Origin of the sequence: Aquamicrobium sp., assembly GCF_023954335.1 — a bacterium.
In the GTDB taxonomy this organism is placed as follows: Bacteria; Pseudomonadota; Alphaproteobacteria; order Rhizobiales; family Rhizobiaceae; genus Aerobium.
In genome coordinates, this window is record NZ_JAMLIE010000001.1 from 1,838,571 (window position 1) to 2,289,271 (window position 450,701).

At 67.5% G+C, this 450,701-nt stretch carries 413 protein-coding genes, 9 tRNA genes, 14 pseudogenes, 3 riboswitches and 1 other annotated feature (2 of these 440 cut by a window edge); of the genes and pseudogenes, 231 read left to right on the top strand and 205 right to left on the bottom strand.

Features of this window, described 5'->3' with window-relative positions; genetic code table 11:
• On the bottom strand, window positions 1-63 hold the 5' end (the start) of the coding sequence (locus tag M9945_RS09145; RefSeq protein WP_367944249.1) for a DUF5330 domain-containing protein. It extends 300 nt beyond the left edge of the window; 63 of the gene's 363 nt are visible here — the first part of the coding sequence; it begins with the start codon at window positions 61-63; its stop codon lies beyond the left edge, outside the window.
• 42 nt (window positions 64-105) lie between these two features.
• Here M9945_RS09145 and M9945_RS09150 point away from each other — a divergent pair, with 42 nt between their 5' ends.
• The 4 genes from M9945_RS09150 to M9945_RS09165 all read left to right on the top strand — a co-directional run bounded on the left by M9945_RS09150 (window position 106) and on the right by M9945_RS09165 (window position 3,433).
• Window positions 106-450, top strand: coding sequence for a hypothetical protein (locus tag M9945_RS09150; protein WP_367944250.1), 345 nt, complete (start codon window positions 106-108; stop codon window positions 448-450).
• 89 nt (window positions 451-539) lie between these two features.
• Entirely contained in the window at window positions 540-2,276 is a 1,737-nt protein-coding gene (locus M9945_RS09155) for a sensor histidine kinase (protein WP_367944251.1), read from the top strand.
• The gene (locus M9945_RS09160; RefSeq protein ID WP_367944252.1) at window positions 2,248-3,078 is read left to right on the top strand and encodes a peptidoglycan-binding protein; all 831 of its coding nucleotides are present in this window, start codon (window positions 2,248-2,250) and stop codon (window positions 3,076-3,078) included. The genes M9945_RS09155 and M9945_RS09160 overlap by 29 nt, the downstream gene beginning before the upstream one ends.
• A gap of 7 nt (window positions 3,079-3,085) precedes the next feature.
• Entirely contained in the window at window positions 3,086-3,433 is a 348-nt protein-coding gene (locus tag M9945_RS09165; protein WP_367944253.1) for a DUF1491 family protein, read from the top strand.
• Here the strand turns inward: M9945_RS09165 and M9945_RS09170 are convergent.
• A complete protein-coding gene (locus M9945_RS09170; protein ID WP_367944254.1) occupies window positions 3,420-4,310 on the bottom strand; it encodes a hypothetical protein in 891 nt (296 codons plus the stop codon). The two genes, M9945_RS09165 and M9945_RS09170, sit on opposite strands and share 14 nt — an antisense overlap.
• Before the next feature lie 216 nt (window positions 4,311-4,526).
• Between M9945_RS09170 and M9945_RS09175 the strand changes: the two genes are divergently transcribed.
• Window positions 4,527-4,985 (top strand): hypothetical protein, encoded by a 459-nt coding sequence (locus M9945_RS09175; protein WP_367944255.1) that lies wholly within the window; start codon window positions 4,527-4,529, stop codon window positions 4,983-4,985.
• Between the two features lie 114 nt (window positions 4,986-5,099).
• The gene (locus M9945_RS09180; protein ID WP_367944256.1) at window positions 5,100-5,288 is read left to right on the top strand and encodes a hypothetical protein; all 189 of its coding nucleotides are present in this window, start codon (window positions 5,100-5,102) and stop codon (window positions 5,286-5,288) included.
• A 13-nt stretch (window positions 5,289-5,301) separates the two neighbouring features.
• On the opposite strand, the gene M9945_RS09185 is transcribed toward M9945_RS09180, so the two are convergent.
• From M9945_RS09185 to M9945_RS09195, 3 genes are all read right to left on the bottom strand, one after another.
• The gene (locus tag M9945_RS09185; RefSeq protein WP_367930525.1) at window positions 5,302-5,841 is read right to left on the bottom strand and encodes a DUF1254 domain-containing protein; all 540 of its coding nucleotides are present in this window, start codon (window positions 5,839-5,841) and stop codon (window positions 5,302-5,304) included.
• Entirely contained in the window at window positions 5,834-6,418 is a 585-nt protein-coding gene (locus M9945_RS09190; RefSeq protein ID WP_367944257.1) for a DUF1214 domain-containing protein, read from the bottom strand. The genes M9945_RS09185 and M9945_RS09190 overlap by 8 nt, the downstream gene beginning before the upstream one ends.
• Window positions 6,419-6,519: 101 nt before the next feature.
• Window positions 6,520-8,658 carry a transglycosylase domain-containing protein gene (locus M9945_RS09195; RefSeq protein ID WP_367944258.1) on the bottom strand — a complete coding sequence of 713 codons (2,139 nt, stop codon included), beginning with the start codon at window positions 8,656-8,658 and terminating at the stop codon, window positions 6,520-6,522.
• A gap of 296 nt (window positions 8,659-8,954) precedes the next feature.
• On the opposite strand from M9945_RS09195, the gene M9945_RS09200 reads away from it, so the two are divergent.
• The 29 genes and pseudogenes from M9945_RS09200 (at window position 8,955) to M9945_RS09340 (ending at window position 35,497) form a co-directional block, all read left to right on the top strand.
• Window positions 8,955-9,443, top strand: coding sequence for a hypothetical protein (locus tag M9945_RS09200; RefSeq protein ID WP_367944259.1), 489 nt, complete (start codon window positions 8,955-8,957; stop codon window positions 9,441-9,443).
• A gap of 10 nt (window positions 9,444-9,453) precedes the next feature.
• Complete coding sequence (locus M9945_RS09205) at window positions 9,454-10,674, top strand: DNA-packaging protein (protein WP_367944805.1); 1,221 nt, start codon at window positions 9,454-9,456, stop codon at window positions 10,672-10,674.
• Window positions 10,675-10,687: 13 nt separating this feature from the next.
• Window positions 10,688-11,830: a phage portal protein gene (locus tag M9945_RS09210; RefSeq protein ID WP_367944806.1), complete on the top strand. Its 1,143-nt coding sequence runs from the start codon at window positions 10,688-10,690 to the stop codon at window positions 11,828-11,830.
• A pseudogene (locus M9945_RS09215) lies at window positions 11,806-12,168 on the top strand (phage major capsid protein); the annotation flags it as partial. The gene M9945_RS09210 and the pseudogene M9945_RS09215, both read left to right, overlap by 25 nt.
• A 99-nt stretch (window positions 12,169-12,267) precedes the next feature.
• Window positions 12,268-12,837, top strand: a complete 570-nt coding sequence (locus M9945_RS09220) for a head-tail connector protein (protein ID WP_367944260.1) — start codon at window positions 12,268-12,270, stop codon at window positions 12,835-12,837.
• Between the two features lie 2 nt (window positions 12,838-12,839).
• The gene (locus M9945_RS09225) at window positions 12,840-13,175 is read left to right on the top strand and encodes a phage head closure protein (protein ID WP_367944261.1); all 336 of its coding nucleotides are present in this window, start codon (window positions 12,840-12,842) and stop codon (window positions 13,173-13,175) included.
• Window positions 13,172-13,357 (top strand): hypothetical protein, encoded by a 186-nt coding sequence (locus M9945_RS09230; RefSeq protein ID WP_367944262.1) that lies wholly within the window; start codon window positions 13,172-13,174, stop codon window positions 13,355-13,357. The genes M9945_RS09225 and M9945_RS09230 overlap by 4 nt, the downstream gene beginning before the upstream one ends.
• Window positions 13,338-13,748 (top strand): DUF3168 domain-containing protein, encoded by a 411-nt coding sequence (locus tag M9945_RS09235; protein WP_367944263.1) that lies wholly within the window; start codon window positions 13,338-13,340, stop codon window positions 13,746-13,748. The genes M9945_RS09230 and M9945_RS09235 overlap by 20 nt, the downstream gene beginning before the upstream one ends.
• A gap of 41 nt (window positions 13,749-13,789) precedes the next feature.
• Complete coding sequence (locus tag M9945_RS09240; protein ID WP_367944264.1) at window positions 13,790-14,197, top strand: phage major tail protein, TP901-1 family; 408 nt, start codon at window positions 13,790-13,792, stop codon at window positions 14,195-14,197.
• Complete coding sequence (locus tag M9945_RS09245) at window positions 14,197-14,538, top strand: gene transfer agent family protein (protein ID WP_367944265.1); 342 nt, start codon at window positions 14,197-14,199, stop codon at window positions 14,536-14,538. The genes M9945_RS09240 and M9945_RS09245 overlap by 1 nt, the downstream gene beginning before the upstream one ends.
• On the top strand, window positions 14,535-14,753 hold the full coding sequence (locus M9945_RS09250; protein WP_367944266.1) for a rcc01693 family protein: 219 nt from the start codon (window positions 14,535-14,537) through the stop codon (window positions 14,751-14,753). Before M9945_RS09245 ends, M9945_RS09250 begins: the two co-directional genes overlap by 4 nt.
• Before the next feature lie 6 nt (window positions 14,754-14,759).
• Window positions 14,760-15,338, top strand: a complete 579-nt coding sequence (locus M9945_RS09255; RefSeq protein ID WP_367944267.1) for a phage tail tape measure protein — start codon at window positions 14,760-14,762, stop codon at window positions 15,336-15,338.
• A gap of 12 nt (window positions 15,339-15,350) precedes the next feature.
• On the top strand, window positions 15,351-15,992 hold the full coding sequence (locus M9945_RS09260) for a TIGR02217 family protein (RefSeq protein WP_367944268.1): 642 nt from the start codon (window positions 15,351-15,353) through the stop codon (window positions 15,990-15,992).
• Complete coding sequence (locus M9945_RS09265) at window positions 15,989-16,870, top strand: DUF2163 domain-containing protein (protein WP_367944269.1); 882 nt, start codon at window positions 15,989-15,991, stop codon at window positions 16,868-16,870. Before M9945_RS09260 ends, M9945_RS09265 begins: the two co-directional genes overlap by 4 nt.
• Window positions 16,867-17,319, top strand: a complete 453-nt coding sequence (locus tag M9945_RS09270; RefSeq protein WP_367944270.1) for an NlpC/P60 family protein — start codon at window positions 16,867-16,869, stop codon at window positions 17,317-17,319. The genes M9945_RS09265 and M9945_RS09270 overlap by 4 nt, the downstream gene beginning before the upstream one ends.
• Window positions 17,320-21,228, top strand: coding sequence for a glycoside hydrolase/phage tail family protein (locus M9945_RS09275; RefSeq protein WP_367944271.1), 3,909 nt, complete (start codon window positions 17,320-17,322; stop codon window positions 21,226-21,228).
• A gap of 21 nt (window positions 21,229-21,249) precedes the next feature.
• Window positions 21,250-21,456 carry a hypothetical protein gene (locus M9945_RS09280; RefSeq protein ID WP_367930508.1) on the top strand — a complete coding sequence of 69 codons (207 nt, stop codon included), beginning with the start codon at window positions 21,250-21,252 and terminating at the stop codon, window positions 21,454-21,456.
• Between the two features lie 56 nt (window positions 21,457-21,512).
• Complete coding sequence (locus M9945_RS09285; RefSeq protein ID WP_367930507.1) at window positions 21,513-21,767, top strand: hypothetical protein; 255 nt, start codon at window positions 21,513-21,515, stop codon at window positions 21,765-21,767.
• A 54-nt stretch (window positions 21,768-21,821) separates the two neighbouring features.
• Complete coding sequence (locus M9945_RS09290) at window positions 21,822-22,487, top strand: response regulator transcription factor (protein ID WP_367944272.1); 666 nt, start codon at window positions 21,822-21,824, stop codon at window positions 22,485-22,487.
• Between the two features lie 10 nt (window positions 22,488-22,497).
• Entirely contained in the window at window positions 22,498-23,916 is a 1,419-nt protein-coding gene (locus M9945_RS09295; RefSeq protein ID WP_367944273.1) for an ATP-binding protein, read from the top strand.
• Window positions 23,917-24,023: 107 nt separating this feature from the next.
• A complete protein-coding gene (locus M9945_RS09300) occupies window positions 24,024-24,467 on the top strand; it encodes a hypothetical protein (protein ID WP_367944274.1) in 444 nt (147 codons plus the stop codon).
• 99 nt (window positions 24,468-24,566) lie between these two features.
• Window positions 24,567-25,706, top strand: a complete 1,140-nt coding sequence (gene ccmI / locus M9945_RS09305; RefSeq protein ID WP_367944275.1) for a c-type cytochrome biogenesis protein CcmI — start codon at window positions 24,567-24,569, stop codon at window positions 25,704-25,706.
• Complete coding sequence (gene ccmE, locus M9945_RS09310; RefSeq protein WP_367944276.1) at window positions 25,703-26,140, top strand: cytochrome c maturation protein CcmE; 438 nt, start codon at window positions 25,703-25,705, stop codon at window positions 26,138-26,140. The genes ccmI and ccmE overlap by 4 nt, the downstream gene beginning before the upstream one ends.
• Window positions 26,141-26,177: 37 nt before the next feature.
• The gene (locus tag M9945_RS09315) at window positions 26,178-28,163 is read left to right on the top strand and encodes a heme lyase CcmF/NrfE family subunit (RefSeq protein WP_367944807.1); all 1,986 of its coding nucleotides are present in this window, start codon (window positions 26,178-26,180) and stop codon (window positions 28,161-28,163) included.
• Complete coding sequence (locus tag M9945_RS09320) at window positions 28,160-28,630, top strand: cytochrome c-type biogenesis protein (protein WP_367944277.1); 471 nt, start codon at window positions 28,160-28,162, stop codon at window positions 28,628-28,630. Before M9945_RS09315 ends, M9945_RS09320 begins: the two co-directional genes overlap by 4 nt.
• Window positions 28,631-28,773: 143 nt before the next feature.
• On the top strand, window positions 28,774-30,348 hold the full coding sequence (locus M9945_RS09325) for a Do family serine endopeptidase (RefSeq protein ID WP_367944278.1): 1,575 nt from the start codon (window positions 28,774-28,776) through the stop codon (window positions 30,346-30,348).
• Window positions 30,349-30,418: 70 nt separating this feature from the next.
• Complete coding sequence (locus M9945_RS09330; RefSeq protein ID WP_367944279.1) at window positions 30,419-31,093, top strand: response regulator transcription factor; 675 nt, start codon at window positions 30,419-30,421, stop codon at window positions 31,091-31,093.
• Window positions 31,093-32,553, top strand: coding sequence for an ATP-binding protein (locus M9945_RS09335; protein WP_367944280.1), 1,461 nt, complete (start codon window positions 31,093-31,095; stop codon window positions 32,551-32,553). Before M9945_RS09330 ends, M9945_RS09335 begins: the two co-directional genes overlap by 1 nt.
• A complete protein-coding gene (locus M9945_RS09340; RefSeq protein WP_367944281.1) occupies window positions 32,540-35,497 on the top strand; it encodes a bifunctional [glutamine synthetase] adenylyltransferase/[glutamine synthetase]-adenylyl-L-tyrosine phosphorylase in 2,958 nt (985 codons plus the stop codon). Before M9945_RS09335 ends, M9945_RS09340 begins: the two co-directional genes overlap by 14 nt.
• 13 nt (window positions 35,498-35,510) lie before the next feature.
• On the opposite strand, the gene M9945_RS09345 is transcribed toward M9945_RS09340, so the two are convergent.
• Together M9945_RS09345 and pepN are read right to left on the bottom strand one after the other, a co-directional pair.
• Window positions 35,511-37,856 (bottom strand): PAS domain-containing sensor histidine kinase, encoded by a 2,346-nt coding sequence (locus M9945_RS09345; protein WP_367944282.1) that lies wholly within the window; start codon window positions 37,854-37,856, stop codon window positions 35,511-35,513.
• Between the two features lie 201 nt (window positions 37,857-38,057).
• Window positions 38,058-40,703, bottom strand: coding sequence for an aminopeptidase N (pepN, locus tag M9945_RS09350; RefSeq protein WP_367944283.1), 2,646 nt, complete (start codon window positions 40,701-40,703; stop codon window positions 38,058-38,060).
• Between the two features lie 273 nt (window positions 40,704-40,976).
• Here pepN and M9945_RS09355 point away from each other — a divergent pair, with 273 nt between their 5' ends.
• Window positions 40,977-41,906 carry a DMT family transporter gene (locus M9945_RS09355; protein WP_367929944.1) on the top strand — a complete coding sequence of 310 codons (930 nt, stop codon included), beginning with the start codon at window positions 40,977-40,979 and terminating at the stop codon, window positions 41,904-41,906.
• Between the two features lie 6 nt (window positions 41,907-41,912).
• Here M9945_RS09355 and M9945_RS09360 read toward each other — a convergent pair whose 3' ends face one another.
• Entirely contained in the window at window positions 41,913-42,716 is an 804-nt protein-coding gene (locus tag M9945_RS09360) for a helix-turn-helix domain-containing protein (RefSeq protein WP_367944284.1), read from the bottom strand.
• Between the two features lie 134 nt (window positions 42,717-42,850).
• Here M9945_RS09360 and M9945_RS09365 point away from each other — a divergent pair, with 134 nt between their 5' ends.
• The gene (locus M9945_RS09365; protein ID WP_367944285.1) at window positions 42,851-43,249 is read left to right on the top strand and encodes a hypothetical protein; all 399 of its coding nucleotides are present in this window, start codon (window positions 42,851-42,853) and stop codon (window positions 43,247-43,249) included.
• A 1-nt stretch (window position 43,250) separates the two neighbouring features.
• Here M9945_RS09365 and M9945_RS09370 read toward each other — a convergent pair whose 3' ends face one another.
• A complete protein-coding gene (locus M9945_RS09370; protein ID WP_367944286.1) occupies window positions 43,251-44,084 on the bottom strand; it encodes a uracil-DNA glycosylase family protein in 834 nt (277 codons plus the stop codon).
• 356 nt (window positions 44,085-44,440) lie between these two features.
• Here M9945_RS09370 and M9945_RS09375 point away from each other — a divergent pair, with 356 nt between their 5' ends.
• Window positions 44,441-46,120 carry an electron transfer flavoprotein-ubiquinone oxidoreductase gene (locus M9945_RS09375; RefSeq protein WP_367944287.1) on the top strand — a complete coding sequence of 560 codons (1,680 nt, stop codon included), beginning with the start codon at window positions 44,441-44,443 and terminating at the stop codon, window positions 46,118-46,120.
• A gap of 152 nt (window positions 46,121-46,272) precedes the next feature.
• Here M9945_RS09375 and M9945_RS09380 read toward each other — a convergent pair whose 3' ends face one another.
• From M9945_RS09380 to M9945_RS09395, 4 genes are all read right to left on the bottom strand, one after another.
• Window positions 46,273-47,280, bottom strand: coding sequence for an endonuclease/exonuclease/phosphatase family protein (locus M9945_RS09380; RefSeq protein WP_367944288.1), 1,008 nt, complete (start codon window positions 47,278-47,280; stop codon window positions 46,273-46,275).
• 10 nt (window positions 47,281-47,290) lie between these two features.
• Entirely contained in the window at window positions 47,291-48,793 is a 1,503-nt protein-coding gene (locus tag M9945_RS09385) for an AMP nucleosidase (RefSeq protein WP_367944289.1), read from the bottom strand.
• A gap of 73 nt (window positions 48,794-48,866) precedes the next feature.
• Entirely contained in the window at window positions 48,867-49,061 is a 195-nt protein-coding gene (locus tag M9945_RS09390; RefSeq protein WP_367929951.1) for a hypothetical protein, read from the bottom strand.
• A 12-nt stretch (window positions 49,062-49,073) separates the two neighbouring features.
• Entirely contained in the window at window positions 49,074-49,238 is a 165-nt protein-coding gene (locus M9945_RS09395) for a hypothetical protein (RefSeq protein WP_367944290.1), read from the bottom strand.
• A gap of 167 nt (window positions 49,239-49,405) precedes the next feature.
• On the opposite strand from M9945_RS09395, the gene M9945_RS09400 reads away from it, so the two are divergent.
• Complete coding sequence (locus tag M9945_RS09400) at window positions 49,406-50,125, top strand: glutathione S-transferase family protein (RefSeq protein WP_367944291.1); 720 nt, start codon at window positions 49,406-49,408, stop codon at window positions 50,123-50,125.
• A gap of 114 nt (window positions 50,126-50,239) precedes the next feature.
• Here M9945_RS09400 and M9945_RS09405 read toward each other — a convergent pair whose 3' ends face one another.
• The gene (locus tag M9945_RS09405) at window positions 50,240-50,581 is read right to left on the bottom strand and encodes a DUF2147 domain-containing protein (RefSeq protein WP_367929953.1); all 342 of its coding nucleotides are present in this window, start codon (window positions 50,579-50,581) and stop codon (window positions 50,240-50,242) included.
• Window positions 50,582-51,030: 449 nt separating this feature from the next.
• On the opposite strand from M9945_RS09405, the gene M9945_RS09410 reads away from it, so the two are divergent.
• Window positions 51,031-51,288, top strand: a complete 258-nt coding sequence (locus M9945_RS09410; protein ID WP_367944292.1) for a sel1 repeat family protein — start codon at window positions 51,031-51,033, stop codon at window positions 51,286-51,288.
• 132 nt (window positions 51,289-51,420) lie between these two features.
• On the opposite strand, the gene M9945_RS09415 is transcribed toward M9945_RS09410, so the two are convergent.
• The 6 genes from M9945_RS09415 to M9945_RS09440 form a co-directional block, all read right to left on the bottom strand.
• Entirely contained in the window at window positions 51,421-52,041 is a 621-nt protein-coding gene (locus M9945_RS09415; protein ID WP_367944293.1) for a YitT family protein, read from the bottom strand.
• Window positions 52,042-52,129: 88 nt separating this feature from the next.
• Window positions 52,130-52,855: a phosphate signaling complex protein PhoU gene (gene phoU, locus M9945_RS09420; protein WP_367944294.1), complete on the bottom strand. Its 726-nt coding sequence runs from the start codon at window positions 52,853-52,855 to the stop codon at window positions 52,130-52,132.
• Window positions 52,856-52,965: 110 nt separating this feature from the next.
• On the bottom strand, window positions 52,966-54,027 hold the full coding sequence (locus M9945_RS09425) for an ATP-binding protein (RefSeq protein WP_367944295.1): 1,062 nt from the start codon (window positions 54,025-54,027) through the stop codon (window positions 52,966-52,968).
• Window positions 54,028-54,158: 131 nt separating this feature from the next.
• Window positions 54,159-55,277: a pyridoxal phosphate-dependent aminotransferase gene (locus tag M9945_RS09430; protein WP_367944296.1), complete on the bottom strand. Its 1,119-nt coding sequence runs from the start codon at window positions 55,275-55,277 to the stop codon at window positions 54,159-54,161.
• Between the two features lie 106 nt (window positions 55,278-55,383).
• Entirely contained in the window at window positions 55,384-56,577 is a 1,194-nt protein-coding gene (locus M9945_RS09435; RefSeq protein WP_367944297.1) for a serine hydrolase domain-containing protein, read from the bottom strand.
• 121 nt (window positions 56,578-56,698) lie between these two features.
• Entirely contained in the window at window positions 56,699-57,397 is a 699-nt protein-coding gene (locus tag M9945_RS09440) for a TorF family putative porin (RefSeq protein WP_367944298.1), read from the bottom strand.
• A gap of 415 nt (window positions 57,398-57,812) precedes the next feature.
• Between M9945_RS09440 and M9945_RS09445 the strand changes: the two genes are divergently transcribed.
• The 4 genes from M9945_RS09445 (at window position 57,813) to M9945_RS09460 (ending at window position 61,419) form a co-directional block, all read left to right on the top strand.
• The gene (locus M9945_RS09445) at window positions 57,813-58,469 is read left to right on the top strand and encodes a TetR/AcrR family transcriptional regulator (protein ID WP_367944299.1); all 657 of its coding nucleotides are present in this window, start codon (window positions 57,813-57,815) and stop codon (window positions 58,467-58,469) included.
• Window positions 58,435-59,598 (top strand): isovaleryl-CoA dehydrogenase, encoded by a 1,164-nt coding sequence (locus M9945_RS09450; protein ID WP_367944300.1) that lies wholly within the window; start codon window positions 58,435-58,437, stop codon window positions 59,596-59,598. The genes M9945_RS09445 and M9945_RS09450 overlap by 35 nt, the downstream gene beginning before the upstream one ends.
• 64 nt (window positions 59,599-59,662) lie before the next feature.
• Entirely contained in the window at window positions 59,663-61,270 is a 1,608-nt protein-coding gene (locus M9945_RS09455) for a carboxyl transferase domain-containing protein (protein ID WP_367944301.1), read from the top strand.
• A gap of 72 nt (window positions 61,271-61,342) precedes the next feature.
• Window positions 61,343-61,419, top strand: a tRNA-Arg gene (locus tag M9945_RS09460).
• A 127-nt stretch (window positions 61,420-61,546) separates the two neighbouring features.
• On the opposite strand, the gene M9945_RS09465 is transcribed toward M9945_RS09460, so the two are convergent.
• Complete coding sequence (locus tag M9945_RS09465; RefSeq protein WP_367944302.1) at window positions 61,547-62,146, bottom strand: DUF922 domain-containing Zn-dependent protease; 600 nt, start codon at window positions 62,144-62,146, stop codon at window positions 61,547-61,549.
• Between the two features lie 95 nt (window positions 62,147-62,241).
• Here M9945_RS09465 and M9945_RS09470 point away from each other — a divergent pair, with 95 nt between their 5' ends.
• Entirely contained in the window at window positions 62,242-63,063 is an 822-nt protein-coding gene (locus M9945_RS09470) for an alpha/beta fold hydrolase (protein WP_367944303.1), read from the top strand.
• A 32-nt stretch (window positions 63,064-63,095) separates the two neighbouring features.
• Window positions 63,096-65,048 (top strand): biotin carboxylase N-terminal domain-containing protein, encoded by a 1,953-nt coding sequence (locus M9945_RS09475; protein ID WP_367944304.1) that lies wholly within the window; start codon window positions 63,096-63,098, stop codon window positions 65,046-65,048.
• Window positions 65,049-65,434: 386 nt separating this feature from the next.
• Here M9945_RS09475 and M9945_RS09480 read toward each other — a convergent pair whose 3' ends face one another.
• Both M9945_RS09480 and M9945_RS09485 read right to left on the bottom strand, forming a co-directional pair.
• On the bottom strand, window positions 65,435-66,391 hold the full coding sequence (locus tag M9945_RS09480; RefSeq protein ID WP_367942948.1) for an IS481 family transposase: 957 nt from the start codon (window positions 66,389-66,391) through the stop codon (window positions 65,435-65,437).
• Between the two features lie 84 nt (window positions 66,392-66,475).
• Window positions 66,476-66,985, bottom strand: a complete 510-nt coding sequence (locus M9945_RS09485; RefSeq protein ID WP_367929967.1) for a GcrA family cell cycle regulator — start codon at window positions 66,983-66,985, stop codon at window positions 66,476-66,478.
• A gap of 371 nt (window positions 66,986-67,356) precedes the next feature.
• On the opposite strand from M9945_RS09485, the gene M9945_RS09490 reads away from it, so the two are divergent.
• The 6 genes from M9945_RS09490 (at window position 67,357) to M9945_RS09515 (ending at window position 71,726) form a co-directional block, all read left to right on the top strand.
• Window positions 67,357-68,553 (top strand): aspartate aminotransferase family protein, encoded by a 1,197-nt coding sequence (locus M9945_RS09490; RefSeq protein ID WP_367944305.1) that lies wholly within the window; start codon window positions 67,357-67,359, stop codon window positions 68,551-68,553.
• The gene (gene argF, locus M9945_RS09495; RefSeq protein WP_367944306.1) at window positions 68,553-69,476 is read left to right on the top strand and encodes an ornithine carbamoyltransferase; all 924 of its coding nucleotides are present in this window, start codon (window positions 68,553-68,555) and stop codon (window positions 69,474-69,476) included. Before M9945_RS09490 ends, argF begins: the two co-directional genes overlap by 1 nt.
• Window positions 69,477-69,593: 117 nt before the next feature.
• Window positions 69,594-70,589, top strand: coding sequence for an Hsp33 family molecular chaperone (locus tag M9945_RS09500; RefSeq protein ID WP_367944307.1), 996 nt, complete (start codon window positions 69,594-69,596; stop codon window positions 70,587-70,589).
• Window positions 70,590-70,651: 62 nt separating this feature from the next.
• A complete protein-coding gene (locus M9945_RS09505) occupies window positions 70,652-71,017 on the top strand; it encodes an MliC family protein (protein WP_367944308.1) in 366 nt (121 codons plus the stop codon).
• A 189-nt stretch (window positions 71,018-71,206) separates the two neighbouring features.
• Entirely contained in the window at window positions 71,207-71,365 is a 159-nt protein-coding gene (locus M9945_RS09510; protein WP_367944309.1) for a hypothetical protein, read from the top strand.
• An 82-nt stretch (window positions 71,366-71,447) separates the two neighbouring features.
• A complete protein-coding gene (locus M9945_RS09515) occupies window positions 71,448-71,726 on the top strand; it encodes a hypothetical protein (RefSeq protein WP_367929972.1) in 279 nt (92 codons plus the stop codon).
• Between the two features lie 6 nt (window positions 71,727-71,732).
• On the opposite strand, the gene apaG is transcribed toward M9945_RS09515, so the two are convergent.
• Both apaG and M9945_RS09525 read right to left on the bottom strand, forming a co-directional pair.
• Window positions 71,733-72,125 (bottom strand): Co2+/Mg2+ efflux protein ApaG, encoded by a 393-nt coding sequence (apaG, locus tag M9945_RS09520; RefSeq protein ID WP_367929973.1) that lies wholly within the window; start codon window positions 72,123-72,125, stop codon window positions 71,733-71,735.
• A 124-nt stretch (window positions 72,126-72,249) separates the two neighbouring features.
• Window positions 72,250-73,443: an O-succinylhomoserine sulfhydrylase gene (locus M9945_RS09525; RefSeq protein ID WP_367944310.1), complete on the bottom strand. Its 1,194-nt coding sequence runs from the start codon at window positions 73,441-73,443 to the stop codon at window positions 72,250-72,252.
• A 40-nt stretch (window positions 73,444-73,483) separates the two neighbouring features.
• Window positions 73,484-73,561: riboswitch (SAM riboswitch) on the bottom strand.
• Window positions 73,562-73,652: 91 nt separating this feature from the next.
• Between M9945_RS09525 and M9945_RS09530 the strand changes: the two genes are divergently transcribed.
• Window positions 73,653-74,741, top strand: coding sequence for a 2'-deoxycytidine 5'-triphosphate deaminase (locus tag M9945_RS09530; protein ID WP_367944311.1), 1,089 nt, complete (start codon window positions 73,653-73,655; stop codon window positions 74,739-74,741).
• Here M9945_RS09530 and M9945_RS09535 read toward each other — a convergent pair.
• A complete protein-coding gene (locus M9945_RS09535; RefSeq protein WP_367944312.1) occupies window positions 74,738-75,526 on the bottom strand; it encodes an ion transporter in 789 nt (262 codons plus the stop codon). The genes M9945_RS09530 and M9945_RS09535 overlap by 4 nt on opposite strands.
• Window positions 75,527-75,749: 223 nt before the next feature.
• Here M9945_RS09535 and M9945_RS09540 point away from each other — a divergent pair.
• Window positions 75,750-75,823 (top strand) — tRNA-Gly (locus tag M9945_RS09540).
• A 129-nt stretch (window positions 75,824-75,952) separates the two neighbouring features.
• Here the strand turns inward: M9945_RS09540 and M9945_RS09545 are convergent.
• From M9945_RS09545 to M9945_RS09565, 5 genes and pseudogenes are all read right to left on the bottom strand, one after another.
• Window positions 75,953-76,045, bottom strand: a pseudogene (locus tag M9945_RS09545) (GntR family transcriptional regulator); the annotation flags it as partial.
• A 70-nt stretch (window positions 76,046-76,115) separates the two neighbouring features.
• Complete coding sequence (locus M9945_RS09550) at window positions 76,116-76,436, bottom strand: hypothetical protein (protein WP_367944313.1); 321 nt, start codon at window positions 76,434-76,436, stop codon at window positions 76,116-76,118.
• A gap of 2 nt (window positions 76,437-76,438) precedes the next feature.
• Window positions 76,439-76,747, bottom strand: coding sequence for a YggT family protein (locus M9945_RS09555; RefSeq protein WP_367944314.1), 309 nt, complete (start codon window positions 76,745-76,747; stop codon window positions 76,439-76,441).
• 100 nt (window positions 76,748-76,847) lie between these two features.
• Entirely contained in the window at window positions 76,848-78,824 is a 1,977-nt protein-coding gene (locus tag M9945_RS09560; protein WP_367944315.1) for a sodium:solute symporter family protein, read from the bottom strand.
• Window positions 78,825-78,839: 15 nt separating this feature from the next.
• The gene (locus tag M9945_RS09565; RefSeq protein ID WP_367944316.1) at window positions 78,840-79,094 is read right to left on the bottom strand and encodes a DUF4212 domain-containing protein; all 255 of its coding nucleotides are present in this window, start codon (window positions 79,092-79,094) and stop codon (window positions 78,840-78,842) included.
• A 315-nt stretch (window positions 79,095-79,409) separates the two neighbouring features.
• On the opposite strand from M9945_RS09565, the gene M9945_RS09570 reads away from it, so the two are divergent.
• Window positions 79,410-80,042: a hypothetical protein gene (locus tag M9945_RS09570; RefSeq protein WP_367944317.1), complete on the top strand. Its 633-nt coding sequence runs from the start codon at window positions 79,410-79,412 to the stop codon at window positions 80,040-80,042.
• A gap of 28 nt (window positions 80,043-80,070) precedes the next feature.
• Here M9945_RS09570 and M9945_RS09575 read toward each other — a convergent pair whose 3' ends face one another.
• A complete protein-coding gene (locus tag M9945_RS09575; RefSeq protein ID WP_367944318.1) occupies window positions 80,071-82,182 on the bottom strand; it encodes a DUF294 nucleotidyltransferase-like domain-containing protein in 2,112 nt (703 codons plus the stop codon).
• A 205-nt stretch (window positions 82,183-82,387) separates the two neighbouring features.
• On the opposite strand from M9945_RS09575, the gene M9945_RS09580 reads away from it, so the two are divergent.
• Window positions 82,388-82,723: a hypothetical protein gene (locus M9945_RS09580; protein ID WP_367929981.1), complete on the top strand. Its 336-nt coding sequence runs from the start codon at window positions 82,388-82,390 to the stop codon at window positions 82,721-82,723.
• Window positions 82,724-82,745: 22 nt separating this feature from the next.
• On the opposite strand, the gene M9945_RS09585 is transcribed toward M9945_RS09580, so the two are convergent.
• Window positions 82,746-86,006 carry an NACHT domain-containing NTPase gene (locus M9945_RS09585; RefSeq protein ID WP_367944319.1) on the bottom strand — a complete coding sequence of 1,087 codons (3,261 nt, stop codon included), beginning with the start codon at window positions 86,004-86,006 and terminating at the stop codon, window positions 82,746-82,748.
• A 140-nt stretch (window positions 86,007-86,146) separates the two neighbouring features.
• Here M9945_RS09585 and M9945_RS09590 point away from each other — a divergent pair, with 140 nt between their 5' ends.
• Window positions 86,147-86,830 carry a type 1 glutamine amidotransferase domain-containing protein gene (locus M9945_RS09590; protein WP_367944320.1) on the top strand — a complete coding sequence of 228 codons (684 nt, stop codon included), beginning with the start codon at window positions 86,147-86,149 and terminating at the stop codon, window positions 86,828-86,830.
• Here the strand turns inward: M9945_RS09590 and M9945_RS09595 are convergent.
• On the bottom strand, window positions 86,827-87,294 hold the full coding sequence (locus M9945_RS09595; RefSeq protein WP_367944321.1) for a MerR family transcriptional regulator: 468 nt from the start codon (window positions 87,292-87,294) through the stop codon (window positions 86,827-86,829). The two genes, M9945_RS09590 and M9945_RS09595, sit on opposite strands and share 4 nt — an antisense overlap.
• A gap of 88 nt (window positions 87,295-87,382) precedes the next feature.
• On the opposite strand from M9945_RS09595, the gene M9945_RS09600 reads away from it, so the two are divergent.
• Window positions 87,383-88,621, top strand: a complete 1,239-nt coding sequence (locus M9945_RS09600; RefSeq protein WP_367944322.1) for an NADH:flavin oxidoreductase/NADH oxidase family protein — start codon at window positions 87,383-87,385, stop codon at window positions 88,619-88,621.
• 19 nt (window positions 88,622-88,640) lie between these two features.
• Here M9945_RS09600 and M9945_RS09605 read toward each other — a convergent pair whose 3' ends face one another.
• The 3 genes from M9945_RS09605 to M9945_RS09615 form a co-directional block, all read right to left on the bottom strand.
• On the bottom strand, window positions 88,641-88,814 hold the full coding sequence (locus M9945_RS09605) for a hypothetical protein (protein WP_367931334.1): 174 nt from the start codon (window positions 88,812-88,814) through the stop codon (window positions 88,641-88,643).
• A gap of 477 nt (window positions 88,815-89,291) precedes the next feature.
• On the bottom strand, window positions 89,292-89,777 hold the full coding sequence (locus M9945_RS09610; protein WP_367944323.1) for a hypothetical protein: 486 nt from the start codon (window positions 89,775-89,777) through the stop codon (window positions 89,292-89,294).
• A 79-nt stretch (window positions 89,778-89,856) separates the two neighbouring features.
• Window positions 89,857-92,001: a transglycosylase SLT domain-containing protein gene (locus tag M9945_RS09615; protein ID WP_367944324.1), complete on the bottom strand. Its 2,145-nt coding sequence runs from the start codon at window positions 91,999-92,001 to the stop codon at window positions 89,857-89,859.
• 245 nt (window positions 92,002-92,246) lie between these two features.
• Here M9945_RS09615 and dapA point away from each other — a divergent pair, with 245 nt between their 5' ends.
• Both dapA and smpB read left to right on the top strand, forming a co-directional pair.
• The gene (dapA, locus tag M9945_RS09620) at window positions 92,247-93,128 is read left to right on the top strand and encodes a 4-hydroxy-tetrahydrodipicolinate synthase (RefSeq protein WP_367944325.1); all 882 of its coding nucleotides are present in this window, start codon (window positions 92,247-92,249) and stop codon (window positions 93,126-93,128) included.
• Between the two features lie 26 nt (window positions 93,129-93,154).
• On the top strand, window positions 93,155-93,634 hold the full coding sequence (smpB, locus tag M9945_RS09625; RefSeq protein ID WP_367931331.1) for an SsrA-binding protein SmpB: 480 nt from the start codon (window positions 93,155-93,157) through the stop codon (window positions 93,632-93,634).
• A gap of 68 nt (window positions 93,635-93,702) precedes the next feature.
• Here smpB and M9945_RS09630 read toward each other — a convergent pair whose 3' ends face one another.
• Complete coding sequence (locus tag M9945_RS09630) at window positions 93,703-94,377, bottom strand: uracil-DNA glycosylase (RefSeq protein WP_367944326.1); 675 nt, start codon at window positions 94,375-94,377, stop codon at window positions 93,703-93,705.
• A complete protein-coding gene (locus M9945_RS09635) occupies window positions 94,374-94,964 on the bottom strand; it encodes an NYN domain-containing protein (RefSeq protein WP_367944327.1) in 591 nt (196 codons plus the stop codon). Before M9945_RS09635 ends, M9945_RS09630 begins: the two co-directional genes overlap by 4 nt.
• Before the next feature lie 212 nt (window positions 94,965-95,176).
• On the opposite strand from M9945_RS09635, the gene M9945_RS09640 reads away from it, so the two are divergent.
• The 8 genes from M9945_RS09640 (at window position 95,177) to era (ending at window position 101,868) form a co-directional block, all read left to right on the top strand.
• Window positions 95,177-95,542: a DUF305 domain-containing protein gene (locus tag M9945_RS09640; protein ID WP_367944328.1), complete on the top strand. Its 366-nt coding sequence runs from the start codon at window positions 95,177-95,179 to the stop codon at window positions 95,540-95,542.
• A 110-nt stretch (window positions 95,543-95,652) separates the two neighbouring features.
• The gene (gene rpoZ / locus M9945_RS09645; protein WP_367944329.1) at window positions 95,653-96,051 is read left to right on the top strand and encodes a DNA-directed RNA polymerase subunit omega; all 399 of its coding nucleotides are present in this window, start codon (window positions 95,653-95,655) and stop codon (window positions 96,049-96,051) included.
• A gap of 111 nt (window positions 96,052-96,162) precedes the next feature.
• Complete coding sequence (locus M9945_RS09650; protein ID WP_367944330.1) at window positions 96,163-98,391, top strand: bifunctional (p)ppGpp synthetase/guanosine-3',5'-bis(diphosphate) 3'-pyrophosphohydrolase; 2,229 nt, start codon at window positions 96,163-96,165, stop codon at window positions 98,389-98,391.
• A gap of 20 nt (window positions 98,392-98,411) precedes the next feature.
• Complete coding sequence (gene pyrE / locus M9945_RS09655) at window positions 98,412-98,990, top strand: orotate phosphoribosyltransferase (protein ID WP_367944331.1); 579 nt, start codon at window positions 98,412-98,414, stop codon at window positions 98,988-98,990.
• Window positions 98,987-99,391: a holo-ACP synthase gene (gene acpS / locus M9945_RS09660; RefSeq protein ID WP_367944332.1), complete on the top strand. Its 405-nt coding sequence runs from the start codon at window positions 98,987-98,989 to the stop codon at window positions 99,389-99,391. Before pyrE ends, acpS begins: the two co-directional genes overlap by 4 nt.
• Window positions 99,392-99,473: 82 nt before the next feature.
• Window positions 99,474-100,223 (top strand): signal peptidase I, encoded by a 750-nt coding sequence (gene lepB / locus M9945_RS09665; protein ID WP_367944333.1) that lies wholly within the window; start codon window positions 99,474-99,476, stop codon window positions 100,221-100,223.
• Window positions 100,224-100,237: 14 nt separating this feature from the next.
• Window positions 100,238-100,948 carry a ribonuclease III gene (rnc, locus tag M9945_RS09670; protein ID WP_367944334.1) on the top strand — a complete coding sequence of 237 codons (711 nt, stop codon included), beginning with the start codon at window positions 100,238-100,240 and terminating at the stop codon, window positions 100,946-100,948.
• Window positions 100,945-101,868, top strand: coding sequence for a GTPase Era (era, locus tag M9945_RS09675; protein ID WP_367944335.1), 924 nt, complete (start codon window positions 100,945-100,947; stop codon window positions 101,866-101,868). The genes rnc and era overlap by 4 nt, the downstream gene beginning before the upstream one ends.
• Window positions 101,869-102,128: 260 nt before the next feature.
• Here era and M9945_RS09680 read toward each other — a convergent pair whose 3' ends face one another.
• Both M9945_RS09680 and M9945_RS09685 read right to left on the bottom strand, forming a co-directional pair.
• Window positions 102,129-102,260 (bottom strand): hypothetical protein, encoded by a 132-nt coding sequence (locus M9945_RS09680; RefSeq protein WP_367944336.1) that lies wholly within the window; start codon window positions 102,258-102,260, stop codon window positions 102,129-102,131.
• Window positions 102,261-103,016 (bottom strand): GNAT family N-acetyltransferase, encoded by a 756-nt coding sequence (locus M9945_RS09685; protein WP_367944337.1) that lies wholly within the window; start codon window positions 103,014-103,016, stop codon window positions 102,261-102,263.
• Window positions 103,017-103,124: 108 nt separating this feature from the next.
• Here M9945_RS09685 and recO point away from each other — a divergent pair, with 108 nt between their 5' ends.
• From recO to M9945_RS09700, 3 genes are all read left to right on the top strand, one after another.
• Window positions 103,125-103,877: a DNA repair protein RecO gene (gene recO / locus M9945_RS09690; protein WP_367944338.1), complete on the top strand. Its 753-nt coding sequence runs from the start codon at window positions 103,125-103,127 to the stop codon at window positions 103,875-103,877.
• Window positions 103,874-104,392, top strand: a complete 519-nt coding sequence (locus M9945_RS09695; RefSeq protein WP_367944339.1) for a PaaI family thioesterase — start codon at window positions 103,874-103,876, stop codon at window positions 104,390-104,392. The genes recO and M9945_RS09695 overlap by 4 nt, the downstream gene beginning before the upstream one ends.
• Before the next feature lie 63 nt (window positions 104,393-104,455).
• Window positions 104,456-107,194 (top strand): DUF2339 domain-containing protein, encoded by a 2,739-nt coding sequence (locus tag M9945_RS09700; RefSeq protein ID WP_367944340.1) that lies wholly within the window; start codon window positions 104,456-104,458, stop codon window positions 107,192-107,194.
• 13 nt (window positions 107,195-107,207) lie between these two features.
• On the opposite strand, the gene M9945_RS09705 is transcribed toward M9945_RS09700, so the two are convergent.
• The 4 genes from M9945_RS09705 to M9945_RS09720 all read right to left on the bottom strand — a co-directional run bounded on the left by M9945_RS09705 (window position 107,208) and on the right by M9945_RS09720 (window position 110,555).
• On the bottom strand, window positions 107,208-108,446 hold the full coding sequence (locus M9945_RS09705; RefSeq protein WP_367944341.1) for an MFS transporter: 1,239 nt from the start codon (window positions 108,444-108,446) through the stop codon (window positions 107,208-107,210).
• A gap of 95 nt (window positions 108,447-108,541) precedes the next feature.
• Window positions 108,542-109,006: a LysM domain-containing protein gene (locus tag M9945_RS09710; protein ID WP_367944342.1), complete on the bottom strand. Its 465-nt coding sequence runs from the start codon at window positions 109,004-109,006 to the stop codon at window positions 108,542-108,544.
• Complete coding sequence (locus tag M9945_RS09715) at window positions 109,003-109,650, bottom strand: hydrolase (RefSeq protein ID WP_367944343.1); 648 nt, start codon at window positions 109,648-109,650, stop codon at window positions 109,003-109,005. The genes M9945_RS09710 and M9945_RS09715 overlap by 4 nt, the downstream gene beginning before the upstream one ends.
• Window positions 109,650-110,555, bottom strand: a complete 906-nt coding sequence (locus M9945_RS09720; protein ID WP_367944344.1) for a folate-binding protein YgfZ — start codon at window positions 110,553-110,555, stop codon at window positions 109,650-109,652. Before M9945_RS09720 ends, M9945_RS09715 begins: the two co-directional genes overlap by 1 nt.
• 136 nt (window positions 110,556-110,691) lie before the next feature.
• Here M9945_RS09720 and M9945_RS09725 point away from each other — a divergent pair, with 136 nt between their 5' ends.
• The gene (locus M9945_RS09725) at window positions 110,692-112,023 is read left to right on the top strand and encodes a dihydroorotase (RefSeq protein WP_367944345.1); all 1,332 of its coding nucleotides are present in this window, start codon (window positions 110,692-110,694) and stop codon (window positions 112,021-112,023) included.
• A 93-nt stretch (window positions 112,024-112,116) separates the two neighbouring features.
• Here the strand turns inward: M9945_RS09725 and M9945_RS09730 are convergent, their stop codons facing one another.
• From M9945_RS09730 to M9945_RS09745, 4 genes are all read right to left on the bottom strand, one after another.
• On the bottom strand, window positions 112,117-112,986 hold the full coding sequence (locus tag M9945_RS09730; RefSeq protein ID WP_367944346.1) for a hypothetical protein: 870 nt from the start codon (window positions 112,984-112,986) through the stop codon (window positions 112,117-112,119).
• 146 nt (window positions 112,987-113,132) lie between these two features.
• Entirely contained in the window at window positions 113,133-113,390 is a 258-nt protein-coding gene (locus tag M9945_RS09735; protein WP_367944347.1) for a hypothetical protein, read from the bottom strand.
• Window positions 113,391-113,651: 261 nt separating this feature from the next.
• Window positions 113,652-114,029, bottom strand: a complete 378-nt coding sequence (locus M9945_RS09740; RefSeq protein WP_367944348.1) for a TIGR02301 family protein — start codon at window positions 114,027-114,029, stop codon at window positions 113,652-113,654.
• A 44-nt stretch (window positions 114,030-114,073) separates the two neighbouring features.
• Window positions 114,074-114,502 carry an NUDIX hydrolase gene (locus M9945_RS09745; RefSeq protein ID WP_367944349.1) on the bottom strand — a complete coding sequence of 143 codons (429 nt, stop codon included), beginning with the start codon at window positions 114,500-114,502 and terminating at the stop codon, window positions 114,074-114,076.
• 80 nt (window positions 114,503-114,582) lie between these two features.
• On the opposite strand from M9945_RS09745, the gene M9945_RS09750 reads away from it, so the two are divergent.
• Together M9945_RS09750 and M9945_RS09755 are read left to right on the top strand one after the other, a co-directional pair.
• Window positions 114,583-115,332 carry an SOS response-associated peptidase gene (locus M9945_RS09750; protein ID WP_367944350.1) on the top strand — a complete coding sequence of 250 codons (750 nt, stop codon included), beginning with the start codon at window positions 114,583-114,585 and terminating at the stop codon, window positions 115,330-115,332.
• A gap of 57 nt (window positions 115,333-115,389) precedes the next feature.
• The gene (locus tag M9945_RS09755; RefSeq protein WP_367944351.1) at window positions 115,390-116,007 is read left to right on the top strand and encodes a LysE/ArgO family amino acid transporter; all 618 of its coding nucleotides are present in this window, start codon (window positions 115,390-115,392) and stop codon (window positions 116,005-116,007) included.
• On the opposite strand, the gene M9945_RS09760 is transcribed toward M9945_RS09755, so the two are convergent.
• Complete coding sequence (locus M9945_RS09760; RefSeq protein WP_367929373.1) at window positions 115,987-116,166, bottom strand: hypothetical protein; 180 nt, start codon at window positions 116,164-116,166, stop codon at window positions 115,987-115,989. The genes M9945_RS09755 and M9945_RS09760 overlap by 21 nt on opposite strands.
• A 318-nt stretch (window positions 116,167-116,484) precedes the next feature.
• Between M9945_RS09760 and cysS the strand changes: the two genes are divergently transcribed.
• The 8 genes and pseudogenes from cysS to rarD all read left to right on the top strand — a co-directional run bounded on the left by cysS (window position 116,485) and on the right by rarD (window position 123,806).
• Entirely contained in the window at window positions 116,485-117,918 is a 1,434-nt protein-coding gene (gene cysS, locus M9945_RS09765; protein WP_367944352.1) for a cysteine--tRNA ligase, read from the top strand.
• The gene (locus M9945_RS09770) at window positions 117,915-118,298 is read left to right on the top strand and encodes a VOC family protein (RefSeq protein ID WP_367944353.1); all 384 of its coding nucleotides are present in this window, start codon (window positions 117,915-117,917) and stop codon (window positions 118,296-118,298) included. Before cysS ends, M9945_RS09770 begins: the two co-directional genes overlap by 4 nt.
• Before the next feature lie 82 nt (window positions 118,299-118,380).
• On the top strand, window positions 118,381-118,866 hold the full coding sequence (locus tag M9945_RS09775) for a GFA family protein (protein WP_367944354.1): 486 nt from the start codon (window positions 118,381-118,383) through the stop codon (window positions 118,864-118,866).
• On the top strand, window positions 118,863-119,819 hold the full coding sequence (gene pip, locus M9945_RS09780) for a prolyl aminopeptidase (RefSeq protein WP_367944355.1): 957 nt from the start codon (window positions 118,863-118,865) through the stop codon (window positions 119,817-119,819). The genes M9945_RS09775 and pip overlap by 4 nt, the downstream gene beginning before the upstream one ends.
• On the top strand, window positions 119,816-119,941 hold the full coding sequence (locus tag M9945_RS09785; protein ID WP_367944356.1) for a hypothetical protein: 126 nt from the start codon (window positions 119,816-119,818) through the stop codon (window positions 119,939-119,941). Before pip ends, M9945_RS09785 begins: the two co-directional genes overlap by 4 nt.
• Complete coding sequence (cimA, locus tag M9945_RS09790) at window positions 119,938-121,554, top strand: citramalate synthase (RefSeq protein ID WP_367944357.1); 1,617 nt, start codon at window positions 119,938-119,940, stop codon at window positions 121,552-121,554. The genes M9945_RS09785 and cimA overlap by 4 nt, the downstream gene beginning before the upstream one ends.
• A gap of 165 nt (window positions 121,555-121,719) precedes the next feature.
• Window positions 121,720-122,675: pseudogene (locus M9945_RS09795) on the top strand (IS481 family transposase).
• A gap of 165 nt (window positions 122,676-122,840) precedes the next feature.
• Complete coding sequence (rarD, locus tag M9945_RS09800; RefSeq protein ID WP_367944358.1) at window positions 122,841-123,806, top strand: EamA family transporter RarD; 966 nt, start codon at window positions 122,841-122,843, stop codon at window positions 123,804-123,806.
• Between the two features lie 3 nt (window positions 123,807-123,809).
• Here rarD and M9945_RS09805 read toward each other — a convergent pair whose 3' ends face one another.
• Window positions 123,810-124,424, bottom strand: a complete 615-nt coding sequence (locus M9945_RS09805) for a TIGR00730 family Rossman fold protein (RefSeq protein ID WP_367944359.1) — start codon at window positions 124,422-124,424, stop codon at window positions 123,810-123,812.
• Between the two features lie 114 nt (window positions 124,425-124,538).
• Here M9945_RS09805 and M9945_RS09810 point away from each other — a divergent pair, with 114 nt between their 5' ends.
• From M9945_RS09810 to M9945_RS09820, 3 genes are all read left to right on the top strand, one after another.
• Window positions 124,539-126,092: a LysM peptidoglycan-binding domain-containing protein gene (locus tag M9945_RS09810; RefSeq protein ID WP_367944360.1), complete on the top strand. Its 1,554-nt coding sequence runs from the start codon at window positions 124,539-124,541 to the stop codon at window positions 126,090-126,092.
• 161 nt (window positions 126,093-126,253) lie between these two features.
• Window positions 126,254-126,604, top strand: coding sequence for an ArsR/SmtB family transcription factor (locus M9945_RS09815; RefSeq protein ID WP_367944361.1), 351 nt, complete (start codon window positions 126,254-126,256; stop codon window positions 126,602-126,604).
• 64 nt (window positions 126,605-126,668) lie between these two features.
• Window positions 126,669-128,528: an ABC transporter ATP-binding protein/permease gene (locus M9945_RS09820; protein WP_367944808.1), complete on the top strand. Its 1,860-nt coding sequence runs from the start codon at window positions 126,669-126,671 to the stop codon at window positions 128,526-128,528.
• Between the two features lie 18 nt (window positions 128,529-128,546).
• On the opposite strand, the gene M9945_RS09825 is transcribed toward M9945_RS09820, so the two are convergent.
• A complete protein-coding gene (locus tag M9945_RS09825) occupies window positions 128,547-129,746 on the bottom strand; it encodes a GGDEF domain-containing protein (RefSeq protein ID WP_367944362.1) in 1,200 nt (399 codons plus the stop codon).
• A gap of 218 nt (window positions 129,747-129,964) precedes the next feature.
• Between M9945_RS09825 and M9945_RS09830 the strand changes: the two genes are divergently transcribed.
• Window positions 129,965-130,663, top strand: a complete 699-nt coding sequence (locus M9945_RS09830) for a phosphatidylserine decarboxylase (protein WP_367929385.1) — start codon at window positions 129,965-129,967, stop codon at window positions 130,661-130,663.
• A 6-nt stretch (window positions 130,664-130,669) separates the two neighbouring features.
• Entirely contained in the window at window positions 130,670-131,491 is an 822-nt protein-coding gene (gene pssA, locus M9945_RS09835; RefSeq protein WP_367929386.1) for a CDP-diacylglycerol--serine O-phosphatidyltransferase, read from the top strand.
• A 94-nt stretch (window positions 131,492-131,585) separates the two neighbouring features.
• Here the strand turns inward: pssA and M9945_RS09840 are convergent, their stop codons facing one another.
• Window positions 131,586-131,945: a hypothetical protein gene (locus M9945_RS09840; RefSeq protein WP_367944363.1), complete on the bottom strand. Its 360-nt coding sequence runs from the start codon at window positions 131,943-131,945 to the stop codon at window positions 131,586-131,588.
• 103 nt (window positions 131,946-132,048) lie between these two features.
• Complete coding sequence (locus tag M9945_RS09845) at window positions 132,049-132,807, bottom strand: SDR family NAD(P)-dependent oxidoreductase (protein WP_367944364.1); 759 nt, start codon at window positions 132,805-132,807, stop codon at window positions 132,049-132,051.
• Between the two features lie 224 nt (window positions 132,808-133,031).
• Between M9945_RS09845 and sugE the strand changes: the two genes are divergently transcribed.
• Window positions 133,032-133,349 (top strand): quaternary ammonium compound efflux SMR transporter SugE, encoded by a 318-nt coding sequence (gene sugE / locus M9945_RS09850; protein ID WP_367944365.1) that lies wholly within the window; start codon window positions 133,032-133,034, stop codon window positions 133,347-133,349.
• A gap of 12 nt (window positions 133,350-133,361) precedes the next feature.
• Here the strand turns inward: sugE and purF are convergent, their stop codons facing one another.
• From purF to rpsF, 10 genes are all read right to left on the bottom strand, one after another.
• On the bottom strand, window positions 133,362-134,849 hold the full coding sequence (gene purF, locus M9945_RS09855) for an amidophosphoribosyltransferase (RefSeq protein WP_367944366.1): 1,488 nt from the start codon (window positions 134,847-134,849) through the stop codon (window positions 133,362-133,364).
• A gap of 56 nt (window positions 134,850-134,905) precedes the next feature.
• On the bottom strand, window positions 134,906-135,445 hold the full coding sequence (locus tag M9945_RS09860; RefSeq protein WP_367929390.1) for a CvpA family protein: 540 nt from the start codon (window positions 135,443-135,445) through the stop codon (window positions 134,906-134,908).
• Window positions 135,446-135,495: 50 nt separating this feature from the next.
• Window positions 135,496-136,896, bottom strand: coding sequence for a DNA repair protein RadA (radA, locus tag M9945_RS09865; protein ID WP_367944367.1), 1,401 nt, complete (start codon window positions 136,894-136,896; stop codon window positions 135,496-135,498).
• Entirely contained in the window at window positions 136,889-138,088 is a 1,200-nt protein-coding gene (gene alr / locus M9945_RS09870; protein ID WP_367944368.1) for an alanine racemase, read from the bottom strand. Before alr ends, radA begins: the two co-directional genes overlap by 8 nt.
• A 3-nt stretch (window positions 138,089-138,091) precedes the next feature.
• Window positions 138,092-139,582 carry a replicative DNA helicase gene (locus M9945_RS09875; RefSeq protein WP_367929393.1) on the bottom strand — a complete coding sequence of 497 codons (1,491 nt, stop codon included), beginning with the start codon at window positions 139,580-139,582 and terminating at the stop codon, window positions 138,092-138,094.
• Between the two features lie 204 nt (window positions 139,583-139,786).
• The gene (locus tag M9945_RS09880) at window positions 139,787-140,110 is read right to left on the bottom strand and encodes a YnfA family protein (RefSeq protein ID WP_367929394.1); all 324 of its coding nucleotides are present in this window, start codon (window positions 140,108-140,110) and stop codon (window positions 139,787-139,789) included.
• 168 nt (window positions 140,111-140,278) lie between these two features.
• Entirely contained in the window at window positions 140,279-141,559 is a 1,281-nt protein-coding gene (locus M9945_RS09885) for a class I SAM-dependent methyltransferase (RefSeq protein WP_367944369.1), read from the bottom strand.
• Between the two features lie 139 nt (window positions 141,560-141,698).
• Window positions 141,699-142,277, bottom strand: a complete 579-nt coding sequence (gene rplI, locus M9945_RS09890) for a 50S ribosomal protein L9 (protein ID WP_367929396.1) — start codon at window positions 142,275-142,277, stop codon at window positions 141,699-141,701.
• A gap of 202 nt (window positions 142,278-142,479) precedes the next feature.
• On the bottom strand, window positions 142,480-142,728 hold the full coding sequence (gene rpsR / locus M9945_RS09895; RefSeq protein WP_367929397.1) for a 30S ribosomal protein S18: 249 nt from the start codon (window positions 142,726-142,728) through the stop codon (window positions 142,480-142,482).
• A complete protein-coding gene (gene rpsF / locus M9945_RS09900; protein WP_367929398.1) occupies window positions 142,728-143,204 on the bottom strand; it encodes a 30S ribosomal protein S6 in 477 nt (158 codons plus the stop codon). The genes rpsR and rpsF overlap by 1 nt, the downstream gene beginning before the upstream one ends.
• Window positions 143,205-143,557: 353 nt before the next feature.
• On the opposite strand from rpsF, the gene M9945_RS09905 reads away from it, so the two are divergent.
• From M9945_RS09905 to M9945_RS09945, 9 genes are all read left to right on the top strand, one after another.
• The gene (locus tag M9945_RS09905) at window positions 143,558-145,132 is read left to right on the top strand and encodes a pilus assembly protein TadG-related protein (protein ID WP_367944370.1); all 1,575 of its coding nucleotides are present in this window, start codon (window positions 143,558-143,560) and stop codon (window positions 145,130-145,132) included.
• A gap of 80 nt (window positions 145,133-145,212) precedes the next feature.
• The gene (gene fabD, locus M9945_RS09910) at window positions 145,213-146,142 is read left to right on the top strand and encodes an ACP S-malonyltransferase (RefSeq protein ID WP_367944371.1); all 930 of its coding nucleotides are present in this window, start codon (window positions 145,213-145,215) and stop codon (window positions 146,140-146,142) included.
• 94 nt (window positions 146,143-146,236) lie between these two features.
• Window positions 146,237-146,974 carry a 3-oxoacyl-[acyl-carrier-protein] reductase gene (gene fabG / locus M9945_RS09915; protein ID WP_367944372.1) on the top strand — a complete coding sequence of 246 codons (738 nt, stop codon included), beginning with the start codon at window positions 146,237-146,239 and terminating at the stop codon, window positions 146,972-146,974.
• A gap of 145 nt (window positions 146,975-147,119) precedes the next feature.
• Window positions 147,120-147,356: an acyl carrier protein gene (locus M9945_RS09920; RefSeq protein WP_047143752.1), complete on the top strand. Its 237-nt coding sequence runs from the start codon at window positions 147,120-147,122 to the stop codon at window positions 147,354-147,356.
• Window positions 147,357-147,390: 34 nt separating this feature from the next.
• Window positions 147,391-148,650 (top strand): beta-ketoacyl-ACP synthase II, encoded by a 1,260-nt coding sequence (gene fabF, locus M9945_RS09925; protein WP_367944373.1) that lies wholly within the window; start codon window positions 147,391-147,393, stop codon window positions 148,648-148,650.
• Window positions 148,651-148,745: 95 nt separating this feature from the next.
• On the top strand, window positions 148,746-149,915 hold the full coding sequence (gene mltG / locus M9945_RS09930) for an endolytic transglycosylase MltG (RefSeq protein ID WP_367929403.1): 1,170 nt from the start codon (window positions 148,746-148,748) through the stop codon (window positions 149,913-149,915).
• A gap of 28 nt (window positions 149,916-149,943) precedes the next feature.
• Complete coding sequence (locus M9945_RS09935) at window positions 149,944-150,831, top strand: YicC/YloC family endoribonuclease (RefSeq protein ID WP_367944374.1); 888 nt, start codon at window positions 149,944-149,946, stop codon at window positions 150,829-150,831.
• A gap of 2 nt (window positions 150,832-150,833) precedes the next feature.
• Window positions 150,834-151,490 (top strand): guanylate kinase, encoded by a 657-nt coding sequence (gmk, locus tag M9945_RS09940; protein ID WP_367944375.1) that lies wholly within the window; start codon window positions 150,834-150,836, stop codon window positions 151,488-151,490.
• Window positions 151,491-151,580: 90 nt separating this feature from the next.
• Entirely contained in the window at window positions 151,581-151,820 is a 240-nt protein-coding gene (locus tag M9945_RS09945) for a YdcH family protein (protein WP_367929406.1), read from the top strand.
• Between the two features lie 51 nt (window positions 151,821-151,871).
• On the opposite strand, the gene blaOXA is transcribed toward M9945_RS09945, so the two are convergent.
• The 7 genes from blaOXA to lptF form a co-directional block, all read right to left on the bottom strand.
• Window positions 151,872-152,633 (bottom strand): class D beta-lactamase, encoded by a 762-nt coding sequence (gene blaOXA, locus M9945_RS09950; RefSeq protein WP_367944376.1) that lies wholly within the window; start codon window positions 152,631-152,633, stop codon window positions 151,872-151,874.
• A 73-nt stretch (window positions 152,634-152,706) separates the two neighbouring features.
• Window positions 152,707-153,534, bottom strand: coding sequence for a 16S rRNA (adenine(1518)-N(6)/adenine(1519)-N(6))-dimethyltransferase RsmA (gene rsmA / locus M9945_RS09955; RefSeq protein WP_367944377.1), 828 nt, complete (start codon window positions 153,532-153,534; stop codon window positions 152,707-152,709).
• Window positions 153,531-154,535: a 4-hydroxythreonine-4-phosphate dehydrogenase PdxA gene (gene pdxA, locus M9945_RS09960; RefSeq protein WP_367944378.1), complete on the bottom strand. Its 1,005-nt coding sequence runs from the start codon at window positions 154,533-154,535 to the stop codon at window positions 153,531-153,533. The genes rsmA and pdxA overlap by 4 nt, the downstream gene beginning before the upstream one ends.
• 10 nt (window positions 154,536-154,545) lie before the next feature.
• Window positions 154,546-155,442 carry a SurA N-terminal domain-containing protein gene (locus M9945_RS09965; protein WP_367944809.1) on the bottom strand — a complete coding sequence of 299 codons (897 nt, stop codon included), beginning with the start codon at window positions 155,440-155,442 and terminating at the stop codon, window positions 154,546-154,548.
• 159 nt (window positions 155,443-155,601) lie between these two features.
• Complete coding sequence (locus M9945_RS09970; protein ID WP_367944810.1) at window positions 155,602-157,956, bottom strand: LPS-assembly protein LptD; 2,355 nt, start codon at window positions 157,954-157,956, stop codon at window positions 155,602-155,604.
• Between the two features lie 26 nt (window positions 157,957-157,982).
• A complete protein-coding gene (gene lptG, locus M9945_RS09975; RefSeq protein WP_367929410.1) occupies window positions 157,983-159,074 on the bottom strand; it encodes an LPS export ABC transporter permease LptG in 1,092 nt (363 codons plus the stop codon).
• Window positions 159,071-160,273: an LPS export ABC transporter permease LptF gene (gene lptF, locus M9945_RS09980; protein ID WP_367944379.1), complete on the bottom strand. Its 1,203-nt coding sequence runs from the start codon at window positions 160,271-160,273 to the stop codon at window positions 159,071-159,073. Before lptF ends, lptG begins: the two co-directional genes overlap by 4 nt.
• Window positions 160,274-160,765: 492 nt before the next feature.
• Between lptF and M9945_RS09985 the strand changes: the two genes are divergently transcribed.
• Genes M9945_RS09985 through M9945_RS09995 form a run of 3 tightly spaced genes read left to right on the top strand, consistent with a single transcriptional unit; the run spans window position 160,766 to window position 163,323 of the window.
• Window positions 160,766-162,253 (top strand): leucyl aminopeptidase, encoded by a 1,488-nt coding sequence (locus tag M9945_RS09985; protein WP_367944380.1) that lies wholly within the window; start codon window positions 160,766-160,768, stop codon window positions 162,251-162,253.
• 9 nt (window positions 162,254-162,262) lie between these two features.
• Window positions 162,263-162,712: a DNA polymerase III subunit chi gene (locus M9945_RS09990; RefSeq protein ID WP_367944381.1), complete on the top strand. Its 450-nt coding sequence runs from the start codon at window positions 162,263-162,265 to the stop codon at window positions 162,710-162,712.
• Window positions 162,709-163,323 carry a hypothetical protein gene (locus M9945_RS09995; protein WP_367944382.1) on the top strand — a complete coding sequence of 205 codons (615 nt, stop codon included), beginning with the start codon at window positions 162,709-162,711 and terminating at the stop codon, window positions 163,321-163,323. Before M9945_RS09990 ends, M9945_RS09995 begins: the two co-directional genes overlap by 4 nt.
• A gap of 191 nt (window positions 163,324-163,514) precedes the next feature.
• On the opposite strand, the gene M9945_RS10000 is transcribed toward M9945_RS09995, so the two are convergent.
• The 6 genes from M9945_RS10000 to M9945_RS10025 all read right to left on the bottom strand — a co-directional run bounded on the left by M9945_RS10000 (window position 163,515) and on the right by M9945_RS10025 (window position 169,066).
• A tRNA-Asp gene (locus tag M9945_RS10000) sits at window positions 163,515-163,591 on the bottom strand.
• Between the two features lie 137 nt (window positions 163,592-163,728).
• Window positions 163,729-164,490 carry a hypothetical protein gene (locus tag M9945_RS10005; protein ID WP_367944383.1) on the bottom strand — a complete coding sequence of 254 codons (762 nt, stop codon included), beginning with the start codon at window positions 164,488-164,490 and terminating at the stop codon, window positions 163,729-163,731.
• Window positions 164,491-164,984: 494 nt separating this feature from the next.
• Window positions 164,985-165,791: a crotonase/enoyl-CoA hydratase family protein gene (locus tag M9945_RS10010; protein WP_367944384.1), complete on the bottom strand. Its 807-nt coding sequence runs from the start codon at window positions 165,789-165,791 to the stop codon at window positions 164,985-164,987.
• Window positions 165,788-167,665 carry an ABC-F family ATP-binding cassette domain-containing protein gene (locus M9945_RS10015; protein WP_367944385.1) on the bottom strand — a complete coding sequence of 626 codons (1,878 nt, stop codon included), beginning with the start codon at window positions 167,663-167,665 and terminating at the stop codon, window positions 165,788-165,790. The genes M9945_RS10010 and M9945_RS10015 overlap by 4 nt, the downstream gene beginning before the upstream one ends.
• A 164-nt stretch (window positions 167,666-167,829) precedes the next feature.
• Window positions 167,830-168,378 (bottom strand): hypothetical protein, encoded by a 549-nt coding sequence (locus tag M9945_RS10020; RefSeq protein WP_367929418.1) that lies wholly within the window; start codon window positions 168,376-168,378, stop codon window positions 167,830-167,832.
• Window positions 168,379-168,553: 175 nt separating this feature from the next.
• Window positions 168,554-169,066 (bottom strand): DinB family protein, encoded by a 513-nt coding sequence (locus M9945_RS10025; RefSeq protein WP_367944386.1) that lies wholly within the window; start codon window positions 169,064-169,066, stop codon window positions 168,554-168,556.
• A gap of 146 nt (window positions 169,067-169,212) precedes the next feature.
• Between M9945_RS10025 and ndk the strand changes: the two genes are divergently transcribed.
• Entirely contained in the window at window positions 169,213-169,635 is a 423-nt protein-coding gene (ndk, locus tag M9945_RS10030; protein ID WP_367944387.1) for a nucleoside-diphosphate kinase, read from the top strand.
• A 71-nt stretch (window positions 169,636-169,706) separates the two neighbouring features.
• On the opposite strand, the gene M9945_RS10035 is transcribed toward ndk, so the two are convergent.
• The 6 genes from M9945_RS10035 to M9945_RS10060 all read right to left on the bottom strand — a co-directional run bounded on the left by M9945_RS10035 (window position 169,707) and on the right by M9945_RS10060 (window position 176,299).
• Complete coding sequence (locus tag M9945_RS10035) at window positions 169,707-171,887, bottom strand: putative bifunctional diguanylate cyclase/phosphodiesterase (protein ID WP_367944388.1); 2,181 nt, start codon at window positions 171,885-171,887, stop codon at window positions 169,707-169,709.
• A 146-nt stretch (window positions 171,888-172,033) separates the two neighbouring features.
• Window positions 172,034-172,510 carry a molybdenum cofactor biosynthesis protein MoaE gene (locus M9945_RS10040; RefSeq protein ID WP_367944389.1) on the bottom strand — a complete coding sequence of 159 codons (477 nt, stop codon included), beginning with the start codon at window positions 172,508-172,510 and terminating at the stop codon, window positions 172,034-172,036.
• A 4-nt stretch (window positions 172,511-172,514) separates the two neighbouring features.
• A complete protein-coding gene (moaD, locus tag M9945_RS10045) occupies window positions 172,515-172,766 on the bottom strand; it encodes a molybdopterin converting factor subunit 1 (RefSeq protein ID WP_367944390.1) in 252 nt (83 codons plus the stop codon).
• A 3-nt stretch (window positions 172,767-172,769) separates the two neighbouring features.
• Complete coding sequence (pgsA, locus tag M9945_RS10050; protein ID WP_367944391.1) at window positions 172,770-173,354, bottom strand: CDP-diacylglycerol--glycerol-3-phosphate 3-phosphatidyltransferase; 585 nt, start codon at window positions 173,352-173,354, stop codon at window positions 172,770-172,772.
• 93 nt (window positions 173,355-173,447) lie between these two features.
• On the bottom strand, window positions 173,448-175,538 hold the full coding sequence (gene uvrC, locus M9945_RS10055) for an excinuclease ABC subunit UvrC (RefSeq protein WP_367944392.1): 2,091 nt from the start codon (window positions 175,536-175,538) through the stop codon (window positions 173,448-173,450).
• Window positions 175,535-176,299, bottom strand: coding sequence for an SDR family oxidoreductase (locus M9945_RS10060; RefSeq protein ID WP_367944393.1), 765 nt, complete (start codon window positions 176,297-176,299; stop codon window positions 175,535-175,537). Before M9945_RS10060 ends, uvrC begins: the two co-directional genes overlap by 4 nt.
• A 340-nt stretch (window positions 176,300-176,639) precedes the next feature.
• Here M9945_RS10060 and M9945_RS10065 point away from each other — a divergent pair, with 340 nt between their 5' ends.
• Window positions 176,640-177,293, top strand: coding sequence for an outer membrane protein (locus tag M9945_RS10065; protein WP_367929427.1), 654 nt, complete (start codon window positions 176,640-176,642; stop codon window positions 177,291-177,293).
• Between the two features lie 62 nt (window positions 177,294-177,355).
• On the opposite strand, the gene M9945_RS10070 is transcribed toward M9945_RS10065, so the two are convergent.
• From M9945_RS10070 to purM, 7 genes are all read right to left on the bottom strand, one after another.
• A complete protein-coding gene (locus M9945_RS10070) occupies window positions 177,356-177,955 on the bottom strand; it encodes a glutathione S-transferase (protein ID WP_367944394.1) in 600 nt (199 codons plus the stop codon).
• A gap of 39 nt (window positions 177,956-177,994) precedes the next feature.
• The gene (locus M9945_RS10075) at window positions 177,995-178,654 is read right to left on the bottom strand and encodes a ribonuclease (RefSeq protein ID WP_367944395.1); all 660 of its coding nucleotides are present in this window, start codon (window positions 178,652-178,654) and stop codon (window positions 177,995-177,997) included.
• A complete protein-coding gene (locus M9945_RS10080) occupies window positions 178,654-179,100 on the bottom strand; it encodes a hypothetical protein (protein ID WP_367944396.1) in 447 nt (148 codons plus the stop codon). The genes M9945_RS10075 and M9945_RS10080 overlap by 1 nt, the downstream gene beginning before the upstream one ends.
• A 91-nt stretch (window positions 179,101-179,191) precedes the next feature.
• Window positions 179,192-180,037 (bottom strand): 23S rRNA (adenine(2030)-N(6))-methyltransferase RlmJ, encoded by an 846-nt coding sequence (locus M9945_RS10085; RefSeq protein WP_367944397.1) that lies wholly within the window; start codon window positions 180,035-180,037, stop codon window positions 179,192-179,194.
• Entirely contained in the window at window positions 180,034-180,558 is a 525-nt protein-coding gene (locus M9945_RS10090; RefSeq protein WP_367931066.1) for a histidine phosphatase family protein, read from the bottom strand. The genes M9945_RS10085 and M9945_RS10090 overlap by 4 nt, the downstream gene beginning before the upstream one ends.
• 11 nt (window positions 180,559-180,569) lie before the next feature.
• Window positions 180,570-181,262, bottom strand: a complete 693-nt coding sequence (gene purN / locus M9945_RS10095) for a phosphoribosylglycinamide formyltransferase (protein ID WP_367931067.1) — start codon at window positions 181,260-181,262, stop codon at window positions 180,570-180,572.
• Window positions 181,263-181,265: 3 nt separating this feature from the next.
• Window positions 181,266-182,330: a phosphoribosylformylglycinamidine cyclo-ligase gene (gene purM / locus M9945_RS10100; RefSeq protein WP_367944398.1), complete on the bottom strand. Its 1,065-nt coding sequence runs from the start codon at window positions 182,328-182,330 to the stop codon at window positions 181,266-181,268.
• A gap of 220 nt (window positions 182,331-182,550) precedes the next feature.
• On the opposite strand from purM, the gene M9945_RS10105 reads away from it, so the two are divergent.
• Window positions 182,551-183,681 carry an AI-2E family transporter gene (locus M9945_RS10105; protein WP_367931069.1) on the top strand — a complete coding sequence of 377 codons (1,131 nt, stop codon included), beginning with the start codon at window positions 182,551-182,553 and terminating at the stop codon, window positions 183,679-183,681.
• A 5-nt stretch (window positions 183,682-183,686) separates the two neighbouring features.
• The gene (gene hdaA / locus M9945_RS10110) at window positions 183,687-184,382 is read left to right on the top strand and encodes a DnaA regulatory inactivator HdaA (protein ID WP_367931070.1); all 696 of its coding nucleotides are present in this window, start codon (window positions 183,687-183,689) and stop codon (window positions 184,380-184,382) included.
• A 6-nt stretch (window positions 184,383-184,388) separates the two neighbouring features.
• Here hdaA and M9945_RS10115 read toward each other — a convergent pair whose 3' ends face one another.
• The gene (locus M9945_RS10115) at window positions 184,389-185,588 is read right to left on the bottom strand and encodes an FAD-dependent monooxygenase (protein WP_367944399.1); all 1,200 of its coding nucleotides are present in this window, start codon (window positions 185,586-185,588) and stop codon (window positions 184,389-184,391) included.
• 24 nt (window positions 185,589-185,612) lie between these two features.
• Window positions 185,613-185,861 carry a zinc-finger domain-containing protein gene (locus tag M9945_RS10120; protein ID WP_367931072.1) on the bottom strand — a complete coding sequence of 83 codons (249 nt, stop codon included), beginning with the start codon at window positions 185,859-185,861 and terminating at the stop codon, window positions 185,613-185,615.
• A gap of 166 nt (window positions 185,862-186,027) precedes the next feature.
• Here M9945_RS10120 and M9945_RS10125 point away from each other — a divergent pair, with 166 nt between their 5' ends.
• From M9945_RS10125 to M9945_RS10140, 4 genes are all read left to right on the top strand, one after another.
• Window positions 186,028-188,238, top strand: coding sequence for an RNA degradosome polyphosphate kinase (locus tag M9945_RS10125; RefSeq protein ID WP_367944400.1), 2,211 nt, complete (start codon window positions 186,028-186,030; stop codon window positions 188,236-188,238).
• Window positions 188,235-189,749, top strand: a complete 1,515-nt coding sequence (gene ppx, locus M9945_RS10130) for an exopolyphosphatase (protein ID WP_367944401.1) — start codon at window positions 188,235-188,237, stop codon at window positions 189,747-189,749. Before M9945_RS10125 ends, ppx begins: the two co-directional genes overlap by 4 nt.
• A 46-nt stretch (window positions 189,750-189,795) precedes the next feature.
• The gene (locus M9945_RS10135; RefSeq protein ID WP_367944402.1) at window positions 189,796-190,872 is read left to right on the top strand and encodes a D-alanine--D-alanine ligase family protein; all 1,077 of its coding nucleotides are present in this window, start codon (window positions 189,796-189,798) and stop codon (window positions 190,870-190,872) included.
• Window positions 190,873-191,084: 212 nt separating this feature from the next.
• Window positions 191,085-191,993, top strand: a complete 909-nt coding sequence (locus M9945_RS10140) for a hypothetical protein (RefSeq protein ID WP_367944403.1) — start codon at window positions 191,085-191,087, stop codon at window positions 191,991-191,993.
• Window positions 191,994-192,004: 11 nt separating this feature from the next.
• Here M9945_RS10140 and rnd read toward each other — a convergent pair whose 3' ends face one another.
• Both rnd and M9945_RS10150 read right to left on the bottom strand, forming a co-directional pair.
• Window positions 192,005-193,159 (bottom strand): ribonuclease D, encoded by a 1,155-nt coding sequence (gene rnd, locus M9945_RS10145; RefSeq protein ID WP_367931077.1) that lies wholly within the window; start codon window positions 193,157-193,159, stop codon window positions 192,005-192,007.
• A gap of 80 nt (window positions 193,160-193,239) precedes the next feature.
• Window positions 193,240-194,475 carry an MFS transporter gene (locus tag M9945_RS10150; RefSeq protein ID WP_367944404.1) on the bottom strand — a complete coding sequence of 412 codons (1,236 nt, stop codon included), beginning with the start codon at window positions 194,473-194,475 and terminating at the stop codon, window positions 193,240-193,242.
• 218 nt (window positions 194,476-194,693) lie between these two features.
• Between M9945_RS10150 and aspS the strand changes: the two genes are divergently transcribed.
• Complete coding sequence (gene aspS / locus M9945_RS10155) at window positions 194,694-196,484, top strand: aspartate--tRNA ligase (RefSeq protein WP_367944405.1); 1,791 nt, start codon at window positions 194,694-194,696, stop codon at window positions 196,482-196,484.
• A 236-nt stretch (window positions 196,485-196,720) separates the two neighbouring features.
• Here aspS and M9945_RS10160 read toward each other — a convergent pair whose 3' ends face one another.
• The 4 genes from M9945_RS10160 to M9945_RS10175 all read right to left on the bottom strand — a co-directional run bounded on the left by M9945_RS10160 (window position 196,721) and on the right by M9945_RS10175 (window position 201,095).
• A complete protein-coding gene (locus tag M9945_RS10160; RefSeq protein WP_367944406.1) occupies window positions 196,721-197,524 on the bottom strand; it encodes an amino acid ABC transporter ATP-binding protein in 804 nt (267 codons plus the stop codon).
• An 80-nt stretch (window positions 197,525-197,604) separates the two neighbouring features.
• Window positions 197,605-198,765, bottom strand: coding sequence for an amino acid ABC transporter permease (locus M9945_RS10165; protein ID WP_367944407.1), 1,161 nt, complete (start codon window positions 198,763-198,765; stop codon window positions 197,605-197,607).
• A 3-nt stretch (window positions 198,766-198,768) separates the two neighbouring features.
• Window positions 198,769-199,953 (bottom strand): amino acid ABC transporter permease, encoded by a 1,185-nt coding sequence (locus M9945_RS10170; RefSeq protein WP_367944408.1) that lies wholly within the window; start codon window positions 199,951-199,953, stop codon window positions 198,769-198,771.
• 113 nt (window positions 199,954-200,066) lie between these two features.
• A complete protein-coding gene (locus tag M9945_RS10175; RefSeq protein ID WP_367944409.1) occupies window positions 200,067-201,095 on the bottom strand; it encodes an amino acid ABC transporter substrate-binding protein in 1,029 nt (342 codons plus the stop codon).
• Window positions 201,096-201,449: 354 nt separating this feature from the next.
• Between M9945_RS10175 and M9945_RS10180 the strand changes: the two genes are divergently transcribed.
• Together M9945_RS10180 and M9945_RS10185 are read left to right on the top strand one after the other, a co-directional pair.
• Window positions 201,450-202,634 (top strand): cystathionine beta-lyase, encoded by a 1,185-nt coding sequence (locus tag M9945_RS10180; RefSeq protein WP_367944410.1) that lies wholly within the window; start codon window positions 201,450-201,452, stop codon window positions 202,632-202,634.
• A gap of 67 nt (window positions 202,635-202,701) precedes the next feature.
• Window positions 202,702-202,791 (top strand) — tRNA-Ser (locus tag M9945_RS10185).
• A gap of 278 nt (window positions 202,792-203,069) precedes the next feature.
• Here the strand turns inward: M9945_RS10185 and M9945_RS10190 are convergent.
• The 12 genes and pseudogenes from M9945_RS10190 to M9945_RS10245 all read right to left on the bottom strand — a co-directional run bounded on the left by M9945_RS10190 (window position 203,070) and on the right by M9945_RS10245 (window position 216,296).
• Entirely contained in the window at window positions 203,070-206,594 is a 3,525-nt protein-coding gene (locus M9945_RS10190) for a type I restriction endonuclease (protein ID WP_367944411.1), read from the bottom strand.
• 206 nt (window positions 206,595-206,800) lie between these two features.
• A pseudogene (locus M9945_RS10195) lies at window positions 206,801-206,989 on the bottom strand (FAD-dependent oxidoreductase); the annotation flags it as partial.
• On the bottom strand, window positions 206,986-207,741 hold the full coding sequence (arsH, locus tag M9945_RS10200; RefSeq protein WP_209336176.1) for an arsenical resistance protein ArsH: 756 nt from the start codon (window positions 207,739-207,741) through the stop codon (window positions 206,986-206,988). The pseudogene M9945_RS10195 and the gene arsH (M9945_RS10200), both read right to left, overlap by 4 nt.
• A gap of 10 nt (window positions 207,742-207,751) precedes the next feature.
• A complete protein-coding gene (arsB, locus tag M9945_RS10205) occupies window positions 207,752-208,846 on the bottom strand; it encodes an ACR3 family arsenite efflux transporter (RefSeq protein ID WP_209336175.1) in 1,095 nt (364 codons plus the stop codon).
• Between the two features lie 13 nt (window positions 208,847-208,859).
• Window positions 208,860-209,294 (bottom strand): arsenate reductase (glutaredoxin), encoded by a 435-nt coding sequence (gene arsC, locus M9945_RS10210; protein ID WP_209336174.1) that lies wholly within the window; start codon window positions 209,292-209,294, stop codon window positions 208,860-208,862.
• Window positions 209,291-209,653 (bottom strand): helix-turn-helix transcriptional regulator, encoded by a 363-nt coding sequence (locus M9945_RS10215; RefSeq protein ID WP_209336173.1) that lies wholly within the window; start codon window positions 209,651-209,653, stop codon window positions 209,291-209,293. Before M9945_RS10215 ends, arsC (M9945_RS10210) begins: the two co-directional genes overlap by 4 nt.
• A gap of 114 nt (window positions 209,654-209,767) precedes the next feature.
• On the bottom strand, window positions 209,768-211,192 hold the full coding sequence (locus tag M9945_RS10220) for a DUF305 domain-containing protein (protein WP_245247952.1): 1,425 nt from the start codon (window positions 211,190-211,192) through the stop codon (window positions 209,768-209,770).
• A gap of 116 nt (window positions 211,193-211,308) precedes the next feature.
• Window positions 211,309-211,719, bottom strand: a complete 411-nt coding sequence (locus M9945_RS10225) for a hypothetical protein (RefSeq protein ID WP_209336172.1) — start codon at window positions 211,717-211,719, stop codon at window positions 211,309-211,311.
• A 178-nt stretch (window positions 211,720-211,897) separates the two neighbouring features.
• Window positions 211,898-212,278, bottom strand: a complete 381-nt coding sequence (locus M9945_RS10230; protein WP_342453440.1) for a DUF411 domain-containing protein — start codon at window positions 212,276-212,278, stop codon at window positions 211,898-211,900.
• Between the two features lie 414 nt (window positions 212,279-212,692).
• Window positions 212,693-215,173, bottom strand: a complete 2,481-nt coding sequence (locus M9945_RS10235; RefSeq protein ID WP_367944412.1) for a heavy metal translocating P-type ATPase — start codon at window positions 215,171-215,173, stop codon at window positions 212,693-212,695.
• 259 nt (window positions 215,174-215,432) lie between these two features.
• Window positions 215,433-215,927, bottom strand: coding sequence for a DUF305 domain-containing protein (locus M9945_RS10240; RefSeq protein ID WP_367944413.1), 495 nt, complete (start codon window positions 215,925-215,927; stop codon window positions 215,433-215,435).
• Between the two features lie 36 nt (window positions 215,928-215,963).
• The gene (locus M9945_RS10245; protein WP_209336170.1) at window positions 215,964-216,296 is read right to left on the bottom strand and encodes a four-helix bundle copper-binding protein; all 333 of its coding nucleotides are present in this window, start codon (window positions 216,294-216,296) and stop codon (window positions 215,964-215,966) included.
• Between the two features lie 762 nt (window positions 216,297-217,058).
• On the opposite strand from M9945_RS10245, the gene M9945_RS10250 reads away from it, so the two are divergent.
• Window positions 217,059-217,544 (top strand): DUF305 domain-containing protein, encoded by a 486-nt coding sequence (locus tag M9945_RS10250; protein ID WP_367944811.1) that lies wholly within the window; start codon window positions 217,059-217,061, stop codon window positions 217,542-217,544.
• 408 nt (window positions 217,545-217,952) lie between these two features.
• Here M9945_RS10250 and M9945_RS10255 read toward each other — a convergent pair whose 3' ends face one another.
• A complete protein-coding gene (locus M9945_RS10255; RefSeq protein WP_367944414.1) occupies window positions 217,953-219,572 on the bottom strand; it encodes a hypothetical protein in 1,620 nt (539 codons plus the stop codon).
• A 147-nt stretch (window positions 219,573-219,719) separates the two neighbouring features.
• On the opposite strand from M9945_RS10255, the gene M9945_RS10260 reads away from it, so the two are divergent.
• Together M9945_RS10260 and M9945_RS10265 are read left to right on the top strand one after the other, a co-directional pair.
• Window positions 219,720-220,412 (top strand): DUF72 domain-containing protein, encoded by a 693-nt coding sequence (locus M9945_RS10260; protein ID WP_367944415.1) that lies wholly within the window; start codon window positions 219,720-219,722, stop codon window positions 220,410-220,412.
• 144 nt (window positions 220,413-220,556) lie between these two features.
• Window positions 220,557-221,936, top strand: coding sequence for a class II 3-deoxy-7-phosphoheptulonate synthase (locus tag M9945_RS10265; RefSeq protein WP_367944416.1), 1,380 nt, complete (start codon window positions 220,557-220,559; stop codon window positions 221,934-221,936).
• Here the strand turns inward: M9945_RS10265 and M9945_RS10270 are convergent.
• Window positions 221,933-222,889: an IS481 family transposase gene (locus M9945_RS10270; RefSeq protein WP_367942948.1), complete on the bottom strand. Its 957-nt coding sequence runs from the start codon at window positions 222,887-222,889 to the stop codon at window positions 221,933-221,935. The two genes, M9945_RS10265 and M9945_RS10270, sit on opposite strands and share 4 nt — an antisense overlap.
• 336 nt (window positions 222,890-223,225) lie before the next feature.
• On the opposite strand from M9945_RS10270, the pseudogene M9945_RS10275 reads away from it, so the two are divergent.
• Window positions 223,226-223,645: pseudogene (locus tag M9945_RS10275) on the top strand (GFA family protein).
• Between the two features lie 126 nt (window positions 223,646-223,771).
• Window positions 223,772-224,473 (top strand): DNA-3-methyladenine glycosylase I, encoded by a 702-nt coding sequence (locus tag M9945_RS10280; RefSeq protein ID WP_367944417.1) that lies wholly within the window; start codon window positions 223,772-223,774, stop codon window positions 224,471-224,473.
• On the opposite strand, the gene M9945_RS10285 is transcribed toward M9945_RS10280, so the two are convergent.
• The gene (locus M9945_RS10285) at window positions 224,470-225,033 is read right to left on the bottom strand and encodes a DUF1003 domain-containing protein (RefSeq protein WP_367944418.1); all 564 of its coding nucleotides are present in this window, start codon (window positions 225,031-225,033) and stop codon (window positions 224,470-224,472) included. The genes M9945_RS10280 and M9945_RS10285 overlap by 4 nt on opposite strands.
• Before the next feature lie 141 nt (window positions 225,034-225,174).
• Here M9945_RS10285 and M9945_RS10290 point away from each other — a divergent pair, with 141 nt between their 5' ends.
• Together M9945_RS10290 and gltX are read left to right on the top strand one after the other, a co-directional pair.
• Window positions 225,175-226,857 (top strand): NAD+ synthase, encoded by a 1,683-nt coding sequence (locus M9945_RS10290; protein ID WP_367944419.1) that lies wholly within the window; start codon window positions 225,175-225,177, stop codon window positions 226,855-226,857.
• 16 nt (window positions 226,858-226,873) lie between these two features.
• The gene (gene gltX / locus M9945_RS10295; RefSeq protein ID WP_367944420.1) at window positions 226,874-228,247 is read left to right on the top strand and encodes a glutamate--tRNA ligase; all 1,374 of its coding nucleotides are present in this window, start codon (window positions 226,874-226,876) and stop codon (window positions 228,245-228,247) included.
• Here the strand turns inward: gltX and M9945_RS10300 are convergent.
• A complete protein-coding gene (locus M9945_RS10300) occupies window positions 228,165-229,325 on the bottom strand; it encodes a DUF2865 domain-containing protein (protein ID WP_367944421.1) in 1,161 nt (386 codons plus the stop codon). The two genes, gltX and M9945_RS10300, sit on opposite strands and share 83 nt — an antisense overlap.
• A 35-nt stretch (window positions 229,326-229,360) precedes the next feature.
• A complete protein-coding gene (locus M9945_RS10305) occupies window positions 229,361-231,679 on the bottom strand; it encodes an NADP-dependent malic enzyme (RefSeq protein WP_367944422.1) in 2,319 nt (772 codons plus the stop codon).
• Window positions 231,680-231,890: 211 nt separating this feature from the next.
• On the opposite strand from M9945_RS10305, the gene M9945_RS10310 reads away from it, so the two are divergent.
• On the top strand, window positions 231,891-233,207 hold the full coding sequence (locus tag M9945_RS10310; RefSeq protein WP_367944423.1) for an O-antigen ligase family protein: 1,317 nt from the start codon (window positions 231,891-231,893) through the stop codon (window positions 233,205-233,207).
• Between the two features lie 17 nt (window positions 233,208-233,224).
• Here M9945_RS10310 and M9945_RS10315 read toward each other — a convergent pair whose 3' ends face one another.
• A complete protein-coding gene (locus M9945_RS10315; protein ID WP_367944424.1) occupies window positions 233,225-234,067 on the bottom strand; it encodes a fumarylacetoacetate hydrolase family protein in 843 nt (280 codons plus the stop codon).
• A 57-nt stretch (window positions 234,068-234,124) separates the two neighbouring features.
• The gene (gene dgcA / locus M9945_RS10320) at window positions 234,125-235,108 is read right to left on the bottom strand and encodes an N-acetyl-D-Glu racemase DgcA (protein ID WP_367944425.1); all 984 of its coding nucleotides are present in this window, start codon (window positions 235,106-235,108) and stop codon (window positions 234,125-234,127) included.
• 87 nt (window positions 235,109-235,195) lie between these two features.
• Between dgcA and M9945_RS10325 the strand changes: the two genes are divergently transcribed.
• The 5 genes from M9945_RS10325 (at window position 235,196) to M9945_RS10345 (ending at window position 240,245) form a co-directional block, all read left to right on the top strand.
• Window positions 235,196-236,380 carry an MlaE family lipid ABC transporter permease subunit gene (locus tag M9945_RS10325; RefSeq protein WP_367944426.1) on the top strand — a complete coding sequence of 395 codons (1,185 nt, stop codon included), beginning with the start codon at window positions 235,196-235,198 and terminating at the stop codon, window positions 236,378-236,380.
• 28 nt (window positions 236,381-236,408) lie between these two features.
• On the top strand, window positions 236,409-237,233 hold the full coding sequence (locus M9945_RS10330; protein WP_367931537.1) for an ABC transporter ATP-binding protein: 825 nt from the start codon (window positions 236,409-236,411) through the stop codon (window positions 237,231-237,233).
• 11 nt (window positions 237,234-237,244) lie between these two features.
• A complete protein-coding gene (locus tag M9945_RS10335) occupies window positions 237,245-238,618 on the top strand; it encodes an MlaD family protein (protein WP_367944427.1) in 1,374 nt (457 codons plus the stop codon).
• 98 nt (window positions 238,619-238,716) lie between these two features.
• The gene (locus M9945_RS10340; RefSeq protein ID WP_367944428.1) at window positions 238,717-239,319 is read left to right on the top strand and encodes an ABC-type transport auxiliary lipoprotein family protein; all 603 of its coding nucleotides are present in this window, start codon (window positions 238,717-238,719) and stop codon (window positions 239,317-239,319) included.
• 83 nt (window positions 239,320-239,402) lie between these two features.
• Window positions 239,403-240,245: an oxaloacetate decarboxylase gene (locus tag M9945_RS10345; protein WP_367944429.1), complete on the top strand. Its 843-nt coding sequence runs from the start codon at window positions 239,403-239,405 to the stop codon at window positions 240,243-240,245.
• Between the two features lie 559 nt (window positions 240,246-240,804).
• Here M9945_RS10345 and M9945_RS10350 read toward each other — a convergent pair.
• On the bottom strand, window positions 240,805-246,840 hold the full coding sequence (locus tag M9945_RS10350; protein WP_367944430.1) for a kinesin: 6,036 nt from the start codon (window positions 246,838-246,840) through the stop codon (window positions 240,805-240,807).
• A 265-nt stretch (window positions 246,841-247,105) separates the two neighbouring features.
• Between M9945_RS10350 and M9945_RS10355 the strand changes: the two genes are divergently transcribed.
• Both M9945_RS10355 and M9945_RS10360 read left to right on the top strand, forming a co-directional pair.
• The gene (locus M9945_RS10355) at window positions 247,106-247,516 is read left to right on the top strand and encodes an Hpt domain-containing protein (protein WP_367944431.1); all 411 of its coding nucleotides are present in this window, start codon (window positions 247,106-247,108) and stop codon (window positions 247,514-247,516) included.
• 129 nt (window positions 247,517-247,645) lie between these two features.
• Entirely contained in the window at window positions 247,646-247,966 is a 321-nt protein-coding gene (locus tag M9945_RS10360) for a 2Fe-2S iron-sulfur cluster-binding protein (protein ID WP_367944432.1), read from the top strand.
• Window positions 247,967-247,972: 6 nt separating this feature from the next.
• Here the strand turns inward: M9945_RS10360 and M9945_RS10365 are convergent, their stop codons facing one another.
• On the bottom strand, window positions 247,973-248,590 hold the full coding sequence (locus M9945_RS10365) for a DUF922 domain-containing Zn-dependent protease (RefSeq protein WP_367929826.1): 618 nt from the start codon (window positions 248,588-248,590) through the stop codon (window positions 247,973-247,975).
• Between the two features lie 177 nt (window positions 248,591-248,767).
• On the opposite strand from M9945_RS10365, the gene folP reads away from it, so the two are divergent.
• The 3 genes from folP to folK are packed head-to-tail and all read left to right on the top strand — an operon-like array spanning window position 248,768 to window position 250,529.
• On the top strand, window positions 248,768-249,631 hold the full coding sequence (folP, locus tag M9945_RS10370; protein WP_367944812.1) for a dihydropteroate synthase: 864 nt from the start codon (window positions 248,768-248,770) through the stop codon (window positions 249,629-249,631).
• Window positions 249,628-249,990 (top strand): dihydroneopterin aldolase, encoded by a 363-nt coding sequence (gene folB, locus M9945_RS10375; RefSeq protein WP_367929827.1) that lies wholly within the window; start codon window positions 249,628-249,630, stop codon window positions 249,988-249,990. Before folP ends, folB begins: the two co-directional genes overlap by 4 nt.
• Before the next feature lie 14 nt (window positions 249,991-250,004).
• Window positions 250,005-250,529, top strand: coding sequence for a 2-amino-4-hydroxy-6-hydroxymethyldihydropteridine diphosphokinase (gene folK / locus M9945_RS10380; protein ID WP_367944433.1), 525 nt, complete (start codon window positions 250,005-250,007; stop codon window positions 250,527-250,529).
• 106 nt (window positions 250,530-250,635) lie between these two features.
• Here the strand turns inward: folK and M9945_RS10385 are convergent, their stop codons facing one another.
• The 4 genes from M9945_RS10385 to M9945_RS10400 form a co-directional block, all read right to left on the bottom strand.
• Window positions 250,636-251,190, bottom strand: a complete 555-nt coding sequence (locus tag M9945_RS10385; protein WP_367944434.1) for a hypothetical protein — start codon at window positions 251,188-251,190, stop codon at window positions 250,636-250,638.
• Window positions 251,191-251,315: 125 nt separating this feature from the next.
• A complete protein-coding gene (locus tag M9945_RS10390) occupies window positions 251,316-252,383 on the bottom strand; it encodes a YcjF family protein (RefSeq protein WP_367944435.1) in 1,068 nt (355 codons plus the stop codon).
• Window positions 252,380-253,831 (bottom strand): YcjX family protein, encoded by a 1,452-nt coding sequence (locus M9945_RS10395; protein ID WP_367944436.1) that lies wholly within the window; start codon window positions 253,829-253,831, stop codon window positions 252,380-252,382. Before M9945_RS10395 ends, M9945_RS10390 begins: the two co-directional genes overlap by 4 nt.
• Window positions 253,832-253,959: 128 nt before the next feature.
• Window positions 253,960-254,454: a histidine phosphatase family protein gene (locus M9945_RS10400; protein ID WP_367929832.1), complete on the bottom strand. Its 495-nt coding sequence runs from the start codon at window positions 254,452-254,454 to the stop codon at window positions 253,960-253,962.
• 251 nt (window positions 254,455-254,705) lie between these two features.
• Here M9945_RS10400 and dksA point away from each other — a divergent pair, with 251 nt between their 5' ends.
• Window positions 254,706-255,122, top strand: coding sequence for an RNA polymerase-binding protein DksA (gene dksA / locus M9945_RS10405; protein WP_367929833.1), 417 nt, complete (start codon window positions 254,706-254,708; stop codon window positions 255,120-255,122).
• An 85-nt stretch (window positions 255,123-255,207) separates the two neighbouring features.
• On the opposite strand, the gene M9945_RS10410 is transcribed toward dksA, so the two are convergent.
• Window positions 255,208-256,776: a DEAD/DEAH box helicase gene (locus M9945_RS10410; protein ID WP_367944813.1), complete on the bottom strand. Its 1,569-nt coding sequence runs from the start codon at window positions 256,774-256,776 to the stop codon at window positions 255,208-255,210.
• A 266-nt stretch (window positions 256,777-257,042) separates the two neighbouring features.
• On the bottom strand, window positions 257,043-257,816 hold the full coding sequence (locus tag M9945_RS10415) for an NAD kinase (RefSeq protein ID WP_367929834.1): 774 nt from the start codon (window positions 257,814-257,816) through the stop codon (window positions 257,043-257,045).
• A gap of 142 nt (window positions 257,817-257,958) precedes the next feature.
• Between M9945_RS10415 and M9945_RS10420 the strand changes: the two genes are divergently transcribed.
• The 4 genes and pseudogenes from M9945_RS10420 to M9945_RS10435 all read left to right on the top strand — a co-directional run bounded on the left by M9945_RS10420 (window position 257,959) and on the right by M9945_RS10435 (window position 260,728).
• Window positions 257,959-258,034 (top strand) — tRNA-Thr (locus tag M9945_RS10420).
• Between the two features lie 225 nt (window positions 258,035-258,259).
• Window positions 258,260-258,640, top strand: coding sequence for an Ig-like domain-containing protein (locus tag M9945_RS10425; protein ID WP_367944437.1), 381 nt, complete (start codon window positions 258,260-258,262; stop codon window positions 258,638-258,640).
• A gap of 358 nt (window positions 258,641-258,998) precedes the next feature.
• A pseudogene (locus M9945_RS10430) lies at window positions 258,999-260,428 on the top strand (DUF4403 family protein).
• A 123-nt stretch (window positions 260,429-260,551) separates the two neighbouring features.
• Window positions 260,552-260,728 (top strand): hypothetical protein, encoded by a 177-nt coding sequence (locus M9945_RS10435; protein ID WP_367944438.1) that lies wholly within the window; start codon window positions 260,552-260,554, stop codon window positions 260,726-260,728.
• Between the two features lie 5 nt (window positions 260,729-260,733).
• On the opposite strand, the gene M9945_RS10440 is transcribed toward M9945_RS10435, so the two are convergent.
• On the bottom strand, window positions 260,734-261,612 hold the full coding sequence (locus M9945_RS10440; protein WP_367944439.1) for a TrmH family RNA methyltransferase: 879 nt from the start codon (window positions 261,610-261,612) through the stop codon (window positions 260,734-260,736).
• Between the two features lie 186 nt (window positions 261,613-261,798).
• On the opposite strand from M9945_RS10440, the gene M9945_RS10445 reads away from it, so the two are divergent.
• The 16 genes and pseudogenes from M9945_RS10445 to M9945_RS10520 all read left to right on the top strand — a co-directional run.
• Window positions 261,799-261,883 (top strand) — tRNA-Tyr (locus M9945_RS10445).
• A gap of 278 nt (window positions 261,884-262,161) precedes the next feature.
• Window positions 262,162-263,373, top strand: coding sequence for a septal ring lytic transglycosylase RlpA family protein (locus M9945_RS10450; protein WP_367944440.1), 1,212 nt, complete (start codon window positions 262,162-262,164; stop codon window positions 263,371-263,373).
• A gap of 136 nt (window positions 263,374-263,509) precedes the next feature.
• Window positions 263,510-264,640, top strand: a complete 1,131-nt coding sequence (locus M9945_RS10455; protein ID WP_367944814.1) for a D-alanyl-D-alanine carboxypeptidase family protein — start codon at window positions 263,510-263,512, stop codon at window positions 264,638-264,640.
• A 100-nt stretch (window positions 264,641-264,740) separates the two neighbouring features.
• A complete protein-coding gene (gene tmk, locus M9945_RS10460) occupies window positions 264,741-265,460 on the top strand; it encodes a dTMP kinase (protein WP_367944441.1) in 720 nt (239 codons plus the stop codon).
• Window positions 265,457-266,512 carry a DNA polymerase III subunit delta' gene (locus M9945_RS10465; protein ID WP_367944442.1) on the top strand — a complete coding sequence of 352 codons (1,056 nt, stop codon included), beginning with the start codon at window positions 265,457-265,459 and terminating at the stop codon, window positions 266,510-266,512. Before tmk ends, M9945_RS10465 begins: the two co-directional genes overlap by 4 nt.
• Before the next feature lie 106 nt (window positions 266,513-266,618).
• Window positions 266,619-268,169, top strand: coding sequence for a methionine--tRNA ligase (gene metG, locus M9945_RS10470; RefSeq protein ID WP_367944443.1), 1,551 nt, complete (start codon window positions 266,619-266,621; stop codon window positions 268,167-268,169).
• Window positions 268,170-268,180: 11 nt separating this feature from the next.
• The gene (locus M9945_RS10475; protein WP_367944444.1) at window positions 268,181-268,963 is read left to right on the top strand and encodes a TatD family hydrolase; all 783 of its coding nucleotides are present in this window, start codon (window positions 268,181-268,183) and stop codon (window positions 268,961-268,963) included.
• The gene (locus M9945_RS10480) at window positions 268,956-269,777 is read left to right on the top strand and encodes an MBL fold metallo-hydrolase (protein ID WP_367944445.1); all 822 of its coding nucleotides are present in this window, start codon (window positions 268,956-268,958) and stop codon (window positions 269,775-269,777) included. The genes M9945_RS10475 and M9945_RS10480 overlap by 8 nt, the downstream gene beginning before the upstream one ends.
• Before the next feature lie 196 nt (window positions 269,778-269,973).
• Window positions 269,974-270,063: transfer RNA gene (locus M9945_RS10485), tRNA-Ser, on the top strand.
• A gap of 235 nt (window positions 270,064-270,298) precedes the next feature.
• A pseudogene (locus M9945_RS10490) lies at window positions 270,299-270,864 on the top strand (IS3 family transposase); the annotation flags it as partial.
• Window positions 270,865-270,966: 102 nt separating this feature from the next.
• Complete coding sequence (locus M9945_RS10495; RefSeq protein ID WP_367944833.1) at window positions 270,967-271,146, top strand: hypothetical protein; 180 nt, start codon at window positions 270,967-270,969, stop codon at window positions 271,144-271,146.
• Window positions 271,098-271,244, top strand: a pseudogene (locus M9945_RS10500) (DUF1403 family protein); the annotation flags it as partial. The gene M9945_RS10495 and the pseudogene M9945_RS10500, both read left to right, overlap by 49 nt.
• 5 nt (window positions 271,245-271,249) lie before the next feature.
• Window positions 271,250-271,887 (top strand): annotated as a pseudogene (locus M9945_RS10505) (IS5 family transposase).
• Between the two features lie 98 nt (window positions 271,888-271,985).
• Window positions 271,986-272,624, top strand: coding sequence for a transposase (locus tag M9945_RS10510; RefSeq protein ID WP_367944446.1), 639 nt, complete (start codon window positions 271,986-271,988; stop codon window positions 272,622-272,624).
• 369 nt (window positions 272,625-272,993) lie between these two features.
• Entirely contained in the window at window positions 272,994-273,152 is a 159-nt protein-coding gene (locus M9945_RS10515) for a hypothetical protein (RefSeq protein WP_367944815.1), read from the top strand.
• Window positions 273,153-273,221: 69 nt separating this feature from the next.
• A pseudogene (locus M9945_RS10520) lies at window positions 273,222-273,356 on the top strand (transposase); the annotation flags it as partial.
• Window positions 273,357-273,566: 210 nt separating this feature from the next.
• On the opposite strand, the gene M9945_RS10525 reads toward M9945_RS10520, so the two are convergent.
• Complete coding sequence (locus M9945_RS10525; RefSeq protein WP_367944447.1) at window positions 273,567-274,058, bottom strand: MarR family winged helix-turn-helix transcriptional regulator; 492 nt, start codon at window positions 274,056-274,058, stop codon at window positions 273,567-273,569.
• A gap of 144 nt (window positions 274,059-274,202) precedes the next feature.
• Here M9945_RS10525 and M9945_RS10530 point away from each other — a divergent pair, with 144 nt between their 5' ends.
• From M9945_RS10530 to M9945_RS10560, 7 genes are all read left to right on the top strand, one after another.
• The gene (locus M9945_RS10530) at window positions 274,203-276,275 is read left to right on the top strand and encodes a hydantoinase/oxoprolinase family protein (RefSeq protein ID WP_367944448.1); all 2,073 of its coding nucleotides are present in this window, start codon (window positions 274,203-274,205) and stop codon (window positions 276,273-276,275) included.
• An 11-nt stretch (window positions 276,276-276,286) separates the two neighbouring features.
• Window positions 276,287-278,041: a hydantoinase B/oxoprolinase family protein gene (locus tag M9945_RS10535; RefSeq protein ID WP_367944449.1), complete on the top strand. Its 1,755-nt coding sequence runs from the start codon at window positions 276,287-276,289 to the stop codon at window positions 278,039-278,041.
• A 42-nt stretch (window positions 278,042-278,083) separates the two neighbouring features.
• Complete coding sequence (locus M9945_RS10540; protein ID WP_367944450.1) at window positions 278,084-279,190, top strand: sugar ABC transporter substrate-binding protein; 1,107 nt, start codon at window positions 278,084-278,086, stop codon at window positions 279,188-279,190.
• The gene (locus tag M9945_RS10545; RefSeq protein WP_367944451.1) at window positions 279,187-280,740 is read left to right on the top strand and encodes a sugar ABC transporter ATP-binding protein; all 1,554 of its coding nucleotides are present in this window, start codon (window positions 279,187-279,189) and stop codon (window positions 280,738-280,740) included. The genes M9945_RS10540 and M9945_RS10545 overlap by 4 nt, the downstream gene beginning before the upstream one ends.
• Before the next feature lie 8 nt (window positions 280,741-280,748).
• Window positions 280,749-281,705, top strand: a complete 957-nt coding sequence (locus M9945_RS10550; RefSeq protein WP_367944452.1) for an ABC transporter permease — start codon at window positions 280,749-280,751, stop codon at window positions 281,703-281,705.
• Window positions 281,705-282,955 carry a Zn-dependent hydrolase gene (locus tag M9945_RS10555; RefSeq protein WP_367944453.1) on the top strand — a complete coding sequence of 417 codons (1,251 nt, stop codon included), beginning with the start codon at window positions 281,705-281,707 and terminating at the stop codon, window positions 282,953-282,955. Before M9945_RS10550 ends, M9945_RS10555 begins: the two co-directional genes overlap by 1 nt.
• 113 nt (window positions 282,956-283,068) lie before the next feature.
• Window positions 283,069-284,007 carry a zinc-binding dehydrogenase gene (locus tag M9945_RS10560; RefSeq protein ID WP_367944454.1) on the top strand — a complete coding sequence of 313 codons (939 nt, stop codon included), beginning with the start codon at window positions 283,069-283,071 and terminating at the stop codon, window positions 284,005-284,007.
• Window positions 284,008-284,544: 537 nt separating this feature from the next.
• Here the strand turns inward: M9945_RS10560 and M9945_RS10565 are convergent.
• A complete protein-coding gene (locus M9945_RS10565) occupies window positions 284,545-284,808 on the bottom strand; it encodes a hypothetical protein (protein ID WP_367944455.1) in 264 nt (87 codons plus the stop codon).
• A 78-nt stretch (window positions 284,809-284,886) separates the two neighbouring features.
• Here M9945_RS10565 and M9945_RS10570 point away from each other — a divergent pair.
• A pseudogene (locus M9945_RS10570) lies at window positions 284,887-285,887 on the top strand (IS3 family transposase); the annotation flags it as partial.
• Window positions 285,168-285,284, top strand: a sequence feature (AL1L pseudoknot). (Overlaps the previous pseudogene by 117 nt.)
• A 74-nt stretch (window positions 285,888-285,961) precedes the next feature.
• Here M9945_RS10570 and M9945_RS10575 read toward each other — a convergent pair.
• Together M9945_RS10575 and M9945_RS10580 are read right to left on the bottom strand one after the other, a co-directional pair.
• Window positions 285,962-287,313, bottom strand: a protein-coding gene (locus M9945_RS10575) for an IS3 family transposase (protein WP_367930840.1) whose coding sequence is annotated in 2 segments (ribosomal slippage) — window positions 285,962-286,977 and window positions 286,977-287,313 — 1,353 coding nt in all. Because the reading frame shifts where the segments join, the coding sequence is not laid out codon by codon here.
• A 45-nt stretch (window positions 287,314-287,358) separates the two neighbouring features.
• On the bottom strand, window positions 287,359-287,844 hold the full coding sequence (locus tag M9945_RS10580; protein ID WP_367944456.1) for a hypothetical protein: 486 nt from the start codon (window positions 287,842-287,844) through the stop codon (window positions 287,359-287,361).
• 85 nt (window positions 287,845-287,929) lie between these two features.
• Between M9945_RS10580 and M9945_RS10585 the strand changes: the two genes are divergently transcribed.
• The 8 genes from M9945_RS10585 to M9945_RS10620 all read left to right on the top strand — a co-directional run bounded on the left by M9945_RS10585 (window position 287,930) and on the right by M9945_RS10620 (window position 294,940).
• A complete protein-coding gene (locus tag M9945_RS10585; protein WP_367944457.1) occupies window positions 287,930-288,280 on the top strand; it encodes a hypothetical protein in 351 nt (116 codons plus the stop codon).
• Between the two features lie 38 nt (window positions 288,281-288,318).
• On the top strand, window positions 288,319-288,693 hold the full coding sequence (locus M9945_RS10590) for a hypothetical protein (protein WP_367944458.1): 375 nt from the start codon (window positions 288,319-288,321) through the stop codon (window positions 288,691-288,693).
• A 233-nt stretch (window positions 288,694-288,926) separates the two neighbouring features.
• On the top strand, window positions 288,927-289,523 hold the full coding sequence (locus M9945_RS10595) for a TetR/AcrR family transcriptional regulator (RefSeq protein WP_367944459.1): 597 nt from the start codon (window positions 288,927-288,929) through the stop codon (window positions 289,521-289,523).
• 3 nt (window positions 289,524-289,526) lie between these two features.
• Window positions 289,527-290,672, top strand: coding sequence for an efflux RND transporter periplasmic adaptor subunit (locus M9945_RS10600; RefSeq protein ID WP_367944460.1), 1,146 nt, complete (start codon window positions 289,527-289,529; stop codon window positions 290,670-290,672).
• Window positions 290,669-291,802 carry an ABC transporter permease gene (locus M9945_RS10605; RefSeq protein ID WP_367944461.1) on the top strand — a complete coding sequence of 378 codons (1,134 nt, stop codon included), beginning with the start codon at window positions 290,669-290,671 and terminating at the stop codon, window positions 291,800-291,802. Before M9945_RS10600 ends, M9945_RS10605 begins: the two co-directional genes overlap by 4 nt.
• A gap of 1 nt (window position 291,803) precedes the next feature.
• Entirely contained in the window at window positions 291,804-292,496 is a 693-nt protein-coding gene (locus M9945_RS10610) for an ABC transporter ATP-binding protein (RefSeq protein ID WP_276187882.1), read from the top strand.
• Window positions 292,497-292,512: 16 nt separating this feature from the next.
• On the top strand, window positions 292,513-292,890 hold the full coding sequence (locus M9945_RS10615; RefSeq protein WP_367944462.1) for a hypothetical protein: 378 nt from the start codon (window positions 292,513-292,515) through the stop codon (window positions 292,888-292,890).
• A gap of 46 nt (window positions 292,891-292,936) precedes the next feature.
• Window positions 292,937-294,940, top strand: coding sequence for a heavy metal translocating P-type ATPase (locus M9945_RS10620; RefSeq protein ID WP_367944463.1), 2,004 nt, complete (start codon window positions 292,937-292,939; stop codon window positions 294,938-294,940).
• Window positions 294,941-294,958: 18 nt separating this feature from the next.
• Here M9945_RS10620 and M9945_RS10625 read toward each other — a convergent pair whose 3' ends face one another.
• The 6 genes from M9945_RS10625 to M9945_RS10650 form a co-directional block, all read right to left on the bottom strand.
• Window positions 294,959-295,918, bottom strand: a complete 960-nt coding sequence (locus M9945_RS10625) for an FAD:protein FMN transferase (RefSeq protein ID WP_367944464.1) — start codon at window positions 295,916-295,918, stop codon at window positions 294,959-294,961.
• Window positions 295,899-298,106, bottom strand: coding sequence for a PepSY domain-containing protein (locus M9945_RS10630; RefSeq protein ID WP_367944465.1), 2,208 nt, complete (start codon window positions 298,104-298,106; stop codon window positions 295,899-295,901). The genes M9945_RS10625 and M9945_RS10630 overlap by 20 nt, the downstream gene beginning before the upstream one ends.
• Before the next feature lie 12 nt (window positions 298,107-298,118).
• Window positions 298,119-298,589 (bottom strand): DUF2271 domain-containing protein, encoded by a 471-nt coding sequence (locus tag M9945_RS10635; protein WP_367944466.1) that lies wholly within the window; start codon window positions 298,587-298,589, stop codon window positions 298,119-298,121.
• 26 nt (window positions 298,590-298,615) lie between these two features.
• The gene (locus M9945_RS10640) at window positions 298,616-298,996 is read right to left on the bottom strand and encodes a PepSY domain-containing protein (RefSeq protein ID WP_367944467.1); all 381 of its coding nucleotides are present in this window, start codon (window positions 298,994-298,996) and stop codon (window positions 298,616-298,618) included.
• Between the two features lie 114 nt (window positions 298,997-299,110).
• Window positions 299,111-299,413 carry a PepSY domain-containing protein gene (locus M9945_RS10645; RefSeq protein WP_074970975.1) on the bottom strand — a complete coding sequence of 101 codons (303 nt, stop codon included), beginning with the start codon at window positions 299,411-299,413 and terminating at the stop codon, window positions 299,111-299,113.
• A 210-nt stretch (window positions 299,414-299,623) separates the two neighbouring features.
• A complete protein-coding gene (locus tag M9945_RS10650) occupies window positions 299,624-299,941 on the bottom strand; it encodes a PepSY domain-containing protein (RefSeq protein ID WP_074970973.1) in 318 nt (105 codons plus the stop codon).
• Between the two features lie 142 nt (window positions 299,942-300,083).
• On the opposite strand from M9945_RS10650, the gene M9945_RS10655 reads away from it, so the two are divergent.
• From M9945_RS10655 to arsH (M9945_RS10690), 8 genes are all read left to right on the top strand, one after another.
• Window positions 300,084-300,743 (top strand): response regulator transcription factor, encoded by a 660-nt coding sequence (locus tag M9945_RS10655; RefSeq protein WP_074970971.1) that lies wholly within the window; start codon window positions 300,084-300,086, stop codon window positions 300,741-300,743.
• Window positions 300,740-302,149 (top strand): sensor histidine kinase, encoded by a 1,410-nt coding sequence (locus M9945_RS10660; RefSeq protein WP_367944468.1) that lies wholly within the window; start codon window positions 300,740-300,742, stop codon window positions 302,147-302,149. The genes M9945_RS10655 and M9945_RS10660 overlap by 4 nt, the downstream gene beginning before the upstream one ends.
• A gap of 753 nt (window positions 302,150-302,902) precedes the next feature.
• Window positions 302,903-303,217, top strand: a complete 315-nt coding sequence (locus M9945_RS10665) for a PadR family transcriptional regulator (protein WP_121987334.1) — start codon at window positions 302,903-302,905, stop codon at window positions 303,215-303,217.
• A gap of 31 nt (window positions 303,218-303,248) precedes the next feature.
• Window positions 303,249-304,412 (top strand): chromate efflux transporter, encoded by a 1,164-nt coding sequence (chrA, locus tag M9945_RS10670; RefSeq protein ID WP_367944469.1) that lies wholly within the window; start codon window positions 303,249-303,251, stop codon window positions 304,410-304,412.
• A gap of 115 nt (window positions 304,413-304,527) precedes the next feature.
• Window positions 304,528-304,869, top strand: coding sequence for a helix-turn-helix transcriptional regulator (locus tag M9945_RS10675; protein ID WP_121987332.1), 342 nt, complete (start codon window positions 304,528-304,530; stop codon window positions 304,867-304,869).
• Complete coding sequence (gene arsC, locus M9945_RS10680) at window positions 304,866-305,303, top strand: arsenate reductase (glutaredoxin) (protein WP_182793615.1); 438 nt, start codon at window positions 304,866-304,868, stop codon at window positions 305,301-305,303. Before M9945_RS10675 ends, arsC (M9945_RS10680) begins: the two co-directional genes overlap by 4 nt.
• On the top strand, window positions 305,300-306,412 hold the full coding sequence (arsB, locus tag M9945_RS10685) for an ACR3 family arsenite efflux transporter (protein WP_367944470.1): 1,113 nt from the start codon (window positions 305,300-305,302) through the stop codon (window positions 306,410-306,412). Before arsC (M9945_RS10680) ends, arsB (M9945_RS10685) begins: the two co-directional genes overlap by 4 nt.
• Window positions 306,405-307,136 carry an arsenical resistance protein ArsH gene (gene arsH, locus M9945_RS10690; protein WP_367944471.1) on the top strand — a complete coding sequence of 244 codons (732 nt, stop codon included), beginning with the start codon at window positions 306,405-306,407 and terminating at the stop codon, window positions 307,134-307,136. Before arsB (M9945_RS10685) ends, arsH (M9945_RS10690) begins: the two co-directional genes overlap by 8 nt.
• A 349-nt stretch (window positions 307,137-307,485) precedes the next feature.
• On the opposite strand, the gene M9945_RS10695 is transcribed toward arsH (M9945_RS10690), so the two are convergent.
• A complete protein-coding gene (locus tag M9945_RS10695) occupies window positions 307,486-308,136 on the bottom strand; it encodes a DUF924 family protein (RefSeq protein WP_367944472.1) in 651 nt (216 codons plus the stop codon).
• A gap of 215 nt (window positions 308,137-308,351) precedes the next feature.
• On the opposite strand from M9945_RS10695, the gene M9945_RS10700 reads away from it, so the two are divergent.
• Entirely contained in the window at window positions 308,352-308,750 is a 399-nt protein-coding gene (locus tag M9945_RS10700; RefSeq protein ID WP_035029077.1) for a cupin domain-containing protein, read from the top strand.
• 227 nt (window positions 308,751-308,977) lie between these two features.
• The gene (locus M9945_RS10705; RefSeq protein ID WP_367944816.1) at window positions 308,978-310,912 is read left to right on the top strand and encodes a heavy metal translocating P-type ATPase; all 1,935 of its coding nucleotides are present in this window, start codon (window positions 308,978-308,980) and stop codon (window positions 310,910-310,912) included.
• Between the two features lie 402 nt (window positions 310,913-311,314).
• Here the strand turns inward: M9945_RS10705 and M9945_RS10710 are convergent, their stop codons facing one another.
• The 3 genes from M9945_RS10710 to M9945_RS10720 form a co-directional block, all read right to left on the bottom strand.
• The gene (locus tag M9945_RS10710; protein ID WP_367944473.1) at window positions 311,315-314,905 is read right to left on the bottom strand and encodes a TonB-dependent receptor; all 3,591 of its coding nucleotides are present in this window, start codon (window positions 314,903-314,905) and stop codon (window positions 311,315-311,317) included.
• A 111-nt stretch (window positions 314,906-315,016) separates the two neighbouring features.
• Entirely contained in the window at window positions 315,017-315,973 is a 957-nt protein-coding gene (locus tag M9945_RS10715; protein WP_367944474.1) for a FecR domain-containing protein, read from the bottom strand.
• Window positions 315,974-316,100: 127 nt separating this feature from the next.
• Entirely contained in the window at window positions 316,101-316,610 is a 510-nt protein-coding gene (locus M9945_RS10720; protein WP_367944475.1) for an RNA polymerase sigma factor, read from the bottom strand.
• Between the two features lie 383 nt (window positions 316,611-316,993).
• Between M9945_RS10720 and M9945_RS10725 the strand changes: the two genes are divergently transcribed.
• Both M9945_RS10725 and M9945_RS10730 read left to right on the top strand, forming a co-directional pair.
• Window positions 316,994-319,126, top strand: coding sequence for a TonB-dependent receptor (locus tag M9945_RS10725; protein ID WP_367944476.1), 2,133 nt, complete (start codon window positions 316,994-316,996; stop codon window positions 319,124-319,126).
• A gap of 222 nt (window positions 319,127-319,348) precedes the next feature.
• Complete coding sequence (locus tag M9945_RS10730; protein WP_367944477.1) at window positions 319,349-320,116, top strand: hypothetical protein; 768 nt, start codon at window positions 319,349-319,351, stop codon at window positions 320,114-320,116.
• Here the strand turns inward: M9945_RS10730 and M9945_RS10735 are convergent.
• Entirely contained in the window at window positions 320,046-320,675 is a 630-nt protein-coding gene (locus tag M9945_RS10735) for a TetR/AcrR family transcriptional regulator (protein ID WP_367930591.1), read from the bottom strand. The two genes, M9945_RS10730 and M9945_RS10735, sit on opposite strands and share 71 nt — an antisense overlap.
• Before the next feature lie 141 nt (window positions 320,676-320,816).
• On the opposite strand from M9945_RS10735, the gene M9945_RS10740 reads away from it, so the two are divergent.
• Complete coding sequence (locus M9945_RS10740; RefSeq protein WP_367944478.1) at window positions 320,817-322,853, top strand: FAD-dependent oxidoreductase; 2,037 nt, start codon at window positions 320,817-320,819, stop codon at window positions 322,851-322,853.
• A gap of 55 nt (window positions 322,854-322,908) precedes the next feature.
• Window positions 322,909-323,172 (top strand): hypothetical protein, encoded by a 264-nt coding sequence (locus tag M9945_RS10745; protein WP_367944479.1) that lies wholly within the window; start codon window positions 322,909-322,911, stop codon window positions 323,170-323,172.
• An 18-nt stretch (window positions 323,173-323,190) separates the two neighbouring features.
• On the opposite strand, the gene M9945_RS10750 is transcribed toward M9945_RS10745, so the two are convergent.
• Both M9945_RS10750 and rirA read right to left on the bottom strand, forming a co-directional pair.
• Window positions 323,191-323,264: transfer RNA gene (locus tag M9945_RS10750), tRNA-Gly, on the bottom strand.
• Window positions 323,265-323,329: 65 nt separating this feature from the next.
• Window positions 323,330-323,794: an iron-responsive transcriptional regulator RirA gene (gene rirA, locus M9945_RS10755; protein WP_367944480.1), complete on the bottom strand. Its 465-nt coding sequence runs from the start codon at window positions 323,792-323,794 to the stop codon at window positions 323,330-323,332.
• Between the two features lie 245 nt (window positions 323,795-324,039).
• On the opposite strand from rirA, the gene M9945_RS10760 reads away from it, so the two are divergent.
• From M9945_RS10760 to M9945_RS10800, 9 genes are all read left to right on the top strand, one after another.
• Window positions 324,040-324,597, top strand: a complete 558-nt coding sequence (locus tag M9945_RS10760) for an N-acetyltransferase family protein (protein WP_367944481.1) — start codon at window positions 324,040-324,042, stop codon at window positions 324,595-324,597.
• An 82-nt stretch (window positions 324,598-324,679) separates the two neighbouring features.
• The gene (locus M9945_RS10765) at window positions 324,680-325,975 is read left to right on the top strand and encodes a DUF445 domain-containing protein (RefSeq protein WP_367944482.1); all 1,296 of its coding nucleotides are present in this window, start codon (window positions 324,680-324,682) and stop codon (window positions 325,973-325,975) included.
• A gap of 120 nt (window positions 325,976-326,095) precedes the next feature.
• On the top strand, window positions 326,096-326,362 hold the full coding sequence (locus M9945_RS10770; protein ID WP_367944483.1) for a helix-turn-helix domain-containing protein: 267 nt from the start codon (window positions 326,096-326,098) through the stop codon (window positions 326,360-326,362).
• Window positions 326,362-328,371, top strand: a complete 2,010-nt coding sequence (gene hyfB, locus M9945_RS10775; RefSeq protein ID WP_367944484.1) for a hydrogenase 4 subunit B — start codon at window positions 326,362-326,364, stop codon at window positions 328,369-328,371. The genes M9945_RS10770 and hyfB overlap by 1 nt, the downstream gene beginning before the upstream one ends.
• Window positions 328,362-329,318, top strand: coding sequence for a respiratory chain complex I subunit 1 family protein (locus M9945_RS10780; protein WP_367944485.1), 957 nt, complete (start codon window positions 328,362-328,364; stop codon window positions 329,316-329,318). The genes hyfB and M9945_RS10780 overlap by 10 nt, the downstream gene beginning before the upstream one ends.
• Window positions 329,319-329,320: 2 nt before the next feature.
• The gene (locus M9945_RS10785) at window positions 329,321-329,986 is read left to right on the top strand and encodes a hydrogenase-4 component E (RefSeq protein ID WP_367944486.1); all 666 of its coding nucleotides are present in this window, start codon (window positions 329,321-329,323) and stop codon (window positions 329,984-329,986) included.
• A complete protein-coding gene (locus M9945_RS10790; RefSeq protein ID WP_367944487.1) occupies window positions 329,983-331,446 on the top strand; it encodes a hydrogenase 4 subunit F in 1,464 nt (487 codons plus the stop codon). The genes M9945_RS10785 and M9945_RS10790 overlap by 4 nt, the downstream gene beginning before the upstream one ends.
• 13 nt (window positions 331,447-331,459) lie before the next feature.
• On the top strand, window positions 331,460-332,974 hold the full coding sequence (locus M9945_RS10795; protein WP_367944488.1) for an NADH-quinone oxidoreductase subunit C: 1,515 nt from the start codon (window positions 331,460-331,462) through the stop codon (window positions 332,972-332,974).
• A complete protein-coding gene (locus M9945_RS10800) occupies window positions 332,975-333,496 on the top strand; it encodes an NADH-quinone oxidoreductase subunit B family protein (protein ID WP_367944489.1) in 522 nt (173 codons plus the stop codon).
• A 410-nt stretch (window positions 333,497-333,906) separates the two neighbouring features.
• On the opposite strand, the gene M9945_RS10805 is transcribed toward M9945_RS10800, so the two are convergent.
• Window positions 333,907-335,751: a PHA/PHB synthase family protein gene (locus M9945_RS10805; protein WP_367944490.1), complete on the bottom strand. Its 1,845-nt coding sequence runs from the start codon at window positions 335,749-335,751 to the stop codon at window positions 333,907-333,909.
• A 119-nt stretch (window positions 335,752-335,870) separates the two neighbouring features.
• Between M9945_RS10805 and M9945_RS10810 the strand changes: the two genes are divergently transcribed.
• The 7 genes from M9945_RS10810 (at window position 335,871) to glmS (ending at window position 345,420) form a co-directional block, all read left to right on the top strand.
• Window positions 335,871-336,233, top strand: coding sequence for a hypothetical protein (locus tag M9945_RS10810; protein ID WP_367931728.1), 363 nt, complete (start codon window positions 335,871-335,873; stop codon window positions 336,231-336,233).
• A gap of 90 nt (window positions 336,234-336,323) precedes the next feature.
• Window positions 336,324-337,544, top strand: a complete 1,221-nt coding sequence (locus tag M9945_RS10815; RefSeq protein ID WP_367944491.1) for an LL-diaminopimelate aminotransferase — start codon at window positions 336,324-336,326, stop codon at window positions 337,542-337,544.
• Between the two features lie 52 nt (window positions 337,545-337,596).
• Window positions 337,597-338,910, top strand: coding sequence for a homoserine dehydrogenase (locus M9945_RS10820; RefSeq protein ID WP_367944492.1), 1,314 nt, complete (start codon window positions 337,597-337,599; stop codon window positions 338,908-338,910).
• A 150-nt stretch (window positions 338,911-339,060) separates the two neighbouring features.
• A complete protein-coding gene (gene glpX, locus M9945_RS10825; RefSeq protein WP_367944493.1) occupies window positions 339,061-340,053 on the top strand; it encodes a class II fructose-bisphosphatase in 993 nt (330 codons plus the stop codon).
• A 203-nt stretch (window positions 340,054-340,256) separates the two neighbouring features.
• Entirely contained in the window at window positions 340,257-342,038 is a 1,782-nt protein-coding gene (recJ, locus tag M9945_RS10830; protein WP_367944494.1) for a single-stranded-DNA-specific exonuclease RecJ, read from the top strand.
• Window positions 342,039-342,121: 83 nt separating this feature from the next.
• Window positions 342,122-343,468, top strand: coding sequence for a bifunctional UDP-N-acetylglucosamine diphosphorylase/glucosamine-1-phosphate N-acetyltransferase GlmU (glmU, locus tag M9945_RS10835; protein ID WP_367944495.1), 1,347 nt, complete (start codon window positions 342,122-342,124; stop codon window positions 343,466-343,468).
• Between the two features lie 128 nt (window positions 343,469-343,596).
• Window positions 343,597-345,420 carry a glutamine--fructose-6-phosphate transaminase (isomerizing) gene (gene glmS / locus M9945_RS10840; RefSeq protein WP_367944496.1) on the top strand — a complete coding sequence of 608 codons (1,824 nt, stop codon included), beginning with the start codon at window positions 343,597-343,599 and terminating at the stop codon, window positions 345,418-345,420.
• 171 nt (window positions 345,421-345,591) lie between these two features.
• Here the strand turns inward: glmS and recG are convergent, their stop codons facing one another.
• Window positions 345,592-347,700, bottom strand: a complete 2,109-nt coding sequence (gene recG, locus M9945_RS10845; protein ID WP_367944497.1) for an ATP-dependent DNA helicase RecG — start codon at window positions 347,698-347,700, stop codon at window positions 345,592-345,594.
• Between the two features lie 96 nt (window positions 347,701-347,796).
• Here recG and M9945_RS10850 point away from each other — a divergent pair, with 96 nt between their 5' ends.
• Complete coding sequence (locus M9945_RS10850; RefSeq protein ID WP_367944498.1) at window positions 347,797-348,084, top strand: succinate dehydrogenase assembly factor 2; 288 nt, start codon at window positions 347,797-347,799, stop codon at window positions 348,082-348,084.
• Window positions 348,085-348,091: 7 nt separating this feature from the next.
• Window positions 348,092-351,583 (top strand): transcription-repair coupling factor, encoded by a 3,492-nt coding sequence (gene mfd / locus M9945_RS10855; protein ID WP_367944499.1) that lies wholly within the window; start codon window positions 348,092-348,094, stop codon window positions 351,581-351,583.
• 7 nt (window positions 351,584-351,590) lie between these two features.
• Here mfd and M9945_RS10860 read toward each other — a convergent pair whose 3' ends face one another.
• Window positions 351,591-353,135, bottom strand: a complete 1,545-nt coding sequence (locus M9945_RS10860; RefSeq protein ID WP_367944500.1) for a sensor histidine kinase — start codon at window positions 353,133-353,135, stop codon at window positions 351,591-351,593.
• A gap of 89 nt (window positions 353,136-353,224) precedes the next feature.
• Between M9945_RS10860 and M9945_RS10865 the strand changes: the two genes are divergently transcribed.
• Complete coding sequence (locus tag M9945_RS10865; protein WP_367944501.1) at window positions 353,225-353,833, top strand: thermonuclease family protein; 609 nt, start codon at window positions 353,225-353,227, stop codon at window positions 353,831-353,833.
• A 7-nt stretch (window positions 353,834-353,840) separates the two neighbouring features.
• Here M9945_RS10865 and M9945_RS10870 read toward each other — a convergent pair whose 3' ends face one another.
• The gene (locus tag M9945_RS10870) at window positions 353,841-354,323 is read right to left on the bottom strand and encodes an NUDIX hydrolase (RefSeq protein ID WP_367944502.1); all 483 of its coding nucleotides are present in this window, start codon (window positions 354,321-354,323) and stop codon (window positions 353,841-353,843) included.
• 634 nt (window positions 354,324-354,957) lie between these two features.
• Here M9945_RS10870 and M9945_RS10875 point away from each other — a divergent pair.
• Complete coding sequence (locus tag M9945_RS10875) at window positions 354,958-355,569, top strand: glutathione S-transferase (RefSeq protein ID WP_367944503.1); 612 nt, start codon at window positions 354,958-354,960, stop codon at window positions 355,567-355,569.
• A 160-nt stretch (window positions 355,570-355,729) separates the two neighbouring features.
• Window positions 355,730-356,221: an Lrp/AsnC family transcriptional regulator gene (locus M9945_RS10880; RefSeq protein ID WP_367944504.1), complete on the top strand. Its 492-nt coding sequence runs from the start codon at window positions 355,730-355,732 to the stop codon at window positions 356,219-356,221.
• 9 nt (window positions 356,222-356,230) lie between these two features.
• Here the strand turns inward: M9945_RS10880 and M9945_RS10885 are convergent, their stop codons facing one another.
• The 10 genes and pseudogenes from M9945_RS10885 to moaA form a co-directional block, all read right to left on the bottom strand.
• Window positions 356,231-356,941, bottom strand: coding sequence for a DNA alkylation repair protein (locus M9945_RS10885; RefSeq protein WP_367944505.1), 711 nt, complete (start codon window positions 356,939-356,941; stop codon window positions 356,231-356,233).
• Between the two features lie 7 nt (window positions 356,942-356,948).
• Window positions 356,949-357,818 (bottom strand): NAD(P)-dependent oxidoreductase, encoded by an 870-nt coding sequence (locus M9945_RS10890; RefSeq protein WP_367944506.1) that lies wholly within the window; start codon window positions 357,816-357,818, stop codon window positions 356,949-356,951.
• A gap of 45 nt (window positions 357,819-357,863) precedes the next feature.
• Complete coding sequence (locus M9945_RS10895) at window positions 357,864-358,700, bottom strand: ABC transporter permease (protein ID WP_367944507.1); 837 nt, start codon at window positions 358,698-358,700, stop codon at window positions 357,864-357,866.
• Entirely contained in the window at window positions 358,697-359,410 is a 714-nt protein-coding gene (locus M9945_RS10900) for an ABC transporter permease (RefSeq protein WP_367944508.1), read from the bottom strand. Before M9945_RS10900 ends, M9945_RS10895 begins: the two co-directional genes overlap by 4 nt.
• A gap of 206 nt (window positions 359,411-359,616) precedes the next feature.
• Entirely contained in the window at window positions 359,617-360,375 is a 759-nt protein-coding gene (locus M9945_RS10905; RefSeq protein ID WP_367930971.1) for an ABC transporter substrate-binding protein, read from the bottom strand.
• Between the two features lie 157 nt (window positions 360,376-360,532).
• Window positions 360,533-361,036 carry a molybdopterin-guanine dinucleotide biosynthesis protein B gene (gene mobB, locus M9945_RS10910; RefSeq protein ID WP_367944817.1) on the bottom strand — a complete coding sequence of 168 codons (504 nt, stop codon included), beginning with the start codon at window positions 361,034-361,036 and terminating at the stop codon, window positions 360,533-360,535.
• A 39-nt stretch (window positions 361,037-361,075) separates the two neighbouring features.
• Window positions 361,076-361,639 (bottom strand): annotated as a pseudogene (mobA, locus tag M9945_RS10915) (molybdenum cofactor guanylyltransferase MobA); the annotation flags it as partial.
• 25 nt (window positions 361,640-361,664) lie between these two features.
• A complete protein-coding gene (locus M9945_RS10920) occupies window positions 361,665-362,855 on the bottom strand; it encodes a multidrug effflux MFS transporter (RefSeq protein ID WP_367944509.1) in 1,191 nt (396 codons plus the stop codon).
• Window positions 362,856-362,977: 122 nt separating this feature from the next.
• Window positions 362,978-363,898, bottom strand: coding sequence for a DMT family transporter (locus M9945_RS10925; RefSeq protein ID WP_367944510.1), 921 nt, complete (start codon window positions 363,896-363,898; stop codon window positions 362,978-362,980).
• A gap of 118 nt (window positions 363,899-364,016) precedes the next feature.
• Window positions 364,017-365,021 carry a GTP 3',8-cyclase MoaA gene (gene moaA / locus M9945_RS10930; RefSeq protein ID WP_367944511.1) on the bottom strand — a complete coding sequence of 335 codons (1,005 nt, stop codon included), beginning with the start codon at window positions 365,019-365,021 and terminating at the stop codon, window positions 364,017-364,019.
• 249 nt (window positions 365,022-365,270) lie between these two features.
• On the opposite strand from moaA, the gene M9945_RS10935 reads away from it, so the two are divergent.
• Window positions 365,271-366,110, top strand: a complete 840-nt coding sequence (locus M9945_RS10935) for a universal stress protein (protein WP_367930977.1) — start codon at window positions 365,271-365,273, stop codon at window positions 366,108-366,110.
• 109 nt (window positions 366,111-366,219) lie between these two features.
• On the opposite strand, the gene M9945_RS10940 is transcribed toward M9945_RS10935, so the two are convergent.
• Window positions 366,220-366,945, bottom strand: a complete 726-nt coding sequence (locus M9945_RS10940) for a DNA helicase (RefSeq protein ID WP_367944512.1) — start codon at window positions 366,943-366,945, stop codon at window positions 366,220-366,222.
• Window positions 366,946-367,203: 258 nt separating this feature from the next.
• Between M9945_RS10940 and gpt the strand changes: the two genes are divergently transcribed.
• The 4 genes from gpt to M9945_RS10960 all read left to right on the top strand — a co-directional run bounded on the left by gpt (window position 367,204) and on the right by M9945_RS10960 (window position 374,407).
• Window positions 367,204-367,701: a xanthine phosphoribosyltransferase gene (gene gpt / locus M9945_RS10945; RefSeq protein ID WP_367930979.1), complete on the top strand. Its 498-nt coding sequence runs from the start codon at window positions 367,204-367,206 to the stop codon at window positions 367,699-367,701.
• A 215-nt stretch (window positions 367,702-367,916) separates the two neighbouring features.
• Window positions 367,917-368,348 carry an NUDIX hydrolase gene (locus M9945_RS10950; RefSeq protein WP_367930980.1) on the top strand — a complete coding sequence of 144 codons (432 nt, stop codon included), beginning with the start codon at window positions 367,917-367,919 and terminating at the stop codon, window positions 368,346-368,348.
• A 107-nt stretch (window positions 368,349-368,455) separates the two neighbouring features.
• Window positions 368,456-370,021: an inorganic phosphate transporter gene (locus M9945_RS10955; protein ID WP_367944513.1), complete on the top strand. Its 1,566-nt coding sequence runs from the start codon at window positions 368,456-368,458 to the stop codon at window positions 370,019-370,021.
• Window positions 370,022-370,621: 600 nt separating this feature from the next.
• Window positions 370,622-374,407, top strand: coding sequence for a vitamin B12-dependent ribonucleotide reductase (locus M9945_RS10960; RefSeq protein WP_367944514.1), 3,786 nt, complete (start codon window positions 370,622-370,624; stop codon window positions 374,405-374,407).
• Between the two features lie 148 nt (window positions 374,408-374,555).
• Here M9945_RS10960 and M9945_RS10965 read toward each other — a convergent pair whose 3' ends face one another.
• The 6 genes from M9945_RS10965 to M9945_RS10990 all read right to left on the bottom strand — a co-directional run bounded on the left by M9945_RS10965 (window position 374,556) and on the right by M9945_RS10990 (window position 381,743).
• On the bottom strand, window positions 374,556-376,781 hold the full coding sequence (locus M9945_RS10965) for a TonB-dependent receptor (protein WP_367944515.1): 2,226 nt from the start codon (window positions 376,779-376,781) through the stop codon (window positions 374,556-374,558).
• A gap of 116 nt (window positions 376,782-376,897) precedes the next feature.
• Window positions 376,898-377,710: an ABC transporter ATP-binding protein gene (locus tag M9945_RS10970; protein ID WP_367944516.1), complete on the bottom strand. Its 813-nt coding sequence runs from the start codon at window positions 377,708-377,710 to the stop codon at window positions 376,898-376,900.
• 1 nt (window position 377,711) lies between these two features.
• The gene (locus M9945_RS10975; RefSeq protein ID WP_367944517.1) at window positions 377,712-378,686 is read right to left on the bottom strand and encodes a FecCD family ABC transporter permease; all 975 of its coding nucleotides are present in this window, start codon (window positions 378,684-378,686) and stop codon (window positions 377,712-377,714) included.
• On the bottom strand, window positions 378,683-379,672 hold the full coding sequence (locus M9945_RS10980; protein WP_367944518.1) for a FecCD family ABC transporter permease: 990 nt from the start codon (window positions 379,670-379,672) through the stop codon (window positions 378,683-378,685). Before M9945_RS10980 ends, M9945_RS10975 begins: the two co-directional genes overlap by 4 nt.
• Window positions 379,673-379,720: 48 nt before the next feature.
• Entirely contained in the window at window positions 379,721-380,650 is a 930-nt protein-coding gene (locus M9945_RS10985; protein ID WP_367944519.1) for an iron-siderophore ABC transporter substrate-binding protein, read from the bottom strand.
• 88 nt (window positions 380,651-380,738) lie between these two features.
• Window positions 380,739-381,743 (bottom strand): SIP domain-containing protein, encoded by a 1,005-nt coding sequence (locus tag M9945_RS10990; protein ID WP_367944520.1) that lies wholly within the window; start codon window positions 381,741-381,743, stop codon window positions 380,739-380,741.
• A gap of 247 nt (window positions 381,744-381,990) precedes the next feature.
• On the opposite strand from M9945_RS10990, the gene M9945_RS10995 reads away from it, so the two are divergent.
• On the top strand, window positions 381,991-383,622 hold the full coding sequence (locus M9945_RS10995; RefSeq protein WP_367944521.1) for an MFS transporter: 1,632 nt from the start codon (window positions 381,991-381,993) through the stop codon (window positions 383,620-383,622).
• Window positions 383,623-383,668: 46 nt separating this feature from the next.
• Here M9945_RS10995 and M9945_RS11000 read toward each other — a convergent pair whose 3' ends face one another.
• The 9 genes from M9945_RS11000 to M9945_RS11040 all read right to left on the bottom strand — a co-directional run bounded on the left by M9945_RS11000 (window position 383,669) and on the right by M9945_RS11040 (window position 392,928).
• Window positions 383,669-384,727, bottom strand: a complete 1,059-nt coding sequence (locus tag M9945_RS11000; protein ID WP_367944522.1) for an ABC transporter ATP-binding protein — start codon at window positions 384,725-384,727, stop codon at window positions 383,669-383,671.
• Entirely contained in the window at window positions 384,727-385,560 is an 834-nt protein-coding gene (locus M9945_RS11005; RefSeq protein ID WP_367930432.1) for an ABC transporter permease, read from the bottom strand. Before M9945_RS11005 ends, M9945_RS11000 begins: the two co-directional genes overlap by 1 nt.
• Window positions 385,557-386,255, bottom strand: coding sequence for a GntR family transcriptional regulator (locus M9945_RS11010; protein WP_367944523.1), 699 nt, complete (start codon window positions 386,253-386,255; stop codon window positions 385,557-385,559). The genes M9945_RS11005 and M9945_RS11010 overlap by 4 nt, the downstream gene beginning before the upstream one ends.
• A gap of 67 nt (window positions 386,256-386,322) precedes the next feature.
• On the bottom strand, window positions 386,323-387,330 hold the full coding sequence (locus tag M9945_RS11015) for an ornithine cyclodeaminase family protein (protein WP_367930434.1): 1,008 nt from the start codon (window positions 387,328-387,330) through the stop codon (window positions 386,323-386,325).
• 84 nt (window positions 387,331-387,414) lie between these two features.
• Entirely contained in the window at window positions 387,415-388,863 is a 1,449-nt protein-coding gene (locus M9945_RS11020; protein WP_367944524.1) for an NAD-dependent succinate-semialdehyde dehydrogenase, read from the bottom strand.
• 29 nt (window positions 388,864-388,892) lie between these two features.
• Entirely contained in the window at window positions 388,893-389,789 is an 897-nt protein-coding gene (locus M9945_RS11025; protein WP_367944525.1) for an ABC transporter permease, read from the bottom strand.
• Window positions 389,786-390,874 (bottom strand): extracellular solute-binding protein, encoded by a 1,089-nt coding sequence (locus M9945_RS11030; protein WP_367944526.1) that lies wholly within the window; start codon window positions 390,872-390,874, stop codon window positions 389,786-389,788. The genes M9945_RS11025 and M9945_RS11030 overlap by 4 nt, the downstream gene beginning before the upstream one ends.
• On the bottom strand, window positions 390,819-391,793 hold the full coding sequence (locus M9945_RS11035; RefSeq protein ID WP_367944527.1) for an acetamidase/formamidase family protein: 975 nt from the start codon (window positions 391,791-391,793) through the stop codon (window positions 390,819-390,821). Before M9945_RS11035 ends, M9945_RS11030 begins: the two co-directional genes overlap by 56 nt.
• A 97-nt stretch (window positions 391,794-391,890) precedes the next feature.
• On the bottom strand, window positions 391,891-392,928 hold the full coding sequence (locus tag M9945_RS11040) for a PotD/PotF family extracellular solute-binding protein (RefSeq protein WP_367944528.1): 1,038 nt from the start codon (window positions 392,926-392,928) through the stop codon (window positions 391,891-391,893).
• Between the two features lie 496 nt (window positions 392,929-393,424).
• On the opposite strand from M9945_RS11040, the gene M9945_RS11045 reads away from it, so the two are divergent.
• The 10 genes from M9945_RS11045 (at window position 393,425) to M9945_RS11090 (ending at window position 402,288) form a co-directional block, all read left to right on the top strand.
• The gene (locus M9945_RS11045) at window positions 393,425-394,099 is read left to right on the top strand and encodes an aspartate/glutamate racemase family protein (RefSeq protein ID WP_367944529.1); all 675 of its coding nucleotides are present in this window, start codon (window positions 393,425-393,427) and stop codon (window positions 394,097-394,099) included.
• On the top strand, window positions 394,099-394,890 hold the full coding sequence (locus tag M9945_RS11050) for an IclR family transcriptional regulator (protein ID WP_367944530.1): 792 nt from the start codon (window positions 394,099-394,101) through the stop codon (window positions 394,888-394,890). The genes M9945_RS11045 and M9945_RS11050 overlap by 1 nt, the downstream gene beginning before the upstream one ends.
• The gene (locus tag M9945_RS11055) at window positions 394,877-395,830 is read left to right on the top strand and encodes an acetamidase/formamidase family protein (RefSeq protein ID WP_367944531.1); all 954 of its coding nucleotides are present in this window, start codon (window positions 394,877-394,879) and stop codon (window positions 395,828-395,830) included. Before M9945_RS11050 ends, M9945_RS11055 begins: the two co-directional genes overlap by 14 nt.
• Before the next feature lie 25 nt (window positions 395,831-395,855).
• Window positions 395,856-397,568 (top strand): M28 family peptidase, encoded by a 1,713-nt coding sequence (locus M9945_RS11060; protein WP_367944532.1) that lies wholly within the window; start codon window positions 395,856-395,858, stop codon window positions 397,566-397,568.
• 34 nt (window positions 397,569-397,602) lie between these two features.
• Window positions 397,603-398,454 (top strand): transporter substrate-binding domain-containing protein, encoded by an 852-nt coding sequence (locus M9945_RS11065; protein WP_367930444.1) that lies wholly within the window; start codon window positions 397,603-397,605, stop codon window positions 398,452-398,454.
• Between the two features lie 37 nt (window positions 398,455-398,491).
• Window positions 398,492-399,235, top strand: a complete 744-nt coding sequence (locus M9945_RS11070; RefSeq protein ID WP_367930445.1) for an amino acid ABC transporter ATP-binding protein — start codon at window positions 398,492-398,494, stop codon at window positions 399,233-399,235.
• A 17-nt stretch (window positions 399,236-399,252) separates the two neighbouring features.
• Window positions 399,253-399,924, top strand: coding sequence for an amino acid ABC transporter permease (locus M9945_RS11075; protein WP_367930446.1), 672 nt, complete (start codon window positions 399,253-399,255; stop codon window positions 399,922-399,924).
• A 14-nt stretch (window positions 399,925-399,938) separates the two neighbouring features.
• Window positions 399,939-400,610 (top strand): amino acid ABC transporter permease, encoded by a 672-nt coding sequence (locus M9945_RS11080; RefSeq protein WP_367944533.1) that lies wholly within the window; start codon window positions 399,939-399,941, stop codon window positions 400,608-400,610.
• Window positions 400,611-400,675: 65 nt separating this feature from the next.
• A complete protein-coding gene (locus M9945_RS11085) occupies window positions 400,676-401,638 on the top strand; it encodes a 2-hydroxyacid dehydrogenase (protein ID WP_367944534.1) in 963 nt (320 codons plus the stop codon).
• Window positions 401,635-402,288, top strand: coding sequence for a flavin reductase family protein (locus M9945_RS11090; protein ID WP_367944535.1), 654 nt, complete (start codon window positions 401,635-401,637; stop codon window positions 402,286-402,288). Before M9945_RS11085 ends, M9945_RS11090 begins: the two co-directional genes overlap by 4 nt.
• 12 nt (window positions 402,289-402,300) lie before the next feature.
• On the opposite strand, the gene M9945_RS11095 is transcribed toward M9945_RS11090, so the two are convergent.
• The 9 genes and pseudogenes from M9945_RS11095 to M9945_RS11135 all read right to left on the bottom strand — a co-directional run bounded on the left by M9945_RS11095 (window position 402,301) and on the right by M9945_RS11135 (window position 411,708).
• The gene (locus M9945_RS11095; protein WP_367944536.1) at window positions 402,301-403,026 is read right to left on the bottom strand and encodes a GntR family transcriptional regulator; all 726 of its coding nucleotides are present in this window, start codon (window positions 403,024-403,026) and stop codon (window positions 402,301-402,303) included.
• A 144-nt stretch (window positions 403,027-403,170) separates the two neighbouring features.
• Complete coding sequence (locus tag M9945_RS11100; RefSeq protein WP_367944537.1) at window positions 403,171-404,148, bottom strand: ornithine cyclodeaminase family protein; 978 nt, start codon at window positions 404,146-404,148, stop codon at window positions 403,171-403,173.
• A gap of 1 nt (window position 404,149) precedes the next feature.
• The gene (locus M9945_RS11105) at window positions 404,150-406,264 is read right to left on the bottom strand and encodes a dipeptide ABC transporter ATP-binding protein (protein ID WP_367944538.1); all 2,115 of its coding nucleotides are present in this window, start codon (window positions 406,262-406,264) and stop codon (window positions 404,150-404,152) included.
• Window positions 406,254-407,087, bottom strand: a complete 834-nt coding sequence (locus M9945_RS11110; RefSeq protein ID WP_367944539.1) for an ABC transporter permease — start codon at window positions 407,085-407,087, stop codon at window positions 406,254-406,256. Before M9945_RS11110 ends, M9945_RS11105 begins: the two co-directional genes overlap by 11 nt.
• Window positions 407,087-408,034: an ABC transporter permease gene (locus M9945_RS11115; protein ID WP_367944540.1), complete on the bottom strand. Its 948-nt coding sequence runs from the start codon at window positions 408,032-408,034 to the stop codon at window positions 407,087-407,089. Before M9945_RS11115 ends, M9945_RS11110 begins: the two co-directional genes overlap by 1 nt.
• Before the next feature lie 15 nt (window positions 408,035-408,049).
• On the bottom strand, window positions 408,050-408,838 hold the full coding sequence (locus M9945_RS11120) for an acetoacetate decarboxylase family protein (protein WP_367930455.1): 789 nt from the start codon (window positions 408,836-408,838) through the stop codon (window positions 408,050-408,052).
• Window positions 408,839-408,911: 73 nt separating this feature from the next.
• Window positions 408,912-409,595: an acetoacetate decarboxylase family protein gene (locus tag M9945_RS11125; protein ID WP_367944541.1), complete on the bottom strand. Its 684-nt coding sequence runs from the start codon at window positions 409,593-409,595 to the stop codon at window positions 408,912-408,914.
• A gap of 71 nt (window positions 409,596-409,666) precedes the next feature.
• Window positions 409,667-410,452 (bottom strand): annotated as a pseudogene (locus M9945_RS11130) (FAD-binding oxidoreductase); the annotation flags it as partial.
• Window positions 410,453-410,460: 8 nt separating this feature from the next.
• Window positions 410,461-411,708: an SRPBCC family protein gene (locus tag M9945_RS11135; protein WP_367929664.1), complete on the bottom strand. Its 1,248-nt coding sequence runs from the start codon at window positions 411,706-411,708 to the stop codon at window positions 410,461-410,463.
• A gap of 112 nt (window positions 411,709-411,820) precedes the next feature.
• Window positions 411,821-412,031, bottom strand: a riboswitch (cobalamin riboswitch).
• Between the two features lie 155 nt (window positions 412,032-412,186).
• On the opposite strand from M9945_RS11135, the gene metH reads away from it, so the two are divergent.
• The gene (gene metH / locus M9945_RS11140; RefSeq protein ID WP_367944542.1) at window positions 412,187-415,969 is read left to right on the top strand and encodes a methionine synthase; all 3,783 of its coding nucleotides are present in this window, start codon (window positions 412,187-412,189) and stop codon (window positions 415,967-415,969) included.
• Window positions 415,970-416,042: 73 nt separating this feature from the next.
• Here metH and M9945_RS11145 read toward each other — a convergent pair.
• The 5 genes and pseudogenes from M9945_RS11145 to folE form a co-directional block, all read right to left on the bottom strand.
• Window positions 416,043-416,118, bottom strand: a tRNA-Glu gene (locus M9945_RS11145).
• Window positions 416,119-416,255: 137 nt separating this feature from the next.
• Complete coding sequence (locus tag M9945_RS11150; protein WP_367944543.1) at window positions 416,256-417,386, bottom strand: YcbK family protein; 1,131 nt, start codon at window positions 417,384-417,386, stop codon at window positions 416,256-416,258.
• A gap of 252 nt (window positions 417,387-417,638) precedes the next feature.
• A pseudogene (locus tag M9945_RS11155) lies at window positions 417,639-418,603 on the bottom strand (patatin-like phospholipase family protein).
• Window positions 418,604-418,697: 94 nt separating this feature from the next.
• Window positions 418,698-419,150: a phosphoribosyl-AMP cyclohydrolase gene (gene hisI / locus M9945_RS11160; RefSeq protein ID WP_367929669.1), complete on the bottom strand. Its 453-nt coding sequence runs from the start codon at window positions 419,148-419,150 to the stop codon at window positions 418,698-418,700.
• Between the two features lie 43 nt (window positions 419,151-419,193).
• Window positions 419,194-419,877: a GTP cyclohydrolase I FolE gene (folE, locus tag M9945_RS11165; protein WP_367944544.1), complete on the bottom strand. Its 684-nt coding sequence runs from the start codon at window positions 419,875-419,877 to the stop codon at window positions 419,194-419,196.
• 231 nt (window positions 419,878-420,108) lie between these two features.
• Between folE and M9945_RS11170 the strand changes: the two genes are divergently transcribed.
• The 4 genes from M9945_RS11170 to thrS all read left to right on the top strand — a co-directional run bounded on the left by M9945_RS11170 (window position 420,109) and on the right by thrS (window position 423,452).
• Complete coding sequence (locus tag M9945_RS11170; protein WP_367944545.1) at window positions 420,109-420,552, top strand: iron-sulfur cluster assembly scaffold protein; 444 nt, start codon at window positions 420,109-420,111, stop codon at window positions 420,550-420,552.
• Window positions 420,553-420,568: 16 nt separating this feature from the next.
• Entirely contained in the window at window positions 420,569-420,919 is a 351-nt protein-coding gene (gene yidD, locus M9945_RS11175; RefSeq protein WP_367944546.1) for a membrane protein insertion efficiency factor YidD, read from the top strand.
• Window positions 420,920-421,009: 90 nt separating this feature from the next.
• The gene (locus M9945_RS11180) at window positions 421,010-421,183 is read left to right on the top strand and encodes a YegP family protein (protein WP_367929673.1); all 174 of its coding nucleotides are present in this window, start codon (window positions 421,010-421,012) and stop codon (window positions 421,181-421,183) included.
• Between the two features lie 271 nt (window positions 421,184-421,454).
• Entirely contained in the window at window positions 421,455-423,452 is a 1,998-nt protein-coding gene (thrS, locus tag M9945_RS11185) for a threonine--tRNA ligase (RefSeq protein WP_367944547.1), read from the top strand.
• 200 nt (window positions 423,453-423,652) lie between these two features.
• Here thrS and M9945_RS11190 read toward each other — a convergent pair whose 3' ends face one another.
• A complete protein-coding gene (locus M9945_RS11190) occupies window positions 423,653-424,564 on the bottom strand; it encodes a hypothetical protein (protein ID WP_367944818.1) in 912 nt (303 codons plus the stop codon).
• A gap of 205 nt (window positions 424,565-424,769) precedes the next feature.
• Here M9945_RS11190 and M9945_RS11195 point away from each other — a divergent pair, with 205 nt between their 5' ends.
• On the top strand, window positions 424,770-425,354 hold the full coding sequence (locus tag M9945_RS11195; RefSeq protein ID WP_367944548.1) for a nitroreductase: 585 nt from the start codon (window positions 424,770-424,772) through the stop codon (window positions 425,352-425,354).
• 11 nt (window positions 425,355-425,365) lie between these two features.
• Window positions 425,366-425,968 carry a flavin reductase family protein gene (locus M9945_RS11200; protein WP_367944549.1) on the top strand — a complete coding sequence of 201 codons (603 nt, stop codon included), beginning with the start codon at window positions 425,366-425,368 and terminating at the stop codon, window positions 425,966-425,968.
• 44 nt (window positions 425,969-426,012) lie between these two features.
• Here M9945_RS11200 and M9945_RS11205 read toward each other — a convergent pair whose 3' ends face one another.
• The 3 genes from M9945_RS11205 to M9945_RS11215 are packed head-to-tail and all read right to left on the bottom strand — an operon-like array spanning window position 426,013 to window position 428,360.
• The gene (locus M9945_RS11205; protein WP_367944550.1) at window positions 426,013-426,423 is read right to left on the bottom strand and encodes a cyclophilin-like fold protein; all 411 of its coding nucleotides are present in this window, start codon (window positions 426,421-426,423) and stop codon (window positions 426,013-426,015) included.
• Window positions 426,424-426,482: 59 nt separating this feature from the next.
• The gene (locus M9945_RS11210) at window positions 426,483-427,565 is read right to left on the bottom strand and encodes an alpha/beta hydrolase (RefSeq protein ID WP_367944551.1); all 1,083 of its coding nucleotides are present in this window, start codon (window positions 427,563-427,565) and stop codon (window positions 426,483-426,485) included.
• 30 nt (window positions 427,566-427,595) lie between these two features.
• Window positions 427,596-428,360 (bottom strand): glucose 1-dehydrogenase, encoded by a 765-nt coding sequence (locus M9945_RS11215; protein WP_367944552.1) that lies wholly within the window; start codon window positions 428,358-428,360, stop codon window positions 427,596-427,598.
• Window positions 428,361-428,489: 129 nt separating this feature from the next.
• Between M9945_RS11215 and M9945_RS11220 the strand changes: the two genes are divergently transcribed.
• On the top strand, window positions 428,490-429,386 hold the full coding sequence (locus tag M9945_RS11220) for a LysR family transcriptional regulator (protein ID WP_367944553.1): 897 nt from the start codon (window positions 428,490-428,492) through the stop codon (window positions 429,384-429,386).
• Between the two features lie 58 nt (window positions 429,387-429,444).
• On the opposite strand, the gene M9945_RS11225 is transcribed toward M9945_RS11220, so the two are convergent.
• Window positions 429,445-430,329, bottom strand: coding sequence for a CoA ester lyase (locus M9945_RS11225; protein ID WP_367944554.1), 885 nt, complete (start codon window positions 430,327-430,329; stop codon window positions 429,445-429,447).
• The gene (locus tag M9945_RS11230; RefSeq protein ID WP_367944555.1) at window positions 430,329-430,781 is read right to left on the bottom strand and encodes a MaoC family dehydratase; all 453 of its coding nucleotides are present in this window, start codon (window positions 430,779-430,781) and stop codon (window positions 430,329-430,331) included. Before M9945_RS11230 ends, M9945_RS11225 begins: the two co-directional genes overlap by 1 nt.
• A 120-nt stretch (window positions 430,782-430,901) precedes the next feature.
• On the opposite strand from M9945_RS11230, the gene M9945_RS11235 reads away from it, so the two are divergent.
• Window positions 430,902-432,044, top strand: coding sequence for a DUF2336 domain-containing protein (locus tag M9945_RS11235; RefSeq protein ID WP_367944556.1), 1,143 nt, complete (start codon window positions 430,902-430,904; stop codon window positions 432,042-432,044).
• 18 nt (window positions 432,045-432,062) lie between these two features.
• On the opposite strand, the gene M9945_RS11240 is transcribed toward M9945_RS11235, so the two are convergent.
• The 11 genes from M9945_RS11240 to M9945_RS11290 form a co-directional block, all read right to left on the bottom strand.
• Window positions 432,063-432,389, bottom strand: a complete 327-nt coding sequence (locus M9945_RS11240; RefSeq protein WP_367944557.1) for a BLUF domain-containing protein — start codon at window positions 432,387-432,389, stop codon at window positions 432,063-432,065.
• 31 nt (window positions 432,390-432,420) lie between these two features.
• A complete protein-coding gene (parE, locus tag M9945_RS11245; RefSeq protein ID WP_367944558.1) occupies window positions 432,421-434,484 on the bottom strand; it encodes a DNA topoisomerase IV subunit B in 2,064 nt (687 codons plus the stop codon).
• A gap of 166 nt (window positions 434,485-434,650) precedes the next feature.
• Entirely contained in the window at window positions 434,651-437,452 is a 2,802-nt protein-coding gene (gcvP, locus tag M9945_RS11250; protein ID WP_367944559.1) for an aminomethyl-transferring glycine dehydrogenase, read from the bottom strand.
• An 11-nt stretch (window positions 437,453-437,463) separates the two neighbouring features.
• Complete coding sequence (gene gcvH, locus M9945_RS11255) at window positions 437,464-437,832, bottom strand: glycine cleavage system protein GcvH (RefSeq protein WP_367944560.1); 369 nt, start codon at window positions 437,830-437,832, stop codon at window positions 437,464-437,466.
• Window positions 437,833-437,837: 5 nt separating this feature from the next.
• Entirely contained in the window at window positions 437,838-438,950 is a 1,113-nt protein-coding gene (gene gcvT / locus M9945_RS11260) for a glycine cleavage system aminomethyltransferase GcvT (RefSeq protein WP_367944561.1), read from the bottom strand.
• A gap of 152 nt (window positions 438,951-439,102) precedes the next feature.
• Window positions 439,103-439,189, bottom strand: a riboswitch (glycine riboswitch).
• Window positions 439,190-439,274: 85 nt separating this feature from the next.
• Window positions 439,275-439,652 carry a helix-turn-helix domain-containing protein gene (locus M9945_RS11265; protein ID WP_367944562.1) on the bottom strand — a complete coding sequence of 126 codons (378 nt, stop codon included), beginning with the start codon at window positions 439,650-439,652 and terminating at the stop codon, window positions 439,275-439,277.
• Between the two features lie 166 nt (window positions 439,653-439,818).
• Window positions 439,819-440,658: an S-formylglutathione hydrolase gene (gene fghA / locus M9945_RS11270; RefSeq protein ID WP_367944563.1), complete on the bottom strand. Its 840-nt coding sequence runs from the start codon at window positions 440,656-440,658 to the stop codon at window positions 439,819-439,821.
• Complete coding sequence (locus tag M9945_RS11275; protein WP_367944564.1) at window positions 440,655-441,059, bottom strand: type II toxin-antitoxin system VapC family toxin; 405 nt, start codon at window positions 441,057-441,059, stop codon at window positions 440,655-440,657. The genes fghA and M9945_RS11275 overlap by 4 nt, the downstream gene beginning before the upstream one ends.
• Window positions 441,056-441,373: a hypothetical protein gene (locus M9945_RS11280; protein WP_367944565.1), complete on the bottom strand. Its 318-nt coding sequence runs from the start codon at window positions 441,371-441,373 to the stop codon at window positions 441,056-441,058. Before M9945_RS11280 ends, M9945_RS11275 begins: the two co-directional genes overlap by 4 nt.
• Complete coding sequence (locus M9945_RS11285; RefSeq protein ID WP_367944819.1) at window positions 441,354-441,821, bottom strand: YaiI/YqxD family protein; 468 nt, start codon at window positions 441,819-441,821, stop codon at window positions 441,354-441,356. The genes M9945_RS11280 and M9945_RS11285 overlap by 20 nt, the downstream gene beginning before the upstream one ends.
• Window positions 441,821-442,948, bottom strand: coding sequence for an S-(hydroxymethyl)glutathione dehydrogenase/class III alcohol dehydrogenase (locus M9945_RS11290; RefSeq protein ID WP_367944566.1), 1,128 nt, complete (start codon window positions 442,946-442,948; stop codon window positions 441,821-441,823). Before M9945_RS11290 ends, M9945_RS11285 begins: the two co-directional genes overlap by 1 nt.
• Before the next feature lie 176 nt (window positions 442,949-443,124).
• Between M9945_RS11290 and M9945_RS11295 the strand changes: the two genes are divergently transcribed.
• Window positions 443,125-443,904, top strand: coding sequence for a YbaY family lipoprotein (locus tag M9945_RS11295; protein ID WP_367944567.1), 780 nt, complete (start codon window positions 443,125-443,127; stop codon window positions 443,902-443,904).
• Window positions 443,905-444,002: 98 nt separating this feature from the next.
• Complete coding sequence (dnaE, locus tag M9945_RS11300; protein WP_367944568.1) at window positions 444,003-447,503, top strand: DNA polymerase III subunit alpha; 3,501 nt, start codon at window positions 444,003-444,005, stop codon at window positions 447,501-447,503.
• A gap of 75 nt (window positions 447,504-447,578) precedes the next feature.
• Here dnaE and M9945_RS11305 read toward each other — a convergent pair whose 3' ends face one another.
• Entirely contained in the window at window positions 447,579-448,040 is a 462-nt protein-coding gene (locus M9945_RS11305; RefSeq protein WP_367944569.1) for a DUF4168 domain-containing protein, read from the bottom strand.
• 273 nt (window positions 448,041-448,313) lie between these two features.
• Between M9945_RS11305 and M9945_RS11310 the strand changes: the two genes are divergently transcribed.
• The 3 genes from M9945_RS11310 to mbfA all read left to right on the top strand — a co-directional run.
• Window positions 448,314-448,883, top strand: a complete 570-nt coding sequence (locus M9945_RS11310; protein ID WP_367944570.1) for a hypothetical protein — start codon at window positions 448,314-448,316, stop codon at window positions 448,881-448,883.
• Window positions 448,884-448,994: 111 nt separating this feature from the next.
• Window positions 448,995-449,639 (top strand): OmpA family protein, encoded by a 645-nt coding sequence (locus M9945_RS11315; protein WP_367944571.1) that lies wholly within the window; start codon window positions 448,995-448,997, stop codon window positions 449,637-449,639.
• Window positions 449,640-449,845: 206 nt separating this feature from the next.
• Window positions 449,846-450,701: the 5' portion of an iron exporter MbfA gene (gene mbfA, locus M9945_RS11320; protein ID WP_367944572.1), read on the top strand. It continues 137 nt past the right edge of the window; only the first 856 of its 993 coding nucleotides appear in the window; the start codon lies at window positions 449,846-449,848; its stop codon lies off the right edge, out of view.

Genomic DNA, 450,701 nt, shown 5'->3' on the forward strand with positions numbered 1-450,701 from the left:
GCCGAACGGAATGATGAGCAGCACCAGCGACAGCCAGAACGCGGACTTGATAAGGAATCCCATTTCCACACCCTCTGTTGCCCCACGGAGACCTTGCCCCTTTCCGTGAGCGAACCGACCATACAACGGACAGGCAAAGGACGGCTTGCCGCGCCGATTCGCATTGTCGTCGAATTCGATTCAAATTTTAGCGTTTCCAACCTGGCTAAAGTTCGCGGCAAATGCAGCAGGATGATGCCGGCGGGCCTCGTATTTCGCAAGATATTGAAAATACGGGGAGATTGGCGCTGCCGCGTTTCCGCGGTCCGTCGCGGCACGCGGCGCGGCGGGCAGGAATCGCCGTTACCGTCCGTTTACCATGAGTGGAATTATCCGGTGCCGGAGCGGGGAAAAACCCCCGGCGGAGGGCTGCGGCCGCCCTTCGGCGCGCCGCGTTTATTCATTCCTTAAATCCCCGGTGCGAGGGTCCGGACAAAGAGTTCGGCCCGCAAAGGCGGGCGGCGTGAAGGTGCGTTGAGTTGGGTGCACGGACAGGGACATTGAACGGCTGGGCCGCCGGCGTGGCGGCGGGGTTCGAACGCCTCGTCCACCCCGGCGTGACGGGCGAGGACAGGGCGCGCCAGCGCCGGCTGCTCGGCGTCCTGCTTGCCGGTCCCTTCGTCGTTTCGGCCGCCGTCGCGCAGGCGGCGTGGCCCTTCTGGGGTGTTTCCGGGGTTCTCGCCATGCTGTGCGCCCTGTTCGGGGCGAGCTGGCTGATCGCCCTTTCCGTTGTCGCCCGCGGCCGCGCGCGTGTCGCGCAATGGGTGGCGCTGGGCGGGGCGACCGTGCTGGCCGGCTCGGTGGCGGCGATGTCCGGCGGCATGGCGTCGCCTGTTGCCATGCTGATCGCGGCAATTCCCCTCGAAACATGGTGGGTCTCCCGCTCGCGGCGCGAGACCGTCGTGGCTTCTCTGATGGCGGTTGCCGCCGTGGTGGCGGTCGCGTCGGTGTCCGCCCCGGCCGGTGCCGCGGTCTCGGCCTGGCTGTGGATCGCGCCGGCGCTTTACGGCGCGACTCTGGCGCTGCGCGGCGGTTTGAGTGACGCGGCCGTCGCCGCGCCGGAGGCTGCCGAGAGGACGATTCCGGAAAGCGGACTCGACGCGGTCGTGGTGCGGCTGTCGCGCAACGGCGAGGTCGAGAACGCCTCGGCGCAGGCGGCACGCATCTTCGGCGTCGAGCCGGAGCTCTTGCTCGGCAACGGCCTGTTCGAGCGCATCCATGTCGCCGACCGGGTGGCTTTCCTGTGCGCGGCCTCGCAGGCGCGCGACGAGGGCCGGCCCGCGCGCTGCGAGGCGCGGATCAGGCTGCCGGCCGGCGAGGGCGGCAGCGTCCATCATCCTTTCGAGATCGAGATGGCGCCGGTAGGCGTCGGCGCTGTGGCGGCTATTCTCCGCGACGGTCGCGAGAAGGCCGAGCTGCGCGAGCGCGTGGCGCGTGCCGGCGAGAAGATCGATTCGGCGGAAATCTCCAAGGGCCGTTTCCTGGCGACGGTGAGCCACGAGCTGCGCACGCCGCTCAACGCGATCATCGGCTTCTCCGACATGCTCCTGCATCGCGAGATTTCCGGCGAGCTGACGACCAAGCAGTCGGAGCATGTCGGCCTGATCCGCGATGCCGGCAACCATCTGCTTTCGGTGGTGAACGCCATCCTCGACGTGTCGAAGATCGAGGCGGGGTCGTATCCGATCACCGTCGAGCCGTTCGACCTGAAAAACGCGGTCGAGCTGTGTCGCGCCATGCTGGAGCCGCAGGCGCAGGAGCGCGGCGTCACGCTCGCCGCAAATCTGCCGCATGGATTGGGACAGGTGCTGGGCGACCGGCGGGCGGTGCAGCAGATCCTGCTCAACCTCCTGTCGAACGCGGTGAAGTTCACGCCCAAGGGCGGGCAGGTCAACGTCAACGCCTCGTGCAGGGCGGGCATGGTGCGCATCTTCGTCAACGACACGGGAATCGGCATCGCCGGCGACGACCTCGCCCGGCTGGGCACGCCGTTCACGCAGGTCCAGAACGACTATACGCGCCAGTTCCAGGGAACGGGGCTCGGCCTCTCCCTCGTCAAGGGGCTGGTGAAGCTGCATGGCGGCACGATGAGCATCGAAAGCGCGCCGGGCCTCGGCACCACGGTCACGGTCGGCCTGCCGGCCGCCGACCCGCAGGGCGACGGGACCGCGCAGGACGACGAAGCAGACGAGACAGGGGAAGAACGATATGGCACCGCGCTCCGCAAGATTGCGTGACAGCCGGCGGCCGGCAGGCGACTTCGACGACGAGACCGGCGGGCTGGCAGGGTTCCTCATCGAGAATCGACGGGCGGTGGGAAGCCTGACGGCCTTCGCCGTCGTCTTCTCCTATGTCGCGGCCAACGCGATGTGGTATCAGCCGCACGCCCATTCGGGGCCGTTCTTCGCCACCCGCTCGGTCACGGCGCCGATGCCGCAGCAGGACAGGATGGCGCAGCCTGACGCCGAGGTCGATGCGGCCGCCGTCGAGACCATCATCCGCATCGAGCGCGAGAAGCTCAACGCCCGCGAGACGCCGGATGCCGTGCCGGTCGAGACCGCCGCGCTGCCCGCGCCGAAGGGCGACCCGGTGGTCGAGGACGTGCAGCGCATCCTATCCGGCCTCAACCTCTATTCCGGCAAGGTGGACGGGCTGACCGGGCCGCAGACCCGCTCGGCCATCGAGGCCTACCGCAAGATGGTCGGCCTGTCGGCCTCGGCCGAGATCGACGATAACCTGATCGCCCAGCTCGGCGCGAAGCCGCGCAGCGCGGCCGGCGCGCCGCCGCTGCCGCAGGGCTCGCCGGGGACGGACATGATCGAGACCTCGTCGGCGCCGCCGCGCGGCGACACGATGGTGCTGCGCATCCAGGCGGGCCTGAGGGCCTTCGGCAACGACGGCATCGAGATCGACGGGGTCGTCGGTTCGCGCACCCGCACCGCCATCCTCGAATTCCAGTCGTTGTTCGGACTGCCTGAGACCGGCCAGCCGGACGAAGCGCTTTACGCCAAGATGCGCGACATCGGCCTGACCGACTGACCCGCCCATGCGCGTCACCACCGAACTGTGGGTTTCCTCGCTGCTGCGCCGCGCCTTCTCCGGCGGCGGCTTCGCGGCTGTCGAGCGGCGAGGCGCGGCCGAGGCCGGGGCGGTGATGATCGTGCGGCGCGGGCGGATGGGCGACGTGCGGCTCTACGCGCCGGCGGCGCAGGCGAGCTATGACGAGGCGCGGCCCGAGGAGCGGATGTTCACCGAGCTTCTCCATGCAGACGGGGACGAAGAAGCGCAGAAACGCATAGAGCGAGAGACGCGCTTCGATCCCGATCTGTGGATCGTCGAGCTCGAGGTCGATGACGCGGCCTTCGCGGAGCTGGTTTCCGTCACGACGCCCTGAGGTTTCGCGGGCCCCACGTCTCGTTCGCCGGTTCCGCGTGCGGGGAGGGCTCGCGCCAGCCGGCGGCGACGCGCGCGGCATCTTCCCGCGACACGGCTTCCCACGCGTTGAGGAAATTCGCGACGTCGCGGCGCGCGCGCACCGGGCGCAGGCACTGGATGACGAGGAATGCCTCCTCCGCGCCCAGCCCGAGCGCGCGCAGGGCGACGATGAGGCGCGCGGGATCGACGTCCTCGACCATGGCGGCGGCCTCGGCGGTGTCGATGCCGAGCGCGCCGGCCAGCGCGGTGTGGAACACGATCGGCGCGCCGACCAGCGCGGCCGAGCGCAGCTTGCGATAGACGCCCGGCTCGCCCTCCCAGCGGATGCGGATGGGGGCCGGCTCCGCAGCTTCCTTGGGCGTGGTGTCTTCGGCGGGGCGCATCATGGTGCGCAGGGTGGTGCGCGCCTCGTCGGCGGACGCCGGCTTCACGCCTTCCCCGGCAATGTCGAGCGTGCGGATCAGCAGCAGGATGCGCCTGTCGAGGCCGGGGCGGCCGGCGATCGCCCGCGCGTGCGGCGCGCCGTGGCGCGCGATGAGGGCGAGAAGGTCGATGGGGGTAAGAACCGGCGAGCGCATAAGCAGCGGCGCCGAGATCTCGACCGGCAGGTCGGCGAGGCGGCGGATCAGCGCCGGCGGGGCGTAAGGCGTCTCGGAAAGGGCGGCGGCGGCGAAACGTAGCGTCTCGTCGGAAACCGAGCCGATGAGCGGCACGGAGAGGTCGTCGAGCTGGGCGGCGTCGCGCCGTGTCGGGCGCGCGGTGGCGCAGAAGGAGGTGACGGCGGCGCGCAGCAGCCGGTCGGCTTTTCCGGCGGCACGATAGGAGGATGCGTTCAAAAAACCGGATCGAAACACGAAAACGCCTGACTCACGAACACGCTCCCGCCCGGAACGGCCGGGCCGGCCTTGATCGGTTCAATCTAGAATGAATTCGCTAACGTGCTGTTAAGGATGTTGGCCCGTGTTCCCGATCGGTCAGGGCCGGGCTTTGCTGTTGCCGCCGCCGCGGGGAGCACTTAACCTGTGCCGGGAATGTCGGAAGGCGGGTGGCGCATGATCCTGGGGCTTCTCTTTCTGCAACTTGTCTTCACCGTGCCCGACTCGACGGGGCGCATGTTCACCATCGACTTCGAAGACATGAGCGGGCTGCACATCCTCGACGAGGACACGCAGTTCATGGCGAGTTGCCCGTTCGGCGAACCGCCTCTCGTCATGCTGGCCTATTCCGAAGACGGCAAGCCCATGGACCTCGAACCCATGGTCGAGGTCACGATGCTGCTGCGCATCGATAACGGCCGGATACGGGAAATAGACGCGGCGACGGTCCCGGATGGCGGCAACGTCGCCGTGATCGCGCGGGAAAGCGCGGCGATCTGGGATGAGCTGAAGGGCAGCAAGAACGTCGTCGTGGAGATCGAGCGCGACGGCGAGACCTACGCCAGCCAGGGATTCAGCGTCCTCGGCAATTTCGAGGGCGACTCGGTTGCGGTGCAGATGATGCCGTGCGGCTAGCCGCCGGATAAGATTGGTCTGCGGAAATAAACGTCCTGTTAACTCTATGCTGCGCCATATGGTGGGTGGAGGCGTAGTGTCCTGCTCCGATCGCAACCTGAAACGAGCGCAGTTATGGCTACCATACTTCCTTTCGTGATCCGCACGCGGCCCAACGCGCGCAACAACTCCGCGCCGGGCGGTGTGGCGGCGATCATCATCTTTCCCGGCGTGCGCTACGAGCATCGCGACGAGACCGACAGGCACGATCCCCCGCGCGCGGCGAGCGGCGAACGGCGCGGCCGCAAGAACAAGGCGCGATAGGGTTCCTCGCCTCTCAGTGAAGGGTGCAGTCGACGCCGCGCAGCCAGGACGAGATCGCCGGCTCCCACGTCTCGTCGGGCGCAAAGGTGCGCACCACCACGATGCCCTCGGCGACGTCGGCCTCGATGAAGATGGAATCCTCCAGCTCCGGCGGCATGGCGTTGCGCAGCGCGATCATCTGGGCGGGCGTGGCGATGACGAAGTCGAACCGGCCTTGCGCCGAGGACGTGTCGTTCAGCGAATAGATGTTGAGGCCGGTCCGGTCGTGGATCGAGACGGACCAGTAGGGGACGGTCTCGTCGCTGTGGACCTGCGTGACGCCGTCGTTGAGGTCGAAGCGGCAGGCGACGGCGTCGACCAGCGGATCGAGCGAGCCGATGAGCGGCGGCGCACCGGGCGGATCGAGACGCACCGGCCGATAGAAATTCGCGTGCTGGGACAGGACCGACCACGCGTCTCGCTCCGAATAGGTAGGCACCAGCAGAAGCACGATGATGTGGACGATGCCCGCGCCGACGAGGCCGAGGGCGAGGGCGTAGACGAGCCTAGCCATCGCAGCCCTCGCGGACGATGTGGGGCAGCTCGACCTCGGCGATGCGCGCGCTCGAGGCGATGGCGGTGTCGTAGAGCGTCAGCACCAGCGAGAACGGGCCGGCACCGTCGAGGGCGAGCCAGTTGCCGGGCGCCGGGCGGCCGGACACCGCCACCGCGACCGTGTCGTCGGGGCGGCGCAGCAGGGCAAGGGAGTGGAGAGCGGGCGAGCGGCCGCCCTCGATGCCGATGACGGCGTTGTCGCCGTCGCGCGCCGAGAGCGTCCAGAACCGCGCCGGCGGCAGGTTGCCCTCGATCACATAGCTGCACTCGCGCAGGAGGGGCTCGCCGCCGGCGTCGCGGCGGGCGGTGAAGACCAGCCCCTCGGCGCGGCCGAGGGCGAGATCCGCCTCGCGCGAGAAGCGTGCGCGCGAATAGGGATCGGCCTGCGGCGTGCCATGGTCGGGGAAGGCGACCCAGTTGCCGATGGTGACGGTTCCGAAGCCGAAATCCCGCTCCAGCGCCAGCCAGACGCTGCCCGCCCCGCCGACAAGGGCGATGCCCAGCGCGATGGCCGTGAGGATGACGGATTTGAGCATCGGTGCGTCGGTGTCTCTGGCGGCCGGCGGGCGGGAATATCGGATGAAACGTCGGTCAAGCGGTCGCCGCAACCGCATCGAATGTCAAGCGGCAAGGCCCGTCAAAGCGAGGAGAGCGCTTCCGGCGCGGGCGGAAGCTCGACAGCCGGCGCCTCGCGGAAGGCGCGGGCAAGCTCGTGCAGGAAGCCGGTGGTGCGCGGCGACAGGACAGAGGGACGCGCCGGCTCTTCCGGCCCTTCGCCGGCCTCGGCGACGACCGTGCCGGGGGCGGTGTCGAGGAACGGCTTGTCGATGCCCGGGATCGGCTTCAGCTCGACCTTCTGGTGGGCATAAGCCATCACGCGCTGCCAGATCATGGCCGGGACCGAGCCGCCGGTCATGTTGCGGGTGGGGGAGAAGTCGTCATTGCCGAGCCAGACGGCGGCGAGGTAGTTGCCGGTGTAGCCGACATACCAGGCGTCGCGGTAGGCTTGCGCGGTGCCGGTCTTGCCGGCCGAGCGGATGCCCTGGAGCGCGGCGCGGCGCGCGGTGCCGGTCTCGGGAATCTGCACCATGATCGAGTTCATCGCCGCCATGGCCTCCTGGGTGACGGTGCGGTGGGGCTGGGGCGCGTCGCGGCTGAAATCGTAGACCACCTCGCCGGAATGGGTGACGAGCTGGGTGACGCCGTGGCGCGAGCCGGTGAAGCCGCCATTGGCCAGGGTCAGGTAGCCGGTGGCCTGGTCCATCACCGTCATGCCCGAGGTGCCGAGCACCATGGTCTTGTGGCCGTTGAGCTCGGATTCGACGCCCATCGCCTTCGTCTTCTCGACGATGACGGGAATCGACAGGTGCTCCTTGGCGAGGCGCACCGGCACGGTGTTGTAGGAGCGGATGAGGGCGGCGGCGAGCGAGACGCGCCCGGCATAGCCGCGCCCGTAATTGCGCGGCATCCAGCCGCCCCAGTTGATCGGCGCGTCGGAAATGATCGAGTCGGGCGTGAAGCCGGCCTCCATCGCCGCGGTGTAGACATAGGGTTTGAACGACGAGCCGGTCTGGCGCAGCGCGCGGGTCGCGCGGTTGAACTGGCTGCGGGCATAGTCGCGGCCGCCGACGATGGCGCGGACCGCGCCGTTGGTTTCGAGCAGGACCATCGCCCCTTCCGTGACGCGATAGGCCTGTCCGTGCTGGCGCAGGTGGAACTCGAGCGATTCCTCGGCCGCCTTCTGCAGATCCATGTCGAGAGTGGTGCGGGCGACGAGCGAGCGGGGCGCGTTCCTCGGCGCGATCTTCTTGACCTCCTCGAACGCCCAGTCGAGGTAGTAGTCCGGGGTTTCCGCGCCGGCGCGGTCGACGGAGGTGGCCGGGTGGAGGCGGGCGGAAAGAACCTGCCCCTCGGTCATGAACCCGGCGTCGACCATGTTGGACAGGACGACGTTGGCGCGGCCGCGCGCCGCCGGCAGGTTGATGTGGGGCGCGTAGTTGCCCGGCGCCTTGAACAGGCCGGCGATCATCGCCGCCTCGGCCAGCGTCAGCTCCTTGACGCCTTTGTTGAAGTAGAAATCGGACGCCGCCGCGATGCCGAACGTGCCGCCGCCCAAATAGGCGCGGTCGAGATAGAGCTGGAGGATTTCCTTCTTGGTCAGATTCCATTCCAGCCACAGCGCCAGATACGCTTCCTTGATCTTGCGCTCCATCGAGCGCTCGTTGGTGAGGAAGAGGTTCTTGGCGAGCTGCTGGGTGAGGGTCGAGCCGCCCTGCACGACAGAATTGGCGCGCACGTTCTCGCTGAGCGCCCGGGCGAGGCCGATGAAGTCGATGCCGAAATGCTCGAAGAAGCGGCGATCCTCGGTCGCCAGCACGGCCTTGACGACGTGGTCGGGAATCTCGTCGACCGGGACCGAATCGCGCTGGATGATGCCGCGCTGGCCGATCTCGTTGCCGTAGCGGTCGAGGAAGGTGACGGCGTAGTCGCCCTGGCTGCGCCAGTCCTTGGCGGTCTCCTCGAAGGCGGGGAGAGCGAGCGCGAGGAGGACGATGGAGCCGGCGGTGCCCATCGTGAAGCCTTCGCTCAGCAGCTCGACGAGACCGCGCCGCCAGCCCTTCACGCGGAAGCGGCGGAAGAAGATGGTGATGTTCTCCCACCTTTCGCGCGCGCGGAAACCGGCTTCGTAGAGGGTGGAATCGATCCAGGCATCGACGGCGAGGAAGAATGTCGCCCGCGGTACTCTCGATTTGCGTTTCCTGAACGGATTCAACATCGCATCTGCGCCCAAACCGACGGCCCGGCCTATCCTTCCAACCGCATCGGGGCGGTTTGAGGGCAACCGGCGCCGGGACGATCGCCCGGCTGTTCTTGCCGATTTCCCCGCGGGCGGCAAGGACCGTGCCGGTAAATCGACGGTGATCGCGGGGTAAAGAGAAAAATAGGAATATTTTCTTGACACCGTGACGGAGCTTTGCTAGTGTAGCCCTATCGTCGGAAAACTGCGCTTGCGGGCCGGGCGGGACCGGTCAGGCCAACGACGAAAAACTCTTCTTCATACAGGATCGGACGATGGCGGCAGGCAAGGCGGAAGCGGCCTGGGCGGCGCGGCGCGCGCTTGTCGAAGGCGCGGCGGCGACGCTCGATCTCGTGGCGGCGGCATGCGGCCTGAACGCCCGCGCGCTGGGCGAGCGGGCGGCCCGGGAGGGCTGGCGGGTCGCCGACGGAGCCGGGCCGACGCGGGCCGAGCGGATCGCGCGCGTGCATGACCGCCTGCTCGACAGGATCGAGCGCGAGCAGCTTCGCGGCGAGAATGACGATGCGCCACTCGACAAGGCCGGCGTCGCGGAACTGGCGGCGACGGCCCGCATCCTCGCGAAGATAAGCGAGATCACGCGCGACGAGGACGGCGCGAAGGAAAAGCAACTGGAGCGGGATGCCGACATTGCAGCGATTCTCGACAGGCTCGACCGGCAGATCGTCGACCTTGCCCGGCATCTCGCAGCGGAAATGGCTGGAGGCGACGTTCACGGCGCGGGAGCTGCTGCTGGCGAGCCTTGAATGGGTGGCGCTGGCGCGCGGGCGTCAGTATCGGCCCGCATGGCGACCGGATAGCGAGCCGCGCAACTGGCTGGTCGTCGGCGGGCGCGGGTCGGGCAAGACGCGGCTCGGCGCCGAGTGGGTCAACGCGCTGGTGCGCGGGTTCCCGCCGTTCTCGCGCGGCAGGCGGCATATGCGCATCGCCCTCGTCGGCGAGACGCTGGGCGACGTGCGCGAGGTGATGGTGGACGGGCCGTCCGGCATCGCCGCCATCTCGCGCTGGAGCCGCCCGCGCTATGAGGCGACGCGGCGCAGGCTGTTGTGGGACAGCGGCGCGGTGGCGCAGGCCTTCTCGTCGGAAGACCCGGAGAGCCTGCGCGGGCCGCAATTCGAGGCGGCGTGGTGCGACGAGCTGGCCAAGTGGAAGAACGCGGACGCCTGCTTCGACATGCTCCAGTTCGGCCTGCGGCTGGGCGAGGAGCCGCGCCAGCTCGTGACCACGACGCCGCGGCCGATGCCGCTGTTCAGGCGGCTGCTCGGCGATCCGGATTTCATGGTGACGCGGATGCGCACCGAGGAGAACGCCGACAACCTCGCCGAAGGCTTCCTCGCGGCAGTGCGCGCCCGCTATGCCGGGACGCGGCGGGCGCGGCAGGAACTCGACGGCGAACTGATCGAGGACAGGCCGGACGCATTGTGGAACCGGGCGATGCTGGAAGCCGCCACCGGGGCGCATGGCGCGCTCGGACGCATCGTCGTTGCCGTCGATCCGCCGGCGACGGCGCGGCGTACATCGGACGCCTGCGGCATCGTCGTCGCCGGGCTCGACGACACGGACCGCGCCGTGGTGCTGGAGGATGCGACGCTGGCCGCCGCCCGGCCGCAGGACTGGGCGGCGCGGGCGGTCGCGCTCTATCGCCGCTACGAGGCCGATTGCATCGTCGCCGAGGTCAACCAGGGCGGCGACATGGTGGCGGCGGTGCTGAAGACCGTCGATCCCGCCGTGCCGGTGAAGGAGGTGCGCGCCAGCCGCGGCAAATGGCTGCGCGCCGAGCCGGTGGCCGCGCTCTATGCGCAGGGGCGCGTGGTGCATGCCGCGCGGCTGCCGGAGCTCGAGGACGAGATGTGCGATTTCGGGCCGGACGGGCTTTCGGGCGGCCGTTCGCCCGACCGCATGGACGCGCTTGTCTGGGCGATCCACGACTTGCTGCTCGGCCGCGCCATGCGGCCGCGGATCAGAAACCTGAGCTGAACGGGAACCGATGATGGGTTGGAACTGGCCATGGGCGAAGCGCCCGGCCGGCGCGCCGGCGCGCGCCGACACGAAAAGCGCGGGGTTCGGATTCGTCGCCCTGCACGGGCAGGGCGAGGCGCTGTGGACGCGCGGCGACTACGGCGCGCTGTCGCGCGAGGGCTATATGCGCAACCCGGTCGTGCACCGGGCGGTGCGGATGATCGCCGAGGCGGCGGCGGCCGTGCCGTGGCTGCTCTATGAAGGCGCGGCGGAGCTGACCGAGCATCCGCTCTCGGCGCTGCTGGCGCGGCCGAACCGGCGCACGGGCGGCGCCGGCTTCATGGAAACGCTTTACGGGCACCTGCTGATGTCCGGCAACGCCTATGTCGAGCTGGTCGAGGCCGGCGAGGCGCGCGAGCTTCACCTGCTGCGCCCCGACAGGGTGGCAGTGGTGGCCGACGCCGCCGGCTGGCCGGTGGCGCTGGAACATAGGGAAGGCGCGGGCAAGCGCAGGGTCGCGCTGGAGGGGCGGGGGGAGAATGCGGCCGGGCAGGGCGGGGGGCTGCACCTTCGGCTGTTCCACCCGCTCGACGACCATTACGGCTTCCCGCCGCTCCAGGCGGCGCTGATGGCGCTCGACATCCACAACGCCGCCGGGCGCTGGAACAAGGCGCTGCTCGACAATTCGGCCCGGCCGTCCGGTGCGCTCGTCTATGCGCCGAAGGAGGGCGGCAACCTGACGGAGGAGCAGTATGAGCGGCTGAAGAGCGAGCTGGAGGACGGCTATTCCGGCGCGCGGGCCGCGGGGCGGCCGCTGCTGCTCGAAGGCGGGCTCGACTGGAAGGCGATGGGCCTGACGCCGAAGGACATGGACTTCATCGAGGCCAAGAACGCGGCCAGCCGCGACATCGCGCTCGCCTTCGGCGTGCCGCCGATGATCCTCGGCATACCGGGCGACAACACCTATTCCAACTATCAGGAAGCCAACCGTGCCTTCTACCGCATGACCGTGCTGCCGCTGGCGGCACGGGCCGCGAGCGAGATCGCGGCGTGGCTCGGGCCGCGCTTCGGCGCGGAGCTGAGGCTGGAGCCCGACGCGGACCGGATCGACGGGCTCTCGGTCGAGCGCGAGGCGTTGTGGGCGCGCGTCGCCAGAACGCGCATTTCGTCATGAACCGGAAGACGCAAGGCGCGATACGCAAGTTCAAGGACATCGACGGCAACTATCTGTGGCAGCCGCCGGCCGCGCCGGGCGGGCGCGCCATGCTGATGGGCTTCCCGCTGGTCGAGGCCGAGGACATGCCCGACATCGCCGCGGGGGCGACGCCGATCGCCTTCGGCGATTTCCAGCGCGGCTATCTCGTCGTCGATCGGGCGGGCGTGCGCGTGCTGCGCGACCCGTATTCGGCCAAGCCCTACGTGCTGTTCTACATCACCAAGCGCGTCGGCGGCGGGGTGCAGGACTTCGACGCGATCAAGCTGCTGAAGTTCGGTTCGGCCGGCGAGCCGTAAGCGGGCACCCCTCCGCTTCTTGCCGCGCCGCGACGGTCCCGGTCCCTTCCTGCCGGGGCCGTCACCTTTTCTGAAGCCACACATCGTTCGAGGGTTCGCATGACGCTTTTCCGTACCGTGGTGCCGGCGGCCGAGCCGGTCACGCTTTCCGAGGCGAAGCGCACGCTGCGCCTCGACCACGACAGCGAGGACGAGCTGATCGGCGGCCTGATCCGCGCCGCGCGCGAGGAGGTGGAAGCCTCGTGCGGGCTGGCGCTGATCGACCAGGGCTGGCGGCTCGCGCTCGACCGGCTGCCACGCTCGGGCCGCGTGCTGCTGGGCCGCCATCCGGTGCGCGAGGTGCTGTCGGTCACCGTCTATGGGAGCGAGGGCGAGGCCTCGCTCGTCGATCCGGCGAGCTACCGGCTCGACGGGACGAGCCGCCCGGCGCGGCTGCATTTCCGCGCCGTTCCGGCGCCGGGCGTCGCCATGAACGGGATCGAGATCGATTTCGCCGCCGGATTCGGCGAGGCGGGGACGGACGTTCCCGATCTTCTGAAGCGGGCGATGCTGGTTCTCGTCGCCCACTGGTACGAGTTCCGCGCGAGCTTTTCTGGGGCCGATCAGCCGGTCTCGTTCCCGCCGGGCTACGAGCGCCTGATCGCGCCGTGGCGGTCGCGGAGGCTCTAGCGATGCGCGGCGAGTTCATCGACCCCGGCGCGTTCCGTCATGAAGTGGCGCTGGAAACCGCGACGCTGACGCCGGACGGCGCGGGCGGCCATGTCGAGGCATGGAGCGAGGCGGCGACGCTGTTCGCCCGGATCGAGCCCGTTTCGGCGGCGAGCCGCTTCGGCGCCGACCGGAGGCTGGAGACGGTGACGCATCGGGTCACGTTGCGCCATCGCGGCGGCATCGCCAGCGGCATGCGCTTTCGCAGGCTGGGGCGCGTGTTCCGCATCCTCACCATTCACGACCCCGACGAGACCGGGCGCTATCTGGTCTGCCGGGTCGAGGAGGAAGACGCATGAAACTGACGCTCAAGCTGACGCTCGACGGCCTGATGCGCGTCCTGCGCGCGCAAGCCCATCGCAGGGCCGAGGAGATCGAGGCCGGCCGCCTTCTGCCGCGGGCAGAGGTGGCCGACACGTCGCCGCGCCGGGCAGAGCGGCGCGAGAAGAGGATGACGGATCGTGACCGCAGCGGCGATTGAAGTGCAGAAGGCGGTGTTTTCCGCCCTTCAGGGCGACGCGGCGCTGGTCGCGGCGCTTGGCGGCGCACGGGTTTACGATCATGCCCCGGCGCACGCGCCGTTTCCCTACGTCACCTTCGGCCGCTCCTCGTCCAGCGACTGGAGCACGGCGAGCGAGGATGGGGCGGAGCATATCTTCACCGTCCATGTCTGGTCGAAGGCGCGGGGGAAGGCGCAGGTCGCGGCGATCATGGAGATCGTGCGCGAGCAGCTGCACGATGCCGACCTTGTGCTGGCGGGCCATGTGCTCGTCAATCTGCGCCATGCGTTCGACGAGATCCGCTTCGACGACGACCATGACGTCTACCACGGCGCGATGCAGTTCCGCGCCGTGACCGAACCGGCCGGCTGAGCCGGCCACCCGTTTCACAAAGGGATAGAAGGAGGCTCGCTGTGGCGGCACAGAAGGGCAAGGATCTTCTGTTGAAGATCGACAATGGCGGCAGCTTCGCCACCGTCGCCGGGCTGCGCACCAAGCGCCTCGCCTTCAACAGCGAGGCGGTGGACGTGACCGACGCGGATTCGGCCGGGCGCTGGCGCGAGCTGCTCGGCGGCGCGGGCGTGCAGCGCGCGGCGCTGAGCGGGGCGGGCATCTTCAAGGACGCGCAATCCGACGCGCTGATCCGCGACCGCTTCTTCGCCGGGGAGATCGCCGCCTGGCAGCTCGCCATTCCCGGCTTCGGCACCGTCGAGGGACCGTTCCAGATCACCGCGCTCGAATATACCGGCAACCACGACGGCGAGGTGACGTTCGACATCGCGCTGGAATCGGCCGGCGCGCTTTCCTTCGCGGGGCTGTGATGGCGGCGAACAGGAGACGCGGCGAGATATCCGCCCGCATCGACGGCGAGGAGCGCATCCTGTGCCTGACGCTCGGCGCGCTGGCCGAGCTGGAAAGCGCTTTCGCCGTGGACGATCTCGCCGCGCCCGCCGAACGGTTCGCCAGCGGCCGGCTCGGCGCGCGCGACCTGATCCGCGTCGTCGGCGCGGGCCTGCGCGGCGGCGGCATGGCGGCGAGCGACGACGAGGTCGCCGCCATGAAGACGGAGGGCGGGGCGGCGGGCTTCGCTGCCATCGCTGCCGAGCTGCTTTCGGTGACGTTCGGCGGCGGCGCCGGGGAAAGGGCGGGCGCGGACCCTTGACGGCCGCGGCAGGCGAAGCGCGCCGGTTTCCCTGGGACGAGGTCATCGCCCTCGGGCTGGGCCTGCTGCGGCTTGCGCCGCGCGATTTCTGGAACGCGACGCCGCGCGAGATGGCGCATGCGCTGCGGTTCCATGTCGGCGGCGCGGCGGCGACGCCGCCGGGCCGGACGAGCATCGAGGCGCTGATGGCGCTGTTTCCCGACGACAAGGAGTGACGAGACATGGCAGAGACGGTCGCGCCGGTGACGGTCCGGCTCGAGGCGGACACGCAGCCTTTCACTGACGCGCTGAGCAATCTGGAAAAGCTGGCCGGCTCATTCGGCCGCCAGCTCACCGGCGCGCTGGCCAGCGCGACGGCGAGCGGCAAGTCGCTCGACGACATGCTGCGGCAGATCGGCATGAACCTCGCGGGCATGGCGCTGTCGCAGGGGCTGAAGCCGCTGGGGGACCTGACCTCGACCCTGTTCTCCGGCCTGTTCAGGGGCATCATGCCGTTCGCCAAGGGCGGGGTGGTGCCGGGCGCGGCGGCGTTCGCTTCCGGTGGGGTGGTGGCCGCGCCGACCTATTTCCCGCTCGGGCGCTCGCTCGGCGTGATGGGCGAAGCGGGCGCGGAGGCGATCCTGCCGCTCCAGCGCGGCGCGGACGGGCGGCTGGGCGTCGCGGCGGGCGGCGGGGGCGGCGGAGCCGTCAATGTCGTCTTCAACGTCACCGCCCCGGACGCGGCCTCGTTCCGCAAATCCGAGGCGCAGATCACCGGCATGCTGGCGCGTGCGGTCGCGCGCGGCTCGCGCGGCCTGTGACGGAGGCGGGACATGGACAGCTTTCATGACGTGCGCTTTCCCACGAGCATCTCGTTCGGGGCGACGGGCGGGCCGGAGCGGCGCGTCGAGATCGTCGCGCTGACCTCGGGCCGCGAGAAGCGCAACCTGCGCTTCGCCCATTCGCGTCGGCATTTCGACGCCGGGACCGGCGTGCGCTCGCTGGCCGACCTTCACGAGATCGTCGCCTTCTTCGAGGCGCGGCGCGGCTCCTATCACGGCTTCCGCTTCCGCGATCCGTTCGACATGAAATCCTGCGCGCCGGACGCCGCGCCTGCGCCGGACGACCAGGCGCTCGGCACCGGGGACGGGGCGAGGGCGGATTTCCAGCTCGTCAAACGCTATGGCGAGGGGGGCGACGCCTATGAGCGCCCCATCCGCAAGCCGGTGGCGGGGACGGTGCGCGTTGCGGTCGACGGGGTGGAGAGGGCAGCGCCGGCGCAATTCTCCGTAGACCACGCGACGGGGATCGTCACCTTCGCGCCGGGCGCGGTTCCCGCTCCGGGCGCGCTGGTCTCGGCCGGCTTCGCGTTCGACATCGCGGCGCGCTTCGACACCGAGCGCATCGCCATCAGTCTGTCGGCCTTCAAGGCCGGGCAGATCCCGTCCATTCCCGTCATCGAGATCGAGCCATGAGCGAAATGTCCCTGCGCGAGCATCTGGAGCGCGACTGCACCACGCTGTGCCATTGCTGGCGGCTGGAGCGGCGCGACGGCCGGGTCTTCGGATTCACCGACCATGACCGCAGCCTTGCCGTCGGCGGGCTGGACTACGAGCCGCAGAGCGGCTTCACCCAGACCGAGGCGCGGGCCTCGCTCGGCATGGCGGTGGACGCGGTCGACGTCGAGGGGGCGCTGTCGTCCGATACGCTCGACGAGGCGGACATCGCGGCCGGTCTGTTCGACGGGGCGATGGTGGAGACGCTGCTGGTCAACTGGGCCGACCCGCGGCAGTTCGCCTCGATCCGCAAGGCCGCGATCGGGCGCATCCTGCGCGCTGACGGCCGCTTCGTCGCCGAGCTGGAAAGCGTGGCGGCGAGCCTCGACCGGCCGAACGGGCGCTATCTGCGGCGCAGCTGCGACGCGCGGCTCGGCGATGCGCGCTGCCGGGCCGATATCTCGGGCAGCGCGTTCAACGGCGCGGGGGCGGTGATGGCCGTCACTGCCCCTTCGACCTTCGTTGCGAGCGGCCTTGCCGGGTTCGAGCCGGGCTGGTTCGCCTTCGGCGAGATCACCTTCTCGGACGGCGCGCTGGCCGGGCGCGCGCTGCCGGTCGTCGATCACCTCGCGGCGGCGGAGGGGGCCATCCTCGTCCTGCCGGCGACGGGGCCGTCGCCGGAGCCCGGAGATGGCTTCACCATCGTTGCCGGCTGCGACAAGCGCTTCGCCACCTGCAAGGCGAAATTCGCCAATCCGCTGAATTTCAGGGGTTTTCCCCATCTGCCGGGCAACGACGCGGCCTATGCTTACGTCACCGAGGGCATGGAGTTCGACGGCGCGGTGCTGGTCGAATGAGCGCGCCGGAGACGCCGACCGCGGCGGGACGCGCGATCATCGCAGAGGCCATGGGCTGGCTCGGCACGCCCTATCGCCATCAGGGATCGCGCAAGGGGGTGGGGTGCGACTGCCTCGGCCTGGTGCGCGGGGTCTGGCGCGCCGTCTATGGCGGCGAGCCGGAGCGGCCGGGTCCGTACTCGCCCGACTGGGCGGAAGCGGGGGGTGGCGATCCGCTGATCGAGGCGGCCCGCCGCCATTGCACCGAGAAACCGCCCGACGAGGCGCGGCCGGGCGACCTGCTGGTCTTCCGCTGGCGACCGCATCACGCAGCCAAGCATCTCGGAATCCTCCTGCCGCACGCGCGTTTCCTGCATGCCTATGAGGGGCATGCGGTGACGATCTCGCCGCTGATCCCCCAATGGCGGCGCAAGATCGCCGGGGTCTTCGCCTTTCCGGAAGTTCGATAGATGTCGACAGTCATCCTGCAATCGGCCGGCGCCTTCATCGGCAGCCTTTTCGGTCCCGTCGGCAGCGCCATCGGCTCCGCGCTCGGCGCGATGGCCGGCTATGCGATCGACCGCAGCCTGCTGATGAGCACCCAGCGGATCGAGGGGCCGCGGCTCGCGACCATGCGGCCCTTCTCGGCCGAAGAGGGGGCGCCGCTCGCGCGCGTCTACGGCACGGTGCGGATCGGCGGCGACATCATCTGGGCGACCCGCTTCCAGGAGCGGCGCAAGACCGAGCGGCAGGGCGGCAAGGGCGGCGGCCCCAAGGTCACGACCTACTCCTATTTCGCCAACGTGGCGCTGGCGCTGTGTGAGGGCGAGATCGGCTGCGTGCGCCGGGTGTGGGCCGACGGGCGCGAGCTCGACCTCGACGAGGTGACGCTGCGCGTCTATCGCGGCGACGAGGACCAGCCGGTCGACCCGCTGATCGCCGCGCGGCAGGGCGACGGCAACGCGCCCGCCTATCGCGGCGTCGCCTATGTCGTCTTCCAGCGGTTTCCCATCGGCGACTACGGCAACCGCATCCCGCAGTTCCAGTTCGAGGTGATCCGCCCGGTCGGGCGGCTGAACCGGCAGATCAGGTCGGTGGCGCTGCTGCCCGGCTCGACCGAGTTCGGGCTGCTGCCGCGCCCCGTCACGCGCAAGAGCCGGCCCGGCGTCACCGAAACCTCCAACCACAACGTCCTTCATGCGAGCTGCGACCTCGTCGCCTCGCTCGACGAGCTGCAGGCGCTGTGCCCGGCGCTGGAGGAGGTGGCCATCGTCACCGCATGGTTCGGCGACGACCTGCGGGCGGGGATCTGCACCTTGCGGCCGAAGGTGACGGATAGTGGCCAGACCGGGTGGAACGAGAACTGGCGTGTCTCGGGCCTTTCGCGCGGGACCGCCACCGTGGTGTCGAAGGTCGATGGGACGTCGAGCTACGGCGGCACGCCCTCCGACCGGTCGCTGGTCGAGTGCATCGCCGAGATCAGGCGGCGCGGGTTGAAGGTCGCGCTCTATCCCTTCATCATGATGGACGTTGCGCCGGGCAACGCCTTGCCCGACCCGTATGGCGGCGGGCCGGGCCAGCCGGCATTTCCCTGGCGGGGGCGCATCACCTGCGCTCCGGCGCCAGACCAGCCGGGCAGCGCCGACAAGACGGCGGCGGCCCGCGCGCAGGTCGCGGCGTTCTGCGGCGCGGCCGAGCCGGGGCACTTTCCCGTATCGGGAGGCAATGTCGGCTTTTCCGGGCCGTCCTCGGACTGGGGCTATCGCCGGTTCGTGCTGCATCATGCGCGGCTCGCGGCGCTGGCCGGCGGGGTCGACGCCTTCATCCTCGGCTCGGAGCTGCGCGGGCTGACGACGCTGCGCGACGGCGACGGCGCGTTCCCGTTCGTCGAGGCGCTGTGCCGGCTCGCTGCCGACGCCCGGGCGATGCTGGGGCCGGGAACCGACATCACCTATGGCGCGGACTGGAGCGAGTATTTCGGCCACCAGCCGGCGGACGGCTCCGGCGACGTGCTGTTCCATCTCGATCCCCTGTGGGCGCATCCGGCCGTCAGCTCGGTCGGCATCGATAACTACATGCCGCTTTCCGACTGGCGCGACGGCGACTATGCCGGCGGCAACCCGGACGGGTTTCGCGGGCCCTACGACCGGGACGGGCTGCGTAGTCAGATCGCCGCCGGGGAGGGGTTCGACTGGTACTACGCCGATGCCGCCGCGCGGCAGAACCGCCAGCGCACCCCCATCACCGACGGGGCCTACGGGAAGCCGTGGGTCTATCGCCCCAAGGATATCCGGGCCTGGTGGGAAAACCTGCATTTCGACCGCATCGGCGGGGTGGAGGCAGAGGAGCCGACGCTCTGGCAGCCGCGCACGAAGCCTATCCGCTTCACCGAGCTCGGTTGCCCCGCGGTCGACAAGGGGCCGAACCAGCCCAACGTGTTTCCCGACGCCAAGTCGTCGGAGAACGCGTTGCCGCATTTTTCCTCGGGCGGGCGTTCCGACATGGCGCAGGCTCGTTTTCTCGTGGCGCATTTCGATCGCTGGGATCCTGAAAGCCACGGTTTCGAGCCCGGGGCGAACCCGGTTTCGCCGGTCTACGGCGGCCGGATGGTCGACCCGGCCCATATCTGCGTCTGGGCATGGGATGCCCGGCCGTTTCCCGCCTTTCCGAGCTACAGCGACATCTGGCGCGACGGCGACAACTGGCATCGCGGCCACTGGCTGAACGGGCGTCTTTCGACCGCGCTGGCGGGCGAGCTGTTCATGGCCGTCCTTGCCGATCACGGCCTTTCCGGCACCGATGAGACCCAAGGCAGCCACAGCATCGCCGGCTATGTCGTCGACAGGCCGCTGACCGCCCGCGCAGCGCTTGAGCCGCTCGTCGATCTCGCCGGCATCGCGGTTCTCGACCATGACGGCATTATCGAGCTGCGCGACGAGCTCGCGCCCGGCCGGCCTTCCGTTCTGGTGGACGAGCTGGTGGTTCCCGAGAGCGGCGAGGTGATCGAGCGGACGCGGACGCCCGGACGCGACATGCCGCGCGAGGTCGAGCTTACCTTCGTCGATCCGTTCCGCGACTACCAGCTCGCCACCGCCCGGCTCCGCCAGCCGGACGGGGAGGGCGGAAGCGAGGCGTTCCCGTTCGCCGGCTGCCTCGAAGCGGGCGCTGCGCTTGCGCTGCTCGCCGACTGGATGCAGCGCAAGCGCAGCGCGCGGGAAACCGCCGGCTTTTCCGTGCCGGCCTCGCGGACCGACATCGTGCCGGGCGTGCTGGTCTCGCTGCCCGACGCAGCCGGCGGCGGTGAGTTCCTCGTCACCGAGGTCGAGACCGGCCTTGCCCGCGCGGCGCGGGCGCGGCGCATCGCACGGGCCGTGCCGACGCCATGGCGCTCGGGCAGGATGGCGGCCGCCAAGCCGCGCTCCGGAGTTCTCGGGCAGCCGCACGTCCTTTTCCTCGACCTGCCGATGCTGCCGGGGGCGCAGGCCGCGCACGAGCAGTTCCGGATCGCCGCCTTCGCCAGCCCGTGGCGCAGCCAGATCGTCTATTCCTCGCCGGAAGAAGAGGGCTATGCCCATGTCGCCACCGTGCCGCTGCCGGCGGTTCTCGGCGAGGCGGTTTCGGCCAGCGCCGGTTTCTTCGAGGGGCGGTACGACCGCGTCGGCGCGATGACGGTCGCGCTCTATGATGGGGCTCTGTCGAGCGTCTCGACGGCGGCGCTGCTCAACGGGGCAAACACCGCGGCCGTCCGCGCCGACAACGGCGAGTGGGAGGTCTTCCAGTTCGGGCAGGCGGAGGAAATCCTCCCCTCGGTCTGGGAGCTGACCCTGCTGCTGCGCGCCCAGTGCGGCACCGGCGACGCAGCGGCGGCCGGCATTTCGCCTGGCGCGCCCTTCGTCCTCCTCGACGAGGCCGTGGTCAGGGCGGGCCTTGCGCCGGAGCAGGCCGGCCTGCCGCTGAACTGGCGGATCGGCCCGTCGGGCAAGGATTTCGCCGGCCCGTATTTCGTCGACCTTCAGATGGCGGGCGGGGTGCGGGCGCAACTGCCGTTGTCGCCGGTCCATCTGCGATGTGCGACCATGACCGGCGGCGACCTCTCGCTCGCCTGGGTGCGGCGCGGCCGCATCGACGCCGATTCTTGGCTCGGCGAGGACATCCCTCTCGGCGAGGAGACCGAGCGCTACAGGATCGAGATCGCGCCGGCTGGCGGCGGCACCGTGCTGCGGACGGTCGAGACGCCGGCTCCGCAATGGACCTATCCGGCCGCCTTGCAGGCGCTCGATTTCCCGTCCCGGCCGGCGGCGGTCGCCTTCACGGTCCGGCAGATCAGCCCTTCGGCGGGCGCAGGACTGCCGGCGCGCAGGACCTTCACCCTCATTTGACATTGGTTAAGGAGAAACGACATGGAAGTCTTCAAGCCGTGGTATCTGTCGCGCACGATCTGGGCATCGGCGATCGCCGTGGCGGCGACGCTCGCCAGCGCACTCGGTTTTCCGCTCGAGTCCTCCGACGTCGCGGCGCTGCCCGACGCCATCCTCCAGGCGGTGGCCGCGGTGGCCGGCGTGATCGCCATTCTCGGCCGGCTCTCCGCCAGCATGCGCATCCGGTAGATTTTGCTTGCGCTTGTTCATTTCGTATTCAGCCGCATTGCGCTAGAAATGCCGGCATGAAAACGCTTCGACCCTTTCTGCATGCGCTGGTTGCCGGCCTCCTGCTGGCGGGACCGCTGACGTCGCCCGCGCCTGCCGCGCCCGACTGCCACGCCATCGGCCAGCGCCAGGCGGCGCAGATGGGCGGCCAGCTCGCCCGGGCGACCCCCGAGGTGCGCGGCGGCCAGCAGGTCTGCGTCATCGTCGTGCTGATGCCGGCCAAGGACGGCCAGCGCCCGCGCCGCAACGAGATTGTCGTTCCGGCCGGCTGACGGTGCGGAAGAATCCGGCCATAGTGGACACGGCCAGCCAGGAGACGGAGAGGGATGCGCATACTCGTTGTCGAGGACGACAAGGATCTGAACCGTCAGATTTCGGACGCGCTCGCAGATGCCGGCTATGTCGTCGACCGCGCCCATGACGGCGAGGAAGGCCATTTCCTCGGCGACACCGAGCCCTACGACGCCGTCATCCTCGATATCGGCCTGCCGCAGATGGACGGCATATCCGTGGTCGAGCGCTGGCGGCGCGACGGGCGCAAGATGCCGGTGCTGATGCTGACGGCGCGCGACCGCTGGAGCGACAAGGTGGCGGGCATCGACGCCGGCGCCGACGACTATGTCGCCAAGCCGTTCCATATCGAGGAGGTGCTGGCGCGCCTGCGGGCGCTGATCCGCCGCGCGGCGGGGCATGCCTCGTCGGAGCTGATCTGCGGGGCGCTGCGCCTCGACACCAAGGCGTCGAAGGCGGACCTGAACGGCATCCCGCTGAAGCTGACCTCGCACGAGTTCCGCCTGCTCGCCTATCTGATGCACCATATGGGCGAGGTTGTGTCACGCACCGAGCTGGTCGAGCATCTCTACGACCAGGATTTCGACCGCGATTCCAACACCATCGAGGTGTTCGTCGGCAGGTTGCGCAAGAAGATGGGCGTCGATCTGATCGAGACCGTGCGCGGCATGGGCTACCGCATCCGCGAGACGCAGGATTGACGGGGCGGCGATGGCCGCGGCCGTAAGCGGAAAGGGCCTCATTGCCACGCTCGGGGCCGCGCTCGGGCGGCAGACGCACTCGCTCGCCTTCCGCGTCGTCGCCTTCTCCACCGTCTGGGCGCTGGTGGCGCTCGTCGTCATCGCCACCATCATCTCCACCCTGTTCCGGCAGGCCAGCGAGCGCGGCTTCGAGAGCCTGCTCACCGCGCACCTGTTCAACCTTATCAGCTCGGTCGGCGTCAGCGACGACGGTGCCCTGCAGGGCGAGCCCAATCTCGGCGACCTGCGCTTCACCGTGCCGCGTTCGGGCTGGTACTGGTCGGTGGAGCCGGTGTCCGGCGTCTCGGGGCGGTTGGCCTCGCTATCCCTCGTCGAGCCGTTGCCTTCGCCGACCCCGCGGGAAGTGCCGTTCAACGCCGAGTTCCAGCGCAGCTATCTCGCCGACGGGCTGGCCGACGAGACGATCGAGGTGTTCGAAAGCGAGTTCGTGCTCGACCAGGACAACCGCGTCGCGCGCTTCCGCGTCATGGGCAACCGCAGCGAGCTCGAGGACGACATCGCCGCCTTCGAGAACAAGCTCTATCTCTACCTTTCCCTGTTCGGCATCGGCATGATCGCCATCAACGCGCTGGCGATCCTGATCGGGCTCAGGCCGCTCGCGCGCGTGCGCCAGTCGCTCGCCGAGATCAGGGCCGGCGCGGCGCAGCGGCTCGACGGCGATTTCCCGCGCGAGATCGCGCCGCTCGCCAACGAGACCAACGAGCTGATCGAGAGCAACCGGCGCATCGTCGAGCGCTCGCGCACCCAGGTCGGCAATCTCGCCCACTCGCTGAAGACGCCGCTTGCCGTGCTGACCAACGAGGCGCGCTCGATCGGCGGCGCGAAGGGCAACCTCATCGCCGACCAGGCGGCCGCGATGCGCCAGCAGGTAGAGCACTACCTTCAGCGCGCGCGCATGGCCGCGCAGCGCGACACCATCGTCTTCCGCACGCCGGTCGGCGCGACGCTGGAGCGCATGGTGCGGGTGATGGCCAAGCTCAATCCCGGCGTGAAGCTGACTTTCTCCCTGCCCGACGAGGACATCATCTTCACGGGCGAGAAGGAGGATCTGGAGGAGATCGCCGGCAACCTCCTGGAGAACGCCATGAAATGGGCGCGGGGCGCCGTCGCCGTCACGGTCGCGCCGGAGGATGAGCAGCCGCGCCTGTTCACCCTCGTCATCGAGGATGACGGCCCCGGCATTCCCGAAGAGCAGACGCGCGAGGCGCTGACCCGCGGGCGCAGGCTCGACGAGACCAAGCCCGGAACCGGCCTCGGCCTCGCCATCGTCGCCGATCTCGTCAAGGAATATGGCGGCAGGCTGCATCTGTCGCGCTCGTCGCTGGGTGGCCTGAAAGCCACGGTGGCGCTACGGTGCGTGCAGGAATGAAGACGCGCGTGTCATGTCATCGCATTGCCAAAGTCGGGGGCAAGAGCATGGAACCAATAACCCGCGCTGCGATTCTTGAGGGAGACGAACGGAGAGACATGTCGGGAATGAACTGGAAGGTTGCGGCGGTCATGGCCGCCATCGTGCTTTCGGCATGTTCGACGACCGGGGTCGGCGGCTCCGGCTCGGCCGCGCGCGCCTTCGCCAAGCCCGACGAGACGGCGCAGCCCCCGGTCGGCGCGGCCATCGTCCAGGCGATGGCGGGCGGGCTGATCGGCGGGCAGGTCGGCGCCAATCTCGACTCGCGCGAGCGCCGCCGTGCGCTGGAAGCCGAATATCGCGCTCTCGAATACACCCCCGCGGGGCAGAGCGTGACCTGGGGGCAGGCGGGCAGCCGCAGGCATGGCGAGGTCGTCGCCGGCTCGCCCTACCGCGTCGGCGCGCAGAACTGCCGGCAATATACCCACACCGTCACGCTCGACGGCCGGGCGCAGACCGCGCGCGGAACCGCCTGCCGCAATCCGGACGGGAGCTGGACGCCGCTCGCCTAGAGCCGAACCGGACAGTCGGGCGATAGCATTTGCGTTATCGCCAAAAAGCCGCACTCCTTCGTCATTGGCATGGGGTGACGTAACGATTATCTGGTAGTCATGCCCTTCTGGATCGCTGCCGCATTTCTGACCCTCCTTGCCTGCCTGCCGCTGCTTCTGCCGCTGGCACGGCGCAACGCGGCCCTCGCCGACGATTCCGGCTTCGACGTCGCCGTCTATCGCGACCAGCTGGCCGAGCTCGACCGCGACGCCGCGCGCGGCGCGATCAGCGAGACCGAAGCCGCCGAGGCGCGCGCCGAGATCGGCCGGCGCATCCTCAAGGCGTCCGCCCCGGTTGAGACGCAGGCTGCGGAAAAGCCGCGCGGGCAGGGCTTCAGCCGGGTCGGCCGCCTCGTCGCCTCCGCCGCCGTGCTGGCGGTGCCGCTGGCGAGCTGGGGCATCTACGCCGCGATCGGCTCGCCGGGCCTGCCGGCCCAGCCGCTGAGCGCCCGGCTCGACAAGAACCCCGCCGAGAACACCATCTTCGAACTCGTCGCGCGGGCCGAACGCCACCTCGAGGCCAACCCCGAGGACGGGCGGGGCTGGGAGGTGATCGCGCCGATCTATCAGCGCATCGGCCGCTATCAGGACGCCGCGACCGCTTATGGCAATGCGATCCGGCTGACCGGCTCGACCGCCGCGCGCGAGATCGGGCTCGGCGAGGCGCTGACCGCCGCGAGCGGCGGCGCGATCACTGCCGAGGCCAGGGGAGCGTTCGAGCGTGCGCTGGCGCTCGAGCCGCGGAACCCCAAGGCGCGTTTCCTCACTGCCGCCGCGCTGGCCCATGAGGGCCGCAGCGCCGAGGCCGCCGCCGCCTTCCGCGCGCTGCTCGACGACCTGCCGGAAGGCTCACCATGGCGGCCGACCGTCGCCGAAGCGGTGTCCGACCTCGAAGGCCGGCAGGCGCCCGGCCCGACAGCCGCGGATGTCGAGGCGGCGGGATTGATCTCGGACAAGGAACGCGCCGAGATGATCGGCGAGATGGTGGCGGGACTCGACGAGCGCCTGCGCCGGAACCCGGACGACCCGGAAGGCTGGCAGCGGCTGGTGCGCTCCTACGCGGTCCTGAACCGCGCCGACGACGCGGCGGACGCGCTCAAGCGCGGGGTCGCGGCGCTCGGCGCGCAAAGCGAGGCGGCGGCCGAGCTTCGGCAGCTGGCCGCGTCGCTCGGGGTGAACGGGAAGGAACAGGCGCAATGACGCGCAAGCAGAAGCGGCTTTCGGTGATCGGCGGGGCGATGGGCTTTCTGGCCATCGCCGCGACGCTGGTGTTCTACGCGCTCGGGCAGAAGACCTCCTATTTCTACATGCCGGCGGAGTTGCAGACCGCTTCGGTCGAGCCCGGGCAGCGCATCCGTCTCGGCGGGCTGGTCGAGAAGGGAACGGTCGTGCGCGGCGAGGGGACTCAGATCGCGTTCGCCGTCACCGACGAGGTGCATTCGGTCCAGGTCGCCTATAGCGGCATCCTGCCGGACCTGTTCCGCGAGGAGCAGGGCATCGTCACCGAAGGATCGTTCCGCGCCGACGGCGTCTTCGTCGCCGACAGCGTCCTCGCCAAGCATGACGAGAACTACATGCCCAAGGAAGTGGCCGACGGGCTGAAGGAGAGCGGCCTGTGGCAGCACGCGCAGTAGCAAGGCCGGCGGGCCGCGCAGACGGGGCAGGGCGATGATCGTCGAGATCGGACATTTCGCGCTGGTGCTGGCCTTCGCGCTGTCGCTCGTCCAGTTCGCCGTGCCGCTGGCCGGAACCCGGATGGAGGACCAGCGGCTCATCGCCGTCGCCGGCCCTTCGGCGCTGGCTGGGTTCGCGCTGACGGCGCTCGCCTTCGCCGTCCTGACGCTCGCCTATGTCGAGTCCGACTTCTCCCTCGCCAATGTCTGGGAGAATTCGCATTCGGCCAAGCCGATGCTCTACAAGATCACCGGCGTCTGGGGCAATCACGAGGGCTCGATGCTCCTGTGGGTGCTCATCCTGTCCTTCTTCGGCGCGCTGGTCGCCTGGTTCGGCAAGAACCTCCCCGCTTCGCTCAAGGCCAACGTGCTGTCGGTCCAGGGGCTCGTCGGCGCGGCGTTCCTGCTGTTTATCCTCGCCACCTCCAATCCCTTCGCCCGGCTCGATCCCGCGCCGATGGAAGGGCGCGACCTGAACCCCATCCTTCAGGACGTCGGCCTCGCCATCCATCCGCCGCTGCTCTATCTCGGCTATGTCGGCTTCTCCATCTGCTTCTCCTTCGCCGTCGCGGCGCTGATCGAGGGGCGCATCGACGCGGCATGGGCGCGCTGGGTGCGCCCGTGGACGCTCGCCGCCTGGATCTTCCTCACCGGCGGCATCGCCATGGGTTCCTACTGGGCCTATTACGAGCTCGGCTGGGGCGGCTGGTGGTTCTGGGACCCGGTCGAGAACGCCTCGTTCCTGCCGTGGCTGTCGGGCACCGCGCTGCTGCACTCGGCCATCGTGATGGAGAAGCGCTCGGCACTGAAGATCTGGACGCTGCTCCTTGCAATCCTGACCTTCTCGCTGTCGCTGCTCGGCACCTTCCTCGTCCGCTCGGGCGTCCTGACCTCGGTCCACGCCTTCGCCACCGACCCGGCGCGCGGCCTATTCATCCTCGTCATCCTGATCTTCTTCATCGGCGGGTCGCTGGCGCTGTTCGCGCTGCGCGCCGGCACGCTGGCGCAAGGGGGCCTGTTCCACCCCGTCTCGCGTGAGGGCGCACTGGTGCTGAACAACCTGTTCCTGACTACGGCCGCCGCGACCGTCCTGACCGGGACGCTCTACCCGCTTCTGGTCGAGGCGGTGACGGGCGACAAGATCTCCGTCGGCGCGCCGTTCTTCAACCTGACCTTCGTGCCGCTCGCCGTGCCGCTGCTCGCGGCGGTGCCGTTCGGCCCGCTGCTCGCCTGGAAGCGCGGCGACCTGTGGGCCGTGAGCCAGCGCCTCTACGCCGCCCTCGGCGGCGCGCTCTCCGTTGTCGCCATCGTCTTCTTCCTCGTCGACGGCGCGGGTGTCGCCTCCGCGCTCGGCATCGGCCTTGCCGTGTGGCTGATGCTCGGCGCACTGACCGATCTCGCGACCAAGGCCGGCGCGGGCAAGGAGCGTGCGCCCGTCGTGCTGCGCCGGCTGAAGGGGCTGTCGCGCTCGATCTACGGCACCGCGTTCGCCCATTTCGGGCTCGGGGTGACGGTCCTCGGCATCGTCGCCGTCACCTCGCTGGAGAGCGAGCACATCGCGGTGATGCGCCCGGGCGACACGATGCCCGTCGCCGGCTACACCCTGCAATTCGAGGGGCTCCAGCCGCATCGCGGCCCGAACTTCACCGAGGACCAGGGCCGCTTCGTCTATTCGCGCGGCGGCGTGCGGGTCGGCGAGATCGTCTCCTCGAAGCGCCTCTACACCGCGCGCCAGATGCCGACGACGGAAGCAGGCATCGCCACCCGCGGTTTCAGCCAGCTCTATGTCGCGCTGGGCGACGCCACCGCCGACGGCGGCATCGTCGTGCGGGCGTGGTGGAAGCCGCAGGTGCTGCTGATCTGGATTGGCGGGCTGGTGATGATGGCCGGCGGCACGGTCTCGCTGCTCGACCGGCGGCTGCGCGTCGGCGCGCCGGCGCGTCGCCGGACGCGCCCGACGGCCGCGGAGGCGCCTGCCGAATGAGACGCATCCTTGCCGCCGCGCTGCTGCTCTTCTCCCTGTGCGCGCCCGCCCTTGCGGTGCAGCCCTCGGAGATGCTTGACGATCCGGCGCTGGAGGAGCGCGCGCGCAACCTTTCGGCCGGCCTGCGCTGCATGGTCTGCCAGAACCAGTCGATCGACGATTCGGATGCCGAGCTGGCGCGCGACCTGCGCGTCCTCGTGCGCGAGCGCATCGCGGCCGGCGAGACGGACGCGCAGGTGATCGACTACGTCGTCTCCCGCTACGGCGAGTTCGTGCTGCTCCAGCCGCGCTTCAGCGTTCGCAACGCGCTGTTGTGGGCGACGCCGGCGCTGCTTCTGGCCTTCGGCGGCGGCTTCCTCCTGCTGCATGCCGCCCGCCGTCGCCGCCGCGCCGCCTCCGTGCCCCCGGCCGCGCTCAGCGCCGAGGAGGAGGAGCGGCTGAAGGATATTCTCGACAAGGCTGAGTAGGCTCGCGCCATACCGCCGAAATCGGGCAAAGATTACGAAAGTTTCATGCGGCGGCAACGGCGCCGTAAGGTTGAAGTCCCTATCTCTGTTTCCGAACGATGCGCTCCTGCCCGCATCATCCCTTTGAGGAAGGAAACCGAGACATGCAAAACCCCACCAGTTCCCCGTCGAAGACCCGCAGCCGCCTGCTGGCGGCGACTGCCTCGCTCGCCATCGCCGGCGCGATCGGGCTTGGCGCGGTGACGACCGGAACCGTCCCCGTGCTGGCCGAGGCCGTGCGCGTGGAAGGCGTCCAGGCCACCGGCTTCGCCGACGTCGTCGAGAAGGTGACGCCGGCCGTCGTCAGCGTGCGCGTCCAGGCGAGGGTCGATGCCGCGTCCGACCGGGGCGGCTCGCCCGCCTTCGGCTTCGACATGCCCGGCTTCGACGACCTGCCGGACGACCATCCCCTGAAGCGCTTCTTCCGTGAGTTCCGAGGCGATCGCGAGTTCCGTGGCGACCGCGGCCCGCGTTCCGAGCGCCGGGCCGAGCGCGACCATCGCCGCCACGGCAACCGCGAGCGCAACCGCCCGGTTTCGCAGGGCTCCGGCTTCTTCATCTCGGGCGACGGCTACATCGTCACCAACAACCACGTCGTGCAGGGCGGCCAGAGCTTCACCGTCGTCCTCGACGACGGCTCCGAACTCGAGGCCAAGCTCGTCGGCGCGGATCGCCGCACCGATCTCGCCGTGCTCAAGGTCGACGCCAGCCGCGACTTCACCTACGTCACCTTCGCCGATGACGGCAAGGTGCGCGTCGGCGACTGGGTCGTGGCCGTCGGCAACCCGTTCGGCCTCGGCGGCACGGTCACGGCCGGCATCGTCTCGGCCCGCGGCCGCGACATCGGCGCCGGCCCCTATGACGACTTCATCCAGATCGACGCGGCGGTGAACCGCGGCAATTCCGGCGGCCCGGCCTTCAACCTGTCGGGCGAGGTCGTCGGCATCAACACCGCGATCTTCTCGCCCTCGGGCGGCAATGTCGGCATCGCCTTCGCCATTCCCGCCTCGACCGCCAAGGAGGTCGTCGGCAACCTGATCGAGAACGGCTCGGTGCTGCGCGGCTGGCTCGGCGTGCAGATCCAGCCCGTCACCGACGAGATCGCCGAGTCGGTCGGCCTGAAGCAGGCCACCGGCGCGCTCGTCACCGACGCCCAGGCCGACGGCCCGGCGCGCGACGCCGGCGTCAGGGCAGGCGACGTCATCACCGCCGTCAACGGCAACACGGTCGCCTCGCCGCGCGAGCTTGCGCGGGTCATCGGCCGCCTCGCGCCCTCGACCGATGTCGAGGTCACGCTGTGGCGCGGCGGCTCGGAGCAGAAGGTCTCGGTCACGCTCGGCAAGCTGCCGGCAGAGGAAGGCCGCGCCGACGCCGCCCCGCAGACCCCTGACGCGCCGGCGAGCGCCGCCACGCTCGACGATTTCGGCCTGACCGTCGCCCCCGCCGATGACGGCGAGGGGCTGGTCGTCACCGAGGTCGAACCAGGCAGCCCGGCAGCCGAGCGCGGCATCCAGGCTGGCGACGTCATCGTCAGCGTCAACTCCTCGCCCGTCGCCAGCGCCGAGGATGTCGACCGGGCGGTCGAGGAGGCGGCCGATGCCGGCCGCAAGGCGGTCCTCGTCCAGGTCAACCGCGACGACGCCAACCGCTTCGTCGCGCTGCCGCTGGCCGACGGCTGAGGCGTAGCTCCCCTTGTCTTTCATGAAGGCGGCGGCTCCGGCCGCCGCCTTTTTCGCGTATAGTCGAGCCATGAAGATTCTTGTCATCGAAGACGACCGCGAGGCGGCCGATTACCTGAAGAAGGCGCTGGCCGAGGCCGGCCACACCGCCCATGTCGCCTTCGACGGCGAGGAGGGCTTCGCGCTCGCCTCGCAGGGCGATTACGACGTCCTCGTCGTCGACCGGATGCTGCCGCGCCGCGACGGCCTGTCGGTCATCGCGGAGCTGCGCGCGCGCGACATCAGCACGCCGGTGCTGATCCTCTCGGCGCTGGGCGAGGTCGACGACCGCGTCACCGGCCTGCGCGCCGGCGGCGACGATTACCTCACCAAGCCCTACGCCTTCAGCGAGCTTCTGGCGCGCATCGAGGTGCTCGACAGGCGCACCGGCGGCAAGGAGGTCGAGACGCATTACCGCGTCGGCGACCTCGAGCTCGACCGGCTGTCGCACACGGTCAAGCGCGCCGGGCAGGAGATCCCGCTCCAGCCGCGCGAGTTCCGGCTGCTCGAATATCTGATGCGCCATGCGGGCCAAGTCGTCACCCGCACCATGCTGCTGGAGAATGTCTGGGACTATCATTTCGACCCGCAGACCAACGTCATCGACGTCCATGTCTCGCGCCTGCGCGGCAAGATCGAGAAGGGCTTCGGCGCGCCCGTCCTGCACACCATTCGCGGCGCCGGCTACATGCTGAAGGCCGGCTGATGCGGCTGCCCGCCGTCATGAAGACCACGGCGGCGCGGCTTTCGGCGCTGTTCCTGATCCTGTTCGCGCTCTGCGCGGCAGTGCTGGTCGCCTACATGTCCTCGCTTTCCGTGCGCATGCTGACCAGCCAGACGCAGGAAACGATCATGGCCGAGATGCAGGGGCTGGACGACGCCTACCGGCGCGGCGGCCTGCCGACGCTGGTGCGCGTGGTCGAGGTGCGCTCGCGCCAGCCGGGCGCGAACCTCTATCTGATCGCCGACCCGAACGGGCGCATCCTGACCGGCAATGTCGAGAGCCTCGAGCCGGGCGTGCTCGAGGTCGAGGGCTGGACGCAGAAGCCCTTCGCCTATCGCCGCTACGGCGACAGCGACGCGGCGCGCCGCGCCCAGCGCGGCGAGGGCGACGAGCCGGCCGCGGCCCCGGCGGCGGAGACGCGTCACCAAGCGCTGGCGCTGGTGCTGCGCCTGCCCAACGGCATGATCCTGCTCGTCGGCCGCGACCTCGGCGAGCCGGAGCAGCTGCGCGGCATCGTCAACCACGCCCTGCTTCTCGCCTTCGCCATGATGGGCGTCGGCGCGCTGCTGATCTGGTTCTTCGTCGGCCGGCACGCGCTGAAGCGCATCGACGCCGTATCCGAGGCCAGCCGCCGCATCATGGGCGGCGATCTCTCCGGCCGCCTTCCCGTCACCGGCTCCGGCGACGAGTTCGACCGGCTGTCGGAGAATTTGAACGTCATGCTGGCGCGCATCGCGCGGTTGAACGACGGGCTGAAGCAGGTTTCCGACAACATCGCCCATGATCTGAAGACGCCGCTGACGCGCCTGCGCAACCGCGCCGAGGCTGCCCTTGCCGGCAAGCCGCGCACCGCCGATTACCGCGCCGCGCTCGAGGCCGCGATCGCCGAATCCGACCAGTTAATCCGCACCTTCAACGCCATCCTGATGATCTCGCGGCTCGAGGCCGGCTATTCGGCCGAGCAGACCGCGCCGGTCGATCTGGCAGCCATCGTCGCCGATGTGGTCGAGCTCTACGAGCCGCTGGCCGAGGAGGTCGGCGTCGCGCTGTCCGTCGGCAAGGTCGCGACTGTCACGCTCGACGCCAATCGCGAGCTCGTCGGTCAGGCGCTGTCCAATGTCGTCGACAACGCCATCAAATACGCGGCCGGCTCGGGCGACGCGCCCTCCGTCAGGGTCTCGCTCGTCCGCGGCGGCGGCGATGTGGTGCTGGAGGTGGCCGACAACGGCCCTGGCGTTCCCCCCGAGGATCTGGAGCGCGTCACCGAGCGGTTCGTGCGGCTGGAGCAGAGCCGCTCGCAGCCCGGCTCCGGCCTCGGCCTCAGCCTGACGCGGGCGGTGATGGAATTTCACGGCGGCAGGCTTGAATTGTCGGCGCAAAACCCCGGACTATCGGTCAGGATGATCTTTCCGGGCGATTCGAAGCGGCATGGCGACACCTGAGACGGGCGAGAACTGGTTCGGCAAGCCGGTGGCGGTGCTGGCGCCGCTCGACGCGGACAACGCGGCCGCGATCCTGCGCGATCTGGCGCAAAGCGCGCGCGAGCGGGACCTGCCGCGCCTCGCCGCGCTCGCCGCCGGCGGCTCGCCGCTCGCCGCCTTCCTCGGCGCGATGCTCGACCTTTCCCCCTTCATGCGCGATGCGGCGCGGCGGCGGCCGCAGATGCTCGACGCCCTTTTCGACACGCCGGCCGAGCGGCGCATCGATGAGCTGAACGCGGCCATCGCCCTTGCCGGCGATGCGGAGGGCCAGACCGAGGCCGGCCTGATGCAGGCGCTGCGCGAATTGAAGGGCGAAGCCCATTTCCTGATCGCGCTCGCCGACCTCGCCGGCGCTGCCGACGCGCAGGCGACGGTGCGGCGGCTGAGCACGCTCGCCGATGCCTGCGTCGCCGCCACGGTGCGTTTCCTGCTGCGCGAGGCGCACCGTGCCGGCAAGATCGCGCTGCCGGACCTTACCGACCCCGGCAAGGGCTCGGGCCTCATCCTGCTCGGCATGGGCAAGCTCGGTGCGCACGAGCTCAATTTCTCGTCCGACATCGACCTGATCGTCTTCTTCGATCCGGCCGCGCCCGCGATCGTCGATCCCTACGAGGCGACGGACATCTTCGCCCGCATGACCAAGCGGCTGGTGCGCATCCTGCAGGACCGCACCGGGCACGGCTACGTCTTCCGCACCGACCTGCGCCTGCGCCCCGATCCCGGCTCGACGCCCCTCGCCATTCCCGTCGGCGCCGCGCTCGTCTATTACGAGAGCCGCGGCCAGAACTGGGAGCGCGCGGCGATGATCAAGGCCCGGCCAGTTGCCGGCGACATCGCCGCCGGCGCGGCGTTCCTCGAGGAGCTCACGCCTTACGTCTGGCGCAAATACATGGATTTCGCGGCCATCGCCGACGTCCACTCGATCAAGCGCCAGATCCACGCCCACAAGGGCCACGGCGAGGTCGCCGTCAAGGGCCACAACGTCAAGCTCGGCCGCGGCGGCATCCGCGAGATCGAGTTCTTCGTCCAGACCCAGCAGCTGATCGCCGGCGGCCGCTTTCCCGAGCTGCGCGGCCGCGAGACCGTGGCGATGCTGGACGCGCTGGCCAAGGGCGGCTGGATCACGCCGGAGGCGGCGCAGGCTCTTCGCAGCCAGTACTGGTTCCTGCGCGATGTCGAGCACGCCATCCAGATGGTCGCCGACGAGCAGACCCACACTTTGCCGGAGGACGACGAGGGGCTGGAGCGCATCGCCCACATGCTCGGCTTCGCCGATGCCGAGGCGTTCTCGTCGTCCTTCCGCGCCTCGCTGCACATGGTCGAGCGCCACTACGCCGCGCTGTTCGAGGCCGCGCCGCAGCTTTCGCGCGGGGTCGGCAATCTCGTCTTCACCGGCGACGTCGACGACCCCTCGACCTTGCAGACGCTGTCGGAGCTGGGTTTCGAGCGGCCGAGCGACATCTGCCGCGTCATCCGCACCTGGCATTTCGGCCGCTATCGCGCCACGCAGTCGGCCGAGGCGCGCGAGCGGCTGACCGAGCTGACGCCGGCGCTGCTCGAGACCTTCGGCAAGACGCGCCGGGCCGACGAGGCGCTGATGCGCTTCGACGCGTTCCTTTCCGGCCTGCCGGCCGGCATCCAGCTCTTCTCGCTGCTCCAGTCGAACCCGGCGCTGCTTGGCTTGATCGCCACCATCATGGGCGCGGCGCCGCGGCTCGCCGCCATCGTCACCCGCCGGCCGCACGTCTTCGACGGGCTGCTCGATCCCGGCCTGATGAGCGAGCTGCCGAACAAGGCGTACCTGAAGACCCGCCTCGACACCTTCCTGCAAGGCGTCGAGCTGCACGAGGAAAAGCTCGACCGCCTGCGCATCTTCGCCGCCGAGCAGAAATTCCTGATCGGCGTCAGGCTGCTCACCGGCGCCATCGACGCCGAACGCGCCGGCAAGGCGTTCTCCGACCTCGCGGACCTGACCATCGCCGCGGCGCTCGACGCGGTGAAGGCCGAGTTCGCCCTGCGCCACGGCAAGGTCGCGGGCGGCGAGGTCGCCATCCTCGGCATGGGCAAGCTCGGCAGCCGCGAGCTGACGGCCGGCTCCGACGTCGACCTCATCCTGCTCTACGACCATGGCGAGGCGGCCGAGGAATCGGACGGCGACAAGCCGCTTGCCCCGTCGCACTATTATGCGCGGCTGACGCAGCGGCTGATCGCCGCCGTCTCCGCCCCGACGGCCGAGGGCGTGCTCTACGAGCTCGATTTGCGCCTGCGTCCGTCCGGCAACAAGGGGCCGGTCGCCACCCATATCGACGCCTTCCGCAAGTACCAGCGCGAGGAAGCCTGGACATGGGAGCACATGGCGCTGACGCGCGCGCGGCCCATCGCCGGCGGCAAGGCGCTGTGCGAGCGGGTGGAGGCCGAGGTCGCCGACATCCTCGCCCGCGCGCGCGACGCGCGAAAGGTGTTCGCGGACGCGGCCGAGATGCGCGCGGTGCTCGCCGAGGAGAAGCCGCCGCGCGACATCTGGGACCTGAAGCTGATCCCCGGCGGCCAGATCGACCTCGAATTCATCGCCCAGTGCGCGCGGCTGACCGACGCCATCCTGCCCGACGTGTGGCCGCCGACCTCGACCGGCGACGCGCTGGCGCGGCTCAGCCCCGACTTCTGCGACGCGCAGGCGCGCGACGAGCTCGTCGCGGCCTACGAGCTTTACCTCACGCTGACGCAGATCGTGCGCCTGTGCCTGACCGGGCCGCTCGACCCGAAGGACGTGCCGCCGGGGCTGGCCGACCTTCTCCTGCGCTCGACCGACCTGCCGGACCTGTCGGTTCTCGAAGCCCATATCGGCGAGACGGCGGCACGGATCGAGGCGCATTTCTCGGCGTTGGTGAAGGGCCGCGCGGGGTAGGGAAGGGTGCGGCTCAGGCCGCCTTCCTCGCCGGGTTGCGCACCGGGATGCGCACCGAGACGATGGTGCCGACGCCTTCGGTCGAGCGGATCTTCAGCGCGCCGCCATGCAGCTCGGCGAGGCTGCGCGAGATCGCGAGCCCCAGCCCCGAGCCGGTATGGTTCTTGGAGAACTGGTTCTGCACCTGCTCGAAGGGCCGGCCGAGCTTCTTCAGGGCGTCCTTGGGGATGCCGCAGCCCGTGTCCTCGATGCTCAGCATGATCGCGCCCGCCACCTTGCGCGCGCGCATGGTGATGCGCCCGCCCTCGCCGGTGAACTTCACCGCGTTGGACAGAAGGTTGATGACGATCTGCTTGATCGCCCGCCGGTCGGCGTAAAGCACCATGTCGGCGGCGATCTGCGTGTCGAGCGTGATCGACTTCTCCGCCGCCTGAAGCGCCACCACCCGCACCGTCTCGTCGATGAGCGGGCTCAAATCGATGCCCTCGCGGTCGATGGAGAACTGGCCCGCCTCGATCTTCGACATGTCGAGGATGTCGTTGATGACGCCGAGGAGATACGAGCCGGCCGAGTGGATGTCCTTGATGTACTCCTCGTATTTCTCGCTGCCCAGCGGCCCGAAATAGGCCTGCTGGATCATTTCCGAGAAGCCGATGATGGCGTTGAGCGGCGTGCGCAGCTCATGGCTCATATTGGCCAGGAATTCGGACTTGGCGCGGCTCGCCGCCTCGGCGCGCTCGGTCTCGCGCATGTATTTGCGGTTGATCTCGACCAGCTCGGCCGTGCGCTCGCCCTCGGCCTTGCGGGCCAGCGACAGGTCGTGGATCGTCGCCATCAGCCGCTGCTCGCTGTCCTGCAGCTTGGTCTGGTGCTGCTTCAGCTGGGTGATGTCGGCGCCGACCGAGACCATGCCGCCGTCGCGCGTCTTCAATTCGTTGACCTGGAGCCAGCGCCCGTCCGCGAGCTGGCGCTCCCAGCTTGCGCCGCCGGAGGGGCCGTTGGGGTTGGCCAGCCGGCGCTCGGCGGCCAGCGCCGTCATCCGCTTCTCGACCGTGTCGCGCGGCGTTCCCGGCACCACGTCGTCGTCGCAAAGGCCCATGTCCTGCTGGTATTTCGAGTTGCACATCACGAGGTTGCGGCCCGAATCCCACAGGACGAAGGATTCCGAGATGCTCTCGATGGCGGTGCGCAGGCGCAGGTCCGCCGTTTCCGACTGCTGCGCCAGCGTGCGCTGCTCGGTGACGTCGACGGCGATGCCGATCAGGTGGATGTCGGTGGCATTGGGGTCGTTGACCTGCGCCTTGGCCCTGATCCACACCCATTGCCCGTCGGCGCGGCGCATGCGGAAGACGTGGTCGATCTGGTCGACCTCGCGCGAGACGATCCGGTTCGCCATCTCGAACAGGTCGCCGTCGCCCTCGTGGATGATCTCGGCCACCGCGCCGAAGGACAGCATCGCGTCGGACGGCTCGTAGCCGAGCATGTCGTACATCGAGCGCGACCAGTACATGCGCCCGCGCATCATGTCCCAGTCCCACAGGCCGCAGCGCCCGCGCACCAGCGCCATGTCGACGCGCTGGTGCGCCTCCATGTAGAGCCGGTCCGCCGCTTGCGCCCGGGCCGCCTGGCTGAAATAGGCGTAGAGGACGACGAGAAGGACCGCCGCCGTCGCCACGAACAGGGTGATGTTGAAGGTCGCTGTCTCGCGCCAGTCGGCGAAGACGGCGTCCTGGGCGATCATGGCGACCGCCGCGCCCTGCCGCTCGCCGGGAAGGCTCACCGCCGCCAGCCAGGGCTGCCCGGCGATCGTCACCTCCATGACGCCGGCGCGCGCGCCGAACAGGAAAAGCGGCTGGCCGCCGGCGATGAATGTCTCGAGCGCAAGCCCCTGCCATTTCGCGCCCGAAGGCGTCGCCGCCCGCACCGTCAGGTCGCCGTCCGTGACCAGCAGCACGTGGTCGCGGTTGAGCGCGCCCGTCGCCGCGGTCTCCGAGACGATGGTGTTCCATGCTTCCGCGTCCGGCTCGTCTGCGTCCGCCTCGCCGGGCGCGTGCGTCAGCGCGACGGCGTGGGAAAGCTGGCCGGCGGCGAGCGAGAGGATGCCCCGCGCCTGGCGCTCGACGTCGTCGCGGTCGTTCATCAGCGCAAGCCCGCGCGAGACGGCGATGACCGCGAGGAAGACGACGATGAGAATCGGGATGGCGCGCCGCAGCACAGGCTCGGCCGCGAGAAGCCGCTGGTAGGCCGGCTCGGCGATGAGGCGCGCATTGCCCATCAGCCCGGCCTTCGCCCGGCTTGCCGCCGTGCGGCGGGCATGAAAGCTCCCTCCGGTCGCGCCCCACGCGTCCGTCTTGGCCATGAATGGCTCTCCGATCCTGTCCCCTTGTGACCCGGCAACCCCGTACGCCCGAATCACCCATAAGGAATCAGAGGTGATTCGCCGTGTCCAGAGCGGGGGCGGGCAAAAGTTGAGAAATTGTTGAGAGTGAGTAGTGAGTAGGGAATAGTGAGTAGTGAGGGCGAGTCCACTACTCACTATTCCCTACTCACTACTCGCTCCTCATGCCAACGTCCGCTCCACGATATCCCGCAGGTCGCTCGACAGGTCCGGCGGCGCGGCGAGGGCGGTGAGGGCTTCGCGGGCGGCCTGCTGGCGCTCGGGTTCGAGCGAGCGCCACGAGCGCAGGGCAGTGGCCAGCCGGGCGGCGAGCTGGGGGTTGCGCTTCTCGATATCGAGGACCGTCTTGACGAACAGGCGGTAGCCCGCGCCGTCGGGTCGGTGGAAGCCGGTCTGGTTCATCGTCGAGAAGGTGCCGATCAGCGCCCGCACGCGGTTGGGGTTGGAGAGCGAGAAGCCGCGATGGCGCGTCAGCGCCTCGACCATCGCCACGGCGCTGGCGCCGGGAACGGTCGCCTGCGTCTGATACCACTTGTCCATCACCAGCGGGTCGTCGCCGTGCCGCGCCTCGAAGGCGCGCAGCGCCTCCACCGTTTCCCCATGGCCGGGGAAGCGGTGGGCGAGGACCGTCATCGCCGCCGCCTTGTCGGTCATGTTGGTGGCGTCGGCGAACTGGGCGGCGGCGCGCTCCGGCGCGGCCGCTCCGGCCGAGAGATGGTCGAGAAGGACGTTGCGCAGCGCCCGGCGTCCGGCGCTTCGCGCGTCGGGGCTGAACGGGCCGCTGTCGGCGAGCCGGCCGTAAAGGTCGGCGAAGATGCCGGCATTGCCGGCGGCGAGCGCGGCGACGAGGCCCTCGCGCGCGGCGAGGATCGCGTCCGGGTTGATGTCGGCGCCGATCTCGCGGGCGATGTCGGTTTCCGCCGGCACGGTCAGCGCCAGCGCGCGATAGGCCGGCTCCAGCGTCTCGTCCGTCACGATCGCGCCCGCCGTCGCGATCAGCCCGTCGTCGAAGCTCGCCGCCTTCTGCGCCCGGATCGCGTGGTAGCCGCGGATCAGGGCCTCGGTGAACAGCGTGTTGAGCGCCTGCCAGCGCGCGACGAGGTCGCCGTCGTTGCGGGCGAGGAAGGCGAGGTCCGGCCCGCTCTGCTCCATCGCCAGCGTGACCGGGGCCGAGAAGCCGCGATTGAGCGACAGGACCGGCCGTTCCTCGATCCCGCCGAAGCGGATCGTGTGCCGCCGCTTCCTGACATGGATAACGCCGTTCTCGATCGTCGCGCCGTCGACCGAGGCCGGTTCGATGTCGCGCCCGTCCGGCCCGACGAGGCCGAAGGCGACGGGGATGTGCATCAGCCGCTTGCGGCTTTCGGACGGCGTCGGCGGCACCGACTGCTCTATCTCGACCGTGAACGCGCCCGCCGCCGCGTCATAGGTCGAGGTCGCCGCGACGTTCGGCGTCCCGGCCTGATGATACCAGAGCGCGAACTGCTCGAGGTCGCGGCCCGACGCGTCCTCGAAGGCGCGGATGAAGTCCTCGATGGTCGCGGCCTCGCCGTCATGGCGCTCGAGATAGAGCTTCAGCCCGCGCCGGAAATCCTCGGGGCCGAGGATCGTGCGGATCATCCGCACCACTTCCGAGCCTTTTTCGTACACCGTCGCCGTGTAGAAGTTGTTGATCTCGCGATAGCGACGCGGCCGCACCGGATGCGCCAGCGGCCCCTGGTCCTCGGGGAACTGGTGCGCGCGCAGCGTGCGCACCTCGGCGATGCGCTTGACCGGCCGCGAGCGCATGTCGGCGGAGAACTCGTGGTCGCGGAAGACGGTCAGCCCTTCCTTGAGGCAGAGCTGGAACCAGTCGCGGCAAGTGATTCTGTTTCCTGTCCAATTGTGGAAGTATTCATGCGCGATGATCGCCTCGATATTGGCGAAGTCGGCGTCGGTCGCGGTTCGCTCGTCGGCGAGCACGTATTTGTCGTTGAAGATGTTGAGGCCCTTGTTCTCCATCGCGCCCATGTTGAAGTCGCTGACGGCGACGATGTTGAACACGTCGAGGTCGTATTCGAGGCCGAACACTTCCTCGTCCCAGCGCATCGAGCGCTTGAGCGCGTCCATCGCATAGGCGGCGCGCGCCTCCTTGCCGTGCTCGACATGGATGGCGAGCGCGACCTCGCGCCCCGAGGCGGTGACGAAGCTGTCGGTGACGACGGCGAGGTCGCCGGCGACCAGCGCGAAGAGATAGGACGGCTTGGGGAACGGGTCGTGCCAGACGGCGTAGTGCCTGCCGCCGTCCATCTCACCGCGCTCCACCGGGTTGCCGTTGGAAAGCAGCAGCGGCGCGGCGTCGCGATCCGCCTCGATCCGCACCGTATAGACGGAGAGGATGTCCGGCCGGTCGGGGAAATAGGTGATGCGGCGGAAGCCTTCCGGCTCGCATTGGGTGCACCAGACGCCGCTGGAGCGGAACAGCCCCATCAGCGTGCCGTTGCGCGCCGGGTCGAGCCGCGTGCGGATGGTGAGCCGGAACCGCCGCGCCGATGGCGGGCGGGCGATGGTCAGCCCCTGCGGCCCGGCCTCGTAGGCGCCGGGCGCGGCCGTCTTGCCGTCGATGGCGAGGTCGACGAGCGCGAGCTCGTCGCCGTCGAGAACGAGCGGCGCGCCTTCCGGCACGTCCTCGCGGCGCTCCAGCGTCAGCTGCGCCGTGACCAGCGTTTCATCGGCGCCGAGGGCGAAGGCGAGCTCGATGGCGGGAACCGTATAGTCGCACGGCCGGTAATCCTCGATGCGGAAGATCCGGCCTGTGTCCTTGCGCATGCGATGTCGCCCTTTTGCTCGAATTCAAGCCTTCGTCTTACATGATCGCGCCGCGGCGCAAAACAGCGGATCGGTCTCGGGAGAGGAGGCCGTGCCTCCCTTCACAGAACGGGCTGGATCGTCCATACAGGGGAAAGTTCCGCTACGGAGGGTCCGTCTGGCGGAATTTGATTCTGGCCTGCCCGAAGTGAGCCGCAACATGCCTGTCCCTTGTGCCGCCGGCCCCGCCCGGCGGCAGATGCAATCCTGACCATGGCGAGGAAAATCGCTCCCGTGCCCGGGCCGTCGGGCAACACGCTGCGCGGCATCGGGCTCAAGGTGCTCTCGGTCTCGGTGTTCGTCGCCATGTCCGCCTGCATCAAGGCGGCGGGACAGTTGCCGGCCGGGCAGATCGTTTTCTTCCGGGCGTTCTTCGCCATCTTCCCGATCCTCGTCATGCTGGCCTGGCGCGGCGAGCTGGCGACGGCGCTGCGCACGTCCAACCCTCTGGGGCACATCGCGCGCGGCACGATCGGCGTCCTGTCGATGGGCTTCACCTTCATCGCCCTGACCCGGCTGCCGCTGCCGGAGGCGATCATGCTGAACTACGCGCAGCCGCTGCTGGTCGTCCTGTTCAGCGCCGTGTTCCTGCACGAGGCGGTGCGCGCCTATCGCTGGACGGCGGTGATCGTCGGCCTCGTCGGCGTCGTCATCATCTCCTGGCCCAACCTGTCGCTGTCCGGCGGCGAGGGCGGTTCGGAACGGAGCTTCGGCGTGATCGCCGCATTCCTTGCGGCGACGTTCTCCGCCGTCGCCATGCTGCTCGTGCGTCGCCTCGTCCACACCGAGCGCACGCCGACCATCGTCATGTGGTTTTCGCTCACGGCAACGGTCGCATCGCTGCTGACGATCCCGTTCGGCTGGTCGCCGCTCGCGCCGTCGCAAGCCGCGTTCCTCATTTGCGCCGGAATCTGCGGCGGTGTAGCACAAATCCTGATGACCGAGGCCTATCGCCACGCCGAGGCCTCGACCGTCGCGCCGTTCGAATACACCTCGATGATCCTCGGCATCGTCGTCGGCTTCCTCGCCTTCGGCGACGTGCCGACCGTCTACACCATCGTCGGCGGGCTGATCGTGGTCGGAGCCGGCATCTTCATCATCATGCGCGAGCGCCGGCTCGGACTCGAGCGCGGCAAGGCGCGCAAGGTCGCCCCGCCGCAGTAGCCCGATTCAGCGCCGCGCCTCGGCCTTCCGGCGCAGGTGCCCGGCGGTTTCCTCGTCGGCCGGGAAGAACGATTCGATCGCCAGCTCCGACAGCGTGACGTCGAGCGGCGTGCCGAACACGGTGATCGTGGTGATGAACGACAGCACCGCGCCGTCCATGTCGACGCGCATCGGCACCGCGATCGCCTCGGCCGCGTCGCGGGCGCTTCCCGGCGCGACCGGCCGGCCGGGATAGGCGGTCAGCTCCTTTTCGAGGGCGACGAGCCGCGCGTCGGCCGTCGCGTCGATCTGCTGCCGCAGGCGGCCGATCAGGTGCGCGCGCCACTCGTCGAGATTGAGGATGCGCGGCGCGAGCCCCTGCGGGTGGAGGGCGAGCCGCAGCACGTTGACCGGCGGCCGGAGCAGGCCGGCATCGGCGACGCCTTCGAGGAAGGGCGCGGTCGCCGCATTGGCCAGCACCATGTTCCAGCCCCTGTCGACGGCGATCGCCGGATAGGGCTCGTGGCCCTTGAGGACGAGCTCGACCGCGGCCAGCGCCGGCTTCAGGCGCGGGTCGTCAAGGTCGCGCTCGCCATAGGAAGGGGCGAAGCCCGCCGCCATCAGCAGGTGGTTCCTCTGCCGCAGCGGCACGGCCAGATGCTCGGCGAGCCGCAGCACCATCTCGCGCGAAGGGCTGGCGCGGCCGCTTTCCATGAAGCTCAGATGGCGCTGGGAGATTTCCGCCTCCAGCGCGAGGTCGAGCTGGCTCATGCGCCGCCGCGTCCGCCATTCGCGGATCAGCGTCCCGGGGGCTGTCCTCGTCGCGTCCATGACCTTTCTCCTCCGCATTCGCCCGCAAGGGTAGCGTCGCACGCGGCGCATTCCTATTACCTGCCGCGTAATCGCCAGATGCCTGCCTTGCGTCCATGCTCCGGCCATCACCCTCAAGCCAAAGGATGGATATCATGACGATCGACAACACGCCTTTCCTGCGCAACACCCTCCTTGCCGACGCCGCAATGGGCGCTGGCGCGGCCGCGCTCACCATTTTCGGTTCCGGCTTCCTTGCCCGGCTGCTCGACCTGCCGGCCGACCTCCTCTTCTGGGCCGGCGTCGCGCTGGTTCCCGTCGCCATTTTCCTCACGATGATGGCGAGTCGCCGCGCGATCCCGCGGGCATGGCTGCGCGAGATCGTGTTCATCAACTGGGCCTGGGTGGCGGCGAGCCTCGGGATTCTCGCTTTCGCGCCCATCGCGCCGAACGCGCTCGGCGTCGCCTTCATCCTCTCCCAGGCGGTGGCCGTCGCAGCCTTCGCGGTTCTCGAAGGGGCGGCGCTGCGCCGGCCGGCGGAAGCCGCGGCCTGATTCAGCCCGAGACTGCGTCGAGTTTCGCCGCGACCTCGAGGAAATCGCGCCAGGCGAGCTTCTTGTGGGCGGGATTGCGCAGCAGATAGGCGGGATGCAGCGTCGGCATCGTCGGTATCTCGACGCCGGAGGCCGTCACATGCGTCCTCCACTTGCCGCGCAGCTTCAGCACCCCGTCCGTGGCGTGAAGCAGCACCTTGGCCGACGGCCCGCCCAGCGTCACCAGCACCTTCGGATTGGCCAGCTCGATCTGCCGCTCGATGAACGGGCGGCAGATCTCCGTTTCCAGCGGCGTCGGCGTGCGGTTGCCCGGCGGGCGCCACGGGATGACGTTGGCGATGTAGGCGCCGTCCGCCCGCGCGATGCCGATGGCCGACAGCATCCGGTCGAGCAGCTGCCCCGAGCGGCCGACGAAGGGCCTGCCAGCGATGTCCTCGTCGCGGCCGGGCGCTTCGCCCACCAGCATCAGCGGCGCCTGCGGGTTTCCGTCGCTGAACGCGGTCTGCTTGGCGGTCAACTTCAGGTTGCAGCCGTCGAACCGCTCCAGCATCTCGCGCAGCTCATCGAGGGTGCGCGCCTCGCGCGCCATCTCGCGCGCCTTCGCCGCCTGCGCCTCGTCCGGCACGGCGAGTGCCGGGAGGGTGGGAGGCGGCGGTGCCGCCGCCTCCTGCCGCGCCGCTGTCTCCGGCCGGCGGGCCGGCGCGGGCGCGGGCTGCGCCGCCGTCTCGGCGAAGCGGTCGACCGGCTCCTCGCCGATGGCGTCGTCCACCCCCGCCTCGGCATAGAAGCGAAGGAGATCGGCAAGGTCCGGCAGGGGATCGGTCTGGTGCGTCATCGACATCCCCGCATTGTCGCGCGCGGCGGAGGCGGGAGCAAGGCCGCGCGGCGGGAACGGAAAAGGTTTTCCGCTTCGCATGAGGACCGGCCTGCCCATCGGAGCGAGGGGCATCCGCCAATGAAACCGCCTCTCCGCGAGCCCGGAGAGGCGAGGGCAGGGGCGGGCAACGCGAGAAGGATCGGCTCCATTCGTAGATTTTGACGTTTACGTCAACGTAATTTAATCCTATATTTCCCCCGGGTGCGACAAATGCAATGCGCCTTCGGGCGCTTAGGCGGTTTCGTACCGCCAAGCGATGCGCTATGAGCGCAGGGAGCTTGAGTGCCGACGGGCTGACGCGGAGGATCTTTTCGATGAGCGACACTGAACGCGAAAGCATGGAGTTCGACGTTGTGATCGTGGGAGCGGGGCCGGCCGGCCTTGCAGCGGCGATCCGGCTGAAGCAGTTGAACCCGGAGCTGTCCGTCGTCGTCCTCGAGAAGGGCGCGGAAGTCGGCGCGCACATCCTGTCCGGCGCGGTGGTCGATCCCGTCGGCATCGACCGGCTGCTGCCCGGCTGGCGCGACGAGGCGGACCATCCGTTCAAGACGCCGGTCGAGGCCGACCATTTCCTGATCCTCGGCCCGGCCGGCTCGATCCGCCTGCCGAATTTCCTGATGCCGCCGCTGATGAACAATCACGGCAACTACATCGTCTCGCTCGGCAATGTCTGCCGCTGGCTCGCCGGCCATGCCGAGGCGCTCGGCGTCGAGATCTATCCCGGCTTCGCCGCCGTGGAGGTCCTCTACAACGACGAGGGCGCGGCGATCGGCGTCGCCACCGGCGACATGGGCATCGAGCGCGACGGTTCGCGCGGGCCGAACTACGCGCCCGGCATGGAGCTGCTCGGCAAATACGTGCTGATCGGCGAGGGCGTGCGTGGCTCGCTCGCCAAGCAGCTGATCGCGAAGTTCAAGCTCTCGGACGGCCGCGAGCCCCAGAAATTCGGCATCGGCCTCAAGGAGCTGTGGCAGGTCAAGCCGGAAAACCACAAGCCCGGCCTCGTCCAGCACTCGTTCGGCTGGCCACTGGGCTCGGCGACCGGCGGCGGCTCGTTCCTCTATCATCTGGAGGACAACCAGGTCGCGGTCGGCTTCGTCGTCCACCTGAACTACAAGAACCCGTATCTGGCGCCCTTCGAGGAGTTCCAGCGCTTCAAGACCCATCCGGCCATCGCCGGCACGTTCGAGGGGGCCAAGCGCATCTCCTACGGCGCGCGCGCCATCACCGAGGGCGGGTTCCAGTCCGTTCCGAAGCTCACCTTCCCGGGCGGGGCGCTGATCGGCTGCTCGGCCGGCCTCGTCAACGTGCCGCGCATCAAGGGCTCGCACAACGCGGTGCTGTCGGGCATGCAGGCGGCCGAGCATGTCGCCGAGGCGATTGCCACTGGCCGCGCCCATGACGAGATCGCCGGCTACGAGGCGGGCTGGCGCGACAGCGACATCGGCAAGGACCTGAAGAAGGTCCGCAACGTCAAGCCGCTGTGGACGAAGTTCGGCCTGTGGCTCGGCGTCGGCCTCGGCGCGTTCGACATGTGGGCGAACACCCTGTTCGGCTTCTCGCCCTTCGGCACCATGAAGCACGGCAAGACCGACGCCGCCGCGCTGGAGCCGGCTGCGAAGCACAAGAAGATCGACTATCCCAAGCCCGACGGCGTCCTCACCTTCGACCGGCTGTCCTCGGTGTTCCTGTCCAACACCAACCACGAGGAGGATCAGCCGATCCACCTTCAGGTCAAGGACATGGAGCTGCAGAAGCGGTCCGAGCACGACGTCTTCGCCGGCCCGTCCTCGCGCTACTGCCCGGCCGGCGTCTACGAATGGGTCGACGCCGACGGCAACGCCGCCGCCGACCGGATGGGCATCGACGTGCGCTTCGTCATCAACGCGCAGAACTGCGTCCACTGCAAGACCTGCGACATCAAGGACCCGAACCAGAACATCAACTGGGTGCCGCCGCAGGGCGGCGAGGGGCCGGTCTATCCGAATATGTAGTGAGTAGAGAGTAGTGAGTAGTGAGTAGTGAGTAGGGAATAGTGAGTAGTGAAAAAGCGAATAGCGAATAGGGAGTAGCGAATAGAGCTTGCCTTCGCGAAAGGCCGCGATCCCTTTCTACTCACTACTCACTACTCACTACTCACTACTCACTACTCACTATTCGCCACCACCGTCTCCACCGGCTCCCGCGCCGGCGCCAGCGAAAATTCCAGCATCATCGGCAGGTGGTCCGAGCCGACGTCCTCGAGCGTCGTGGGCTCGCCCGCCACGATCCCGCCCTTCACCATGATGTTGTCGATCGGCAGGCCGATCCAGCCGATCAGCGCCGCCGGCAGCCGCCGGTCGAGCCATGTCGGACCGGCGCCGCGCAGGATGCGCGCATCGGCGGCCGCGGCGAGGCGGCGTGCTGCGTGGCTCCACGGCACCGCGTTGAGGTCGCCGGCGATGATGGCGCTCTCGCCGACCTCGCCCAGCAGCGGCTCCAGCCGCGGGATCTGCCACGGCTGCTCGAACGGCCACGGCCAGCCCATGTGCAGCGCGACGATCTCGATCCCCCGCCCGCCGAAATCGACGCTGGCATGGGCGAACGCGCCGCGATTGCCGCAGGAGGGGGGCGAGCCCTCGACGAACGGCCGCCGCGACAGGATCGCCGCCCCGCCGATGAAGGTCGGGCGCTCGCAGACGATCCGGTAGGGATAGGCCGCCTCGATCAGCGCAAGCCTTGCCGCCCACGGCTCCGATACCTCGGTCAGGGTGATCGCGTCCGGCCGCGTGCGGCCGACCAGCGAAAGGAACGCCTCGGGCGTGGCGTTGTCGTAGCGCAAATTGAGGTGCATCAGCCGGTAGGTGGCGCGGCCGGCCTCGGCCTCGGCAATCTCGACGCCGGGAGGAAAGAGAACCGTCTGGATCGGCGCGGCGAGGCCGAGCGCCAGCGCGAACAGCGCCTCGGCGCGAAAGCGCAGGGCAGCGAGCGCCGGCACGAGCAGGAGGAGCAGCGCGGCGAAATGCAGCCGCAGATGCGAGAACGAATCGAAGGCGAAATGCAGCCGGCCGAGATAGCCGAAGGTCAGCGCCGCCCCGAGGCCGGCAACGGCGGCGAGCGCGAGGAGCCGGAGAGCCAGCGCGCCGCGCCGGGGATGCTGCGGATCCGGGTTCACGCCCTCTGCCCTACTGGAACGCGGTTTCGGAGAAGCTGCGCAGCTTGCGCGAATGCAGCCGCTCGGTCGGCATCGCGGCCAACTTCTCCAGCGCCCTTATGCCGATGGTGAGGTGCTGCGCCACCTGCCGCTTGTAGAAGTCGCTGGCCATGCCCGGCAGCTTGAGCTCGCCGTGCAGCGGCTTGTCGGAGACGCATAGCAGCGTGCCGTAGGGCACACGGAAGCGGAAGCCGTTGGCGGCGATGGTCGCCGATTCCATGTCGAGCGCGATGGCGCGGCTCTGCGACAGCCGCTGCACCGGCCCGCGCTGGTCGCGCAGCTCCCAGTTGCGGTTGTCGATGGTGGCGACGGTGCCGGTGCGCATGATGCGCTTCAGGTCGTAGCCGTCGAGCCCGGTCACCTCGGCCACCGCCTCCTGCAAGGCCACCTGGATCTCGGCCAGCGCCGGGATCGGCACCCACACCGGCAGGTCGTCGTCGAGAACGTGGTCCTCGCGCACATAGGCGTGCGCCAGCACGTAGTCGCCCAGCGCCTGCGTGTTGCGCAGGCCGGCGCAATGGCCAAGCATCAGCCAGGCATGGGGCCGGAGCACCGCGATGTGGTCGGTGATGGTCTTGGCGTTGGAGGGGCCGACGCCGATATTGACCATGGTGATGCCGGCATGGCCGGCCTTCGTCAGGTGATAGGCCGGCATCTGCGGCATGCGCGGCGGCACCGCGCCATCCGAGGGCTCGTTGTCGCCGGCGCGGGTGACGAGGTTGCCGGGCTCGACGAAGGCGTCGTATCCGCCGCCGCCCCCGGCCATCAGGCCGCGCGCATGGGCGCAGAACTCGTCGATGTAGAACTGGTAGTTGGTGAACAGCACGTAATTCTGGAAATGGTGCGGGCTGGTCGCGGTGTAGTGCGACAGCCGATGAAGCGAATAGTCGATGCGCTGGGCGGTGAAGGGGCCGAGCGGCATGGCCTCGCCCGGCACCGGCTCGTAGGTGCCGTTGGCGATCTGGTCGTCGGTGCCGTTCAAGTCCGGCACGTCGAACAGGTCGCGCAGCGGCCGCGTGATGCTGTCCGCCATCGCGGCGTCGACATAGGTGCCCTCGAGGAAGGCGAAGTGCAGCGGGATCGGCGTTTCCGATTCACCCACCGTCACCGGCACGCCGTGGTTGCGGATGAGGAGCCGCAACTGGTCCTGAAGGTAGCTCTCGAACAGGTCCGGCCGGGTGATGGTGGTGGCGTAGCGGCCGGGCTCCGGCAGGTGGCCGTAGGCGAGGCGGGAATCGATGCGGCTGAACGAGGCGGTGGCGATGCCGATCTCGGGATAGAAGGCGCGGTAGCGTTCCTGCCGGTCCACCCCGTCGGCCAGCGCGGCGAACGCATCGCGCAGGAACCCGGTGTTGCGCGCGTAAAGGCCCTTCAGCGCCGCCACCGCCTCGCCGGCGTTGGTGAAGCTCTGGCGGGGAAACGGCTCGGGCGTCGAGATCGTCTCGATGGCGTCGTGGCGGATTCGCTTTTCCATGGCCCATCATAATGGGTTGCCGCCGATGTTTCGAGGGGCGGCCGGCGTCCCGACCGCGCCCCTGACGAAGCGCTTACCCGCGCTGCAGGCCGACGACGAGCACGATCCCTGCGCCGCTGGCGAGCTTGCGGTTGTCCTCGATGAGGCTGTCGGCGCCGGCCTGGACCGACTGCATCGCCATGAGCGGGGCGAACAGCGCCGCCATCAGGAAGGCGAAGCGGGGCAGGGCGGCGGCGATGTCGGAGCGGGTGTGGGTGCGGCGTGTCATGATATGGCCTCCTCAGCGCCGCAGGCCGGTCGCGCAGCCGGCGAAGGTCGTGTCGCAGAACTGGTAGACGACGCCATGGTCGCGGCCGGTGCGGCTCTTCTCGGCGACGAGGACCGACAGTCCCATGCCGAAGATGCTGATGAGCAGGCACACGATGGTGAAGCGGCGGGCGAGCATCGGGTCGGTCTCCTTCGTTTATGGCGAAAGGATGCCCGAGCGTGGCTGAACCATGGCTGAGAGGACCGTTCATGTGCGGTTCAATGACCTTAACAGGAGCTTAAGCCGGTTTCATTGGCGCTTGCCGTGCGGCTGTGCTTTGCTCGCCGGAGCAATGGAGACACCGCATGACCGCCCAGACCGCCCCCATCGAGCTCTACTACTGGCCGACCCCGAACGGCTGGAAGATCAGCATCATGCTGGAGGAACTCGCCGTCCCGTATGAGGTGAAATACGTCAATATCGGCGCGGGCGAGCAATTCGAGCCGTCCTTCCTGAAGATCGCGCCCAACAACCGCATGCCGGCGATCATCGATCCCGAAGGGCCCTCCTCCGACGGAAAATGGGGCCGCTCACCCATCTCGGTCTTCGAGTCGGGCGCGATCCTGCAATATCTCGGCCGCAAGTTCGGCCGTTTCTATCCGGCGGACGAGCGGTCCCGCGTCGAGGTCGACCAGTGGCTGTTCTGGCAGATGGGCGGGCTGGGGCCGATGGCCGGGCAGGCGCATCATTTCCGGCAATATGCGCCAGAGAAGGTTCCCTACGCCATCGAGCGCTACACCAACGAGGTCAACCGGCTCTACGGGGTGATGAACCGGCGCCTCGCCGAGCGCGACTATCTCGCCGGCGACTATTCCATCGCCGACATAGCCTGCATCGGCTGGGTCAAGCCCTACAGGAACCAGGGCCAGGACCTCGACGACTTCCCCAACCTGAAGCGCTGGTTCGAGACGGTCCTCGCGCGCCCCGCGGTGGAACGCGGCTGCGCCGTCGGCAACGAGCACCGGAAGAACCTCGCCGACGACAAGGAAGCGCAAAAGGTGCTGTTCGGCCAGAAGGCGAGGTGAAGAGGAAAGCGAATAGGGAGTAGCGAATAGCGAATAGGGGGCCGACCGAAACGCCGGCACTGTCCCGTTGGCTATCTGCTATTCGCTATTCGCTACTCCCTATTCGCTCTTTTCCTACTGCCGCTTCCAGTTCTGCGTCTTGCAGAAGACCACCGCGACGCAGCCTTGCATGGCGAGGCTGTTGCCCTTGAGCGTGGCGTTGCCCGAATAGGTCTTGTCGTCGGCGGGGTCGGTGATCGTGCCCTTGTACTTGCCGTTGCCGGCGCTGCTCATCTGGCCGATGCGCTTGCCCTTGTGCTTGCCGGTGCGCAGCGTGATCGAGAAACCGCTGCCGGCGGCGGCGATCTGCGCGGTCTCGCCGCTGTCGGTTTTCCAGTTGCCGACGATATTGTCGGCGTAGGCCGATCCGGCCATCATCGCCATCGCTGCGGTGGCCAGCATGATCGAACGAAGCATAGTCTCCTCCAGTCGGCCCGGTTGACGCTTCGCAGGGGCCGAAGCTGCGTTTACGAAAACGTAAGCGTAATCCGGAATGCGGCGGCGCGAAAGCCCCCTCATGCAGGGCCTGCACAGCCGGGGCGATGGCTGCCCGCTGATGGCGTATCGATCCCCGACGGGTCATTCCCGGCTTGTTTCGTGCCGATGCCAGTCTTTTGCGTGGTTAGCGGAGTCTTGCCGCGGTCAGTGCGGATTTTATCTGCATTTTCTTCGAATCCCTTGGAATCCGCGCGCTTGCATCGTTAATGAATTTCGGGATTTACCTCTTGTTTTAATTTTGTTTTCTTCAAATTAAGCACGCCATTTAACGACGGATTCAAGGCTCCCCGCCATTCTTAGACCCATAGACGGCAACGACCGGACAGGCCGAAACAACGGCTCTCGGGACTGAAACAGGGGATGTGAAAATGGCTCGTTTCGAAATGCACGACGCCGGCATCGGCGCCAACGCCCAGGCGGAAATCCTGTTCGAGCTGGGCATGATGTACGCAACCGGCCGCGACTGCGACGTCGACCTGATCGCCGCGCACAAGTGGTTCAACATTGCCGCGATCAAGGGCTCTGCACGGGCCGCGGAACTCAGGGCCGAGCTCTCGGCGACGATGAGCAAGCCGGAGATCGCCAAGGCCCTGCGCGAGGCGCGCGAGTGGATGACGGTTCACTGAGCCGGGCTGCCGGACGACGGATTACGACGACGGAATTACACAGGGAAGGCGACAAGGCGGAACAACCGCCGCGACTTCACAGGGGCGAAAAGGCCGCGACCGGAGGAAACAGCCGGCGCGGCCTTTCCATATTCAGCTTACGCCGACATAGCGCCCGGGCCGGTGGTTGAGCGCGAGGACGAGGTTGATGGCGAGCGCGCCGAGGAGCGACAGCGCCACCTTCTCTGCCGGCACCACGAACAGGCCGCCGAGCAGGATCGCCGCGTCGATGCCGAGCTGGACATAGCCGGCGCGCAGGCCGAACCGCTCCTGAAGGAAGAGGACGAGGATGTTGACCCCGCCGAGGCTGGCGCGATGGCGGAACAGGATCAAGAGGCCGACGCCGATGATCGTGCCGCCGATCAGTGCCGCATAGAGCGGGTCGAGCCGCGAGAAGCCGATCCAGTGTCCCGTCTGGCTGGCGAGCAGCGACACCAGCAGCACGGCACAGAAGGTCCGCAGCGTGAACTTCCAGCCCATTTGCATCAGCGCCAGCACGTAGAACGGCAGGTTGAGGACGAAGAACACCGGCGCGAAGGGCAGGCCGCTGGCATACTGGACGAGAAGCGCCAGCCCGGCCGTGCTGCCGGTCAGCAGCGTCGCCTGCGCATAGATCGTGAGGCCGAGGGCAACGAGCGCCGTGCCGACGAGCAGCGCCAGCGCGTCCTCGTAGGGCCGGTGGGGAGAGGAGGGCGGAAATTGCGCCTGCGTCACGACGGGCTGCCTCGCTGTTGCCGCGATGCAGCATGTGCGCGCTTTTCCCGCGCCGTGCAAGCCGTATGGGAGGCCGGCTATCCGGCAGTCAGGCGGTTTCGCCGATGGCGGGCATCGTCACCCGGTGGCTCTTGTCTTCCTTCGGCCGTTCGAGCGGCAGCTGCTCGCCCGTGACCATGTGGTAGACCGTCTCGGCGATGTTGGTGGCGTGGTCGCCGATACGCTCGATGTTCTTGGCGCAGAACAGCAGGTGCGTGCAGGGCGAGATGTTGCGCGGGTCTTCCATCATGTAGGTCAGGAGCTCGCGGAACAGCGAGGTGTACATGGCGTCGATCTCGCCGTCGCGGTCGCGCATGAAGGCGATGGAATCGATGGAGCGCGAGGCGTAGATGTCGAGCACCTGCTTCAGTTGCGTCAGCGCCAGCGTCGCCAGCGCCTCGATGCCGCGGAACAGCTGCACCGGCTGGCCCGCCTCGGCGATGGCCACCACGCGCTTGGCGATGTTCTTGCCGAGATCGCCGACCCGTTCGAGATCGGCCGAGATGCGGACCGCGCCGATGATCTCGCGCAGGTCGTCGGCCATCGGCTGACGGCGGGCGATGAGCACGATCGCGTAGTCGTCGATCCAGCGCTCGCCCTCATCGAGCACCACGTCGTCGGCGATGACCTTGCGCGCCAGTGCCGTGTCGTCGTTGATCAGCGCCGCCACCGCCTCGTCGACCATGCGCTCGGCATGGCCGCCCATGGCGGCGATGCGGTTGCCGAGAACGGCCAGTTCCTCGTCATAGGCGGTAACGATGTGGCGGGTGTTCATGATTCGCATTGGCCCGAAGCGGTTTTGACGCTGGAATCATAGGCCGCCCGCATGACAGGAACAAGAACGCCCCTCAGGAATGCCCTTGGGAATGCCCCATGGAACGGGCATCACGGCTCCGGCAGGTAGACGGTGAAGGCCGCGCCTTCGCCGGGGCGCGAGCGCACGGTCAGCCGGCCCTCGTGGCGGGTCAGGATGTGCTTGACGATGGCGAGGCCGAGGCCGGTGCCGTTCTTCACCCGGCTCTTCTCGGCGTCGATGCGGTAGAAGCGCTCGGTGATGCGCGGAATGTGCTCCTCGGCGATGCCCGGCCCGTAGTCGCGGAAGGTGGTGGCGATTTCCGGGTTGGGGCCTTCCTCGACGCGCTCGATCGTGATGTCGACGCGTCCGCCCGCCTGCCCGTATTTGCAGGCGTTCTCGAGAAGGTTGACGAAGACCTGGATCAACTCGTCGCGGCTGCCCGAGACGAGCATCGGTCCGGGCGGGCGGGCGAACACGACCTCGACGCCGTATTCGGCGGCGAGATAGCCGAGCGAGTCGACGACGCTGGCGATGGTGTCGACGAGGTCGAGCTTCTCGCGCGAGGGCAGATGCGGCTTCATCTCGATGCGCGACAGCGTGAGCAGGTCGTCGATCAGCCGCGCCATGCGCGAGGTCTGCGTCTGCATGATCGCAAGGAAGCTCTCGCGCGCCTTCTCGTCGTTGCGCGCCGGCCCACGCAGCGTCTCGATGAAGCCCGAGATCGAGGCGAGCGGCGTGCGCAGCTCGTGGCTGGCATTGGCGATGAAGTCGGCGCGCATGCGGTCGATGCGGCGCGTCTCGCTCTGGTCCTTGAAGTGGATCATGTAAAGGCCGCTGCCCGCGCCGAGCGGCGTGGCGAAGATGCGGAACGCCCGCTCCATCGGCACGCGCTCGCCATAGTCGATGGCCCCGGCGCGTCCTTCCCGCAGGGCGGCGTCCATCAGCCGCTGCATGTCCGGCGTGCGGAACCTGTGCGTCAGGATCGTGCCCTGCGGGATCGGCCCGAAGAACGAGATCGCCGCCTCGTTGACGTAGCGGACCGCGCCCCTCGCATCGACCATCACGATCGGGTCGGGCACCGCCGCGGCGAGGTCGCGCGCCGACAGCCGGTCGAGCGCCTCGTCGTCATACTGGAACTGCACGTGCGGCATGCTTCACCTCGGGACGGACCGGACCATCCGGCATTGATGCTTAGCCAGCGTTACAGAAATATCTCAGCCGCCGCCCGTCAACGACTTTAACCGGCGCGTCACCGGCCGCTCCCGCGCGGCCGTCCGTTTCGTCAGGCTGCGGCTTTCGCGGCGGCGAGGGCGAGCGGGAACGCCTCGGCGAGCGCGTCCATCTCGGCGGCCGGGCCGGCGCTGATGCGGATGCAGCGGTCGAGCCGTGGGGCCGCCGGCTTGCGCACGAAGATGTCGCGCTCGATCAGCGCCTGAAGCACGCGAAGCGCGAGCGCGCCGTCGCCGCCGCAATCGACGGCGACGAAATTGGTCGCCGATGGCAGCGCGGAAAGCCCACTTTCGCCGACGATTTCCGCGATCCGCGCCCGGCTTGCGGCCACCTCGTCGAGGACCTTTCTGAGATGGTCGCCGTCGGCGAGCGCGGCCAGCGCGGCGGCCTGCGTCATGCGGCACATGCCGAAATGGTCGCGCACCTTGTCGAAGGCGCGGATCGCCGCGCTCTCGCCGACCGCGTAGCCGCAGCGCATGCCTGCAAGGCCGTAGGCCTTGGAGAAGGTGCGCATGCGCAGGACGTTCGGCCGCGCGACGTCGAGCGGCGGAATGGCCGACGCGGGCGCGGTCTCGCCATAGGCCTCGTCGAGCACCAGCATCGTCGTTTCCGGCAGCGCCTCGATCAGCCGGGAAATCTCGTCCGCCTCCCACCAGGTCCCCATCGGGTTGTCGGGATTGGCGAGATAGAGCAGCGGCGGGTTCTCGCGCCGCGCCGCGGCGACGAGCCCGTCGAGATCCTCGCGGTCATCGACGTAAGGGACGGTGACGAGCCGGCCGCCATAGCCCGCGACGTGATAGTTGAAGGTCGGATAGCCGCCGAGCGAGGTGACGACGGGCTGACCCTTCTCGACATAGAGCCGGACGATCAGCCCGAGCAGCCCGTCGATGCCGCCGCCGACGGCGATGTTGCCGGCGCCGACGCCCAGATGCGCGGCGAGCGCGGCCTTGAGATCGTGGTTCTCCGGGTCGCCATATTTCCACACGTCGGTCGCGGCCGCCTGCATCGCCGCCACCGCCTTGGGCGACGGGCCGAAGCCGCTTTCGTTGGCGCCGATGCGGGCGCGGAACGGCCGGCCGCGCGACCGCTCCTGCGCCTCGGGGCCGACGAAGGGAACCGTTGCCGGCAGTTCGGCCGCGAGCGGGGTCAGCGCGGGACGTGCGGAAGTCATGGCGGTCGGGAACCTTTCTCGGACGGGGCCGGCAAGCGGGAACGGGGTTTTCGCAAACGACGGACGATGCAATAGAGCCAATCGGCCGCCTGCGGAAGGCCCGTCGCTACGGCGCGCCGCCGAACGCGCGCGCGATCTGGCCGAGCATGCGGATCTCGAGCGCCGTGGCGTCGTCGTTGCTGGGGTCGGGGCGCGAGGCGGTCTTGGCGATGACGACGCGGCTTACGGGGTCCGTCCACAGCCACTGGCCATGGATGCCGACTGCGGCAATACTGCCGCGCCCGTCGCCGACATCGTACCAGCACGAGCGATAGCGGCCTTCAGCGAACATGTCGGCGAAATTGCCCTCCACCCATGCGCGGCGGTCGCCATTGGCGCGCATGTCGGCGATCCACGCGCCCGGCACCACCTCAGCGCCGCTTGCCGAGCGGCCGTCGTCGAGCACGAGCTGGCCGAGCCGGGCGAGGTCGCGCGTCGTCAGGCAAACGCCGCCGGCCGCGCGCGCCGTGCCGGCGCGGTCGACCGTGACCCAGGCCGCGCCGCGCGCGCCCATCGGCTTCCACAGCCTCTCGGCGAGATAAAGCGGATAGCGCATGCCCGCCGCGCGCTCGACCACGAGGCCGAGCAGGTCGCTGTTGGGCGAGGCGTAGTAGAAGCGCTTCCCATGTCCCGCCCCATCCCCCGCCCCATGGTCGCCGAGCGTGGCGAGGAAGGCTTCCAGCGTCTCCGGCGTCGTTCCGGGCCGCTCGGGGTTCCACAGCATGGCGCGGCGGTAGCGGTCGAACGCGCCGCCGTCGTCGAGATATTCCTCGTCGAAATCGAGGTCGACCGTCATGTCGAGAAGGTCGCGCACCCGTGCGCTTGCATAGGTAGAGCCGGCCATCGACGGCACGTAGTCCGTCACCGGCGCGTCGGGGTCGAGCAGCCCCTCGCCGGCGGCGATGCCGGCGAGGAGGCCGGTGATGGATTTGGAGATCGAGAAGACGAGATGCGGCCGGCCGGGATCGACGGTCTCGGCGAGCCATTCGGCGATCACCTCGCCGCCGCGCATGACGACGACATGGTCGGTATGGGAGCGCCGCATGTGGTCGAGCGCGTCAACGGGGCTGCCGTCGGGGTCGCCCAGCGTCATCCGCGCGAGCAGGCCCGGGCCCGGGGAGGGGGCCTCCGCCCCGGCCGGCGTTGCCACCATCGCCACGGGCACGAATTCGCTGACATGCTGGAAGCTGTAGCGGCTGTTCGGATGCACCCGCCAGTCGGCAAGGGTGATCGCCGCGCGCGGCGGGATCGGTTCGGCCATCGGACTCGTCTCCTTCAACGACCGGCACCATCCGGATTCGCGCCGCCGGATGCAAGAAGGAAGAAAGCCCGGCAGTCTCCTGCCGGGCTTTCGCGAACGGGTGCCGATGGGCAGCGGCGGGCTACTTGCCGCGCAGCGCCGACCAGGATGTGTCGACCGACAGCGTCACGACGAAGCGGCCGTGATTGGCCGGGTCTTCGGAGTCGTGATAGCGACCGTCGATGGTGAAGGTCTCGGCGACGGTGTAGGACAGGCCGATGTTCCAGTCGAGGTAGTCGTGGCTGCTGCTGTCGAGCCACTTGCCGACCGCGGCGGAGAGCGTCACGTCGTAGGGCAGGACGACCGCCGCGTTGGCGACGCCGTAGACGGTGTCGGCATCGGGATCGAAATAAAGCTCGCCGCCGGCCGAGAACTGCTCGGTGAAGGTGTAGGTGCCCTTGGCGTAGAACTCGCCGGAATCATCGGTGACGCCGTCGTAGAGATAGCGGGCGTAGCCGAGATCGAGGGCGAGATTGCCGAACTCGGGCCGTATGCCGAGGTAGAGATCGAGCTCCCAATCGTCATTGGTGCCGAAATCAACGGTCGAGGCCCATGCCCCGGCATAGAAGATGCCATAGGACGGCTCGATATAGGCCTGGAAGGCCGGGCCGTTGGACTGGTCGACGCCGCGCGAGATGTAGCGGCTGGTGACGGCCGCGCCGAAGGCGATGTCGAACTGCGATGCGATTTCTTCCTGCGTATATGTCTCGTCGGCCGCCATGGCGGATGAGGACAGGATTGTGGCCGCAGCCAGGAAAGCGGCGTGACGGATGAACTTCATGGACCCCTCGCACGAAAAGTAGGTTTCGTATTCCCCGGAACGGCGGGCGGTTTTCGCAACCGTCACGCCTTCGTGATTCGAAAAGTGATTCAGTGGCGCGATTCTGGCAAACGAATTCGGTTGCCGGCTTCGATGGCGACAGTCATTGTGACGCCACCGTTGCAGAAATGTGCCAGATTAGAGCGCAAAAGATAGGCATCGGCAAAGAGACGCCCAAGTCGACGGCATGTCTTGCCGAAAGGATGGGCAATAAGCCCTGCTCGGCACTGCTTCCTCAACGGAAGGCGAAGGGGCGGCGACAAGGGGAGGTGTTCGTCGCAAAAAACCTGCTCTCCCGCGCCTCAATGGGCCTAAGAAAAAAACCTTCTTGAATTAATTGAACGTTCGTTTTATTAAATCTGCCGGGAGGAATGTCATGGCGCGCACCGCAGGGTCGGATGGGGAAAGGACGCAGGCCGCGATCCGCGAGGCGGCGGTCGACCTTATCGCCCGCTATGGCTACGAGGCCGTTTCCATGCGCCGGCTGGCAGGCGAGGTCGGCGTCCAGGCCGCCGCGCTCTACCGCTATTTCTCGACCAAGGAGGACCTGCTGTTCTCGCTGATGCGCGCGCATATGGAGGCGCTGGCTGAGAGCTGGCAGGCCGCGCGCCCGGTGGGCGCCGGCCCGGCGCGCGAGCTCGCCGCCTTCGTGCGCAACCATATCGGCTTTCACATCGCCCGCCGGCACTCCACCCATGTCAGCAACATGGAGCTGCGCGCCCTTTCGCATGAAAGGCTGAGCGCGATCCTGCGCCTGCGCGGCGCGTACGAGAAGGAGCTGCGGCGCATCCTGCGCGCGGGCGCCGAAAGCGGCGACTTCGCCGTCGGCGACGTCGCATTGACCGCCATGGCGATCATCCAGATGATGACGGGCGTGATCGTCTGGTTCCGGCCGGACGAGCGGCTTTCCGTCGACGAGGTCGCCGATACCTATCACGACATGACGATGCGCCTCGTCGGCGCGCGCCCGGGTGGGGACGATAAAAGGGAGGACGTTCATGTACGATCGCGCGATGAACTTCGGGCTTGGTGAGGATATTGACGCGCTGCGCGACACGGTGCGCCGCTTCGCCGGCGAGCGCATAGCGCCCATCGCCGCCGACATCGACCGCGACAACGAGTTTCCCGCCCATCTGTGGGAGGAGATGGGCGCGCTCGGCCTGCTCGGCATGACCGCCGACCCCGACCATGGCGGCACCGGCATGGGCTATGTCGCGCATGTCGTGGCCATGGAGGAGATTTCCCGCGCCTCCGGCTCGGTCGGCCTGTCCTACGGCGCCCATTCCAATTTGTGCGTCAACCAGATCAACCGCTGGGGAACGCCGGAGCAGAAGGCGAAATACCTGCCCTCGCTGTGCGCAGGCACGACCGTCGGCGCGCTCGCCATGTCCGAGCCGGGGGCCGGCTCCGACGTCGTCTCGATGCGCCTGCGCGCCGAGAAGAAGAACGACCGGTACGTCCTCAACGGCTCGAAGATGTGGATCACCAACGGCCCCGACGCCGGCACGCTGGTCGTCTATGCCAAGACCGACCCCGAGCGGAAATCGCGCGGCATCACCGCCTTCCTGATCGAGCGCGGCATGGCCGGCTTTTCCGTGGCGCAGAAGCTCGACAAGCTGGGCATGCGCGGCTCCAACACCGGCGAGCTGGTGTTCGAGGATGTCGAGGTGCCGTTCGGGAACGTGCTTCACGAGGAGGGACGCGGCGTCGAGGTGCTGATGTCCGGCCTCGACTACGAGCGCGTCGTGCTGTCGGGCGGGCCGCTCGGCCTGATGGCCGCGGCGCTCGACGCCGCCGTGCCCTACGCGCAGGAGCGCAAGCAGTTCGGCCAGCCCATCGGCGCGTTCCAGCTCGTCCAGGGCAAGCTCGCCGACATGTACACCACGCTGAACGCTTGCCGCGCCTATGTCTATGCAGTGGCGGCCGCCTGCGACCGCAGGGAGACGACGCGCAAGGACGCCGCCGGCTGCATCCTCTATGCGGCGGAGAAAGCGACGCTGGTCGCGCTCGACGCCATCCAGCTTCTCGGCGGCAACGGCTACATCAACGACTATCCGACGGGCCGCCTGCTGCGCGACGCCAAGCTCTACGAGATCGGCGCAGGCACCTCTGAAATCCGCCGCTGGCTGATCGGCCGCGAGATGATGGACGAAAGCGCCTGATCGCCGCCGTCCCGGCTTCCCTTCCACCGCCCGTTCCAGACTGGCCGAAAGACCCGAGGAAACGATGCCCGTCCTGAGCTCGCAGATTTCGCCCGCCTCCGACGCCTTCAAGGCCAATGCCGGGCGCATGAAGGCACTGGTCGCCGACATCGCCGACAAGGCCGAGCTCGTCGAGCGCGGCGGCTCCGACGAGGCGCGCGAGCGCCATGTCGGCCGCGGCAAGCTGCTGCCCCGCGATAGGCTCGCCCAGCTTCTCGACGCCGGCTCGCCCTTCCTCGAGATCGGCCAGTTCGCGGCGTGGGACATGTATGACGACACCATCGCCTCGGCCGGCATCATCACCGGCATCGGCAGGGTCGAGGGCACCGAATGCGTCATCGTCGTCAACGACGCGACGGTGAAGGGCGGCACCTACTACCCGCTGACCGTGAAGAAGCACCTGCGCGCGCAGGAGATCGCGGCGCAGAACAACCTGCCCTGCATCTATCTCGTCGATTCCGGCGGCGCGAACCTGCCCAACCAGGACGAGGTGTTCCCCGACCGCGAGCATTTCGGCCGCATCTTCTTCAACCAGGCCAACATGTCGGCCGCCCGAATCCCGCAGATCGCCTGTGTCATGGGCTCGTGCACGGCGGGCGGGGCTTATGTCCCGGCCATGTCCGACGAGACGATCATGGTGCGCAAGCAGGCCACCATCTTCCTCGGCGGCCCGCCGCTGGTGAAGGCCGCGACCGGCGAGGAGGTGACCGCCGAGGAGCTGGGCGGCGCCGACCTCCACACGCGCGAATCCGGCGTCGCCGACCACTACGCCACCGACGATGTCCACGCGCTCGCCATCGTGCGCCGCATCGTCGCGAACCTCAACCGCAGCAAGCAGCCGGAACTTTCCCTGCGGCCGCCGGCCGCGCCGCTCTATCCGGCCGACGAGATATACGGCGTCGTGCCGACCGACCTGCGCCAGCCCTACGACGTGCGCGAGGTCATCGCCCGGCTGGTCGACGGTTCCGAGTTCGACGAGTTCAAGCAGAACTACGGCACCACGCTCGTCACCGGTTTCGCGCATCTCCACGGCATGCCGGTCGGCATCCTCGGCAACAACGGCGTGCTGTTCTCGGAAAGCGCGGTCAAGGGCGCGCATTTCATCGAGCTGTGCTGCCAGCGCAAGATTCCTCTGATCTTCCTCCAGAACATCACCGGCTTCATGGTCGGCCGCAAATACGAGGCCGGCGGCATCGCCAAGGACGGGGCAAAGCTCGTCACGGCCGTCGCCACCGCGCAGGTGCCGAAGCTCACCGTCATCATCGGCGGCTCGTTCGGCGCGGGCAATTACGGCATGTGCGGCCGGGCCTATTCGCCGCGTTTCCTGTGGATGTGGCCGAACGCGCGCATCTCGGTGATGGGCGGCGAGCAGGCCGCGACCGTGCTGGCGCTGGTCAAGCGCGAGGGCATCGAGCGCAAGGGCGGTTCGTGGACCGCTGAGGAGGAGGCCGAGTTCCGCCGCCCGACGCTGGAGAAGTACGAGCGCGAGGGCCATCCGCTCTATTCCTCGGCGCGGCTGTGGGACGACGGCATCATCGACCCGGCCCGCACGCGCGAGGTGCTGGCGCTGTCGCTGTCGGCCGCGCTCAACGCGCCGATCCCCGACACGAAGTTCGGCGTCTTCAGGATGTGACGGATAAGGACCTCAGGCTGCTCACCGCCCCGTTGACCGCATAGGGCCGAATGCGATAGGCACATGTTCGAAGCACCCGTAGCTCAGCTGGATAGAGTGCTGCCCTCCGAAGGCAGAGGTCACAGGTTCGAATCCTGTCGGGTGCGCCATTTTCTTGTCTCGCGGCAGTTCGCTTCGCTCACGCCTCCGACGGGGCGCCGGACGGCCGGCGACGGGCGGTCGCCCTTGCGAGCCCTTCGGGCTCGAAAGTTCTTCACGCTATCCTGTTCTTCCCGTTCAGCCGCCGTTGACGAGTGCCAGGATCAGGCGGTGGACGTTGCCGCCGTCGCGCATTTCCTCGCGGTCGAAGTCGCGGCTTTTCTGGCGTTGCGCCTGCGACAGCGGGCCGAGCTTGGCCTGCAGCGCCGCGCGCACCTTCTGGCAAGCGGGGTCGGCGGGTGCGCTGAGGCCAACCGAGACGGCCTCGATCTGCCGCACCATGTCGACGATGATGTCGCCATGCACCTTCTCATGCGCGGTGATGCCGGCAAGGAAGGCCTGCCACGCGCGCCGTGTCGCCTCCGGCAGGTTGTCGGGCGCCTTGGGCAAGCGGTAGGTGATGGTGAGGTTCGGCCGCGCCGTGACCAGCTTGCACGAGCCGTCCGCCTGCGGGCGATAGTCGCGCGACCACAGCAGCTTGAAATCGGTGTAGGCGACGGCGCGGCCGACGCCGACCACCGGCCCGTTCTCGCCGATCGAGCGGTAGAGCTCGATGCCGGAGCGGCCGGAGACGCGATAGGTCTCGACGCGCTCGGCCGGCTTCCAGTCGGCATGGGCGGCAGCCGTGGCCCAGATAAGGGCCGCCGTGACAGCCAGCGCGCTAAAGCCGTATCCCATCGTCCAAACCCGTTTCGTTCGTTCAATCCCATGGCCGATGCAGGCGGCGCGCCGCATCGTCGATTCTCGACCATTACCACAAGGGGAGCAAAATCATGACCGACACCGGCGCCGTCGAAACCAGCCACGGCAGGATCGCCTATGCGCAGTCGCGGGCCGACGGCCCGGCGATCCTGCTGATCCATGGCAATTCGAGCAGCAAGGAGGTCTTTGCCGGCCAGTTGGCCGCGCCGGAGCTCGCCGGCTGGCGCGTCGTCGCCCTCGACCTGCCGGGACATGGCGCGTCGGATGACGCGGCCGATCCGGCGCGCAGCTACACCTTCGGCGGCTATGCCGGGATGGTCGAGGAGGCTGCGGCGGCACTAGGGCTGGAGCGGCCGGTCGTGTTCGGCTGGTCGCTTGGCGGCCACATCGCGCTCGAGCTGATCGGCCGCGGCTTTCCGGCGCGCGGCGTCATGATCAGCGGCACGCCGCCGGTGAAGGCGGAGATGGAATCCCTGCTGGCCGGCTTCAACATCGATCCGGCGGCGGAAAACCTCACCGGCAAGCGCGATTTCACCGAGGACGACGTCCTCGCCTATACCACCCACACCTCGGCCGTGAACGGCGTGGTCGATCCGCATCTCCTCGCCATGTGCCGGCGCACGGACGGGCGCGCCCGCGAGACCATGTTCGGCTCGGTCGCGCAAGGCCAGGCGCTGGACGAGCGCGAGATCGTCGCCACGACGACCGTGCCGCTCGCCGTGGTCAACGGCGTCGACGACGTGTTCATCCAGGCCGGTTATTTCGACGGCCTTTCATGGTCGTCGCTGTGGCCGGAGGGCGTGGTGCGGCTGGAAGGCGCGGCGCACGCGCCCTTCCTGCAGCAGCCGCGGAAGTTCAACGCGCTGCTGGCGATGTTCGCAGCCGGCGTCTAGCGCCACGCAAGGCCAGCTCTGAGGAGGAGCCGATGTTCGACAAGATCCTGATCGCCAACCGCGGCGAGATCGCGTGCCGCGTCATTCGCACTGCACGCAGGATGGGCGTCGCCACCGTCGCGGTCTATTCCGACGCCGACGCGCAGGCGCTGCATGTCACTATCGCCGACGAGGCGGTGCATATCGGCGCCTCGCCCGTCGGGGAAAGCTATCTGGTCGCCGAGCGCATCATCGACGCCGCGAAACGGACGGGCGCGCAGGCTATCCATCCCGGCTACGGCTTCCTGTCCGAGAACCCCGGCTTCGTCGATGAGGTGGAGGCGGCCGGCCTCGTCTTCATCGGTCCGTCGGCCCGGGCGATCCGGGCGATGGGCCTGAAGGACGCGGCCAAGCGTCTGATGGAGAAGGCCGGCGTTCCGGTCGTGCCCGGCTATCACGGCGAGGGGCAGGAGATCGTCATCCTCGCCACCAAGGCGCGTGAGATCGGCTATCCCGTGCTGATCAAGGCCCGCGCCGGCGGCGGCGGCAAGGGCATGCGCAAGGTCGACCATCCCGACGATTTCGCCGAGGCGCTGGCCGCCGCGCGGCGCGAGGCCAAGGCGGCCTTCGGCGACGACCGGGTGCTGGTCGAGAAATATGTCGAGAAGCCGCGCCATATCGAGGTGCAGGTCTTCGGCGACAATCACGGCAACGTCGTCCACCTCTACGAGCGCGACTGCTCGGCCCAGCGCCGCCACCAGAAGGTGATCGAGGAAGCGCCGGCCCCCGGCATGACGGCGGCGATGCGCGAGGCGATGACCGAGGCCGCCGTCAAGGCCGCCAGGGCCATCGACTATTCCGGCGCCGGCACCATCGAGTTCATCGTCGACGCTTCCGACGGCCTGCGCCCCGACCGATTCTGGTTCATGGAGATGAACACGCGCCTTCAGGTCGAGCATCCGGTGACGGAGATGATCACCGGCGTCGATCTGGTCGAGTGGCAGCTGCGCGTCGCCTCCGGCGAGAGGCTGCCGAGGATGCAGGACGAGATTTCGCTCTCCGGCCACGCCTTCGAGGCGCGGCTCTACGCCGAGGATGCCGCGAAGGGGTTCCTGCCGGCCATCGGCACGCTGCACCGCCTGCGCTTTCCTGATGCGACGGCCGGCGAGGCGTCGCTGCGCATCGAGACCGGCGTGCGCGAGGGCGATGCGATCTCGCCCTTCTACGACCCGATGATCGCCAAGCTGGTGACGCATGCGCCGACGCGAGACGGCGCGCTCGCCGCGCTGTCCGAGGCGCTTTCGCGCACCGAAATCGCCGGTTCGGTCGTCAACACCGCCTTCCTCGCCGCGCTCGCCGCCGACCCGGACTTCGCGGCCGGCAATGTCGACACCGGCATGATCGGCCGGCGGCAGGACGAGCTGACCGCGGCGTCGCCGGTGACGGCGCAGCACGTCGCCGCGGCAGCCGTCGCCGCTGCCGGGCTTGACGTTCGGCTTGACGCAGCCGATCCATGGGCGGCGCTGGCCGGCTACGCCCATTTCCAGCCGCTGGCGAAGACGGTGTCGCTCGCCCATGACGGCGAGGAGATCAGGGCGCGGCTGACCGTGGCCGCCAACGGCAATGCCCAAGTGGCGGTGGATGGCGCGAGCGTCGCGGTGCCCGCCTCCGGTGGCCGCTTCGCCACCGCGCGCTGGCCCGGCCACGTCACCGTGTTTTCCGGGGCGGCGAGCCACACTTTCGCGGTCCACGACCCGTTCGCCAACGCGGAAGCCGCGGCCGCCGGCGGCGATGCGCTGCGCGCGCCGATGCCGGGGCTGGTCAAGCTGGCGCGGGCGGCGGCCGGCGACAGCGTGGTCAAGGGCCAGCCGCTGCTCGTCCTCGAGGCGATGAAGATGGAGCACACCATCGCCGCCCCGCATGACGGCGTGATCGAGGAGATCGTGCCCGAGGGCGCGCAGGTGACGGACGGGGCCGTTCTGGTCCGTTTTCGCGAGGAAGGGTGAGGGTAGGGGACGTCGCCGCTGCCTTGGGGCGTGTTGTGCATCATCGGCAGCGCCTGCGCTGCCCCTCATCCCCCTGCCGGGACCTTCTCCCCGTGAACGGGGAGAAGAGAGCTGTCGTCCTTGCCTTCGCCAATCGCAAGCGTGGCAGGAAAAACTGAGGGGACCAGCGGCCGGCATTCCTTCTCCCCGTTCACGGGGAGAAGGTGGCCCGAAGGGCCGGATGAGGGGCAGCGCAAACGCTCGAAGACCACGCACCTGCGCGGCGCGTAAAACGTGGTGGAGCTAGAGCATTTTGCAGTCAGACGGAATCGTCTGACGTCGCATAAATGCGGCCAAGGAAAGAAGCTGGAGCAGCGGAAGCAGCGTTCGTCAGAACGCCCGCTGCTCTAGCTGTGGAGCCTCAAGAGGTTGTCGCCGGTTAGATGGAGGCGACTGATTGGTGGTTTGGACTTTAGGCTGCCATGCGGGCGATGCCAATTGTAGCGGTGGAGCCAGATCGGCAGTTCAGCGGCACGGTGGCGTGATGTCGGATAGGCCACGGCATAGGCCCACTCGCGCAAGGCGGTCTGGATGAAGCGCTCGGCCTTGCCGTTTGTGCGCGGCGTGTAGGGCCTGGTTCGGATGTGCTTGAGGCCGAATTCGCGGCAAGCGCGCGCGAAAGCCTTCGAGCGATAGCACGAGCCGTTGTCGGTCATGACGCGAGTGACGGTGATTCCGAGGCTGGCGTAGTAGGCGACTGCCGCCGTGAGGAAGGCGACGGCGCTTTGCTTCTTCTCGTCGGGCAGGATCTGGCTGAAGGCGATGCGCGAGGCATCGTCGATGGCGACATGGACGAACTCCCAGCCGATGCCGCGACTGTTGGACTGGCCGCGCCGATCGCCGGTGATGCGATGGCCGACGCGGTCGAACCGGCCGAGTTTCTTGATGTCGATATGGATCATCTCGCCGGGATGGGCACGTTCGTAGCGCCTGACCGGCGCGGCCGGCTCGATGTCCTTGAGCCGCGACAGCTCGGCGCGCCTGAGCACCCGGCTGACGGTGGCCGGCGAGACGCCAACCTCATGGGCAATGTGCTTGCCGGTCCAGCGCAGCCGACGCAGCACCACAATACGCTCGGCGATCGACGCCGCGGTGGCCTGCGGCATATGGGCGGGCCGCGAGGATCGGTCGCCCATGCCGGACCGCCCTTCCGCCTTGTAGCGCTCCACCCAGCGCGCCACGATCTTCGCCGACACGCCATAGGTCCGTGCCGCATGGGCTTGGGAAAGACGCCCCTCAATCACCGACAGCGCCATCTCCTCTCGACGCAACGGCGTCAGGCGGGCATTCTTGTGGATGTTCATTCGGACCCTCCGGTGGATGCTGAAGCTTGGTAACTCCAGTCTCCCCGGTCCGGTCCGAATGGACAACCTCCCGAAAGCTCACATCTAGCGCGTCCGGCGGCGCTCCGAGGCGGGCTGGTAGGCGACGCGGGAGTGGTAGCCGCAATAGGGGCCGCTCTCGCCGGCTTCGTTGCCGCAGAAGCTGAAATCTTCCGACAGCGGGTCGCCGTTCGGCCATTTGCAGGTCCGCTCGGTCAGCTGGATCAGGCTCAGATTGCGCGACATCGGCACCACCACGTCCGCGGCCGGGCGCAGCACCTGCCGTGCCACCGGCTCGGCGTCGAACTGTACGGCGAGCGCGGTCGCGCCGACGCTGGCCGTCACCGTGCGCATCGGCCGGCTGCCTCCGCTCTTGGCCGGGCTGGCGGCCGGGGCCTTCTTGGCGCGCGGCTGGGCGGCCGAGGCGCGCCCGCGCCCCGACAGCTTCAGGCGGTGCACCTTGCCGATCACCGCGTTGCGGCTGACGCCGCCGAGCTGGTTGGCGATCTGGCTGGCGCTCAGCCCTTCGGCCCACAGCTTCTTGAGCAGTTCAACGCGTTCGTCGGTCCAGTTCATGAGCACATGCTCCTGCTATCGCATGCGCCGAATCCGAATCCTTCCCCGGCCGGAAAGCACCGGCACGGCACCACATATACAGGGGTGATTGGTTTCGCCGCACGAAATCTAGATATTTCTTGACCTCAAGGTACAGTATCCGCTGACTCCGTGACAAGAGTCGGCCGGGCGTGGGGAATCGGATTTTTCGGTTTTCCCCAACTTGGGTGCCCGAATGCCGCAGGCGCGGACGGCGGAGCCGGAAAACCCGGCGGCGCAAGCTTGCGCGGGTGACGTTTCATTTGACTCGACTGCCTTGAAAGCCGATATAGATTGGCCTTCCGCCGCCCTTTGGGCGGCTTTTTTGATTGTCCGTTCTGGAGAGGCATATAATGAGCGGTTCGGCGCTTTACGAGACCTTTGCCCGCGCGCCCCTGGCGTTCGAGCGCGGCGAAGGCAGCTGGCTGATAACCGAGAGCGGCGAGCGCTATCTCGATTTCGCCGCCGGCATCGCCGTCAATTCGCTCGGCCATTGCCACCCGCATCTCGTCGCGGCGCTTACGGAACAGGCGGGGAAGCTCTGGCACGTCTCCAACCTCTACCAGATTCCGGGCCAGAGCCGGCTGGGCGAGCGGCTGGTCGAGGCGAGTTTCGCCGATCGCGTCTTCTTCACCAATTCCGGGGCCGAGGCGCTCGAATGCGCCATCAAGACCGCGCGCCGCTATCACTACATCAACGGCCGGCCCGAGCGCTTCCGCACCATCACCTTCGAGGGCGCGTTCCACGGCCGGACGCTCGCCACCATCGCCGCCGGCGGCCAGCAGAAATATCTCGACGGCTTCGGCCCCAAGGCGGACGGCTTCGACCAGGTGCCTTTCGGCGACATCGAGGCGGTCGAGAAGGCCATCGGGCCCGAGACCGCCGCGATCCTGCTTGAGCCGGTTCAGGGCGAGGGCGGCATCCGCGCCTTCCCCGCGCCGTTCCTCGACAAGCTGCGCGCGCTGGCCGACAAGCACGACCTCCTGCTCATCCTCGACGAGGTGCAGACGGGCATCGGCCGCACCGGCAAGCTGTTCGCCTATCAGTGGTCGTCGATCGAGCCGGACATCATGGCCATCGCCAAGGGCATCGGCGGCGGCTTCCCGGTCGGCGCCTGCCTCGCCACCGAGAAGGCGGCGGCCGGCATGACCCCCGGCGTCCACGGCACCACCTTCGGCGGCAACCCGCTCGCCATGGCGGTCGGCAACGCCGTGCTCGACGTCGTGCTGGAGGAGGGCTTCCTCGACTCCGTGCAGGCGCGCGCGCTCAACGCGCGCCAGATGCTGGCCTCGCTCGTCGACGAGTTTCCGCAGGTGTTCGAGGACGTGCGCGGCAACGGCCTGCTGATGGGCCTCAAGTGCCGCATGGCCAACACCGCGGTCCTCGCCGCCGTGATCGACGCGAAGATGCTGGCCGTGACGGCGGGCGACAACGTCCTGCGCCTGCTGCCGCCGCTCACCGTCAGCGACGAGGAGATCCGCGAGGCGGGCGAGCGCATCCGCGCCGCCGCTGCCGGCCTTGCCGCGCGGGCAACGGAAAAGGTCGCGTGATGAGCGCGACGTTCAGGCATTTCCTCGATCTGTCAGCCGTCTCCGCCGCCGACATCCGCACCATCCTCGACGACGCGCGGGCGCGCAAGCATCGCCTGAAGTCGGGCGCGGCGGCGGGCGAGAAACCGCTGGCCGGCAAGGTGCTGGCGATGATCTTCGAGAAGCCGTCGACGCGCACGCGCGTCTCCTTCGACGTCGGCATGCGCCAGCTCGGCGGCGAGACGGTGATGCTCACCGGCGCGGAAATGCAGCTCGGCCGCTCCGAGACCATCGCCGACACCGCGAAGGTCCTGTCGCGCTACGTCGACGCGATCATGATCCGCACGACCGAGCATGCACGGCTCATCGAGCTGGCCGAGCACGCCACCGTTCCCGTCATCAACGGCCTGACGGACGACACCCATCCCTGCCAGATCATGGCCGACGTGATGACCTACGAGGAGCATCGCGGCCCGGTCAAGGACAGGCTCTTCGCCTGGACCGGCGACGGCAACAACGTGCTTCATTCGCTGATGGAGGCCTCCGCCCGGCTCGATTTCCGGCTGAACATCGCGGTGCCGGAAGGCAGCGAGCCGTCGCAGCCCATGCTCGACTGGGCGCTTGCCAATGGCGGCCGCGTCAAGGTGATGCGCTCGCCCGAGGAGGCGGTCAGGGACGCCGACTGCGTCGTCACCGACACCTGGGTCTCGATGGGCCAGGAGCACCGCGCGCGGGGCAACAACGTCTTCATGCCCTATCAGGTCAACGAGCGGCTGATGGCGCATGCGCAGCCCGACGCGCTGTTCATGCACTGCCTGCCGGCCCATCGCGGCGAGGAGGTCACCGACGCGGTGATCGACGGCCCGCATTCGGTGGTGTTCGACGAGGCCGAGAACCGGCTGCACGCGCAGAAGGCGGTCATCGCCTGGTGCCTCGGCGCTTGAATGCGGCGGGGCGGTCTCCTATCTGCGTGGCTCAGCCTCTAATTCCATGGCGCATGACGGCCGGGCCATCGCCCCGCGACGGCGGCCGCCCGCCCATGCCGGTACAGGAAAATTCAGGTGAGTGACAGCGAGATCAGGCTCGGCGAGTTCGGCTTCGCCGGCGACGACCATGTGGTTCCGTTCGAGGTGGACGCGCTCGACCTGCGCGGCCGCGCCGTGCAGCTCGGCCCGGTGCTCGACGCGATCCTGCCGCGCCACGGCTATCCCGAGCCGGTCGCCAACCTGCTCGCCGAGGCGATGGTGTTGACGGTGCTTCTCGGCACGACGCTGAAGTTCGAGGGCAAGTTCATCGTCCAGACCCGCACCGACGGACCGGTCGATCTGCTCGTCGCCGATTTCTCGACGCCGCATTCGCTGCGTGCCTATGCCCGCTTCGACGCGGAACGGCTGGAGGCGGCGGTTGCCGCCGGCCGCACCGCGCCTGAGGAGCTGCTCGGCAAGGGCGTGCTGGCGCTGACCATCGACCAGGGCGCCTTCATGCAGCGCTATCAGGGCATCGTCGAGCTCGACGGCGCCTCACTGGAGGAGGTCGCGCGTACTTACTTCCGCCAGTCGGAGCAGATCCCGACCGACGTGCGCCTCTCCGTCGCCCGCCAGATCGTGCCGGGCGCGGACGGCCCCGTCGCCCACTGGCGCGCCGGCGGCCTGCTCGCCCAGTTCCTGCCCGAGGCGCCCGAGCGCATGCGCGCGGCCGACCTGCCCGGCGGCGACGATCCGAACGGCGATGACGGCGATGCAGCGGACGGGGACGACGCCTGGGCCGAGGTGCGCTCGCTTCTCGGCACCATCTCGCCCGACGAGCTGTTCGACCCGACCGTCGGCTCCGAGCGGCTGCTCTATCGCCTGTTCCACGAGCACGGCGTGCGCGTCTTCGACAGCGTCGCGATCGAGGACGACTGCTCGTGCTCGCGCGAGAAGATCCGCGCCATCCTCGACGGCTTCACCGCGGAGGAGATCACCGAGAGCACCGAGAACGGCACGATCCGGGTGTCGTGCGAGTTCTGCTCCCAGCACTATGAGTTCGATCCGGCCGAGTTTTCCGCCGCGCGATAGAACCGGTCCTTGCGCCGCCCCGCCCGACCATGCACCATAGCGGGGCAGGCAAGGAGGTTCGCATGCGATTTTCCGTCCTCGCGGCACTGGCCGTCTCGGTCGCGTTGCCGGCCACGGCCGCCGAGGTTTCCCTGACCCTGTCCATTCCCGTGACCGGCGCGGCCGGCGTCGAGTCGAAAAGCGTCGCCTATGAGTGCGACGGCCGCGCCATTGCCGTCACCTGTCTCAACGCCGGCACCGTCTCGCTCGCCGTTCTCGACATCGACGGCGAGACCGTGGTCGCCGCCAATGTCGTCTCGGGCTCGGGCGCGCGCTATGCGGGCGGACGCCATGTCTGGTGGAGCAAGGGCGAGGCGGCCGACCTCTACGATCTGATGGGCGAGGGCGGCGAGGACACGCCTGCGGAAAGCTGCCGGGCCGCCGGATAGGACCGGCCGGCTTCCCTCGCCACTATGGTTAACCGGCGCGGAAAGCATTCGTGAACGCCTGAGGCGGCATGCTGTCGCCTTGTCAATCGGTGGCGCGGGGGCGCATGGAGCAATTCGGGGAAAGGCGTGAAGCGCCTTTCCGTCCGGGATTGCGGGAGAACAGAAGCCGGAGCGATCCGGCGGTGCGCCATGACATACAGGATGATCTCGATCGTTGCCGCGGCCGCGGCTTTCGCCTTGCTGTTCTCGGCGCTGGTGAAGCAGTCGGACAGGATGATCAGGCCCGAAGGGGCGAAGGTGGCCTGTCAGGAGACCGCCGGCGGCTGCGCGCGCGCCTTCACCCGCTGACAGCCTTAATCAATGGTCAACGCCTGATGTGCATCATCGGCCCGAGGGAGCCGGCAGGGAAGCCGGATTTGCGGGCCGAGCGATGGCGGAAACATATGCAACGCGCGCCGAGATGCGCGAGGAGACGGCGGAAGCCGTCTGCGAGATCGCGATCTGCCTCGCACAGGCGATTCACGAGATCGATCCGCAGGCGCATCGCCGCATGAACTTCAATGCCGGCAAGGCCTACAACCGGCTGCTCGCCGAGCGCCGGCCGCTGGCCGCCGACATCCTCTACCGCTTCGGCCGCGCGCTGATGAATACGGAGCTGTTTCCCGAAGGGGAGGAGGGGCCGGCCTTCGCCGAGGACGAGGACGGCTGATCGCGCTCAGTTCACCAGCCGGCCGCTGTCCGGCAGGTCGAGCGAGAAGGCCGGAATCTCGATCTCGAAGAAATCGCCCGCGCCGTTCCGCACCGTATAGCTGCCGGCCATGAAGCCCGACGGCGTGCGCAGCGGGCATCCCGACGTGTACTGGAAGCTGTCGCCGGGATCGAGCTCGGGCTGCTCGCCGACGACGCCGGGCCCACGCACCTCCTCGGTGCGGCCGAGCCCGTCGGTGATGCGCCAGTGGCGCGCCAGCACCTGGATCGGGTCGTCCGAATGGTTGGCGATGGTGACGCGATAGCCCCACACATAGCGCTGCTCCTCCGGATCGGACTTCGCCTCCAGATAGAACGGCTCGACGGCCACCTCGATATTGCGCGTCACGCTGCGGTACATTTTCCCGATCCACGGCCGGCGGCTGGCATGCCGCCCTTCTTGGACAGACGGCCGGTGTGCCGCCCTTCCTGGAATTGGACAAGCCGGCATGGCGAAACTGTGACTGCCACGCCGGCTTCGCGTCTTATCCGGCTTTGGCCAGCGCCCGGTCGAGGTCCTCGATCAGGTCGTCGACGTCCTCCAGCCCGATCGACAGGCGCAACGTGCCGCCGAGGATGCCGACCGTCTCGCGCGCCTCGTCGGTCAGGTTCTTGTGCGTCGTCGTCGCCGGGTGGGTGATCAGGCTCTTGGCGTCGCCGAGATTGTTGGAGAGCTTGATGATGTCCAGCCCGTTCAGCAGCGCGAAGGCGTTGTCCTTGCCGCCCTTGACGTCGAAGCAGATCAGCGTCGAGCCGCCGGTCATCTGCCTGGCCACGATGTCGGCCTGCGGGTGGTCGTCGCGGCCGGGATAGATGATGCGCGACACCGCCTTGTGCCGGGCGAGATGGTCGGCGATGCGCGCGGCGGCCTGCGTCTGGTGGGCGACGCGCAGCGGCAGCGTTTCCAGCCCCTTCAGCAGCGTCCACGCGTTGAACGGCGACAGCGACGGCCCGGTGTGGCGGAAATAGTCGTGCAGCTCCTCCTCGATCCACGCCTTGTCGGACAGGATGATGCCGCCGAGGCAGCGGCCCTGGCCGTCGATGTGCTTGGTCGCCGAATAGACGACGACATGCGCGCCGAGCTCCAGCGGCTTCTGCTGCAAGGGCGTGGCGAAGACGTTGTCGACCACCAGCCGCGCGCCCGCCTCGTTGGCGATTTCCGCCACCGCCGCGATGTCCACCACCTCGAGCGTCGGGTTGGTCGGGCTTTCGAGGAAGAACAGCTTCGTATTCGGCCGCACGGCGGCCTTCCATTCGTCGAGGCTGCGGCCGTCGACCAGCGTCGCCTCGATGCCGTAGCGCGGCATCAGCGTCTCGACCACCCAGCGACAGGAGCCGAACAGCGCGCGCGCCGCGATCACGTGGTCGCCCGCCTTGGCGCTGCACAGGAGCGCCGCCGCAACCGCGGCCATGCCCGACGCCGTGGCGCGCGCGTCCTCGGCGCCCTCCAGCGCGCACATGCGCTTCTCGAACATGTCGACGGTCGGGTTGGCGTAGCGCGAATAGATGAAGCCCGGCTCCTCGCCCTTGAAGCGGGCCTCGGCCCCTTCCGCCGTGTCGTAGACATAGCCCTGCGTCAGGTAGAGCGCCTCCGAGGTCTCCCCGTAGGGCGAGCGCATCGTGCCGGCATGGACCATCGCGGTTGCGGGTTTCCAGTTGCGCTTCGTCTCGTTCGTCATCGCCCTCTCCAGACACAAAAAAACCGGCCGCAAGTCGCGCGCCGGTTTCCTCTCGGTCCCTTTAGCGACTTGTTTAACGTGGCTGCAAGCCGACCGGCAAATCACCACGGGATAAAGCCCCTTTACGCCTGCCTTCGGCTTGCGTCAATCGCCATCCGCGCTAAACCTCATTGCCCGTTATCCAGCGGGACATGGAGGGAGAAACGCGCGTGCGCACCACAGGCATCCTGCCGGATCGCGACATTGCCGGCCTGTTTTCGGCCGGCGCGCTGATGGCCGCCCGCCCGCTCGACGCCGACCAGATCCAGCCGGCCAGCCTCGACCTGCGGCTGGGCGCCAAGGCCTATCGCGTGCGCGCCAGCTTCCTGCCGGGGCCGTCGAGCGACGTCGCCGGCAAGTTAGAGCGGCTGAAGCTGCACGAGATCGACCTGACGAACGGCGCGGTGCTGGAGACGGGCTGCGTCTATGTCGTGCCGCTTCAGGAGCGGCTGGCGCTGCCCGCCGACATTTCCGCCTCGGCCAACCCCAAGAGCTCGACCGGCCGGCTCGACATCTTCACCCGCGTCATGGCCGACCATGCGCAGGAATTCGACAAGATCCCGGCCGGTTACGCCGGCCCGCTGTTCATGGAGGTGAGCCCGCGCACCTTCCCCATCGTCGTGCGCGAAGGCTCGCGCCTGTCGCAGGTGCGGTTCCGCAAGGGCCATGCCCTCCTGTCCGAGGACGAGCTGCACGGCCTCCACGCCGCCGAGACGCTGGTCGCCTCGGAAGCGCCGAACATCTCCGGCGGCGGCATCGCGCTGTCCATCGACCTGACCGGCAACGCCGACGGGCTGATCGGCTACCGCGCCAAGCATCACACCGCGGTCGTCGACGTCGACAAGCGCGCGGCGCAGGACGTCGACGATTTCTGGGAGCCGCTCCATGCGCGCGGCCGCCCCGAGCTGATCCTCGACCCGGACGAGTTCTACATCCTCGTCAGCCGCGAGGCCGTGCACGTGCCGCCGCTTCACGCCGCCGAGATGACGCCGTTCGACCCGCTGGTCGGCGAGTTCCGCGTCCATTATGCCGGCTTCTTCGATCCCGGCTTCGGCCATTCGGCCGCCGGCGGCACCGGCGCGCGCGCCGTGCTGGAGGTGCGCAGCCACGAGGTGCCGTTCATCCTCGAAGACGGGCAGATCGTCGGCCGCCTCGTCTACGAGCACATGCTCGCCCGGCCGGACCGGCTCTACGGCGCGGACATGAAGTCCAACTATCAGGCGCAGGGGTTGAAGCTGTCCAAGCATTTCCGCGCCTAGCGTCCGCCTTCCACCCGCAGTGCCCGCATCTCCTCGCGCAGCGCCCTGATCTCGGCGAGGATCGCCTCCTGCTCCTGCTGAAGCGCCGAGCGGTCCTGCGCGGCGGCGTTCTCATGCTCCTCCTCCATCGCCGAGACGATGATGCCGATAAACAGGTTGAGCACGGCGAAGCTGGTGACGATGATAAAGGGCAGGAAGAACAGCCATGCATAGGGGTGGGTCTCCATCATCGGCCGCACCGTGCCGGTCGACCACGAATCCATGGTCATGATCTCGAACAGCGTGTAGGCCGACGCGCCGATCGAGCCGAAGGTCTCCGGGAACGTGGCGGAATAGAGCGTCGTCGCCATCACTGCGAACACGTAGTAGACGAGGCCGAGCAGCAGGACGATCGACCCCATCCCCGGCAGCGCCCGCACCAGCCCGCTGACCACCCGGCGCAGCGACGGCACGACGCTGACGAGGCGCAGCACACGCAGGATGCGCAGCGCCCGCAGGACGGACAGGTTCCCCGTCGCCGGCACCAGCGCGATGGCGACGACGAGGAGGTCGAATACCCTCCACGGATCGCGGAAGAAGGCGACGCGATAGACGAGGAAGCGGGCGGCGAGCTCGGCGACGAAGACGGTCAGGATCGCGGTGTCGAGGAAGGAGAGCAGCGGGCCGAACCGGGCGACCGCCGCCGGCGAGGTCTCCAGCCCGAGCGTGATCGCGTTGACGATGATGAGGGCGACGATCGTCGCCTCGAAGCGGCGCGATTCGATGAGCGTTTTTAGCGCATCCACGGGACGGTTTCTCCGGCGGGACAGGGGTGGATCGGGTGTCGCGGATTCCTAGAGCATTTTGCCGCCGGACGGAATCGTCCGGCGCCGCACGAATGCGGTTGATACCGACGAATGGGGCACCGAAGCGGCATTCGCCGCGATGCCCGTCGCTCCCGATGCCGCGCGGGACGGATCAAGTTGCCGCTTGACAGAAAGCCCCGCGCCCGCGATCTATGTGCGGCGCGCGGGCGTAGCTCAATGGTAGAGCGAGAGCTTCCCAAGCTCCAGACGAGGGTTCGATTCCCTTCGCCCGCTCCAGGTGCTTCCGCGGACGCCCATTGAAATCCGCCTGAAGCCGCGATTTCCCGGCCGCGCTTGCCCGAAGCCGCCGTCGTGCGGGCGGATGCTGCGCCCTGCAACCCGAAACCCTTCAGCCGCCGCGCTGTCACGGTGTCGCCGGATCACCTCGGCTACCTTGCCGGGATCGGGCAGGCTCAGCCGCCGCAGGCGGTCTATATGGCCCGAGCGGTCGGCGATCAGATGGCAGAGGCGGCGCGGTCGTTCGCGGCGAGAGCCGTCGCGCCGTCTTGCCAGCTTGAGGGAGGGCTCCCTAGCGCAGGCCCAGCGCCAGCATCACGTTGGGCAGGGCCGGCACGGTGAGCACGAGCGCGCCCGCCAGCCACAGCGACGTCGTCAGGGCCGGGTTGGCCCCGCCGCTGATCCGCTCGTGGATGGCGGCCGGAACGCCGGAAACCATGATCGTCAGCGTCGACAGGATCAGCGCGCTCGCCATGTAGACGAGCTGGGCGTATTGCGGCAGCCATGCCGGATACCAGATCGGATAAAGCACGAAGACGGCCAGCAACCATGGCGAGAAGATGCCGTTGACGATGGCGACCGCCATGATCGGGACGAGGGCGTTCCTGTTCATCGTCAGCTCCCCTGTCCGCCGGCGACGGGCGCGAGGCCGAACCGAAGCAGGATGAGGAACCAGCCCAGCCGCGCCAGCATCAGCCACAGCACGCCGAACGTCATCACCACGCCGTGGCTGAGCACGGAGGGCGTGATGAAACGGACCAGCCTGAGGTATGGATCGGTCACGCGCCGGAAGAAGCGCCAGATGTAGTTGTCCCAGTCCGCCGGCACGAACAGGCCGAGCACCATGCGCCCGAGCAGCGTGTACATCAGCGCCGCGAGCACGAAATTGGGGATGTGGAAATACCAGTAGGACCAGAAAGTCATTCGCACGCCAGAAACCGGAGGGGAAATCCATTGACCGTGTCCGGGGACAAGGAAAGCGGGGTCCGTCGCCGGACCCCGCCTTGTTTCGCGACCGACGGCGCTATGCCGTCTTTTCCTCCATCAGCGTCTTGCCGCGCGGGACGCGCAGCTCGTCGATGAAGTCCTGCATCTCCTTCGACGGGGCCCTGGTCATCAGCGAGACGGCGATCATGACCGCGAAGCCCACCGGCAGGCCGAAGGCGGCCGCCGACAGGTTCTTCACGCCCCACCAGCTCGCGATGGTCTGGGCATAGCTGTCGAGCGCGGTCCACGCCGCTGCCTGCGCATCGCCGGTGGCTGCCGCGTAGGCCGCCTTGAGCTCGGCGAAGCGTGCCATCTGCTCGGGCGTCGCACTCGACAGCCAGCTCCACGTCTCCACGAAGCCGACCGCGCCGTAGCGGGTGCCGAGCAGATAGTAGAGGCAGATGCCGAAGCCGGCGATGATGCCCGCCACCGCGCCCGTGCCGTTGGTGCGCTTCCACCACACGCCGAGAACGAGGGCGGGGAACAGGCCCGCCGCCGCCAGCGAGAACGCCCACGACACCATGGCGAGGATGTCGGCCGGCCGCGTCGAGGCGACATAGGCCGCCGCGAGTGCCACCAGCACCAGCAGCACGCGCGACACGATCAGCCGGCGCGATGTCGGCGCGTTCGGGTCGATCATCTTGTAGTAGATGTCGTGGCTGAGCGCGTTGGCGATGGCCAGAAGCAGGCCGTCCGCGGTCGACAGAGCCGCCGCCAGACCGCCTGCCGCCACCAGGCCGGAGATGACATAGGGCATGCCCGCCATTTCCGGTGTCGCCAGCACGATCATGTCGGCGTTGAGCGCGATGTTGGAGAAGGCGATCTGCTCCACCCCCTGCGCCGAGCATGCCGCCGCGATCGCCTCGACGCTGACCGCGGCCTGGCCGCAGATGCGTACCAGCGCGCCGTCGGCCTGGGCCCAGTTCAGCATCCAGCCCGCCTTGTCGGCGATGTTGTCAGGCGTGAGCCCGCTCTGCACCAGCTCCAGCATCGTCCACTTCGCGAAGGCGGCGTAGGCCGGCGCCGTGAAGTAGAGGATGAAGATGAACAGCAGCGACCATGCCACCGAAGCGCGCGCCTCGCGCACCGACGGCGTGGTGAAGTAGCGCATCAGGATGTGCGGCAGCGAAGCCGTGCCGACCATCAGGCACAGGATGAGCAGGAAGTAGTTGAGCGCATCGTAGCCGCCCGAAACGAACGGCGTGATGTGGCTCACCGCGATGCCCTGCGCCTGCTCGAGCGCGACGATGTTCTGCAACGCCTGGCCCTGCATGAGCTGCGGGATCGGCACGCCGGTCATGACCGTCGACATCCAGATCGCCGGGATCAGGTAGGCGATGATCAGCACGATGTACTGGGCGACCTGCGTCCATGTCACGGCGCGCATGCCGCCGAGCATCGAGCAGACCAGGATGCCGGCCAGACCCACATAGACCGCGAAGGTGAAGTCGAGGCCGAGGAAGCGGGAGGCGATGATGCCGGTCGCGAAGATCTGCGCCACCACATAGGTGAACGAGCACGAGAACAGCACGACGATGCCGACGAAGCGGGCGAGGTTGCCGCCGTAGCGCGCCGACAGGAAGTCGGGCACGGTGTAGGCGCCGAACTTGCGCAGGAACGGCGCGACGAGGATCGCCACCAGCACGTAGCCGCCGGTCCAGCCAAGCACGAAGGCGAGGCCGTTGTAGCCGAGAAGGTAGAGCGTGCCGGCCATGCCGACGAAGGACGCGCCGGACATCCAGTCCGCGCCCGTCGCCATGCCGTTGTAGATGGCCGGGACGCGCCGGCCTGCCACGTAGTATTCGCCGACCTGCATGGTGCGGCTCATGATGCCGATCACCGCGTAGATCAGGATGGTGAAGGCCACGAACAGGTAGCCGATGATGACGTTCGGCACGCCCATGGCGTTCAGGATCGCCATCAGGATGATGAAGACGATGAAGCCTCCGGTGTACATCGTGTACACCTTGTTGAGATTGGCGGTGAAGCTGTCGCCGCCCGAAGTTGTTGCCATTGTCGTCTCCCCCGATCAGTCTTCAGCGACGCCGTGTTCCTCGTCGATGGCGTTCTGCTTCCTGGCGAAGACGAACAGCATGACGACGAACGCGATCAGCGAGCCCTGCGCGGCCATGTAGAAGCCGAGCGGGAAACCGAGGATGACGATCTTGTTCAGCGCATTGACGAACATGTGGATGATGAATCCGAAGAAGACCCACAGACCCAGCATGATGTACATAAGGCTTCTTGTTTTTTCCCAATGCCGTGCGCGATCCGAAGTGCTCATTCGCGGTACCTATCCTCCCTTTGATCCCCGGTCCTCTCCTCGACCGGCACAGATGCTGTTGATAAACCCGAAAGACATGCCCTCCTAGCAAGAGTCTCGCGGATACCGTTGAAGACTCACACGTCAATCTTCAGACCCGTGGCCCCATCGACAAATCGATTGCTACCATCTGTTGGTTATCTTGTCATTTGGCTTCGATTCCGGTTTTCCACACGGCCAGCCTTGCAGATGCCTGCGGGAATCCGGGGAACCGGCTGGCGCGATTGCGGGTGCGGAGCTAGGATCAGGCGCCCGACCGGGAGGAGACCGACACGCATGGGATTGCTCGACAGGCTGGGCTCCAGCCTCTTCGGACGCGCTGCGCCGATTGATCGCGCCGACAGGCTGGCCGATTTCATCGACAGCCGGGCCGCCTTCATGTGCCAGAAATGCGTGGTGGAGTTCTGCCGCGTGCGCGCCGGCGTCTACTGGCAGAAGCTGTTCAGCGAGGAGGAATTCATCGAGCAGCTCGGCAAGGCGAACTGGAAGGCGTTTCCTCCCGCCGTCGGCATGCTCGCAGAAATGGTGGAAGGCGTCTTGCGCGAGCCCGCCGGCTTGCGCCAGCGCGCGCTGCCGCAAGCGCTGGGCGCGACGTGCCGGGCGGTCTTCTCGCGCCATCCCGTACCGGACGGTCTTCCTGCGAGTTTCCGGGACGAGGCGGCGGCCCTCGTCGACGAGCGGCTTCAGGCGACGCAATTCGCAGCGCCGCGCCCGGTGCGCGCCATTCCCGACCCGCTGGCAAGGCTGGTGTTTCAGGCGCTGCCGATCCACGAGAGCATCGTGACCAACGACTACGACTACATCTTCAACAATCTGCGCATGAACCTGCTGCGCTTTCATTCCGATTTCCTGGACGCGGTCGATGCTCCGGCGCTGCTGGACGATCTCCTCGGTTCCAGCCGGGATTGAAGGATCGGCGTCGGAACGGCGATCCCGCTCAACGGAACATCAGGTCGCGCACCAGTTGCGGCATCGACTGGAGACGCCGGATCAGCGCCTTCAGCTCGGCTTGTTCCTCGCGCCGGATCGCTGCGGGCTCGACGCGGTTGGAGACGGGAACACCCGCATAAATGTCGCGGATCTGCTGGTCGAGCAGCAGGCCGATCAGGAAAACGTGACCGGCGAGCATCGCCTTCATGTCTTCCTTGCCGCCGATGTCGAGAGACAGCAGCCCCTCGAGCCGGGCACGCGTGCTCACAGCCCGTATGTCATGGTGGATCGCCAGGGCGCGCGCCGCCGCGACGATCGGGAACAGGCCGTGCATCTTGACGTCGAGCCGGCCGTCCTCGAGATGCAGCCCGCCCATGAACGTGAAGGGATTGCCGGCCGCGATCTGCTCGCCCAGAAGCTTCGCGAAGGTCGGCTCCGCATGGCCGCGCGCATAGGCGTGTCCGAAAAGCGCCTCGCCCAGCGCCGCGTCGCCATGCACGGGTTTCAGGTCGTAGAAGATGTCGACGTTGAGCAGGTCTTCCGGCCGCAGCCGCCGAATCCATCCGTCTATGCGCTCCGTCCATGTCCGGAGGCTGCCGCGAAAGGCGGCGTTCCTGGCCATGACCCCGCCCTTGCAGTAGGGCACGCCGGCCGCGTCGAGGATGTCGGCTAGCCTGGCGCCGAGCGCCGCGAACCATCGGTCCTCGGCGCCGTCCGGCTCGCCCTGCGCGAAAACGATCGCGTTGTCCTGATCGGGCGCCAGAAGGCTTTCCCCGCGTCCGCCGGACCCGAGCACCAGCACGGCGTAAGGGCAGGGCGCCGCGCCGTGTCCCTCCGCCCGCATCGCCTGCTCGGCGAGGACGGCGGCCCGGCGCGTCAGCGCGCGCAATTCCTCGCTGACGATCTCGGCGATGATGCGCGGGTCGATCTCCTCGGCGAGCAACGCGCGCGCGACGCCCGGCAGCATCGCCCAGGCGTCGGCGAGTCCGGCGGCATCCGCGGCGTGCTCGATCCTGTCTTCAAGATCGATCGCGGCGGCGGCGCGCAGCCTCAGGAGATCGCGCGCCGACAGGACGCCGGCCAGCATGCCGGCATCGTCGCGCACGGCGAGATGGCGGATCTTCAGCCGGTCCATCCGGCCGATGGCGCGGTAGGCGAAGGCGTCGGCACGGACGCTGGCGAGCGGCCGCGAGGCGATGGCGCCGGCCGGCACGTCCAGCGCGTCGCTGCCGCCGCCGGCGATCTGCCTCATCACGTCGCGCTCCGTGACGATGCCGTAATCCGCAACGGGCTGGTCCGGCCGGCCGGGCCCGGACACCAGCACCGAGCTGATCTTGCGGCCTGTCATCAGTTCGACGACCCGGCGCAGGGGTTCTTCTTCCTTCACCACGACCGGCGGATGGCTCATGAGGCTGCCGACGCGATGGCGGTATGCGTAAGGGTCGACAGACTGGAAGGCGGGCGGCCGGGGACGCGACACCGGCTCGACCCAGCCCGCGCGATGGCCGGCCTCGAGATCGCGCGACAGGGCGAGGCAGGCGAGTTCCGCTTCGCCCAGCGTGCGCACGTTGCGCTTGCGCAGTTCTGGCAGCAGCGCGACGAACACCTCTCCCGCCGCCGCCGCATCGCCAAGGGCGGTGTGCCGGTCGGCGATCTCCACGCCGAGCCAGCCGGCGACCATCTCCAGCGAATGGTCCGCGAGGTTGGGATTCGCGACGCTCGCGAGAAGTCGGGTGCACAGCGCGCGCGGCTTGATCCACGGCAATCCTGCGGCACGGCATTCGCGCTCCATCACCGCCAGGTCGAAGCCGATGGAGTGGCCGACCAGCACGCGCGTGCCGGCGAAGTCCTGGAACCGTGTCCATGCCGCGGCGAAATCCGGCTGGCCGACAAGCCGGTCGTCCGTGATGCCGTGGATGCGGGAGGAGGCCGGCGGGACGGCTTCGCCGGGATCGACCAGAACATCGAAGCTGCGCTCCGGTTCGATCTTGCCGCCCGAGATGCCGACAGCGCCGATCTGCAGGATGCGGGCCCTGGTTGCATCCAGTCCGGTCGTTTCCGTGTCGACGGCAATCCCGGCGATTGCGATCAGCGGTGTCGCGCCGGTAGCAGGCTTCATTTTCCGTCTCCCAGAGATCGCCGAAAGCCCGGCCATCGGCAGCATAGAGCAGGCCCGAACGCAGCGACAAGGCCGGAGTCACGCGGCATCGTCTCCCTATTGTGACTTGAAGCCGGCCCTGGCCTCGGTCATTCTAGGTTTGCGGCTGAGGCGACAGATGGGCCAGATCAGGCGGATCGCATTGCAGTGCGTCGGGCGGGCGGTCATGTTCGGTTCGCTCGCGATCGGCTGCGTCATGGTTGGCTTTTCCTTCAACCCCGTATCCGCCTTCCGGTCGGGCGCGTTCATGGCGCTGATGATGGCGGCGGTGCTGATGTGGAAGGCGCTGACTGCCGGCACCACGAACCCCAGACGCACGGAGGTCTGGCTCTACCTCGACGAAAAGACCCGCCCGATCGATGCCGCGGCGCAGAAGGTGTTCCGCACGGTGATGCGCGAGGTCTACGTATTCTATGCGTGGATCGTGCTGGGCGCGGCGGTCGGCCTCTTCGCGCTTTCGTTTGTCATGATGCTGTTCGGCCTGAGCGGCCATTTGCCGTAGCGTCGCCACGCGGCAGTCCTGGCTAGGCCTTGAGTTCCTTGAGGATTCGCTCCGCCGCCGCCGCGATCCAGAAAGAAGGATGCCGCGCCGCCTTTTCGACGAGGGCGGGCGACAGGCCGAGCGCGCGGGCGCGGCCGTAGTCGGCTTCGGCGATGTCGATGTAGCCCGCCACCCTCAATGCGCGCGGCAGGGCGGCCTCGGGCTGCGCCGCGATCTCGGCCCGCAGCCTTTGCACGTCCGTGCCGAGCCCGGCGCGATCGATGCCGGTGAGCGTGACGAGCGCCTCGATGACCGCGCGCGCTGCCTCGCGGCGGCGGGGCTTCTGCCAGTCCTCCAGATCGTTGCTCGGCGTATTCCAGTAGCCGCTCGCCTTGAGGAACGCGCCGAGATGCAGGAAGGGGGCATGGGCGTCCGCCAGCTCCTCTGCGGGGGCGGCGTCCTCCGCCCCGCCGGGGAGGAGATCGAGAACCATCTCAAGCACCCGCTCCTGCTGCCTCGCCCGGCGCGCCAGCCGCTCCGGGGCGAAGACGTCCCAGCGGGCGATCACCCGGTCGGCATCCTCGTCGCGGCCGGCGGAACGGTACAGCGCGATGACATTGCGGTTGAACCTGACCGGCGGGGGAGTTGTCCCCTCGCTGATCTTCGCGGTGAGGGCGGCGAGAAGCGCGTTGCTCCTTTCGGCGGGGAGTTCCCTGAGGAATTCCCCGAACATCGCCGACGCGCAGGCGATGGCGAGGTCCTGCACGTCGTCGCGCGCCGTCGAGTCCGGCGGCGGGCCGAAATCCTCGGGATGCATGCCGAGCGCCGGCAGGTCGAGAAACAGGGCGGCGAGGGCGTCGAGGTCGTAGTGCCGCGGCCCGGCCGTCGCGAGGCAGGCCCAGGCGGCAAGCTGAACCCAGTTCCGCGGGTCGTCGCGCAAGGCGCTTGCCCGCTGCGCAACCTCGTCCGGAAAGGCTTTCGCGGCGCGCAGCAGCGGCGGGCAGGCGAGACCGGCTGCCGTTGATGCCGAGAGGACGAGCGCGAAGGCCGCGTCCAGGATTTCCGCCACGAGCGCTGCCGGCAGCTCGCCGCCGCCGTCCGCGATCAGGGAAAGGCACTGGCCGATCCGCACGGACTGCGGCCCGCCTTCGTCGCCCTGCGCCAGCAGGGCGCGGGCGACGGGCGCGGCGAGGCCGAGGCTGCCAGCGAAGTTGAGCAGCTCGATGGAGGCGGCATGACGCGCCTGGGCGAGGATCGCGGCATCGCGTGCCCCGGCCGGAAGGCTCGCCAGATAGCGCGCGCCTGCATATTCGCCCAGCGTCTTGTGGACGAACAGCAGCATCTCCTCGCCGGCATGGCGCACCCGCTCGACCAGCCCGGTCTGCTGCCAGAAGGCGAGGCATTCCTCGAACGCCGTCTCGGCCTTGAGCCGTGATACGCCGAGCTCGTCGGCGAGAATGTCTGCGCATTGGGCGCGGACCCGGCCCAGCCGTGCGCCCGGATTGGTGGTCAGCACCCAGCCCAGCACCTCGGCGCAGCGGATCGCGAGGCTTCCCAGAGGCCGGGCGTCGACGCGCGCATTCGGCGCCTGCTCGATCCGCTCGAACACGCGCGTGTAAAGGTCGGTCCGGCCGTCGCCGAACTCCACCCGATGCATGCCGAGCAGCACGGCGAAGCCGAGGAGCAGCGGGCTGTGGGTCAGCAGCTCGCTGTCGCGGTTGCGCCGGAGCTGCCGCTCGACGAAGGCACGAACGGCGCGCCGCTCGGCGGGCGCGTCGGGATGGATGCCGGCGAGAAGGCGCTCGACATGGTCCCCCGCGCGGGAGGGATCGAGCGCCAGCATCTCGTAATGGCGCCAGCCGGCGAGGTGCGGCGTCTCGTAGCCGATCGGCCGCGTGGTGACGACCGCGCGGCAGCCCGGATGGCTCTCGCAGAACGCGGCGAGGTGGCGGGCGATGAGGTCCTGCGCGTCGCCGGCCTCGTCGAGCCCGTCGCACAGCAGCACGCCGGATGCGAGGAAGGCCGGCGCGATCGCCTCGGGGGAGACGCCGGAATCGTGGAGGCCGAGCGTCAGCACGCTTTCGAGGAACGTCGCGCCGCGGCTGAGGGGCAGCGCCAGCGCCTTCACGTCCACCCGGACGACCGGGAAACCGTCCCGCGCATAGGCCAGCGCCAGCTTGCGGGTCAGCATGCTCTTGCCGAGGCCGGGGCCGCCGACGACGACGCAATGCCTGTAGAACCGGCCGATGGAGATGTTGGCGATGCTCGGGATCAGGATGTTGGCCGCCTCATAGCCGCCGTCCCTGTGGAACGCCCGTATCTCCTCGATCGTCGCCGGCTTACCCGTCTCCGCGATCATCGGGACGATGATCGGCAGGTCGACCCATGCCGTGTCCATCGAAAGCAGCCGGGTCACGCCGAAGATCGAGAAGGAGCGGTTGGCGGCGACGACATGCCGCCGCAGCCGTGCCTCGGCCTCGCGGCGAAGCGCCTCGTCCATGCGCCCGGCCGCCCTCTGCTCCCGGAACGGCACCCGGCTGGACGTCGCGTCCTGGAAAACGCGCAGCAGCTCCGCCCTGGTCAGGGGCGGGGCGTTGTCGGTGCGGGCCGCCTCGACCGCGGCGCAGTAGAGCGCGTCATATGCCTTCTGCGCGTCCTGCGGGTATACGCCGAACGTCTCGCCGTGCCTGACCAGCTGATAGTCGATCTGCGCGCGCAGGTCTTCGCGGCTTTCCCTCGTGCTCCATTCGATCGGCAGGATCAGCCGCTCGATCATTTTGGCCGGCGCCGCCGTGTCGAGGTACGATCTGATCTCGGGCCGGATGTCCGGCTGCGCGCGCAGGAACGCCGCGATCAGCCCGGCATCGGCGAGTGAGGTGTCCGCCTGCGGCGCGGCGCGGATCGCCGACCAGAGCCGCAGCCCGGCGCGTACCTTGCCGAAAGGCCGGCCGCGCTCGATTCCGATGCCGGAGGTCGTCCAGTAATGGTAGCGGATGCGGTATTGGCGGTTCCGCTCGCGGTGCGTCCAGAAATCGTTGATCGCCGCGATCACGCCTTTCGTGCGAAGCGTGATGTTGCCCGAGCCGGCCGTCTCGCGGGCTTGGTTGAGCGCCGCGTCCTCGCCGGCGAGCCGGTCGAAATCCTCGGCTCCCTCCAGCACCAACCTCTCGACGTCGCCGAGGTCGAGCCAGGCACGGATGCTGCGCGCGATCTGGTAGTCGTAGCCGCGGAAGACATGCCTCGCCTGACGTCGCGGATCGGCATAAAGGCCAGCCATCGGCTCTGAATCGGACCGTGTCTCCATGGCTCCCAGCCTATAGCCGTGCTCGCGGCGGCGGAAGCGCCCTCCGCGCAAATCGCGGGTTTACCCGCCTTGACCCTGAACTTCGCTTCAAGGTTATGATCCGTTCCAAGAGGGAAGCCGGGGCCGGGAAGGATCGAAGGATGAGCAAGCGGATTCTGCATGTCGTCAGCAATGTCGCCCATTATGCCGACCCGTCCGAGCCGACCGGCTTGTGGCTATCGGAGCTGACGCATGCCTGGGACATCTTCGCCGAGAGGGGCTACGAGCAGCGCATCGTCAGCCCGAAGGGCGGCTCGTCGCCGCTGGAGCCGCGCGCCCTCAAATGGCCGCTTCTCGATGCCTCGGCGAAGGCGTGGCTCGCCGATAAGGCATGCATGGCGCTGCTGAAATCGACCGCCCGGTCCGACGAGATCGACCCGGCGGATTACGACGCGATCTATTTCACCGGCGGCCATGCGGTGATGTGGGATTTTCCCGACGACGAGGGGCTCCAGCGGATCACGCGCGCCATCTGGGAGCGCGGCGGCATCGTCTCCTCCGTCTGCCACGGCTATTGCGGCCTGCTGAACGTGAAGCTGTCGGACGGCAAGCTGCTGGTCGCCGGCAGGCGCGTCACCGGCTTTTCGTGGACCGAGGAAGTGCTGGCCGGGGTCGCGAAGAAGATGCCCTACAACGCCGAGGACGAGATGAAGCGGCGCGGCGCGCGCTACGAGAAGGCATTCCTGCCCTTCCTCTCGCATGCCGTCGTCGACGGGCGGCTCGTCACCGGCCAGAACCCGTTCTCGGCCAGGGCGACGGCGAAGAAGGTCGCGGGCCTCCTCTAACAGCGGCCGCCCTTGCCGAGGAGCCTGACGTCGCCGGCCGCCATGGTCGGTTTGTCGATCCCGTCGCCCAGCACGCGCGTCAGCACCCGCCGGGCGTTGGCGGCGCAGTCGATGTCGTCGGGCCGCGCCTCGATCTCGGCGATGAGCGCGACGAGCTGCGCCTTGCTCTGGCCGAGCCGCGCTTCCAGCGCCTCGATGTCGGCCACCTTGCGTTCCAGCGCCTCGATCAGCGCGCCGTGCTGCCATTGCTCCAGATCGGACGGCATCAGCGTGCGGATCTCGTCGAGGCTGAAGCCGGCCTTCTGCGCCGTCGCGATCAGGTCGAGCACGACAGCCGCCTCGGGCGGATAGGTCCGGTATCCGTTCGGACGGCGCTCGACCGTCTTCAGAAGGCCGATGCTCTCGTAGAAGCGGATGCGCGACTGGGTGAGGCCGCTCCGCTTCGCCAGTTCCCCGATCTTCATGCTCGACGCGCCTCTGAGAAAAAACCTCTTGACCCTCAACTTAACTTAAACGTTAGGAAGCGTCCAGATCACGAACTGGAGGCCGCTCATGTCGCTGTTTTCCCCGCTGACGCTGCCCAACGGCGCCGTCGTCCCCAACCGCATCGCCAAGGCCGCGATGGAGGAGAACATGGCCGACGACGACCACGCGCCGTCCGCCGCGCTGCTACGCCTCTACGAGGCGTGGGCCGCGGGCGAGGCCGGGCTGATCGTCACCGGCAACGTCATGGTCGACGCCCGCGCCATGACCGGCCCCGGCGGCGTGGTGCTGGAGGACGAGCGCCATCTCGAGCGCTTCGCGGCATGGGCTAAGGCCGGCCGCGCGCGCGGCGCGCAGTTCTGGATGCAGATCAACCACCCGGGGCGGCAGATGCCCGCCTCGCTCGGGCAGGAGACGCTGGCGCCGTCGGCGATCGCCGTGAACATCGGCGCGCTGTCGCGGCAGTTCCCGATGCCCCGAGCGATGACGGCGGCCGACATCGCCGAGGTCGAGCGCGGCTTCGTCGCGACCGCGCTGCTCGCCGAGCGCGCCGGCTTCACCGGCATCGAGGTCCATGCCGCGCACGGCTATCTCCTCAGCCAGTTCCTGTCGCCGCTGTCGAATCGCCGGCAGGACAAGTGGGGCGGCAGCCTGGAGAACCGCGCGCGCCTGCTGCTCGACATCGTGCGCGGCATCCGCGCCGCGGTCGCGCCCGGCTTCGCGGTGGCGGTCAAGCTCAACTCGGCCGATTTCCAGCGCGGCGGCTTCTCGCCGGAGGATGCGCGGGACGTGGTGGCGATGCTGGCCCCGCTCGGCGTCGATCTTGTCGAGCTTTCCGGCGGCAGCTACGAGGCGCCGGCGATGATGGGCTCGACCCGCGACGAGCGCACGCTGGCGCGCGAGGCCTATTTCCTCGACTTCGCCCGCGAGATCGCGACGATCGCGACCATGCCGCTGATGGTCACGGGCGGCATCCGCCGGCGCGAGGTGGCGGACCGGGTGATCGACGGCGGCGTCGCCATGGCCGGCATCGCCACCGCGCTCGCCATCGCGCCGGACCTGCCGCGCAACTGGCGCCTCGGTCGGCCGGACGTCCCGGCGCTCAGGCCGATCGCCTGGAGAAACAAGCAGCTCGCCTCGTCGGCGCATATGGCGGCGGTCAAGTACCAGCTGACCCGCCTGAGCCGGCGCCGGCGCACCGCCCCCGGTGTCTCGCCGGCCTGGGCGCTGCTCGTCTCGCAGGCCGATGCCCGCTGCCGCGCCGGCCGCTACCGCCGCTGGATGAAGGAGCGGAGGGCGGCGGCCTGACGACCGCGTGCCTCATGCCTCATGCCTCTCCCGCCGTCTCCATGTCGCCGGGCAGGTCGAGATAGCCTTGCGCGAGCAGGAATTCGCGAATGGCGAACGCCGCCGCTTCCTCTATCGACAACGGACTCAGCTCGGTGCCGAGACGGTGCAGCGCGCCCGCTTCGTCGGGCATCAGCTCGATGGTCAGTATCATGATTTTCTTCCCCCGCTATGCGCGCCGGCCAGCCGGCGCGGCGCGCCCCTTGCGCCTCAACACCTCGTAAGAAGCAGCGACGACGGCCTGCCGCCGGCCCTGACGAGCGTGTCGCGAGGCCGGTCGTCCGGGGAACGGGAGATATGAGGATCGTTCATCTGAAAACTCGCCGGTTTAGAGTCGGGGAGTTCAGAACTCTCTGACAGGAGAGCGCCCGCGCCTTTAGGATCGCTCCCTGGACATACGCGCGGGCCTCCCCGACGCTAATCGGAGCGTGCACTCACGGCTGCACTGAGCCGCTGTCAGAGGGGTTCTGACGCCCCAGCCCTCCTTCGGAGAGCCAAGGAAGCATTATCGGATCGGACAGACGCCTTCAATGGCGCGGCGGGTCCTTCGATCCATCACGATCGGTTACACAGCCGTCTTATTGACGGAGGCCCAGAGAGCAAGCTTGGCAGCGCCCCCGAAAGGGGAGGGCTAAAGCCGGAACGTCCAGTAGAGGCAGGCGAGCGTCGCCGCGACGAAGACGACGAAGAAGAGCGTGCGCAACAGCACGTTGCGCCGCAATTCGTTCATGGCGAGATGGGCGGCGACGATTCCCGCCGCGAACACGAACTGCCAGTCGACGAGAACCCACAGCGCCGCGCGGTTGCCGAAGCCGAAGCGCGCCGCCTGCACGCCGACGATGGTGGCGAAGAGGACGAGCGCAGCCGAGTAGACCGGCGTCGCGCCGTTGGCGTGGACGAAGCCCGCGGCCCTGAGCGGCAGGATCATCATCAGCACGCCGGTGAACGCGTAGAGCGCGGCGAGCGGCACGAAGGTCGCTGCGTTGGCGATGCCGTCGAGCCGGGAAAGGCCGAGATTGCCGAAGGCGTAGCCCTTGAGCGTCAGCGCGATGCTCAGCGCCGCCAGGAGCCCGCTGAGAACGGCGACGAGCAGGAAGGCGGCGAGGGTTCGGTTCATGGTCTGCTCCGACGGGAATCGTCATCCAGCCAATAGAGCATTTCGCGGCCGGACGGAATCGCCGGCCGCAAAGCCAGGGCTAGCGGCCGTTGACGAGGTCGGCGGCGATGCCCATGCGGCCGGTCAGGCGCATCTTGTAGACCTGATAGTTCTCCATCACCCGCTGCACGTAGCTGCGCGTCTCGGTGAAGGGGATGCGCTCGATCCAGTCGACGACGTGCTCGACCGGCTTGCCGCGCGGATCGCCGTAGCGCTCGGCCCATTGCTGGGCGCGGCGCGGGCCGGCATTGTAGCCGGCGAAGGTCAGCACGTAGGAGCCGTTGAAGCGGCCGAGCTGCTCGCTCAGATAATGCGCGCCGAGCGTGGCGTTGTAGCCGGGGTCGCTGGTGAGCCGCCCTTGCGAATAGGAAAGACCGGCCTTCTTCGCCACTTCCTTTGCCGTGCCGGGCATGAGCTGGAGAAGGCCGAGCGCGCCCGCGCCCGAGCGGGCCGTGGTATTGAACTCGCTTTCCTGCCGCGCGATGGCGTAGGCGAGCGCCTTGCCCGAGCCGGAGATGTTGGCGTTGGCGGGGATCGCCCCGGTCGGGTGCGACAGCGCGCCAACGGGCAGGCCGCGCGCCGCCGCCCACTTGCCGACGCGCAGCGCGAGGAAATGGTTGCCCTGCCGCTCGGCCGAGACGGCGAGCAGCGCGAGCTCGCCGACGCTCGTCAGCTCCTGCGCCAGCCCGCGATAAAGCCCTTCGGCGCGGCGGCCGTGGCCGGCCTGCTCCAGCCGGCGGATCGCCTGCACCGCCTGCCGGTTCTCGAAATTGCGCCGGTCGGCGTCAGACGGCGACGGGTAGGCGGCCGAGATCGCGCTGCGGCCGAGCTTGGCCGCGGCGAGCTGGCCGTAGAAGGCGGTGCCGTACTGCGCCGCTCGCTCGTAATACTGGCGCGCATTGCCCGGCCCGCAGGCTTCCGCCGCGCGGCCGAGCCAGTAATAGGCCCGCGACAGCGAGATCGGCCCGTCGGCGATCTCGGCGATGCGGGCGAAGTGGCGCGCGCCGGTCCTGGCGTCGCCCGCGCCGCGGAACGCATACCAGCCGGCGTGGAACTCGGCGTCGACCGCGAGCGCGGGGCTTTCGGCCGCATGCGCCGCGGCCAACTGATAGGCGGTCCTGGCGTCGCCGAGGTCGAGCAGCTCGCGCGACAGCACCCGCCGCTCGACCCACCATGCGTCGGGATCGACCAGCGAGGCGGCCTCCTTCGGCGCCTTCAGCATCACGGCGGCGGCCTCGCGGTGCTTCTCGGCGCGGCGCAGCCGGCGCGATTCGGCGAAGATCCATGTTGCCCCGCGCTGCGCCTTCGGCACCGCGTCCATCAGGCCCTTGGCGTTCTTCTCGTTGCGGGTGACGGCGGCGAAGGCCTTGACCAGCGCGCCGCCCCCGGCAAGCCCCGCGACGCGCTCCGCCGAGGAGATGCGGTCGGCATAGAGCATGCGCTCCATGCGGAAGCGGTGGTCGGCGGCGGGGATGACCTTGCCGAACTCGCGGATGATCGCCTGCTCTTCCTTGGCATCGAGCTTCTCGGTGCGCCAGAAGCGGGCGAGCGCGGCGCGCGCCTGCGCCGTGTTGCCGGTGGCGAGATGCGCCCGCGCCAGCAGGATCGCGCCCTCTATCGTCTGCGGCTGCGAGGTGCCGAAGGCCGAAAGCACAGTGCGCGGGCCAGGGTTCTCGCGGTACATCGCCTTTTCCGAGCTGGCGCGCAGCCGCGCCATGCCCGGCCAGCCCGACAGCGCGTAGGCCGCCTCGGCGATCTCGCCGCTGGCGACGGCATCGGCCCCCGAGGTGGCGATCGCCCACATCAGGATGGCGCGGTCGAGAGAATTGGCGGGCAGGTTGTCGCGCACGACGCGGGCGCGGGCGATATTGCCAGAGGCCAGCGCGTCGAGGCCGTTCTTCAACTGGGTGACGGCGCCGCCGGTGGCGAGCTGCCCGGCCTTGACCGCCGCCTGGCCGGCTATCGCGCCGGTGGCGATGGTGGCGTCGATGGCGGCGGCGCTGGCGCTCGCATAGGGGCGCTCGAAGGGCAGCGGCCCGACGGACGGCAGGACGGTGTCGGCGCGCGCGAGGCCCGGTGCCACGAACGACGCCGCCATCAGCAGCGTCAGGCTCGCGATCGCCGCCCGGGCGAGGGGGGTGGCGGCAGGGGCGGCGAGGGGTCTGGCCAAGGGGCTGGCTTGCATGGAGTGTCGATCCCTGTTCCGGACAAGATACACGATGGACGGGTTTGCCACGACCCTATCCGTGGGCGGTGAACATGGCGTAAACGAAAGGTTAGCGCAGCGGGTCGGATTTTACCGAGCCACGATTTCCGCTTCTCTTGCCCGGCGGAAGCGGCAAGACTATGGTGCGCCGCCTTCGTCTGGGCTAGAAGCCGGCGAAGGGCAACGCCATCATGCCGGCCAGGCATCATCCGGGAGCAAGCATCATGTTCAGAGGGTCAATGACCGCGCTCGTCACGCCGTTCACGCGCGATGGTGCCCTCGACAAAGACGCTTTCCGCGCGCTGGTCGACTGGCAGATCGCGGAGGGCACCACCGGCCTCGTTCCGGTCGGCACCACCGGCGAGTCGCCGACGCTGTCGCATGGCGAGCATCGCGAGGTGGTCGAGCTCGCCGTCAAGACCGCGGCCGGTCGCGTGCCGGTGATCGCCGGGGCCGGCTCCAACAACACCGCCGAGGCGATCTCGCTCGCCCAGCATGCCGAGAAGGTCGGGGCGGACGCGGTGCTCGTCGTCACGCCCTATTACAATAAGCCGACGCAGAAGGGCCTCTACCTCCATTTCGCCGAGGTGGCGAAGGCGATCGCGCTGCCGATCATCATCTACAACATCCCGCCGCGCTCGGTGATCGACATGACGCCGGAGACGATGGGCAGGCTCGCGAACGACTTCGCGAACATCGTTGGCGTCAAGGACGCCACCGGCAAGATCGAGCGCGTCTCCGAGCAGCGGCTGACCTGCGGCAAGGACTTCATCCAGCTTTCGGGCGAGGATGCGAGCGCGCTCGGCTTCAACGCCCATGGCGGCGTCGGCTGCATCTCGGTCACGGCCAATGTCGCGCCGCGCCTGTGCGCCGAGTTCCAGGCGGCGACGCTCGCCAACGACAAGGAGCGCGCGCTGGAGCTTCAGGACCGGCTGATGCCGCTGCACAAGGCGATCTTCATCGAGCCGGGCGTTGCCGGCGCGAAGTACGCGCTGTCGCGCCTCGGCCGGGTCGAGAACGCCGTGCGCTCGCCGCTCGTCACCGTCGAGCCGGAGACGGCGGCGAAGATCGACGCGGCGATGCAGCATGTCGGACTGGTGAACTGACGCGCGCGTCGCGCGTTGCGGAAATCATGGCCAAGGACAAGAAACCCGACACCAACGGCAAGACCGTCGCGGAAAACCGTAAGGCCCGCTACTCCTACGAGGTGATGGACACCTACGAGGCGGGCCTTGCGCTGACCGGAACCGAGGTCAAGTCGCTGCGCGAGGGCCACGCCAACATCCAGGAAAGCTATGCCTCGGCCGAGGGCGGCGAGATCTGGCTCATCAACTCCTATCTGCCGGAATATCTCCAGGGCAACCGCTTCAACCACGAGCCGCGCCGCCGGCGCAAGCTGCTCCTGAAGAAGAAGGAGATGGCGAAGCTCGCGCAGGCGGTGGAGCGCGAGGGCATGACCATGGTGCCCCTGAAAATCTACTTCAACGAGCGCGGCCGCGCCAAGCTCCTGCTCGCCATCGCCCGCGGCAAGAAGCTGCACGACAAGCGCGAGACCGAAAAGCAGCGCGACTGGGCGAGGGAAAAGGGCCGGCTTTTGAAGGAGCGTGGCTGAGAGAAGCGAATAGGGGGTAGCGAATAGCGAATAGGGTTGGCTGCATAAACGCCCCATTCCCCTATTCGCTACTCGCTCTCTAAAAACTCCCTCACCTCCCTGAACACCCCGACGAACATCTCCTCCGTCAGCCGCCCGGTATTCGTGTTGTAGCGCGAGCAGTGGTAGCTGGAGAACAGGGCGATGCCGCCGGCGTCGCGCCGCGCGCCATGGGCGAAGGGGAACTGCGCGACCCTGAGCCCCAGCGCGCGCACGGTCGACTGGTGGGCGATGGTGCCGAGCGTGACGATGGCGCGCAGGTTCGGATAGCGGGCGATGGTGGCGGTGAGGAAGCGGCGGCAGGTGGCGATCTCCGCGCCCACCGGCTTGTTCTCCGGCGGCACGCAGCGCACCGCATTGGTCAGCGCCGCGCCGGTCAGCTCGACGCCGTCGTCCGGCCGCGCCCGGAACGTGCCGCGCGAGAAGCCGAAGCGGTGGAGCGTCGAATAGAGGAGGTCCCCCGCATAGTCGCCTGTGAAGGGGCGGCCGGTGCGGTTCGCGCCGCGCAGCCCGGGCGCGAGGCCGACGATCAGCAACTCGACCGTCTTGTCGCCGGCCGCGGCCGAGAAGGTCGGCACCGGCGCGTTGAACCAGGTCGGCTCGCGCAGCCGCCACTCGGCGATGAAATCGTGTAGGCGCGGGCAGAGCGGGCAGCCGCGGTGCGGCTCCGCCCCGGCGGAAGAGAGCGCGAGCGCGGCGCTCACAGGTCGTCTTCGTCGTAGTCGGCTTCGGGCTCCGGCTCGGCGCGGCGGGCGGGGCGCTCGCCCGGCTCGCGGCCGACCTCGCCCTTCAGCGAGGCGAGGTCGATGAAATGGTCGGCCTGCCGGCGCAGGTCGTCGGAGATCATCGGCGGCTGCGAGGCCATGGTGGAGACGACCGAGACCTTGCGGCCCTTGCGCTGGAGCGCCTCGACCAGCGTGCGGAAATCGCCGTCGCCGGAGAAGATGACGTAATGGTCGACCGTGTCGGCCAGTTGCAGCGCATCGACCGTCAGCTCGATGTCCATATTGCCCTTGACCTTGCGCCGGCCGGCCGAGTCGGTGAACTCCTTGGCCGGCTTCGTCACCACCTTGTAGCCGTTGTAGTCGAGCCAGTCGATCAGCGGCCGGATCGAGGAGTATTCCTGATCCTCGACCAGCGCGGTGTAGTAATAGGCCCTGAGCAGATAGCCGCGCTTCTGGAAGCTCGCGAGCAGCTTGCGGTAATCGATGTCGAAGCCGAGCGCCCGCGACGTGGCGTAGAGATTGGCTCCGTCGATGAAGAGAGCGATCTTCTCGCGTGGATCGAACATGATGAAAATTCCTATTGCCAATCCTGTTGAGATAGCTGTCCCTTCGCCCCATTTCCAGAGGTCGCGCGGCCGATGCACATCTGCATTTCGCGTTCGCGGAAAAAGACGCGATCACGATATTGCGAACGACATCCGGCATTTCGCCTGTTGACCTTCCCGCAACTGGAAGGTGCAGCGTCGAAGCGTCAATTCCATCGTTTCAGGAGGTTCCCATGCCCGCTCGTATTCTTCGCTTTTCCGCCATCGCGCTCGCCGCGTGCCTTGCCGCCGCCCCGGCCGCGCTGGCGCAGGACGGGCACGGCGCGCATTCCCACGGCGCCGGAGCGTCGCAGGCCTATATGGACGCGATGACATCGATGAACGAGGAGATGGAGAAGATGGAGATGACCGGCGAGGCCGGCATCGACTTCGCCCTGATGATGATCCCCCATCACCAGAGCGCCATCGACATGGCCAGGGCCTATCTCGACAGCGGCGAAAACGATCCCGAGCTGACCAAGCTGTCGCAGGACATCGTCGCCGCTCAGGAAAGCGAGATCGCCTTCCTGCGCGCATGGCTGGCGAAGAACGGGCATTGAGCCCGTTCTTCGCCAGCCACTGGCCGCGGATCGTGACGCTTGTATTTGTGGCCCGTTCGCGATAAGGAGCGCACAATCTCCGACAATTCCACGAATGAAAGGGGCGCCGTATGGCCCGCGTTACCGTTGAGGATTGCATCGACAAGGTCGAGAACCGCTTCGAGCTGGTGCTCCTTGCCGGCCATCGCGCGCGGCTCATCAGCCAGGGCGCGCCGATCACCATCGACCGCGACAACGACAAGAACCCGGTCGTCGCGCTGCGCGAGATCGCCGACGAGACGCTGTCGCCCGACGATCTCAAGGAAGACCTGATCCATTCGCTGCAGAAGCATGTCGAGGTCGACGAGCCCGAGGCCGACCTGCCGGAGATCGCCGACGCCAGCGCCGGCGTTGCAGCAGTCGAGGCCGAGGCGGAGGACGACACCGTCGCCTTCGACCGCATGTCCGAGGAAGACCTGCTCGCCGGCATCGAGGGACTGGTCCCGCCGGAGAAGAGCGACGACTTCTGACGCTGGCACAGCGACTGCCACTTTATCGGCGGGAAAATCGCGTCTATTGAGAACATGCGCCCGGCGGTCGCGCCGGGCGCATGTCTTGTCTTGAGCGGGGGAAAAGCGTCCATGATGCGGCAATACGAGCTTGTCGAGCGCGTCCAGCGCTACAAGCCCGATGTCAACGAGGCGCTGCTCAACAAGGCTTATGTCTATGCCATGCAGAAGCATGGCCACCAGAAGCGGGCATCGGGCGATCCCTACTTCTCGCACCCGCTCGAGGTCGCCGCGATCCTCACCGAGATGCGCATGGACGAGGCGACCATCGCGGTCGCGCTGCTCCACGACACCATCGAGGACACGTCCGCGACACGTGCCGAGATCGACGCGCTGTTCGGCGCCGACATGGGCAAGCTGGTCGAGGGGCTGACAAAGCTCAAGAAGCTCGATCTCGTCTCCAAGAAGGCCGAGCAGGCCGAGAACCTGCGCAAGCTGCTGCTTGCCATCTCCGACGACGTGCGCGTCCTCCTCGTCAAGCTCGCCGACCGGCTGCACAACATGCGCACGCTGGAGCATATGCGCCCCGACAAGCGCCTGCGCATCGCCGAGGAGACGATGGAGATCTATGCCCCGCTCGCCGGGCGCATGGGCATGCAGGACATGCGCGAGGAGCTGGAGGAGCTGTCCTTCAAATACATCAACCCGGAGGCCTACAAGGCCGTCACCGAGCGGCTGGCCGATTTCGCGGCGCGAAACAGGGGCGTGGTCGAGGAGGTCGAGCACGCGCTGTCCGACCTCTTCGTCGAGCACGCGCTCTATGCCGAGGTGAAGAGCCGGCTGAAGAAGCCGTGGTCGGTGTTCCGCAAGATGGAGACGCGGGCAATCTCCTTCGAGCAGCTCTCCGACCTTATCGGCTTTCGCGTCATCGTCGCCAATATCGAGGATTGCTACCGCGCGCTCGGCGCGATCCATACCCGCTGGTCGATGGTGCCGGGCCGCTTCAAGGACTACATCTCGACGCCGAAGCAGAACGACTACCGCTCGATCCACACCACGGTCGTCGGCCCCTCGCGCCAGCGCGTCGAGTTGCAGATCCGCACCCAGGCGATGGACACCGTCGCCGAATACGGCGTCGCCGCGCATTCGATCTACAAGGACCGCGGCGACAAGGCCGGCGCCAGCCACGCCGTCTCCAAGGACACGAAGGCCTATGCGTGGCTGCGCCAGACCATCGAGGCGCTGTCCGAGGGCGACAACCCGGAAGACTTCCTCGAGAACACCAAGCTCGAGCTGTTCCAGGACCAGGTCTTCGCCTTCACCCCGAAGGGCCGGCTGATCGCGCTGCCGCGCGGCGCGACTCCCATCGACTTCGCCTATGCCGTCCACACCGATGTCGGCGACACCTGCGTCGGCGCCAAGGTCAACGGCCGCGTCATGCCGCTGATGACCGAGCTGAAGAACGGCGACGAGGTCGAGATCATCCGCTCGAAGGCGCAGGTGCCGCCGGCGGCGTGGGAGTCGATCGTCGTCACCGGCAAGGCGCGCTCGGCCATCCGCCGCGCCACGCGCATGGCCATGCGCAAGCAGTATTCCGGCCTCGGCGCGCGCATCCTCGAACGCGCCTTTTCCCGCGCCGGCAAGACGTTCTCGCGCGAGGCGATCAAGCCGGTGCTGCATCGCCTCGCCCGCAAGGACGTCGAGGACGTGCTGGCCGATGTTGGAAGGGGCGAGTTGTCCTCGCCGGACGTCCTGAAGGCCGTCTTCCCGGACCACAAGGAGGACCGCGTCGCGACCTCGCCCAAGGTGCGCGAGGAAGGCTGGTTCAACCTGCGCAACGCCGCCGGCATGCTGTTCCAGATTCCCGGCCTGCGCGGCAGCCGGAAGGCCGGAGCCGAGGGGCAGGGCGGCGGCTCCGTCCCGATCCGCGGCGCGCATGGCGACCTGCCCGTCTTCTTCGCCCCGGAAGGCGCGGTGCCGGGCGACCGCATCGTCGGCATCGTCGAGATCGGCAAGGGCATCACCATCTATCCGATCCAGTCGCCGTCGCTCACCGCCTTCGACGACCAGCCCGAGCGCTGGGTCGACGTGCGCTGGGACATCGACGAGGAGCACAGGGAGCGCTTCCCGGCCCGCATCTCCGTCACCGCGATCAACGAGCCGGGCTCGCTCGCCTCCATCGCCCAGACCATCGCCGCCAACGACGCCAACATCCACACGCTGACCATGGCGCGCACCGCGCCCGATTTCACCGAGATGATCTTCGATCTCGAGGTCTGGAACCTGAAGCATCTGAACCGGCTGCTTTCGCAGCTCAAGGACAATTCCAGCGTCAGCGCCGCGCGGCGCGTCAACGGCTGAATCCAGTACGGGGAAACGACATGAACACGGACGAGGTGCTGGCGGTCTTCCGCGAGGCGGGCGCGATTCTCGAAGGCCATTTCATCCTGACCTCCGGGCTGCGCAGCCCGGTCTTCCTCCAGAAGGCGCGCGTCTTCATGCATGCCGACAAGACGGAGCGGCTGTGCCGGGCGCTCGCCGCCCGGGTGCGCGAAAAAGTGCCGGGCCGCATCGACTATGTCGTCGGCCCCGCCGTCGGCGGGCTGATCCCGGCCTACGAGACCTCGCGGCATCTGGGCGTGCCCGCCATCTGGGTCGAGCGCGAGGCGGGCGAGTTCCGTCTGCGCCGCTTCGAGATCGAGCCGGGCGCGCGCGTCGTCATCGTCGAGGACATCGTCACCACCGGCCTTTCGATCCGCGAGACGGTGGAATGTATGCGAAAGCTCGGCGCCGAGGTCGCGGCCGCCTGCTGCATCATCGACCGCTCCGCCGGCAAAGCCGATGTCGGCGTGCCGCTGGTGGCGCTGGCCGAATATGCGGTGCCGGCATACCCCGCCGACGCCCTGCCGCCGGAGCTTGCCGCAATTCCAGCCATAAAGCCCGGTAGCCGCAATCTATGATTATCGGAATCGGCAGCGACCTGATCGACATCAGGCGGGTGGAGAAGACGCTGGAGCGCCATGGCCCGCGCTTCATCGCCCGCGTCTTCACCGAGATCGAGAAGGAGAAGTCGGAGCGCCGCCGCGAGCGCGCCGCCTCCTACGCCAAGCGCTTCGCCGCCAAGGAGGCCTGCGCCAAGGCGCTCGGCACCGGCATCTCGCGCGGCGTCTTCTGGCGCGACATGGGCGTGGTCAACCTGCCGGGCGGCAAGCCGACCATGCGCCTGACCGGCGGGGCGGCCGCGCGGCTCGCCGCGATCGTGCCGCAGGGGCACGAGGCGTTCGTCCATCTGACCATCACCGACGACTTCCCGCTGGCGCAGGCTTTCGTCATCATCGAGGCGCATCCGGCCGCCGGTTGACAGCCGCTTCGCGGCGAACCTATTGCGTTGCCCCGCGCGGCCCGAGCCGCTAAGACGGAGCGCACTTTCAGCAAGGGACGAGATGAGCGTGGCCGACAAATCGCAGAAGAAATCCGGCGGGCTGGGCGAGACCGTCAGCGTCATCGTGCAGGCGCTGCTGCTCGCGCTCGTCATCCGCACCTTCCTGTTCCAGCCTTTCTCGATTCCCTCCGGCTCGATGCGCCCGACGCTGCTCGAAGGCGACTACCTCTTCGTCACCAAATGGGCCTACGGCTATTCCAAGCACTCGCTGCCCTTCTCGCCCAACCTGTTCGAGGGCCGCATCTGGGGCAGCCAGCCCGAGCGCGGCGACGTCACCGTCTTCAAGTTCCCGCCCAACCCCTCGCTCGACTACATCAAGCGCGTCATCGGCCTGCCGGGCGACCGGGTGCAGATGCGCGGCGGCCAGCTCTTCATCAACGGCGAGCCGGTCGCGCGCGAGAAGGTCGGCGAGATCGACAATCCCGACATCACCGAGGTCAACCGCCCGGTCGAGGTCTGGCGCGAGACCCTGCCCAACGGCGTCTCCTACGACACGCTCGACCTGACGCCGAACGGCATCGGCGACGACACGCGCGAGTTCGTCGTGCCGGACGGCCATTATTTCATGATGGGCGACAACCGCGACAACTCCACCGACAGCCGCTTCTCCGTCGGCTACGTGCCGGAGGACCACCTGGTCGGGCGCGCCAACATCATCTTCTTCTCCATCGCCGGCGGCGCGAGCCCGCTCGAGGTCTGGCGCTGGCCGTCCGAGCTGCGTCCCTCTCGCATCTTCGACTGGGTGAGGTAGGCGGGCTTGGCGCGATGGCCGTGAAATCCTCCGCCGACGCCGATCTCGCCGCTTCGGTCGAGGCGATCTCCGGCCTTGCCTTCACCGACGCCGCGCTCCTGCGCCGGGCGCTGACCCATGCGAGCGCCGGCGAGGGCAAGGACTACCAGCGGCTGGAATTCCTCGGCGACAGGGTGCTCGGCCTCGTGGTCGCGCAGATGGTGTTCGAGGCCAATCCCGGCGCGCCGGAAGGCGAATTGTCGCTGCGCCTCAACGCGCTCGTCAACGCCGAGACGCTTGCGGAAATCGCCGACGAGATCGGCCTGTCGCGGCTGATCGTGGCCGGCAGCGAGCTGCGCACGCTCACGGGGCGCAAGCGCGTCAATCTGCGCGCCGACGTGATGGAGGCGCTGATCGCCGCCGTCTATCTCGAAGGCGGGCTGGAGGCGGCGCGGCGCTTCATCGGCCGCTACTGGGAGGGCCGTTCGAAAGCGCCGACCGCCGCCCGCCGCGACGCCAAGACGGAATTGCAGGAATGGGCGCATCAGGTGGCGAAGGCCTCGCCGCTCTATGTCGTCGAAAGCCGGGAAGGGCCGGACCACGATCCCGTCTTCGAGGTCTCGGTCCGCATCGCCGGCGTCAGGCCGGCAAGCGCCAGGGGCCGCTCCAAACGCGAGGCCGAGCAGGCTGCGGCGACCGCCATATTGCTGCGCGAGGGCGTCTGGGCCGGAGAGGTCGAGGGATGAACGAGCCGATGCAGGGCGCCACGCCCCATAACACCCGCTCCGGCTTCGTCGCGCTGATCGGCGCGCCCAATGCCGGCAAGTCGACGCTGGTCAACCGGCTGGTCGGCACCAAGGTTTCCATCGTCACCCACAAGGTGCAGACGACGCGCGCCATCGTGCGCGGCATCGCCACGCACGGGCCGGCGCAGATCGTCTTCGTCGACACGCCGGGCATATTCCGGCCGCGCCGCCGGCTCGACCGCGCCATGGTCACCACCGCCTGGGGCGGGGCGCGGGACGCGGACCTCGTGCTGGTTCTGATCGACGCCGAGCGCGGCATCAAGGGCGATGCCGAGGCGATCCTCGACAGCCTCGCGGGCGTTCGCCAGCCCAAGGCGCTGGTGCTGAACAAGGTCGACCGGGTGCGGCCCGAGAGCCTGCTGAAGCTGACGGCCGCCGCCAACGAGAAGGCGGAGTTCGAGCGCACCTTCATGGTCTCGGCGCTGACCGGCTCCGGCTGCGGAGACCTCCTCGACTGGCTGGCCGAGCGCCTGCCCGAGGGGCCGTGGTACTACCCCGAAGACCAGATCTCCGACCTGCCGATGCGCCAGCTCGCCGCCGAGATCACCCGCGAGAAGCTGTATCTGCGCCTGCATCAGGAGCTTCCCTATTCCTCCCACATCGAGACCGAGAAATGGGAGGAGAAGAAGGACGGCTCGGTGCGTATCGAGCAGGTGATCTATGTCGAGCGCGACAGCCAGAAGAGCATCGTGCTCGGTCACAAGGGCGAGACGATCCGCGCCATCGGCCAGGCGGCGCGCAGGGAAATCGGCGAGATCCTCGAACAGAAGGTCCACCTCTTCCTGTTCGTCAAGGTGCGCGAGAACTGGGGCGACGACCCCGAGCGCTACCGCGAGATGGGCCTCGACTTCCCGAGTTAGAGCGTGTCGCGCCTTATGCATCATCTGCGCCGCCTGCGCCGCCCCTCATCCGGCTGCCGCCACCTTCTCCCCGTGAACGGGGAGAAGAGAGCTGTCGTCCTTGATTTCGCCAATCGCAGGCGTGGCAAGAGAAACTGCGGGGATTGCGCCCGGCATTCCTTCTCCCAGTTCACGGGGAGAAGGTGCCCGAAGGGCGGATGAGGGGCGGCGCAGGCGCTCGAAGATTGCGCTCCTCCGGAGCGGACAGGACGCGACACGCTCTAGCGGTCGAGTTCCTTCTCGAAGAAGAAGTCGGCATAGGAATTGTCGTTGTAGCGGCCGATCTCGCGATAGCCGGCATTGCGGTAGAGCGCCTGCGCTTCCTTGAGCGTCCGGTTGGTGCCGAGCCGCACCTAGCGCATGTCGAAGCCGCGCGCCTGTTCTTCGAGCGCGTCGAGAAGCCGCCGCGCCAGCCCGGTCCCGCGCGCCTCCGGCGCGACCCACATGCGCTTGATCTCGCCCGTTTCAGCGTCGAGCGCCCGCACGGCGCCGCAGCCAACCGGCCGGCCGTCGAGCCGGGCGACGAGGAAGCAGCCCTTGCCGGCGTCCTTCGCCGCGCCGCTCGCATAGCCGCCGCTGCCCGGATCGAAGCCTTGCTCGAAGCGCCGGTCGAGCTCCCGGTAATAGGCCTCGACGCAATGCCGCGCGTCGGCGCTGTCCTCCGGCTCGACGGCGATGGTCACGGCCGCCGCCGCCATCAGCCGTTCGACCTCGCCCATCGCGGCGACGAGGCGGGCCCGCTGCGCCGCGCTCAGCGGGCCGAGGACCGAGCGCGCGAAATCGTCGGACAGCGCGTCGTAGGCCGCGTGCTCGGCGCGCCCCTCGGGCGTGAGGGCGAGGCGCCGCCGCCGCTTGTCGTCCGGGTCGTCCTCGACCGTCACGAGCCCCTCGGCCGCCAGCGACTTCAGGAGCCGGCTCGCATAGCCGGAATCGAGGCCCAGCCTTTCGCGCAGCAGCCGCAGGTCGCCGCCCTCCGGCCCGATCTCGAACAGCAGGCGCGCCTGTCCGAGCGGCCGGCCGCGCCCGAGATAGCTGCCGTCGAGGACGCCGATGCGCAAGGTCAGCGCCCGGTTGAAGCGGCGGAGCTGTTCGATGTCCGTGTCGTTCATTCTCTGACTTAAGTCAGATATTTTCCGCGCCGGCAAGAGCGAAGCGTTCCCCGCCCTTGAATTCCCCCACCCTTGAATTCGCGGCCCTGTTGGTGAAAGGCTTGGGCCATGGAATGGCGCGACGAGGGAATCATTCTCGGCACGAGGAAGCACGGCGAGACCAGCGCCATCCTCGAAGTGATGACGCGCGCCCATGGCAGGCATCTCGGCCTGGTGCGCGGCGGGCGCTCGCGCCGCATGCAGCCGATCCTGCAGCCGGGCAACCGGGTCGATCTCGTCTGGCGCGCGCGGCTCGACGAGCATCTGGGCCTTTGGCAGGTCGAGCCGGTCGAGCTCAACGCCGCGCGCCTTTTCGACAGCGCCTGCGCCGTCTACGGCCTGCAAACCATCGCCGCGCATCTTCGCCTCCTGCCCGAGCGCGACCCGCATGCCGGGCTCTACGAGACGCTGGCGCTGCTCACCGCCCATCTCGACGATCCGGCCGCCGCCGGCGAGCTGATCGTGCGCTTCGAGCTGCTGGTGCTGGACGAGCTCGGCTTCGGCCTCGATCTCGCCCGATGCGCCGCCACCGGTCGGCGCGACGATCTCGTCTTCGTCTCGCCGAAATCCGGCCGCGCGGTGAGCGGCGAGGCCGGCCGGCCATGGGCCGACAGGATGCTGCCGCTGCCCGCCTTCCTTCAGCGCGGGGCGGGCATCAGGCCCGACTTTGCTGCGATGGAGGACGCCTTTCGTTTGAGCGCCTTCTTCTTCGCCCGGCACGTATACGAACCGCGCGGCCTCGAGGCGCCCGAAGCGCGCGCCGGACTGATCGCGGCCCTGCGCAAGCACCTTTTGCCCCGCCAAGGAGAGAATGCGGCATGACCAGCGAAACCGAGATATTCCCGGGCCATGTCTCGCGGCTTGGCCTGGGCAGCATCCCCCTTGCCGAGCTCGCGCACTACACCGGGCTTCAGCTCCTCCAGCGCGTCGTCGCCGGCGAGTATCCCGCGCCGTCGATCGCCGCGCGCATGAACTTCGCCCTCGTCGAGATCGAGGAGGGCAGGGCGGTGTTTCGCGGGCTGCCGGGCGAGCGGCACCTGAACCCGCTCGGCGGCGTCCATGGCGGCTGGGCGGCGACGGTGATGGATTCGGCGCTCGGCTGCTGCATCCATGCCATGCTCGGCATCGGCGAGGCGTTCTCCACCGCCGAGATGAAGATCAACTACACCCGCCCGATCACGCCGCAGACCGGCATCGTCACCTGCGAGGGCAAGGTCGTCCACAAGGGCCGCACGCTCGCCGTCTCCGAGGCGCGGCTCACCGACGGGCAAGGCCGTTTGCTCGCCTTCGGCACCGAGACCTGCTCGATCTTTCCGATGTCGCGCTTGCAGGGCTGACCTGCTATCTCGGTAGATTGACGCCGGGGGGCGTTACTTGCACGCTGGAGAAATCGAGCCCTCATGGAACTGATCGTCCTCCTCGCCCTTGTCGCCGGCGGTATCGCCATCCGCAAGCAGGGCCAGCGCCTGAGGGCGCTGGAACAGGAGCTGGCGTCGTTCCGCATGCGGCTGGCGGGCGGCGCGCCCGTCGCCGCCGCGGCGGATGGCCCGCTCGATCAGCCTGTCGAGCTGCCGGCCCGCGAAATCGCGGATGAGCCCGCCGGTCCCGTCGAGGCGGAGGAGCCGGCCGGAATGCCCGGACCGTGGGCGCAGGCCGCCATGTCCGCCGCGGACGAGTCCGACCGGATCGGGGAAGCGCCTGCGCCGGAACAGGCCCCGCAGCAAGCCAGGCCGCCGCGGCGCGACCTCGAGACCGCGCTCGGCACCCGCTGGGCGGTGTGGGTCGGCGGTCTGGCGCTGGCGCTCGGCGGCGTCTTCCTCGTGCGCTATTCCATCGAGGCCGGCATCTTCGGCCCGCGCGTGCGGCTCGCCGCCGCCGCGCTGTTCGGCATCATTCTCGCCGCGGCCGGCGAGCTGGCGCGCCGGCGCGGCTTCCGCGCGCCCATCGGCGGCGTCAACGGCGCCTATGTGCCGGCGATCCTCACCGCCGCCGCCACCTTCACCCTGTTCTCCACCGTCTTCGCCGCCCATGCCCTTTACGGCTTCATCGGCACGGCGACCGCCTTCGGCCTCTTGGCCGTCATCACGCTCGGCACGATGGGGCTGGCGCTGCTGCACGGGCAGGCGCTGGCCGGCCTCGGCCTTCTCGGCTCCTATCTGACGCCGGTGCTCGTCTCGTCCGACTCGCCGGCGGTGTGGACGCTGTTCGGCTATCTCGCGATCGTCCTCGTCGCCGCCGTCGCCATCGCCTCGCTGCGCCGCTGGCGCTTCCTCGCCGGCGCCGCCTATGTCGGCGCGGGGCTGTGGAGCACGGCCTATATCAGCGAATCCTTCGCGGTCGATGCCGCCCCGCTCGCTTTCCTCTGGCTCGTCGGGCTCGTTGCGCTGGCCGGCCTCTGGCTCGCCCGCCCCGGGAGCAAAGAGGAGGAAGCCGCGCCCCGCCTCGATCCGGCCTCGCTGGTAGCCGCCTTCTTCCTCTTCGTCACCGCCACGTTCCTTGCGCGCGGCGCGGACGGCGCGCCGATCGGCGCGGGATACTGGGCCGCGGGCCTGCTCCTCGCCGCGCTGGCCGTCGCCGCATGGCGCGCCCGCGCCGTGCCGCTTCTCCACGCCTTCGGCATCGCAATGCTGTTCATCGCCGGCTGGGCGATCCTCGGCGGCAGCGTCGACATTGACATCCTCTACGGCCGCCTGCTGTTCGACGGCGTATGGCTCCAGCCGGGGGCGGATGCCTTCCAGTCCTGGTCCTTCCTCCTCGCCGTCGCGATGCTCGCCGTTGGCATCGCGCTCGCCCGGCTCAGGGTCACTGCCCAACCCGGCAATGCCGCCGCATGGGCGTTCTGGGCGGCGCTGGTGCCGCTCTGGACCGTCCTCACCGCATGGCTGACCCTCGGCAATTTGAATGTCGACTGGCGCTTCGCCTTCGCCGCGCTGGCGCTCAGCGCGATCCTCGCCGCTGCGGCCGAACTCACCGCCCGCGCCGAGGACCCTGCGCAGGCCGGCGGGCGCGCCGTCTCGTGCTTCGCCGCCGGATCGGCCGTGGCGCTCACACTCGCGCTTCTCGCCGGGTTCGGCCCGCTCCTGACCACGGTGCTGACCGGCCTTGCCGCCATCGTTCCCGCCGCCGTGACCCGCCTGCGTCGCTGGCCGGTGCTGGGCTGGCTGTCCGCCGGCTTCGCCGCCGTGACGCTTGGGCGCGTCGGTGCGGACCCGACCATCGTCGGCACTGACGCGCTGTCGACGACGCCGTTCCTCAACGCGCTGACGCCGGGCTATTTCCTGCCGGCTGCCGCCTTCGCCTGGGCGGCGTGGCAGCTCGCCCGCACCACCGGCAGGCGGGCGCGGCTGATGATGGAGGCGTTCGCGGCGCTGTTCGTGCTGCTGGGCGCGGCCATGCTCACGCGCCACGCCATGAATGGCGGCGTCATCGGCCCCGGCGAGCCCTCGCTCGCCGAGCAGGCGATCTACAGCCTGATCATGATCGGCGGCGGCGCGATCCTGCTCGCGCTCGACCGGCGTTCGCCGAGCCCGGTGTTCCGCTGGGGCTCGATCGGCCTCGGCGTCCTCTCGGTGCTGACCATCGCCTCGTCGCATCTTCTTGCGCTCAACCCGCTGTTCACCAACGACACCACCGGCACGATTCCGGTCTTCAACCTCCTCATGCTCGCCTACCTCCTGCCGGCGCTGGCGCTGGCGGGGCTCGCATGGCGCGCGCGCGGGCTGCGGCCGGACTGGTACGTGGCGATGCTGGCCGCGGGCGCGGTGGCGCTCGCCTTCGCCTGGGTCAGCCTGTCGATCCGCCGCCTGTTCCACGGCGAGTTCATCGGCGCGTGGAAGGGCATGGGCGCGGTCGAGACCTACACCTATTCGGCGGTATGGCTGGCGCTCGGCGTGGCCGTCCTCGTCGCCGGCCTGCGGTTCAGGTCGCGCGGCCTGCGTCTCGGCTCGGCGGCGCTGGTCGTGCTCGCCGTCGCCAAGGTGTTCCTCTACGACATGCGCGAGCTGGAAGGCGTCTTGCGGGCGCTGTCCTTCATGGGCCTCGGCGCGGTGCTGATCGGCATCGGCATGTTCTATCAGCGCATGCTGCCGGCCGCCCACGCGCGCGGTGAGGAAGGCGAAGGGGAAGAGGAGGCGGCCTGACGCCGCCTTGTTCTCATTCGGCCGGCTGGGGGGCCGGCCGCTCGACCGGGCGTTCCTCGATCGGCCAGTGGACGACGGCCGCGAACACGCCGAGCGCGACGCCCAGCCACCACACCGGATCGTAGGTGCCGAACCGGTCGTAGAGATAGCCGCCGAGCCAGACGCCGAGGAACGAGCCGATCTGGTGCGAGAAGAACACGACGCCGCCGAGCATGCCGAGATGCGCCGTGCCGAACATGACGGCGACGAGCGCGTTGGTCGGCGGCACGGTGGATAGCCACAAGAGGCCCATGACGATGGCGAAGACGATCACCGTCGCCGGCGTCTGCGGCAGAAGAAGGAAGGCCGTCACGAGAACCGAGCGCGCCAGATAGATGAAGGCGAGGAAGTAAGGCTTGGAATAGCGCTGGCCGATTGCGCCCGCCGCCAGCGCGCCGATGATGTTGAAGAAGCCGATCAGCGCCAGCGCGATCACCGCATAGCGCGCCTCGATGCCGATGTCCGAGATGTAGGCCGGAAAATGCGCGGTGATGAAGGCGATCTGGAAGCCGCAGACGAAGAAGCCGGAGACCAGCAGGAGATAGGAGCGGTGGCCGAGCGCCTCGCGCAGCGCCTCCGCCGCCGTCTGCCGGTAGGCCGCCTGCGGCTGGCTGCCGGATGAGGAATTGCCGCGCAGCGGAATGGCGAGCACGGGGATGACGAGCATCATCGCGCTCATGACGACGAGCGCGTCGTACCAGCCATAGGCCGAGATCAGCCCCTGGCCGAGCGGCGCGAACAGGAACATGCCGGCCGAGCCCGCCGCCGTGCCGAGCCCGAAGGCGAAGCTGCGCCGCTCGGGCGCGACGTTGCGGGCGAAGGCGGCCAGCACGATGCCGAACGAGCCCGCGCCGACGCCGAGGCCGACGAGCAGGCCGCCGCCGATGTGGAGCATGGTGGCGCTGTCGGCATTGGCCATCAGCACGAGGCCGGCCGCGTACATCAGGCCCGACAGCGCCAGCACCCGCCATGTGCCGTATTTGTCGGCCAGCGCGCCGAAGACCGGCGTGCCGAACCCCCAGGCAAGGTTCTGGATCGCCATCGCCAGCCCGAAGGTGGTGCGGTCCCAGCCCTTCTCGGCCAGCATCGGCAGCTGGAAGAAGCCCATGGCCGAGCGCGGCCCGAAGGTCAGCAGCGCGATGGCGCAGCCGCAGGCGATGATCAGCCAGGGAAGCCGCGCGGCAGAAGGCTGGGCGGAAGGCGAAGCGGCCATGTGCGGGGGGTCCATGAAACGGAGTGGCAACGCTGGAGCGAAATGCTCTAGTCGAGTTTTACTTTGATGGGAAATGAATTGAACGGGGCGATCGTTCAATTCCTTTGATGTGGGAAAGGCTCGAATGGCGGATAGGGCGTCCTCGGCTGCATGTGCTTCGGCCGGACGTCGAAGCCGCGCGGCTCCTGCGGGTGCCGGAGGGCAGGAGGCGGTGCCGTGAGCGTCGGCGGCGAGACCGCGGTTGCCGGCGGCACCAGCGGCGGGGCGATGCGCACCGAGGGGCGGCCGATCGGCTGTTGCGGCGAGGGCAGCGCCGGGCGCGGGACGGTGATCACCATGCCGGCACGAAGCGTGTTCGCGTTGAGACCCGGATTGGCGGCGCGCAGCGTCTCGATGCTGATCCCGCAGGTGCGGGCGATCGAGATGAGGGTGTCGCCGAAGTCGACGCCGAGCCGCGCGGGGCAGGCCGCCTCTGCCCGCGTGGTCGTCAGGCCAATGATGGTCAGGCCCGCCGCGAGCACGGCGAGAAGGAAGCAGGCGGGGACAAGCGCGCGTCTCATGCCCGTGCCCTCCTGCCGGCCGCCTTGGCGCGCTGCGCCTCGATCTCGGCGAAGCGGGCGAGGAAGGCGTCCTGCGCGGCCCGCGTCGGCAGCGGCTCTAGCGCGAGGCCGTCGCTGGTGATGTTGCGCGGGCGGCCGAAGAATTTCTGCGCCTCGGCGTCGGCAAAGCCGGCGAGCCGCGTCGCCTCGAACCACGCCGCGACCTGATCGGCGCGCTTGATATCGCGGATGAGCGCCGCCGGCAGGTCGGCCGGCAGCGAGAAGCGCAGGTGGATGGCGCGCTGCAGCCGCTTCTCTACCAGCTTGTAGCCGCCGCCGACCACGGCCTTGAACGGCGAGATCATGTCGCCGATGACGTATTCAGGCGCGTCGTGCAGCAGCGTGGCGAGCTGCTCGTCGGCGCTGGCTTGCGGCCTTGCCGCGCGGAACGCCGCCTCCACCACCAGCGAATGCTGCGCCACCGAGAAGGCGTGGTCGCCGCGCGTCTGGCCGTTCCAGCGCGCGACCCGGGCGAGGCCGTGAGCGATGTCGCCGATCTCGACGTCGAGCGGCGAGGGGTCGAGCAGGTCGAGCCGCCGGCCCGACAGCATGCGCTGCCAGGCGCGGGGCGGGGGGGCTGGCTTGGGGATAGGCTTGTCCGCCATCAGCGTTCGTCCGCGGTTTCGCCCTGCGGCAGGGTGTAGGTCGCCGAGGGCGGGACGGAAAGAGAAAGCGCGACTCCGCCGGCGGTGATCGATACGCCGCCGTCCTGCGCCGCCTTCACCCGGTCGATGCGGACGATGGCGAGCCCGTCGGGGCCGCAGACGCTGCCCAGCGTGCCGATGGCGCGCCCGCCGGCCTCCACCTCCGTGCCGCTCGCCGGGAGATCGCCCACGCCCTTGACGATCATGACCCGCCGGCGCGCCGTGCCGCGGTGCTGCATGCGCGACACCACCTCCTGCCCGACATAGCAGCCCTTGCGGAAGCCGACGCCGCCGTTGCTGTCCATCAGCACGTCGTGCGGGAAGGCGTCGCCGGCAGCGAAGTCTTTACCGCTTTCGGCTACGCCATGGGCGATCCGCAGCCGGTCGTAATCATCCGGCGAGGCGTCGGTCGCGACGGCGTCGCCATAGCGGCGCGACACGCCGGACCCTTGCGGAAACCGCAGGTCGGCCAGCCATCCTGAATCGGTTTGTAAAGCCGTTGAATCGAATTGCGAGGCGGTTGAATGATCGCGCGAGGCAGCGGAATCATCCTGCCAGCGTGCAGTCACAACCAACTGATCGGCAAGGGAAATCACCGCCTTCGCCCTTAGGCGGTAGAGCGTCAGCCGGCGCATGAAATCGCCGGCCGATTCGGCACGGCAGTCGAGGAGGAAGCCGTCCGCCCCGCGACGCGAGATCAGGAAGTCGAACAGGATCTTGCCCTGCGGCGACAAGAGCGCGCCCGGCCGCGCCTCGCCGGCCGCCAGCCCGTCGAGATCGGCGGTGAGCACGTTCTGGAGGAAATGTTCGGCGTCCGGCCCCTCGATCAGGATCGCGGCGCGGTCGCCAGGCTGTGCTGTCGGCATGGGGCTGATCCGAACTTGCTTTTGACGTGGCCATTACGTAAGCCGCGCTGACGGCGCGGGCAAGTGGAAGAGCCATGCGCGCCGGCATGGCTCCCCCGCGCATGGGCTTTTGAAGACGGCGAACGAGGATAGCCCCATGACCAAGAGCTTCGACCTGATCCTCAAGGGCGGCACCGTCGCCAACCATGACGGCATCGGCCGGCGCGACGTCGGCGTCGTCGCCGGGCGCATCGCCGCGCTCGGCGATCTGTCGCAGGCCGATGCCGGCGAAGTGATCGACTGCACCGGCCTTCACGTCCTGCCCGGCGTCGTCGACAGCCAGGTCCATTTCCGCGAGCCGGGGCTCACGCACAAGGAAGACCTCGAGACCGGCTCGCGCGCGGCCGTGCTCGGCGGCGTCACCGCCGTGTTCGAGATGCCCAACACCAACCCGCTGACCACCAGCGAGGCCGCGCTGGCCGACAAGGTGGCGCGCGCCACGGGCCGCATGCATTGCGACTTCGCCTTCTGGGTCGGCGGCACGCGCGAGAACGCGCGCGACGCCGGCGAGCTCGAGCGCCTGCCGGGCGCGGCCGGCATCAAGGTGTTCATGGGCGCCTCGACCGGCTCGCTGCTGATCGAGGACGACGAGGGCGTCTACGAGGTCCTGCGCCACACGCGCCGCCGCGCCGCCTTCCATTCGGAGGACGAGTTCCGCCTGCGCGAGCGCCTCGGCGAGCGCGTCGAGAACGACCCGTCCTCGCATCCTGTCTGGCGCGATGAGGTGGCGGCGCTGCGCTGCACAGACAGGCTGGTGCGCATCGCCCGCATGGCGCGCGCGCGCATCCATGTGCTGCACATCTCGACGGCCGAGGAGATCGAGTTCCTCGAGCACCACAAGGATGTCGCCACCTGCGAGGCGACGCCGCATCATCTCACCCTGACCGCCGACGACTACGCCACCCTCGGCACGCTGATCCAGATGAACCCGCCGGTACGCGCGCCCCACCATCGCGACGGCGTCTGGCGCGGCGTCGGCAACGGCGTCATCGACGTGCTCGGCTCCGACCACGCGCCGCACACGCTGGAGGAGAAGGCCAAGCCCTATCCGGCCTCGCCCTCGGGCATGACCGGGGTGCAGACGCTGGTGCCGATCATGCTCGACCACGTCAATGCCGGGCGGCTGTCGCTGGAGCGCTTCGTCGACCTGTCGAGCCACGGCCCCAACCGCATCTTCGGCATGGCGCGCAAGGGCCGCATCGCCGCCGGCTACGACGCCGACTTCACGATCGTCGACATGAAGCGCAGCGAGACGATCACCAACGAGCAGGCCGGCTCCCGCGCCGGCTGGACGCCCTATCACGGCAGGACCGTCACCGGCTGGCCCGTCGGCACCATCGTCCGCGGAACGCGCGTGATGTGGGAAGGCGAGATCGTGACGCCGGGGCAGGGGAAGCCGGTGGAGTTTTCGGAGGCGTTGGCTGTGTGAGTGAGTAGAGAATAGGGAATAGTGAGTAGTGAGTAGTGAAAAGAGCGGATATATTTCACTACTCACTACTCACTACTCACTACTCACTCTCTTTCAATCTCCCGCGACGAAGAACAGCCACCGCCCTTCCGGCGAGATGCCGGTGCGGTAGAAGATGTAGGCGCCGTAGTTCTTCATGTCCTCGTAGTCGCCGGCGGTGACGATCTTGAACAGCTCCACCCTCTGGCGCGGGTTGAGATCGGCGAGCGGCACGGCGAAGAAATAGGGCCAGACATACATCTCGTCCTCGGCGCTCTGGCCGAGCTTCACATAGCCGGCGCTCAGCACCTCGTAGAGGATGGCGAGGATCTCGTGGCCTTCCTCGTCGCCCGAAAGCTCGCGTAGGAAGGCGATCGGATCGCCCGAGATGGCGCCGAACGAAAGCTGGGTGGCGCCCTCGCCGGTGCTGAGAAGCGGTCGCAACCGCTCGATGTCGCCGGAAAGGCAGGCTTCGACGATGAGGTCGCGCATGCGCCGGACGGGCTCCGGCAGCAGCGAAAGATCGTATTGCACCTCGGGAACCGGCTCGTCGTCGGCCTCCGCGCCTTCGGTCTCCTGCGTGGCGTCGCGGTCGGGATCGCGCGGGATGACGACGGGGTCGGGCAGGGGCACGGTCACTGCCGGCGGTCGGGGGGCTTCGCCGGCCGGCTGGGTCTCGTCCTCCGGCGCGTCCTCGTCCGTTTCCTCGCCTTCCTCGGTGGCCGGCGGCTGCGCGTCGGGCCTCTGCGTCTGGCCGGGAGGCGGCAGGTCGTGGCGCTCGATCGTGTCCGCGCCGTCCTGTCCTTCCGGCACCGGCACGTCCTCGCGCGGCAGCTCGCTCAGCGCCAGCGCCGCGCCCGGCAAAGCGAGCGTGCCGGCAAGCGCCAGCGCCGCGCAGGCGAACGCGGCCCTCAGCCATGCTTCGAAACCGGACCTGGCGGCCATATTCCTCGCCATCGGCGCTCGCTGCTCCGCATCCTTCAGTCGTGCCGGGGCACTATAGCGGAAAAACCGCCCTTCGCGAGGCCGCGCGCCGCTGGCGTGACAAAATGGTTTCCGTGGATTGGTGCCGGCGGGTGTCCGGCCGGACTTCAGTGGACGACCGTCGCCGGATTGAACTCGCCGGCGACGAGCCTGTCGCGCATCCGCTCGACCAGCGACAGCGCCGCCGCCTCGCCATTGGCGCGCACGAGCTCCTCGAGGGCGGTGGCGATGGCCGCGTCCGCCATGATGTCCGGCTCGATGCCGGCGGCACGGCCTTCGGCCCACGCGTCCTCGTAGCTTTCGATCGCGGTCAGGCGCTTTTCCTCGCGAATCAGCACGTCGATGTCGCTGATGCCGTGATCCATCCGTTCCACCCAATCCCCGCGGGCCGATGCTTCGACTTTAGCGGTTCCCTTAATGTCCCGTTAAGGCTTGTAGCACAGGAAATGCGGCGCGGGCTGCCACAATCGTGTAAAAGTTAACCGATTGCTAAAGCCCCGCCGGCGGGGCTTTTCGCAGGCGCGCTGCTGCAGCGGGCGTTCTGACGAACGCTGCTCCAGCTTCTTTCCTTTAGCCGCATTTATGCGACGTCAGACGATTCCGTCTGACTGCAAAATGCTCTAGCCTCAGTTGCCGTAGCGCGTCGCGGTGTCGCGCGACAGCGCCTCGCCTTCCTTCATGTAGCGGGCGATGGCCGCCAGCGCCGAGCTGGTGCAGGTGGTGTAGGTGGTCTCGAAGCTGCGATAGCCGCGGTTGAAGCTGGCGGTCAGCTTCGCCCGGCGCTCGTCGTCCGGGTTTTCCGCCGCGATCAGCGCCTCCATGCGGCCGCGCCAGTCCTGGCCGCTCTCGCCGCACAGGTTGCGCAGGTAATGCAGCGAGCCGAGGATCTCGGACAGCCGCATCAGGTCGCCCTCGAACGGCGAATCGACCGCCTGCGCCCCTTGGCCGTGGCCGAGGAGGAGGAAAGCCGCAACAAGCGCGCGAGAGACGAGACGCTGGATCATCGACCGGCTTGTCGCCGGGAATCGTGGCCGGCGCAAGGCGGTTGTCACGCCGAGGCGACGCGCTGCGCGATTTCGTAGACGGAACGCGCCAGCGGCAGCGCCGCCATCTCGTCGAGCGTCACCCACAGCGCCATGTCCGCGTCGTCGCCCGCGACGATGGTCCCGCCGGCGAAGGCGGCCGAATGCACCGAGAGGATGAACTCGACGCGGCGCTCGTCCCGCTCCGCCGACAGCTCCAGATCGACGATATGGGCGATGGCGGCGATGTGCGCCCCGGTTTCCTCCATCACCTCGCGCCGCACCGCCTCGACCAGCGTCTCGCCCGCCTCGACCCTGCCGCCGGGAAAGGCGTAGAGCCCTCGCGCCGGCGCGCGCCCGCGCCGCACGAGCAGGAAGCGGCCTTCGTGGAAGATCGCCGCCGAGACGGCGCGGATCGGGGCGGGCGGAGTCGGGGGCGCTTCTTCTGTGTGCATGGCGCGAGTGTGGGTTGCGGCTGCGTGGTTCTGCGGCCAGATTGCTGGCAGGCGAAGCCAAGGGCAAGGTGAATTATCGGATGTGCGGACGTTTCGCGCTGGTTCAGGGGCCGAAGGAGCTGGAGGACGTGTTCGGCGTTCCCGAGGTCGAGCCGTTTCCACCGCGCTACAACATCGCCCCGACCCAGCCGATCATGATCGTCACGGCGGGGGTGCGGCGCGAGCCCGGCTCCAACCGGCCCGAGCGGCAGGCAGCGCTGGCGCGCTGGGGTTTTATCCCATCATGGGTCAAGGATACGGCGCAGTTCCCGCTCCTCATCAACGCACGCGCCGAGACGGCGGCGGTGAAGGCCTCGTTCAAGGCGGCGATGCGCCATCGCCGGGTGCTGGTGCCGGCCTCCGGCTTCTACGAGTGGAAGGGAACCGGCCGCAAGGATGCGCAACCCTACTGGGTGCGGCCCCGCCACGGCGGCATCGTCGCCTTCGGCGGGCTGATGGAGACGTATGCCGAGCCGGGCGGCTCGGAGATCGACACCGCCGCGATCCTGACCTGCGAGGCCAACGCGACCATTTCCCATATCCACCATCGCATGCCGGTGGTGGTGCGGCCGGAGCATTTCTCCCGCTGGCTCGACTGCGTCGGCAACGAGCCGCGCGACGTCGCCGACATCGTCCGGCCGGTCGAGGAGGATTTTTTCGAGGCGATCCCCGTTTCCGACCGGGTGAACAAGGTGGCGAATGCCGGCCCCGAGCTTCAGGAGCGCGCGGAGCCGGCGGCGGAGCGGCCGGAACCCGAGAAGCCGAAGGGCGACCAGCTCAGCCTGTTCTGAGCCGCTGGCCGCGCTGGCCCATTGCGTGCTTGGCACGCTTCGGGCAGGGGAGGAGCGATGCAGAACGCGGCTCCCTTCCTCTCCGGCTTCTTCCTCGGCCTGTCGCTGATCGTCGCCATCGGCGCGCAGAACGCCTTCATCCTGCGGCAGGGGCTGCTGCGCCGGCACGTCTTCGTGCTGTGCCTGATCTGCGCCCTGTCCGACGCGCTGCTGATCGCCGCCGGCGTCGCCGGCCTCGGCACGCTGGTCTCGTCCTCGCCCACCCTCATCACCGTGGTGACGATCGGCGGGGCGGCGTTCCTGTTTTCCTATGCGTTCATCGCCTTTCGCCGGGCGTGGCGGCCGCAGGCACTGCATGCCGCGAGCGCCGGGGCGGGCGACCTCAAGGCGGCGGTCGCCGCCTGCCTCGCCTTCACCTTCCTCAACCCGCATGTCTATCTCGACACGGTGGTGCTCGTCGGGTCGCTGTCGGCGCAATATGTCGGGAACGAGCGGCTGGTCTACGGCGTCGGCGCGATGCTCGCGTCCTTCGTCTGGTTCTTCGCTCTTGGGTATGGGGCGCGGCTGCTTCAGCCGGTCTTCGCCAGGCCCTCGGCCTGGCGGGTGCTCGATATCCTGATCGGGCTGGTGATGACCGCGATCGGCCTCAGCCTGCTAGGCGGGCTTGGCGGCTAGCTTCTTTTTCGCCGGCGCCTTCTTCTGGACATGGATCAGCGCGGCGTTGAGCGCGCCCGAACCGATCTTGCCATAGTGCGCGGTCAGCTTGGCGTATTTCGCGCGCTGGGCGCGTTCGCGTTCGGCTTCGATTGCTGGATGGGCGGCTGTGCGTTGCATTGTGGGTCCCCTGAGCGCCCCTTTCCGGCGCGTGATTGAACATGCCCTTTTCTCCCGCAGGATTGGGACGGAATGGTGTCGGGACAGGGGTATTTCAGTGCCTTGCCGGCAACTCTTTCCCGACATGTTTAATAAAATCCTACCTATTGGCCGAAGCCTTGACGGCGAAGGGCCGGAAAGCGATAAAGCAGGCGATGAGAACGCCTTTCGCCATTACCGGCATTTGCATTATCGGCTAGCGCCTCCGCTGGCCCGGCCGTTTTCGCTTCTCCTTCCCCGATAGGCAAAACGCCCTGGCCAGCCGGCCAGGGAGAGACCATGCCTGCACCCGATGTCGAGCTTCGACTCTACAACACGCTGACGCGCGCGAACGAGCCGTTCGTTCCCATCGACGCCGAAAATGTGCGCATGTATGTCTGCGGGCCGACGGTCTACGATTTCGCCCATATCGGCAATGCGCGGCCGGTCATCGTCTTCGACGTGCTTTATCGCCTGCTGCGCCATGTCTATGGCGCGGACAACGTCACCTATGTCCGCAACATCACCGACGTCGACGACAAGATCAACGCCCGCGCCGCGCGCGACTATCCGGACCTGTCGCTGAACGAGGCCATCGCCAGGGTGACGGAGGCGACCAACGCCCAGTTCCAGGCCGACGTGAAGGCGCTGGGCTGCCTGGAGCCCGACGACCAGCCGCGCGCCACCGCCCATATCGACGGCATGAAGGCGATGATCGAGCGGCTGGTCTCGCTGGGCGTCGCGTATGTCGCGGAAGGCCACGTGCTGTTCTCGCCCTCGGCGATGAACGCGCGTTCCGGCCCGCGCTATGGCGCGCTGTCGCGCCGCCCGCTCGACGAGATGCTGGCCGGCGCCCGCGTCGACGTCGCCTCCTACAAGCGCGACGAGATGGATTTCGTGCTGTGGAAGCCGTCGAAGGAAGGCGAGCCGGGCTGGCCCTCGCCGGCCGGCATCGCCGGGCTCGGCCGCCCCGGCTGGCACATCGAATGCTCGGCCATGTCGATGGCGAAGCTCTTGGAGCCGTTCGGCGGCGGCCTCGCCTGCGACGACCCGGAAAAGAACGTCTTCGACATCCATGGCGGCGGCATCGACCTCGTCTTCCCGCACCACGAGAACGAGATCGCCCAGTCCTGCTGCGCCTTCGGCACCGAGCGCATGGCGCGGGTGTGGATGCACAACGGCTTCCTTCAGGTCGAGGGAAGGAAGATGTCGAAATCGGAAGGCAATTTCGTCACCATCAACGAGCTCTTGAACACGGAAAAGTTCGGCGGCCGCGCCTGGCCGGGCGAGGTGCTGCGCCTCGCCATGCTGATGACGCACTATCGCGAGCCGATCGACTTTTCCGTGCGCAAGCTGGAGGAGGCGGCCTCGATCCTCGCCAAGTGGCGGCGCAGGGCGGCGGGCGCGAGCGGCGGGCCGATCGATGCCGCCTTCGTCGCGGCCCTTGGCGCAGACCTCGATATGGCGGAATATCTGCGGCTGATGAATGCGGGCGACCTCGACCCGGCAGGGCTCGTCGCCGCGGCGGAGCTGATCGGCATCGACCTCTCTGAACTGGAGACGGACATCGACGTCGCCGCGTTCGTGGCGAAGCGGCTCGCCTTGATCGCCGAGAAGAACTGGGCCGAGGCCGACCGCATCCGCGACGAGCTACTGGCGCAGGGCGTCCAGTTGAAGGACGGCAAGGACCCGGCGACCGGCGAGCGGGTGACGACCTGGGAGGTGAAGCGATGATCGACCATGCGGGAATCGCGGTGAAGGACTGGCAAAAGGCGAAGGCCTTTTACGACGCGGCGCTGGCGCCGCTCGGCGCCAGCCTCCTCTACATGGTGCCGGAAGAGTACACCGGCGGCGCGAAGGTCGGCGGCTACGGCCGCGACAAGCCGGATTTCTGGCTGCACGAGGGGGCAGAGCCGGGTCCTGGCCGCCACTATGCCTTCACGGCGGCAAGCCGTGCCGAGGTCGACGCCTTCCACGCCGCTGCCCTTGCCGCCGGCGGCCGCGACAACGGCGCGCCCGGCCCGCGCCCGCACTATCACGAGCACTACTACGGCGCGTTCGCGATCGATCCCGACGGCAACAATATCGAGGCGGTCTGCCACAGACCACATTAGCCGCGAGAAAGGCAGCCAGATCAATGAGCTACCCGATGAGCCGGAATCATCCCGTCAGGCGTCTCAGGAAGAGGTCGAAGCCATGAGCCTCGACAACAAGCCCGTCTATACCGGCGGTTGCCAGTGCGGCGCGGTGCGCTTCCGCATCGAGGGCGCGCTGTTGAACGCCTCGATCTGCCATTGCCGCATGTGCCAGAAGGCGTTCGGCAATTTCTACGCGCCGCTCGCCACCGCGCCCGAAGGCGGGCTGTCGTGGACGCGCGGCGAGCCGAAACTCTTCCGCTCGTCGAACCATGTCAGCCGTGGCTTCTGCGCCGAATGCGGCACGCCGCTGACCTACGAGGCCCCGGACGGGGTGGCGCTCGCCATCGGCGCCTTCGACCACCCGGAGGAGATCGCGCCGACGATCCAGTTCGGCGTCGAGCGCAGGCTTCCTTACGTCGACGCGATCCCCGCTTTGCCGGCGCGCGTCACCGAGGACGACATGGAAGCGGCCGCCTTCCTCGCCTCGGTCGAGAGCTGCCAGCATCCCGACCACGACACCGAAAACTGGGAGAAGCGGCCATGACCGGTCTGCGCACGCTCTATCCGCCGATCGAACCGTTCGAGGCCGGGCATCTCGACGTCGGCGACGGCCACGCGATCTACTGGGAGCGGGTAGGGACGAAGGGCGCGAAGCCCGCAATCTTCCTGCATGGCGGGCCGGGCGGCGGCATCTCGCCGGCGCATCGGCGCCTGTTCGATCCCGCGCTCTACGACGTGATGCTGTTCGACCAGCGCGGCTGCGGCCGCTCCACGCCTCATGCCGAACTCGAGGCCAACACGACGTGGCATCTTGTCGCCGACATCGAGCGCCTGCGGCAGATGATGGGCGTCGACAAATGGCTGGTCTTCGGCGGCTCGTGGGGCTCGACGCTGGCGCTCGCCTATGGCGAGACGCATCCGGGCCATGTCAGCGAGATGGTGCTGCGCGGCATCTACACGCTGACGAGGGCCGAGCTCGACTGGTATTACCAGTTCGGCGTCTCCGAGATGTTCCCCGACAAGTGGGAGCGCTTCCTCGCGCCGATCCCCGAGGCCGAGCGCGGCGACATGATGGCGGCCTACCGCCGGCGGCTGACCAGCCCGGACCGCGCCGCGCGCATCGCGGCCGCCAAGGCGTGGAGCCTGTGGGAGGGCGAGACGATCACGCTGCTGCCGGAGCCGGAAACCAGCGACCGCTTCGGCGAGGACGAGTTTGCCTTGGCCTTCGCCCGCATCGAGAACCATTTCTTCGTCCACGGCGGCTGGCTGGAGGAGGGGCAGCTCCTGCGCGACGCGCACAGGCTCAAGGGCATCCCTGGCGTCATCATCCATGGCCGCTACGACATGCCATGCCCGGCGCGCTACGCCTGGCAGCTCGCGAGGGCGTGGACGGACGCCGATTTCTTCCTGGTCGAGGGCGCGGGCCACGCCTATTCCGAGCCCGGCATCCTCGACCGGCTGATCTACGCCACCGACAGGTTCGCGGGGAAGGCATGAGCGCGAAGGAACGCATCTATCTCTTTGATACGACTCTCGACGGCCCGTCCGCCCGCAGCCGCGAAGCGGGCGAGGACGGACAAATCAGGGAATCCGTCGCGCGGCACGGGGGCGCAGGATGAGCGGAAAAGAGCGAATCTATCTGTTCGACACGACCTTGCGCGACGGCCAGCAGACGCCGGGCGTCGATTTCTCGGTCGAGGACAAGATCGTCATCGCCCGCATGCTCGACGAGTTCGGCTTCGACTATGTCGAGGGCGGTTATCCGGGCGCCAACCCGACCGACACCGCGTTCTTCCGCGAGAAACGGACGGCGCGGGCGAAGTTCGCCGCCTTCGGCATGACTAAGCGGGCGGGCGTCTCCGCCTCCAACGATCCCGGCCTTGCCGCGCTGGTCTCCACCCCGGCCGACGCCATCTGCTTCGTCGCCAAGAGCTGGGACTATCACGTGCGCGTCGCGCTCGGTTGCACCAACGAGGAGAACCTCGATTGCATCGCTGCCTCCGTCGAGGCGGCGCGCGCCGCCGGCAAGGAGGCGATGATCGATTGCGAGCATTTCTTCGACGGGTTCAAGGCCAATCCCGACTACGCGCTGGCCTGCGCCAGAACCGCCTGCGGGGCCGGCGCGCGCTGGGTGGTGCTGTGCGACACCAATGGCGGCACCCTGCCGTCGGAGGTGCGCGAGATCGTCGCCAAGGTCATCGCCGCCGGCATCCCGGGCGAGCGCCTCGGCATCCATGCCCATGACGACACCGGCCAGGCGGTCGCCAACTCGCTGGCGGCGGTCGAGGCCGGCGTGCGGCAGATGCAGGGCACGCTGAACGGCATCGGCGAGCGCTGCGGCAACGCCAACCTGATCTCCATCGTGCCGACGCTGATGCTGAAGCCGACCTTCGCCGCGCGCTTCTCCACCGGCATCTCCCGCGACAGGCTGGCGGACATCTCCCGGCTCTCCCACGCCTTCGACGAGCTGCTCAACCGCGCGCCCGAGCCGCAGGCGCCTTATGTCGGTGCCTCGGCCTTCGCCACCAAGGCCGGCATCCACGCCTCGGCGCTGCTCAAGGAGCCGCAGACCTACGAGCACGTCCCCCCTGAGGCGGTCGGCAACAGCCGCCGGGTCATGGTCTCCGATCAGGGCGGCAAGTCGAACTTCATCACTGAGCTGAAGCGGCGCGGCATCGCGGTCGCCAAGGACGATCCGCGCCTCGACACGCTGATCGCGCTGGTCAAGGAGCGCGAGGCGGAAGGGTATGCCTATGAGGGGGCGGACGCGAGCTTCGAGCTTCTGGCGCGGCGCACGCTCGGCACCGTGCCGGGCTTCATCCACGTCGATTCCTTCCGCTGCATGGTCGAGCGCCGCCACGACGCCAACGGCCATCTGCGCACGGTGTCGGAGGCCATCGTCAAGCTTACCATCGACGGCGAGCAGCGCATGTCGGTGGCCGAGGGCGACGGCCCGGTCAACGCGCTCGACATCGCGCTGCGCAAGGACCTCGGCCGCTACCAGGGCGAGATCGCCGACATGGCGCTGGTCGATTTCAAGGTGCGCATCCTGAACGGCGGCACCGAGGCCATCACCCGCGTCCTGATCGAATCGCGCGATTCGACCGGCGCGCGCTGGTGGACGGTCGGCGTGTCGGAAAACATCATCGACGCCTCGTTCCAGGCGCTGATGGACGCCATCGTGTACAAGCTGGTGAGGAACCGCGAGGCCGGCGCGGCCGCGGCCGAATAGGGGCATGCCGCGGCCATCCATCAGCGCGGCTGCTGCCTCCATCAGTATTTTGCGCTGGTCGGGCATGCCGCGCCGGGCTAGATGTGAGCTTTCGGGAGGTTGTCCATTCGGACCGGACCGGGGAGACTGGAGTTACCAAGCTTCAGCATCCACCGGAGGGTCCGAATGAACATCCACAAGAATGCCCGCCTGACGCCGTTGCGTCGAGAGGAGATGGCGCTGTCGGTGATTGAGGGGCGTCTTTCCCAAGCCCATGCGGCACGGACCTATGGCGTGTCGGCGAAGATCGTGGCGCGCTGGGTGGAGCGCTACAAGGCGGAAGGGCGGTCCGGCATGGGCGACCGATCCTCGCGGCCCGCCCATATGCCGCAGGCCACCGCGGCGTCGATCGCCGAGCGTATTGTGGTGCTGCGTCGGCTGCGCTGGACCGGCAAGCACATTGCCCATGAGGTTGGCGTCTCGCCGGCCACCGTCAGCCGGGTGCTCAGGCGCGCCGAGCTGTCGCGGCTCAAGGACATCGAGCCGGCCGCGCCGGTCAGGGCGCTACGAACGTGCCCATCCCGGCGAGATGATCCATATCGACATCAAGAAACTCGGCCGGTTCGACCGCGTCGGCCATCGCATCACCGGCGATCGGCGCGGCCAGTCCAACAGTCGCGGCATCGGCTGGGAGTTCGTCCATGTCGCCATCGACGATGCCTCGCGCATCGCCTTCAGCCAGATCCTGCCCGACGAGAAGAAGCAAAGCGCCGTCGCCTTCCTCACGGCGGCAGTCGCCTACTACGCCAGCCTCAGAATCACCGTCACTCGCGTCATGACCGACAACGGCTCGTGCTATCGCTCGAAGGCTTTCGCGCGCTTGCCGCGAATTCGGCCTCAAGCACATCCGAACCAGGCCCTACACGCCGCGCACAAACGGCAAGGCCGAGCGCTTCATCCAGACCGCCTTGCGCGAGTGGGCCTATGCCGTGGCCTATCCGACATCACGCCACCGTGCCGCTGAACTGCCGATCTGGCTCCACCGCTACAATTGGCATCGCCCGCATGGCAGCCTAAAGTCCAAACCACCAATCAGTCGCCTCCATCTAACCGGCGACAACCTCTTGAGGCTCCACAGCTAGAGCGTTCTCCATGGGCCCCGCGCCGGACATGCAGGAAAACAACGACATAGGGCATCGGAGGCGGTCCGCACCGCCAAAGGCGCTCCCGGGCCTCCGGCCGGCGTTCCGGGCTCGCAAGCCCCGACCCCGCGAGCGGGCGGCGCGAAGAGGAAAACGGTCAGGCCCATGCATGAACACGTGACGCCGGCAGGCAAGGACGGGCACACCGCCGGGCCCGACACCCCCGACCTCGCCGTCGCCGGATCCTCCGAAGACGACGCGGCGGCACGGCGTGGCTTCCTGCTCGCCTTCTCTGCGTATTTTGTGTGGGGGTTCATGCCTTTCTACATGAAGGCCATCGCTCACATTCCCGCCATCGAGGTCGTCGCGCATCGGGTCATCTGGTCGGTGCCGGTCGCCGGAGCGGTGCTTCTGGCGCTCGGGCGCACCGCCGATCTCAAGATCGCGCTGCGCTCGCCGCGCACCCTCGCCATGGCAGCGCTAACGGCGGCGCTCATCTCCGTCAACTGGGGCATCTATATCTGGGCCATCGCGGTAGAGCGCACCGTCGAATCGGCGCTCGGCTACTACATCAACCCGCTGATGACGGTGCTGCTGGGGGCGACGCTTCTCGGCGAGCGGCTCGACAGGATGCAGATCATCGCCATCGCGCTCGCCGTCGTCGCCGTAGCGGTGCTGACGGTCGAGAGCGGCGGCGTGCCGTGGGTGTCGCTTTCGCTGGCGCTCACCTTCGCGGCCTACGGCTATTTCCGCAAGACGCTGCCCATCGGCCCGAGCCAGGGCTTCTTCCTCGAGGTGCTGCTGCTGGCGGCGCCGTGCCTTGCCTATATCGTCTGGCTGGAGGCATCGGGGGAGGGACATTTCCTCGGCGGCAGCTGGGCCGATGTCGGCCTCCTCGTTCTGGCCGGGCCGTTCACGGCGATCCCGCTCATCCTCTACGGCTTCGGCGCGAAGATGCTGCGCATCTCCACCATCGGCATCATGCAGTACATCACGCCGACGCTGATCGCGCTGATCGCCGTCTTCGCCTTCGGCGAGCCGTTCGGGCTCGACCGCATGATCGCGTTCGCGCTGATCTGGGTGGCGCTGGCGCTCTATTCCTGGTCGGTGCTGTTTCGCAGGCGGACCTGAATCTCAGAGCCTGCCGATGACGCGCGTGTCGCCTTCGGCGGCGGCCTCTGCGAAGGCGGCGGCCTGCGTCATCACCGCCGGCACCACCGCCTCGGCCGCGTCCACCACCAGCGGCTTCACCAGATGGCCGGTATGGACGAAGCCTTCGGCCCGCATGTGATCGAGCAGCGCCAGCATCGGGTTCCAGAACCCGTCTATGTTGACGAAGGCGATGGGCTTGCGGTGGCGGCCGAGCTGCGCCCAGGTCATGATCTCGACCACCTCCTCCAGCGTCCCAATGCCGCCCGGCAGCGCCACAAAGGCGTCCGATTTCTCGAACATCGTGTGCTTGCGGGTGTGCATGTCCTCGGTGACGATGACGTCGTCGAGGGTGCCGAGGGCTGTTTGAGACGCTTCCTTGTTGATCAGGAAGCGCGGGATGATGCCTGTAACCCTGCCGCCGGCCTCCAGCGTGCCACGGGCGACCGCGCCCATGATGCCCTTGGTGCCGCCGCCATAGACGAGCTGGACGCCGGCTTCCGCCATGGACCGGCCCAGCGCATAGCCGGCCGTGACATAGGTTCCGTTGCGGCCGGAAGAGGAGCCGCAATAGACGCAGATGGATCGAATCGGGTTCATGCGACGGATTGGACGCTTCAGCCGCCCAAAGGGTCAAGCGGCAGGGCCGGCCTTTTTGTTGTAGCTGCGGGAAAAACAGGCTAGACGCGGGATAACTGGCAAAGGAAAAAGTCGATGGCGGGTTGGGTCAAGGCGCTTCTGTTCCTGTTCGGCGGGGTCGGCGCAGCCGCGGGAACCGCGTATGTCACCGGGGCGCTCGATCCGTGGCTCGCCCCGAAGCCGCCCGAGGTTTCCGGCCTTCTCCAGACGCCCGACGCGGCCGTCCCGCGGGAAGAGCCCGCCGCGGTCGAGAACGAGGGCGAAGACGAGGCGGAAGCAGAGCCCGAAGCCGCCGCCGAAGGTCCCGCGACCACGCCCAAGACCGACCGGCTTGCCGCTCCTGTGTTCGACGTGCTTCGCGTCGAGCCGGACGGCTCGGTGCTGGTCGCCGGCAAGGCGAGCGCGAGGGCCGAGGTCGAGGTTCTGTCGGGCGAGGCCGTCCTCGGCAAGGCCGCGGCCGGGCCGGAGGGCGACTTCGTCGTCCTGCTCGACGAGATGCTGAAGCCGGGCGATTATCGGCTGGCGCTGCGCGCCACCTCGCCCGAGGGCGAGACCGTGCTTTCGGACGGAACGGCTATCGTCTCCATTCCCGAGGCTAAGGACGGCCAGGTTCTCGCCATGGTCGAGGAGCCCGGCCAGCCGGCGGAGCTGATCTCTGTGCCGCAGGCCCCCGCGACCGCCGACGGGGAGCCCGCCGAGGGCGCCGCCGCCGAACCGGCACCGGAGTCCGGGCAGGCCGAAGCAGCAGTGGAGGAAGAGACCCCGGCCGAGGCCGCCGATGTCGCCGCGACGCAGACTGAGGAAGGAGAAACCGCGCCCGCGCCCGCGCCCGAAGCGGCAGATGCGCCGGAAGCAGCGGCCGAGCCCGCCGACGAGACGGCCGCTCCGGCCGCGCCGCAGCCGGCGGCGGTCCATACCGTCTCGGTCGAGGCGGTCGAGATCGAGGGCGACACCATCTTCGTCGCCGGCCGCGCCGATGCCGGCCGCACCGTGCGCGTCTATGCCGGCACCGTGCTGCTCGGCGACGCCGTGGCGTCGGAGGGCGGACGCTTCCTCGTGGAGGCGAAGCGCCATCTTGACGTCGGCAACTATCTCATCCGCGCCGATCTTCTCGGCGACGACGGCTCCGTGGTCGCGCGCGCCGGCGTTCCGTTCGAGCGCGAGCCGGGCGAGGCGATTGCCGCCGTCGCGCCCGCCGCCCCGGCAACCGGGGAGCCGGCGCAGGCCGCGCCGGGCGAGGTCGCCGCCGGGGACGAGCCGCAGCCCGCCGCTCCGGCCGACGCCGCTGCCGAGCCCGAAGCGGAGGCGGAGGTCGCCGTTGCTCCCGCCGCGCCCGCGGGCGAGGAGGACGAGGCCACGGCCCCGCCGCTCCAGCGTGTCGACGGCGCGGTCATCATCCGCAGGGGCGACTCGCTGTGGCGCATCTCGCGCCGCGTCTACGGCCACGGCATCCGCTATTCGACGATCTATCTCGCCAATCAGGACCAGATCCACAACCCGAACCGCATCTGGCCGGGTCAGGTCTTCACCCTGCCGGGCGAGACGCCCGAAGGCGAGCAGGCCGACCTCGAGGCCATCGGCGAACAGGCCGTGAAGCCGGAAGAGCGCGAGACGACGACGGCGCAGTAGCCGGCCTGCCCGAGCGCGGGGGCGTTCCCGCGCGCCGTCCTCTCCGTTTCTCGGGCTTCCGGGCGACGGCTCGCGCGGCTTTTCCACATCCCCGCCATGCGGCCGGAATTGTCCGGCACGGGGTTGCGCGAAAACCGTTCATCGTATATCGCCGATATACGATGAATACCCGGCTGGACCCGATTCCCGCGAGGCATGATTGCAGCGAGCGCGCGGCGCTCGCCGGGCGGCTTGCCGCGCTCGCCCATCCCGCCCGCATCGAGATCCTCCAGCATCTCGCCGGCGTCGAGGCCTGCTGCTGCAAGGACGTCGTCTCCCGGCTCGATCTCGCCCAGTCCACGGTCTCGCAGCACCTCAAGGTGCTGGTCGATGCCGGGCTGGTGCGCCTGACGCCGGGCCGCCCCCGCTCGCGCTACGAGGTCGACCGCGAGGCGCTGGCCGCGCTGGCCGGCGCCGTCGATCACCTTCTCGATTTCTGCTGCGCGCCGCCGTCCGCCGGGCGTTGCGGCTGACCCGCCCATTTCAGGATTTCTTGCCTTGTCCGATAAGACCGTTTCCGCCGATTCCGGCTCGACCATGCGAACGCTGGCCAATCTGTGGCCCTTCATGTGGCCGGCCGACCGCACCGATCTGAAATGGCGCGTCGTCTGGGCGACGGTGTTCCTCGTCCTCGCCAAGCTGGTGCTGGTGCTGGTGCCCTATTTCTTCAAATGGGCGACCGACGCGCTGACCGGCGAGCTTGCCGCGCCCGACTATATCCCCGCCATCCTCGCCGCGCCGGTGATGCTCGTCCTCGCCTATAACGGCGTGCGCATCGTCCAGGTGGGCCTGAACCAGCTGCGCGACGCGCTGTTCGCGCGCGTCGGCCAGCATGCGGTGCGCCAGCTCGGCTACCGGACCTTCGTCCACCTCCACCAATTGTCGCTGCGCTTCCATCTCGAGCGGCGCACGGGTGGGCTGTCGCGCGTCATCGAGCGCGGGGTGAAGGGCATCGAGACCATCGTGCGCTTCACCATCCTGAACACGCTGCCGACCATCCTCGAATTCGCGCTGATGGCGGTGATCTTTTGGGTCGTCTACGGCTGGGTCTACGTCGCCATCATCGCCGCGACCGTGTGGCTCTACACCTGGTTCACGGTCTGGGCGAGCGACTGGCGCATCGCCATCCGCCGCGACATGAACGACAGCGACACCGACGCCAACACCAAGGCCGTCGACTCGCTGCTCAACTACGAGACGGTCAAGTATTTCGGCAACGAGAAGATGGAGGCCGCGCGCTACGACCGCTCGATGGCCCGCTACGAGGACGCCGCGACCCGCACCTGGACCTCGCTCGGCTGGCTGAACTTCGGGCAAGGCGTCATCTTCGGCGTCGGCATGGCCGCCGTCATGGCGCTGTCGGCGTGGGAGGTGACGCGCGGCACGCATACGATCGGAGATTTCGTCTTCGTCAACGCCATGCTGATGCAGCTTTCGGTGCCGCTGAACTTCATCGGCTTCATCTATCGCGAGATCCGGCAGGCGCTGACCGACATCGAGCAGATGTTCGACCTGCTCGACGTCAGGGCAGAGGTCGTCGACAGGCCGGATGCCGCGCCGCTCGTCGTCGGCGACGGCACCGTCACGTTCGAGGACGTGCATTTCGCCTACGATCCGGCGCGGCCGATCCTCAAGGGCGTGTCCTTCGAGGTGCCCGCCGGCAAGACGGTCGCCATCGTCGGTCCCTCGGGCGCCGGCAAGTCGACCATCTCGCGGCTGCTGTTCCGCTTCTACGACATCCAGTCCGGCGCGATCCGCATCGATGGGCAGGACATCCGCGACGTGACGCAGGAATGCCTGCGTCACGCGATCGGCATGGTGCCGCAGGACACGGTGCTGTTCAACGACACGATCCGCTACAACATCCGCTACGGCCGGCCTGACGCCGCGGCCGAGGATGTCGAGCGCGCCGCCGACCTCGCCCAGATCGGCGATTTCATCGTCCGCCTGCCGGACGGCTACGACACGATGGTCGGCGAGCGCGGGCTGAAGCTGTCGGGCGGCGAGAAGCAGCGCGTCGCCATCGCCCGCACCATCCTGAAGGCCCCGCCGATCCTGATGCTCGACGAGGCGACCTCGGCGCTCGACACCCGCACCGAGCAGGAGATCCAGGCCGCGCTCGACCTCGTCAGCCGCGGCCGCACCACGCTGGTCATCGCCCACCGGCTGTCGACCGTGATCTCGGCCGACGAGATCATCGTGCTGCAGGACGGGCGCATCGCCGAGCGCGGCAAGCATTCCGCGCTGTTGGCGAAGCGCGGCCTCTATGCCGAGATGTGGGCGCGCCAGCGCGAGGCGACGGAGGCCGAGGAGCGTCTGCGCAAGGTGCGCGAGGAAGACGCGCTCGGCATCGTCGAGCGCCGCTCGCCGGCCGGAATGGAGCCGGTGGACGAATAGGCGGGAGCGTCCCTGCCGTCAGGCGCCGGCGAGGGTGTGCCTCGTCGCCGGCGTGTCGGACTGGCGCGGCGTGAACACCTGCACCTGGTTCCGGCCGAGCCGCTTGGCGTGGTAGAGCGCCTCGTCGGCCTTGTGCATCAGGTCGTAGAGCTCGACGCCCGGCCCGGCGAGGCAAAGGCCGATGCTGACGGAGGGCGAGAGGGAAAGCGGCAGCCTGCCGGCGCATTTTTGCGGGAAATCCGCCCGCAGCGCCTCGGCGAAGCGCCTTGCCGCGCCGAACTCGGCCTCGGGGACCAGCACCGCGAACTCCTCGCCGCCGATCCGCCCGGCGATCATGCCGGGTTGCAGCGACGCGGCCAGATGCTGACCGAACAGGCTGATCGCCCGGTCGCCGACCGCATGGCCGTGCGCGTCGTTGATCGCCTTGAAGTGGTCGAGGTCGGCGATCATCAGGCAGGCCGACTGGCGCCGCTCCCCGCATGCGCCGAGCGCGGCGACGGCGTCCCGCTCGAAGCCGCGCCGATTGAGTACGCCGGAGAGCTTGTCGGTGTTGGCCTCCCGCCGCAGCTCCGCGATCAGGTCGAGCGCGATGGCGACCATCAGAGTCAGCGCGAACAGCACCGAGATCATCACCTGCGTGAACTGCACCGTCGTCCAGTAGAACGATTGCTGGAAGCTGCCGAAATCGGTGAAGCCGCCGGCCAGCAGCATGATCGACGCCGGCCGCAGGAAGAAATTCAGCGTGCACAGAACCATCACCCAGAACAGGAGCCGGTCGACGGAGTGCCGTTTCTCGACCGGATGGAGCTTTACCGCGCCGATGAGCGAGATGCAGCCGAGCAGGAAGTTGACCATGAAGACGCGCGCCGTCAGGTCGGGCTGGACGAGGACGAACCAGACCTGCCACGCCGCGCCGGCGGCGACGATGCCCGCCATCAGGACATGGGGAATGCGCAGGCCGTATCGCTTCAGCGCGCCGCCGATCAGCAGGTAGCCGGTGACGAGGAAGCAGACGTTCGCCGGGATGCGCTCGAACTTGTTGGCGAAGCTCGGGCCGACGTCCTGGATCAGGAAGCCGACGGACGAGGCGACGTAGCTCAGCGCGATCATCAGGATGTAGTTCTGGCCGCGCTGGTTCGTCCACAGCAGGAAGAAGGCCGAGGCGAACAGCATTCCGATGGTCGGATTGAGCATCGCTATGACGAACTGGGAAGTCATCCATTTCCTCCGGCAGCCCGGCTATAGCACGCGATCGATAACAAGGGGTTTAACGCAGGGTCAGCGCGCGTTCGTACCGGGTTGCGGGCCGCGCCGGAGCCCCCTCCCGCGGCGGTTTCGTGTCCGCGCGGCGGGAACGTCGCGGCCAATCGCGCGTTGCGGCTCAACCGGCGATGGGGTATCAGGCTGACTTCAAAAAAGCGGGAGCGCAGAGCCGCATGAGCCTTGCCGATACGATCAGGAACACATTCGTGCCGGTCCACCGCGAGGGCTGGCCGTTCATCGCCGCCTTCGCCGGCGCCACCATCCTGCTCGGGCTGTTCTCGACCAGCCTGTTCTGGATCGGCCTGATCCTCACCGCCTGGTGCGCCTATTTCTTTCGCGATCCCGAGCGCGTGACGCCGATCGACGATCGGCTCGTCATCAGCCCCGCCGACGGGGTCGTCTCCTCGGTCGGGCCGGCGGTGCCGCCACGCGAGCTCGGGCTCGGCGTCGAGGAGATGGTGCGCGTGTGCGTGTTCATGAACGTGTTTTCCTGCCACGTGAATCGCGCCCCGGCGCGCGGCCGCGTCTCGGTGGTCGAGCACCGCCCCGGCAAGTTCCTCAACGCCGAGCTGGACAAGGCGAGCACCGAGAACGAGCGCAACGGCCTCGTCATCGAAAGCCCGAACGGGCGCATGGGCGTGGTGCAGGTGGCGGGCCTCGTCGCCCGGCGCATCGTCTGCTGGAGCGACCCGGGGTCGGATCTCGCCGCCGGCGAGCGCTTCGGCCTGATCCGCTTCGGCTCGCGCGTCGACGTCTACCTGCCGCGGGGGGCGGCGGTGAAGGTGGCCGCCGGCCAGACCGCGGTCGCCGGCGAGACCGTTCTCGCCGAATACGGCGTCGAGGCGGCGTCGCCCCTCGTGCGGGTCTCCTGAGGACCGATGGCGAGCGAACCGCGCCACAAGGCCGACAGGACGCGCCGCGCCGCGCGCCTGCGCGAGATTCCGCTGCGCATGATCGTGCCCAACCTCATCACGGTGCTGGCCGTCTGCGCCGGGCTGACCGGCATCCGGCTCGCCTTCGAGCACCGTTTCGAGCTCGCCGTCGCCATGGTGCTGATCGCGGCGCTGCTCGACGCCGTCGACGGGCGCATCGCCCGCATGCTGCAGGGCGCGTCGAAATTCGGCGCGCAGATGGATTCTCTCGCCGACATCGTCAATTTCGGCGTCGCTCCCGCCCTCGTCCTCTACGCCTACGTGCTCGACCGGGCAGGGGCGTTCGGCTGGATCGCCGGGCTGCTGTTCGCCATCGCCTGCTGCCTGCGGCTCGCCCGCTTCAACGTCATGCTGGAGGACGAGAACGCCCCGGCATGGAAGGCCGACTATTTCGTCGGCGTGCCGGCCCCGGCCGGGGCGATGCTGGTGCTGCTGCCGGTCTATCTCGGCTTTCTCGGCGTGCCGCTCGGAACCGCCTTCGCCTTCTGGGCGAGCGCGTTCACGGTGCTGATCGCCTTCCTGATGGTCAGCCAGGTGCCGGTCTATTCCGGCAAGAGCGGGCTGCGGGTGCGCCGCGACATGGTGATGCCGATGATCCTCGGCATCGTCCTCTATGTCGCGCTGCTGGCCAGCTACACGTGGCACGCCATGGCCGCGACCGCGATTGCCTGCCTCGTCTTCCTGCCGTTCAGCGCCGCCGCCTATCGCCGCCGCGAGGCGCGCGAGGAAGCCGCCGCCGCGGCCGCGCAGGACACGCCGGACCCGTAACCGGCATCCGCCTTACGCAGAAACGAAGTGCCCGGCCTTTCGGGCCGGGCACTGAAAACACTTTTCCGTACGGAACTGCGTCAAAGCAGCGAGATCAGGGCTTCCAGCTCGGCACCCAGGGCGGGGGATTGCCGCCATAGGTGGTGTCGTAGAGCTGCGACGACGAAGAGGGGCTTGTCGACGTGATCGAGAAATTGCCGACGCGGCAGGTCGTCGATTTCTGCGGCGTCAGGCTGCGTCCGGTGAAGGACGGCCTGTCGTCCTCGGCGCAATTGCTGAAGCCGCCGCCGTAACCCGGCGCGACGTCGAGGTTGACGCCGGGAAGCTGGTCGAGCGTCGCGGTGTCGCCGGAGAAGTCCTGCGAGCTGAACACGTCGGCCATGGCCGGCGCCGCGCCGAGGACGGCACCCGCGAGGAAAAGGCCGGCAATCGCCGGGCGAAGAGAAAGAACCATGATCCATATCCCGCGTGAGAGGGCGCAAGATTTATATGGGCCTGTCTAGCATACCCCGCAAGCCCGGTCGATAGCCGGGCGGGCACACGGAGAAGGGACGGGCCTATTCCGGCATGCGGTAGTGGACGAAGCGGCCTTCGCGCGCCTCGAAGATCGCGCCGGTCTGCGTCAGCGCAGGGCTCGCCAGCGGCAGGATCTTTCGGGCGATCTCGGACGGGTGCGGCAGCGTCTCGGGGTTCTCGCCCGGCATCGCCTGCGCGCGCATCGCGGTGCGCGTCGCGCCGGGATTGACGCAGTTGACCTTCAGCGCCGTGTTCTTCGTCTCGTCGGCCCACGAGCGCGACAGCGCCTCGACCGCCGCCTTCGAGGCCGCATACGGCCCCCAATAGGCGCGCGCCGAATGCGCCGCGCCCGACGACATGAGAATCGCGCGGCCGGCGTCGGAGAGCCTGAGCAGCGGGTCGACCGAGCGGATCGTCCGCCACGTCGCGGTGACGTTGACGGCCATCACCTTCTCGAACACCTTGGCTTCGACATGGCCGACCGGTGCGATGACGCCGAGGATGGCGGCGTTGGCGACCAGCACGTCGAGCTTGCCCCAGCGCTCGTGGATCACCCCGCCCAGCCGGTCGATGCCGGCCATGTCGACAAGATCGAGCGGCACCAGCGTCGCCTGTCCGCCGGCTTCGCGAATCTCGTCGTCGAGCTCCTCCAGCCCGCCGACCGTGCGGGCGACGGCGATGACGTGGGCGCCGGCCGCGGCCAGCTCCTTCGCGACGAAATAGCCGATGCCGCGCGAGGCGCCGGTGACGAGGGCAACGCGGCCGGAAAGGTCGGGCGTCTCGGGCAATGCGTCTGACATGGCTGCTCCTCGCTGGCGATGCTGGCGCGGCCCGCTGAAGGGGCCGCTTCCTGCCGTGGGATTAGCCGAATGCACGCCGAAGGGAAACCCTTGACCGGGCGCGGCAAGCGTCCCATATCGACGCAGCCGGGACGGCCCGGCCGGCGCGCGCCTTGCCTTGAGAACGGTGCACCGACGCGAACGATGGGGACGGCCCCATCTCCTTGAGTGAAGGAGAAAGGGCTATGTCCTGGATTTATCTGTTCTTTGCCGGCCTGTTCGAGATCGGCTGGGCCGTCGGCCTCAAATACACCCATGGCTTCACCCGGCTGTGGCCGAGCCTCTACACCGTGGGCGCGATGACGATCAGCCTGTTCCTGCTCGGCCTTGCCCTGCGCACGCTGCCGCTCGGCACCGCCTACGCGATCTGGACCGGCATCGGCACCATCGGCACCGCCATCCTCGGCATCGTGCTGTTTGCCGAGCCGGCCGCGGCGCTGAGACTCGCCTGCATCGGCATGATCGCCGCCGGCATCATCGGCCTGAAGCTGGTTTCGCCATAAACTGGCAAACGCTCACCCGTTGCTGGCCAGCAGCGACAGCGTATGCACGTTGCTCTCGCCGTCCTGGTCGACGAGGCGGGTCGGATAGTCGCCGGTGAAATAATGATCGGTGAAGGCGGGGGCCCTGGGATCGCGGGGCTCGCCGCCGACCGCCTTGTAGAGCCCGTCGATGGTGAGGAAGGCCAGCGAATCCGCGCCGATGTAGCGGCACATGGAATCGAGGCTGTCGTGCTGGTTGGCGAGCAGCTTGTCGGCATGCGGCGTGTCGATGCCGTAGAAATCCGGGTGGTAGATCATCGGGCTCGCCACGCGCAGGTGCACCTCCGTCGCGCCCGCGTCGCGGATCATCTGCACGATTTTGACCGAGGTCGTGCCGCGCACGATGGAATCGTCCACCAGCACCACGCGCTTGCCCTCGATCATGGCGCGGTTGGCGGAGTGCTTCAGCTTGACGCCGAGCGCCCTGATCTGCTGCGTCGGCTCGATGAAGGTGCGGCCGACATAATGGTTGCGGATGATGCCGTACTCGAACGGAATGCCGCTCGCCTGCGCGAAGCCGAGCGCCGCCGGCGTGCCGCCGTCCGGCACCGGCACCACAACGTCGGCCTCGACCGGCGCTTCCCCGGCGAGGTTGATGCCCATGTTTTTGCGCGCCACATAGACGCTGCGTCCGCCGACCACCGAATCGGGGCGGGCGAAATAGACATATTCGAACAGGCACAGCCGCTCGGGCTGCGGGTTTTCCGGCTTGATCGCCTCGGTGGTGATGGAGCCGTCCTTCTGGATCTCGCAGATCACCACTTCGCCGTTCTCGATGTCGCGCACATATTTCGCGCCGATGATGTCGAGCGCGCAGGTCTCCGAGCAGAAGATCGGCTTGCCGTCGAGCTCGCCCATCACCAGCGGGCGGATGCCGATCGGATCGCGCGCGGCGATGAGCTTGGTGCGCGTCAGCGCGAGCATGGCGTAGCCGCCCTCGACCTGCCGGATCGCATCGACGAAACGGTCGGAGGATGAGGGGTGGCGCGAGCGCGCGATCATGTGCAGGACGACCTCGGTGTCCGAGGTCGCCTGAAAGATCGCGCCGGACGCGATCAACTGCCTGCGCAGCGTGATGCCGTTGGTGAAGTTGCCGTTATGCGCGATGGCGATGCCGCCGACCTCCAGCTCCGCGAACAGCGGCTGCACGTTGCGCAGGATCGTCTCGCCGGTGGTGGAATAGCGCACATGGCCGATGGCGCGGTTGCCGGGCAGCCGGCGCAGCGTGGCGGCGTCGGTGAAATGGTCGCCGACGAGGCCCATGTGCCGCTCGGAATGGAAGCGCCTGTCGTGGTAGGACACGATGCCCGCCGCTTCCTGCCCGCGATGCTGAAGAGCGTGCAGGCCGAGCGCGGTCAGCGCGGCGGCGTCCTCATGGCCGAGAATGCCGAACACACCGCATTCTTCGTGGAGATTGTCGTCGATATCGGCGGAAAACGGGGTGTCGTCTGCGTCTGCCATCTGGCTCACGCCTCTCGCCTGGTTTTCGGTTTCCGTTCCGCCTCTGCCGGCGGCGTTCAATTCTCGGTCTGCGTGCCCGTCTCGTCGCCCGGCCGCAGCCGGTCGATGATCGTGTTCTCCGGGTCGTCCGGAAGCAGGCCTTCCAGCCAGTCGCCGACGCCTTCGAGCAGCGGCAGCGACTTCGCCTCCGAAATCCAGGCCGGCGGGTTCGGCCCGACCAGCCAGGAGAAGAACAGCAGGCCGACCGCCACGACAAGGATACCGCGCGCCGCGCCGTAGAGGAAGCCGAGCGTGCGGTCGAGCGCGCCGATGCGGCTGTCGATGATGAAATCGGCGATCTTCATGGTGATGACCGTGACCACGATCAGCGCGATGAAGAAGACGATGGCCGCCGCAGCCGCGAGCTGCACCTTGTCGTTGTCTATATAGGGCGCGACATAGGGCAAAACAGCGGGATAGAAGAAATAGGCCGCCGCGGCCGCCGCCACCCACGAGGCGATCGATAGCACCTCGCGCGAGAAGCCGCGCACCATGGCCAGAACCGCCGAAACGAGGGTGAAGCCGACGAGAACGCCGTCAAGCAGGGTGATGGGCATCGAGCTCCACTCCGTGAGGGCAGCGGGGGGCCGCGTGCCGCATGGTCCCGTCAGTCTTCCGCGTCGCGCGCGCCGGAGCCGGCGATGCGGGCCACGAGGTCGGAAAGCGTAGCCGGCTGGAACGCCCGCCCTCCCTTGCCTCGGCCCTTCTCATCGCCGGATGCCGGCATGACCGCCTGCGAAAAACCCAGCTTTTCCGCCTCCTTGAGGCGTTGCTGGGCATGCGCGACAGGCCTGATCGCACCCGAGAGACTGATTTCGCCGAAATAGACGCAATCGACCGGAAGGGCAAGGCCGGTCAGCGAGGAAACCAGCGCGGCGGCGACGGCAAGGTCGGCGGCGGGCTCGGCGATGCGGTAGCCGCCGGCGACGTTGAGGTAGACGTCGTGCTGCGAGAACCGCACGCCGCAATGGGCCTCGAGCACGGCCAGCACCATCGAAAGGCGGGCATTGTCCCAGCCGACCACGGCGCGGCGCGGCGAGCCGGGCGGGGAGGGCGCGACGAGCGCCTGGATCTCGACGAGCACCGGCCGCGTCCCCTCGATGCCGGCGAACACGGCCGCGCCCGGCGCGGCGGCGCTGCGCTCGCCGAGGAACAGCTCCGACGGGTTCGGCACCTCGCGCAGGCCGCGATCCGACATCTCGAACACGCCGATCTCGTCGGTCGGGCCGAAGCGGTTCTTGACCGTGCGCAGGATGCGGTAGTGGTGGCCGCCTTCGCCCTCGAAATAGAGCACGCCGTCGACCATGTGCTCGACCACGCGCGGACCGGCGATCTGCCCTTCCTTGGTGACGTGGCCGACGAGCACCACCGCCGTGCCGGTCGACTTGGCGTAGCGGATCATCGCCTGCGCGCAGGCGCGCACCTGCGTCACCGTGCCGGGCGCGGAATCGGCCATGTCGGTCCACAGCGTCTGGATCGAATCGAGGATCAGAAGGTCGGGCCGCTTGCCCTCGGCGATCGTGGCGAGGATGTCCTCGACATTGGTCTCGGCCGCCAGCTCCACCGGCGCCCTGTCGGCGCCGAGCCGCTGGGCGCGCAGGCGTATCTGCGCCACCGCCTCCTCGCCCGAGACGTAGACGACGCGGTGGCCCTTGGCGGCGAGCGCCGCCGCCGCCTGCGTCAGCAGCGTCGACTTGCCGATGCCGGGGTCGCCGCCGACCAGCAGCGCCGAGCCGCGCACGAAGCCGCCGCCCGTGGCACGGTCGAGCTCGCCGATGCCGGAGACGATGCGCGGCGCTTCCTCGATCTCGCCGGACAGCGTGGTCAGCGCCACCGCCCGGCCCTTGCGCGCGGAGCGCAGGCCGGCCGGCCCGCCGCCGACGCCCCCGGAATTCGTGCCTTCCTCGACCAGCGTGTTCCACTCGCCGCAGCCGTCGCACTTGCCGGCCCAGCGCGTGTGGACGGTGCCGCAATTCTGGCAGACGAAAGCGGTGCGCGCCTTAGCCATCGCCGCCCACGTAGCGGCGGTGGTAGCGCCGGCCGAGCGAAGTCAGCATCTCGTAGGAAATGGTGCCGGCGGCGGTGGCCGCCTCGTCGACCGGGATGTTCCTGCCGAACAGCTCGATCCAGTCGCCGATGGCGACGCCGTCGGGGCCGAGATCGGTGACGTCGAACAGCGTGAGATCCATGGTCACGCGGCCGAGCACCGGCACGCGCCAGCCGTGGACGAAGCCGTATCCGCCGGCGGGGCTCGCCCGGCGCAGCGGCACGCCGGCGAAGGACGAGGCGCGGTGGTAGCCGTCGGCATAGCCGGTCGAGACGACGGCGATCACCGAATCGCGGTCGAGCCTGCCATGGGCGCCGTAGCTCGCCGTGTCGCCGGAGCGGCCGCGGCGCACCTGCACCACGCGCGCCTCGAGCGTCGCCACCGCCTGCATCGGGTTGTCGGCGCCGTTGCAGGGCTGGCCGCCATAGAGCGCGATGCCCGGCCTGACGACGTTGAAGTGGAACTCCGGCCCGAGGAAGATGCCGGCGGAGTTGGAAAGGCTTGATTCGATGCCTTGGAAAGCCGCCCTAACCGCCTGAAACGATTCCAGTTGCCGCCGGTTCAGCGGGTGCTCGGCCTCGTCGCCGCAGGCGAGGTGGCTCATGATCAGCCGCGGGGTGAGCGCGCCGGTCAGCGCGTTGTCGGCCGCGAAGGCCAGCGCCTCGTCCGGCGACAGCCCGAGCCGGTTCATGCCGGTGTCGACATGGATGGCGCAGGGGCGGGGCGTCTCGCCCTCGTTCCAGCCGAAGGCCTCCCAGCACGAGATGTCGGCCTGCGAGCCGATGACCGGCATCAGCCGGTGGGCGGCGAAGGCCGGCGCGGCCTCCGGCCCGAACGTGCCGTTGAGGATGTAGATCTCGGCCTCCGGCAGCGCCGCGCGCAGCTCGATGCCCTCCTGCGGCAGCGCCACGAAGAAGGTGCGGCAGCCGGCATTCCACAGCGCCTTGCCGACGCGCGCCGCGCCGAGCCCGTAGGCGTTGGCCTTGACCACGCCGGCGGCGCGCGCAGGCGCGGCCCGGCGCTGCAACAGCCGGTAGTTCTCGACCAGTGCGTCGAGGTCGACGGTCAGCCGGCCGCCGACGATGCGCGGGTCGACGCCGTCATGGCCACAATTGGGGCCGGCGTCGGGGGGAAGGGGGTGCCATTCGCTCATGGCCTATTCGAAACGCTCCGGCAGGCGGCTGTCTTCGGCCAGATCGAAGAATCGGGTGAACTCGCCCTGGAAGCCGAGGCCGACGGTGCCGGTGGGGCCGTGGCGCTGCTTGGCAATGATGACCTCGGCCTTGCCGCGCGCCTCGGCCATCTCGCCTTCCCATTTGATGTATTCGTCGGTGCCCGGCTTCGGCTCCTTGTTCTTGAGGTAGTATTCCTCGCGGTAGACGAACAGCACCACGTCCGCGTCCTGCTCGATCGAGCCCGATTCGCGCAGGTCCGAGAGCTGGGGGCGCTTGTCGTCGCGGCTCTCGACCTGACGCGAGAGCTGCGACAGCGCGATGATCGGCGTCTGCAATTCCTTGGCCAGCGCCTTGAGGCCCGTGGTGATCTCGGTGATCTCCTGCACGCGGTTCTGCGCGGCGCGCGCGCTCGTGCCCTGCATGAGCTGGACATAGTCGATGACCAGCACGTCGAGCCCGCGCTGGCGCTTCAGACGCCGTGCGCGCGCCGCGAGCTGGGCGATGGAGATGCCGCCGGTCTGGTCAATGTAGAGCGGCAGCTTCTGCATCATCTGCGAGCAGGCGACGAGCTTCTCGAAATCCATCTCGGTGATCTCGCCGCGCCTGATCTTCGAGGAGGGGATTTCCGTCTGCTCGGAGATGATGCGGGTGGCGAGCTGCTCGGACGACATTTCGAGCGAGAAGAAGCCGACGACGCCGCCATTGGCCGCCTTGAATGAGCCGTCCGCCTGCTGCACCGGCTCGTAGGCGTTGGCGATGTTGAAGGCGATGTTGGTGGCGAGCGAAGTCTTGCCCATGCCGGGGCGACCGGCGAGGATGATGAGGTCCGAAGGCTGGAGCCCGCCCATGCGCTTGTCGAGGTCGCGCAGGCCGGTGGCGATGCCGGACAGGTGCCCGTCGCGCATATAGGCGGCGTTGGCCATGTCGACGGCGGTCTTGACCGCGTCGTTGAAGCTCTCGAAGCCGCCGTCGTAGCGCCCGGTCTCGGCCAGCTCGAACAGCCGCCGCTCGGCATCCTCGATCTGGTGGGCCGGCGACATGTCGACCGGCGCGTCATAGGCGATGTTGACCATGTCCTCGCCGACGGTGATCAGCGCCCGGCGGGTCGCCAGCTCGTAGATGGCGCGGCCGTAGTCGGCGGCGTTGATGACGGTGACGGCCTCGGCCGCCAGCCGCGCCAGATAATGCGCGACGGTCATCTCGCCGACCTTCTCGCCGGCGGGCAGGAAGGTCTTGATCGTCACCGGGTTGGCCATCTTGCCCATGCGGATCAGCTCGGCCGAGACCTCGTAGATGCGCCGGTGCAGCGGCTCGTAGAAATGGTTGGGCTTGAGGAAATCCGAGACGCGGTAGAAGGCGTCGTTGTTGACGAGCATCGCCCCCAGCAGCGCCTGCTCGGCCTCGATGTTGTTGGGCGCCTCGCGATAGAGCGGCGCCTCGGCCCCGCCGAGCTTGCGGATTGCGTCAGCCATGATTCGTCCCGTTTCCTTGAGCCCAGCCCGGTAGAAGACGCATCCGGGAACGGGTCAATCGCCCAGCCGGCCGATCCTGCGCGGCCGCGGCGGATTCACACGCAATCCCCTCTGTCCACAGGCACGTGGGAAAGGCCCGCGAATCGCGATTGACTCCGCCGATCCTATGCCGGCGCGTCGGCGATCGCAAGAATATATTCCTTTCTAGGCCGCGCGCGGCGCGAACAGGATGACGGCCGCGCCGGTCAGGCAGATGAGCGCGCCGAAGATGTCGAAGCGGTCCGGCCTCACGCCCTCCGCCGCCCACAGCCACACCAGCGAGGCGCAGATATAGATGCCGCCATAGGCGGCGTAGGCGCGGCCCGCGGCTTCGCTCTCGGCAAACGTCAGCAGCCAGGCGAAGGCGGCGAGGCAGACCATGCCGGGGATGAGCCACAGCGCCGACTTGTCCAGCCGCCACCATGCCCAGAACGAGAAGCAGCCGGCGATTTCGGCGAGGGCTGCGACGACGAAGGCGGGGAACGTCATGGTCTGGTCCGGGAAAGGGGAAGGTCTTCCCTTTGTCGGGCAGCCGCGCGCCGAAGGCAAGGGCGGGCCTTCAGCCCGACAGACTGCCGACAACCCGGAATCATGCTCGGGCTTGTCCTGAGGATGACGGCGTGGGTGAATGGAGGCTTGTCAACAGGCTGACGGGATTCAGCCTGCCTTTGCCGGCGCGCCGCTTTTCCTCGGCCTCGCGGGCTCGGCCGCCTTTTCCTCGAGCGTCGCCAGCGCCTTCTCGTTGTCGGCGATGTAGCCGCGCGTCAGCGGCAGCGTGTCGTTGCGGCGCGCGAGCTGGATCTGGAACACCATCATGTCCTGCCAGCGGAACGCGGCTTCCGAGCCGGCGAGGTAGAACTCCCACATCCGGGCGAACCGTTCGTCGTAGATATCGACGGCCTTTTCCCGGTTGGCCATGAACCGCTCGCGCCAGTGGCGCAGCGTCTCGGCATAGTGCAGGCGCAGGACCTCGATGTCGGTGACGACGAGCCCCGCGCGCTCGATATGCGGCAGCACCTCCGAAAGGGCCGGGATGTAGCCGCCGGGAAAGATGTATTTGCGGATGAAGGTGTCGGTCGCGGCCGGCGGCCCCGACCGGCCGATGGAATGCAGCACCATCACCCCGTCGCGCTTCAGCAGCCGCGCCGCCTTGTCGAAATAGGTGTGGTAATGGTTGATGCCGACATGCTCGAACATGCCGACCGAGACGATGCGGTCGAACTCGTCCTCGATGTCGCGATAGTCGGTGATTTCGAACCTTGCCTGCCCCTCCAGCCCTTCCTGCCGGGCGCGCTCGACCGCCACCGCGTGCTGCTCGTCGGAAAGGGTGACGCCCAGCACCTCGGCGTCCATCGTGCGGGCGAGGTAGAGGCCGAGGCCGCCCCAGCCGCAACCGATGTCGAGCACGCGCTGGCCGGGTTCCAGCGCGAGCTTGGCGGCGAGGTGCCGCTTCTTGACGAGCTGCGCTTCCTCCAGCGTCATGTCCGGCCGCTCGAAATAGGCGCAGGAATACTGCATGTCGCTGTCGAGGAAGAGCCGGTATAGATCGCCCGAGAGATTGTAGTGGCGCTGGACGTTGCGCCGCGCGCGGCCGGCGGTGTTGATCTGGTGCAGGCGGCGCAGGCCGATGCGCAGATTGTCGAACACCTTCGTCCAGGCGGGAATATCGGCTCCGGCGTCGATGTTGGCATAGGCGAGCCGCAGCAGCGCCAGCACGTCGCCCTCGACGATGTCGAGCTCGCCCTCCATATAGGCTTCCGGCACGCCGAGCCACGGATTGAGCATGATGGCGCTCTGCGCCGTATGGGTGCGCAGAAGGATGCCGATCGGCTCGCCCGTGCCGTCGCCGAAGACGTGGGCGGTGCCGTCAGGATCGGTGATCGTCAGGTTGCCGATGCGCACGAGACGCTCGACAACGCCTTGTAGCAGCCTGTTCATCGCAATCATCCATGCATGCGACGGCGGAGTGTGTCGCAACTCCGATCCGGGGTAAAGTCCCGGCCGGCTTCAACAATTATGCCAAAGAAAAACGCCCGGCCGAGGGCCGGGCGTTCGTTTTTCCGCGGTGCGGGAGGAATTATTCCTCCTCGGCGAAGCCGTCCGCGTCCGGATCGAAGAAGGCGTCCGGGCGGGCGTTCTCGTTGATGTCGTCGCCATAGATCGCCTCGGCCGAGTCGAGCTTCTCGCCGGCAGCCTGGCGCTCGGCTTCCTCGGCGGTGCGGGCGATGTTCAGCGTCACCGTCACCTCGACCTCGGGGTGCAGCGCGATCGCCACATTGGTCAGGCCGATGGTCTTGATCGGGTGGTTGAGCTCGACCTGGTTGCGGTTGATCGAGATGCCTTCCGCCGTCACCAGATCGGCGATGTCGCGGCTCGACACCGAGCCGTAGAGCTGGCCGGTCTCGCCGGCGGAGCGCACGATCACGAAGGTCCGGCCGTCGAGCTTCTCGGCCACCTTCTCGGCTTCGGTCTTGCGCTCGAGGTTGCGGGCCTCGAGCTGGGCGCGCTGGCCCTCGAACTTCTTGCGGTTGGCTTCGTTGGCGCGCAGCGCCTTGCCCTGCGGCAGCAGGAAGTTGCGGGCGAAGCCGTCCTTGACCTTGACGGTGTCGCCGATCTGCCCGAGGCGGGCGATGCGTTCGAGAAGAATGACGTCCATGTTCGTCTCCATGCCGGCCGGTCGCGGCCGTTGATTAAAAGAGACGGGCTGGAAAGCAGGGGCGGATGGCCCGGTGTCGCTGTCCTGCCCGTTGGCAGTTAGGGCCGTGGCCCAACTCGGATTTTCGATGTTTCACGCCGCCGCGCCGAACGCGAGAGCGAGGAAGGGGCGGGCCTGTGCAGGGCCGCCCCTTCGAAAATGCTTACTTGACCACGTAGGGCAGCAGGCCGAGGAAGCGGGCGCGCTTGATCGCACGGGCGAGCTCGCGCTGCTTCTTCTGGCTGACGGCGGTGATGCGCGAGGGCACGATCTTGCCGCGCTCGGAAATGTAGCGCTGGAGCAGGCGCACGTCCTTGTAGTCGATCTTCGGCGCGTTGGCGCCGGAGAACGGGCAGGTCTTGCGGCGGCGGTGGAACGGACGCCGGGTCGGGATCTGGTTGATGTCGACCATTATTCTGCTGCTCCTTCAGCCTGTTCGCGCGGGCGGCGCGGGCCGCGATCGCCGCGATCACCGCCGCGGTCGCCGCCACGATCACCACGATCGCCGCGGTCACGGTCGCCGAAGCGCGGACGGTCGCCGAAGCGGCCTTCGCGCTCGCGGTCGTCGCGCTTCTGCATCATGGCGGAGGGGCCGTCCTCGTGCTTCTCGACGCGAACGGTCATGAAGCGCAGGATGTCCTCGGACAGGCCCTGCTGGCGCTCCAGCTCCTGGATGGCCGCGGCCGGGGCCGTCAGGTCCATCAGCGTGTAGTGCGCCTTGCGGTTCTTGTTGATGCGGTAGGTCAGGGACTTCAGTCCCCAGTTCTCCACCCGGCCGACGGAACCGCCATTCGCCTCGATCACACCCTTGTACTGTTCGACAAGGGCTTCGACCTGCTGAGACGAGAGGTCCTGGCGGGCAAGGAACACATGTTCGTAGAGAGCCATGTCTGGTCTTGCCTTTCTTCGTTTCACACCCTGTCGGTCCCGGCGGCTAGAGCCTCTGCAACTTCTCTTGTCCCGCAGGGCGGGCGAAGAAAGGAGCATGACGAGACGGTCGAGAGCGGAGACACGGGAGGCGGAAGCGCATGTGCCTTCACGAACGCTCCCTTTCCTGCGAAAGAAAGCGCGCCCTCCGTTCAGCCCCCGGCTGGGACCGGCAGATCGCGCGTCTATACACGGTTTTGCCCGTTTGGCAATGCGAAAGCCCGCGATTGCGCGGCCGATACAATCGAAACGATCCTTCTAAGGATATTTTCATGTTTCGGGTGTGGAATATTGCGCTTCCAGGGGTGGCAACCATGCTTTTGCAAGACTTCCTGTCTTCGAAAGAAGGCAACTTCGCATCGATGACGGCGGTTATGCTGCCGGTGCTGCTTGGCGCGATCGGCCTCGCGGTCGATGTCGGAACCATGAGCTCGGCGCATTCCAAGCTGCAGACGGCGGTGGACGCGGCTGTGCTCGCCGCCTCGCGCATCAACGACAAGGCGCTCGACCGCGAGCAGGTGTTCAAGGACTATCTCGCCGGCAACCTCGTCGGCGAGGCCCGGCTGGCGAACCTGGTGAGCAGCCTCGATGTCGACCAGGGCATCAACTACATCAGCACCACCGGCAGGGCCTCGGCCGACGTCGATCTCTTCTTCGCCGCCTTCATCGGCTCGGGGAACCGGGTCAGCGTCAGCGCGAGCGCCTTCGAGTCGCGCAACAATCTCGAAGTGGTGATGGCGCTCGACAACACCGGCTCGATGGGATCGGCGCGGATGGCGGAGCTGCGCAAGGCCGCGACCTCGCTGGTCGACATCCTCTCCACCGTCCACATGCCCGATTCCGAGCCCAAGCGCGTCGTCAAGGCGGCCTTGGTGCCGTTCGTGACGGCGGTGAACGTCAAGGGCGAGGGGTTCGACTTGAGCTGGATCGACAATTATGTCGATCCGCTCACGCTGCTCAACAAATCCTACGGCGCGCGCTATCACGGATCGAGCTTCACCCCGCAGACCAATCATTTCGAGCTGTTCAAGGCGCTCGGCACCGAATGGAAGGGGTGCGTCGAGGCCCGCCCGTCGCCCTACAACCTCTCCGACGCCGCGCCGGACATCACCAACCCCGACACGCTGTTCGTCCCCTATTTCGCGCCCGACAATCCGGGAAAGAACGCGACGTCGCCCAACTCGGGGACCGCGTGGAACAATTCCTACCTGAACGACACCTTCGGCAAGAACGATCAGGCGAAGCTGATGCAGGCGGCGCGCTATTACAACGTCGCTTCCAAGGACAAGACGATCAATGCGGTCGACTATCACCAGTCGCGCACGACCGGGCCGAACTATGCCTGCCCGACGCCGATCCTGCCGCTGACCTCGGATTTCGACAAGCTCAAGACCGAGATCGCCAAGATGATCCACTGGGAAGGCTCCGGCACCAACGTCTCCGAAGGGCTGGCGTGGTCGGTGCGGGTCCTGTCGCCGGGCGAGCCCTACACGCAAGGCGCGCCCTTCAACTCGGAGAACACCTCGAAATTCGTCGTCGTCTTTACCGACGGCGAGAACACCGTGTTCGGCGCCAGCAGCCAAGCCTACAACAAGTCGGACTACGGCTCCTACAGCTTCCTCGACCACGGACGCCTCGGCGAGACCGACCGCAGCAAGGCGCTGAGCAAGGTCAACACCATGACCAAGGACGTGTGCACCGACCTGAAATCGAAGAGCGTCGAGATCTTCACCGTGCTGCTCGGCGCCGACACCGCGGCCAACCGCAAGCTTTACTCGGAATGCGCGACGACGACGGAGCACTATTATCCGACCAGCGACGTCAGCGAGCTCGACACGGTGTTCAGGAAGATCGCCTCGCGCATCGCCAAGCTCTACGTGACCGACTGAGCGCGGCTGAAGTCCGCCCTTGACCTCATCCTGTCCTTGCGCCACACGCAAAGCGACAGGAACAAGTCAGGGAGCGGATCATGTCGATCGCCTTCACCTTTCCGGGACAGGGCAGCCAGGCCGTCGGCATGGGCAAGGACCTCGCCGACGCCTACCCCGAGGCCCGCGCCGTTTTCGACGAGGTCGACGAGGCGCTGGCGCAGAGGCTGTCGCGGCTGATCTGGGAAGGCCCCGAGGACGAGCTGACGCTGACCGCCAACGCCCAGCCGGCGCTGATGGCGGTGTCGCTGGCCGCGATCCGGGTGCTGGAAGCGCGCGGCCTCGTCCTCAAGGACAGGATCGCTTACGTCGCCGGCCATTCGCTCGGCGAATATTCGGCGCTCGCCGCCGCCGGCACCTTCTCCATCGCCGACACCGCGCGGCTCCTGCGCATCCGCGGCAACGCCATGCAGGCCGCCGTGCCCGTCGGCGAGGGCGCGATGGCCGCGATCATCGGGCTGGAGCAGGCCGACGTCGAGACCGCCTGCGCCGAGGCGGGAAAAGGCTCCGTCTGCCAGATCGCCAACGACAATGGCGGCGGCCAGCTGGTCATTTCCGGCGCGAAGCCCGCGGTCGAGCATGCGGCGCGGCTCTGCACTGAAAAGGGCGCCAAGCGCGCGCTGATGCTGCCCGTCTCCGCTCCCTTCCATTCGGCGCTGATGCAGCCGGCGGCCGAGGCGATGCGCGAGGCGCTCGCCGGGGTGCAGAAGAATGCGCCTTCCGTTCCCGTCGTCGCCAACGTCACCGTCTCGCCGCTGACCGATCCCGAAGATATCGCCGCGCGCCTCGTCGAGCAGGTGACGGGTCGCGTGCGCTGGCGCGAGACCGTCGAGTGGTTCGCCGCCAACGGCGTCACCACGCTCTACGAGATCGGCTCCGGCAAGGTCCTCTCCGGCCTCGCCCGCCGCATCGATCGGGGAATCGCGACGGTGAACGTCGGCGGGCCGGCGGATATCGAGGCGTTTGAGTGAGTAGTGAATAGGGAATAGTGAGTAGTGAAAATGAGTTAGCGCCCGCTTCACTACTCACTATTCACTACTCCCTCTCCAATCGAAAGGAACCACCATGTTCGACCTGACTGGCCGCAAGGCGCTCGTCACCGGCGCGACCGGCGGCATCGGCGAGGCGGTGGCGCGCGCGCTTCACGCCGCCGGAGCCACCGTCGGCCTGCACGGAACCCGCGTCGAGAAGCTCGAGGCGCTGGCCGGCGAGCTCGGCGAGCGCGTCAGGCTGTTCCCCGCCGACCTTTCCGACCGCGCCGGGGTCAAGGCGCTGGCGCAGAAGGCGGAAGCCGAGCTGGAAGGCGTCGACATCCTCGTCAACAATGCCGGCATCACCCGCGACGGCCTGTTCGTGCGCATGTCGGACAAGGACTGGGACGACGTCCTCGAGGTCAATCTCGGGTCCGTCTTCCGCCTGACGCGCGAGCTGACCCACCCGATGATGCGCCGCCGATACGGCCGCATCGTCAACATCACCTCGGTCGTCGCCGTCACCGGCAATCCGGGCCAGGCCAATTATTGCGCCGCCAAGGCCGGCATGATCGGCCTTTCCAAGTCGCTGGCGCAGGAGATCGCCTCGCGCGGCGTCACCGTCAACTGCATCGCGCCCGGCTTCATCGAATCGGCCATGACCGACAAGCTGAACGACAAGCAGAAGGACGCGATCCTGGGTGCGATCCCTATGAAAAAGATGGGATCGGGCAATGACATAGCCGCTGCCGCGCTCTATCTGGCATCGGACGGGGCGGCCTACGTCACCGGCCAGACGCTGCACGTCAACGGCGGCATGGCGATGATCTGACGGCAGAGGAATTCCACGGGGACATCGGTTTCGCCCGGCCTGTGGGTTCCATCTTTCAGCTTGATTAGCGGCAATCGTGCCGCTAACGAAGACCGACCAACGCAAATGCCGGGTTGCCGGCCAACACCAAGTCGAGGGTTTGCAAATGAGCGACACCGCAGAACGCGTCAAGAAAATCGTTGTCGAGCATCTGGGCGTCGATGCCGACAAGGTCACAGAGGGCGCGAGCTTCATCGACGACCTCGGCGCGGACAGCCTCGACACCGTCGAGCTGGTCATGGCGTTCGAGGAAGAGTTCGGCGTCGAGATCCCCGACGATGCGGCCGAGACGATCCTGACCGTCGGCGACGCCGTCAAGTATATCGACAAGGCATCCGCCTGATCCCTCCGCAGATCGCGATTTTGGCGTGCAAGCGATGAGACGTGTCGTCGTCACCGGCATCGGGCTGCTTTCGCCGTTCGGCGTGGGCGCCGAGCATACGTGGACTGAGCTTCTTGCCGGCAAGAGCGCGGCACGGCGCGTCGACACGTTCGAGGTCGACGATCTTCCCTGCAAGATCGCCCACGTCATCCCGCGCGACGGCGGCGAGGCCGCCTTCGACCCCGACCGGTTCATGGAGCCGAAGGAGCAGCGCAAGGTCGGCGACTACATCATCTACGGTGTGGCCGCCGCCGATCTCGCGCTGGCGGATTCCGGATGGAAGCCCGAGAGCTACGAGGACCAGTGCGCCTCCGGCGTGCTGATCGGCTCGGGCATCGGCGGCATCGACGGCATCGCCGAGAATGCCATGATCCTGAAGGAAAAGGGGCCGCGCCGCATCAGCCCCTTCTTCATCCCCGGCAACATCATCAATCTCGTCTCGGGGCAGGTCTCGATCCGTCACGGCCTCAAGGGGCCGAACCACGCGGTCGTCACCGCCTGCTCGACCGGCGCGCACGCCATCGGCGACGCGGCACGGCTGATCCAGTTCGGCGATGCCGACGTGATGGTCGCCGGCGGCGCGGAAGCGCCGGTGACGCGGCTGTCGCTGGCCGGCTTCGCCGCCTGCAAGGCGCTGTCCACCGCCCGCAACGACGATCCGCAGAAGGCCTCGCGCCCCTACGACCGCGACCGCGACGGCTTCGTCATGGGCGAGGGCGCCGGCGTCGTGGTGCTGGAGGAGCTGGAGCACGCGAAGGCGCGCGGCGCCAGGATCTATGCCGAGATCGTCGGCTACGGCCTGTCGGGCGACGCCTACCACATCACCGCCCCGTCCGAGGACGGCGACGGCGCGTTCCGCTGCATGTCCATGGCGCTGAAGCGCGCCGGCCTCACCGCGGCGGATGTCGACTACATCAACGCCCACGGCACCTCGACCATGGCCGACACGATCGAGCTCGGCGCGGTCGAGCGCCTCGTCGGCGAATCGGCCTCGAAGGTGTCGATGTCGTCGACCAAGTCGGCCATCGGCCACCTGCTCGGCGCCGCCGGCGCGGCCGAGGCGATCTTCTCCCTGCTCGCCATCCGCGACAATGTCGCGCCGCCGACGATCAATCTCGACAATCCCGAGCGCGAGACGGCCATCGACCTCGTGCCGAACGCCCCGCGCCAGCGCAGGATCGACGTCGCGCTGTCGAATTCGTTCGGCTTCGGCGGCACGAACGCGTCGCTGGTGTTCCGTCGCTTCGAGGGGTGAGGCGGCGTCCCGCGCCGCCAATTTCGCCATATTCGGGCTTAGCTTCGGTTCCTCGACCAGAACCGACAGGCTCAGAAAAAGGGTGCGCGTGCGCCATGACGAACGAGACCACAGACTACGGCGCTTCCTCGCCCGGCCAGCAGCCGGGGCAGTCGCGCCCGATCGTGCCGAAGACCGCCAGCGAGGCGCTGCGGCCGCAGGCCGGCACGCCGCCGCCCGTCCGCTCCCGGCGCTCCAAGAGCCAGGTGGTCGTGTTCCTGAACTTCATGATGTCGGCCGCGGTGCTGCTCGCCATCGGCGCCTTCGCCGCCGTCTGGATCGGCAAGACGACCTTCGAGGGGCCGGGGCCGCTCGCCGTGTCCGACACGGTGCTGATTCGCCCCAACAGCGGCGTCTCCGAGATCGCCGCGCTGCTCGAGCGTCGCGGCATGATCAGCGACGCGCGCATCTTCCGCCTCGGCCTGCGCGTCCACGGCAATGACGGGCGCCTGCGCGCCGGCGAGTACGAGGTCAAGGCCCGCGCCTCGATGCACGAGATCATGGACCTCCTTGTGTCGGGCCGCTCCGTCCTTCATTCGCTGACCATCCCCGAGGGGCTGACGGTGACGCAGGCGTTCCGGCGCATCGCCGCCGCCGAGGAGCTCGACGGCGAGATGCCGTCCGAGCTGCCGCAGGAAGGCATGATCGCCGCCGACACCATCCGCTTCACGCGCGGCATGAAGCGGCAGGAGGTGATCGACCGCCTCACCGCCCAGCAGAGGGAACTGGTGGAGGGCATCTGGCAGCGCCGTTCGGACGACCTGCCGGTCGAGGACATCAACGAGTTCGTCACGCTGGCCTCCATCGTCGAGAAGGAGACCGGCCGCGCCGACGAGCGCTCGCGCGTCGCCTCGGTCTTCATCAACCGGCTGCGCAAGGGCATGCGCCTCCAGTCGGACCCGACGATCATCTACGGCATCTTCGGCGGCGAGGGAAAGCCAGCCGACCGTCCGATCTACCGCTCCGACATCGACACGCCGACGCCCTACAACACCTACACGATCAACGGCCTGCCGCCCGGTCCCATCGCCATTCCCGGCCGCGCCTCGCTCGAGGCGGTCGCCAATCCGTCGCAAACCGAGGATCTCTATTTCGTCGCCGACGGCACGGGCGGGCATGTCTTCGCCTCGACGCTGGAAGAGCACAACGAGAACGTCGCCCGCTGGCGCCGGATCGAGCGCGAGCGCGCGGCCGCGGCCGGAAACGAGGCGACAACGAGCGAATAACGTCGCGGCTGGGGTAGGGGGAGCGCCTATGGGCCTGCAAAGCATGACCGGATTCGGCCGCGCCGCGGCCGAGCATCAGGGCGCTGCCATCGCCTGGGAGATCAAGTCGGTCAACGGCAAGACGCTGGAGGCGCGGCTGCGCCTTCCCCCCGGCTTCGAACGCCTCGAACAGCCGGTGCGCCAGGCGATCCAGAAGCGGTTTTCGCGCGGCAACGTCCAGGCCGGCCTCGTCCTGACGCGCGCCGCGCCGGCGGTCCAGCCCGTGGTCAACGAGGCGCTGCTCGCCGAGCTCGCCGGCCTTGCCCGCCGCCTTGAGGCCGAGTTCGGCGCGGCCCCGGCCACGGCCGACGGCCTGCTTTCCCTGCGCGGCGTGCTCGAAACCCCGGACGGGGAGGAAAGCGAGGAGGCGCGCGCGGCGCTCGACGGCGCCATCCTTGCCGCGCTCGATGCCGCGCTCGACGCGCTGGAAGCGGCGCGGCGCGAGGAGGGGGCGGCGCTCGGCGACCTGCTCGCCGGGCACCTCGCGGCGATCGAGGCGCTGACCCTGCGCGCCGAGGCGGACCCGTCACGCGAGCCGGCGGCGATCCGCGCCCGCCTGGCCGAGCAGGTGGCGCTGCTGCTCGACGCGGCCCAGCCGCTCGACGAGGCGCGGCTTCACATGGAAGCCGCCTTCCTCGCCACCCGCGCCGACATCCGCGAGGAGATCGACCGGCTGAAGACGCACGTCGCGTCCGGCCGCGCCCTGCTCGCCGCCGGCGGGCCGGCCGGGCGCAAGCTCGATTTCCTGTCGCAGGAGTTCAACCGCGAATCGAATACGCTCTGCTCGAAGTCGAACGCGGCCTCGGTGACGGCCATCGGGCTGGAGCTGAAGGCCGTGGTCGACCAGTTCCGCGAGCAGGTGCAGAATCTGGAGTGAACATGCCGTCCGCGCCCATTGACCGCGCCATCCGCCGCCGTGGCCTGATGCTGGTCCTGTCCTCGCCCTCCGGGGCGGGCAAGTCGACCATTTCGCGCAACCTTCTCGAAAGCGATACGTCCTTCGAGCTGTCGATCAGTGTCACGACGCGCGCACGCCGCGGCAGCGAGATCGACGGCCGCCACTATCATTTCCGCACGCTGCGCGAGTTCGAGAGCATGCGCGACAATGACGAGCTGCTCGAATGGGCCGAGGTTCACGGCAATTTCTACGCCACGCCGCGCGCGCCGGTCGAGAGGGCGCTGTCGGAAGGCCGCGACATGCTGTTCGACATCGACTGGCAGGGCGCGGAGCAGATGCGCGACAAGATGCGCGCCGACATCGTCTCCATCTTCATCCTGCCGCCGACGATGCGCGAGCTGAAGGGCCGCCTGCGCCGCCGCGCCGAGGACACCGAGGCGGTGATCGGCGCGCGGCTGGCCAATGCGCGCGCCGAGATCGAGCACTGGCGCGACTACGACTATGTCGTCGTCAACGACGATCTCGACGCCGCCTTCGCCCAGGTCGAGGCCGTCATCGTCGCCGAGCGCCTGCGGCGCGACCGCCGGCCGGGCCTGTTCGATTTCGTGCAGGGCCTGCTCGGCGAAAAGCTCGACTGACCGCTCCCGAAGCGCCCGGCCTTTGATCGCGGTCAAGGTTGCGCCCCGTCCTTTCCCTATGCTTGAGGACGGCACACAGAAGGAGACGACATGTCGAACACGCCCCACACCCTCGGCGAGGAATTTCCCGACCAGCTCGACGCCATTCATGCCCTGAAGGCGAAGGACGAGGCGTTCGCGGCGCTGCTCGCCGAGTATGACGAGGTCAACGACGCCATCCACAAGGCCGAAAGCCGGATCGAGCCGGTGAGCGAGGACGCCGAGGCGGGATTCCGCCGCCGCCGCCTCGCCATCAAGGACGAGATCGCCGCGGCGTTGGCCGCGGCCTGATCCGCCGAAAGCGGAAGACCGGGTCGGGGGTCGCCCCCCCCCCCAGCCCGTTCATTTTGTAATGCGGCCCGACAGGGCCAGCCATGCGGCGAGGAACGCGTCCCGCGTCCTGATGCCGGCGCTGGTCTGGTGCCGACTTTCATCCTGGTCGAGCCGGGCGAACACCACGGTCTCATCGCCGCGCGTCGCCCAGCCGACGAACCAGCCCCAGCCTCTCGCCCTGTCGAGCGAACCGTCCTTGCGGCGCGGATAGGCGGAGCCCGTCTTGCCGCGCACCTGCCAGCCGTCGACATCGCGGCGGTCGAGGATGGTTTCGAGGAAGGCGACGCTGTCGCCCTTTACCGGCAGTTCCTGCCGCAGCAGCCGGCCGAGAAAGCCGACCTGCTCGACGGGCGCGATCTTCAGCGACGAACTGATCCACGCCCGGTCGAGCGCGTTGTCCTTGCCGGGATCGCCCGCCCAGTCGGAATTGCCGTAGCCGAAGGCCGACGTGTAGGCTGCGAGGCGCTCGACGCCGAGCGCGTGGGCGATTCGCTGTGAATACCAGACCACCGAATGCGTCATCCAGCGCGCCGGCGTCGTCGTCTGCCGCCAGTTCGCGCCGCCCCAGTCGGGATAGCCCTCGACGAAGGGAAGGGCGGGCGTCGTCTCGTCCTTCAGGAACCCGGCATCATGCCCCATCACTGCAAGCGCGATCTTGAAGGTGGAGGCAGGCGTGACACGGGTCCTGCAATCGCCGTCCTCGACGAGGATATTCCCCGACCGGGCATCGGCCAGCACGGTGCAGACCGTCCGCGCTTCGGCCCGCGCCATCAGGACAAGCAACCCCGAAAGCGCAAGGAGGGGAAGTGGCAAGCTGCGGAAGCGGATCATCCTTGCGGCGTCCTCAAACCAGATTCGCCAGCGTGACGAATTCCTCGATGGAAAGCGTCTCGGCGCGGCGGGTGGCGTCTATGCCCGCCGTCTCCAGCAGGCGCTCGCCGCCCAGCGCCTTCAGGCTCTGGCGCAGCATCTTGCGGCGCTGGCCGAAGGCGGCTTCCGTCACCCGCGCGAGCTTCCTCTCGTCGGCCGGCAGCGGGTTTTCGCGCGGCAGGATGTGGACGACCGAGGAGGTGACCTTCGGCGGCGGCGTGAACGCCTGCGGCGGCAGGTCGAAGACGATCCGCGCTTGCGTGCGCCAGCCGGCGAGGACGCCGAGCCGGCCATAGGCCGCGCTGCCGGGCGCGGCGACGATGCGCTGCGCCACCTCCTTCTGGAACATCAGCGTCATCGACGCCCAGAAGGGCGGCCACCGCCCCGGCGTCAGCCAGCGGATCAGAAGCTCGGTGCCGATATTGTAGGGCAGGTTGGCGACGATCCTGACCGTATCCTGGCCGGCGGCGAGCGCGGTGAAGTCGGTTTGCATGGCGTCGCCCGCGATCACGTCGAGCCGGCCCGGATAGTGGGCGGAAATCTCGCTGAGCGCCTCAAGGCAGCGCTCGTCGCGTTCGATGGCGACGACCCGCCGCGCGCCGTTGGCCAGCAGCGCCCGCGTCAGTCCGCCGGGGCCGGGGCCGACCTCGATGACCGTTGCGTCGCCGAGGCTGCCGGCGGCGCGGGCGATCTTGGAGGTGAGGTTGAGGTCGAGCAGGAAATTCTGCCCGAGCGACTTCTTCGCGCGCAGCTCATGGCGCTCGATCACCTCGCGCAGCGGCGGCAGGCCGTCGAGGCTCATCGTGCCGCCCCGTTCGAATCGGCCATCGCGCGCGCCATCTTCAGTGCCGCGATCAGGCTGTCGGGCCGCGCGACGCCCTGGCCGGCGATATCGAAGGCCGTGCCGTGGTCGGGCGAGGTGCGGATGAAGGGCAGGCCGAGCGTCACGTTCACCGTCTCGTCGAAGGCGAGCGCCTTGGCCGGGATCAGCGCCTGGTCGTGATACATGCAGATCGCAGCGTCGTACGTCGCGCGGGCGCGCGGGTGGAACATGGTGTCGGCCGGCAGCGGGCCGCGTGCATCGATGCCGCCGGCGACGAGCTCTTCCACCGCCGGGCGCACGATCTCCTCGTCCTCGCGGCCCATGGCGCCGTTCTCGCCGGCATGCGGGTTGAGCCCGGCAATGGCGAGGCGCGGCCGCGCGATGCCGAACCTGTCACGAAGATCGCGCGCAGTGATGGCCGCGGTCTCGACGATGTCGTCCCGCGTCAACAGGCGCGGCACCTCGGCCAGCGCCACATGCACGGTCACCGGCACGGCGCGCAGGTCCGGCCCCGCCAGCATCATGACGGCGCGCGCGCCGCCGGCGAGATGGCCGAGAAACTCGGTATGGCCGGGATAGGCGAAGCCCGCGTCGTAGAGCGGCTTCTTGGCGATGGGGCAGGTGACGAGGGCGGCGGCGCGGCCATCCGTGACGTCGGCGACGGCCCGCTCGATGGATTCGACGATGCCGGCGGCGTTGGCGGTGTCAGGCCTGCCCGGCGCGCCGGTGAAACGCGCGCGAAGCGGCACGAGGGGGAGGGCTTCGGCGAACGCCGCCGCCGCCTCTTGCGGCTGGATAACGGCGAGCGGCACGTCGGGCACGCGGGCGCGCAAGAAATCGGGATCGCCGAGCAGGTAGAAGGGCGGAACCGCCTGCCGCTGGCGCGAGCGCCAGGCGGCAACGGTGATTTCCGGGCCGATGCCGGAAGGGTCGCCCGCAGTCAGGGCAAGTAGCGTCGGGCCGGCCGCTCCCCGTTCCATGGTCTGCGGGTCAGCGTCTGACGATCTGCGCCTTGGACCGAAGTTCGTCCGTCAGTTTCTTGGACGCGGCTTCCATGTCGTCGTCCTTGCCCTGCTGCTCCGCGCCGAACACCATCTGGGCGACGCGGTCGTCGGAGACCTCGCGCGTGCTGCATATGCCGATGAACTCGACGCCGCGCTCGGTTTCGCGAACCACCGTCGCGCCGCCGACCTTCGCCGCCTTCACCTCTTTTTCCCAATCGGACGGCAGCTCCGGCTCGAGGACGCGGCCGAGATCGCGCACGGTGACGTCGATCAGCCCCTTGGCGAACTCGCGCGTCGTGTCGCAGCTGCGGAAACGCTGCCTCAACGCGTCGGCCTCGCGCTTGCGCACGCCGAGCTTGGCCCGCCTTTCGGCGGTGGGAACGACGAAGATCACCTGCTGGAGCATGTATTCCGTCGCCGTGGGCTTGGCGCCGCCCTGTTCGAGCATGCGCCGCACGACGTCCTGCTCGCTCATCCGGCCGCCGCTGCGGTTGGCGCGCGACAGCACCTGCGACCAGCGCATCTGCGCGCGGATGAACTCGCGGAAATGCGCCTTGGTGACGCCGGACTGGTTCAGCATCTGGTCCATCTGCGCCGGCGACATCTTGTTGGAGCGCGAGAAGCGCTCATAGGCGCTGGCCACCTGGTCGTCGCTGACATTGATGTTGAGGCGCTTGGCCTCGGCGTTGCGCACCGTCTGGTCGATCATCTCCTCGGCGGCCAGCTGCTGGAGGTTGCCGCGCTTGTTCTGCAGGCGCAGGAACGCAGCACGCCGCTGGATGTCGTAGCTGGTGATCGCTTCCTTGTTGACGATATAGCGAATCTCGCTCGCCTGGGCCGACGCTGCCGGCGGCATGGCCAGCGGCGAAAGGCAGGCCAGCATCGCGGCGAATCCGGTGCGGCGCAGGGCGCTTGCTACCGTTCTCATCCCTGTGCGTCTCCTTGGGTTTGCTATGGCTTCGATCCCTCGTCTTTCACTGACCTGCCTATGGGGCAAAAGCGTGACGCGCAACCGTCAGCGTCAGGGGCGGGGCTGGAACTGCTAGAACGCCGTATTCGTGTTGCCGAATTCGCCGATGGTTCGCAACGATACCATGAAACCGAAATTGCGCGACTTGTCGTGGGTCGTCGGGTGCTCGGTCTCGGACATGGAAATGGCGAAGGCGAAGCAGTCGTCGTCATAGGCGAAGCCGATCGACCTGCGGGTCATCACGTCGTGGGTCAGGTCGTAGCTCCCGCCGCCGAAGACGCGCCAGTTGTCGTGGATGCGCACGCTGGCGTTGCCGCGCACCTCGCGGCGGTCCTCGTCGAAGCCGTAATCGGGCTGCGCCTCGATGAAGGAGTAGACGCCCGAGACGGTGACCGGCCGCGACGTGTAGGCGGCGCTGACGTCGGTGCGGCGCACGTCGAACGTGTCCTCGTCGAAGCGCGCGCCGGCGGCCAGCGACAGGCCCGTCGGGCTGGCGAGGCCGACCATGCCGACATAGTCGGACCGGTCCGTCTCCAGCCCCGACGCGGCGCCGACATGGACGAGGTCGGGCGAGGCGTAGGGGTTCTCCCCGGCGAGGTGGAACGACTGGCCGAACAGGGCGTTCGTCGACCAGCCATTGGCGAACGAGCCGGAATAGCGCAGGCCGAGATTGGCCCGCACGCCGCCCTCGATGCGGTCGTAGCCGGAGAACTTGTCGCGCTCGAAGAGGTTCGTCGCGTCGAAGACCATGCTCTGCGCGTCTTCGTTGGGGATGCCGACGGTGTCGCCGTGCGGGGCGTCGGGCCGGGCGAAGACCTGCGCCATCGGCTCGACCACATGGCTGGAATTGGCCGTCGCGAACAGGAACGGCCAGCGCGCCTCCAGCCCCGCCGTCGCGGTGGCGCGGGTGTAGGACGAGCGCATGTCGGCGGAGACGCCGTTCAGCGCCGCGAAATTGTTGATCGCCGCGGCCGAGCCGCCCTCGTAATCGACGCTGATCGCGTCGGCGCGGGCGTGGAGGATCGGCGTCAGCATCAGCCCGCCGGGCGTGATGAAGGAGCGCTTCCATTCCGCCTCGGCGGTGAGGCGGGTCGACGAGCCGTCGATGCCGCGCACCGCCGTTTGCGGGTTGATCGAGCCGATATAGGTCGGCGCATCCAGCATCCCGCGATGAAGGCTGCGCAGGTTGACATCGATGTTCAGCTCGCCGCCGGCGATCGGCGCGTCGGGCGTGTAGGAATAGTCGAGCGTCGGTAGCACCCAGGGCTGCTTGCGGTCGCGGTCGCGGCCCAGCGGGTCGAAATCGACATGCGCTTCCTGCACGTTGAACTTCTGGAAGCGCAGGTCGAAATAGTTCCGGTCGTTGAGGCCGGTGAGATAGATCTCGTTGGTCCGGCGGAACTTGCCGTAACCCTGGATGTCGTAGCGGTTGGCGAAGTTCTTGTCGGTCTGGACCATCACGTCCCAGCCGAAGGTCCAGCGCGGATTGATCCTGAACGCGCCCTTGGAGCCGATCATGCCGCGCGTGCGCTCGCGGTCGACCGTGTTCGGGTCGAACTCGCCCGGCCTGTTCTGGCGGATGCCGGCGATGGTGACGGAATAGCCGCCATTGTTGAAGCGCTGGCGCCACTCGGCATGGCCGAGGAAGCCCTGCTTCGAGTACCAGGCAGGCCTGAAGGTGACGTCGTAGGTCGGCGACAAGGCCCAGTAGTAGGGCACCTTGACGCCGTAGCCGAGCTCGTCCGACTTGCTGACGCTGGGGATCAGGAAGCCCGACTTCTGCTTGACCGTCGGGTCCGGCATCTCGAAATAGGGCAGGTAGGCGATCGGCAGGCCGAACAGCTCGAACCGCGCGTTCTCGAAGCGGACGGTCTTTTCCTTGCCGTTCCAGATGATCTTCTGCGCCTTGACACGCCATGCCGGCGCCTTGTCCGGCCTCTCGCGGCAGGGTTCGCAGGCGGTGTAGACGCCGTAATTGAAGGTCGTGACCTCGCCGCCCTCGCGCTCGGCGCTGTCGGCGGCGAAATAGGCCTTGTCCACGGTCTCGACGCGCAGCGTCCGCACGAATGCGTCGCGGAAATCGTCGGTGATGTCGATCTCGTCGGTGTGGATGCGCGTGCCTTGGCGGTCGACGATCTCGACGTCGCCGCTGGCGATCAGCCGCGCCGTGGCGCGGTCGTAGACGATTCGCCGCGCGACCAGCCTGTGGCCGTCATAGTCGATCCGCACCCCGCCCTCGGCGGTGATCGTGTTGCGGTCGTTGTCGTAGACGAGCGTGTCGGCCTCGAGCAGCAGCTCGGCGTCGGGCGAGATGTCCGCCCGGTCGAGGTCGATCGCCTGTGCCGCGGCGACGCCGGGAAGGGCGGCGCCGACGAGGGCGCAGGCCAGCGCCGTCGCCCCCGCAAGGCAGGCGATCCGGGCGCGCATGCGCATTCTTGGCCCTCCGCCCCTCACTAGCCGTCTTCCTTGTACAACAGGAACGTCACCCCGAAGAAACCCGCGACCAGGACCGGAAACCACGACGCCACGACGGGCGGCACGATGCCGGCGCTGCCGAGCGCCTTGACCAGAACCGAAACGACATAAAGCAGAAAGCCGGCAAGGACGCCACCCAGAATAATCGTGGCCGATTGCCCCATTCGCGCAAAACGCATCGAGACCGTCGCGGCGATGAGAACCATGGTCACCAGAAGCGCCGGCAGGGCGATCAGCGAGTGGAAATGGGTGGCGAAAGCGTCGGCCCGAAGGCCGAAGGAGCGCGCCGCCGCGATCTTGCGCGGTAGCTCGTAGATGGGAATCATTTCCGGCCGGACCAGCCTCTCCAGCACGTATTCGGGCATCAGGTTGGTGGCGATCTCCATTCGCGCGACCGTTTCGGGCGGGGCTCCGTCGCGAATCTTGCGCGCGTCGGCGATCTCCCAGTGGCCCTCGCGCAGATAGGCGCGGGCCGCGTCGATTCGCTCGAAGATCTCGCCGGATTCGTCGATGCGCAGGAAGGTCGCGTCCGCGAGCTCCAGCCCCTGCTGCAGGATGGTCGTGGCGCCGATGATGGTCTCGCCTTCCTCGGTGCGCTGCTTGATCCACGGCATCACCGGCTGCGCCGCGGAGGACCGCTTGCTGGCCGCGCGCGCCTCGGTCTCCAGCGACTGGGCGCGCTCGAACCCGGTCGACGCGATCGGGTTGACGACGAACAGCGTGAACAGCCCGTAGGCGAACGCGCCGAAGCAGATCGGCGTGAGGAACTGCCAGGCGGAAATGCCTGCCGCGCGCGCCACCACCAGCTCGTATTTGCGGTTCAGCGCCACCAGCGTGACGATGCCGGAGACGAGGCCGATGAAGGGGACGGCCTGCTGCATGATCATCGGCGTCTGCAGGGCGGCGATGAGGAGGGCTGCGCCGGCCGCGTCCTCCGCGCCCGAGCCGAGCTGGCCGCTGATCTCGGTGAAGCCGACGATGAAGATGATCGCCGCGACCCCGACGAAGAACCAGAAGGTGAGCAGGATGTAGCGCGTGAAGAAATAGCGCCCGAGGGTCAGGCCGATCATGCGCGGCCTCCCGAGGCGGACGGGCCGGACCCGGTCAGCCGCCGCCAGAAGCCGGTCGCCTCGGCCGCGATCCGGTTCCACAGGTTCGCGATCTTCTCGACCATCCACATCGGCAGCTCCATCACGCGGTTGGTGGCGATGAAGAACGCGGCGATGGCGCAGGCCGAGAGCGGGACGAGATAGACCGCCAGCGTATAGGCCGCCGAGCTCTCCAGCTTGTCGGTGAGGTAGAAGCCGGCCCAGCGGAAGACCAGCGCGATGGCCATGGTGCTGAGCAGCGGATGGATGCGCGCCTCGCGGAACGAGCGCGAATCGCCGGCGACGGCGAGGCCGATGAGCGCGAACACCATCGGATAGAGCCACTCGCTGAACCGCCTGTGAATCTCGGCGCGGTAGACCTGCGGGTTGCGCTGATAGTGCGAATCGTTGGCGGCCGGACTGAACAGATAGGCCGTGTCCCGCTCCTTCGGCCTCAGCGAGGTGTTCGCGTTGCTGGGAGCGAACTGCGACAGGTCGAACGCATAGGACGAATAGCGCACGATGGAGATGTTGCCGTTGGTCTTGCGGTGGACGGTCCCGTCCTGCATCACCAGAAGCTGGTTGCCGTCCATCTCTACCGTCGCGCCTTCCTTAGCGTAATAGAGGAGTTCCGTGCCGTCCTCGCGTCCGTCTGCGACGAAGATGCCGCCGAGGCGCCCGTCGGGCAGCCGCTTGCCGATCTGGATGTAGAGCCCGTCCTCCACCTTCTGGAACGTCCCCTCGTCGACGACGCTGGTGATGAGGTCGGCCCGCGATTCGGCGAGGAGCACGCGCATGCGCTGGCGCGCGGTCGGGTTGAGGACCGTGGCGATGACGAGACAGACGAGCGAGGCGACGACCGCGAGCTTCAGCATCGGCCGGATCACCGTCATGCGCGGGCTGCCGGCGGCGCTGATGACGATCAGCTCCGAGTCGGTGTTCATCGTCGACAGCGTCTGCGCCACCGCGATTCCGACGGCGAACGGGATGACGACGGGAATGACCGAGGGCAGGATCAGCAGGGCGATTTCGAGGAAGGTGGCGATCGACTGGCCGTTGGAGGTGACGATGTCGAAGCGCAGCAGCACCTGCGTCGTCCACACGATGGCGAGCACCCACAAAAGGGTGGCCATGAAGATTCCCGTGGCGCGTTTCAGGATGTAGCGTTCGATGATCTTCATGCGTCGCCGGTTCGGTCCACTTCCTCGGCCGTTTCCTCTCGCTGCCCAGCCGCGGAACGAACCTTCTTTCCGTTCCTGTACAGGCACGGCGGGAAAGCCGCCAAGCACATTTTCCGGAGCGGCCCCGGATGGCTGTCCGTCCATGAACCACACGTTCATGGGCAAACCATGATCGGCGAAGCGCCTGCTGTTCGATGGATGCGCGCCCGGCCTGTCCGCTTGCCTTCTTCCGTCTTCGTGCCGGCGCAGTCTGGACGAGTTTGGCGAATAAAGCGCCAACAAACAAGGTTAACGCACCGTGAGGCACGCCGCCGGAGCAGGTAGGGCCACGGACGGGCGATGCGGTGGCGCGAGGCTTGCGGGCAGGGCAAAAATGCGCGAAACCGCTGGCAGGACGCGCGTTTCCCGGTGGCACGCCAGATCACGGCAGGCAGGGACGCGCGCCGACCGCAAGCCGCCTCCCGAGCCCCCAAGACGATACCGGAAAAATCGATGCCCGTTCGCCCCACCATCGCATTCGCCAAGATCGCCGTCCCAGCCAGGGGGGCGGTCGTCGTCCTCGCCGCCGAGGGCGGGGCCCTGAGCGCGCCGGCCGCGGCCATCGACGCCAGGGGCCAGCTTGCGAAGGCCTTCTCCGTCGCCGACTTCACCGGCAAGATCGCAGCGGGCATCGAGGTCCTCGCGCCGCTCGACGCCGGGTTCGACCGGCTGGCGGCCGTCGGCGTCGGCAAGCCCGAGGCGCTCGACCGCCGCGCCTGGAGCCGGATCGGCGGCGCGGCTTTCGCCGCTGCCAGGAAGGCGCAGGACATTTCCATCCTCGCCGATGTCGAGGGCGCGGTCCCGACGCCCGACGACGTCGCCGCGCTCGCCCTCGGCGTGCTGCTCAATGCCTATGCCTTCGACAAGTACAAGACCAGGAAGGACAACGGCAAGGCAGCCACGGGCCCGGCCAAGGTGACGATCCTGTGCCCCAACCCGGCCGCCGCGAAGCGGGCGTTCGCGGCCGTGCAGGGCCTCGCCGACGGCGTCGTCCTCGCCCGCGACCTCGTCAACGAGCCGGCCAACGTGCTCGGCACGCTGGAATTCGCGGCGAAGGCCAAGGAGCTCGAGGCGCTCGGCGTCAAGGTCGAGATCCTGACCGAGAAGGAGATGCGCCGGCTGAAGATGGGCGCGCTGCTCGGCGTCGCGCAGGGCTCCATCCGCCCGCCGCGCCTCGTCGTCATGCGCTGGGACGGCGGCAAGGCCAAGGACAAGCCCGCCGTCTTCGTCGGAAAGGGCGTGGTCTTCGACACCGGCGGCATCTCGATCAAACCGGCCGGCGGCATGGAGGACATGAAGGGCGACATGGGCGGCGCGGCCGCCGTCACCGGGCTGATGCACGCGCTCGCCGCCCGCAAGGCCAAGGCGAACGTCATCGGCGTCATCGGCCTCGTCGAGAACATGCCCGACGGCAACGCCCAGCGCCCCGGCGACATCGTCACCTCGATGTCGGGCCAGACCATCGAGGTCATCAACACCGACGCCGAAGGCCGCCTCGTGCTGGCCGACGCGCTCTGGTACGCCAACGAGCGCTTCGCCCCGCGCTTCATGGTCAACCTCGCGACGCTGACCGGCGCGATCATCGTTGCGCTCGGCAACGACCATGCCGGCCTGTTCTCCAACGACGACGCGCTGGCCGAGCAGTTGCTGGCGGCCGGCCGCGACACCGGCGAGAAGCTGTGGCGCCTGCCGCTCGGCCCCGCCTACGACAAGATGATCGATTCGAAGAACGCCGACATGAAGAACACCGGCGGGCGCCAGGCCGGCTCGATCACCGCGGCGCAGTTCCTCCAGCGCTTCGTCAAGGACACGCCCTGGGCGCATCTCGACATCGCCGGGACCGCGATGGGCTCGCCGTCGTCGGAGACCAACCAGTCCTGGGCCTCGGGTTTCGGCGTCCAGCTCCTCGACCGGCTGGTGCGCGACCACTGCGAAGGATAGAGGTCGGCCATGGCCGAGGCGCTGTTCTACCACCTGACCGAATCGACGCTGGAGGAGGCGCTTCCCGCGCTTCTGGAAAAGAGCCTCGAGCGTGGCTGGCGCGCGGTGGTGCAGGTCGGCGGGCAGGAGCGGCGCGACGCGATCGACCAGCATCTGTGGACGTATCGGGACGATTCCTTTCTCGCTCACGGCACCGAGCACGACCCGCACCCCGGGCGCCAGCCGGTGCTCCTGACCTGCGGCGAGGCCAACCCCAACGGTGCGCGCATCCGCTTCCTCGTCGACGGGGCCGCCCCGCCGGACCTGTCGTCCTACGAGCGCGTCGTCTTCCTGTTCGACGGCCATGACGAGGCGCAGCTCGAACAGGCGCGCGGCCACTGGAAGGCGGTGAAGGTCGCCGGCCACAGCGCCACCTATTGGCAGCAGACGCCCGAGCGGCGCTGGGAGAGAAAAGCATGAGGACGATCCTGCGCTGGATCATGCGGCTGATCTTCCTTGCCGTGCTGCTGGTCGGGATCCTGCTCGGCCTCGTCTATCCGTGGGCCGAGAGCGGCAGGGGCTACGACATCGGCCGCTGGCGCGCCTACGACCGCGCCACGGGCTTCAAGCCGCTGGAGCTCCTGCTGCCGACCGACCAGCAGCAGATCGTCGTCAGGGTCGAGATCTCGACGCCGCAGCCGGTCGCAGACACCGGGACGCAGGCGGTGATGGCGCTCACCGTCTCCTCGAACGGCCGCACCGAGCTCGTCCACTACTTCGCCCTCGACAGGGTCGAGCCGCGCATCGTCAGTCCGCAGCTTCCCGGCCGTATCTACGCGGCGGAAGCGGGCGTGCTCGATTATCCGGGGGAGGAGCCCTACACCTTCACCTTCGGGCCGGGCGACGTCGAGATCGACATGGCGACCGCCGATCTCGTCCTGATCGGCGGTACGCGGGACATCGACGAGGCCGTGCCGCCCATCGGCTACGGCATGATGGGCATCGGGTTCCTCGGCCTTCTGATGACCTTCCGCCGCCGTCGCGACAACCCGAATTCCCAGCCGCCCCCGCCGCGCTGGGGCCGGGGATAGGCGAAGTCGCGCCGCCTGACGGTGTCGGGGCAGGGAGCGCAGCCGCATCGTTGCCGGGCAGACGGAAAGCGAAAGGCCGACCCGTCAGCTTGCGGCGGAACGGCCGATCCGCAGCAAAGGACGCACCCGCCCGACTACCGCCGCAACGTTCGGGTTCTTCCTGAGATAATCATGATAAGCTTTTGGAAAGATGGCGCGAGTGACGGGGCTCGAACCCGCGACCTCCGGCGTGACAGGCCGGCACTCTAACCGACTGAGCTACACCCGCGCAGTGATGTGCGACCGAAGGTGCAAATCACAGGCGTCGAGTTAGGCGGTTCTCCGCACAGTGTCAAGCGCCTGACATCGAGAACATGCCTATAAATCGCAGTCGTCGTCGCGGCGGCTCACGAGTTGAGCGGCGCCCTAGAAGCCGACGTTCTCATTCACGTAGAAAGTGTTGAGAATCGACATGCGCGGGCGATCGATCGCGGTCGTGATCGCGGGGCGTCCGTGCCAGCTCATCTTCCGCAACGTATGGTAGGCCTTGAGCACCACGAACGCATAACCGACATTCGGAATGAAGGGGAAAGTCTTCACCGGCTCCAGAAAATAGGAGCCTGGCTTCGTCAATCCTTTCAGCGAGGCGCGATACAGCGTTGTCCCCATGTCGGTCTGCTTCTCGTCGGGCGGACAATAGAGCTGCATCGTGATGACTTTCTTCCGTGCATCCGGATGCGGCTTGATCTGGTAGCCGTCCGTGTCCCTGTAGAGAACCGGCTTGGCTACGAGTTGCAGGTCCTCGACGCTGGCGAGCTTGTCGCCGCGCCGGCGAATCTCCAGACCGTCCGCCAGCCGGCGGCGGATCGCGCCGGCTACCTGCGCGGACGTGAGCACGGCCGATACGGCGTCCCACGTTTCCCGGACCTGATCTTCGAGCCTCTCCACATGCTCGCCATAAAGACGCAACGCTGTCCGGCGGCCATCCTGGGTGATCTTTTCGTACTCGACGGCAGCCGGATACGCGCGGATCAGGTGCTCATAGAAATCCTTCGGGAAAAAATCCCGGAAGAAAATGTGAGGAAACGGGCTCGAAAAATGTTCCGCCCGATCCAGGCTTCCGACAGCGTGCGATATCAGTTCGTCGTACGGGGAACTGGACGCGGAAAGTGCGGATGCGATTGCCATGTTCACCCCCTCAGAGCGGCATGCGAAACCGGCCTCTCATGCCAGCCTACAAAGCGGGGGTGGTCGTGACAAGAAAATCGGCTCTCGTCGCGGAATAAAACGATGCCTTGACGGAGGTAGTGGCGTCCACGGCAGGATTCGAACCTGCGACCCCAGGATTCATACCACTTCGGCTTCCGCCGCCGCCTCCGCAGGAGGCGTTCGTGGTCTGGACTGTCCCTTCACCATGGGCCGAAGCCGTTAGGTGCCGCCCGTCCAGTCTCTACACCTTCCACGGATTTCTCCGAGGCTTGGCTCGGGATCGGCTGGCCGCAGGCGCGGCGTGAGCTTTCCCCGACTTTGAGCGGATTCAGCACGGCGTTTCCGGTCGTGCTGCCCAATTTCCTAGGAATCCTGTGCTCTATCCTGCTGAGCTACGTGGACCTGCCCGCTATCTAGCAACCTCTTCGGCGCTCGTCATCCAGAAAGTTGCGACAGGCGGGCGGCCGAAAGCCTCAGAACTCGCCGAAGTCGCCGCCGCGGCCCTTGCCGGAGGAGAAGCGCGCTGCGCCGGCCATTCCCTCCTTTCGGAACTCACCCGCGCTCTTCCATTCGCTGGCGAGCGCGGCTTCCGGCCCGAGCGACCATTGCCGGATGGCCGAGAGGCGGTCGGCGCGCATGCAGCCCTGCGGAAAGCGCGCAATCTCGCGCGCCAGCTCGAGCGCGGCGGACAGCGCCTCGCCCTCGCCGCACAGGCGGGAAGTGAGGCCCCATTCGAGGCATTCCCCGGCGTCGATCCGCCGCCCGGTCAGGATCAGCTCCATGGCGCGGCCGTGGCCGACGATGCGCGGGAGCCGCACGGTGCCGCCGTCGATCAGCGGCACGCCGAAGCGGCGGCAATAGACGCCCATATAGGCGCTGCGCTCCATCACGCGCAGGTCGCACCACAGCGCCAGCTCCATGCCGCCGGCCACGGCCGGCCCGGCGATCGCCGCGATCACCGGCTTGGAAAGCGTCAGCCGCGTCGGCCCCATCGGTCCCTTGCGCGGGCGGTCGTCATGGCCGTCGAACGTGCCGTCGAGATCGTGCTCGGCGAACCATTCCGGCCCGATGTCGCCCGCCGCGTGCTTCAGGTCGAAGCCGGCGGAGAACGAGCCGCCCGCGCCGGTGAGGACGGCGACCTTCGCGTCCTCGTCGCGGTCGAACTCGACGAAGGCGCGGAACAGCGCCTCGGCCGTCGCCGGGTCGACGGCGTTGCGCGCCTGCGACCTGTCGATGGTGACGACGGTGATCTCGCCGTCCTTTTCCGCGCGGATCGTCATTCGGCCAGTCCTTCCTCGTAGGTGGCGGAAAGCTCCAGCCACCTGTCCTCGTGGCGGGCCAGCGCATTGGAAAGGTCGGAGCGCTCCTTGGCAAGCCGGGTCGCGGTCGCCGGCTCCTTTTCGTAGAGGGTGGGGTCGGCGAGCTGGTCCTCGATGGCGTCGATGCGCTTACGCGTGCGCTCGATCAGCCCCTCGGTCGCCCTGATCTCCTTGGCCACGGGCTCCAGCGCCGCGCGCCGCGCCGCCGCCTCGCGCCTCTTGTCGGCCTTCGACGCCTTGTCCGCCTCGCGCCTCTCGCGCCGGTCGGACGCGCCGCCGGTGATGATCTGACGATAATCGGCCATGTCGCCGTCGAAGGTTTTTACCGTGCCGTTGTTGACCAGCCAGAGCCGGTCGACGGTCGCCTCGATGAGATGCCGGTCATGCGAGATGAGGATGACGGCGCCCTCATAGTCGTTCAGCGCCTCGATCAGCGCACGACGGCTGTCGATGTCGAGATGGTTGGTCGGCTCGTCGAGGATGAGCAGGTTCGGCGCGTCGAAGGCCGCAAGCCCCATCAGAAGGCGCGCCTTCTCGCCGCCCGAGAGATCCTTGGCGGCGGTCGACATCTTTTCCGTCGCAAGCCCCATCTGGGCAACGCGGGCGCGCACCTTCGCTTCCGGTGCCTCCGGCATCAGCCGGCGCACATGTTCGACCGGCGACTGGTCCGGAATGAGGTCGTCGAGCTGGTGCTGCGCGAACATCGACACCTTGAGACCCGGCGCGATGGTGATGCCGCCGCTCTCCAGCGAAAGCCGCCCGGCGATCAGCTTGGCGAAGGTCGACTTGCCGTTGCCGTTGGCACCGAGCAGGGCGATGCGGTCGTCCTCGTCGATGCGCAGCGTCAGCCCTTTCAGCACCGGCTTGCCCGGCTGGTAGCCGACGGCACCGGCCTGCATGGTGATGATCGGCGAGGCCACCGTCTTCGCCGGCTCAGGGAAGGAGAACGGCCGGACGCTGTCCTCGATAACGGCCGAGATCGGCTTCAGCTTCTCCAGCGCCTTCAGGCGCGACTGCGCCTGCCGCGCCTTCGACGCCTTGGCGCGGAAGCGCTCGACGAAGCTTTCCATGTGCTTGCGCTGGGCTTCCTGCTTCACCCGCGCCTTTTCCTGATGCTCGAGCTGCTCGGCGCGCTGGCGTTCGAACTGGTCGTAGCCGCCGCGCCAGAAGGTCAGCTTCTGCTGGTCGAGATGCACGATGGCGTTGACGGCGGTGTTGAGCAGGTCCCGGTCGTGGCTGATGATGATGACCGTGTGCGGATAACGCCGCACATAGTCCTCCAGCCAGAGCGTGCCTTCGAGGTCGAGATAGTTGGTCGGTTCGTCGAGCAGCAGGAGGTCCGGCTCGGAGAACAGCACGGCCGCCAACGCCACGCGCATGCGCCAGCCGCCGGAAAAGCTCTTTGCCGGACGCTGCTGCGCCTCATGGTCGAAGCCGAGGCCTGCGAGGATGCTCGCTGCGCGCGCTTCCGCCGAATGGGCGCCGATATCGCCGAGGCGCGTCTGGATTTCGGCGATGCGGTGCGGGTCGGTCGCGGTTTCCGGCTCCTTCAGGAGGCTTGCGCGCTCCTTGTCGGCGGCGAGCACGATCTCGATCAGCGAATCGTCCGTGCCGGGCGCCTCCTGCGCCACCTGCCCGATGCGGGTGCCCTTCGGATAGGAGATCGAGCCGGTCTCGGTCGCAAGCTCGCCGGTAATGGCCTTGAACAGCGTGGTCTTGCCGGTGCCGTTGCGCCCGACGAGCCCTGCCTTCGATCCGGCGGGCAGGGTGAGCGAGGCGTGGTCGATGAGAAGGCGGCCGGCGATGCGCAGCGATATGTCGTCGAGGATCAGCATGATGGCGCTCTATGGCCACAGGGGCGCGGCGAGCGCAAGCGGAAAGGGCCGCCGACCGCTATCGGGAGCGCCGGAACAGCGGGCATTCGCCAGGACGCCCGCTGCTCGAGGCCGGTTTCATGCGAGGCCGGACGGTCCGTCCGGCCCCGGCCCGCGCCGGCGGTTCAGCGCGACGCCTGCTGCACCATCCGGCACAGGGCGACGAGATCGCGGTCATAGGCATAGGCGTTCGCGACGACGTCGCCGCAGCGGCGGCGCATCTGCACGATCTCGGTGCCGCTCATTCCGTTGAAGGCGGCGGTGACGGCGGGGGTGGTTCCCGTGTTGCCGCCGGGATTTCCGCCATTGTTGCCGCCGGGTCCGGGCGCCGCGGCGGTGCCGCCGATGCTGAGCCCGAGGCCTGCATTGACGCCGTTGTTGCCGACACCGACGCCGAGTCCGGCATTGACGCCGGTGCCGACGCCAACCCCGGCGCCGGCGTTGACGCCGTCATTGCCGATCCCGGCGCCGAGCCCGGCGCTGACGCCGGTGCCGACGCCGACCCCGGCTCCCGCGCCGATGCCGTCATTGCCGACGCCGAGACCCGCGCCGACGCCGATATCGCCGATGCCGACGCCCACGCCGACGTCGATCGCCTGCGCCGGACCGGCGAGCATGAAGATGATGCCGCCGCCCGCAAGCGTTCTGCTCAGGATGGAAAGAATGTTCGTCATGATTTCTCCTCCAGGGCTGTTGCCGAAAGAGGTCGACTCAGGCCGACCGCAGAATTGTTACTTCCGACGAGGAGAAAAGTTTCAGAAACGATGCGATCCTGGTTGTGATGATCGTAAGAGAAGCAAGGAATATTTAGTAAAATTCGACGTTGAGGGCGGATCGGCAGGATCTCTTCTATGCGAAGGGCCGGCCTTCCTCGGTGCGCTGGAAATAGACGAGGTCGAGCGTCGGCGACGGCCTGCCCAGCGCGGTCAGCATCGCGTGCGCCTGCCCGCGATGGTGGGTCTGGTGGTTGAAGAAATGGGCGAGCGCCGGGGCGAGCCGCTGGCTGATCGTGCGCATGTCGGTGACGGTGAGATAGGTGAAGCGCCCGGTGAACGCCTTGTCGGGCAGGGCGTCGATCCATTCGACGATGCGCGCGTCCTCGGCCTCGCGCGCCACGCGCAGGGCCGGCAGGGCGGGGTGGAGGACCGTGTCGAGCGCGGCGGGGGCGGTGCCTTCGCCGGTGAAGCGCTTCATCCAGATGCGGTCGGCGACGAGGATGTGGTTCAGCGTGCCGATCAGCGAGCCGAAGAATACGCCCATGTCGCGCGCAAGCTCGTCGGCGGACAGCTCCGCCGCCGCGTCATAGACGGCGGCGTTGGCCCAGCGGTTATAGGCCGCGAACATCTGGAAATGCCGGCGCATGGGGTCGGTTCCTGTCTTTCGGCTGAGATGGGCCATGACTACACAAGCGGCGGGCGTTCGCCAATGGTGGCAGCCCCTTCACATATGCGGGCAGCGCCTGTATAGACCCGCCACCTTTCCCTTTCCGACAATGATGAGGACGAAGAATGGCTCTCGAGCGCACCTTTTCGATGATCAAGCCCGATGCGACCCGCCGCAACCTGACCGGCGCCATCACCGCGATGCTGGAGGATGCGGGCCTGCGCGTCGTCGCTTCGCGCCGCGTGTGGATGAGCCGCCGCGAGGCGGAAGGCTTCTACGCCGTCCACAAGGATCGTCCCTTCTTCGGCGAGCTGGTCGAGTTCATGTCCTCCGGCCCGACCGTGGTGCAGGTGCTCGAAGGCGAGAACGCCATCGCGAAGAACCGCGAAGTGATGGGCGCGACCAACCCGGCGCAGGCCGCCGACGGCACCATCCGCAAGGTTCACGCGCTGTCGATCGGCGAGAACTCGGTCCACGGCTCCGACGCGCCCGAGACGGCTGCGCAGGAGATCAGGTACTGGTTCTCCGACACCGAGATCGTCGGCTGAGCCGAGCCGCCCGCCAGCGGGCGGGACGATGATTGATTGCAGGGGCCGTGGCGCATGCCGCGGCCCTTTCTTCATGCGCTGGCGCGCTTTTCGCTCCAGCCGTGGCGGTTGCGCTCGACGAAGTCGACGAACGCGGCCGAGGGCAGGGCCGGGCTGTAGAGGTAGCCCTGGAAATAGTCGCAGCCGAAGGCGCGCAGGAAGGTTTCCTGCGCCACCTCCTCGACATGCTCGGCCACCGCCGTCAGCCGGAGCGTACGGGCGGTGCCGAGGATCGACTTGACGAGCTGCCGGTCGCTCTCGCTCTTGCCGATGTCGGCGACGAAGCCGCCGTCGATCTTCAGTTCGTCGAAGGGCAGGCGCTTGAGATAGGCGAGCGAGGAGTAGCCCGAGCCGAAATCGTCGAGCGACAGGCGCACGCCGAGCTTCTTCAGCGCCAGCATCCGCCGCGCGATGAGCCGCCGGTCCTTGGCCATCACGCTCTCGGTCATTTCGAGCGTCAGCAGCCGCGCGTCGACGCCGTGGCTCTCGATCAGCGCCGCGAGGTTGGCAACGAAGTCGTCGCAGGCCAGCGACTGGACGTTGATGTTGACGGCGAGCCGCAGATGCCGCGTGGCCGGGCTTGCGCGCCAGCGCGCGAGCTCGGCGACGCCCCGTGCGAGCACCCGGTTGCCGAACTCGCGGATGAGGCCGAACTGCTCGGTCAGCGGCACGAAGCGTTCCGGCATCAGCAGCCCGAGCCGGGGATGGTTCCAGCGGCACAGCGCCTCGGCGCCGGCGACGCGCCGGTTCTCGTCCATCTGCGGCTGGAAATGCAGCTCCAGCGCATCGTTGGCGAGCGCCTGCCTGAAATCGTCCAGCAGCCGGTAGCGCTCCGCTTCCGCGTTCATCGACTGGTGGTCGTAGAGCGCCATGCCGTTGCGACCGGCGCTCTTGACGCGGTACATGGCGATGTCGGCCTGCTTGAGGATCTCGTCGGCGCTGGCGTTTTCGCCGTCGAACACGACGATGCCGAGGCTGGCCGACGAGCGGTGACTGAACTCGCCGAGCGGAAAGTCCTCGCGCATCGCCGACAGCACCTTGTTGCCGGCGAGGATCGCCGCCTGGGTCGCGCCGGCCCGGTCCGGCCCGGCCTCGCCGAGGATGATGACGAACTCGTCGCCGCCGATGCGCGCCACCGTGTCGCGCGGGCCGACGCAGCCCTTCAGTCGTTCCGCCACCTGGGTCAGGAAGCAATCGCCGACATCGTGGCCGCGCGTGTCGTTCAGCGTCTTGAAGTTGTCGAGGTCGATGAAGAGCAGCGCCCCGCTGGTGTCGTGTTCGCGGCAGCGCGAGACCGCGCACGCCATGCGGTCCATGAACATGCGCCGGTTGGGCAGGCCGGTAAGCGGGTCGAAGAAGGCCAGCTTCTCGATCTCCGCCTCGCTCGCCTTGCGCGTCGTGATGTCGCTGATATAGCCGTGCCATATCACGCCGTCCTCGACCGCTTCCGGCTTGGCGCTGATCTGCAGCCACTTCGTCGTGCCGTCGCGCAGCGTGACGCGATATTCCTGGTCCCACGAGCGGGCCGAGGTTCCGGCGCGGACGTTCTCGAGGAAGGCCGGCCGGTCCTCGGGATGGACCATGGCGGTGATTTCCTGCGTGCTCGCCAGCGTCTCGTTCTCGCCGAGGCCGTAGAGCTCGCGGAAGCCGCTGCTCATGAACGGCACGGTGTAGGAGCCGTCCGCGCGGCGCACGAACTGGATCAGGCCGCCCGGCACCTGGCTCGACAGCTTGCGCAGGCGCTCCTCCGCCTCCAGCCGGTTCACCGTCTCGGTGATCTCGCGCACGGAGCCCTCGTAGAACAGCGGCCTGCCGGTCTTGCGCTCGCGCACCAGCCGCGCCGATTCCGTCACCCAGATGCGTTCGCGCGTCTTGTGGCGATAGACCTCGGAAACGAAGTCCGTGACGAAGCCGTGGTGGCGCAGGAGCGCGCGGAACTCGTCGCGGCGGGTCGGAACGACGTACCACTCCGTGGCGATGTCGTTGACCGAGGCCAGCATCTCGTCCTCGCTGTCGTAGCCGTTGAGCCGCACCAGCGCCTTGTTGGCGCTCAGCTGCCGGCCGTCCGGCGTCGAGCGATAGATGCCGTCGTAAAGGTTTTCGATCAGGCTGCGATGGTTTTCCTGCTCTTCCTCGCTGCGGCGATAGAGCATGCGGAAGTGAAAAGCCGCCGCCGACGCGGTCAGGGCAAGAACTCCGGCGCCCAGCAGCAAGATGCCGCCGGCTCCTCCCTCTGCCCAGGACGCGAAGACATGCAACATGAATGAACCCACCCGCCCGTTCTGTTGCGAAACGTAGCCGGTTAGCGTTGCAATTCCTCTAACGGCCGGGGCGCGCCGGCGCCGACCTCACGGGGTGATTAACGCGCGGTAAACGGCGTCCAGCGGCCTTGCGCTTCATCGTCGGCAGCCGTCGCCTCGACCCATTGTCCATGGCTTCCGTCGGCCCGATGCTCGCGCTTCCAGAACGGGGCGCGGGTCTTCAGGAAGTCCATCAGGAAGGATGCGGCATCGAACGCGGCGTGCCGGTGCGGCGAGGCGGCGGCGACGAGGACGATGTTGCCGCCGGCCGGGATCAGCCCGTAGCGGTGGATGACGGTAAGCCCCTGAAGCGGCCAGCGGGCGGCGGCCTCGTCGGCGATGCGCCTGATCTCGGCTTCCGCCATGCCGGGATAATGCTCGAGCTCGAGGGCGGCGAGCTGCCCCGCCTCGTCGCGGCACAGGCCCTGGAAGGTGACGACTGCGCCGATGTCGGCGCGCCCCCGCGTCAGGCGCGCGACTTCCGTGGCGGCGTCGAAATCCTCGCGCTGGATCGCGATGTGCGGCGTGCAGGGCACGGCCTCACCCTCCGGTCATCGGCGGGAAAAGGGCGATCTCGGTCGCGCCCGCGACCGGCTCGGAATGGTCGACATGCTCGTGGTCTATCGCCACGCGGATGGCCTCGGGATAGAGCAGCGCCTTTTCGTAGCCGTCGCCGCGCTCCTTCAGCCAGTCGAGCAGGTCTCGCACCGAAACCACGCCGGCGGGCAGGTCGAGGTCTTCCTCGTCGGTGCCGATCCGCTCCCGCACCCAGGCGAAATATTTGAGCTTCATCGGCTATTCCTCGATGATGTGCTTCAGCCCCGCGCGGAAATAGTCGTAGCCGGTATAGAGGGTGACGATGGCCGAGGCCCACAGCAGCGCCAGCCCGATCTCGGTCGTATAGGGCAGGATCTTGTCGCCGGCGGGGCCGGCGAGCAGGAAGCCGACGGCGACGAGCTGCATCGCGGTCTTCCATTTGGCGAGCTGGGTGACGGGCACCGACACCTTCAGCGCCGCAAGGTATTCGCGCAGGCCCGAGACGAGGATCTCGCGGCACAGGATGATGATCGCCGCCCACAGCGACCATTTGTCGATCGTCCGGTCGAAGGCGAGAAGAAGCAGCGCCGCCGAGACCAGAAGCTTGTCGGCGATCGGGTCGAGCATCTTGCCGATATTGGAGGTCTGCTTCCAGATGCGGGCGATGTAGCCGTCGAGATAGTCGGTGATGCTAGCGATGATGAAGATGGTGACAGCCGCCCAGCGCCACCAGTCGGTCGGCCGCACCCGGCCTTCGAGATAGAAGCACAACACGATCAGCGGCACGGCGAGGATGCGTGCGTAGGTCAGCATGTTGGGCAGGTTGAAGGCGCGCTTGGACATGATTTCCTGCTATCGTTCTCGTGCTAGTAACCAGATGGCCGCGCCGGAGGTCAACCTCGAAAGCCCCTTTGGCCGGCGAGGCGGGGCCGTGGCTCAGCCGTTTTCATGGAAATGGCCGTAAATCATCCGTGCGACCCGCTCGGAAACGCCGTCCACCCGCATCAGATCTTCCACGCCGGCGCGGCTGACGGCCTTGGCCGAGCCGAAATGGTGAAGGAGCGCGCGCTTGCGCGTCGGCCCGATTCCCGCGATCTCGTCGAGCGGGTTCTTGACCAGCTCCCGGCTGCGCCGTGCCCGGTGCGAGCCGATGGCGAAGCGGTGCGCCTCGTCGCGCAGGCGCTGGACGAAATAGAGCACGGGGTCGCGCACCGGCAGCATGAACGGCTCGCGCCCGGCGACGAAGAACCGCTCGCGGCCGGCGTCGCGGTCGACGCCCTTGGCAACGCCGATGGCGGCTATCTTGTCGGCGATGCCGAGCTCGTCGAGGATCGCCCGCACCGCCGACATCTGCCCCTGTCCGCCGTCGATGAGGATCAGGTCCGGCCAGGCCGGGAAGGCGTCGTCGATCACGATGTCGTCGTCGCCCTCGGCTTCGGGCCCCTCGGCTTCCGGCTCCGGCGCGGCGTGCTCCTTGACGAGCCGGGAGAAGCGGCGCTGCATCACCTCGCGCATCATGCCGAAATCGTCGCCGGGCGTGATCTCGGTCGAGCGGATGTTGAACTTGCGGTACTGGTTCTTCACGAACCCTTCCGGGCCGGCGACGATCATCGCGCCGACGGCGTTGGTGCCCATGATGTGCGAGTTGTCGTAGACCTCGACGCGGCGCGGCGGGCGGGCAAGGCCGAAGGTCCCGGCGAGCCCGGCGAGCAGGCGCGCCTGCGATGAGGTCTCGGCCAGCCTGCGCCCCAGCGCCTCGCGAGCGTTCTGCAAGGCATGGTCGACCAGCGTCTTCTTCTCGCCGCGCTGCGGCGTGGCCACCGTCACCCTGTAGCCGGCGCGCGTGCCGAGCGCCTCCTCGAGCAGCGCCCGCTCCTCGATCTCGTGCGACAGGAGCACGACGCGCGGGCAGGGCTTGTCGTCGTAGAACTGGGCGAGGAACGCGCCGAGCACCTCGGACGGCTCCAGCGAGGGGTCGGCCTTGGGGAAATAGGCGCGGTTGCCCCAGTTGAGCCGGGTGCGGAAGAAGAACACCTCGATACAGTTCTGCCCGCCTTCCTGATGGATGGCGAAGACGTCGGCCTCCTCCAGCGTCTGCGGATTGATGCCCTGATGGCCCTGGACGTGCGAGAGCGCGGCGAGGCGGTCGCGATAGATCGCCGCCCGCTCGAAATCGAGGTCGTCCGAGGCCCGGCGCATCGCCTCGGCGATGTCGTCTTGGATCTTCGCCGAACGGCCGGACAGGAACGCCTTGGCCTCGGCGACGAGCGCGGCATAGTCGAGAGGGCCGATCTCGCCGGTGCAGGGCGCCGAGCAGCGCTTGATCTGGTGGAGCAGGCACGGCCGCGTGCGGTTGGCGTAGAACGAATCCGTGCAGGAGCGCAGGAGGAACGCCCGCTGCATGGCGTTGATGGTGCGGTCGACCGCGCCGGCCGAGGCGAACGGGCCGAAATAGGTGCCCTTGCGCGTGCGCGCGCCGCGATGCTTGTAGATGCCGGGCGAGGGATGGTCGTCGGTGATGAGGATGTAGGGGAACGACTTGTCGTCGCGCATCAGGACGTTGAAGCGCGGCTTGAACCTCTTGATGAGGTTGGCCTCCAGCAGCAGCGCCTCGGTCTCTGTGCGGGTGACGACGAACTCCATCGCCGCCGTCTCGCGCACCATGCGGGCGATGCCCTTGGTGTGGAAGCGCCCCTGGCCGTAATTGCCGACGCGCTTCTTCAGGCTGCGCGCCTTGCCGACATAGAGCACGTCGCCGGCGAGGTTCATCATGCGGTAGACGCCCGGCCTGTTGGGCAGGCGCCTGGCCAGCTCCTGGATCACCTCGATCCCGACCTTTTCGCGGGTCTCGGCCTTCAGCCCTTCCCATTCCACCGCGGGCTCCGGGCGCGAGCCTTCCTCGCCGCCCGAATCGATCTCGCCGTCCTCGGGCAGCACGGCGTCGAGGTCGCCGGCCGCCTGCGCGTCGCGCATCGCCTTGTCGAGATCGCCGCCCTGAGGTCCGCCTCGTGGTCCGCCCTGCGTCATTCGGCGATTCCGTAGATGTCGGGCGTCTGCCAGGAAAGGTGCTGGCCGCCGTCGAGCGCGATCATCTGGCCGGTGACGGAGTGCGCCTGCCACAGATAGCGGATGGTCGCGCCGAACTCGCCGAGCTCCGGGCCGCGCTTAAGGAGAAGGCCGTCGACCTGCCGCGCGAAGTCGCGCGCCTGCTGGCGCTCGTTGGCCAGCGTCGGGCCGGGGCCGATGGCGTTCACGCGCAGGCGCGGCGCGTAGGTCTGGGCCATGGTGCGGGTCGCCGTCCACAGCGCGGATTTGGACAGGGTGTAGGAGAAGAATTTCGGCGTCAGCCGCCATACACGCTGGTCGATGATGTTGACGACGAGGCCGTCCTGTTCTCGCGGCAGCGCCGCGGCCATCTGCCGGGCGAGCAGCGCGGGCGCCTTCACGTGGAGGGCGAAGTGCCGATCCCACACCTGCCAGTCGAAATCGTCGGCCGCGTCGTCCTCGAACGCGGACGCGTTGTTGACGAGAAGCCGCACCGGGCCGAGCGCCCCGGCCGCCCGGGCGACGATTCCGGCGGCGGCGTCCATGTCGGTCAGGTCGGCCTCGACGAGGGCGGCGCGGCCGCCTTGCGTCTCGATGGCCGCGACCAGCCGCTCGGCTTCCTCGCGCGCGTCGTTATAATGGATCGCGACGGCGAAGCCGTTGGCCGCGAGGTCTTCCGCGATGGCCCTGCCGATGCGGCGCGCCCCGCCGGTGACGAGCGCAACGTGTTGTTCCCTGGCCATAGACCACCCCGTTTGCTGCCGGCTGTCGCGACGGTCCGCAGCGTGCGGAAGGCACGATTCGAAAAGCCGGCTTGCCCTGATATAGGCCCTGCGGCGCCCGCGACCAAGCCGCGCCGGCGGCTTGCCGGCGCCGGGCCTCGCCCGGGGTGTTGCCTATTCGCAACGTCAAGTTTCTGCCTCATTCCAGCCCGGGAATCACCCCTTTTCCGGTGCGGTTCGGCCGCATTCCGCCCGCACATAGGAACCCGATGACGTCACGACCGTTCACCTCCCATCGTGGCGGGGCGTCACTAAAGGGGGAAGCGAGTGACTGCTTCCTTGCGGCAAAGGAGTAACGAGAATGAACACCACCAAGAGATTCGCCCTTTCGGCTGCTGCCGTCATGGGTCTTTCCGCCCCGGCCTTCGCGGCCGACGTCGTCTACCAGGAGCCCCCGGCACCGGCGCCGATCATCGAATCCGCGCCCGTCAGCTCGTGGGCCGGCCCCTATGCCGGTGTCCACCTCGGCTACGGCTTCGGCGGCAGCGTCCATGACAAGACCGTCAACAACGACATCGACACGAGCGGCTGGCTCGGCGGCGTCTTCGGCGGCTTCAACATGCAGAACGGCCAGTTCGTGTATGGTGGCGAGGCTGACGTCAACTACAGCGGCGTCGACGGTTCCAACGCCGGCCAGGACGCCCGCACCCGTCTCGACGGCTCGCTGCGCGCCCGCGCCGGTGTCGCCGTCAACGACGACATCCTCGTCTACGGCACGGCCGGTGTGGCCGCCGAGCGCCTGCGCGTCAGCGTTCCCGGCGCCAGCGACACCAACATGATGCTCGGCTACACGGTCGGCGTCGGCACCGACGTCAAGCTCACTGAAGACGTCTTCGCCCGCGGCGAGTATCGCTACTCGGACTACGGCACCAAGACCTTCGACTTCGGTGGCGTGAGCGATCGTATCGACTCGAGCAACCATCGCGTCACCGTGGGTCTGGGTATCAAGTTCTGACCTGACGGCGACGTAAGTGAAAAGGCCCGGAGCGATCCGGGCCTTTTCTTTTGGGGGGAGGGTCAGCCCTGCGGCTTCAGCGCCGCGAACTGGGGGAAGCGTTCGTCGAATCTCTTGGCCCAGCGCTTCAGCTTTGGCCTGCCGCGCTCCCACTGGCCCTCGAAGCGCAGCGCGAGATAGCCGAGCAGGGCGGCGAGCGCGATCTGCCCGCCATCGGCCTTCTTGCCGAGCTTGGGCAGGTTGGCCTCGAGATGGTCGAGGCCGCGCGTCACCTTCTGCCATTGCCCGTCGAGCCACGGCTGATGGACCTTCTCGGCCGGCCGCGCCCGCCGCTCGTAGACATGGGCGAGCAGGCAGTCGCAGATGCCGTCGGCAAGCGCCTCCAGCCTTTCCGCCTGAAGGCGCTTTTCCGCCTTGCGCGGAAACAGCGCCCCGCCCGAGATGCGGTTGAGATGCTGGGTGATGACCCGGCTGTCGAAGATGCCTTCGCCCTCGTCGGTGACGAGCACCGGAATCTTGCCGAGCGGGTTGACCGCGACGAGCTCGGCCGGCTGGTCGGCGGTGTTGACGGTTCGCGCCTCGATGTCGAGGCCGCACCATGCGGCGGCCATGCGCACCTTGGCGCTGTAGGGGGAGGCGGGGGAATAGAGAATGACGGCCATGATGGATACCTCGGGTGGGCTGGAAGGCGATAGGCGTGTTCAGTCTGGGGCGGGCATCGCCGCCTGCGGCAGGCGGCAGGCGCGCGCGTCCACCCGGTGGCAGGAGCGGAATTCCATGTCCTTGGTCAGGCAGATGCGGACCTCGGCGAGGTGGCGGCCGTCGCACGACACCGCGATCCCGTCGGCCTTCATGCCGGGGTTGGCGGCGATGAACGCCTCCTCCACCGCATCGGGCGTGACCGAGGCGTCGCTGGCCGGATCCCGATAGGAGCGAGGGACGGAGACGCGCTCATGCGCCGCCCGCACCAGCCGGAAATAATCCTCCTGGCTGACGCCGGCGCAGGAGCCGTGCTTGCGCCACTGGTGGCCCATCAGACCGGCCGAGGGCATGATGTCGAGATATTGCCGGACGAGCGCGTTCGGCACCCGGTTCGGCCCGTCATGATCGCAGAATTCCGGCCAGCCGTCCTCGAATTGCGGCCACAGGCCATGGACGACGAAACCCAGCGCGCGGCCCTCGGCACACTGCTGGCGGTTGGCGTCGCCGCCCTCGATCTCGCAATAGCTCGGCGACCAGGTCAGCGAAAGGACGAAGAAATCGTAGCCCTCGCCCTTCGGCAGCGCGTTATTTCCCGAGGCGGACGGGGCACAGCCGCCGAGAAACGCGGCGAGCGCAAGCGGAACGACGATTCGGCGCATCACCAAAGGGCAGGGCGCAGCACCCGGCAACGGCCGTCATAGACGTTCCAGCGATCGAAGCCGGAGACGCAGAACTCGACATTGCTGCCGAGACCGGCGAAGCCCATCGGCCGCTCGATCACGTACCAGACGTCGCGGCTGCGCCCGTCGGTCATGTCGGCCTTGGCGTGGCAGTAGCGCCGGTCGATCGGCCGCTCGCCGGCGATCTTCGGCTGGTGGAGGCTTTCGCGGATTCGGTGGAAATCGGCGATCGCCACATTGGGCAGATTCGGCACGTGATGCACCTGATGGCGGAAGCGGCTGGTGATGCGGTTGAGCACCGCCTGATTGCCGCAGATGCCGGGCGTGTCGATGGCCACCGCGACCGGATCGGCGGCGCGCGCCGCCACCGTCCCGCCGGTTAGGGCAAGCGCCATGACGAGCAGCAGTCTGGCGAAGCGGACCATCATAGCACTCCCATGCGGGTGAATCGGACCCATAAAAACCGCGACACTGTGATGAAAGCGCGGCGAGCGGTCAAGCAGCCGCTTGCGGGTCTCATGGTCGCGTCAGCCATTTCAGGCCGGTTTTCGCCCCGTCTTCGCCCAGAGCGTCGCGCAGGACTGGCAGCAGCACGGCCATCTCCTCCTCCAGCACGAAAGGCGGGTTGACGACCGCGATGCCGCAGCCGTCGAGCCGCGGCTCGGACGAAGGCGCGCGGATGTCGAGCGATATGTCGAGGATCTTGGCGATGCCGGTTTCGCCGAGCCGGGCGCGGAACGCTTCCACCGCAGCCCGGTCCTTGACCGGATACCACAGCGCGTAGGTGCCGCCCGGCCAGCGCCGGTGGGCCTTGACGAGGCCGCCGACCAGCCGGTCGAACTCGCCTTCCTTCTCGAACGGCGGATCGACCAGCACCAGCCCGCGCTTTTCCTTGGGCGGCACATGCGCGCCGAGCGCCAGCCAGCCGTCGAGCGCCAGCACCCGCACCTGCCAGTCGCCGGCGAAATGCGCCTTCAGCGTCAGGCTGTCCTGCGGGTGCAGCTCGATGGCGGTCAGCCGGTCGTTCTCGCGCAGGAGATGGCGGGTGACGAGCGGCGAGCCGGGATAGAAGCGGATGCCGCCTTGGGGGTTAAACGCGCGCACGGCGTCGAGATAGGGCGCGAGGAGGGCGGCGGCCTCGGCGGGCAGGGCCGCCTCCATCAGCCGGCCGATGCCGCCGCGCCACTCGCCCGTGCGCTGGGCTTCCTCGCCCGAAAGGTCGTAGAGCCCGATCCCGGCATGGGTGTCGATGACGCGGAACGCGCCGGGCTTGCGCTTCAGATAATCGAGGATGCGCGCCAGCACCGTGTGCTTGACGACGTCGGCGAAGTTTCCGGCGTGGAAGGCGTGGCGGTAGTTCATCGCGATTCGCCGTCGCGCGGGGTCAGGAATTCGGTGAGCCTCGCGCCGCCGGGGCCGAGATCGGCCCACGCGCCGGCGAAGGCGAGGCGGGCAAGCCCGGCGGTCGGGAATTTTCGCCGCACCTTTTCCATCGCGTCCGGTGTGCTGTCGGGCGCGGCGAGGAGGGCGATGAGGTCCTCGAAACCGGGATTGTGGCCGACGACGAGAAGCGTCTCCGCCCCGGCGGGCGTCGAGCGGACGGCGTCGAGGATGCGCCCGGCCGGCGCCTCGTAGATCGAGCGGTCGAGCACGGCCGGCACGGTGCGCGGCAATTCTGCCTCGACCAGCACCCATGTCTGGCGGGTGCGCAGGGCGGCGGATACCAGCGCCCGGTCGGGCAGCCAGCTGCGCCGCGCCATCTCGCGTGCCATGCGCGGGGCGGCCTCGCGGCCCCGCTTCGCCAGCGGCCGGTCGAAATCGTCGAGCGCGGGGTCGTCCCAGCTCGATTTGGCGTGGCGCAGGAGAAGCAGCGTCCGGGTCACGGCAGGCGCCCTCAGGGCGTCATGCGGGCGAGGCTTTCGATGTCCACCTCTTCGCCGGCCGGGCCGGGGGAGATGAGCGCCCCGGCGGCATGGACGCCGGTGAGGACGACGCGGCCGTCCTCCATCCGGGCGCGGCCTTCCGCCACCAGCCGCAGGGCCAGCGGATAGAGCTTGTGCTCGGCCTCCAGCACGCGCCGCGCCAGCGCCTCGGCGTCGTCGTCGGGAAGCACCGGCACCGCCGCCTGCGCGATGATCGGCCCGGCATCCATCTTCGCGGTGACGAAATGGACCGTGCAACCGTGAACGCGCATCCCCGCCTCAAGCGCCCGGTTGTGCGTGTCGAGCCCCGGGAACAGCGGCAGCAGTGAGGGGTGGATGTTGATGAGCTTGCCCGCCCATTTCTCGGTGAAGGCGGGCGAAAGCAGCCGCATGTAGCCGGCGAGGCAGACGATGTCGGCGCGCAGCGCCGTCAGCTCCTCGTCGAGCGCGGCGTCCAGCGCCGCCTTGGTCGGGTGGTCGGCGCGGGTGATGGCCTTGGCCTCGATGCCGAGCGCGGCGGCCGCGTTCAGCCCCTTGGCGTCGACCTTGTCGGAAATGACCGCGACGATATTGGCCGGAAAGTTCGGGTCGCCGGCCGCTTCCGCCAGCGCCGCCATGTTGGTGCCGCGGCCGGAAATCAGGACGACGACGCGCTTCTTCATCATGCTCTAAAGTCCAATCTCGCCATTATAGATGACGCCGGCGTCGCGGCGCGGCACGATGCGGCCGAGCGTCGTCACGGTCTCGCCGCCCTTGGTCAGGACGGCGGCGACCTGCGCCGCCTGCCCGGCGGCCACCACCAGCACCATGCCGATGCCGCAGTTGAAGGTGCGCATCATCTCGGCCGGGGCGACATTGCCGGTCTTGGCCAGCCACGAGAACACCGGCGGCACGTCGATGGCGTCGAGGTCGAGTTCGGCCGCATAGGCCGCCGGCAGCACACGCGGGATGTTGTCGGGAAAGCCGCCGCCGGTGATGTGCGCCAGCGCCTTGATGCCGTGGGTCGAGCGGATGGCCGACAGGATCGGGCGGACATAGATGCGGGTGGGCGCGAGCAGCGCCTCGCCCAGCGTCTTCGACTTGTCGAAGGGGGCTATGTGCGCCCAGCTCAGCCCCGACGCGGCGACGATGCGGCGCACCAGCGAAAAGCCGTTCGAATGCACGCCCGACGAGGCGAGGCCGAGGATGACGTCGCCCTCGACGATGTCGTCCGAGGGCAAGAGCTGCCCGCGCTCGGCCGCGCCGACGGCAAAGCCCGCGAGGTCGTAGTCGCCATGGGCGTACATGCCGGGCATCTCGGCCGTCTCGCCGCCGATCAGCGCGCAGCCGGCCTGCCGGCAGCCTTCGGCGATGCCGGCGACGATCTGCGCCCCCTGCTCGGGGTCGAGCTTGCCGGTGGCGAAATAGTCGAGGAAGAACAGTGGCTCCGCGCCCTGCACCACGAGGTCGTTGACGCACATGGCGACGAGGTCGATGCCGACCGTGTCGTGGCGGTCGGCATCGATGGCGACCTTCAGCTTGGTGCCGACGCCGTCATTGGCCGCGACCAGAACGGGATCGGAAAAGCCCGCGGCCTTGAGGTCGAACAGGCCACCGAAGCCGCCGATCTCGCCATCGGCGCCCGGCCGGCGCGTCGAGCGCACCAGCGGCTTGATCTTCTCGACGAGCGCGTTGCCGGCGTCGATGTCAACGCCGGCCGCTGCATAGGTGAGACTCGTCTTGTCTTCGCTCATGCGCGGCTGCCCCTTGGCACGATCCGTAAAGCCGGCTCTTCGCATGAACCCCCGCCGCCCGCAAGACCACTCGCGGTCACAGGGGCGCGAATGGCGCGCGAAACGCGGCCGCCGGGCGGACGACCAGTCTCTTGACCGCGGCTTCAACAGAAGCCTATCTCCCGCCGCGGCCGGCGGATAAGATGGCCGCCCGACTGGACAAGCTGCGAGCGACGGGCCGATGAACAAACGCGACGCCGAGATCAGGGAACAGGTGGCCGAGGTGGTCATCGCCACCGGCTGGCGGCGGCAGGTGCTGTTCTGGCTGGGCGCGGCGGTGACGCTCGTCGTGTTCCTCTACGCTTTCTCCGCGGTCCTGCTGCCGTTCCTCGCCGGCATGATCCTCGCCTATTTCCTCGACCCCATCGCCGACTGGCTGGAGCGGCGCGGCCTGTCGCGCCTCGCGGCCACGGTCTTCATCCTGGTGATGTTCCTCATCGTCCTCGTGCTGGCGCTGATGCTCATCATTCCCGTGCTCGCCACCCAGCTCGCCGACTTCATCGGCCGGGTGCCCGATTACCTGTCGCGGCTTCAGGCGCTGATCACCAGCATCGACCCCGACTGGCTGAGCCAGACGCTCGGCGTCGATCCGGCCTCGCTGCGCGACGGGCTGAACTCTCTGCTGACGCAAGGCGCGGGGTTCCTGACCACGCTGTTCTCGTCGATCTGGAGCTCGGGCAAGACGCTGATCGACCTCGCCGGCCTCTTCGTCATCACCCCGGTCGTCGCCTTCTACATGCTGCTCGACTGGGACAAGATGATCCGCACGGTCGACGGCTGGATACCGCGCGACCATCTGGCGACGGTGCGCACCATCGCCCGCGACGTCGACACGGCGGTCGCCGGCTTCGTGCGTGGGCAGGGTACGCTGTGCCTGATCCTCGGCATCATGTACGCCGTCGGGCTCACCGCCGTGGGCTTGAATTTCGGCCTGCTGATCGGCCTGTTCGCCGGCCTCGTCAGCTTCATCCCCTATATCGGCTCGCTGCTCGGCCTCGTGCTGTCGGTCGGCGTCGCCCTCGTCCAGTTCTGGCCCGACTGGCACTGGGTCGTCGTCGTGGCGGCGATCTTCTTCGGCGGCCAGTTCATCGAGGGCAACATCCTCCAGCCCAACCTTGTCGGCAAGAGCGTCGGTCTCCATCCCGTGTGGCTCATGTTCGCGCTGTTCGCCTTCGGCGCGCTGTTCGGCTTCGTCGGGCTGCTGATCGCTGTGCCGGCCGCCGCCGCCGTCGGCGTCCTCGTCCGCTTCGCCCTGTCGCGCTACCTGCACTCGCCGCTCTATCGCGGCCATGGCCTCCCGCCGGAGGCGTGAGGGCGATGCCGCCTGCCTTCGCCGACGGGCCGCGCCAGCTGCCGCTCGATCTCGCCCACAGCGAGGCGAGAAGCCGCGACGACCTCGTCGTCGGCCCGTCCAACGCGCAGGCCGTCGCCCTCGTCGACCGCTGGCCCGACTGGCCTGCGCCCGTGGCGGTCCTCGCCGGGCCGGCCGGCTCCGGCAAGTCGCACCTCGCCAATGTCTGGCGCGAGGCGAGCGGCGCGACGGCGCTGGCTCCCGGCCGTCTCGGGCCCCAGGCCGCCGAGGCGGCGGGGCGCGGCCCGGTGCTGATCGACGACGTCGATTCCGGCGCCATCGACGAGGCCGGCCTCTTCCATCTCATCAACGCCGTGCGGCAGGCGAACACCACGCTGCTGATGACCGCGCGGCGCTTTCCCGCCGCCTGGGGCGTGACGTTGCCCGACCTCGCCTCGCGACTCAAGGCGGCCGCGACGGTCGAGATCGACGAGCCGGACGACATGCTGCTCGCCGCCGTCACTACCAAGCTGTTCGCCGACCGCCAGATCGAGGTCGAGCCGCATGTGGTGCAGTTCCTCGTCCGCCGCATCGAGCGCTCGCTGTCCAGCGCCATCGAGGCGGTCGCCCGGCTCGACCGCATCGCGCTCGAGCGCAAGAGCCGCATCACCCGCGCGCTCGCCGCGCAGGTGGTGGCCGCGATGGAGGAAGGGAAGCCCTGACCCGGCTCAGGCCGTCTCGGCGTCGTAGGCGTAGAGCCAGTCGAGATCGGCCGCGAGGCTTCTGCCCCGGCGCAGTGCCAGCACGATGTCGCGGCCGAGCGCGACCGGGCCGGAGGCGTGCCAAACGAAGCGGTTGAAGGCCCCGCGCTTCGCCACCTGCCGCACCCGCTCGCGCCGCACCGCCTGATACCGCGCGAGCGCGCCGGCGAGGTCGTCCGGCCGCGCGGCAACCGTGGCGGCGAGCGTGGCCGCATCCTCGATCGCCATCACCGCGCCCTGCGCCGCATAGGGGCCCATCGCGTGGGCGGCGTCGCCGATGAGCGCAAGGCCCGCCGGGTCGATCCACGACGCTTCGCCATCGACCTCGGCGATCGGCCACGGCAGCCAGCCGTCGACATTGGCGGCGAGCGCGTCGATGTCGTCGGCCGCGCCGGCGATGATGCCGGGTGGCAGCATGCGCCGCTCGCCGCCGGCCCCCGATTCCGTCGGCGCGGGCATCCGGCCGATGACGACGAGGTTGACGATCTGCCCTCCGCGCAGCGGATAGGCGACGAGGTGGAAGCGCGGATTGAGGAAGGCGCTCACCCGGTCGGTCGGGATCAGGCCGGCGCAGAGCTGCGGCGTCGCGATGGCCCGCCACGCGACATAGCCCGAGAAGCGCGCCGGCCGGGCGAGGGGGCCGGCCGCGCGCAGGGCCGAGCGCACCCCGTCCGCGCCGACCGCGAGGTCGCAGGCGATCTCATCCTCCACGCCGGCCCGCGTCGCCGACAGGACATTGCCGGCATCGGAGAGTTTCGCGCTGCCGACCGTGACGCCGGTTTCGAGCGTGATCGCCGGATGCGCCCGCACCGCCCGCGCGAGGATGTCGTGAAGGTCGGCGCGATGGATGGTGAGGTAGGGCGCGCCCCACCGGCGCAGGGCGGTCTCGCCCAGCGGCACCGCGGCGAGGGTGCGCAGGGAATCGGCCCGGCGAAGCTCGATGGACACGGGCCTGACCGCGACTCTTGTCGCGTCTTCGAGAAGGCCGAGACGCTTCAGGATGACAGTCGCGTTGGGGGAGAGCTGGAGGCCGGCCCCGACTTCCTCGAGCTTTTCTGCTCGTTCGAGGACGGAAACCCGAAAACCCCGCTCGGCGAAGCACAGCGCCGCCGTCAGCCCGGCGATTCCCGCCCCGGCGATGGCGACATGCCGTGGAGGAACGTTCATCGCGCCCGGGCCGCGCCCGAGGCCTCAGGCGGCGCGCGGCTGGAAGCTCACGCCCTCGGGCCTGGTTTCGGTGCCGTGCAGCGCGGGATTGTAGCGATAGAGGGTCGAGCAGTAGGGGCAGACGATCTCGTTGTCCTCGCCGAGGTCGAGGAAGACGTGCGGATGGTCGAAGGGCGGCGTCGCGCCCACGCACATGAATTCCCGCACGCCGATCTCGATGAGCGCGTGGCCCGCGTCGTTCTGGAAGTGGGGAATTGTCGGGTGGTCGGCCATGACATGCTCCCGGATGTTCTAAGCTCGGTGCCTGGAGCCAGCGTTTGCAGCATAAAGCCGGCCTTGGCAAGCCGTGATATGAAACTGTCACAAAACCCTGTCAGGAGGCAGCTTGACGAAATGCGCGCCTGCTGATGCAGTCACGCGAATGGCATCAGGTGGCAGGATGAACGAGACACGACCGGCAACGAGCGAGTTCACGGGCAAGGTGCAGGCGCTGGCCGCCGCGCCCGAAGGCAACCCCGACCGATTCGTCAACCGCGAGTTCTCCTGGCTCCAGTTCAACCGCCGCGTCCTCGACGAGGCGGAGAACCCGCGCCACCCGCTCTTGGAGCGGCTGCGCTTCCTGTCGATCTCGGCCGCCAACCTCGACGAGTTCTTCATGGTGCGCGTCGCCGGCCTCGCCGGGCAGATCCGCGAGGGCATCGCCATCAAGAGCCCGGACGGGCGCACGCCCGAGCAGCAGCTCGAATTGCTGCTGCTCGAGGTCGGCCGCCTTCAGGAGGACCAGCAGGCCGCCTATGCGCGCCTCACCGCGCTGCTGCGCAAGGAGGGCATCGAGGTCGTGCGCGCCGACGCCGTCGCCCGCGACGAGAAGGCGTGGCTCGAAGAACACTTCATGGACACGGTGTTTCCGGTGCTGACGCCGCTGTCCATCGACCCGGCGCATCCGTTCCCGTTCATTCCCAATCTCGGCTTCTCGATCGCGCTGCAACTGCGCCACCTGCGCGACGGCAACGAGATGACGGCGCTCCTGCGCCTGCCGCCGGCGCTGCGCCGCTTCATCCGCCTGCCCGACCGCAAGGGAACCGTGCGCTTCGTCGCGCTCGGCGACACGGTCAGCCTGTTCATCGGCAAGCTCTTCCCCGGCTACGAGGTCAAGGGCTCGGGCACGTTCCGCATCATCCGCGATAGCGACATCGAGGTCGAGGAAGAGGCCGAGGACCTCGTGCGCCTGTTCGAGAGCGCGCTGAAGCGCCGCCGGCGCGGCCAGGTCATCCGCATCGAGTTCGACGATGAGATGCCGGAGGCGCTGCGCGATTTCGTCGCCGGCGAGCTCGGCCTCACCGGCTCGCGCATCTCGATCCTGAAGGCGCCGCTGGCGCTCAACCAGGTCTCGGAGATCGTCGCCCTGCCGCGCGACGACCTGAAGTTCGTGCCCTACAACCCGCGCTTTCCCGAGCGGGTGCGCGACCGCGGCGGCGACTGCCTTGCCGCCATCCGCGAGAAGGACTTCATCGTCCACCATCCCTACGAGAGCTTCGACGTGGTGGTGCAGTTCCTGCGCCAGGCGGCGGCCGATCCCGACGTGGTGGCGATCAAGCAGACGCTCTACCGCACCTCGAACGACAGCCCCATCGTGCGCGCGCTGATCGACGCGGCCGAGGCCGGCAAGTCGGTGACGGCGCTGGTCGAATTGAAGGCGCGCTTCGACGAGGAGGCCAACATCCGCTGGGCGCGCGACCTGGAGCGCGCCGGCGTGCAGGTCGTCTTCGGCTTCATCGAGCTGAAGACCCATGCCAAGATGTCGCTGGTCGTGCGCCGCGAGGACGGGCGCTTGCGCAACTACGTGCATCTCGGCACCGGCAACTACCACCCGATCACCGCGCGCATCTATACCGACCTTTCCTACTTCACCACCGATCCGGCGCTGGCGCGCGACGTGGCGCAGGTGTTCAACTTCATCACCGGCTATGCCGAGCCGGCGCAGAAGATGGGCATCGCCATCTCCCCGTTCACGCTGCGCCAGCGCATCCTCGACCACATCGGCGCCGAGATCGAGTTCGCGCGGAACGGCAAGCCGGCGCAGATCTGGATGAAGATGAACTCGCTGGTCGACCCGCAGGTCATCGACGCGCTCTATGACGCCAGCCGGGCCGGCGTCGAGATCGACCTCGTCGTGCGCGGCATCTGCTGCCTTCGGCCGCAGGTGCCGGGCCTGTCGGAGAACATCCGCGTCAAGTCGATCGTCGGCCGCTTCCTCGAGCACAGCCGCATCTACTGCTTCGGCAACGGCCACGGCCTGCCGTCCGACGAGGCGATCGTCTATATCGGCTCGGCCGACATGATGCCGCGCAACCTCGACCGGCGGGTCGAGACGCTGGTGCCGATCACCAATCCGACTGTGCATGAACAGGTGCTCGGCCAGATCATGCTCGGAAACATCATGGACAATCAGCAGAGTTTTGAAGTACTGGCGGACGGCACCTCGCGGCGTCTCGCGCCCGAGGAGGGAGAGGAGCCCTTCAACGCGCAGGAGTACTTCATGACGAATCCGAGCCTGTCCGGACGGGGCGACGCGCTGAAATCCAGCGCGCCGAAACGGATCGTCCAGCCCAAGCGCCGCAAGAAGACCGGCGCGCCGCCGGCCGCATGATCCATTCATCACAGGGCCGGCTCCAGGACCGCCGGCCGCTCGCCGTGATCGACATCGGGTCGAACTCGGTGCGGCTTGTCGTCTATGAGGGCGTCGCGCGCTCGCCGACCGTTCTTTTCAACGAGAAGATGATGGCCGGGCTCGGCCGCGGCATCGTCTCGACCGGCCGGCTCGACGACGAGGCGGTGCGCCGCGCCGTCGAGGAACTGCGGCGTTTCCGCGCACTCGCCGAGCAGGCCGGCGCGGTCTCGCTTCACGCCATCGCCACCGCCGCCGCGCGCGAGGCCGAGAACGGCATGGATTTCGTGCGCCGCGCCGAGGACATCCTCGGCGTGCCGATCCAGGTCCTCTCCGGCCGCGAGGAGGCCGGCTACTCGGCGCAGGGCGTCATCTCCGCCTTCCACCGGCCGGACGGCATCGCCGGCGACCTCGGCGGCGGCAGCCTCGAGCTGGTCGATATCTCCGGCGAAGATTTCGGCGACGGCATCACCCTGCCGCTCGGCGGCCTGCGCCTTCAGGAGATGTCGCGCGAATCGCCGGCCGCGGCGGCGAAGATCGCGCGCGAGGAGCTGCGCCGCGCCGATTTCCTCGCCGATGGGCGCGGCCGCGCCTTCTACTGCGTCGGCGGGACGTGGCGAAACCTCGCCCGCCTCCACATGCTTTCCACCGGCTACCCGCTGCCGGTCATGCACCATTACGAGCTTCCGCTCGACGACATGGGCGAGTTCCTCAAATTCGTCATGGCCGGCGACATCGCCCAGATGCAGGGCGCCAAGCGCATCTCGAAATCGCGCCGCGCGCTCCTGCCCTACGGTGCGGCGGTGCTGCGCGAGATCATCGACGCGATGCAGCCGAAAAGCATCGTCGCCTCGGCCTTCGGCGTGCGCGAGGGCTATCTCCATTCGCTCTTGTCGCCGCAGGAGCGCGAGCGCGATCCGCTGATCTCGGCGGCGGAGGAGCTCGCCATCCTGCGCGCCCGCTCCGTCACCCATGCGCGCGAGCTGGCGGCGTGGACCGACGAGGCCTTCGCCGTCTTCGGCATCGACGAGACCGAGGACGACGCCCGTTATCGCCGGGCCGCCTGCCTGCTCGCCGACATCGGCTGGCGCGCGCATCCCGAATATCGCGGCACCCAGTCGCTCAACATCATCGCCCACGCCTCCTTCATCGGCATCGACCATCCCGGCCGCGCCTTCATCGCGCTCGCCAACCTGTTCCGCCACGAGGGCATCTACGAGGACGACGTCTCGCCGGCGATGAAGGCGCTCGCCGGCCCGCGCCATATCGAGCGCGCGCGCATCCTCGGCGCGCTGCTGCGCGTGGTCTACCTGTTCTCGGCCTCGATGCCGGGCATCATGCCCAAGCTGAAATGGCGCGAGGGCGAGGGGCGCAAGCTCTCCCTCGTCGTGCCGGCCAGCCATGCCGGCCTGATGGGCGAGCGGCCGGAAGCGCGCATGGCGATCCTCGCCAAGGTGCTCGACCGGCCGATGGAGATCGTGGTCGGGGATTAAAGCAATTTCGGGAAAGCGTCGGCGCCATGCAGACGGGGAGGTCGCAATGAACGGGAAATCCGGCAGGCCGCGCATCGCCGTGCTGTTCGGCGGGCGCTCCGCCGAGCACGACGTTTCCGTGCTTTCGGCCACCAACGTCATCCGCGCACTCGATCCGGCGCGATACGAGGTCGTGCCGGTCTTCATCACGCGCGACGGGCGATGGCTGGAAAGCGCCGTCGTCGACGGCGCGCCGGCGAGGCCGCAGAGCGGGACGCAGCTCGCCCTCCTGCCGGGCGGCGAGGGGCGCATGGTCGCGATCCCGGAGAACGGCGCGCCGCGCGAGACGGCGGCGATCGACATCCTCTTCCCGGTCCTCCACGGAATCCCCGGCGAGGACGGCTCGGTGCAGGGGCTGGCCGAGGTGGCGCGCGTGCCGCTGGTCGGCTGCGGCATCCTCGGCTCCGCCGTCGCCCTCGACAAGGACGTCGCCAAGCGGCTGCTGCGCGAGGCCGGCATTCCCGCCGCGCGCGCCGTCACCATCCGCCGCGACGCGGTTCCCGCCTTCGGCGACCTCACTGAGGCGCTCGGGCTTCCCGTCTTCGTGAAGCCGGCGCGGCAGGGCTCGTCGGTCGGCGTCAGCAAGGCCGCGAGCGAGGACGACTACCGGGCCGCGCTGGAGGAAGGCTTCCGCCACGACGACAAGCTGCTGGCCGAGGAGTTCGTCAGGGGCAGGGAGATCGAGTGCAGCGTGCTGGAGGCCCCGGACGGCGCGCTGTTCGTCTCGCGCACCGGCGAGATCGTCCCGGCCGAGGCGCACGGCTTCTACACCTACGACGCCAAATATATCGACGCGGACGGCGCGGCGCTGCGAGTGCCGGCCGAGCTGCCCGAGGGCGTCGAGGACAAGGTCCGCGACATGGCTGCGCAGGCGTTCCGGGCGCTCGGCTGCGACGGCATGGCGCGGGCGGATTTCTTCGTCACCGCGGACCTGCGCATCCTCGTCAACGAGCTGAACACCATTCCCGGTTTCACCGACATCAGCATGTATTCCAAGGCGATGGCGGCGAGCGGCGTCGGCTACGCCGAAATCCTCGAGCGCCTGATCGCCCACGCGATGGCCCGCGCCGCGCGCAGCGCCTGATGCCCAAAGGCGACCGCAACACCGGCGCGTTGACCGGCCCGCCCTTTGCCGCTACATCCGCCTGATGGCTTATCCGACCGGCTCCATGCGACTTACCGTCCCGTCCTTCTGAGGAAGGCGGGCAGCATGCGTCTTGCGCGGCGATCCACGGCGGCTTTTCCGGCCGCTCGACGCACGCGGTTCCTTCACCGACAGGCAATCCGGATTTCGACATGGGCAATCTCGCGCCGGCCGATGCCGGCCGCGCCGTCGTGCTGGCGGCGGTGCTTTTGCAGGCGATCGGCAAGGTCGTCTACGGGACGGCGCTCACCGCCGTGCCGTCGCCGCTCTTTGTGTTCGTCAGCTTCTCGCTGACGGCGCTGGTGTTCCTGCTTTTCGCCCGCAAGGGCGCTGGCGAGTTGGCATGGGCGCCGCTCGTCGTCCTCAACGTCGCCACCGCCGTCACCTTCCTCAGCTTCTTCTTCGCGCTCAAGCTGATCGAGCCGGCCATCGCCGTCGCGGTGAACATAGGCATCGGGCCGCTCCTCGCCGTGCTTATCGCTTGGCGCGCCGGCGGCGGCAGGCCTTCGATGCATCGGCTCGGCGTCTGCGCCGGCATCCTCGCCGGCTGCGCCGTCCTGTGCGTTTCGGCGCTGCGCGGCAGCGGCTTTTCCCCTGAGAGCGGCAGCCCCTTGCCCGGCCTTGCCGCCAGCGCGGTCGCCGGCATCGGCGCGGTGGCGATCACCGTCGCTTCGCGAACCCTGATGGACCGAGGCTGGCAGCCGGGCGCGGTGCTCGCCCACCGCTTCTACGCGGTGGTTCCCGCCTCGCTGCTCCTGAGCCTCGGGCTCGACCCCGCAAGCCTCGCATGGACGCCCGGGCTGGCGTTCCTGCTGCCCGCCGTCGCGCTCGTCGGCGTGCTGATCCCGCTCTATCTGCTGCAATTCGGCATACGCCGCTGCGATCCCTACACCGTCATGGTGACGATGGCGGCGCTTCCGGCGCTGACCTTCGTGATCGAGGGCCTGTCGCCGGCCTATGCGTGGTCGTGGCCGACCGCCGGCGGGTTGCTGATCCTCACCGCTTCATTGGCAGCGGATGTCGTCCATGCAAGGCGAAAGGCGAAGCGGCCGGCCTCCTAGAGCGCCGGCGGCTACTTCGTGTCGAACACCGCGATCCGGCGCTTGTCGAACTTGAGCGCGACGTCACCGCGCACCAGCGCCAGCGCCTTTTCGCCGAACACCTCGCGGCGCCAGCCATGCATGGCCGGCACGTCGGCGTCCTCGCCCCTGGCGGCGATCCGGTCGATGTCGTCGGACGAGGCCAGCACCTTGGGCGCGACGCCTTCTTCCTCGGCCACCAGTTTGAGCAGCACCTTGATGAGCTCGGCCGCGGCGCTGGTCCCTTCCGGCTGCTGCACATGGCGCGGCAGCTTCGGCAGGCTCTCCTTCGGCAGGTCGAGCGCCTCGTTGACGACGGCGAGCAGCGCATTGGCCGTCGCCGAACGCTCCCAGCCGCGCGGCGTGGTGCGCAGCCGGGCGAGGGCGGCCGCGTCGCGCGGCCCCTGCTGGGCGATCTCGTAGATGGCGTCGTCCTTGATGACGCGCCCGCGCGGCACGTTGCGCTCGCGCGCCTCGCGCTCGCGCCATGCCGCCACCGCCTGCACCACCGCCAGCTCCTGCGGCTTCTTCACCCGCATCTTGAGCCGCTTCCAGGCGTCGTCCGGGTGCGGGTCGTAGGTCTCGCGCGCGGTGAGGACCTGCATCTCCTCGTTCAGCCAGTGGGCGCGGTCGTCGCGCTCCAGCCGGTCGCGCAGGTGGCGGTAGACGTCGACCAGATGGGTCACGTCCGCCAGCGCGTAGTCGAGCTGCTTGTCGGAAAGCGGCCGGTGCCGCCAGTCGGTGAAGCGCGACGACTTGTCGATGCGCTCGCCGGTCACCTTCTGTACGAGCTGGTCGTAGGAGACGCTGTCGCCGAAGCCGCACACCATCGCCGCCACCTGCGTGTCGAAGACGGGGGCGGGGATCAGGTCGCCGAGATGGAAGATGATCTCGATGTCCTGCCGCGCGGCATGGAACACCTTGATCGTCCTCTCGTCGCCCATCAGCCGGAAGAACGGCGCAAGGTCGATGCCCGGCGCGAGCGGGTCGATCAGCGCGGTCGTGTCCGGCGAGGCGAGCTGGACGAGGCACAGCTCCGGCCAGAACGTCGTCTCGCGGATGAATTCCGTGTCGATGGTGACGAAATCGGAGCGGGCAAGCCGTTCGAGGACGTTTTCGAGGTCTTCCTGGCGGGTAATCAGCGGCATCGAGGTTTCACATTGCGGCACGTATCGCCTCAATTCCAGTCGCGGCCCGGCGCGTCAAGCCTATTCGTGTCATCTACGGTTCATCTTTTCCTGTCGTTGCCGCGCCAGTGGGCCAGCCGGGCGAAGATCGTCGAGGTGCGCAACAGCGCGGTGAAGCGCCCGCGCTCCTCGGCGCTGGCCGGCGCGCGCACCCGCATGCGCCAGACGATGAGGGCGATGAACACGACATAGACGGCGGCCGAGAACTGGAACAGCGCCTGCGGGCCGAACCATTGCATGACGCTCGCCGCGGCGAACGGCCCGACGATGGCGCCCAGCGAATAGAACAGCATCAGCGCCGCGTTGATCATGACATATTCGTTCTTGCCCGCGCGGTCGTTGGCATGCGCCGCCGACAGCGAATAGAGCGGCATGGCGAACGAGCCGAACACGAACACCAGCGCGAAGTTGACCAGCCGCCCGCTGCCGGCGAACAGGCTGAGCGCGACCGCGGCGGCGAGCGCCAGCGTCGTGGTGATGAGCAGCACCGTGCGCCGGTCATGCCGGTCCGAGGCGTAGCCGAGCGGATACTGGATCAGCGCGCCGCCGATGATCGAGACGCTGACGAAGGTGGCGACGTCGGCGGTGTCGAAGCCGATGTCCTGCGCATAGACCGGCGAGAGCGTGCGGAAGGCGCTGTTGGTGACGCCGATGGCGATGCAGCCGAGCGCGGCGACGGGCGAGATCGCCCAGGCGCGCTTGAGGTCGAGCTTGACGCCTTCCGGCGGGGCCGGGTTGGAGCGGTCGCCGAGCGAGACCGGGACGAGGGAGAGCGCGATCATCATCGCCATCACCGCGAAGATGGCGAAGCCTTCCGCGCCGATGGCCGGAATGAGGAACTGCGCCCCGGTGACGGCGCCGATGTCGATGACGCGGTAGAGCGACAGCACCCGCGCCCGGTTGTCGTTTGAGACGCCCGAATTGAGCCAGCTTTCCATCACCGTGAACAGGCCGGCGAAGCAGAAGCCGGAGATGAAGCGCATCGCCGTCCACAGCGTCACGTCGATGATGATGGCCATCACCAGCGTCGCCGAGGCCGCGATCGCCGCGAGCGCCGAGAAGGCGCGGATATGGCCGACGCCGCGCATGATGCTGACGATGACGAGGCAGCCGATGAGGAAGCCGGAAAAATAGGCCGTTCCCATGAAGCCGATGTCGGTGGGCGAGAAGCCCTCATGCGCGCCGCGCAGCGCGATCAGCGTACCCTGGAGCCCGTTGCCGCCGAGAACGATGCCGGCTGTCGTCAGGATCGGGATGAGGGGTCTCAGGCCGTTCATGTCACCGCCGGGAGGGAAGGGGCGCATGCCCACCATACGGACGTGCGGCGGGCGATGCCACGCACAGGCGCATGCGTCTACTGGGCCAGCCAGCAATAGCCGCCTTGCCTTGACAAATCGAGCCTCTCATGCGCTTTTCCGGCGCAATTCGGGGCGGCCGCCCGCGACGGCGGAAACACCCCATGAAAGCCTCTTCAGATAAGCGGAAAGACCGTCCCATGCATCGTTACCGCAGCCATAACTGCGCCCAGCTCCGGAAGGCCGATGTCGGCGCCACCGTTCGCCTGTCCGGCTGGGTCCATCGCGTTCGCGATCATGGCGGCCTGCTCTTCATCGATTTGCGCGACCATTACGGCCTCACCCAGATCGTCGCCGACCCCGATTCGCCCTGCTTCAGGACGGCTGAGACCGTGCGCGGCGAATGGGTGATCCGCGTCGACGGCGAGGTCAAGGCGCGCACGCCCGAGACCGTCAATGCCGGCCTGCCGACCGGCGAGATCGAGATCTTCGCCCGCGACATGGAAGTGCTGTCGGCGGCCAAGGAGCTGCCGCTGCCGGTGTTCGGCGAGCCGGACTATCCGGAAGACATCCGCCTGAAATACCGCTTCCTCGACCTGCGCCGCGACACGCTGCACAGGAACATCGTCGCGCGCACGAAGATCATCGCCGAGATGCGCCGGCGCATGGGCGAGGCCGGCTTCACCGAATATTCGACGCCGATCCTCACTGCCTCGTCGCCCGAGGGCGCGCGCGACTTCCTCGTGCCGAGCCGCATCCATCCCGGCAAGTTCTACGCGCTGCCGCAGGCGCCGCAGATCTACAAGCAGCTGATCATGGTCTCCGGCTTCGACCGCTATTTCCAGATCGCGCCCTGCTTCCGCGACGAGGACCCGCGCGCCGACCGCCTGCCGGGCGAGTTCTACCAGCTCGACCTCGAGATGAGCTTCGTCGAGCAGGAGGACATCCTTTCGACCATGGAGCCGGTGATGCGCGGCGTGTTCGAGGCCTTCGCCGAGGGCAAGCCGGTCACGCAATCCTTCCCGCGCATCGCCTATGACGAGGCGATCCGCAAATACGGCTCCGACAAGCCGGACCTGCGCAACCCAATCGTCATGGAGGACGTCTCGGAGCACTTTCGCGGGTCGGGCTTCAAGGTGTTCGCGGGCATCCTCGCCAACGACCCCAAGGCCGAGGTCTGGGCGGTTCCGGCGAAGACCGGCGGCTCCCGCGCCTTCTGCGACCGGATGAACTCCTGGGCGCAAGGGGAGGGGCAGCCCGGCCTCGGCTACATCTTCTGGCGCAAGGAAGGCGACAGGCTCGAAGGGGCCGGCCCCATCGCCAAGAACATCGGCGAGGAGCGCACCGAGGCGATCCGCACCCAGCTCGGCCTCGCCGACGGCGACGCCTGCTTCTTCGTCGCCGGCGACCCGAAGAAGTTCTACCCCTTCGCCGGGGCCGCGCGCACGCGCGCCGGCGACGAGCTCGACCTCGTCGACCGCGACCGGTTCGAGCTGTGCTGGATCGTCGATTTCCCGTTCTACGAATGGAACGAGGACGAGAAGAAGGTCGATTTCGGCCACAACCCGTTCTCGATGCCGCAGGGCGGCATGGAGGCGCTGACCGGCGAGGAGCCGCTGTCGATCAAGGCGTTCCAGTACGACATGGTCTGCAACGGCTTCGAGATCGCCTCGGGCGGCATCCGCAACCACCTGCCGGAAACCATGGTCAAGGCGTTCGAGGTGGCGGGCTTCGACCGGGCGACGGTCGAGGAGCGGTTCGGCGGCCTCTACCGCGCCTTCCAGTACGGCGCGCCGCCGCATGGCGGCATGGCCGCCGGCGTCGACCGCGTCGTCATGCTGCTGGTCGGCGCCAGGAACCTGCGCGAGGTCAGCCTGTTCCCGATGAACCAGCAGGCGTTCGACCTTCTGATGGGCGCGCCCAACGAGGCGAGCCCGGCCCAGCTGCGCGAGCTTCATCTGCGGCCGGTGCCGCCGAAGAAGGAAGGCTGAGGCCGGCGCTACCCCTCACCGGCTCTTCGGGCCACCTCTCCCCAGAGGGGAGAGGAAAGGCCGCCGCAATGCCGGCGCTTCTCCAGACTGGATTTTCCTCTCCCCTCTGGGGAGAGGTGCCGAGCGCAGCGAGGCGGTGAGGGGACCCCGGTGACGCTTGCACGACGCGTCTTGCGGCATTCTCCGTCGGCGAAGTTGCCGTCCGCGCGCAAGGGCCGGCAGTCCGCCTGCCTTCCTCAGTGCAGGATCTGGCTCAGGAACAGCTTCGTGCGCTCGTGCTGCGGGTTGTCGAAGAACTCGGCCGGGGTGTTCTGCTCGACGATCTGGCCCTGATCCATGAAGATGACCCGGTTGGCCACCTGACGGGCGAAGCCCATCTCGTGGGTGACGCAGATCATCGTCATGCCTTCCTCGGCGAGGCCGACCATGGTTTCCAGCACTTCCTTGACCATTTCCGGGTCGAGCGCCGAGGTCGGCTCGTCGAACAGCATGATCTTCGGCTTCATGCACAGCGAACGGGCGATGGCGACGCGCTGCTGCTGGCCGCCGGAAAGCTGGCCCGGATATTTGTTGGCCTGCTCGGGGATCTTGACCCGCTCCAGATAGTGCATGGCCGTGGCCTCGGCCTCCTTCTTCGGAACCTTGCGCACCCAGATCGGCGCCAGCGTGCAGTTCTCGAGGATCGTCAGGTGCGGGAACAGGTTGAAGTGCTGGAACACCATCCCGACCTCGCGCCGCACCTCGTCGATCTTCTTCAGGTCGTTGGTGAGCTCGACGCCCTCGACGATGATCTTGCCCTTCTGGTGCTCTTCCAGCCGGTTGATGCAGCGGATCATCGTCGACTTGCCCGAGCCGGAGGGACCGGCCACGACGATGCGCTCGCCGCGCATCACCTTGAGGTCGATGTCGCGCAGCACGTGGAAATCGCCGTACCACTTGTTCATGCCGATGATCTCGACAGCGACGTCGGTGGTGGAAACCTGCATCCTGGATCGGTCGATATCGAGCACGTCTGCCGCGACTGCGTTTTCGCTTGCCATGTCTCAGTTCCTTCCGGCGCTTCGGCCCGGTGTTTCAGCCCGGTGTTTCAAGCGTTGTCCTGTCGTCCGTATCGGGTGGCTCATCGTCGCAACCCCGTATCCAGACGCCGTTCCATATATTGCGAGTAGCGCGACATGCCGTAGCAGAACACCCAGAAGATCGCGGCGGCGAAGATGTAGCCGGTCTTGGCGGTCTGCGGCGTCGCCCAGGTCGGGTCGCCGGAGATGTTCTGCTTGACCACGCCGAGCAGGTCGAACATCGAGATGATGAGGACGAGGGTGGTGTCCTTGAACATGCCGATGAAGGTGTTGACGATGCCGGGGATGACCAGCTTCAGCGCCTGCGGCATGATGATGAAGGTCATCTTCTGCCAGTAGCCGAGGCCGAGCGAATCCGCGCCCTCGTACTGGCCGCGCGGGATCGCCTGCAGGCCGCCGCGAACCACCTCCGCCATGTAGGCCGAGGCGAACAGGGCGACGCCGATCAGCGCGCGCAGCAGCTTGTCGAAGGTCATGCCCGGCGGCACGAACAGCGGCAGCATGAAGCTCGCCATGAACAGGATCGTGACCAGCGGCACGCCGCGCACCGTCTCGATGAAGATCACCGACAGGAGCCTGACGATCGGCATGTGGGAGCGCCGCCCCAGCGCCAGCAGGATGCCCAGCGGCAGCGACACGACGATGCCGACATAGGAGATCACCAGCGTGACCAGCAGGCCGCCCCACAGCGAGGTCTCGACGTAGCGCAGGCCGAAATAGCCGCCGACCAGCAGGAAATAGGCGACGAACGGGAACACCCCGAAGAACAGGATGGCGTTGAGCCGCTTCCACGGGATGCGCGGGATCAGCAGCGGCACGAGCAGCGCGACGAAGATCGCGCCGGTGAGCAGCACGCGCCAGCGCTCGTCGAGCGGATAGCGGCCGAACATGAACTGGCCGAACCGGCTGGTCACGAACGGCCAGCACGCACCGCTCCAGCCGGCGGGCAACTCGCCGCCCTGCTCGGTCGTCAGGCAGGCGGTCCGGTCGGTTCCGGTCCATACCGCGTCGAAGAACAGCCAGTTCAGCATGCGCGGCACCATCCATGCCAGCAGCAGCAGCGCCAGTATGGTCAACGCCGAATTGACCGGCGTCGAGAACAGGTTGTTGCGCAGCCAGGCGCTGAAGCCGACCTGCGAGCGGGGGGCGGGGGTGGGTGCGGTGAACTCGGAGCGCACCCAGGAGATGTCTTTACCCTGCATGGATCACCTCTCCTTCAGCGCCATCTTGGTGTTGAACCAGTTCATGAACAGAGAGGTGACGAGGCTGATGCTGAGGTAGACCACCATGAAGATGACCACGACCTCGATCGCCTGTCCCGTCTGGTTCAGGATGGTGCCGCCGACCGCGTAGAGATCGGGATAGCCGATCGCCACCGCGAGCGAGGAATTCTTCATCAGGTTCAGGTACTGGCTGGTGAGCGGCGGGATGATGATGCGCATCGCCTGCGGGATGACGACGAGGCGCATCCCGTCATTGGCCCGGATGCCGAGCGCGGAATAGGCCTCCGTCTGGCCGCGCGGCACGCCCATGATGCCGGCGCGCACGATCTCGGCGATGAAGGACGCCGTGTAGAACGACAGCGCGAGATAGAGCGACAGGAACTCCGGCTTGACGTTGGTGCCGCCGGTCAGGTTGAACGTTCCCTTCTGGGGATATTCGACCGAGACGGGCGTTCCCGCCAGCAGGAAGGCCAGGAGCGGCAGGCCGACGATCAGCGCGACGCTGGTCCAGAACACCGGGAAGCGCTGCCCCGTCGCCATCTGCCGCGCCTTGGCCCGGCGGGCGACGAAGACGCTCAGCGCGACCGCGAGGACGAAGGCCCAGAAGATCAGGCTCGAGCCCTCTTCCCAGACGAAGCGGGGAAAGTAGAAGCCGCGATTGTTGAGAAACGAGCCGAACGGCAGCGACAGGCTGTCGCGCACGCTGGGCAGGACCGCGAGGACGCCCTGATACCAGAACAGGATGACCAGCAGCGGCGGGATGTTGCGGAACACCTCGACATAGACCGTCGCCAGCTTGCGGATCAGCCAGTTGTTCGACAGCCGCGCGATGCCGACGATGAAGCCGATGATCGTGGCGGTGACGATGCCGGCGGCGGCGACGACGAGCGTGTTGAGCACGCCGACGACGAGCGCGCGCCCGAAGGACGAGTCGGACGTATAGTCGATCAGCCGGTCGGAGATGTCGAAGCCGGCGCGGCCGCGCAGGAAGGCGAAGCCGGTGGAGATGTTCGAGCGGCGCAGGTTCTCGATCGTGTTGTCGACGATCCACCAGACGCCGAGCGCGAGCAGGACGATGAGCAGGACCTGAAAGAAGATGCCGCGGACCTGCGGATTGTAAATCAGCGGAACGCGCGCGGGTTCGTCTCTGATAACGTTTTGTGACACATGGCTCCCCTTGACCTGGTGTCTGCGCCGGCGGGCGTTGTTGTTGTGTTACCCGGTGCCGGCGGCGAGGGGCCGGAGAGGACCCTGGGGAAACCTCTCCGGCCGCCGGAAGATCAGCGGATCGGCATGCCGTACTGCAGGCCGCCCTTGGTCCACAGCGCGTTCACGCCGCGGGCGATCTTGAGCGGGCTGCCGGTGCCGACATTGCGCTCGAAGATCTCGCCGTAATTGCCGGTCGCCTTGATGATGTTGACGACCCAGTCGTTGGCGAGGCCGAGATCGGTGCCGATCTTGGTTTCGGACTCGGTGCCGAGCAGGCGGCGGATGTCGGGGCTGGAGCTGTCCTTCATCTCGTCGACATTGGCCTGGGTGATGCCGGCCTCTTCGGCGTTCAGCAGCGCGAAATAGGCCCACTTGACGATGTCGAACCACTGGTCGTCGCCCTGGCGGACCGACGGGCCGAGCGGCTCCTTGGAGATGATCTCGGGCAGGACGACGTGATCGTCCGGCGAGGACATCTGCAGGCGCACGGCATAGAGGCCCGACTGGTCGGTGGTGTAGGCGTCGCAGCGGCCGGCGTCGTAGGCGGCGTTCGCCTCCTCGAACTTCTCGAAGACGACCGGGTTGTATTCCATGTTATTGGCGCTGAAGTAGTCGGCGAGGTTCAGCTCGGTGGTGGTGCCGGCCTGCACGCAGATCGAGGCGCCGGAGAGCTGCAGCGCGGAATTGACGCCCGGCAGCTTCTTGGCGTTGATCATGAAGCCCTGGCCGTCATAGTAGGTGACGCCGGCGAAGTTGAGGCCGAGCGCGGTGTCGCGGCTGACCGTCCAGGTCGTGTTGCGCGACAGGATGTCGACCTCGCCGGACTGGAGCGCGGTGAAGCGGTCCTTGGCGCTGAGGCCGGTGAACTTGACCGCGTTGCCGTCGCCGAAGACGGCGGCCGCGACGGCGCGGCAGAAGTCGACGTCGAGGCCCGTCCACTCGCCCTTGTCGTTGGGGGCCGAGAAGCCGGCCAGCGAGGTGTTGACGCCGCACTGGAGGAAGCCCTTGGCCTTGACGTCGTCAAGCGTGGCGGCCGAGGCAGCCGAAGCGGCCAGCGCGAGCGCGGCCGAGCCGAGAATTCCCGTGACGAACTTTTTCATACCCACTTACCCTTTTCTGTTATCGGGGCCTTGCCCCTGTTGCGCGGAACCGCAGTCCCGAATCGTTCTTTGTGGAAGCGGCATGGATATCCGACCGGGTCGTTGCCTTCGGTCGGGGCGAGACGCTCCACCTCCCACTCACGAATTGTTATCGAAAGCGATATTTCAGCCCCGGTCAAGTGCGAATGGCGCGCGTTTCCCTTTCGGGAAAAGCATTATCCCCTCACAACTTGCGGCAATCGCGGAATAAGAACGGCATCGGCCAAGTGTTGTCCCATTCCCTGCTTGGCGCTGGCGGTTGCGGCGCGGCACCGCGGCCGATATTTCTCGTGGCCGCAAACGGGGAGCGATCCGATGGCCAACGACATCTTCAAGGACAAGTTCAGGGACGCCGGCGTCGACACGCGGCTCGCCCATGTCGGGAACGACCCGCGCGCGTTCCACGGCTTCATCCACCCGCCCGTGGTGCATGCCTCCACCGTGCTGTTCCCCGACGCCGCGACCATGGCGACGCGCAACCAGAAATACCAGTACGGCACGCACGGCACGCCGACGACCGACGCCCTGACCACGGCGCTCGACGCGCTGGAGGGGTCGGCCGGAACCGTGCTGACGCCCTCCGGCCTCGTCGCCGTCACGCTGCCGCTCCTCGCCTTCCTGTCCTCGGGCGACCATGTGCTGATCACCGATTCCGTCTATCACCCGACCCGGCGCTTCGCCGACACGGTGCTGTCGCGCATGGGGGTCGAGGTCGAGTATTACGACCCGCTCGTCGGGGCCGGCATTGCCGGGCTGATGAAGCCGGACACGAAGGTGGTGTTCACGGAATCGCCGGCCTCGAACACCTTCGAGATCCAGGACATCCCCGCCATCGCCCGCGCGGCGCATGCGCGGGGCGCCGTGGTGATGATGGACAACACCTGGGCGACGCCGCTTTATTTCCGCCCGCTCGACCACGGCGTCGACATCTCGATCCACGCGCTGACCAAGTATCCGGCCGGGCATTCCGACGTGCTGCTCGGCTCGGTCTCGGCCAATGAACGCTGCTGGGAGCAGCTCGCGGCGACCAATCAGGCGCTCGGCAACTGCGCCGCGCCGGACGATTCCTACCAGGTGCTGCGCGGGCTGCGCACCATGGGCGTGCGGCTCGAGCGCCACCAGCGCGGCGCGCTCGAGATCGCCCGCTGGCTGGAAGGGCAGGCGGGCGTCGCCCGCGTGCTCCATCCGGCGCTGGAGAGCTTTCCCGGCCATGCGCTGTGGAAGCGCGATTTCACCGGAGCCAGCGGCATCTTCTCCGTCGTGCTCGCCGGCGGCGGCCGCGAGCGGGCGCACGCCTTCCTCGATGCGCTGTCGATCTTCGGCCTCGGCTATTCGTGGGGTGGCTACGAGAGCCTTGCCGTCCACGTCAACCTCGAGGACAGGACCGTCGGCGCCGGCGCCTATGAGGGCCCGGTGATGCGCCTCCAGATCGGCCTCGAGGACGCGGCCGACCTCAAGGCCGACCTCGAAGCGGCCCTCGCCGCCGCTGCGCGGGCCTGACCCGCCTGGCCCCCGGCCCCGTTGACGCTCCGGCCCCGCCGCTCTACAGGAACGGCACATCCGGAAGGGAAGGGTGGCCGAGTGGTTTAAGGCAGCGGTCTTGAAAACCGCCGAGGCAGCGATGTCTCCGTGGGTTCGAATCCCACCCCTTCCGCCACTTGCTCTCGCGAAAGCGTTCTCCCGTTCCAGGTGCGCCCGGATTTTTCCGTTGTGTTCGAGGGTTATGCGGGAGGGGCTGAGCACCGGCCCCGGCGCCAGGAGGCCCGGAAGCGGTCTCTCAGGGTTGATATTCTCCGGACCTGTTGACTGCGCCGTTCCGGTGAACAGCTTGTAAGTATCTGTCGATGAACGATTTTATTACGCACCAGCGCGGACTCCGATCCCGGTTCCCTTCGCTTCCTATTGCCCCTCACGTCGAACTTTTGGTTCCCGCCGCTACGATGCATCGGCGTATGTCGCTGCGAAGATCGTTTCGGACAGCCATTTCTTGAACGACGGATTGTCGGAGAACTGCTTGAACAACTCCGTGTGGTCGGAGAGCAGCTCAATCACTGCGCGTTCTAGCGCCTTGTCGTGCTCGATCCGGGCGTTCTGCTTGTCCGAATTCTTCATCGCGTTCTGGTACGCCTTGTCTGCTGCAACCTTGGTCGGCAATTCCTCCGCGATCACCTTCCCGATCTTGTCAGCATCCTTCCAGTCGATGTTGCCGAACATTTCGTTGAACGTCTTCAGAATGTTGCTGAGCAGGTCGAGCTCCGGTTCAGGCTTGCGACTGCCGCCGCCCAACGGCACAGGCCCTATTTCCGTGTCGGCATCGGGAAGCGCAATCGACATCGTCGCCTGCGCCTCAACCCGGTAGCTGTCCATGTCGATGGCTTCCAGAATTCCCTTCGACAGGTCCTGTTCCTCTGGAGCGGGTAATTTCGGCGTCAGGAAGTTCAGGAAAATCGAGAGCTTCTCCCAATCCGCGTTCGTATAGGGCAGGATTGCCGCGAGGAATCCGTAGGTGCGCGTGAAAGCCTTTGCCTTGCCCTTGAAGTCGACCTGGCCGTCTTCATCGAGATCGGCCTTGTAGACCGCGACACACGCATCGAGGATTGGGTCGAGCTTGTCCCGGTCGGCGCCACCGAGATACAGCGCCACGAGATCCTCCACCTGCTCCCACGAATAGACCTGATAGCCGTCAAGCCGCGCTTTCAGGTCATGCAGCTTGTTCGGGTCGGTCTCCTCGCTCAGGATCGTCGTACGGTAATAGTCCTCGAACGACGCCTTGATGCCATCAATCTCGTTCATGAAATCTAGCACGAAGGTGTCGTGCTTCTGCGGATGCGCCCGGTTCAGGCGCGACAGCGTCTGCACGGCCTTGATGCCGGACAGCGTCTTGTCCACGTACATTGTGTGCAGCAGCGGCTCGTCATAGCCGGTCTGGAACTTGTCGGCGACGATGAGGAACCGGTACGGGTCTGTCTGGATCAACTCCTCGATCTTGTTGCTGGGAAAGCCGTTGAGCGACGCCTCGGTCATCTTTTGGCCGCCATAATCATGCTCGCCTGAGAAGGCGACGATGGCTTGGTAAGGGCTCTTGCGCTCCTTCAGATACTCCCCGAAGGCGTGAAAATACTGGATTGCGCGGTGAATTCCGCTGGTCACCACCATGGCGCGCGCGGCCCCGCCGATTTTGCGATGGGCAATCACCTGGTCGTGGAAATGGTCGACCATGATCTCTGCCTTCTTGCGGATGGCATGGTCATGGGATTCGACATAGCGCCGGAGCTTCTTTTGCGCCCGCTTGGCGTCGAACTGCGGGTCGTCCTCCACCGTCTTCATGAGCCGGTAGTAGCTCTCGACCGGCGTGTAGTGCTTGAGCACGTCGAGGATGAAGCCCTCTTCGATGGCCTGTTTCATCGAATAATTGTGGAAGGGGACGTGCCTGACTTTCCCGCCCTCGGGTACCGCCGTGCCGAAAATCTCTAGCGTCTTGTTCTTGGGCGTGGCGGTGAAGGCGAAATAGCTCGCATTCGGCAGCACCTTCCGCGCTTCCATCAGCCGGTTGATGGTGTCCTCGACGGTTTCGTCTTCCTCCTCGGCACCATTTGCGGCAAGCGCGATGTTCATCTTTGCCGAGGTCCGGCCGCCTTGGCTGGAATGCGCCTCGTCGATGATGATGGCGAAGGTTCGCCCGCGATGCCCGTCCCCGATCTCGTCAAGGATGAACGGGAACTTCTGCACCGTGGTGATGATGATCTTCTTGCCCTGCTGCAGGAACGTCCGCAGCTGCTGCGAACCTTCCGTGACCGCGCCGACGATGGAAGATACCTGTGCGAACTGCTTGATCGTGTCGCGGATCTGTTTGTCGAGATTGCGCCTGTCGGTGACAACGATGACGGTGTCGAAGGTTGGCTTGCCGCCGGTCTCCAGCCCGATCAGCTGGTGGCCGAGCCAGGCAATCGAGTTGCTCTTGCCCGAACCTGCCGAGTGCTGGATCAGGTACCGCCGCCCGGCGCCGGAGGCCTCGGCGTCAGCCAGCAGCTTGCGCACCACCTCGAGCTGGTGAAAGCGCGGGAAAATCTGCTTTGGCGGCTTCTTCTTTCCTCGCTCGTCCGTTTCCTCGACCACCTGTGCATAGTTTTCCAGGATGTCGGTGAGGTTGCGCTTCGTAAGAACCTGCTTCCAAAGGTAATCGGTCTTCAAGCCATGCGGGTTCGGCGGGTTGCCCGCGCCGTCATTCCAGCCAATGTTGAAGGGCAAGAACCAGGACGCCTTGCCCTTCAAGTGGCTGCACATCCGTACCTCCTGGTCGTCCACGGCGAAATGGACGACGCAGCGGCCGAACTGGAACATCAGCTCCTTGGGGTCGCGGTCGCGCTTGTACTGCTCGATCGCGTCCTCGACCGTCTGCTTGGTCAGGCTGTTCTTCAACTCGAAGGTGGCGACGGGCAGACCGTTGATGAACAGCGCAGCGTCGAGCGACAGCTTGGTCGCATCCTTGGAATAGTGCAGCTGCCGGGTGACGCTGAACACGTTGGCGGCGAACAGCTCCTCGGCCTTCGCGTTGCCGGGGGTCGGCGTCCCGAAGAACAGCTCGACCGATCCGGGCCCGTGCTTTACTCCGTTCCGCAGCACGTCGATGACACCGCGCTTGGCGATCTCGCCTTGCAGCCGGTGAAGGAACTGCAGCCGCTTCGGACCGTCTTCCCCGACGCCGAGGGCTTCGACGGCCTCTGGCTGCGTGGCGTTCAGAAAATCGAACAGCTTGGCCAGGTCGATGGCGTGGTCCCGGTCGAAATCCTTCGATGCGCCAGCGACGTAACCGGCCTCGTCGATCAGCGAGCGGACGATGAGGGTTTCGAGGCCCTTTTCGCTTGTGTCGGTGTGCTGGCGCATTTCGCGGCCTCCTTGAACCGAGGGCCCGGCATCGACCCGAATTAGCCCCGCTTCGCTCAGGAACGCCTCGAGCATTGGGTCTTTGGCCTCGAAACCAGCAACCAAGCGTCGCGCCGCGTCAGACGGCATTTCTAAACGCACTCGAGAGCTGTTGGCTTGGGTTACGGATGAAATTCCTATTTGGCCGAATGGAACACCTACATATGCAGCTACCATTGACACCAGGCGTTGCCGCTCTTTCTGGTTCATCTCATCCGGATCACGCGCCACGATCAGATCGACCAGCATTTTCTGCTCTGCCGTCATCGGCGGCGGATCACCGCGTGCAATGATGCACGGTGACTTCTTGTACCGTTTGAGGTAGCTCACGCCCCATTTTTCGTTGTCCGCCCGCTCGTGACAGTTGGCGCACAGCGCAATGAGGTTTTCGAGCGAATGGTCTTGCGACTTGCTCCATGGAATGACGTGCGCATACTCGAGCGGCAGCGACGTGCAGCAGACAGCGCAATGATGACGAGCCTCGAAGAGCACATCGCGCTTTATTTCGATGGGGATTGAGGGCCTACTCGTCGGCATCGGCCCCCTCCATCACCTCGGCGTCGTCTCCCTCCAGCTCCTCCAGCGCGTCGTCTTCTTCGGCGATCGGCTCGTCCGCAGGCGCGGTGATCTCGACATCGCGCACGTCCAGCTTGCCGGTAGCGACGCTCGTAGCGGGACAGGTAGTCGACCACCTCGTCCCTTGTCGGAAAGCCCTTCGTCTGGCTCGACGGCATGGGCCAGCCGGGCAGCGAGCTGTAGCCCGCAGGCGAAAACAGGCGCAGCGAGTCCCATGTATGACGCCAGGCGCCGCCGGGCCGCCCCTCCGCGTCCAGCACCACGAAATCCAGACCGGCACGGCGAAGGTAGTAGGCGACCGCGAGCCCGGCCTGTCCGCCCCCGATCACCACGACATCATGATCAGGGTCGCTCATGCCGAGCGCTTCTGAGACGCTGTGGCAATCGACGAGAGGTCCGCCGCCGGGTCCAAGGCCTTTCCTGCGGTCTTCCTCTCCGAGTAGCGGTCAACAAGACGCGCTGCATGGGGGCGGGTAAGGATGGTGAAGCGGACCAGCTCCTCCATCACGTCTACGATGCGGTCGTAGTAGCTCGAGGGCTTCATCCGGCCGGATCCGTCGAACTCATCATACGCCTTGGCCACGCTCGACTGGTTGGGGATGGTGATCATCCGCATCCAGCGACCCAGAAGGCGCAGCGTGTTGACTGCGTTGAAGCTCTGCGAGCCGCCCGACACCTGCATCACCGCAAGCGTGCGCCCCTGCGTCGGGCGCATCCCACCCATGTTGAGCGGCAGGTTGTCGATCTGCGCCTTCATCAGGCCGGTGATCTGGCCGTGCCGCTCGGGGCTGCACCAGACCATGCCTTCGGACCACATCGCGTGCTCGCGCAGCTCGTGGATCGCGGTGTGGTCGTCGCCCGCGATCTGATCGGGGAACGGCATGTCCGACGGATCGAAGATGCGGACCTCCGCACCGAACAGCCGCAGCAGCCGTGCCGCCTCCTCGGTCGCCAGCCGGGAATAGGAGCGTGGCCGCAGCGATCCGTAGAGCATCAGGATGCGCGGCTTGTGGTCGTCCGGGCCAAGTTCGATTGCCAGGCGCTCCTGCACGAAGCGCCTGTCGAGAGCCGGCAGGTGATCGGGGTCAGGCAGGGTACGCAAACGCATGACCGGCCTCCTACTGCTGACTTGTCGCGGCCGCCGGCACGGCGGCAGGCGGGGAACCGCTAAACCAGCGGCGGCCGAGCCAGAGAGCGACATGCACCAGCAGGATGAGCACCGGAACCTCCACCAGCGGCCCGATTACGGCGGCGAAGGCGACCGGGGAAGCGAGTCCAAATGCGGCGATCGCGACCGCGATGGCCAGCTCGAAATTGTTGCCAGCGGCAGTGAAGGCGATCGCGGTCGTGCGCGGATAGTCCCCGGCGATCAGCTTGCCCATGGCGAAGCTGATGACGAACTGCACGACGAAGTAGATCACCAGCGGCACCGCGATCAGCAGCGCGTCGAACGGCAGAAGCAGCACGTCGCCGCCCTTCAGGCTGAACATCGCCATAATGGTGAAGAGCAGCGCGACGAGGGTGATCGGGCTGATCTTCGGCAGGAAGACGTCCTGGAACCAATCGGGACCCTTTCGCGCGATCAGGATGCGCCGGGTCAGGTATCCGGCCGCGAAGGGGATGCCGAGATAGATCAGCACCGCCTCGGTGATTGTCCAGAAGCCGACATCCACGACGCTGCCCTCCAGCCCGAAGAGTGGCGGCAGGACCGAGAGAAAGAACCAGGCGTAGGTCGAAAAAAACAGGATCTGGAAGATCGAATTGAAGGCGACGAGGCCCGCGACGTACTGATTGTCGCCCTTGGCCAACTGGTTCCAGACCAGAACCATCGCGATGCAGCGCGCCAGTCCGATCAGGATCACGCCGGTCATGTATTCGGGGTAGTCGCGCAAAAAGATCGCGGCGAGCGCGAACATCAGCACCGGGCCAATGATCCAGTTCTGGACCAGCGATAGCACGAGCACGCGCTTGTCGGCGAAGACGCGATGCAGTTCCTCGTAGCGTACCTTGGCGAGCGGCGGGTACATCATCAGGATCAGGCCGATCGCAATCGGGATGTTCGTGGAACCGACCGACATCTCGTTGAGCGCCGCGGGAAGGTTCGTAAAAGCGGTTCCGAGGAACACGCCTAGCGCCATCGCCGCGAAGATCCAGACGGTCAGATAGCGGTCAAGGAAGGACAGCCGGCGTGCCGGCGCTGTTGCGTTAGACATTGGAAGTTTCCTGTCAGGCGAGACTGTTGCCCGCGGTGTCGGTGATCTTCTCGCCATCCTCCTTGGTGAAGGCACCCTTCTGGGGCGGCAGGAGGTCGAGGACAGTCTCGGAGGGGCGGCACAGCTTGACGCCCTTCGGGCTGATCACGATGGGCCGGTTGATCAGGATCGGGTGAGCCTCGATCGCATCGAGCAGTTGCTCCTCCGTCAGACCGGGGTCGTGGAGACCGAGTTCGCCGTAGGGCGTGTCCTTCTCGCGCAGGATGTCCCGGACCGAGACGCCCATCCGCTCAACGAGCAGCAGCAGCAGCGTACGCGAGGGCGGAGTCTTGAGGTACTCGATGACGTGCGGCTCGACCCCGGCATTGCGGATCATGGCCAGCGTGTTGCGCGAAGTTCCGCACTCAGGATTATGATAGATGATGACGTCGGTGTAATTCGCGCTCATGCGCCGGCACCTTCCTTAATTGTGGCGTTGCCGGACGGATCACAGACAGCTGCGCCGACCGCGCAATCGCTGGTGTCGCCGCCACAGCAGTTTTCTGTGAGATAGGCCATCAGCCCGTTCATCGCCGCAAAGTTGGCGGTGTAGATCAAAGATCGCCCCTCACGGCGGAATGTCACCAGGCTGGCATGCTTCAGCTGGGTCAGGTGAAATGACAGGGTGGCCGAGGGCAGGTTCAGCTTCTCGCCGATATGCCCGACTGCGCGTCCTTCGCTCCCGGCCTGCACCAGCAGCCGAAAGATATCGAGCCGGGTCTCCTGCGCAAGCGCGGACAAGGCAGCGATGATATCTGTTTTTTCCATATCTCCAGAATAGTGGAGATGTTTCTGGTGTCAATGCCAGGATAGCCCTGCCGATCACCTCCAGCGGTGGCTGTGGAAGTGGCGCCGGAACTGCCTCCGGCGCCATTCACCTCCTTAGTGGTTTGATCCGCGGTAGACGATGCCGTTCGGGCGGTCGCCGACCGGGACGGTCTTGACGACGTCCTGGCTCGCCACGTCGATGATCGACACGGTATCGTCGGCAATGTTGGTCACGAACACGAATGCCCCGTCAGCCGATGACGATACGCCGTGAGCGCCACCCCCGGTGGCGATCGTTTTCACCACTTCTCCGGTCGCCGTGTCGATCACGGACACCGTGTCGTTCGGCTCCGCGTCGGTGCCCTGGTTAGCCACATAGACGTAGGCTCCGTCGGGTGTGGCGAACATCTGGATCGGGTTCGGCCCGACGTCGATCCTGTTCGTCACCTCGCGGGATGCGGTGTCGATGACGGCCACCCGGTTCTCGTCTCGAAGAGAGACGTAGACCTGATCGCCCGAGGGCGTGAACCCGACCTGGACCGGCGCTGCGCCCACCGGCATGCGCGCAAGCTCCGTCAGGTTCTGGGTGTCGATGACGGAGACCGAGCCGTCATCGACATTGGCCACATAGAGCTCGCTCTGATCCGGGCTGAGGCGCAGTCCGTGCGGAAAGGCTCCGGTCGCGATGCGCCCGATAACCTGAGCTTTTGCGAGATCAACGACTACGATCTCGTTCCCGCCGGACAGCGAAACATAGGCACGCCCGGTGCGATCGGCGACGACATGCGCAGGATGCGCCCCGACTTCCAGAGTGGCGACAGGTTGCGATAGTTGCTGTGGGTCGAGCACCACCAGAACCCCTCCGCCCGCTTCGGCCTCGGCATGTCCATCGTCCGCCGATCCGTGAGCGTGATCGGAGGCAGGGCTCCCGACCGCGAGCAGCAGATTCCCGTCCGGCGTCAGATCGACATTGTGTGGCGATACGCCGATCTGAACGGTCTCGACAGAACCGGTGCCGAGATCAATGGAGCTGATTGAATTGCCGCCCTCGTTGGCGGAGTACACGGTTCCGTCCCTCTGGATGAAGCCGGCAGGCTCCTGGCTGGCATTCGTCTCCAGCCATGCCTGCATTTCGGCGATCTCACGCTCCTGTGCTTCGATGATCTGCGCCGCCCACTCTCTCGTTTGCGGGTCATCTCCGTATTGCTGCACGATCTTCGCCATATCGATCGCACCTTGATGGTGCGGGATCATGCCCCGGACGAAGGCGACGTCCGGGTCTCCCGCCATGACGCCCTCCATCATCGGCCCGTGCATCTCGTCCATCGCATCGACATAAGCTTTGGTGAAATTTCCCGCGTCCCTATCGGCCATCGAAGGCATCTGTCCTGAAGGAGACATGGGAGCAGGGGCCCGATCCTCCTGCGCCTGCAGCGTCTCGGGGCGGTGGGCGTCATGCTCTGCCTGCTGGGCCAGAGCAGCGCCGGAAACCCCCATCAGGAGAGTGGCGGAAAGGGCAATTATTGTTCGGTACATCATTGTGCATCCTTTGGCGCCGGAGAAACGCCTCACATCCTCGGACGTGCGCTTTCCGGCTTCATCTGATCGTCGGTTGCTGGAGCAGCCGGGAACGAACAGCTCCCGGCCGTGCTTCACTATGCAATCGTGGTCAGACGCGGTGGCCTCAGGATGCCTGAAGGATTTCGGCCCAGAACACTGTGCTGAATGCGAAGGGGCGGTTCCCCGTCCAACGCTGGCAGTGCCGGCAGTGGATCGGGAAGCAGGGCAAGAAAGGTGCAGACCTGGCCGCAATCCAGATCCGGCGCTGCTTCAGGGTGACAGCATCGTTCGTCCGCAGCCTCGCTGCGGTCGTCGGAATGCTGCGAAGAGACGTCATGCTGCGCGCTGGCAACGGCCTGATCCAGGTGCGTGGCATGCGTGCTTGAACTGGCATGTGCCGTTCCAAGGACAGCGAAAGCGCTGAAGACGAGCAGCAGCAGGCCGGTCAGGAACTGGCGCGGCCAGTCCTTTTTCGACCAGAACGCCGCAGTCGAGCTCCTGCTCATGGCGTGGCTTCCTGCGCGAGGTCAGGACGGAGGCCTGTCAGGCACCAGTCGATATCCGTTCGCCCGCCGGCATCCGGACGCAGGCAGCCGAGGCTGCTCACGGGGGCAGGTTCCGCCCCGCGGGGCCCATTCTGGATGGTACTGGTGGCAGTCCGATGGGTCATGAGCAGCGTTCTTCTCAGACCTCCTGCGCGCCGCGGAACTGCCCGAAGATTTTGTGGTCGGCGGGAGTGAACAGGAACACCTCGTACGGCTCGGCAGTCATGCCCGGGAAGTCCATGCCCGGCGAGCCCGCCGGCATTCCGGGAACTGCGAGGCCCGTGGCCGCCGGGCGCTCGGTCAGGAGACGCTGGATTGCCGCGGCTGGAACGTGGCCTTCGACGACATAGCCGTCGACTTCGGCCGTGTGGCACGAGTAGAGCGCCGGGGGCACGCCGAGCCGCTGTTTGATGGCGTCCATGTTCTGGGATTCAACGATCCGCACCGGAAATCCCGCGGCCTCGATATGCTCGGCCCACCCGGTGCAGCAGCCGCAGTTCGGGTCCTTGGTAACGGTCACGAGTGGCGAGCTTGCGGCATATCCTGTCCCCGGTACTGAAAGCAGAACAGGTATCGAGCCAAGGCCTGCCAAGAAGGCGCGCCGGCTGATCGCATGGTCATTTCGCATCTCTAGTCCTAACGAACGCCGCCGACGATCTCAGCGGAAAAATACGTACTTGATCAATGCTGCGACGGTGAGGAGCGCAAGCACCAGAAGCAGGAGGCCCCAGAAGCCCATACCCCACATCATGCCGCCGGACATCATCTCGTTCATGGCGAGCTTCCTGTTGGCGATGACTGGCAGATACTAGCACAAGCTGCCGCCGCCGAACTTGAGGCGGCGCAAGGAAGGACACTTTGCTGGAGACGAACACGGCCTCGTGAGCCGTATCGGAGCCGTAGTGCTGGACAGATTCTTCGCTCACCTTGGCTCCTACAATTTCGTGGCACGCAGCCGGGACGCGTTTGCGATGACGCTCACCGACGACAGAGCCATGGCCGCCGCGGCGATGATCGGCGAGAGGAGAATGCCGAAGAACGGGTAGAGGATCCCCGCCGCCACCGGGACGCCAAGCGCATTGTAGATGAAGGCGAAGAACAGGTTCTGGCGGATGTTGCGCATCACTGCCTGCGACAGCCGCCGCGCCCGCACGATGCCGACAAGATCGCCCTTCAGCAGGGTGACGCCCGCGCTCTCCATCGCCACATCGGTCCCGGTGCCCATGGCAATGCCGACATCCGCGGCTGCCAGCGCCGGCGCATCATTGACCCCGTCGCCGGCCATCGCCACGACCTCGCCAGCCGCCTTGTGCCGCTGGACGACCTCGCTTTTCTGATCGGGCAGGACCTCCGCCTCCACCTCGTCGATGCCGAGTTGACGCGCCACGGCCTTTGCCGTCGTCCAGTTGTCGCCGGTGAGCATGACCACGCGGATGCCCTGTGCTTTCAGCGCCGCCAGCGCCTCCGGCGTCGATGCCTTGACCGGATCGGCGATTGCAAAGATCGCAGCAACCTGTCCGTCCACACCCATGAAGATCGCGGTCGCGCCGTCCTCGCGCAGCCTGTCCGCCTCCTCGGCCAGCGGCGCGACATCGACCCCCTGTTCGGCAAGGAACTTTGCATTGCCAAGCGGGATGCGCTTGCCTTCGACCACTCCTAGCGCGCCCTTGCCGGTGGGCGAGTCGAAATCCGCGACTGGCGCCGTTGTGATTCTGCGCTCCTCCGCCGCGCGCACAATGGCGAGGGCTAGTGGATGCTCGCTCGCCCGCTCCACGCTTGCGGCAAGGCGCAGCACCTCCTCCTCATTGAAGCCGGGCGCCGCAACGATGGCGGTGACGGCGGGTCGGCCCTCGGTGAGAGTACCGGTCTTGTCCACGATGATCGTGTTCACCTTCTCCATATGTTCTAGCGCCTCGGCGTTCTTGATCAGAACGCCATTTTGAGCGCCGCGCCCGACGCCGACCATGATGGACATTGGCGTCGCAAGGCCGAGAGCGCAGGGACAGGCGATGATGAGGACGGAAACGGCTGCGATAAGACCGAAGGAGAAGCGCGGCTCCGGGCCCCAGATCGACCAGGCGATGAAGGCAAGGACCGCGACGAGGATCACTGCCGGCACGAACCACCCCGATACCTGGTCGGCGAGGCGCTGGATGGGTGCGCGGCTGCGCTGCGCCTCGGCGACGAGCTGGACGATCTGCGAGAGCATGGTGTCCCGGCCGACCTTGCGCGCTTCAATCACCAGCGCGCCGGACTGGTTCATGGTGCCGCCGATCGCCCTCGAACCCACCTCCTTGGTCACCGGCATGGACTCGCCGGTCACCATCGACTCGTCGATGGCGCTGCGGCCTTCCAGGACTTCGCCGTCCACCGGCACCTTTTCGCCGGGCCGGACCCGTAGGCGGTCGCCGACATGAACGCCGTCGAGTTGAACCTCTTCCTCGGCGCCATCATCACGAATTAGCCGCGCGGTCTTGGGCGCGAGATCGAGTAGCGCCCGGATCGCGCCACTGGTGCTCTCGCGGGCGCGCAGCTCCAGCACCTGCCCGAGCAGTACCAGCACCGTGATGACCGCCGCAGCCTCGAAGTAGACCGCGACCGAGCCATCCGGTTGGCGGAAAGCATCCGGGAAAATGCCGGGCGCGAGCGTCGCCACCAGGCTGTAGACCCATGCTGCCCCTGTGCCCATGGCGATCAGGGTGAACATGTTGAGATTGCGCGTGACCAGAGATTGCCAGCCACGCTCGAAGAACGGCCATCCCGCCCAAAGGACGACGGGCGTCGCGAAGATCAGTTGCAGCCAATTGGAGGTGCGCTGGCCGATATAGTGGCTGAGCCCAAGAAAATGACCGCCCATCTCCAGGACAATTACCGGAATGGTCAGCGCCAGCCCTATCCAGAAGCGCCGCCGCATGTCGATCAGTTCAAGGTTGGGCTCAGCCTCGAGACTGACGAGCACCGGTTCCAGCCCCATTCCGCAGATGGGGCACGAACCCGGGCCGATCTGCCGGATCTCCGGGTGCATGGGGCAGGTGTAGACCGTCCCCTCGGGAACGGGCTCCGCCTTGGCCGCGGCGGCGGCCGGGTCGAGGTAGCGTTCAGGCTCGGTCAGGAACTTCGAGCGGCATCCCGCCGAGCAGAAGTAATAGGGTCGACCGGCGTGCTCTGCCTTGTGCTGCGTTGTGTGAGGATCGACCATCATGCCGCAGACCGGATCCTTCACCCGATGCGCTGTGTCGGCCGGAGCCGCAGCCGTGCCGTGTGGGTGCTCCGGTCCGTGATGGTGGCCCGAGTGGTCGGGGCCGTGTTCGTGATGATGTCCCGACCGGTGATGCTCGCCGCCGCGCGGTGAGTCATTGTCTTTTGAGGCACCCGCGGAGAGCTGGTGTTGGTCTTTGCTCATGTTGGCCATCATGTACCTCGTCCGGGAAGTGCCCGAGAATCGTCATTATTCAGCGTGCGCCTTCCCATCGCTGGAAGGTCAAGAGTAAATCGCAAGGCGGAAGCCGTTGCCGTGACGGTGACGAAGGACATTTCGCTCTTCCGGTTCTGCCTGCGCAGCGTTTCTGGACGTACCTTCGAATGTGTAGTGTCGATCTCGGCAGCGCCTTCCGCAATGCCAGGCAGTCTTCTGTCGGAGCCGCCGAAGCCTCGAGCTCCGGCGGCCGACATGCTTACTGCTGACCCGCGTTCTCCTCGACCCAGGCGGTCATCTCCTCGATCTCTTGGCGCTGAGAGTCGATGATCTCCTGTGCGAGCGCTTTCGACTGCTCGTCATCACCGTATTGGAGTTCGACCTCGGCCATGGCGCTGGCGCCCGTATGATGCGCGATCATCCCGCAGTGGAAGGCGAGATCGGGGTCTTTGATGGTGTGGGTGGCCATCATCGGGCCGTTCATCTCCATCATGGCCTGCATGGAGGCCTGTTGGGCCTCGTCCATGCCTTCCATGCTTCCCATCATGCCGGACATGTCCATACCCTGCATCATGTCTGGCGCCGCGGACTGCTGGATAGCATCCCGGCAGCCCTGTGGCAGGATCGACAGGTCTGCCATCTGGCCATGCTGGCCTGTCTGGCCGTGCTGCCCGTGCATCCCGCCTTCTTGCGCGAGGGCGGCGGGAGCAGCGAGCAGGACAGCCAAGATTGTGGCTACTTCGAATTTACGCATGAGAGTTCTCCTTTGATGTAATTGGCTCTGTTGGAATCAGGCGGCCATCTTCCGGCAGCTCTCGGCGCACCGGCGACAGGCATCGACGCATTCCTGCATATCGCCGATCTGTTCACAGCTCCGGGCGCACTCCTCGCAGACTTCTGCGCAGACTGTGCAGGTGCGTTTGTGAAGGTCGGTGCCCATCAGCATGAAGTTTGCCGCGGTCCGACAGATCTCGGCGCAGGCAATCATGAGACGGAAGTGACCTGGCTCGACGTGCTGGCCGCCTGCCTCCAGGCAGTGGTTCATGGCTGTGCTGAGGCAAACGCTGTGACAGCGCAGGCATTCGTCGATGCAGCTCTGCATTTCAGGGGACATCTGGTGCATTTGGATTCTCCAATTCGGAATTTTGGGGTTGAGAAGCGGCAAGCGCCGCGCCGACGCTCACTGCTGTCGGAGACGCATGGCGTCTGCCTCGGATCGACCGATCGCTTCCCCAGCCGTATCTGGTTCGGAGACACGCTGATGCCTTGTCTCAGGTCAGGCGTGATCTCGAGGGAAGACGATCAGATCAGACCAGATCACGGTCGTGGAGGACGACGTAGCCCGTCGGGACCAAGCCCGTTCAGGAGCGAGACAAGAACATGAGATTTAGCCCCTGCGCCCCATGGCCAATCCGGGCACGGAGACTCGCTTGGCAGCAGTGCCGACAGACAGGCTTCTCCGCAGCAGGCAGGAGTCGCATCCCCTGTGCCATGCTTTTCGCTGACCATCGATGGATGTGCGTGGCTTTGCTCCGACTCGGCAGCAGCGTCGTCCGCGACAGGCGGTGCTCCGGCAGTAGCATCGGTATGGACATGTATGTGTGGCAGAAGGCCTTGGGCAGCTACCGCATGGGTCAAGAACATGGCGACCGCCAGAAGCGTAACGATGTTCGAAAGCTTCTGCCAGACTGACGCAGCTTTCGCGCTGGCGGCTGGTCGTTCCATAGCGAGGCAACGACGATGGAGAAGACTTGTTCCAGCACAACCGGTAATGTGACTACTGGTGCCCGATACTAGTTCGCCTGGCGCAGCTCGGGCCTGCTGCAAGGGAAGACGTCACGGCGTGATCGGTCCAAGCGTCGGCAGAAAAGGTTAAATGGCAGACATGGCGCAGTCCTCTGATAATACTCAGCACAGCGGAAGCTCCGGCCGTCCGTACTTGATGTTCTGGATCAACATGGCTCTCGGCCTCTTGGTCATGTATGTCGTGATGTTCTCGATGATCGATGGGCTGCACGATTTCCGGAACAACCTCAACATGTTCTATATGGCGGTGACCATGTGGGCGCCGATGGGAATCTTCATGCTGGCCACGATGCCCGGCATGTTTCCAAGGAAGGCACTCAATATCGCTCTCCACGGCCTGTTTATCGCCCTGACGATTGCGTCTTTCGCCGCCACGCGCTCACAAACGCTGATCCACGACCGCCAATTCGTCGACTCGATGATCCCACATCACTCGGGCGCCATCCTCATGTGCCGAGAGGCGGCGCTGAGCGATCCAGAGTTGGTCGCTCTGTGCGAAGAGATCATCGAGGCGCAACGATCTGAAATCGAGCAAATGGAACAGATCCAAGAACGCCTCGATTGAATTGGCAGCGGCATAAGCAGGAGGATGGGGATAGGCATAGCGTGATGTCGGACGCCAACGAATTAGTCGAGGCCATCACCTGCGGGGGGCGGCGGAGGCATTGGGCCGACGGGGAGAAGCTGAGGATCGTGGTGACGCGCTGTGCTGCGACGATCCATCTCGCTCATCGAGTGGCGCTGATCCGTGCGTACTCGCGCGCCCAGAGAAGGTTGGACATCAGGCCCATTCCCTCCGCCAAACACTGCCGATTACCGCATATAATATCAAAAAAGCCACCGATCACCGCATGCCGCCAGCGCGATAAGTTTCCGCAAACTCACATTTTGGCCTGACATATCCTCATCGGACAAATATAGTATTAGTTTTCCGCGCAAGCATCGCTGCTTGTCTTGTGGGGGCCGATCTGGCTCATGTCGCACCTGTCCGGCGATGCGCCGGCATGTCAGACACAATGATTTGCTGTGTATGCGGATCAAAGCAGTAATAGATGCGCAGGCAACGGATTGGATCGCGTGTGTTTCCACCACTTTTGATGTGCCAATCAGCTGAGAACCTGCGGCCGTTCCAGTCGAAATCATAGGTGTCTGCACCACAGGAAGCGTTTTGAACGCCATCCATGATCGTCACATTGCTCATGTTGCCCCGACCGCCGTGAATCCTTTGATTCCGGCCGTCGGTGGCGAGCCATAGGAGGCAGCGAGCCGCCGTCTCAAAGTCCTGATAAAGCGGCTTGCGGGTACCGCGATGCGCGTTCGGTGTCAGCACCAAGCGACCGGCAAGGTTCTGATCGCTCCAGTCCGCAAGCTCGGACCAGCAGGACGGCAGACCGATGTCGTGGTCAGGATCGTTGCCTTTGGATGTCAGTTGATCAGTGAGGTGCTGAATCCGATGCGCGGATTTCTGTGCCTGAGATTCCGAGAGTTCAGCGCGCGCCCGCTCCTTCTCATATTCTGCGATGTAGTAATCCTGTTCCGAGCCCAGCGAAGCGACTTGCTTTTCAAGTGCAGCGATCCGGTCGTTTGCGGCGGCGAGTTGGTCACTGATGCTGGCATCCTCGTTACGAAGGTTTTGCTGGCGCAGTTGGAGGCTGGCATCCCGGATCGCCGCGAAGGACAACACATCGCGGCCGAGCTTCGTTCGCAGGACACTCTCCTGCGCGGCCAACTGCCGCATCCATCGAGTTGCCCGGGCGGCGGCGTCGGTCGTGTCCAGCTGATTGGCGAGAACGAGGCGATGTATGTAGGGGTCCGCATCATCGGAAAAGCCGGACAGATAAACACGCGCCGAGCCTCCGAAGACCGATTTGAACTTCCCGAACCGTTCAGTGAGCCGCCAGGTCGCCTTGGGGTGAAGCAGAGCTACATGTCCGATTCCCAGCATGGCGCGGCTGAGAGCAGCTGTGTCGAGCGTCGGGTGATCGGCCTGTCCGTTCTCGGCTAGGGTCACAACGAAAATGGGCAGTTGCCGGGACGGGTCGATCAGATAGCCGATCAGGTCTTCGGCGTCTGTCTCGGTCTCATAGACCGTCGGCGCGACCGAGAGCAGTTTCTGGCTGCTGATCAGTCTGCAATTCTCGACAACCTGCTGTATGAAACCCGGTGTATGCGGCTCGATCTGCAGATCGGCCTCGGGCGTGCTAACCAGCAATCGCGCGCTGAACTTGGCGGGTTGGTCGGGCAGAAGACCGACGACGACTTCTGTGGTCCATACTCGTTCGGCGACGTTCTTGTCAGGGTCGTCAGCGCGGGTGGCCCAGAGATCGGACGTACCGGACTGGAGGCGAACGCAACTGCTGTTCCGCCCGCCCGACAGGTAGTCAAAGGACTTGCGCGCCCAAGCCTCGGGCGGCAGCTGACCACCACAGCGCCGCTGCGCCCATCTGAGAACTTCGCCAATGGCAGCGTTGGCAACGGCGGCGGGATCGTCACCCGGAATCCATCCGGCGACGCGCAGCACTTCATGCTCGCGCACGACGCGCGGCATGCGGCTTGCCAAGGACGATAAGGCGTCAGTCATGCTTTTGGTCATGCCGCCGTCTTTGCAGTTAGCTTCGAATCTAAATAATTCTGTTTTGGCTTCTAATCTATATACTTTAGAGCTTTATAGCGTAGACGTATTTCTCCGTTTCTTCGGCTTCGGCACGCCATGCTTTTTACGCCATTCCAGAGGTCGAGCTTGCCCGTCATCGCCACCGCGGCCTGGTCAATTCCACGAACCGTCGCCGCTGCCTTTCCCGAGGAGGGAAGCGGTCTTGCGCGGTATGCGGCGGTCTTCGATGGGGTGGAGGTCAACTCGACCTTCTATCGCCGCCACAAGGCATCGACCTTTGAACGATGGGCCGAAGCCACGCCCGATGGCTTCCGGTTTGCCGTCAAGATCCCGAAGGCGATCACGCACGAGCGCGCGATGGAGGACATCCGCGAGCCCTTCGCGACCTTCCTTCAGGACATCGCGGCGCTGGGCGGCAAGCGGGGCCCGTTGCTGTGCCAGCTGCCGCCGTCCCTGCGGTTCGACCCCGAACGGTTCGAGGCCGCTTTCGATACGATGCGCGACCTTGACCAAGGGCCGCTGGTGATCGAGGTGCGGCACAGGTGCTGGGCATCCGCACAGGCGCTCGCATTGCTGGAGCGGTATTCGATCGACCGGGTGCTCGCCGATCCGGCGCTGGTCTGGCCCGCTTCCGATTTCCGGCAGGCGCCCCGCTATGTCCGTTTGCACGGCAAGCCGAAGGTCTACTATTCCAGCTATTCCGATGCGGAGCTCGCCGCGTTTTCGCGGCTCCTGGGTCCCGAGAGCTGGTGCGTCTTCGACAACACCGCTTCCGGCGCCGCGATCGAGAACGCCTTGGCGATGCTTGGAAGGCGCTGACCTGCCGGCGCTGCCGCCGGCGGTCGCGCCGGCTTTATCAGCAGGGTGGAATAGCGCGCCGGTCTGGTGTATGGAGCCGCAGTCCCGGCAATCCGGGTCTTTGCGGGCGCGCGGCGCCCGCCTGTGACGTGAGTGGGTGCGAAGATGACGACGAAATGGTCCCCGAATTCCTGGAGAGAAAAGCCGATCAGCCAGGTTCCGGCCTATCCCGATGCGGATGCGCTGGCCGAGACCGAGCGTCAGCTTTCGACCTATCCGCCGCTCGTTTTTGCAGGTGAGGCGCGCAAGCTCACCCGCCAGCTTGCTGCCGTCGCCAATGGCGAGGCGTTCCTGCTTCAGGGCGGCGACTGCGCCGAGAGCTTCGCCGAGCACGGCGCCGACAACATCCGCGACTTCTTCCGCGTCTTCCTGCAGATGGCGGTGGTGCTGACCTATGCCGGCGCCAAGCCCGTGGTGAAGGTCGGGCGCATCGCCGGCCAGTTCGCCAAGCCGCGCTCGTCCGATAGCGAGACCAAGGACGGCATGACGCTGCCGAGCTATCGCGGCGACATCATCAACGGCATCGAGTTCGACGAAACCTCGCGCGTGCCGGACCCGGCGCGCCAGCGCATGGCCTACCGCCAGTCGGCGGCGACGCTCAACCTCCTGCGCGCCTTCGCGCAGGGCGGCTATGCCAGCCTTGAGAACGTCCACAAATGGATGCTCGGCTTCGTCGCCGACAGCCCGCAGGCCGAGCGCTACGAGGCGCTCGCCTCGCGCATCACCGAGACCATCGACTTCATGCGCGCCGTCGGCATCACCTCCGACACGCATGCGGCGATCCGCGAGACGGATTTCTACACCAGCCACGAGGCGCTGCTGCTCGGCTACGAGGAGGCGCTGACGCGCGTCGACTCCACCTCCGGCGACTGGTACGCCACCTCCGGCCACATGATCTGGATCGGCGACCGTACCCGCCAGCCCGACCACGCGCATATCGAGTACTGCCGCGGCATCAGGAACCCGCTCGGCTTGAAATGCGGCCCCTCGCTGGAGCCGGACGGGCTGATCCGCCTGATCGACCTGCTCAACCCCGAGAACGAGCCGGGCCGGCTGACGCTGATCGCCCGCTTCGGCGCGGAAAAGGTCGGGGAGCACCTGCCGAAGCTGATTCGCGCGGTCGAGAAGGAAGGGCGCAAGGTCGTCTGGTCGTGCGACCCGATGCACGGCAACACGATCACGGCGGCCGGCTACAAGACCCGTCCGTTCGACCGCATTCTCAGGGAGGTGCAGGCGTTCTTCGAGGTGCACCGGGCCGAAGGCACGCATCCGGGCGGCATCCATGTCGAGATGACGGGCAAGAACGTCACCGAATGCACCGGCGGCGCGCGCGCCATCCGCGACGAGGAGCTGCAGGACCGCTACCACACCCATTGCGACCCGCGCCTCAACGCCGATCAGGCGGTGGAGCTGGCCTTCCTCGTCTCGGACCTCCTGAAGAAGAGCAAGGCCGGCGAGCCGCAGAAGAAGGCGGCCAACGGCTAGCTGTGGAGCCTCAAGAGGTTGTCGCCGGTTAGATGGAGGCGACTGATTGGTGGTTTGGACTTTAGGCTGCCATGCGGGCGATGCCAATTGTAGCGGTGGAGCCAGATCGGCAGTTCAGCGGCACGGTGGCGTGATGTCGGATAGGCCACGGCATAGGCCCACTCGCGCAAGGCGGTCTGGATGAAGCGCTCGGCCTTGCCGTTTGTGCGCGGCGTGTAGGGCCTGGTTCGGATGTGCTTGAGGCCGAATTCGCGGCAAGCGCGCGCGAAAGCCTTCGAGCGATAGCACGAGCCGTTGTCGGTCATGACGCGAGTGACGGTGATTCCGAGGCTGGCGTAGTAGGCGACTGCCGCCGTGAGGAAGGCGACGGCGCTTTGCTTCTTCTCGTCGGGCAGGATCTGGCTGAAGGCGATGCGCGAGGCATCGTCGATGGCGACATGGACGAACTCCCAGCCGATGCCGCGACTGTTGGACTGGCCGCGCCGATCGCCGGTGATGCGATGGCCGACGCGGTCGAACCGGCCGAGTTTCTTGATGTCGATATGGATCATCTCGCCGGGATGGGCACGTTCGTAGCGCCTGACCGGCGCGGCCGGCTCGATGTCCTTGAGCCGCGACAGCTCGGCGCGCCTGAGCACCCGGCTGACGGTGGCCGGCGAGACGCCAACCTCATGGGCAATGTGCTTGCCGGTCCAGCGCAGCCGACGCAGCACCACAATACGCTCGGCGATCGACGCCGCGGTGGCCTGCGGCATATGGGCGGGCCGCGAGGATCGGTCGCCCATGCCGGACCGCCCTTCCGCCTTGTAGCGCTCCACCCAGCGCGCCACGATCTTCGCCGACACGCCATAGGTCCGTGCCGCATGGGCTTGGGAAAGACGCCCCTCAATCACCGACAGCGCCATCTCCTCTCGACGCAACGGCGTCAGGCGGGCATTCTTGTGGATGTTCATTCGGACCCTCCGGTGGATGCTGAAGCTTGGTAACTCCAGTCTCCCCGGTCCGGTCCGAATGGACAACCTCCCGAAAGCTCACAGCTAGAGCAATTCCAGCAAAAGTGCGAAGCGGTTTTGCGTCCGGAATTGTGTAAAGACAAAGAGATAGATCGTTTCACCGTTTCCGTGAAACGGTGAAACGATCTAGGACACCTGCTCGCGGGCAGGCGAGGGCGCGGGAGCGATCCCGCGCCCTTTTTGTTTGCCGCGGCGCCGGGCGGTGTCGCATCCTGTCGCGCGCGGCGCGGCAGGTCCTGCCAGTGTCGCTCGCGGCGATCAAAAGGGAGGCGGCGAATGAACGGGACGCACACCGGCGCATGCCTTTGCGGCGCGGTCCGCTTCACGGCGCGCGGGCCGCTGCGCGGCGTGGTCTATTGCCATTGCTCGCAATGCCGGCGGCAGACGGGCCATCATTGCGCCGCCACCAATGTGCGGGACGAGGACCTCGACGTGGAGGGCGCGCGGAACCTGACCTGATATAGGGCGTCGGGCACCGCGCGGCGCGGCTTCTGCGCGACATGCGGCTCGGCGCTGTTCTGGAAGGGCGACGGGCTCGACCGCACCTCGATCATGGCCGGCAGCTTCGACCGGCCGTCCGGCCTGAAGGGCGGGATGCACATCTTCGCCGCCGACAAGGGCGACTATTACGACATCACTGACGGCCTGCCGCAGTTCGAGGGATGGGGCGGCGGCATCGGGCCGGCCGAGGAATAGCCGGCCTTGCCGCCGCGCGGCTTCATGGCCCGCGGGAGGCAATTCGCCGCTCCCCGCCGCGCATTTCCGCGCTTGGCTGGACGGCGGCGATGGCCCATGATCGCGCCCTGCCCATGGAGGTCCTCGATGCCGACTTTTGCCGAAATCCGCGCCCGGGCCGAAGAGCGCAAGGGCGGCGCCGGCGTCCTCGCCACGCTTCTGGGACCAAAGCCCGACAACGCCGCGCTCGCCGCATTGCCGGACGCCCGCGTGCTCGCGGCGATGGCGCAGCGCATCTTCGCCGCCGGCTTCGTCTGGAGCGTCATCGAGAGCAAGTGGCCGGGCTTCGAGGAAGCCTTCCTCGGCTTCGAGCCGAAGCGGCTCACGTTCCAGCCCGACGATTTCTGGCACGATCTCGCCGCCGACAAGCGCATCGTGCGCAATCCGCAGAACATCCGCGCCGTGCGCGACAACGCCGCCTTCGTCGCCCGCGTCTCGGACGAGCATGGCTCCTTCGGCCGGTTCCTCGCGACGTGGCCGGCCGACGACCAGATCGGCCTCACCGCGTGGCTGGCCAGGAACGGCAGCCGGCTCGGCGGCCATACCGGGCCGTTCCTCTTGCGCTCGCTCGGCTGGGACGCGTTCATCCTGTGGAGCGACGTGGTCGCCGCCCTGCGCGACGCCGGCATCGACATCGCGAAGAACCCGACCTCGAAGAAGGATCTGGCGAAGGCGCAGGCGCAGATCAACGCATGGGCCGAGGAAACCGGCCTGCCGCGCGCCCACATCTCGCGCATCCTCGCCATGTCCATCGGCGAGAATCGCGTCAGCGGCGAGACGCCGGATTAGGCCGGATTGCCCGGGCGAGGGACGTCGAGCGAGGCTTCCAGCCGCGCCAGCCGTTCCGACATCGCGATCACTTCCGCGTGCACGGCGACGATCTCGCGATGGCGCAGCGCGTCCATCTTCTCGTGCAGCGCCATGATCTCGATCTCGGCCTTGAGGTTCACCTCGTAGTCGTGCGCGGCGTCGGTGCGGTCGCGCGCCGCCTGTCTGTTCTGCGACATCATGATGACCGGAGCCTGGATGGCCGCCAGCATCGACAGCACCAGATTGAGGAAGATGAACGGGTAGGGGTCGAACGCGTCTGCCGCCAGCAGCCAGACATTGACCAGCGCCCACAGCACGAGGAACGCGAGGAAGCTGAGGATAAAGCCCCATGAGCCGCCGACGCGGGCGATGGCGTCGGCGAGGCGCTCGCCCACCCCGGCCTTGTCGGCCATGTGCCGGTTCAAGTCCCGCGCCACCGGCTGGCGGTCCAGCGCGCTTTGCAGCACCCGCTGCTCCGCCTCGCCGAGCTTGGCCTCCGGCAGCCAGCGGGAGGCAAGTTCCTCGACCGTCTTGTTCATCGCGACCTCCCGCAAGACATGGCGCTTTCCGGGCACGCTCGGCGGGCGCCCGCGGATCGCATCTTTCCGCGCGCCTTCGCCGGGCGCAAGGGGCCGGCCAACGCCATTGCCGCCAGGCCATGGCCGCGCTACACGCATGACATGACGAACATCGCCCCCGATACCTTTCGCATCGCTGTCGCCCAGCTGAACCCGGTGGTCGGTGACGTCGCCGGCAACCTTGCCCTGGCGCGGCAGGCGCGCGCCGACGCCGCCCGCGCCGGCGCGGACCTCGTGCTGTTCACCGAGCTGTTCATCGCCGGCTACCCGCCCGAAGACCTGGTGCTGAAGCCGGCCTTCGTCGCCGCCTGCGCGCGCGCGGTCGAGGAGCTTGCCGTCGACACCGCCGACGGCGGGCCGGGCGTCGTCGTCGGCACGCCGCTCCGGCGCGACAGCGGCCTGCACAATTCGCTCGTCGTGCTCGACGGCGGCGCGGTCGTCGCCGAGCGCCACAAGCTCGACCTGCCCAATTACGGCGAGTTCGACGAGAAGCGCGTGTTCCAGCCGGGGCCGCACATGCCGGGGCCGGTGAATTTCCGCGGCGTGCGCCTCGGCCTGCCGATCTGCGAGGACATCTGGGGCGAACTCGGCGTGTGCGAGACGCTGGCCGAGAGCGGCGCCGAAATCCTGCTCGTGCCCAACGGCTCGCCCTATTATCGCGGCAAGCTTGACCAGCGCCAGCAGGTCGTCATCCGCCAGACGATCGAAAGCGGCCTGCCTATCGTTTATGCCAACCAGCTCGGCGGGCAGGACGAGCTTGTCTTCGACGGCGCGTCCTTCGCGATCAACGCCGACAGGACGCTCGCCTTCCAGATGCCGCAGTTCGAGGCGGCCTGCGCGCTCACCACATGGCGCAGGAGCGGCGAGGGGAGGTGGGCGTGCATCGACGGGCCGCTCGCCGCCATTCCCGAGCGCGAGGAGGCCGACTACAGCGCCTGCATGCTCGGCCTGCGCGACTATGTCGACAAGAACGGCTTTCGCGACGTGGTGCTCGGTTTTTCCGGCGGCATCGATTCCGCGATCTGCGCCACCATCGCCGTCGATGCGCTGGGGCCGGAGCGGGTGCGCTGCGTGATGATGCCTTATCGCTACACCTCGGCCGACTCGCTGAAGGACGCCGAGGACTGCGCCCGCGCGCTTCGTGTGCGCTACGACACGGTGCCGATCTTCGAGCCGGTCGACGGCTTCGTCGAGGCGCTGGCGCCGCATTTCGGCGGCGCGGTCGAGGGCGTGACGGCCGAGAACCTGCAATCGCGCGCCCGCGGCACCATCCTGATGGCGATCTCCAACCGTTTCGGCTCGATGGTGGTGACGACCGGCAACAAGAGCGAGATGTCGGTCGGCTACGCCACGCTCTACGGCGACATGAACGGCGGCTTCAACCCGATCAAGGACCTCTACAAGATGCAGGTCTACGCGCTCGCGCGCTGGCGCAACGGCGCGGTGCCGTCCGGCGCGCTCGGCCCGTCCGGTCTGGTCATCCCGCAGAACATCATCGACAAGGCGCCCTCCGCCGAACTGCGCCCCGACCAGACCGACCAGGATTCGCTGCCGCCGTATCCGGTGCTCGACGACATCCTCGAATGCCTGGTCGAGGGCGAGATGGGCGTCGACGCCATCGTCGCCCGCGGCCACGACCGCGACACCGTCCACCGCGTCGAGCATCTGCTCTACGTCGCCGAGTACAAGCGCCGGCAGGCCGCGCCCGGCGTCAAGATCACGAAAAAGAACTTCGGCCGCGACCGCCGCTATCCGATCACCAACCGCTTCCGGGACAGGACATGACCCAGAAGGGACCGACATGAGCGTCACCGTCCGCTTCGCGCCGTCGCCCACGGGGCATATCCATATCGGCAACGCCCGCACGGCGCTGTTCAACTGGCTCTACGCGCAAAAGCATGGCGGGCGCTTCATCCTGCGCTTCGACGACACCGACGTCGCCCGCTCCAAGGCCGAGTATGCCGACCAGATCCAGCTCGACCTCCACTGGCTCGGCGTCCACCCGGACGTCACCGTCCACCAGTCGGCCCGCTTCGCCACCTATGACGCGGCTGTCGAGCGGCTGAAGGCAGCGGGGCTGCTCTATCCGTGCTGGGAAACCGCCGAGGAGCTGGAGCGCAAGCGCAAGATCAGGCTGTCGCACCGCCTGCCGCCGGTTTACGGCCGCGAGGCGCTGAAGCTGACGGCGAGCGAGAAGGCGGCCTACGAGGCGGAAGGGCGTAAGCCGCACTGGCGCTTCCTCCTGCCCAACTTCATCGGCGACCCGTTCGCGCCCGCGCGCACCGAAATCCACTGGGACGACGTGGTGCGCGGCCCCCAGACGGTCGATCTCGCCTCGATGTCGGACCCGGTGCTGGTGCGCGAGGACGGAACCTATCTCTACACGCTGCCCTCGGTGGTCGACGACATCGAGCTCGGCGTCAGCCACGTCATCCGCGGCGACGACCATGTCACCAACACCGGCGCGCAGATCGCGCTGTTCAAGGCGCTGGGCGCGAAGCCCCCGGCCTTCGGCCACCACAATCTTCTGACCACGGTGTCGGGCGAGGGCCTGTCGAAGCGCACCGGCGCGCTGTCGATCCTCAGCCTTGCCGAGGACGGCATCGAGCCGATGGCGGTGGCCTCGCTCGCCGTGCTGATCGGCACCTCGGAGAGCGTCTCGGCCGTGGCATCGATGGAGGCGCTGGCGGCGCTGTTCGATCCGGCCGCGACCTCGAAATCGGCGGCGAAGTTCGATCCGGCTGAGCTGATGACGCTGAATCGCGCGCTGGTCCACGCCATGCCCTTCGCCGATGTCGCCGCCCGGCTGTCGGCGCTGGGCATCGAGGGCGACGAGGCCGAGGCGTTCTGGCTCACTGTCCGCGGTAATCTCGAGCGGGTGGCGGACGCCGCGCCATGGTGGCGCATCGTCCGCGACGGGCCCCAGGAGAGGCCGGCATTCTCGCCCGAGGACGCTGCCTTCCTCGACGCGGCCTTCGACGCGCTGCCGCCGGAGCCGTGGGACCACGAGACATGGAAGCTGTGGACCGGACGGCTGAAGGAAACGACCGGCCGCAAGGGCAGGGCGCTGTTCATGCCGCTGCGCCTCGCCCTCACCGGGCGCGAGCAGGGTCCTGAGCTTGCAGATCTATTGCCTCTTCTGGGCCGGGAAGGAACGCTGGCCCGACGACCCTGACCTGTCTTTCGCCGGGCTTCCCGCCGGCTTTCGAATCCGGCTTCGTCGGCGGCGGCGTCGCCAGCCGCTTCAGTCCCTCGGCATCGAGCCCGCCCTCGCGCGTCGACAGGGTTTCGGGGTCTTCGGCCGCGTCGGGCTTGATCGAAGGCAGCGGTATCGCCGCCGTCGTCGTCTCGCTCTCCACCGCGCCTTCGCCTTCGGTGAGGCTCGCCGGCCCGTTGGCGGCGTAGTCGCCGCCGATGGTCTCGAATCCTTGGGCGCCCTGCGCCGCCGCGCCGCAGCCGCAGGCGGCCGGCACGGAAGCGCCCGGCTTGCGGTAGAGGAAGGCGTTCTCCAGCTCGCGATAGGGCCGGCCGGTGGAGGCCGAGACCATGTCTTCCGAATCCTCGCCCGAGACGCGGTGATAGTGCAGCTCGACCTGCGTTCCGGGGCACATCGCCTCGCAGGCCTTGCCGTCGCGCTCGAACGCGCCCGACGACACCGACCAAGACACCGGGAAGTAATAGCCGTCGCAGGTGCGTACGCACAGGGTGCGGAAGCTGCCGGCAAGGCCGCCGATGCGTGAGGCAGAGCCGCGCTCGATCACCGCCCGCTCGCGCGGCCCGGCGCTGGCCTCCTGCGGCTCACTGTGCTTCGGCGCGCGGCAGCCATTGGCATCGAGCGCGGCCATGATGCGCGCGCGCTCGCGCCGGCTGTCGCGGCCCGAGAGCTGCGTCCGCTTGCGCTGGAGTTCGGAAAGGTTCTTGTCCATGCGCGCCAGCGTGGCGTTGATCTCGCCGCAGAACGAGACCATGCGCCCGGTCACGGAAAAGCCGCAGCCGGCCTGCCGCGCCTGCGCGCGCGCCCTGGCCATCTGGTCGCGCTGTCGGGTAATGGCGTCGTCGTAACGCCGCGCATGGGCGGGCGAGGCCTTCCCGCCGCCCGGGAGCGAGGCGAGCTGCGCCTCCAGCTGCCGGCACAGGCGCGTGCCCGCCTGGGCAAGCGCCGCGTCCGGCGCGAGGACCGCAAGCAGCAGCCCCGCGGCGAAAGCCCGCCGCGCCGCGCCGCTGATGCCGAAAAGACGGTTGCCCCTTGTCATGACCGAGCGATAGCACGGCCGGGTTAACCGTTTGTTTAGGCTGTTTCGTTCTCCGTCTCCACCCTTGCCGCCGCCTCGACCACGGCGAGCGCGGTCATGTTGACGACGCCGCGCGAGGTGACGGAAGGGGTGAGGATATGCGCCGGCCGCGCCGTGCCGAGCAGGATCGGCCCGACATGCAGCGCCTCGGTCAGCGTCTTGATCGTCGTCAGCGCAATGTTGGCGGCGTCGAGCGTCGGGAAGACGAGGAGGTTCGCCTCGCCCTCCAGCGTCGAATGCGGATAGACGCGCTGGCGCAACAGCGGCGACAGCGCCGCGTCGCCGTGCATCTCACCGTCGGCCTCGAGGTCGGGCGCGATCTCGCGCAGGAGCGCCGCCGCCTCGCGCATCTTCAGCGCGGACGGCGTGTCGTGCGAGCCGAAATTGGAATGCGACAACAGCGCCGCCTTCGGCGTCAGGCCGAAAAGCCTGATCTGCTCGGCGGCGAGGATCGTCGCCTCGGCGATCTCGGCCGCGGTCGGGTCGAGCGTGACGTAGGTGTCGGTCAGGAACACGACGCCGCGCTGCGAGATCAGCATCGACAGCGAGGACAGCTCCTCCACCGCCTCGCGCCGGCCGATGATCAGGTCGACATTGCGCAGATGGCGGTCGTAGCGGCCTTCGAGCCCGCACAGCATGGCGTCGGCCTCGCCGCGCATCATGGCGAGCGCCGCGATCACCGTCGTGTTGGTGCGCACCATGGTGCGCGCCGCCTCGGTGGTGACGCCGCGCCGCCCGGCGAGCTGGACGAGGAGGTCGACATAGTCGCGATAGCGCGGGTCGTCCTCGGGGTTGACGATCTCGAAGTCGGCGCCGGGCCTGATCTTCAAGCCATAGCGCCTGAGGCGCGTCTCGATGACGTGCGGCCGGCCGATCAGGATCGGCGCGGCGATGCCTTCCTCCAGCACGACCTGCGCGGCGCGCAGCACGCGCTCGTCCTCGCCGTCGGCATAGACGACGCGCTTGGAGGCGGCGTTGCGGGCCGCCGAGAACACCGGCTTCATGATAAGGCCGGAGCGGAATACGAAGCGGTTCAGCCGGTCGATATAGGCCGCCATGTCCTCGATCGGCCGCGTGGCGACGCCGCTTTCCATCGCCGCGCGGGCGACGGCCGGCGCGATACGCAGGATCAGCCGCGGGTCGAAGGGCGAGGGGATGAGGAAGTCCGGCCCGAACATCGGCGTCTCGCCGGAATAGGCGCGCGCCGCCACGTCCGACGGCTCCTCGCGGGCCAGCGCGGCGATGGCGCGCACGGCCGCGATCTTCATGTCCTCATTGATCGCCGTGGCGCCGACGTCGAGCGCGCCGCGGAAGATGTAGGGAAAGCAGATGACGTTGTTGACCTGGTTGGGAAAATCCGAGCGCCCGGTGCAGATCATCGCGTCCGGCCGCGCCTCGCGGGCTATCGCCGGCATGATCTCCGGCGTCGGGTTGGCGAGCGCCAGCACGAGCGGCTTCTGCGCCATGTCGGCGAGAAGGTCGGGTTTCAGCACGCCGCCCGCCGACAGGCCGAGGAAGACGTCGGCGCCGCCGATCACGTCGGCCAGCGTGCGCGCATCGGTTTCCTTGAGGTAGGGTTCCTTCCAGCGGTCCATCTCCTCGACGCGGCCGTGATAGGCGACGCCGTGGCGGTCGGTGATCCAGATGTTCTCGGGTCTCGCGCCGAGCGAGACGAGGAGGTTGAGGCACGCGAGCGCCGCCGCGCCCGCGCCCGAAGTGACGATCTTGACGTCGCCGATCGCCTTGCCGGCGAGCTCCAGCCCGTTGAGCACGGCGGCGGCGACGATGATGGCGGTGCCGTGCTGGTCGTCGTGAAAGACGGGGATCTTCATCCGCGCCTTCAGCTGCTCCTCGATCTCGAAGCATTCCGGCGCCTTGATGTCCTCGAGGTTGATGCCGCCGAAGGTCGGCTCCAGCGCCGCCACGGTCGAGACCATCAGGTCGATCTCGCCGGCCTCGACCTCGATGTCGAACACGTCGATGCCGGCGAACTTCTTGAACAGCACCGCCTTGCCTTCCATCACCGGCTTGGAGGCGAGCGCGCCGATATTGCCGAGGCCGAGGACGGCGGTGCCGTTGGAGATGACGGCGACGAGGTTGGCGCGCGCCGTGTAGTGGGCGGCCGTCGCGGGGTCCTCGTGGATGGCGAGGCAGGGAGCGGCGACGCCCGGCGAATAGGCGAGAGCGAGGTCACGCTGGTTGCCGAGCGGCTTCGTCGCCCTGATCTCCAGCTTTCCGGGCGCGGGATAGCGGTGGTAGAAGAGCGCCCCCTCGTCGAGATCGGACGCCGCCTGCGTGGTGCCCTCTGCGCTCATGGTCATTCCTCCTCCGCCTCTTGCCTTTACCCGCTTCTAGCGCATGTCGCCCGAAAGTGGGACCCGGTTTTCGGGATAAAGACATGCGCGAAAACAGGAAGCCGGAGCGCGGGGAATGCGGGAAGGAAACGGCCCGCTTCCTTGTTTCGGCCCCGACATTCGACTATAGGCCGCGACGATCGCATCGAGCGCCAGAAGGTCCGAATTGCGCATGTTCCTTGCTCATCTTTCCGGCCTGCCGCGGCTTCAGAACGTGTCGCCGCGCGCCGTCCTCGCCTGCGCGCTGCTATTCGTCGCCGGGATGGCGCTGCTCGGCAGCCTGAAGATCGCCGGCGCGTTCTACGTGCTGTCGCTCCTTCTCGGCCTCTACCTCCTGTGGCGGCTTCCGCGCGTGCGGATCGTCATGCCGCCGGCGGTACGGCTGTATCTCGGCTTCTATTTCTGCTTCGTCGCGCTGGTCCTTGCCCATATCGCCGTGCTCTCGGTGCCGACCAGCAGCATCGACCAGGTCTCGCGCATCGGGCTCGGCTTGCTCAACGGCTTCATCTTCCTCGTCCTGTTCGGTTTCTCGCGCGAGCGGCTGTTCGACTTCGCCGTGCTGGTCGCGGCGGCGCATGCCGGCGTCGCCATCGCCGTCGCGCTCTATCAGGGACTGGATTTCTCGACATTCGGCCTCGCCGACGACCGCGCCAGCGGCGTCACCAACGCCATCCCCTTTTCGGAGATGCTGATGACCTCCGTCGGGCTGGTGGCGATCGCGCTCGCCGCGCGCATCGAGGCGCATCGCAGCCTGCCCGCTTTGATGCTGCTGGCGCTGGTCGTCGGGCTCGGGCTGTTCGCGGTCTTCCTGACGGGCACGCGCGGCACGCTGCTCGGCTTCCTGCTGCTGTTCCCGCTGATGATGGTCGCGCTGGCCGGCCGCATCGCGCCGTGGCCGGCCACGGCCTTCGCCGTCCTCGCGCTCGCCGCGATGCTGCTGGCCGGCAACGTCCTGTTCCAGCGCGATCCCGGGATGGTGACGATGCTGAGCGATTTCATCGGCGGAGCCGGCCTCGACGCCTATCGGACCGATTCCGTCGGCATCCGGCTGCAAATGTGGGTCGTCGCCCTCGAGATGATCCGGGACGCGCCGCTTCTCGGGCAGGGGATCGACTCCTATTCCGAAGTGCTCCGCCGGCCCGAGTTGGGGGTGCCTGCCGATTCGGTCCTGTTCCAGTACAGCAACGTCCACAACCAGTATCTCGACATGGCGATGAAGACGGGCCTCGTGGGCGCAGTGCTGTTCTTCGCGCCGCTGGTTATCGCGCTCGTCACCGGCCTGCGGCTGGGTCTCGACCCGGAGCGGCGCGTGTGGGGCCGCGCGATCCTGTGGGTCGGCGGCTCCTACGCGATCTACGGGCTGACGCAGACCTTCTACGGCCACGCCTCCACCACCTTGCAGTACGGCGTCTATCTCGGCCTGCTGATGTGGCTCGCGCCCGGCGGAAGCTACGGCAACATCCTGCGCGAGCCCGAAGCGGAGGCGTGACGGCGGGGGCGCTCGCCTCAGCGCGCCACCACGATGTGCCTCTGCTCGCCCAGCCCGTCGATGCCGAGCCGCACCTCGTCGCCCGCGCGCAGGAATTGCGGCGGCGTCATGCCGAGGCCGACGCCGGGCGGCGTCCCGGTGGCGATCACGTCTCCCGGCTCCAGCACCATGAAGCGCGACAGGTAGGAGACGAGGAAGGCGACGGGGAAGATCATCGTCGCGGTGCTGCCGGTCTGGCGGTGCGCGCCGTTGACGTCGAGGAACATCGACAGCGCCTGCGGATCGGGGATCTCGTCTGCGGTGGCGATGAACGGGCCGAGCGGCCCGAAGGTCGGCGCGCTCTTGCCCTTGATCCACTGGCCGCCGCGCTCCTTCTGGTACTCGCGCTCGGAGACGTCGTTGCACAGCGTGTAGCCCAGCACGTGCGAAAGCGCCTCGGCTTCCTCGACATAGTCGCAGCGCTTGCCGATCACCACCGCGAGCTCGACCTCCCAGTCGAGCTTCTGCGAGCCGCGCGGCAGCAGGATGTCGTCGGTCGGGCCGCAGAGCGAGCTCGGGGCCTTGGAGAACACCACCGGCTCGTCGGGAACCTTCGCCCCCGTCTCGGCCGCATGCTCGGCATAGTTGAGGCCGATGGCCACGAAATGGCCGACGCGCCTGAGCGGCGCGCCGAGGCGCACGTTCTGCGGCGCGGCGGGCAGGGCGGAGAGATCGGCGGCGCGGATCGCCGCCAGCAGGTCCGGCGTCAGCGTCTCGGGCGAGAAATCACTGATGAGGGACGACACGTCGCGGACCGTCCCGTCCGCGTCGATCACGCCCGGTCTTTCCTCGCCTGCCTTGCCGTATCGAACAAGCTTCACGGTTGGTCTCCTTCGCATGCGGGCGGCGGATGTGCCGCTCCGGTCGTCATCTTCCGGTCATCCCCAAAGGGCGCTCTCGGGCGGGTGGACCGTCGATCCCTCGTAGCGCAGCGCCGGCTGGCGGTCGCGCGCCAGGAGCAGCGGCCCGTCGAGATCGACGAAATCGGCGCCCTGCGCCAGGAGCACCGCCGGCGCCATGGCCAGCGAGGTGCCGACCATGCAGCCGACCATCACCTTGAAGCCGAGCGCGCGGGCGCGCTCGCTGAGCACGAGCGCCGCCGTCAGCCCGCCGGCCTTGTCGAGCTTGATGTTGACGGCGTCGTAGAGACCGGTGAGCCGGTCGAGGTCGTGCGCCGTGTGGACGCTCTCGTCGGCGCAGACCGGGACGGTGCGGGCGATGCCGCGCAGCGCCTCGTCCTGCCCCGCCGGCAGCGGCTGCTCGATCAGCGCCACCCGGCAGCGCGCGGCGATATCGAGATGGCGGGCGAGGTTCTCTTCGCTCCAGCCCTCGTTGGCGTCGAGGATGATGCGGCTCCGCGGCGCGGCCTCGGCCACCGCCCGGATGCGGCTCTCGTCGTCCTCCGTCCCGACCTTGACCTTGAGCAGCGGCCGCGACGCCTGCGCGCGCGCCTGCGCCGCCATCGCCTCGGGCGTGCCGAGCGTGATCGTGTAGGCCGTCTCCAGCGGCCGCGGCGGCAGGGGCGAGATGCGCCCGGCGACCCGGCCCGCGCCGCTTTTCGCTTCGAGGTCCCACAGCGCGCAGTCGATCGCGTTGCGCGCCGCGCCGGGCTCCATCGCGTCCAGAAGCGCCTCGCGCGTCATCCCGCGCCCGCTCGCCTCGCGCATCGCCTCGATCTCGGCGCGCACGCTGTCGAGCGTCTCGCCGTAGCGCGCATAGGGAACGCATTCCCCGCGCCCCGCGTTCTCGCCCTCGCTGACGGTGCAGGTCAGCACCGCGGCCTCGGTCTTCGAGCCGCGCGAGATCGTGAAGGCGGCCGCGAGCGGAAATCGCTCCTCGTCGATGGAAAGGGTGCGCCCCATGAAGGATTCCCGTGTTGCTGGCCCCCGCGCCTTGCGAAGGGCGCGGCGCGTTCGACAGTGACTGTCCGAGTCGCTATTAATCGTCCGATGTTGAGCAAAGAACGCACGGAAGCAAGGGGAACGGCGAAGGCCGGGCACGACCGCGCGCCCGCCATCGCTGTCGAGCGGGCGGACGGCGGCAAGGTCGTGACGCTTTCCGGCGTCTGGATCACGCGCTCGGTCTATCTCGTCGATGCCGGCGTGCGCGCCGTCGAGGCGGAGGCGGACGCCGGCGCGACCGTCATCGACATTTCGGCGGTGACGCGCATCGACACAGCCGGGGCCTGGCTCGTCGAGCGCCTGGCCGCGTCGCTGCGCGCCGCCGGCGCGTCCGTCGAGATACGCGGCGCCTCGCCCGCCGCGCAGATCCTGCTGCCGGCCGTGCGACCCGCGCTCGAAAAGGAGCCGCAGGAGACGAAAAAGCCCGGCTTCTTCGTCACCCGTTGGCTCGAATCGCTGGGGCGCTCGACAGAGAACGCCTGGAAGGATTTCCTCTACGCGATGGACATCCTCGGCGCGGCGATCCGCGGCGCGCAGATGAAGCTCGGGCGCGGTCACGCGGTCAACCCGGCCGCCATCTTCCACCAGATCGACCGCATGGGCATCGGGGCGATCCCCGTCGTCGTCCTCATCTCCGCCATCGTCGGGGCCATCGTCGCCCAGCAGGGCGCCTACCAGCTGCGCTGGTTCGGGGCGGAGATCTTCATCGTCGATCTCGTCGGCATCCTGTCGCTGCGCGAGCTCGGCGTGCTTCTGACGGCGATCATGGTCGCCGGCCGCTCCGGCAGCGCCATCACCGCCGAGATCGGCTCGATGAAGATGCGCGAGGAGATCGACGCGCTGAAGGTGATCGGGCTGAACCCGATCGGCGTCCTGGTGTTCCCGCGCCTCGTCGCGCTGGTCGTCGCCGTTCCCTGCCTCACCGTCATCGCCAACGCCGCCTCGCTCGGCGGCGGGCTGCTGGTGAGCTGGGCCTATTCGGGCATCGCGCCGGAGACCTTCATCGACCGCCTGCATGCCGGCATCGACCTTTCCACCATCTTCGCCGGCCTTATCAAGGCCCCTTTCATGGCTATCGTCATCGGCATCGTCGCCTCGGTCGAAGGCATGAAGGTGGAAGGCAGCGCCGAATCGCTCGGCCGCCACGTCACCGCTTCGGTGGTGAAGTCCATCTTCGTCGTCATCGTGCTCGACGGGCTGTTTGCCATGTTCTACGTGGCGATCGATTTCTAGGGCGGGCATGACGGGCAACGGCACAACCATGGAACGGGCCTCTCCCGACACGGCCCCCGGCAACGGGGCGAGCGGCGAGGAGATCGTGCTGTCGGTGCGCGACGTCACCGTCGCCTTCGGCGAGAAGGTGGTGCTCGACCACCTGTCGCTCGACGTCTACCGCGGCGAGATCCTCGGCTTCGTCGGCGCGTCCGGCACCGGCAAGTCGGTGCTGCTGCGTACGGTGCTCGGCCTGACGCCGAAGCGGGGCGGCACCATCCACATCTTCGGCCACGACGTCGAGCGCCTCGACGACGGCGATCGGATGCTGGTCGACATGCGGCTCGGCGTCCTGTTCCAGCACGGCGCGCTGTTCTCGGCCCTGACGGTCAAGGAGAACATCCAGGTGCCGATGCGCGAGTATCTCGACCTGCCGCAGGCGCTGATGGACGAGCTCGCCCTGCTCAAGCTCGAGCTGGTCGGCCTGCCGTTCGACGCCGCCGACAAGCTGCCGTGGCAGCTTTCCGGCGGCATGATCAAGCGGGCGGGGCTGGCGCGGGCGCTGGCGCTCGACCCCGACATCGTCTTCCTCGACGAGCCGACCTCGGGTCTCGACCCGATCGGCGCGGCCGAATTCGACGATCTGGTGGCGAAGCTGCGCGACACGATGGGGCTGACCGTCTACATGGTGACGCACGATCTCGACAGCCTGTTCTCCGTCTGCGACCGCATCGCGGTCCTCGGCGGCAAGAAGGTGCTGGTCGAAGGTTCGATCGAGGACATGATGCAGGTCGAGGAACCGTGGGTGAAATCTTACTTTCGCGGCAAGCGGGCGCGGCGGATCGTTCCTCCGTCCGCAAGAGTTGAAGATTAGGGTAAGGACGGATGGAGACACGCGCCAACTACGTCATGGTCGGCATCTTCACGCTGGTTACGGTGCTGGCGGCGTTCGGCTTCGTCTACTGGACGGCCGGCATCGGCGACCGCGGCGAGGTGTCGACGCTGCGCTTCCGCATCCACGGCTCCGCCTCCGGCCTCGTGCGCGGCTCGGTGGTGCTGTTCAACGGCGTCAAGGTGGGCGACGTCACCCGCGTCTATATCGACGTGTCGAACCCCTCGGTCGCCATCGCCGACGCACAGGTCGACCGGCTGACGCCGGTGACGCGCTCGACGCAGGCCGATGTCGGCCTCGCCGGCCTGACGGGCCAGGCCAACATCGAGATGCGCGGCGGCAACCCGGCCGAGCCGAACCTGCTCGACCTCGCCGAGGCCGAGGACACCATCGCCGAACTGACCGCCAACCCCTCCGCCGTCGCCAACCTCCTGGAAAGCGCGCAGAGCATCTTCGTGCGCGCCGATGCGGTGCTGTCCCAGCTGGAAGGCTTCGCGACCGACGCCCGCGGGCCGCTGACCGAGACGCTGAGGAACGCCGAGAAGTTCACCGCCGCGCTCGGCGACAATGCCGAGTCCATCGACGAGTTCCTCGCCAGCGTCGGCACGCTGTCGGAATCGCTGACCGCCGTGTCGGGGCGTCTCGATTCGACGCTCACCGCCGCCGAGGACCTCATCAACTCGGTCGACCGCGAGCAGGTGAAGGCGACCGTCGCCAATGTCGAGCAGTTCACGCAGCGCCTCAACGACGCCACCACCAACATCGACCGCATCATGAAAGGCGTGGAGGAGGGCGTGGCCTCGATCTCGACCTTCACCGCGTCCGCCAACGAGACGCTGTCGAAGGTCGACACCATCATCGAAAGCGTCGATCCGGCCGCCGTGCGCACGGCGCTGACCAATTTCGAGCAGGCGAGCACCACCGTCAACGCCGCCGTCAACGACATCGGCAAGGTGGCCGAGAAGGTCGGCAACCGCGCCGAGGACATCGACGCCATCGTCACCGACGCGCGCCAGCTTTCCGCGCGCCTCGCCCAGGCGTCGGAGCGTATCGACGGCATCCTCGTCAAGGTCGACAACCTGCTCGGCTCCGACGACGCCGGCGGCCTGATGGCGGAGGCATCGGAAACGCTGAAGGCGTTCCGCGAGGTGGCCGCCACGCTGAACGCGCGCATGGGCACCATCACCGACGGGCTGGCGCGCTTCTCCGGCCAGGGCCTGCGCGACGTCGAGGCGCTGGTGCGCGATTCGCGCCGCTCGATCACCCGCATCGAGCAGGCGATCACCGATCTGGAGCGCAATCCGCAGCGCATCCTGAGCGGCGGGGCCGGCGCGGTTCGGGAACATGACGGCCGGTCGCGGCGTTGACATCGGCGCGGCGCCCCTCCACAACGAAGCCTCGGCTTTCGCTGCATGAGGGGTGCGGCGGGACGGGTAAAGGTACGGGTTCGGCAGCGGTCGGCACTATGGTTCGCGTAAAATTCGCCACATTCCTGCTTGCCGTCGCGGCCCTGACCGGCTGCGCGGCGCTGCCCGGCGGCGGCCCCGCGCCGCTCGACACCTACGACCTGACCTCGATCTCCGCCGAAGCGGCCGGGCCGAAGCGCGGCCGGATGCAGATCCTGGTGGCCGAGCCCGACGCGCTCAAGGCGCTCGACGGCGAGAACGTCGTCGTGCGCCCGTCGGCCGGCTCCGTCGAGTTCCTCAAGGGCGCGCAATGGGCCGACAGGCTGCCGCGCGTGGTGCAGGCGCGGCTGGTCGAGGCGTTGCAGGCCACGGGTAGGCTCGGCGGCGTCGGCAAGCCGGGCGAGGGGCTGGCCATCGACTATCAAGTCGTCACCGAAATCCGCGCCTTCGAGGTGCGGCTCGACGGCGCGCCGCGCGCCGAGGTCGCGCTCTACGTCAAGCTGCTCAACGACCGCAACGGCGTGGTGCGCGCCGCGCGCGCCTTCTCCGCCTCCGCGCCGCTTGGCGGCGGCGCCGGCAACGATGCCTACGTCGCCGCGCTCGACCGCGCCTTCGCCGAGGTGGTGCGCGAGCTGGTCCCGTGGGTGCTCGGCGCGGTCTGATCCGCCACGGCATCAATATAAAAGTTCACTTTTTGTTCCGATCTGCTATTCTCCCGCCTGGAAACCGTCCGCGGGAGAGGGACATGCTGGACCAGAGGGAAAAATTCGAGCGGTTCAGGGCGCTGCATGCGGGCACGCGCGCCTTCGTCATTCCCAATCCGTGGGACGCCGGCTCCGCCCGCCTGCTGGCGAGCCTCGGCTTCGAGGCCCTTGCCACCACCAGCGCCGGCTATGCCTTCTCGAAGGGCAAGCTCGATTCCTTCGCCGGCCTCGAGCGCGACGAGATTCTCGCCAACGCGGCCGAGATCGTCGCCGCGACCGACCTGCCGGTGTCGGCCGATCTCGAGGACGGCTTCGGGGCGGCCCCCGAAACCTGCGCCGAGACCGTCGCTCTCGCCTGCGGCATCGGGCTCGTCGGCGGCTCGATCGAGGATGCGACGTGCGATCCGGCTTCGCCGATCTACGAGCTGCCGCTGGCTGTCGAGCGCGTCCGGGCGGCCGCCGAAGCCGCGCGCGGCCTGCCTTTCCTGCTGACCGCGCGGGCCGAGAACTTCCTGTGGGACCGGCCCGACCTCGACGACACGATCGAAAGGCTGCAAGCCTTCTCCGCCGCCGGCGCGGACGTGCTCTACGCGCCGGGCCTGCCCGATCTCGACGCCATCCGCACGGTCTGCGCCGCCGTCGACAAGCCGGTCAACGTGGTCATGGGCCTGAAGGGCCCGCGCTTTTCCGTCGACGAGCTCTCCGACGCCGGCGTGCGCCGCATCAGCGTCGGCGGCTCCTTCGCCCGCGCCGCGCTCGGCGCCCTGATGCGCGCCGCGCAGGAAGTCCGGACCGCCGGCACCTTCGATTACGCCGCGGACGCTCTGCCCGCCGCCACCGTCGCCGCCCTGATGTCGCGGGAAAAGCGCAGCGGAAGGGGGTGAGTCGCAGCCTTGGTCCTTCTACCGGCCAAGCGACGGCGACTACCACATTCGACCCGGATCCGTCCGTGCTGCCCCTCACTTGCCTGCCGGCATCCTCTCCCCGTGAACGGGGAGAAGGTGCCCGAAGGGCGGATGAGGGGCGGCGCAGGCGTCCGCATGCTGCGCGGCGCTGATGAGACGAAAGCGATAGCACGGCAAAGCCGGCGCTGATCCCTCACCGGCTCGCTGCGCTCGCCACCCCTCCCCGGAGGGGAGAGGAAAAGCCCAAGCTCGATAAACGCTGCCTCTTTCCTCTCCCCTGTGGGGAGAGGTGGCCCGAAGGGCCGGTGAGGAGTTGGCGCAGACCGTGCCGGAAGCTCGAAGCCGCCTGATGATTGCTGCGGCCGGAAACGCGGCGGGACCGGTCGCACCCGGCCGAAAACGGGTTCTTCGATGACCGGCGCAGGGAGTTCAGGCCGCTTCCGTTCGTTCCGCAGGCGAGCCCGTGCGGCCGGCCGCCTCCTTCCCAACAAAAAGGCGGGCCACGAGGCCCGCCTTCTTCATGTGGCGATCCGGCCGCTTATTTCAGCCGGCCGCTCGCGTGGGCCAGCATGGTGTAGACCTTGCCGGTGTCGGAGGTCAGGTAGGTCTGGGTCATGATGTTGTCGCGGTCGTTGCGGCCGACATCCTGCAAGAGCTTCTCGAAATCGCGGCAATAGCGGTCCACGGCGGCGCGGAACTCCGAATCCGCGGCGTACTTGCGGCGGATTTCCTCAAAAGTCTGCTGGCCCTTCAGCGTGTAGAGCCGGCGCGTGAACACGTTGCGCTCGCCGTTGCGGTAGCGGTTCCACAATTCGATGGAGGCCTCGTGGTCGATGGCGCGGGCGATGTCCACCGACAGCGAATTGAGCGACTCGACGACGTGGAGCGGCGAGCGCTCCGGCGCGGCCGGCCCGGAGGATTGCTTGGGGGCCGGCTCCGCGCGCGTCTCGTCACGCTCGGCGCCGCGCAGCAGGTCCTTGACCCAGCCACCGCCCTGCGGGCCTTGCGGGGCCTGCGGCGCGCGCTCCTGCACGGCCGCCCCGCCATGGCTGCCGCGCAGCGGCGTGTCGGCGAACGGCGCCGGTGCCGGCGGCGACAGCGGGGGCGGGGGCGGGGGAGCCAGCGTCGGCGCGGGCGCGGACGGGCCGAGGCCGCGCGCCGGCCTGCGCTCCGAGGCGTCGAAGGCGCGGCCGGACTTGGCGACGATCTCGGCCAGCTCCTTCAGCGCGTTGATCTGCTCGCTGACGGCACGGCGCATGGCGGTGGTGGACTGCTTGGTCTCCTCCGGCAGCTCCATCACGCCCTTCTTGACCTCGGCGCGGGTCTGCTCCAGCTCGCCGCGGATCGTGCCGGCGGTGCGGCGGATTTCCTCGGTCGCCTCGGCGAAGCGCGTGGTGGCGCTCTCGACCGCCTCGGCGATCGCGGCGCGGATCTGCTCGGTCGAGGTGCGGGTGCGCCCTTCCGCCTTCTCCAGCGCCCGGCCGACCAGGTCCTCGAAGGAGCGCATGACCCCTTCGATCTCGCGCGACTTGCCGACGAGGCCCGAGGCGAGGCTTTCGAGCGCCTGCTGGCGGCCGTCGAAGGTGGCGGCGAGGTCGTTCTGCGCCGAGCCGAGCAGGTCGTTGGCCGATTGCAGGACGCGCGCATGCTCGTCGAAGCGCGCGGCGATGCCGGCGACGTCCTTGAGCGTCGAGGAGGACAGCTCGGTCAGGCGGCCGGCATTGGCGTCGATCAGGCGGGCGGAGGAGGCGAAGGACTGCGCCGCCTTCTCCGTGTTGGTAGCGAAGCGCTCGGCCGTGCCGACGATCTTGTCGTCGAGCTCGGAGAGGTTGCCCGCCGCCATGTCGACGAGCTGGCCCAGCCTCTCGTTCGAGGCGGTGAGGCGGTCGAGCAGGGCGTTGACGCTGCCGGCGAGGCTGCTCGAGGCGGAATCGACGGCGGTGAGCGTCTCGGCGGTGCGCGTGGCGAGCGCGTTGACCAGCGCCGCGTTCTGCTGGCGCAGGCGCTCCGCCGCCTGTTCGGTGGCGATCTCGAGGCTGCGCTGCAGCTCGCCGCCGCTTTCGGCCAGCCGGTCGACCAGCGGCGCGGCGTTCTCGTCGAGAATGCGCGACAGCTCGCTGGAGCGCGCGGCGAGAAGCGAGTTCAATTCGCGCGTCCGGTCGTCGATGGTCGCGGCGACCTGCGAGGCCGACTGGCCGATCCGGTCGTTGACGGCCTCGAACGTGCCGGCGAGCGTCTCGGCGCGGGCGGCGAGGTTGGCCTCGGCCGCGGCGACGTGGCTCGACAGCGCCTCGCCCAGCTCGACCGCGCCGATGCCGAGGCGCTGCTGCGCGCCGGTGATGGCGCCGTCGATGCGCGCGGCGATGGCGTTGGCCTGCTCGTCGAGCCGCGCCGCGGTGAGCTGGGTGCGGGCGGCGATGGTCTCGTCGGCCCTGGCGAAGGCCTCGGCGAACTCCTCGGCCCGGCCGGCCATGCGCCCGTCCGCGGCGTCGATGGTGGCGGTGATGTCGGCTGCGCGCGCAGCGAACAGGCCGGCCGCGTTGTCGGCATGGTTGCGAAGCTGCTCGCCGGCGGCCAGCGTGTTCTCGGCGATGCGGCGGCCGGCTGCGTCGAACATCTGCTCGAACGTGCCGAGGCGGTTGCCGAGCTTCTCTTCCATATCGGCCGAGCGCGAGTCGAGCGCGTGGACGATGGCGTCGGTGCGTGCGCCGAGGGTCTGCGCGATCTGTGCGGTGCGGGCGCCGAGCGTCTGCTCGATCTCTGCAGTACGGGCGCCGAGCACTTGCTCGATCTCGCTGGTGCGGGCGCCGAGCGCCTGCTCCATCTCGGCCGTGCGCGCGCCGAGCACCTCGGCCGCTTCCCCGGCGCGGGCGCCGAGGGCGTCGACCATGGCGTCCGTGCGCTCGCCGAGGGTACGGGCGATCTCGCCGGTGCGGGCGAGAAGCCGCGCATCCGCGTCGGCCGCGACCTTGCCCGCCTCTTCGCCCAGCGTCGCCGTGACTTCGAGCACCTTCTCGCGCAGCGAGCCGGCCAGCGCCACGGCGCTGTTCTCCAGCGCGCCGCGGACCCGCTCGACGCCGATGCCGAGCGCGCTTTCCATGGTGCGGGTGCGCTCCTCGATGACCCCGGCCTGACGGGTGAACGCATCCTCGATCCGGGCGACGTCCTCGCCCAGCGCGTTGCGGACATCCTCGGCGCGGGCGGCGAGGGTGGTCTCCAGCGTGTGCGTATGCGAGGCGATGATGCCGCTCTGCTCGGCGACGACGTTCTCGATGCGGGCGACGTCCTGGGCGAGCGCATTGCGCACGTCGTCGGCGCGGGCGGCGAGAGTGGTCTCCAGCGTGCGCGTGTGCGAGGCGATGATGCCGCTCTGCTCGGCAACGACGTTCTCGATGCGGGCAACATCCTGGGCGAGCGCATTGCGCACGTCCTCGGTGCGGGCGGCGAGGGTGGTCTCCAGCGTGCGGGTATGCGAGGCGATGATGCCGCTCTGCTCGGCGACAACGTTCTCGATGCGGGCGACATCCTGGCTCAGCGCGTCGCGCACGCCCTCGACGCCGAGGGAAAGGGTGGTCTCCAGCGTCTGTGTATGGGCGGCGATGGCCTCGGAATGGCCGGTGAAGGCGTTCTCGATGCGCGACAGGTCCTCGCCGAGCGCGTTGCGGACCTCGTCGGCGCCGGTGCGCAGGGCGTCGGCCAGCATGCCGACGCGCTGCTCGATGACTCCGTCCTGCTTCTGGAACACCTCCTCGATGCGGACGATGTCCTTCTCGACGATGGTCTTGACCGCGTTGGCCCCGGAATGGAGCGTGCCGGCCAGCGCCTTGACCTGCTCCCTGAACCCGTCCGCATGGCGGGTGAGGCTGCTCTCGATCACCGCCATGTCGTCGGTGATCGCCGCGCGCACGCCCTCGGCGCCGGCATGCAGCGTGCCTTCGAGCGCCTTGGTGCGCTCGCTTATCACGTCGCCGTGGCGGGCGAAGGCGTCTTCCAGTTTGCCCATGTCCTCGCCCAGCGCGTTGCGGATCGTGTCCGCGCCGGCATGGAGCGTGCTTTCGATGGTCTGGGTGCGGGCCTCGATCACGCCCTGCTGGCGGGCGAGCGCCTCGTCGATGCGGGCGATGTCCTGGTCGATCACGCCGCGAAGCTGCTCCGAATTGGCCAGAAGCGAGACTTCGATGGCCTTGGCGCGCTCCTCGATCAGGCCGGCCTGGCCGGAGACGGCCTGGTCGATGCGCGCGACCTCGTCGCCGAGCGCGTTCCGGACTTCCTCGACGCCTTGGGCAAGCGTCGAGCGCAGCTCGAGCGTGCGCTCGCCGATGGCGTTGGTCTGGCGGTCGAACGCTTCCTCGACCTTGGCGACGTCGACGGAGATCGCGGTGGTCAGGTCGTTCTGGCGCTGGGCCAGCGCCTCGATCTGCTGCGAGACGGTGCTGTCGAGGGCGTCGCGGGCGCGGGCGATGCGCTCGATGTCGGTGTCGAGCATGGCCGCGATCTCGCGGCGGCCCTCGGCGAACTTCTCGACATGGCCGGTAACGGCGGAATCGATGCCCGCGCGCGCCTCGGCCAGCTTGTCGAGGTCCTCGTTGAGCGCGCGCGTCATCAGCTCGCGGCCCTTGACGATGCGCTCGACATGGCTGGTCATCGTCGTGTCGAACTGCTTGCGCTCCTCGGCGACGCGCTGGAGGTCGGCGTTGAGCGCCTCCGCGATCAGGTCGCGGCCGCTGGCGAGGCGGGCAGCGAAATCACCGGCGCGCTCTTCCAGCAGCGTCGAGGTCGACGTCACCAGCGCGGCGAGCTCGGAGCCGATACGCGCCTTGCTGTCGTCGATGAGGCTAGCAAGCCCCTGCGTGTTGTCGCCGAAAAGGCCGGCAATATCCCTCTTGCCCCCCTCGATGAGGCCGGCAAGCCCCTGCCTGTTCTCACCGAAGAGGTCGGCAATGTCCTTCTTGCCCTCCTCGATAAGGCCGGCAAGCCCCTGCCTGTTGTCGCCGAACAGGCCGGAGATTTCCTTCTTGCTCTCCTCGATCAGGCCGCCGAGGCTCTGCTTGCCGTCGGTGAAGGTCTGGGCGATCTCGCGCGAGCGCTCGATCAGCGTCTCGTTGATCTGGCGCGCGCGCGCCTCGAGCGCGGCGTTGAGCTTCTGCGTGCCGGTGTCCAGCGCCTCGGCGCGGGTCTGGAACTCGTTGATCAGCGCCTGGCCGCGCTCGCGCAGCGTGGTCTCGATGCCGGCGAGCCGGTCGTTGAGCTCGGAATTGAGCGAGGAGGTCGCGCCGGTGAGCAGCGAGACCATGCCGGTGGTGCGCTCGTCCAGCATCTGCGACAGCGTGCGCGTCGCCTCGTCCGAGGTCTGCGTCAGCCGCGCGATGCGGGTGTCGAGGAGCTCGGCGAAGCCTTCGCCCGAGGTGCTGATGCGCTCGGTGATGGTGTCGAGGCGCTGGTCGACGGCGTCGTAGAGCGACATGCCGCTTTCGTTGATGCGGTCGACGAGCTGCGTGCCGGAGTCGGAGATGGTGGAGCTGAGGCGCGAGGAAACGCCGAGAATGTTCTGGCGGATCACGTCGCTGGCCATGTCCAGCTCTTCCTTCAGCGTCTCGTGCGCGCCGGAGATCGAGGCGCGCACGCGCTCGGCATGGGTCACGACCGCGTCGCGCTCGCTGCCGAGCCCGTCGATCAGGCCGCGGATGCGGCTTTCATTGTCGGAATAGGCGCGCTCCAGCTCGTTGACCTCGGTATGGACGAGGGTCTCCAGCTCGACGGCGCGCGCCAGCGTGCGCTCGATGCCTTCGCCCATGGCCTGCACCTCGCGGCGCACGGCCTGTCCGACCATCATCACGCGGTCGGTCGCCAGATGCTCCGGCTCGGCGAGCCGCATGGCCACTTCCGCCATCGACTGGGCGGCGAGGCGCATTTCCTGTGCGCGGCGGATCATCACCGCGAAGCCCCAGAACAGCATGACCGGGACGAGGATGGCGACGAGGAGGCCGATGAGGTGCGGCGCGGCCATCAGCTGACTGAGCGAGCGGATTTCCCACAGCGGCGGCTGGAACAGGAGGTGGCCGAGCGCCACGCCGCCGGCGATCCAGGCGATCGACAGCAGGCTGACCAGCCAGTAGATCGTGCGCGGGCTGGCGCGGCGGATCTGCTGCTGGAGCGCGCGATAGTCGCGCTGGCGGTCGTCATTGGCGTGGGCGAAGGCGGACGGCGTCGCCGGCTCGATGGGGCGCAGGTCGTTGGCGGCCGGCGCTTCCTTGCGCGCGGCGGCCTTCGCGGCCGGGGCGCCGGAGGAGGGCGGGTTGGGGGCAGGGGTCGCCGCGGGCTTGGCGGCCGTGGCCGGCTTCGGTACGTTCGCCTTGGACTCGGGCTGCGCCTTGCCGGCCTCGGCGGCGGCGCGGGAATCGCGCGCCAGATCCTCGGCCGCTTTCGATATCTGCGCCTCGAAATCGGCTATCGCACCCGCCACGTCGAGATCGCCGGATGGATCGGCGGCGAACAGGTCGATGTCGAGAGCTTCCTCGAGTTCCTTGGCAACCTCCTTGTCGAGGTTGCCCGTCGTCGTTGCTTTACGCGCCATGCCGCTCACCCTGTACTCACGAGCGCGGACTGTCTTGCGACACCTCGTATCCACGCGTTTGAAGGCCTTCTGCGGGCCGTCGCGTATCGTAATGGGACGGTCGGGCAAAGGAAACCGCGTTTTCGCCCCATGTGTAAAACTTTAAATATAGGGTTAACGGCAGGAAACCGAAGGCGTTTTCGCGCCCCGCGCCCGACCTGTCCCGCAAGCCGGGAAAATATCGCCGTTAACCGCTTTTCCACCATGCTGCGCCAGACTTTCCCGCATGAGACGCAAAACCGCGACAGCGCGCGCCGGGCAGGCCGCAACCACCGATCATGCGACGATGGCCTTTTCGCGGCCGGGCGGCGAGATCGCCCGCCCGGCGGGCAAGCGGCCGCTCGACCTCGACCATCTCGCCCGCCAGACGATGGGCGACCGGGCGCTGGAGCAGGAGGTGCTGGCGATGTTCGCGCGCCAGATCGGCACCATCCGCGACAGCATCGCCAACGCCGCCCCCACGGAGCGCGCGCGGCTCGCCCATGCGCTCAAGGGGTCGGCGCGCGGCGTCGGCGCCTTCGCGCTCGCCGACTGCGCAGCCTGCATCGAGGACATGCCTGACGATCCGGCACGGATCGCCCGCCTGATCGTGCTGATCGGCGAAGTGCGCGATTTCATCGCCGCCGTCAGCCGCTGACCTTCGCGCCGCCCGCCGTATGGGCCTAGCCAAGTGTTGACTTGGCAGGGCGAGCCTGTATCTGTCGCGCCAAGACCCGCCCGGGCAGCGTTTCCCCCAAGGCAAGCAGCGGCAATCGACGGCAATCTCATGACGAAGATCACCTATATCGGCTTTGACGGCACCCGCTACGGGGTGGACGCCCAGAACGGCTCGACCGTGATGGAGAACGCGATCCGCAATTCGGTGCCGGGCATCGAGGCCGAATGCGGCGGCGCCTGCGCCTGCGCAACCTGCCATGTCTATGTCGACGAGGCGTGGACCGACCGCGTCGGCCCGCCCGAGGCGATGGAGGAGGACATGCTCGACTTCGCCTGGGAGCCGCAGATCAATTCGCGCCTGTCGTGCCAGATCGTCGTGCGCGACGAGCTCGACGGTCTGGTCGTGCGCGTGCCCGAACGCCAGGGTTAGCGAAGCTCAAGGGTAGGCGAGCTGGCCGGACTCGATCCGCTCGATGCGGTATTGCAGCAGGCGCATCAGCCTGCTTTCGAAGTTCTTCCCCTCGATCATGTCGAAGCGGTCCTGCTCGCGGTCGTGCTTGGCGAGGATGCGCGCCGTCACCTCCTTCACCCTGGCTTGCGCGGCCGCGCAGTCGCGCTGCCGCGGCACGCCCTTCAGCGCCTCCTCCAGCTCGCGCGCGTGGTTCTTGGCGATGACGACGTGGCTTTCCTCGTGGCGCTTGATGTCGGCGGACAGCGTGTCCCAGATCAGCCGCGTCTCGGAGGAGGCGGCCTTGCGCCGGTTCCAGCGCGGCAGGATCATGTGCGCCTTGACGGTGACGTCGGCCGAGACGACGCCGCAACGCCCGCCGCGCTCGCCATAGCCGACCCGGCTGGTGAACTCCATCCGCGTCGCGCCGGGATGGCGCATGCCGGTCGACTTCACCTGCGGGCCGCGCCGCTTCAGCTCGGTTTCGATCTGCTCGACGGTGGTGCCGCCGATGGTGAAGTAGCTGTAGGTCTTGGCGACGCTTGCCGCCTGTGCGCTCTGGCAGGCGAGAAGGGCGAGGGAGGCGGCAAGGATCGGCCTTATCATCGTGGTCCTCTTGGCGACACGCCGGCAGTGTGGGCTGGGCGCGCGCCGCAGGCAATCAAAATCGTCGGGCGAAGCCCGCAAGCTAAAACCGCCGGGCGGAGCCCGGAAGTTCGCCGTTGATTTTGTTGGCTGTACGGCCCACAACGCCGCTCTTCGCAGCGCAGGGGCATGAAACCGATGTTCGATCCCGTCGTCTGGCCGCTCGCCCATGGCCGTTTCCTCGAGCTCGGGCCCCGGGCGGTCATCATGGGCGTGCTCAACGTCACGCCGGACAGCTTTTCCGACGGCGGCCGCTACGCGCATGTCGAGGCGGCGCTCGATCAGGCCCGGCGGATGGCGGGCGAGGGCGCAACCATCATCGACATCGGCGGCGAATCGACCCGGCCGGGCGGCGCGGCCGTCGACGCGGCGGAAGAGCAGCGCCGCATCCTGCCGGTGATCGAGGCGTTGGCCGCCGAGGGCGCCGCGCTGATCTCGGTCGACACCTATCGCGCCGAGACGGCGCGGCTCGCCGTGGCCGCCGGCGCGCATATCGTCAACGACGTGTGGGGCCTCCAGCGCGAGCCGGACATAGCGAGGGTCGCGGCCGAGACGGGAGCCGGCCTCGTTATCATGCACACCGGCCGCGGGCGCGAGAAACTCGCCGACCCGGTCGCGGACCAGATCGCGTTCCTGTCGGCCTCGCTCGACATCGCCCGCGCCGCCGGCGTCGGGGAGGACAGGATCGTGCTCGACCCCGGCTTCGGCTTCGCCAAGGAAACCACTGACGAAAACCTCGCTTTGATGGCGCGCTTTGCCGAACTGTTCGCGCTCGGGCGGCCCTTGCTGGTCGGCACGTCGCGAAAACGGTTCGTCGGCGCGGTGACGGGCCGCGAGGCGCCCGACGCCCGCGATGCCGGCACGGCGGCCACCAGCGTCATCCTGCGGCTTCAGGGCGCCGCCGCGTTTCGCGTCCACGATGTCGCAATGAATGCCGACGCGCTCGCGGTTGCCGATGCTATGATCGCACGCGGCGTGACCGCGCAAAGGGACGACCGATGAGATACACGATCCGCATGAAGAATTGCGCGTTCTTCGCCCGCCACGGCCTGTTCGACGAGGAGGAGCGGCTGGGCCAGCGCTTCTATGTCGACGCCGAGCTTCTGGTCGATCCCGGCCCGGGGCTGGAGGACGACGTCATGGATTCGACCGTCGACTACGGCACCGTCTTCATCGAGATCGAGAAGATCATCACCGGCAAGCGCCGGTTCCTGATCGAGGCGCTGGCGTTCGACGTCGCCCGCGCCCTGTGCGGCAAGTTCCCGCGCATCGCCCGCGCGACGATCACCGTGCGCAAGCCGCACGCGCCGGTTCCCGGCGTGCTCGATCATGTCGAGGTCACGGTTTCGTGGCCGCAATAGGGGCCGCAACACGAATGACGGGCGGGGGGATCGAGCGGACCTTTCTCGGCCTCGGCGGCAATCTCGGCGACCCGGCGGCGGCGATGGCCGCGGCGCTGCGGGCGCTCGAAGCGCATCCTGCCGTCTCGGTCGCCGCCGTTTCCTCGCTCTACCGCACGCCGCCATGGGGCATGGCAGACCAGCCCGGCTTCCTCAACGCGGTGGCGGCGGTCGACACGGCGCTGCCCGCCCGGCAACTGCTCGATCTCTGCCTCGATATCGAGAAGGGGTTGAAGCGCGTGCGCGCCGTCCGCTGGGGGCCGCGCGTCATCGACATCGACATCCTGCTTCACGGCGGCGGCGCGGTCGACGAGGCCGGCCTTCAGGTGCCGCATCCGCGCATGACGGAGCGCGCCTTCGTCATGGTGCCGCTGGCCGAGATCGCGCCACGGGCGCTTATTGGGGACAAGACGGCGGCCGAATGGCTGCCGTCGCTCGATTCTTCGGGGATCGTCCGCCTTGCCGGCGGCGGGGCGTGGTGGCGGGCGGAAGGGGCCTAGAGCATTTTGCAGTCAGACGGAATCGTCTGACGTCGCATAAATGCGGCTAAAGAAAAGAAACTAGAGCAGCGGAAGCTGCGTTCGTCAGAACGCCCGCTGCTCTAGTTCAGTCCCGGCTGATCGCGCCGACGGTGCGCGTGTCGACGCGCTTCAGGTTCATGCCGATCACCGGCACCATCTGCGAAGCGACCTTCACCGAGACGGTGACGTGCATCGTATTGTCGTCGGGCAGGTTGGCCAGCATCGCGCCGTTCAGCTGGTTGCGGTTCAGCGTCAGCGTCACCTTGCGGCCGTTGACGTTGCCGCCGATCACGTCGAGGCCCTCGCCCTTCGAGCCGTCCATGAAGCTGCCGCGATAGCCCTTGCGGCCGCTGTGCTCGACCTTGGCCGACATCTTCTGCGTGAACAGGCCGACGCGGCAGCCGCCGTCGAGCGACATGCCGACCTTGCCGTTCGGCGTCGCGCCCTTGAAATTGCAGGTGAAGCGGGTGCCCTTGTACTTGCCGGCGACGATCTCGCCGGGGCCGGACCACTCGCCCTCGACCGTGCTGAAGAACCGCTTGTCCTTCTCCGAAGCCGCGGCCTCGTCCGGCGTTGCCGACAACGCGGCGATCGCGACGCCAAGGGGCAGGGCTGCGGAAAGGAAAGCGCGTGCGATCATGGGACACCTGGCTACGGACACGGGGGACATAGGCCGGAGCTTGACCGATTTTGGTTAATGCTTCGTCTATTCGCCCGTTTGCGGAACCATGATCCAGCCGTGCGCAAGACGCAAGCCCGAACTCGTCAATCGCGGCTTTCCCTAGCCTTTCCGCGCGTGAATGCGGCGAGCGCCGAGAGAAAATCGCCCATTCCCGGCCGCTTCACCGCGGCAAAGGGCAGGGGCCGGACGGTCTCCATCGCGGCGACGCCGATTCGCGCCGTCATCATGCCGTTGACCACGCCTTCGCCCAGCTTGGCCGACAGGCGCGCCGCAAGGCCCTGGCCGACGATCTGGTGGACGAACTCGTCGCCGGCGGCCACCGCGCCGGTGACAGCGAGATGCGCCAGCACGTCGCGGGCGAGCCGGATCATCCCGAGCGTGCCGGGCCGCGCGCCGTAGAGCTCGGCCAGCCGCCGGATCAGCTTCGCGGCCTCGTAGAGGACATAGGCGATGTCGATCAGCGCGCGCGGGCTGACGGCGGTGACGAGCGACACGCGCTTGGCGGCATCGAGGATCAGCGTCTGGGCGCGGGCGTCGAGCGGGCCGAGAAGCTCCGCCTCGGCGAGGCGCACGAGATCGGCGCCGTCGATGACGTCGTCCCGCATCTCCTTCAGCGCCCGCCGGCCGGCGGCGGTCTCCGGTCGGCGCGAGACGAGCGCGGCGAGGTCGTCCACCACCTTGCGCGCGGAGCGCGGGTCGTTGCGCGCCATGGCGTCGCGCCCGGCCTCGCGCAGCGTCTCGACCGAGGCGAGGCGGGCGAGGCCGACGAGCTCGCGCGCGATGATGGTGACGAGCGCCAGCGCCGCGATAACGGCGACGCCGGCCGCGAGCCAACCCAGCCAGTCGGAGCGCGCGAAGAGATCGCGGATCAGCCCGTCCACCCAAAGGCCGAGCGCCAGCGAGACGAGGAGGCCGAACGCGGCGAGGAAGATCCGGCCGATCACCGAACGCCGGCGCGGGGGCACGGCCGGCGGCTCGGTGAGCACTGCGTCCGCCTCGTCGAACACGTCGATCTCGGCCGGCACGACGACTGCCGTTTCCGGCTTCGCGGCGCGCGGCTGGCGCGGGGCCGGGCGCTTCGCTTCGGGTGCCGGTTCCGGCGGCCGCGCGGGCTCGATGCGGAAAGCGGCCGGCTGTCGCGGTTCCTTCATGCCAGTTGGTCCCCGATCAGGAATTGCAGCGCCCGGTCGAGGCGGATGTGCGGCAGCGACAGCGTCGCGCCTTCGGCCGTGCGCTCCAACCGCGGCGGGCGGAAGCGCACGAAGCGGACGGGGTCGGCGGCGCCTTGAATCGCCGTGTCGGGATTTTGCGGCAAGTCGCCGGGAAATATGGCGGTTTCGGCCTCGCCGTCGAAGGTCTCGCCGCCGATGGTCTCGCCCTTCAGCGGCGTGCCGATGATGACTGGCAGTGTCTCGCGGCCTTGGCTGACCGTGCCCTCGCGGGTCGCCCGCACGGCGGCCATGGCAAGCGCCTCGACCTCGGCGCCGGAGAAACGCGCCCGCTCGGCCGCGCGCTCGGTCAGCCGGCGCACGATGGCTTGCAGCCTGTCATGGCTCTCATGATGGATATGATCGGCCTTGGTGGCGGCGATCAGGATGCGGTCGATGCGGCGCGAGACGAGATCGGTGAGGAAGAAGCCGCGCCCGGCGCGGAAGCAGGCGAGGATCTCGGTCAGCGCCCGCTCGAGGTCGGCGACCGCCTCCGGCCCGGCGTTCAGCGCCTGCATCGCGTCGATCAGCACGATCTGCCGGTCGAGCCGGGCGATGTGGTCGCGGAAGAACGGTTTCACCACATGACTCTTGTAGGCCTCGTAGCGCCGCTCCATCATCGCGCGCAGCGAGCCGGACCGCGCCTTGCCGTCGCCTTCGAGGATCAGCGGCGCGAAGGTCAGCGCCGGCGAGCCGTCGAGGTCGCCCGGCATCAGGAAGCGGCCGGGCGGCAGGGTGGAGAGCGCGCGGCTGTCCTCCTTGCAGGCCTTGAGATAGGCGGCGAAGCTCTCGGCCAGCTTTCTCGCGGTCATCTCGTCGGCGGGCGCGTCGGGGTCGGTCGCGCCGGCGAGCGCCAGCCATTCGGCGGCGAGATCGGCCCGCACGGGCAGCCGCGCCAGCTCCGCCGCCTCGCGCGAGAACGTGGAAAAATCCTTGCCGAGCAGCGGCAGGTCGAGCAGCCATTCGCCCGGATAGTCGACGATGTCGAGCGCCAGCCGGCCGCGCGAGAACATGCGCCCCCAGGCCGAGGCCGATTCATACTCGACGATCAGGCGAAGCTCCGAGATCGCGCGGGTCGATTCCGGCCAGACGCGCTCGCCGACGAGCGCGGCGACATGGTCCTCGTACTGGAAGCGCGGCACCGTGTCGTCGGGCTGGTGCTCGAGCCGGGCGCCGGCGATGCGGCCGCTCTTCATCGCCTCGAACAGCGGCAGCCGCCCGCCATGGATGAGATTGTGGACGAGCGCGGTGATGAACACCGTCTTGCCGGCGCGCGACAGGCCGGTGACGCCGAGCCGCAGCGCCGGCGTCGAGACGAGCCCGGCCGCGCGCCCGGCCAGCGTATCGAGCGCGATCCGCGCCTCGTCGCCGAAAGTGGTCAGGCCTGCCAAGGGAGGGGTCTCATGGTCATGGAGCGGATATAGGCGGTGGAGAGTGAGTAGGGAATAGTGAGTAGTGAGTAGTGAAGAAAGCGCGCCGGCGCGCAATTCCTATTCACTACTCACTATTCCCTACTCACTCACGGAACCACGAACGCCTCCAGATACCCGCCCTCCGGCCTGATCGCGGCAAGCGGGGTCGGGAAGCGCAGCACCGCCAGCCCGCAGGTCGGGAAGCCGCTGGCCACGGCCGCGAGCGCGTCCTCGTCGCCGGCGCGCGACAGGGCGGTCGCGAGGTCCTCCATCATCGGGTTGTGCCCGACCACGAGCACGGCATGGTCGACGCCCGCCTCGCGCACCAGATCGAGATAGCCGCCGGCATCGGAGGAATAGAGTCCGTCGATGAAGCGGACATCGGCGACCGGCAGGCGTTTCGACACCGACGCCCAGGTCTCGCGCGCCCGGCGCGCGCCCGAGCACAGCACCGTGTCGGGCGCGTAGCCGGCCTCGGCCATGATGGCGCCCAGCCGCTCGGCGTCGTCGCGGCCGGACGGGTCGAGCGCGCGGTCGTAGTCGCGCGAGCCGGGCTCGGCCCACAGGGCTTTCGCATGGCGCAGGAGATAGAGCTTCGTCATGATCTTGCATCCTCTCCTGAAGGCAGGCGTTGGGGAAGGGCGACCGCTTCCGGTTTAGAGCATTTTGCCGCCGGACGGAAACGCCCGCGGCCATATTGAATGCGGCAGGGGAAAACCGGCCGGAGCCGCGGCGCGCGGGGGGCCTGCGAAGCGATTTAACAAAAGCGTGAGTCGTTCCGCCTTGATGCTTGTGCAGCCAGAATGGCGCGAATATATAGAGCGCCCGGAAATCTGCCTTGGGATTGAGTCGAATGTCCGCAAGTGTCGAAACCGATTACGTTCCCAGTGAAGACGAGCCCTTCATGAACGAGCGGCAGAAAGCTTACTTCCGCACGAAGCTCGTTTCCTGGAAGAGCGAAATCCTTCGCGAAGCGCGCGAAACCCTCGAAATACTTCAGCAGGAAAACGCCAATCTTCCCGATCTCGCCGACAGGGCGTCGTCGGAGACCGACCGCGCCATCGAGCTGCGCGCGCGCGACCGGCAGCGCAAGCTGATCTCCAAGATCGACGCCGCGCTCCAGCGCATCGACGAGGGCACCTACGGCTATTGCGAGGAGACGGGCGAGCCGATCGCGCTGAAGCGTCTCGACGCGAGGCCGATCGCCACCCTGTCGATCGAGGCGCAGGAGCGCCACGAGCGCCGCGAGAAGGTCTATCGTGACGACTGACGCGCCAGCCGTCACGGGAACTTGGAAAAACAAATGCGGCCCTCAGGGGCCGCTTTTTTATCGGTTTTCCCGGATGGAAACCGGCTTACGCCTTCAATGTGATCTTCATGAAGGCGGGGATGTCGTCGCCGAAGCCGACCGGCGCGGGGCCGTCATCGTCGTTGCGCCGGTCGCGGCCGCCACGCTCGCGGCGGGCATCGCCACGGCTGCCGCCGCGCTCGCGCTGCTCGTCGCGCTGCTGCGACTGGGGTTGTCCGGCCCGGCTGGCGTTGGAGGCCCTGATGGCGTCGCGGCGCGACGGCTTCTCCTCGGCGTCCGGCGCGGGAGCGTCCTGAACGGGGGCGTCAGTCGTCGTCTCGTCGGCTTCCACAGCGACCTTCGGCGCGCGCCTGTCGTCGCGCGGGCGCCGCTCGCCGGAGGATGCCCTGCCGCGCTCGCGTCCGCCTTCGCTGCGCCCGCGCTCGCGGCCCTTGCCGCGGCCGCGCCGCGGCGCCTCGTCCTCGGCGTCGTCCTGGCCGAGCGTCGACAGGTCGCCGTCGAGCCAGTCGATCTCCTTGCCGATCAGCTTCTGGATGGCGTCGAGATACTTGGTGTCGGAGCGGGTGACGATGGTGAACGACTTGCCCGAGCGCCCGGCGCGGCCGGTGCGGCCGATGCGGTGGACGTAGTCCTCGGCATGGATCGGCACGTCGAAATTGAAGACGTGGCTGACATCGGGGATGTCGAGGCCGCGCGCCGCGACGTCCGACGCCACAAGGAGCTTGAGCTTGCCGTCGCGGAACGCGGCCAGCATCGCCATGCGCGCGCGCTGGTCCATGTCGCCGTGCAGCGCGCCGGCGTCGAACTCGTGGCGGACCAGCGAACGGTAGAGCTCGGAGACCTCGACCTTGCGGTTGCAGAAGATGATGGCGTTCTTCAGCTCGCCTTCCTCGGCCTGGATCAGGCGGCGCAGCACGTCGCGCTTGTCCCAGCCCCGCGACTTCGACTTGACGAGGTACTGCTCGATGTTGACGCCGGTGGAGGCGGCCTTCGAGACCTCGATGCGCACCGGCGCCTGCAGGAACTGCTCGGTCAGCTTGGTGATCTCGGGCGGCATGGTGGCCGAGAAGAACAGCGTCTGCCGGGTGAAGGGGATGAGCTTGGCGATGCGCTCGATATCGGGGATGAAGCCCATGTCGAGCATGCGGTCGGCCTCGTCGATGACGAGGATCTCGACGCCGGTGAGCAGGAGCTTGCCGCGCTCGAAATGGTCGAGCAGACGGCCGGGCGTGGCGATCAGCACGTCGGCGCCGCGCTCCAGCTTCTTTTCCTGCTCGTCGAACGAGACGCCGCCGATCAGCAGCGCCACCGTCAGCCGGTGGTTCTTGCCGTACTTGATGAAGTTCTCCTCGACCTGCGCCGCGAGTTCGCGCGTCGGCTCGAGGATGAGGGTGCGCGGCATGCGGGCGCGGGCGCGGCCCTTCTCCAGCCGGGTGATCATCGGCAGGACGAAGGCGGCGGTCTTGCCGGTGCCGGTCTGGGCGATGCCGAGAATATCCTTGCCGGCGAGGGCGTGCGGGATCGCGCCGGCCTGGATCGGCGTCGGCGAGGTGTAGCCCGCGTCGGTCACGGCAGACAGCACCTTCGGCGACAGCCCGAGCTCCGCGAAGGTTATGGTCGGCGCTTCCGCCAACGGGGTGGCCGGCGTGTCCGCCGGGGCGGCGGTCTCGATTTCAGTCTGCTCAGGTGATGACACGTTCTGGATGTCTTTGCTGTTTCGCTGGGTCTGCGATGGCGCGACGCTGCGTCCGGGCTCCAGCCGCGATGCATGGATGCCTCTCGCCGCCGTTAAGGCGCGGATGCCGCAATGTCAACGGGATAGCCACCAAAACGCGGCATTTGCGCGAATTTCCGCCTCATATCGTAAAGATCAGTCGCGATTCAATAGCGGAACTGCTCGGCGAGGATGCGCTCGTTCCACGAGTGGCTGGCGTCGAACAGCAGCGTGACCGTCGAATTGCGCGACTCGCGCACGCTGACCGAGGTGACGGACTTGACCTCCGCATGGTCGGCGACCGCGTTGACCGGGCGCTTGTCGCCCTCGACGATGTCGAAGCGCACGACGGAGCGGTTGGGGATCAGCGCGCCGCGCCACCGGCGCGGGCGGAACGGGCTGACCGGGGTCAGCGCCAGCAGCGGCGCGTCGAGCGGCAGGATCGGGCCGTGGGCGGACAGGTTGTAGGCGGTGGAGCCGGCCGGCGTCGCCACCATCACCCCGTCGCAGACCAGCTCGTCGAGCCGCACCTTGTCGTCGATGGAGATGCGCACCTTCGCCGCCTGCGCCGACTGGCGGAACAGCGAGACCTCGTTGATGGCCCGGGCCGAGACCGAGCCGCCATCGGCCGTGCGCGCCTCCATCACCAGCGGCCGGATGGTCTCGGCGCTGGCGGCGCCGATGCGCTCGCGCAGGCCGACCTCGGAATATTCGTTCATCAGGAAGCCGACGGTGCCGCGGTTCATGCCGTAGATCGCGCGGCCGGAATCCATGTTCTCGTGGATGGCCTGAAGCATGAAGCCGTCGCCGCCCAACGCCACGACGACGTCCGCCTCGGCGAGCGAGGACTGGCCGTAGAGCGCGGCGAGCCGCGCCGCCGCTTCGCGCGCGTCGTGATTGTCTGCCGAAATGAAGGCGAGGGCGAGATTCTCGGTGGTCATCGTCTGCCGCGAAGGGATGCCGTTGTCAGCGTCGCCCGACCTAGCACGCGGCGCGCGCCATGGGTAGCGCCATGGGCGTTGCCGGCCGCCGGCCTACATTCCGTTTTACTGCGGTTCGAATTATGCTAACGGCTTGCGCCATGCCCTTGTAGCTCAGTTGGTAGAGCACCTGATTTGTAATCAGGGGGTCGCGGGTTCGAATCCTGCCGGGGGCACCATTTTTTTCTCCTCACGCTGTCGCGGCCTGCGGCCGCTTCGCTGCGGAGGGCGCGCCGGCCGGCCGGCGATGGGCGGTCGTCCTTGCGAACCCTTCGGGTTCGTTGAGGGCCGATACGGCCATGTCCCGCAGGCGGCGGGATGATCGCGCCTATATTTCAGGTTGCAAACTCGCGCGAGGGTGGCACTATGATGTGGCAACTTGTCGCATCAGGGGAGGGCAAACCATGAGTGTTGGCGCGAGCGCAGCGATCGCATTTCTCGTCGGCATCCTGTCGGCTTCCGTCGTCCATGCCGCATGCACGGGCTCCAACGGCCGGGGCTGGGGCAGCGGGAAGGGCGCGGGCAAGTTCGCGATGAGCGCGTCCGACAAGTCCTGCCGGATCGGTTTCACCAACTTCATCGACGACAAGAAGAAGACGCAGGTGCCCGCCACCCAGGTGACGGTCACGCGCGGCCCCAAATCGGGCAAGGTGCAGGTGACGGGCAAGGGGCTGGTCTACACCCCGAACGGCGGTTTCAAGGGAAGCGACACGTTCTGCACGAAGAACACCTCCCCGAAGGTCAAGGGCACGCTGGCGGGCTGCATCACCGTGACCGTCCGCTAGCGCGATCCGGTTGCCGCCGCGCCTGCTGGGCGCGCCGTTCCTTTTTCCCGTTTCGCGATGGTGCGCCGAAAGCGCGCCATCTGCCATTTCCATGTGCGATCTCCTTGCCGGCCGAACCGACGAGGTCGTCCGTGCGCGCACGGCCGCGGGGCGTTGTAGCCGGGCGCGACCAGTATATCTCAACCGCCGGTACTAGATTGGCTCTCTAATATACTATAAGTTGCATCATAAGAATAAGCAATCATAAGTAGGGAGGGCTGGTGGCATGAAAAGAAACATCCTGACCGCCGTGGCGGCGGTCGCTCTGCTGGGCGGCGGCTGGCTTGCCGTCGACTGGTATCGTTCCGCCGAGACGGCCATGTCGCAGAAGCCGCCGCATCAGGCGGGTTCCGTGCCGCTCGAGGCTTCGGAAAGCGTCGTCTTGGCCAACCTCACCGTCGGCTATCCGGTGATCGCGCAGGCGCTCAACCAGGCCATCGACGATGTCTCGGGCACGCAGAACGGCTCGGAAGAGATCAGATGCGTCAGCAACAGTTTTCCGAAGTTCAAGGAATGCCTGACGGTAAACTGGTCGGTCGAATACGGCCGCAACGGCGACATTGCCGTCGGGCGCGCCGGGTCCATGCTGAAGGTGACGGTGCCGGGCCGGTTTGCCGGCACGGCGGGCTTCGACGGCGAAATCGCAAGGTTGCTCAGCCTCAGTGCGAAGCGTTTCGATGGCGCGTTCGAGGTGTCCGCATCGGCGGCGCTGAGCCTCGACGAGCGTTTCTGCCCTGTCCTCACGCCCGGCGAGGTCACGTTCCACTGGACGAACGAGGGCCGCGTCCAATTGATAGGCCGCACGGGATTCAGGATTCTCGGCATCGGCTTCAGCGTCGGGCCGTGGAACCTCGAGGTCGGGCGTCACGCCAACGGGCCGATAAGGGAAGCGCTGCGCAAGGCGCTGGCCGAGGCGGGCGGCGCGATCCCGTGCGATCCGGTCCGGCAGGAACTGGCGAAAGCGTGGCGGCACTATGCGTTCCCGCTCGCCATCGACGACATGCCGCCGCTCTTCGTCAATGTCGAGCCGACCGGGCTCGGCACGTCGGGCCTGCTGGCCGAGGATGCCGGGGTGCGGCTGGTGGCCCGCATGGCGGCGAAGGCGGTTCTAGCCGCCGAAAAGGGCAGCGAGGAGGCCATGGGCGAGCTTCCTGTCCACGAGACGGTTTCGGCCGGGCAGGGCGAGCTTTCGCTGGCGGTGCCGCTCAAGGTTCCCTACGGCCTGCTGAAGGCCGAGGCGATGAAGGAGCTCGCCGGAAGCCGCTGACCAGCGGCGACGCCCGCTTCGAGGTCCACGATCTCGACATCTATCCGAGCGGCGACCGGCTCGCCGTCGGCGTCGCCTTCTCGACCGACATCCCATGGCGCATCTTCGACGCCAAAGGAATGGTGTGGGTGACGGCGCGACCCGTCGTCGAGGGCGACGGCAAGATCGTCCGGCTGGAGGATGTCGAGGTCTCGCGGCAGGTCGACAGCGCGCTGTGGAGCGTCCTTACCGCGGCGTTCAGGGACGTCATCCACGACCAGCTGGAAGCGGCGGCCCGCTACGACCTGTCGCCCGATGCCGACCGGGCGGTGGCAGGGATAACCGAGGCCGTGTCCGATCCGGCGCGGACGGGCGGAGTGCGCTTTCAGCTCGAACACGCGGATATCGGCGTCGGGCGGATCGTCGCCGAGGAGGAGGCGCTCGCCGTGGAAGGGCTGCTGAAGGCGAAGTGGGACGCCTTCCTCGACGAAATCAGGCTTTGACGGGCATTTCGCCCGCCTGAAGGCGCGTGCGGCCGTCCTTGCGATGATCGCGCGCGGGTTCTTCAATTCGCCATCCTTCGCCCCCATATCCCTCATGAAATGGTCCGGGATCGGGAGGCGCGAATGATCCGTGTCGTTCTTGTCGTGCTGATGTTTTTCGCCGCCGTGTGGCTGGCCCTGCGGCTCGTCCGCGAGATCGGGCGGGCGGACACGGACTGGCGCGGCGTCGCCTTCGCCGCCGGCTTCGTCGCGCTCGCCTTCTATCTTCATCACGCCACCGGGATCGGCGGCCTCGGCTGAAACGGTTATTTCCCGCCGGCGGCGAGATGGCGCCGCGCGGCGTAGAGGGCGATCGCCGCGGCGTTCGACACGTTGAGCGAGCGGATCGCGCCCGGCATGTCGAGCCGTGCGAGGGCGGTGACGGTGGCGCGCGTCTTCTGGCGCAGGCCCTTGCCTTCCGCGCCGAGAACGAGCGCGATCCGGCCGCCGGCGAACGTCGCCTCGAGTTCCGCCGGCCCTTCCGAATCGAGGCCGATCGTCTCGAAGCCGGCCGCGTGCAGCTCGTCCAGCGCCTCGGCGAGGTTGCGCACCTCGATCAGGTCGATGTGCTCGAGCGCGCCGGAGGCGGCCTTGGCCAGCACGCCGGTTTCGGCCGGGCTGTGGCGGGATGTCGTGACGAGCGCGCCCGCGCCGAAGGCGACGCCCGAGCGCAGGATCGCGCCGACATTGTGCGGGTCGGTGACCTGGTCGAGCACGAGGATGAGCGGCGTGTCGGTGAGCGCCGAAAGCCGCTTCGGCTTCAGCGGGGCCGTCTCGATCATCGCGCCCTGATGCACGGCCTCCGGCCCGAGGATGCGGTCGATGTCGCGCGGCTCGACGATCTCGACCAGGAAGGGGAGCCTCGACGGCTCCTCGATGCCGAGACGGGAAAGCGCGTTGCGCGTCGCCAGCATGCGGCCGATCCGGCGGGCGGGATTGTCGAGCGCGGCGCGCACCGTATGCAGCCCGTAGAGCCGCACCTGTCCCTCGGGCGCGGGCACGGCCTGGTGCTGGCCGGGACGCGGGCGCGGCTTGACGGCCGGGCGCTCGCCTTCGTCGGCGCGCCCCTCCGTACGTCGATGGGCGCGGCGCAGGCGCGCATAGTGGCTGTCTTTCGGGGTGCCGTTTTTTCTGTCGTCGCTCATGTCGCTGATATAGCCGCGATATCGGCGGCTGGATACGGCTTTGCCGGCATCTTCGATAAACCCTGAAAATCGGCCAGAACCCCGGTTGACAGGAAAAGGCCGGCCCGCCATAAGGCCCACGCGGTTCGCCGGCTGCCTTCGGGCGGCAGGCGCACGGCCAGCCTCGCAGCATGGCTCCGGCAGTACGGAGGAGTGCCCGAGTGGTTAAAGGGGACGGACTGTAAATCCGTTGGCTCAGCCTACGTTGGTTCGAATCCAACCTCCTCCACCACTGCCCAGAGCCAAGCGAGCATGACGGCGGTTTTTGTCGCAAGCGACGGGCCGTTTCCTTCCTTCCCGATCCGTTTCACGAGACTGCCGCGCGGCCCGACACAATCATGCCCGCATCCTGCCGCAATTGCTTAACATAGTTACAACGATTTCCTGCGCAGTTGGTGTCGTGCCGGCGATTGCGCATCAGGATGCCGGCAGCGTGTGAGTAGCGTGTTTCGAGTGGTTTCCGCGGCGTCGCGTTTCGATGCCGGAAACGGTAGTGGGGACAGGGGACGCATGAGGATTGCGCCTTTCAGGCTGACCGGCCGCGGCACGGGCCTTCTCGTCATGTCGATTTCGGTGCTGGCCCTCGCGGCCTGCTCGACGCCGTCGCCCAAGGTGGCCGGCGGCAAGACCCGCAGCAAGGAATATTTCTCCGAGCGCGAGTATGGCGTGAAGGCGAGCCCGCGCGTCAGCAACCTGCGCACGCGCCTGCCGCGCGGCGGCGGCCGCGAGCAGGTCGGCAAGCCCTACATGGTCAAGGGCAAGTGGTATCACCCCAAGGAGGAGCCGGGCTACCGCAAGACCGGCGTCGCCTCCTGGTACGGCGACGCCTTCCATGGCCGGCTTACCGCCAACGGCGAAATCTACGACATGACGCACCTGACGGCCGCGCATCCGACGATGCCGCTGCCGAGCTACGCCCGCGTCACCAACACCAAGAACGGCAATTCGGTCATCGTGCGCGTCAACGATCGCGGTCCGTTCGCGCATGGCCGGGTCATCGATCTGTCGCGCCGCGCCGCCGAGCTGCTCGACTACACCCATAGCGGCGTCGCCAAGGTCGAGGTCGAATATGTCGGCCGCGCGCCGCTGCACGGCCGCGACGACGAGTTCCTGGTGGCCTCCTATCGCCCGGGCGGCCGCGCGCCCGATCCGTCCGACGGCATGCCCTCCGGCGTGATGATCGCCATGAACGGGCCGACGCCGACGCAAGCCGTCGCGGCCGGGGCCGGCATTCCGTTCCCCATCCAGCCGCGCGCGGCGGTTCCCTTCGAGGTAGCGAGCGTCGATCTCGTCCTGCCCGATTTCGGCCCCTACGTGCCGGAGCGTCCCGTGAGCCTCGCTTCGAAAGGCGGCCGGGTGTCCTCGCCGGCGCTTTCCTATGCCGACGCGCGTGTGCAGCAGGCGGCGCAGGCCGTCACCGATTTCGCCGATCCGGGCACCGATGCGCTGGTCGCGGCGCTGAACCGGCGCTATGCCGATGCGGCGAAGGCCGCGCCGGCTTCATCCGCCGGCTATGTCGCGGTCGGCACCTATGCCGACGAGGCCGAGGCTCAAGCACTGGCCGCGCGCCTCGGCGAAGCCGGGCGGGTCGAGATCGAGACCGACTGGCGCGGCGAGGCCTTCACCCTCAACCTCCATCCCGCCTCGGGGCGCTCGCTGGACGACGCGCTCCAGGCGGCGTGGGCGGCCGGCGCGGCCGACGCCATGCCCGTGCGCGAATAGGCCGTTTCCTCCCTCGCGGGGTTGAACCGGGCGCTGCCGCGCTGCTACCCTTGGTTTAAAGAGGGGCAGGGTTTTTCCGGGGTCGTCGCGCATGCTGTTTCCATCGCTTCCGGGCCGGGCGTCCGCGGCCTTCATCATGCTCGTGGCCGTGCTCGCCGCGCCTTCGGCGTGGGCGCAGGCGCAGCTTTTCGAGACGAAGGCCAGCCAGGCCTTCATGATCGATGCCGAAACCGGCACCGTGCTCTATTCGAAGGACCCCGACGCGCCGTTCCCGCCCGCCTCGCTCGCCAAGCTGATGACGATGGAGGTGGTGTTCAACGCCATCCGCACCGGCAAGCTGTCGCTCGACACCGAGTTCCCGGTCTCCGAATACGCCTGGCGCACCGGCGGCGCGCCGTCGCGCACCTCGACCATGTTCGCGGCGCTCAATTCCCTGATCCGCGTCGAGGACCTGATCCAGGGCGTCATCGTCCAGTCGGCCAATGACGGCTGCATCATCCTCGCCGAGGGCATGGCCGGCTCGGAGGCGAATTTCGCCGAGCTGATGAACGAGCGCGCCCGCGAGCTCGGCCTGACGAAATCGGTGTTCCGGAACTCGACCGGCCTGCCGGCCGAGGGCCAGTCCGTCACCGCGCGCGAGCTGGTCGCGCTCGCCACCCATCTGTGGCGCGAATATCCCGAATTCTACAAACACTATTCGCAGCCCGACTTCACCTGGAACAAGATATTCCAGCGCAACCGCAACCCGCTGCTGGCGCTCAACATCGGCGCGGACGGGCTGGCGGCCGGCTTCACGGAAGCCTCGGGCTTCGCCATCGTCGGCTCGGCCGCGCGCGACGGCCGGCGCGTCTTCATCGCCATGAGCGGCATGGAGAGCGACGCCCAGCGCGCCGAGGAAGCGCGCCGGCTGATCGAATGGGGCATGCGCGGCTTCGACCGGCTGGAGATCTACGCCGCCGGCGAGGTGGTGGGCGAGGCCAAGGCCTATGGCGGGGAAAAGTCCGGCGTCGCGCTGCGCGCGGCCGGGCCGGTGGCGATCTTCGTTCCCGTCGCCAACCGCGACAGGCTGGTCGCCCGCATCGTCTATCAGGGGCCGGTGGTCGCCCCGGTCGAGGAGGGTACTCCGATCGGCGCGCTCAAGGTCTGGATCGGCGACACGATGAGCCAGGAAACGCCGCTCTACGCCGCCGAGAGCGTCGGCACCGGCAAGATCCACCAGCGCGCGCTCGACGCGGTCGAGGAACTGCTGATCGGCTGGCTGCGCTGACCGCAGCGGCGGACATGCCGGCCGGCCGTGGCTTTTTCAACCTGCCTCGCCTATTTGAAGGCATCGGATCCATCGGAATCAGGCTTGGCGAAAGGCTGGCGTGGCGCGCGGCATCTTCATCACTTTCGAGGGCGGCGAGGGCGCCGGCAAATCGACCCAGATCGCGCGGCTGGCAACGAGCCTGCGCGAGATGGGGCACGAGGTCGTCGTCACCCGCGAGCCGGGCGGCTCGCCCGGGGCCGAGGCGGTGCGCCACGTCATCCTCTCCGGCGCGGCCGAGCCGTTCGGCCCGGCGATGGAGGCGATCCTGTTCGCCGCCGCCCGTGCCGACCATATCGACCAGGTGATCCGCCCGGCCGTCGCGCGCGGCGCCATCGTGCTGTGCGACCGCTTCGTCGATTCGAGCCGCGTCTATCAGGGCGTCACCGGCAATCTCGAGCCCGCCTTCATGCAGGCGCTGGAGACGGTCACGGTCGCCGGCATGATGCCGGATCTCACCGTGGTGCTCGACCTCGACCCCGAGGAGGGGATGAGGCGCGCCGCCAAGCGGCGCGGCGACGAGGCCGCCGACCGCTTCGAGAAGGAGGCGCTGGCTATTCATCGCCGCCGCCGCGAGGCGTTCCTGGAGATTGCCCGGGCCGAGCCCGGCCGCTGCGTGGTGATCGACGCGGCCCGCGCTCCGGCGAAGGTCGCCACCGCCATCGTCAAGGCGGTGCATGCGCTGATCGAGCGGCGTCTTGAAACGGGCGCGCGGGCACGATGGCGGCCGGAGCGGAACGGGCAGGGGCAGGCCGGCAGCGGGGAGGGCAAGCCGGCATGAGCTTCACCCGTCTCGCGCCCGAGCAGTTCGACACCATCCCCGACATCGCCGAGCCGGCCGAGAACCCGTTCCTCGCCGGGCATGACGAGGCGGGCGCGCATGTCGCCGCCGCCTATCGCGCCGGGCGGCTGCACCACGCGCTGCTGCTCGCCGGCCCGTCCGGCATCGGCAAGGCGACCTTCGCCTTCCACCTCGCCGAGCATCTTTTGCGCTATCCGCACGCCGGGGAAGCCCCGGAGGGCCTTGCCCCGCGCGACCCGGACTTGCCGCTGTTCCGCCAGATCGCGCAGGGCGCGCATCCCTCGGTGCTTCACCTGACGCGGCCGCTCAACGAGAAGACGAAGGCCTTCAAGTCGGCCGTCACCGTCGACGAGATCCGGCGCATCGGCCGCTTCCTGTCGATGACCTCGCATGACGGGAGCTGGCGCGTCGTCATCGTCGACCCGGCCGACGACATGAACGCCAACGCCGCCAACGCGCTGCTGAAGAATCTCGAGGAGCCGCCGCCGCGCACCCAGTTCGTGCTGATCGCCCATTCGCCGGGCGGGCTGCTGCCGACGATCCGCTCGCGCTGCCATCTGGTGCGGCTGAAGCCGCTGGAGACGCCGGCGCTGATTTCCGTGCTCGAGCGGCTGGAGGCCGACGTCCCGGAAACCGAGGCCGGGCGCGCTGCGCTGGCCGCGCGCGCCGGCGGAAGCGTGCGCGAGGCGCTGCTCCTGACGCGCTATGGCGGGCTGGACATCGCCGAGGCGATCTCGCGCATCCTCGGCGAGCGCGCCTTTCCCGTCGCCGAGGCGTGGCGGGCGGCGGAGGCCGTCGGCGGGCGCGATGCGACCGTGCAGTTCTCGATCTTCAACCAGTCGGCGCTGGACAGCGTTTCCGGCTGGGCCCGCCACGCCGGCGAGACCGGCGACCTTGCCGGCGCCGCGCGCCTGTCCGAGCTGTGGCGCGAGATGGAGCGACTGACCGTCGAGACAGAGACCTACAATCTCGACAAGCGCCAGCACGCCATGGGCCTGCTCAGGCGAATGTGGCAGGCGGCGAAGGCATAGGAGCGCAAGAGCCGCAGAAAACGCCGATAGCCATCGCCGCCCCGATACGGTATTCCACCCGCCATATTTCAAGCCCGATACTCGACAACCGCCGGAAACGTCTCCCATGTCCGCCGAACGCTATTACATCACCACCGCCATTTCCTATCCGAACGGCAAGCCGCATATCGGCCACGCCTACGAGCTGATCGCCACCGACGCGCTGGCCCGCTTCCAGCGGCTCGATGGGAAAGAGGTTTATTTCCTGACCGGCACCGACGAGCACGGCATCAAGATGCACCAGACGGCGCGCAAGGAAGGCATCACCCCGCGCGAGCTGGCCGACCGCAACGCGGCCGAGTTCCAGCGCATGGCCGTGGCGCTCAACGCCTCGAACGACGATTTCATCCGCACCACCGAGGAGCGGCACTATCGCTCCAGCCAGGCGATCTGGAAGGCGATGGAAGCCAATGGCGACATCTACAAGGGCGGCTATGCGGGCTGGTACTCGGTGCGCGACGAAGCCTATTACGGCGAGGAGGAGACGGAACTCCGCGACGACGGCGTGCGCTACGGCCCGCAGGGCACCCCGGTCGAGTGGGTGGAGGAGGAAAGCTACTTCTTCCGCCTGTCCGCCTATGGCGACAGGCTGCTCGCGCTCTACGAGGAGAACCCCGCCTTCATCGGCCCGGCCGAGCGTCGCAACGAGATCGTCAGCTTCGTCAGGTCGGGCCTGAAGGACCTTTCCGTCTCGCGCACCACCTTCGACTGGGGCATTCCCGTCCCCGGCGATGAGAAGCATGTGATGTATGTCTGGGTCGACGCGCTCACCAACTACATCACCGGCGTCGGCTATCCCGACGAGAACGATCCGCTGTGGCCGTTCTGGCCGGCCGACCTTCACGTCATCGGCAAGGACATCACCCGCTTTCACGCCATCTACTGGCCGGCTTTCCTGATGTCGGCGGGCATCGCCCTGCCGAAGCGGGTGTTCGGCCACGGCTTCGTCTTCAACCGCGGCGAGAAAATGTCGAAGTCGGTCGGCAACGTCATCGACCCGTTCGCGCTGGTCGAGCATTACGGGCTCGACCAGGTGCGCTATTTCCTGTTGCGCGAAGTGCCCTTCGGCCAGGACGGCAACTATAGCCACGAGGCCATCGTCAACCGCACCAATGCCGACCTCGCCAACGATCTCGGCAACCTCGCCCAGCGATCGCTGTCGATGATCGCCAAGAACTGCGGCGGCGTCGTGCCGCAGAACGGCGAATTGCAGGCGGCCGACCTTGCCATCCTCAACCAGGCCGAGGAGGCGCTGGCGACCGCGCGCGAGGCGATGAAGGTGCAGGCCATCCACACCGGCCTTGCCGCCATCTTCGCCGTCGTCGCCGAGGCCAACCGCTACTTCGCCGGGCAGGAACCGTGGGCGCTGAAGAAGACCGACCCGGCGCGCATGGAGACCGTGCTTTGGGTGACGGCCGAGGCGGTGCGCCGCGTCGGCATCCTCGTCCAGCCCTATGTGCCGGAATCGGCCGGCAAGCTGCTCGATCTGCTCGCCGTGCCGGAGGACGCGCGCAGCTTCGCCCATGTCGGCGACGCGCACGCGCTGACACCCGGCACGCCGCTGCCGGCGCCGCAGGGCGTCTTCCCGCGCTATGTCGAGCAGGAAGCGGCGAGCTGACGGACAGGGTCATGCTGGTCGACAGCCACTGCCACCTCGACTTTCCCGATTTCGCGGAGGAGCGCGACGCCATCGTGGCGCGCGCGCTCGCCGCCGGCGTCGGCCGCATGGTGACGATCTCGACCCGGGTGCGCCGCTTCGCCGACATCCTGGCCATCGCCGAGCGCTACCCGGAAGTCTACTGCTCGGTCGGCACCCATCCGCACAATGCGGACGAGGAGCTCGACGTCACCGCCGACGATCTCGTGCGTCTTGCCGAACACCCGAAGGTGGTGGCGATCGGCGAGGCCGGCCTCGACTATTTCTACGACAACGCCCCGCGCGAAGCGCAGGCCGCCGGCCTGCGCACCCACATCGCGGCGGCGCGCATCACCGGTCTGCCGCTCGTCATCCATGCCCGCGACGCCGACGACGACATGGCGGCGATCCTCACCGAGGAGACGCAGGAAGGCGCGTTTCCCTTCCTGCTGCATTGCTTCTCCTCCGGCCGCGCGCTGGCCGAGACCGGCATCGCGCTCGGCGGCTACGTCTCCTTCTCCGGCATCCTGACCTTCAAGCGGTCCGAGGCCCTGCGCGACATCGCCCGTGACCTGCCGCGCGAGCGGCTGCTGGTCGAGACCGACGCGCCCTATCTCGCGCCGCAGCCATGGCGCGGCAAGCGCAACGAACCGTCCCACGTGGTGGAGACGGCGCGGGTGCTGGCCGAATGCGCTGGCGTCTCGCCGGACGAGATCGCGCGACAGACCACGGAAAACTTCTTCCGCCTGTTCGCCCGGGTGCCGCGCGATGGCTGACCGGCTGCGCCTCATCATCACCGGCTGCGGCTCGTCGCCCGGCACGCCGCGCATCAATGGCGACTGGGGCGCTTGCGACCCGGAAAATCCGAAGAACCGCCGCCGCCGCGCCGCCGCCATCGTCGAGCGCATCGCGACGAATGGCGGGGTGACGCGCGTCGCCATCGACACCGGGCCGGATTTCCGCGACCAGATGCTTGACGCGCGCGTCACGCATCTCGACGGCGTCGTCTACACCCATGCCCATGCCGACCACATCCACGGCATCGACGATCTGCGCGGCTATTTCCTCGCCCAGCGCCGCCGCATCGACGTCTTCGCCGACGAGGCGACGCTGACAAGGCTGCGCGAGGGGTTCGGCTATTGCTTCGAGACCCCGCCGGGCAGCGCCTATCCGCCCATCGCCGAGGCGCACGAGATCACCCATCGCGCGCCGTTCGCAATAGACGGGGAGGGCGGCCCGATCACCTTCGAGCCGCTGCCGCAGATCCACGGCGACACGATCACCCTCGGCTTCCGCATCGGCCCCATGGCCTATTGCCCGGATGTCAGCGACTTTCCCGCCGAAACCGCTGCGCGCCTGACCGGCCTCGACCTCCTCGTCATCGACGCGCTGCAATACCGGCCGCATCCCAGCCATTTCTCGCTGGCGCAGGCGCTGGGGCAGATCGCCGATCTCGGCCCGAAGCGCGCGATCCTCACCCACATGCACATCCCGCTCGACTATGCCACGGTGATGGCCGAGACCCCAGACCACGTCGAGCCGGCCTATGACGGCTTGACCGTGGAGCTGCCGTTCGGGGAAGCATCGTAGTCGCACGGCAAGGCCCGCTCCGCACGGCGCTTTCCGCACTTTCCAAAGCCGTCGCACGCGGACCCGCTCCCGGGCGCGGAAGCCGTTCGATCCGGCGGAAATGTTTGTCGGAAAGCCGCATCTGACGGCTTGGCACGGCGTTGCGGATCGACTAAACGGATGCGGTGTTCGCGCGGCCTTAGCGCCGCGCGCACCGGGAGAGGTGGCCGAGTGGTTGAAGGCGCACGCCTGGAACGCGTGTATACGGGAAACCGTATCGAGGGTTCGAATCCCTCTCTCTCCGCCATAACATCAATAATATCAATTACTTAACGGAAGAATTGGCGTTCACCCGCCAACATTCCCGCCTAAACGGAATGCGCTTGGTCGCGACAAATCGTGAAGGAATCAGGCACCAACATTTGACCGCACGCGGACGCGTGGCATATGCAGTCGCGTTGACATCAACGTCAGTCTGAGGTGGTGCCGGTTTTTGAGACAGGGGCATAAGGTGGATTTTCCGATGAAAAGGACGATCCAGCATGAAGACACGCAGACGGTTCTCGGCCGAGTTCAAGGCCAAGGTTGCGCTTGAGGCGATCCGCGGCGAGCGGACGATTTCGGAACTGGCGACGAAGCACCAGCTTCATCCCAACCAGATCACCCAGTGGAAACGGCAGGCCATTGAGAACCTGGCCAAGGCGTTCGACGACAAGGCAGCGGATGCACAGGTCGGCCGGGAGGCCGAGGTGACGAAACTGCACGCCAAGATCGGCCAACTCGTCGTTGAGCGGGATTTTTTGGCCAAAGCCTTCGATCGCTGAGCCTGGATCGGAGGAGTATGATGATTGATCCCGATCACAACCGGCTCTCGATCTGCCGCCAGTGCGAACTGGTCTCGATCTCGCGGGCGTCGTTCTATCGACAGCCTGCCGGCGAGAGCCCGGAGAACCTCGAACTGATGCGCATCATCGACGAGGCCTTCATGGAAATGCCCTGGTATGGCTCCAGGCAGATGGCGCGGCACCTACGGCGTCAAGGTTGGTGCGTCGGCCGCAAGCGGGTCCGGCGGCTGATGCGCAAGATCGGTCTGTCGCCGATCTACCAGGCTGATAACGTACAAAATCTTTCGCACATTTTCAGGTTGAGACGGTTCCCTTTATTCTGATTGAAGGGAGCATGGCATGACTGATGACGACGATGGCAAAAGATGAGCAACGTGATCCGGATCGACGAAGCCCGGATCAAGGACCATCTGGGAGAGATGGTTCGCGGCACCGTCGAAGAGGCGTTGAACGCGATGTTGGACGCGGAGGCAGACCGGCTTTGCGGAGCTGGCAGAACGAGGATGCACTCGTGGTGTCGCGAGGGGACAAGGAAACCGGCATGAGCGACCGCGGGCTGCGCCGTCTGTTCGACCGGTTGGTCGAACTCGGCGCCGTGCGAGAACTGTCCGGACGACCAACCTTCCGCATCTATGGGCTGTGACGATCATGGCAGATGAGCCGCGCAAACGACGGGGCAGGGACGACGATGTTCTGTTCGATACAGAACTCCATCATCTGCCGCCCGACGCGCGCTGGCGGGAATGGATGCACCGGGTCATCTTCGTCAACCGCAATGGGCTCAGGTGGTGCGATGCGCCGAAGGAATACGGCCCCTCCAAGACGCTTTATAATCGTTGGAAGCGCTGGGGTGAGAAGGGTATCTTTATCCAGATGATGGAAGGCTTGGCTGTCCCTGACGCTCCAGAAAGCAAGACGATCATGATCGACGCGACCTATCTGAAGGCACACCGCACGGCTTCCAGCCTGCGGGTAAAAAAGGGGGCGCGGGCCGCCTGATTGGACGCACGAAAGGCGGCATGAACACCAAGCTTCATGCCGTAACGGATGCGAATGGTCGCCCAATCAGTTTCTTCATAACAGCCGGTCAGGTCAGCGATTATACCGGCGCTGCCGCCTTGCTTGACGAGCTTCCCAAGGCCAAATGGCTGCTGGCCGACCGCGGCTATGATGCCGACTGGTTTCGTGACGCTTTACAGGCGAAGGGCATCACTCCCTGCATCCCCGGTCGGAAATCCCGGAACAAGGCCGTCAAATATGACAAGCGCCGCTACAAACGCCGGTGACGTCCCCGGAGGTGGTGTAGCTGGGTAGCGCGGTGGTCATCGGCGCTTTCCGGTATGGTCTGGTTGTCGAAGCCAAGTCCTCACTGGAAGGAACACCGATGACCGACGACATGATGAACCTGCGTGCGCTCGTGGAGAAGAGCGCAGATGCCGATCTGCTGCGCGAGATGATCAGCTTTGCTGCCCAGAAGCTGATGGAGATGGAGGTGGGCGCGGCAACGGCGCCGCCTGGGGCGAGAAGTCGCCACGGCGGACCGCCCAGCAACGGTTATCGCACCGGGACTGGGAGAGGGGTCGGCACCGTCGAGCTGCGCATCCCAGTTGGAGAAGGGATCCGGCTTCCAGGCTTCCTGGAGCGACGCGCGGCCGAAGGCGCTGACGGCCGTCATCCAGGAGCTTCCGCGTCCAGCATCTCGACGCGGTCGGTCGACGACCTGGTCAAGGCCATGGGCATGGCTGATCTCGAAGAAAGTCAGGTCGTCGGCTGTGCGAGGAGATCGACGCAAGGTGAAGGCCTTCCTCGAGTGGCCGATCGAGGGCGACTGGCCCTACCTGTGGATCGACGCCACCTACCTGAAGGTCCGTCGTGCGGGCGGATCGTCTCCGTCGCCGTCATCATCGCCGTCGGCGTCAACTCCGACGGCCGACGCGAGGTGCTGGGCATGGAGATCGGCACCTCGGAGGCCGAGCCCTGGACCGAGTTCCTGCGCAATGACGCCGTGGCCTGCGTGGCGTGAAGCTCGTCTCGGATGCCCATGAGGGCCTGAAGGCGGCCGTCACCTGGTGCTCTCGGCCACCTGGCAGCGCTGCCGCGTCCACTTCAGAGGAACGTTCCTCGGCCCTTTACGGCAAGAGCGGTCGCCGCGTCGTCTCGGCCTTTATCGCCACCGCCTTCGCCTCAGGAGACGCCCGAAGCCGCCAGCGCCCAATGGCGTCGTCGCCGACCAGATCCGACCGAAGGTGCCGAAGCTCGCCGCCATCTCGACGACGCCGAGCCCGACGTGCTCAGCCCATGACCTTCCCGAAGGAGCACCGGCCAAGCTGCACAGCACCAACCTCGATCGAACGCCCTCAACGAGATCAAGCGGCGCACCGATGTCGTCGGCATCTTCCCCAACGACGACGCCATCGTGCGTCTCGTCGGTGCGTTGCTGCTCGAACAGAACGATGAGTGGGCCGTTCAGCGCGCCCGCTACATGACGCTGGAAAGCGTCGGACAATTGAGCGATGATCCCCTCATCAGCCTGCCAGCAGTGGCGCGCTGATCAGCCCGGCAATGCCGGACAGCACGGCGACCAATGCCGCCAGCTACACCACGCCGCGGGACGTCATCCAAACGCCGCAATCGGATTGAGATCATGTTCGGGCGTCTCAAGGACTGGCGGCGTATCGCGACACGCTATGACAGGTGCCCAATGGCCTTCTTCTCAGCCATCGCTCTCGCCGCAACTGTCATCTTCTGGCTATGAGCAATGAGTCCTGAACCTAGATACAGCCCGACCCTACAGCCTCTGGTTGTCTCAATCGCTTAATCCGTTTTGAGGCTTTTCCGACAATGATTCGCCCCTCGGCCAACGGAATGATGAGATAAGGCGGTGGAATGCGGACGGGCAGTTTCCCTTCAATCCTGCAAAGAAGCGGACGTTCTTAGTGGCCTTGAACTGCATGTCCGCCGCACCTCACCTTGGGACGCTTGTAGTCATGACAGACGAGTTCAGAAGGGTAGGCCCTTCCGCGATCTTGCGTGCGAGATTGAAGAAGGTGGCCCGCTCTTCCCGCGACAGGGGAGCAAGCCATTCATCCTGACGCCGCCGCGACACGTCAATCATCTCGGTGAGAAGCGCTTCGCCGGTTGGCGTGGTGAGAAGGCACTTCTCGCGCCCGTCCGAGGCTGAAACCTCTTGTACCAGCAGCCCGCGGCTCTCCAAAAGCGACACGGCGCGGCTGATGGTATTTTGGGGACGCGGCAGCAGAAGCCGAATTTCCTTGGCCCGGATCCCGGGGAAGATCTTCACAGCGTAAAGTGCTGACCAGGCATGGATCGGCATGTCGAAGCGTTGTTCGATATAGCGGCCGGTGACGGTGTTGTTGCCAAGGACGATGTAGCTGATGACGAGCAGCTCCTTCAGCTCGCCGTCGAGCACCGTGCTCAGCAGCTCTTCAGCCCGCATGTCCTTCGATCCTTTCAGCCGACCGGTTGCACCTTCTGCCCGACCTCACCCGATGGGGCAAAATTTTTTTCGATCCAGATGGATTCAACTTGCCTGATTAATCCAAATGGATCAATCTCACCTCACATGATTTCGGAGGCAGGTATGATCGTTTTGGGTGTCGACGTCGGGGGAACCTTCACCGACTTGATCCTTGCTAATCTGAGTGAGGGGACGACGACCATCCACAAGACCCCGTCAACACCGTCCAATTCGTCACTGGGTGTCGTAAACGGGGTCAAAGACATCTGCGAGATCGCAGGCGTCGAGCCGTCCAAGATTGAAGCGGTGTTCCATGGCACCACCGTCGGCACAAACGCCATGCTGGTGCATGGCGGCGCCGTCACCGGGATGATCACCAACGAAGGTTTCCGCGACATCATCCACATCGGACGGCATCAGCGCCCGCAGCACTACTCGATCATGCAGGACCTGCCGTGGCAGAGCCGGCCGCTAATTAAGCGCCGTCATCGCAAGACGGTTGCGGGTCGCCTGAACGCCAAAGGCGAAGAGCTTGTTGCGCTCGACGAAGAGGCGGTGGCCGCCGCAGCGCGTGAACTGGGCGCGGATGGCGTCGAATCCGTTCTGGTCGGCTTCCTATTTTCCTATGTGAACCCTGCCCATGAAAAGCGCGCGGCTGAGATTGTGCGCGAAATCCTACCGGATGCCTTTGTCACCACATCGGCGGACGTTTCGCCGCAGTTTCGCGAATTCGAACGCTTCACGACTGCGGCGATGTCCGCTTTTATTGGGCCGAAGGTAAAGCGCTACATCGACGATCTGCGCGATGAGCTGCGGGCATTGGGCGTTACGGGCGAACTTCGCGTCATGACCTCCTCCGGTGGTCTTGCCACACCCGAGATGATCGCGCAGCGCCCGGCCACCACGCTGCTTTCGGGTCTAGTTGCGGGTGTGCGCGGCGGCGCCTGGGTTGGCCAGCATGCCGGCACGGGCAAGCTGGTGACGCTCGACATCGGTGGTACCAGTGCTGATATCGGCATCATCCGCGACGGCCGCCTGGCAGAAGCCGATGCGCGTAGTGCCAGCATCGCGGATTTCCCGGTGATGCTGCCGATGATCGACATTCATACGATCGGCGCCGGTGGCGGCTCCATCGCGCACCTGGACCGTGGCAGCGCCTTCCGTGTTGGGCCGCAGAGCGCGGGGGCTGATCCCGGTCCGGCCGCTTACAGGCGCGGCGGTACCGTTCCGACGACAACTGACGCCAATCTTGTGCTCGGACGTCTGGTCGCCGACAACTTCCTCGGCGGAAGGATGTCGCTCGACGCTGAAGCTTCCACGCGTGTCATTGGAGAACTTGCGAAGCAGCTCGGCCGTACGCCTGAAGAGACGTCCGAAGGCGCATTGACCGTCCTGAACAGCAACATGGCCAATGCAATCCGCTCGCGCACCGTTCAGAAGGGCATCGACCCACGCGAGTTCACGCTCGCCGGCTTCGGCGGCGCTGGACCGCTGCATGCGGCGGAAGTTGCGGCCATGCTTGGCATGCGCAACGTGCTGATCCCGCCCCATCCGGGCATTACCTCGGCAGTGGGCCTTTTGACGGCAGATCTCGAATACCACGCCCTGCGTACGGCCTTTGCGGTCAAGGGGTCGCTCGAACTCGACCACCTGCAGGACTTGTTTGACGACATGGAAGCCGAGCTCAGCGAGATATTCGCGCGCGACAAGGTCCCTGGCGACCGGGTGCGGATGCTGCGTGAAGCCGACCTTCGTTATGTCGGTCAAGGCTATGAGCTGAAGATCGACGTCCCAGCGGGCAATCTCACCGACGAAGCGATGGACCAGGTTTGGCGGGCTTTCCATGACCGTCACCGCGAGGAGTACGGTCATTCCTTCGAAGCAAGCCCGATCGAGGTCGTCACCGTGAAGGTGCGGGGGCTTGGCGAGGTCGAGAAGCTGGCGGAGCCGCCGGTCTACAACGTCCAGGGTGAACCGAACGAGGTGGGCTCCGGACGCTGCACGTTCCGCGTCAATGGCGAACTTCAAAGCTTCAACACGCCGCATATCGAGCGGACGTCCTTGCCGGTCGACCGCAAATTCAGCGGTCCTGCCATCCTTCTGCAAACCGATACGACAACGGTTGTTCCGCCGGCCTGGACCTATTGGGCAGACCGGCACGGCAATGTGCGCATGACGCGCAACGATCAGGCGTAAGGGGAAAAGCCATGCAAACGCGCGTCGATCCGTTCCTTGCAGCAGTTATTCACGGTGCGCTGGAAAACATCGCACTCGAGATGGGCCACAAGCTCATGAGGATGAGCTATTCCAGCATCATCCGCGAAAGCGAAGATTTCGGCACCGCGTTGACCGACGCGACTGGCCGCCAGCTTTGCGAATGTACGATGAGCACGCCGCTCCAGTCGGGCCCGATTCCTGGCTATATCTCCGGCATCCTTCGGGAGCTGGAAAAGCGTGGCGACAAGGTGAAGCCGGGCGATGTGTTCATGCACAACGATCCCTACGGCGGCGCTTCGCATGGGCCGGATGTCGGCTTCGCTGTGCCGATCTTCCACAAGGGAGAACTCGCCGGCTTCTCCGTCACCACCGCGCACCATCTCGACATAGGTGCGCTTACGCCTGGCAGCTGTGGCATCGTCGATGCCGTGGACACCTATGCGGAAGGCCTCCAGTTCAAGGCCGTTCGCGTCTACGAGGACGGCCGCAAGGTGGAGCCTGTTTGGCAGATCCTGCGCAGCAACATTCGCATCGCAGATCTGGTTGTCGGCGATATGGAAGCGCAGGTTGCTGCCGCGCGGATCGGCGCCGATCGCTATTCGGCGCTGCTCGACCAGTATGGCGTCGAAACCGTCACCGGCGCTTACGAGGACCTTCTCGATTATTCCGAGCGCCTGATGCGGGAGGCCATCGCCAGCATTCCGGACGGCCGCTACAACGCCAAGACCTTCATCGACGGCTATCTCGACAGCCCCGACCCGACGCTCAAGGAGCTACCGATCGAGGTAACGCTGACGGTTTCGGGCTCCGACATTCACGTCGACCTGACCGGCACTGCACCGCAAACCACGCACAAGCCGATCAACATGCCGCTCGTTGGCACGGTGGACTGCGCGGTCTGGCTGACCCTGCGCTCGATTGTTCTGGACAGCGATGTTTATGGCAACATCCCGCAAAATAGCGGTCTGACGCGCCCGATCACGATTTTTGCGCCGGAAGGCTGCCTCGCCAATCCAATCTTCCCGGCTCCGGTGATCGCGCGCTTCTGCCCAGGCAACGCTGTGGCTGACACGGTGATGAAGGCGATTGCGCCAGCTGTGCCTCAACAGGTCAGCGCCGGCATCGGCAACCTTCGCGTCATGGCGTTCAGCGGCGTGTCGCAGGGCGCTCCTTGGGTTCACATGGAGATCATGGAAGGCGCTTACGGCGGTCGCTTCGGCAAGGACGGCATGGATGCGGTCGATACGCTTTACGCAAACACGCGCAACAATCCGATCGAGGACATCGAGTCTCACCTGCCGCTGCGCGTCCTGAGCTACGAGCTGCGCGAAAACGTTGCAGGTCCGGGCGCTTCGCGCGGTGGCATCGGGTCAATCCGCGCCTTCGAGCTTCTGGAAGATGGCGCTGTTTCGGTTGAAGGTGATGGGCAGCGCTTTAAGCCCTGGGGCTTCCAGGGCGGTGCGGATGGTTCGCCTGCGAAGGTCGAGCTGGCGCGTGCAAGCGGCGGCGTGGAGGATCTGCCGTCCAAGATCCCATACCGCCAGCTGTCGCGCGGCGACCGGATCATCGCTTATGGCCCTTGCGGCGGTGGCTATGGAAATCCGCGCGAACGCAGCCCGCAAGCTGTGCTCGAGGATGTACTTGACGGGCTGATCGATGCCGAAGCGGCCCGGTCGGACTACGCCGTTGCCATCAATGGCAAGGTAGTTGACGAAGCCGCAACGCAGGCGCTGCGCGGCCAATAACAAAAAAATGGGAACCAACGCGTCTCACAAAAGGAGAACGAGATGAAACGCGCGACAAAGATGATGGGTTTGGCATCCGCGATGGTGCTGGCCTCGTTGCTGCCCGCTGCCGCCCAAGAAGGCTTGGAAGCATCCAAGCAGAACATTCAGAACTATTCCAAGATCCCGGACTTCGTGGCGCCTGGCGAGCCGTTCGACGCCAAGACCTGCATGGCCGGCAAGAAGATCTTCACGATCCCCGCATCCAGTTCCATTCCGTTCATCAAGACCATCAGCGATCACAAGACCAAGATCGCCGAGCAGCTCGGCTTCGAGCACATGGAATGGGAAAACCAGGGCAATCCCACCCAGTATATCCAGGGTATGGAATTCGCTTCCAACAACGGCTTCAGCCTGGTGAGCCTTTTGGCGGGTGCGGATCCACGCTTCTTCGAGCCGCAGGTCATGCAAACTCAGGCCAAGGGTGTGAAGGTGGTGACGTCGCATCTCACCGGCCTGGAACAGGACGCTCCGGCCGGAGTCGATGCCGCGGTTGCCATCGACTACCGCAAGGCCGGCGAACTGATGGCCGACTGGACCATCGCGAAAACCGGCGGGAAGACCAACGCGCTTGTTCTTGTTTCGAACGAGGCGTTGTCCACCGACTCCATTGTGAGCGGCCTGAAGGAAGCCTTCGACACGCGCTGCCCTGACTGCAAATACGAGATCGTCAACGTTCCGATCGTGGAATGGGCAACCAAGGTTCAGCCGACGGTTGCCGGAGCGCTGCAGGCGAACGCCGACCTCAACTACGTCATCCCAATCTACGACAGCATGTCGAGCTTCGTGACCCCGGCAATCGCCATCGCCGGGCGAACGGAGCAGGTGAAGGTCGCCACATTCAACGGCACGCCTTTCGTGCTCGACCTGATCCGGGCGGGTGACGTTGAAATGGATATCGGCGAGAATCTTGACTGGATCGCCCACGCCATGCTCGACGCGGAGATGCGGCTGCTTTGCGGAAAGGAAACGATCCGTGATTCCAAGGTCCCGCTGCGCATCTTCACGGCGGAAAACATCTCTGAGGTCGGCGAGCCGGCTGACGCCGCGAAGGGCTACGGGGACGCCTATGTTGAAGGCTACCGCAAGCTTTGGCAGATGGCCCAGTGACAACGGGTCCCGTTCATCGGCTTGAAGTCAGGGGACTGACCAAGTCGTTCGGCGGCGTTCATGCGCTTTCCCAAGCGAATTTGACCGTCGCGCCCGGCGAGATCCATGGTCTCCTGGGCAAGAACGGCTCCGGTAAATCAACGCTCATCAAGATCCTGTCCGGCTATCACAATCCGGACGAGGGAGCCCTGATGGTCGACGGAAAGCCAGTGACGCTGCCGATCCCGCTCGGCCAAAGCGAAGGCATCGGACTTGCCTTCGTTCACCAGAATCTCGGACTGCTGCCGGAAGCGAGTGTTCTCGAGAACCTCATTGCTGGTGACCATGACCGCGTCGGCGGGTGGTTTATCAACTGGAGCGCGGAGGCTGCCCGCGCGCGGCAGCTGTTCGAGCAGCACGGTCTCGACATTGACCCGTGGATGCCGGTTTCAGAGCTGTCGCCGGTAAAGCGGGCGCAACTGGCGATTGTTCGTGCGGCCGACCGTGTGGGCTCCCACAGCAAACATGCCTCGCCCGGCCTGCTTGTGCTCGACGAGCCGACGCCCTTTCTGCCGATCGAGGGCGTGCGGGAACTTTTCGCCATGATGCGTCGCCTGAAGGAGACCGGTGTCAGCATTATCTTCGTTTCCCACGACATCGATGAAGTGATGGAAATCACCGAGCGCGCCACCGTTCTGCGCGATGGCCATGTGATCGCGAGCTTCGAAACGGCGTCCACCAGCCGGGCGGAGATCGTAGAAGCGATCGTGGGCCGCGCCGTGACGCAAGAACGGCTGGTGCAGGACGTGCCTGCCGGCCGGGCTCCAGCAGCCGTGGTACGGTCGCTATCGGGCCAGATCGTCAAGAGCCTCAATTTCGAGGTGGCGCCGGGAGAGATCCTCGGTCTCACTGGGTTGATCGGCTCCGGTTACGACGAGGTCCCGCATCTCCTTTCTGGTGCCAAGCCCGCCGGTGCGGGGCATCTGCAGCTTTCCTCCGATGGTGTGCACGATCTGCGTAGTCACAGGCCTGCTGATGCCATTGCCTCAGGTGTCGCGCTTATCCCCGCCGACCGGCAAAAGCTCGGTCTCGCACTCGATCTCAGCCTAACCGAGAATGCCATGCTGCCAATGAGCGCGCGGGGCGACCGCTCCTTCTGGCTGGATCATTCGATGCGGCGGAAGACAACCGCGGACCTCATGCGCCGCTTCGTGGTCAAGGCTGAACGCCCGGAACAACCGGCGTCGGATCTGTCCGGCGGCAATCAACAAAAGATCCTGCTGGCCAAATGGCTGCAGTTGAACCCGAAATTGGTGCTCCTCGATGAGCCAACGCAGGGGATTGATGTCGGCGCACGGCGCGAGATCTATGAGCGGCTGCTTGAGGCCTGCGCGGGCGGAGCGGCCGTGATCTGCGCCACGTCAGAGTTCGAGCAGCTCGAGCAGATCGCGCACCGCGTGCTCGTGTTCGAACGCGGCCGGGTCAAGGCCGAGCTCCGCGACAAGGATGTAACAAAGGCCGGCATCGAAGCCGCCTGCTATGGGGAAGCCAAATCACATGCCTATGCTTGAGGCCGATCATGGCTAATGTGGGTTACCAGCTCGAGCGGTTTGGTCTCGTTATTGTCTGGCTGCTTGTTATCGCGATCTTTGGCGGCTTGAAGCCGGACACGTTTCTGACGTGGTCGAATTTTTCCAGCATCTTCGGCTCCGAAGCCGTGCTGGTGATCGTCACACTCGGTTTGATCATCCCGCTCACGTCGGGTGACTTCGACCTGTCGATCGCACAAACGCTTACCTTCACATCGATGCTCACCGCGCTCTTGAGTGCACGCATGGGCGTGCCGATCGGTTACATCATCCCAATCGCGCTCGCTGCGGGGGCGCTGATCGGCATGATCAACGGGGCGATCACCCTTTACTTCCGGGTTCATTCGCTGATCGTCACTCTGGGTGTGGGCACCTTCCTGCACGGCATCACGCTGTGGATGAGCGACAGCCAGACGATCAGCGGCGTGTCTCGCGTGCTGATGCAGTATGTCATCATCCAGCGCGTTTTCGGCATCCCCGTCAGCTTTTATTACGCCATCGTTCTGGCTGCGCTGGTCTGGTACGTCTTGTCCTACACGGCGTTCGGTCAGCAGCTGTTGTTTACGGGCCGCGGCCGCGAGGTCGGGCGTCTGACCGGCGTGGCGGTCAACCGCGTGCGCCTCACCGCCTTTGTTGTTTCCGGCATGCTCGGCGCTTTGGCGGGCATCCTGTACACGGGAACCACGGGGTCGGCGAACCCCACCTCGGGTACAACCCTCCTGCTGCCCGCCTTTGCGGCTGCCTTTCTTGGCGCCACCTGCATCAAGCCCGGTCGCTTCAACGCCTGGGGATCCGTGATCGCCGTTTATTTCTTGGTGACCGGGATCAATGGGCTTTCGGTGCTCGGCTTCCGTACCTTTGTCCACGACCTCTTCTACGGCGGTGCCCTGGTGCTCGCCGTCATGGTTTCACAGCTCGTCAGCGGGCGAAAAGAACGGACCCTTTGATGAGCTATCCTGCAAACAGATCCGATAAATTGCTTCGCATCAACTCGGATCGGCTTTGGTCCCGGCACATGGAGATGGCGCGAATTGGCGCCATCGAGGAAACCGGCTCATGCCGCCTCGCCATGAGCGCCGAAGACGCCGAAGCGCGGGAGCTTCTTGCTTCATGGTGCCGCCAGGCCGGTCTCGACGTCCAGGTCGACGGGGCAGGAAACATGTTTGCCGTTCGCCCGGGGACCGATCCTACGCGCCGGCCGGTCGGTTCGGGAAGCCATCTCGATACCCAGCCGCACGGTGGACGCTTCGACGGAATCTCGGGGGTTCTCGCCGCGCTGGAGGTGGTGGAAACGCTCAACGATGAGGGGATCCAAACGGCGGCACCGCTTGCGGTGGTGAACTGGACCAATGAGGAAGGGGTCCGCTATGCACCCGGTTTGCTTGGTTCTGCCTGGTACGCAGACCTGATCGACGATGAGCGACTTGATGGGCTCACGTCGGTCGACGGGACCTATTTCAAGCAGGAAGCGCGCGAACGTGGCTGGCTGGGCCATGGCTCGGAAAAGTTGCCGCTTGAGGCTTTTCTTGAGCTGCATATCGAACAGGGTCCGATCTTGGAACAAGAAGGGCTTGATATTGGGATCGTCACCACCGTCCAGGGGCTTCGTTGGATCGATGTCGACGTGATCGGCAACGATGCACATGCCGGAACGACACCGCTGGATCAGCGGCAGGATGCGCTGCTTTCCGCCGCACGCATGCTAGTTGCCCTCAATGAAATTGGTCGTAGCTATGGTTCTGCGGCTCGGGTGAGTGTTGGCCAACTGCGAACGGCCACTAACGGTCCAAGCACGGTTGTGGGCCATGCGAGCTTCGTGATCGACATCCGGCATCCGGATGCTGGAACCCTCGCGAAGCTAAGCGAGGAGTGTGGCGCGGTCTGTCAAACGATCGGAGAAACGGCGGGGTGCGCGGTGAAGATCACAGAGCGCATCTCGGTTGCACCAACGGTGTTCAACAAGCGATGTGTTGCCGCACTTGAGGATGGCGCGATCAAGCATAGCTACTCGTACCGGCATATTGCAAGTGGCGCCCTACATGATGCGGCCAACGTGGCCAAGGTAGCGCCGACCGCAATGGTCTTCGTGCCGTGCAGAGACGGCATCAGCCACAACGTGAAAGAATATGCGTCACCAGGAAGCCTCGCGGCCGGAACGAACGTTCTGTTGCATGCAGTTTTGAAGCTTGCCGCATAGGATGTCCCGGTCCAGGCCCGACCGCCGAGCTCAGTCGGATTGATACGGAAGCGAGAAAGGAAAGACCAATGCGAGCGGTACTCTTGAACCAGCCCAGCGAGGGGCGGGAAAGCATGGTCGTCACGACGGTGGACGAGCCGAGCCCTGGCCCCGGCGAGGTGATCATGAAGGTTGCCTTTGGCGGGTGTAACTTTGCGGATACCATGATGCGTCGGGGCATTTATCCGCACCCCAAGGGCTACCCCTTGATCGCAGGACTTGAAGTGGCGGGTACGATCTCGGCGGTGGGTGAGGGTGTTGTAGATTTCGAAATCGGCGACCGTGCTGTCGCTTTCTCTGAGGACGCTGGGGGCTTCGCGGAGTATGCTGCCCTGCCAGTGCGGCATATCACTAAGCTGCCCGACGGGATCAGTTTCGATATCGCCGCGGCATTCTTCATACAAGCACTCACGGCATGGCATCTGCTCCACAATGTTAGCTCGACAAAACCGGGGGACGTGCTTCTCATCCACGCCATTGGGGGCGGGGTCGGCCTCCACCTGACCCAGCTCGCAAAGCTTGCCGGAGCTCGTGTGATTGGTACGGTTGGCACTCGGGGGAAGGAGAAGCGTCCGATCGAATTCGGCGCGGACCGTGTCGTGAACCGCGATGAGGAGGATTTCGTCCAGGCGACGCTAAGCTTCACTGATGGTAAAGGGGTGGACAAGATTATCGATTCCACAGGAGGCAGCATTCTGGACCGCAGCTTCGACGCAATCCGCCCACTCGGTCACGTGGTGAGCTATGGAGAAGCTGAGGCCAAACCGTTTCCTAATCTTTGGGAACGCCTCGTGCGTAAGTCGTTGACCTTCACCCGCATGCACCTTGGTCACGTCGACCACCGATCCGAGGTTTGGAAAAGTGGGCTGAACGAGATCTTTCAGCTGGTTCGGAACGGCACACTTAAGGTGCCGATTGAAGGCGTGTTCCCTCTGGATCAGGTTCATGCAATGTATGAAAAGCTTGAATCGAGACAGGTCTCTGGAAAGCTGCTGCTACAAATTGGGGAGTAGCAACTCCGCGCGTCTGACATGCTTCTTCGCAGCCTATTCCGTACGAGCTCCGAAACGCATCTTGATTTGAAGCGGCGTCCGGCGTGAACAGGTAAGCGATTCTCGGTCCGCTCAACTGCGGCAGCCAGGCCAATACGGCACCCCGCCGCGGGCATTGATGATCCGCCTGCCGCGATCACATCTTGCCGGACCGCGTCGATGGTCCGGTTCTTACATCGATCGGACGAACCTTCAGGATACGCTCGTTCCGGAAATTCAGTTCGCGGCCGCTTCGAGGCATTCGACATTTTGGATCCGAGTCTAACGCTGGCAAAGGTGAAGACGGAGATCGACACACTGATTTACAATGGTGCTGTCGGCGCGTGATGGCGGCAGGTAGCTGGTTGTAGATCTGGTTTGAGATTGGCCGTTCTGCGTACAGGCCCTGATGTCGATTTACACTTCAATCTTGGACTCGGGCGTTTTTGGCAATAATGTTACACTCCAATTGAGTTTCAGGACGAGTGAGTCTCAGTTGAAGTGTAAGGGTCTGGGCGGCTATGCGAAGGCTGCTTCCTTCTCCAAGGCTGGCCTCCAGGATTCAATGCTGTCGTCGGTGATGCGCTCGATACCATTCTGGATCGCCTCGATTGCGAGCTCGTTGAGTATCCCGAATACGCGAGCTGTGATGCCGTCACCGAGGCGAGAAAGGTGCCGTAGGCTTTGGCTTGACAAAGAGGATGGCAGCCTGAGCGGCAGGCTGCGCAGGATCGCCGTTACAAGTTCCTGGAACTCCTCATCTGCCTTCCATCTGGGCAGCACAAACTGATCCAGACGTCGGGCCAGTTGAACCGCTCCGGGTTTGCCGGAGGCTCCAACTCCTGAGTAGGATGGAGCATCATGAGCAAGACGACGAACAAGTTTTCCCCTGAAGTGCGCGAGCGGGCGGTCCGGCTGGTCCTCGATAACGAGGGTCAGCATGGCTCGCGTTGGCAGGCGATCATGTCGATTTCAGCGAAGATCGGCTGTTCTGGGCACACCCTGAACGAGTGGGTCAAGAAGGCCGAGGTCGACAGCGGCAAGCGAGCGGGCGTTTCCAGCGAGATGGCCGAACGGATGAAGGCTTTGGAACGCGAGAACCGCGAACTGCGCCAGGCGAACGAGATCCTTCGCAAGGCCAGCGCGTATTTTGCGATGGCGGAGCTCGACCGCCGGTCGAAGTGATGGTGGATTTCATCGATGCGCATCGGAATGCGCACGGGGTCGAGCCGATCTGCTCAGTGCTGCCGATCGCCCCGTCCACCTATTACGATCATCTGGCCAGGCGGACCGACCCGGCGCGGTTGTCGGATCGGGCGCGCCGGGACGAGGTTCTGCGTCCTGAGATCCGTCGGGTCTTCGAAGAGAACTGGCAGGTCTACGGCGCTCGCAAGATCTGGCGGCAATTGCGCCGGGAAGACTTCGACGTGGCCCGTTGCACGGTGGCCAGGCTGATGAGGGTCATGGGTATTCAAGGTGTTATCCGGGGCAAGCCACACCGGACGACGATCCCTGACAAGAAGCTGCCTTGCCCACTGGACCGCGTGAACCGCCAGTTCCGCGTGCCCGCACCGAACATGCTGTGGGTGTCGGATTTCACCTATGTCGCAACCTGGAAAGGGTTCGCCTATGTGGCTTTCGTTATCGACGCCTACGCCCGCAGGATTGTCGGCTGGCGCGTCAGCACCTCTCCTCATGCCGGGTTCGTTCTGGATGCCCTCGAACAGGCCGTCCACGAACGCCGGCCCACCAAGGGCATGGGTCTGGTCCACCATTAGGACCGTGGATCGCAATACCTGTCCATCAAATACACCGAACGGCTGGCCGAAGCAGGCATCGAACCCTCGGTCGGCAGCGTTGGCTGTCCGTCGTCAGGGTTTTTGGGACAACAGGCGGCGTGAGCTAACGGAGGCTCTGGTCCATCAGGTTTGTCACATTAGGCCGCTGCATCTCGATGAAGCAAGCGGCGCTGTTTGATGGTTTTGCGTTTGATCCTTTCCCTTTCCAGCGTGATGATATCGCCGCGCCCGAAGTAGACGTCGGCAGGGGTGAGATTGTCGAGGCTCTCGTGGTAGCGGCGGTGGTTGTAGTGATCGACGAACGCCGCGACCTGCTGCTCGAGATCACCCGGCAGGAAGTAGTTTTCGAGCAGGATGCGGTTCTTCAACGTCTGGTGCCATCGCTCGATCTTGCCTTGGGTCTGAGGATGGCAGGGCGCCCCGCGCGTATGTTCCATGCCCTTGTCGGATAGCCATGCGGCCAGGTCGGAAGAGACGTAAGAGGGGCCGTTGTCGGACAACAGCCGCGGCCGCTGCACCACCCTGGCGCTGTCGCAGCCAGAAGCCTGCAGCGCGATGGTCAGCGTGTCGGTGACGTCCTCGGCCTTCATCGTGGTGCACAGCTTCCAGGCGATGATGTAGCGAGAGAAGTCGTCGAGCACGGTCGACAGGTAGAACCACCCCCAGCCGATCACCTTCAAGTAGGTAAAGTCGGTCTGCCAGAGCTGGTTGGGCGCCGTCGTCTTGTCGTGGAACTCATCGGCGGCCTTGATGACGATGAAGGCGGGGCTGGTGATCAGGTCGTGGGCCTTGAGCAGGCGATAGACTGAGGATTCCGAGACGAAGTAGCCCCTCGTGTCGGTGAAGGTGACCGCCAGTTCCCGTGGCGACAGCTCCGGCTCGTTCAACGCCAGCTCAATGATCTGATCGCGTTTCTCCTCGGGGATGCGGTTCCAGACCCGGTTCGGCCGGGGCCTGCGATCCTCCAGCGCATCGACACCGCCGGCCAGGAAACGGTCATACCAGCGATTGAAGGTCGAGCGCGGAATACCGAGTTTTTGCAGCGTGCGCCGCGCCGACAGATGCGACTGCTCGACGAGCCGAATGATCTCCAGCTTCTCGGATGCGGGGTATCTCATTCGTCGTCGCCCCCATCCGCAATCATGCTTTTTTTAAGAATCCGCAGTTCCAGCGCCTGCTCGGCGACGACCTCCTTGAGATCGCGCGCCTCCTTGCGCAGAACCTTCACCTCGTCGCTGGTGGCGGCGCGCGCCGTATCCCCGGCAAGCCGCTTCTTGCCGGCTTCCAGGAATTCCTTCGACCAGGTGTAATAAAGGCTCTCCGCGATCCCCTCGCGCCGGCACAGCGCCGCGATCGACTCTTCGCCGCGCAAGCCCTCCAGCACGATGCGGATCTTCTCCTCGGCCGAATATTGCTTGCGGGTTGCGCGGCGGATGTCTTTGATGACCTGCTCTGCCGGCGCTTTCCCGGTTCCGGATTTCTGTCTCATCTTCGCTCCTTTGAAAGGCTACGATGAACCAGAAATCCTCCGTTCTCAGTTAAGCCGATTTGGTCCCATCAGTGCTGACGCCGGACAGCGCCCCGCCGCCGTCCGCACCGCCTGACGCGGAGACTTGCCTCCCAGGGCAGGGATCGGCGCGTCCAGCGTTTCGCGATAGTGCCTGTCCATATGGTCCCGCAGGATCTGGCGGGCGATTTCGGACGGGATTTCGTCGGCGCCCCCCTGGGGCCGGTCGTTGCGGTGTTCGTCTCGCATCTGCTCGACTGTGCGGATCGTGGTCAGCGGCTGTTTCAGCAGTTCACCACAGATCTCTGTAACCAGCGCCTCGACCTTCGCCGCGCGCCTGGTGGAGTTGACGTTCACGAGCAGCATCTTGCCCGTCAGTTCCAGCGAGCCCAGGACGGTGGCGCCCTCCATCTGCGTGTCCAGCATGATGCCGCCGCCCGCCTTGCTGCCCCGCCGCTTGCGCGGGGCCAGCCAGTTCCAGAACTTCGGTCCTTCCGGCAGGAAAGCCTTCACCGTCTTCCTCGCATTGACGGCACCCGGAATCGCCGCCGCGCAGAGCACCGCGCATGACGGTCATGCCGCTTCGACACTGGAGATCGTGCTGAACGATGGCGCCAAATGGCAGGGCGACCAGAACATGCTTACCGGCATGGGCGCGATCCACGCCACCATGACCGCCAATCTCGAGGCGATCCACGCCGGAAACCTGTCGGCGGAGGCCGCCCGCGGGATGGCCGCCGACGTACAGAAGCGGGTCGATTTCATGGTCGAGAACTGCGTGCTGGAACCCGAGGTGGACGAGCAGTTCCATATCGTGCTTGGCGAGGTGATGACCGGCATCTCGGCGCTGGAGGAAGATGAGGTCGAACCGGGCGCGGTGAGCATCGTTCAGGCGCTGAATGCCTACGGCGAGCATTTCGAGCATCCCGGCTGGCAGAGCATCGAGTGAGGCCACGGCCAAAACCATGGACCGGCGCGGCCTCACGCTTGCGCCGGCCTTGTCTTGCACGGGCAGCGCCCTTCCAGCAGGTCGGCATCGGCAGCCAGCGCGGCACGCACACCCGCTGGCAGCTGGTCACGAACGACGGGACTGGCGCGCCGACGCTCACCGACATGGGTGCGAGTTTCGCCATCGCCACGGGAGGCGTGCTGACCCTGTTCATCGCCGCCCCGCCGAACGGCAGCTCCGTCTGGGTGCGCGTCGTCGACGAAGTTTCGGGCGCGGTCTTCGAGCAGGAGATCACCGCCGATCTGCCCGCCGCGACCCAGTTCTTGTCGCCGAGGCTGTTCATGAACACCGGAGCAACGGCCGCCGCCGTCGCCTTCGACTGCGCCGGGGGCTATGTCGAGACGGACTTTTGATTTGTAGGCAGAGACTGCCGGTCCGATTCACGGCTGCAAAGAGCGGAATGGATTCGCTGCAAAAGATGATGGCAGGTGCTGGCGCGTCTGTGGTGCGCGCGCCCGATCGAGGCTGGCATTGGGGTCGAAAGGCGCCGAGGCGCCCGAGATCAGCGGATTGCGGACCTCGCATCTTGACAGACATGCTTCCGTCAATCAGATATATGTAATTACTCACTCACTTATCAACGTCCATGCGAAAGCCAGCAGAGCGGCGCAAGGCCGAGATTGTCACCGTAGTTCTCGCTCTGGCCGACAGGATCGGGCCGGACCGGGTGACGACCGGGGCGGTGGCTACGGCAATCGGGGTGACGCAGGCGGCGTTGTTCCGGCATTTTCCCACCAAGGCCGCGCTGTGGCAGGCCGTTGCCGAACATGTCGCCGAAGGGCTGGCAGCGGCTTGGGAGGACGCCCTCAGCCGCGACGATGGGCCGATTGACCGGCTGCGCGCGCTGATCGCGGCGCAATTCGCACAGATCGCCGCGACCCCAGCGCTGCCGATGCTACTGTTCTCGCGCGAGCTGAACGTCACCAACGCGGAACTGCGCGCCACGTTTCATGGCTTGCTGACGGCCTTTCGCGGCTTGCTCGCGCGCGAGGTCTGCGCCGGGCAGCAAGCGGGCATTCTGCACGGCGACATCGAGACTGTGGATGCGGCGGTGCTGCTGACCTCGCTGGTGCAGGGGGTGGCGATCCGCTGGGCGCTGGGTGCGCGCGATTTCGACCTGCAGGGTGAGGGGTTGCGGCTGCTCGAGGTGCAATTGCGGCTTCTGGCCGCAGAAAGGGAATAGGCGATGCGGCGCGTCTGGCTTTTCGGATTGCTTGCGGCGCTGGCGATCGCGGCGGGCTTCCTGTTCCTGACCGAAAGGCCGCTGACGGTCACGGTCGCGCAGCCCGAAAGCGATGTGGCCCTGCGCATCTACGGGCTTGGGACGGTGGAGGCGCGCATCCTCAGCCGCGTGGGGTTCGAGGTCGGCGGGGCGTTGACGGCGTTTGCGGTCGATGCCGGCGACCGGGTGGCACCGGGTCAGGAAATGGCCAGCCTGCACGCCGCCGAACAGGAGGCGCGCGTGGCTCGCGCCCGCGCTGCGGTGGCGGCCAATGAGGCCAATCTCGCCAAGGCCGATGCCGCCGTCGTGCGCGCCCGCGCAGTCCTGGCGCAGCGCGAGGCGGCGAACCGCCGCCAGCAGGGGCTGGCGCAGCGCGATGTCACCTCGATCCAGCGCGCCGAGGAGGCGCAGCGCGACGAGGACGTGGCGCGCGCCGATCTGGCGGTAGCCGAGGCCGATGTCGCGGTGATCCGGGCGCAGGGCATGGATGCCGCGGCAGCCCTGCGGCAGGAGGAAACCCTGCTGGCCCATCACCGCCTGATCGCCCCCTATGACGCACTGGTCGTCGCCCGCCATGCCGAGGCGGGAACCGTGGTCAAGGCCGGCGATCCGGTCCTGACCCTGATCGACCCGGCCTCGATCTGGATCCAGGCCTATGTCGACGAGGAACGCGCCGGTCAGCTTACCCTTGGCCAGCCCGGAACCATCCGACTGCGCTCGCAGCCCGCGGCCGAGTTTCACGGCACCATCGCCCGCATCGGTATCGAAAGCGACCGGGTGAACGAGGAACGCCGCGTCTGGCTGACCTGCGCCGATTGCCCGGCCGAGATGTTCCTTGGCGAACAGGCCGAGGTGCGCATCCTGACCGGCACCCGCGCGACCGCGCTGATGGTGCCCGAACTGGCGATCACCGGCTTTGACGGGCATCGCGGCACGGTCTGGACGGTTGCGGACGGGCGCCTGACCCGCGCGGAACTGGCCTTCGGTGCCCGTGACGATCGCGGCCGGGTCGAGGTCACGGGTGGGTTGCCGGACGGCGCCGTGATCGTGGCCCGGGTGCCGAAGGGCGCGACCGAGGGACGGCGGGCGCGGATCGCGGAGGCGCCATGAACCTCGCACTGAAGGACATCCGCCACGGACTGTTTCGGTTCGTGCTGACCTGTTTCGGGCTGGGGCTCTTGATGACCGTGGTTCTGGCGATGATTGGCATCTACAACGGCCTCGTCTCGGACGCGCTGGCGGTGGTGAAGGCGCCCGTGGCCGATGTCTGGGTGGTGGAGGCCGGAACCAAGGGCCCCTTCGCCGAAGCCTCCAGCATTCCTGCCGACACCCGCGATGCGGTGGCGCGGATGCCCGGCGTGGCCGAAGCCGGCGCGGTCAACTACCAGAACGTCGAGGCGCCTCATGGCGGGCGCACGCTGCGCCTCTACGTCATCGGCTACGAGCCGGGCCGTCCCGGCGGGCCGCAGGCAATCGCCGAGGGGCGCGGCATCGGCGCCAGTCATTTCGAGATGTTGGCCGACCGCAAGACCGGCCTTTCGCCCGGCGAGACGATCCGCCTCGGACGCGACCGCTTCATCGTCGTCGGGCTGGTCGAAGGGGCGATGAACTCAGGCGGCGATCCGGCGGTCTATGTGACGCTGGCCGACGCGATGGCGCTGCAAACCGAACTCGACCCGGCGGCCCAGCGGGTGCAGGCAGCGCGCGGCGCCGTTTCCGTCAAGTCCGCATCGGTCGCCGCCGTGATCGCCCGCATGGCGCCGGGGGCCGATGTCGAGCTGCTGGCCGCGACCGTGCGCCAGTGGAAGCACCTCGCCGCCATGACCCAAGCGGAACAGGAGGAACTGCTGCTCGCCTCGGTGGTGGACAAGGCGCGCCGCCAGATCGGGCTGTTCCTCGGCATCCTGCTTTCCGTCAGCGCCGTGGTGATCGCGCTGATCATCTACACAATGACCATGGAGAAGCTGAAGCAGATCGCCACCTTGAAACTGATCGGAGCCCCCGACAGGACCATCATCGCGCTGATCGTGCAGCAGGCGCTGATCCTCGGCGCCTCGGGCTGGGCGATCGGCCTGCTGCTCATCCTGACCGTCAAGGACTACTTCCCCCGCCGCGTGGTGCTGGAGCCGTTCAACGTCATGGTCCTTGCCGGCATCATTGCCGCCGTCTGCCTTCTGTCCTCCGCGCTCGGCGTGCGGGCGGCGATGAAGGTCGATCCGGCCACCGCGCTCGGGAGCTGACATGGCGCTTGGCGACACCCTGATCGAGGTTGCGGGCGTGGCCAAGCATTTCGGCGAGGGCGAGACCCGCGTCGATGCCCTGCGCGCCGTCGATCTGACCGTGCGCGCCGGCGAGGTGATCGCGCTGCTTGGCCCCTCCGGTTCCGGCAAGACCACGCTTCTGAACATCATCGGCTGCATCCTTGCTCCCTCCTCGGGAAGGGTGGTGCTGGACGCAGAGCCGGTGTTCGACGGCAGATGGCTGCGGCGCGACTTGCGACGCCTCAGGCTCGACAAGATCGGTTTCATTTTTCAGGCGCACAATCTCCTGCCGTTCCTGACCGCCGAGGAGAATGTCGCCGTCGTCCTCGACCTCGCCAGGCGGCCCGCCGACGAAGCCCGGTCACGGGCGCGTGAATTGCTGGACTATCTCGAGGTCGGTCACCGGGCGAAGGTCAAGCCGGCGCTCTTGTCGGGCGGCGAGGCGCAGCGCGTGGCGATCGCCCGCGCGCTCGCCAACCGGCCCCGCATCATCCTCGCCGACGAGCCGACCGCCGCGCTGGACAGCGCACGCGCCGGGTTGGTGATGGACTTGTTGCGCAAGCTGGCCGTCGAGCAGCAGGCCTGCATCGTCACCGTGACGCATGACGAAAAGATCTTCGACCGTTTCGACCGCCTGATCCACTTGCGCGACGGCCGCCTGGCCGCCGCCTGAGCTTCGGAGGAACCCCATGAGCCGCCGCCCCCTCTCACTGACCATCGCCGCGGCCGTCGCCGTGATCTTCGGCCTCTTGACCATCGTTTCGGGAGGTCGTGCGCTCTTCGGCGGCGTCGACATGGGCGCGGTGGTGCCCTTCGTGCTATGGTTCAACTTCGGCGCCGGGTTCGCCTATGTTCTGGCCGGGATCGGACTCTGGCGCGGCGGGGCTTGGGCGCCGATGCTGGCGCTTGGCATTGCCGTGGCGACGGCGCTAGTCTTCGTCGCCTTCCTCTGGCATGTCCTGACGGGCGGCGCCTGGGAGGCGCGCACCATGGGCGCGATGATCCTGCGCACCGGCATCTGGACCGCCATCGCGGCGCTTGCGTTGCGGGGCAAGAAGCCCACCTGAACGAATCTCGAACCCAGCCAGCACTTGCGCCAGCCCGGAGCCTGACATGAAGCGATCCCTGCCCGTGGACCTGTCGCTGGTCCTCTCGCTCGCCACCGTTCTCGGCATGGCGATGGCCGTGGCCGGACGGTGGCCCGCGCACGAGCTTCTTGGCGCCTTGCTGGCTCCGGGGCTGGCGCTCGTCTATCTGGCGGGCGGGTTTCCGACCGCCTGGCGCGCGGTTTCGGAACTCTGGCGCGAGCATGTGCTCGACATCGACCTACTGATGATCGCCGCCGCAATCGCTGCGGCGGTGGTCGGCGCGCCGTTCGAGGGCGCGGTGCTGCTGACGCTGTTCAGCATCTCCACCACGCTCGAGGAGCGCGCGCTCGGCCGGGCGCGGCGCGCCATCGAGGCGCTGATGGCGCTGCGCCCCGAGACGGCGCTGCGCAGGACTGCGGGCGGCGTCATCGAGGAAGTCGCCGCCGGGCAACTGGCCGTCGGCGACGTGGTGGTGCTGCGGCCCGGCGCCCGGGTGCCCACCGACGGCGTGATCCTCGCCGGTCGCGGCGGCGTCGACGAGGCCAACATCACCGGCGAATCCATGCCCGTCTCGAAAGAGCCGGGCGCGCAGGTATTCGAGGCCACGGTCAACTTGGACGGCGTGATGGAGATGAGCGTCGCCAAGACGGTCGGCGACAGCACCATCGCCCGGATGATCCGGCTGGTGACCGAGGCGCAGGCCGCCCGCGCGCCCTCCGAACGGTTCAGCGAATGGTTCGGCCAGCGCTATACCGTCGTGGTCATGGCCGGGGCAGTGATCGCCTTCGCCGCCTTCTGGGGACTGGGCCGCGACTGGGAGCAAGCGCTTTACCGGGCGGCGACGCTGCTGGTCGCGGCCAGCCCCTGCGCCATCGTCATCTCGGTCCCGGCCGCGATCCTGTCGGCGCTCTCGGCGGCGGCACGCGGCGGCGTGCTCTTCAAGGGCGGCGCCGCGCTGGAAACCCTGGCCGCCGTCGATACCTTCGCCTTCGACAAGACCGGCACCCTGACCAACGGCCGCGCGGAGGTGACGCGGGTGGTGGCGCTCGATGGCGACGAGGCCGGCTTCCTGTCGTTGCTGGCCGGGCTGGAGGCCGGGTCCGAACACCATATCGCCGCCGCCATCGCCCGCGAGGCCGGGGCGCGCGGGCTTCAGGTGGCGAAGGTCGTGGACGCAACGGCGCGGCCCGGGTTCGGCATCCTCGGGCGGGACGAGGACGGCCCCCTCTGGGCCGGCAACCCCTATCTGGCCGAGGAGATGGGCGCCCGGATCGACCGGCACGAGCTTCGCGCGCTGGCGGATACGGCGCAGACCGTGGTCTATCTGGGGCGCGGCCAGAGGGTTCTCGGCGCCGTCTGCGTCGCGGACGAGGCGAGGCCGAGTTCGGCCGCCGCCCTGGCCGCCCTGCGCCGGGGCGGGGTTCGCCGCATCGTGATGATGACCGGGGATCGTCGTCCGGTGGCGCTGCGGATCGGCGGCGAACTGGGGCTTGCGCCAGACGAGATCCATGCCGGGATGCTGCCCGAGGACAAGGTGCGCCAGATTGCCGATCTGACCCGAGACGGCAAGGTCGCCTTCGTCGGCGACGGCGTGAACGACGCGGCGGCGCTCGCCCGCGCCGATGTCGGCATCGCCATGGGCGCCGCCGGCTCGGAGGTCGCGCTTCAGGCCGCCGATGTGGCGCTCTTGTCCGAGGACATGGAGCGGCTGGCCGACGCGCATCGCCTGTCGCGACGCGCTTCCGCCGTCATCCGTCAGAATCTGGTCTTCGCCATCGGTGCCATGCTGGTGCTGGTCACCGGCGGCCTCTTCTTCGACCTGCCGCTGCCCTTGGCGGTGATCGGCCATGAGGGCGGCACGGTGCTGGTGGTGCTGAACGGGCTGCGGCTGCTCTCGGACCCGATCCGCCGGCCGAAGCCGCGGGCTGAGCCGACTGCGGCGCCAGTCATCTCACCACGAGCGGCGACAACGACGCAGTACAGCGGCGATGATCCGACCCGCCCCGAGCCGGTGCGCGAGACCGGGTAGCGGGTCGTCAGGCGCGGTTCAGCCGGGCGCGGCGTCGCCGCCGAACAGGGCGCCGATGGCGCGGGGTCGGATGCCCTCCGCCTCGCGCATCAGAAACAGCGCGTCGAGGCGCAGGCGCGCCGCCAGGTCCCCGCCTGCCCGGGGACCCAGCACCATCAGCGCGGTCGCCCAGGCATCGGCCCTGGCGCAGCTGCGGGCAAGGACGGTGACCGAGGCGGCGGAAGCCCGCAACGGTGCGCCGTGCCCGGGGTCCATGGTATGCGAGAGGCTCTGCCCCCGAACCTCGACGCGGTGACGGTAGTCGCCGGAAGTCGCGACGGCACAATCCTCGAGCGCGAGGATCGAATGCGCCGCGCGTCGCTCCGGGTCGGGAGCTTCGACCGCGACGGCCCACGGGCTGCCGTCGGGGCGCAGCCCGGTGGCGCGCATCTCGCCGTCGATTCCGGTCAGCGCGGCGGTGATGCCGTGGTCGTGCAGGGTTTCGGTCAGCCGATCGACGCCGTAGCCCTTGGCGATGGCGTTGAGATCGAGCGCAATGGGAGCCCGTTTGCGCACAAGCTGGCCGTCGATATCCAGCACCTCATGCGCGGGGCGCCGGGGCGCGGCCATGACGGCGCGGATCGCCCCAGCCTCGGCCGCCTCGGGTCCGAAACCCCAGGCGCGCACGGCATCGCCCATGCCGATGTCGAAGGCGCCCCCCGAGGCGCGGCCGATCTCCAGCGCCAGCCGCAGCACCTCGGCAAGCCGGGCCGGGATGGCGCACCATTCGTCCAAAGGGGCGCGGTTCAGCCGCATCAGCGCGCTGTCCGGCTTCCAGGTGGACATCTGTGCGTCCACCTCATCGACGGCGGCCTGCAGCGCCGCGCGCAGCGGGTCCGGATCGAAGCCGGGCGCCGCGTGGAACACGGCTTGCCAGCGCGTACCCATGGTCGGGCCGTTGAGTGCGTGGCGGACCGGATCAGAAGACATCTTCGACATAGCGTCCCTCGGCTTTCAGCACCGCCGGCGTCAGCCCCGCCGGGGCAAGGATATCGGTCAATGCAGCCGTCACGCCCTCCGCCATCGCGCGCCCGCCACAAACCATGATGCGGGCGCCCGAGCGGATCATCGTCAGCACCTCGGCCGCCTCATGGCGCAGCGCGTCCTGGACGTAGTACGGGCGCGGCCCGCGCGACGTGGCGGTGGTCAGCCGGGCAAGGCGGCCGTCCCGCTGCCAGCCGGCGAGTTCCTCGGCAAAGAGGAAGTCGCTTTCTCGGGCGCGCAGGCCGAAAAACAGGTGCACCGGTCGGGCGTGGCGGTTGGCGCGGATCATGCCCGCCAACGGTCCGATTCCGGTGCCGGCGCCGATCAGGATCAGCGGGGCGCGCCCGTGGCCGGAGTGAAACCCGGGGTTGGGGCGGATGAAGGCGCGAATGGTGCTGCCCGGCTCCAGCGCCACCAGCTGCCCCGAACACAGCCCGCCGGGTTGCTTGCGCACGACGATCTCGACAAAGCCGTCGCGGCTGCCTGAGGCCAGCGAATAGAGGCGCGGCACAGCGTCCCCCTCGGGCAGCACCGCCAGCAGGTCGCCGGCCTGGAAGCGTGCGAATCCGCGCCGCATCAGCCGTTGCCAAAACCCCGCGCGCGGCAGGGCAAAACGCAGGATCGCGGTCGGGGCCTGCACCTCCGCGCCGTAGTCGCGCCGCGAGACCAGCGTCAGGGCCTCGGTGGCGGGCTGGGCCGGCTGATGGACCAGTTCCAGCTCGAGGCCGAGTGTCCGCCCGAGCGCGCAGCCCCAGCGGGCGAAATCCTGCGGCGACTGGCGGTCCACCGCGTCAGGCGGCAGAAGTTCCGTCCAGCCCTTCGCGGTCAGCAGCTGCGCGACCTCGTCGGCAAAGGCGCAGAAGGCCGGAAAACTGTGATCGCCGAAGCCCAACACCGCGACCGGTACGCCGGAAAGGGCCGGGGCATGTTCCAGCCGCTCGATGAAACCCTTGGCCGAGGCCGGGGCCATCCCGTCGCCATAGGTGGCGGCAAGGATCAGCAGGCGCTTCGCCGCCCGGTAGCATGCGGGATCGAAGGCGGTCATGGGCGCCACATGGACGGACTGCCCAGCCTCGCTCAGCGCGCGGTGCAGCGTGGCGGCAAAGCCCCAGGTGCTGCCGGCCTCGGAGCCGACGAAGATGACAGTCTCAGCCCGGCCTGCCGAAGCGTTTCTGCGGATGCGCGGGCGTGCCCGCCAGCCTGCCAGCCAGAGGGCAAACCCGCTCACTGCCAGTGCCGGCACCGAAAGCGCCATCAGACCCAGGACGAGACCGATGACCGCCGCGCCGCGCCCGGTATGCAGCATCGTGAAGGTATCCGTGACCCGCGACAATGCCGGAGCATCGGTCCAGGCCAGAACCTCGCCCGTGCCCTGATCGAGATAGCCAGCGCCCCGGTCGGTCTTCAGCGTGAAGGCGTCGGCGGGATCGGTCGGGTCGGGAAAGCTCAGATCGCGCAGCGCGGCCACCGGCAGATCGGCAAGCGCCGCGATATGGTTGGGGGCGATCCCGGTCTGGCCGCTGGTCGTGGCCGGAAAGAGCGGCGCCCGCGCCTGATCAGGCAGCAGTCCGAAGGTCGAGGCCGTCATCCACAGCGCGGTCAGCGCGGAAAGCGCCAGACCCGCCACCGCTACACGCGCCAGTTCGACATGCAGCCGTGCCGCCGGCCCCCCGCGCGCGGGGCCGAACCAGCGGCGCCAGCCGCCCATGCGCCGCGCAATCAAAGCCGCCCCCGAGGCGCACAGCAGCAGCATGACCCCCGCACCCGCCGCCATGACCAGTCGGCCCGTATCGCCCGCGAACAGCTGCCGATGCAGGTTGACCAGCCAGCGTTCGACCGGGTTGGCATCGGCCGACGCTACGCCTTGCCCGGTCGCCGGGTCGATCACCGCCGCCCCGGGCGTGCCATCCTCGAACCACCAGGCCGTGATGCGTCCTGAGGGTGCGCGGCGGATCTGCTCGACCCCCGGATACTCGGCCTGCACGCGGGCGGCGAGGTCGCCCACGCTCAGCCCGGCGGCCGCCCGTGGCGCGGCGAACTGCTCGATCACCGGAAAGACCGACAGCGCCGCGCCGCTCACCGCCAGCAGGGCGACAAGCAGCAGGCCGGCCAGCCCCGGCCAGCGGTGAAGCAAGCGGATCATCGGCCGGCTCCGTCACATGTCGTATTTGAGGCTGGCGACGTAGCGGCGGCCCGGCGTGGGCTTGCCTGCGCCTTGCGTGGTCAGGGGCACCGCCACGTCGTCGGGGCTGTCGCGCATATCCTCGACGGCGGCATCGACATGCAGGACATAGCCCGCGTCAAACAGCGCATCGGCCAGGTCGAGCGTGATTTCCAGCGTCCGGCCCGCGCCGACACTGGCGCCGGTGATGCCGTCGATCTGCGCCGGATCGCCACCGGTGGCGCGATACCAGCCGGCAAGCGAATCGTAGTATTTCGACTTGCCCCCGGCGACCCAGAGCGTGCCTGCATAGCGGCCCGCGGCATCGGTGAGGTAAATCACCAGATAGGCGCCGTCGCCGCCGTAGTTGTTCAGCGTGGTGGTGAAGGTGACTGGCCGGGCTGCGGCGAGGCCGGGCGCCACGAGGGCCGAGGTCAGTGCAAATGCTGCAATGGCGGATTTCATCTTGTTATCTCCCTTCATTGGGGGTGTCAGTTCACCTGCACTACGGGCGGCTTGCCGTTCTGGAACAGCGGATTGGCGGGTGGGGCGGCCAGCGGGGCGGCCGGTGCGCGCACGTCCTCGCGCCGCCGGTCGCGGCCGCCGTCGCGGTGGCGCAGCTTGACGACGTTCAGCGTGGCGGGGTCGAGCTTGGCCTTGATGCGCCGGCCTTCGGCATCGCGGCCCTCGATCTCCCAGCAGCCGTCATCGGCCTCGATTTCCTCGACGCGCCAGCCAAGGCGGCTCGCGGCCTGCATGGCCGCCTCGCGCGGCTGCCAGGCGGCACGAGGCGCATGGCAGTCATCCTCCGCCAGCGCAGCCGTTGCCGGCAGCGCCGCAAGGCAAGCGGCGGCAATCCACGGAATCCTCATGGTCAGTTCATCCTTTTGAAGTGTGTGTGGGGCGACCTTCCCGATCACCGATCTGAAGGCTGGCGCCCGATTGAAATGGCTCCGCGACAACCGGGCCGCGGAGCACTGGCGGGATCACTTCGTTTTTTCGGGCCTGGTGCCGTCGCTCCAGCGCTCGACCTTGCCGTCGATGACGTCGAGCGTCTGGGGATCGACGATCATCTCCAGGTGATTGCCGCCCTGATCGATGACATTGAGTTCGTAGCAGCCATCGTCGAGCTCCATCTTCGAGATGGACCAGCCAAAATCCTTGGTCAGCTGGATGAGCGATTCCCAGGACTGCATGTTCGCGGTCGGCACGTCGCAATGGGTGTCCGCAAGCGCCGCCCCGGCAGGGATCGCAAGGGCAAGTGCAGCGGCGGTGAGCAGGGTCTTCATGGCGTTTCTCCTCGGTTCGGGTTGCCTGATGTGACCAACCTGGAGGGCGTGACTGACGGGGTGCTGACGCCCGCCGGGAATCTGCTTCAGCTTGCTGTCAGGGCGGCGGGCGAACCGAGGGGAGGTGCCGACGGTGGTACATGAAACGAAAGCGCCCCGCCGGTGTCCGGCGGAGCGCAAGGCTTTGATGAGTCGGGTGCGTGTGCCCCGTCAGTCATGGTTCCCTTCCGGTGGGCCCGACCGTCGTCCATCCCTGTCGCGATAACGGATGCGCATCTCGACCAGATCGAGATTGCCGGGGTCGATCTTGACCCTGATCTGATGGCCTTCGGCGTCGGTGCCCCGGACTTCGTAGCAACCGTCATCGATCTTGATGCCCGAAATCGTCCAGCCCCGCTCCTGCGCCAACGCCGTCACCGCCTCGCGCGGTTGCCAGTCGGCCATGGGGACGCGGCAATCGTCGTCGGCCAGTGCCGCGCCCGCTGGCAACACCAGAGCCAGAACCAGCATTGTCAGCGCCTTGCGCATTGGTCACACTCCTCCTTGCCAACTCGTTCGCACCCTGATGGCATGGAAAGCTGACAGCAAACTGAAGCGGCGCCCCGGTTACGGTAAGGCTGCCGTCAGTTGCGGCGGGCAATCCGGAAGCGAGCCGTGAGAGGGAACCACCATGCGCATCCTGCTGATCGAGGACGACACGGTGCTGGGCGCGGCGGTGCGCGACCAGATCACAGCGGATGGTCACAGCGCCGACTGGGTGCATCGGCTCGATGCGGCAAGCGAGCATCTGAGAACCATCCCCTACGACCTGGTGCTGCTGGATCTGATGCTGCCCGACGGGCGTGGCATTCCCTATCTGCGCGCGCTCCGCGGGCGCGGCAATGCCACGCCGGTGATCATCCTCACCGCGCTCGATCAGGTCTCGGACCGCATCGAAGGCCTGAACGCGGGGGCCGACGACTATCTGATCAAGCCCTTCGATCTCGCGGAGCTCACGGCGCGGATCGGCTCGGTCGCGCGCCGCTATGCCGGCAACCCCAACCCGCTGATCCAGCATGGCGATCTGGAAATCGACCTTGCCGCGCGCAGCGTTCATCGCGCCGGCAGGCTCGTGCCGCTGACGGCGCGCGAATGGGCGCTGTTCGAGGCCCTGCTGGGCCATCCCGGCCAACTGTTCTCGAAGGCACAGCTCGAGGACAAGCTTTACGCTTTCGGCGCCGAGGTCGAAAGCAACACCATTGAGGTCCATGTCAGCCGCCTGCGCAAGAAGCTGGGCACCAGCGTCATCGAGACCGAGCGCGGCCTCGGCTATCGGCTGGGTCGCGGATGAGGGCACCCGCAAGCCTGCGGGGCCGGCTGGCGCTCTGGCTGGGGCTGGCGCTGGTGGCGCTGTGGCTGGCAACCGCCCTGCTGACCGCCGGACTGATGCGGCGTGAATTGGACGCGCTGTTCGACTCGGCGCTTCAGGAAAGCGCCGAACGCCTGCTGCCTCTCGCTGTCAACGATGTGCTGGGTCGCGGCCCGGCCGACGAGAATGACGAGGACGATCCACGCATTCTGGGCGTCATCGCTCCGCATGACGAGTTCCTGACCTATGTGTTGCGCGACCCGGCCGGTCGGGTGCTGCTGCAATCGCATGCTGTCGATCCGGCCGGGTTTCCGCCTTGGGACGGGCCGGGGTTTCGCAGCACGGCGACGCTTCGCCTCTACAATATCGCCGCATTGCGAGACACGGTGCGACTGACCGTGGCCGAGCCGCTGGCCCACCGCGCCCGCATCGCGCGCGAGGCGCTGTGGATGTTGCTGCTGCCGCTTCTGGTGGTGGTGCCGCTGGCCTTCGCGGCGATATGGCTGGCGCTGCGGGCGGGACTTGCGCCACTGCAACGCTGGCGCGAGCGGCTGGCGGCGCGTGGCGCGCGGGATCTGTCGCCGGTGTCCGCGGGCGATCTGCCTTCGGAACTCGCCCCGATCGCCGCCACGCTCGATGATGTGCTCTGCCGCCTGTCCGCCGCTTTCGAGGCCGAGCGGAGTTTCGCCGCCAACGCCGCGCATGAGCTGCGCACCCCGCTGGCCGGCGCCATCGCCCAGGCACAGCGTCTTCAGGCCGAGACGGCGGACCCGGCCGCGCGGATGCGCGCGGCCGCGATGGAGGCGGCGCTGAAACGCCTGCTACGGGTCAGCGAGCGCCTGATGCAGCTTGCCCGCGCCGAGGGGGCGAGGCTGCGCCGGGACAGCGCCGCCGATCTGTGCCCCGTGGTGCGGATACTGGTCGAGGAACAGGGCCGCGACGCGGGCGACGAGCGCATCCGCCTTCGCCTGCCCGAAGCGGCGGTTCTGTCCGACCTCGACCCGGATGCGCTGGCCATCATCTTGCGCAACCTGATCGACAACGCACTGCGCCACGGCGATCCGGCAAAACCGGTCGACGTGACGCTCACCTCAGAGGGCATCCTACGTGTGTCCAATGACGGCCTGCCCATCCCTCCCGAAACGCTTGCCCGTCTCGCCACCCGCTTTACCCGCGCCGGCAGCAGCGCCGAAGGCAGCGGCCTCGGCCTCGCCATCGTCGCCACCATCGCCGAGCGCATCGGATCACGCCTGCATCTGACCTCTCCGCGCCCCGGCGCTACAAGCGGCCTCACCGCGGAGATGATGCTGCCCTGCGCTTCCGACTGTGAGGTCGAGAAGCGGGACAATCGTCCCAGCCGTCATAGTGTGAGTTCAAGCGCGTCTTAATTTTGTGAATATAATCAATATGTTAATTTGGAGAAGGTTCGGCGGTAGGCCCATCCCCTCCGCCACTTGCCCTCGCGAAAGCGTTCTCCCGATCCGGCTGCGGCCGGATTTTTGCGTTGTTTTTGAGGGTTATGCGGGAGGTGCTGTTAACCGGGCTGCGCCCCGAAGGACGCGCATGCGTTCTCTCCGGGCCGATATTCTCCGGACCTGTTAACCGCGCGCGGTCCGGTTAAGCCGATCAGACCCTGATAATGAAGGGTTTTGAGCTACAGATCATTCGCGACCGTTGTGGAAGCCGTACCGGACCCCTCGGCGGTCGCCGAGATGATGAGCGACTATGCTGTCATGCGTGAGCAGTCTCGGAAGTGCGCCTCACCCTAAGGCCATTCCTGCTTCAGACCTCGAGCTCAGCCGCGCCAAGCACTGTCGTTCTTCCGCTCGTAATCGCTGAACGCCTTCTTCAGTCCGCCCAGCACCTCGGCGGCTGTCTCGAACATTGCCTTCAGCTGAGGTTCGTCCACCTTCTCGAAGTCCTCGCCAGGTGATCCATCGTCTCCTGCAGGCGCGTCTGCATTTTCTAGGTGTGGTGGCGCGGATCGCGATCTGCTTCGCTGACCGTGTCGCCCTCCTATCACTACGTCGACATCACCCGCCGGACCCTCCCCGGGCAGGTTGCACGGCGAACAATCCACTATACCATCGGTTCCCGAAATCGAGATTCGATAATGGGGCCGGCTTTGAGGACTTCAGCAGATGGAACATCAGGAGCTCCTCTCCGGATTCATTCGGCTCCACGTCCTGCACCATGCCGCCGAGGGCGACCTGTACGGACAGTGGATGATCGAGGAACTGGCTCGGCATGGCTACCGCGTCAGCCCGGGCACGCTCTACCCGATGCTCCACGCGATGGAGCGCAAGGGGTATCTCGAATCCCGCACCGAACGGGCGGGCCGCTCGCATCGGCGCATCTACAGGGCGACGCCCTACGGGACCGAGGCGCTGAACCTCGCGCACGACAAGATCCGGGAGCTATTTCGTGAGGTCGTTCCGGGAAGCGACGGCGCCTGAGCGTGCCGGCCCGCAGGGCTCGGCGGGCGAGGTGTTCCGAGCTTTTCTGAAGCTCGGGCTCACCTCGTTCGGCGGCCCGATCGCGCATCTCGGCTATTTCCGCGACGAGCTCGTCACACGACGCAAGTGGATCGACGAGGCGGGTTATGCCGACCTCGTCGCGCTCTGCCAGTTTCTGCCCGGGCCGGCCTCGAGCCAGGTCGGCTTCGCGCTGGGCCTGCTTCGCGGCGGTCCGCTCGGGGCAGCCGCGGCGTGGGCGGCGTTCACGCTGCCGTCCGCTCTGCTGCTCGTGCTCTTCGCGTTCGGTGCATCCGCCGTCGACGGGCCGATCGGAGCGGGCCTCCTGCACGGGCTCAAGATCGTCGCCGTGGCGGTTGTCGCGCAGGCTGTCTGGGGCATGGCCCGAACGCTCGCGCCCGATCGCGGGAGGGCCAGCATCGCCCTTGCGGCGGTGCTGATCGTGGTCTTCGCCGCCGGATCGGTCGGACAAATCGTGGCCATCGTCGTCGGCGGTCTTGCCGGTCTCTGGCTCTGCCGGGGCGGCGCCGCTCCGACGACGGGGCATCTGACCTTCGCGGTCTCCAGGACGGTGGGAGCCGCTGCGCTCGGACTGTTCTTCCTGCTGCTGTTTCTTCTGCCGGTCCTGTCGACAGCGGCGGGATCGCAGGGGCTGGCGCTCTTCGACGCTTTCTATCGGGCGGGCTCGCTGGTGTTCGGCGGCGGTCATGTCGTCCTGCCGCTGCTCGAGGCGGAGGTGGTCCGGCCCGGCTGGGTCGGCGAGGACGCGTTCCTGGCCGGATATGGCGCGGCGCAGGCCGTTCCGGGGCCGCTCTTCACCTTCGGCACCTATCTGGGCGCGGTCATGGTGCCGGAGCCGAACGGCCTTGCCGGCGCGGCCATCGGCCTCATCGCGATCTTCCTGCCCGGGTTCCTACTGCTGATCGGCACGCTTCCCTTCTGGGACGCCTTTCGGACGCGGCCGCTGGCGCAGGCGGCCATGCGCGGCGCAAACGCCGCCGTCGTCGGCATCCTCGGCGCGGCTCTCTATGATCCCGTCTGGACGAGCGCGATCTTCAGCCCGCAGGACTTCGCGCTTGCTCTGGTGGGGTTCGTGCTGCTGACCGTGTGGAAGGCGCCGCCGTGGGTAGTGGTGGTGCTGATCGCGACAGGCGGGATTGCGCTCGCTCTCCTCTGATCACCGGCATCGGTCCGCGCCTCAGCGCTGCAGGATCAGCCGTGCGCCGAGCTGACACCGCGGGGCGGCCGCAGGCGGGATTGATCTCGCTCTACATCTCCACTATTGTGGAGAGATGGAAAAACAGGCCACACTCGCTGCGCTTGCCGCGCTCTCGCAGGAGACGCGTCTCGACATCTTTCGCCTGCTGGTGGAGGCCGGTCCGGAAGGGCGTGCAGTGGGGCGGATCGGCGAGGCGCTGGATCTCCCTTCGGCCACGCTCTCGTTCCACCTCAAGGAACTGAAGCACGCCGGGCTGGTGACGGTCCAGCGCGAAGGACGCTCGCTGATCTACTCAGCGGACTTCGCCACCATGACAGGCCTCATCGACTATCTGACCCGCCACTGTTGCGCCGGCGATCCGGCAGCATGCGGGATCGCCCCCTCGACGCACGCCGCCCGGAAAGAGACCGCATGACCACCAGGATCTATCACAACCCGAACTGCGGCACGTCGCGCAACGTGCTGGCGCTGATCCGCAACTCCGGCGATGAGCCGGAGGTTATCGAGTATCTGAAGACGCCCCCGAGCCGCGAGCGGCTCGTGGCGCTGATCGCCGCGATGGGGATCCCCGTGCGCGACCTCCTGCGCCGGAAGGGCACGCCCTACGACGAGCTCAAGCTCGATGCCCCCAAGTTCTCCGACGACGAGCTGATCGACCTGATGCTGGAGCATCCCATCCTCATCAACCGCCCCATCGTCGAGACGCCGCTCGGAACACGGCTCTGCCGCCCCTCCGAGGCGGTGCTCGACATCCTGCCGAACCCGCAGCGCGGGGAGTTCCGCAAGGAGGACGGCGAGCTCGTGGTGGACGCCGACGGGCGCCGCGTAAACGAGAGCCCCGCCCGATGAGCAACGACACCTACGCGCGCACGGCCGAGGCCATCGCAGCGGCGCCTGCCGGCATCGGCTTCTTCGAAAAGTGGCTCTCTGTCTGGGTGGCGCTCTGCATCGGCGCCGGGCTGCTGCTCGGCAACGTGCTGCCGGGCCTGTTCGAGACGCTCGCCGCGCTCGAGATCGCGTCCGTCAACCTGGTCGTTGCCGTCCTGATCTGGGCGATGGTCTATCCGATGATGGTGGCGGTCGACTTCGCGAGCCTGCGCCACATCGGCGATCGGCCGAAAGGGCTCGTGCTGACGATCGTGGTGAACTGGCTGATCAAGCCCTTCACCATGGCAGGGCTCGCCGTCCTGTTCTTCGAGGTTCTGTTCGCGGACCTGATCGCACCGGCCGATGCGCAGCAGTACATTGCCGGTCTGATCCTGCTGGGCGCGGCACCCTGCACCGCGATGGTGTTCGTCTGGTCGCAGCTCACTCGGGGCGACGCCACCTACACGCTGGTGCAGGTCTCGGTGAACGACGTCATCATGATCTTTGCCTTCGCGCCCATCGTGGCGCTGCTCCTCGGCGTCACCGATATCGTCGTGCCCTGGGAGACGCTCATCCTCTCGGTCGGGCTCTACATTCTGATCCCGCTCGCTGCCGGCGCCGCCACGCGCCAGTGGCTCGCGCGGGGCCGCCGGGGGGCGGACGCCGAGGCGGCGGTCGCGCGCTTCACGGCGGCGGTCAAGCCCTTCTCGGTGCTCGGCCTGCTGGCGACGGTCGTGCTTCTATTCGGGTTTCAGGGGCAGATCATCCTGGAGCAGCCGCTGCTGATCGCGCTGATCGCGGTGCCGCTCCTGATCCAGTCCTACGGCATCTTTGCGCTGGCCTATGCTGCGGCCTGGGCGTGGCGCGTGCCCTTCAACGTCGCCGCGCCCTGCGCGCTGATCGGTACGTCCAACTTCTTCGAGCTCGCGGTGGCCGTCGCGATCAGCCTCTTCGGACTGCAATCCGGCGCTGCGCTCGCGACCGTGGTCGGTGTTCTCGTCGAGGTTCCGGTCATGCTGTCACTTGTCGCCTTCGCCAATCGGACTTGTCACCATTTTCCCGCGGATGACGGAGGCGCGCGGCATGGCTGACCATCCCGTCCCGATCGAAGACCTGCCGAACATCGACCCAGCATCGCTCCGGCCGATCGACGTGGCTGCGCTCGCCGGGCCCGGCGCGCCGGCGCACCCGCCCCGCATCCTGATGCTCTATGGATCGCTCCGGACGCGCTCCTACTCGCGCTTTGCCTCGGAGGAGGCGGCGCGCCTGCTGCGCTGGTTCGGCGCCGAGACCCGCGCCTTCAACCCGTCCGGCTTGCCGCTGCCGGACGCGGAAGACCCCGACCACCCGAAGGTCAGGGAGCTGCGTGAGCTCGCCACTTGGTCGGAGGGCATGGTCTGGTGCTCGCCCGAGCGGCACGGCGCGATGACCGGCGTCATGAAGGCGCAGATCGACTGGCTGTCGCTGTCGCTCGGCGGCGTGCGGCCGACGCAAGGCAAGACGCTCGCGGTCATGCAGGTCTCCGGCGGCTCGCAGAGCTTCAACGCCGTCAACCAGATGCGCATCCTCGGCCGCTGGATGCGCATGGTGACGATCCCAAACCAGTCCTCGGTGGCGAAGGCGTGGGGCGAATTTGATGAGGGCGGCCGCATGCGGCCGTCGCCGTACTACAATCGCATCGTCGACGTCATGGAGGAACTCGTGAAGTTCACCCATCTCACGCGCGGCCGTTCGGCCTATCTAACCGACCGCTACTCGGAGCGGGTGGAAAGCGCTGAGCAGCTGTCCAAGCGCGTCAACCAACGCTCGATCTAGCATTTTCCTCTGCCGCTGAGGTGCTTGCGCGGAGCGGGGCCATTAATATCGCAGCATCGCACTCACTGAGACGAGGCGCTTGTCGACATCATCGCAAGAGGCGCAGCGGGTCGCTCCCGACCAACAACTACGAAGAAGCGCTACATTGCGTTGATCGACGCAGCGCGCGTGGTCAGTCGAGGAACTCGGGCTACCCCCGGACGCGTACGCCATCACCGACCGCGCCCCGTCACGCCAGAGCGCCATGAGGACCAGTACTTTCTCGATGGAGAAACCGTGCCCCTGAATGGGGCGGATAAAGCGCAACGTGTGACGCGCCGCAGGTCTCCTCTGGGCCGGGGGCCAAGCATCACCCTTGAAACGCCCGCTCATGAGGGAAATCGCCTTCCTTCAGATATGCAACTTCCGCCCGCGACGAGCGGCGGCCAAGAACCTGATTGCGATGGGGATGACGGCCGAACGCCGCGATCACTTGCTTCACGTCCAGGGCCTGCTTCACGAGCGAACGGTAAATCGGCTGCAGGTGCGTGGGGGCTTCTGCGGCGATCTCCTCGCGAAGTCCGATGAGAAGGTCCAGGCGCTGGAGATGGTCTGGCCCTTCGCAGTGGCCGAGTGGCAGACCATGAACGACCTTGAACCATGGCGTTGATAGCGCGGCGTAGTGGCCATTCAACAATCCGTTCATTGCCAGCGCCAGCGCCGCCTTGTCCTGCGCGAAAGCGTGGGCATTGCCTCGCCAGACCGATCGCGAGAACTGATCGAGCACGATGATGAGCGCGAGCCTGCCTTCGGGATCGGAGGCCCAGTGGTCAAGATTTCCCGCGGCTCCTTCAACTGTGAGTTCCGCGAAGCGGGCCGTGATTTCGTCGTCCGCGCCGCCCCGCATCCGCCAAGACCAATGGCTGCGATGGACGTCCGCATCTATGTCGAACGAGTTCCCCTCAGGGAACCAGAATTCGAGTACGACCTGCCATTCATTGCGTTTGTTCGTGTTCTTCATCGCAAAACGTGTGCGCCGAGGGACTGAACATCGAGACTAACGCCCATCCATGTCAACAGGTCCAAAACGAAACACTCCATTTGGCCAACAGGTTTATACGAGGCCAATGTGGAGGCAAATTCAGGCCAGCTGGTGTCGCAGCAGCACGCGGACTGGTCATCCACACGTGATGGACCTATGGTTAAAGAGGCCTGCCAAAATACAAGGAGCACACCATGCGCGGATTTGTCGATGACATCGAAAAGTTGACCGAGGAGAACGCCGACTATCGGCGGGTCCTCTATACGGCGAGGAACATGCAGTTGGTCCTGATGGCGCTACAGCCCGGCGAAGAGATTGGCGAAGAGGTGCATGACGGTGGCGACCAGTTCTTCCGTGTCGAGAAGGGGCAAGGCGAGATCCTGATCGATGGCGCCGCACACAAGATAAAGTCGGACATGGCGATGATCGTACCGGCGGGCGCGCGACACAATGTCAGGAATACGGGCGACGAGCCCCTCAGGCTTTACACGATCTACAGTCCTCCCGAACATGTCGATGGCGTCGTCCATTCGACCAAAGGCGAAGCCGACGCTGCCCACGAGCACTTCGACGGAAAGACGACCGAAGAATAGCTCGGCTTTGCCGACTCTGTCGGAAACCGGCACCAGTCTCACTGACAGGAGCCAGCGGCGACCATCGTCGAACGTTCATGATCTCGTCGCTACGGTGGCCGGCGCGCGTTGTTGCGCCCGGAAGCATAGTTTCGGCATGAGAGCCTGCGCCGCGATTAGGAGATGAAGTGGGAAAAGCATTCGAGATCGATCGTTCGTTCGTTTTGACGGTCCTGACCGTCGCTGGGATGCTTCTGGCCATACTCGCTCTTTGGCCGCTGCAGGGTGCCGCCGCCGCGTACTTTTCCCTCGCAGGTCTGTTGCTCGTTTATCTAGCGGGCGGACTGCCAGCCGCTTGGCGGGCGGCCGCCACCTTGTGGGAGGAGCGGATCCTCGACATCGACCTCTTGATGGTCGTTGCAGCGGTCGCGGCTGCGGCCGTCGGGGCGCCTTTCGAGGGCGCCGTCCTGCTGACGCTCTTCAGCATCTCCACGACGCTGGAGGAACGGGCGCTCGGCCGCGCGCGCCGGGCCATCGAGGCGTTGATGGAGCTTCGGCCGGAGACGGCACTTCGCAAGGCGCCGGACGAGTCAGTCTCGGAAGTCCCTGCTGCCGATCTTCAGGTGGATGACGTCGTGGTGCTGCGGCCTGGCGCGCGGGTTCCGGCGGACGGGGTGATCGTCAGCGGCCGGGGCTCTCTCGATGAAGCCCATATCACCGGCGAGTCCATGCCCGTCGCCAAACAACCCGGCGCCCCGGTCTTCGAGGCGACGGTCAACCTCGACGGCGTGCTCGAGATGGCCGTAACGAAGACGATCGAGGAAAGCACCGTCGCCCGCATGATCGCACTCGTGACCGAGGCGCAGGCGGCCAAGGCTCCGTCGGAGCGCTTCAGTGCCTGGTTCGGGCAACGCTACACGGTCGCGGTCATGGTCGGAGCCGTCCTGGCCTTCGCCGCGTTCTACTGGCTGGGGCGCGACTGGGAGGAGGCGCTCTACCGATCAGCGACCCTGCTGGTAGCGGCGAGCCCCTGTGCAATCGTGATCTCCGTCCCTGCCGCGATCCTCTCCGCCCTGTCGGCTGCCGCGCGCGGAGGTGTATTGTTCAAGGGCGGCGCCGCGCTCGAGACGCTGGCGGCGGTCGACACCTTCGCCTTCGACAAGACGGGAACGCTGACGACCGGCAGGGCCTCGATCACGAAGGTGGTGGCGCTCGACGGCAATGAGCGACGCTTCCTCTCGCTGCTGGCTGGACTTGAGGCCCACTCGGAACATCACAGCGCGGCAGCCATCCGGCAGGAAGCCGTCAGCCGCGGTGTTGAACCGGCCAAGGTACTTAACGTGATCACCCGGCCGAGTGCCGGCATCGTCGGCGACGACGGCGGGAGGCAGGTATGGGCAGGCAATCCGCGCCTCGCCAGGCAAATGGACGCTTCCATCGATCACCCGATGCTGAAGGCGTTGGCTGCGGACACCGAGACGGTCATCTATTTCGGGCGGGATCAGCAGGTGATGGGAGCTGTTACCATCGCGGATCAGGCCCGCCCGACCTCTGCGGCGGCGCTTGCCGCATTGCGGGAAGGTGGGGTCACCGCAATCATCATGACCGGCGATCGCCGTCCGGTTGAGTTGCGGATTGGCGAAGAGCTCGGATTGAAGCCCGAGGAAATCCATGCCGACATGCTGCCGGAGGACAAAGTCAGGATGGCGGGGGAGTTGGCTGCAAGAGGCAAGGTCGCCTTCGTCGGCGACGGGGTAAATGACGCCGCCGCGCTGGCCCGCGCCGATGTCGGGATCGCCATGGGTGCTGCGGGCTCCGACGTCGCGCTCCAGGCAGCCGATGTGGCGCTTCTGTCGGAAGACATGGGACGGCTCGCGGAGGCGCATCGACTGGCGCGGCGCACGGCGCGGATCATTCGGCAGAACCTCGCCTTCGCCATGGGTGCCATGGTCATTCTGGTGACGGGCGCGCTGTTCTTCGAGCTGCCTCTGCCGCTCGCAGTGATCGGTCACGAGGGCGGAACGGTTCTGGTGGTGCTCAACGGGCTGCGTCTGCTGCGGGACCCCGTCCGCCGCAACGAAAACAAGTCAGCGTCACCAGATCAGGTGGTGACGGTCGACAGCATCAGCGCCCCCGTCCAACGTCATGCCTATCGCAGAAAAATCCCGCGGCGCGCGGGTTGAAGACAACGACTTCAACTCGTTTCCGGCCCAGAGAAGGTTGGACGTCAGGCCCATCCCCTCCGCCAGGCGCCTTTGCGCAGACCACCGGCATCGTCGAGGAAGTCAATCGCGGCGGGCCTAAGTTTTGGCGAATCCCGGAATCCGGCAAACGAAGGGAAATGGGTGCTTCGCATTCCCGCGCGCCGACCAGCCTTGCGTCAGGTCGTGAACCACGCGCCTCGCCCCCGGTGCGGGAGAAACGGCCGCTCCGGTCCGCGAGGAAGCAGCCGTTCTGGAGCAATCGGAACTTGACGTTCAGCGATGCCGTAAAGGTGCGGCGGGACGCGGCATAGCAGGAAGCTCCAATAAACCGGAACGCGCCTGCCGCGCTCCGGAAAAGGCCGGTGCCAGGATTGCCAGCGATCAGAAGCGGTAGTTCAGTCCGATCTTGAGGGTGTGCATATCCAGCGCGTTCGACGCCCTGCGGCCGTTGGCGGGGCTGCCCTGGTTGAGAACCTCTTCATAGATCGGCGCTTCATACGGCAGGCACAGGAAGGGAAACATGTCGCAAAGCTCGCCGTAATCCGGCGTTGTCCACTCCGTGCCCACCTGTTCGAGTGTGACGTAGTCTCCCTTGGTGTTCGTCCGGGCCTTCTCGAACTTGAAATCCTTCTTTCCGAAGCGGCTGTAGGTGTAGTCTGCCTTGATCGACCAGCGATCGTTGATGGCATACTCCGCGCCGCCGCCGAGCGTGAAGCCGGTGCGTGTCGCAGACGTGCTCTCGACGAGATACAGATCCGTGCTCGTGCTGTATTGCCAGCCGCTATCGGTATACTGGTCCCGCCATTGCCTCTCCTTGGCGAAGGCGACACCGCCGGTCCCGTAAACCAGCCAACGATTATCGAATGCGTAGCCGATGCGTCCGCGCAGCGAAGCCGTCCAGTCGATCTCGTGATGGGTCTTCGCCTGAAGGCCCGAGCCGACAGTACCATCGGGCGTCAGCCATGTCGTGGACGTATCCTGTTCGCCGTTCAGATCGGTCTTGCTCCAGTCGCCCTCGACGCCGAAGACGAAACCGTTGCCGAACTGCCAGTTGTAGCCGGCCTGAACGCCTGCCAGCAGGCTGCTGCCGAGCCCGAGATCGGCGGACTCGTCGGCCGCAAGATCAGCCGCCGTGCCGTCGAGCGATGTGGTGCTGCCCCATGTGCGGGCGAAGCCGGTTCCGAAGTGGAAGCCGGCATAGGCGCCCGTCCAGTCCACCTTGCCGGCGCCCTCCGGATCGCGGATGAACGGCGACGAGAAATGCGGTATCGCCCGGTCACCGCCGAAAGTGCCGGTCAGGCTGGCATGGAAGGTGCGGCCCGGACCCGGTTGCCGCGCTAGGCTCAGCGGGTCGACATAATACTGGTCCGTCAGGTTTTCGACGCGGAAGGCGGCGGTGAAATTGTCGTTGATTTTGTATTCGGCGAACACGTCGACCAGCGTGTAGGGCTTCCACGAAACCAGCGAAATGAACTGCAACTGCCCCTGGGCGGTCGCCTGGCCATGGCCGGCTGCGCGGGGGCCGACATGCAGGACCCTGCCTCCAACCGTGAAGCGGTCGTCGAACATCTTCCGGGACACCATCAGGTCGACCGAATATTCCGGCGGAACCTGATTGGTCGCATAATCGCTGTAGAGCGAGGCATTGGTGCAGGTGCCGGCCGTGGGACAGAACTCGACGCCGAGATAGTAGTTGGCGTTCAGTTCCGCTGTGAAACCGCCGTTCGCGTAGCGGCCCGACAGTTCAAGTCCGGAGAATTTTGCACGGTCGATGTTGTGCACGTACAGCCCGTAATACTGGCTGCTGCCGGACCCGATCGCCCCCCATTCCCGCGAAATGTAATCCTTCACGTCCCAGTTGAAATAGCCGAGCTTCAACATGCCGCTATCGTTGTCGGCAAGCAGGCCGTCCCTGACGAGATTGGCTCCGATCTCCCAGCTGCTGTTCCGTTCCGGGCCGAGATCGGGGTTGGGCGAAACGAAGATGCCGCCCGCTTCGACGATGCTGGGCAGGCGGAGCGCGTTTGAATAGTTGGCGTAGAGCTGGACGCCGTCGAGCGGCTCGAGCGTCACGCCGACGGAAGGGCTGAATCCGCCGCTGTCGCGTTCGTGCAGCGAGTCAGGCGTATCGTTCGAATAATCCGAGCGATCTTCCGACCAGTAGTGCGAATAGCGCAGGCCAGCATTGAGCGTCAGCCAGTCGAAGGGCTTGTAGGCGGCGCGGGCGAAGCCGCCGGCCTCCTGTCTTGCCGCGTCCCGGAAGGTCGAGTTTCCCACTTCGCCCACCATGGAATGCCTTGTCGGCGAGGTGTCCTCGGTCACGTAGGAAAGGCCGTAGGTGAGGTCGAGCGAGCCGAAATCCGCGAGATCGAACCGGGACGTATTTGCGACATCGCCGCCCCACAGGAGGGAGTCCGAGCCGCCCCGGAAATCGGCGGCCAATCCCCATTGTTCAGGCTTGTAGTTTCCCCAGGAACGCGGCGCATATCGTTGCCGCAGATGCGACAGCCAGCCATTGGCCGTGAGGTCGATCAGATCGTTGTCGGACGGCTGCCAGCGATAGCGCAGCGTGCCGGTGTCGAGTTCCACCCCCGTCGTCAGCGGCTGCTGGACCGGCTGGCGACCGCGGGCGCTCGTCAGCCGCGAGGCGAGGAGGTCACCGGCTTCGCTGCGAAAGCCGGTATAGCCGATCTGGAGGCTGTGATCGTCGTCAAGGCGCAGGGTCGCCTTGGCCAGCCAGGATTGCGTCTGAAGCTGCGTGTTCAGCACCTCCTCGCCCGGCCGGTAGTTGGCTATGCCGGTATTTTCGATGTATTCGGGCCAGTACTGGCAGTTGGCGGCCGTGCAGATCGTTTGCGGCCCCAGATTGACCGGATTCGCATGGGGACCATGCTTGCCGGCATGATAGTTCCCCTGCTTGCGATAGGCATAGCCGGCGAAAAGGTCGTAACTCTCCTCCTTCACCGCGGCCACGATGCTGCCCGAGCCGCTGGTGGGGGTGAGGTCGCCCGGCCTGTCCATGCCCTGGGCGGAAGGAACGGCGATCTGCTCATGGTAAGGAGCGAGCGGCCAGGCATAGCCGCCGACCGCGCCGGCCGTGGGCGAGGACGTGTTCGTGCCGAAGCCGCCCTTCACGCGCAGTCCCCACGTGTCGCCCGGCTTGACGATGTCGTCGGCCCCGAGCGTGAGCATGGCGACCGTGCCGGCGATGCCGCGTGAGGCGACATCCGCCCCTCTGGTGATATCCACGCCGGCCATCAGGTCGGGATCGAGGAAGGTGCGGTTGGAGATGCCCTGATAGCCCTGATAGATCTGCAGCGAATTCTCCGCGCCGTCCACGGTGACGGCGACACGGCCCATACCCTGCAGGCCGCGAATGTTGACGTCCACCGAGCCCGCGCCGTTGCGCGCCTCGCCCGACATAACACCCGGCGTGCCCCGGAAGATGTCGGCGGGGCTGGAGCCGCGAAACCGCTCGATGCGCTCGGCCGGAATGTGGCTGGCGGCGGCGGCCGTCTCGAAAGGCGTGTAGACCGTCGATTCCCCGCCGCCGCCCGTCACATCGATCGTGTCGAGCACCACCGAACCGTCCGCCGCGAGCACCCCGTCATGCGCCCCAGCGACGCGATCCTGCAAAACGATCGAGCGCGGTCCGGTCACGCGATATCTTATGGTCGTTCCAGCAAGCAGGCGCGCCACGGCCTGTTCCGGCGTCATGCTGCCGCTGACCGGCGCGCTGGTTCCGGAAAGGTCGAAAGCGTAGGCGATCCGCCAGCCGGAGACCGCCCCGACATCGGCCAGGGCGGACGCCAGCGATTTCGCCGGTATGTCGAAGCGATAGGTCTGCTGGCCGGATGCTGCCTGCGCATAGGCCCGTTCCTGCGAGGCAGGCACGGCGGCCAGCGCCGCCGTGCCGCACAGCAGGGCGGCGGCTATGCTTCTTGTCCGATTCTTGTGGTTCAACCCCGGCATGACGACTCCCCAGACGAGAGGGGACGTCCGTTCATCCCCTACCTCTAAAACGAACGGCCGGGGCGAAACCTCATCGGCGGGGGCAAGGAAACCTGAGAAAAATGCACCACTTCAAAAAAGGACCGTCACGAGGGGCACGGCGCGGATAAGAGTCGCGTTCATCGCCGCCGCGATCGTATCGAGCGAGCCGTCTATGTCGTCGAGCGGGAACGTGCCGGAAATCCGCCTGCCGGAAACCTCGCCTCTCACCAGAAGCCGTTTCGAGGTGTGCCGGCCAAGCGCGGCGACGACGTCGGAGACCGGCACCTGGCGAACGACCAGCCGCCCCGACATCCAGGCAAGGGAGGCGTCGAGATCGGCGGCTTCGACACCGCCTCCCGTTCCCGACGTGACGGTCATCTGCTGTCCCGGCGTCAGATGGTTGGGTGCCGTATCGTGCGCGCCCTTCACGGCAACCTCACCCTCCTCGACCACCACCACGGTCCGGTCGTCCGCGCGGTCGACATTGAACCGCGTCCCGACGACGCGCACGAGGTCGCCGTCTATGTCGATGGTGAAGGCGGGCGCGCTCCCCGGTATAACCTCGAAGAACGCTTCGCCACGCAACAGGCGCACATGCCGGCGCGCCGTGTCGAACTCGTAGGCAAGCGCCGTATCGGCTCCCATCCTTGCCACCGAACCGTCGGGAAGGGTCACCGGCATCATGTAAGCGTGCCCCGACACCACGTCGGCCTGCAAGTCCTCGAGAAAATTGAGATTGGCGAGCCATACGGCGAAAACCGCGACAGATCCGGCGCTGGCAGCCGCCAGCCATCCCTTCGGCGACGCGAGTTGCCGGGCCAGCGCGCCGCGCGGCGGCGACGATGCCGCCACCCGTTCCGCCGGTTCCTCGAGGCGAGCCCACAACACCCGCATCTCGTCCCAGGCCAACCGATTGGCCGGATCGGCGTTCAGCCAGTCCTCCAGCTCGCGCTGCTCGTCGGGCGCGAGGGAACCGCCCGTCCGCTTCGCCAGCCACAGCGCCGCGATCTCCCTTTGCTCCTCGGTTGGTTTATGGCTTGGCGGCATCCATCCCCCTGGCTCACCTTGCATATCGTGCCTGCGGCCTCTCGGCTGGCCCCAGGTCGTAAGCGCGGCCTTTTGATCTGATAACGTCCGAGGAGACGAACTCCTCACTCCCGATCGAATATCGGGGTCAATCCGATCGCGCGGACAGGCCTTTCCGGCAATGGCGCAAGGCGCGGGCGACATGCTTTTCGACGGCGCTTACGGAAATACCATATCGCCGGGCGATTTCAGCGTTGGAAACGCCATGCACCCGGCGCAGCAGGAAGATGTCGCGTGTGGTACGTCCCAACTCCATGAGCCTCTGGTCGAGCTCCATGAGGGCCTGCCGGCCCTCGACGATGGAATCGGGCATGAGAACGTCGGGAGCGATCTGTTCCGGCACGACCCTTTCAAGGATTTCCCGACGCCGCTTCTGCATCCGCACATGGTCGATCGTCGCGTTCCGGGCCGAGGCATAGAGGATCTTGACGCTGTCCTCGGGGGCGCTTGCCTGCTCGCAGGTCAGCACTCTCGAAAAGACATCCTGCACGATATCGGACGCCGCCTCGCGATCGCCGGTGGAGCGCGTGACCAGGGATTCCAGCTTCCCCCGGTGCTCCGCAAAAAGGCCAGCCAGCCGCCGACTCCAGTTGCTCATCTCATGTCACCCGCTCACCTTGCCGGTCGCAAACCCGGCGACGACTCATGCCGAGGGTTCCCGGCAATGGCCCTCGACGTAAATTCTTGACTATTAAAGGAAGGTTTTTCTGGCAAGCCAAAAACGGCGCAGTTCGCTGGAAACGGAATCCTGGAGCATGCGGGAGCAGGCGGTCGCGGCCGTGGTCGAAGCGCCGCAACGCTGCAACCGGCGAGACGCATGAGTGTCCATGCCGCGGAAGCAGACCTTGTTTGATCGCGCGAAAGCGATGTTTGACCAGGCCAAAGTCGGAGGATGGAACCGCCCGACATCCGCCGTTAGACGCTGACATGGCTGGCGGCCGCATCCTGCTCCAGCCCGCAAATTGTTGGCTGGAGCTTTCCATGAAGACCTCGCAGGCACTCGCCGCCTCCCTGACCCTTTCCGTTGCCTTTGCCGGTATGGCTGGTCCCGCGCGGGCACAGGACACTGAAACGAGCGGCGACGTCACCGTCCTCGACGCGATCGTGATCACGGGCCTGAAAGGCACGGATCGGGTCAAGGAATTGCCGACCAGCGTTTCGGTCATTCCCGGCGACGGCAAGATTGCCGACGCGATAGATCCCGGCGCGGCGATCACGCGCGCGACGCCGAACGTCTACTTCGGCGGCTTCGCGCAGCCGGGCGTGGACTTCGTGAACATGCGCGGCATCGGGCCGCTCGGCCAGCCGTCCAACTCGCTCGACAACAGCGTGGGCTTTTCCACGAACGGCGCGGCGACGAGCGCGTTCGGCTTTCCGCCGTCGCTGCTCGACATCGAACGCATCGAGGTGATCCGCGGGCCGCAGGGCACGCTGTTCGGCCGCAACGCGCTCGGCGGTGTCGTCAATGTCGTCACGCGCCCGGCAGACGGCGAGCGCGAACTGAGGATCAGAGGCGAGGTCGGCAATGAAGGGCACCACCTTGCCGAGTTCATCGCCGGCGGATGGCTGCGGGAAAACGTCCTCGCCGGCCGCTTCGCCGCACGGCTGAACGGCGTTTCGGGCACCATTCCCAACATCGTCGTCGACGGTGAAGAGGGCGAGACGCGGCTGGCGGCCGCGCGCGGCACGTTGAGCTACACGCCCACCGACGACCTCCGGGTGAACCTGATCCTGGGCTTCGACGCCGAACAGCGCCACAGCAACTACAACATGCTGCTGGAAGCGCCAGGCTTCCCGGCCAGCGGCGCCGATATCATTCCCGACAACCGTCGCAAGCGCGGAGAGGCCACGCTGGAAATCCAGCGCGATTTCGAGGCTGTCCGGTTCACGTCGCTGACCAATTTCCAGCGCATCCGGCTGGACGGCGAGGTCGATACCGCCGACGACCTCATATTCCAGAACGTGTACGGGTTCATACCGCCGCACGGAGCCGATATTTCGCTGTCGCACGACACCGACACGATCTTCAGCCAGGAGTTCCGGCTTTCCTCTCCCGAGGAGGCCTCGACCAGGTGGGTCGCCGGCATCAACTATTTCCACTCGTCGTACAGTTCGGATCGCAATCAGGTCTCGTCCTACAGCCCGTACTCGGCGGGCCTTTTCGACACCCGCATCCGCTCGCATACGGTGGCTGCCTTCGGTGACGTCACCGTCCCGGTGACGCAGGCCCTCAAGGTGAGCGGCGGCCTGCGGGTCGCCCACGACAGGCAGTCCCTCGACAGCGACTATACCGGCATCGGGTTCCCGGGCACCGTCGCCGGCTATTCGCAGGAAGCGGACATATCCGACACCTATCTGACGGGCCGTCTGGCCGTGAGCTATGACTGGACGCCGGACGTGATGTCCTATGCCTCGATATCGCGGGGCTACGCGTCGGGCGGCTTCGAGCGGTATACGCTCAACAATGCGGTCGGGCGCGATTCGCTGCCGTTCCGTCCCTCGACCGGCTGGACCTATGAAGCGGGCGCAAAGGCGGAGCTGCTCGACAACCGGCTCTCCATCAGCGCCAGCGTCTTCTTCAACGACGTCACGGACGGCCAGCTCGTCGGCTACGACATCACCAGCTTTCCGGTCACCTTCCAGTTCGTCAATCAGGACTACCAGACCTACGGTTTTGAGATCGAGGCCCGCGCGGAGATTCTGCCGAACCTGCATGTCGGCGCCGGCATCGGCCTGACGCGTTCGCGTCTGGGCGACGTGACAGAAACCGCCGCCTTCGGGGCGAGCACCGGGAACCGCGTGCCCAACAGTCCCGATTTCACGGCAAGCCTCGACGTAAGCTACCGCTTCATGGAGAATTTCTACGCCACCGCGCAGTACCAGTATGTCGGGACGCGGGCGATGGAGATCGCCAATACCGGCACGCTCCCGGCCTATCACATGGTCAATGCCAAGGTCGGCTGGGAGAACGGCGACTGGGAGGTCTATGGCTTCGTCAACAACCTGCTGGACGAGCGCCCGCTCAATTTCGGCGCGACATACAGCCCGACTGCGCACTCGGTTGCCGTGGGACCCGGCCGCACCTTCGGCTTCGGCCTGTCGCGCAGCTTCTGAGGGGGCGATCCGCGACGCCTCCCGGCGACGTTAAAAGTTGACTATTCCACTCCTGATTTGATAGCGATGGTCGTCAAGCCTCGTTGAGGGGGCACCGATTCACCGCTCTCCGGTCATCATTTGCTTCGGGTTGTCGAACCGTCAGATCATGTCGCTGCCCCTCTGAGGTTCAGCCAGCGCCATATTCAGGCTCTGGCCACGGCCACGGGCCAGTCCGTCAAGGTGGGGCTGCCGCGTCATATCCACACCGAAACGGAGCTGTCGCAGGGGCGCATCCTCGTCCACTCGCCGCAGCCGGGTTTCTATTTCGGCGCCTACGACCTCAAATACCTTCAGGACAACCGGCTTTCCGTCAACGAAACGCCGTCGCTGTTTTGCGGGCTCATGCTGTCGGGCGCGCCGTCCAGGCTCGAGATCGCCGGTCATGGCGCCGTCGAGATACGGCCCGGCGTGCCGCTGATCGTCAACTTCGCGGAGAACACCGTCTGCGAGGGTTTCTGCAAGGCGGGAACGCATTGCTGCGGCATCGGCATAAGGCTGATGCGCGACTTCTTCGACAGCGACTTCTCGCCGACCGCGGCCGCGGCGCTGCAATCGCTGCGAGCCTTCATGGACGGCAAGACGGCGGTGCGGATGATCGGCGGCTCGACCCGTCTCAACTCCATCGCCGACCAGATGCTGAGCGGGCCGCACGAGCAGACGCTGCAGGCGCTCTATCTGGAGGGCCTGGCACTGGCATTCCTGGCCGAGCTGTCGCGTCTCGAGGCGGCGGAGGCACTCACCGCCAGCACGGAGCTGAAGCCGCACGAATATCGCCGCGTGCGCCGCGTCGCCGACTTCCTCGATGCCAACCTCGAACGATCGGTCAGTCTCGCGTCGCTCGCTCGCCTTCGACGGCTGAGGTCGTCGCGGGCCGTCCCTATCCCGGCTTGTAGCTATGCCTTGCGTAGAAGCGGTCGAGTTCCCGTTGCTCGGGCACCTGACCGGTGAAGATCGCGATGTAGTCCGGTATCCGCTTCATGCGCACGGCCAGCTCCTCCCGCGACTGCATGGTGATGTAGCCGATCTGGACGAGATAGGTGGTGCGGGCGCGCACGTCCGCCGTGTCCTGCGCATGGCCGAAGCGCATGAACATGCGGGTCAAGGCCTCGATCCGCGCCTCATCGGCCTGCCGCACCTGCGCGAGGATGTCGGGCGACTGCAAGGCCCAGCTGCGGACCGCGAACTCGAACCGTGAATCGAACAGCGCGTCGTCGAGCCAGCAGTCGAAGACGTTGAGCATCGCCTCGGCCAGCGACTCCGCATAGGCCTCCGATTGCCTGACGATGCCGCCGGTGTTCTTGTCGCGCCACCGGCCGACGAGAGCGCCGAGCAGCGCCTCGCGGTCCTGGAAGAACCAGTAGAAGCTGGTCCGCGAGATTTTGAGCCGTTTGGCGAGCGGCAGTATCTTCACCGCGTCGACGCCGGCCTCCAGCAGCGCCTCGTAGGCGGCCTGAAGCCAGACCTCCGGGGAACCGCGCCAGCCGCTGTCGCTCGATGCCTGATCCATGAACGAGTGCTAGCAAGCGGGGCGGTCCAGGGCAACCGGAATGTGCATTCATGTCTATGACAGTGACGGTCATGTATCGAGAATTGACACATATGAACATTTTGCCCTAGCGTGACGGCGAGCGCCAAACGGAGTCCGGCAGTGTCCAACGACCCTCTCCTTCAGCCCTATCGGCTCAAGCACCTGACATTGCGCAACCGCATCATCGTCACGTCGCACGAGCCGGCCTATCCCGAAGACGGCATGCCCAAGGAACGCTATCGCGCCTATACGGCGGAGCGGGCGAGGGGCGGGATCGCGCTGACGATGACGGCGGGCTCCGCCGCGGTGTCGAAGGACAGCCCGCCGGTCTTCAACAACCTCCTCGCCTACAAGGACGAGATCGTGCCGTGGGTCCGGCAGATGACCGACGCGGTCCACGAGGCGGGCGCGGCGATCATGATCCAGCTCACCCATCTCGGCCGCCGCACGCGCTGGGACAAGGGCGACTGGCTGCCCGTCGTCGCGCCGTCGCATCACCGCGAGGCCGCGCACCGCGCCTTTCCCAAGAAGATCGAGGATTGGGACATCGAGCGCATCGTCAAGGACTTTGCGGATGCGGCCGAGCGGATGAAGGAAGGCGGCATGGACGGTGTCGAGGTCGAGGCCTACGGCCATTTGATCGACCAGTTCGTCTCGCCGCTGACCAACGAGCTCGACGGCCCCTATGGCGGGTCGCTCGACAACCGCATGCGCTTCTGCCTCGACGTGTTCCGGGCGATGCGCGCGCGCGTCGGCGACGACTTCATCCTCGGCGTGCGCTACACGGCCGACGAATGCCTGCCCGGCGGCACGGGGCAAGCCGAGGGCCTCGAGATATCGAAGCGCCTGAAGGACAGCGGCCTGATCGACTATCTCAACGTCATCCGCGGGCATATCGACACCGACGCCGGGCTGACCGACGTCATCCCGATCCAGGGCATGGCCAGCGCGCCCCATCTCGACTTCGCCGGCGAGATCCGCGCCGCCACCGATTTCCCGACCTTCCACGCCGCCAAGATACAGGACGTCGCCACGGCCCGGCACGCCATCGCCTCGGGCAAGGTCGACATGGTCGGCATGACGCGCGCCCACATGACTGACCCGCACATCGTGCGCAAGATCGTCGAGAAGCGCGAGGACGACATCCGCCCCTGCGTCGGCGCCAATTACTGCCTCGACCGCATCTATCAGGGCGGCCTGGCGTTCTGCATCCACAACGCCGCGACCGGCCGCGAGGAGACGATGCCGCATGTGACGCCGAAGGCTGATATCCGCCGCAAGGTGGTCGTCGTCGGCGCGGGCCCGGCCGGGCTGGAGGCGGCGCGCGTATCGGCCGAGCGCGGGCACGAGGTCGTCGTGTTCGAGGCCGCCGACCGCCCCGGCGGCCAGATCCGCCTCACGGCCCTCAGCGAGCGCCGCCGCGAGATGGCCGGCATCGTCGACTGGCGCATGGACCAGTGCGGCAAGCGCGGCGTCGCCTTCCGTTTCAATACATGGGCAGAAGCCGACACGGTGCTGGCCGAAAACCCGGAAGTCGTCATCGTCGCCACCGGCGGCCTGCCGCATACCGAGGTGCTGAGCGAGGGTAACGACCTCGTCGTCTCCTCATGGGACATCATCGCCGGCGACGTGAAGCCGGGCGCGGACGTGCTGGTCTATGACGACGCCGGCGACCATGCCGCCCTGCAGGCGGCCGAGTTCATCGCCGCGACGGGCGCGAAGGTCGAGATCATGACGCCGGACCGCGCCTTCGCGCCGGAGGTCATGGCCATGAACCTCGTGCCCTACATGCGTTCGCTCCAGAAGCGCGACGTCACCTTCACCGTCACGTGGCGGCTGGAACGGGCGCAGCGCGACGGCAACAAGCTCGTCGCCCATCTCGGCAGCGACTATGGCGGTGTCGCCCGCCGGCGCTTGGTCGACCAGATCGTCGTCAACCACGGGACGATCCCGCTCGACGATCTCTATTTCGCGCTGAAGCCGCATTCGAGCAATCTCGGCGAAGTCGACTACGACCGGATGATCGCTGGCGAGCCGCAAACCCTTGTCCGCAATCCCGAAGGGTCGTTCCGGCTGTTCCGCATCGGCGACGCGGTCGCCGCCCGCAACACCCACGCCGCCATCTATGATGGCTTGCGCATCGCCAAGGACATATGATCCCGAAAGCCGTGCCGCTTGCCGGCTACGCCTGCAGAGGATGGAGGGCTAAGACGTGCGCTTCCAGCTTTCCCACACCCATGCCTATCCCGGTTGCCGGGTGACGATCGCCGAGGAGAAGGTCGGGGACGAGAATCTCGTCGAGTTCAGCGACGGGGTGATCGTTCCGTGCCGGCACAGGCGGGACGGATCGCTGATCGTCCTGACGATCGCGGCCTACAGGACCAGCCGCGGCACCGAAATCGGCGAAAAGAGCTGGATATTGCTTCCGGATGCGGCCAGGGGCGACTGGAAGATCAAGGCCCGCGCGCCGGACTGATCAGAACGGGGAGGGGGCTGGAGCGGGCAGCGGGAATCGAACCCGCACCAAAAGCTTGGAAGGCTTTTGTGATACCATTTCACCATGCCCGCAGCACGGAAATCCCTAGTTTAGCCTGCGGCGCAGGTCAAGGGTCGGCAGCGCGCCCGGCGGCGGGTCAGCTCGCCATCACCTGCGGCGCGGGGATGTCGGTCAGGCCGAGGAGGTCGCGCATATGCGGCCGCGCCTTGACGAGGTCGTGGATCGAGTAGCTTTCCAGCACCTCGAAGAACGCGCCGAGCGCCTTGCGCAGCGCCTCGTTGAGCGAGCACGAATCCACCAGCGGGCAGTCGGTCGAATCCTTCTCGAAGCACTCGGCCATGGCGAAATTCTCTTCGGTCACGCGCACGACGTCGAAAAGGGTGATGTCGGCGGCGGGGCGGGCGAGGCGGACGCCGCCGTTGCGGCCGCGCACGGTCTCGACCAGCTTGTGCTCGACCAGCGGCTGGAGGATCTTGAAAAGGAACAGCTCCGACACCGAGTAGGCGGCCGCGATCTCGGGGATGCGGCTCAGTCGGCCGTCATTGGCCGCGCAATACATCAGGATGCGGATGGCGTAATTGGTCTGGCGGGTAAGCCGCATGGCGCGAGCCTTTCGGATTCCGTGAACGTCCCTGCAATATGGTCGATACCTTAGAACAATTCCAGAGAAGAATGCAAGGAAATCTGGAGTAAGAATTTCAACTTATTTGACGATGCCGCGCCCGGCGATGCGCCATCCCGCCGCGGGCAGGCCCGCGAATGGCCTTGCATTTCATGTTGCAATGCACAATATAGCCTCTGTGTCGAGTTGCGACGACTCGGGGAGGAACCCGCGAGGAGTGCGACATGCAGAGCGTTACCAAGAATGCGGCCGTGCCCCTGAGGGGGAGGATAAGGCTGCTGAGACATTCGGAACTTCCCCAGTTCAGGGCCCATCTCCTGCGGCTCGACGCCGACAGCCGGCGCGACCGCTTCAACGGCCCGACCAGCGACACCTTCGTCGCTTCCTATGCCGAACGCTGCTTCAACGACGGAACCATCGTCATCGGCTATGTCGATGACGGCGAGGTGCTGGGCGCGGCCGAGCTTCACGAGCGGCCCGAGGATGCCGAGCCGACCGGCGAGATCGCCTTCAGCGTCGAGCGCCACCTGCAGCGGCAGGGGCTGGGCAGCCTGCTGTTCGCCCGCCTGATCGAGAGCGCGCGCGCCTTCGGCTACGAGCGCCTGCTCGTCACCACCCACCCGCAGAACGAGCCGATGAAGCGGCTGGCGCGCAGCTTCAAGGCGCGCCTGCGCTTCGACCAGGGCGAGACGGTGGGCCTGATCGAGCTCGAGCCCGCCGCGCCGCTGCCGGCACGCCCCGGCGCGGGCTTCCTCGCCGCGCTTGCGGCGGTGGCGGTCTAGAATAAGCGTTCTTTCGCGTGACGAACCCTGTTGCGATCCCCACATTGGCGGGCAGGAATCGGCGACGCTGAAAGGACAGGCGATGAAAGCGGCTTTTGCGGGCGGGTCTACACCCGGCACGCCCGACGACGTCGAGCGTGAGAAGCTCGCAGCGCTGCGCCGCACCAAGGCGGTGGCGACTGCTGCGCTGGCGCTGTGCGTCGCGGTCTTCCTGACGGCTCGCGCCTTCGAGGAAAGCTGGCCGGCGCTTGCCTATGTCGCCGCCTTCGCCGAGGCCGCCGCCATCGGCGGGCTGGCCGACTGGTACGCCGTCGTCGCCCTGTTCCGCCGTCCGCTCGGCCTGCCGATCCCGCACACGGCGATCATCCCGCGCAACAAGGATCGCATCGCCGACAATCTCGGCCGCTTCATCGAGGTCAACTTCCTCGCGCCGGCCCCGGTGCGGGAAAAGCTGCGCCAGGTCGATTTCGCCCTGCTCGTCGCCGACTGGCTGGCCGATCCGCGCCGCGCCGCCGGCCTTGCCCGCTTCACTGCCAAGCTCGTGCCGCAGGCGCTCGCCGCCGCGCAAGGCTCGGGCCTGCGCGATTTCGTCGGCCAGCGCCTCGCGGCCCAGATCGGCAGGGTCGAGCTCGCGCCGCTGGCGGCGGACCTCCTCTCCGCCGTCAGCGCGGATCGCCGCCACCAGCGGCTGTTCGACGAGATCCTGAAGATCTTCGGCGGCCTGCTGCGCGACGAGGAGACGCTTGCCGCGATCCGCGACCGCATCCGGCAGGAGCTGCCGTCGCTGGCGCGGATGTTCCAGGCCGACGCCTATCTCGTGAAGCGCCTCGCCGCCGCCGCCGGCACTCTGCTGGCCGAGGCCGAGGCCGATCCCGACCACGCGCTGCGGCGCGAGTTCGATCGCTTCGTCGAGAACTTCGTCCACGAGCTGCGCGAATCGCCGGCCTATGCGACACGGGCCGAGAAGCTGAAGCGCGACCTGCTCGCCCGGCCGGAGCTGCGCGGGCTGGCGGAGAATTTCTGGGCCGGCCTGCGCGCCTTCGCGGATCAGGATATCGCCTCCGACGATTCGCTCATCCGCCGGCACCTGGCCGACATGTTCGCCGAGGTCGGCCGTCAGCTCCGCGACGAGCCGGCGATCCGCGCCGACATGAACCACGGCTTCGTCATCGCGCTCTCGGCCTTCGTCGAGAGCCAGAAGAGCGGCGTTTCCGCCTTCATCGCCGATCAGGTCAGGAGCTGGGACATCGTCCAGCTCACCCGGCTGATCGAGCTGAATATCGGCCGCGACCTGCAATATATCCGCTTCAACGGCATGCTGATCGGCGGCCTCGCCGGCCTCGCCCTGCATGTCGGGCAGAAGCTGGTTTTCGGCTGAATGCGGACGCTTCCGTTCATAACTGATGTCTGAAGCATCACTTATTGCAATCATTCATTGAATATGCAGTATGAATATGGAACACTCCATGTCATGCTCTTCAGGATGGATGATTGAGCCGTGATAACATCGGCGCAGTTGCGGGCGGCACGGGCCTTGCTGGGCATCGACCAGCGGCGGCTGGCCGACCTGTCGGGCCTGTCGGTGCCGACCATCCAGCGCATGGAGGCCAGCGACGGCACCATCCGCGGCAATGTCGATTCGCTGGTCAAGCTGATCGCGGCGCTCGACGCCGCCGGGCTTGAGCTGATCGGGGAGGGGGCGTCCAGCCAGTCGGGCGGGCGCGGCGTCAGGCTCAGGGAAAACGGGGCCGGCGGGAGCATGTGATGCAGGCGGGCGCGGCGCTGCTGGTGGTCGTGGGCGTGCTGCTGGGCATCGCGGCGCTGGCCGTCGCGCTGGCGCGCCGGCCGCAGGCTTATCAGGTCGTCTATGCCGCCTCGCTCGCCGCCTGTCTTGCCGGCTTCGCGGTCGCTCTCTCGGCGCTGTTGTCGAATACCGCGTCGTCCGTCGTGCTGCCGCTGGGCCTGCCATGGGTCGGGGCACACTTCGCCGTCGATGCGCTCTCGGCCTTCTTCCTTGCCGTCGTCAATCTCGGCGGCGCGGCCGCCAGCCTTTACGGCCTCGGCTATGGCCGCCACGAGGAGGCGCCGCACAGGGTGCTGCCGTTCTATCCGGCCTTCCTTGCCGGCATGAACCTCGTCGTCCTCGCCGCCGACGCCTTCACCTTCCTGTTGTCGTGGGAGTTCATGTCGCTCGCTTCGTGGGCGCTGGTGCTCGCCCATCACCGCGAGGCCGAAAACCGGCACGCCGCCACCGTCTATCTGGTGATGGCGAGCTTCGGCACCATGGCGCTGCTGCTCGCCTTCGGCCTGATGGCCGGCGCGGGCGGCGACTATTCCTTCGCCGCGATCCGCGACGCGACACGCACGCCGCTCGCCGCCTCGCTGGCGCTGGTGCTGGCGCTGCTCGGCGCGGGGTCGAAGGCCGGCCTTGCCCCGCTGCATGTCTGGCTGCCGCTCGCCCACCCGGCCGCGCCCAGCCACGTCTCGGCGCTGATGAGCGGCGTCATGACAAAGGTCGCGGTCTACGGCTTCATCCGCATCGTCTTCGACCTCGTCGGCGAGCCGGCCTGGTGGGCGGCGCTCGTCCTGCTCGCGCTCGGCGGCGCCAGCGCCGTTCTCGGCATCCTCCACGCGCTGATGGAGCGGGACCTGAAGCGTCTGCTCGCCTTCTCCACCATCGAGAATATCGGCATCGTCTTCGCCTGCCTCGGCCTCGCGCTCGCCTTCCGCGCCAACGCGATGGATTGGGCCGCGGCGCTGGCGCTCACCGCCGCGCTGTTCCACGTCCTCAACCACGCGCTGTTCAAGAGCCTGCTGTTCTTCGGCGCGGGCGCGGTGCTCACCGCGACGGGCACCCGCGACATGGAGCGCCTCGGCGGGCTGATCCACCGCATGCCGGCGACGGCGCTGTTCTTCCTCGTCGGCGCGCTGGCCATCTCGGCCTTGCCACCGCTCAACGGCTTCATCTCCGAGTGGCTGGCCTTCCAGGCGATCCTGCAAAGCCCGGCGCTCGACGGCTGGGGGCTGAAGATCGCGGTGCCGGCGCTCGGCGGCATGCTGGCGCTGGCCGCTGCCCTGGCGGCCGCCTGCTTCGTGCGCGCCTTCGGCGTCGCCTTCCTCGGCCGGGCGCGTTCGCCGGAGGCCGGGGAGGCGAAAGAGGTCGACCGCGTCTCGCTGGCCGCGATGGCCATGCTTGCGCTTCTCTGCCTGCTCACCGGCATCCTGCCCGGTTTCGTCATCGACGCGCTCGCGCCGGTGACGCGGCTCCTGGTCGGCGGCGCGATGCCGGTTCAGGCCGACCTGCCGTGGCTGTCCATCGTGCCGATCACCGAAGGCCGCTCGTCCTATAACGGGCTGCTGGTCTTCCTGTTCATGGCCGTTTCCGGCTTCGGCGCGGCCGCGGTCATCCACCGCTTCGCCTCGCGGCGCCTTCGCCGCGCCCCGGCGTGGGATTGCGGCTTTCCCGTGCCCGACCCGGCGACGCAATATTCGGCCGGCGGCTTCGCCCAGCCGTTCCGGCGCATCTTCGGCACGACGCTGTTCGCCGCCCGCGACGAGGTGACGATGCCGCCGCCCGGCGACATGCGGCCGGCGCGGCTGGCGACGACGATCCATGATCCGATCTGGGAACGTGCATACGTTCCGCTCGCCGGCGCGGTCGACAGGCTGGCCGGCTGGCTGAACCGGCTGCAGTTCCTCACCATCCGCCGGTATCTCACGCTGGTCTTCCTGTTCCTCGTCGCGCTTCTTCTGGTGCTGGCGCTATGGACATGATCCTCGACATCGCCGTTCAGGGCGCGCAGATGGCGCTGGTGCTGGCGCTCGCGCCGCTCGTCACCGGCTTCGTGCGCAAGGTCAAGGCGCGGCTGACGCGCCGGCAGGGCCCCTCGCTGATCCAGCCCTATCGCGACCTCGCGCGCCTGATGCGCAAGGACGCGGTGGTGGCGGAAGGCGCCTCGTGGCTGTTCCGCGCCGCGCCCTACATCGTCTTCGCCGCGACATGGGTGGCCGCGGCGCTGGTGCCGACCTTCGCCGCCGGCCTCGTCTTCTCGTGGAGCGCCGACCTCATTGCCATCATCGCGCTTTTGGGCACGGCGCGCTTCTTCCTCGCCCTTGCCGGCATGGACATCGGCACCGCCTTCGGCGGCATCGGCTCCTCGCGCGAGATGATGATCTCGTCCTTCGCCGAGCCGGCGATGATGCTGACCATGTTCGCGCTGGCGCTGGTCGCCGGCTCGACCCAGCTCGCCACCGTCTCGGCGGTGCTGGCGACGCCGGAGGTCGGCCTGCGCGTCTCGCTGGCCATGGCGCTGGTCGCGCTCGTCATCGTGGCATTGGCCGAGAACGCCCGCATCCCGGTCGACAACCCCGCCACCCATCTCGAGCTGACCATGGTCCACGAGGCGATGGTGCTGGAATATTCCGGCCGGCATCTCGCCATGATCGAGCTCGCCGCCATGCTGAAGCTCGTCCTTTATCTCTCGCTGATCGCCTGCGTCTTCGTGCCGTGGGGCATCGCCCCGGCCGGCGCGGGCCTCGCGGCGTTCGCGGCCGGCACCGCGCTGTGGCTCGCCAAGCTGGCGGCCGGCGGCTTCCTGCTTGCCGTCTTCGAGACCTCGATCGCCAAGATGCGGGTGTTCCGCGTCCCCGATTTCCTCGGCGTCGCGCTGATGCTCGGCCTCCTCGGCACGCTGCTCCTCTTCGTGTCGCGGAGCCTTTGACCATGGTCGACGCGCTCGCCTTCGACATTGCGCACATGCTGGCCGGCGGGCTGGTGCTCGTCTCCTTCATGCTGCTCTACCAGGACCGGCTCCACGGCCTCGTCAACACCTATGCCCTGCACGCGCTGGTGCTGACCGCCTCGGTCGCCTGGCAGGCGTGGGCGCAAGGCGCGCCGCATCTCTACATCACCGCGCTGGTCGCGCTCGTCTTCAAGGCGCTCGTCATCCCGCTCGCGCTCCACCGCATCATCCGCCGGCTCGGCATCCATCGCGACATCGAGAACGCGGTCGGCACCGGCCTGACCATGCTGACCGGCATGGGGCTGGTGGCGCTGTCCATGGTCGTCATGCTGCGCGTCACCACGGACGCCGACCCGCTGGCGCGCGAGGACCTCGCCATGGCGCTCGCCGTCGTCCTGCTCGGCCTTTTGATGATGGTGACGCGGCGCAACGCCATCGGCCAGGTGGTCGGCTTCATGTCACTGGAGAACGGCCTGGTCCTCGCCGCCGCCGGCGCGCGCGGCATGCCGCTGGTGGTCGAGATTTCCGTCGCCTTTTCCGTGCTCGTCGCCTTCATCGTCATCGGCATCGTCCTGTTCCGCATCCGCGAGCGGTTCGACACCGTCGATGTCGGCGCGCTCGACGATTTTCGCGGAGAGCGGCGATGAGCGGGTTTTCCTTCGACGCCACCGTCGCCGTGCTGGTGATCCCGGCCATCGCCGCCGCCGTGCTCGCGCTTCTGCCAGGCTATCGTGCTGCCGCCCGCGTCAACGTCCTCGCCAGCTTCATGACGTTCCTCGCCGCGCTGTCGCTGTTCGCCGGCGGGAAGGGGGAGGCCGGCCAGTACCTCTTCGTCGACGAGCTCAACATCGTCTTCATCGTCCTCAACACCTTCGTCGGCTTCACCGCCAGCCTGTTCAGCGCCGGCTACATCCGCCACGAGCTGGAGGGCGGCCGCATCTCGCCGGCGAATTTGCGTTTCTACCACGCCATGTACCAGACGATGCTGTTCGGCATGAACCTCGCCTTCGTCGCCAACAATATCGGCCTGATGTGGGTGGCGGTCGAGCTGGCGACGCTGACGACGGTGCTGATGGTCGGCCTCTACCGCACCCATGAGGCGCTGGAGGCGGCGTGGAAATACTTCATCCTCGGCTCGGTCGGCATCGCGCTGGCGCTGTTCGGCACCATCCTCGTCTACATGGCGGCGCAGCCCGTGGTCGGCGAGGGCAACGACGCCATGGTGTGGACGGTGCTGGTCGCCAATGCCTCCGGCTTCGACGCCGGGCTGCTCAACCTCGCCTTCGTCTTCCTGCTGATCGGCTACGGCACCAAGGTCGGCCTCGCGCCGCTCCATGCGTGGCTGCCCGACGCCCATGCCGAAGGCCCGACGCCGATCTCGGCGGTGCTGTCCGGCCTCCTGCTCAACGTCGCGCTCTATGCCGTGCTGCGCTTCAAGATCCTGCTCGCCGCCAGCCCCGGGGCGCTCGCGCCCGGCCCGCTGATGATCGGCATGGGGCTCGTCTCGCTGGTCTTCGCCGCGTTCATGCTCTACCGCCGCCGCGACATCAAGCGCCTGTTCGCCTATTCCTCGATCGAGCATATGGGCATCATCGTCTTCGCCTTCGGCATGGGCGGGCCACTGGCCAATTTCGCCGGCCTGCTGCACATGGTCATGCACAGCCTGACCAAGTCGGCGATCTTCTATTGCGTCGGCCACATCGCCCAGATCAGGGGCACGCAGAAGATGACGGAGATTTCCGGCATGACCGTCACCCACCCGGCGCTCGGCTGGGCCTTCCTCGTCGGCGTCGCGGCGATCGCCGGCCTGCCGCCGATGGGCGTGTTCATGAGCGAGTTCCTGATCGTCACCTCGACCTTCGCCGTCGAGCCGTGGCTTGCCGTGCCGCTGGTCGCCGGCCTCGTCGTCGCCTTCGGCGCGCTGATGATGCGCGCGACCGGCATCGCCTTCGGCGAGCCGCCGGAAAACCGGCCGGCTGGAAATGGGCCCGGCTGGCTCGCCTATATGCCGATCTACGCGCATCTGGCGCTGGTGCTGGCGGCCGGCATCTACCTGCCGCCGGCGCTGGTCGGCTGGTTCCGGCATGTCGCCGGACTTCTCGGCTAGGGGGGCGCGGACGATGACGGAACGCGACTGGCAGGGCATCTCGGGGCGACTGGCTGAGCGTCATTCCGGCGCGCCGCGGCTCGATGTCGACGCCGACAACTGGTTGGCCGCCGCCTCGGCCCTGTCCTCAGGCCGCTTCTCGCTGCTCGGCCTGTGGGGCGACGACGGGGTCGTCCATATGGCCGTCCATGTCCGCGAGGAGCCGGGCGAGATGGCGGTGCTGTCGCTCGCCTGCGAGGGCGGCGACTTCCCCTCGGTCGGGCGGCTGCATGCGCCGGCGATCCGGCTGGAGCGGGCGATCCACGACCTCTTCGGCCTCGTGCCGGAGGACGCGCCGGACTTGCGGCCGTGGCTCGACCATGGCCGCTGGGGCGTGCGCCATCCGCTCGGCCGCGCCGAGCCGGCCGCCGGCGGCGACGACTACGCCTTCCTGCCGGCTGAAGGCGAGGGGCTGCACGTCATCCCCGTCGGCCCGGTGCATGCCGGTGTCATCGAGCCCGGCCATTTCCGCTTCACCGTCAATGGCGAGACCGTGGTGCGGCTGGAAGCGCGGCTCGGCTACACCCACAAGGGCATCGAGGGGCTGATGCGCGGCGCAAGCCTCGACCGCGCCGTTTCCCTTGCCGGCCATGTCAGCGGCGACAGCGCGGTCGCCTATGCGCTTGCCTTCTGCCGGGCAGCCGAAGGCGCGCTCGGGCTGGAGGTGCCGGCGCGGGCGCATCATCTGCGCGCGCTGATGGCAGAGATGGAGCGGCTCGCCAACCACCTCGGCGACATCGGTGCGATCTGCAACGACGCCGCCTTCTCGCTGATGCTCGCCCATTGCGGCGTGCTGCGCGAGCGGACCTTGCGCGCCGCCGAGGCCGCGTTCGGTCATAGGCTGATGCACGGCCTTGTCGTGCCGGGAGGCGTTTCCGCCGACCTGACGGGCGAGGGCGCGGCGACCATCCGTGCGTTGGTGGCGGAAATCCGGGAAAAGTTTCCCGCGCTCGTCGCGCTCTACGACAACACCACCTCGCTTCAGGACCGCACGGTCGCCACCGGCGCGCTGAAGCCCGAGCTCGCCCGCCGCTTCGCCGCCGGCGGCCCGGTCGGGCGTGCCTCGGGGCGGGCCTTCGACGCCCGCAAGGCCTTCGCCTACGCGCCCTACGACCGGTTGTCCTTCGAGGTGCCGGTGTTCGAGGAAGGCGACGTCAATGCCCGCGTCTGGGTGCGCATCCGCGAGGTCGAGCAGAGCCTCGCGCTGGTCGGGCACCTGCTCGGCTCGCTCCCCGACGGGCCGGTGCGCGCGGCAGTCGAGCCTGCCGGCGAGACGCGCGAAGGCGTCGCCGTCGTCGAGGGTTTTCGTGGCGACGTGCTGGTCTGGTTGCGGCTTGGCGCGGACCGCGCGGTCGAGCGCTGCCATCTGCGCGACCCATCATGGTTCCAGTGGCCGCTGCTGGAAGCGGCGATAGAGGGCAACATCGTCGCCGACTTCCCACTGTGCAACAAGTCGTTCAACTGCTCCTATTCAGGGCACGATCTCTAGATGCGCAAGCTGCTGTTCCAAGGCCTGACAAGGCCGGCATTGACCGAGAAACCGCCCCTGCCGTCGCCGGATGCGCTACGCCAGCTTGCCGGGACGGTCGAGGGCGCGGCACGGCGCCGGCTCGGCCGCTCGCTGTCGATCCGCGCCGTCGATTCCGGCTCCTGCAACGACGCCGAGCTCGAGATCCACGCGTTGAACAACGCCTTCTACGACATCGAGCGCTTCGGCATCCGCTTCGTCGCCTCGCCGCGCCATGCCGACGTGCTGCTCGTCACCGGCCCGGTGACGAAGAACATGGCCCAAGCGCTGGAGCGGACTTTTCATGCCATGCCCGACCCGAAATGGGTGGTCGCGGTGGGCGACGATGCCGCAACCGGCGGCGTCTTCGCCGGCAGCTATGCCTGCGAGGGCGGGGCAGGGGCCATCCTGCCGGTCGACCTCACGATCCCCGGCGACCCGCCGTCGCCGACCGCGCTGCTCGAAGGGTTGCTGGCACTGCTGGAGCGCGCCGACAAGGGGTGAGGGGCAAGTCTCCCGAAAGCGAAATCCGATTCCGGGACAAGGGCATGCGTCAGGACGATGAATCGAAACCTGAGGCGCGGCTCCGCACGCAATCGCGTACTCCATCCATCTATCGCGTGTCGCGCCTGTGCATCACCGGTGCCGCTGGCGCCGCCCCTCATCCGGCTGCCGCCACCTTCTCCCCGTGAACGGGGAGAAGAGAGCACATTGTCCCTGCTTTCGCCAATCGCAAGCGCGGCAAAGAAGATGTAGGCGTCGCGGCCGACATCCCTTCTCCCCGTTCACGGGGAGAAGGTGCCCGAAGGGCGGATGAGGGGCGGCGCGGGCGCTCGAAGATCACGCTCCTTCGGAACGGATGACGCGACACGCTTTAGCAGGACGGAATCGTCCGGCTGCGAAGACGTCTCGCCTCAGACCCGCACCCGCACATAGTCGCCCGGCGCGTCGGCGAGCGGCTTCATCTTGCCGCCGCCAACCTTGCGGGCCGGAACGCGGGTGCCTTCTCGGCTTTCGATCCACGATTGCCAGTGCGGCCACCAGGAGCCGGGGTTCTCCTTCGCCTTTTCCACCCAGTCCTCGAACTCGCCCTTTACCGGCCCGCCTGTCCAGTACTGGTATTTCATCTTGTCTGGCGGGTTGACGACGCCGGCGATGTGGCCGGAGCCGGCCATCACATAGGTCACCTTGCCGCCGAAGAACTTGCTGCCGACGAAGACGGATTTCGCCGGCGCGATATGGTCCTCCTTGGTGGCGAGGTTGTAGATCGGGATCTTGACGTCCTTCAGCGACAGCTTTTTGCCGGCGAGCTGCATCTCGCCCTTGCTGAGGGTGTTGTTGAGATAACAATTCCTCAGATAAAACGAATGGTTGGCGGCGGGCATTCGCGTGGAATCTGAATTCCAGTATAGCAAGTCGAAGGGCATCGGATCCTGGCCCTTCAGGTAGTTGTTGACGAAGTACGGCCAGATCAGCTCGGAGGCACGCAGCATGTTGAAGGCGGTCGCCATCTTCGAGCCGTCGAGATAGCCGGTCGCCTTCATACCGCGCTCGATGAGGTCGATCTGCTCCTCGTCGGCGAAGACCTTCAGGTCGCCGGCATGGGTGAAGTCGACCTGCGTGGTGAAGAGCGTCGCCGTGCGGATGCGTTTGTCGCCTTCCTGGCCGTGCAGGGCGAGCGTCGCCGCGAGCAGCGTGCCGCCGACGCAATAGCCGATGGCGTTTACCTCGTCCTCGCCGGTCGCCTGCTTGATCGTGTCGAGCGCGAAGCCGACGCCCTCACGGGCGTAGGATTCCCAGTCCTTGGCCGCATGCCGTTCATCCGGGTTCACCCAGGAGATGACGAAGACCGTGTGACCCTGGTCCACGGCCCACTTGATGAAGGATTTCGCCGGGTTGAGGTCGAGGATGTAGAACTTGTTGATCCAGGGCGGGCAGATGAGCAGCGGCCGCTTCAGCACCTCCTTGGTCGCCGGCTCGTACTGGATGATCTCGGCGAGCGCGGAGCGGGCGACGACCTTGCCCGGCGTGACGGCGATGTTCTTGCCGATCTCGAAGCGCGAGGCGTCGGCTTGCCGCAGCTTGAGGTCGCCCTTGCCGGCGGCGATATCCTCGGCCAGCATCTTCATGCCGCGCACGAGGTTCTCGCCGTTCGACGCCATCGTCTCGCGGAACAGCTCGGGATTGGTCAGAAGGAAATTGGTCGGAGACAGCGCCTGCGTGATCTGCTTGACGTAGAACTGCGCCTTGTGGCGGGTGTGGTCGTCGAGCCCGTCCGCGTGCTCGACGAGGTCGCCGGCCCAGCGCGAGGTGACGAGATAGGCCTGCTTGAGGAAGTCGAAGAAGGCGTTGCGGCCCCATTCGGGGTCCTGGAAGCGCTTGTCGCCCTTGTCGGGCTTGATCGCGTCGTCCTGCTCCTTGTCGCCGGCCGCCACGCGCTGGATGGCGTTCGACCATACGTTCATGTAGCCGGAGAAGAGCCGTGTCTGCGCCTCGACCGCGCGGGCCGGCTCCGACAGCCAGTATTCGGTCAGCTTGGAGAAGGTCTTGACCATGTCGGCCGCCGGCTCGGCCATCACGTCGCGCACCTCGCCCTTCTCGCGCGGCGCGGTCCAGGCCGCGGCAGCCTTTCCCGCTTCCTCGACCGCGCGGGCGAGGTTCAGCGTGAAGCTCTCAGGATCCTTGACAAGATACTGCTCGATGGCCGGATGGGGCTGTTCGTGATCCCGGGCTGCGCCCGACTCCTTGCGTGTGGCCATGCTGCGCGTCGATCCTCCCTGCGCGCCGGCGGTTTTTCCCCGGCCTTTTGTTGACACAATACCATGGAACCCTGAAGTTGGTCCAATATCGATCGATAGTTTTGCTTCGGGATAAAATGATGACGATGCGCTGCGTCGCGCTGCTTTTCGGCCTTTTTCTGGCGGGATGCGCCACGGCGACGATCGAGGACGCCGTGCCGTCCGGCGCGTTGGCGGGGACGAACGATGCTGCGACGCCCGCGTCCGCCCGGGAGCCCGCGCCGGCGGCCGATCCCTATCACAACCTCAACGAGCCGCGCGCTGCCGCCGCGCCGCAGATCACCCCGGACGAGAAGGCCAGCGAGACGGCCGATCTGCGCGCCAAGCGCGAGGCGCTCGCCCGCCAGACGCGCGGCGCGGGAACGGGCAACGGGTCGGCCGAGCTCCGCCGGATTGCCGCCACCCACGGCGAGGAGACGCTGAAGGAGATCGGGGGCGAGTAGCCGCCGCGCGCCACGCCGCGCTATCGACCCGATGCCGATTCGGGTGTATAGCCGGCCTCCCGTAACCCCACGCGCAATCGGATTCTCCCTATGGAAGAGTTTCACAAGGTTCGCCGGCTTCCGCCCTACGTCTTCGAGCAGGTCAACAGGCTCAAGGCCGCCGCGCGCGCCAACGGGGCCGACATCATCGATCTCGGCATGGGCAACCCCGACCTGCCGACGCCCAAGGCGATTGTCGACAAGCTTTGCGAAGTGGTCCAGGACCCGCGCACCCATCGCTATTCCTCGTCCAAGGGCATTCCCGGCCTGCGCCGCGCCCAGGCCGCCTATTATGCCCGTCGCTTCGGCGTGAAGCTGAATCCGGAAACGCAGGTCGTCGCGACCCTCGGCTCCAAGGAAGGCTTTGCCAACATGGCGCAGGCGATCACCGCGCCCGGCGACGTCATCCTCTGCCCGAATCCGACCTATCCGATCCATGCCTTCGGCTTCCTGATGGCCGGCGGCGTGATCCGGTCCATGTCGGTCGAGCCGGACGAAAGCTTCTTCCCGCCGCTCGAGCGCGCCGTGCGCCACTCGATCCCCAAGCCGCTCGCTCTCATCATCAACTATCCGTCGAACCCGACGGCGCATGTCGCCACGCTCGATTTCTACAAGGACGTCATCGCATTCGCGAAGAAGCACGACATCATCGTGCTCTCCGACCTTGCCTATTCGGAAATCTACTTCGACGACAACGCGCCGCCGCCGTCCGTTCTGGAAGTGCCCGGCGCGATTGATGTGACGGTGGAGTTCACCTCCATGTCGAAGACCTTCTCCATGCCCGGCTGGCGCATGGGCTTTGCCGTCGGCAACGAGCGGCTGATCGCTGCGCTGACCCGCGTGAAGTCCTACCTAGACTACGGTGCCTTCACGCCGATCCAGGTCGCTGCGACCCATGCGCTGAACGGCGACGGCGCCGACATCGCGGAAGTGCGCAACGTCTACAAGCGCCGCCGCGACGTGATGGTCGATACCTTCGGCAAGGCCGGCTTCGACGTGCCGCCGCCGGCGGCCACCATGTTCGCCTGGGCGAAGATCCCGGAAAAGTTCCGCCACCTCGGCTCGCTGGAATTCTCCAAGCTGCTCGTCGAGAAGGCGGATGTCGCGGTCGCGCCGGGCATCGGCTTCGGCGAGCAGGGCGACGATTACGTCCGCCTCGCGCTGGTCGAGAACGAGCACCGCATCCGCCAGGCGGCGCGCAACATCAAGCGCTTCCTCGGCACCGCGCCCGACACGCTCGACAACGTCATCGCGTTGAATGCCCGCCGTTGAAGCCGGCCGTCCGCGCCTGCAAGGATAGATTTTCAGAGGGAATGCCGGGGGCATGAGCGAAGCGTTGCGTGTGGGAATTGCCGGCCTCGGCACGGTCGGGGCGTCGGTGGTGAAGGTGCTGGCCGGCAAGGCCGCGGAATTGACCCGCCAGTGCGGCCGCGAAATCGTCGTCGTCGCCGTCTCGGCGCGCGACCGGAGCCGCGACCGCGGCGTCGACCTCGCTAAGGCCGCATGGTTCGACGATCCGGTCGCGCTGGCGAAGAGCGACGGCATCGACGTCTTCGTCGAGCTGATCGGCGGCGCCGACGGCCCGGCCCGCGCCTGCGTCGAGGCCGCGCTGGACGCCGGCCGCCACGTCGTCACCGCCAACAAGGCGCTGCTCGCCCGCCACGGGCTGGAGCTGGCCGCCATCGCCGAGAAGAACGGCGTGCTGCTCAACTACGAGGCGGCGGTTGCCGGCGGCATCCCGGTGATCAAGACCATGCGCGAGGCGCTGGCCGGGAACACGGTCAGCCGCGTCTTCGGCATCCTCAACGGCACCTGCAACTACATCCTGACGCGGATGGGCGCCGAGGGGCTGACCTTCGAGGAGTGCCTGAAGGACGCCCAGCGCCTCGGCTATGCCGAGGCCGACCCGACCTTCGACATCGAGGGCTACGACACCGCTCACAAGCTCGCTATCCTGACGAGCCTCGCCTTCGGCAGCCGCATCGCGCCCGACGACATCTATCTCGAAGGCATCTCCAACATCACGCAGGCCGACATCCGCGCGGCGAGCGAGCTCGGCTACCGCATCAAGCTCCTCGGCGTCGCCCAGCGCACCGAGGGCGGCATCGAGCAGCGCGTCCACCCGACCATGGTGCCGACCGCCTCCGTCATCGCCCAGGTCAACGGCGTCACCAACGCGGTGGCGATCGAGACCGACATCGTCGGCGAGCTCCTCTTGTCCGGCCCAGGCGCCGGCGGCAACGCCACCGCCTCGGCCGTGATCGGCGACATCGCCGACATTGCCAAGAGCCGGCCCGGCTTCCAGCACGGCCCGGTCTTCGGCCGCCCGGCGGACGAGCTGGCCCCTTACGTGCGCGCGCCGATGCGCAGCCATGAGGGCGGCTACTTCATCCGCCTGACCGTCCACGACCGCATCGGCGTCTTCGCCGCCATCGCCGGGCGCATGGCCGCCAACGGCATCTCGCTGCAATCCATCGTCCAGCACGCCGACGGCGACAATGGCGAGGCGGAAAAGACGGTCATCCTCGTCACCGCCGAGACGACGGAAGCGGCGGTGCGCAAGGCGGTCGAGGGCATCACCGAGGACGGCCACCTGACGACCAAGCCGCAGGTCATCCGCATCGAGCGCGCCGGCTGACGGCGCAGTCCCGCCGTTCAATCGCCTGTCATTCAATCGATTGATCTTGTGGCGAGCGCCGAATCGCCCTTGCGGGCATTGCGCCTCTTTGACAAAAGGGGCGCAGTTGCGCAGGCAACCCGCTGATCTTTCATAAGGTTCGATAGTATCATGTCCAAAGCCGCCCCGTCCGGTCTCGCTCACTCTGGTCTTGATCGCATCCTGACGCTCGAACTCGTGCGCGTCACCGAGCGCGCGGCCGTTGCCGCCGCGCGCCTGCGCGGGCGCGGCGACGAGAAGGCCGCGGACCAGGCGGCGGTCGACGCCATGCGTGCCGAGCTGAACCGCCTGCCGATCAAGGGCACCGTCGTCATCGGCGAGGGCGAGCGCGACGAGGCGCCGATGCTCTATATCGGCGAGGAGGTTGGCACCGGCGAGGGGCCCGCCGTCGACATCGCGCTCGACCCGCTCGAGGGCACGACGATCTGCGCCAAGAACCTGCCGAACTCGCTGGCCGTCATCGCCATCGCCGAGAAGGGGAGCCTGCTCTACGCGCCGGACGTCTACATGGACAAGATCGCGGTCGGCCCCGGCTATCCGGCCGGCGTCGTCGACATCGACGCCCCGGCGCAGGAGAACATCCAGAACCTCGCAAAGGCCAAGGGCGTTCCGGTCAACGAGATCACCGCCTGCATCCTCGACCGGCCGCGCCACGCGCGCCTGATCGAGGCGGTGCGCGCCACCGGCGCGGCGATCCGCCTGATCGGCGACGGCGACGTCGCCGGCGTCATCCACACCACCGACCCGGCCGAGACCGGCATCGACATCTACATGGGCACCGGCGGCGCGCCCGAGGGCGTCCTCGCCGCGGCCGCGCTGCGCTGCATCGGCGGCCAGATGCAGGGCCGCCTCCAGCTCAACAGCGAGGAGAAGATCGCCCGCGCCGCCAAGATGGGCATCTCCGACCCCAACAAGGTCTACACCATGGAGGAGATGGCGCGCGGCGACGTGCTGTTCGCCGCCACCGGCGTCACCGACGGCAACATGCTGTCGGGCGTCAAGTTCGGCCGCGACATGATCCAGACCCACACCATCGTCATGCGCTCGTCCTCGCGCACGGTGCGCGAGATCAAGGCCCGCCACCAGGACCTCGACAAGTTCTGAGAAGATCGCGCCGCCCCTCATCCGCCCTTCGGGCACCTTCTCCCCATGAACGGGGAGAAGGGGAAGCGGCGAGGTTGCGGCAGTTCCTCCTCTCCCCGTTCACGGGGAGAGGATGCCGGCAGGCAGGTGAGGGGCAGCGCAGCCGGGCCTCTGGAACACGCCGTCCGAACGCCTATCTCTCGGTGTGCTAGGTATCGGGGGCGATGAGCGACAGGCGATTCTTTCTCGACGTGAAGCAATCCGCGACCGGGCTCGCCTGGGCGCACCGGCTCGACGCGCGCGGCGAGAACGCCGCGCTCGCCATCGCCCAGAACCACGGCATCCCCGATATCGTCGCCCGCGTCATGGCCGGGCGCGGCGTCGGCCAGGACGACGCGCCGCGCTTCCTCGACCCCACCATCCGCGACCTGTTGCCCGATCCGCGCTCGCTGACCGACATGGACAAGGCCGCGGCCCGCATCGCCGACGCGGTGGCGCGGCGCGAAAGGGTGGCGATCTTCGGCGACTACGACGTCGACGGCGCTGCCTCCTCGGCGCTGATGAAGCGCTTCCTCGCCCATTATGGCGTGGAGAGCGAAATCTACATTCCCGACCGGGTGTTCGAGGGCTACGGCCCCAACCCCGACGCCATGCGCGAGCTCGTGTCGCGCGGGGCGAAGCTGATCGTCACCGTCGACTGCGGCACCAACAGCGCCGCTGCCATCGCCGCCGCCAACGAGGCGGGCGCGCAGGTGGTCGTGCTCGACCATCACCAGGTCGGCGGGGCGCTGCCGGAGGCGGTCGCGGTGGTCAATCCCAACCGCGACGACGACCTGTCGGGGCAGGGGCATCTGTGCGCCGCCGGCGTCGTCTTCCTCGCGCTGGTGCGCACGGTCGGCGTGTTGCGCGAGCGCGGCTTCGCCACGCCGCCGCCGGACCTCCTCGGCTGGCTCGACCTCGTGGCGCTGGCGACGGTGTGCGACGTGGTGCCGCTCTCGGGCGTCAATCGCGCCTTCGTCGTCAAGGGACTGCAGGCGATGCGCCGCATGGGCAATCAAGGCATCGCGGCGCTGGCGCGTGCCGCGCGCATCGGCGAGCCGCTGTCCACCTTCCATCTCGGCTTCGTGCTCGGCCCGCGCATCAATGCCGGCGGGCGCATCGGCGACGCCGCGCTCGGCAGCCGGCTGCTCGCCACCGACGACCCGGTCGAGGCGGGAGACATCGCCGAGACGCTCGACCGGCTGAACGGCGAGCGCCAGGCGATGGAGCAGGAAATGTTGGCCCAAGCCCGCGCCGAGACCGACGCGGAGCTGGCCGCCGGGGGCGGGCCGGCCGTCATCGTCACCGCCAGTGAGGGCTGGCATCCCGGCATCGTCGGGCTGATCGCGGCGCGGCTGAAGGAGCACGCCCGCCGCCCGGCCTTCGCCATCGCCTTCAACCCGAACGGCACCGGCACCGGCTCGGGCCGCTCGATCCCCGGCTTCGACCTCGGGCGCATGGTGCGCGAGGCGGCAGCGCGCGGGCTGATCGTCAAGGGCGGCGGCCACGCCATGGCGGCTGGCATCACGGTCGAGCGGGCGCGCCTCGGCGATCTGCGCGCCTTCTTCGAGGAATGGGCGGCCGGCGAGGTCGCGCGCCTGCGCGCCGAGGAGATGCTGGAGATCGACGCCGCGCTCTCGGCCGAGGGCGCGACCTTCGACCTGCTCGACCTGATCGACAGCGCCGGCCCCTACGGCTCCGGCCATGCCCAGCCGCTGCTGGTCCTGCCGCGCCACACGCTCGCCGACCTGCGGCCGGTGGGCGCGAACCATCTGCGCGCCGACCTGCGCTCGCAGGCGGGCGGGCGGATACAGGCGATGGCGTTCCGCGCGACGGAAACCGCGCTCGGCGACTTCCTGTTCGCCAATCGCGGCGGCACGGTGCACGTCGCCGGCCACCTCTCGTCCAACTGGTGGAACGGCGCGCGCTCGGTCCAGTTCAGGATCGTCGACGCGGCGCGCGCGTAGCGCGAACCGCGAAAGAATGATACCAGACCGGGCGCCGAACCCGCAGATTTCCCCCGAGGAACCGACCCCCTTAGGAACCGATCATGAGCGAAAGAAGCTGCCTCACCGTCATCCTTGCCGCCGGCGAGGGCACGCGCATGAAGAGCGCGCTGCCCAAGGTGCTGCACGAGGTGGCGGGCCTGTCGCTTGTCGGCCATGTGGTCAAGGCGGCGCGGCGTGAGCCGGGCGTCGATGTCGCGCTGGTCGTCGGCCGCGAGGCCGAGAAGGTCAGGAAGGCGGTCGAGCCCTTCGCGCCGGAGGCGGAAGCCTTCGTCCAGAGCGAGCGGCTCGGCACCGCCCATGCCGTGCTCGCGGCGCGCCAGAAGATCGCCAGAGGCTATGACGACGTCCTGATCCTGTTCGGCGACACGCCGCTGATCGAGCCGCAATCGCTGGCCGAACTGCGCGCGGGGCTGGCGGAAGGCGCGGACGTGGTGGTGATGGGCTTTCACGCGCCTGATCCCACCGGCTACGGCCGGCTCTTGATGAAGGACGGCGCGCTCGTCGCCATCCGCGAGCACAAGGACGCGAGCGAGACCGAGCGGGCGGTCACCTTCTGCAATGGCGGGCTGATGGCGGTCGCCGGCCGCCACGCGCTGTCGCTGCTCGACGCGGTCGGCAACGCCAACGCCAAGGGCGAATATTACCTGACCGACATCGTCGAGATCGCCGCCGCCCGCGGCCTTTCCGTGCGCGCCACCGAAGCGCCCTATGAGAGCCTGCTCGGCATCAACACGCGGCTCGAGCTCGCCGAGGCCGAAGGCGTCTGGCAGGGCCGCCGCCGCCGCGCGCTGATGCTGGCCGGCGTGACCATGCACGCGCCCGAGACGGTGCATCTTTGCCATGACACCGAGATCGAGCCGGACGCGGTGATCGAGCCGAACGTGGTGTTCGGCCCCGGCGTAACCGTCGCCGCCGGCGCGCGCATCCGCGCCTTCTCGCATCTGGAAGGCGCGGCCGTCGGCGAGAATGCCGAGGTCGGCCCGTTCGCGCGGCTGCGGCCCGGCGCGACACTCGGCCGCAAGGCCAAGGTCGGCAATTTCTGCGAGGTCAAGAAGGCGGTGATCGAGGAGGGGGCCAAGGTCAACCACCTGACCTATATCGGCGACGCGCGCATCGGCGCGGGGGCCAATATCGGCGCCGGCACCATCACCTGCAACTATGACGGCTTCTCCAAGCACCACACCGAGATCGGTGCAGGGGCGTTCATCGGCTCGAACTCGTCGCTCGTCGCGCCGGTCAGCGTCGGCGCGGGGGCCTATGTCGCATCCGGCTCGGTGGTGACGAAGGACGTTCCCGACGACGCGCTCGCCTTCGGCCGCGCCCGGCAGGAGAACAAGCCCGACCTCGGCCGCCGCCTTCGTGAGAAGCTGGGCGGAAAGGGACATTAACCCCTTTCGCGTAAGGATGGTCGCCGGCGTCGTTCGTGCCGATATGTGCGGAAACCATATGTGATTTTCGCCACAATCGTCGGGCGACTACGTATGCGGCGCAACGAGCGGAAGGACTGGGCTGAGCCATGTGCGGGATTGTCGGAATTGTCGGGCGCGCGCCCGTTGCGCCGCTCATCGTCGATGCGCTGAAGCGGCTCGAATATCGCGGCTACGATTCCGCCGGCGTCGCCACCATCGACCATGGCCGGCTCGGCCGCCGCCGCGCGGAGGGCAAGCTGGTCAATCTGGAACGCCGGCTGCTTGACGAGCCGCTCGACGGCACCATCGGCATCGGCCACACCCGCTGGGCGACCCACGGCGTGCCGAACGAGACCAACGCCCACCCGCATTTTTCCGGCGACGTCGCCATCGTCCATAACGGCATCATCGAGAATTTCGCCGAGCTGCGCGCCGCGCTGATCGCCGACGGCTACGAATTCTCCTCGCAGACCGACACCGAGGTCGTCGCCCATCTCGTCACCCGCGAGCTGAAGAAGGGGCTCCCCCCGGTCGAGGCCGCCCATGCCGCCCTGAGAGAGCTCGAAGGCGCATTCGCGCTCGCCATCATGTTCCGCGGCGAGGAGGACCTGATCATCGGCGCGCGCAACGGCCCGCCGCTCGCCGTCGGCCATGGCGAGGGCGAGATGTATCTCGGCTCCGACGCCATCGCGCTCGCGCCCTTCACCAACGCCATCACCTATCTGGAGGACGGCGACTGGGCGGTGATCCATCGCGACGGCATGGAGATCTTCGACATCGACGGCAACCGCGTCGAGCGGCAGAAGCGCCAGTCGGTCGGCACCTCCTATCTGGTCGACAAGGGCAATTACCGGCATTTCATGGAAAAGGAGATCCATGAGCAGCCGGAAGTCGTCTCGCACACGCTGGCGCACTATCTCGACTTCACCACCGGCGCGGCCAAGCCCTTCGAGACGCCGTTCGATTTCGCGGCAATAGACCGGCTGTCGGTCTCGGCCTGCGGCACGGCCTATCTCGCCGGCCTCGTCGGCAAATACTGGTTCGAGCGCTACGCGCGGCTGCCGGTCGACATCGATGTCGCCTCCGAGTTCCGCTACCGCGAGATGCCGCTGTCGCAGAAAAGCGCGGCGCTGTTCATTTCGCAGTCGGGCGAGACCGCCGACACGCTCGCCTCGCTGCGCTACTGCCGGCGCGAGGGCGTGCCTATCTCGGCCATCGTCAACGTGCGCGAATCGACCATCGCCCGCGAATCCGACGGCATCTTCCCGACGCTCGCCGGCCCCGAGATCGGCGTCGCCTCGACCAAGGCGTTCACCTGCCAGCTGTCCGTGCTCGCCTCGCTCGCCGTGCGCGCCGCCGCGGCGCGCGGCACCATCACCCGCGAGGGCGAGGCCGCGCTGGTGCGCCAGCTTTCCGAGACGCCGAAGCTCATCAACCAGGCGCTGAAGCTCGCCCCCCAGATCGAGAAGCTGGCGCGCGAATTGTCCCATTACAAGGACGTGCTCTATCTCGGCCGCGACACCTCCTATCCGCTGGCGCTCGAGGGCGCGCTGAAGCTCAAGGAAATCTCCTACATCCACGCCGAGGGCTATGCGGCGGGCGAGCTGAAGCACGGGCCCATCGCCCTGATCGACGAGAAGATGCCGGTGATCGTCATCGCCCCGCACGACCGCATCTTCGACAAGACCGTGTCGAACATGCAGGAAGTGGCGGCGCGCGGCGGCAAGATCATCCTCATCACCGACGCCGAAGGGGCGAGGCATGCCACCGTCGAGACGCTCGACACCATCATCGTGCCCGACGCGCCCGAGATCGCCGCCCCCATCGTCCACGCGCTGCCGATCCAGATGCTCGCCTACTACACCGCCGTCTTCATGGGCACGGATGTCGACCAGCCGCGCAATCTGGCGAAATCGGTGACGGTGGAGTAGGGCGCTTCTTTCGGGAGCCTCGGCGCTATCCCTCACCGGCTCGCTGCGCTCGCCACCTCTCCCCGGAGGGGAGAGGAAAGCCGGCCGCAACCTCCCCCTTTTTCCTCTCCCCTCCGGGGAGAGGTGGCCCGAAGGGCCGGTGAGGGGACAGCGCGCCGTAGCCGGACAACTCTACCCCGCCCGCAGCAGCCGGATCGCGTCGTCGCGGCCGTGGAGGTAGAGCAGCATCCGCAAGGCCTCGCCGCGCGGCGAAGAAAGTTCCGGGTCGCGCTCCAGCACCAGCCTTGCGTCGTCGCGGGCGATCTCAAGGAGGTCGCCGTGCCGCTCCAGCCGGGCGACGCGAAAGCCCGGCGTGCCGGACTGGCGCGTGCCGAGCAGCTCTCCCTCGCCGCGCAGCTTCAGATCCTCCTCGGAAATGCGGAAGCCGTCCTCGGTCTCGCGCATCACCGAAAGGCGCTGCTTCGCCACCAGCCCGAGCGGCTCCTTGTAGAGCAGCACGCAGGACGACGCCTTCGCCCCGCGCCCGACCCGCCCGCGCAACTGGTGGAGCTGGGCGAGGCCGAAGCGTTCGGCATGCTCGATGACGATGATGGTCGCATCCGGCACGTCGACGCCGACCTCGATCACCGTTGTGCCGACGAGGATGCGCGTTTCGCCGTCCTTGAAGGCGCGCATCGCCTCGTCCTTGTCGCGGCCGGCCATGCGGCCGTGGATGAGGCCGAGCGCGTCGCCGAAGACCGGCTTGAGCGAGGCGAAGCGGTCCTCGGCCGACATCAGCTTGACCTCTTCCGATTCCTCGACCAGCGGGCAGATCCAGTAGACCTTCTGCCCCTCGGCGACGGCATGGCGCAGGCGCTCGACGAGGCCGGGCAGCCGCTCCAGCGGCAGCGTCACGGTCTGGATCGGCTGGCGGCCGGCCGGCTTCTCGGTCAGGCGCGAAACGTCCATATCGCCGAAGGCGGTCAGTACCAGCGTGCGTGGGATCGGCGTCGCCGTCATCACCAGCATGTCCGGGGCGATGCCCTTGGCGGTCATGGCGAGGCGTTGGTGGACGCCGAAGCGGTGCTGCTCGTCGACGATGGCGAGCGCAAGGTTTTTGTATTCCACCCCCTCCTGGAACAGGGCGTGGGTGCCGAGCACGATGTGGATTTCGCCCGCCGCCAGCCCTTCGAGGATCTGCGCGCGCTCCTTGCCCTTCTCGCGCCCGGTCAGCACGGCGGCGCGCAGGCCGGCGCGCGCCGCGAGCGGCGCGATGGTGGCGAGGTGCTGGCGGGCGAGGATTTCGGTCGGGGCCATCAGCGCCGACTGGCCGCCGGCCTCGGCCGCCCGCGCCATGGCGAGCAGCGCCACCACGGTCTTGCCCGAGCCGACATCGCCCTGAAGCAGCCGCAGCATGCGCTTTTCCGAGGCGAGGTCGGCATGGATTTCGCTGAGCGCCTGCTCCTGCGCCCCGGTCAGCGAATAGGGCAGCGCGGCGCGGATCGCGGCTTCCAGGCTGCCGTCGCCGGTGAGCGGCCGGCCCGGGACATGGCGCAGCTTCGCGCGCACCAGCGCCAGCGCGAGCTGCCCGGCCAGCAGCTCGTCATAGGCGAGCCTGCGCCACGCGGCGGAATCCGGGTCGATGTCGAGCGGGTCGGACGGCTCGTGCAGGCGGTGAAGCGCCATGCGCAGCGCCGGAAAGCTGCGCCGGCGGATCAGCTCCGGGTCGAGCCATTCCGGCAGGTCGGGCAGGCGCGCCACCGCGCCGAGGATCGCGCGGCGCAGCACCTTGGCCGAAAGCCCCGCCGTCAGCGGATAGACCGGCTCCAGCGCCGGCAATTCGTCGGCGCGGGCGACGGGCACCATATGGTCGGGATGGACCATCGACGGGCGGCCGTTGAACCATTCGAGCCTGCCGGAGACCAGCATCCGCTCGCCCTCGGGCAGCGCCTTTTGCAGCCACTCGCCCTTGGCGTGGAAGAAGGTGAGGGCGATCTCCTCCGTGTCGTCATGGGCGAAGACGCGATAAGGCACGGACCCGCGCCCGCGCGGCGCCGGCTGATGGCGCCCTATCGTGACCTCGATCGTCACCAGCGCCCCGTCCGGCGCGTCGGCGATGGCATAGCGCTGGCGTCGGTCGATCACCGCATGCGGCAGGACGAACAGGAGATCGCCGATCCGGACCTCGCGCCCGCCGGTGTCGGCCGGCACGACATTGGCGATCAGCCCGGCCACCTTCGGGCCGACGCCGTCGAGCGTGGTGGCGGGCGCGAACAGCGGGTCGAGAAGCGAAGGGCGCATGGCGACAGTCTATTGCGCGCGATCGCGCCCGCAAAGGCTGACATCGCTCCGTCCAGAGGCTATATGCGACCTTCGTCCACAAGGGTGTCGCCGACCATGACCGGAAGCGAGCGTTCCAGCGCCGATCTCGATTACCGCCGCCGCAAGGTGCTCTACCGCTCCTGGCATCGCGGCATGCGCGAGGTCGACCTCATCCTCGGCTCGTTCGCAGACGGCGAGATCGCCGGCCTTTCCGAGGAGGATCTGGCGCTCTACGAGGCGTTCATGGCCGAGCAGGACGGCGATATCCTCAAATGGGTGACGGGCGAGGCGAAGGTGCCGGTCCGCCACGACAACACGGTGTTCGCGAAGATACTCACCTATCGCGAAGCGCCGCTGGCCTGACCGGACCATGAGCCTGCTCGACCCCATCCGCCTGCCCGCCGAGGGCGTTGTCGTCGTCGACGGCGTCGCCGACGGCTACGAGGCGTTCGCGCTCGCTTCCATCGCCGCCGGGCAGGGCGAGCGGCCGGTGATCTTCGTCGCGCGCGACGGCCAGCGCCTGCCGGCCATCGCCGAGACGCTGGCCTTCGCCGCGCCGGGCCTGCCCGTGCTCGAGCTGCCGGCGTGGGATTGCCTGCCCTACGACCGCGTCTCGCCGGGGGCGGACGCGGCGGCGCGGCGGCTCGACGCCTTCGTCGCCATGGCGGCGCTGCGCGAAAAGCCGCACCGGGCGGTGATCCTCGCCAGCGCCAACGCCGTGCTGCAACGCATGCCGCCCGCCGAAACCGTTCTCGCCCAGACGATCACGGCCCGGCCGGGCAACCAGATCGACATGAAGGCGCTGGCCTTGCGGCTCGACACCGCCGGCTTCGAGCGGGTCTCGACCGTGCGCGACGTCGGCGAATATGCCGTGCGCGGCGGCATTCTCGACATCCACGCGCCGGGCGGCGAGCCGCTGCGCCTCGATTTCTTCGGCGATTCGCTGGAATCGATCCGCGCCTTCGACCCGGCGACCCAGCGCACCACAGGCCAGCGCACCGAACTGTCGCTGAAGCCGATGAGCGAGGTCGAGCTGACGCCCGAGGCCGTCAGCCGCTTCCGCCGCGCCTATATCGAGGCGTTCGGCGCGCCCTCGCGCGACGACGCGCTCTATGCCGCCGTCAGCGAAGGTCGCCGCTTCGCCGGCATGGAGCATTGGCTGCCGATGTTCCACGAGCGGCTGGAGACGCTGTTCGACTACCTGCCGGATGATGCGACGATCGTCTTCGACCATCTGGCGCGCGAGGCGATCGCCGAGCGCCACGCGCTGATCCTCGACCATTACGAGGCGCGCACCAGGCAGCCCGCCGCCGGCATGGGCGAGGCCGTGCCCTACAAGCCGGCGCGGCCCGAGACGCTCTACCTGTCGCCGGACGAGGTGGCGGCGCGGGCCGGAGAACGGCTCGCCGTCGATTTGACGCCGTTCGACGCGCCGGAGGCCGCCGGCAGGACGCTGCGCCACGCCGGCGCCCATGCCGGCAAGAACTTCGCCGAGGAACGCGCCGACCCCAACGCCAACGTCTTCGATCACGCGGTAAAGCACGTCGCCGATATGAGGGCCGGCGGAAAGCGCGTGCTCGTCGCCGGCTTTTCCGAAGGCTCGCTCGACCGGCTGACGCAGGTGCTGGAAGAGCACGGGCTGGGCAATCTGAAGCGCGTCGCCTCGCTCGCCGAAGCGGAGAAGCTGAAGCCGGGCGAGGCGGGGCTCGCGGTCCTGCCGCTGGAGGCCGGGTTCGAGACGCAGAACCTCGTCGTCGTCGCCGAGCAGGACATCTTGGGCGACCGCCTGATTCGGCGCGCGAAAAGGCGGCGCAAGGCGTCTGATTTCATTGCCGAAGTCGCGGCGCTGTCGGCCGGCGACATCGTCGTCCATGCCGACCACGGCATCGGCCGCTTCGTCGGGCTGAAGACCATCGAAGCGGCCGGCGCGCCGCATGACTGCCTTGAAATCCGCTATGCCGGCGACGACCGGCTGTTCCTTCCCGTCGAGAACATCGAGCTCCTGTCGCGCTACGGCTCGGATTCGGCCGAGGCGGTCCTCGACAAGCTCGGCGGCGTCGCCTGGCAGTCGCGCAAGGCCAAGCTGAAGCGCAAGCTGCTCGAAATGGCCGGCCAGTTGATCCAGCTGGCGGCCGAGCGGCAGATGCGGCCCGCGCCCGTCATCACCGCGCCCGACGGGCTCTATGGCGAGTTTTCCGCCCGCTTCCCCTATGACGAGACCGACGACCAGCTCGCGGCCATCGAGGCGGTGAACGACGACCTCGCCGCCGGAAGGCCGATGGACCGGCTGATCTGCGGCGACGTCGGCTTCGGCAAGACCGAGGTCGCGCTGCGCGCCGCCTTTCTCGCCGCCATGGAAGGGTTTCAGGTCGCGGTCGTGGTGCCGACCACGCTGCTCGCCCGCCAGCATTTCCGCACCTTCAGCCAGCGTTTCGCCGGCCTGCCCGTCACCGCCCGGCAGGCCTCGCGCCTCGTCGGCACGAAGGAGCTGGCGGAGACCAAGAAGGGACTGGCCGAAGGCACGGTCGACATCGTCGTCGGCACCCACGCGCTGCTCGGCTCGTCGATCACCTTCAAGAATCTCGGCCTGCTGATCGTCGACGAGGAGCAGCATTTCGGCGTCAAGCACAAGGAGCGGCTGAAGGAGCTGAAGAGCGACGTCCATGTGCTGACGCTCTCGGCGACCCCGATCCCGCGCACGCTGCAGCTGGCGCTGACCGGCGTGCGCGAGCTTTCGCTGATCGCCACGCCCCCGGTCGACCGCATGGCGGTGCGCACCTTCATCTCGCCCTTCGACCCGCTGGTGATCCGCGAGACGCTGCTGCGCGAGCGCTATCGCGGCGGCCAGAGCTTTTATGTGGTGCCGCGCATCTCCGACCTCGCCGACATCAGGCGCTTCCTCGAGGAACAGGTGCCGGAGCTGAAGGTGGCGACCGCCCATGGCCAGATGGCGGCGGGCGAGCTCGACGACATCATGAACGCCTTCTATGACGGCCAGTACGACGTGCTGCTCTCGACCACCATCGTCGAATCCGGCCTCGACATCCCGACCGCCAACACGATGATCGTCCACCGGGCCGACATGTTCGGCCTTGCCCAGCTCTACCAATTACGCGGCCGCGTCGGGCGCTCGAAGCTGCGCGCCTACGCGCTGTTCACGCTGCCGGCCAACAAGACGCTGACGCAGCTCGCCGAGCGGCGGCTGAAGGTGCTGCAATCGCTCGACACGCTGGGCGCGGGCTTCCAGCTTGCCAGCCACGACCTCGACATCCGCGGCGCCGGCAATTTGCTCGGCGAGGAGCAGTCCGGCCATATCAAGGAGGTCGGCTTCGAGCTCTACCAGCAGATGCTGGAGGAGGCGGTGGCGGAACTGCGCGGCACCGGCGAGGCGGCGGACGGAAGCTGGTCGCCGCAGATCACCATCGGCACCGCCGTGATGATCCCCGAAAGCTACGTGCCGGACCTCCAGCTTCGCCTCGGCCTCTACCGGCGGCTGGCGGACCTTCAGACGCCGCAGGAGATCGACGGCTTCGGCGCCGAGCTGATCGACCGCTTCGGCCCGCTGCCGCCGGAGGTCGACCACCTCCTGAAAGTGGTGTTCATCAAGGCGCTGTGCCGCAAGGCCAACGTGGAAAAACTCGACGCCGGGCCGAAGGGCGTGGTCATCCAGTTCCGCAACCGCGCCTTTCCCGAGCCGGCCGGGCTGGTGCGCTACATCGCCGAGCAGGGCGCGCTCGCCAAGATCAGGCCCGACCAGTCGCTCGTCCTGATGCGCGACTGGCCGACCCCGGAAAAGCGCCTGTCGGGCGCGGCCGTGGTGATGACGCAGCTGGCGAGGCTGGCCGAGAAAGCCGGAAGCTGAGAAAAGGTCAGGCCGAGCGCCGGTAACCGCCCGTTGCCGCCGGGGCCCGCGTCTGCGGCACGAGCGGCAGCTCCTCCATCACCCGCTGCGGCGGGAAGATGGCGATGGCCTCGGTTCCCTCGCGCAGCCGCGAGTTGAGCTTGAACTCGCCGCCATGCAGCGCGAGCAGGCCCTGGACGATGGGCAGGCCGAGGCCGGTTCCCTCCTCGGCGCTCTTGATCGCGATCGACCCTTGCCCAAAGGCCGAGAGCACGACCGGAATCTCTTCCTCGGGTATGCCGGGGCCGTTGTCCTTGATCGAGACGTACTGGCCGCCGCCGGCCGTCCAGCCGATGCGCACCCGGACGTCGCTGCCGCTCGGCGCGAACTTGACCGCGTTCGACAGAAGGTTGAGCGTGATCTGCCGCAGCGAGCGCTCGTCGGCGAACAGGCGCGGCAGATTCGGCTCGAACTCCTGCACGATGCGGATGTCCTTGTTGCGCGCCTTCAGCTCCATCAGGTGGCAGCATTCCTCGACGATATGCTCGAGCGTCACCGGCTCCTCGTTGAGCTGGTAGCGCCCGGCCTCGATGCGCGACAGGTCGAGGATCTCGTTGATGAGATGGAGAAGGTGCCTGCCCGAGGCGTGGATGTCGCCGGCATATTCCTTGTAGGTCGGGTTCTGGAGCGGCCCGAGCACTTCTCCGGCCATCACCTCGGAAAAGCCGAGAATGGCGTTGAGCGGCGTGCGCAATTCGTGGCTCATCGTCGCGAGGAAGCGCGACTTGGCGAGGTTCGCCTCCTCGGCGCGGCGGCGCGCCTCGTCCGACATCGACTTCGCCGTTTCCAGCTCGGCGATCAGCATGTCCTTCTCGGCCCGAAACGACAGCAGCATCACGGTCGAGGAATGGAGATGGCCCGCGACATAGGTGAAGAAGGGCAGGGAGACGAACAGCAGCCCGACCATGATCGCGTCGACCGGCTCCCATTCGGGCGAGACGGCGAGCAGGAACACGAACACGGCGACGGGCGCGGCGAAGGTGGCGACCAGCGCGCCGCGCAGCGCCGAGGCCATGATCGCGGTCGCGGCCATCACCAGCAGCAGCACCACGGCCTTCAGCACCATGAACTGCTCGATCTTGCATTCGTCGCAGCCGAGCCAGGCGAAATAGGCCCAGCCGAGCCCGCTGACCGCATGGGCGGCGAGGAAGGCGCGCTTGATCGTGTCGGTCTCGATCCCGGCCATGTCGGTGCGCACGACCTTGCGCGCCACCAGCGAGAGCCCGGTGTAGCAGGTCATGGTCACGAAGGCCCAGACGACGATGTCCGGCCCGACCCCGGCGGCGAAGCCGGCGATGCAGACGGCGAGCACCATCAGCGGGATGGCGAGCGCGGTGTTGAGCACCGCATTGGCGTGCAGCTTCAGCAGCTCCCGGTCGTAGACGGGGGTTCCGGCCTGCTCGGAAAGGCGATCGCGCGTGCGGCGCACGGCCCGGGCGACATCGCTGTTGCGGCGCGCCTTTGTGCGGTCCACAATGTTCTTGTCGATGCTGGTCGGGCGCTGCTCTGGCATTGAAAGGTTCGACATTTCCGCAGGGAAACTTCCGGTGGATGCAAGCTAGCCGCGAATGATTAAAAGAGCCTTCCCCCGATGAGGACGCCATGACGGGAGGCCGGCCGACGCGGGGGCGGGCGCGGAGGGGCCGCTCGCGCCGGAGCGGCTTCGCCGATCTCGCGCTCGCGCTTGTCGTCCTCGGCGCGGTCGCGCTTGCCGGTGCGTACGCCCCTTTGCTGCGCGAGGCCGAGACGCTGCGCGGCACGGCGCGGGTCGCCGATGGCGACTCGCTGATCCTCGATGGCGAGCGCGTCCGCCTCCAGGGGATCGATGCGCCCGAGCTGACGCAGACCTGCACACGCGCCGGCGCGGACTATCCGTGCGGGCGCGAGGCCCGCGAGGCGCTGGCGCGGCTCGTCGCCGGCCGCGCAGTCTCATGCGAAAGCCGGCAGCGCGACCGTTACGAGCGGGTTCTGGCGACCTGCGCCGCCGGCGGCGTCGAGGTGAACCGGGCGATGGTCGAGGCCGGCTGGGCGGTTGCCTATGGCGATTACCGCGACGCAGAAGCGGTCGCGCGGCAGGCCGGACGCGGCCTGTGGGCCGGCTCGTTCGAGCGGCCGCAGGACTGGCGGCGCATCCATGGCGGCATTGCCGAGGAAAGCCATGACTGGCTTTCCCCGATGGTGGGCTGGCTGCGCCGCCTGTTCGGCGGCTGATCCTGCTTTAAGGAGAGAGTTGCGCGGGCTGCGGCGTTCCGGCCGCGCGGGTCTGGCCCTTTTCATCCTCCGCTCCCGCGTCCCCGGCGAAGGCGCGGATCGCGGCGGCGAGGGCGGGGTCGCGCACGAGGCCGGCCGCTTCCTGCGGAGAGAACCAGCGCCGCTGCCGCTCGCCCTGCCGTTTCCAGTGCGAGAGCGTGCCGCGCACCTTCATCGCGAACACGAGGAGGTCGGCATCGGCCGAGCCGTGCAGCGGGACGGTGTCGATCTCGCCGATGATTCCGGCTTCCTCGAAGGCGTGAAGCGCCGCGGAGAGGAACGAGGCGCGCTCGGCCACCGGCGCGCCGGCCGGTACCGTCCACTCGCCATCCATGGATCCGACGAGCAGGATGCGCAGGCCGGACTTGCGCGCCATGCGCCACGGCAGGACGCCGTGCAGAATCTCGCCCGCCGGCTCGGCAAGCGGGGGAAAGGGGAGTAGCGCCTTCATCGGCCGTCTCCCGCGAATGCTTCGGCGAAGTCGCCGTGAAAAAGGGGCGCGGTGTGGCCGCCTGCGCGCAAGGGCGTCTTGCACCAGGGGCAGCGGCTGGCGGCGCGCGGCAGGTTGCGGTTGCAGGCCCGGCAGAACGGCCGGGCAGAGCAATTCCAGGAAAAGTGTGAAGCACTTTTCCGTCCGGAATTGCGTAAAAACAAGGAGTTAGGCCGTTTCACCTCGGTAAGACGATGAAATGGTCTAGGGGAAAAGAACATCATACGCTCCATCAAAGCGGCGTCGGCGCCGCAGAAATGAACCGCAAATCTCGGCTGGGTGTCCCGGAGCGGTGGAATCAGGTGCGGTGTTCCGGATTCGACGGGAAGCCGCCCCGGGCGAAGGACCGTGCTTCCCCGGCAAGCCTCAAGATTCTGACGAATGTCCGCATGCACATGAGCTGTGTCTAGGCGACGATTGCGGCAATAGAACGACACGATAAGAATAAATATTTCAGGACGTTGCGCGGATGTCGTGATTCATCGTCTTCAGTGCCCGACGCGGCGCGGAACTGGCTCGCCCAAAACTCCTTTCCGGTGATAACCTTGGGTCGACGGGGGCTGGAATGGCCCCGCGACGGGAGAGGAGATTTCGCATGAGACTGTTCGACGGCGGCAAGGCGCCCAATCCGCGCCGGGTGCGCGTCTTCCTGGCCGAGAAGGGCATCGAGGTGCCGCTGGCGCCGGTCGACATGGGGGCGATGGGCCATCGCGCGCCCGAGGTGGCGGACCGCAACCCGCTGCGCCGCCTTCCCGTGCTCGAGCTCGACGATGGCACGGTGATCACCGAGTCGGTGGCGATCTGCCGCTATTTCGAGGAGGTGCAACCCGAGCCGCCGCTGTTCGGCGCCGGCGCGGTCGGCCGGGCAAGAGTGGAGGAATGGCAGCGCCGCATGGAGTTGAACCTCCTGATGCCGGTCGCCCATGCCTTCCGCCACATGCACCCGGCGATGAAGGAGTGGGAGGTGCCGCAGGTCGCCGAATGGGGCGAGGCCAACAAGCCGAAGGCGCTCGATTTCCTCGCCCTGCTCGACCGCGAGCTGGCGGGACGCGAGTTCGCCGCCGGCGACGCCTATTCCATCGCCGACATCACCGGCCTGATCGCCGTCGACTTCATGAAGCCGGCGCGCATTTCCGTGCCCGAGGAGCTCGCCAATGTGCGGCGCTGGCACGCCGCGCTGGCGGCGCGGCCGAGCGCGGCGGCCTGAAACAGGCGTGAGGCGAGAGACGGCCGGCGCGCAAAACCAGTGCGCGCCGGACCGCCGGGTTAGGTTCTGCACGCCGGAATCTGCCGCCTGACAGGAAAATATTTCTTGCCGGCCTATCGGGCGCTGTCCATATTGGCATGAAATTCTACGGAGATGCCGAATGGACCGCCTCGATCGCAAAATTCTTCGCCTGTTGCAGGAGGATTCGACGCTCGCCGTTGCCGACATCGCCAAGAAGGTCGGCCTTTCGACGACGCCGTGCTGGCGCCGCATCCAGAAGCTGGAGGAGGAGGGCGTCATCCAGCGCCGCGTCGCCATCCTCGACCCGGTCAAGGTCAACACCCGCGTCAACGTCTTCGTGTCGATCCGCACCAACGCCCACTCGATGGAGTGGCTGCGCCGGTTCTCCGAGGTGATCCAGGAGTTCCCGGAGGTGGTCGAGTTCTACCGCATGAGCGGCGAGGTCGACTATCTGCTGCGGGTCGTGGTGCCCGACATCGCGGCCTACGACGCCTTCTACAAGCGGCTGATCGCCAGGATCGAGATCCGCGACGTCTCCTCGGCCTTCGCCATGGAGCAGATCAAGAACACGACGCAGCTTCCGCTCGACTACCTCGTGCTCGACAAGGAAAGCGGGGCGAGCGCGGCTTAAGGCGGCGGCTCAGGTCTTCTGCCTCACCCGCGCGAGGGTCTTCTCGTCCGAAAGCTCGCGCGCGGCGTCCTTGCCGATCCACCGCGCCGTCCTGTCGTCGCAGGCGGCGAGCCTTTCGGCCAGCGCGAGCGCCGGGGCGTGGCAGGCCATGCTGCGCTTGCCGATGTTGCGCAGCGCCCAATTGACGGCCTTCTTCACGAAGTTGCGGCCGTCGCCGGCATGGCGCTCGATCAGCGGCAGCCAGGCGAGGAGGGCGGCGTCCGGCTCGCGCTTGAGGTGGACCGCCGCGCCGGCGATCATGGCGAAGGCGGCGCGGCGGACGAACTCGCGCTCGTCTGCGGCGAATTCCGGCACCAGCACCGCTTCCAGCCGTGCCTCCACGAAAAGATCGGCCGCGGCGTCGACGATCTCCCAGGAAGCGAAGTCGGCGGCCCATCGCCGCGCCTCGTCGGCCGTCAGATGGCCGGGCTCGGCCGTGTAGAGGGCGAGCATCCGCGCCTCGCGGATGCCTGTCCGCCAGAGCCCCATCGCGCGGGCGTGGTCTCGGCCGACCAGCCGGGCGATCTTCCGCATGTCGGGGTTGGAGATGCCGAGCGCGGTGTCGGTGCGGATGCCGTAGCGCGCCATGCCGGCGACGTTCGTTTCCGAGCGCAGCGTTTCCATATGCGCCGCGATCTCCGCGGCCGTCGAGGCGGACGAAAGGCCGGCCGCGGCGGCCATCGCGAGCCTACCGCTCCAGTCGCGCCAGCAGCGAGGAGGTGTCCCAGCGGCTGCCGCCCATTCCCTGCACGTCCTTGTAGAACTGGTCGACCAGCGCCGTGACCGGCAGCGACGCGCCGTTGCGGTCGGCCTCGGCGAGGCAGATGCCGAGGTCCTTGCGCATCCAGTCGACCGCGAAGCCGAATTCGTAGCGGCCCTCGCTCATGGTCTTGTGGCGGTTCTCCATCTGCCACGAGCCGGCCGCGCCCTTGGAGATCACCTCGATCACCTTCTCGATGTCGAGCCCGGCCTTCTTGCCGAAATGGATGCCTTCCGAGAGCCCCTGCACGAGGCCGGCGATGCAGATCTGGTTGATCATCTTGGTCAGCTGGCCCGCGCCCGCCGGCCCCATCAGCCCGACCATGCGGGCGAAGGATTGGATCACCGGCTTCGCCTTTTCGAAGGTCGCCTCGTCGCCGCCGCACATCACGGTCAGCACGCCGTTCTCGGCCCCGGCCTGGCCGCCGGAGACGGGCGCGTCGATGAAGCCGAGCCCGCGTCCCCTGGCGTCGTCGCAGAGCTCGCGCGCGACCTCGGCCGAGGCCGTGGTGTTGTCGATGAAGATCGCGCCCCGCTTCATCGCCCCGAACGCGCCCTCGGGCCCCATCGTTACGGCGCGCAGATCGTCGTCGTTGCCGACGCAGGAGAAGACGAAGTCCTGTCCCTCGGCCGCTTCGGCCGGCGTCCTCGCCGCGCGCCCGCCATGCTCGGCCACCCACTTGTCGGCCTTGGCCGCGGTGCGGTTGTAGACGGTGACGTCGTGGCCGCCGCGGCTCTTCAGGTGCCCGGCCATCGGATAGCCCATGACGCCGAGCCCGAGAAATGCAACCTTCGCCATGACGGCTCTCCTTCGCTTATGATCCTGTTTGGAATGTATGCCGCTTCACCGCTTGAGATGCGCGGTGATGCGGCGCTCGATCCAGTCGATTATGTTGCGCAGCGTCTCGACGATCGCAAGATAGATCACCGCCGCCCACAGATAGGTCTGGAAATCGAAGGTGCGGGAATAGGCCCGCCGCGTCTCGCCCATCAGGTCGAGCACGGTGATGATGGCGACGATGGCCGAGCCCTTGATCATCAGGATGATCTCGTTGCCGTAGGGGCGCAGCGCCACGATCAGCGCCTGCGGCAGGACGATCTTGCGCAGCGTCAGCCAGCGCGGGAGGCCAAGCGAGGCCGCGCCCTCCCACTGGCCGCGCGGCACCGACTGGACCGCGCCGCGCAGGATCTCGGCTTGATAGGCGGCGGTGTTGAGCGTGAAGGCGAACAGTGCGCAATACCACGCGTCGCGGAAAAACACCCACAGGCCGATGGCTTCGAGCTGCGGGCGGAAGCTGCCCATGCCGTAATAGATCAGGAACGCCTGCGCGAGCAGCGGCGTGCCACGGAAGAAATAGACATAGGCATAGGCCGGCCAGGCGACGAACGGGTTCTTCGAGCCGCGCGCCCAGGCGACGGGCAACGAGAGCGCCGCGCCGAGCAGGATCGACAGGCCGACGAGCGAGAGCGTGACCTTGAGGCCCGACAGGTAGTTCGGCGCGAAGCGGGCGAACAGCGCCGGGTCGTAGGCCGAGTAGAGGAAGGCGGCGAGCCCCAGCCCGCCGGCGATCCACACCGCCATCAGCGCGTGGCCGGCGATGCGCGCGCGCGTCCAGCGGCGCGGCGGCTCGGGCGGGCGCTCCTGTGCCGCGAGCGGCGGGCTGGCGGAGGCCCCGCTCATCGCGCAGGCTCCGTCTTGCCGGCCCAGCGCTCGATGAAGACGAAGGCGACCGAGGACAGGATCGCCAGCCCGAGATAGATCAGGCAGGCGACGCCGAAGAACAGGAACGCCTCGCGGCTGACGCGCGCGGCGATGCCGGCCTGTCGGATGACGTCGGACAGGCCGATGACCGAAACGAGCGCCGTGTCCTTGACGAGGATGAGCCACAAATTGGACAGGCCCGGCAGGGCGAGGCGGATGAGCTGCGGCAGGATGACGAGCCGCATCGTCTGCCAGTTGGTCAGGCCGATGGCGTGGCCGGCCTCGTACTGGCCCTGCGGAATGGCGCGAAACGCCGACAGGAACACCTCGCTGGCATAGGCGGAGAACACCGCGCCCAGCGCCACCATGCCGGCGACGAAGGCATTGATCTCGATCGAGGCCCCGGGGCTGAAGAAGGCGACGACACGCTGGATGCCGAGCTGCGCGCCGTAGAAGACGAGGAACAGCGTCAGCAGCTCCGGCAGGCCGCGGAAGATCGTGGTGTAGATGTTCGCCGCCATGCGCAGCGACTTCTCGGGCGACTGCTTGGCGAGCGCGACCGCGAAGCCCGCCGCCAGCCCGAGCGGCAGCGTGGCGAGCGCCAGCGACACGGTGACGACGAGGCCCGAGGCCAGTTCGTCGCCCCAGCCGTCCGGCCCGAAGGCGAGGAGTTGCAGCATCCCTTCCATGAGAAATCCCGCCGGAAGCGGCGGCCGAGCCTCCCCGATATGGCAGTTCGTTGTGGCAGTTCCCTTGCCGCTACCGTGTCACGGAAGCGCCGGGCGCTCTAGTTCTTTTACGAGGCTTGTGGAGAAAACCGTTCCCCGGCTTCGATCCGGCCGGCAGAAACGGGACGGCGGGTTGTCCCGCCGTCCGTGGGGCTGGTGCGGCCCGCTCACTCGCCGAAAATGTCGAACGGGAAGTACTTGGCGTTGATCTCGGCATATTTGCCGTTGGCGCGGATCGCCGCGATGGCCGCGTTCAGCTTCTCGGCAAGCGCGGTGTCGCCCTTGCGGATGGCGATGGCGATCTTGTCGTCGTTGCTGACGGCGTCGCCCTTGAACTCGCAGCATTCCTTGCCGTCTTCCTCGAGCCAGCCGTACTGGACGCCGAAATCGGCCAGCACCGCGTCGAGGCGGCCGTTGGAGAGATCGGCCCACGCCTCGAGCTGCGAGGGATAGCCCTTCACGTCGGCGTTGGGATAGTGCTCCTCGGCGAAAGACGCGGCGATGGTGCCTTCCTGCACGCCGATCGACTTGCCGTCGGCGTTCTCCGGCATCAGGTCGGACGCCTTCGGCGCGACGAACACCAGCGAGTTGGTGTAGTAGGGGTCGGAGAAGTCGACCTGCTTCAGACGGTCCTCGGTGATCGACATCGAGGCGACGATGGCGTCGAAGCGGTTGGCCTGAAGCGCGGGAATGATGCCGTCCCAGTCCTGTGTGACGAACTCGCACTCGACCTTCATCTCCTCGCAAAGGGCGCGGGTGATGTCGATGTCGAAGCCGACGAGCTGGCCGTCGGAAGTCAGGTTGTTGAAGGGCGGATAGGCGCCCTCGGTGCCGATGCGGAGCTTCTCCTGCGCCCCGGCGGCGCCGATGCCGAAGGCCAGCGCGGCTGCCGACAGAACCAGTGAAACCCGTGACGTGATACGCATGTCGTTCCTCTCTGTTGGTGCGTCCGCCGCTTTCCCGATGGGCGCGGCGATGAACTCAAGCGCGGTCGCACGCCGCACTTTGAATCCGATATTCCCATTGTTTTCAGCATGAATGCAATCGTCAAATAAGGTGGTGCGGCAAAGCGCTTCCGGCGTTTCAGCGCAGGCCGGCGGCCTTTTCGACGAAATCGGCGATGGCCGGGACCGCATCGAGCGCAAAGACGGGAACGGCCGCATCAGCGACCGGATGGTCGGCGGCGATGGCGACGACATTGGCCGATGCGGGCAGGGGCTCGTGGTCGCGGGCCTCGCGCCGCCGCGTCTCGATCTTGGGGTGGCCGCCGCGCTTGAACCCCTCGACGACGACGAGGTCGCACGGCGCGAGGCGCGCGAGGAGGTCGTCGAGCGCCGGCTCCTCCTCGTCGCGCAACTCGTGGACCAGCGCCCAGCGGCGGCCGGTGGCGAGGATCACCTCGCTCGCGCCCGCCTGACGGTGGCGGAAGGTGTCCGTGCCCTCATGCTCGACGTCCGCGTCGTGATGGGCGCGCTTGATCGTGGAAACGCGCCAGCCGCGGCGGCTGAGCTCTGCGACCAGCCCGACGGTGAGCGTGGTCTTGCCCGAATTCTTCCATCCGGCGATCCCGATGACGTGGCCCGTCATGTCGGCCCGCGCGATCGCCTCCGCCTCGGCGAGGTCGGACGGCGTGTTGACGTTGAAGAATGGATCGCGCCCGCCGATGGCCAGGAACTCGACCGTGACATGGGGATGCCGCCCGATGAACGCGCCGGCGCCGCGTTCGCCCCGGGCGAGGCTGGCGGCGAGGTCGTCGGCGATGTCGAGCGGCCACAGCGCGACCGTCGGGTGCCATGCGCCCTGCGAGGCGGCGACGGCGATGGTGCCGGGCCCGCCGGATGCGGCGGCGAGGCGCGCCGTGAGGTCTTTGGGAAAGAAGGGCGTGTCGACGGCCACCGAGACGAGCGCGCGCGGCGGGGTGCCCAGCGCCTGCGCCCAGCGCAGACCGGCGAGGATGCCGGCGAGCGGGCCGGAGCGGCTTTCGTCCTCGTCGGCGACGACGTCGATGCCGGGCAGGGCGTAGCGGCGGGGATCGCCGTTGGCCGACAGCGCCAGGCGCTCGACCTGCGGCGCAAGGCGCGCGGCCGCGCGCGCGACCAGCGTCTGCCCGGCGAGCATCGCGAGGGCCTTGTCGCCCGTTCCCATCCGGCTCGACCGGCCGCCGGCGAGGATAAGGCCCGCGAGTGGCATCGGCGCGATCTCCTTTCGGCTGCTTCTATCCGCTTTTTCTATACGCCAGCGGCAGGGAAACGAGAATTGCCGCGAAGCCGGCGACGAGCATCAGGGCGAGCAGGGCGAGGACGCCGGTTTCCACCGTGACGACGATGCCGGCGAAGGCCGACACAAGCGCCGCGAAACCGAGCTGCAGCGACCCGGCGAGGCCGGAGGCGCTGCCGGCGAGCTCGGGGCGCACGCTGACCACGCCGGCGGCGGCGTTCGGCAGGGTCATGCCGTTGCCGATGCCGACGATCACCATGGGGCCGAACAAGGCGAGGGCGTTGCCGAGGCCGAACCAGAACAGGCCGAAGGCCAGCGCGGTGCCGACCACCGCCATGACGTTGCCGTTCAGCATCATGGTGTCCAGGCCGACCTGCCGCGAATAGCGCCCCGATAGGAAGTTGCCGATCATGTAGCCGAGCGACAGCATGCCGAAATAGAGGCCGTATTCGGAAGGGCGGAGCCCCAGAAGCTCCGTCGCGACGAACGGCCCGGCGCCGACGAGGACGAAGAACATCGCCATGCAGAAGGCGCCGGTGAGCGCATAGCCCCAGAACGGCAGCGACCTGATGAGGCCCGGATAGGCGCGCATCTGCGCGGCGAGGCTGGCCGAGGCGTTGCGGTTGGTCTCGCCGAGGTCGAGGAACACGAGCAGGAAGGCGATCAGCCCGAAGACGATCATCATCACGAAGGAGGCCCGCCAGTCGTAGATCTCGTCGAGCAGGCCGCCGATCATCGGCGCGACCATCGGCACCATCGCCATGCCCATGGTGATGTAGCCGATCCGGCTGGCGGCTTGGTCGCTGGCCACCGTGTCGCGGACGATGGCGCGGGCGAGCACCATGCCGGCGGCGGAAAAGGCTTGCAGGATGCGCGCCGCCAGCAGGAGCTCGATGGTCGGCGCCAGGATCGCCGCCAGCGAGCCGAGCGTGAAGATGCCGAGGCAGACGAGCATCACCGGCCGCCGGCCGAAGCGGTCCGAGGCAGGGCCGATGCCGAGCTGGAGCACGGCGGTGGCCGCGAGGTAGATCGACACCGTGAGCTGGGCGAGCGCGTAGTCGGCCTCGAAATGGCGGGCGATGCCGGGCAGCGAGGGCAGGAACACGTTGGTCGCCAGCGCCGACACCGAGGTCGCTATGACGAGGGTGAGGATGTGCGGCGGCGACGCCCGGTCGAGAAAGTCGGCCATGGCCGCCCCTCAGCCTTCGCCGCGGGCGGCGCGGGCGCGGCCCCCCGACCGGGGAAGAAGGGTACGGCCCGGGCCGGCCGGGATGCGGGCCGCCGGGCCCGGGATAATGCGCTGCGCCGTCCTCATAGGCCGTCCGGCGCCATGTTGGGGCTGGTGCTTTCGGCGGCCGGCTTGCCCTTGCCGACGACCTGCTCGCGATAGAGCGCATAGAGGCCGGACAGGACGATGAACGACGCGCCGGCGATCATCGCGAAGCCGGGAACCTCGCCGAACACGAGATAGCCGAGCACCAGCGCCCAGATCAGCGCGGTGTAGCGGAAGGGCGCGACGAAGGAGATGTCGCCCTCGCGCATCGACATGATGATGAACTGGTAGCCGACGAGCAGCAGCACGGCCGTCATCAGCAGGAGGCCGAGCGATCCCGTGGAAACCGGGGCCCAGTCGCCCGAAACCACCGTAAGAACGCCGCCGAAGAGCGCCACCATCATCGCCGTCATGGTCGAGACGAGCAGCGACGGCACGTCGCCGGGGATGTGCCGGGTGATGAGATCGCGCCCGGCGGCGAAGACCACGGAGCCGAGCGCGAGAAGCGAGTATACGGAGAAGCCGTCGAACCCCGGCTGGACGATGATCATGACTCCGGTGAAGCCGAACAGGATGGCGAGCCACCGCCGCCAGCCGACCTGTTCGCCGAGGAACAGCGCCGCGCCCATGGTGACGGCGAGCGGCAGCGCCTGCAGCACGGCCGATGCGTTGGCCAGCGGCATATGGGCGAGCGCGCCGAGAAAGCACACGGTCGACATCATCTCGCACACCGCGCGCAGCGCCATGGTCGGGTGCAGCAGCTGCCGCGGCCGCGCCAGCGCGCCGCGGTTCCAGGCGAGGATGAAGATCATGGCGGTGGCGAAGATGCCGCGGATCAGCATCACCTGGCCGAGCCCCATCGACACCATCAGCTGCTTGATGATGGTGTCGTTGGCCGTGAAGCCTGCCATGGCGATGACCATGAACAGGGCCGCGCGCAGATTGGAGGAGATGGGCACTGGCCTGTCCGTCGAGTTGCTCGGTGTCCACCGTTCCTCTAGGCCGTGGCCCGGATTCGCGCAACGGATCAGCGATCCCGAATCATGATGCCATGAAAAAGCGCCGTGCGGCCCCGTTCTAGCCGCCGGTCACGCTCATGTGGCGCGCGACGGAAGGCCGGCGCGTGTTCCGGTCGATGACGAAGTCGTGGCCCTTCGGCTTGCGCCCGATCGCCTCGTCGATGGCGCGTGCCAGCGCCTCGTTGCCTTCCGAGGAACGCAGCGCGGCGCGCAGGTCCGCCGCGTCCTCCTGCCCGAGGCACATATAGAGCGTACCCGTGCAGGTCAGCCGCACGCGGTTGCAGCTTTCGCAGAAATTGTGGGTCATCGGGGTGATGAAGCCGAGGCGGCCGCCCGTCTCGGCGACCGTGACATAGCGGGCCGGCCCGCCTGTCCGATAGCCGGTGTCGATAAGGGTGAACTGCCGCTCGAGCCTCGCCCTGAGGGTCGACAGCGGCAGGTACTGGTCGGTGCGGTCGGCGTCGATCTCGCCCATCGGCATGGTCTCGATGACGGTCAGGTCCATGCCGCGGCCGTGCGCCCAGCGCAGCATGTCCGGCAGCTCGTCCTCGTTGAAGCCCTTGAGCGCGACGGCGTTGAGCTTGACCTTCAGCCCCGCCGCCTGCGCCGCGTCCAGCCCGGCCATCACCTTGCCAAGGTCGCCCCAGCGGGTGACAGTGCGGAACTTCTGCGGGTCGAGCGTGTCGAGCGAGACGTTGATGCGGCGTATCCCGCACGCGGCGAGCTCGTCGGCGAAGCGGGCGAGCTGGGAGCCGTTGGTCGTCAGCGTGAGTTCGTCGAGCGCGCCGCTGTCGAGGTGGCGCGAAAGCTGGCGCACGAGGTGCATGACGTTTTTGCGCACCAGCGGCTCGCCGCCGGTCAGCCTGAGCTTCCTGACTCCCTTTTCGATGAAGACGCTGCACAGCCGGTCCAGCTCCTCGAGGCTGAGCAGGTCCTTCTTGGGCAGGAAGGCCATGTCCTCCGCCATGCAATAGGTGCAGCGGAAGTCGCAGCGATCCGTCACCGAGACGCGCAGGTAGCTGATTGCGCGCCCGAAGGGATCGATCATGCGCGGGCCGTTCATGCGGTTTGCGGGTCCTTTGGCTTTTCGCGTCGTCAGGCCAATGTCGGCCGCCGGCCGGGCAATTTCAAGATCCCCGTTAATTTCAGAGATCATTGTCTTGCGGCCTTCTGGCGGCTTGTCATGCCGGCCATATTGGAGGAACTTCAGGGGACCATGCGCGATTGACAAAGGTCAAGGAGCGGATGCGCCGCCAAAGGCACAGTGAACCCGTCGGCGGCGTGAAACGCCGGAGCCCTCGGAGAAACACAGATGACTTACAAGACGATTCTCGCCGTTCTGCAGACCAGGGCCGACGCCGAACGGGTGCTCGACTGCGCCATACCGCTGGCCGCCCGCTACGGCGCCCACCTGATCGGGTTCCATGCCGAGGCCATGGCCATGCCCTACGTGTCGCCGATGGGGTTCCCCGACACCGACTTCATCGCCGCGAGCGAGGAGGCGAACGAGCAGCGCAGCGCCGAGATCCGCGCCCTGTTCGAGGCGCGTTGCAGCAGCGAGGGCATCTCGCACGGCTGGCGCGCGATGACCAACGTGTCGGGCGACAGCGCGGTGAGCGCGCTCGGCCTTGCCCGCGCCTGCGACCTGATCGTGGTGCAGCAGGCCGATCCGAACGCCGATTCCGGCCTTCTCGCCGATGTCGAGGCGCTGCTGTTCGAGAGCGGCCGCCCGGTTCTGTTCATTCCCTACGCGGTGTCCGTCGACTGCGCCTTCCGCAAGGTGCTCCTGGCCTGGAACGGCTCGCAGCAGGCGGCGCGCGCCGCCTTCGACGCGCTGCCGTTCATCCGCGCCGCCGAGGAGACGGAGGTGCTGTCGCTCGACGTCTCCGACGACGCCGACCAGGACGCGGCGGTCGCCGGGGCCGACATCGCCGCGGCGCTCGCCCGGCACGGGGCGAAGGTCACCTATTCGGCGGGTTTCTCCGCCGGGATCGGCGCGGGCGAGGCGATCGAGAACCGCATCGCCGACATGCGCGCCGACCTTCTGGTGATGGGCGCCTACAGCCAGTCACGCCTGAAGGAGTTCTTCTTCGGCGGCGCGACCCGCACCCTGCTCCAGTCCATGCCCGTCGCGACGCTGATGTCGCGCTGACGCCCGCTTGGGGCATTTTGCAGTCAAGTGGAATCACTTGACGTCGCATAAATGCGGCAAAGACAAACAGATAGAGCGGCAGCCCGGATTTTTCCGGGCGCCCGCCGCTCTAGCCGACCGGCTGGAAGCTCATGCGCCCCGCGTGGAGGAAGCACGCCTTGCTGAAAAGCGACAGGTCGAGCGCGTTGGGCAGCCTGACGTCGGCGAGATCCGGCAGCGGCTTCGCCGCCGCGTCGTAGCTGCGGTCGATCTGGCTGATGAAGGCGAGGACGATGCCGCGCGCGCGGGCGAACGCCCTCAACGCGCGGATTTGCGCGTCGAGCGCCGGCTTGTCGCGCCGCTGGTCGAGCAGCTGGAGATAGTCGATCGCCGCGAACGTCCCGGCGGGCGCGTCGGCCAGCGTCTCCATGACATGGCCGGCGCATATCGCGTCCGAATCGTCGAAGGTGAAGCGGGCGTCGAACTGCGCCGGCTCGACGCCGATGGCGCGGAAGCGCCCGGCCATGTCGAGAGGCGTGTATTCCAGCGAGAAGAACACGCTGCGGCGGCCGGCCCGCATCGCCTCGACCGCCAGCTTCAGCCCCATCAGCGTCTTGCCCTGGCCCGGCCTTGCCCCGATCAGCAGGAGATCGCCGGGAACGAGGCCGGCAAACACCGCGTCTGCGGCAATGCCTTCGCCGGGCGTGTCCCTGAGGCGATAGGCGAGCATGCTCCAGCTCGCGAACCCTTCCTCGCGCGCGACGTGGTCGAGCGCGGCGTGGAGCGCAATGCCGTGCACGCGCGCAAGCAGCTTTGCGCGCCGTTTCAGGCGATGGGCGGGGGCGGACGGCTTCATTTCAAGGTACCTCCTGATGCGAGCAGGTGCTGCAATCCCTCCTTATGCGCGATGCTCGAACAGTCGGTTCGTGAAGGTCGATGGCCCTGCATGAAGAATGCTTTCCCGTGCGGAGGGAGGAGGCGCGGGCCGCGCCTCCGGCCAGTCTATGGCGAGTCGGCCGGGCCGGGAAGCGGGATCGCCGCGCGGGCGGCCCTTGCCAAAGGCCGCCGGTTCCGGCTAATCCAAACTGCATTCCACACCAGCCGGAGTGCGCCGATGTCCCTTCCCGAAAAGGCTTTTCCCGTCTCCTGGGACCAGTTCCACCGCGACGCGCGCGCGCTCGCCTGGCGGCTGGCCGGCATCAATGCCGAATGGCGGGCCATCGTTTGCATCACGCGCGGCGGGCTGGTGCCGGCGGCGGTGATCGCGCGCGAGCTCGGCATCCGCCTGATCGAGACGGTCTGCATCGCCTCGTACCACGACTACACCGAGCAGGGCGAACTGAAGGTCCTGAAGGAGGTGGTTCCGGCCCTTCTTGAGAACGAGGGCGCGGGCGTCCTGATCATCGACGACCTGACCGATACCGGCAAGACCGCCTCGATCGTGCGGGCGATGATGCCCAAGGCGCATTTCGCCGCCGTCTACGCCAAGCCCAAGGGCAGGGCTGTGATCGACACCTTCATCACCGAGGTTTCGCAGGACACCTGGATCTATTTCCCGTGGGACATGGGATTCGCCTACCAGAAGCCGATTTCCGAGGATCATCGCTCCTGAGCCGGCTGAAACTTGCCCGGGGCTTGCCGATGCGCCGCGCTTGACGCCGTTTCGCCCGCCCTGTCCGGGGAATTGCACATTTTTTCCTTTATCTTCACATAATTGCGCGTAATCTCGATTCTCGAATTCCATTCATTCGGGATGAAAGGCCGATGATGATCGGGCGCAGCAGGCTGAGTCTGCTCAGGGAGAGAATCCGTCGTTTCCTCGGAGGCGTGCCGCCGCACGTCCAGGTGGCGGCGCTTCCCTGGCGGGTGAGCGGCGAGGGAAGCCACGAGGTGCTGCTGGTGACGAGCCGCGGCACCGGCCGATGGGTGCTGCCCAAGGGCTGGCCCGAGAAGAGCGAGCCGCTGCACGAGGCCGCCGCCCGCGAGGCCGCCGAGGAGGCGGGCGTGGCCGGGCCGGTCAAGCCCGCCGAGATCGGCCGCTTCTACTACGGCAAGGTGTCGCCGACCGGCGCGCGCCGCCGCTGCGAGGTGCGCGTGTTCCCGCTCGAGGTCGAAAGCGTCGCCGACAAGTGGCCGGAGCGCAAGCAGCGCAAGCGCCACTGGTTCACGCCGCAGGAAGCCGCCGATCTCGTCGCCGAGGTCGAGTTGCGCGAACTGATCGCGTCCTTCGCCACTAATCCACGAAAATTTGCCGCCTAACGATGTCTTCCGGCCTTCGCCGCTTGAGATAGTTTGCCGGCATGCCTAGAGCGGTAGGATAAACGCGCCGCGCGCGCGGGTCCGAAGCCTGCCCTCCGGGAAAGCCGATGAACGAATTCGCCGCCGAGACGCGCAAGAAGACGCTCGACAAGGATCTCGAGAAGCTCGCCCATGTCGAGGAGGCGGCGAGCTTCGTCGCCCGCGGGCTGGTCGCGCCGGGGCTGGGGCTGCTGTTCCTCGCGTTGTCGGGCATCATCGCCGCGCTGTTCGTGATGGGCGAGCCGGGCTCGGTGATCATCATCGCCGCCGCCGCCATCGGCGGCTATATGGCGCTGAACATCGGCGCCAACGACGTCGCCAACAATGTCGGCCCGGCGGTCGGCGCCAGGGCGCTGACGATGGGCGGAGCGCTCGCCATCGCCGCCGTGTTCGAGAGCGCCGGCGCGCTCATCGCCGGCGCCGACGTGGTGACGACGATCTCCAGCGGCATCGTCGATCCCGCGGCCGTCGCCGACAAGGGGGTGTTCATCCGCCTGATGCTGGCGGCGGTGATCGCCTCTGCCCTGTGGATCAACATCGCGACATGGATCGGCGCGCCGGTCTCGACCACGCATTCGGTCGTCGGCGGCGTCGCCGGCGCCGGCATCGCCGCGGCGGGCTTCGCGGCCGTCGACTGGGCGACGATCGGCGGCATCGCCGCGAGCTGGGTGATCTCGCCGATGCTCGGGGCGCTGTTCGCCACCGCCTTCCTCGCCTTCATCAAGGCCAACATCATCTACCGCGACGACAAGATCGCCGCCGCGCGCCTGTGGGTGCCGATCCTGATCGCGGTGATGGCCGGCGCCTTCGGCGCCTATCTCGCCACCAAGGGGCTGAAGCGGGTCGTCTCGATTTCCGGGCTCCAGATCGCCGTGCTCGGCCTCGGCTGCTTCGTCATGGTCTGGGGCCTGGCCAAGATCGGCGTCGAGAGGCAGGCGGCCGAGCTCGAGAACCGCAACCAGTCGCTGCGCAAGCTGTTCCGCCTGCCGCTGATCTTCTCCGCGGCGCTCCTGTCCTTCGCCCACGGCGCGAACGACGTCTCCAACGCGGTCGGCCCGCTCGCCGCCATCGTCCATGCGGCCTCCGGCGAGGAGTCGTCCGTCGTCGGCATTCCGCTGTGGGTGATGGTCATCGGCGCCTTCGGCATCTCGCTCGGCCTCGTCCTGTTCGGGCCGAAGCTGATCCGCATGGTCGGCGGCCAGATCACCAAGCTCAACCCGATGCGCGCCTTTTGCGTCGCGCTGTCGGCGGCCATCACCGTCATCGTCGCCTCGTGGTTCGGCCTGCCGGTCAGCTCCACCCACATCGCGGTCGGCGCGGTGTTCGGCGTCGGCTTCTTCCGCGAATGGTACACGGCGAACTCGCCGCGCCGGCGCGCCTATCTGGAGCGCAAGGGCAACAAGGCGCGCGCCGCCCGCAAGCAGGGCAAGGGGCATGACGAGGCCGAAGCCGGCAGCGCGGCGATCGGTGATCCCGATATCGACGACGTGCCGGTCTCGCGCGAGGAGATCGCGCGCCGCAGGCTCGTGCGCCGCGCCCATGTCATGACCATCGCCACCGCCTGGGTGACGACGGTGCCCGCCTCGGCGGTGCTGGCGGCCGTCATTTTCCTGCTGCTCAACCTCCTCACCTGATGGGGAAGGCGGCGGCGCATTCTCCCCGCTATCCACATTCCTGCACACAAGATGTTGGGGGCGTCGTTCTCGGCAAAACGAGTTCTTGACGGGGCATGGCGAGTCGCTTTTTATGGCGCTCGTGTCCGCGTTCCGGATGCGGCCGGAAAGTCTGTCCTTCGGCCTTTTTCCAGCTCTGTGCGAGTTTACCAGGGTCCGGCCGCCTCGTGGCGGCGGCCGGGAGAGGGATTTTTTTGCCCTCTCGGAGTGGGCGGTCCAGCCGTCCGGCGGCTAGCGTAAATTTCCTGTTAACACTATATTTAGTGTTTTATATCAGGATAAATGCTAGATATGTGGTTAGCCGGTGTCGCAACGCGCCACCGGCGAGGGCGCCGGAAGGCGCATTCGGGACAAGCTTTCCGCCGGAAGGCGCGTTGGAGCAAGCGTTTCGAGGGTGCCTGCGTTCATGCCGCCGATTCGGGGAACCGCCCCCGCCGGCATGCCGGGCAACGGGGAATTTCCGCCGCCGCGATGCGGCGGGCAGGGGCTGACGGGACGTGGACGAGGGATGCTGTTCCCGCAGCCGAAAGACACTATATTTAGGATAGGGACCGAGAAGAGATGCGCATCGAACGTCGTTTCACGAAGGAAGGGCAGTCGCCTTACGCGGAGATCGAATTCCGCAAGGCGGTGAGCGAGATTCGCAACCCGGACGGCTCCGTGGTCTTCCGCCTCGCCGACATCGACGTGCCGGCGCAGTTCTCCCAGGTCGCGGCCGACATCCTGGCGCAGAAATATTTCCGCAAGGCCGGCGTGCCCGCGCGCCTGCGGAAGGTCGAGGAAAACGGCGTCCCCTCCTTCCTGTGGCGGTCCGAGGCCGACGAGGCGGCGCTGGACGAGCTGTCCGAGGACGAGCGTTACGGCTCGGAAACCGACGCGCGGCAGGTGTTCGACCGCCTTGCCGGCACCTGGGCCTACTGGGGCTGGAAGGGCGGCTATTTCAAGGCCGAGGAGGACGCGCTCGCCTTCCGCGACGAGCTCGCCTACATGCTCGCCACCCAGCGCGTCGCGCCGAACTCGCCGCAATGGTTCAACACCGGCCTTCACTGGGCCTACGGCATCGACGGCCCCGGGCAGGGGCACTATTACGTCGATCCCTTCACCGGCAAGCTGACCCGTTCGGCCTCGGCCTACGAGCATCCGCAGCCGCATGCCTGCTTCATCCAGGCCGTGGGCGACGACCTCGTCAACGAGGGCGGCATCATGGATCTGTGGGTGCGCGAGGCGCGCCTGTTCAAGTACGGCTCCGGCACCGGCTCCAACTTCTCCCACCTGCGCGGCGAGGGCGAGAAGCTGTCGGGCGGCGGCAAGTCCTCGGGCCTGATGAGCTTCCTCAAGATCGGCGACCGCGCCGCCGGCGCCATCAAGTCGGGCGGCACCACCCGCCGCGCCGCCAAGATGGTCGTCGTCGACGCCGACCACCCCGACATCGAGGCCTATATCGACTGGAAGGTGAACGAGGAGCAGAAGGTCGCCGCCCTCGTCACCGGCTCCAAGATCGTCAAGCAGCACCTCGCCGCGATCATGAAGGCCTGCGTCAACTGCGAAGGCAGCAATGACGACTGCTTCGACCCGGCGATGAACCCGGCGCTGAAGCGCGAGATCCGCGCCGCCAAGAAGAACGCGGTGCCGGAGAACTACGTCAAGCGCGTCATCCAGTTCGCGAAGCAGGGCTACACCTCGATCGAGTTCAAGACCTACGACACCGACTGGGATTCGGAGGCCTATCTCACCGTTTCCGGCCAGAACTCGAACAATTCGGTCTCGCTCAAGGACGATTTCCTGCGTGCCGTGGAAGCGGATGGCGAGTGGAACCTGATCCGCCGCATCGACGGCAAGGTCCACAAGACGCTGAAGGCGCGCGAATTGTGGGAGAAGATCGGCTACGCCGCCTGGGCGAGCGCCGATCCGGGCCTTCACTTCAACACGACGATGAACGACTGGCACACCTGCCCGGCGGCCGGCCCGATCCGCGCGTCGAACCCGTGCTCGGAATACATGTTCCTCGACGACACGGCCTGCAACCTCGCCTCGATCAACCTTCTGCCCTACCGCAACGGCGACGGCACCATCGACATCGCCGCCTATGAACACACGGTCCGGCTGTGGACCGTCGTGCTGGAAATCTCGGTGATGATGGCGCAGTTCCCCTCGTGGAAGATCGCCAAGCTGTCCTACGAGTACCGCACGCTCGGCCTCGGCTTCGCCAATATCGGCGGCCTCCTGATGACCGCCGGCATCCCCTACAATTCCGACGAGGGCAGGGGCCTGTGCGCGGCGCTGACCGCGCTGATGACCGGCGTCGCCTACGCCACCTCGGCCGAGATGGCGTCCGAGCTCGGCGCGTTCCCCGAATACCCGGTCAACGCCCCGCACATGCTGCGCGTGATGCGCAACCACCGCCGCGCCGCCTATGGCGAGAGCGAAGGTTACGAGAAGCTGTCGGTCGCGCCGGTGCCGCTCGACGAGACCCATGTCTGGCAGAAGGAGCTGGTCGAGCACGCCCGCGCCGCTTGGGATAAGGCCATCGACCTCGGCGCCGAATACGGCTTCCGCAACGCGCAGGCCACGGTCATCGCGCCGACCGGCACGATCGGCCTCGTCATGGACTGCGACACCACCGGCATCGAGCCTGACTTCGCGCTGGTCAAGTTCAAGAAGCTGGCCGGCGGCGGCTACTTCAAGATCATCAACCGCGCGGTTCCCGAAGCTTTGCGCACGCTCGGCTATTCGGAAAGCCAGATCGCCGAGATCGAGGCCTATGCCGTCGGCCACGGCAATCTGAACCAGGCGCCGGGCATCAATCTCGGCTCGCTGAAGGCCAAGGGCTTCACTGACGAGAAGATCGAGGCGCTGAACGCGGCCACGGCTTCCGCCTTCGACATCAAGTTCATCTTCAACCAGTGGACGCTCGGCGCCGACTGGCTGAAGGAGACCTTCGGCTTCACCGACGAGCAGCTTGGCGACTTCTCCTTCGAGATACTGCCGGCTCTCGGCTTCTCGAAGAAGGACATCGAGGCCGCCAACATCCATGTCTGCGGCGCGATGACCCTCGAGGGCGCGCCCCATCTGAAGGACGAGCACCTGCCGGTGTTCGATTGCGCCAATCCCTGCGGCAAGATCGGCAAGCGCTACCTGTCGGTCGAGAGCCACATCCGCATGATGGCCGCGGCGCAGCCCTTCATCTCGGGCGCCATCTCCAAGACGATCAACATGCCGAACGAGGCGACCGTCGACGATTGCAAGAGCGCCTACATGCTGTCGTGGAAGCTGGCGCTGAAGGCCAACGCGCTCTACCGCGACGGCTCGAAGCTCTCGCAGCCGCTCAACGCCTCGCTGATCTCCGACGACGAGGACGAGGCCGACGAGCGCGCCGAGGAGCTGGTCGCCCAGCCCGCCGCCGCGCGCGTTGCGCAGGTGACGGAGAAGATCGTCGAGCGCGTCGTCGAGAAGGTGGTGCGCGACCGCGAGAAGCTGCCGAACCGCCGCCAGGGCTACACCCAGAAGGCGGTGATCGGCGGCCACAAGGTCTATCTGCGCACCGGCGAATTCGGCGACGGCCGCCTCGGCGAGATCTTCATCGACATGCACAAGGAGGGCGCGGCCTTCCGGGCGATGATGAACAACTTCGCCATCGCCATCTCGCTCGGCCTGCAATACGGCGTGCCGCTCGAGGAATATGTCGAGGCCTTCACCTTCACCCGCTTCGAGCCGGCCGGCATCGTGCAGGGCAACGACGCGGTCAAGAACGCGACGTCGATCCTCGACTACGTCTTCCGCGAGCTGGCGATCTCCTATCTCGGCCGCCACGACCTTGCCCATGTCGACACGTCGGATTTCTCCAACACCACGCTCGGCAAGGGCATTCAGGAGGGCAAGACCAACCTGATCTCGACCGGCTGGACGCGCGGCTACAAGCCGACGCTGGTGGCCGGAACGGGCGGCGCGGCGGGCGGCGAGCCCAAGGGCGCTTCCGGTTCCGCGCCGCGCGCCTCCACCTCCGGCGGCGCGACGGTGACGGCCATCGGCACGGCCACCGCCCGCAAGCTCGACGCGGAGACGGGCGTCGTCACCGCCTTCCGCCGCGACTACGAGGAGCGGGCGAAGGAACTGGCCGAGGAAGCGGCGATCGAGGAGCAGCTCGAGGCTGCCGCCGACGAGCTGTTCACCGAAATGGCCGCGAAGGAGGCTTCCGACGCCAAGGCGCTGGCCGCCGAGCGCCGGGTGCAGGCGATGATGCAGGGCTATACCGGCAACATGTGCACCGAGTGCCAGAACTTCACCATGGTCCGCAACGGCACCTGCGAGAAGTGCGACACCTGCGGCTCGACCAGCGGCTGCTCGTGAGGCCGATGCCGCGCACGCCCGAAGCGTGCGCGTGAGACACATGAAAACGGCGGGCCGACCGGATGGTTGGCCCGCCGTTTTCATTGGCGGTCGAAGCGCGGCGCGATCCTTCGGATTCGCCTTCCGCGCTTCGGATAATTGATCGGGGTCAGAAGCGGCCCGTCACCTGGATGCCGAACGACCTGCCGTCGCCGATCGTGGCGTAGGTTCCGCCCGACGAGATGCTGGTCAGGTACTGCTCGTCGAACAGGTTCTTGGCGAAGGCGGTGAAGGTCAGGTTCTCGGTCTCGTAGCCGATCTGGGCGTTGACCAGCGTGAACGCGTCGACGAGCTGCGCCGGCGTGTTGGAGATGTTGCCCTTGCTGTAGTAGCCGTCGGTATAGGACACGTCCGCCCCGGCGAAGAAGCCGGTTTCGTGGCGCCAGATCGCGCCGAGCGAGGCGGTCACGGCCGGCGCCTCGGTGAAGCTGTTGCCTTCGAGGCTGTTGCCGGCCTCGTCGATGCCCTCATCGAAGCGGGTCTTCAAGAGGCCGAGGCCGGCGAAGAGCTCCAGATTGGGCGAGGCGCTCCAGCGCGCCTCGATCTCCGCGCCGTAGGAATGCGATTTCGCTGCGTTGACCGTGATGGTGTGGAACGGGAAGCGGAAGTCGAACGCGACCGGGATCTGCTGGTTGCGATAGTCGTTGTAGAAGACGTTGGCGTTGAGATGCAGCCGCTCGTCCAGCCAGCGCGAGCGGTAGGCCAGCTCGTAGGACCACACCGACTCGGCCTCGACCTCGTTGATCGCCGTCGAGCCGATCACCAGCTCGGAGAAGCCCGGCCTGTAGCCGCGGCTGACGGTCGCCGCCAGCGTCTGGTCCTCGGTCAGCTTGAAGGCGAGGCCGATCTTCGGCAGGAAGGCGGTGTTGGCGATGGAGGTGTTCTCGTCCATCGACGCGGCGAAATCCGCGAAATCCGTCACGTCGAGCAGCTGGCCGGCATAGTTGCTCGACACCTTGTCGTAGAGCAGCCGGCCGCCGGCGAGCAGCGTCCACCTGTCGGCGAAATCGTAGCGGACATCGGCATAGGCCGCGATCGATTCGCTCTTGTTATCGGCATTCAGCCGCTGATACGGCGTCCGAGTGCCGCCGCCGGACAGGAAGTCCACGAGGTTGACCGCATCGACCGGGTCCGCGCCCTGTCCGATCAGCATGCCCACCAGCGCGAAATTCTGCACGTCGATGTTCGAGTTGATGCCCATCGTGGAGCGGCCGGCATAAACGCCGAACACGCCGGAGAACGGCGAGTCCGGTGAATCGTAGGTGAAGCGCAGGTCCTGCGAGAAGTCGCCGCCGTCGCGGATGTCGTCGCGCACGAGGATGGACGTCGCGGGCGAGGTGATGTCCACCTTGGTGTCGACGAACGAGGTGACGGACTTCGCCGTCCAGTCGGGCGTCAGCTCGTAGGTCAGGTCCGCGGTGTAGCGATTGACCTTGGTGTCGCGGAACTCGGCCGCGCTCATGTCCACGTCGGCGAAGACGCGATCGAAATAATCCGGGCCCGTCACCAGCGCCCATGCTGGCTTGTCATGGGTGTGGCTGACGGTGAACAGGCCGGTGAAGCCGGGCAGGAAGTCCGGCGTGAACAGCAGCTTGCCGCGGAACTCCTCGAACTCGTCCTCGCCGAGCGAGGCGAGGGCGGGATCGACATAGGTGATGTCCTTCTTGTCGCGCAGCACCTGCCCCGACAGGCGGAACGCGAGCTGGTCCTTGAAGATCGGCGCCGAGAGCGCGAACGCGCCCGACTTCATGTCGTCGGTGTCGGCAAGGCCCTCGACGATGAACTCCGGCTCCCATGTCGGGTCCTTGGTCTTGATGACGACGGCGCCGGCGAGGGCGTTGCGCCCCTGAAGGGTGGATTGCGGCCCGCGCAGCACCTCGATCTGCTCGACGTCCCAGACCCCGCGCGTGCCGCGCCGCGTCGCCTCGATGCCCTGCTCGGCGCCGTCGACGGTGACAGAAATAACGGGATTGGAGCGGCTCGGCTGGGTCGCGCCCTCGGCGTTGTTGCCGCGGATGACGATGTTGGTGTTGCCGTCGCCGGTCTCGAAGGCGCGGATGTTCGGCGCGCTGTTCAACGCCTGGCCGAGCGTCTTGCGGACATGGGCGTCGAGCTGCTCGCTGGTGACCACCTCGACGCTGGTATAGGTCGTGAAGGGATCGCGGGCGAACTTCTCGCCGCCGACGATGATAGTGTCGAGGACGATGGCGTCGTCCTGCGCCGCCCCGTCCTCCTGAGCCATCGCGACGGACGCGCCGCCGAGAAGGGTCGTTATCGCGATGACCCAGCTTGCGGTGTTGCCGGCCAGACGCCTGCTTGCGGATGTCGATCTCATGTCCCGATGGTCCCCGGATTCCATTGCCCAAGTGAAAACGATGCTCGCTCACTTACGGGGCCAAACATGAGAAAATCAATCATATTATAGGGCGGGCCGCGCGAGCGCCGTTGGTGTCACCTATCTGCAACAGGTGCGCGTGCCTTAAGCGCCGGCACGCAAAGGGGTTTTCCGGTGAACGGGTCGACGAGGACCGAGCAGGCGAGCCCGAAGACGTCCTCGATCGTCCGTGCGCTCATCAGCTCTTCCGCGCGGCCGTGGGCGACGAGGCGACCATCCTTCAGGAAGGCGATCCGGTCGGCGTAGCGGGCGGCGAGGTTGAGGTCGTGGAGCACGGCGACCACGGTCTTGCGGCGCGCGACGGTCAGCTCGCGCATCAGCTCCAGAACCTCGACCTGATGCGCGAGGTCGAGATAGGTCGTCGGCTCGTCGAGAAGCAGGATGTCGGTCTCCTGCGCGAGCGTCATGCTGATCCATGCGCGCTGCCGCTGGCCGCCGGAGAGGCTTTCGAGCAGCCGGTCCTTCAAGTGCAGCGCGCCGGTCTGCGCCAGCGCGTCGGCGCACGCCGTCTCGTCGGCGGCGCTCCAGCGGCTGAACAGCGAGCGGTGCGGATAGCGGCCCTGCCGGACGAGCTCGGCCACGGTCATGCCCTCCGGGGCGGCGGTTCCCTGGCCGAGCACGCCGATGCGCCGGGCGAGCTGCCGCGCGGAGAGCCCGTCGATCGGCCGGCCGTCGAGCGCGATCGTGCCGCCGCGCAGCGGCAGAAGCCGCGCCAGCGCGCGCAGCAGGGTGGACTTGCCGCTGCCGTTCGGGCCGAGAAGGGCGGTGAAGCTGCCTTTCTCGACCGCGAGGTCGAGGTTCTGGACGATGACGCTGCGGCCGTAGCCGATCGAGACGGCGTGCGCGGCGAGAGCGGGTTGCGTTGGCATGTCAGGCCCGGCGCCTCCACATGAGATAGATGAAGAACGGCGCTCCGAGGATCGCGGTCGTCAGGCCGACGGGAAGCTGGGCCGGGGCGATGACGGTGCGGCCGGCGAAATCGGCGCAGATGACGAGCAGCGCCCCGATGAGCGCCGAGACGGGAACCAGCCGCGCATGGGCATGGCCGACGAGCCGCCGCGCGATGTGGGGCGCGACGAGGCCGATGAAGCCGACGAGCCCGGCGGCCGAGACGGCGGCCCCGCAGGCCAGCGCGCACAGGAGCATCATCGCCGCCCGCGCCCGGTCGACGCGCTGGCCGAGGCCGCGCGCCGCAAGGTCGTCGAAGGTCAGGACGTCGAGTTCGCGCGACAGCAGCCAGATCAGCGCCACCGGCGGCGCGACCCATGCCAGCGTCACGCCCAGCTTTTCCCACGAGCTGTCGTAGACGCTGCCCGCCAGCCACACCATCGCCTGCTGCATTCTCGCCACCTCGCCGAACGTGGAGATGAACGTCGCCGCCGCCCCGGCCAGCGCGTTGAGGCCGATGCCGACGAGGACGATGCGCATGGCCGACGTTCCCCCGCGCCACGACAGGAGATAGAGCAGGACCGTCATCGCCAGCGCGCCGAGGAAGCTCAGCCACGGCAACAGGTGCAGCGAGCGCCCCTCGAGATGGACGATGACGACGACGGCCGCGAGCGCGGCCCCGCTGTTGATGCCGAGTATGCCCGGCTCGGCCAGCGGGTTGCGCATGATCGCCTGGGTCACCGCCCCGGCGACGGCGAGCGCGACGCCGACGACCATGCCGAGCAGGAGCCGCGGCAGCCGGAACTCCATGACCACCAGCGCCGCCTGCGGGTTCGCCTCGCCGCCGGTGAGGATGCGCGCCAGCTCGGGCAGGGCCACCGGATAGTCGCCATGCGACAGCGCCGCCGCCGAGATTGCGGCGATGGCGAGGAGGAGGGCGGGGACGAGCCTTGTCATCGCAGGCCCGTCCGGCTGCGGGCGAGATGGATGAAGAACGGCGCGCCGATCAGGGCCATGGTGACGCCGACCGGCACGTCGCTGGCCGGCATAAGATGGCGCAGCGCCGCGTCGGAGACCACCACCAGCAGCGCCCCGCCCGCGGCGCAGAACGGAATGATCCAACGATAGTCGGTTCCGGCGGTCAGCCTGACGATATGCGGGACGACGAGGCCGACGAAGCCGACCGGGCCGGCGAGCGCCACCGCCGAGCCGGCGAGCACGATGACGCAGGCCCCGCAAACGAGGTTCCACAGCGCGAGGTTCTGGCCGAGCGCCCGCGCCACGTCCGCGCCGAGGCTCAGCGTCGTCACCTGCCCCGATATGACCACCGCGGCGGCGAGGCCGAGGACAGTGTAGGGCAGGACCGTGAGCACCGAGGACATCTCGGGCGCGGCCAGCGAACCGGCCGTCCACAGCCGCACGGCGCCCAGCGTCCTTGCGTCGAAGATCAGGATCGCCGCCGTCAGCGAGGCGAGGAAGGTGGCGAAGATCGCGCCGGACAAAGCGAGCTTGACCGGCGTCGCCCCGCCGGGCCCGGTCGAGGCGATGGCGAAGACCAGCGCGGCCGCGACGCCCGCGCCGGCGAAGGCGTACCAGATATGCGCCTCGCGCGACGGCGAGCCGAGGAAGACGAGCGCCAGCACCACCGCGAAGGCCGCGCCGGCATTGATCCCGAGAATGCCCGGCGAGGCGAGGGGGTTGCCGGTCATCGCCTGAAGGATCGCCCCGGCGACGGCAAGCGAAGCGCCGACGATCATCGCCGCGACGATGCGCGGCACCCGCACGGTGGCGACGACGAGATGCTCGCGCGAGCCGTCCGGCCGGGTCAGCGCCGCGATGATGTCACCGAGCGCGATCGGCGCGCTGCCGATCGTTGTCGCCCATGCCGCGGCGGCGGCGAGCAGCAGCACGAGCAGCGCAAGGACGGCCGGGCGCCGGTCCATGTCAGGCGCCGGGCCGGCGTCGGCCCCGGCAGAGGACGGGCTCCCGGCTCACTGCTTGCCGACGAAGTAGCGTTCGATGTCGTCGAGGACCTTGTGGGCGGAGCCTACGCCGCTGAACTCCATCCATGTCGCCGGATCGACCCGGTAGACCCGCCCGGCCTGCACCGCCGGCAGCTGCTGCCACAGGGGATTGTCCAGAACCTCTTCCAGCCGGCCGTCAGTGTCGGAGGTGTTCGTGCCGCCGACGATGTAGAGCAGCACGTTGCCGTCGAGCCCGGCGAGCTGTTCCCAGTCCGGCCGCTTCAGGGTCTCGGCGCCGTCGTCGGAGGTTTCGTAGGCGGTCCGCCTGACGCCCGCCTCGCGCAGCACCGCGAAGGGCGCATAGGCGTCGGGTGAGTCGAGATAGACCTGGAAGTCCCACGAGGTGATCCTGACGACCGAGACCGTGAGGTCCTCGGGTATCTCGTCGCGCAGCCGCGCGACGCGGCTTTCGTAGTCCGCCAGCACGTCCTCCGCTTTCCTGTCGCTGCCGGAAACCTCGATCAGGGCGCGAAGATAGTCCTTCCAGTTCTGGGCGGTAATGAAGGCGGCCGGCGCGACCCGGGAAGCCAGCGCAAGGGCGTTTTCGCCGAGGAACCCGCTGCCGAGGATGAGATCGGGCTGGAGGCCGATGATCTTCTCGACGCTGGGCTCGGTCAGGCTGCCGAGATTCTCGACGGAAAGGCTCTCCGCCTTCTCGCGCAACGCCTCGTCGCTCATGCCGAAAAGGGGCGCACCTGCGACCGGCAGCCCGAGCTCGATCGCCATGCCGAGCGTGTAGCCCGCATCGAGCGAGACGATGCGCTGAGGCTTGTCGGGAACGCAGGCCGGCGAGGGCATGACGTGCGGACTGTCGACGAGACGCCCCTCGCACGCGGCCGACGCGACCGCAGGAAAGAGGATGCCGGCGATGAGGGCGAACAGGAAGCGGAATGCCATGGCGGGCCGATAAAACTTGAGTGTCGATGTCGACAATGACTAGCCTCGCGGCCGGGCCTAATCAACCCGCGATTTGCCGCCCTCGCGGCTATCGCGTCCAGTAGACGGCCGCGCGCATCTCGGTCTTCGCGAGGCCGCGCTCGCCCATCAGCCGGCGCGCCGCCGCGGTTTCGGCGCGCTCGCCGGCGAACCAGACGAACCGGTCGGCCGACGGCATCTCCAGCGCCGCGAGCGCCTCGACGAGGCCGGCGTCCCTCCCGCGCACCAGCCAGCGGACGGACACGGCCTCCGGGCGCTTCATCTCCTGGATGTCGCCGGGGTCTCCGATCATGATCGTGGCGATGCCGGCACCCTCCTCGGGCATCGCCTCGAGGATGCGGGCGATGGCCGGCAGCGCGGTCTCGTCGCCGAACAGCGCCATCCAGCCGGCCCTGGGATACCACTCGCCGCCCGGCCCGATGATCGCGATTTGCGCGCCGGGTTGCAGGGTCTCGCACCATGTCGTCACCCGCCCGCCGGGATGGGCGAAGACATCGAACTCGAGCGTTCCCGCCCCGGCGTCGATGGTGCGCACGGTGTAGACCGGCCGGTGCCAGGCGCCCATGCCGCCCGGCCATTCCGTGCGGCCGGCCTCGTTCATCACCGGCCATTCGCCCGCATGCTCGGCCGGCGCAAAGAGCAGGCGGAAATGCAGCCCCTCGCGGGCGAAACGCTCGACCGACGGCCCCGACAGGCGCACGCGATAGTAGGACGGCGTCAGGCGCCGGCACGAGACGACGGCCATGAACGTCATGTTGGGCGGGTTCGCCCCGGTCTCGGCGAACGACCAGCGCCGGTCCGGGCAGAGCGCGGCCTCGTCGAGTGGCCGGTCGATCGCTTCCTGAAGCGAGTGAAGCCGGGCGCGGTCGCTCGCGCTCAGCGTTAGGCGTACGCCGCCGGCCTCGCGCGCCGCCACGACCTCGCCCCACGGCAGGGTCAGCTTCAGCCCGTCCTCGCGCTCCTCGACGGGCAGGGCGCGGAGCGCCGCGCCCGCCTTCAGCAGCATGAACGCGCTTTCGGGAGCGAGGGTCAGCAGGGTGGTCGTCTGGAGCAAGTTCGGTGTTTCCTCGGCCGATGCATCGCGCCTAGATAGCCGCGTCGCGTCGCGATCCCAAGCGTTTTGTCACGGACGCGGAGGCGGAGCGGTCCCGATGGCGACCGCCCGCGCAATCCCCGAGGGAAAGCGGCGCTTTCGGCCAGAAATCGGTTTTGTGCCGTGGTTTTTCCCCGCTATGCTGGGTTTCCCGGACCCTGCTTCGCGCAGATGCGTCGGGTCCGGCCGCAACAGGACAGTCAGCAAATTGCCGCAACGAAACTCCACGCTCGCGCCCTTCCAGCACATGAATTTCCGGGTGCTGTGGACGGCGACGCTGGCGTCCAATCTCGGCGGCCTCGTCCAGGCCGTCGGGGCGGGCTGGATGATGACGACGCTGACCAGCTCCCACGTCATGGTCGCGCTGGTGCAGGCGGCGACGGCGCTGCCCCTGATGCTGTTCTCTCTGGCCGCCGGCGCGCTCGCCGACAATTTCGACCGCCGCGCCGTGATGCTGATCGCGCAGGGCCTGATGATGGCGGCGTCGGCCACGCTCGCCGCCCTTGCGCTGCTCGACATGCTGACGCCGTGGACGCTGCTGGCGATCACCTTCCTGACCGGCTGCGGCACCGCGCTCCACAACCCGTCGTGGCAGGCCTCGATGGGCGACCTCGTGCCGCGCGAGGTGCTGCCGGAAGCGGTGACGCTGAACAGCATGGGCTTCAACATGATGCGCAGCGTCGGCCCCGCGATCGGCGGCACCATTGTCACGGTGGCCGGCGCCAGCACCGCCTTCATCGTCAACGCCGTCAGCTACATACCGCTGATCGCGGCGCTGGCGATCTGGAAGCCCGCGCCGCGCCAGACCGCGCTGCCGCGCGAGCATTTCTTCAGCGCCATGTCGGCCGGGCTGCGCTACGTGGCGATGTCGCCCAACCTTCTCACGGTCATCCTCCGCTCGTTCCTGTTCGGCTTCGCCGCGATCGCGCCGCTGGCGCTGATGCCGGTGATCGCAACCAGCCTGCCGGGCAGCAGCGCGCTCGTCTACGGGACGCTGCTGGGCGCCTTCGGCATCGGCGCCATCCTTGGCGGCATGGCGAACACCCGCGTGCGCGAGCGGTTGAGCAACGAGGTCATCGTCCGCGCGGCCTGCGTGGGCTTCGCCGCTGCCATCGTCGGGATCGCGCTCAGCCCGAGCGTCGTTCTCAGCCACCTCCTGCTGCTGCCGGCGGGCATGTGCTGGGTGCTGGCGCTGTCGCTGTTCAACGTCACCGTGCAGCTCTCGACGCCGCGCTGGGTCGTCGGCCGGGCGTTGTCGCTCTACCACACGATGACCTTCGGCGGCATGGCCATCGGCGCGTGGGTGTGGGGCGTGCTGGCCGACCGGTTCGGCCCGCCTTCGTCTCTGGCCATTGCCGGCGGCGCGCTCATTCTAACCGCGCTTGTCGGCCTTCGCCTGAAAGTCCCCGAATTCGGCTCGCTCAACCTGACGCCGCTCGCGCAGTTCCGCGAGCCGCGGCTGCGGCTCGGGCTCAAGGCGCGTAGCGGCCCGATCATGATCATGGTCGACTACGTCATCGCCCAGGAAGACATCCCGGCCTTCCTCGCCGCGATGAGCGAAAGGCGGCGGATCCGCATACGCGACGGCGCCAAGCAGTGGGTGCTGCTGCGCGACCTCGAGGACCCGACGATCTGGTCCGAGAGCTACCACGTCCCGACCTGGGTCGAATATATCCGCCACAACCAGCGCCGCACCCATGCCGACGCCGAGGTGACGCGCCGGCTGACGGAGCTTCACAAGGGGCCGGGCGGTCCGCGCGTCCACCGCATGATCGAGCGGCAGACCGTGCCGCTCGAGGACGACCTGCCGCTGAAGGACTATACCGACATCGCCCCGTAGGGCCGGCGTATTCCGTTCGGAGAGGAATTGGATAGGCGTCGCCCCGTCAGGCGCCGGAGACGAGGATGCCGTTTTCCGGCCGCCACGAGAACGGCAGCGTGTCGCCGATCTTCGGCACGCGCGTCGCCCCGTCTTGGTTCTGGTGGTGGACGGTGATCGCCTGGTCCATGCCGTCGACCTGGAGGACGACCTCGGTGGTCGCGCCGAGATAGGTCGCCGAGGTGACCTTGCCGACGAGGCTGTTCGCGCCGTCGCCGGCGGAAAGGGCGATCTGCTCGGCCCGCAGGCACAGCTTCTGCTCCGACCCGACCGCGAAGGGCCTTGTGTCGCAGGCGACCTCGAAGCCGCGTCCGCTGAAGCGGCCTTCGCCGGCGACCTTTCCCGACAGAAGTTTGGCGTGCCCGAGGAAGCTGGCGACGAAGGTGTTTACCGGGCGCGCGTAAAGCTCCTGCGCCGAGCCGCTCTGGACGATCCGGCCCCGGTCCATGACCACCAGCCGGTCGGCCAGCGCCAGCGCCTCGTTCTGGTCGTGGGTGACGAACACCGTCGTCAGCCCCAGCTCCTGCTGGAGTGCGCGGATTTCCTGGCCGACGCTGTAGCGCAGCTTGGCGTCGAGGTTCGACAGCGGCTCGTCGAGCAGGAACGCGTCCGGCTGGACGACGAGGGCGCGGGCGATGGCGACGCGCTGCTGCTGCCCGCCCGAAAGCTGCTTGGGATAGCGCTCGCCCATCGCGTCGAGCCGCACGAGGCGCAGCACCTCGGCCACCCGCCGCTCGATCTCCGGCTTGCCGACGTCGCGCATCTCGAGCCCGAAGGCGATGTTGCCGAACACGGTCATGTGCGGGAACAGCGCGTAGGACTGGAACACCATGCCGGTGTTGCGCTTGTAGGGCGGGTTTTCCGAGATGTCCTTGCCGCCGAGCAGGATGCGGCCGCTGCGGGTCGGGATGAAGCCGGCGATCATGCGCAGCAGCGTCGTCTTCCCGCAGCCGCTCGGGCCGAGCAGCGCGATCAGCTCGGACGACTCGACGTCGAGCGAGATCGAATCCAGCGCCTGAAAATCGCCGAACCAGTGGGAGACGTTGTCGACTTTCAAGTGTTGCATCAGACGATCCTGCTCAGTTTGACGAACCTGTCGGTGATGACGAGCAATCCGGCGATGACCAGGATCTGCACGGTGCTGATCGCCGCGATCGTCGGGTCCATATTGAACTCGAGATACTGCATGATGGCGATCGGCAGGGTGGTCTGCCCGGGGCCGACGAGGAACAGCGACAGTTCGAGATTCTCGAACGAGATGATGAAGCTGAAGAGCGCGGCGGCGATGACGCCGGAGCGCATCTGCGGCAGCGTCACGCGATAGAACACCACCCAGGGATTGGCGCCGAGATTGGCCGCCGCCTCCTCGATCGAGCGGTCGCCGCCGATCAGGTTGGCGCTGATCAGCCGCACGCACCAGGGCAGCGTCAGGAGAAGGTGGGCGCAGACGAGCGAGGGGATGCCGCCCGAGACGTCGATGCCCAGCCGGTCGGAAACGCCGATGAAGAACATGTAGAGCGCGGTTCCGAGCACGATGTTCGGCACCATCAGCGGCGAGAGCAGCAGGGTGTTCATCGTCCCGCGACCGGGAAAGCTGCCCCTGACGAGAACGAGGCTGGCGGCGGCGCCGAGAATGACGCCGAGCGTGGCGGTTATCGCCGCGACCTGGAGGCTGACGACGAAGCCGTTGATAAAGGAGGGATAGCGGATGGCCGCGTCGAACCATTTCAGCGTGTAGCCACGCGGCGGAAAGCTGATGAACACGCTGTCGATGAACGCCGACCAGACGATCATCACCACCGGCGTCAGCAGCAGGAACGCGACGATGACGATCGAGGCGCCGACGAGAACGTTGGCGGGGGAGGGCAGGCGCAGCGACGATTGGCGGTTGCGGCTCATTTCACCATCTTCCCGAGGGAAACCTGTTCGCTCCCGGCTGAGCCGGTGCGCGCCTCGATCGACCAGTCACGGGAGCGCTTGATCTGCATCTCGAGCGTGGCCAGCGCCGTCTCGAGGTCGCGGTCGCGGATGGCGTTGGCGATGACCAGATGCTCGGCGCCGGCGTCGGCGAAACGTTGCTTGCGCGAGCTCGGCAGCCGCACGACGAGGAGGAAATCGACGATCGCCCGGTAGAAGGTGGTGACCCATGTGTTCGCCGCCTTCTCGATGAAGAAGGCGTGGAATTCCCGGTCGCGCATGAACATCACCTGCGGCGCGGCGGCGACGCAGGTCTTTTCCGCCAGCGCGACGAAATGGTCGCGGTCCGCGTCGGTGAAGTTGGCGTCGGCCTCCTTCAACGCCAGGGTCTCCAGCACCAGCCGCACGTCGTAGCACTGCACGATCTCGGCGATGGACGGGCAGATCACCCGCGCGCCGCGCCGGCCCTCATATTCGATGAGGCTGTCGCCCTTCAGCAGGCGCAGGGCCTCGCGCACGGGCGTCGCGCTGACCCCGAGCTCCTTGGAGACGGCGAGCTCGCCTATCCGCTGGCCCTGCTTGAGCTGGCCGGTCAGGATGCGTTCACGCAGAACGGCATAGACCTTCTGCGAGAGCGTATCGCGCCCGATTATGTCCCCTGCGGCGGCTTTCGTCACTCTGGTTCACTTTCCTCGAAGTGCCCGGCATCCTGACGATGCCGGGCATGCTGTTGAAAGACCTAATTCACGGCTTGAGGCGCGAGGGGTCAAGACCGTTTCCGAGCTGCCGGGCGGCCTGCTCGATGGGCAGCTTGATGCCGACGTTCTGCTCCAGCGCGAGCTCGAGCACGCGCTGTCCCGCCGCCACGTCCCAGACGCCGATGCCGTGCGACTTGAAGACCGTGATGTCCTTGTCGGACTGGCGCCCGGGAATGGTCCCGGCCAGCACGTCGCTGATCTCCTTGATGTCGTCCCACGAGATCACGCCCGCCGCGGTGGCTTCGATGTACTCGCCGGCTTCCAGATGCGCCTGGTTCCAGTCGTCGACGGTCAGCAGCGCTGCGCGCTCCAGCGTCCGGTCGTCGACCTCGCGGCTGGTCGGCTTCATCGCCCCGACGAGGTTGACGTGCGCGCCTTCCTTGAGCCAGTCGCCCTTGAGGATCGGCGTCTTCGATGAGGTGATGGTGACGACGACGTCGGCATCGGCGACCGCCTCCTGCGCGCTGGCGGCCGGGACGACCTCGACGCCGAGCTTCTTCGACTGCTCGTCGGCGAACTTGCGCACATTCTCCGGCGTGCGGCTCCAGGCGTAGACCCTGTCGAGCTTGCGGGCGTGGCAGATCGCCTCGATCTGGGCGCCGGCCTGATAGCCGGTGCCGAGCACCGCGCCGATCCGCGCATCCTTGCGCGCGAGATGCTTGGTGGCGACGCCGCTCGCGCCGGCGGTGCGGATGAGGCCGATATGCTCGGCCTCGATGATGGCGTCGAGGCTGCCCTGGCTGCCGTCGAACAGCATCACCCAGAAGCGCACGCCGCCCGGCGCGGTGGTGTAGGTCTTGAAGCCGACCCTGTTGATGGCCGGAACCGACGCCTGCAGCACCGACAGGCCGACCTTCTCAGTCTTGACGATGCGGCGCGGCGTGTTGACCGTGGACTTCCTGCCCTGGTCGATCATCGCCTTTTCCAGCATGTCGACATGGTTGGGAACGGTGAGCAGGCTTTCCACGTCGTGCTCGTTGAGGAATATGGTCATCTTTGTCTCCTTTCCATATTCTATAGAATAATGAACGCAAAACTCAAGGCCCTGTCCCCCTTTCGAGGGGAGGATGGGGAGGGGTCAGAGGGTGACGGCGACGTATTGGGGTTCGAGGAATTCCATCAGGCCGTGATGGCCGCCCTCGCGGCCCAGCCCGCTTTGCTTCATCCCGCCGAACGGGGCCGCGACATCGGAAACCAGGCCGCGGTTGAGACCGACCATGCCGCTCTCGATGGCCGCGGCGACGCGCAGGCCCTTTTGCAGGTCGCGTGTGTAGACATAGGACACCAGCCCGAACTCGGTCCGGTTGGCGAGGGCGATCGCTTCTTCCTCGGTCCTGAACGTGACCAGCGGCGCGACCGGGCCGAAAATCTCGTGGTCGAGGATGGCGGCGTCCGGCGGCACCGAGGCGAGCACGGTGGGCGGATAGAAATAGCCGACGCCGTCGAGCGGCTCGCCGCCGGTGAGCACGCGCGCGCCGCGCGCAGTCGTGTCGGCGACCAGCTCGCCGACCTTGTCCCGGCTCGCGGCGTTGATGAGCGGCCCGAGCTCGGTCGCGGGGTCGTAGCCCGGCCCGACGGCGAGGGCCGCCATCCGCGCCGCGAGGCCCTCGGCGAAGGCCGCGCCGATCCCTTCCTGGACGTAGAAGCGGTTCGCCGCCGTGCAGGCTTCGCCGCCATTGCGCATCTTGGCGACCATCGCGCCCTCCAGCGCCGCATCGAGGTCGGCGTCGTCGAAGACGATGAAGGGCGCGTTGCCGCCGAGCTCCATCGAGCAGCTGATCACCTGATCCGCCGCCTCCTTGAGCAGCAGCCGGCCGACTTCGGTCGAGCCGGTGAAGGAGAGCTTGCGCACGGCGGGATGATGCAGCATCGCGCTGACGACTGCGCCGGAACGGGAGGTCGTGACCACGTTGACGACGCCGTCGGGCACGCCGGCTTCCGCCAGTATGCCGGCGACGGCATAGGCGGTCAGCGGCGTCTCGGTCGCCGGCTTGAGGACGCAGGTGCAGCCGGCGGCGAGCGCCGGCCCGATCTTCCGCGTCGCCATCGCCGCCGGAAAGTTCCACGGCGTGACGAGGACCGAAACGCCGATCGGCCGGTGCTGGACGATGATGTGGTTGTTGCCCGAGGGCGAGCGGCCGATCTCGCCGCCGATGCGCACCGCTTCCTCCGCGTACCAGCGGAAGAACTCGGCCGCGTAGGCGACCTCGCCGCGTGCGTCGGCAAGCGCCTTGCCGTTCTCGCGGCTGATGAGGACGGCGAGCGCCTCGGCGCGCTCGCTCATCAGCGTGAAGGCGCGCAGGAGGATCTGCGACCGCTCGCGCGGGGAGCGCGCGGCCCAGCCGGCCGCGGCCGCCACCGCCGCCTCGACCGCCGCGATGCCGTCGGCGACGGTGGCGTCCGCGACGCTGGCGATGACCTCCTCGGTCGAGGGGTCGGCGACGGGAATCCGGGCCTCCTGCGAGGCGCCGCGCCATTTGCCGGCGATGAACAGATCCGTCCTGAGGTCCGTTTGAGTGACCATCATGCAAGTCCTTGAAGGGAATGGTTTTATCGTCAGCGCAACACCTGCGCCTGCCTGGAGAGTAGGTAGGTCGACGCCAACGTGGCGATCAGCGTGACGAGGATCAGGATGAAGGCGAGGGCCGAGCCGAATGGCCAGTTCGACGCCACGGAAATCTGGCTGTAGAGGATCGGCGACATCATCTTGAACGACGACCCGCCGAGCAGCACCGGCGTCGCATAGGCGTTCATGCCGAGCATGAAGACCAGCACGCAGCCGGCGGCTACGCCGGGCATCGACAGGGGCAGCACGATGCGCCGGAACGAGGTGGAAGGGTTGGCGCCGAGGTTCTGGGCCGCGCTGATGAGGTTGGGATCGATGTTCTCCAGCACGCCCTGCAGGGTCAGGATCATGAAGGGCAGCATGACGCCGAGCAGCCCCATGAACACGGCAAGCGGCGTGAACAGCAGCTCCAGCGGCTCGCTGATGATGCCGGTCTGGAGCAGCACGTAATTCATGATGCCGCCGCGCCCGAGAAAGGCCATCCACCCCGCCGCGCGCACCACGTTGCCGATCAGCAGCGGGAAGAGGATGATGATGAGCATCAGGCTCTTGAAGCGCGACTGGGTGCGGGCGAGGAAATAGGCGACCGGATAGCCGAGGATCAGCGACGAGACCGTGCACAGGACTGACAGGCCGAGCGTCGTCAGCAGCACTTCCTGAAAGTACGGCTCGACCAGGAAACGCACATAGTTCTCGAAGGTGAACGCCTCCGTCATCAGCTCCGTCGGCGTGAACCGGTTGAAGCTGTACCTCAGCAGCGTCAGAAGCGGCAGGATCTGGAAGCAGATGATGACGAGGAGGGCCGGCCCCAGCGCCAGGCTGGCGCCGAGGGTCGGGCCGTTCCAGCGCCTGACGGCGGGCGGATAGGAACCCGTCAACGTGTTCATCCCTTGAACTTCTGGTTCCACCAGTCCAGCACCTCGCTGTCGTGGTCGGCCGCGTATTCGAGGTCCAGCTTGAGGAATTCTGCGCGCTCCTTCTCTGAGAAACCGACGGCCGCCTCGAGATCGGCCGGAATCCCGGAGTTCTTGATAACCGGAGACTGTCCGATCGCCCGCGCCAGCGCGAGCTGCGGCTCCTGCTCCAGCATGATGTCGAGGAAGTGGGCGGCGTTTTCCGGTGCGCCGCTGTTGCGGACGATGCCCATGTCGAAAGAAGCGGGGAAGGCGCCTTCGCTCGGCATGGCATAGGCGAGAGGCAGGCCGGCCTGCGACCATTGAACCGCGCGTCCTTTCCACTGGATCCCGGCAATGATCTCCTCGCTTGCGAAGGCGTTGCCGACGGCCTCGTTGGAGGGATAGGTGCGCACGCCATTCTCTTTCAGTGCCATGAGGGCCTCATAGCCCGAGGCGTAGTCGGTGATGCCGCTTCCGAACACGGCGGAAGCGATCGGGACGACCTGGTTGAACGTCAGGTCAGAGAACCCGATCTTGCCGGCATATTCCTTCTTCCAGAGATCCTTCCACGACGTCATCGAGGAAATATGGTTCTTGTTGTAGACGAGGACGAGCGCGCTGAAGTTCGTCGGCACGCTGTAGCCTGTCCTGAACTGATCGATGATCGTGTCGTATTTCGAGACGTTGTGCGCGCCGATCTCGGCAAGGTAGCCTTGCCGCTGCATTTGGAACAGGTCCGCGTCGGTAAGGTGCACGATATCGAGGCTGTGCACCGGGCGCGCCGCCTCGGCCATCAGCTTGGTCTTGCGAGCCGAAGGCGTGCCGGTCTCGAAAAGCGGCGCCGCGCCGTAACGGCTTTGGAACATTGCTCCGGCGGATTCGCGGATGGTGCGCTCGTTGTCGCCGCCCCATGTCGCGACGACAAGCGGGCGAGCGGCATGCGCCCTTCCCATCGCACCCAGTGCGGCAACACCGGCGCCAGCGCCGAGCGCCATGATCTGTCGGCGATTGAGCTTCCAGTTAGACGGCATCTTTCTTCCTCCTGATGATCTTCGTGTCATCGCCGGTTCGGACATACCGCTTCGCGAGCATGAAATGTGCGCCTTTCAGGCTGCTTACCGCTTGCGTGATGCGTATGTCTCCGGCGAGGCTGCACAGCGTATAGGCGTCGCCGCGGGGCATGCCGGTCCGTGCTGCCACAAGGTTCACCATCTCCCGCAGGGCGATGGTCATCGCCCTGTCGGTGTCGGGATCGAACCCCATCGTGATGAGGTGTTCCGGTGTCTCGGCCATGGGCCATTCGAGCGACATGTCCTTGCGGGCATGGAACTCGAACTTCCCCGTCAGGCCGGTTTCGATGGCGGTCCCCGTGACCTCGCCGTCGCCCTGCGCGGCGTGGCCGTCGCCCACCGAGAAATTCCCGCCGTCGACGAAGGCCGGCAAGTATAGGGTGGATCCGGCCACCAGCTCCTTGTTGTCCATGTTGCCGCCGTTGTTTCGCGGCGGCAGCGTCGAGATCCTTCCCCATGCAGGCGGCGGCGCAACGGCCATCAGCCCGAAGAAGGGCCGGACCGGCAGTTCGGCGCCGCAGGCCAGCCTTGCGACCATCGCCTCCCTGTCGAGCGGAATATGCGCAACGGCCGGCTGTTCGAATTCGCCGCGGAGCAGGCCGGACGAAGGTCCGTAGGCATGCCATCCCCAATCCTGGGAAAGCTGAATGTCGACGATGCGCACCTCAAGCACGTTGCCTGCCTTCAGACCCCTGACCGCCACCGGCCCGGTGCAGATATGTCCCGGCATCGCGGCCCGGCATTCCCGGTGAATCGTGGTCAGCGCGTCGGGAACGACGAAGGGCGCCGCGGGCATCCTTTCAGGACCGCCATTGACGGCCGACATGACCACGGTCTCGCCGCTATCGATGACCAGGCACGGTTCTTGCGATGCGTCGAAGAAGCCCCAGTGAATGGTTTCTGGAGTGGCATTGAGATGATGCATGGCACTCAATTCGGGCTGAACGGACAGTCGGTGCGCCGCAGGATGGCGGGCACGGCCGGCATGGAAGGCTTGCCGGCCGTGCCGTCGCTGCCGACGCCTATGACTTGAACTTCTGGTTCCACCAGTCCAGCGCTTCGGCGGCGTGGTTGGCCGCGTATTCGTGGTCGAGCTTGATAAAATTCTGGCGCTGCTCGGCGGTGAACGCAACCTTCTCCTGAAGCTCGGGGGGCAGGGCGGCGTCGTGGACGACGGGTGCCTGGCCGATCGCCTCCGCGAGCGCGAGCTGCGATTCCGGCCTCAGCATGAAGTCGAGGAACGCGCCGGCCTCCTCGATGTTGCCGCTGTTCTTGGTGATCGCCATCTCGAAGGAGGTCGGATAGCCGCCTTCCACCGGCACGGCGTAGTCGAGCGGCAGCCCGGCCTCGGCCCATTGTACGGCGCGTCCCTTCCACTGGATTGCGGCGACGATCTCCTCGCTGGCGAAGGCGTTGCCGCAGGCCTCGTTCGAGGGGTAGATGCGCACACCCAGTTCCTTCAGCGCCAGCAGCGCCTCGTAGCCGGGGGCATAGTCGCTCGTTCCGCTGCCGAAGGTCGCCGACGCGATCTGGATGATCTTGTCGTAGGACAGGTCGGTCATGCCGATGCGGCCCTTGTATTCGTCCTTCCACAGATCCTTCCACGACGTCATCGAGGAGACGTGGTTGCGGTTGTAGACGAGGACGAGGGCGCTGAAATTCGTCGGCACGCTGTAGGGCGTGCGCAGCTCCTCGAGGATCCGGTCATATCCCGGAACGACCTGCTCATTGATGTCGAGCAGGAAGCCCTGCCGCTGCATCTGGTACATGTCGGAATCGGTCAGGTGGACGACGTCGATGCTGTTGCGGGGCCGGCCGGCTTCCGCCAGCAGCTTGGTCTTGCGCGCCGAGGGCGTGCCGGTGTCGAAGATGACCGACGTGCCGCGCTCCTGGCCCATGGCCGCGCCGGCGGACTCGCGAATGGCCCGCTCGTTGTCGCCGCCCCAGGTCGTGACCACGATCTGGCCGGCGGCCCGCGCGGGCATTCCCGTCAGCATGACGGCGCCCGCGGCGGCGCCCATGCCGAGGACCGACCGACGGCTGAAATGCGATCTGAACATCCCTTCTTCTCCTCATGATGATCGCGCAGCGTCCCCTTCGCCGGATGCGCCATCTCTGTTTCTGATTTCTATAGAATGCAGAATTTGGAGATAGCTGTCAACACGGCGCCGAAGCGAATTCCGGGGGAGATCCACCGCTATGCGGCCTCGTTCGTTTTCGGGCGCGTACCGGCCCTTCCATGCGCTTGCCCGGCCATGTGCGTGCCGTCCGGGCGGCCCTTGGCGAAGGAGGCCGATCCCGACGCGGGATCGGCCGTGGTCTTGCTCCGGAGAGAAGGTGCCGCGGGTCGAAGCGGGTGATGCGGGCCGCCGGCACCCTGGCGGCCGAAGAGTGGCGGCGGTTTCGGGAGCGAGGCGCCGTCGCATGTCTCCGCGCACCGCGTGATCGGCATGCTCAGCATCTCCGCCGCAACAGCCCGCAGCACTGAACTGGTTGACAGAAGCCATTTATCATTAGATAATAATTATATTATCACTGAGTGAGAAATTATCCCGCATGGCTTCGATATGCATCATCAATCCGACGTCGACCGTTCATCTCGACCATGGGATCGACGAGGCCGTGCGGCCTTTGAAGGTCGCGGGCGGCCCCGACTTCCGGGTGGTTCATATCGAGCACGCCCGCCCCGCGGTGCAGTCGCAGTCGGACAGCGACCTCGCGGGGACGCAGGTCATCGATCTCGTGGCAAAGCTTGATCGCGAGGGCGGCATCGACGCCTTCGTGATCGCCTGCTTCAGCGACCCGGGGCTCCATGCCGCGCGGGAAGAGACGCGCGCGGCGGTTTTCGGGATCGGGGAGAGCGGCATGCTGACCGCGATGACGCTCGGCCAGAAGATCGGCGTGATCTCGATCCTGCCGAACTCGATACCGCGCCACTGGCGCATGTTCGGCGCGATGGGCATCGAGCCCCGGATCGGCTGCGACGTGTCGGTCGGCATCGGCGTCGTCGAGCTGGAGACCACGCCCGATGCGATGGACCGCATGGTCGAGAAGGGCCTGTGGCTCAAGGATCAGGCGCAGTGCGACGTGATCGTGCTGGGCTGCGCCGGCATGGCGCCGTTCGAGGCGGAACTGACCCGCCGCATCGGCATCCCGGTCATCGACCCCGTCCGCGCGGCAGCCGCCCACGCGCTCGGGCGCGTGCTGCTCAAGACGGGAGCCGTCCGTTGATGAAGACGACCGTCGGACGGACCCTGGCTATCCTCGAATGCGTGTCGCGCTCGGATGGCATCACGCCGGCCGAAATGGCCAAGGCCGTCGGCCTACCCGCCAGCACGATCTACCGCTATCTGGCAATCCTGGTCGAGCAGGGCTTCGCCCGCAAGGACGGCAACCGGTTCATGCCGGGGCACCGGCTGCATTCCATGCAGAACGGCGAGCCCGGCTACCAGGAATTCGTCTCGCTGATCCATGACGACCTCGAGGCGCTGACCTTCGAGGGCGGGGCGACGGTTTTCCTGTGCGTGCGCGAAGGCGCCTATTCGCACGCGATCAAGGTGATCGAGCCGGCGCAGCGCCTGAAGCTCACCATGCAGGCGGGAGAGAGGCTGCCTCTCTATGCGTCGGCCTCGTCCAAGATCCTCCTGGCGTTCGCCGACGAGAATTTCCAGCGCGCCTATCTCAAGACGACGGAGCTCAAGCCGCTGGCAAGCGGGACGATCAGGGACCCCGAGGAGCTCAGGAAAGGCCTTCAGGAAATCCGGAGCCGCGGCTACGCGATCAGCATGTCTGAAGTCGACGAAATGGCGGCCGCGGTCGCGTTCCCGATCGTCGACAGGAACGGCTCGACGGTGATGTCGCTGGCCGTCTCGGGCATCGAGCAGCGCTTCGTAGGCCAGTCCGGGGAAGAGCTCGTCGCGCTGGTCGGGAAATACGCGTCGATCATCTCGGAGAAGCTCGCCCACTACCAGAACCTCGGAGCCGGGACGCTGGGCGAGGGAGGCCGCGATGCAGACGATTAGCCGCGAGCGCGCCGATTGCTACGCGCTGGACCACCGGCTGCCGCCCTTGCTGAGCGTGCGCGAGGGAGAGCGGTTCGCGGCCGAGACGCAGGACACGGCCGCCGGCCGGCTGGTTTCCGCCAGCCAGCACCCGTCCGAAAGGGGCGGGCAGGACGTCCGGCCGCCGAAGTCGAATCCGTTGGCCGGCCCGATCCATGTCGAGGGCATCCGCAAGGGCGACCTGATTCGGATTTCAATCCACCGGGTCGACATCAGCCTCCGCCAGAGCATCACCTTCACCTCCCGGAGAGGCCCCTTGAAGGATTCCGCGCGCTGGGGCGCGGCGGACGAGCCCGGGGTGCATGTCCTGCGCCACGAGCTTGGCCCGAGCGGGACGATGGCCGACGGCCGGGTGCATTTCAACGAGCGGGTCAGCTGGGCGGCGGCCCCCTTCATCGGCACGCTCGCGGTCGCGCCCGAGCGCGAGGTCCATTCCAGCCTGCTGGGGCAGGGGGCGTTCGGCGGCAACATCGATTGCCGGGACATCCGCGCCGGCTCGCATGTCTATCTGACGGCGCAGGTCGACGGGGCGCTGCTGTTCGTCGGCGACCTGCACGCGTCGCAGGGCGACATGGAGTTCACCGGCGTCGCCGCCGAAACCGAAGGCACGGTGGAGCTGTCGGTCGAGAAGGTCGGCACGAGATTTCTCGCCGCGCCGCGCATCGAGACCGATGACGCGCTCATCGCGCTTCACCTCTCGCGGCCGCTCGACCACGCGCTGAACGGCGCGGCGCTGTCGATGATCGAGTGGCTGGTCGAGGACCACGGCATGACGGCCCGGGATGCCTATCTGCAGCTCTCGGTCAATCCGCTGGTCCGCGCGAATGTCTACCAGATGCTCCCGCAAATGACGCTGGACTACGTCGCGGGCATCCAGTTTCCGAAATCCTGCATTGGCTGAGCCGATTTATTTTCAGGGGTGTTACATGAATGAAATAGAGAAGAAGATCGTCGGCCAGTTCGATGTCGCGAAGGCCTGGTCGCATGTCCAGCACCTCGTCGAGAAGCTGCCCGGCCGCTATACCGGGTCGGATCAGGAGCGCCAGTCGGCCGAGTTCATCGCCGCAAGGCTGCGGGAGATCGGCGTCGAGCCGCAGATCCAGCCGGTCGACTCGTGGCTCGGCGTTCCCGACGGGGCGACGATGCGCATCGAGGCGCCCGAGCCGATCGACATCCCCTGCGCGCCCGATACCGGCCGTGGCCAGCTGATCAGCGGCGAATTCATCGTCATCGAGACGCCGGAGGAGGCGCGGCAGCTTGCCGGCAAGCTCACTGGCAAGATCGTCGTCATCCCCTATTCCTACTCCTACCCGATCACCCCCGAGGAAGCGCGCAAGCAGGGCGCGGCCGGCATGATCTACGGCAATTGGGGGCCGTCCGACGTCGACATCCTGCGCGTCACCGCGCCCCAGACCTGGACCTATTGGGGACTGCCCGATCCCGACGCCTTCCGCATCGGCGAGCAGGAGGCGATCCCGCAGGCGCATATCGGCCGCCAGAGCTACGAGCGGGTGCGGGATCTCTGCCGCAAGGGCAAGGTGACCGGCAGCTTCAGCGCCAACATCAGGTCGTTCTGGGGCAAGTCGCATCAGGTGATCGCCGATGTCGGGCCGGACCATCTCGGCGACGATGCCGACTTCATGATCATGGCCGCCCATCACGACTCGTGGAACCCCGGCGCGTCGGACGACGGCGGCGGCGTCGCGGTGCTGCTGGAGGCGGCCCGCGTCCTTCATGGCGCGCGGCAGTCGCTCAGGCGCAAGGTGCGGTTCATGTTCGTGTCGGGCCACGAGAACGGCGCCTATGCGACGTCGACCTGGTATCTCGACAACCACTGGCAGGCGCTGCGCGAGCACGCCATCTGCTTCTCGTTCACCGACAATCCCGGCTTCGCCAACGCGCCCGAGTTCAAGATCGAGGCGAACGAGGAGCTGATGGATTTCGCGCTGGCCTGCGCCCGCGACGTCGTCGGGGACGAGCCGAAGATCAACGTCCACCGCGCCAACAAGACCGCCGACCGCGGCTTCTTCGGCATCGGCGTGCCCGGCATCTACACGCGCGGCGCGTTCACGCAGGCGCAGGCCGACGCCTGGGGCGGGGCGTTCCTCGGCTACTGGAACCACTCGAACCACGACACGCTGGACAAGATCGATCCGGTGAATCTCGAGCGGAACGCCAGGATCCGGCTGCTCGAGGCGGTGCGCCTGTGCAGCGCCGAAATCCTGCCCTACGACTTCCGGCGCACGGTCGCAGGGATGCGCGAGCGTCTGGAGGGATGGCAGGCGGACGGTCGCTACGACGTTTCGGGCACGCTTGCGCTGGCCCGGAAGTTCGCGGAGCATCTCGACGCCTTCTACGGCCCCGCCGGCACGCGTGATGCCGCCCGGACGAACGAAACGCTCAAGGCGCTGGCGCGCGAGCTGTCCTGGATCAACTACACCTACAAGGGCCGCTACGGCCAGGACATCTTCGGCGTCGACCTGAAGAAGCCGCTCCCGATCATGAACTCGATCGACGAACTCGCGCACCACGCCGCGGGGTCGCCGATGGACCTGATGCTGCGGGCGCGCATACGGCGCGATCAGAACAAGGTGGAGGACGCGCTCCGCGCCTCGATCGCGCTCGTCACATCAAGCTGAACGCAATCCATAACATCAAGAAAGGGGAATAAGCATGGGCAGATATCTCACAATCCTTGGCGTCGTCGTCGGCCTCGCGGCCATCGCGGCGCCCTATCACACCGCATCCGCACAGGACGCCGGGCCGCTCCGGGCGGCGGCCGATCCGACGTTCCCGCCCTTCGCGTTCCGGACTCCCGCGGGAGTGGTCGAGGGCTACGTTGTGGACGTGGGCGCCGCTGTCGCCGCGAAGATGAAGCGCGAGTTCGAGTTCGTGCCGCAGGAATGGTCGGGAATCTTCTCCGGCCTCTACGCCGGTCATTTCGACGTCATCATCGCCCCGGTGACGATCACCGCCGAGCGCGCGTCGAGCATGGCCTTCACCGAGGGCTATCTCGAGACGTCCCTCGGCTTCCTGACCAAGTCCGATGCGGAGATGCCGAACCTCGAAGCCCTGAAGGGCAAGACCCTCGCCGTCAACAACGGGTCGGTGTCCGACAACTGGGCCAAGGACAACGCCGAGAAGTACGGCTTCGAGATCCAGCGCTACCTGAACGTCCCCGACACCGCCCAGTCGGTGCAGTCCGGGCGCGCCTTCGCGGCGCTCGCCGAGACCGGCAGCATGGCCTATCTCGCGACGCGCCAGCCGACGCTCAAGGTCTCGCAGACCATCGCTCTCGGCGGTGCGTTCGCTTTCGCCATCAAGCCGGAGAACGTCGAGCTGCGCAACGAGATCGACATGGCGCTCGAATGCCTCAAGCAGGACGGCACGATGGCGTCGATCTACGAGAAGTGGTTCGGCTTCGCGCCTCCGCAGGATTCGCCCGCGGTGAACATCGTCGCCGGCTACGGTCCTGAAGGTTTCGACAATTACGACGCGACCCCGCACGAACTCGCCTGCGAATGAGGCCGGGGTTGCGCCAACCGAACCACGGGGATCGCGCATGACAACTGACAGCCCCTTGATCGAGCTCGAGGGTGTGTCGAAGCGCTTCGGATCGTTCGAAGCGCTTCACAGCATCGATCTGAAAGTCTTCAAGGGGGAGTCCGTCGTTCTGATCGGCTCCTCCGGATCGGGAAAAAGCACGCTCCTGCGCTGCATGAATCTGCTCGAGGTGCCCGAGCGCGGCAGCGTGCGGTTTTCCGGCCTCGAGCTGACAAACAACCGCAAGCGCCTGCGCGAGATTCGCGGAAGGCTTGGAATGGTGTTCCAGTCGTTCAACCTCTATCCGCACATGACCGCGTTCGGCAACGTGTCGCTGGCGCTTCGCCGCGTGAGGAAGATGCCGCGCGAGCTGGCAAGGGAGGCCGCCATCGAGGCGCTGTCCACCGTCGGCCTGCGCGACAAGATCGACAGCTATCCGGCGCAGCTTTCGGGCGGCCAGAAGCAGCGCGTCGGCATCGCGCGGGCCATCGCGATGAATCCCGACGCGGTGCTTTTCGACGAGCCGACGTCGGCCCTCGATCCCGAACTCGTCAACGAGGTCCTCGACGTCATGGTCAAGCTGCGGGAGACCGGCATGACGATGGTCACCGTCACCCACGAGATGCGCTTCGCGCGTCGCATCGCTGACCGCATCGTCGTGATGGCGTCCGGCCGGATCATCGAGGAGGGCCCGGCGGAGAAGATATTCGAAAACCCCGAGCACGAGCGGACACGTCAGCTCATCAGATCGCACGAGCACTAGCGGAGGGCGCGGGTGAGATGGAAGACATCCTTCGCTACTTTCTGAACGTGGACGTCGCCCTCGCGACCTTGCCGGCGCTGCTGCAGGGTTTCTGGGTGACGATCAGGATGGCGGTCGGCGCCGTCCTTCTGGGAATACCGGCAGGGCTGGTGATCGCCATCCTGCGCGCCTACCGGATCCCTGTCCTCGACCAGCTGCTGGTCCTGTTCATGGATTTCTTCCGCGCCGTGCCGTCGCTGGTGGTGCTGGTGATCATCTATTTCGGGCTGCCCTATGTCGGCGTGTCGCTGTCTGGCGAAAGCGCGACCGTGATCGGCCTCGGTCTCGTCCTTTCGGCCTATGCGGCGGAAATATTCTGGGCGGGGATCAAGACCATTCCGCTCGGGCAATGGGAAGCCGGCCTCTCCAGCGGCCTGCACTTCTCCGAGGTCCTCGCCATCATCGTCCTGCCGAGGGCGGTGCGGCTGGGAATTCCGGTGCTGACGAACAGGACCATCGCCGTCGCCAAGGGAACCGCCTACGGCGCGATCATCTCGGCCGAGGAGATACTCAGCGTGTCGCTGAGCGCCCAGCAGACCTACGCGAACCCGACGCCGCTGATCGTCGGCGCGGTTCTCTATCTCGCGGTCTTCGTCCCTCTCGTCCAGCTGAGCCGCTGGATCGAGCGGACCTACACGATCCGCATGTGAAGGACGGTCCGGCCATGGACGGCTTTGTTGCCACATTCTTCAACATCGACATAGCGCTGGAGATCCTTCCCGCTCTCGGAAGGGGACTCCTGAACACGATCTACCTCGCGCTCATCGTCTTTCCCTGCAGCTTCGTCGCCGGGCTCGGGCTGAGCATCATGGGCATGTCGCGGTCGTGGATCGTCCGGGCGATGTCGGTGACCTATATCGATTTCTTCCGCTCGTTTCCGCCGGTGGTGCTCCTCATCGTCATCTTCTACGGCCTGCCTTTCTTCGGCTGGCGGATCGATCCGCTCCTTGCCGCGTCGCTCGCGCTGATCCTCAACGCGGCGAGCTACTACGCCGAGGTCCAGCGCACCGGCATCGAAAGCGTGGACCGCGGCCAGTGGGAGGCCGCGCACTCCACCGGCCTCAACCCCTCGGAGACCTATCTGTGGGTGGTGCTGCCGCAGGCTCTGCGCAACGTCGTCTCGCCGCTGATCGGAAACACCATCGAGCTGGTGAAGCTGACGGCGATCGCCTCGGTAGTCTCCTATTCGGAGCTGCTCAAGGTGGCGAAGGAGATGCAGAGCCTCATGTTCAGCCCGACGCCGCTCGTTGCCGCCGCTCTCATCTACTTCCTGATGCTGTGGCCGTTCGTGAGATGGCTGTCCCGCTTCGAACGCGGGTTCATGGAACGCGACTGATCTTGCGCCGACCTCGAAGACGGGGCGACGGCGAGGATGTCCGAACGAATCGAGGTGCCCGGCAAATGGTTCTGAAGATCGCCATGCTGCAGACGCTGTCGCCCGAGTTGCGGGACCGCGTCCTGCCGCTCGTTCCCGAAGGGTTCGTGCTCGACGTCACGCGCTCCACCGATCTGCCGGATCTCCTGGAGGTGATCGGCGACGCCGACTACGCCGTCGCCTTCGGCATGTCCGTGCCCGAGGAGGCGCTGAGAGCGGCGAAGCGGCTGCGCCTGCTCCATCGCTGGGGCGTCGGCGTCGACGGCGTTCCGCTCGATACGTGCGGGGAGCTCGGCGTCGTCGTCGCCAAATGCACCGGCAGCAACGCCCGGCCGGTCGCCGAGTTCGCGGTCGGCGCCATGCTCGCCTGCTCGCGGTCGCTGATCGTGGCCGATCGGTCGACGAAGGAAGGGCAATGGCTGAAGAAGCAGGTTTGGATGCGGAACACCATGCTCGCCGGCAGGACCGTCGGGCTCGTCGGCTTCGGCGCTATCGCGCGAAAGGTCGCCCAGCTTCTAAGCGGCTTCGGCTGCGATGTCCTCTACACCAAGCGCACCCGACTGCCCGAGGATGAGGAAGCTGCGCTCGGGGTCCGGTTCGCTGCCATGGATGCCATCCTCGAGGCCGACATCGTTTCTCTTCACTGCCCCTTGAACGACAGGACGCGCAACATGATCGGCGCCGCCGAGCTCGACCGGATGAAGCCGCACGCGATCCTCGTCAACACCGCGCGCGGCGGGCTGGTCGACGAGGACGCTTTGGCCACGGCGCTGCGGACGGGGAAGATACGCGCGGCGGCCATCGACGTGTTCGAGCGCGAGCCGGTCGATGCGGACAACCCGCTGCTCGGGCTCGACAACGTGATCCTGTCGCCGCACATCGCGGCGAACGCGTTCGACAACATCGACAACGAAATCCGCCACTGGATGACGAATATCCAGAAGCACAGCAACGGCGAGGCGATAGACCCTCAGGATATCGTCGGGTGAGCGTCGTGCATTTCGATTTCACGACCCTTCCGGCCCGGGATCGCTACAAGCTGCTGGTCAGCGTCGTGGTGCCCCGGCCGATCGCTCTCGTGACCACCGTCGACGCGCAGGGACGGGCGAATGCCGCGCCGTTCAGCTTCTTCAACGTCGTCTCCGACGATCCGCCGCTGCTGGTTCTCGGCATCGGCGGGCGGGAGCCGCGGCGTGACGGCCACAAGGACACCGTCCGCAACATCGGCGAGACCGGCGAATTCGTCGTCAACCTCGTCGATGAGCCGCTGATGGAGCAGATGAACATCTGTGCCATCGATTTCCCGCCTGACGTCGACGAGCTGGCAGCCGCCGGGCTGACGCCGGTCGCTTCGTCGCGCGTGCGGCCGCCGGGGCTGGCGCAATCCCCCGTGCGGCTGGAATGCCGGGAGTATATGAGCATCCCGCTGGGAACCGAATGGCGCACGCTGATGATCGGCGAAGTCCTCGCCATGAGCGTGCGCGGCGGCATCGTCTCGCCGGATACGCTGCATGTCGATCCGGACGCATTCAGCCCCGTGGGCCGGCTCCACGGAGGCGGATGGTATCTGCGCCTGACCGACCGCATGCGCATGGACCGCATGACCGGCCTCGATGGCGACGCAAGCTCGCGCGCATAGGGCAGGGGTGGGCTATTGCGGCTGAGAAGGGCGGTGGCGCCCTTCCTTGCGGCCCGCCCAGATTCCCCGCGTGTGATTGATATGCTTGCCCATCAGGGTGACCGCGAGGTCCGCATCGCGCTTGATCAGGGCGTCGAGGATGTTGTGGTGCTCCCGCATCGTCTCGGTGAGCGCCCCTTCGCGTAGCAGTGCGGCGATGCCGTAGAGCCGCGTCTGGTCGCGCAGGTTCTCCACCAGCCTGACCAGCCTCCTGTTGCCGGTCAGCTCCATCAGGCGGATATGGAACGCCTGGTCGATGCGCAGGAACTCCGTCACGTCGTGCTCCGACGCCACCTGCATCCGCTCGAGGATCGGCCGCAGCGACAAAAGCTCCGCATCCGTGGCGTTCCTCACCACCATGGCCATGGCCGGAACCTCCAGCATCTTGCGAAGGTCGCGGATCTCGTCGAGGTCCTCGTCCGAGATCGACAGCACGCGAAAGCCGCGGTTGCGGATGATCTCGATCAGGCCCGAATGCTCGATGTCGAGGATGGCCTCCCTGACCGGCGTGATGGAGACGCCCATGTGCTTCGCGATCGCCGCGGCGGAATAGACCTGACCGACCCCGAGCTCGCCCGAGACGATGTTGGCCCTGAGCATCGCCACGATCTGGCTTCTCAGATCGGTTCGCCGAAGCTGCATCGGACCGGCGTCGCCGCCGAACCCTCGCGCACCCGGCGCGTCGTCGTCGTAAGTCAAGAGCGTGGTTTTCTCCGGCAATGAGTCTCTCATATATGTTCCGATCTGCGTTTCATTGCCAGAATAGCATGTAAAGATCGCGGCCGGAAAAGAAAGCTGCCGGTCTAACAATCACGCAGCGGCATAAAGCTTTGCAGCGGCCGTTCAAACCGCCCCGCGATAGTTCGAGGTCCGCCACCTTCTGTATATTTCCGCGGCGATCGCCAGATCCTCGAAGGCGATGCCGACGGATTTGAAGATCGTCACGTCGTCGTCGTTCCGGCGGAACGCCGCGTTCCCGACCGCCTCGCGCAGGTCGGTCTCCAGCGCGTCGGCGGTGATGTGCCCCGCCTCGATCGCCTGAACGATGTCGCCCGCCTCCTGCAGGGCCGAACGCCGCTCCTCGACCAGCAGCCGGCCGCGGGCGACCAGCGGCCCGTCCAGCTCGCGCATCCTCGCATTGAAGGCGCCGACTGCGTTGATGTGGCATCCCGCGCCGACATCCGTGTCGGACACGACAGGGGTAACGCTATTGGTGCAGGTGCAGATGATGTCCGCCTCGGGCAAGGCCTCGCGCCCGGCTATCCGCACGTCGTCGATGCCGCTCTGCCGCGCGAAGTCGGCCAGTTCGCCGGCCGTCGCCGGATTGCGCGCGACGATGGTGAGCCGCTCGACGGGGCGCACGGCGAGCATGCCCGTGACATGCCCGCGCGCCTGGGCGCCTGACCCGACGATGGCGAGATGCCTGGCATCGGCGCGGGCGCCGAGGTCGGTCGCCAGGGCGGACACCGCGGGCGTGCGGATATCCGTCAGCGTGTCGCCCTGCATCGCCGCCAGCGGCGACAGCGTTTCGGCATCGAACAGGACGTAGAGCGCCTGCACGGTCGAAACCCCCCGCCGGGAATTCCCGGGCGCGACGCCGACCAGCTTGACGCCGACGTGGCAGGTGTCGCTGGCCGGCATGACGAGGAAGTGGCCGGCCGGGACGGAATGCGCCGCGCGCAGGATCAGCGCCTGCGGATCGAAACGGCGATAGGCTTCCCGCAGCACCTCGACGGCCGTGCGCATCGGCAGCAGGCGCTCGATGTCCTTGCCGTCGATATAGGGAAGGCTGTCGGGAATCGCGGAGTTGGGGATCAGCACCTTATTCCTGTCCTGTCGTCACGGTGTCTCGGGGAGCCGACGTCCTCGACGGCCGGGATTGCCGGCCGAGCTCGTTCAGCGGAATGTGGCAGAAGACCTCGTGCCCGGCGCCGTCCGTCTGGCATGGAGGGGCCTCGGTCTCGCAGATCGCGCCGACCTTGCGGAAGCAGCGCGTGTGGAACACGCATCCCGTCGGCGGGTTGGAATGGCGTGGTATCTCGCCGGTGAGGGTGATGCGCCGTGCGCCGGCCTTGCGCCTGTCTTCGGTCGCGGTTTCCATTTGCGGAGCCGCAGAAAGCAGGGCTTCGGTATAGGGATGGTGCGGGCCGTCGAACACCGCCGCGGCCGGCCCGATCTCCATCACCCGTCCGAGATAGAGCACCATGATCCGGTCGGAGATGTAGCGGACTACGCCGAGATCGTGCGAGACGAAGACGAGGCTGAGCCCTTCGGTCCGCTGAAGGTCGGCGAGGAGGTTGACGATCGCGGCCTGCACGGACACGTCGAGGGCCGATGTCGGCTCGTCGCAGATGACGAGCCGGGGCTCGCCTGCGATGGCGCGGGCAATGGCGACGCGCTGCTTGAGGCCGCCCGAAAGCTCGACGGGCCGCGCCGCGATATGGTGCCCGTCGAGGCGCGCCTTCCCGGCGACCGCATCGATGCGCGCCGTGCATGCGGTGCCGGACAGGCCGAGCTGGCGACGGATGGTGCGCGACAGGATCTGGCCGACCGAATGGCTCGGGTTGAGCGAGGAGCCGGGATCCTGGAACACCATCTGGATGCCCCGGGTCTGCTCGGCGCTGCGTTTGCGGACGTGGCCGGGAAGGGGCGAGCCGGCATAGACCAGCGACGTTTCGTCGTCCGGCGCCTCCAGCCCGGTGATCACCTTGGCGAGGGTTGATTTCCCCGAGCCGGATTCGCCGACGATACCGAGCACCTCGCCGGCGCGGATCGCGAGGTCGATTCCCGAAAGGACCCTGACCCGGTGCGGCCCCTCGCCATAGCTCTTGTCGAGCTGCCGGGTCTCGAGAAGAACGGGGGCGGATGCGTCGCGCGCGGCGGTGCCGGCGAGGCGCGCCGTCCGGTCCGCTCCGGCGGCGAGCGAGGGGACCTCCTGATGCCGGTGGCACCACGTCACGTGGCCCGCCTCGTAGGCGACGGCCGGCGGCGGCGTGGTGCGGCATACCGGCTGGGCGAGGGGACAGCGCGCCTCGAACACGCAGCCCGCGATCGCCTCGCCCGGGCGGGGCGGAAAGCCGGGGATCGTCTCCAGCGGGCCGTCCGCCTTCTGCGCGCCCCAGTTGGGCGCGCAGCGCAGCAGCCGCGACGTGTAGGGATGGCGCGGGTTGCGGAACAGCGCCCCGGCGTCGCCTTCCTCGACCAGCCGTCCCGCATAGAGAACCCCGACCCGGTCGCAGACCTGGGCGACGAGCCCGAGATTGTGGCTGATGAAGAGATAGGAGACGCCCATTTCCGCACCGAGATGGCGCAGGAGGTCGATGATGTCGGCCTCGACGGTGGCGTCGAGGCCGGTCGTCGGCTCGTCGAGGATGATCAGCTCGGGCGATGCCGAGATCGCCATCGCGATCACCACCCGCTGCTGCATCCCCCCCGAGAGCTGGTGCGGATAGCTGCGCATGACCTTGGCGACGTCCGAGATCTTCACCTTGCGCAGGGCCGCCTCGGTCTCGCGCAGCGCCGCCTCGCCGGACAGGCCCTTGAGCTCGAAGACCTCGGCGACCTGCCGCGCTATGGTCAGGGTCGGGTTGAGGGCGGTGGAGGCGCTCTGGTAGACCATCGAGACGATGGACTTGCGCATCAGCATCAGCTCGCCGGCGGAAAGCCGCGACACCTCCCGTCCGGCGATGCGGATGGAGCCGCCGAGGGGCACGACGTTGTCGGGCAGATAATGCACCGCCGAGAAGGCCACCGTCGACTTGCCGCAGCCGGACTCGCCGACGAGACCGTAGGCCTCGCCCCTGCCGATGCTGAAGGACACGCCGCGCACCGTCTCGCGGGCGCGGCCGGCGATCCGGTAGGCGAGGCGCAGCCCCTCGATCTCCAGGATCGGGTCGGCCGGCTTCGCGACGGGCAGCAGCTGCGTTTCAACGGCCATTGACGAGCGTCTTCTCCGCGATGATGTTGATGGAAACCACGAGGCTGGCGATGGCGAGGGCCGGGAAGGCGACGGGCCACCAGAAGCCCGCGCTGATCAGGCCGTAGCTCTCGTAGATGGAGAGACCCCAGTCCGGGGTCGGGGGCTGGACGCCCATGCCGAGAAACGACAGGGTCGCGGCGACGAAGATCGCATAGCCGAGCCGCACCGTGGCCTCGACCACGATGGTGCCGAGGATGTTGGGCAGGATCTCGCGGAACAGGATGTAGGGCGTGTTCTCGGCCCGCATCAGCGCGGCGTGGATATAATAGCAGTTGCGCTCGCTCAGGACCGCCGCCCGCACCGTTCGCGCTACGACCGGGACGAAGACCAGGCCTATCACCAGCAGGACCGTGACCGAGGAAGGTCCGACCGCGACGATGGCGATCATAGCCAGCAGGACGACCGGCACGGCGAGGATCGCCTCGAATATCCGCATGATGAGGTCGGAGACGAAACCGCGGAAATAGCCGGTCAGCAGGCCGAAGAAGGTTCCGATGGTGATGGCGATGGCCGTGGCGGAAAGGGCGATCTGGACGACGCTGCGGCTGCCGGCCATCACGCGGGAAAGGACGTCGCGGCCGAGCCGGTCAGTGCCGAACCAGTGTTCCGGCGAGGGCGCCTTCAGGCGCTCTATGACGGAGACGGCAAGGGGATCGTAGGGCGTTATCCTGCTGCCGAAGATGGCGCAGACGATCCAGAACCCGACGATCAGCACGCTGATGGCCAGTCCGGGCGACGGCAGGCGGAGATTGCGGCTTGGCCGGTCTGCGATGTCGCTCATCAGGCGCCTCCGCTGCGCAGGCGAGGGTCGAGCGCCGCCTGGAGGATGTCGCCGAGGATCGTGACCAGGAAGAAGACCGCGCCGACGATCATCACGCCGCCCTGCAGGACCGGGAAGTCCTTCTGGCTGGCGGCGACGTAGAGCGCCTTGCCGACGCCGTTGTAGTTGAACAGGACCTCGATGACGACGAGGCCGCCGAAGATGTAGCCGATCTGGGTGGCGACCACCGCGATGGTCGGGATCAGGCCGTTGCGCAGGACATGGCGCACCACCACAACCTTGGCCGGCAGGCCCTTGAGGTGGGCGGTGCGCGCATAGTCGCTTTCGAGCGCGAGGATCAGGCCGGCCCGCGGCATGCGCAGGACATAGCCGCCCAGCCCGATCACCATGCATAGCGCCGGCAGCACGAGATGATGCAACTGGCTGAGCAGGCCCGCGTCGCGCGGCGCCGTGCCGCTGATCGGAAACCAGCCGAGCCCGACCGAGAACACGATCAGGAGGGTGATCCCGGTGACGAAATCGGGGATCGTCGTCGCGCTCGCCGCGCCGAGCGTGATGACGTGGTCGGTGGCGGTGCCGCGCCGGATCGCCGCCCAGATGCCGCCGGCAATGGCCAGCGGCACGAGCATGGCGACCACCAGCAGCGTCAGCTTGAACGAATTGAGCAGGGCCGGCCCGAGCAGTTCCGTAACCGGCATCTTCAGGCTGTAGGAGCGGCCGAGATCGCCCCGGAGCACGCCGAGGAGCCAGTCCGTATACTGCTCGATGGCCGGTCGGTCGGTTCCCAGCTCCCGGTTCAGCGCCGCGACCGCGGCGTCGTTGGCCGTGCCGCCGAGAATGCGGCGGCCGACATCGCCGGGCAGCACGCTGGTCGTCAGGAACAGGATGAGGCTCAGCAACAGCAGGGTGAACCCCGCCATCAGCAACCTGTAGATCCAGAATCTCATCCGGCCGTGCCTCCCTCAGGCGCTGGAAAGCCGGCTCAGGAACGCGGCCGAGGCCGTCGCTCCCACCACTTGCCCGTGGGCGCCGCGAAAGTCGCCGCTGAAGAACTCGCCATGGACGACCTTGCCATCGGCCAGCCAGGCGAGCTCATCGATGCCCGACGGGGTCGGCAGGAAGCTGATCGCTCCTTCGCCGCTCGTCGTGACCAGCGACGACGACGACAGCACGTCCCGCCTGATGATCTGCTGCAGCATCACCTCGTCCCGCTCGACGGAAGGGATGGATTGCAGGAGCAGGTTCGGCGTCCGCGCGACATCGGCGGGCGCGGTCCGTTCCTGTCCCGGCTCGTCGATCACGAGGGACAGGTCGAAGCGGGCGGTCGGCCGGGTCATGGTTCCGCTGACGACCCGCCCGGAGCGCTGCATCGAAAGCTCCGCCTGCTTGATCGGAAAGCCCGCGGCCTCGCGGCCGGGATAGATCCCGTAGTCCTTGTTCTTGAAGCAATGGGCGTAGTAGCCGCCGATATGCTCGCCGTAGCGGACGGGAACGACGACCCCGAACGAGCCGTAGGGAGGGCCGGAATTATCCTCGTAGCCGGCCATGCCGAAGGTGGTGGGGTAGACATAGGCCTCCACCCAGGCATGCGCCGAGACGAAGTCGAACGGCGTCGGTTCGAGCACGCGCGCGACCGCATCGGCATCGACTTCCATAAGCAGCGAGATGCCGAAGCAGTCGCCTCCGTAGTTTCCCACGCTGCGGTAGAGCGGATGGTGCAGGGGAACGGCACCGGAATGCGGCTCGGTCATGAATACCTCCTCGTCTCCGGCGCTGCGCGGAGACCTGACATGGTTTCGCGAGGACCCGTACGGTCGGGCTGGGTCAGACGCCCAGCCGCTTGCGCAACTCGGGCGAGGCCGTGGTCGACAGGACCGTTCCGAACGCGCCCCGGAACTTGCCGCTGAAGAACTCGCCATAGATCGGCCGCCCGGCCTTAAGCCATGCGAGCTCGTCGACCCCCGAGCCCGTCGGCAGGAAGTCGACGGCGGGCTCGCCGGCCACGGCGGTCAGCGACGACGACGACGAGACGTCGCGCTTGATGATCTGCTGCAGCATCACCTCGTCCCGCTCGACCGAGGGGATGGACTGCAACAGCAGATGCGGCGAGCGCACGACGTCGACCGGCGGCTTCGCCGCCCCGTCGCCGATGACGAGCGAGAGATCGACGCTTGCCGTCGGGCGCCGCGTCGTGGCGGTGACGGCGCGGCCGACCTTCTGCATGCGCAGCTCGGCATATTTGATGGGAAAGCCCATCGCCTCGCGGCCGGGGGCGGTCCCGTAGTCCTTGTTCTTGAAGCAATGGGCGTAGTAGCCGCCGGTATGCTCGCCGAAGCGGGCGGGGATCACCACGCCGGTGGAGCCATAATAGTCCCCGAACGTGTCCTCGTATTCGGCGAAGCCGGTGATCGTGGTGTAGATATAGGCCTCGATCCAGGCATAGGGCGCGACGAACTCGAAGGGCGTGGGAGCAAGGACCTTTTCGATCTCGCTCCGGTCGACCTCCATCAGGATGGAGATGCCGAGGCAGTCTGCCGCGCGGTATCGGCCGCCGGCATACCCGGGAGCGGCATCGGCATCGCCGCGGGCCGGCCGAAGCTCTCCTCGTGATAATGCGCCATGTCGAAGCCGGCGCCGCAGAGAATGTCGCGCACGCCCTGCATGAAAGGCTCCGGCCCGCAGCAGAACGCTTCCCGCTCGAGAAAGTCGGGAGACAGGAGCGGCAGGCGCGCGGCGTCGATCCGCCCCCTGTGGCCGGACCAGCTTTCGCAGCCCGACCGTTCCTCGACGAGGAAGGACAGCGAAAGACCCGGCATGAGGCTGCCGAGCAATTCGAGCTCCCGGCGGAAGATGATGTCCTGCGGCCGCCTCGCGCAGTGGACGAAGGCGACGTCGGCAGCCGGCGCGCAGTCGCTCAGCCAGCGCAGCATCGACATCGTCGGCGTGATGCCGGAGCCGGCGGAAACGAAGAGATATCTCGCCGCCGGATGGTTGTGATGGGAAAAATCGCCGGCCGGCCCGTACGCCTTGAGCCGCGCCCCGATCGCCAGATTGTCGAACATCCAGCGGGTGCCGATGCTGTCGGCCTGCGCCTTCACCGTCACCGCGATGGAGAAGGGGCGCGAGGGCGAGGACGACAGCGTGTAGGTGCGCATGATCGGCCCGCCCTCGACGGGCAGTTCGAGGGTGACGAACTGTCCGGGCTTGTAGCGGAACCATGTCTGCGCATCGGAGCGGAAGACGAAAGTCTTCACCTGCGGCGCCTCGTCGAATATGCCGGTCACTTCCAGCACCTGGAGCCGGTCGTTCCACGGCGTCATCTCGTCGAGGTGGCGGTAGGGGGAAAAATCGGTGATCGCGTTCATCGCTGTTCCTATGCCACGTCGCGCAGCGCGGGCTTGCCGGTCTCGGCGAGACGCGGCCCGATGGACGCCGCATACCATTCGAGGAACTGCATCACGCCGCCCTCGTGTTCCGCCGAATAGGGTCCGGGCTCGTAGGCCGGCGATCCGATGCCGAACGCGTTCTCCTCGACGATCCGCCGGTCCTCGTCGTTGGTCATGGTCCAGACATGGGTGAGCTCTTCAAGCGTGTAGTCGACGCCCTCGACCGCATCCTTGTGGACCAGCCATTTGGTCGTCACCGCCGTCTCGGTCGGGCCGAGCGGCAGCACGCGGAAGGTCACCGCATGGTCGCCGAGCACATGGTTCCATGTGGTCGGATAGTGATAGAGCAGCAGCGCGCCGATGCGATCGGCCGAGACGCTGTCGGACAGGTTGCGCCGGACGGCGCGCCGGCCGGTCATCGTGTAGCTGACGGCATCGCGCAGAAGGGGAGCGCGGGTGGCACGGTACTGCCCGCTTTTGTCGATGCCGAAACGCGAGGGCAGGCCGGCGGCCTCGCAATGCTCCCAGTGCGCCAGGATGTCCGGGTCGCTTTCCGCCCCGCTCACTCCGGTCACGGTCGGGGCTTCCGGATAGGTCTTGCACAGTTCCGGATGGTTGGCCGCGCAGTGGTAGCACTCGCGGTTGTTTTCCCAGACCAGCTTCCAGTTGCCCTTCTCGATGATCGTGGACTCGTAGGCGACCTTGGCCTCGACAAGCCGGTGCGGCGCGAAATAGGGCTCCATCAGCGCGCGGAACGGCGCGAAGTCGGCCGGCTCGTCCGCCAGGCAGATGAAGATGTAGCCGGCGACGCTCTCGCAGGCGACGGGTTTCATGCCGAAATCCTGCTTGCGGAAATCGTCTCCCATCTGGCGGGCGAAGACCAGCGAGCCGTCGAGGTCGTAGGTCCACTGGTGGTAGGGGCATACGAGCTTCGCCGCCATGCCCCTTTGCGCGGTGCACACCCGGCTGCCGCGGTGGCGGCATGTGTTGTGCAGGGCGCGGATGACGCCGTCGCGGCCGCGCACCACCACCACCGGATAGGCCCCGACCTGCAAGGTGAAATAGCTGCCCGGCCTGGCGATCTCGCAATCGTGACCGACAAACAGCCAGTCGCGATACCAGATCAGCTCGAGGTCGAGCCTGTAGAAATCCGGATCGACATAAAAAGGTTGTTCGAGGCTGAAGCCGTCGCGCCGCGCGTGGATCAGCCTCAGCATTTCATTGCGCGCATCCATGTCCGTCCTCGCATTCTCACAAGGACTGAACTGGTGGTGATTTGAGGGGAGATGGCCGCGGGCACGGCATTGCCCGATGCGCGTCTGCCTCTTGACCGCCCACCGCGATCAGTCGGGTTGTACCGTCCAGGGCTGGTTTCCGGGCTCCGGAGCCGTCCGTTTGAAGGACTGTCCCGACGCCTTCCCGGACCTTTTCGATCCAGTGGCGTCCGTCGGGACTTTCAGCTCCGCTACCGTTGCGGGGGCAGCGCCGGCGTCAAACCGGCTTCCCAATTATCTCTCCGGGGAATCCTCCGGGGAGCACCTTGAACGTCACGATCAGATCACGAACGCGGCGAGATCGCGAGCGCGAAAGCGACATCGGCGTGAACCAAAGGCGACAGGCGCTTCTTTTCAATAGGAGCGGCGAGCATATTGACATAAAGATGTCTTTATGTGACGTGACTGTATGTCGCATCAGGAACGCAGGGCGTCGCAAATGTCATCTCTCGACGAGCTCTTCGGCCCCGTCGCCCCCAAACGGGATGGCGCGGAAATTCTGGCCGCCCTGCAAAAGGCGGCGCGCGAGCGCATCCTCGTTCTCGACGGCGCGATGGGCACCCAGATCCAGGGGCTGGGCTTTGCCGAGGATCATTTCCGCGGCGACCGCTTTACCGGCTGCGCCTGCCACCAGCAGGGCAACAACGATCTGCTCATCCTCACCCAGCCGAAGGCGATCGAGGACATCCATTATGCCTACGCCAGGGCGGGCGCCGACATCGTCGAGACCAACACTTTTTCCTCGACCTCCATCGCGCAGGCCGACTACGGCATGGAGGAGATGGTCTACGAGCTGAACCGCGACGGCGCGCTGCTGGCGAAGCGCGCGCTGCGCCGCGCGGAGCAGGAGGACGGACGGCGCCGCTTCGTCGCCGGCGCGCTGGGGCCGACCAACCGCACCGCATCGATCTCGCCAGATGTCAACAATCCCGGCTATCGCGCCGTCACCTTCGACGATCTGCGCCTCGCCTATGGCGAGCAGCTGCGCGGGCTGATCGACGGCGGCGCCGACATCATCTTGATCGAGACGATCTTCGACACGCTCAACGCCAAGGCGGCGATCTTCGCCTGCGGGGAGATATTCACGGAAAAAGGGATCCATCTGCCGGTGATGATCTCCGGCACCATCACCGACCTTTCCGGCCGCACCCTTTCAGGCCAGACGCCCACGGCCTTCTGGCATTCGATCCGCCATGCGAAACCCTTTTCGGTCGGTCTGAACTGCGCGCTGGGCGCGGCCGCGATGCGCCCGCATCTGACCGAGATTTCCGGCGTCGCCGACACGTTTACCTGCGCCTATCCCAATGCCGGCCTGCCCAACGCCTTCGGCCAGTATGACGAGACGCCCGACTTCATGGCCGCCCAGGTCGAGGAATTCGCGCGCGAGGGACTGGTCAATGTCGTCGGCGGCTGCTGCGGCTCGACGCCGGAGCACATCGCCGCCATCGCCGAGGCGGTTGCGAAGCACCCGCCGAGAAGCGTTCCGAAGCTGAAGCCGCGGATGCGCCTGTCGGGGCTGGAGCCGTTCACGCTGACGAAGGACATCCCCTTCGTCAATGTCGGCGAGCGCACCAACGTCACCGGCTCGGCGCGCTTCCGCAAGCTCATCACCGCCGGCGACTACGCCGCCGCCCTCGACGTGGCGCGCGACCAGGTCGAGGGCGGCGCGCAGGTCATCGACATCAACATGGACGAGGGCCTGATCGACTCGCAGAAGGCGATGGTCGAGTACCTCAACCTGATCGCCGCCGAGCCCGACATCGCCCGCGTGCCGGTGATGATCGACAGCTCCAAATGGGAGGTGATCGAGGCCGGCCTCAAATGCGTTCAGGGCAAGCCCATCGTCAACTCGATCTCGATGAAGGAGGGCGAGGACGCCTTCCTTCATCATGCGAGGCTGTGCCGGATGTACGGCGCGGCCGTCGTGGTCATGGCCTTCGACGAGGCCGGGCAGGCCGATACGAAGGAGCGCAAGGTCGAGATATGCACCCGCGCCTATAAGCTGCTGACGGAGACGGCCGGCTTCGCGCCCGAGGACATCATCTTCGATCCGAACGTCTTCGCCATCGCCACCGGCATCGAGGAGCACGACAATTACGGCGTCGACTTCATCGAGGCGACGCGGGAGATCACCGCTACCCTGCCGCACGTCCACATCTCGGGCGGCGTGTCGAACCTGTCCTTCTCCTTCCGCGGCAACGAGCCGGTGCGCGAGGCCATGCACGCGGTGTTCCTCTACCACGCCATCCAGGCGGGCATGGACATGGGCATCGTCAATGCCGGTCAGCTCGCCGTCTACGAGTCCATCGATTCCGAGCTGCGCGAGGCCTGCGAGGACGTCGTGCTCAACCGCAAGCCGGCGGCGGGCGGCACGGCGACGGAGCGGATGCTCGACATTGCCGAGCGTTTCAGGGGCGCGGGCGCGAAGGAAGCGAAGGAGAAAGACCTCGCCTGGCGTGAATGGCCGGTCGAAAAGCGCATCGCGCACGCGCTGGTCAACGGCATCACCGAGTTCATCGACGCAGACACGGAGGAGGCGCGGCTCAACGCCGAGCGCCCGCTCCACGTCATCGAGGGACCGCTGATGGCGGGCATGAACGTCGTCGGCGACCTGTTCGGCGCCGGCAAGATGTTCCTGCCGCAGGTGGTGAAGTCCGCCCGCGTCATGAAGCAGGCCGTCGCGCTGCTTCTGCCCTACATGGAGGCGGAGAAGGCGGCGAACGGCGGCGGCGCGCGCGAGAGCGCCGGCAAGATCCTGATGGCGACGGTGAAGGGCGACGTCCACGACATCGGCAAGAACATCGTCGGCGTCGTGCTTGCCTGCAACAATTACGAGATCATCGACCTCGGCGTGATGGTGCCGGCGACGAAGATCCTCGAGACGGCGAAGGCCGAGAAGGTCGACATCATCGGCCTTTCCGGCCTTATCACGCCGTCTCTCGACGAGATGGCGCATGTCGCGGCCGAGATGGAGCGCGAAGGCTTCGACATCCCGCTGCTGATCGGCGGGGCGACGACCAGCCGCGTCCATACGGCCGTGAAGATTCATCCACGCTACAGCCAAGGCCAGGCCGTGCATGTGAACGACGCGAGCCGCGCGGTCGGCGTGGTGTCGAACCTCCTGTCGCATGACATGAAGCCGTCCTATGTCGAGAACCTGCGCGCCGAGTACAGGAAGGTCACGGAAGCGCATGAGCGCTCCGAGCGCGAGAAGCAGCGCCTGCCGCTGGCGAAGGCGCGCGCCAACGCCCACAGGATCGACTGGGCGGACTACCACCCGCCGAAACCCTCTTTTACCGGAACACGGGTATTCGAGACGTGGGATCTGGCCGAGCTTGCGCGCTACATCGACTGGACGCCGTTCTTCCAGACCTGGGAGCTGAAGGGTCGCTACCCCAAGATTCTCGATGACGAGAAGCAGGGGCCCGCCGCGCGCCAGCTCTTCGAGGATGCGCAAGCGATGCTGGCCAGGATCATCGACGAGAACTGGTTCGCGCCGAAGGCCGCGATCGGTTTCTGGCCGGCCAACACCGTTGGCGACGATATCAGGCTGTTCACGGATGAAAGCCGTTCAGGCGAACTGGCGACCTTCTTCACCCTGCGCCAGCAACTGACCAAGCAGGCCGGCAGGGCGAACGTCGCCCTGTCGGATTTCGTCGCGCCGCTGGACAGCGGCAAGCCCGACTGGATCGGCGGCTTCGTGGTGACGGCCGGCATCGAGGAAGTGGCGATCGCCGAGCGCTTCGAGCGCGCCAACGACGACTATTCCTCGATCATGGTCAAGGCGCTGGCCGACCGCTTCGCCGAAGCCTTCGCCGAGCGCATGCACGAGAAGGTGCGCAAGGAGTTCTGGGGTTACGCGCCGGACGAGAGCCTTTCGCCGGACGACCTGATCGGCGAACCCTATCAGGGCATCCGGCCGGCGCCGGGCTACCCCGCCCAGCCCGACCATACCGAGAAGGTCACGCTCTTCCGTCTGCTCGACGCGGAAAGGAACGCCGGCGTCAGCCTGACCGAAAGCATGGCCATGTGGCCGGGCTCCTCCGTGTCGGGCATCTATCTCTCCCATCCCGAAAGCTATTATTTCGGCGTGGCGAAGGTGGAGCGCGATCAGGTCGAGGACTACGCCGCCCGCAAGGGGATGGATCTCGCCGCGGTTGAACGCTGGCTGGGGCCGATCCTGAACTACGTGCCGGCATCCTATGCCGAGGCGGCCGAATAAACAGAGTGCCTTTATCCCAGACCATCACGAACCCGGGTCGGATGGGGAGAGTAGGCCAGGTATCTGATTTGATTGGCACGCCCAACGGGACTCGAACCCGTGTTTCCGCCGTGAAAGGGCGGCGTCCTAGACCGCTAGACGATGGGCGCTGGCCGGAACGAAGTGGCTTATAGGGGGCAAAGGGCCGGCGGGCAACCCACCGGCGGCGCGATCGGAAGGAAAATTTGCCGCGTCCACAATATCGAAGGATGAAGGCGGATCGCCGCCTGATGGCGGGGAGGGCGGCCTATTTGCGCCGGCGGCAGCGCCAGTTCCAGTCGCGCTCGGGGCCGACGTCGATATGCACGGAATCGGTGTGGCAATAGGTGCCGACGCCGCCGCGGCCGGGCATCGAGCGCACGAAGCTGGCGAGCTCCCATTTCGAGACGCCCTCGACCTGCACGTCGGCCGCCGCGCAGTACATGTGCAGCGAGTTGCGCGCGCCGCGCGCGCGGCGGTTCTTGTCGGGCGAGCGGTAGCCCGAGGTCACCACGACCTTCCGGCCGTAGTTCTTCTCCACCGCCTTGAGCACGCGCACCAGAGACGGCTTCAGGCAGGCGACGTCGACATGGTCGGTCTGCTTCATCAGCCCGTTGGGCGCGAGGCGCGCCAGGCCCGCGGCCGAGGCGAACTGGACGCCCGGCTCCTCGCCCTCGTGCAGGTCGATGTCGCTGTCGTCGTCCATGCCGGAGCGGCGGGATATCTCGTAGAGCGCGCCGCCCTCGCGCACGCCGGGAAGCGGCGAGGCGTTGCCGGACGACGGGCCGGTCCTCACCAGCGGCGCGGCGGGCTGGCCGGTGGAGGCCAGTTGCACGATCGGCTGGGCGGGCGTCGCCGTCGAGGCGGCCGCCGGCCGCGACGCCGTCGGGTCGATCAGGGGGCGGGCGGTCTTCTGCTGCGGCGCGGCCGGCGCGGCGGGCGAGAAGAACGAGGACAGGAAGCTGCGCTTCTTCTGTGCCGGAGCGGTCGGCGCGAGCGCCGCGATCGCGACCGGGGCGGCGTCGCCGGCAGCTGGCGCGGCGGCCTCTGTGCCGTCGGTCGAGCCCTGCTCCTCGAGCCTGTCGGAAGGGGTGGGCATCGCCGTGGCGGGCTGCCCCGTCGCGGCCACCGCGACCTCTGTCGCTGCCGCGGCTTCGGAGCCGGGGCGCAACGCCGGCGCGGCGACGACGCTGTCGGGAAGGAGCGGATCGCCCTCTTCGACGACGAAGCTCGCCACAGTCTCGGTCGGCGCGGTCTGGCCGGCGTCGGCGGCGAGCGGCGGCTCGGCCGGGGTCTGCTGCGACTGGATGGGAGCGATGTCGGCGGTTGCGAAGCCGAAAGGCACGTCGGAATCGGAGGTGGCGCAGGACGCGAGAAGCGCAGATGCGAACGCGGCCAAAAGGGCGCGTTTTCCGCTGCGTATCAGGCGCGTCCCCTCAGCTTTCAAAGATCCATCCCTCTTCCAAAGACCGGATAAACCGCGGCCGACAAAACGTCCGGCGCCCTCGGCATGTCGACGGTTTCCGATTGCCGGAACGAGACCTAACGAATCCCGAACCGCTCCGCAACCTTCCGGCTAGGGATGAATTAAGGCAAGATCATGATTCCGCCGCGAATTTGCCCGCATTTGCCGGGGTCTTTCGCAGGTCGGTCAGGCGAGGACGCCGCGCAGCCGTTCCAGTTCGCCCAGTTGCGCCCGCGCGGTCTCGTAGCCGAGGCGGATCGCCTCGTCGGCGCGGTGGAACTCGGTCAGCCCGATATGGCCGAGCTTCGGCAGCAGCGACAGATCCGGCGGATCGCCGGCCATGCGCGCGCGCGAAATCCGGTCCTGGATGATGTTGAACGCCTCGACCATGACGCCGGTGATGCCGAGCTTGGCCTCGCGCTCGCTCGGCCCGCGGTCGACGACCAGCTCCGTCTCGCCTTCGCCTTCGGCCGTGTCGGCGCTGTGCTTGATGACGGCGGCGCGGCCGAACAGGTCGTAATGCAGGTTGACCGCGACGACGAGCGGCTGCTCGTAGGCGCGGCAGACCGACACCGGCACCGGGTTGACCAGCGCCCCGTCGACCAGCACGCGCCGGTTGCAGGCGACGGGCTCGAACACGCCGGGCAGCGCGTAGGAGGCGCGCATGGCGGTGATCAGCGAGCCGTTCGACAGCCAGATCTCGTGGCCGGTGCGGATCTCGGCGGCGACGCAGACGAAGGGCCGGCTGAGGTCCGAGAAGGTGGTGCCGTTCAGATGCTCCTGCATCTTGGCGGTCAGCTTCAGCCCGCCGAGCAGGCCGCTGCCGCCGAGGTGAAATCGAGCAGGCCGAAGATGCGCCGCTTGGTCAGCGAGCGGGCGAATTCCTCGAGCTCGTCGAGCTTTCCGGCGAGATAGCAGCCGCCGACCAGCGCGCCGATCGAGGTGCCGGCGATCATGTCGATCTCGATGCCGGCCTCGTCGAGCGCGCGCAGGACGCCGATATGCGCCCAGCCGCGGGCGGCCCCGCCGCCCAGCGCCAGCGCGATGCCGGCCTTTTTCTTCGGTGTCGGTTCGACGATACGCGGCTCGGTCGGCAGGTCGCCGCCATTGCCGCCCTCATGCCTGCTACGCAAAGACGCCCACTCGAGCATCGCACTTCACTCCCGTTCCCCAAGGCCACCATACGCCCCGGTCGTATCGAAAGCGTGAATGCGGCTTCGTGGCCGTTTTATGGGGACGGGTCGGCTAGTCCTTGCCGCCATAGACGGCGCGGGGGTCGAATTTCGCCCCGCTGCCGTCGTCGGCCAGCCGCGCCTTCCCGTCCTCGATGCGCACGCTTCTGTAGAAGCAGGAACGCCGGCCGGTGTGGCAGGTTGCATCGTGGCCTCCTACCGAGACCTTCAGCCACACGGCGTCCTGGTCGCAGTCGGTCCTGACCTCGTCGACATGCAGAAGATTGCCGGAGGTCTCGCCCTTCTTCCACAGTCTGCCGCGCGAGCGTGACCAGAAATGGGCGATGCCGGTTTCGAGGGTCAGCCTGAGCGCCTCGTCATTCATGTGGCCGACCATCAGCAGCTCGCCGTCGCCGGCGTCGGTGACGACGGCCGTCACCAGCCCGCCGGCATCGAAGCGGGGCGTGAACAGGTCGCCTTCCTCAAGCTCGGCCTTGTCGGAAGCGGGGAGGGGAAAGAAGGGCATGTCGGGGCCTGTGGTTTGCGGGGCGGCGCGGCGTCCGGCCGGATCAGCCGGCAAGGCCGTTCCGCAGCATCATCATGAAGCGGGCCTGCTCTTCCGGGTGGTCCCGGAACGCGCCCGTGAACGTCGTGGTCAGCGTGGTCGAGCCTTCCTTGCGGATGCCGCGCATGGCCATGCACATATGCTCGGCCTCGATGATGACCGCGACGCCGCGCGGCTTCAGCGTCTCGTGGATCGACCCGGCGATCTGCGCCGTCAGCGCCTCCTGCGTCTGCAGGCGGCGGGCGAAGATGTCGACCACGCGGGCGATCTTGGAAAGGCCGACGACCCGCCCGGCCGGCAGGTAGGCGACATGCGCCTTGCCGATGATCGGCACCATGTGGTGCTCGCAATGCGAATGGAAGCGGATGTCCTTGACCAGCACCATGTCGTCATAGCCTGCGACCTCCTCGAAGGTGCGGCCGAGCTCCTCTGCCGGGCACTGGTCGTAGCCGGAGAACATCTCGCGGAAGGCGTTGGCGACGCGCCGCGGCGTGTCGACCAGCCCCTCGCGCTCGACGTTGTCGCCGGTCCAGCGCAGCAGGGTGCGCACCGCCGCCTCAACCTCGTCCTGCGAGGGGCGGTCGGTGACGGGCTTGTCCATATAGGCGGCACGCGCCTTTTCCGGCTCGCCGGCGGCGGGTTGCGTGGAATCGGCGCGAGGAGGGAAGGTCTTGACCACGGCGTCCATGAGGGCGTCTCCCGTAGTTCCTTTCGCGGAAGGAACGAGTTGAACGGACCACTGCCCTTCACGGGAAGCTGGCGGGCCAGCCTCCGGCAAGCGGCGGCATTGTTGTCGTCCCGAGGCCATCATGCCGCGCCGGGCGCGGCTTGTGGCTGGCGGAACCCGACCATTATATAAGGGCAATCGGCGCGATTGGAAGGTGTGCCGTCCTGCAAGAGCCGGCGAGGCCGAAAATCCATGATCGACGAGATCTACAACGCCAGAATTCTTGGCTTTGCCGGCAATATCGGCCGCATCGGCCGCCTCGATGCGCCGGACGCGACCGCGACCGCCCATTCGAAGCTGTGCGGCTCGACCGTGATCGTCGACATCCGCATGGACGGCGACACCGTCGCCGATTTCGCCCATGAGGTGAAGGCGTGCGCGCTCGGGCAGGCCTCGTCCTCGGTGATGGCGCGCAACGTGGTCGGCGCAACAGTGGCCGAGCTGCGTGACGTGCGCGAGACGATGCTGAGGATGCTGAAGGAGAACGGCCCGCCGCCTGAAGGGCGGTTCAGGGACCTGAGATATCTCGAGCCCGTGCGCGACTACAAGGCCCGCCACGCCTCGACCATGCTGACCTTCGATGCGGTGGTCGACGCCATCGACCAGATCGAGAAGAAGCGCGCCGCGGGGGCCTGAACGGGAGGCGCGGGCGATGTCCGACAACAGACGTTCGCGCAACTGGCCCGGCCCGTGGCGCAAGACGCCGGGGCGCATCCTCGGCACCGCGCTCGTGCGGCTCTACCAGCTCACCCTTTCCGGCTTCGTCGGCAATTCGTGCCGCCATTTCCCGACATGCTCGGAATACGCCTACGAGGCCATCGCCCGCCACGGCCTGTGGGCCGGCGGCTTCATGGGGCTGTTCCGCTTCGCCCGCTGCGGGCCGGGCGGCACCCATGGAATCGACCTCGTGCCCGAGACGCTCGATTCGGCCTATGTCTGGTACAAGCCGTGGCGCTACTCGGCGATTTCGCGGAAAAAACCGGGTACAGACCGTAAAAGCTGAGGCGCGGAGGCTGCTTTTTCTTGACTGCCATATGCGTTCGGGCTGAATTTCCGTCAGGGACACCGGAATCAGTCAACAGGAGAGGCATCGATGCACAAGTTCGAGATCTACAAGGACAAGGCTGGCGAGTATCGCGTCCGCTTCAGGTACAACAACGAGATCATGTTCTCGACCGAGGGATACACCTCGAAGGCGAGCGCCCAGAACGCCATCGACTCGATCAAGAAGAACGGCCCCGGCGCGCCGGTCGAGGACAACAGCTAGATCCTGCCTCCTTCCTGACAGACGAAGAGCCGGTGCCGCGAGGCGCCGGCTCTTTACGTATTGGAGGCGCGCTTATATGTGTGCGCCGTGACGCCGGCCGTGCATCGCCGCCGGCTCTAGCATTTTGCAGTCAAGTGGAATCACTTGACGTTGCATAAATGCGGCTAAAACAAACGGACAGAGCGGCAGCCCGGATTTATCCGGGCGTCCGCCGCTCTGATCTTGACTGGCCACCCGCGTTCGTAGGCGGGACTGGATAGGAGAATTTCCGATGGCACCCGTTTCCATGACATTTCCCGATGGCTCCGTCCGCGAATACGACGCGGCGACGACCGGCGCCGCGCTCGCGGAATCGATCTCGAAGTCGCTGGCCAAGAAGGCCGTCGCCTACGCGGTCGACGGCACGCTGCGCGACCTTTCCGATCCGCTGGGCGCTTCCGGCAAGGTCGAGATCGTCACCCGCGACGACCCGCGCGCGCTGGAGCTGATCCGCCACGACGCCGCCCATGTGCTGGCCGAGGCCGTGCAGGAGCTGTGGCCGGGAACGCAGGTGACCATCGGCCCGGTGATCGAGAACGGCTTCTATTACGACTTCGCGCGCAACGAGCCGTTCACGCCCGACGACTTCCCCGCCATCGAGAAGAAGATGCGCGAGATCGTCGCCCGCAACAAACCCTTCACCAAGGAGGTATGGGACCGCGAGAAGGCGAAGCAGGTGTTCCGCGACAAGGGCGAGGCCTACAAGGTCGAGCTGGTCGACGCGATCCCCGAGGGGCAGGACCTCAAGATCTACTATCAAGGCGACTGGTTCGACCTGTGCCGCGGCCCGCACATGGCCTCGACGGGGCAGATCGGCAGCGCCTTCAAGCTGATGAAGGTGGCCGGCGCCTACTGGCGCGGCGACGCCAACAACCCGATGCTGACGCGCATCTACGGCACGGCATGGGCCGACCAGGCCGGGCTCGACCAGTATCTCCACATGCTGGAGGAGGCGGAGAAGCGCGACCATCGACGCCTCGGCCGCGAGATGGACCTGTTCCATTTCCAGGAGGAGGGGCCGGGCGTCGTCTTCTGGCACGCCAAGGGCTGGAAGATGTTCCAGAACCTGATCTCCTACATGCGCCGCCGCCTCGGCGACGACTATCAGGAGGTCAACGCGCCGCAGGTGCTCGACAAGTCGCTGTGGGAGACCTCCGGCCACTGGGGCTGGTATCAGGAGAACATGTTCGCGGTGAAGTCGGCCCACGCCTTCACCCATCCCGACGATCCCGAGGCCGACCAGCGCGTCTTCGCGCTGAAGCCGATGAACTGTCCAGGCCACGTCCAGATCTTCAAGCACGGGTTGAAGTCCTACCGCGATCTGCCGATAAGGCTTGCGGAATTCGGCAACGTCCATCGCTACGAGGCATCCGGGGCCTTACATGGTCTCATGCGGGTCCGCGCGTTCACGCAGGACGACGCCCACATCTTCTGCACCGAGGACCAGCTCGAGGCGGAGATCCTCAAGATCAACGACCTGATGATGTCGGTCTACAAGGATTTCGGCTTCGAGGAGGTGGTGGTGAAGCTCGCCACAAGGCCGGAGAAGCGCGTCGGCACTGACGCGGCATGGGACCACGCCGAGGACATCCTGCGGCGCGCGCTCCAGCGCATGGCGCGCGAGGACAACCGCATCAAGACCGGCATCAACGAGGGCGAGGGCACGTTCTACGGCCCGAAATTTGAGTATACGCTCAAGGACGCCATCGGCCGCGAATGGCAGTGCGGTACCACGCAGGTCGACTTCAACCTGCCGGAGCGCTTCGGGGCGTTCTATATTGGCGCGGATTCGGAGAAGAAGCAGCCGGTGATGATCCACCGCGCCATCTGCGGCTCGCTGGAGCGCTTCCTCGGCATCCTGATCGAGAGCCATGCCGGCCACATGCCGCTGTGGTTCGCGCCGGTGCAGGTGGTGGTGGCGACCATCACCTCCGACGCCGACGACTACGCGAAAAGCGTCACTGCTAGGCTGAAGGCCGCCGGGCTGGCGGCCGAGGCGGACCTGCGCAACGAGAAGATCAACTACAAGGTGCGCGAGCATTCGCTCGCCAAGGTGCCGGTCATTCTCGTCTGCGGCCGCCGCGAGGCGGAGGAGGGGACGGTCAATCTGCGCCGCCTCGGCTCGCGCGATCAGGAGGCGATGACCCTCGACGCCGCCATCGCCGCGCTGGTCGACGAGGCGACGCCGCCGGACATCCGGCGTGTGCGGGACGAGGCGCAGGCGGCGTAGCAGGGCGTGAAAACCGTCGTTTGCTGGCGCTGCCCCTCATCCGCCCTTCGGGCACCTTCTCCCCGTGAACGGGGAGAAGGGGAAGCGGCAAGGTCGCGGCAATCTCTCCTCTCCCCGTTCACGGGGAGAGGATGCCGGCAGGCAGGTGAGGGGCAGCGTCGGCGGTCGATCATCGAGGCCGACGCATCTCAGCGGGAATCTCAGTCCGTCTCCGCGTCGGCTTCCGCCTCCGTCACCAGCACCTCGACGTCCTGGTTGCGGCCGGCGGTGACGGTGAACTCCCGCTGGTAGATGCGCTCGCGGTTCTTGGCGACGACGGCGTATTCGCCTTCGGCCAGCACCATCGAGGCGAAGGCGCCGACGCTTTCGTGGACCACGTCGCCGGAATCGGTCAGCACCGACCACGAGGTGTCGGCGATGGCTTCGCCGCCCTTGTCGCGCACGAGCTTCAGCGTCAGCTCGGCCGCCTTGTGCTCGACCGTCGCCTCGGTCAGCTTGCCGGCCTCGACATGGATGTCGGAGCGGATCACCGCGTTGACCGTGCCGTAGGTCGAGACGACGTGGTAGGTGCCGGAATTGAGCCGCACCACCGTGTTCGGCTGCACGTCGGGGATGATGAGCGCCCGCTCGCCGTTGACGTCGGCCTCCGCCTCGTAGATCGAGAAGCGCAGGCGCGCCGGTGGGATGCGCACGCCGCCCGACAGTACCGCGTCGAGCTTGAGGCCGCCGGCGTTGAGCACGACCGATTCGGTCTTGGCGTCCTTGCCGATGGTGATGCGCTTGGTCGCCCCGGCGCGGCCGAACGAGGCATGGATAAGGTAGCTGCCCGGCTCCAGCGTGAAGATGCCGCTGCCGCCCTGCGACGAGGCGACCATCGGCAGCTTGCCGTCGGCGTCCGCGTCGGGGCTGAACACGCGCCAGACAAGCCCGCGCGTGATCGCCGGGCCGTCCTCGGTCAGGTGGGCCGACAGCGTCACCTGGCCTTCGCCGCGCGCGGCGAGCGGCCCCTGCTGGGCCGGCGAGGCGTAGCCGGAAAGGCCGGGCATGTTGAGGTTGCGCAGCACGTCGCCGCCCGGTTCCTGCGCGGCGGCAGGAGCCAGCGCGGCGCACAGCGCCAGCCACCCGGCGAAGCCTTTGGCAAGCAGCCTTGTGAACGGTGTGGTCACAGCCCCTCTCATGGCTTGCCTTGAACCGCAGAGCGGTGGCAATTTCAAGGCGAGAAACGCATCCTCCTTCCCGCGATGCGTCCCCGACAGGCATCCGGCGTGAAGTCCGGTACCCGACAACCGGCTTTCCCCAACCTCCGGGAGACGAGAAGTGAACCAGCCAGTCATCGATTTCCTTTTGTCGCGCAGGTCGAAGCCGATCGGCGAGCTGAAGGAGCCCGGCCCTTCGGACGCCGATATCCGCACCATGCTCACCGCCGCCGCCCGCGTGCCCGACCATGGCCGGCTCGCCCCGTGGCGCTTCATCCTCTATCGCGGCGACGCGCGCCACCGCGTCGGCGAGGCGCTGGCCGCGCTGGCGGAAAAGCGCGAGGGCGAGCTGCCCGAGCATCGCCGCCAGCAGGAGCTGGCGCGGTTCTCGCGCGCGCCGCTGGTCGTCGGCGTCGTCTCGGTTCCGCGCGACCACCCCAAGGTGCCGGATTGGGAAAAGTTCCTCTCCGGCGGCGCTGCGGCGATGAACCTCCTGATCGCGGCCGGCGCGCTCGGCTACGGCGCGAGCTGGATCACCAACTGGTACGCCGACGACGAGGAGGGCAAGCGCATCCTCGGCATCGCTCCGGCCGAGCGCGTCGTCGGCTTCGTTCATATCGGAACCTACGACGGAACGACGCCCGAGCGCCCGCGCCCCGAGCTCGCCGACATCGTTTCCAATTACGCCGGCCCGTGGCAAGGATAGGCAGCAAAACCATGTTCTACGAACCGTCGAAGGGCCACGGCCTGCCGCACGACCCGTTCAAGGCTATCGTCGCCCCGCGCCCCATCGGCTGGATCTCGACGGTTCGTGGCGACGGCTCGCCCAATCTCGCGCCCTATTCCTTCTTCAACGCGCTGGGCACCGACCCGCATCTCGTCATGTTCTCGTCCGAGGGCGAGAAGGACAGCGTGACGTTCGCGCGCGAGACCGGCGAGTTCGTCGTCAATCTCGTCAGTCACGATCTGGTGGAGAAGATGAACGCGTCGAGCGTCGACGCCCCGCGCGGCGTCTCCGAGTTCGACTATGCCGGGCTGACGCCGCAGCCCTCGCGGCTGGTCCGCCCGCCGCGCGTCGGCGGGGCGCATGCCGCGCTCGAATGCAAGGTGACGGAAATCCACCGGCCGAAGGGGCTGGACGGCGAAAGCGGCGAGCGGTTCATGGTCATCGGCGAGGTCGTCGGCATCCACATCGACGAGGCGATGATGACGGACGGCCTGTTCGACATCGTCAAGGCCGGCAGCGTCGCCCGCCTCGGCTACATGGACTACGCCGCGGTGACGGAAATCTTCTCCATGCAGCGGCCGCGCTGGAAATAATGAGGAGGCCGAAGGCCGGCGCCGCATTCGCAGGCGATGCCGCGTCAGTCGACGCGCGTCACGTCGACCGTGACGTCGCCCGGCCTGTCGAAGATCGACACGTCGCCCTCGACCTGTCCCAGGACGATGATGCCCGGCGACGGGACGCGGCCGCTGCGGTAGTAGACAACGAAGTCGCGGCCGCCCCACAGGCCCAGCGTGCCGACGGAGAAATCGCGTTGCCGGGGCAGCTCGGGCAGGGCGGAGGGCAGCCTGCCGGTCTTTTCCTGCCGCAGATGGTCGCTCATCCCGATGGTCAGCGGCAGCATGGCCGACAATTCGCGGGCGGCGGCGTTGTCGGCCAGCACGGCCGTGACCTCGCCCCAGCCGGAGGAAATGCGGATGCGGTCTTGCGCCATGACGGCTCCGGTCGTTGCCAATGTGACGGCGGTGGCGGTCAGCAGGGATCTCAGCATGTCGTCGCTCTGCTCCCTTTGGCGGAAAGCGGGGCCTGCACGGGCAGGCCCCGTCCACCTTAAGCGGAAAGATGCTGCGCGAAGAAGGATTGCAGCCTGTCGAAGGGGATCATATCCGCCTTGTCGTAGAGATCGACATGGTTGGCCCCCGGAACGATCAGCAGTTCCTTCGGCTCAGCCGCAGCCTCATAAGCGGTTTCGCTGAAGTAGCGCGAATGGGCGTTCTCGCCGTGGATCAGCAGGACCGGACGCGGCGCGATCTCCTTGATGTAGGTCAGGATCGGCATGTTCATGAACGACAGCGGCGTCGTGATCGTCCAGGCGTTGCCCGAGTTGACCGCGCGCGCATGGTAGCCGCGCGGCGTCATGTAATAATCGTGGTAGTCGACCAGAAACTGCGCCTCGCCGCCGTGCAGCTCGTTGTAGGGCGGCTGGTAGGCCGGTGTTCCGTTCGCCGCGTCTTCCCAGCGCTGGCGGCTCAGTTGCTCCAGCGTCTGCGCGCGCTGTTCGGGGGTGACGCTGTCGTTGTAGCCCCGGGACATCACGCGCGTCATGTCGTACATGGTGCTGGTCGCGACGGCCTTGACGCGCTTGTCGGCAGCCACGGCGTTCAATGCCATGCTGCCCCAGCCGCAGATGCCGATGACGCCGATGCGCTCGCGGTCGACCGAAGCGTGGAGGCCGAGATAGTCCACCGCCGCCATGAAATCCTCGGTGTTGATGTCGGGCGAGGCGACGTTGCGGGGTTCGCCGCCGCTTTCGCCGGTGTAGGACGGATCGAAAGCCAGCGTGACGAACCCACGCTCGGCCATGGTCTGCGCATAAAGACCCGACGACTGCTCCTTGACCGCGCCGAACGGCCCGCCGACGGCGATGGCCGGAAGGCGGCTGCCGGCACGATCTTTCGGCAGATAAAGACCGCCCGACAGCGTGATGCCGTAGCGGTTGGTGAAGGTCACCTTCTCGTGGTCGACCTTCCCGCTGCGCGAAAAAGTCTTGTCCCATTCGTTCGACATAGTCTGAGCCTTTGCGTTGGAAACGGTGAAAATCGAGGCCGCGCCGAAGGCGGCGATGCCGGTCCCGGTCAGCTTCAGAAGGTCGCGCCGGGCAAGGCCCGCATGGGGGGATTTGGTCCTGTTCATGTCGATCTCCTGTTTTTTTGGTGGGACGCGTCAGACCGTCTGGCCGCCGTCGACGACGACCGCCGCGCCGAGCGTGAAGCCCGCACCTTCCGAGCAGAGCCACAGCACGCTGGCCGCGATTTCCTCCGGCCGGCCGAGGCGTCCGATCGGCTCCTGTGCGATCGCGGCCTGCAAGCCCTCGGGCGTGCCGCCGGTGAAGCGGTCGATCATCGCGGTATGGACGATGCCGGGGCAGATGGCGTTCACGCGGATGTTCCTGCCGGCGTAGTCCAGCGCCGCCGCCTTGGTCAGGCCGATCACGCCGAACTTGGCGGCGTTGTAGATGGCATGGCCGGCGAACCCCTTGACGCCCGCGCCGGACGAGGCGTTGACGATGGCCCCGCCGCCACGCTCCAGCATCCGGGGCGCCTGCTGCTTGATGCAGTAGAAGACGCCGCTGAGATTGATCGACAGGTTGCGGTTCCACAGCTCGCCCGGAATCTCGTGCGCCGGTCTCAGGACCGGCTCGACGCCGGCGCTGTTGAAGGCGAAGTCGAGCCCGCCGAAGGCCGCGACCGTCTGCTCGACAGCCGCCGCGACCTCGGCTTCCTGCGCGACATCGCAGCGGATCGCGACGGCCTTGCCGCCCGCCGCCTCGATCTGCCGGACGGTCTCGTCCATGCCGTCCCGCGAAAGGTCGACGACGGCAACCTGCGCGCCGGCCTGCGCAAAGGCCAGCGCCGTCGCGCGGCCAAGGCCGCTGCCGCCGCCCGTTATGAACGCGACTTTCCCTGAATAGTCGAATGAAGGGTTCATGGCCGGGCTCCGCACCTGATGCGTCTTGCGATGCCGTATAACTAGCATCGGCCGAACTCATGGATTAGAGACACGTCTTCGTTTAGACTTATCGACTAAAGCCATGAATTGCCTTGATTGGAGAACGCCATGCCCAGACCCGACTTCAACGACCTCTTGTGGTTCCTGGCCGTGACCGAGGAGGGCAGCTTCACCCGTGCCGCCGCGAAGCTGGGTGTCGTGCAATCGACGCTCAGCCACCGGATCAAGCGGCTGGAAACGCGCATGGGCATCCGCTTGCTCGCCCGCACGACGCGAAGCGTCTCGACCACCGAGGCGGGCGAGCGCCTGCGCCGGTCGCTGGCGCCGCGCGTCTGCGAGATCGAGGAGGAAATCGCCTCGCTGATGGAACTGCGGGAAAAGCCCTCCGGCTCAGTGCGGCTGACGCTGTCGCACCATGCGCTGGAGCGCCTCGTATGGCGGAAGCTGCGTCCGATCCTGTCCGACTATCCCGACATCGCGCTGGAGCTGAACATCGACAGCGGCTTCCGCGATATCGTCGGCGAAGGTTTCGATGCGGGCATCCGTCTGGGCGAGAGCATCGGGAACGACATGATCGCGGTGCGCATCGGCCCCGACTGGCGGCTCGTGGCCGTGGCATCGCCAACCTATCTGGCCGCCAACCCGGCCCCCGGGCATCCGCAGGACCTGCTCCGGCACAACTGCATCAACCGGCGGCTGGAGACGGCCGGAGGGCTTTATGCCTGGGAGTTCGAGAAGGGCGGAAAGGAGCTGCGGGTCAGGGTCGAGGGGCAGCTCACCCTCAACGACGACGCCACCATGATCGACGCCGCGCTTCACGGCCACGGGATCGCCTATGTGCCCGAGGATATGGTCGTCGAGCCTGTCGCATCAGGCGATCTCATCCTGCTGCTGGACGACTGGTCGCCGCGGTTTTCCGGCTACCACATCTATTACCCGAGTCGGCGGCAAAACCTGCCGGCGTTCAGGGTGATCGTCGATGCGCTGCGGTATCGCGACGTCTGAAGCGCTGCGCCGATCGTTTGACGCCGTATGGCCGAAGACGGCCGGCTCCATCCCGGCCTTATCGGTCTCCCGCCGCCGTCGCCCGCGCCAGCAGGCGCTCGGCGCGCTTCAGGTGCGGCCGGTCGTACATCTTGCCGTCGATGGCGACGACGCCGGGGTTGCCGGCCGCCGCGAAGGCCTCGACCACGGCGCGCGCTTCCGCCGTCGCTTCCGCCGAGGGCGTGAACACCTCGTTGATGACCGGCACCTGCGCCGGGTGGATCGCCATGCGGCCGGTGAAGCCGTCGCGCGCGCCCTCGCGCGTGTCGCGCAGGAACGCGGCCTCATCGCGGAAGTTGGGGAACACCGTGTCGATGGGCGCGACCTCGGCGGCACAGGCGGCGAGGATGGTCGAGATGCGCGCGAAGCGGAAGACATCGGTGTAGCGCCCGTCCTCGTCGCGGGTCGCCGCCGCGCCGATCTCGGCCGACAGGTCCTCCGCGCCCCATGTCAGGCCGGCGAGGCGGCCGCTGGTCCCGGCATAGCTGCCCGCATAGCTTCCCGCCGCCAGCACGCCGGCCGGCGTTTCGGTGACGATGGGGATGATCCGCGTCGCCCCGTCCGCGATGCCGGCCTCTGCCTCGTGGACGCGCAGGCGCACGCTGAGGCGGGCGACATCCTCGCCGCTGTTCGACTTGGGCAGCATGATGCCGGCCGGCCCCGCCCCGATCACCGCGGCGAGGTCGTCGTCCGTCAGCCCGCTGGCGAGGTCGTTGACACGGACATAGAGCGCCGGGCCACCCTTCGCGGAGGCGATGAACTCGGCCGCCATCCGCCGCGCGGCTTTCTTGTTGGCGAGGGCGACGGAATCCTCGAGGTCGATGATAAGCGCGTCGGCGCCCGAGCCGAGGCCCTTGGCCAGCTTCTTTTCGGAATCGGCGGGAACGAACAGCAGCGAACGCATCAGGCCGGCCTCTTCTGCACCATGGTCTGGCGCAGGCAGCGCGCCACGAGGTCGCCGTGCTGGTTGTAGGCGCGGTGCTCCATCTCGACCACGCCGCGGTCGGGCTTCGATTTCGATTCGCGCACCGAGCGGATCTCCGTCTCGACGCGCACCGTATCGCCGTGGAACAGCGGGTGCGGGAAGGTCGTGTCGGTCATGCCGAGATTGGCGACGATGGTGCCGAGCGTCGTGTCGTGGACCGAGATGCCGATCATCAGGCCGAGCGTGAACAGCGAGTTGACCAGCGGCTTGCCCCACTCGCTCTTCGCCGCATAGTCAAAGTCGATATGCAGCGGCTGCGGGTTCATCGTCATCATCGAGAACAGCACGTTGTCGCTTTCGGTGACCGAGCGTGTCATCGGGTGGCGGATCACCTGCCCGACGGCGAACTCTTCCAGATACAGCCCCGCCATCCGGCAACCCTCCCTTTCGTCGGCGCACTCATGGTTTACGCCCGGTCAAGATTCATGGTGAACCGTTCGTAAACCATTTTTACCTAACGTCCACAGCATTCAAGTTTGGCGTGGGCGTCGATGATTGTCAGGCACTTCCTCAAATGGATCGGCAATGCGCGCGTCGGCGAGCGCGCCGCGGCGGCGGGGGCTCTGGCCCGCGCGCTGCTCGATCACCAGATCGCCTTCGAGGATCGCTGCGAGGCCGAGGCGGCGCTGACGCTGCTGCTCGACGATCCGTCGCCCAAGGTGCGCGCGGCGCTTGCCGAGGCGCTGTCGACCAGCCGCCACGCCCCGCCGCAGATCGTCGCCGCGCTCGCCTCCGACCAAGACGAGGTGGCGGCTTGCGTTCTCGTTCGTTCGCCATTGCTTACCGAAGTCGACCTGATCGATCGCGTCGCATCCTCGCGCCCGTTTATCCAGGCGCTGATCGCCTCGCGCCCCGTCGTGTCGATGAGCCTGTCGGCCGCCATCGCCGAGGTCGGCGCGCTCGAGGCCTGCCTTGCCCTCGTCGCCAACGAGGGGACCGAGATCGCCTCGCTGTCGTTCCGCCGGATGGCCGAGCGTTTCGGACACGAGGCGGCCCTGCGGGCGGCGCTGCTCGACGATCCGCGCCTGCCGGGCGAGTGCCGCCACATGCTGCTGGTGGCGCTGGGCGAGGCGCTGCGCCATGCGCCGCTGGTGCGGGCGCTGATGGGCGAGGCGCGGGCCGAGCGGGTGACGCGCGAGGCCTGCCTGCGCGCCTCGCTGACGCTGATCGAGCACACGGCGGCGAGTGAGCATGCGGCGCTGATCGAGCATCTGCGCCTGCGCGGCGAATTGACCGCCGGCTTCCTGCTTCGGGCGATCGCCCACGGCAAGGTCGACTTCCTCGGCTCCGTGCTGATGACGCTGTCCGGTCATTCGGAGACGCGGGTGAGGGCGATCCTCGCCTCCGGCCGCGATGTCGCCGTCAGTTCCCTGTTCGGCGCGTCCGGGCTGGCGAAGCCGCTGCACGGCGTCTTCCTGCGCGCACTGAAGGTCTGGCGCGAGGTGGCCGCAGGCCGCCGTGTCGCCGGCGCGCAGGAGGTGAGCTGGCTGATGCTTCAGGAGATCGGCGCCGCGCCGGGCCAGCCGGGTCCCGCCGAGAGCGATCGCGACGTGGCGGCGCTGATCAAGACCATTCACCTCGAAGCCCTGCGCGACAACGCGCGCGAGCACGCGCTGGCCATCGCCGCCGCCTGACGGCGCGGCCGACGGGCCTTACCCGAGCGCGAAGGCGGAGACGACCATGTCGATCATCCGCCGGCGCACCATGCCCCAATCCTCGAAGGTCACGGCGTCGATCGGCACGTTGACGATCTCCGTCACCCCGCTGTGACGCGGGTCCCTGCCGATCGAGCGGAACAGCGCCACGACCGCCGCGTCCGGGCCTTCGAGAATCTGGCACACGCGCCTGTCCTCGAGGGCGAGAACGCCGGTGATGCCATGCGCCCTGTTGAAGGCGGCGGCCTTGTCGACCAGCGCCGCGATGTCGTCTTCCGACACAGCCGGCGCGAGCGTCGAGACATAGACGATGCGCAGCGGCATGAAATTCTCCCGTCGGGGGCGGCGAGCGCCGTCAGATGTCCAGTTCCTCGACGAACTCGGCCCGCTCCTGGATGAAGCGGAAGCGGGCTTCCGGCTTGGTGCCCATCAGCGACTCGACCGAGGCCTTCGTCGCCGCCTCGTCGTCGATGACCTCGACGCGCAGCAGGGTGCGGCGCTTGCGGTCCATCGTGGTTTCCTTGAGCTGCGCCGCCATCATCTCGCCGAGGCCCTTGAACCGGCCGATCTCGACCTTGCCGCGCCCGGTGAACTCGGTCCGGAGCAGCTCGTCCTTGTGGGCGTCGTCGCGCGCATACATCACCTTGCCGCCCTGGCTCAGGCGGTAGAGCGGCGGCACGGCCATGTAGAGATGGCCGCCGCGCACCAGCTGCGGCATCTCCTGGTAGAAGAAGGTCATCAGCAGCGAGGCGATATGCGCGCCGTCGACGTCGGCGTCGGTCATGATGATGACCCGGTCGTAGCGCAGATCCTCCTCGCGGTATTTCGAGCGCGTGCCGCAGCCCAGCGCCTGCACGATGTCGCCGATCTGCTGGTTGGCGGTCAGCTTGTCGTGGCCGGCGCTGGCGACGTTGAGAATCTTTCCGCGCAGCGGCAGCACCGCCTGCGAGGCGCGGTCGCGCGCCTGCTTGGCCGAGCCGCCGGCCGAGTCGCCCTCGACGATGAATAGCTCCGCCCCTTGCGCCGCCGTCTGCGTGCAGTCGGCCAGCTTGCCGGGCAGCCTGAGCTTGCGCACCGCCGATTTGCGGGAAATCTCCTTTTCCTGCCGGCGGCGCAGGCGCTCGTCGGCGCGGGCGATCACCCAGTCGAGCAGCTTGCCGGATTCGGCCGGGTTGTCGGCCAGCCAGTGGTCGAAGGCGTCGCGGATCGCGCTTTCGACGATGCGCACCGCCTCCACCGTCGCCAGCCGGTCCTTGGTCTGGCCGACGAATTCCGGCTCGCGGATGAAGACCGAGAGCATGCCGGCCGCCGAGATCATCACGTCTTCCGAGGTGACGATGGACGCGCGCTTGTTGCCGACCAGCTCGGCATAGGCCTTCAGCCCGCGCGTCAGCACGTTGCGGAAGCCCATCTCGTGGGTGCCGCCCTCGGGCGTCGGGATCGTGTTGCAGTAGGAATTGATCAGCGAATCGCCGCCATACCAGGTCACGGCCCATTCGAGCGAGCCGTGGCCGCCCTGCTTCTCGCTTTTGCCGGCGAAGATCTCTCGCGTCACCTGATAGTCCGAGCCGAGCGAGGCGGCGAGATAGTCCTTCAGCCCGCCCGGGAAGTGGAACACGGCCTTCGTCGGCGTCTCGTCCTTCTCCCCGATGAGCGACGGGTCGCAGCTCCAGCGGATCTCGACGCCGCCGAAGAGATAGGCCTTGGACCGGGCCATGCGGAAGACGCGGGCCGGATCGAAATGGGCGTGTGCGCCAAAAATTTCCGGGTCCGGATGGAAGCGCACCTTGGTGCCGCGGCGGTTGTGCACGTCACCGAGCTCCTCCAGGCCGCCGACCGGCTTGCCGCGCGAAAAGCGCTGGCGGTAGAGCTTCTTGTTGCGGGCGACCTCGACCTCGAGATGGTCGGAGAGGGCGTTGACGACCGAGACGCCGACGCCGTGCAGGCCACCCGAGGTCTCGTAGGCCTTGCCGTCGAACTTGCCGCCGGCATGCAGGACCGTGAGGATGACCTCCAGCGTCGACTTGCCCGGCATCTGGGGATGGTTCTCGACCGGGATGCCGCGGCCGTTGTCGGTGACGGACAGGTAGCCTTCGGCATCGAGATTGACCTCGATGAAATTGGCGTGGCCGGCGACGGCCTCGTCCATCGAGTTGTCGATGACTTCGGCGAAGAGGTGGTGCAGCGCCTTCTCGTCCGTGCCGCCGATATACATGCCCGGCCGCCGGCGCACCGGCTCCAGCCCCTCCAGCACCTCGATGTCGGCGGCGCTGTAGCCGTCGCTGCCGTCGCGGGCGGGCGGCTGGGGCTTCGCCTTCGCCGCCGCGACGAGCGGATCGGCCGGGCGCGCGGCGCGCGCGGGCTCGGGGGAGGCGGGCTGGTCGAGCAGATTCCCGAAAAGGTCGTCCGATTGTGTCATGAGCCTCGGCAGGTAAAGAAAAGCGAATCAGGGCGGCTGTGCCACGGTTCCTGTTCCGTTCGTAGCACATCCGGGCGGGTGGAGTGCAACCCGCATCGCACCTGTCGGAAAGCCCCCGGCGAGGGGGCTTTCCGGCGCATGTCTCCCCGAAAGCGGGGCCGCCGCCTCAGCTCGCCAGCGCCTCGACGGGCGGGCAGGCGCAGACGAGGTTGCGGTCGCCGCCGACATTGTCCACCCGCGACACGGGCGGCCAGTACTTGGCGGCGAAATCCTGCTCTCCGTCCGGGAAGGCGGCGACGGAGCGCGGATAGGCGTGGCTCCACGTGTCGGCCATCGTCTCGGCCGCCGTGTGCGGCGCGTTGACCAGCGGGTTGTCGTCCTTCGGCCATTCGCCGCGCTCGACTTTCGCCGCCTCGTCGGCGATGCCGATCATGGCGTCGATGAAGCGGTCGAGCTCGCGCTTGGGCTCGCTTTCCGTCGGCTCGACCATCAGCGTGCCGGCGACCGGGAACGACATGGTCGGCGCGTGGAAGCCGTAGTCGATCAGCCGCTTGGCGATGTCCTCGACGCCGATGCCGCTCGCCGCCTTGATCACGCGCGTGTCGAGGATGCACTCATGCGCGACGCGGCCGTTGCGGCCGGCATAGAGCACCGGGTAGCGGCCCTTCAGCCGCTCGGCGACGTAGTTTGCCGACAGGATCGCGGTTTCCGTCGCTCGCTTCAGCCCGGCGGCGCCGGTCATGCGGATATACATCCAGGTGATCGGCAGGATCGAGGCCGAGCCGAACGGCGCGGCCGACACCGCATGGTCGGAGCCGAGCGCGACATGGCCCGGCAGATGCGGCTTCAGATGCGCCTTGACGCCGATCGGCCCGACGCCGGGGCCGCCGCCGCCATGCGGGATGCAGAACGTCTTGTGCAGGTTCATGTGGCACACGTCGGCGCCGATGTCGCCCGGCCGCGCCAGCCCGACCATGGCATTGAGGTTCGCCCCGTCGAGATAGACCTGCCCGCCATGGGCGTGCACGGTCTGGCAGATGTCGCGCACCCCTTCCTCGAACACGCCGTGGGTGGAAGGGTAGGTGATCATCAGCGCCGCCAGCCGCTCGGCATACTGCGCCGCCTTGGCCTTCAAATCCTCGACGTCGATGTTGCCGTCCTCGGTGCATTTGACGACGACCACGTCCATCCCAGCCATCGCCGCGCTCGCCGGGTTGGTGCCGTGGGCGGAGGAGGGGATGAGGCAGACGGTGCGGCCCGCGTCGCCGCGCGCGAGGTGATAGCGGCGGATGGCGATCAGCCCGGCATACTCGCCCTGGCTGCCCGCATTGGGCTGGAGCGAGACGCCGTCGAAGCCGGTGATCTCGGCAAGCCACGCCTCGAGATCGTCGGTCATCGCCTTGTAGCCGGCCGAATGGGCCGCCGGCGCGAAGGGATGAAGGTTGGCGACGGTCGGCCACGACACCGGCATCATCTCGGCGGCGGCGTTCAGCTTCATCGTGCACGAGCCGAGCGGGATCATCGCACGGTCGAGCGCGAGGTCCTTGTCGGCCAGCCGGCGCAGATAGCGCATCATCTCCGTCTCGGAGCGGTTGTCGTGGAATGCGGGCTGGGTGAGGAACGCCTTGCCGCGCGGCTTGCCGGGAACGCTGCTCGCGGCCTCGGCCGGCGCGCTCGCCCCGAACAGGGCGGCGATGGCCTGAAGGTCGTCTTCGGTCGAGGTCTCGTCGAAGCTGACGCCGACGCGGTCGGCATCGACGATGCGAAGCAGCCTGCCGCCGGCTTCCGCCTTGTCGGCAATCTCCCTGGCCTTGCCGGGAACGCACGCCGTGACCGTGTCGAAGATGGCGTCGCCCGCGAGCGTCACGCCCGCGGCCTTGAGGCCCGCCGCCAGCCGCTCGGCCAGCCCGTTGACGCGCCTCGCGATGGCCTGCAAGCCTTCCGGCCCGTGCCAGATGGCGAAGGCGGCGGCCATGTTGGCGAGCAGCGCCTGCGCGGTGCAGATGTTGGAGGTGGCCTTGTCGCGGCGGATGTGCTGCTCGCGCGTCTGGAGCGCGAGGCGGAAGCCTGGGCGGCCATGCGCGTCGGTCGACTGGCCGACGAGCCGGCCCGGCATCAGCCGCGTCAGGGCGTCGGAGACCGCGCAATAGGCGGCATGCGGCCCGCCGAAGCCCATCGGCACGCCGTAGCGCTGCATCGAGCCGACGGCGATGTCGGCCCCGCGCGCGGCGGGCGTGTCGGTCAGCGTCAGCGCCAGCGGGTCGGAGACGAAGACGACGACCGCGCCGGCCGCCCTGGCCTTCTCGATAACCGCCGCATGGTCGCCGAACACGCCGTGGGTGTCAGGCCAGGCGACGACGAGCGCGGCCGTGTTCTCACCGATCTCCGGCGCGCCGACAACGAGGCCGAGCGGGTCGGCGCGGGTCTTCGCCACGTCGAGCACCTGCGGGTGCAACTCGCCCGCCAGCACGATTTCTGCCCGCTTGTCGCGATGGTGGCGAACCGCGATGCCGATGGCCTCGGCGACGGCCGTCGCCTCGTCGAGCAGCGAGGCGGAGGCGACGGGAAGCCCGGTCAGCTCCGACACCAGCGTCTGGAAGTTGAACAGCAGCTCGAGCCGCCCCTGGCTGATCTCGGACTGGTAGGGCGTGTAGGCCGTGTACCAGGCGGGGTTCTCGAACAGGTTGCGCTGGATGACCGGCGGCACGTGGACGCCGTGATAGCCGGCGCCGATGAAGCTCTTCAACACCGTGTTCCGGTTCATCTTTTCGGAAAGCTCGGCAAGCGCCTCGGCCTCGCTGGCCGGGGCCGGCAGGTCGAGCGCCCGGCCGAGCCGGATCGACTGCGGCACCGCCTGCGTGATCAGCGTTTCCAGCGACGGCACGCCGAGCGCCGCCAGCATGGCGCGCACATCGTCCGTGCGGAGGCCGACATGGCGGTCGGCAAAACTTGCTTCGGTATGGCTCATTGCGCGGTCCTTCAGCCGATATGGGCCTTGTAGGCGGCCTCGTCCATCAGGCCGGCGAGCTGGCTTTCGTCGGCGATCGTCTGCTTCCACAGCCAGCCCGCGCCCTGCGGCGCGCTGTTGACCAGCGCCGGGTCGGCGGTCAGCGCCTCGTTGACCTCCGTCACCTCGCCGTCGGCCGGCGCGTAGACATCCGACGCCGCCTTGACGGATTCGACAACCACGGTGGCGTCGCCCCTGGAAAGCGTGCGCCCGGTCTCGGGCAGCTCGACGAAGACGAGATCGCCGAGCTGCTCCTGCGCGTAGTCGGTGATGCCGACGGTCGCGACGCCGCCCTCGACGGAGAGCCATTCGTGGTCTTCGGTGTAATAGATCGTTGCCATGAGGATCATCCTTTTCGGTAGCGATGCGGCGTGAAGGGAAGGGGATGGACGGAAACCGGCACGCGGTTGCCGCGCACGTCGGCGAAAAGCTGGGTGCCGGCCTGCGCCAGCGGCGCGGAGACATAGCCCATGGCGACCGGCGCGCCGAAGGACGGGCCGAAGCCGCCGGAAGTGACGCTGCCGGCCGGGTTGCCCTCGGCGTCGAACAGCGCGGCGCCGCCGCGCACCGGCTGGCGGCCTTCCGGCTTCAGGCCGACGCGCTTCCGGCTGGCGCCGGCGGCGAGCGCCGCCTTCAGCGCCTCCGCGCCGATGAAGCCGCCCGTCTCGCGCACCGGCTTCGCCACCGCCCACATCAGCCCGGCCTCGACCGGCGTCGTCTGCGGCGTGATGTCGTTGCCGTGCAGGCAAAGCCCGGCCTCGAGCCTGAGCGAATCGCGCGCCGCAAGGCCGATCCACTCGACGTTCTCGTCGGCGAGCAGCGCCTTGGCGAACGCCTCGGCCGCATCGAGCGGCAGCGCCACCTCGAATCCGTCCTCGCCGGTATAGCCCGAGCGGCTGGCGAACCAGCCCGGCTTGGGCTCGGTGCCGTGCATGAAGGTCAGGTGGCCGATGGCGAGTCCGGCCTTGGCGATGGCAGCCTCGGCCGCCGGTCCCTGAAGCGCGAGGAAGACGCGCTCCAGCGGCTCGACCGTCGCGTCGAAGCCGGCCGCCACCTCAGTGAGGCGAGCGACATCCTGCGCCGCGTTGCCGGCATTGGCCACCACCATGAACCGCGTCCCGCCGAGCCGGGTGACGATCAGATCGTCGAGGATGCCGGCCTCGTCGTCGAGCAGGAAGGTGTATTTCGACTGGCTTTCCTCCAGCGCCGCCGGGTCGAGCGGGCAGGCGCGGGCCAGAGCCTTCGCCGCCTCGGGGCCGGTGACGAGGATCAGCTTCATGTGCGAGATGTCGAACAGGCCGGCCTTCTCGCGGGTGTGAAGGTGCTCCTTCAGGACGCCGAGCGGGTAGGTGATCGGCATGTTCCAGCCGGCGAAGCCGCCGAAGCGCGCGCTCGCGGCCTCGTGCAGGGCTTTCAGGGGCAGTTCAGAAAGGATTTCGTCCGTGGTCGTCGCGGCCATTGTTCCTCCAGAGCAGCACGGGACGGCCGCGCCATGCGGCAGTCCGCGCCCCTCTGTCGGAAGCCTGAGAGACTCGGGGCGCCGGAACCCTGTCGGCGACCCTTACACCTTCGGCGCGGGAACGTGCCGTCCCCGACTTTCCAGAGCGTCTTGACCGGACAACGGTTCTTTTGCCTGAGAGATTTCGGGCGATTTCCCCTTCGGCGGCAGCTGGCGCTGCTCTCTCCCGCAAACCGGCAGGGCCCGAGGACCCTTGACCGGACCAGTCCTAGCCGAAGCCGTCTTCCCTGTCACCTGCCTGCGACGGAAAATGTCGTGCAGGGATCAATGCGCGGCGATGCGGTCCATGTGCCGCTCGAGCCGGACGATGATCTCCGCCGTCTCGCGATGCAGCCGCTTGAGCCGCGCGAGCTGCGGCCCGAGATCCTGCGCCGTCCGCGGGTCTTCCTCCGCCGGGGCCGGGCCGACGCCGTGCAGCAGCCACGACAGGCTGACGTTCAGCACGCCCGCGAGCGTCGGCAGCCGGTTGGCGCGCGGCTGCGAGCGGCCATCCTCCCAGGACTGGACCGTGGCGCTCTGCACGCCGACCCCGCGCGCGAGCTGCGCAGCCGACAGGCCGGCGGCGTTCCGGGCGCGCGCAAGCCTGCCGCCCAGCGTGCCTGAATCGGGAATATCGGAATAGATCGTCGTGGTGTCGGGCACCCGTCCCACCTCCTTTGCCGTGTTCGGAAGACGCCCGCAAAGCGGCGGGCGAGCGAGGGGCCAAGGATAGGAACTGACGGCCCCGATGCAACCCGCCGTCCTTAACACTGTTGAATCAAGGTGTTGAAGAGAATCCCCAAGACCTTGAAGCGATTCGGCTTTTGCCTCACCGCGCCCCGAGCCGCTGCGCGTGCCAGCGCAGGTGGTCGTCCATGAAGGTCGAGATGAAGAAATAGGAATGGTCGTAGCCCTCGCGCATGGCGAGCGTCAGCGCGATGCCGGTTCCCTTGCAGGCGTCCTCGAACAGCCATGGCCGCAAGCCCTCGTCGAGGAAGCCGTCGGCCGTGCCCTGGTCGATCAGGAATTCTGGAAAGCGCGCCCCGTCCTCGACCAGCGCGCAGGCGTCGTAGGCGCGCCACGCGGCTTCATCCGGCCCGAGATACTTCTCCAGCGCCGGCTTCGACCATCCGGCCGTCGAGGGCTGGACGATGGGCGCGAAGGCGGAGGCCGAGCGGAAGCGGTCCGGGTGCTTCAGCGCGATGGTCAGCGCGCCGTGCCCGCCCATCGAGTGGCCGAAGATGCCCTGCCGCGCCATGTCGGCCGGAAACTCTTTCGCGATCAGGGCCGGCAGCTCCCGCGTGACGTAGGAATACATCCGGTAGTTCTTCGCGAACCGCGCTTGCGTGGCATCGACATAGAAGCCCGCGCCCTTGCCGAACTGCCAGTTGTCCGGCTCGTCCGGCACGTCCTCGCCACGCGGGCTGGTGTCGGGGCAGACGACGATCAGGCCGAGATCGGCCGCCAGCCGGCGGTATTCGCCCTTGTCCATGACATTGGCGTGGGTGCAGGTCAGGCCCGACAGATACCACAGCACGGGGCAGGGGCCGTCCTTCGCCTGCGGCGGGACGAACACCGCGAAGGTCATGTCGCAGGCGCATTCCTCCGAGGCGTGGGAATAGACCCCTTGCACGCCGCCGTGGGATTTCGCGGTGGAAACGGTTTTCATAAGGCAGGCTCGATCAGTTCGGTTTCGATGGAAAGCTTGCTCGCCAGCGCGGCCAGTCTTCTGTCGGCGGTGGCGAGCGGCTCGCGCCGCGCCAGCGCGAGCGCGAGATAGAGGCAGTCGTACATCTTGTGGTTGTGAGCGATAGCCAGCGCCAAAGCGTCCGGTACAAGGTCGGCGTCGAAAACCAGCGTGTCGATCGCTTGCCTGATCGTCGAGATCATCGGTCCGATCTGCGTATGCGAGATCGATCCGGCGCGGACGTGGTTGACGAGAGCGTTGGCGGCTTCGGCCATGATGATGCCGGGCGCGGCAAGATTCTCTCGTCCCATGATCGACGCGGCTCGCTCGGCATGGGGCCCGGGCACGGCCCAGTAGACCGCAACGTTCGCGTCGATGATCATGTGTCGTCGTCTGGCGAAAACGGTCTTGCGTCCCGCTCGGCGCGAGCCTTCCGCATGATGCGGATCATCGTTTCGGCATCAACCGGCCTCGTCCGCGCCCTGATCTCGTCCATGCGCCGGATGATCTCCTCACGCGACGGCTTCATCTTCTCGGCCAGCGCCTCGCGCGCGATCTGCTCGGCCGATTTGCCTTCGCGCTTTGCCGCTTCCTTGACGCGTTTCATGACGTCTTCGGGAATGTTGCGTATCACCATGCTGGCCACGGCAGCCTCCATTGATATCACAAAGATATCATCACGGTTTCGCGAGAACAAGCGCGCGCCGCGCCGTCTGGTCGAGCGCAGACAGGAAGGCCGAGCGGTCGCGCGGCGAAAAGCCGGGATTGTAGCCCTTGATCTCGCCCGTCTCGCGCAGATGCTGCTTCAGGTCGCGCATCGCCACCGCCATGCCGATGGTTTCCGGCGTGAACGGCCGGCCCGTGGGGCCCAGGACATGTACGCCCTTCTCGACCAGCCGCGCGGCCAGCGGCACGTCTGCCGTGACGGCGATGTCGTTGGCGCGGGCGTTCTCGACGATCCAGTCGTCGGCGGCGTCCGCGCCCTGCGGCACCACGACATGCCGCACCATCGCATCGCGCGAGGGGCGCAGGCCGCCATTGGAGACGAAGGTGACGATAAGCCCGTGCCGCGCCGCCACCTTGGCCGCCTCGTCCTTGACCGGGCAGGCGTCGGCGTCGACGTAGAGGGACGGCTGCACCGCGATCAATAGACCACGACGGAGCGGATCGATTCGCCGGCATGCATCAGGTCGAAGCCCTTGTTGATCTCGTCCAGCGTCAGCCGGTGGGTGATCATCGGGTCGATCTGGATCTTGCCCTCCATGTACCAGTCGACGATCCTCGGCACGTCGGTGCGCCCGCGCGCGCCGCCGAAGGCGGTGCCCTTCCAGGTGCGGCCGGTGACGAGCTGGAACGGGCGCGTCGAAATTTCCTGCCCCGCGCCGGCGACGCCTATGACGATCGATTCGCCCCAGCCTCTATGAGCGCACTCAAGGGCTTGCCGCATGACCTTGACGTTGCCGGTGCAATCGAACGTGTAGTCCGCGCCGCCGATCTGGTCGGCCCCGCGCTTGGTCATGTTGACGATGTGCTGGACGACGTCGCCGTCGATCTCGGCCGGGTTGACGAAATGCGTCATCCCGAACTTCTCGCCCCATGCCTTCTTGTCGTTGTTCAGGTCGACGCCGATGATCATGTCGGCGCCGGCGAGCTTCAGCCCCTGGATGACGTTGAGGCCGATGCCGCCGAGGCCGAACACGGCCGCCGTCGCGCCGATCTCGACCTTGGCCGTGTTGATCACCGCGCCGATGCCGGTCGTCACGCCGCAGCCGATGTAGCAGATCGTGTCGAACGGCGCGTCCGGGTTGACCTTGGCCACCGCGATCTCCGGCAGCACCGTGTGGTTGGCGAAGGTCGAGCAGCCCATGTAGTGGAAGATCCTGTCCTTGCCGATCGAGAAGCGGCTGGTGCCGTCCGGCATCAGCCCCTGTCCCTGCGTCGCGCGAATCGCGGTGCACAGGTTGGTCTTGCGCGACAGGCAGGACGGGCAGGAGCGGCACTCGGGCGTGTAGAGCGGGATGACGTGGTCGCCCTTCTTCAGCGTGGTGACGCCCGGCCCGACATCGACGACGACACCCGCGCCCTCATGGCCGAGAATCGCCGGGAAGATGCCTTCCGGGTCCGCGCCCGACAGGGTGAACTCGTCAGTGTGGCAGATGCCGGTCGCCTTGATCTCGATCAGCACCTCGCCGGCGCGCGGGCCTTCGAGGTCCACCTCCATGATTTCCAGCGGCTTTCCCGCAGCGATGGCGACGGCGGCGCGAGTTTTCATGGCGTGCTCCCGGTTTCTGGTCTGTTTCGCAACCTTTGCTAACCGACGCGTGCGGCGAATGCCAGAGGCGTCGCGATTCCCCGACCTTTCAGCGGCATGCGCCACGGACTTCAAAACCTTCCCAAATCCTGCCACGGACATATCGTCTGCTTGCCCGACAGTCTTCAGGAGTCGCCATGTCCCGTCATTCCCTTTCGCGCCGCGCCTTCTTCGCCGCCGGTTCCGCCCTTGCCGCGGGTTTCGCCACGCGCGCTCTCGCCGACGCGCCGGACGCACAGGACAAGGTGATCGAAGGCTCCGTCATCTATCGCGAGCGCATGATGCTGCCGCGGGGCGCACGCGTCGAAGTGCAGCTCGTGGACGTCTCGCTGGCTGACGCGCCCGCCGTCGTGCTCGCGAGCGCGACCGTCACGGACGCCGCCGCCAGCCCCGTCCGCTACCGGCTGGGCTACGACCCCGCGCTCGTCGAAAGCGGCCATCGCTACGCATTGCAGGCCCGCATCAGCATCGATGACCGCCTGCTCTTCATCAACGACACCCATCACGCGTTCGAGCCCGGCCAGTCTTCGGCGGATATTCCGGTCGTCCGCGTCGCGGCGCAGCCGGAGCAGGAAGCCCTCGCGCTGACGGGGTCGTGGCTTGCGGAAGACATCCTCGGCGGGGGCGTCATCGACAACGTCCAGACCACGCTGATCATCACGGAGGATGGCACGGTCTCCGGCATGGGCGGCTGCAACGGCTATGGCGGCACGGCGCGGATCGACGGCGAGGCCATCGAGTTCGGCCAGATCGTCTCCACCCAGATGGCCTGCGCCGAAGCCATCATGAATCAGGAGCTTACATTCTTCGAGGCGCTGGGCCGCGTCGCGTCCTTCCGCATCCTCCAGGAAGAGCGCAAGCTGCTTCTTCTGGACGAAGGCGGCGAAGAAACGCTCGTCAGGCTCGCCGCCATGTAGTTGTCAAGCGGCCTGTTGATGGGGCCGTTCGGGACTCGACGCGCCGGGCCGTGTCGGGGACACTGGAGCCCGCCTCCCGAATCGCCGATTGGATGACCATGCCTGAGCAGCGCGCGCGCGAAACCGATCTTTCCGCATCCGGCAAGCCCACCGGTTTCGTGCATCTGCGCGTCCATTCGGCCTATTCGCTGCTCGAAGGGGCGCTGCCGATCGGCAAGATTGTCGGCCACGCGGTCAGGGACCGCGCCCCGGCCATCGCCGTGACCGATACCAACAATCTGTTCGGCGCGCTCGAATTCGCCCAGAAGGCGACGAAGGAAGGCGTCCAGCCCATCGTCGGCTGCCAGCTCGACGTCGCCTTCGACGACGCGGTCGCCGATGCCCAGCAGCGCCATCACCGCCGGCAGGGGCCGCAGGCGCAGCCGCTGGTGCTGATCGCGGCGACGGAAGACGGGTACGCCAACCTCGTGCGGCTCGTCTCCCGCGCCTATCTCGACGTGCCGGCGGGCGAGGCGCCCCATGTCGGCATCGACTGGCTGGCGGCGCTGGCCGAGGGGATCATCTGCCTGACCGGCGATTTTCACGGCCCCGTCGGCGCGGCGCTGAAGGGAGACCAGCACGCGGTCGCCGAATCGCGCCTCATCCGCCTCAAGGAGATTTTCACTGATCGGCTCTATGTCGAGCTGCAACGCTACAAGGGCCACGATCGGGCGGTCGAGGCCGGGCTGATCGATCTCGCCTACGCCCACGACCTGCCGCTCGTCGCCACCAACGAGGCGTTCTTTCCCGGCCGCGACGACTACGAGGCGCACGACGCGCTGCTCGCCATCGCGGAAGGCTCGGTGGTGGCGGTGGACGAGCGCCGCCGCCTGACGCCCGACCACTACCTGAAAAGTCAGGCCGAGATGACGGCGCTGTTCGCCGACCTGCCGGAGGCCATCGACTCGACGGTCGAGATCGCCCGCCGCTGCTCGTACTTCCCGCAGAACCGCAAGCCGATCCTGCCGCGCTTCGCCGGCGCGGGCGTCGCCGGCGAGGCGGCCGAGATCGCCGAGGCCGAGGAGCTGGCGCGTCAGGCGCGCGAGGGGCTCGCCGCACGCCTTGCCGCCCACGGCCCGACCGAGGGCTACACCGAGGACGACTACCGCGAGCGGCTCGAGTTCGAGATATCCATCATCACCCGGATGAAGTTCCCCGGCTACTTCCTGATCGTGTCGGACTTCATCAAATGGGCCAAGGCCCACGACATCCCGGTCGGGCCGGGGCGAGGCTCCGGCGCGGGCTCGCTCGTCGCCTATGCGCTGACCATCACCGACGTCGATCCGCTGCGCTTTTCGCTGCTGTTCGAGCGGTTCCTCAATCCCGACCGCGTGTCGATGCCCGACTTCGACATCGACTTCTGCCAGGACCGCCGCGAGGAGGTGATCCGCTACGTGCAGGAGAAGTACGGCCGCGATCAGGTCGGCCAGATCATCACCTTCGGAACCTTGCAGGCCCGCGCGGTTCTCCGGGACGTTGGTCGCGTCTTACAGATGCCCTACGGGCAGGTCGACCGGCTGTGCAAGATGGTGCCGGCCAATCCGGCCAACCCGGTCAAGCTCAAGGACGCCATCGAGGCCGAGCCGCGCTTCGCCGAGGAGGTCGAGAAGGAGCCGGTCGTCCAGAACCTGCTCGACACGGCGATGAAGCTGGAGGGCTTATACCGCCACGCCTCGACGCACGCGGCCGGCATCGTCATCGGCGACCGGCCGCTCTCCGAGCTGGTGCCGATGTACCGCGACCCGCGCTCGGACATGCCGGTCACGCAGTTCAACATGAAATATGTCGAGCAGGCCGGGCTGGTGAAGTTCGACTTCCTCGGCCTGAAGACGCTGACCGTGCTCGACACGGCGGTGAAGCTGATCCGCCGCCGCGGCGTCGACATCGACCTGACGCGCATCCCGCTCGACGACCCCGACACCTATTCCATGCTGTCGCGCGGCGAGGTGGTCGGCGTGTTCCAGGTGGAATCGGCGGGAATGCGCAAGGCGCTGATCGGCATGAAGCCCGACCGCATCGAGGACATCATCGCGCTGGTCGCGCTCTACCGCCCCGGCCCGATGGAGAACATCCCCACCTACAACGCCCGCAAGCACGGCGAGGAGGAGATCGCCTCGATCCATCCGAAGATCGACCATCTGGTGAAGGAGACGCAGGGCGTCATCGTCTACCAGGAACAGGTGATGCAGATCGCGCAGGAGCTGGCCGGCTACTCGCTCGGCGAAGCCGACCTCCTGCGCCGCGCCATGGGCAAGAAGATCCGCGCCGAGATGGACAAGCAGCGCGAGCGCTTCGTCTCAGGCGCGGTCGAGAAGGGCGTTCACAAGCCGCAGGCCGATTTCATCTTCGATCTTCTGGCCAAGTTCGCCGACTACGGCTTCAACAAGTCCCACGCCGCCGCCTACGCCATCGTCTCCTACCAGACGGCGTACCTCAAGGCGCATTACCCGGTCGAGTTCCTTGCCGCGTCGATGACGCTCGACATGTCGAACACCGACAAGCTCGCCGATTTCCGCTCCGACGCCATGCGTCTCGGCATCGAGGTGGTGCCGCCCTCGGTGACGACCTCGCACCGGCCGTTCGAGGTCGGCGAGAACCGCATCTATTATTCGCTCGCCGCCATCAAGGGCGTCGGCGAGGCGGCGGTGGACCACATCGTCGACAAGCGGGCGGAGAAGCAATTCGCCTCGCTGGAGGATTTCTGCGAGCGGGTCGATCCGCGCATCGTCGGCAAGCGGGTGCTGGAAAGCCTGATCGCCGCCGGCGCGCTCGACTGCTTCGGCCACGACCGGGCGGCGCTGTTCGCCGGGCTGGAGCGGATGATGGGGCTGGCGGCCCGCGCGCAGGAGAACGCGGCCTCCGGCCAGGCCGACATCTTCGGCGCCGCGATGGGCGCGGAGCCGCAGAAGCTGGTGCTGCCGGCCTGCGAGCCGTGGCTGCCGGCCGACCGGCTGCACCGCGAATTCGCGGCCGTCGGCTTCTATCTTTCCGCTCATCCGCTGGACGAATACCGGCAGGTGCTGGAGAAGATGCGGGTGCAGAACTGGACCGAGTTCCAGGCGTCGGTGAAGCGCGGCGCCACCGCCGGCCGGCTCGCCGGCACCGTCACCTCCAAGCAGGAGCGCAAGACCCGCACCGGCAACAAGATGGGCGTGGTCAATTTCTCCGACCGGTCCGGCCAGTTCGAGGCGGTGATGTTCTCCGAGACGCTGGCGCAGTTCCGCGACATGCTGGAGCCGGGGCGCTCGGTCGTCATCACCGTGTCGGCCGAGGACCGGCCGGAGGGCGTCAGCCTGCGCATCCAGACGGTGCAGGATCTGGAGCACGAGGCGAGCCGCATCCAGAAATCGCTGCGCATCTACCTGCGCGAGCCCGGCCCGGTGAGCGCCGTCGCCGCCCAGCTCGCCACGCGCGGCGAGGGGCAGGTGTCGTTCATCGTCATCAAGGGCGAGGGGCAGGGCGAGATCGAGGTCGCCTTGCCCGAGCGCTACCGCATCACGCCGCAGGTCGCGTCGGCGATGAAGGCGGTGCCGGGCGTGGTCGAGGTCGAGCTCGTATAATCAAGGCTGCGGAAGATCGAGGATGGCGGGTGGACCGCCATCCGGTTTCCTTCGATGCCGCGTGCGGCCCGCGCCTTACTGGGGCGCGGGCTGCTGGGCTGGTTCCTGCACCGGCTCCTGCCGCTCGCCGACCGCTTCGGCGATGTGGCCGTTGATCTTCTGGGCGAGGTCGGGATCGGTCTGCGCCGCCTGGATGATCGTGTTGTACTCGTCGAGGGTGATGCCTTCGGCCTCGTTGACGGCCTCGACCATCTTCTCCCCGGCCTCCTGGCGCAGGCGCGATTGGTCCTCCGCCGTGCCGGCCGACTCGATCTGCGGCTGGTAGGACTGGGTCACTTTCGCGACCTCGATGAAGGCGACGGCGAAGGATTTGAGCTTGGCGTCATCCTGTTGCGGCGCCGCGGCCGGGGCTTCTTCGGTCTGCGGGGCGGGGGCAGGGGCCGGCGCGGCGTCCTGCGCGCTTGCGGCGCCGAGCGACGCACCGAGGCCGATGGCCAGCGCCGAAAGGCCCGACAGCAGAATCTTGTTCAGGGTCATGCTTCATTCCTCTTCATGTGTCCGGTTCCGGACGAAAAAAGGCCTTCGCAAGCCGCATCGCCCCCGCGCCGGGATTGCGAACGACCGGTGAGGACCGAACCCCTTCAACCTGCCGAGACTGTGGCGGGGGCGGAAAAAAGTCGTGCGCGGCCGTTCACTTTGTCTGACCGGCGGAGACGTTTCTTTATTGCGCCGCCCGCGCGCCGCCTTTTTCTTCCGCCCTCCATTTGCCGGAATCGCCGCGGAAACATCGGCTTCCATGGAGGTTTGCCGATGCGTCTCGCTCGTCTGGTCGTTTGCGTCCTGCTCCTGTCCGGGCCCGCCCTCGCCGAAGACGGCGTCAGCGAAGCGGAAACGGAGATCCGCGCCGTCGTCGCGCAATGGTACGACGAGCTACTGAAGAAGGAGGAGGGGGGCGTCGACCGCGTCGTCGGGCGGCCCTTCTTCGAGGCGTCGCGCTATTATCACTACGCCGACAACGGCTCGGCCGCGCTCGGCCCGCGCATCTACTCTTCGCTCGCGGCGAGGGCTCTGCAATTCGCCTACGATATGAAGATCAGGCGCGTGGACCCCAATTTCGCCCGGGTCTCGGTGCGGGAGCGCGGCTATTTCTACGCCGCCGCCGCCCAGCGCACTTACGAATCCGCCGCCGATAGCGACTTCATCCTCGAGCGGCAGGAAGAGGACGGCAAATGGCGTATCATCGCCTACCGCTCCGGCTCCTACGGCATCCCGCCCAACATGAGGACCGACCCGATGCCGGACCTGCGCGACCTCTATTATTCCACGCAGGGCAAGGACCGCGATCCCGAGGCCGACGCGCGCGAGGCGGCGAAATTCTAGCCTGTTGCTTGCTCCTGGCGGCTTTTCGCCATATTCGGGGGAAATAGAGCCGACAGGGACATGCACGCGCAGGATTCTGCCGCGTGGAACAATCAGGAGAGGGTTTCAGCAATGAAGAAGATCGTGCTCGGGGTTGCCGCCGCCGCGTTTCTGGCCGGGTGCACCACCGACCCCTATACCGGCCAGCAGAAGGTTTCCAACACGGCGGGCGGCGCGGCGCTCGGCGCGCTCGCCGGCGCCGGCGTCGGCATGCTCGCGGGCGGCGACGACCGCCGCAACGCGCTGATCGGCGCGGGCATCGGCGCGCTGGCCGGCGGCGCCATCGGTTCCTACATGGACCAGCAGGAAGCCGAGCTGCGCGGCTATCTCCAAGGCACGGGCGTCTCCGTCACCCGGAACGGCGACCAGATCGTGCTCAACATGCCGTCCAACATCACCTTCGCCACCGATCAGGACCAGGTCATGCCGGCCTTCCACCAGACGCTGAACGCGGTGGCGCTGGTGCTCAACAAGTACAACCGCACCCTCGTCGACGTGAACGGCCACACCGATTCGACCGGCTCCATGCAGCACAACATGGCGCTGTCGCAGCGCCGCGCCATGTCGGTCGGCAACTATCTGGTCGGCCAGGGCGTCGACGGCCGCCGCCTCGCCATGAACGGCTTCGGCCCCAACCAGCCGGTCTCGACCAACGCGACGCCGGACGGCCGCGCACTGAACCGCCGCGTCGAGATCTATCTCTCGCCAGTGACGTGACGGTCCACTGTCCGCGCCGCCCGGGGCCGGCGCGGGCGCATGAACGATCTTGAAAAAGGGCGCGACGGGATGACCGCCGCGCCCTTTCCCGTTGCGGCAGAATGCGCCGCGCCGCGGCATCTCGTCGCCGGGGAGGGCGCCGGACACCTCTTGAACGCGGCGGCGGATTCCCATAGTTTAGAATAATTCTAAATTAAGGGTGTTCCATGCTCGCGCATCTCCATCTGCCCGATTTCTCCGGCAAGCTGCGTCTCGAGGAACTCGGCGAGCGCGAGGTGCTGGCGCTGGCGATCTCGTCGGAGGAGGAGGACGCCCGCGTCTACGCCACCTACGCCGCGATGCTGCGCGGCGCCTATCCGGCGTCGGCCGCGGTGTTCGACGGCATGGCGGCGGAGGAGGACATCCACCGCCGCAGGCTGATCGACCTCTATGTCCGGCGCTTCGGCGACGTCATCGTCCCGGTCCGGCGCGACCATGTCGCCGGCATGCCATCGCGGCGGCCGGTGTGGCTGGTCGAGAATCTCGGCCTCGAGCGCATCCGCCGCGAGGCGGACGAGATGGAGCGGCAGGCCGGGGATTTCTATGCGCAGGCCGCCGCCCGCTCCACCGATGCCGAGACGCGCCGGCTGCTCGGCGACCTCGCCGCGGCCGAGGCAGGGCATCGCGCCCGCGCCCATGCGCTCGCCGACGAGCATCTCGGCGGCGGCGCAATGGAAAAGGAGGACCGCGCCTCGCGCCGCCAGTTCATCCTGACATGGGTGCAGCCGGGCGTCGCCGGCCTGATGGACGGCTCGGTCTCGACCCTTGCCCCGATCTTCGCCACCGCCTTCGCCACGCAGGACCCGTGGACGACCTTCCTCGTCGGCCTTTCCGCCTCGGTCGGCGCCGGCATCTCGATGGGCTTCACCGAGGCCGCGCACGACGACGGCAAGATCTCCGGACGCGGCGCGCCGTGGAAGCGCGGGCTCGCTTCCGGCATCATGACGGCGCTCGGCGGGCTCGGCCACGCGCTGCCCTATCTCATCCCCTCCTTCTGGACGGCGACGATGATCGCCTTCGCCG

What these genes read in the sequence shown, in the direction of transcription:
- M9945_RS09160 (WP_367944252.1), top strand. Translation starts at nt 2,248, where the DNA reads ATGGCACCGCGCTCCGCAAGATTGCGTGACAGCCGGCGGCCGGCAGGC.
- M9945_RS09165 (WP_367944253.1), top strand. Translation starts at nt 3,086, where the DNA reads ATGCGCGTCACCACCGAACTGTGGGTTTCCTCGCTGCTGCGCCGCGCC.
- M9945_RS09175 (WP_367944255.1), top strand. Translation starts at nt 4,527, where the DNA reads ATGATCCTGGGGCTTCTCTTTCTGCAACTTGTCTTCACCGTGCCCGAC.
- M9945_RS09180 (WP_367944256.1), top strand. Translation starts at nt 5,100, where the DNA reads ATGGCTACCATACTTCCTTTCGTGATCCGCACGCGGCCCAACGCGCGC.
- M9945_RS09185 (WP_367930525.1), bottom strand. Translation starts at nt 5,841, where the DNA reads ATGGCTAGGCTCGTCTACGCCCTCGCCCTCGGCCTCGTCGGCGCGGGC.
- M9945_RS09190 (WP_367944257.1), bottom strand. Translation starts at nt 6,418, where the DNA reads ATGCTCAAATCCGTCATCCTCACGGCCATCGCGCTGGGCATCGCCCTT.
- M9945_RS09195 (WP_367944258.1), bottom strand. Translation starts at nt 8,658, where the DNA reads ATGTTGAATCCGTTCAGGAAACGCAAATCGAGAGTACCGCGGGCGACA.
- M9945_RS09200 (WP_367944259.1), top strand. Translation starts at nt 8,955, where the DNA reads ATGGCGGCAGGCAAGGCGGAAGCGGCCTGGGCGGCGCGGCGCGCGCTT.
- M9945_RS09210 (WP_367944806.1), top strand. Translation starts at nt 10,688, where the DNA reads ATGGGTTGGAACTGGCCATGGGCGAAGCGCCCGGCCGGCGCGCCGGCG.
- M9945_RS09220 (WP_367944260.1), top strand. Translation starts at nt 12,268, where the DNA reads ATGACGCTTTTCCGTACCGTGGTGCCGGCGGCCGAGCCGGTCACGCTT.
- M9945_RS09225 (WP_367944261.1), top strand. Translation starts at nt 12,840, where the DNA reads ATGCGCGGCGAGTTCATCGACCCCGGCGCGTTCCGTCATGAAGTGGCG.
- M9945_RS09230 (WP_367944262.1), top strand. Translation starts at nt 13,172, where the DNA reads ATGAAACTGACGCTCAAGCTGACGCTCGACGGCCTGATGCGCGTCCTG.
- M9945_RS09245 (WP_367944265.1), top strand. Translation starts at nt 14,197, where the DNA reads ATGGCGGCGAACAGGAGACGCGGCGAGATATCCGCCCGCATCGACGGC.
- M9945_RS09255 (WP_367944267.1), top strand. Translation starts at nt 14,760, where the DNA reads ATGGCAGAGACGGTCGCGCCGGTGACGGTCCGGCTCGAGGCGGACACG.
- M9945_RS09260 (WP_367944268.1), top strand. Translation starts at nt 15,351, where the DNA reads ATGGACAGCTTTCATGACGTGCGCTTTCCCACGAGCATCTCGTTCGGG.
- M9945_RS09265 (WP_367944269.1), top strand. Translation starts at nt 15,989, where the DNA reads ATGAGCGAAATGTCCCTGCGCGAGCATCTGGAGCGCGACTGCACCACG.
- M9945_RS09270 (WP_367944270.1), top strand. Translation starts at nt 16,867, where the DNA reads ATGAGCGCGCCGGAGACGCCGACCGCGGCGGGACGCGCGATCATCGCA.
- M9945_RS09275 (WP_367944271.1), top strand. Translation starts at nt 17,320, where the DNA reads ATGTCGACAGTCATCCTGCAATCGGCCGGCGCCTTCATCGGCAGCCTT.
- M9945_RS09280 (WP_367930508.1), top strand. Translation starts at nt 21,250, where the DNA reads ATGGAAGTCTTCAAGCCGTGGTATCTGTCGCGCACGATCTGGGCATCG.
- M9945_RS09285 (WP_367930507.1), top strand. Translation starts at nt 21,513, where the DNA reads ATGAAAACGCTTCGACCCTTTCTGCATGCGCTGGTTGCCGGCCTCCTG.
- M9945_RS09290 (WP_367944272.1), top strand. Translation starts at nt 21,822, where the DNA reads ATGCGCATACTCGTTGTCGAGGACGACAAGGATCTGAACCGTCAGATT.
- M9945_RS09295 (WP_367944273.1), top strand. Translation starts at nt 22,498, where the DNA reads ATGGCCGCGGCCGTAAGCGGAAAGGGCCTCATTGCCACGCTCGGGGCC.
- M9945_RS09300 (WP_367944274.1), top strand. Translation starts at nt 24,024, where the DNA reads ATGAACTGGAAGGTTGCGGCGGTCATGGCCGCCATCGTGCTTTCGGCA.
- ccmI (WP_367944275.1), top strand. Translation starts at nt 24,567, where the DNA reads ATGCCCTTCTGGATCGCTGCCGCATTTCTGACCCTCCTTGCCTGCCTG.
- ccmE (WP_367944276.1), top strand. Translation starts at nt 25,703, where the DNA reads ATGACGCGCAAGCAGAAGCGGCTTTCGGTGATCGGCGGGGCGATGGGC.
- M9945_RS09320 (WP_367944277.1), top strand. Translation starts at nt 28,160, where the DNA reads ATGAGACGCATCCTTGCCGCCGCGCTGCTGCTCTTCTCCCTGTGCGCG.
- M9945_RS09325 (WP_367944278.1), top strand. Translation starts at nt 28,774, where the DNA reads ATGCAAAACCCCACCAGTTCCCCGTCGAAGACCCGCAGCCGCCTGCTG.
- M9945_RS09330 (WP_367944279.1), top strand. Translation starts at nt 30,419, where the DNA reads ATGAAGATTCTTGTCATCGAAGACGACCGCGAGGCGGCCGATTACCTG.
- M9945_RS09335 (WP_367944280.1), top strand. Translation starts at nt 31,093, where the DNA reads ATGCGGCTGCCCGCCGTCATGAAGACCACGGCGGCGCGGCTTTCGGCG.
- M9945_RS09340 (WP_367944281.1), top strand. Translation starts at nt 32,540, where the DNA reads ATGGCGACACCTGAGACGGGCGAGAACTGGTTCGGCAAGCCGGTGGCG.
- M9945_RS09345 (WP_367944282.1), bottom strand. Translation starts at nt 37,856, where the DNA reads ATGGCCAAGACGGACGCGTGGGGCGCGACCGGAGGGAGCTTTCATGCC.
- pepN (WP_367944283.1), bottom strand. Translation starts at nt 40,703, where the DNA reads ATGCGCAAGGACACAGGCCGGATCTTCCGCATCGAGGATTACCGGCCG.
- M9945_RS09360 (WP_367944284.1), bottom strand. Translation starts at nt 42,716, where the DNA reads ATGGACGCGACGAGGACAGCCCCCGGGACGCTGATCCGCGAATGGCGG.
- M9945_RS09365 (WP_367944285.1), top strand. Translation starts at nt 42,851, where the DNA reads ATGACGATCGACAACACGCCTTTCCTGCGCAACACCCTCCTTGCCGAC.
- M9945_RS09370 (WP_367944286.1), bottom strand. Translation starts at nt 44,084, where the DNA reads ATGACGCACCAGACCGATCCCCTGCCGGACCTTGCCGATCTCCTTCGC.
- M9945_RS09375 (WP_367944287.1), top strand. Translation starts at nt 44,441, where the DNA reads ATGAGCGACACTGAACGCGAAAGCATGGAGTTCGACGTTGTGATCGTG.
- M9945_RS09385 (WP_367944289.1), bottom strand. Translation starts at nt 48,793, where the DNA reads ATGGAAAAGCGAATCCGCCACGACGCCATCGAGACGATCTCGACGCCC.
- M9945_RS09390 (WP_367929951.1), bottom strand. Translation starts at nt 49,061, where the DNA reads ATGACACGCCGCACCCACACCCGCTCCGACATCGCCGCCGCCCTGCCC.
- M9945_RS09395 (WP_367944290.1), bottom strand. Translation starts at nt 49,238, where the DNA reads ATGCTCGCCCGCCGCTTCACCATCGTGTGCCTGCTCATCAGCATCTTC.
- M9945_RS09400 (WP_367944291.1), top strand. Translation starts at nt 49,406, where the DNA reads ATGACCGCCCAGACCGCCCCCATCGAGCTCTACTACTGGCCGACCCCG.
- M9945_RS09405 (WP_367929953.1), bottom strand. Translation starts at nt 50,581, where the DNA reads ATGCTTCGTTCGATCATGCTGGCCACCGCAGCGATGGCGATGATGGCC.
- M9945_RS09410 (WP_367944292.1), top strand. Translation starts at nt 51,031, where the DNA reads ATGGCTCGTTTCGAAATGCACGACGCCGGCATCGGCGCCAACGCCCAG.
- phoU (WP_367944294.1), bottom strand. Translation starts at nt 52,855, where the DNA reads ATGAACACCCGCCACATCGTTACCGCCTATGACGAGGAACTGGCCGTT.
- M9945_RS09425 (WP_367944295.1), bottom strand. Translation starts at nt 54,027, where the DNA reads ATGCCGCACGTGCAGTTCCAGTATGACGACGAGGCGCTCGACCGGCTG.
- M9945_RS09430 (WP_367944296.1), bottom strand. Translation starts at nt 55,277, where the DNA reads ATGACTTCCGCACGTCCCGCGCTGACCCCGCTCGCGGCCGAACTGCCG.
- M9945_RS09435 (WP_367944297.1), bottom strand. Translation starts at nt 56,577, where the DNA reads ATGGCCGAACCGATCCCGCCGCGCGCGGCGATCACCCTTGCCGACTGG.
- M9945_RS09440 (WP_367944298.1), bottom strand. Translation starts at nt 57,397, where the DNA reads ATGAAGTTCATCCGTCACGCCGCTTTCCTGGCTGCGGCCACAATCCTG.
- M9945_RS09445 (WP_367944299.1), top strand. Translation starts at nt 57,813, where the DNA reads ATGGCGCGCACCGCAGGGTCGGATGGGGAAAGGACGCAGGCCGCGATC.
- M9945_RS09450 (WP_367944300.1), top strand. Translation starts at nt 58,435, where the DNA reads ATGTACGATCGCGCGATGAACTTCGGGCTTGGTGAGGATATTGACGCG.
- M9945_RS09455 (WP_367944301.1), top strand. Translation starts at nt 59,663, where the DNA reads ATGCCCGTCCTGAGCTCGCAGATTTCGCCCGCCTCCGACGCCTTCAAG.
- M9945_RS09465 (WP_367944302.1), bottom strand. Translation starts at nt 62,146, where the DNA reads ATGGGATACGGCTTTAGCGCGCTGGCTGTCACGGCGGCCCTTATCTGG.
- M9945_RS09470 (WP_367944303.1), top strand. Translation starts at nt 62,242, where the DNA reads ATGACCGACACCGGCGCCGTCGAAACCAGCCACGGCAGGATCGCCTAT.
- M9945_RS09475 (WP_367944304.1), top strand. Translation starts at nt 63,096, where the DNA reads ATGTTCGACAAGATCCTGATCGCCAACCGCGGCGAGATCGCGTGCCGC.
- M9945_RS09480 (WP_367942948.1), bottom strand. Translation starts at nt 66,391, where the DNA reads ATGAACATCCACAAGAATGCCCGCCTGACGCCGTTGCGTCGAGAGGAG.
- M9945_RS09485 (WP_367929967.1), bottom strand. Translation starts at nt 66,985, where the DNA reads ATGAACTGGACCGACGAACGCGTTGAACTGCTCAAGAAGCTGTGGGCC.
- M9945_RS09490 (WP_367944305.1), top strand. Translation starts at nt 67,357, where the DNA reads ATGAGCGGTTCGGCGCTTTACGAGACCTTTGCCCGCGCGCCCCTGGCG.
- argF (WP_367944306.1), top strand. Translation starts at nt 68,553, where the DNA reads ATGAGCGCGACGTTCAGGCATTTCCTCGATCTGTCAGCCGTCTCCGCC.
- M9945_RS09505 (WP_367944308.1), top strand. Translation starts at nt 70,652, where the DNA reads ATGCGATTTTCCGTCCTCGCGGCACTGGCCGTCTCGGTCGCGTTGCCG.
- M9945_RS09510 (WP_367944309.1), top strand. Translation starts at nt 71,207, where the DNA reads ATGACATACAGGATGATCTCGATCGTTGCCGCGGCCGCGGCTTTCGCC.
- M9945_RS09515 (WP_367929972.1), top strand. Translation starts at nt 71,448, where the DNA reads ATGGCGGAAACATATGCAACGCGCGCCGAGATGCGCGAGGAGACGGCG.
- apaG (WP_367929973.1), bottom strand. Translation starts at nt 72,125, where the DNA reads ATGTACCGCAGCGTGACGCGCAATATCGAGGTGGCCGTCGAGCCGTTC.
- M9945_RS09525 (WP_367944310.1), bottom strand. Translation starts at nt 73,443, where the DNA reads ATGACGAACGAGACGAAGCGCAACTGGAAACCCGCAACCGCGATGGTC.
- M9945_RS09550 (WP_367944313.1), bottom strand. Translation starts at nt 76,436, where the DNA reads ATGAACAGGAACGCCCTCGTCCCGATCATGGCGGTCGCCATCGTCAAC.
- M9945_RS09555 (WP_367944314.1), bottom strand. Translation starts at nt 76,747, where the DNA reads ATGACTTTCTGGTCCTACTGGTATTTCCACATCCCCAATTTCGTGCTC.
- M9945_RS09560 (WP_367944315.1), bottom strand. Translation starts at nt 78,824, where the DNA reads ATGGCAACAACTTCGGGCGGCGACAGCTTCACCGCCAATCTCAACAAG.
- M9945_RS09565 (WP_367944316.1), bottom strand. Translation starts at nt 79,094, where the DNA reads ATGAGCACTTCGGATCGCGCACGGCATTGGGAAAAAACAAGAAGCCTT.
- M9945_RS09570 (WP_367944317.1), top strand. Translation starts at nt 79,410, where the DNA reads ATGGGATTGCTCGACAGGCTGGGCTCCAGCCTCTTCGGACGCGCTGCG.
- M9945_RS09575 (WP_367944318.1), bottom strand. Translation starts at nt 82,182, where the DNA reads ATGAAGCCTGCTACCGGCGCGACACCGCTGATCGCAATCGCCGGGATT.
- M9945_RS09580 (WP_367929981.1), top strand. Translation starts at nt 82,388, where the DNA reads ATGTTCGGTTCGCTCGCGATCGGCTGCGTCATGGTTGGCTTTTCCTTC.
- M9945_RS09585 (WP_367944319.1), bottom strand. Translation starts at nt 86,006, where the DNA reads ATGGAGACACGGTCCGATTCAGAGCCGATGGCTGGCCTTTATGCCGAT.
- M9945_RS09590 (WP_367944320.1), top strand. Translation starts at nt 86,147, where the DNA reads ATGAGCAAGCGGATTCTGCATGTCGTCAGCAATGTCGCCCATTATGCC.
- M9945_RS09595 (WP_367944321.1), bottom strand. Translation starts at nt 87,294, where the DNA reads ATGAAGATCGGGGAACTGGCGAAGCGGAGCGGCCTCACCCAGTCGCGC.
- M9945_RS09600 (WP_367944322.1), top strand. Translation starts at nt 87,383, where the DNA reads ATGTCGCTGTTTTCCCCGCTGACGCTGCCCAACGGCGCCGTCGTCCCC.
- M9945_RS09605 (WP_367931334.1), bottom strand. Translation starts at nt 88,814, where the DNA reads ATGATACTGACCATCGAGCTGATGCCCGACGAAGCGGGCGCGCTGCAC.
- M9945_RS09610 (WP_367944323.1), bottom strand. Translation starts at nt 89,777, where the DNA reads ATGAACCGAACCCTCGCCGCCTTCCTGCTCGTCGCCGTTCTCAGCGGG.
- M9945_RS09615 (WP_367944324.1), bottom strand. Translation starts at nt 92,001, where the DNA reads ATGCAAGCCAGCCCCTTGGCCAGACCCCTCGCCGCCCCTGCCGCCACC.
- dapA (WP_367944325.1), top strand. Translation starts at nt 92,247, where the DNA reads ATGTTCAGAGGGTCAATGACCGCGCTCGTCACGCCGTTCACGCGCGAT.
- smpB (WP_367931331.1), top strand. Translation starts at nt 93,155, where the DNA reads ATGGCCAAGGACAAGAAACCCGACACCAACGGCAAGACCGTCGCGGAA.
- M9945_RS09635 (WP_367944327.1), bottom strand. Translation starts at nt 94,964, where the DNA reads ATGTTCGATCCACGCGAGAAGATCGCTCTCTTCATCGACGGAGCCAAT.
- M9945_RS09640 (WP_367944328.1), top strand. Translation starts at nt 95,177, where the DNA reads ATGCCCGCTCGTATTCTTCGCTTTTCCGCCATCGCGCTCGCCGCGTGC.
- rpoZ (WP_367944329.1), top strand. Translation starts at nt 95,653, where the DNA reads ATGGCCCGCGTTACCGTTGAGGATTGCATCGACAAGGTCGAGAACCGC.
- M9945_RS09650 (WP_367944330.1), top strand. Translation starts at nt 96,163, where the DNA reads ATGATGCGGCAATACGAGCTTGTCGAGCGCGTCCAGCGCTACAAGCCC.
- pyrE (WP_367944331.1), top strand. Translation starts at nt 98,412, where the DNA reads ATGAACACGGACGAGGTGCTGGCGGTCTTCCGCGAGGCGGGCGCGATT.
- acpS (WP_367944332.1), top strand. Translation starts at nt 98,987, where the DNA reads ATGATTATCGGAATCGGCAGCGACCTGATCGACATCAGGCGGGTGGAG.
- lepB (WP_367944333.1), top strand. Translation starts at nt 99,474, where the DNA reads ATGAGCGTGGCCGACAAATCGCAGAAGAAATCCGGCGGGCTGGGCGAG.
- rnc (WP_367944334.1), top strand. Translation starts at nt 100,238, where the DNA reads ATGGCCGTGAAATCCTCCGCCGACGCCGATCTCGCCGCTTCGGTCGAG.
- era (WP_367944335.1), top strand. Translation starts at nt 100,945, where the DNA reads ATGAACGAGCCGATGCAGGGCGCCACGCCCCATAACACCCGCTCCGGC.
- M9945_RS09685 (WP_367944337.1), bottom strand. Translation starts at nt 103,016, where the DNA reads ATGAACGACACGGACATCGAACAGCTCCGCCGCTTCAACCGGGCGCTG.
- recO (WP_367944338.1), top strand. Translation starts at nt 103,125, where the DNA reads ATGGAATGGCGCGACGAGGGAATCATTCTCGGCACGAGGAAGCACGGC.
- M9945_RS09695 (WP_367944339.1), top strand. Translation starts at nt 103,874, where the DNA reads ATGACCAGCGAAACCGAGATATTCCCGGGCCATGTCTCGCGGCTTGGC.
- M9945_RS09700 (WP_367944340.1), top strand. Translation starts at nt 104,456, where the DNA reads ATGGAACTGATCGTCCTCCTCGCCCTTGTCGCCGGCGGTATCGCCATC.
- M9945_RS09705 (WP_367944341.1), bottom strand. Translation starts at nt 108,446, where the DNA reads ATGGCCGCTTCGCCTTCCGCCCAGCCTTCTGCCGCGCGGCTTCCCTGG.
- M9945_RS09710 (WP_367944342.1), bottom strand. Translation starts at nt 109,006, where the DNA reads ATGAGACGCGCGCTTGTCCCCGCCTGCTTCCTTCTCGCCGTGCTCGCG.
- M9945_RS09715 (WP_367944343.1), bottom strand. Translation starts at nt 109,650, where the DNA reads ATGGCGGACAAGCCTATCCCCAAGCCAGCCCCCCCGCCCCGCGCCTGG.
- M9945_RS09720 (WP_367944344.1), bottom strand. Translation starts at nt 110,555, where the DNA reads ATGCCGACAGCACAGCCTGGCGACCGCGCCGCGATCCTGATCGAGGGG.
- M9945_RS09725 (WP_367944345.1), top strand. Translation starts at nt 110,692, where the DNA reads ATGACCAAGAGCTTCGACCTGATCCTCAAGGGCGGCACCGTCGCCAAC.
- M9945_RS09730 (WP_367944346.1), bottom strand. Translation starts at nt 112,986, where the DNA reads ATGGCCGCCAGGTCCGGTTTCGAAGCATGGCTGAGGGCCGCGTTCGCC.
- M9945_RS09735 (WP_367944347.1), bottom strand. Translation starts at nt 113,390, where the DNA reads ATGGATCACGGCATCAGCGACATCGACGTGCTGATTCGCGAGGAAAAG.
- M9945_RS09740 (WP_367944348.1), bottom strand. Translation starts at nt 114,029, where the DNA reads ATGATCCAGCGTCTCGTCTCTCGCGCGCTTGTTGCGGCTTTCCTCCTC.
- M9945_RS09745 (WP_367944349.1), bottom strand. Translation starts at nt 114,502, where the DNA reads ATGCACACAGAAGAAGCGCCCCCGACTCCGCCCGCCCCGATCCGCGCC.
- M9945_RS09750 (WP_367944350.1), top strand. Translation starts at nt 114,583, where the DNA reads ATGTGCGGACGTTTCGCGCTGGTTCAGGGGCCGAAGGAGCTGGAGGAC.
- M9945_RS09755 (WP_367944351.1), top strand. Translation starts at nt 115,390, where the DNA reads ATGCAGAACGCGGCTCCCTTCCTCTCCGGCTTCTTCCTCGGCCTGTCG.
- M9945_RS09760 (WP_367929373.1), bottom strand. Translation starts at nt 116,166, where the DNA reads ATGCAACGCACAGCCGCCCATCCAGCAATCGAAGCCGAACGCGAACGC.
- cysS (WP_367944352.1), top strand. Translation starts at nt 116,485, where the DNA reads ATGCCTGCACCCGATGTCGAGCTTCGACTCTACAACACGCTGACGCGC.
- M9945_RS09770 (WP_367944353.1), top strand. Translation starts at nt 117,915, where the DNA reads ATGATCGACCATGCGGGAATCGCGGTGAAGGACTGGCAAAAGGCGAAG.
- M9945_RS09775 (WP_367944354.1), top strand. Translation starts at nt 118,381, where the DNA reads ATGAGCCTCGACAACAAGCCCGTCTATACCGGCGGTTGCCAGTGCGGC.
- pip (WP_367944355.1), top strand. Translation starts at nt 118,863, where the DNA reads ATGACCGGTCTGCGCACGCTCTATCCGCCGATCGAACCGTTCGAGGCC.
- M9945_RS09785 (WP_367944356.1), top strand. Translation starts at nt 119,816, where the DNA reads ATGAGCGCGAAGGAACGCATCTATCTCTTTGATACGACTCTCGACGGC.
- cimA (WP_367944357.1), top strand. Translation starts at nt 119,938, where the DNA reads ATGAGCGGAAAAGAGCGAATCTATCTGTTCGACACGACCTTGCGCGAC.
- rarD (WP_367944358.1), top strand. Translation starts at nt 122,841, where the DNA reads ATGCATGAACACGTGACGCCGGCAGGCAAGGACGGGCACACCGCCGGG.
- M9945_RS09805 (WP_367944359.1), bottom strand. Translation starts at nt 124,424, where the DNA reads ATGAACCCGATTCGATCCATCTGCGTCTATTGCGGCTCCTCTTCCGGC.
- M9945_RS09810 (WP_367944360.1), top strand. Translation starts at nt 124,539, where the DNA reads ATGGCGGGTTGGGTCAAGGCGCTTCTGTTCCTGTTCGGCGGGGTCGGC.
- M9945_RS09815 (WP_367944361.1), top strand. Translation starts at nt 126,254, where the DNA reads ATGAATACCCGGCTGGACCCGATTCCCGCGAGGCATGATTGCAGCGAG.
- M9945_RS09820 (WP_367944808.1), top strand. Translation starts at nt 126,669, where the DNA reads ATGCGAACGCTGGCCAATCTGTGGCCCTTCATGTGGCCGGCCGACCGC.
- M9945_RS09825 (WP_367944362.1), bottom strand. Translation starts at nt 129,746, where the DNA reads ATGACTTCCCAGTTCGTCATAGCGATGCTCAATCCGACCATCGGAATG.
- M9945_RS09830 (WP_367929385.1), top strand. Translation starts at nt 129,965, where the DNA reads ATGAGCCTTGCCGATACGATCAGGAACACATTCGTGCCGGTCCACCGC.
- pssA (WP_367929386.1), top strand. Translation starts at nt 130,670, where the DNA reads ATGGCGAGCGAACCGCGCCACAAGGCCGACAGGACGCGCCGCGCCGCG.
- M9945_RS09840 (WP_367944363.1), bottom strand. Translation starts at nt 131,945, where the DNA reads ATGGTTCTTTCTCTTCGCCCGGCGATTGCCGGCCTTTTCCTCGCGGGT.
- M9945_RS09845 (WP_367944364.1), bottom strand. Translation starts at nt 132,807, where the DNA reads ATGTCAGACGCATTGCCCGAGACGCCCGACCTTTCCGGCCGCGTTGCC.
- sugE (WP_367944365.1), top strand. Translation starts at nt 133,032, where the DNA reads ATGTCCTGGATTTATCTGTTCTTTGCCGGCCTGTTCGAGATCGGCTGG.
- purF (WP_367944366.1), bottom strand. Translation starts at nt 134,849, where the DNA reads ATGGCAGACGCAGACGACACCCCGTTTTCCGCCGATATCGACGACAAT.
- M9945_RS09860 (WP_367929390.1), bottom strand. Translation starts at nt 135,445, where the DNA reads ATGCCCATCACCCTGCTTGACGGCGTTCTCGTCGGCTTCACCCTCGTT.
- radA (WP_367944367.1), bottom strand. Translation starts at nt 136,896, where the DNA reads ATGGCTAAGGCGCGCACCGCTTTCGTCTGCCAGAATTGCGGCACCGTC.
- alr (WP_367944368.1), bottom strand. Translation starts at nt 138,088, where the DNA reads ATGAGCGAATGGCACCCCCTTCCCCCCGACGCCGGCCCCAATTGTGGC.
- M9945_RS09875 (WP_367929393.1), bottom strand. Translation starts at nt 139,582, where the DNA reads ATGGCTGACGCAATCCGCAAGCTCGGCGGGGCCGAGGCGCCGCTCTAT.
- M9945_RS09880 (WP_367929394.1), bottom strand. Translation starts at nt 140,110, where the DNA reads ATGACGTTCCCCGCCTTCGTCGTCGCAGCCCTCGCCGAAATCGCCGGC.
- M9945_RS09885 (WP_367944369.1), bottom strand. Translation starts at nt 141,559, where the DNA reads ATGAACAGGCTGCTACAAGGCGTTGTCGAGCGTCTCGTGCGCATCGGC.
- rplI (WP_367929396.1), bottom strand. Translation starts at nt 142,277, where the DNA reads ATGGACGTCATTCTTCTCGAACGCATCGCCCGCCTCGGGCAGATCGGC.
- rpsR (WP_367929397.1), bottom strand. Translation starts at nt 142,728, where the DNA reads ATGGTCGACATCAACCAGATCCCGACCCGGCGTCCGTTCCACCGCCGC.
- rpsF (WP_367929398.1), bottom strand. Translation starts at nt 143,204, where the DNA reads ATGGCTCTCTACGAACATGTGTTCCTTGCCCGCCAGGACCTCTCGTCT.
- M9945_RS09905 (WP_367944370.1), top strand. Translation starts at nt 143,558, where the DNA reads ATGCTTTTGCAAGACTTCCTGTCTTCGAAAGAAGGCAACTTCGCATCG.
- fabD (WP_367944371.1), top strand. Translation starts at nt 145,213, where the DNA reads ATGTCGATCGCCTTCACCTTTCCGGGACAGGGCAGCCAGGCCGTCGGC.
- fabG (WP_367944372.1), top strand. Translation starts at nt 146,237, where the DNA reads ATGTTCGACCTGACTGGCCGCAAGGCGCTCGTCACCGGCGCGACCGGC.
- M9945_RS09920 (WP_047143752.1), top strand. Translation starts at nt 147,120, where the DNA reads ATGAGCGACACCGCAGAACGCGTCAAGAAAATCGTTGTCGAGCATCTG.
- fabF (WP_367944373.1), top strand. Translation starts at nt 147,391, where the DNA reads ATGAGACGTGTCGTCGTCACCGGCATCGGGCTGCTTTCGCCGTTCGGC.
- mltG (WP_367929403.1), top strand. Translation starts at nt 148,746, where the DNA reads ATGACGAACGAGACCACAGACTACGGCGCTTCCTCGCCCGGCCAGCAG.
- M9945_RS09935 (WP_367944374.1), top strand. Translation starts at nt 149,944, where the DNA reads ATGGGCCTGCAAAGCATGACCGGATTCGGCCGCGCCGCGGCCGAGCAT.
- gmk (WP_367944375.1), top strand. Translation starts at nt 150,834, where the DNA reads ATGCCGTCCGCGCCCATTGACCGCGCCATCCGCCGCCGTGGCCTGATG.
- M9945_RS09945 (WP_367929406.1), top strand. Translation starts at nt 151,581, where the DNA reads ATGTCGAACACGCCCCACACCCTCGGCGAGGAATTTCCCGACCAGCTC.
- blaOXA (WP_367944376.1), bottom strand. Translation starts at nt 152,633, where the DNA reads ATGGCGCGGGCCGAAGCGCGGACGGTCTGCACCGTGCTGGCCGATGCC.
- rsmA (WP_367944377.1), bottom strand. Translation starts at nt 153,534, where the DNA reads ATGAGCCTCGACGGCCTGCCGCCGCTGCGCGAGGTGATCGAGCGCCAT.
- pdxA (WP_367944378.1), bottom strand. Translation starts at nt 154,535, where the DNA reads ATGGAACGGGGAGCGGCCGGCCCGACGCTACTTGCCCTGACTGCGGGC.
- M9945_RS09965 (WP_367944809.1), bottom strand. Translation starts at nt 155,442, where the DNA reads ATGCTGGCCTGCCTTTCGCCGCTGGCCATGCCGCCGGCAGCGTCGGCC.
- M9945_RS09970 (WP_367944810.1), bottom strand. Translation starts at nt 157,956, where the DNA reads ATGCGCGCCCGGATCGCCTGCCTTGCGGGGGCGACGGCGCTGGCCTGC.
- lptG (WP_367929410.1), bottom strand. Translation starts at nt 159,074, where the DNA reads ATGATCGGCCTGACCCTCGGGCGCTATTTCTTCACGCGCTACATCCTG.
- lptF (WP_367944379.1), bottom strand. Translation starts at nt 160,273, where the DNA reads ATGAAGATCATCGAACGCTACATCCTGAAACGCGCCACGGGAATCTTC.
- M9945_RS09985 (WP_367944380.1), top strand. Translation starts at nt 160,766, where the DNA reads ATGCCCGTTCGCCCCACCATCGCATTCGCCAAGATCGCCGTCCCAGCC.
- M9945_RS09990 (WP_367944381.1), top strand. Translation starts at nt 162,263, where the DNA reads ATGGCCGAGGCGCTGTTCTACCACCTGACCGAATCGACGCTGGAGGAG.
- M9945_RS09995 (WP_367944382.1), top strand. Translation starts at nt 162,709, where the DNA reads ATGAGGACGATCCTGCGCTGGATCATGCGGCTGATCTTCCTTGCCGTG.
- M9945_RS10005 (WP_367944383.1), bottom strand. Translation starts at nt 164,490, where the DNA reads ATGGCAATCGCATCCGCACTTTCCGCGTCCAGTTCCCCGTACGACGAA.
- M9945_RS10010 (WP_367944384.1), bottom strand. Translation starts at nt 165,791, where the DNA reads ATGACGATCCGCGCGGAAAAGGACGGCGAGATCACCGTCGTCACCATC.
- M9945_RS10015 (WP_367944385.1), bottom strand. Translation starts at nt 167,665, where the DNA reads ATGCTGATCCTCGACGACATATCGCTGCGCATCGCCGGCCGCCTTCTC.
- M9945_RS10020 (WP_367929418.1), bottom strand. Translation starts at nt 168,378, where the DNA reads ATGACGAACATTCTTTCCATCCTGAGCAGAACGCTTGCGGGCGGCGGC.
- M9945_RS10025 (WP_367944386.1), bottom strand. Translation starts at nt 169,066, where the DNA reads ATGCGCCGGCATTTCCAGATGTTCGCGGCCTATAACCGCTGGGCCAAC.
- ndk (WP_367944387.1), top strand. Translation starts at nt 169,213, where the DNA reads ATGGCTCTCGAGCGCACCTTTTCGATGATCAAGCCCGATGCGACCCGC.
- moaD (WP_367944390.1), bottom strand. Translation starts at nt 172,766, where the DNA reads ATGAAGCTCAAATATTTCGCCTGGGTGCGGGAGCGGATCGGCACCGAC.
- pgsA (WP_367944391.1), bottom strand. Translation starts at nt 173,354, where the DNA reads ATGTCCAAGCGCGCCTTCAACCTGCCCAACATGCTGACCTACGCACGC.
- uvrC (WP_367944392.1), bottom strand. Translation starts at nt 175,538, where the DNA reads ATGACGCAGGGCGGACCACGAGGCGGACCTCAGGGCGGCGATCTCGAC.
- M9945_RS10060 (WP_367944393.1), bottom strand. Translation starts at nt 176,299, where the DNA reads ATGGCCAGGGAACAACACGTTGCGCTCGTCACCGGCGGGGCGCGCCGC.
- M9945_RS10065 (WP_367929427.1), top strand. Translation starts at nt 176,640, where the DNA reads ATGAACACCACCAAGAGATTCGCCCTTTCGGCTGCTGCCGTCATGGGT.
- M9945_RS10070 (WP_367944394.1), bottom strand. Translation starts at nt 177,955, where the DNA reads ATGGCCGTCATTCTCTATTCCCCCGCCTCCCCCTACAGCGCCAAGGTG.
- M9945_RS10075 (WP_367944395.1), bottom strand. Translation starts at nt 178,654, where the DNA reads ATGCGCCGAATCGTCGTTCCGCTTGCGCTCGCCGCGTTTCTCGGCGGC.
- M9945_RS10080 (WP_367944396.1), bottom strand. Translation starts at nt 179,100, where the DNA reads ATGGTCCGCTTCGCCAGACTGCTGCTCGTCATGGCGCTTGCCCTAACC.
- M9945_RS10085 (WP_367944397.1), bottom strand. Translation starts at nt 180,037, where the DNA reads ATGAACTACCGCCACGCCTTCCACGCCGGAAACTTCGCCGACGTCGTC.
- purN (WP_367931067.1), bottom strand. Translation starts at nt 181,262, where the DNA reads ATGATGAAGAAGCGCGTCGTCGTCCTGATTTCCGGCCGCGGCACCAAC.
- purM (WP_367944398.1), bottom strand. Translation starts at nt 182,330, where the DNA reads ATGAGCGAAGACAAGACGAGTCTCACCTATGCAGCGGCCGGCGTTGAC.
- M9945_RS10105 (WP_367931069.1), top strand. Translation starts at nt 182,551, where the DNA reads ATGAACAAACGCGACGCCGAGATCAGGGAACAGGTGGCCGAGGTGGTC.
- hdaA (WP_367931070.1), top strand. Translation starts at nt 183,687, where the DNA reads ATGCCGCCTGCCTTCGCCGACGGGCCGCGCCAGCTGCCGCTCGATCTC.
- M9945_RS10115 (WP_367944399.1), bottom strand. Translation starts at nt 185,588, where the DNA reads ATGAACGTTCCTCCACGGCATGTCGCCATCGCCGGGGCGGGAATCGCC.
- M9945_RS10120 (WP_367931072.1), bottom strand. Translation starts at nt 185,861, where the DNA reads ATGGCCGACCACCCGACAATTCCCCACTTCCAGAACGACGCGGGCCAC.
- M9945_RS10125 (WP_367944400.1), top strand. Translation starts at nt 186,028, where the DNA reads ATGAACGAGACACGACCGGCAACGAGCGAGTTCACGGGCAAGGTGCAG.
- ppx (WP_367944401.1), top strand. Translation starts at nt 188,235, where the DNA reads ATGATCCATTCATCACAGGGCCGGCTCCAGGACCGCCGGCCGCTCGCC.
- M9945_RS10135 (WP_367944402.1), top strand. Translation starts at nt 189,796, where the DNA reads ATGAACGGGAAATCCGGCAGGCCGCGCATCGCCGTGCTGTTCGGCGGG.
- M9945_RS10140 (WP_367944403.1), top strand. Translation starts at nt 191,085, where the DNA reads ATGGGCAATCTCGCGCCGGCCGATGCCGGCCGCGCCGTCGTGCTGGCG.
- rnd (WP_367931077.1), bottom strand. Translation starts at nt 193,159, where the DNA reads ATGCCGCTGATTACCCGCCAGGAAGACCTCGAAAACGTCCTCGAACGG.
- M9945_RS10150 (WP_367944404.1), bottom strand. Translation starts at nt 194,475, where the DNA reads ATGAACGGCCTGAGACCCCTCATCCCGATCCTGACGACAGCCGGCATC.
- aspS (WP_367944405.1), top strand. Translation starts at nt 194,694, where the DNA reads ATGCATCGTTACCGCAGCCATAACTGCGCCCAGCTCCGGAAGGCCGAT.
- M9945_RS10160 (WP_367944406.1), bottom strand. Translation starts at nt 197,524, where the DNA reads ATGGCAAGCGAAAACGCAGTCGCGGCAGACGTGCTCGATATCGACCGA.
- M9945_RS10165 (WP_367944407.1), bottom strand. Translation starts at nt 198,765, where the DNA reads ATGCAGGGTAAAGACATCTCCTGGGTGCGCTCCGAGTTCACCGCACCC.
- M9945_RS10175 (WP_367944409.1), bottom strand. Translation starts at nt 201,095, where the DNA reads ATGAAAAAGTTCGTCACGGGAATTCTCGGCTCGGCCGCGCTCGCGCTG.
- M9945_RS10180 (WP_367944410.1), top strand. Translation starts at nt 201,450, where the DNA reads ATGGCCAACGACATCTTCAAGGACAAGTTCAGGGACGCCGGCGTCGAC.
- M9945_RS10190 (WP_367944411.1), bottom strand. Translation starts at nt 206,594, where the DNA reads ATGCCGACGAGTAGGCCCTCAATCCCCATCGAAATAAAGCGCGATGTG.
- arsH (WP_209336176.1), bottom strand. Translation starts at nt 207,741, where the DNA reads ATGCGTTTGCGTACCCTGCCTGACCCCGATCACCTGCCGGCTCTCGAC.
- arsB (WP_209336175.1), bottom strand. Translation starts at nt 208,846, where the DNA reads ATGTCTAACGCAACAGCGCCGGCACGCCGGCTGTCCTTCCTTGACCGC.
- arsC (WP_209336174.1), bottom strand. Translation starts at nt 209,294, where the DNA reads ATGAGCGCGAATTACACCGACGTCATCATCTATCATAATCCTGAGTGC.
- M9945_RS10215 (WP_209336173.1), bottom strand. Translation starts at nt 209,653, where the DNA reads ATGGAAAAAACAGATATCATCGCTGCCTTGTCCGCGCTTGCGCAGGAG.
- M9945_RS10220 (WP_245247952.1), bottom strand. Translation starts at nt 211,192, where the DNA reads ATGATGTACCGAACAATAATTGCCCTTTCCGCCACTCTCCTGATGGGG.
- M9945_RS10225 (WP_209336172.1), bottom strand. Translation starts at nt 211,719, where the DNA reads ATGAGCAGGAGCTCGACTGCGGCGTTCTGGTCGAAAAAGGACTGGCCG.
- M9945_RS10235 (WP_367944412.1), bottom strand. Translation starts at nt 215,173, where the DNA reads ATGATGGCCAACATGAGCAAAGACCAACACCAGCTCTCCGCGGGTGCC.
- M9945_RS10240 (WP_367944413.1), bottom strand. Translation starts at nt 215,927, where the DNA reads ATGCGTAAATTCGAAGTAGCCACAATCTTGGCTGTCCTGCTCGCTGCT.
- M9945_RS10245 (WP_209336170.1), bottom strand. Translation starts at nt 216,296, where the DNA reads ATGCACCAGATGTCCCCTGAAATGCAGAGCTGCATCGACGAATGCCTG.
- M9945_RS10250 (WP_367944811.1), top strand. Translation starts at nt 217,059, where the DNA reads ATGGCGCAGTCCTCTGATAATACTCAGCACAGCGGAAGCTCCGGCCGT.
- M9945_RS10255 (WP_367944414.1), bottom strand. Translation starts at nt 219,572, where the DNA reads ATGACCAAAAGCATGACTGACGCCTTATCGTCCTTGGCAAGCCGCATG.
- M9945_RS10265 (WP_367944416.1), top strand. Translation starts at nt 220,557, where the DNA reads ATGACGACGAAATGGTCCCCGAATTCCTGGAGAGAAAAGCCGATCAGC.
- M9945_RS10270 (WP_367942948.1), bottom strand. Translation starts at nt 222,889, where the DNA reads ATGAACATCCACAAGAATGCCCGCCTGACGCCGTTGCGTCGAGAGGAG.
- M9945_RS10280 (WP_367944417.1), top strand. Translation starts at nt 223,772, where the DNA reads ATGCCGACTTTTGCCGAAATCCGCGCCCGGGCCGAAGAGCGCAAGGGC.
- M9945_RS10285 (WP_367944418.1), bottom strand. Translation starts at nt 225,033, where the DNA reads ATGAACAAGACGGTCGAGGAACTTGCCTCCCGCTGGCTGCCGGAGGCC.
- M9945_RS10290 (WP_367944419.1), top strand. Translation starts at nt 225,175, where the DNA reads ATGACGAACATCGCCCCCGATACCTTTCGCATCGCTGTCGCCCAGCTG.
- gltX (WP_367944420.1), top strand. Translation starts at nt 226,874, where the DNA reads ATGAGCGTCACCGTCCGCTTCGCGCCGTCGCCCACGGGGCATATCCAT.
- M9945_RS10300 (WP_367944421.1), bottom strand. Translation starts at nt 229,325, where the DNA reads ATGACAAGGGGCAACCGTCTTTTCGGCATCAGCGGCGCGGCGCGGCGG.
- M9945_RS10305 (WP_367944422.1), bottom strand. Translation starts at nt 231,679, where the DNA reads ATGAGCGCAGAGGGCACCACGCAGGCGGCGTCCGATCTCGACGAGGGG.
- M9945_RS10310 (WP_367944423.1), top strand. Translation starts at nt 231,891, where the DNA reads ATGTTCCTTGCTCATCTTTCCGGCCTGCCGCGGCTTCAGAACGTGTCG.
- dgcA (WP_367944425.1), bottom strand. Translation starts at nt 235,108, where the DNA reads ATGGGGCGCACCCTTTCCATCGACGAGGAGCGATTTCCGCTCGCGGCC.
- M9945_RS10325 (WP_367944426.1), top strand. Translation starts at nt 235,196, where the DNA reads ATGTTGAGCAAAGAACGCACGGAAGCAAGGGGAACGGCGAAGGCCGGG.
- M9945_RS10330 (WP_367931537.1), top strand. Translation starts at nt 236,409, where the DNA reads ATGGAACGGGCCTCTCCCGACACGGCCCCCGGCAACGGGGCGAGCGGC.
- M9945_RS10335 (WP_367944427.1), top strand. Translation starts at nt 237,245, where the DNA reads ATGGAGACACGCGCCAACTACGTCATGGTCGGCATCTTCACGCTGGTT.
- M9945_RS10340 (WP_367944428.1), top strand. Translation starts at nt 238,717, where the DNA reads ATGGTTCGCGTAAAATTCGCCACATTCCTGCTTGCCGTCGCGGCCCTG.
- M9945_RS10345 (WP_367944429.1), top strand. Translation starts at nt 239,403, where the DNA reads ATGCTGGACCAGAGGGAAAAATTCGAGCGGTTCAGGGCGCTGCATGCG.
- M9945_RS10350 (WP_367944430.1), bottom strand. Translation starts at nt 246,840, where the DNA reads ATGGCGCGTAAAGCAACGACGACGGGCAACCTCGACAAGGAGGTTGCC.
- M9945_RS10355 (WP_367944431.1), top strand. Translation starts at nt 247,106, where the DNA reads ATGAGACGCAAAACCGCGACAGCGCGCGCCGGGCAGGCCGCAACCACC.
- M9945_RS10360 (WP_367944432.1), top strand. Translation starts at nt 247,646, where the DNA reads ATGACGAAGATCACCTATATCGGCTTTGACGGCACCCGCTACGGGGTG.
- M9945_RS10365 (WP_367929826.1), bottom strand. Translation starts at nt 248,590, where the DNA reads ATGATAAGGCCGATCCTTGCCGCCTCCCTCGCCCTTCTCGCCTGCCAG.
- folP (WP_367944812.1), top strand. Translation starts at nt 248,768, where the DNA reads ATGTTCGATCCCGTCGTCTGGCCGCTCGCCCATGGCCGTTTCCTCGAG.
- folB (WP_367929827.1), top strand. Translation starts at nt 249,628, where the DNA reads ATGAGATACACGATCCGCATGAAGAATTGCGCGTTCTTCGCCCGCCAC.
- folK (WP_367944433.1), top strand. Translation starts at nt 250,005, where the DNA reads ATGACGGGCGGGGGGATCGAGCGGACCTTTCTCGGCCTCGGCGGCAAT.
- M9945_RS10385 (WP_367944434.1), bottom strand. Translation starts at nt 251,190, where the DNA reads ATGATCGCACGCGCTTTCCTTTCCGCAGCCCTGCCCCTTGGCGTCGCG.
- M9945_RS10390 (WP_367944435.1), bottom strand. Translation starts at nt 252,383, where the DNA reads ATGAAGGAACCGCGACAGCCGGCCGCTTTCCGCATCGAGCCCGCGCGG.
- M9945_RS10400 (WP_367929832.1), bottom strand. Translation starts at nt 254,454, where the DNA reads ATGACGAAGCTCTATCTCCTGCGCCATGCGAAAGCCCTGTGGGCCGAG.
- dksA (WP_367929833.1), top strand. Translation starts at nt 254,706, where the DNA reads ATGTCCGCAAGTGTCGAAACCGATTACGTTCCCAGTGAAGACGAGCCC.
- M9945_RS10415 (WP_367929834.1), bottom strand. Translation starts at nt 257,816, where the DNA reads ATGACCACCGAGAATCTCGCCCTCGCCTTCATTTCGGCAGACAATCAC.
- M9945_RS10425 (WP_367944437.1), top strand. Translation starts at nt 258,260, where the DNA reads ATGAGTGTTGGCGCGAGCGCAGCGATCGCATTTCTCGTCGGCATCCTG.
- M9945_RS10435 (WP_367944438.1), top strand. Translation starts at nt 260,552, where the DNA reads ATGATCCGTGTCGTTCTTGTCGTGCTGATGTTTTTCGCCGCCGTGTGG.
- M9945_RS10440 (WP_367944439.1), bottom strand. Translation starts at nt 261,612, where the DNA reads ATGAGCGACGACAGAAAAAACGGCACCCCGAAAGACAGCCACTATGCG.
- M9945_RS10450 (WP_367944440.1), top strand. Translation starts at nt 262,162, where the DNA reads ATGAGGATTGCGCCTTTCAGGCTGACCGGCCGCGGCACGGGCCTTCTC.
- M9945_RS10455 (WP_367944814.1), top strand. Translation starts at nt 263,510, where the DNA reads ATGCTCGTGGCCGTGCTCGCCGCGCCTTCGGCGTGGGCGCAGGCGCAG.
- M9945_RS10465 (WP_367944442.1), top strand. Translation starts at nt 265,457, where the DNA reads ATGAGCTTCACCCGTCTCGCGCCCGAGCAGTTCGACACCATCCCCGAC.
- metG (WP_367944443.1), top strand. Translation starts at nt 266,619, where the DNA reads ATGTCCGCCGAACGCTATTACATCACCACCGCCATTTCCTATCCGAAC.
- M9945_RS10475 (WP_367944444.1), top strand. Translation starts at nt 268,181, where the DNA reads ATGCTGGTCGACAGCCACTGCCACCTCGACTTTCCCGATTTCGCGGAG.
- M9945_RS10480 (WP_367944445.1), top strand. Translation starts at nt 268,956, where the DNA reads ATGGCTGACCGGCTGCGCCTCATCATCACCGGCTGCGGCTCGTCGCCC.
- M9945_RS10495 (WP_367944833.1), top strand. Translation starts at nt 270,967, where the DNA reads ATGAGCAACGTGATCCGGATCGACGAAGCCCGGATCAAGGACCATCTG.
- M9945_RS10510 (WP_367944446.1), top strand. Translation starts at nt 271,986, where the DNA reads ATGACCGACGACATGATGAACCTGCGTGCGCTCGTGGAGAAGAGCGCA.
- M9945_RS10525 (WP_367944447.1), bottom strand. Translation starts at nt 274,058, where the DNA reads ATGCGGGCTGAAGAGCTGCTGAGCACGGTGCTCGACGGCGAGCTGAAG.
- M9945_RS10530 (WP_367944448.1), top strand. Translation starts at nt 274,203, where the DNA reads ATGATCGTTTTGGGTGTCGACGTCGGGGGAACCTTCACCGACTTGATC.
- M9945_RS10535 (WP_367944449.1), top strand. Translation starts at nt 276,287, where the DNA reads ATGCAAACGCGCGTCGATCCGTTCCTTGCAGCAGTTATTCACGGTGCG.
- M9945_RS10540 (WP_367944450.1), top strand. Translation starts at nt 278,084, where the DNA reads ATGAAACGCGCGACAAAGATGATGGGTTTGGCATCCGCGATGGTGCTG.
- M9945_RS10550 (WP_367944452.1), top strand. Translation starts at nt 280,749, where the DNA reads ATGGCTAATGTGGGTTACCAGCTCGAGCGGTTTGGTCTCGTTATTGTC.
- M9945_RS10555 (WP_367944453.1), top strand. Translation starts at nt 281,705, where the DNA reads ATGAGCTATCCTGCAAACAGATCCGATAAATTGCTTCGCATCAACTCG.
- M9945_RS10560 (WP_367944454.1), top strand. Translation starts at nt 283,069, where the DNA reads ATGGTCGTCACGACGGTGGACGAGCCGAGCCCTGGCCCCGGCGAGGTG.
- M9945_RS10595 (WP_367944459.1), top strand. Translation starts at nt 288,927, where the DNA reads ATGCGAAAGCCAGCAGAGCGGCGCAAGGCCGAGATTGTCACCGTAGTT.
- M9945_RS10600 (WP_367944460.1), top strand. Translation starts at nt 289,527, where the DNA reads ATGCGGCGCGTCTGGCTTTTCGGATTGCTTGCGGCGCTGGCGATCGCG.
- M9945_RS10605 (WP_367944461.1), top strand. Translation starts at nt 290,669, where the DNA reads ATGAACCTCGCACTGAAGGACATCCGCCACGGACTGTTTCGGTTCGTG.
- M9945_RS10610 (WP_276187882.1), top strand. Translation starts at nt 291,804, where the DNA reads ATGGCGCTTGGCGACACCCTGATCGAGGTTGCGGGCGTGGCCAAGCAT.
- M9945_RS10615 (WP_367944462.1), top strand. Translation starts at nt 292,513, where the DNA reads ATGAGCCGCCGCCCCCTCTCACTGACCATCGCCGCGGCCGTCGCCGTG.
- M9945_RS10620 (WP_367944463.1), top strand. Translation starts at nt 292,937, where the DNA reads ATGAAGCGATCCCTGCCCGTGGACCTGTCGCTGGTCCTCTCGCTCGCC.
- M9945_RS10625 (WP_367944464.1), bottom strand. Translation starts at nt 295,918, where the DNA reads ATGTCGAAGATGTCTTCTGATCCGGTCCGCCACGCACTCAACGGCCCG.
- M9945_RS10630 (WP_367944465.1), bottom strand. Translation starts at nt 298,106, where the DNA reads ATGATCCGCTTGCTTCACCGCTGGCCGGGGCTGGCCGGCCTGCTGCTT.
- M9945_RS10635 (WP_367944466.1), bottom strand. Translation starts at nt 298,589, where the DNA reads ATGAAATCCGCCATTGCAGCATTTGCACTGACCTCGGCCCTCGTGGCG.
- M9945_RS10640 (WP_367944467.1), bottom strand. Translation starts at nt 298,996, where the DNA reads ATGAGGATTCCGTGGATTGCCGCCGCTTGCCTTGCGGCGCTGCCGGCA.
- M9945_RS10645 (WP_074970975.1), bottom strand. Translation starts at nt 299,413, where the DNA reads ATGAAGACCCTGCTCACCGCCGCTGCACTTGCCCTTGCGATCCCTGCC.
- M9945_RS10650 (WP_074970973.1), bottom strand. Translation starts at nt 299,941, where the DNA reads ATGCGCAAGGCGCTGACAATGCTGGTTCTGGCTCTGGTGTTGCCAGCG.
- M9945_RS10655 (WP_074970971.1), top strand. Translation starts at nt 300,084, where the DNA reads ATGCGCATCCTGCTGATCGAGGACGACACGGTGCTGGGCGCGGCGGTG.
- M9945_RS10660 (WP_367944468.1), top strand. Translation starts at nt 300,740, where the DNA reads ATGAGGGCACCCGCAAGCCTGCGGGGCCGGCTGGCGCTCTGGCTGGGG.
- M9945_RS10665 (WP_121987334.1), top strand. Translation starts at nt 302,903, where the DNA reads ATGGAACATCAGGAGCTCCTCTCCGGATTCATTCGGCTCCACGTCCTG.
- M9945_RS10675 (WP_121987332.1), top strand. Translation starts at nt 304,528, where the DNA reads ATGGAAAAACAGGCCACACTCGCTGCGCTTGCCGCGCTCTCGCAGGAG.
- arsC (WP_182793615.1), top strand. Translation starts at nt 304,866, where the DNA reads ATGACCACCAGGATCTATCACAACCCGAACTGCGGCACGTCGCGCAAC.
- arsB (WP_367944470.1), top strand. Translation starts at nt 305,300, where the DNA reads ATGAGCAACGACACCTACGCGCGCACGGCCGAGGCCATCGCAGCGGCG.
- arsH (WP_367944471.1), top strand. Translation starts at nt 306,405, where the DNA reads ATGGCTGACCATCCCGTCCCGATCGAAGACCTGCCGAACATCGACCCA.
- M9945_RS10695 (WP_367944472.1), bottom strand. Translation starts at nt 308,136, where the DNA reads ATGAAGAACACGAACAAACGCAATGAATGGCAGGTCGTACTCGAATTC.
- M9945_RS10700 (WP_035029077.1), top strand. Translation starts at nt 308,352, where the DNA reads ATGCGCGGATTTGTCGATGACATCGAAAAGTTGACCGAGGAGAACGCC.
- M9945_RS10705 (WP_367944816.1), top strand. Translation starts at nt 308,978, where the DNA reads ATGCTTCTGGCCATACTCGCTCTTTGGCCGCTGCAGGGTGCCGCCGCC.
- M9945_RS10710 (WP_367944473.1), bottom strand. Translation starts at nt 314,905, where the DNA reads ATGCCGGGGTTGAACCACAAGAATCGGACAAGAAGCATAGCCGCCGCC.
- M9945_RS10715 (WP_367944474.1), bottom strand. Translation starts at nt 315,973, where the DNA reads ATGCCGCCAAGCCATAAACCAACCGAGGAGCAAAGGGAGATCGCGGCG.
- M9945_RS10720 (WP_367944475.1), bottom strand. Translation starts at nt 316,610, where the DNA reads ATGAGCAACTGGAGTCGGCGGCTGGCTGGCCTTTTTGCGGAGCACCGG.
- M9945_RS10725 (WP_367944476.1), top strand. Translation starts at nt 316,994, where the DNA reads ATGAAGACCTCGCAGGCACTCGCCGCCTCCCTGACCCTTTCCGTTGCC.
- M9945_RS10735 (WP_367930591.1), bottom strand. Translation starts at nt 320,675, where the DNA reads ATGGATCAGGCATCGAGCGACAGCGGCTGGCGCGGTTCCCCGGAGGTC.
- rirA (WP_367944480.1), bottom strand. Translation starts at nt 323,794, where the DNA reads ATGCGGCTTACCCGCCAGACCAATTACGCCATCCGCATCCTGATGTAT.
- M9945_RS10760 (WP_367944481.1), top strand. Translation starts at nt 324,040, where the DNA reads ATGCAGAGCGTTACCAAGAATGCGGCCGTGCCCCTGAGGGGGAGGATA.
- M9945_RS10765 (WP_367944482.1), top strand. Translation starts at nt 324,680, where the DNA reads ATGAAAGCGGCTTTTGCGGGCGGGTCTACACCCGGCACGCCCGACGAC.
- hyfB (WP_367944484.1), top strand. Translation starts at nt 326,362, where the DNA reads ATGCAGGCGGGCGCGGCGCTGCTGGTGGTCGTGGGCGTGCTGCTGGGC.
- M9945_RS10780 (WP_367944485.1), top strand. Translation starts at nt 328,362, where the DNA reads ATGGACATGATCCTCGACATCGCCGTTCAGGGCGCGCAGATGGCGCTG.
- M9945_RS10785 (WP_367944486.1), top strand. Translation starts at nt 329,321, where the DNA reads ATGGTCGACGCGCTCGCCTTCGACATTGCGCACATGCTGGCCGGCGGG.
- M9945_RS10790 (WP_367944487.1), top strand. Translation starts at nt 329,983, where the DNA reads ATGAGCGGGTTTTCCTTCGACGCCACCGTCGCCGTGCTGGTGATCCCG.
- M9945_RS10795 (WP_367944488.1), top strand. Translation starts at nt 331,460, where the DNA reads ATGACGGAACGCGACTGGCAGGGCATCTCGGGGCGACTGGCTGAGCGT.
- M9945_RS10800 (WP_367944489.1), top strand. Translation starts at nt 332,975, where the DNA reads ATGCGCAAGCTGCTGTTCCAAGGCCTGACAAGGCCGGCATTGACCGAG.
- M9945_RS10805 (WP_367944490.1), bottom strand. Translation starts at nt 335,751, where the DNA reads ATGGCCACACGCAAGGAGTCGGGCGCAGCCCGGGATCACGAACAGCCC.
- M9945_RS10810 (WP_367931728.1), top strand. Translation starts at nt 335,871, where the DNA reads ATGACGATGCGCTGCGTCGCGCTGCTTTTCGGCCTTTTTCTGGCGGGA.
- M9945_RS10815 (WP_367944491.1), top strand. Translation starts at nt 336,324, where the DNA reads ATGGAAGAGTTTCACAAGGTTCGCCGGCTTCCGCCCTACGTCTTCGAG.
- M9945_RS10820 (WP_367944492.1), top strand. Translation starts at nt 337,597, where the DNA reads ATGAGCGAAGCGTTGCGTGTGGGAATTGCCGGCCTCGGCACGGTCGGG.
- glpX (WP_367944493.1), top strand. Translation starts at nt 339,061, where the DNA reads ATGTCCAAAGCCGCCCCGTCCGGTCTCGCTCACTCTGGTCTTGATCGC.
- recJ (WP_367944494.1), top strand. Translation starts at nt 340,257, where the DNA reads ATGAGCGACAGGCGATTCTTTCTCGACGTGAAGCAATCCGCGACCGGG.
- glmU (WP_367944495.1), top strand. Translation starts at nt 342,122, where the DNA reads ATGAGCGAAAGAAGCTGCCTCACCGTCATCCTTGCCGCCGGCGAGGGC.
- glmS (WP_367944496.1), top strand. Translation starts at nt 343,597, where the DNA reads ATGTGCGGGATTGTCGGAATTGTCGGGCGCGCGCCCGTTGCGCCGCTC.
- recG (WP_367944497.1), bottom strand. Translation starts at nt 347,700, where the DNA reads ATGCGCCCTTCGCTTCTCGACCCGCTGTTCGCGCCCGCCACCACGCTC.
- M9945_RS10850 (WP_367944498.1), top strand. Translation starts at nt 347,797, where the DNA reads ATGACCGGAAGCGAGCGTTCCAGCGCCGATCTCGATTACCGCCGCCGC.
- mfd (WP_367944499.1), top strand. Translation starts at nt 348,092, where the DNA reads ATGAGCCTGCTCGACCCCATCCGCCTGCCCGCCGAGGGCGTTGTCGTC.
- M9945_RS10860 (WP_367944500.1), bottom strand. Translation starts at nt 353,135, where the DNA reads ATGCCAGAGCAGCGCCCGACCAGCATCGACAAGAACATTGTGGACCGC.
- M9945_RS10865 (WP_367944501.1), top strand. Translation starts at nt 353,225, where the DNA reads ATGACGGGAGGCCGGCCGACGCGGGGGCGGGCGCGGAGGGGCCGCTCG.
- M9945_RS10870 (WP_367944502.1), bottom strand. Translation starts at nt 354,323, where the DNA reads ATGAAGGCGCTACTCCCCTTTCCCCCGCTTGCCGAGCCGGCGGGCGAG.
- M9945_RS10875 (WP_367944503.1), top strand. Translation starts at nt 354,958, where the DNA reads ATGAGACTGTTCGACGGCGGCAAGGCGCCCAATCCGCGCCGGGTGCGC.
- M9945_RS10880 (WP_367944504.1), top strand. Translation starts at nt 355,730, where the DNA reads ATGGACCGCCTCGATCGCAAAATTCTTCGCCTGTTGCAGGAGGATTCG.
- M9945_RS10885 (WP_367944505.1), bottom strand. Translation starts at nt 356,941, where the DNA reads ATGGCCGCCGCGGCCGGCCTTTCGTCCGCCTCGACGGCCGCGGAGATC.
- M9945_RS10890 (WP_367944506.1), bottom strand. Translation starts at nt 357,818, where the DNA reads ATGGCGAAGGTTGCATTTCTCGGGCTCGGCGTCATGGGCTATCCGATG.
- M9945_RS10895 (WP_367944507.1), bottom strand. Translation starts at nt 358,700, where the DNA reads ATGAGCGGGGCCTCCGCCAGCCCGCCGCTCGCGGCACAGGAGCGCCCG.
- M9945_RS10900 (WP_367944508.1), bottom strand. Translation starts at nt 359,410, where the DNA reads ATGGAAGGGATGCTGCAACTCCTCGCCTTCGGGCCGGACGGCTGGGGC.
- M9945_RS10905 (WP_367930971.1), bottom strand. Translation starts at nt 360,375, where the DNA reads ATGCGTATCACGTCACGGGTTTCACTGGTTCTGTCGGCAGCCGCGCTG.
- mobB (WP_367944817.1), bottom strand. Translation starts at nt 361,036, where the DNA reads ATGACGGGCCACGTCATCGGGATCGCCGGATGGAAGAATTCGGGCAAG.
- M9945_RS10920 (WP_367944509.1), bottom strand. Translation starts at nt 362,855, where the DNA reads ATGGCCGACTTTCTCGACCGGGCGTCGCCGCCGCACATCCTCACCCTC.
- moaA (WP_367944511.1), bottom strand. Translation starts at nt 365,021, where the DNA reads ATGAACGGCCCGCGCATGATCGATCCCTTCGGGCGCGCAATCAGCTAC.
- M9945_RS10935 (WP_367930977.1), top strand. Translation starts at nt 365,271, where the DNA reads ATGACTTACAAGACGATTCTCGCCGTTCTGCAGACCAGGGCCGACGCC.
- M9945_RS10940 (WP_367944512.1), bottom strand. Translation starts at nt 366,945, where the DNA reads ATGAAGCCGTCCGCCCCCGCCCATCGCCTGAAACGGCGCGCAAAGCTG.
- gpt (WP_367930979.1), top strand. Translation starts at nt 367,204, where the DNA reads ATGTCCCTTCCCGAAAAGGCTTTTCCCGTCTCCTGGGACCAGTTCCAC.
- M9945_RS10955 (WP_367944513.1), top strand. Translation starts at nt 368,456, where the DNA reads ATGAACGAATTCGCCGCCGAGACGCGCAAGAAGACGCTCGACAAGGAT.
- M9945_RS10960 (WP_367944514.1), top strand. Translation starts at nt 370,622, where the DNA reads ATGCGCATCGAACGTCGTTTCACGAAGGAAGGGCAGTCGCCTTACGCG.
- M9945_RS10965 (WP_367944515.1), bottom strand. Translation starts at nt 376,781, where the DNA reads ATGAGATCGACATCCGCAAGCAGGCGTCTGGCCGGCAACACCGCAAGC.
- M9945_RS10970 (WP_367944516.1), bottom strand. Translation starts at nt 377,710, where the DNA reads ATGCCAACGCAACCCGCTCTCGCCGCGCACGCCGTCTCGATCGGCTAC.
- M9945_RS10975 (WP_367944517.1), bottom strand. Translation starts at nt 378,686, where the DNA reads ATGACAAGGCTCGTCCCCGCCCTCCTCCTCGCCATCGCCGCAATCTCG.
- M9945_RS10980 (WP_367944518.1), bottom strand. Translation starts at nt 379,672, where the DNA reads ATGGACCGGCGCCCGGCCGTCCTTGCGCTGCTCGTGCTGCTGCTCGCC.
- M9945_RS10985 (WP_367944519.1), bottom strand. Translation starts at nt 380,650, where the DNA reads ATGGCATTCCGCTTCCTGTTCGCCCTCATCGCCGGCATCCTCTTTCCT.
- M9945_RS11000 (WP_367944522.1), bottom strand. Translation starts at nt 384,727, where the DNA reads ATGCAACACTTGAAAGTCGACAACGTCTCCCACTGGTTCGGCGATTTT.
- M9945_RS11005 (WP_367930432.1), bottom strand. Translation starts at nt 385,560, where the DNA reads ATGAGCCGCAACCGCCAATCGTCGCTGCGCCTGCCCTCCCCCGCCAAC.
- M9945_RS11015 (WP_367930434.1), bottom strand. Translation starts at nt 387,330, where the DNA reads ATGACCATATTCCTCAACGAGCACGACGTGGAAAGCCTGCTCACCGTT.
- M9945_RS11020 (WP_367944524.1), bottom strand. Translation starts at nt 388,863, where the DNA reads ATGATGGTCACTCAAACGGACCTCAGGACGGATCTGTTCATCGCCGGC.
- M9945_RS11025 (WP_367944525.1), bottom strand. Translation starts at nt 389,789, where the DNA reads ATGAACACGTTGACGGGTTCCTATCCGCCCGCCGTCAGGCGCTGGAAC.
- M9945_RS11030 (WP_367944526.1), bottom strand. Translation starts at nt 390,874, where the DNA reads ATGTCCGAACCGGCGATGACACGAAGATCATCAGGAGGAAGAAAGATG.
- M9945_RS11035 (WP_367944527.1), bottom strand. Translation starts at nt 391,793, where the DNA reads ATGCATCATCTCAATGCCACTCCAGAAACCATTCACTGGGGCTTCTTC.
- M9945_RS11040 (WP_367944528.1), bottom strand. Translation starts at nt 392,928, where the DNA reads ATGTTCAGATCGCATTTCAGCCGTCGGTCGGTCCTCGGCATGGGCGCC.
- M9945_RS11045 (WP_367944529.1), top strand. Translation starts at nt 393,425, where the DNA reads ATGGCTTCGATATGCATCATCAATCCGACGTCGACCGTTCATCTCGAC.
- M9945_RS11050 (WP_367944530.1), top strand. Translation starts at nt 394,099, where the DNA reads ATGAAGACGACCGTCGGACGGACCCTGGCTATCCTCGAATGCGTGTCG.
- M9945_RS11055 (WP_367944531.1), top strand. Translation starts at nt 394,877, where the DNA reads ATGCAGACGATTAGCCGCGAGCGCGCCGATTGCTACGCGCTGGACCAC.
- M9945_RS11060 (WP_367944532.1), top strand. Translation starts at nt 395,856, where the DNA reads ATGAATGAAATAGAGAAGAAGATCGTCGGCCAGTTCGATGTCGCGAAG.
- M9945_RS11065 (WP_367930444.1), top strand. Translation starts at nt 397,603, where the DNA reads ATGGGCAGATATCTCACAATCCTTGGCGTCGTCGTCGGCCTCGCGGCC.
- M9945_RS11070 (WP_367930445.1), top strand. Translation starts at nt 398,492, where the DNA reads ATGACAACTGACAGCCCCTTGATCGAGCTCGAGGGTGTGTCGAAGCGC.
- M9945_RS11075 (WP_367930446.1), top strand. Translation starts at nt 399,253, where the DNA reads ATGGAAGACATCCTTCGCTACTTTCTGAACGTGGACGTCGCCCTCGCG.
- M9945_RS11080 (WP_367944533.1), top strand. Translation starts at nt 399,939, where the DNA reads ATGGACGGCTTTGTTGCCACATTCTTCAACATCGACATAGCGCTGGAG.
- M9945_RS11085 (WP_367944534.1), top strand. Translation starts at nt 400,676, where the DNA reads ATGGTTCTGAAGATCGCCATGCTGCAGACGCTGTCGCCCGAGTTGCGG.
- M9945_RS11105 (WP_367944538.1), bottom strand. Translation starts at nt 406,264, where the DNA reads ATGGCCGTTGAAACGCAGCTGCTGCCCGTCGCGAAGCCGGCCGACCCG.
- M9945_RS11110 (WP_367944539.1), bottom strand. Translation starts at nt 407,087, where the DNA reads ATGAGCGACATCGCAGACCGGCCAAGCCGCAATCTCCGCCTGCCGTCG.
- M9945_RS11115 (WP_367944540.1), bottom strand. Translation starts at nt 408,034, where the DNA reads ATGAGATTCTGGATCTACAGGTTGCTGATGGCGGGGTTCACCCTGCTG.
- M9945_RS11120 (WP_367930455.1), bottom strand. Translation starts at nt 408,838, where the DNA reads ATGACCGAGCCGCATTCCGGTGCCGTTCCCCTGCACCATCCGCTCTAC.
- M9945_RS11125 (WP_367944541.1), bottom strand. Translation starts at nt 409,595, where the DNA reads ATGGAGGTCGACCGGAGCGAGATCGAAAAGGTCCTTGCTCCCACGCCC.
- M9945_RS11135 (WP_367929664.1), bottom strand. Translation starts at nt 411,708, where the DNA reads ATGGATGCGCGCAATGAAATGCTGAGGCTGATCCACGCGCGGCGCGAC.
- metH (WP_367944542.1), top strand. Translation starts at nt 412,187, where the DNA reads ATGTCATCTCTCGACGAGCTCTTCGGCCCCGTCGCCCCCAAACGGGAT.
- hisI (WP_367929669.1), bottom strand. Translation starts at nt 419,150, where the DNA reads ATGCCCTTCTTTCCCCTCCCCGCTTCCGACAAGGCCGAGCTTGAGGAA.
- folE (WP_367944544.1), bottom strand. Translation starts at nt 419,877, where the DNA reads ATGGACGCCGTGGTCAAGACCTTCCCTCCTCGCGCCGATTCCACGCAA.
- M9945_RS11170 (WP_367944545.1), top strand. Translation starts at nt 420,109, where the DNA reads ATGATCGACGAGATCTACAACGCCAGAATTCTTGGCTTTGCCGGCAAT.
- yidD (WP_367944546.1), top strand. Translation starts at nt 420,569, where the DNA reads ATGTCCGACAACAGACGTTCGCGCAACTGGCCCGGCCCGTGGCGCAAG.
- M9945_RS11180 (WP_367929673.1), top strand. Translation starts at nt 421,010, where the DNA reads ATGCACAAGTTCGAGATCTACAAGGACAAGGCTGGCGAGTATCGCGTC.
- thrS (WP_367944547.1), top strand. Translation starts at nt 421,455, where the DNA reads ATGGCACCCGTTTCCATGACATTTCCCGATGGCTCCGTCCGCGAATAC.
- M9945_RS11200 (WP_367944549.1), top strand. Translation starts at nt 425,366, where the DNA reads ATGTTCTACGAACCGTCGAAGGGCCACGGCCTGCCGCACGACCCGTTC.
- M9945_RS11205 (WP_367944550.1), bottom strand. Translation starts at nt 426,423, where the DNA reads ATGCTGAGATCCCTGCTGACCGCCACCGCCGTCACATTGGCAACGACC.
- M9945_RS11210 (WP_367944551.1), bottom strand. Translation starts at nt 427,565, where the DNA reads ATGAACAGGACCAAATCCCCCCATGCGGGCCTTGCCCGGCGCGACCTT.
- M9945_RS11215 (WP_367944552.1), bottom strand. Translation starts at nt 428,360, where the DNA reads ATGAACCCTTCATTCGACTATTCAGGGAAAGTCGCGTTCATAACGGGC.
- M9945_RS11220 (WP_367944553.1), top strand. Translation starts at nt 428,490, where the DNA reads ATGCCCAGACCCGACTTCAACGACCTCTTGTGGTTCCTGGCCGTGACC.
- M9945_RS11225 (WP_367944554.1), bottom strand. Translation starts at nt 430,329, where the DNA reads ATGCGTTCGCTGCTGTTCGTTCCCGCCGATTCCGAAAAGAAGCTGGCC.
- M9945_RS11230 (WP_367944555.1), bottom strand. Translation starts at nt 430,781, where the DNA reads ATGGCGGGGCTGTATCTGGAAGAGTTCGCCGTCGGGCAGGTGATCCGC.
- M9945_RS11235 (WP_367944556.1), top strand. Translation starts at nt 430,902, where the DNA reads ATGATTGTCAGGCACTTCCTCAAATGGATCGGCAATGCGCGCGTCGGC.
- M9945_RS11240 (WP_367944557.1), bottom strand. Translation starts at nt 432,389, where the DNA reads ATGCCGCTGCGCATCGTCTATGTCTCGACGCTCGCGCCGGCTGTGTCG.
- parE (WP_367944558.1), bottom strand. Translation starts at nt 434,484, where the DNA reads ATGACACAATCGGACGACCTTTTCGGGAATCTGCTCGACCAGCCCGCC.
- gcvP (WP_367944559.1), bottom strand. Translation starts at nt 437,452, where the DNA reads ATGAGCCATACCGAAGCAAGTTTTGCCGACCGCCATGTCGGCCTCCGC.
- gcvH (WP_367944560.1), bottom strand. Translation starts at nt 437,832, where the DNA reads ATGGCAACGATCTATTACACCGAAGACCACGAATGGCTCTCCGTCGAG.
- gcvT (WP_367944561.1), bottom strand. Translation starts at nt 438,950, where the DNA reads ATGGCCGCGACGACCACGGACGAAATCCTTTCTGAACTGCCCCTGAAA.
- fghA (WP_367944563.1), bottom strand. Translation starts at nt 440,658, where the DNA reads ATGAAAACCGTTTCCACCGCGAAATCCCACGGCGGCGTGCAAGGGGTC.
- M9945_RS11275 (WP_367944564.1), bottom strand. Translation starts at nt 441,059, where the DNA reads ATGATCATCGACGCGAACGTTGCGGTCTACTGGGCCGTGCCCGGGCCC.
- M9945_RS11290 (WP_367944566.1), bottom strand. Translation starts at nt 442,948, where the DNA reads ATGAAAACTCGCGCCGCCGTCGCCATCGCTGCGGGAAAGCCGCTGGAA.
- M9945_RS11295 (WP_367944567.1), top strand. Translation starts at nt 443,125, where the DNA reads ATGTCCCGTCATTCCCTTTCGCGCCGCGCCTTCTTCGCCGCCGGTTCC.
- dnaE (WP_367944568.1), top strand. Translation starts at nt 444,003, where the DNA reads ATGCCTGAGCAGCGCGCGCGCGAAACCGATCTTTCCGCATCCGGCAAG.
- M9945_RS11305 (WP_367944569.1), bottom strand. Translation starts at nt 448,040, where the DNA reads ATGACCCTGAACAAGATTCTGCTGTCGGGCCTTTCGGCGCTGGCCATC.
- M9945_RS11310 (WP_367944570.1), top strand. Translation starts at nt 448,314, where the DNA reads ATGCGTCTCGCTCGTCTGGTCGTTTGCGTCCTGCTCCTGTCCGGGCCC.
- M9945_RS11315 (WP_367944571.1), top strand. Translation starts at nt 448,995, where the DNA reads ATGAAGAAGATCGTGCTCGGGGTTGCCGCCGCCGCGTTTCTGGCCGGG.